This is a genomic window from Phenylobacterium montanum (assembly GCF_018135625.1).
GTDB lineage: Bacteria > Pseudomonadota > Alphaproteobacteria > Caulobacterales > Caulobacteraceae > Poindextera > Poindextera montana.
Map to the genome: position 1 here is coordinate 2,685,559 of NZ_CP073078.1, position 458,413 is coordinate 3,143,971.

Below are 458,413 nucleotides of genomic sequence, written 5' to 3' on the forward strand. Positions count from 1 at the left end.
GCATCGCGCTGACCCTGATCCTTTCCATCGCGGTGGCGGCGATCGGGGCCTGGGGCGGCGCCGAATACGCGCTCCACCGAATGCGCCCGCAAACCCCGCTGCACGAGCTGGTGCACCAGAAACTGCGCCTGACGGCGGACCAGCAGCGCCGGATCGAGGGTCTAGAACGCCAGCATGAACAGCGCCGACAGGCCCTGCAGGCCGAGATGCGCGCCGCCAATGCGGATCTCGCCCACGCCATCCAGGCGCAGCACGCCTATATGCCAGAGGTGCAGGCGGCCGTCGACCGGTTCCACCACGCCATGGGGGACCTGCAGAAGGAGACCATCCTGCACGTCCTGGCGATGCGCCAGGTGCTGACGCCCGAGCAGGCTGAGCAGTTCGACGCCACCGTCGCCAGGTCGCTGACCGAAGAACCCAGGTGAGCCTTGACCCTACGGCGGCCGACCAGGCGCTGGCGCGACGGGCCGCCGAAGGCGACGACCGCGCGTTCGCCGAGCTCGTCCGTCGGCATAAGGACGGCCTCTATCGCCTGCTGCGCCGCTACACAGGTAACCCCGATGACGCCTACGAGGCGGCGCACGAGGCCTTCATCGCCGCCTGGGGCGCGCTTCGGCGCTACGACCCGGCCCGCCCTTTCGGGGCGTGGCTACGCACCATCGCCATCAACAAAGCCCGCGACCGCAGCCGCCGGTCCAAGGTCCGCAGGCTGCTGTTCGGGGACAGACCGATCGAGGAGAGCGGGGCGATGCAAGCCGCCGATCCCGCATGCGGAGCCGAAGAAACCCTATTCCAGATCCAGCGCGCCAGGATGCTCGATCGGGCGATCGCGGCGCTCCCGCCTCAGCTCAAGGAGCCGCTGCTGCTGACCGGGTTCGAGGGCCTTTCACAGCAAGAGGCCGGCGCCGTCCTCGGCGTGTCGGCCAAGACCATCGAAACGAGGGCCTATCGCGCCCGCAAAATCTTGGCCGCTCGCCTCGGCGGCTCAATGACCTGAGGGTCGCGTTGAGGCCTACCGCCGCCGTGGTCTCCGCTCATAGGCGAATGGAGCGTAGCCGCAGCGCATTGCTGATGACACTGACCGAGGACAGCGCCATGGCCGTGGCTGCGATCTGCGGCGAGAGCAGCAATTTGAAGGCGGGATAGAGAACGCCCGCTGCAATCGGAACCCCCGCGGCATTGTAGATAAAGGCGAACACCAGGTTCTGGCGGATGTTGCGCATCACCGCCCGCGACAGGCGCCGGGCGCGCACCAGGCCCTCCAGATCCCCTTTCAGCAGGGTGACGCCGGCGCTTTCGATGGCCACGTCGGCGCCGGCGCCCATGGCCACCCCGACTTCCGCCGCCGCCAGCGCCGGCGCATCGTTCACCCCATCGCCGGCCATGGCCACCGAGCGGCCCTCGGCGCGGAACTTCTGCACGACCTTGGCCTTGTCCTCGGGCAGCACCTCGGCCTCGACCTCGTCGATCCCGAGCCGCTTGGCGACGGCCAGCGCCGTGGCGCGATTGTCGCCGGTCATCATGATGACCCGCACGCCTTCGGCCCGCAGCGCCCGAACGGCCTCGGGCGTCGAAGCCTTGATCGGGTCGGCGATGCCCAGGAGCCCCGAGAGCTCGCCGTCGATCGTGGCGAAGACGGTGGTGGTTCCATCGCTGCGCAGAGCATCGGCTTGCGCAGCGAGAGGCGTGAGGTCGGTTCCTTGCTCCGTCATGATCCTGGCGCCGCCGAGCACGATGCGCTTCCCGTCGACGATCCCCAGGACCCCCTTGCCCACCGGAGAGTCGAAGTCCTTGGCTTCGGACAGGCTCAGGCCGCGCGCCTTCGCCGCGCGCAGAACGGCGTCGGCCAGCGGATGCTCGCTGCCCCGCTCCAGGCTGGCGGCCAGGCGCAGCAGTTCGTCTTCGGCCATACCGGCGATCGGCTCAATCGCGATGACGGCCGGCCGCCCCTCGGTCAGCGTGCCGGTCTTGTCGACCACCAGGGTGTCGATCTTCTCGAAGCGCTCGAGCGCTTCGGCGTTCTTGATCAGGACGCCGACCTGGGCGCCGCGTCCGACGCCCACCATGATCGACATTGGCGTAGCGAGCCCCAGCGCGCACGGACAGGCGATGATCAGCACCGAGACGGCCGCCACCAACGCGAAAGCGAAGCGTGGTTCAGGCCCGACGATGCTCCAGGCCACGAAGGCCGCCGCGGCCACGGCGATCACCGCCGGCACGAACCAGCCCGACACCAGGTCGGCCATCCGCTGGATCGGCGCCCGGCTGCGTTGGGCCTCGGCGACCATCTGCACGATGCGGGACAAGAGGGTGTCGGTCCCGACGCGTTCGGCCCTCATGACGAAGGAGCCGGTCTTGTTGATCGAGCCGCCGACGACCTTGGCGCCCGGCTCCTTGGTCACGGGCATGGATTCGCCGGTGACCAGGGACTCGTCGATCGAGACCCGGCCTTCGGCCACCTCGCCGTCCACCGGAACCTTCTCCCCTGGCCGCACGCGCAGCCGGTCGCCGACCTGGATCAGATCAAGCGTGACCTCCTCGTCGCTCCCGTCCGGCCGAACCCGGCGCGCGGTCTTCGGCGCCAGGTTCAGCAGCGCCTTGATCGCGCCGGAGGTGCGCTCGCGAGCCCGAAGTTCGAGCACCTGGCCGAGCAGGACCAGTACGGTGATGACGGCGGCGGCCTCGAAATAGACCGGGACAGCGCCCTCCGTGTCGCGGAACGCCGGCGGGAAGAGGCCGGGCGCAAGGGCGGCGACCATGCTGTAGGCCCAGGCCACGCCCACGCCCATGGCGATCAGGGTGAACATGTTGAGCTTGCGGGTCCTGAGAGACACCCAGCCGCGCACGAAAAAGGGCCAACCCGCCCAGAGCACCACGGGGGCGCTGAGCGCCATCTGGAACCAGGTGGAGTTCTGGCGGCTGATCAGCATCATCAACCCGGTCAGGTGGCCGCCCATCTCAAGCGCCAGCACCGGCAGGGCCAGGACGAGGCCGATCCAGAAACGCCGGCTCATGTCCATCAATTCGGCGCCAGGTCCCTCGTCGGCGGTGACCGTGGCCGGTTCCAGCGCCATGCCGCAGATCGGGCAAGCGCCAGGGCCTACCTGTCGGATCTCGGGGTGCATCGGGCAGGTGTAGATCGTCCCCTCGGGCGCTGGAGGTGCTGGCGGCCGCGACTCGGGCTCAAGATAGCGCTGCGGATCCGTCTCGAACTTGGTCTTGCAGCCCGCCGAGCAGAAGAAGAACCGCCGCCCTTCCCATGCGAGCCGATGCGGCGTCGTCTCCGGGTCGACCGTCATGCCGCAGACCGGATCGAGTATGCGGCCATCGGCGGGCGCCGCCATCGCGCGACCGGCATGATCATGCCGATGGTGATGGTGGCTGTCGCTCATCGCTTCGTCTCCGGCAGGTCCGGTCCATGACGGGCCTGCCCTCACGAACTATATACCCCATATGGGTATTTCAAGGTATACCCTGGCAGGGTATGTTCGTCGATAGGGAGGCCGTGACATTGATCGAGGACAACAAGCCCAAAATTCTGAGCCGGCTGCGGCGCATAGAGGGTCAGGTGCGCGGCGTCGCACGGATGGTCGAGCAAGACCGCTACTGCATTGACATCCTCACCCAGACCCAGGCCCTGCGCGCCGCCCTGGCCCGGATCGAGGCCATGCTGCTGCGCGACCACATCGACCATTGCGTACGCAGCGCTTTCTCATCCGGGGATGTCGAGGACCAGGGCCGGAAGATCGACGAGTTGGTCGAAGTGCTGCAGCGCACGGCGCGCTAAGCCGTTTGCAATCAATCGGGGACGATTGCGCCCCGGTCCGGAGGGGGTCACCAGCGCCGCTTATATCGCCTACAGCAGTAATCCTGCACTACCGCGTCCGGCTGCGCCTTCGGCTTAGCGAAACTCCAGTTGCTCCCGCTCAAACGCGTTTTCGGCATGGGTACTGTGGCCGAGTCAGCCGGAGGATGCGGGGTCGTTGCGGTGTCGAATGAGCGCCCTTTGGCGCCGAGAGAATGCCGGTTTCACGCAGCCCAAGGCTAACGCGCTGAAAGTGCGCAACTACCTTGGATGCCAATAGTATGGATAAATTCCACGCCTTATGCGTGGCGGTGGAGGCAGTCGGGCCGCGAACGGTCTCCGCCGAGATGCGGCTATTTTGTAAAATATATTGATTTTATTTATACTTTTATAATTTCGTCACCAAAAGGGATTGCCGCCGTGTTCCCTCATGATTTCCGTCATGATCCTGGAACGCGCCCTATGTTCTGGGTTCCACGGATCGAACCGGGCCTCTGCGGCGATCATCAAGAGGCCGCCGTCCGGCGTGCGTTCGGCCAAAACCGTATCGGGCACACTGAGCTTGGCCGCGCGCTCGGCGCAGAGATAGGACATCCATGCCATGGTGTAGCTGGACTTCGGGAATGACGGTTCTCCTGGCGATGCTGGCGATTCCTCGCTCCAGACGATTGCCCGGGCGTTGGCCCAAGGGGCCGGCCAGATCGAGATCATGGTCAGAAGCGCCGATTTGAATCCCGGATAGGTCACGATCGACGGATCGGGCGCTTTTCCATATCGACCGGCTTCGAAACAGTTGCGATTGCTCTGCTCTGATCCGGCCGTCAGATAGAAGCTGACGGATTTCGGATCCAACGGGGCGAAGGGACGATATCCACTGGCGGCCCATACGGAATAGCCCAGCTGCGGCCACGCCTTGCCCCAGTCATCTCGTTCAACATTGGCCTCGACCCAACTTGTAAAGTCGGTTCGCAACGGCGCGATAGGCTGACCTCGCGGCGTCTCGTCCACGTCGCTGGTTCCCCAGTTGGCGAAAGCCGGGTCGGCCTCGGTCAATGCATCCAGGGTCGCGAGAAACTTACGACCGATCTCAGCGGGGTCCTCTTTGCGGCCAGGCCATGCAGACCGGATTTCATAGGTGCAGTCGGTCATCGGCGAGGGCCCTTGTATGGAAGCACGAAGATCTCGATCCTTTCGGACATCCCTTCGAATTTTTTGAACAAGCTTCGCACATGTTCCGCAGCTTCGGCGTCCGCGAAATACCACTGGATCTCCCTGGAGCCGGCGGCAGCGATCTGGTTGAGCGCTTGTTTGAGCGTCTTTTGATCAACGCTATCCAAGAATTTCGACTTCGCCGCTCGCCGGAGCAAGTCCGTGAAGGTCGGTCCCTTCGCCTCGATCATTGCGCCCGTGCTGTGCCGGCAATCGTCGAATGTGACGGGCATGGCGATATTGCCAGGGTTGGGGAGCGCCACAGCCCAACCGCTCGGCGTCGGCGCCTCGGGATTGACGAAGTGCTTGACTTGATCCTCGTAGGCGCGAGCAACGCTGTCCGGACCTCCACCATATTTGTCCTTGACCGGCGCAGGACAGTAGCGAGGTTCCTTCTCGTCGACGTGATCCGGCGCGACCGCCGCCAAGTCGATAGCCACATGCCCATTGGGCAGGACCCTACCGACGATCTGGCCCTTCGGGTCGTGCAGCGTGCCGTCGGGCTGCTGCAGGATAGCCTGCTCGTCACCCTGGTCGTCATTGTAGATGATCCGCCAACCGGTTTCGCCGACCAGCCGCCCGACGCGCAGCCCCGGATGACCTGGCACGGGGTATTCCTCTTCGGGCGAGGTCTTGTTGGTCGGGATGAACAGCACCCCGAGGAAGACGGTAGGTGCGCTGAAGCGAGCTGCGATCAACGCCAACCGCAGCAATGCCTCTCGCGATAGATTCTGAAGCAAATAGCGCGCAACGCTCGCCCATTGGCCGCTGACACGGCCATTGCCAGCCGGAACGCGCGGTTGGCCAGGATTGTAAAACTTGTTGGCTCGGCCCCGGGTTGATGCCGCTATCCCAAGCGCCGAAAGGATCATGTCCGAACGGGCGCCGGCTTCCATAAGGGCGTCCGCCAGAAACGGCCGTTCGGAATCGTCGCGTGGCCGTCTAAGCGGGCCTAAACCCGACAAAGCCAAGTGCAAGTCGGCGTGAGCGTGATCGCCCTTGCTCCAATGCGCGACGGCTTGGCGAGTATGCCCAAGAGTTCCGGCTCCGATAGCTTCTCCATAGGCCGTGGCCAGCAGGGCTTCGAGGCGATCCTTACCGGCGCTGTTGACGCCTTCGCCCTCTGAGACATGGGCCAGCACCGTGCCCGCGCCAAGGATCAGGCCTTGCGCCTTGAAACACGGCCTCGGCTCGATTGGAGCAGCCGCGATGTACGCGCGACATGCCTTTCGCAAATCGTTTGCGATCAAGCGGGACTCCCAGATTGGATTTGAAACGCATCGCCCCGGAGGCGGACACAGTCAGTTCTGCACCGCTCATCTACACATCGATTCAACAGATCGTCAAGAACAAATCAAGAACATATGCAGCGTATGGCGGGCCTCGCCTCCCGTACCCAAACCGAACTGATACGCGCGTTCCGCGCGGAGACGCGCGCCTCGGGCGGCCCCAAAGAGCCGAGGAGACGGCCTCGAATAAATGCCCCCGTTACGGATTGCGCGCCAAAACTGTCGACAAATCAGCCGCTTACAGGGCGGCCCTGCAAGCGGAGACGAGTGATAGGGGTGGTTGGCGGCGCTGGCAGTCAGAGTGCAAAAAGTCTCTGCTTTCGGGCAGAAGAACGGAAGAGCGCCTTCCCGTCGGGCGATTAGCTCGTGCCCCCCTGGCAAGCCCCTCATCGACACCGGCTAAAGACCGCCCGGTCCCATTTGCCGACATTCCAAGTGCCAGCGAACGCGAGCTTTAGATCCTTCAAAGCCGACATTGGATTTGAAGCGAATGGGCCACTAGCGCGCCTGGCTTGAAGCGGTAGATTCCTACGGAATATTCGCTCCTCCGGTTTTTCGCTCTGGGCGCTCAGATGTCGCCTCCAACGGATCCGGCCTGCAGGGCTGCTTCATCACCGTTCCGCACGCAGGTCGCTCGCCAGGATGGGGGGCGCTCGAAAACCGGCCCAGCACGAGGCGCGAGGGATGCTCCGGCCCGGTCAGGATGGTGTTCGCGCCCGCCATTGAAATGGCGTTGAAGCTATATCCGCCCCAGTCGCTTGGCGCGTCGATCCAAAGGCGTATGCGCGAACCGGCGCGAAACACGTGGGCGAACTTGTTCAACTCCACCCGCAGCAGAACCGGCTCACCGGGCGTCAGCGGGGCAAGGGCCTCTGGCGTGTCGATCAGCGGCGCGCGAACCGGCGTGGCCCTGGCCTGGTCGACCGCGCGGTCCGATGCCCTGAGCCAGCTTCTCTGTACGAACTCTTCCTGCCCGTCCGGGCGCAGCTCGGTGAGGGTGACCTGGACGTCGGTATCGGTCCGCTGCGAAACCAGCCAGAGGTCGGTGCTGGCTGAACCGTAGGCTGTCAGGTCAGCGGTCAGGGGCTGGCTGGTGAAGGCGAGCGAGCCTTGCCGGTAGTCCGGCGAAATCGTCCCCCATTGGTCCTTGGAGAAATCGGCGTCGACGCTCGGCGCGGGGACCGGATAGCGATAGTCGGACTTGGCCTCCGTCGCTGGCGCGGTCCGCTCGAGGCGACCGCTAGCGGCGAGGTTGAACACCGTCGGCGTCACCGGCGCCGGCAGCGCGGGCCAGCTCAGCACATAGCGGGGCTTGGCCTGTTCGAAATAGCCGTGCTCGCCGGTTCCGGCGCTGGCGGTCTCCATCCACACCTGCAGGTGCGGGCGCGTGTCGAAGCCATTTGGCTCGCCCTTCACGAAACGGTCGAAGAAGGCGATCAGGGTCGGGCGGAAGGCCAGGGATTCATAGAGGTCGTGCGGCCCATTGCTCTGGATCATCCACACCTGCGAGGGCGGCAGGGTCTCCTGATAGTAGCCCTCGCGCGAAGTCACGGCCTCGTCCTGGAAGGCCTCCATCGAAAGCACCGGGACCTGGATGCGGCTCGTCCGGGCGGCCAGATGGCGCTGTTCGATGAAGGCGTCGCGCAGGGGGTGCTGCAGGATGATGGCCGAGGGCGAATGAGGCTCGGAGGTGACCAGGTTCTGCTTGATCTGGGCCAGGCAACGCGTGTCGCCCTCGGCCTCGGCGCTCTTGCGGGCCGACTCCCAGCGGCTGTGCAGGAAGTCCCACCAGTCGGCGACGAAGCCGGGCGCCTCGACCCCGCCCGGCGCCCAGCTGTCCAGGCGCGCATCACCTAGCACCATGCCCGGCGCGATCGCCTTCAGGTGCGGCGGCCGCTCGGAGGCGGTGGCGATCTGCGACATGCCGGCCCAGGACCAGTTGGCCATGCCCACTGCCCCGTTCGACCAGTCCTGGCCGGCGGCGAACTCGACGATGTCGGCGCCGTCCTGGCCGTAGGAGGCGCCCAGGAAGTCGAACACCCCTTCGGAACAGGCGGTCCCGCGGGCGTTGACCCCCATCACCGCATAGCCGTGCTGGACCAGGTCGCGGTCCAGCCCGGCGCTCATGGCGGTGTCGCCGTCCAGGTAGGCCGCCCCACCGATCGCACCCGGATCATAGCCGCTGTAGTTGATGATCACCGGGAACCGGCCCTTGGCCTTGGGCAGCAGCACGCTGTAGCGCAGCTGCACGCCGTCGCGGGTGGTCAGGTAGCCGGTGACGCGGTGGGCGAAGAAGGCCGCGGCGTGCTGGCCAGCCAGCTGGCTGGAGCGCTGCTGCGCCGCGGCCGGCGCGCCGCCGAACGCCATGCCGGCGAGCACGGCCACGCTGGCGAAGGCCAGGCGGCGGACGAAAGCCATTCGCACGGATGAGGCCATGGTGATCACGCTCGTCTAGTAGCGGTAGGCGACCGACACTCCGATGGTCCGGGGACGGAGGGTCACGTTGGTGAACAGGGTCGAACCCGGCAGGTCGTGATAGCGATAGAGCGCCGGATGGGCGTCCAGAACGTTGTTGGCGAACAGGGACAGGTCGACGCCGCGGTAGGTCCCGCCGGCGCGCACCCGCAATTCGTTGGTCGCCGGATTGGCCGGGATCGCCGTGTCGTAGAGCAGGTTCTGGGGATTGTAGCTGCTGTAAGGCCCCGGATTGCGGCTGTGATAGATGTCCTCGACCCGCACATAGCCGTCGCGGCGACCGGTGAAGTCGAACCGGTATTCGACCGAGCCGTTGATGTCCCAGGGCGAGTTCACCGTCGGCAGGACCCCGACCGTGTCGCCCTTTTCCACGATGACCGCCCCGTCGAACGTCGCGGTGCGGGTGATGTGGGCGTCGGTATAGGCGGCCGAGAAGGCGAAGTTCCAGTGATCGTCGGGCGCATACCGCAGCGACAGGTCGAAGCCCTGGCTGACCGCTGAGCCGGTGTTGGCGATGAAGTCGAAGGCGCAGCTGGAAATGGCGACGATCTGCTGGATGTTCTGCCAGTCGATATAGAAGGCGCTGGCGTCGAACTGCAGCTTGCGATCGAGGGCCCGCCCCTTGGCGCCGACCTCGTAGCTCCAGACTGAGTCGGAATTGAACGGCCCCGGTTCTGACGGCAAAGCGCAGCCGGCGGGATTGCTTGTGCTGGCCAGCGGGATCGGCTGGTTGGCGCCGCCGATCCGATAACCGCGGCTGACGGAGCCGTAGAGCAGGTCATCGGGCGTGGCCTGATAGGCCAGGGCGATCTTGCCCGACAGCGGCGTCTGCTTTTGAGAGCCAGCCGAGACCGGGAACAGGCTGTCCGCCAGGGGGCCGGACTGCAGTTGCTGGTACGAGGCCTCGACCCGGGCGACGCGCAGGCCGGTGGTCAGGGTCAGCTTGGGCAGCAGCTTGAAATCGACCTGGCCAAAGGCGGCGTACTGCTGGTCGGTCGACTTGATGGTCGACAGGAACAGGGGCGCGTCTGGCGCGTCGCCAAAGATGGTCTGGGAGATCTTGGGCGCGGTGACGTCCTGGTAGTCCTTCTGCACCGCGCGCGAATAGAACAGGCCCGCGGTCCACAAAAGGTTCGGGTCGACGCTGGAGGACAGGCGCAGCTCCTGGCTGAAGGAATGCACGCCGGTGCGGATATATTCCGGACCGGCGTCGGCGTAGCTGCTGGGATAGGCGACGCCCAAGGGGTTGCCGAAGCCGCCGAAGACGAAACCATTGTAGCTGGTGGTGTCGTCGGTGAGCTTGCCGTTACGCGACAGGCCTGAGGTGATCGAGGCCAGGGTGACCTTGCCGAAGTCGTATTCCAGCTTGAGCGACGGCAAGAGGAACTGGTCGCGGCTGGGCTGGGCCAGCAGGCGGCCGTTGCGGAACTCGCCCTTGCCGGGGTCGGACAGGTATTCGAAATAGGCCCCGGAGTCGTGGTTGTTCACGGATTGGGCGAACAGCGACGGCTCGACGGTGAAGTTCTCGCTGACCTTCAGCTTGAAGACTAGGCGCGCCGAATAGGAGTCGGTCGAGTTCGCGTTCTTGTCGACGACCTGCCCGTTGAACGGATCGACGTGGTCGACATAGCCGCCGTCGCGCCGACCCCAGAGGCTGGCGCGGAAGCCCAGCCGGTCGGCCACGATCGGCCCGCCTATGGCCAGGCCCGCCTCGTAGCTGGGATCGCCGCCCTCGGTGTCGGAAAGCTCGGCCGAGGCCAGGCCGGAATATTTGGTCAGGCTCGGCTCGGGCGATATGAACCGCACCGCGCCGCCCTCAGAGCCGGCGCCGAACAGGGTCCCCTGGGGGCCGCGGTCGACCTCGATGTGGTCCACATCGAAGATCGCCGGATAGGGATTGCCGAAATAAGAGAGGGCGGCGATCCGGGTCTGAATCGGGGTGTCGTCGATATAGACCCCGGTGGTCGAGGCGCCGACGCTGGAATTGATCCCGCGGATGGCGATGTTGGTCTCGGTCCCCGGCCCAAAGCCGGCGGAGGTGTCGAACTCGACCCCCGGCGCGATGGCGGCCAGGTCGGTGATCGATTTCACCCCGTCCTTGGCCAGCGCCTTCTGGTCCAGGGCGACGAGGCTGATCGGCACGCGCTCGGACGCCTCGCGCCGCTTGTTGACCGTGACGATGATCTGGGGGAGCGCTGCGGCCGTGTCTGACGCGGGCGACGCGGGCGGCGCGGTCTGCGCCTGGGCGTGATGGGTCGGCGCGGCGATGAGCAGGGCGCACGAGCCCAGCAGGGCCAGCTTGAGGCGCTGGCCTTCCGATCTAGGCATTGCCTATCCTTGTTTTACGGGGGTCGGTTGGACGGGGTTCAGTTCGGCCGCCAGGCTGCGGCCGCCTGCATGAAGGCCGCGGCCTCTGCGTAGGCGGTCTGGTCGCCGGGCTTGAAGTAGCTCAGCTTGACGATCACGGTCCGCGAAGCCGGATCGACGAAGATGTACTGGCCCTGCAGGCCGAGGGCGTAGAAGCTCTTGCCGCCCGGCGCGACCCACCATTGATAGCCGTAACCTCCCTCGGGCGAGTCCTTCACGTAGGACCGGGTGGCTTCCTCGATCCAGGCCTTGGGCACGATCTGCTCGCCGTGAGCTGAGCCCCCGTCCAGCACCATCTGGCCCAGGCGCGCATAGTCCCGGAGCGTGGCGTTGAAGCCCGCGCCGGTGAATTCGCGCCCGACGCCGGGCGGGCCGTCCATGATGAAGAAGGCGTCGGACTGGGCGCCCAGGCGCTCCCAGATCCGGCTTGTCATGTAGCTGGCGGCGTTCATGCCGGCAACCCGCTCGACCAGCCAGCCCAGCACCGCCGTATCCAGGGTCTTGTACTGGAACAGGGTCCCGGGCGGGGCCTTGGAGGGGATGGTCCTGGCCGCATCGGCGAAGCGGGTCACGTTCTCCACCAGGCTGCTCTCGTGGTTGCGCGCCGCGGTCCCCGGGTGCTCGAAGTCGTAGCGCTCCTCGTAGTCGACCCCGGACTTCATCTCCAGCACGTCACGGATGGTCGCGGCCTTGTAGCCGCCGTCCTTCAGCTCCGGCAGGTAGCGAACTATGGGGTCGTCGATCGAATGGATGCGCCCCTCGCTGACCGCCAGCCCGACCATCAGCGAGGTGATCGACTTGGCCATCGACCAGGACATGAAGCGGGTATTGGGGCCGGTGTTGTTGCGGTAGATCTCAGTGACGATCTTGCCGCCCTTGAGGATCAGGAGCGCGTTGGTGCGGTTGCGCTCCAAGAATTCATCGGCCGCGTAGGTCTTGCCGTCATAGACATAGGTAAAGTCGAGCGGCCGGGTCACCGAGGGCAGCTCCCAGACCGGCCCGCTGCGCCCGACCACGCGGGTGTAGAAGATCTGGTCCATCGCGTGGAAGGTCAGGCTGTTGACGTCGGCGTCCAGCATGTGGCGGCGCACCTGCTGGATGGCGGGCGGGACGGTGGAGGCGGCGAGGCCCGGCGCCGCTGCGGCTTCCGGCGGCGCGCCGCCCCCGCCATAGGAAGCCGGCTGGGCCAGGGTCGCGGCCGGCGCCAGGGCCAGCAACAGGGCGGCGCCGGCTGCGGAAGCTCCGGCCCGCGATGTTTCGACGATCCGGTTCACGGCGTTCGGCTTCTGCATCGCATTTCTCAATCTCGACATGACCATCACAGGACCCGGTGGACCTGGATCAGGCGATCGTTCTCGTTCGGTCCCTTGGCCAGCCGCATCTCCGGCGGGGGCGGGTAGATCAGGGTGGCGAGGAACAGGGACTTATTCAGCCAGTCGTACTTGCCTGCCCCGACCGTGAACCTGGGCATCAGCCGGTACGCGGTCTCGCTGTAGGCGAAGCCCTCGTTGTGGATGATGATCTGGACCGCGTCGTCGGTCTTCAGTCGGTAGAGGGCGTCGACGATCACCACGCCGTCCGGCCGGGTGAAGGGGAAATCGCCGCCGCCGGGGATCACCTGCCCACGGATATTGGCGCCCCAGAAGCGGCCCCCGACGATCGGCCAGATCTCGTCGCGCAGGCCGTCCGGCGCGTGGGGATCAGGCCCGGGCCGCTCGGGCGCCGAGCAGGTCACCACCAGGTTCATCACCAGCTCGGTGCGGATCGGGTCCAGCACCTTCAGTCCCGCGCCCTCGGCTTGCGCCGCGGCGCTGGCGCCGCTGCCCAGCATGGGAAGGCCGCCCAGTAGCGCCGCTGCGGCTCTTCGTGTCAGGCTCATGCAAACAGTCTCCACCGCAAGGGACGCTTCATCCGTATCAATACGGATCGGGGCCGCGCCGGTCTCGGCGTTGCCTGCCATCGGGGTTGGCGCTGAACGCCAATGTGTTGGGAGGGCTCAGACCAGGCTACGGCGAAGGGCCTGGGGCGTGAGGTCATAGTGATCGCGGAACGCCCGGTTGAAGGTTGAGATGTCGTTGAATCCCCAACTGAAGGCCACCGACGCGACGGTTCGGCGGCGTTGGCCCGGATCGGCCAGCTCGCGCCGGCATCGCTCCAGCCGCTCTGCGCGCAGCCAGCCGCCAAAGGTGATCCCCGACAGATTGAATAGGCGATGCAGCGTGCGGACGGACACGCCGGCTGTCCGCGCCACGCTCTGGGGATCGAGTTCCGGCTCGCTCAGCGCCCCGAGCGCTATAGACTTGAGGCGGGCGAGCGTCTCCGCCTGCTGAGCGGACATCTCCGGCTCGTCCAGCCGTGGTTTGGCTGAGGCCAGGAACAGCACCGCGTCCAGTAGCGCTGCCTGCAGCACCGCGCCTTCCGCGGCGGCCAAGTCGTCGCCTCGCCCAGCGGCGGTGGAAAGCATCGCTGCGAGGCAGGCCGACAGGCCGGTGCCGCCTGGCATGGGCCTGTTGACGGCCACGTCCCGACCGAAGGGATGGGACGCCGCCATCGCCGCTGGCATCGACAGGGCGATCATCTCGACCCCGGCGGAGGCGGCCTCGAGTGCGGCCTCCGAACGCAACAGCGCCATCTCCCCCGCGCCCAGGCCAATCTCGCCCTCGTCGGTCGCCAACTGCAGGCCGCCCTTGGTGACGAGGTAGAAGTCGAGCCCAGAGATGCCCCCGACGGGCGGCGCGGCGGCCATCCGATGCGGAACGTTGATGCGGTGAACCGCCCCATGCAATTCGCCGATTCTGAACAGACTGATGCTGGCGTCGATCAGCCGCGGCCGCACCGGCGCGACCTCGACGTGCGCCGCAAACCCCGCAACAGCCAGGTAGTCGCGCAGGGCCGTTTGATACCCCGCGGCCCGCACCTCAGGCTGCAAGCTCTCCGCGGAGAAATAAATATTCCCCATCCGCATCCCTTGAATCACCGGATCGGCGTGTCACATCGACGACACACGCAGAATGTTATGCGACATAACGACGAGATTGACCAGATGTCGACGGCTCTTGCCTCGAGCTCCCATTCAGTTCCGGCTATGGGAGGGGGTTTAAAAGGCCAAGCCGTCTCACGACGAATTTTGGAAGCACGCGCAACCCGCGTATAACGAGGTCCCCGTCACAAGGCCCCATAAACGGCATCGCCTCGCGGGCCTGTGCTCGAGGAACAGCCCGGCTTCCAGAACGCACTTCAGTTCCACCATCCACCCCAATGCCGCTTTGCGGACGCCCAAGAGATGGCTCATTCGAGAGTAGCGACTTATTCTGGCGACGCCCAGACCGGGCGCCACATTGGGCCAAAATGCGACACCTAGAGCCATCCCTGCCAGCGATGTATCGGATTTTCGAATAGGAATCGGACCGATTCGGTCGTGCCGGGATAGCGACGACCGCCCCGTTTCCAATCACGCCGTGCGTGGTCAGGCGGTCGGCTTGAAGCCGATTACCATCGAATCCGGCCCGACCAGCGGTTCGACGCGCGTCCGCTCAAATCCGACCTGACGCATCCAGGCCTGACAGTCGGCGCCCGTGTAGTCGAAGCCGCCGGAGGTCTCGATAAGCATATTCAGGCTCATCAGCAGGCCAAAGACGTTCTCACGCCGCTCATCGTCGATGATCGCTTCATAGACCACGACCGCTCCCCCCTCGGGGAGGGCCTCGAACACCTTTGCAAGCAAAGCCAGCTTCTGCTTGAGGTCCCAGTCATGGAGGATATGGCCCAGAACGATCACGTCGGCCTGGGGCAGCGGATCGTCAAAGAAGTTCCCGGGATGAAACGTGACCCGCTGCGACAGGCCATGGTCTTCGACGAACGCCTCGAACACGGGCCGTACCGGCGGCAGATCGAAGCCCACGACGGCGAGATGGGGGTGCGCGCGGGCCAGCGTGACCGGGACCATGCCCTGCGCGGCGCCGACGTCCATGACGCTGGCGTAGCGTGACCAATCGAACTTGGCCGCCAGAGCCTGGGCGGCGCCGGCGCTGATCCCGCTCATGCCGCTCAGGAACCCGCGCAAATGCTCCGGTTCGGCGTAGAGCGTCGCGAAGAAATCGCCGCCGGTCTTGATCTCGCTCTGAGGCTGGCCCGTCCGCAGCCCCTCGGTCAGGTCACCCCAGAAGCGGTAGAGCCGGGCATTGGCCATTTCTAGCATGCCGCCGACATAGCTCGGCTTTGCGGGATCCAAGAACAGATCCGCGTCGGGCGCGTTGCGATACTGCCCGTCCTCGCGCTCCAGGACCTGTAGCGCCACTAGCGCGTCGAGGAAGTCGCGAGCCGACCGCTGATGCAGGCCGAGCTTCCCGCTCAATGTTTCGAGACTCGCTGGCCCGGCTGCCAACGCTCCGAAGACGCCCAATTCGACGGCGCTGAGCAGAGCTTTCGGCCCCCAAAAGCCAAGACCCAGATTCAAGACACGATCCGGCGTCAGCGTTACCATTGGCGCCCCCATCGGCGAACGGCGTTCCGCATAGCGCGGACGTCGCCCTCACGTTGCGGCCAAGCCGCTTTGATGTCCAGCAAGGCCTGGACCGGCATGGTTTCGCGGCTAACGGCCAAGGGCCGTTCGCCTCCCTCCCCGCGGCGCGGAAGTCAGCTATCTCGAAACTGGCCCTGCCCTAGCTCCGCCGGACCGAACGGCAGCAATTGGGGAGTCAGCGTACCGCGAAGGCCTCGAAGGCCGCGACAAAGACCTCTTCTGGATACTCGTCGGGATCGGCGAAGTAGGCTGCCATGAGCCCCTCGCCCAAGGCAGCCAGCGCCTTAATTAGCGGTACGGCTGGCATCGGCAATTCCTCCTGAGGATAGAGCCTCAGCAGCTCTCTGGCGGTGTTCTCGATGAGCTCGCGCCCCTGGACCGCGAGCCGCCGCCGCAGCGCCTCGTGCCGGCGAACCTGGAGCTGGAACGAGGCCGAATGGATGGCTACCGGCGCCCGCTGACGTGCCGCCAAAGCATAAGCGCGGCCGAGCCGGGCCATATGCTCTCGAAAGCTGGTCCCCGGCACATGCTCCGGCATCACCGGAGCCCAGCGATCGAGCGCCACCTCGGCGAATAGATCGTCGCGATTGGCGAAGTTGCCATAGATCGCCCCTCGGGTCATTCCGGCCTTTGCGGCGATAGCCTCCAATGTTGCCGCCTCATAGCCCTGGTCGCGGATCAAATCCCCAGCGGCGGCGATGAGCGCTGCACGCGTCCGTTCGCGCTTGGCGCCACTTCGGCGGCGTACGGCCTTGTCGGAAACAATTTCGTCCATTGCCCAAAAATACACATCATGCATTTTATGCACAGTGCATATTTTTCGAGAGCAAAGGCGGAGCCTCTGGGATGACCTCGACCGAACACCTGACCCGCAGCGACGTGCAAGGCGCACTGATCCGGCCGAAGTTCCCGAACGGGCTGGGCGTGATGGTTCTGACAGGCTCGAGCGGACGGGTGGACGAGGAGCGGGCCAAACTTTTCGCCGACCTTGGCGCGACGTCGCTCGCCCTGCGCTGGTGGGGCGGCGAAGGTCAGCCGCCGGGCATCAACCTGGTGCCCCTGGAAACCTTCATCCGCGGAGTCGACCACCTGCAGGCCGAAGGGTGCGATCGCATCGCCATCCTCGGCGCATCGTTCGGAGCAAAGGCCGCCCTGCTCGCGGCTACAAGGGATTCCCGTGTGGACCATGTGATCGCGATCAGTCCCTCCGCCGTGGTCTGGCAGAACAACGGGCCGGGACTCGACGGGTCCGCCTGGCCGCCGCGCTCATCCTTCACTTGGGAGGGCTCGCCGCTTCCGTTCCTGGTCTGGGATCCTCGCGCCTGGCCGCCCTTTGGTACGCGCAACCCGGTCTATCGGCCGACCTACGAACTCAGCCTAAAGACCTTTGAGGAAGACGTGCCGGCCGCCTCGATCCCTGTCGAGCAGATCCGCGGCGAGATCATCTTGGTCGCGGGCAAGTCAGACGCCCTTTGGCCCTCCGACACTCAGGCGCGCAGGATCTTGGAGCGGCTCGAACAGCACGGCAGGTCCGCCATGCTCATCGAGCATCCCGACGCAGGCCATAGCCCGGTATTCCCCGGCGAAACTCAACGCTCGGCGCCCATTGAACGCGCCTGGGGCGGCGCCCCCGCCGCGGACCGCGAGCTAGGCGCAGCAGTCTGGGAACTGATCATCCGCCGCCTGCAGTTGGACAACGGATCTTGATGTCCATCGCACTGCTCGTGCGGCCTGAGCTGTGCGCCGCCCTCACCGGCCGACCGCAGTGTCGGCTCTGGAGGAACTGGCGCTGCGTAGGCTGTCCAGCCGGGATGTCTCCTGCTGGCGACGCCCTGCCCGACCATCTCAACGGGCGAGATGCGCCATGAGCGGCCATCGGGATGGCTCCAGAAACTCTCCGTTCAGGCACGCCGGGCGCCGGCGCCGCGAACGGCGAGTTGTCGGCGCTGACCCAATGGTCGGAGTCGACCCTCAGCGGCCTTTGTCGACCGCCATGAAATACGCAGCTTTAGGATGGCCGAGACGATCGGAAAGGCGAGCGGGAAAGCGCACGCAAGAAGCACTCCTGCAGAAGGCACGCAATAGTAATCTCCGTATTCATCTCTGACGCATCCCGGATGTAACGAATTGTATAGCGCTAAGCTCAATGTGAATATGAACAAGGTAAGTGTCAAAATTAGAACTAACCAAGCCGTGGCGAGGCCGGCTCGCCTCCCGAATTTTCCAATTAGCCAGGGCGCGACGATGCTTGAAATCCAGATTATCGCAAACGTCTGCACTTAGCGCTCCGTCGTCTTTGCGGAAATTCAATTGATCTCAACCCTAAGCTCGGCGCCGAATCACCATCGGTAGCAAAGACTTGCCCGTCAACGCCCGCGATACGGCAGCTCACCACCCTCCTGAGCCCTTGGCAGGGTCTGCTTGTCGGAAATCCGCGGTACCTACAGGTGGTCTCGCCGGAAACGGACGTTGGGAAGGGCTCAGGAGGGTGGCGAGCGGACCTAACCGCTCGCGGTTATTCGGGCTAGGTGGTTCTTCAAGATTGTCGACCAATACGTGCCAGATCGCCGATCAAGAGCAGCCGTCGCCATCGTCAGTGGACATATCTGGGTCCGTTGACCGGACAGGCCGATCAGTTGTGGCAAGCCATGGAAGACATTTTTGGCATCACCAAAATCGATGAACCATTCCCCCCCAAGCGATCGCCGAAAGGTCTGACCAATATAACGCGAGAACCCATCAAGCCTTGCCGCCTCACCAGCTCGCTTTGCGGCATCAATGTCGGGATAAAGCTTTAGGGCGTATTGTTCGAGCTGGTCGAGCGACCCTAGCGAATAGTCGAGATTTTCCGCTAGTTCATTAGGAACGCTGGCGGTGAACCGGCGAAGGGCATCCCCCATATCCATAAGCCAGACTTCGAACTGATCTTCTCGATCCGCCACGAGGCTGCTCCGCCGAACGATTGGGCTTCATGGTGCAGCGTGAGAGATGCGGCCGCAACGGGTCCCGGGCTGTCGCGCGAGCCCGGCCAGCAAAACGACGTTGGCAGCGCGGCGGGCTCCAGCGCGGAAAGCCGCCGCTCCAGACGGCAGGAGGGGGTGGCGAGCGGACATTGCAAACGCGCTATAGGGAGGCGACAACTCCAAAATGACGAAGCGCGTCACCCTCAAGATATCTGGTCACCCAAATACGCTGGCGGTCCTCACTGACCATGCAGAGACGGCGTCCATTCACAAAGGCGGGCTTCCATACGAGATTTTGAAGGGCCACGATCGGGCAACATTCGTGTTTGGAACCGAAGAAGCAGCAGCGCACTTCATCGGTCTGGCGCGAACTTTTGAGCATCTCTGGCCATTGCCGGAGATCGTCAGAGAACTAAGCGAGCTCGAAACCGCGCATAATCTCCATCCGCGCCGCCGCATGGTAGTTATACGGCGCGAGGATGGCAACTTTACGTTCGCAGAACAGTACCACTACGTCACGCAGAATGATGGGGTGGTGATTGCCGAGGGGTGGGCATCATTGCGGCCGGAGGGTATCTACTCCACGGCCAATGAGGCGGAAGCCGAAGCAATCGTGACCTTTTCTCGGCGGTATTCACAATCTGCTGGCACCTCCGACTGAGGTTGACTATCCCAACGTCTGTCAAGGGGCGATTACGCCGGCCGGCTCCAGGTCGGCTTCCAGTCGTTGACGACAGCGATGCCCCAGCGCCGCAAACTGCCACTCATGCCGGGCGAAAGGGGTGGACTGCGGACATTGGCTTTCGCGTCGATGGCGGACCTGCGGAACGTACGTAAAAGAAGACACTCGACAACGTTGAGGGACCGCCCCCAAATCCAGGCCGGCAGTACCTAAAAGTCGGAGCCCCCGTGACAGCCGAGCCAGCACTTATTCCAAGGACTGGACTCCTGGGATACTGGGACCGGCTCGTCGGCCCAGGAATGACGACCGGCGAGACCCTACTTGTCCTTGCGGGATCGGTATTGGGTTCCCTGCTTGCCGGCGTGCTCATGTCGTCCAGTGGCGCATCCGTCATTTCGGTCGGCATCGCCGCTCTGATTGGTTTCGATGTTCTGGGGGGCGCGGTCTGCAACGGGACACAAACAACACGAGCCTGGTACCACCGCCCCGGCCAGAATTGGGTCCATCACGTTGCTTTCGTCGCCCCGCACTTGGCGTACGTCATACTGGTTGCAACCTTGATGCGAGGCAGCTCGTTCGACGGCCGGTATGCTCTTATTTTCAGCGTCGGCCTTGTCGGCGCTTCGGCGGTCATCCTTTGCGTGTCGGATCGCCTGAAGACTCCCGTTGCATTCTCAGCTTACCTCGTCGTCCTGTCTTCTATTACGATTGGCGTGGGCTCGACACGTGCGATGGGATGGTTTGAGCCGGCTCTATTGCTCAAACTCCTTCTTGGCCACCTTTTGCCGAACGGCATTCCACCTACAAAGGCCGTCTAGGCCCGCCCCGCCGGCCCACGCCATTCACCGCACAGCAAACTCAGCCGGATGCCAACTAACGGACGTTCCGAACGGCAGTGGAGGGTCGCGGGCGCTGATTGGCCTTGGGCCAGGAAGTCACCGTTGGCGCCGCCGGCGGCGTCGAGGCCGTAAGCTGCCCTCGGGACCGGGCGAAACGGGTGGAAATCGGTCGTTCATCTCGCGCAACTAAAAGGGGAGCATGCAAACGCACCACGCGCACAGCAATGAGGAAATCTCGCGGAGCTGGATCGCTCACTACGTTCGAATGGGTCGACCAAGTTCGGCGGCAGAAATCAAGGCGCATGACGACGACCCTGACTGGTGGGCGGTCAGAACGCTCATGGAACTGGATCGTCAGGACCCGGCACGTGCCCTCGACATCACGTTTCTTATCGCCAAGGGTTCAGATGATGCCTGGGTTGTCGAGAACCTTGGTGCCGGACCACTTGAGGACCTCATCGATGGCGACCCAACGCTCCTTGATGCGATCGCCTTAGAAACTGCGTCGAATCCACGCCTCAAGGAGGCGCTCCAATCGGTCTGGCAGGGCGAAATGAGCGACGACACCTGGGCTAGACTTCGGAGAATTGCTGGTTCCTAGAGTGCTCCACCTTGGGGTCGCGCGCATCGGGCGTCGGACATGAACGCGACATTGAAAGCCAAGTCAGCGTCCGCGCCGATTCTAGCCATGCTCAACGGCGGCGGAGGATGGTGAGCGGACCCTAACGACTTGTGGCATTGAACCTTGCGCGGACATCTTTAGGGCTGAGGTCGTATCCTGTAGCTCTTTCACCGGACCAGTTTAGGCCGACCGCCAACCCGTCGTTCTCCAGTCCGGGGAGCCATCGGTCCAGGAACGCCGAAAGCTCAACCGGAACTGGCTGGAAATTTCGGTAAGCATCGATTGTTTCAACTACGCGCTTTGCCCGGCCTTCGCTCGACCAAAATGGCATCGCGATTTCACCCGATGCGTTTGTCGACGTGGGAAAGCCTCCGCTATCTCGGATGGCCCAAACCCGGCCGGATGTTTTGACTTCGCGGACAAATGCATCTGCGTTGATTGCCGATGTGCTCATTTTGCGACGAGAGCAGAGCGGCGCGAGTTCTGCAACGGGTCGTTCTTACGCCTTGGCGCAGTTCCAGAAACTCGCCCTTCGCCTGGCACACGGCTTCGGCGCCGTAAGCAGCCGTTCCCAACGGCGGGGATGAGTCACGAACCGTCGTCAGCAGAATCTGGGCCTTTGTTGTTTCAGGCGGCCCACATCGCTCCAATGGCTCGTTACTGCAATTCGCTCCGGCGACCCGACCAAACCGTCAGACACCAAGCCATCCGACTCCAGCGCCGCCGAATCCGCGACAAAGTGTCCATGCGCGCGCCGAACATTTGCTTCCCACGTGCTTCCCGGCCGGTAAAAGCGGTGCCGGGAAGCAGTTATCCACAGGCTAACCCATTGATTTTATGGCGTCCCCGGCGTGACTCGAACACGCGACCCCAGGTTTAGGAAACCTGTGCTCTATCCGGCTGAGCTACGGAGACGTCGGAGCCTTGCTTAGCCCAGGCGGGGCCGGGTTTCCAGAGCCAAGCGGCGCGCCTCAGCCGCGCTTGTAGATCGACCGCTTAGGGGCGGCCACCACCCGTCGCAGCATGGGCTCGAAGGCTTCCAGCGGCATGGACTCATACGCCGGATCGAAGGCCGACTGGTCGTACAGATGGCAGAATTGGGCGGTGTATTCGAAGTCGGGATGGCCGCGGAACTGCTCGCGCATGTCGCGGTCCAGGCCCAGGTGGTGGAAGAAGTAGTAGCCCTGGAAGATCCCGTGATGCTCGAGCATCCAGTGGTTTCGCTCGGAGACATAGGGCTTCAGGATCACCGCCCCGATCTCGGCATGGTTGGCCGGCCCTAGTATGTCGCCGATGTCGTGCAGCAGGGCGCAGACCACATATTCCTCGTCGCGGCCGTCCCTGTGGGCGCGGGTGGCGGTCTGCAGGCTGTGCTCCAGCCGGTCGACGGAAAAGCCGCCGCAGTCGCCCTTCAAGAGGTTCAGGTGGGCGATCAGCCGGTCCGGCAGGGCCTTGCCGAATTCCGCCGAGGCCTTGGCGATAGCCTGCCAGTCCTCGGCCGTCCCCTCTGTCATGGCGTGGAAGCTGGCCCGCGCTTCGAGCTTCATTTCGCCGTCAGCCATGTGCTTGGCGTCCCCATCTGGTCAAGTCATCATTGATAACCCATGCTGCGCGCGCCGCCCCGCCGCGTCAATCGCAGCGGCAAGGCGCAGCGGGAGACGAGCGCCATGGCCTTGGATGCCGACCTGATCGCCGAGAGCCTGGAGGCCGCGGCTGAGCGCTGCGCTGATCCGGCGCCCCTGGTCTATCGCCGCCTGTTCGCCCGCCGACCGGAGATGGAGGCCCTGTTCGTACGCGACACCGACGGCTCTGTGCGCGGCGAGATGCTGAGCCAGGTGTTCGAGGCGATCCTCGATTTCATCGGCCCCCGCCGCTATGCGGCCAACCTGATCCAATGCGAGGTGATCACCCACGAGGGCTACGGCGTGCCGCGCGAAATTTTCGGCCTGTTCTTCGCCGCCGTGGCCGAGGCCCTGGCCGAGATCCTGGGCCCAGACTGGACGCCGGCGATCGAGGCGGCCTGGGCGGCGCTCCTGGCCGAACTCGGCGCCTACGTCGCCCATCCCGACCAGAGGGCGCATCAGGCCGCTTGATGCCCCCGCCCAAGTCGCGCTAAGGATCGCCCCCTCGCCCGCGGCTTTCGCGGGCCGGACGCGGCCGTAGTTCAGAGGTAGAACGTCAGCTTCCCAAGCACGGAAAAGCTGAGTGAATTCAGACCCTTCCGAGCAAACTGCGCGAAAATCCGTGCAAATAAAATCAAATAGATAGCGGGACCGCGTAAACCGAAATTGCAGGGCCATGGGCCGGCGCGAGCCTTGTGGTTCGGCCCTCACCTACCGCGATTGGAAGCACCCGACGGCGTCGCCCCGGATGTTGGCCAAGGCGTCCTGGTCAGCGTGACACCATACCAGCACGAAGTCGCCATCGGGGCTCGGATCATAAGCGAGTAAGGTCCCGTCGTGGTCATCGGCGACAATCCAGACGGTTCGCGTGATCTGCTTTTCCGGGTCGCTCCAATGGTCCGTAACGTTGAGCTGGTAGGGCGAAACCACAGCCTTACGCATCGCTGCCAACTGTTCCAAGAACCACTCAGGCGGAAGCGGGACGCCGAGTTGCTGCGGGTGAGGGGCCGGAACCCGATAGGCCTCGATCTCCCTCTGGACGATCTGCGCGACTTTAATTGCGTCGATGATCATGACGTCAGACCGGCACCGGCTAGGCCTTCGCCTTCTCGATCAATCGCACGCAAGCGTGGATGGTCGCCAGATAGAAATAGAACATCCAGCTTAGCCAAATCGCAGGATCGTAGTCGGACTTCTGCTTGTCGTTGTGATGGCGGACCGAGAAGTTGTTCGCGATGTTGAAAAGGTCGTTTTCGTCGGCCTTTGTCAGCACCTCTTTGATCCGTGGGCGGAGGTATTCCAGCACGTCAGCAAGGTCCCGCACTGCGTCGCGTCGATCAGCCGTCGTGGAGCGGCGTTGGCGAAACTTCGTAACCGCGGAGTCCACCCTGCCTTTGATGTTGTCCTCGCTGACCGGGAGTTCCGTCGTCAGCAGATTGGCCGTGCCCGTCGGACCAAGCTCCGCCACTTCGCCGTGATGGGATAGCTCATACCCCTTCTCGTAGCGGGCCAGCAGCGTGTTCACACTCGCCCGATACTCAGCCTGCCCGGCTGGACCGTCAAACTCCTCCCAGTGCATCCCGCACTGGTTCCACTGGTGCATTGTGCCCTTGATCGGCTTGGATATGTGGTCGAAGACGAACTCGATCACGCTGAACAGGTCGTCTTCGGTGTAGTCCGCGATCTTATCGTGGATGGGCCAAAGGCCTTCTTTGCCGAGAGCGAACATCATCTTCGCGTCGATGTTGCTGCCGAGCGTGCCGTTCACGTAGCCGATATCCACGCACCAAAAGCCGAAGTGCTCTTGGAAGTAGCCGTCTTCGTCCCAGCGATCATACTCGGTCTTGTAGAGGGCCTTGAGCGTTGCCAGGTTCAAGCGGCCGCCCAAGACCCCCTTGCCAGTCCGCTCGGCGTAGTAGGCGCGCTTGGGTGTGTGAAAGCCTGGCGTTGGTGCGGTGCTCTTGGGCTCGATGCTGGCTAAGAGGTCGATCAGGCCTTGATCACCTTCCTCCTGGGCGACCTTCCTTGCCGCTTCCAACACTAAGTCATTGGTCAGTTCGAACATCCGCTTTGAGACGTATTTGAACTTGCCACCCATGGCCTCATCACGTTCGCCGGATGCAAGTCCGTAGCGACGGCAAATGGCAGGCACATCGTTGGCGCTATAGCCCGAGATCACCTCAGCGACCCGGTTCCTGACGTCCTTGATAAAGCCCGGTGGGTAGGCCTGCATACTAGTGATGGGCTCCGTGATGACTCTCACGAGTTTGGACGTTTGCCGGCCTCCCTGTCGAGGTCCGCCGGGGTGCGCTATGGTTGGTTAACCTGGCCGCTGCGGCATTCAAAATAAGAACACTCATGACATGGGATGCCGAGGTTGATTGGGTTCCCGCGTGGACAATACTCAACAGGTTGGACCGGCAGCCGAGGCGTATCGACACACGGCAACGGGATACTGCGAAGTTCAATTGCAGAACCAAGACCGTCTGTCGCTGTCAACGGAGGCTTGGTCTCAACCAGCTTCAACCACACGAACCTCGCACAGATGCCAGCGCTCAAAAGCGCTATTGGGCCGGCGATGGTAAGGAAGCCAATACTATACGGCCGATCGTCGTGGACCGAGGAGGTCACCAGGAACAAAATAAGGCCCGGATAGACAAGGCCGAACTGGATCAGTGTAACAATCGCCCCGACGGAAAGTCCTCTCCAGACAGGCGGCCCCGGGCCATATCGCCTCATACTCTATGGCTCCGCGCGCGGGATCGAATTGCACACCAAACAATCACAGGTGCTCACACGGGGAAAGCCGCCCAGCGAATGTCAGTCCCAGCCGTATCAAGACCAAACTGACTCCCTAACATTTGTCGCAACCGACGTTGAGAGCAACGCCAACACGCTAACCCTGGCCGGCGAGCCGGGAAGCCATGGTCTGGCCTGGCCTCGCGTCCAACCGACCTCGTAGGAACCGGATCAGGAAGTCCCGTTCGTCGCGCGCGAGCCAGCGACCGAACATGACCAGCACGACGCCGAAAGCGATCATGCCGATCGGGAAAGCCGCAAACACAGCGGCTGTCGTGCCGGAGTTCCGCCGGTCCAGCAGGGAGGCCAGGAAACCGCTCATCCCGATCAGACCGACGAAGCCGAACCACACCGCCATGAAGATCGTCGTCGTCGGCTCCATCCCGGAGCGGCATTCGACGCGGGTCCCGTTCAGGTCTTGGATCAGTTTCACACCCACCGAGGTCTGAAACGAGTTGCCATACCAGATGCGTTGGCGAATTCGGAAACGGCGACCGATCCGCCAGCTTACGACCATCCGGGACCCGAAGATCATCCATGGCGGATCGACCGCCGCCTGGACACGCGAAATGCATTGGTCGATCGAGAGCGGTGAAACGAACTCGTCCACCGCTGCTCGCCAAGGAAGTAAGTCGATCAATCGTTCCCCCATGCCCACGACGCCGTTCAACTCGCCGGCCAACCGGACAATGCCTTTTCCAGGAGCCCGATCATGACGACCCCGAGGTCGTCGGGCGTCTCCACCGTCGCTGCGGTCTGGTAGTAGCGGTCGACGTCGAAGCCGATCCCCACTGCGGCGACGTGCAGGCCGGGGTCATTCGCCAGGTCGGCGATGACCGACTTGAGGTGGCGAACCAGGTAGTCGGGGGTGTTGGACAGCAGGGTTGAGTCGTCTACTGGGGCTCCGTCCGAGACCACGAGCAAAACCTTGCGGGTCTGGGGGCGAGCGCGCAGCCGGCCGACGGCCCACTGGATGGCCTCGCCGTCGACGTTCTCCTTCGGGAGATCGGGCCTGAGCATCGGCCTCAAGCTCCAGCCGCCGGTCCCACCCGTCACGTTCCTGGGCTCGTCGTAGACGATGTGGAGGAGGTCGCAGAGTCGGCCGGGGTTTGCCGGTCGGCCCTTCCTCAACCACTTTTGGCGAGCCCGCCCGCCCTTCCATGCGACCGTCGTGAAGCCGAGGATTTCGACCCCGGCTCCCAGATGGACCAGGAAGTCCCGCGCGACGTCCGCCGCGGCAGCCGCGAGTAGCATGCTCTGGCCGCGCATGGAGCCTGACTGATCGACCAGGATGGCGACCGCCGTGTCCTTGAGCGCGTCTTCCGGTTCGAGCGTCCTGACCCTTGCCGCCGCCTCCAGCGCGACCAAGTGCACCTTGGTCCGCCACCCCAGCAGGGCTCCGGAGAACGCCGACCAGGCCTCGTCCAGAGCCGCAGTGGCGATAGGCGACAGCGGACCGAGCACGTCGTCGAGCCGCTTGCCGTCGATCTCGACGTCGAACTCGCGGGTGTAGACGCGATACCCGTCGCCCACGGCCTCCGGCTCGGCCGCCACATCGTGTCGCTGAAACCAGGAGCGAATTTGCTCAATGACACCCGCCATGCGGGCACCCTATCTCGCCCTGTCGGCGACGGCTACTGCTCAGCCTGTCCGACCACGTTCTGCCAAGGCATCGGCCACCGCGACCGTTGCGTCGCTACGGGCTTCATGACTAGCGTCGCCATATGCTGCGCATCTGGGAACTCACCACCGATCCGAACCACTACCTCTTCGTTCAGACAGTAGACCTCCGTTATTTTAGCGACCGGTTCGATGGGACGCCGATCGCGGATCAATGGGAGGTTCCCGCCCACGAGGTATTGAACCGATCGAAGAAGGTGGCGGACTTCACGTCCTGGCAGATCGGCTCAAAGGCGTTCCTCGTGTCTGATTTGGCGCGCGAGTGCATCGCCCAACTGGATGAGGGTGCGGTTGAGTTCCTGCCGTTCGGCAAGATCAAGGGACGGGAGCTGTTTGCCGCCAACGTCCTTCGCACCGAGGACTTTCTCGACATCCATAAGACGGAATTTTCGGAAGGCTCTGGCCTTCCCGTTAGGGTCGCGTGGCGACCTGGCTTGCCCAATGTCCTGCCACCGATCTTCAAGGTGAAGGGTAGTTCAGACACCTACGTGTCGGCGGACTTCGGCCGGATGGCCGTCGAGCACGGTCTAACCGGGTTGATGTTGGCTGATCCGGCCAAGAACCGCCTTCAGCAGATCGTCCGCGGCGGGCCGATCAACGAATTTCCCGGGTTGTGACGAGGCAGCAGCCCCCCGACCTTCGCGCACTAGGGACCTGTCGGCTTCTCAATCAATGCGACGGCCTCGGCGATCAGTGCCCGGAGACCCTCGACGTTAGGGTTCGGAGGCCCGAAAGGGATAGCGCGAAGGCGAATTGCGTCGAGCTTTGGATCGGTGATCGGCACGCTTTCGAACTCATCCCAATCCCACACGCCGCCTGACCCATCGAGCAGGTCGCTCATGAAGCCCGCGACGTCCTCCGGCGTCCTGTCGACAGTCTTCTTTCCAGGCAGGACCATCGCGATCAGGCCAAGCGGGATCAAGATGGGGGCCAGGGCAACGGCCAGCCAGCCGGTGATGGCATGGGGCGATCCGCGCTGCATCAGTGACGAGGGGGCGTCATGGTCCACGTCGCCGTGAAGTCTGGATCGACGATAACCTCTTCAGTTTGCCGCAATCGATATGAGCCCGGGCGAGCCGGCAAGAACGCTCGCAGGTCGGGCGGGAGCGTGAAGACCTCGCCGGCACGCTTGCCGTCTAGTCGAAGAGTCACTCCCTGCTCGGGGTCCGCGTTCATCACAGTGCCAAAGAATTGCTCAAGCCGATCACCGGCGGGTTCCTTGTAAGTCACGCCGACGAGCACCGTCGAACCTAGCAGCTTCTCGGCTGACGCAGTGTCCCACACCGGTCGGTCGTTGGGCTTTTGAAAGGGCCATCTCATGCAGCAAGCGTAGCAGCGAAGCGTCCAAGTTCCAGCCCGGCATAGCCAAGAACGCCGGCCCAAAGTAACGCCACTGTCCTATCAGCCCTTCCGCTCGATCCTCTGGATGGCAGCGCGCGACACGCCGAACTCCTTGGCCAGGACACCGAGCGAGGCTCCTTCGGCCCGCCGTGAGCGGACCTTCTGCTGCTGCTGTTCGTCCAGGACGGGGCGGCGGCCGAGCTTCTTGCCCTGGGCCTTCGCGCGTCTGAGGCCGGACTGGGTCCGCTCGATCAGCAAGTCGCGCTCGAACTCGGCGACGGCGTTGATCACGCCCATGGTCATCTTGCCGGTGGGGCTAGTCAGGTCCATCGAGCCGAGCTGAAGGCAGTGGACGCGGACGCCGTGGGTTGCCAGGAGGTCGACCGTGCCACGCACGTCCATGGCGTTGCGGCCGAGGCGGTCTAGCTTGGTGACGATCAGCACGTCGTCAGCTTCCAGCCGGTCCATCAGTTTGGCGAAGCCCTTCCGCTGGAGCGCGGGCGTTGACCCGGAAACGGTCTCGGCAACGACTCGCTTGGGCTCGACCATGAAACCAGCGGCCTCGATCTCGCGGACCTGGTTGTCGGTGGTCTGCTCGGCGGTGGAGACCCGGCAGTAAGCGAACGTGCGCAAAGTGGAGCCCTTTGTATCGAAAACGTCGATCGAAATAGATACTGGCTCGGAAATCGGGTCAAGCTAGTTTTCGATACAATCCCGCGGACTGGATCGAAAACGGTCGATTTCGATACATGATGGCCTGATTGGTAGCGGCCGACTTCGAGCCCGAGCGGTGACCAACCGACGAGCAGGCGTTTGCCCCTCCAGGCTTCACCGTGCTACGATTAGGTGTCCGCGTTTCAGGCGGACCCGGTCCTCCGGGACCCACACATCGGGCCGCTGTTTTTGGCCCGATCAGGCTGGTGTCGTCTGTCAGGCCCGCCAGCCTTTCAACCCAGAGATGGACGCCGGCATGCCGGCCCATCTCCCAACGAGGCGACAGACCGAGCACGAACCGATCGCGCGTGGAGCCCCTGGCTGATGAAGTCCGGAGGCGACCGTAATGTGATGGCTCGCCGCCCGGCTGTTGTTGGCCCACCATGAACAACCACCATCAACGACGCCGCCGGCGTTTACACGATGCCGCCGCCAAGAGCCTGTCCACCAGCGACCTCGATCGTGAGCTGGCGAAACAACGCGAACTCGGTCGGCGGACCGCTGAAAACGCCATCCGCCTGCGGGCTCGGCTGTCAAATATGTCGTTCGCACCCCCACGTCGCGACCTGCTTGCCGATCGTGACATTCTCCAGCGAATTCATACCTTTCTGGACAATCACGCCGTCGTGCGTGTCACCGGGAAGGAGGGACCTCCAGTTAGGCGACTTTCCACGCCCTCTCTCAACCAAACCGACCTCATGAAACGCTTCAAGAAAATTGAACGAACAGGATGGTCAGCGAGGAAGCTGGAACGTCCCTTCTATGAACACGACAAGGAGCAACTGGAGAGATGCCTTAAAAGGATCAGGAGGAGATTGCCGAAATCAGAGAGACATCAACAGTTCATATGGCTTCCGGATTGGACTCACACGGGGGCCATGCTGAAGGTCTGGGCATGCTCCATGGTTGTCCAGAAGGAAGGAGGATGGGCAACCTCTATCAATCTCTCTGACGACGTCGTCAACGCCGCCAAGTCCTGCCCTCGTGGTTTCACATGGTATATCCAGGATTTGATCCAGAGGGAGCTCAAGTCGGCATTCGCAGCTTCCGGCTTTGATGCTCCGGACTTCTTTTTCGTCATTGAGGCCAGTGAGTTCCACCAGGCTCACCTTCACGGAGGGGTTTCCCCGTCTCTTCATCCAGAGGCGAAGACGCTTGTTCGCGACGCCCTTTTCCGGATCGGTCGTCATGCTGAACGAACCGGACGTGAGGTCCACACCATTTCCATGAGGACCGCGACCAACTGGGCGGCCTACATCACCAAGTGGTTCTTCAGCACGCAGCACCTTTTGAAGGGGCCGGCTTTCACCGCCACCAAGAAGATGAGGAGTCGCGCTAGGGCCTGGTATCAGGCTGCCCGGCGATCGGAGCGAGCCTTCCTGGCCTATGAGCTTGATGGCGATCTACTGGAGCTGTTCGAACTCAATCGTTCAGCTCGAAGTCTGCAAGCCACATAACCGCGCTGGTTCGCCTCCAGCCCCGTCCCTTCCGGAAATAATGCCGCCAGAGCCCATTAGAGACTTGCTGGGGCCGTTCTGAAGGTTCTCCAGGCAGACCTACCCCGAAAGCAAAACGGCCGCCGGCGACCACCACAATAGCTTTAAATTCGTATAAGGAAATAAACCCCATCGTCAGCGGTGTGTTCGCCAGACGACACGCTTATTCCGCTGTTTATATTCACACCTGCAAACGTGCTTTGCACCTCTGTCAACAACTTGTTCCGGACGGAGCGATCTGTCCGGAACCCTTTTCAGGCGTGACTCAATACGATGTTCGAAACAGATCAGCTTCCAACGTACCGGTTCAACCTCAAAACCTCTCGCCCCTATTATTCCCTGTCGGAGTCGGAGGAGCCGCAGGGTTTTGAGGAACAGCTCGAACTCAGGATGAGCATGACGGCCAGCGTGGACATTCCGGGCCTCCCATCCGAGGGCTACCTTTTCATCCGCGGCGTTCCGGACCTCGCCCACTGGAACCAGCGTCTCGGCGGGGATGACCCCAGCTATCCCGGCATCGGCCTCGTTCAGGTGAAGTCCGACGCGGTGGTCGTCGACACCTATTTGGAATTCGACACGATCTGGCGGCTCGCCGGGGCCATCAAGTCCGGGCATCTCGGCGTGGCGGTTGTCGAATGCGAGCCCCTCGCCAAGCCCGGCGACAAGGTCTTCCTTCGCGAGTTGTCGTTTCAGCCTGCATAGGGCTGCGGCCCCACGTCGCCTTCGACGCCACCACCCCTGCCCGGCATCCCTATGGCGACGAACCCGTCGATCCCGTAGGGTGGCCGCGACAGGCTGGTGGTGTTCGATGGCGACGAAATCCTTCCGGACCGCCCTTTCTCCGCAAACCCAGTTCTGGCTCGCTGACCAGAAGGTGCCCCTGGGGTTCGTGCTCGCGGTTCTGCTCGCCGGGGTCCTGGCGGCGGCCGTGTTCCTGCCGATCGGGCAAACAACGCGCGTTATCGGGTCGGTCGAGCGGTTTGGCCTTACCGAGAGCCAGACCGGCAGCGGCGTCGTCGCGATCGTTCGGCTTCCTGATCGGGAGGTCTCAGTGTTGTTGCCCAACGCCACCCGTTGTGCTGTTGGCGATCACATCAGGATCAATATGCAGCCGCGGTTGTGGGGGCCGGCCTACACGACGGACTGGCGGGGCTGCTCTGTCGGCCCTTGACCGCCGCGTGCGACGCTGCCCGTTGCCGTCCATAGAGAACGATGCGACGACAACCTGGCCGGCAGCGGTTCACGTAGAGGCCCATGAAGCACCCCGATTGGTATCCCGACTGGCGGCATGACGCCGTCCACCAGCTCCAGGACAAGATCGACCGGCTGAAGTCCGAGTTCAGGCTCAATGATTGGCCGCGCTACGACTACGACATCGACGCCGGGACGCTCACCTTCTCGGAAAACGGCGTACCCAAGCTCATCGCTGAAATTCAGGTCGCCGGAACGACCAGCGTCAAGGCGGGCGACTGGCTGTGGGCCTGGGCGAATTCCCACTGGCCGGAAGATCGTGTCACCGACTCCGAGATCGTCCGGGCCTTCGGCCAGGAGCATGGCATCTGCGAGCTGACCCACGAGAACGTCGAGGACGACGACCTTAACGCCTTGGGCTGGGCTCTGACCGCCGTCATGGTCCGGCTCACCGACGCCCTCGGAGCGTATCGGCCCCGCGATGACGATGGCGGCCTGTTCCTCGTCTACAAGAGCATGGCGTGGGCGGGATGATCGAGGTTTTGCTCGCGCACGAGGTTTGGGAAGACCCGGACGGGGCCAGCTTCGAGTTTGGCCTTCCACACCCATCTCTGGATGCCTTTCGCCAGCAGCACGAACCGAACGCCCGCCGCCTGCACGTCATCTTCGCACCGTCCTACAACGCGGCTATGCAAGCCTACTACGAGCGGCAGGGTTGGGGTGAATACCAGCCCATCGAGGGCGTCAAAGACGACGTCTACACGGACGCACAACGTTCCGAACAGCAGCTCTTGAGACCAGAGCACTACCGCTAGGCCGACGCGTCGTCGCCCTCACAGTTGGATGCCCGCCAGGACTCACAGGAGAGTCGCCGGGCGGCCTTTCGTGGCGATCTGGTGGGTGGTAGCTCAACGGCAGGGCGGCCGCTGGCGAGCACCCCTGAAGTCCTAGGGATTTGCCGCTGTCGTGGCCCTGGTCCTTTCATTAGGCCGACATCGCCGAATATGCCGCCCTTACCCCCCTGCTCGGGTTACGGCTGCTCCAGCCCGGCCACGGGCGGGGTCTGGTCTACCGCAAGCCAGAAATGTTCCGGTTGATACCGGAGCGGACTCAATGGGCGAGTTCCGTTGGTGAAGCATCCGGAGATCAACTCCTCGATCCGTGGGTCCTCATCCCCGGCAGTGACGCCGAACGCGAATGCACAGGTCAGCTCCGGCAGGGCCACCTGATAGCCGTCGGGGAACACCTCATCCAGGAGATGCGGCACCAGAAGGCGGGAAGGCCCAAGGCCGTCCTCGTGCATCATGACGACCATCACGACCCGGCCGTCGTCGCCGCGGAACTCATGGCTGTGCGGGTGCGCGTGAGCCACGCGGACCAGGTTCGCCATAGCTTTGGATCGCCAGTCGACCTCGTTGTCCCGCCAGTAGGCGTCCAGACGCCAGTCGACGTAACGCACCAGGTCCGGCTCGCCATGGACTACCCAGGTCAGGTCGACACCGTCGACCGGCAACTGGACGACGGGTCCAGGCCAGTCACCGCTCGCTGAGAACTCACGCGGGATGATCGCTGGGCATAGGGCGTCAAGATCGACCTTCTCCGGAGGTATGTCGAGGAGACCACCCAAGGCCTCGGCGGTCCGCACTTCGCCGCCCTCGCTTGGCTTCCGGTTGAACAGCCGCTTCAGCGGGCCGGGGATCATTGCGTCTCACCCTGCCGCACCTGGACGACCTTCCCTCTATCCCGACGGACGCGGCCCAGCCTATCAAGCCGCAACGGCCGGTGACCATCGAAGCCTTCATAGTTGTCGACGGCGAGGCGGCCGGCGCGATCCTCAACAGTGACGACGAAGCGCTGGCTCGGGATCGCCCCGGAGTAGCGGGCCTTGACCTGCTTGAAGGCGGACAGGTCGACGCGGTGCTGCTCGCAAAGCTTCGACAGTGCGTCGCGGTAGTGGACGATCGCCTCCGCCAGAGACGGTGACGGCCCAGCTCCGGTCGAGGTCCCAGTCAGAAAGTCGACCTCGATGTAACCCTCATGGCTGCCGTCCGCCTCGCCGAAGATGTCGGTCTGGTAGACGCCGATCGGAAAACCGAGGCCGCTCGCCAGGGAGTCGGCGATGTTGTGGCCGATGGAGCGCAGGACGTCGAATTTCATGTTCGCCAGCTTAGCCGAAGCGGGAGAACGATCTACCTCGGATAGAAGCGTTGAAGCGTAACCGCGCTTCACGGTTCGGCACGATCGCCGACCTCGACGACGGCTTCGAGGTCCAGGGCGTCCTGCCCCTCGACACCGCCTGGAATATCGCCAACGCCATCAAGAACGACCTGATCGACACCGCCGTCATCACCTGCGACTCGAACCCGGATCGCGGCCAGACATCAGTTCTGCGGTCGATCGCGTTCCGGAGCGGCATGGCCGGCGCGAAGTGAGATGCCGCCGGCATGCTGAACGTCCGGATGCGGAGCGGAAGCCAATTTCAGCTCGCGACCCCCTGCTGCCGGTCGCGACGGCAGCTTTCGGCGCGGGAGCCATCGCCGTCGTCAACGGCGAGAAACCGCCCCGGAGCCAACCAGCGAAAACGACCCTAGCCGCAATTTTGAACGTCCGCTTCAGGGGCGGCGCAGTCGACGTTCGCTTACCGGTTTGAAGCCAACCCGTGAAATGCCTTCCGCCGTAAAAATGGACTTGCCGCCGGGCGACCAAATCGATTGGGAGCGCGAACCTAGTAACGAACAAGCGTTGCATTGCTGTCCGAAATCGCCAATCTTGGCACCCGCGAGTCAGGGGGGCGATGATGCGACAAGGATTAACCTGGACGGTGGCAGTCGTTTCGCTCTGCGCTCTACTTGCTTGTGGACCGTCACCAGCGAACCCAGCGAGCCGGCCCCAGTGGCGACCACTCCTTATAGATAAAACAGGTACAGTGTTCATTGACGTTGCTAACAAATCCAAGTCAAATGATCAAATTACTAAGCGGATTCTCGCCTCCCCGTCTCAATCTAGTCCAAATTTTTATCTAATTTCTACAGAGAAGTTTAATTGCGATCAGCACGAACACAGCAGTCAACTGTTTGACGTTCACGGAATCGATGGGCGCGTCCTTCAATCACATAGGACGCCCACGAAATGGGAGAAACCAGCTCCGAGAACGCTCATGGATGCGATAATAATTCAGGTGTGTGCAGGAAAATTTGCTGATACTTCCACCCTAAACTCTGACGAAGAGGCGGTACGTAGCGGGCAACAATGGTCTCAGTTTATCAGTGATCATCCTGCACTCATGGACAATGCCACGCAGATGATGAAACGGTTTCCTCCCCCGCCAGAACTGATGGAATTGTCACTGCCGAATGGAAAGCTCGCCGCGTTGGGGGTATTGCGAGGAGAGGTCGATTTTCTCGATCTGGATTCAGTTTCCCGAGCAAACAACAAGGCGACGGCCCATTTATTCAAGGTCTTCGAGCCAGGAATTGCATCTGGAGACGGGCCTGGCACTCAAGTGGTTTCCAACGTGGAATTTGATTGCGGCAACCATACTTTTCGCGAGTTGGGCAGCCTAGTCTTCAATGCAGACGATACGCTGATTTTGTGGCTCCCCGCGAAACCGGATGCTCGCGCCATTGTCCCCAAGAGTGGCTACGCAACGACGTTTGAACCCGTGGCGTGCAACGGCCTCGCATCCACCAAGGACCTAGTGGTCGGTCACGGGACAGCCTATGCAAGAGCACATGAGATCATCCACTCGGGTGCCAGCGAAGCACAGAATACTCAATAGCGCGATCGGGCGCGCACACGAACTGCCCAGCTGAATTCCTTATTTGGGCACTGGATCATTTGGCGGATCGTCGCTACTTCCGCTCCCCACCCCTACCGGCAATCGGCAACGGCAGCTTCGAGGTTCGTCAGCGCGCCGTCCTTGTCCACGAGAATGTCCATGCCGTCGCCGGCGACGCGGAGTGTCCCACTGTCTATCGGATCGACCGCCGCCCAGGCGGGACTGACGACCGTGAGTTCCAGTTCGACATCCGGGCCAAACCAGGCCCTTCAGGAAACCGCGTTGCCGTAAACTTCCCGGCCGGGGGCCGAGGCGTCGCCGGCGAAACGGTCGCCGAAGGGCGAAAGCCACTCGCCGGCCATGGTCCAGCGTTCGGTAGGATCGGCGAGGACAATCACATCCAGGTCCGAGTCCGGTCGCGCTGCGGCCCGAGCCCATGAGCCTACGATTGCGAGCGCTCTGACCGATGGCTGTTCCGTCGCCCAGATCGTCAGGGCATTCGTGAGCTGAGCTGCTTGATCGGCGGTCATGGCCCAAGCATGGGGGATGGCTCAAAGGCCCGCAATCCACCCGCCTCGGGCGTTGGCCGAGTCCGCTTTGGAGGGCTTTAGTCGGGACTGACCTGCTCCAGTCCCACAACTTGGCTCATGGCGTCGGATCGCCTTCCTTGTAGCCAACGACGATATAGAGCAGCGGGGTATTGTCGAGCCGATCGAGTTCGCCCACGCCGGCCTGGACGCCAGCTCGGTTGAAGGCCGCAGCGACCCTGGAAGCGTAGTCCTCGTCCTCACCTTTGCGATGCGCGATCACCACGCCACGGGCGGACATGATGGTGATGTTGGCTCCAACGGTGGTGCGAAAGCCAGCGCGTTCTAGGGCTCGACCGATCTGCTCGGCGTAGTTCTCTGCCTCCGCTCCTCCCGCCCAAACAACGACCGCGGGACGGCCGTCGTTCAACGCCTTCATCTCACTAATCAGCAGCCTGTTCTCTTCCTGGCCCAGCGTTCTGGGCCGCAGTCGATCCAGCAGCTTAAGGTTTTCCTGTCGCAGCCGTTCAGCGGTCGCGTTGGCCGTGGCCGCCAACGCCTCGTTGGCCTTCATGCGCTCGTCGGCGAAATGTTCCCTGATCGAGCCCATCTTGATCGAACCATAAGTTCCGATCGCCACAAGGAACGCACCAATGACGAGCGCGATATTCGCGATGTTGAACCAGTGGTCCGCCGAGGCGGGCGTGACATCGAACAGCAAAAACCTGATTGCATCCGACTTTTGCGACATTACGAGCCTCTGAAGCCTATGCGTGAAGATTGTCTGCCAGCGGGGCCATCGTGGCAACTGTACTCTACGGTCGTTATGCCCGATCGGGTTCTCCCTACCGCCATCCGCAGGTCCCGTTGCCCGGAATGGACAACACACCGGCAGCCTCGCCGCCCAGAGCACATCGCCAGCCCGATTAGGTAGTCGCTGGACGGGTTCTCGCGGATGTCCGGTAGGGTGGTAGCTCGGAGCCTGAACGGTCTCTGGCGAGAGTCCTTGGCGGGATAAGTCGAAGCCCTAGAAAATCGGCAGACCCGCGAGGGGGTAGCAGTCATTAAGCCGACTTCGGCAAATCATTCACCCTTACACCCTAAGGCTACATAGTATAGAAAATCACCACTACGGCGGGAAAGGCAGCACTAACCCCCCACTAACCCCACAGTAAAAAGTGAAATCACCGAAACCGTACTCCCAACGACCTTAGAGACGACAAGCTGTTGGGAGGCAGAACCTGATACAGCATTTCAAACATCTGACGACCGAAACGCCCATTTCAGCCCGAGACGGGAGTTTCCTCCGGTCAGAACTCCAGGTCACCCGGTAGCTTCGCGGCGATCCTGGCCATCAAGTCCTCGGGTGTCAGACCCAACGCCCGCGCTATGGTGACGAACTCCACCAGATCGAGCCGGCGCTCTCCCAGATCGATCTTTGCGATGAAGGAAGGCGGCTTTCCGAGGATATCGGCGACAGCCTTCTGGCTCAGGCCACATTCATACCGGGCCGCGACCAGCGTCTCCAGCGTCGCTCGATAGGACGGTGATGAAACCCATCGCCGCATCCGTCGGTAGCCCTTTTCCCCGCAAGGGCTTCTTGTTAGTTGCAGTGCTGGGCGCTCCCGGATTGGTGGTGGCGCATTAGAAAAGCACCGCTGACTGTGGCGGAAAGTCGAGGGGCGAGACGATGCGTTTTGTATGGGCCTACGGAATGCTGACGGCGTGGCTACTAGTGCCGTTCGGCTTCCTGATGGCGAACGAGCCGAGCGGAACAGGCCTTATCGGCCTGCTCATAGGTGGGACTGGCCTGCTCGCTGTCTATTACGCCCTCGCGGTTCTCATCTACCGGGTCCTGAAGACGGGCGATCTCGCCGAAAGGGCCGAAGAGATCGAGGAACAAGAGGAGCTGCGGCGCGCTCGCGAGGCCGAAGCCGCCGCCAAAGCAGGGGCATAAGGTTCGACATGTGGGTCATGGTTTTCGCGACCATGACCCCTTCGCGCGTCTTTCTGCGATCACCCAGATTTTCACGAACTTACCCGTCCCCGGTCAGCCAGAACCTTCGCCGGAGCCCGAGGGACGCTCGCCAGAGTCCGTTCGGGGTCGTCTTGGTGGTGACCTACCTGCCGACCGCCGCGACCGCTGGCGACGATGCCTCGCGATCAAACCGGGTTGACTCCGGGATCGCGATTAGAACAAAAAAAGAACATGCCTATCCGCATCCACAAGCTCGTCCGCCAACGCGCGCTCCCCAACGCCGGCGGACACACCCTGTTCTTTCAGACCGAGGGCGGCGGTCGTCGACGTCCGCCCGCCTTCTTTCGCCCGGGCGAGGTGCCAGAGTTCGAAGGTGAGAGTGCCTGGTTTGAGATCGAGAAGCTTCGCGGTGGTCGACGACGGGTAGTCCGCCGCGTCCACCCCGACGGCCGCCCATTTGAGGACTAGGCCATGCCTGAACCGACCCGTCGGCCACCCTGGCAGATCGACGATAAGCTCGGCGGCTGGCCGATCTGGAGCCTGGTCGAACAGCGCGCGACGATCCAGATAGAATGCGACTCTTGCCCGCATTTCGCCCAGTGGACACCGGCAGACCTCGACCGAAAATTCCGCAAGGCTCGCGGCGACACCTTTGCCCGGATCGCACCGAAGCTGCGGTGCACGCGCTGCCGGTCGAATTGGGTCAGGGTTTCGTTGGCCAAGGGATCGTTCCTTGCGTCATGATCGCGATGTCCAGCGAGCTGATGGTCCCCCGATGGCGTCGTTCGATATCCGCGATGGCCTTGCCGACTGGCCGCTGGGCCGGCTGGTCGATGAAAACGCGACCCTGATCATCGAGTGCCAAAATTGCCCCTATCAGACAGTGTGGACGCCGCAGGAGATCATCGACCGATTTCCCAACGCCCCGGAACGCCGGCTGAGCGAGGTTGTGGAGCGGATGACATGCTCGCGCTGTCGCTCGCCGAAGGTCAGGGTTTGGCGGGCTGCACCCGGCTTCGTTCCGCAGGACTCGACGTGAGCGAAAACCGGAGCGATCCTCGACGGGCCATGTGCAACGAATACCAACTCCGCCTGAACTTCGGGGCCGACTGGTGGGAAACCGCCGGCAAGGTCAAGGTCCCGTTCCACTGGCGAGCGGCGTCGTCGAACCGGCCGCTGAACCGCCCCTTCAAACCGACGAACCGGGCACCGATGCTGCGGGCGATCGACCCTGCCAACCCGTCGGCCGGCCTCGAAGGTCTGGAGACTCGGTGGTGGCTGGTTCCCTTCTTCCACAAGGGGCCGGTCTCCGGGTGGAAGAGCATGTGCACCAACGCGAAGATCGAGACGGTGGACACCACCCCTGCATTCCGCGACGCCTACAAGCGTCGGCGTGCGCTGATCCCGATCACATCCTTCATCGAGTATGACGAACCGCCCGGCTGGCGAAAGGGCGATCCGAAGCGTCGGTGGGAGGTGACCTGGGAGCCGCAGGACGAATTTGACCGGGTCCGCTATTTCGCCGGCCTCTGGGACCGCTCGAACCCCAGCGACATGACTGAACCGCTAGAGAGCTTCGCCTTCGTCACCGGCCCGCCGGGACCCGAGGTCGGCGCGGTCCACGACCGCCAGCCGGCAGTCCTGACGCTTGAGCAGGGCCTGGAATGGCTGCGGCTGGACGGTCCCGGCAAGGACATGCTGGTCACGGAGACGCCTGCGGGCATCTACCAGCTCACCGAGCGAGCCCGAGAGATGGATTTCGAAGCCAAAGCGTGAGCTGAGCGGCCAACGATCGGCACTATTGCCGGCCAGGGCTCAGCTTGAGGTGTCGGCGGGCGTCCCTGATCAAGACGCCTCGCCAAAGGTGACGCTTAGGTGCTGGCAACAGCCCGTGCTGGAGCAAACCTCAGGCCGCTTCAGGGAGCAACGGCGTAGAAATGCAATCGTGCAACAGCAACCCAGTCGGGATGTCATATGCGACAAGACGTTCGCTCGGGATGGTCCCGAAATAAAGCCACCATGTCACAGCCTTGCCGCGTCCACCCCCTAATGACTCTAGCCGCCGACGCCATGAGCGAGGCACATTGTTTGCTGTAGCCCATCGATCCCATTTGCGGAGGGCAGGATCATTCAGATCAATATCTACCTCGATCCGGATGGCACGCTTGTCCGGAAACCGAGCCGGTTCCTCTGGGGGAATTCCTGACAGGAGCTTTTCCACATAAGTTAGCTCTCGGGCCTCCGAAAGTCCGTGCCCAGAAGCATCGATGTCAGTCGTCAGCCAGACTGCATTTTTGCTTTTCTTTGGCGTCTTGGGTACGTCACCTCTGGATAAGCCACTTGCCAAAATCCTGGGCAAATACTCTTTCGCGGTGAAATGATAGAATTTCATTCTAGGCCTCGTTGCTTGATTTGATCGCACCAAGCCCAGACCGAAGCGGCCGCAACTCGATGCGGCCTATTCATTTATACGAAAAATCGCCGCTGTAACCTGGCGAATCTTGGCCCGACACGCCTTGTTTTTATTGAGAAATTTTCCGAGCCTCGCAGGCTGGTGCCGGATCGCGGGCCGTCGCTAAACCAACACCATTCCGCGGCTGGCCCCGCTAGTCACGGCCGTCGCGGTGGTCACCTACCCGCCGGACGCCTCGCACGCAGGTGACGCCCCCAAAATATCTGGCGAGAAAATGTCCTACATGGTTCCTATGGATCACCGTCCACGGCTCCGCTAGTATATAGAGATCGTGGTCCTGGAGACCCGATCGGCAATCCACCACTGGGTTAGCCTAGACCGTTTCCGAGCACATCCGGATCGGTCCACACAGCAAGCCTTCGGGCTTGTCTGCCCGCCGCAGCTTCGGCTCGGGATTTAATACGGAGCCGCGCGGCCGGCTCCTATGACGAACCCCGGTCGTCGGGGAGCAGAGCGTCAGCTCTGTCACTGGATCAACCCTTGAATACGGAAATCACCACCCATCGCCGCGTCGACGGCGAAGTCACCACTATTGCGTCCGCCAGACGCTCTTCCAGGTCTCGCTCAACCGGGATCGACCCGCGTCTGATGAACGCCCAGGAAACCGCACGATACCTCGGCCACCAGAGCCGCGCGGTCCTGAGCGAGATACCGGTTTCACCCATAAGACTGTCCGCCAACGGCGTCGGTCGCGGGCAACTCTGGGACCGCCATGCGATCGACCAATGGCTCGACGAGCTGTCCGGAATTCGCCACCCGACAGCCGACTCGGCACCCGCTAAGGACGATTTGGAAGACGAACTCAACGCGTGGAGGCGAACTCGTGGCCAGTGCAATTAGACTGCCTGGCACACATAGGGTGACCAAGCGGCTCGCGAAGGGCCGCTTCGCCATCTACTGGTATGTGACCCGTGGCGGGCCGCTCATCACCAAGTTCGAGGGCGAAAACCGTGGGGCGGCGCTCAAGGCCGAGGCTGAGAAGGCCGGCGAGTTGGCCGCACTCTACGCGGAAGCTCGAAAGCCCAAGCCGCCCTCGGGGCAGACGCTCCGGGGCCTGATCTACAAATACAAGATCGCCGCCGACGGCTTCGGCCGCTTGGCCGAGTCCACCAAGAAACATTGGCGGCGGTCGCTCGACGTGATCGACGGGGAGTTCGGAGACCTCCCGATCAAACTTCTGGAGGCCAAGAGCATCAGGGTCGATATCGTCGAGTGGCGCAATCGCCGAAAGAACACGCCCCGCCAAGCCGACTACGATCTCACGGTGCTGCAACGCCTGCTCTCTTGGGCGAAGAAGACCGGCCTGATCGAGGTCAATCCGGCGGAAGGCATCGACCACATCCACCGATCGAACCGAGCCGACCAGATCGTCGAAAGCCACGAACTCGACGCCATCCTGGCCACCACCACCCCGCGCGCAGCTCTTGCGATCCGCCTCGCAGCGGCGACCGGGCTGAGACGCGAAGACCTCGTCAACATGAAATGGGAGCACGTCAAGGACAGCTACATCACGTTCCCGACCGGGAAGAGCCGTGGGCGAAAGGTCGTGACGGTCCCGATCTACGGCGATGGTCGCGCAGTCATCGACACGCTGAAGGCTGAGCGCGAGGCTCTCATCAAGGCGGGCAAGGTCCCTTCCGCGTATGTCCTGACCACCGAGCTCGGCAAACCGTGGCGACCCGACTCGGTGACACAGGCGTTCGTGCGAGAGGCGAAGAAGCTCAAGATCGCCAAACGCCTCAACGACCTTCGCGGAACCGCGATCACCCGCTTCGTCATCGCTGGGCTTACCGACGAGCAAGTGGCCGACATCGTCGGGTGGGAGCTCAACCGGGTCCGCAACATCCGGAAGCACTATGTCGACGCCAACAAGATCGCGCTGGGCATCATCACCAAGCTTGAGAACGCGGAGAGGACGGGCTAAAGGGAACGCCCCTGGAACGCCAGTGTAAACCGCTCTGTAAACCGCCGCCCGACCATCGCCGAGCGATCCGCTTAACAGACTGATTTCACTGGCATATGCGGCCGTAGTTCAGAGGTAGAACGTCAGCTTCCCAAGCTGAATGTCGGGGGTTCGATTCCCCCCGGCCGCTCCAATAAAATCAATCACTGTCGGATTTCAGTGAAATCGATTCAAATTTCACAAAAGTGATTCTGCGTCAGTCCCGCCGCTGAATTCCGCCAATAGGTTCCTGATCGCGCTGGTGCTCCGATTGCCACACCAATCGGCTGGCTAATGGCAAAAGCCTCAAAGTCCCATAAGGCGTCATCCGGAAGCGGCGCACAAGGCCGCCCTCGCGGTGCGACAAGCAGACATACTGCTTGGTTTGTGGGTTGCCCAATATCAGCCTAGACCAGCTTCTTCAGAAATTTGACCTTAGCGTGCACTAATGGATCGGTGCCCTCCTGGATTACCTTGCGAACGCGGTTGAGGAATATCCGTCCTGACCGACTACGAGAGGCAATCCACGCCATGTCTTCGAATGCCGGCTCTGACTGCGTCAGCCAGCCAAAGACTGCGGGGTCAAGCGAATTGTCCACGAAGCTCGCCGTTACAGCCTCCCTGATCCGGGCACAACGATCCCACGCACCCCACGGCATTGGCCACGGCAGCATTGGCTCGATCACCTGCCAACCCGACAGCGGCATGGTTCCGTCGGCCAGACCGACGTGGACGCGATCGAAGGTCATCTGAAAAAGATCAGCCCTTGAGCGGGACCGCCGGCCGAGAGCCCGCGCCATGAGGAACGCCGAAAAGAACAGTTCGTCGGTCGGGGGCACAGACCCTTTCGCTCGGGCAGCGATTGCCCACGGATCATCGCCGTAGTCATTGGGCACGTCATCCGGACGAAGACACGCGGCGAGGCCAACGACGATTGGGCGGCTCAATGTTCCCGAGCCCAACGAGCCTTCGAGCTTGGTCGGATCTGAGGCAACGCATCTGAGCCAAGGCCAGATGTCGACGGGCTGTCCGGCTGAATACGCCTCGTCGACGATTGAGATAATGTCAGGCGCGCCGAACCGGCGGAGGACACTCCAGGCTGCATCGGCACGACCAGCGGTTACGATCGCCGCAGGGACACCCGGATCCTGAACGTCGAAGTACTCGAGGATAGCGCCGACATCGACTGACCGATTGCGCCAAAACTCGGGCTTCTTCAGGACATCGGGACGCGCAAGGCTGACCGGCTCAGCAAGCGCCGGATGACCCTCAACGCCTACGGCGAGGATGGCGGCCGGGAGGTTCCTGATTGCCGAAGCGGCTAGGTCGCCGAGCCGTGTGGGCTCGCCCAGCGCGCGGGCGAATTCCAAAGGCGAGCGGCGCCACAAGGCTTCGCCCACCGTGGTCGCTGTCGTGGACTCCATCTCACTGTCTGCCTCGATGGCCGCATTGAGAATGAACTCGAATGTTCGATCGTCGATCGTATTGATGTTGGCGACAGCATGGTCGGCGACGATTTTCCGGGCGGCGCGCGCTTGCTTTGCGCCCAAGGCCTCGAACGCGTCTAAGGCTACGCCATAGGAGACCTCGCCACGGTCGGCCCGGTCGAGCGCCTCGTAGAGCTGGCAGAGCGATGACATTGCTGCCCGCCCCCGTGGCACGTCGCCGCCGGCGAGCCGCAAAAAGGCTCGGAGTCCATTGGGCTGATGGAGATCCTCCGCAGCGCTCATGAGACGGGGATCGAGTGGCTCATCGCTGACCACCCGTGCGCCGGGGATCGTCGGCCGCTTCCCGGGCGACAACGGCATCGCAATTTGAAGGTCGAAGGGCTCGGTTGGCGATGAGCGATCCGCCACGACCATCGAACAGAATCGAAAGCTTCGCCTGAGCCGGGGCCACTGCTGCATCCAGATGGCAAGGATCAGGGCCTCGTCAGCCTCGTCCTGCGACGCAGGCAATTCGATCTTGCTCGTGGGATCAAGATAAAGGGCGTTGAGCAACGCTGGCGCGCGCGAACTGTGCAGTGCGTCTGGCGCATCGGTTAGGCCAACGGGTGATAGCGGAACGTCGTAGCCGGCCGCCTGTGCAGTCGGGCGCCGGAATAGGGCGAGAAGACTTGCCGCGTTCGTGATGGTTGCGAGATCCGCAAAACCGATTAGCAGCGAGTGCGTCCAAACACAGCCCGGTCTTGGCAGCTCAGGTGCGGGCCAGGTCCTGGCGAGGACGTATTTGGAGCCATGATGCAAAGGATACCCGGTGAGCACGCCCCGCGACCCATCGCTGAACCGCGTCGTGGACGCATCGCTGAGCACCAGCATCATCCTTGCGTCGGCGTCATGCAATGTGACCGAGCTGGCCACCAATCGATGACCACCGACATAGCCGTGCAGCGCCTGATCGATGTAGATGTTCGACTCGCTCACCGAATGAGCCACTCAAGGGGTTCGGTCAGATCGTGGGAGATCGCCGCTCCCGACACGAGCTGAATTCGCTCTGATGGGATGTCCTGTTCGCGCAGCCGTTCCGCTTCGGGCCTTGGTTCCACTCCTTCCTCATTTGAATCGTACTCGCCTCCCTGGGCGCTGAGGCCGTAGACGCGCCAATCCCAGCCATCGCGGCCACTTGTGAGGTATTGGTGCATCAACGGGAGCTTTTCGCGCAAAAAGGGCTCGGGCTCCCGCCGCTCGCCCGCAGCCTTGTCCCAGACCGAGATCATGATGGACAATCGGCGCGCCCCAAAATCTAGGGGTGCCCTTCGAAGGCTTTGAAGCAATTCGACCAGTTGAACCTGCGTCGGGGCGAGGCAGGGGTGCCACGGAACCGTTTCACCAACCTTCCGTTCGATCCCGATTTTCCTGCAAAGCTCGACTTCATCATAGATCCAGTTGGGAGCATCAATACGATTGCCGTTAACAAGGAGAAGGACGTGCCCGCTGGAGAGGATATCCGCCAGCTCGATGCCCACTTCACGGCCCTCCCACATCCGCTGAAAATCTTCTCCAGGAACGTCAGGGAAGTTCAGCCGGACGGTGCCGCCATCGGAGGTCTTCAGGTCCATGGCGACCTTCCGCAACCCTGCGATCTGCGTGCGATCCTGTTCGATCGCGCTGCGCCACCGGTTAGCGATTTCGGTCAGGTGGTCGAAATTACCCTCCCGAAGCCCTCCGAAAGTCAGGCGCGTTTGAAGTTCGCGGGATTGCACGAGATGCCAGAGCGCGGCCAGAAAGGTTGTTTTTCCGGACCCGGGAAAGCCGACAATCGAGATTGGACGGATGATAGGCCCGATCAAGATTCCAGCTCCTTCAGGCGTTCGAAGTCGCGCGTCCCGACGGGCGCGACCAGTGGAACCTCAGGAACGATCGGTGCCTTGAGCCAGAAAAGCAGTAACTCCGGAAGACCTTCGCCACGATGTCCGCCGGGCTCTTTCGGGGACGCCGTCGTGATGAACGTCTCGATCTCCGCAAAAAACGGCGCAAAGTTGGCTCGGATGCTCGCGACCAATCGATCGAAATCGCCTATGGCGCTGGCTTGGCGTGTCGATGCGAGGACGGCATCGTGCTTGGTGAGCGCAATAGCCAGGCGCTGAACACCGCTCAATGCGCCGGCTTCAGAGAGCCCTTGTACAATCGATTCGATTTCGGCGCGCACGTTGTGACGCTGGGTCGGGTCGATCAGCCGGGCGCCGTCGACCAAAAGGGTCAGGGTGTCGGCCCGCCAAACCTCGAATAATGGGTTCGCGTTCGAAATTTGCCTGCCGACTTGCAGGTACTCCTCCCCTGCGCGATCGGCTATGAGCAAAGTGAGGATCTCGTCGCGATCTTCATGACAAAGGTCCAAGTGATAGAACCGTGCGTCTCCCCGGGGGGTGCGAAAAATGGACGCCTCCGGCCGGCGCGAGGCCGAGCGCGAATCGTGACAAGCGACCTCGAACGAATGCAGCGTCGACGACCCGGCAAATCCAATGCCGCCGACCGGGCCTCGTTGAAAGACGTCGTACATCGCGGCGATGAGGCTCGTTTTACCAGCGTCGAACGTGGCGATGACCCCAACGCGGCGCCCGGCGCGCTCTCGTAGAAGGCGGGTCGCGGAGTCAGCTTCAAGGACCGCGGAAGGTTCTAGGGGCTGAGAGTCCGGCTCGATCGTGGTCGACAGTGTCTCGCCGTCATCGTCATCGGCAGTCGGCGTGCGCCCGAAATTAGGGCAGGTCTCCCGCGCCAGGCCCTCAATGCATTTTCCGTCAATCGCAATGTTGCAGTCGGCATTGGCGCAGAGGACTGAGGCTTCGCTCATCGCTTACGCCGGCGTTTTGAGAAGTAGCCGCTCACGATAGAACAGCTCCGCGAGGCGCAAGGATGACAGGGCATGGTCTTCGGGGATTTCGCAGACGGCTGCCCAACCACTGATCCAGTTCGGGCCTTGCCCCGTTTCGTCGCGCCGCCGCAAAGCCTCATGGATTGGGTGCGTAACTGCGGAGATGTTCGTGCCGCTGAGTATGGCTTTACACCAAGCATCGCTCATCGCGTTGACCGCGTCGGTAATGTTGATCTTCGTCTTGCGGTTTAAGCCCGAACGCGACAGCAATGCAGGGATAGACATGGGACCGGGCCGACGAGCGGTTCGCCGGGCCAACTCCTCAGCAACCACGAGCGAGCGTTCGTTGAGTTTAAGGTCGGCCTGGGGGCTGCCGTCGGTCAGTTCGCCCGACATTAACCACCAAAGCATCTGGAGTTCTTCATCAACTAGTTCCTGACGGCGCGCCAGCTGCGAGACGATACCGCTTGCCCGTTCAATGGTGCCGTGGAGCGCCTTATCGGCGGCCGCTTTCAACGCCTTCAGCGCCACCAAGGGGTCAGGGTCCGTCCCATCGTCCTCGGCAGCTGGCCACTCGATGGCGTCGACGGTGATCGCCTTGACGTCGACGCGGGCGCGGGTGGTTTTGGATTTCTCGCGGACTGCATTCTCAGCCATCGCGATCAAGTCCATCGGTAGCTGAGGTTTGCGCGCGCCATCCAGACCAGCGGTCGTCAAGGCCAAGGCGGCGGTGTCGGATGGAAGGAGGCGCACTGTGAGCGCTGCGGCCGCCAGGATTTGTAACTCCCGTTCCGCCGCTACTGTTCCGAACGTCGGATCACCGCGATTGATATTTTCGACGATCCTGGCTTTGACGCTTTCGTCCGGCCCTTGGCGCGATTTCAGCGCCAACCGGATCAACGCTTCGATCTCTTGGGCCTGAAGGTTATGGATGACATCCGCCACGCCTGCCCATCGAGTGACGGCGGCGCTTCCCTGACCGGCCTCTAGGCTCGCGTACCAGATCGGGAAGTCCTGGGGCATCTTCACCATGATGACTAATTCCCCCCCGCCGTTGCGACCAATTCAGCCAACTGATCGAGTTGTCCGCGCTCGCCGGCCCTCAAGAATGCCATCCCGTAGCGCTCCGGTTCGGGCAGACTCAATTCATCTTCGGTGATGAGCGCCAAGCTGAACATCACTTCGCGCTTCCGGTCGCCATCGAGCTGCCAGAAACGGTGAATCAGGTCTCTGCGCAGTTCGTCACCCATCGACGCCTCTACATCGATCACCTGTGCCGGCGCGAGGTCGGCCAAAAGAGTTGAACTGTCTGCAATGGCCCCTCCCGCAGCAAGCGTCGGCGCAGGGCTGCCAGCGGGGTGCAATCGACCTGGAAATGGCATCGTAGCACGATGGGCGTCTTGCCTGGAGGGCGTCTGGACAGGAACGAACATCTCAGGGCTCCGCTGATAGCGGAACTGATGCGTCTCGACCCGCAGCTGACGCGCCGCGCCGACCCCTTCGACATCGATTCTAAGCAGATTGTAACCGGGTTCCCAGCCGGGCTCTTTGCGCGACGGGTTCACCGAACCAGCCAGCACGCGAATGTAGTGAGGCGTTGGAACAATACGCTGCCGATGTTTGTGTCCAAATAATTGGAACATGGCGCGGCTGTTTAAATCATCGTCGACCTGATCGCCGTCTGAAAGCCACTCGACGGGATGGTGGCACAACGTCAGATGAACTCTATCCTCAACAGGATCCAGTGCTGTTTGCATGGCACTAAGAAATAGGTCTCCTTCGCGATCATCCGCGCCATCTTTGCCCGAGAGCAGGGTGGAGGTCAGGCCGTTGATCCGCAACATGACGCCACCCCCAAGGGGTAAATCTTGATGCCAAAAGATCTTCGTCGGATATATTTGGCAGTTCATCGGTGCGGCGAAATCGTTGTATGCCGCGTGAGCGGCGAAAAGATCCCGGGCGACTTGGTCACTGCGGAGTTGTGCACGAAGCGCCTGCTCCTTGTTGTCCAGCCTGGCATTGGCGATCCGGTGTTGCGCATTTTGCAGACCGAGGTTCTTACCCGTGATCGACCGATCTACATCGTGATTTCCAGGAACCACGAAGACGCGGTTGGTCGACGAGCACCCGCAGATATTGGCGAGCTCCGCGAGCCATTGCGTTGCGACGGCATACTCGTCAGGGTGAGCCTTGTAGGCGATGTCCCCACCGACCAAGATCGCATCAACAGGCCCGAATTCGTCGACCTTTGTTTTTAGATGGTTGCTGATTCGGGTTCGGATTGGATGGTCGGGATCGGTATCCGCATCCAAGCAGTCAGGCTCCCGGAAATGGATGTCGGAAATGTGCAGAAGGAGCATTGGCGCTTCGAATTTGACTACCTGATGTCTCTAGTGCGGAGTGCGAGGGCAGGCCGAGAGCCTCCAGCTTTGCCGCAACCGACGATAGCAAACCAATTGAACGTGGGACAGACCCTGCTTGGTCGTTCTTGCGGGTTGCCCCTCGACGTCGAGCCACCCACAAGCGCCGTCGCAGATCACATCGTCCAAAGCAGACTCCCGCTGCGCTCCCGGAAATAGACATTCGCTGCCGCGACCTGAAGGCTGACTCCCATCCGTAGCTATCGCTGGCGAGCGAACGTAGGATGGGAGCATGCCTAGCCTGACTTCCGAACCCGAACACCGCGCCAACCACACGCCGCCGCCGCAAGACCAGATTATCCGCCGAACCGACGCCACCCTCCGTGGCCGTTATCCGCACCTGACGACTGAGATCTTCGAGGTTGCGCCGTTCGAGTTTCGCATCGTCTTCGACGCGGCCCTCCAGGACGCGGGCGCGATCGGACCGGTCTTCGACAAAGAGATTCGTCCCGTCACCGCCCAGGTGAGGCTCAGCAATCAACGGCCGGACAAACCGATCCGCGAGTTGCGTCCCATGACCGACGCCGAGGCCTCAAGTGAGATGGCCGGCTTACCTTTGCGCACGATCGACCTGCTGAACTTTCTAATGTCGCGCTACCCGGATTGCGGCGTGACGGACCTGACCACCGACTCCCGCCATCGCCAGGTCAGACTCAAGGCACCCGCACCGGTAACAAGCCGCGTACTGGAAGATATTGCCGCTTTCTTTCGGACGTTGGGCCTCGACTGGCCAATCGACCTCGATGTCGTGAAAGCTGGGCGCCCCCAGCACATGCAGGCCGAGACTAATCCTATGTTCATCTGGGCAGCGGCTCTGCGAAGGGCGGCACCCCGTCACGTTCGGGAGGACGAGGCCTTCTGGTTTGACAATATCGACGAGATCGCCAACGGCAATCTCGTCGTCGACCGTTTCCCGGGCATGAAGCCGGGGACCTTCCGGTGCTACCTGGACCTCACTCTTGGAGGCGACCACGTCAATCTGCGCCAGGTGCTGATGCTCTATGACGAAGTCTGGTGCAGCCTGCCCCTCGCCCATGACTTGGAGCCTTTCCTCGAACGCCAGCATCTGACCCGGGATGACCTTCTGAACATGGTCTCCTCCGGCCGCCTCAGGATTGTCTCAACGCAGCCGGAGGAGCGGCTGGATATCCGGTTCCTGGAGGCCATTGCCGAGCGCGACCCGACAGCGATCTTCGGTCGAAGGACAACCGCTGCCCTGTTGATGGCAGATGTCGCCCAAACCGCGGGGATCTCACATGTAAACAATCCCGCCCTTCAGGGTCTCGCCGGCCCTATAGCCAAGGCGGTCGCCGAAGCGATGGGTGGCTCCGCCGAAGGCATTGTTCAGGGCCTCTTGTGGCCGCTGCAGGCGCGGCGCAGCGCCTTGCAGTCCACCTTGGACCTCGGATCCAAGGCCGGTCCGGCGCTCGGCCTCGGTCGAGCGCTTGCGGCCCAGATCAGGGCGTTGCGGGGCGTTGACCTCGAACTCGAGCTTTTGGCCTTCTCTGAAACCGTCCACATTGGGCACGCTCTCAATGCAACCGTATATCCCGGCCTCCACCAGTCCGAAGGCGAGGTGAACCTGATGTCCTTGCTCGGCGGAGATTTGAACTTCCATCGCGGCTTCAACACGGCAATCGCGGCCTCTTGGGCCGCGAACGAACGCCGACGCGCCGACGGCGTCACAGTTATGCCTTCCCTGCCCTTATTCGAATTCGAACATATCCCAATCGACGAGTTCCTTGAGGACACCCGGCTAGGATCGACCCGCCGTTCGGGCCGTGCGCTGATGTCGCGGCTATCAGACCTTCTGGACGAAGCGCGCGAGGATGAGGTCCGAAAGCTAATCGACGAGCTTCGCCGCCTAGAGCGCAGCCAAGGCGCGCAACTCCTCAGTTTCGACACACTTGACACCGGGATTTCCATGGCCAGCGTTTTGGCAAGCTTCACCTATCCGCCGATTGCTGGACTACTTGGCTTGAGTAAATCTGTCGTCGAGCACTTGAGGCAATTCCCAGCGGTCGACCGTTTTGTTGACGATTTCATTATAGACGCCCAGCATTTCACTGGGAAGAATCGCGACTTGGATTTCCTCTACCGGATCAAGCGGGTCGCGCAGTTCAAGCGACCTAGGATCTGAGATCCCTGGCCCCATACGGTGAATTCAGAACCCACTGGCGGCGCAGTGGACCAGTCCGCTGTGCTGGGGTGAGCCATAAAGTGAAGAGTCCAGGACCCGGGCCTCCAGGGCCGTGGTGCCCAAAGTTCAAGGCCAAGCGTTCATTTCGGCGTTCCAATCCAAGTCGGAACATAGATTCCAATGTCAGCTGAGCAGAAACAAGCGCAGCATTTCGCCAGCACCTGCAATGACAGCAGTTGGCGAGATGCGCTACGCCGCGCTGGCGGCTCGGCTCTCCCGGACGCATTCGTGGGCGGTCGGCTGACGAGCTCACCTGCCCCACGGCGGGCAACTATCGCCGACGAGGCTTGATCGGCCATCTAAAGCCTCAGCGCTCCTCAGATTCATTTGGCGGCAGATGTCGCGTCAGTTCCATCGCGTCATGCAGGACCCGCAAGACCAGAACCCGGTCGTCGTCGAACTCATAGACAAGGAGGTGACGCGGGTGGCCAACCAGGCAGGCCCTACTTTTCCCTCGCCCTCGGCAATAGCGGAGGTGATAGGTGCGGACCTTCGGTCCGAGCTCTGGCCGCTCCAGACTTCCCAAACAGGTGGGATCGGCAAGGAGGTCGCCCAACGCGATCTCGATGATGGTTTCGTAGCGGCGACGGGCTTGGGCGCCGAACGACGCGGCGCTGATGTCCAAGATCGCAGCCAGATCCGCCTGCGCCGATATCGTCAATTCCAGACGGCGCAAGCTGCCACGTCCGGTCAGCTGCGAGCGGTGCGGCCGAGGCCGCCCAGAAAGGCGCCGATCCGATCAGCGCCGATGACGACTGTCCGCCCATGTTCGGCGTCGTCGCGCCCAAGTCCGATCGCCTGCCTCAGGGCCTCGAGCTTGAGCTCGTCCTCTCGTTGCTGCCGTTCGAGCAGCCGCAAAGCCTCACGCACAACCTCGCTGGCGTTCTGAAATCGACCCGACGCGACATTCACATCGACAAAGTCGGCGAAATGCTCTGTCAGATTGACATTGCGCGCAGGCATTGGGGATCCTCCTGAGCGTCGAACCCTATCGTGAATGTCAAAGATTGACAATGCGTAAGCGGAGTGCAGCCACCCTTTGAAGGGTGATTGACGGATGTCAGTTTTGCAGGAGGGCTTTCCAACCCCAGGGGGTGAGCTCTGTGAGGCGGCTCTGCAGATGTCCGTTCACCAGGCGGGTGAGGACATCGGTTAGATAGGCGGTCGGATTGACGCCGTGGAGTTTGCAGTTTTCCACCAGGGTGGCCAGGACTGCCCAGTGGTGTGCGCCCTCGTCGGAGCCGGCGAAGAGCGCATTTTTCCGATTTAATGCGATGGGGCGCATCGTCCGCTCGACCGGGTTGGTGTCCAGCTCGACGCGTCCGTCAGCGAGGAAGACAGTCAGGCCGTCCCAGTGGGTCATCGCGTACCGGATAATCCCGGCCGCGGGCGAGCGGCCCGGAAGTTTGGCGAGCTGAGTTTCCAGCCAGGCTTTGAGATCTTCGATGAGCGGGCTGCTGCGGTCCTGGCGTGCGGCGGCGCGCGCCTCGGCGCCTTGGCCGCGGATATCAGCCTCGATGGCGTATAGTTCTGCGATGCGCCGAAGGGCTTCGGTGGCGATGTGCGCCGCGCCGCCCTTGGCCAGGTCGAAGAACTTGCGGCGCAGATGCGACCAGCAGTGGGCGAGCGTCACCTGACGATTGCGGCCGGCCAGAGTCTTGTAGGCGCTATAGCCATCGGTCTGCAGCACGCCGCTGAACTCTTCCAGCATGGCGATGGCATGCTCGGCGCCGCGACCAGGGGCGTAGGTGTAAACCACGCACGGCGGATCCGGCCCCGCCCAGGCCCGGTCGTCCCGGGCGATGGCCCAGAAGTAGCCGGTCTTGGTGCGCCCTCGGCCAGGATCGAGCACCGGCGCTATGGTCTCGTCGACGAAGAGCTTGTTGGACCTGAGCAGTTCTTGTCGCATCAGGGTCCAGATTGGCTTCAGCTCGGCGGCCGCGTAGCCAGTCCAGAAGGCCAGGGTCGAGCGGTCGATCTCGATCCCCTGGCGGGCCAGGCCTTGGGCTTGGCGATAGAGCGGGGTGTGATCGGCGTACTTGGCGACGAGGACCTGAGCCACCATCCGCTCGGTCGGAAGCCCGCCCTCGATCAACCGGGCCGGCGCCGGAGCCTGGACCACCTGGCCCTCACAAGCCCGGCAGGCGTATTTTGGCCGGCGGGTGACCAGGACCTGATATTGCGCCGGCACGACATCCAGGCGGCGGGAGACATCCTCGCCGATCACATGCATGGCGCCGGCGCAGCAGGGGCAGATCGTCGAGGCCGGTTCGACCACCACCTCCACCTCGGGCAGGTGCGGCGGCAGAGAGGGACGCTGCTCGCGGCGCTGACGCGTGCGGTGCGTCTTCAGCTGCGGATCGTCCTTTTCCTCCTCGCCCTCGATCTCGGCCAGCCCCTGCTGGAGATCCTCCAGGGCCAGTTGCAATTGGTCCTTGTCCATCCGCTCGGAGCGCTTGCCGAACTGCAGCCGGCGAAGCTGGGCGATGATGTGTTCGTAGCGCTCGTTCTGCGCTGTCAGCCGTTCGACTTCGGCTTCCAGGCGGATGCGCTCGGCCTCGAGGGCCTTATTCTCTTCGATCTGGGCCACCAGTTCGGCCTGCCTGGCGCGCTCGGCCAGGAGCATCGCCTGCAGCGTCCCTACATCGTCCGGAAGGGTGTCGTGCGCGACGTCCATGCCTTCGATTAGAGCATAAAATCAGCCGCTTGAGGCGCCCCCGCGTGAGACCCGAGTCATCTTGCCGCACCCTATCGGACGGCCTTTGGGCTCACCCGCCGGGGCGGATGAACCCGCGTCCAATCCAGCCCGTCGAGCAAAGCCGCCAGCTGCGCCGACGACAGCCGCATCACCCCGTCGCTGACCGGCGGCCACTTGAAAGAGCCCTCGTCCAGGGCCTTCCAGACCATCACCAACCCCGTGCCGTCCCAGACCACCAGCTTTATCCGGTCCGCACGCCGCGCGCGGAACACCAGCACCGTGCCCGAGAAAGGATCCTGGCCCAGCGCTTCCTTGGCCAAGGCAGCGAGACTGTCCGCTCCTTTGCGAAAATCAACAGGCTTGGTCGCCACCAGAACCCGGACACCCGAACCGAGCCCAATCACCGCGCCGCTCGCAGCGCCATCAGGATCGCCGTCACCATCGCCGGATCGGCCCCCGGCTCAATGCTGACCGATGCGCCGCGCAGCCGAACCTCGATCAAACCGCGCTGCATGACCGCGGCCGCGCCGGCGTCGTCCACCTCCACCCGCGCGAACCCAGCAGCTTCGGCCGCTCGCTGCGCATCCCGCCGCCAAGTGAAAATCTGCGTCTTGGAAAGGCTGTGCCGGGCCGCCGCGTCACCCACCGAGGTCGCATAGCTCTCGGCCACGATCTGGGCCTTGAGCTCCGAGTTCCACTTGCGCCGACGGCCAGATCCCGTGAACACCTCGATCCGACGCGCCGAAGGCATCATCAGCACATCGTCACCAAGCATCATCAGCACCCCAAGCCCGCACAGTCGTTCAACCGGCAGACTCGGCGATCACGTCAGCCCGGGAAAGGTGGGGGAAAAGCCGCGCTTACGACAATGCCGGGATGAGAACGCCTCCTTCCGGGTGCCCCTACCCTGCCGATCCCAATGTCAGGTTCCGGGAAGCTGCCCCTGCCGTGGCCGGCTCGCACGGCATGGCGGCTATTGGCGAACAGGCGACCAATCCGCGGTATGTCCGCAAGCGTCGCACTGGATGCGGAGGCGGGGGTAGCCCTAATGGATGGCCGGCGCGCCATCGTCGCTGAGCGCGTAAGCCAGCCGGCGGGCGAGTTCGCTCTCGCCGAATGGCTTGCGTATGACCTGATGCTCGTCGATGTGATCTATGGCGGTCAGATCGGCATAGCCGGTCACAAACAGGACGCGTAAGTCAGGGCGTTTGGCCTGAGCCGCGCGGGCTACGTCAGCCCCATTCATGCCGGGCATGGCGAAATCCAGCAACAGCAGGTCGATCGAGGGCCCTGAATCCAATACTTCTAGGGCGGCCCCGCCGCTGCCGGTCTCTATCACCTTGAGCCCAAGACGTCGGAGCATGTCGGCGGTGGTGGCGCGCACCTGGTCGTCGTCGTCGACCAAAAGGACCGTTCCGCCAACCGCGCCGCCCGTGAGGCCTTCCCGCACGAGGGAGGGGCTTGAAGCAACTGCAGCCGCCCGGGCGCGCGGGAAAAAGACCTGGACCGTCGTACCTTCCCCCAGCACGGTTTCGATGCGAACGCCGCCGCCGGATTGCTTGGCGAAGCCAAGGACCTGGCTCAGACCAAGGCCAGAGCCTTTGCCAACGCCCTTGGTGGTGAAGAAGGGTTCGAAGACCCGCGCCAGGGTTTCCGGGCCCATGCCGCTGCCGGTGTCTTGGACGCTCAGAACCACATACTCGCCGGGTACGGGCTCTTCGGGACGCCCGGCCGAGCGACGGATCGTGGCGTTGGCCGTCTCGACGCTGATGACACCGCCTCGGCCGTTCATCGCGTCCCGCGCATTGATCGCCAGGTTGAGAATGATCATTTCGATTTGGGTCGGGTCGACCATCGCCATCCAGACGCCCGGCTCCAGTCGCGCCTCCAGACGGATCGTCGCGCCCAAGGTGCTTTGCAGGAGATCCCGCAGGCTGGTCACCGCCTCATTCAGATTGGTCGGCTTTGGCTCAAGCTTCTGACGCCTGGAAAAGGCCAACAGCTGAGCCGTCAGCTTGGCGCCGCGTTCGGCCGCCAAACGCATCATATTGACCCGCTGAACTTCACCCTCCCCGACCGTCCGCTCCAGCCGGCCCAGGTTGCCGATAATCACCGTCAAGAGATTGTTGAAATCATGCGCGACGCCCGCCGTCAGCTGACCGACCGCTTCAAGCCGTTGCATTCGCATCACTGTCGCTTCGACGCGTTCGCGTTCGGCCATCTCGGTCAATAGGCGTCGGTTCGCGGCGGCCAGTTCGGCGGTGCGCTCCTCGACGCGCCGCTCTAACTGGTCGGCCAATGCCCTCACCTCTTCCTCGCGAACGCGCAAGGTCTCTGCGGCTCGCTCGCGCTCGTGCAATAGAGCTTCGGCCTCACGCTGGCGGCGGCGCATGCGCACGGCCGAGCGCGCGGTGCTGATCAAGGTGGTGGGATGGAGAGGTCTCTCAAGTATGGCGGCGTTGCCCAATTGGTCGATTGCAGCCTGGGTCGTCGCCGTGAGGGGCGCGCCGCGCGTGCGCAGAAAGATGATCGGATAGTCCGACCACGCCGGCTGATTGATCAGCCACGCCCTGAGCGCTTCGAACGCCCCGGGGTCCAGGGCTTCCTGGGCTATGATCAGGCCCGCACCATGCGCAAGCCGCCCGGCCGAGGCGGCCAACTCCGTCAGCACCTCGGCGGCAAGGCCCGCAGCCTGAAGCAAGTCCTTGATCACTAAGGCGTCCCGGCCGCGCGGGGCCAGCACATAGAGGGTAAGCGCTGAAGGCTCAGCCGCCATTGTCTTGCGCCTGCAGCAGCGATGAAGAGGCGCCTACAAAGGAAGGCACGCCGGTGAGCACACCCTGGAACTTGTCCAGCACCGGTCCGACCTGGAGCCTGTCGCTGCGGATAAGAAGCTCACGCAGCGTGGCCTCGTGTTCGCCGGTGCGTTTCTTCAGCACCGACAGTGTGCGGCGAATCTCGCCCTGAGCTTCGAAAAAGCGCAGCAGGAGAACATTGTCGCTGACATAGGTGAGATCGACGCTTGAGTGCATCGGACCAACCAGGCCGTGCTGCGCCAATACCACGAGAGTTACGACACCCTGCTGGCCCAGATAGGTCAGCAGCTCATGCATCTGCAGGGCCAAAAAGGATTCTTCCGGAAGAGCGTTCTGGTACCCTGAGAGAGAGTCAATGACGACGATGCGGGCGCCTTGCTCGACACTGTCCCTGATCATGCCGGCGAGCTCTCCAGGCGAGAACTCCGCTGGGTCCACATGCTTCAGGGTTAGTTGTCCGGAGGCTTCGTAGGTTTCCAGGTTCACTCCGACCCCGATCGCGCGCTTGAGCAGCACCCGCCGGCTTTCGTCAAAGGAGACGACGAGACCGGCCTCTCCGCGTTCGAGGGCCGCCTTCAAAAATTGCAGGCAGACCATGGACTTACCCGTGCCAGCCGGACCGATAATCATAGTTCCGGTGCCGCGATCCAGCCCCCCGCCAAGGAGCTTGTCCAGTTCGGCTATACCGCTTGTGACCGGCGCGGCGTCAGAATAGGCGCTGTGATGCTCAGCAGCGATCAGGCGCGGATGGACGCTAAATCCACCGGTTCGGATAACGTAGTCATGGAAGCCGCCGCGGAATTCGCGCCCGCGCATTTTAAAAACCCGTAGCCGCCGACGATCGCCGCCGAACTGCATTGGTGTCTGTTGCAGCCGGATCACCGCATGGGCCAAGCTGTGCAGGCTGGTTTCCTCGATCTCCTGGGTCAGGTCATCAAGAAACAAGGCTGTGCAGCCCTGCTTGGCCAGAAAGTGTTTTAAAGCCAGCACCTGGCGGCGGTGGCGCAATGGCGTTTGGGACAGCAGGCGTATCTCGGCCACGCTGTCGAAGACGACCCGGTGCGGCTTGATCCGATCGACTTCCTTCATGACCATGCCGACCGTTTCGCCCAGCTCAAGGTCCGAGGCGTAGAGCACCGACTGGTCGCGATTGGGGTCAAGCGTCAGCTCCGGCGGAATCAACTCAAAGATTTCGATCCCCTCCAGGGACCAGCCGTGCGTCGCCGCGTTGTGCATGAGTTCTTCGCGGGTTTCGGACAGGGAGACGTACAGGCCCCGCTCGCCGCGCTCGCGACCGTCCATCAGAAACTGAAGCGCCAACGTGGTCTTGCCCGTGCCCGGCGCCCCTTCGATGAGATGAAGACTTGAGCGCGCGTAACCGCCCGCCGTGATGTAGTCGAGACCTGGCACGCCCGTCGGCACAGCGTCGCCGAAGGTTGTTCCATTCAACCGCTTTGAGGTTTCCACAGCTTCGGCCAGGGACAAGTCCTGCTCCATGAATGCATTCGAACGTCCAGCCGGCGTGCAGATCAAGGCCCGGCCCTTCGGGAGAGCAGCCCGCCCAAAGCCGGCCGGCGCTCGGCATTCGAACGCATCAGCGCCACGCTGGTTTCGGCTTCGACGCCTCCAGCTTACTGCGAGAGCATTGCGTGTGCTCGAATGTTTCGCCGGGATATCCCGGACAGGCAGAAGGGAAGGCGGACGGCATACCGTCGCCCTTCCAGATCGCTTCGGGCGTGACCGGGCGCGGGTTCGCCGCGGCCTTAGCCAAGACGGAACATTTGTGAAGAAACTTCGTTCTGGCCAAGAATTCATGGCGCCGCTGGCAGCTCGCGCCATCAACAACCCAGAACTTTGCGACGGGCGCCTCTGTATGCAGGACTACGTCCTCTTGATCAACGACAGCCGATATTCCGTACCCACCCTGCGCCTGATAACCGCCCGCAACGTCGATGAGGCGCGGTCGATCGCGGACCTTGTGCTGGCCGAGTCTCCCTACCACCGATCCGTGGAAGCGAGTGATCGGCACGGCTCGCTGTTCGTGGTTCCCGATCCGCCCCCGCAGAATCGCGACCCAGACCTGCCTGAAGATGCTTCGCGCCCGGATTGAAGGCGCCCGCCGCCTTGATCCGCTTGATGGATCCTCAGCGCGCCGGTCTGGGTGAACGGCCTAACAGGCGCTCGATTAGTCTTCTGCCACCTCTAGAACACGCGCCTCGTGCGATTGGAAAATTCTCGCGCAAGCTGGGCCTTCTGTGTCTCAGGTTCGCCCCAGGCTTTAGTCCACCTCCCGAAGCGCCCGCGTCGGCGCCGGGAAGCGGCGGTCGCCTTAGCCGAGCATCCTGAAATAGCGAGGGGAGCCTGCGAGCAGGCTCCCCAAAGTTTGGGATAAGGCCGGGATCAGTAGTCCATCGCCGGCGCCGGCGCGGCGGCCTTTTCAGGCTTGGGCGCCTCAGCGATGAGGGCCTCGGTCGTGATCAACAACGAGGCCACAGAGGCCGCGTCCTGAAGGGCGGTTCGAACCACCTTGGCCGGATCGATCACGCCTGACTTGACCAGATCCTGATACTCACCGGTCGCCGCGTTAAAGCCCCAATTGTAATCCTGCTTCTCCAGCAGCTTTCCGATGATGTAGGGGCCGTCCTCGCCGGCGTTCTCGACAATCTGCCGCGCCGGCGCACGCAATGCGCGGCGCACGATATCGACGCCCGCCTGCTGATCGTCGGTCGCCGGCTTGACCTTTTCCAGCGCCTTCAGCGACCGCAACAAAGCTATCCCGCCGCCGGGCAGGATCCCCTCTTCGACCGCCGCCCGCGTCGCGTGGAGCGCATCGTCGACGCGATCCTTCTTTTCCTTGACTTCGACCTCCGTCGCCCCGCCGACGCGAATGACCGCCACGCCGCCAGCGAGCTTGGCCAGTCGCTCCTGCAGCTTCTCGCGATCGTAGTCGCTGGTGGTCGTTTCGATCTGCTGCTTGATCTGGGCAACGCGGCCATCAATGTCGGACTTGGAGCCGACGCCGTCGATAATCGTGGTGTTGTCCTTGTCGATCGTCACCTTCTTGGCTCGGCCGAGCATCGAGATCGTGACATTCTCGAGCTTGGTCCCGAGTTCCTCGCTCACGACGCTGCCGCCGGTCAGGACGGCGATGTCTTCCAGCATGGCCTTCCGTCGATCGCCGAAGCCAGGCGCTTTCACCGCCGCAACGCGCAAACCGCCGCGCAGCTTGTTGACCACAAGCGTCGCCAGGGCTTCGCCCTCGACGTCTTCGGCGATGATCAGCAGCGGATGGCTGGACTGGACGACTTTTTCCAGCAGCGGCACCAACGCCTGCAGATTGGAGAGCTTCTTTTCGTGGATCAGGATGTAGGGATCATCCAATTCCACCTTCAGCTTCTCAGCGTTGGTGATGAAGTAGGGCGAGAGATAGCCGCGGTCGAATTGCATGCCTTCGACCGTCTCCAGTTCGGTCTGCAGACTCTTGGCCTCCTCGACGGTGATGACACCCTCGTTGCCGACCTTTTCCATGGCCTCGGCCAGGATCCGGCCGACCTCGGCGTCGCCGTTGGCCGAGATCGTCGCCACCTGGGCGATCTCGCTGTTGGCGCTGACCTTCTTTGCGTGAGCCTTGAGGTCCTCGACAACGGCGTTCACCGCCAAGTCGATGCCGCGCTTGACGTCCATTGGATTCATGCCGGCGGTGACCGCCTTCGAGCCCTCGCGGACGATCGCCTGAGCCAGCACCGTGGCGGTGGTGGTGCCGTCCCCCGCCTTGTCGTTCTGCTTGCTGGCCACTTCGCGCAGCATCTGGGCGCCCATGTTCTCGAACTTGTCTGAGAGTTCGATCTCCTTGGCGACCGTGACGCCGTCCTTGGTCAGGCGCGGGGCGCCGAAGCTTTTCTCGATGACCACGTTTCGGCCCTTCGGGCCCAGCGTGACCTTGACCGCGTTTGCAAGCGTATCCACGCCGCGCAGCATGCGATCACGCGCGTCCGACGCAAACTTCACTTCCTTGGCAGCCATCTGCCTACTCCTTTCGAATTTCCTTCCGTTTGAATTGAGGGGTGAAACGCGGTCAGGCAGCCTTCTTGAGCTCAGTCGCGGCCTCGACCACGCCGAGAATGTCGCTCTCCTTCATGATGAGCAGGTCCTCGCCGTCGATCTTGACCTCGGCGCCCGACCATTTGCCGAACAGGACGCGGTCGCCCGCCTTCAGCGCGAGGGCATGGACCTGACCGCGTTCGTCGCGTGCGCCAGGGCCGACGGCGAGGACCTCGCCCTCCTGCGGCTTTTCCTTGGCGGTGTCGGGGATGATGATGCCGCCCGAGGTCTTTTCCTCGGCTTCGATGCGGCGGACGACCACACGGTCGTGCAAGGGGCGGAAATGCATGCATAACCTCCGGATGCAGAACATGCTGTGATGAGCTCGGCGTTGGCTGACAACGACGAGCGCCGCTCGAGCTAGGGCGATCGTTCCTGAATTCAAGAGGCCGCAATCAAATTTTTTGCGCTCGACCCAAGGGAGCGCTGATTGGCCTCGACGCACGACCTCGGTGGCCTCTTGACGCGCCCCGTGGCGGTCACAAGATGCAAGGCGTCAGCGCGTATCGGAAGAGGAACGACGTAGAACGCCGGGACTAGCCATGAACCAGCCATTCTACAAAATTCACGAGAACCGCCGGGCTCGCCCTGCCCTCTGCGCACATTGGCTCGTGCAATCGGCCGTCTGCAGGCCCGCCTTTTGGATCGATCTGGAGATGTCGCATGGCTGATCGCGGCTTCATCGCACAACTCCAAGGCTACGGCCTTACGACTGCGGAGATCCACTATTACCGGCCTGACGCGCCTTCATTGCTGCAGATTTTCGTTTGGCAGGAATATGACTTGGCCCCGGACTTTCCCGTCCTGTTCGACTTTATGGATTACTGGCGGCGTGAAATCGAAGCCGCCGTCCATTCGGTCCGTATTGCGCATGAAACGCTTATCCGGCCGGCAGAGTGGCGGGCGGTCAACGGGGTCATTTCCGTCCAGTGAGCGCCGATGAGGCTGGCGCGTGTCGCTCGCGGGGCAGCCGCCCAGCACAGGCCGGGGGCCTTATCTGTGGCTGAGGCCATAGCCCGTCGGCGCCCGCAAGAAATCGCCGCCCGGCGTCAATTGAGAAGGCCAGCCCGTGATCTGGCTGCGCGGCCGTCACGCGAATGGGGCCCTCCAAACTAAGCGGTCGCCGCCTCTTTGGCCGCGCGATTTTGGAATCTGACGTCCTTTTCCCCGCATGGTTGGCAGATGACATGAACCATGGTGACGGATCCCACCGGTTCGATACCCAGGCTCATATCATTGGCTGTCGGCTCAACGGCGACCAGTTGCCACATGACGCTCGTGACGACGCCTTCCTCGAAGCGACCACCGATCGAGATACTGATGCATTCGCCAAGGCGGGGAGCCTCCGCCAGTTCAAAATCGTGGGACGGCCCGTCGGCTCCCGAAATCCAGACTCTCACCCTCATGTCGCGCCCCTTTTCCAAAGGCTGTGGTGCCGTGGATAGCTTGGGTGCGGCTCGGAGGCCTCTCCGAGCCAGAGCGCAGACATAGGTCGTCGGGCAGAGCTTTCCAGGCCATCGGCATGGCTCAACTGCCGGCCAGTTGCTGCGCTGGATCGACGCGCAATGGGCGAGGCCCATTGTCTCGCGCGGCCTTAGCCCTTCGGCGCCGTTGCACCTGTGCGGCAATCGTTGAAACGCCCCACGCGGAGCGTCCAAGCCGAACTGCGGCCCAGGACCCGCCGGGAAGATTTTGGAAACTCGAAGGGCTCGCCGAAAAATTTTCAAGCAGAACTCTTGACGAGGTTTAGGCGGCTCCTACCTCCCCGTCGCCGAGTGCGATCAGGCTCGGCAGTCGGAGGCGCCTGTAGCTTCCGGGCGCTTCTCTTAGGTCCAACTTGCTCGTTCGAGGAGATGGAAATGAGAACGGCATACGACTTCTCCCCTCTCTACCGGTCGGTGATCGGCGTCGATCGAATGGCGGATCTCATCGAAACCGCGATGAGAACGGGGGGCGAAAGCCACTATCCGCCCTACGACATCGAAAAGACTGGTGAGGGCACCTACCGGATCACCCTGGCCGCCGCCGGGTTCGGCGCGGATGAGCTGGAGCTGACCGCCCAGCCTAACCTTCTGGTCGTCACCGGCCGTAAAGCCAAGGGCGACGAGGGCCGCAACTATCTCCACCGCGGAATCGCCGGCCGGGATTTCGAACGTAGGTTCGAGCTGGCCGACTACGTGGTCGTCAAGTCGGCGGACTACGCCAACGGCGTCCTGTCGATCGACCTGGCGCGTGAAGTGCCGGAAGCGCTCAAGCCCCGCCGGATCGAAATCGCCCAAGCCGGCGGCGCAAAGGTCCAGCAGCTGCGCCAGGACGCCTCCGAGCGCCAGGCCGCTTAAGGCGACATTCGACAACCCGAACTGGAACCGCGGCCGACACCTCGGTCCGGTTTTTCGATGCACGTCCGGAAAGGAGGCTTGTCATGAGCGTGCGAGATCTTGCGCCTTGGAACCGCAGCGGCGATCGGGAGCGAAACCTGCCAGGAGTCCAAGGCGCGGCCAGCCCTTTCTTCACGCTTCATCGCGAGATGAACCGGCTGTTCGACGATGTTTTTCGAGGCTTCGAAACATCTGCGCTCTGGAGCGGCCGCGCCTGGCCGCAAATCGAGGTGGAGGACGCCGCGGACGAATATCGGGTCACCGCTGAGCTGCCGGGCCTGGAAGAGAAGGATGTCGAGGTTCTCGTTCAGGACGATGTCCTGATCCTTCGTGGCGAAAAGCTCAGCAAGACCGAGGATCGCAACCGCGCCTTCAGTGAACGGGTCTATGGTCGGTTCGAGCGCCGGATCGCCCTGGACGGCGCCAGCCAGGCGAACGTGCGGGCTGAGTTCCGCAACGGGGTGCTCACGGTCACCGTCCCTAAAGCGGCTCTAAGCCAGCAGCGGGTAAAACGGATCCCAATCAACGCCGCCGCGACCACCCACTAACCCTTGCGCCGCCGACGGCCGGCCTTGGGGCCAGGTCCTCGGCGGCGAGCCTTTCCACAATGGAGGTGCATGATGCTGATGAACTCAGAAATCGCCGCCCCCGTGAAGGGGTTGCGCGAAGCCCGCGAGCGACTGCTTCGGCCGGCCGTAGGGTTTCGACATCCGGTTGAGGTCATGAAGGACCAGGACCTCGACGTGGCCGACAAGCGGGCGATCCTTTCCTCATGGGCTTCGGACGCCTGCGCGGTTGAAGGCCGGCCTGAACTGCGCTGGCTGATCGGAACCGATGCCCCGGTGCTGGTCGGAGACGTGCTGCAGGCGCTCAGGCGCCTCGACGAAGTCACGCCCGCCCTCAACTGGGAGCCGCGCCACCACCATTCGAGATCGAACGGAGCCGACCACCCACAGCTATCATGACGGACCGGAAAGTCGTCGTGGGAAGGCCTCCTCCACATGCGCTGCTGAACTATTCGAACTGAGCAGGCGACAATGAACAGAAAAGGAATTCTCACCGGCGCCGCCATGGGCGGCGCGCTCTTGGCCGCCGTGGCCGTCGGCGGCTGGACGCTGGGGAGGGCGGACGTTTCGCACGCGGTGACGCCGCCGGCGCCGGCCGCCTCGGCGCCGAGCTCTTTCGCGGACATCATCTCGCGCGTCGAGCCCGCGGTTGTGTCCATTGACGTCGAACGGAAGGCGGAGCTCGACCCGACGGCGCTGTGGGGGTCCTCGCCATTCTTGTTCGACAGCCCGCAGGACGGCGATGACGACACCCCCTTCGGCTTCAGTTTCCGCCCGCCTTTCGGCGGCCAGCGGCCCGGTGACCGGGCGACGCCGAAGGTGGAAGCCTCCGGCTCTGGCTTTTTCATCTCCGCAAAAGGATACATCGTGACCAACAACCATGTGGTGGAGAAGGCCGAGAAGATCACGGTGCGGACCAACGACGACAAGTCCCTCACCGCCCGCCTTGTCGGACGAGATCCGTCGACGGACCTGGCCGTGATCAAGGTCGAGGGAGCAGGCTATCCCTTCGTCGATTTCGAGAACCAGTCCAAGCCAAGGGTCGGCGACTGGGTGATCGCAGTCGGCAATCCGTTCAATCTGGGCGGCTCAGCGACTGCGGGCATCGTGTCCGCCCTTTCCCGGCCGAAGGTCAGCGGCAACGGCTATGTCGACTACATGCAGATCGACGCGCCGATCAATCGCGGCAACTCCGGCGGCCCGACCTTCGACGTGTACGGCCGCGTGGTGGGAGTCAACACGGCGATCTTTTCGCCGAGTGGCGGCTCGGTGGGAATCGGATTCGACATTCCTGCCGACGTCGCCCAATCGATCTCTCGGCAGCTGATCGCCCATGGCAAGGTGACGCGCGGCTATATCGGCGCATCGATTCAGGATGTGACGCGCGAAATCGCTGAAAGCCTGGGCGTTGCGCCCGACGCAGGCGCGCTTGTGGCCGACGTGACGCCAAGCGGCCCATCGGCCCAGGCCGGGCTGGGGTCGGGCGACGTGATTGTCAGCGTCAACGGACACAGGGTGACATCGGCGTCTGACCTGACCCGGCAAGTCGCGTTGGCCCATCCCGGCGAGACCCTCCGCTTGAAGGTGCGCCGCGACGGCGCCGAGCGGGAGATCATGGTGCGCTCGGGCGCAAGGCCTTCCGAGGCTGCGCTCGCGCGCCTTGACGATCAGAGAACCGCCGATGCTGCCCCGCCGTCAGAGCCTTTGGGCCTGCGCCTTGCGGCGAATCCGAACGGCGGGGTGACAATCAAGGGCGTCGCTACCGGGTCAGACGCCAGCGGCAAGGGCCTCAGGCCAGGAGATGTGATCTTGCGGGCCGGTTTGCAGCGCACCGACTCTCCGGCTGACTTCGAGGCGGCTGTCGAAAACGCGCGCCACTCTGGCCGACAATTCCTGTCGGTGCTGGTCGACCACGGCGGGCGAAGGCGCTTCATGGCGCTGGATCTTGCCGACAAGATGGGCTGACAAGCGAGCGAGGCGCCGGCCGGCGGCTGCCTATCGGACGGCGCCTTGAAATCTGGAAAATCCACCGCCAATTGGCTTGCCGATTTCTCTAAGGACAGTCGAATATTCAGATGACGACCGTGACCGAAGCTGCGCCCCAAACCTGCTCGTTTGAAGCCGATGTCTCCAAACTGCTGCACCTGATGGTGCATTCGGTTTACTCGGACAAGGAGGTCTTCCTGCGGGAGCTGATCTCGAATGCCGCCGATGCCTGCGAAAAACTGCGATATGAAGGCGTAAGTGACCCGAGGCTCCTGGGCGATGACGCCCAGCCGCGCATCACCATCATGCTCGATCCAGAGGCTCGGCGGCTCGCGATCGAAGACAATGGGATCGGCATGAGCCAGCCCGAAATGGCCGAGGCCCTGGGTACGATCGCCCGGTCCGGCACCAGGGCTTTCATGGAGCGGATCGCCGAAGCGAAGGACGCGGAGGGCGCCCAGCTCATCGGCCAATTCGGAGTCGGCTTCTATTCGGCCTTCATGGTCGCCGATCAGGTCGAAGTGGCCTCGCGCAGGGCCGGCGCGGATGAGGCCGCTTTGTGGTCATCAGACGGGCTGGGCACCTACACGATCGGGCCGATTGATCCCGCCCAGGCGCCGGCCCGGGGCACGCGCGTTGTCCTGCACTTAAAGGAGGAGGCCGCCGGCTATACCGAAGGTTTCAGGATTGAGCAGGTCGTCAAAGCCCAATCCGGACACGTGCCAGTTCCAATCTTTCTGCGTGAGCAGCCCGACGCCGAGACAAGGCAGATCGCCGATGGCGCGGCGCTCTGGACCAGGCCAAAGGCGGACATCACGGCGGAGGAATACAAGGACTGCTACCGCAGCCTCGCCGGCCAATTCGACGCACCGGCCCTGACGCTGCACTATCGCGCCGAGGGCCTGCACGAATACTCGGTTCTCGCCTTCGTCCCCGAGACCAAGCCGTTCGACCTGTTCGATCCCGATCGCGCCGGTCGAATGAAGCTCTATTTCCGGCGCGTGTTCATCACCGACGAGGCGCAGATTCTTCCGCGCTACCTGCGCTTCGTGCGCGGTCTCGTGGACTCGGCGGACCTGCCCCTCAATGTTTCACGCGAAATGATCCAGCAAAGTCCTGTGCTGACCGCAATTCAGAAGGGCGTGACGAACCGCGTTCTCTCGGAACTGGAAAAGCTCGCGGCCAATGATCCAGGGGCTTACGACCAGATCTGGGCTAATTTCGGCGCGGTTTTGAAGGAAGGCCTCTACGAGGATTTTGCGCGCCGCGAGTCCCTGCTGGGTCTGGCCCGCTTCAAGACGTCAGCGTCGGGCGACGAGCAGCGTTCGCTCAAAGAGTATGTTGGCGCACTGAAAGAGAACCAGACCGCCATCTACTACGCGACGGGCGCCGATCTCGACCGCCTGGCGTCGTCGCCGCAGCTCGAAGGCTTCCGCGCGCGAGGAATCGAGGTTCTGCTGCTGACCGATCAGATCGATAGCTTCTGGGTCACGGCGGGGTTGGACTTCGAAGGCAAGCCCTTCAAGTCCGTCACCCAGGGCGCGGCCGACCTCAGCCTCATCCCCTTGCCGGACGGCCAATCCCGGACGGGTGACGCCCCTGAGGACGTCACGCGGTTCATCGAATTCGTGAAGACCACCCTGAGAGACGCTGTTTCTGACGTGCGCGCGTCCGATCGGCTGATCGAGAGTCCCGTCTGTTTGGTCGCCGCGGACCAGGGTATCGACCGGCAGCTGGAGAAATTGCTGGCAGGAGCCGGCCGACAGCCCCACCGATCCAGACCGGTCTTGGAGATCAACCCTCAGCACGAGTTGGTCACCACACTAAGTCGATTGGGGGATACGGATCGAGCGCTCCGGGAGGACGCCGCCCATCTTCTCCTCGACGAAGCCACCATCGCGGACGGCGAGGTTCCCGCCGATCCGAAAGCCTTTTCAGCCAGACTGGGACGCCTTCTTGGCCGCGCGCTGCGAGCTTCGACATCAGACGTCGGAATTTGAGGGAGAGCCCAAGTCACCGCCGAACACCGCTCGCAATATTCGCCCCATGAGCCGGACCTTTCCAACACCAGAGGTGCGCGAACTGCCTAGCCTCTTGAGAGCCGCACATCGTGGTCAGGCTCAGGCTCCTGGGGCTTCCGTAGAGACATCGGCAATGCGCGACGGCTATCGGTGGACGCGCCGCCACTACAGATTGGAGGGGCCGCCGTCATGGCGCCCCCTCCGGCACATCGGCTACGACGTGGTAGCGGGCGCGGGAATCGTCGGCCTGATTAAGTTCCTCAGCGCTCGCGCGCGCCGCTTCGTAGTCGCGATAGGGGCCGAAGACCCGCGGCCGCGGCAGATGCCTGGCGTTGTCGACCCAGCGGCCGCCGAGCACCCAATATCTGTCGGCCGTGACGGGAAGCCGCGCGCTCATCACAGCACCTCCCAGTCAAGGTCGCCTGCGTATCGGTGGGTGGTCCTGCCGACGTCATCGAGCGCGAAAAGGAACACCCAGCCGTTGTCGAGCAGCGCCTGCACCTGGGGCTGCCGGCTCAGCACCTTCGAGATCGCGTGCGGCGCCGCCGCGATGAATACGCTGAGACGCAGCGGCTCGTGGAGGAAGCGCCGTCCGTCGTGGATCGACTGGATCGGGAGGCCGATCCGCAGATCGCCGCCGTTGCCCTCCAGGACGCCGACCCGCCCGCAGACGTTGTGCAGCGTCTTGTCGCCAGAGCCGAAGGCCGCATTGTCAACCGTCGAACCGTAGTACTGGAGGCTGATCCAACTCGCGACGACCATGGGCGCGGTCAAGATCAGCTCCAGGACCTTGAGCTCCGGGTCGGCGGCCCGGTCATAGCTGTGTAAGAACGCCCGACCCTCCAGATTGCGCCCCTGCGTCAGCAACCGCGGTGCGGCTATGAAGGCCGCAGCCCGCGCGAGGCCCCACTCCGGCCTGACCTGCGACCAGTCCCGGGCGCGCGCAAAGACCTGATCGGCCTGGGCGGGGGAAAGGCCGAGAAGAGGCGCCCGCTCGGCGCGAACCAGCCGTGAAGCGGACTCCAGCTTTTTCGCCGCGCCGGCCAATTCGGCAGCGTGGCTTGGCGGAACGGCTTCCCCATCCAGGAGCCAAAGCGCGTCCGTCGTGGTGTCATGCAGCGCCGCGACGAACCAGGTGTCCAACGGGATCGCGATACCCCTCGCCGCCAGGCCCTCGCGGACCGCAGCGTCGTTCAGGAGCGCTGCTGCGTATCGCGCATTGGGCGCTCCGCTGCGCCCACCGCAGGCGCCGCAGTCGAGACCGGCCGCGTGAGGGTTGTTCGTCGTTGTCGATGCATGACCGACAAGCAGCACCAAGCGCGCGAAGCCGCCCGTCAGCGACATTCCCCGCAGCGCGCCTTCCGCAAGGTCGATGCGGTGCGCAAGCGCGAGCCCGTCGCTCCCCAGGGTTGGAGTCGGCGGCGGCTCTACAGACCCCGTCCCGGCCGCCTCAGCCGCGAGCTTGGCGCCGTAGCCCAGCCCGAACGCTTCCACGAACCCGAAGCACGAGACGGCGGACTGCTTCAGCTCCGTCCAGACGGAGCCCGCCCACGAAGACCAGCCGACGAGCGGATGCGACGGCTTCGTTTGCGCATGGACGCTGAAGCCTGGGCGCAGCAGCACCGGGCAATGGGCGTGGACGCGCTCCCCGTCCGCACCATAGGCGAGCGGCATCCCGAAAAAGCCCGCAAAGCCGAGCGTCTCGGACTGCGGCCAGACCGTCTCAAGGGCGCGCCGGTAAGCCTCGGAGCGCACGTCTATACAGAAGACCGTCTGCACGTCTGGCCGCTGGGCGCATTTGGCCTTGGGCCCGACAGCTAGATCCTCGATAAGGCGCTTCTGGAACGCGTGTTCGTAGGCACGTTGTAGGACAAGATCGACCGAGAGGTCGTCCGGACTCGTCGCAGGCGCGCCGGTCGACGCCCGGGAAGCCGCCAGCGCAGCCCGCCAGGCGGACACGAACGTCTCATCCGTGCGTTGCCGGAACAGGGCGTAGCCCCAGATGAGCCGGATGGCGAGCAACTCGACGAGCTGACCGCCGGGCTCTCCCGCCAGTTCCGCGTCCCAGTCGAGCCGGCGCACGTAGGCCGCCCAACCCCGCACGTCGAAGAGCGCCCGGTAAAGATAGTCGGTCCATTGGTCCGCCGGAATTCCGAGGTTGGAGAGAACCTTGGCGATCGCCACCACCGGTTCAGCGGACAACGCGGCCACTGTATCGGCCAGGCCGTTCACGCCCATGGCGCGCGGATTGCCGTCGAACTTCACCGACCAACGCCATGCCTCGTAGAGGCCCATTCCGCGCCAGGGGGCCGGCCAGGCCGCCTGGCCGGCGTCAAAATAGGCGGCGCACCACTTGGAGATCTGGTCGATCATGAAGGCTGTTCGCGAGACCTCCCGGTCGCCCGCGGAGAGCGCATCAAGCACATCCGAGACGGTGGCGACCCGGCTAGGCCGCGGCTGCTCGGCCGGGTCGGCCATCACCGCGTGCAGGAGGCGTTCGCGGGTCAAACCTGCGCCCCGCCCCTCCGCCAGAGCTACGATCAAATCCTCCGGCGCAATTCTGCCCTCCCGCAGCGCTTGCCGATAGAAGCTTCTCGGCATCAGGATCCGAGCGCCCGTGAGGCGGTGCAGCTCACTGGCGGCGCGCTCGAACGGCGTCCTGGCGAAACCCAGGAACGGGTTGACCGCCACGAAGCTGGAGAGCGGCCAGACCGGCGCGATGCGCGCACAGGCCTCTTGGATCGCGGTCCCCAGACCCGTGTCCGCGGGTGCGGGCGAGCGAGGTGCTGTGTCGGTCGTCGCGCGATCGAGGACAGGGTCAGCTAAGGCGAGGCTCATGTGGCCGCTCCCGGTTGCGTGGAGTTGGACGGCGAGGCGGGCCAAAGCCGCAGCACCCACCGATTGGCGATGGTGTTCAGGTAGAAGCCGTTGGAGACGAGCGCGTAGGCGCGCGACCAGGCCGGCGAGGCGGACTGACCTGGCAGCCGCAGTTGCATGCAAACCAAGCCGGTCATCAGCGCGACTACGCCAAGCGCTGCGGTGACTGAGATCCAGCTCGGCGCGCCAATGGGCGCTCCCAGATCGCCGATCAGCCGCGCGAAAATCGCCTGGCCTGCCAGGTAGGCGGGGACGACCACCAAGCTCGAGGCCACAGCGGCCACGATCGCTTGGCGCCCGCGCCGCTGCATCCAAACCCGCGCCAAGCCGAGCAACAGCACCGCCGAGAGCACGAAGGCCCCGGGGCGTTGTGTCGGGCCGACGCCTAGGCCGGTCATGACGAGCGCAGCGAGCGCGACCACAGCGGGTACCGCCAGGATGGCCGCCGCCGGGGCGGGCCGCGCCGCCAGCGCGGACTTCTTGTCCGCAAGGGCCGCACCGCCGGCCGAGAGGAAGGCGTGCGCCTTATAGAAGGCGTGAGCCAGGATGTGCAGCAGCGCAGCCGAGAAGGCGCCGAGCCCGCACTCCAGCAGCATGAACCCCATCTGGGCGATCGTGGAATAGGCCAGAGCGACCTTGACCGAGGTCTGGGTCAGCATGACGAGCGAGCCGAAGACCGCGCTGACGGCCCCAACCGCGGTAAGCATGAGCATGACCCCAGGATGGGCGGCCATCACCACCCCGAACCTGAGCACGAGGAAGCCGCCCGCATTGACGACGCCGGCGTGCAGCAGCGCCGAGACGGGCGTGGGTGTCTCCATCACTTCGAGGATCCAGCCGTGGAAGGGCAATTGCGCCGAGCTGAAGATCGCCGCCAGCGCGAGGAGGGCTCCGGCGAAGCCCCAATCTGGAACATCCCCCTGCTTTGCGGCCGCGAGAATTGGCCCCAGGTCGCCGCTTCCCGCTGCATGCCAAAGGAGCGCCGCAGCCCCGATCAACGAGACATCGGCAAGGCGGCTCACCAGGAACCGTTTGCGGGCGGCGAGCACGGCGGTACGCCGTTCCGCCCGAAAGAGAAGGAGCCGGTTGACGCAAAGGCTGGCGGCGATCCAGCAGACGACGAGCTGCATCAGGTTGCCCGACAGAACCAGTCCCTGGAGCAGGCCCAGCGTCAGGCAGAGCTGCCGGATGAAGCGTTCCTGCCCGCCGTCCCCGGCAAGGTAGTTGCCGCTGTAGGCCACCACGATCAGCCCGATGAAACCGATCAGGCTGGCGAGGAGGGCGCTGAGCGCGTCAACGCGCACCGCGGCCCCAAGGCCCGCAGCGCCGAAGGTCGGTGTGGAAGCCGCGCCAAAGGCCAGAGCTCCGGCAAGTCCTGCGCCGGCCAAGACCAGCGAAAGCCACCCGGCGGCCAGCGAGGCCTTCCGGATCGGAAAGGCGCCCTCGGGGGCGAGCGAAATCAAGAGGTAGGTGAGCGGCGCGAGCGCCGCGAGCCAGGGGATCCAAGTCACGTGTCGTCTCCACAGCGAAGCCGACCTTTCTCTTATGCATGACCGGACATTCGTAGAAATTCATTGTTTGAAGGAGATCGTTCGCTTTTGTAGAAATAGAGATCATGGCTCAGCTCAACTACAACCACCTCCGCTACTTCTGGGTGATCGCGCACGAAGGCGGTCTCGCGCGTGCGGCGGAGCGCCTGAACGTGGCGCCGTCCGCCCTCTCCGTTCAGCTACAGAAGCTGGAGCAACAGATCGGTCATCCCCTATTCGATCGGATCGGCAAGCGACTGCGCCTCACCGAAGCCGGACGCGTGGCGCTCGACTATGCGGACACCGTGTTCAAGACAGGCGAGGAGTTACTGAACACGCTTCGCGGCCGCCCCGACCTCGGCCGCAAGGTGCTTCGCGTGGGCGCGATCCCGACCATGTCGCGCAACTTCCAGCTAGAATTCCTTCGCCCGCTGGTCGGCCGCGAGGACGTCGAACTTGTGGTTCGCTCAGGGTCGCTCCGCGACTTGCTCCAGGAGCTCGAGGCGCACGTAATCGACGTCGTCCTGGCCAACAGCCCTGCGCCCCAGGACGCCCGCTCCCCTCTGCGCAGTCGGCTGCTCAACGAGGAGCCCGTCGCCATCGTTGGAAGGCCAGGGACGGGAAAGTTCCGATTCCCTGAAGATCTGGACGGCGCGCCCATCCTGCTGCCCAGCGTCGGCAGCGAACTGAGGTCCGCTTTTGACCGCCTCACCGACCTGGCCGACGTCCGCCCGGCGATTATGGCGGAGGTCGACGACATGGCCATGCTCCGACTTCTGGCGCGCGAACGGCAAGCCTATGCGTTGGTGCCGCCCATCGTCGTTCGCGACGAGCTCGAGAGCGGCATACTGGCCGAGCATCACAGGATCGAAGGCCTGGCGCAGCGGTTCTATGCGATCCTGCAGGACCGACGGTTCCCCAATCCGCTACTGGAAGCCCTGCTTCCGTCCGCAACTCCGAGGGAAGACTGACACGATCCTTCCCCGGCAAAGCAGAGGGGTTGGGCCCCTCTACGCTCCATCTCGGCGGGCTGATGTAGCCCAAAGCTGAGTGCGGGCAACCGGGATTGTTGAAGTCCTCAATCAACAGGAACAGGTCGCGCCACGCCGGGTGACGGGTGGCTTGGACCCGGTGACAGGCGCGCTCCGGCCGCCGGGCTTAGTTCGCTATCTGGTGCACGTCGAGGGCGATCTGGATGTGCGGGGGTGTATGCGCCAGCCTTAGGCCTTGCGGGTGAAGAGGCTGGGCATCGTGGCCCGGGTAAGCCAGCCTTCGACGGCTTGAAAGCCCGGCATTCGCCAGATGCACGGCTTCGGCACCGAACGCGGCCGTTGCGGACGGCAGGAAGAAGTCATGACCTGCCTCGGGCAGTGCCTGCCGCGCTCGTTTCCACCGATCGACTTCAACGCGGGAAAATCTAATGACCGGAATGGAGCCAAAGGCGCTACGCTAGCAGCTTCCAGCGAATGACCGGAGCTGGCGAGCAGCCGCGCCTCTCAGCAGATGGCCCGTTCCTCGCCCGCCCGTGACCGCTTTCTTTAGCAAGGCGATTGCCTTGGGCGCCCGACCGAACTCCCATTTCGCCGTCATTGATAGGTGGAGCTCGTTCGCGCCGCGCCTATCTTAGGCGACGATCAATCGACAACCCGCTGCTTGCACCATCTTCGCTTCGGCGGCGCCGATGCCCTCATCGGTGACGATCACATCGATCTCGGCGAGGGCGCAGACCAGGTGCCCTGACGCGCCGGAAAACTTGGAGCTATCCACGAGCACAATGATCTCCTCGGCCCGGCCGAGTAGCCGTCGTTCGGCCTGGACCAGGAGGGTGTCGGCCTGCATCAGGCCTGCGCGGCCGATGGCGGCGGCGCCCATGAACAGTTTTGAAGCGTGATAGCGGTCCATGCCATCATCCTCAAACGGCGACAGAACGATGTTCTGCTCCCGGAAGATCGTGCCGGCGGGGACCGAGATTCGAGTCCCCGGCTGCTGCATCAATGCGCTGACGATGTGCAGCGAATTGGTCAGAACCTGGAGCCCTAGCGGCTCTAGATGCGGGCACATCTGCAGGGTGGTCGATCCGCCGTCGATGATGACCGACTCGCCCGGCGCGCATAGGGCAGCAGCCGCGCGCCCGATCGCGGCCTTTTGTTGCGCATGCAGGGCGACATTTTCATGGAACGGCGCACCGAGGAGGCTTCCCGGTCCAGCCTGCCCCGCAGCCTGCGCAGGCGCGAGCGCGGCGCCGCCGCGAACGCGGATGATCTTCCCCTCCTCCGCCAGGCGGTCGAGATCACGACGGATGGTGGCTGGAGAGACTTCAAGGCGCCGGTCGAGTTCCTGAAAGCCGACAATGCCGCGGTCCTCCAGCAGATCGAGAATCAGGCGTTCCCGTTCGGCGACGTGCATGCGGTCCTCTAGCTTCAGCCTAGGCTGTCATTCTGGCAGGAAGCCCGCGCGCCGCAACCGAAAGCCATCATTTTCGCTCAGACAATGCCGGCTCCGAGACCGACAGCCTTTCGCTCCTGGGTTTTCCTCTCGCGCCAGCCGGCGTCCCGATAGAGATCGAGGACATCGATGGCGCCGCCCGCCTCGGCCCGCGCCATAGCGAGGATTGGAGTCACGTCCGTGCGGTATGCGCGGCGCAGAGCCTGGAAGGCCATCATCACATCATTGGCCGCCTGGGCTTCATGCAGCGCCTCGCGGTCGACCAGCAGGGCTTTGACGTAGGCGGCGGCGATGGCTTCGGCGGAAGACAGCATACTCTCGATCGGGTCGGTCACATTGTGCGACTGATCGATCATGTAGGCGGGGTTGAAGCCGTCCCTGGGATTGCGTTCGGCCTCGACCAGTTCATTGAACACCAAGAACAGCTGGTGCGGATTGATCGAGCCAGTATCGAGATCGTCGTCGCCGTACTTCGAATCGTTGAAGTGAAAGCCGCCCAACTTTCCGAACCGATGCAGGCGAGCGACGATTTGCTCGATATTGACGTTCGGCGCGTGGTGGCCGAGGTCCACCAGGCATTGGGCCTTGGGGCCGAGTTCGTTGGCCGCAAGGATCGACGAGCCCCAGTCCGAGATCACGGTCGAGTAGAAGGCCGGCTCGAACATCTTGTGTTCAAGCAGCATCCGCCAGCTGTCGGGCAAGGCCGCGTAGATCTGTGCGGCGCTGTCAAGGTACCGGTCCAGCGAAGCCGATAGGTCCTGCTGACCTGGAAAATTGGTCCCGTCGCCGATCCAGACCGTCAGCGCGCGTGAGCCGAGCTGACGGCCGATCTCGATGCATTCGATATTATGCGCGACCGCCTGGTCGCGCACAGCCTTGTCGGTCGCGGTCAGGCTGCCGCTCCTGTAGGATTGCGCTTGGCCGGGCTGGTCCTGGAAGGTGTTGGAATTGACCGCGTCAAAACCCAGGCCCAGCGCCCCCGCCTCCTCCTTCAGGGCCTGGTAATCCTCGACCCTGTCCCAGGGAAAGTGCGGCGAGACCCGGGGCGTGATCCGACAGAGCTGCTGGACCACCGCGCAGTCTTCCAACTTTTCGTGGATATTGGTCGGCTCGCCGGGAATCGGAAACTTGGCGAACCGGGTGCCGCCGCGTCCCGCGCCCCAGCTCGGCACGGCCACCGAAAAGGCGGCGACCTTCGACTTGATGGTCTCGATGTCCTGACCGCGGCGCGACAGCTGGCGGCCCAGGCTGTCGTAGTCGTCCTGCAGCGCTTCACGCCGCGCGGCGTTGTGACTCTCGATCTGGTCGATCGACAGGGGCAGACCCGTCATGGCCGCGTTCTCCCGACTGTTGTGCTTGGCTCAGCGCGTGAACGCCTGGGCGTTGCCGGCGTCGACATTGATCACGTTGCCCGTCGACTTCGAAGAGGCTTCCGAGCTGAGGAAATAGACCGCTTCGGCAATGTCTTCCGGCAGAACCGAGCGCTTCAACAGGGAGCGGTTGCGATAGTGCGTTTCCAGAGCCTCGCCGGGATCGATTCCGTAGGCGCCGGCCCGCTCCTTGCGCCAGTCGCCGTCCCAGATCTTGGAGCCGCGGATCACCGCGTCGGGATTGACCACATTGACCCGGATGCCGTGTTCGGCGCCCTCAAGCGCGAGACAGCGCGCCAAGTGCAGCGAAGCGGCCTTGGCCGAGGCGTAGGCCGACGCATTCGGCGTCGCCGCAAGGGCGTTCTTGGAGCCGATGAAGATGATCGACCCGTTCTTCTGCAGCTTCATCAGAGGGAAGGCCGCCCGACTGGTCAGGAAATAGCCCTCGGCCAGGACATCGTAGTTCTTGCGCCAGAGAGCGACGGTTGTCTCTTCCAGCGGCGCGGAGGAGGCGATGCCGGCATTGGCCACCAGGATGTCGAGCCCGCCAAATTCCCGCGCGGCGAAGGCGAAGGCGGCGGCGACCGAGGTCTCGTTGGTGACATCGCAGCGAATGGCGCGGACCAGGTCCGCGCCGAATTGGTCGGCGAATTCGCTCTCGCAGCTCGCCAGGGCCTCGGCGTCGATATCGGCCAGCACCACGCAGGCGCCTTCCGACAGGAACTTTTCCGCTGTCGCCGCGCCGATCCCGCCGGCGCCGCCGGTGACCAGCGCCACCTTGCCCACCAGCGGCCTGGGCTTGGGCATCCGTTGCAGCTTGGCCTCCTCCAGCGCCCAATATTCGATGGCGAAGGCCTCCGATTCCGGCAGTCCGTTATAGGCGCCGATCGCTTCTGCCCCGCGCATGACGTTGATGGCGTTGGCGTAGAACTCGGCCGCCAGTCGCGCCGTGGTCTTGTCGGCGGCGAAGGTGAACTGCCCGACGCCCGGCAGCAGGACCACGACTGGATTGGCGTCGCGCATCTTCGGATCGTTCGGCGTGGCGTTGCGGCCGTAGTAGGCGGCGTAGGCCTTGCGATAGTCGGCCAGCGCCTTGGCCAGATAGTCGTCATCGCCCACCTGCTCCGGATCGAGGGTGAGCGGCGCGATCTTGGTGCGCAGGAAATGGTCAGGGCATGAGGTGCCCACGGCTGCTAGAGCCCGAAACTCGGCCGAGCAGACGAATTCCAAGGTCTCGCGGGCGTGGGTGAAGTGGCCGACCTTGGCTCGATCGCCGCTCATCAAGCCCCTGAGCCGCGGCATCAAGCCGGCAGCCACGGATTGCCGCTGCTCCGGCGGCAAGGGCGCGACAGCCTCGCCGCCGAACGCCGGCTTTCCGGCCATGGCCTGGTTCAGATAGGCCGCCGCCTTGGCGATCAGATCGATGGTGTTGTCATAGCAGGCCTCGGCGCTGTCGCCCCAGCAGATGACGCCATGGCCGGCCAGCATCACACCGCGCAGGCCTGGATTTTTGGCCACGTAGTCGCGAAGCGTCAGGCCAAGGTCGAAGCCCGGCCGCTTCCACGGCATCCATCCCACCTCGCCGCCCCAGATTTCGCGCGTCGCCGCCTCGCCCCCCGAAGACGCAGCAAGCGCGATCACCGCATCGGGGTGAACGTGGTCTACATGCGCGAACGGCAGGTAGGCGTGCAGCGGCGTGTCGATCGACGCGGCCCGCGGGTTCAGGTTGAAGGTGCAGTGCGGCAGATAGCCGACCATCTCGTCCTCGAACGCGACCCCGCGATAGAGCTGTTCGAGCCCCAGGAGTTTGTCGAGATAAAGCGTCGAAAATCCGCCCAGCTTCATCGAGCCGATGTCACCGCCCGAGCCCTTCACCCAAAGCACTTTCACTGTTTCGCCAGTCAGGGGATCGGTCTGATCGAGCTTGGCCGATGTGTTGCCGCCGCCGAAGTTGGTCACAGTCAGGTCCGAGCCCAAAAGATTGGAGCGGTAGAGCAGCAGCTCGGCCGGTGAAAGGCCGGCGGCGACTTCTGCCGACCAGCGATTGGCGGGAATGATGAAGGGCGTTGCGGCCTGGGACACGGGGCTTCCTGAAATGGGCTCTTGTTTGATGATCGAAATCTATCGCGACCCCTAGCGTATTTCAATCATTTTCGGTAATAAGTCGTCATAATAGATCGGAAACGCCATGAAAGACGGCTGCAGCCTCGTCCTCGACGTGGGCAAGACCAACGCCAAGATGACGCTTTGGACCGCGGACGGCGACTGTCTCGCCCGGCGCGTGCGGGCGAACGAGCCGCAGCGTGGCGGCCCCTTTCCGACCCTGGACCGCCAAGGCCTGGAGGCGTGGGTGAAAGCCACCCTGAAGGATCTGGCGACGCTCGGGCGGATCGAGACGATTGTCCCGGTGACCCACGGCGCGGCCGCGGTCCTGGTCGATCAGGGCCGCCTGGTCTCCGAGCCGATGGACTATGAGGCCGACATCCCCGCGGAGGTTCTCGACCGCTATCGTCTGGAACGCGATTCCTTCGCCGCCACCGGCTCGCCCGCCTTGCCGAACGGCCTCAATCTCGGCGCCCAACTCGCCTGGCTCGATACCCTGACCGGCCCCTGGCTGGACGAGGCCCAGATCCTGCTCTGGCCGCAATACTGGGCCTGGCGCTTCAGCGGCGTGATGGCCAGCGAGATCACCAGCCTCGGTTGCCATACCGACCTCTGGCGGGCCATCGAGGGCCGGCCCAGCGATCTTGCGCGCGCCCGCGGCTGGGCCCAGCGGCTTCCGCCGCTCAGGAAAGCCGGCGACATGCTTGGGCCTGTGACCGGCGAATGGGTGCGCGAGGCTGGCCTTCACCCGGACTGCCAGGTCCTTTGCGGCCTGCATGACAGCAATGCGGCCCTGCTGGCCGCGCGCGGGCACCCTGAAATCGCGCAGGGTGACGCCAGCATCGTCTCGACGGGAACCTGGTTTGTCACCATGCGCTCGCTGGCGCCGGACACCGCGCTCGCGAGCCTGCCGACTCTTTCGGAGGCGCGGGACTGCCTGATCAATATCGACGTTGCTCAGCGCCCGGCGCCGTCATGCCGTTTCATGGGCGGTCGCGAGGCTGAACTGATCGCCGGCCTCGACAGCTTCCATATCAAGGACAACTACGACGCTGCAGCGGTGCTGGCGGCGACGCCGGAGCTTATCGAGCGTGGCGTGATGGTCCTGCCGACTTTCGCGCCGGGCTTCGGGCCGTTCGCACACCACATGGGGCGCTGGATCGATCCGCCGGACGAACCCAACGCCCGTCGCGCGGCGCTCGGCCTCTACCTCGCCCTGATGGCCGACGCCTGTCTCGACCTCGTCGGCGCGCGCGACCTGATCCTGGTTGAAGGCCGCTTCGCCGAAGCGGAAGTCTTCATCCGCGCCCTCGCCGCGCTTCGCCCGACGGCGAGCCTGTTCGTCTCCAACGCCCAGGACGACGTGCCGTTCGGCGCCTTGCGCCTGGTGCGGCCGGAGTTGAAGCCGAAGTCGGCGCTGACCCGGGTGCGACCCCTCGCCGGCTCGCTCGACGCCTACAAACAAAGATGGCGGGCGCTGATTGAAGCCGACTGCAAGCGCGCTCGGCCATGAAGGCGGCCTCGATCGAAGACTATCGCGAACTGGCCCGGCGGCGACTGCCGCGGTTCCTGTTCGACTATATCGACGGGGGCTCCTACGCCGAGGTCACCCTGCGGCGGAACCGCGCCGACCTGGAGGCGATAGCCTTGCGCCAGCGCGTGCTGCGCAACGTATCGCAAGTCGATCTCTCAGCGCGCCTGTTCGGGCAGGATCTGGCCATGCCGGTCGCCCTGGCGCCGGTTGGGCTGGCGGGCATGAACGCCCGACGCGGGGAGGTGCAGGCGGCGCGCGCCGCCGAGGCCGCCGGCCTACCCTTCTGCCTGTCGACGGTCTCGGCCTGTCCGATCAGCGAGGTGAAGGCTGGGACGGCGCGTCCGTTCTGGTTTCAGCTCTACATGATCCGCGACCGCGGCTTCATGCGAGCCCTGCTGGACCAGGCCGAGGCCGCCGGCTGCTCCGCGCTCGTCTTCACCGTCGACATGCCCGTCCCCGGCGCTCGCTACCGCGATTATCGCTCTGGGCTTGCGGGCGCGCCTGGGGCCTCCGGCGCGCTCCGCCGCTTCGCGCAGGCCGCGCGTCGGCCCGCATGGGCGTTCGATGTCGGGATCCTGGGCCGCCCTCACAGCCTGGGCAATGTGGCGCCGGTGCTCGGCCGCAAGACCGGCCTTGAGGATTTCTTCGCCTGGATGGGCGGCAACTTCGACCCCACCGTCACCTGGCAAGACCTCGCCTGGGTGCGCGATCGTTGGAAGGGACCTCTGATCCTGAAGGGCGTACTCGACACCGAGGACGCCCTTGAGGCCGAACGGCTAGGCGTCGATGGCCTGATCGTCTCCAACCACGGCGGCCGCCAGCTGGATGGCGTCCGGTCCACCGCCGCCGCCCTGCCCAAAATCGCCGAAGCGGTCGGGGAGCGGTTGACGGTCCTGGCCGACGGCGGCGTGCGCTCAGGGCTCGACGTGGTGCGCATGCTGGCCCTGGGCGCCAAGGGCGTGCTCCTCGGCCGCGCCTGGGCCTACGCCCTGGCCGGGGCCGGTCAAAAAGGCGTGGCTCACGTGCTCGCCTTGCTTCGGGCCGAGATGACGGTCGCCATGGCCCTGACCGGCGCTACCCGCATCGCTGACCTCGGTCCGGAAAACCTGGATCTTTGAATGCCGAAAAACCCCTTGCTCGAGGAACTCCGCCGTCCATGGTGATCGAAACCGACGCCGCCGCGCCGCTCGCCGCCCGCCCGGAACCGAAGGCCCTCAGAGGCCCGTTGGCCTTCGCCATAGCCTGCTTCGTGGTCTGGGGTCTGGCCTATGGGCTTCTGGACGTGCTGAACAAGCACTTCCAGGAAACCCTGCACGTGGGCAAGGCCCAGTCGACCTGGCTGCAGATGGCCTATTTCGGGGCTTATCTGGTCATGAGCGCCCCCGCCGGCCTGCTGCTGCAGGCGAGAGGCTACAAGTTCGGCATCGTCAGCGGGCTCGCGGTGACGGCCTTCGGCGCGCTGTTGTTCATCCCGGCGGCGCGCGCGGCGAGCTTCCCCTTTTTTGTGGGCTCGATGTTCGTCCTGGCCTCCGGCCTCTGCTGCCTGGAGACCGCCGCCGACACCTATGTGAACGTGCTCGGCCCGCCGGAGCATGCGCCGCAGCGGCTGAACCTCGCCCAGTCGTTCAATGCGCTCGGTGTCTTTTTCGGCCCGCTGATCGGCGGCGCTCTGTTCTTCCGGCAAGGCCCGACCGGCGGCGGTCAGGGCGAGGTCCAGGCGACCTACCTCGTCATCGCCGTGCTGGTGCTGATCTTCGCCGCCGTCGTTTCGCGCGCCCGCCTGCCCGAGATCCATGACGCCCACCACGGACCAGACACCGTGCATGGCGCCGCCGGCCGCGGTTCAACCCCGCTCTTTAGGCGCCCGCACCTCGTGTTCGGGGTCGCGACCCAGGCCCTCTACGTCGGCGCCCAGGTCGGTATCGGGGCCTTTTTCATCAATCTGGTCACGGAAACCTGGCAGGGACTGACCTCGCGCGACGGGGCGTTTCTGCTGTCGCTGGCCGCCCTCGCCTATCTGATCGGTCGCTTCGCCACGACCGGCCTGTTGCTGAGGTTTCAGCCGCGCACAGTGCTGACCTTCTATGGCTTGGCCAACCTCGCCCTCTGTCTGCTGGTCGCCGCCGGCCTGGCCAGGATCTCGGCCATGGCGCTGGTCGCTGTGTTCTTTTTCATGTCGACCATGTTCGCCACCATCTTCACCCTGGGCGTGGCGGACCTGGGCGGCTCGACCAAGCGCGGCGCCTCCCTGATGGTGATGGCCATCGGCGGGGGGGTGCTGCTGCCCTATCCGATGGGGCGCATAGCCGAGGCGTTCGGCACGCCCGCCGCCTTCCTGCTGCCCGCCGCCTGCTTCGGCGTGGTCGCCCTCTACGGTTGGCGCGGGAGCCGGATCGGCGAGCCAGCGCACGATCTCGCCTGAGACACAGCAAAAACAAAAGGCCATCGCCACGCGTGGGGCCAAGAGGGAGGATGACGACATGGCCGCAAAAGGGACCACTCCGAGCCGCGCGGTGATGATGGGGGCTCTGCTGCTGGGAGTTGCGCTGACCGGCGCGCCCGACCATGCCGCCCTGGCCGGATCCGCCGAGACAGACAGCCTGGCCGCCGGCTTTGAAAACCCGCCGATGAGCGCGCGGCCGCGGGTCTGGTGGCACTGGATGAACGGCAACGTCACCAAGGACGGCATCGCCAAGGACCTCGACTGGATGTCGCGCGTCGGCATTGGTGGCCTTCAGACCTTCGACGTCGACCTGATGACGCCGCAGATCGTTCCGCACCGCCTGGTCTACATGTCGCCGGAATGGAAGGACGCCTTTCGCTTCGCGGCCGGCTTGGCCGACGAGAAGGGCCTGGAACTGGCCATCGCTTCCTCGCCGGGCTGGAGCGAGACCGGCGGCCCTTGGGTCAAGCCCGAGGATGCGATGAAGAAACTGGTCTGGAGCGAAACCATCCTCGCCGGCGGCCAGCCGTTCCAGGGCGTCCTGGCGCAGCCGCCGAAGGCCACGGGGCCTATGGGCGACCTGGCTGAAGAACCCAGCTTTCTCGGACCGCCCGATCCGAACAAGCCACAGATCTACGCCGACGCCGCCGTGGTCGCCTATCGAATCCCGGATGCGCCTGCGCCCGCCCCCGTCATCGCCCTCGCCGGGGGGGCGTCGCTGGAGGCAGGCGCGATCCAGGACGGCAAGCTGTCGACCGGCCTTGAGATCGCCCGCGGCGACGACAAGGCGCCGACCACCCTCGTCTTCAGCTACCCGGCGCCGGTGACGATCCGGACCCTGGTCATAGCCCTCAGCCCCAACAACGACGTATTCGGGTTCGGCGGCGCGCAGGTCGCTCCACGGCTGGAGGCGGAGGACGGTTCAGGCGGCTGGAAGCAGGTGGCGCAGGTCGATCTGCGCGGCGCGGCGCAAACCACCATCAGCTTCGCCGCGGTGACCGCCCAGCATTTCCGCATCGTCTTTGAGCCGGCGCCGCGGTCGAACGAAAACCCCTTTTCCGGGGTTCCGGGCGCCCAGGTCTTCGATTTCGGGGCCGCCCCACCCCTCAAGACCATCACCATCAAGGAGCTCAGGCTGGAGAGCGAGCCCCGGGTCAATCGCTTCGAGCTGAAGGCGGGCTTTGGCGTCGCGCCGAGCTACTTCGCTCTGGACCTTGGGCTACAGGACGAGCCGGGCGTTGCGATCCAGGATGTGATCGATCTGACCAGCCACATGGCGCCAGATGGCCGGCTCGACTGGACCCCGCCGCCTGGCCGCTGGAGGGTGCTGCGCCTCGGCTACTCCCTTACGGGCACCACCAACCACCCGACCACCAAGGAGGCCTCCGGCCTGGAGGTCGATAAGCTCGACGGCCCCGCCGTTCGCCGCTATCTGGAGACCTATCTCTCGCTCTACTCCGACGCGGCCGGAGGCGACCGGATCGGCCAACACGGCGTTCGGGCGCTGCTCACGGACAGCATCGAGGTCGGCGCAGCCAACTGGACCCCGAAGATGCTGGACGACTTCCAGCGCCTACGCGGCTACGATCCTCGTCCCTGGCTGCCGGTGCTGACCGGGGCGGTGATCGGCTCGCGCGCTCAAAGCGACGCCTTCCTCTATGACTACCGCCGCACCTTGGCCGATCTTCTGGCGAGCCAGCACTACGGGACGGTGGCCGACGTCGCCCACGAACATGGGCTGAAACTCTATGGCGAGGCGCTCGAGGATCGCCGCCCGATGCTCGGCGACGACCTGACCATGCGCAGCCACACCGACGTTCCGATGTCGGCGCTATGGACCTACGACCCCGCCAAGGGTCCCAAGCCCTCCTACCTCGGCGACATGCGTGGCGCGGCCTCGGTCGCCCACATCTATGGCCAGAACGTGGTCGCGGCTGAATCTCTGACGGCGGCCTTCTCGCCGTGGGCCTTCGCTCCACACGACCTGAAGAAGTTCATCGACCTCGAGTTCGCCTCCGGCGTCAACAGGCCGGTGATCCATACCTCGGTCCACCAGCCGCTCGACGACAAGCAGCCGGGCCTGTCGCTGTTCATCTTCGGCCAGTACTTCAACCGTCACGAGACCTGGGCGGAGATGGCCCGACCTTGGATCGACTACATCTCCCGCAGCGCCTACCTCCTGCAACAGGGCCGCAACGTGGCCGACGTCGCCTATTTCATCGGCGAGGAGCGGCCGATCACTCAGCTTTACGAGGATCATGCGCTCGGCGACCTGCCACGCACCTATGCCTTCGACTTCGTCGACGCCGATATCGTGCTCGGCAAGCTCTCGGTGGACGGCCAGGAACTGGTTTCGCCGGCCGGCGCCCGTTATCGCGCGCTCTATCTCGGCGGCGACAGCCGCCGCATGACCCTGCCGGTGCTGAAGAAGCTGGCCGCCCTGGCCGAGGCCGGCGGCGTCATCGTGGGGGCCGCACCGACCGCAACGCCCAGCCTCGCCGATGACCAGAAGGCGTTCGACGACCTGGTCCATCAGCTCTGGAGCGGCGCGCCCATCACGGCCGTGGGCCGTGGAAAGGTCATCGCGAGCACCGATATCGAGGCCTCGCTCGGCCAGATGGGACAGAGGCCTGACTTTCGCTATGACGACCCCGCCGGCGACCGGAAGGTGCTGTTCGTTCACCGCCGGACGCCGGACGCCGACATCTATTTCGTCGACAACCGCAAGGATCGGCCGGAGGCCTTCGACGCCCATTTCCGCATTGCGGGCAGAACGCCTGAGATCTGGCGCGCCGAAACGGGGGCCGCCGAGCCGGTCAGCTACCGGATCGAAGAGGCCGAGACGCGCGTCCCGCTCGAGATGCGCCCCTACGACGCCTTCTTTGTGGTGTTCCGCAGGCCTGCGCACACCGCCGTCCGGACCATCGCGAAGGCGGCCTGGCGTCCCGCCCTCACCCTGGATCGCGGATGGGACGTTACGTTCCAGCCCGAGCGCGGGGCGCGGGCCGAGGCCCATTTCGACAAGCTGGCCTCACTCAGCGACAATGCAGATCCCGGCGTGCGCTACTTCTCAGGCGTTGCGACCTACCGCACCTCCTTCCACGCCGATGCGCTGCGGCCAGGCCAAAGGGCGCAGCTGGACCTTGGGCGCATCGGCGATGTCGGACAGGTGCTCGTCAATGGCGTGGCGGTCGGCACAGCCTGGAATGCGCCCTACCGCATGGATGTGACCAAGGCGCTACGTCCGGGCGAAAACCGGCTGGAGGTCCGTATCGCCGACCTTTGGGTCAATCGCCTGATCGGCGACCAGCAGCCCGGCGCCAAGAAAATCACATTCACCGTCGCGCCGACCTACAAGCCCGACGCGCCGCTGAGACCGTCGGGACTGATGGGACCGGTGAGGCTGCTGACCACGCGATAGAGCGGCTTCCGCTTCGGTCCAAGCCGCCTGAAGGCAATAGAAATGTGGCCCCTATTTAGACCCGCCGGGAAGAGGCATGGCTGGATTGGCCGTCACCGGACGTTATGGCGGCGTGACCGAACCCGCCGGGCGCCGCGGCAAGCCATCGGGCTTCAAGGAGACTGCCCAGCGGATACCCCCGCTGGGCCTGGCTACGGCGCATCCCGCCGTCTTTAGAGGAGACGCCATGCGGGGCTTGTTGTGCAACGGTCTGAGCGCGATAGCCGCGCTCGCCGCCCTGGCTTCGCCGACCGCTGGGCAGACCCATGAGAGCGGCGCCCCATCGCCCGCCATCGAGGCGCGCGTCGCGAGCTTGCTGGGCCAGATGACCCTCGAGGAAAAGCTCACCCTGGTGAACGGCCGCTTTCCCAGGATGATGAAATCGCTGCCCGCCGGTGTCATCCCCTCCGCCGGCTACGTAGCCGGCGTCGCGAGGCTCGGTGTTCCGGAGATGAAGGAGAGCGACGCCAGCCTCGGGGTCGCCAATGCTGGACGCACCGGCGATGACGCGGTCGCCCTGCCCTCCGCCCTGGCCCTCGCCGCCAGCTGGGACGCCGACATGGCTTACGCCGGCGGCGCCATGATCGGCGGCGAAGCCCGACACAAGGGCTTCAATGTCCTGCTCGCCGGCGGGGTCAATCTGGTCCGCGACCCCTTCAACGGACGCAACTTCGAATATCTCGGCGAGGATCCCTTGCTCGCCGGCCGCATGGCGGCGGCCTCGGTTCGCGGCGTGCAGTCCCAACACGTGATCTCGACCGTCAAGCATTTCGTGCTGAATGCGCAGGAAACGGGCCGCCACGTACTCGACGCAAGGATTGGCGAAGCCGCGCTTCGCGAATCCGACCTCTTGGCCTTCGAAATCGCCATCGAGTCGGGCGCCCCCGGCGCGGTCATGTGCGCCTACAACAAGGTCGGCGGCGCCTACGCCTGTGAAAACCCGCACATCTTGACGGACGTCCTGAAGACCGACTGGGGCTGGAAAGGCTTCGTCATGTCCGATTGGGGGGCGGTCCATACGGTCGAGGCCGCCAGGGCCGGGCTGGACCAGGAGTCCGGCCAGGAGCTGGACCAAGAAGCCTATTTCGACGCCCCGCTGCGCGCGGCGCTCGCCGACGGAAGGGTCAGTCTTACGAGACTGAACGACATGGTGGGGCGGATCTTGCGCAGCCAGCTGGCCACGGGCCTGATGGATCCGCTTCCCGCGGCCGGCCCCTACGACAAGGCCGCAGACGCCGCGATTGCCCAGGCCGAGGCGGAGGCCGGCCTTTTGCTGCTCAAGAACGAAGGCGACATCCTGCCGCTTGCCGCCGGCGCCCGGCGTATCGCCGTGATCGGCGGCCATGCCGATGTCGGGGTTCTTTCCGGCGGCGGCTCATCCCAGGTGATCCCCGCCGGGTCGCTCGTACGCGCGCGGCCGGCCGCCTCGCCGGCATGGAGCGAGGGGATCGTCTACCATCCCTCCTCGCCGCTGGCGGCGATCCGCAGCCGTGCGGGAAGCGGCGTCGTACAATTCGATCCGGGCGAGGACATCGCCTCCGCCGCCAGGCTCGCGCGAGACAGCGACGTCGCTGTCGTCTTCGCCGAGCAATGGACCACCGAGGGTGCGGACGCCCCGCTCAGCCTCTCCGATCACCAGGAGGCTCTGATTGGCGCCGTGGCGACCGCCAATCCCAGGACCATCGTCGTACTGGAGAACGGGGGCCCGGTGCTCATGCCCTGGATCGACGCCGCCAAGGCCGTGGTCGAGGCCTGGTATCCCGGCCAGCGCGGCGGGGAAGCGATCGCCCGATTGCTGTTCGGCGAGGTGTCGCCAAAGGGCCGCCTGCCCGTGACGTTCGCCGCAGGTCCCGACCAGCTGGTGCGCCCATCGCCCCCCGGACTTGCCATGGCGACGGCGGAAGGACTGAAACCGGAGGCGCAGGCGCCCTTCGCCGTGAACTATGTCGAAGGGTCTTCTGTGGGCTACCGATGGTTCGCCGAGAAGGATCGAAAGCCGCTGTTTCCGTTCGGCTATGGCCTGTCCTACACCCGCTTTCACTACGGCCGCCTGAAAGCGACGGGCGGATCCGGGGTCACGGTTCAGGTCGAGGTGGCCAATATCGGCCAACGGCCCGGCGTGGCGGTCGCCCAACTCTATCTCGCCAAAAGTCCGGGCCGCACGCAACAGCGGCTCCTGGGCTGGCGACGGGTCGCGCTCAAACCGGGCGAACGGCGCAGGGTCGAGATCACCGCCGAGCCGCGGCTGCTCGCGGACTGGGACGAGGCCGCGCATGACTGGCGGATAAGGCCCGGCGCATACGCCCTTTTCGTCGGCGACAACGCCGATGATCGCGCCGCCACCGCGCAGGCCGTCCTGCGCGGGGCCGAACTCAAGCCGTGACGCATTCGCGAGCAGCAGACTTAGCGTTTCCCATCACCAAATCTGGGCCGACCATGTCCTTTGTGAATCCTGACCGGCGCACCCTCTTCCTCGGCTTGGGGGGCGCCCTGGCGGCGCCTGCATTGGCCCGCGCCCAGGCTGACAGCCCCGTCGCGACCACCGCACGCGGACGCCTTCGTGGACTGCGCGAGCGCGGCGTCTGCGTCTTTCGAGGCATTCCCTATGCCGGCCCAGTGTCAGGTCGAGATCGCCGCTTCAAGGCGCCGCCGCCCGCCCCGTCCTGGACCGGCGTGCGCGACGCAACGCACCTGGGCGCCCCCGCCATTCAGCCTGTGGGCGGGCCCGGCGCCGAACCTCCGCCGTCGGAAGACTGTCTGTTCCTCAATATCTGGACGCCGGCGGCTGACGGGGCCCAGCGCCCGGTCATGTTCTACAGCCACGGGGGCGGTTTCACAGTCGGCTCAGGCGGCCGCGCCTACCAGGACGGCGCGAACCTCGCGCGCGAGCAGGACGTGGTCGTCGTGGCCAGCAACCACCGCCTCGGCCTCTTCGGGTACCTCTATCTCGGTCACCTGCTGGGCCCCGAGTACGAAGGCAATCAGGGCCTCCAGGATCTGGTCGCAGCCTTGGCCTGGGTGAAGGAAAACATCTCCGCGTTCGGGGGCGACCCCGACAATGTGATGATTTTTGGCGAGAGCGGCGGCGGCGGCAAGACCGCCTGCCTCTACGCCATGCCCGGGGCGGCGCCCTACTTCAACAAGGCCTCCATCGAAAGTCCGATCGGCCCGGAAGACCGGACACCCGAGGAAGCGACCGACAGCGCCCGCCGGTTGATGAAGGCCCTGGGCCTGACCGATCCGCGCCAGCTGCTGGATGCGCCGGCCGCCGCCCTTCTTGGCTATCAGACGGGCGGCGACGCCCAGCTCACCCCGGGCGCGCAGAACCGATCGCGGCCGCAGGCCGACGACAGCCGCGCCTTCTGGCCCTTCATCGACGGACGCATCCTGCCCGAGGTCCCGTTCAAGACCGGCGCGCCCCTCGTCTCGGCGGACAAGCCGCTCATCATCGGCGGCTGCCGGGACGAGGCGGTTTTCTTCTTCCTGTTCGGCGACAAGAGCGTCTTCCGCCTGGATGACGCAGGCCTACACGAGCGGCTGAAGAGGGTCCTCGGTCCAGGATCGGACGATTGGACCGCCGCTTTTCGGCGCACGCGACCGACCGCCACGCCATCCCAACTGTTCATGGCCATTTTGACCGCCACGCCCTGGCGTGCGCACGCCGTGCGCATCGCCGAGACCAAGGCGGCCCAGGCTCGGGCCTCAGTCTATTCCTACATTTTGAACTACGCCTCCCCGGCGCGCGTGCCCGGAACGGACTTTGCGATGGGCTCGCCGCACGCCTCGGACATCGCCATGAAATTCGACAATGTCGACGCCGCAGCGCCAGGCGGCGGCTTCGGCGCGGACTCGTCCGAGGCGCGGCGCCGCTGCGCGCGGAACATGAGCACCCTTTGGGGGAGCTTCGCGCACACAGGGCGTCCGGCGGCGCCGGGTCAGCCTGCATGGCCCGCCTACACCTTGCCGGGCCGCGAGACCTTGCTGATCGATGCGGAGTGCCGGGTCGAAAGCGACCCGGAAGGCGAGGAACGCCGCTTCTGGCAAGCAAGGCCGGATGCCGAGCAGATCCGCTACTGAAGGATCCCAAAGATGGACCGCCGCCCCCCCTGCCGCCGCCTTCCGAGCCCGGCCATCGCGCTGTCAATCGCCGCCCTGGCCCCCGCGCTTTGCGTCGGCCGGGCGGAGGCGGCGCAATGGATCGGCTTTCCCGGCCTGACCGGCGCGGCGCCGGAACAAGGCCTCGCGCTGCAGTTCCGCCGAGAGATCGAGCTGAAAGCCCCACCGCAAACCTTGAGGGTCAGGGTCAGCGCCGATAGCCGCTATGTTCTCTATGTCAACGGGCTGCGCGCAGCGGCCGGCCCTGCCCGCGGCGACCTTGGCCATTGGCGGTACGAGACGATCGACATCGCGCCCGACCTGAAGCCCGGCGCCAACGTCATCGCCGCCGAAGTGTGGAGCGACGGCGCCGCTGCACCGCTGGCCCAGGTCACGACCGGCCATACCGCCTTTTGGCTCCAGACCGAACATGGCCTCCTCGGCGAGGCCTTCGACAGCGGGCCGGGCTGGCGCGTGCGGGTCGACCCGTCGCGCTCGGTCTCGCCAGCGCGCGCCCAGCTGCGCCAGGAGCACGTGCCTGGATTCTATGCCGCCGGAGCGCCGGAGACGCTGGACGCAAAGCTCGAAGCGACGGACTGGAACGCCTCGGCCAGCGGCGCGCCGGGATGGACGCAGGCTGCGCCAGCCAACGATGGCCAGCCGCCATCCGTCACCTTGCAAGCCGATGCCTTACCGTCGCAATTGTTGGAACCCATCGCCGGCGGTCGTCTCGTGCGCGCCGTGGGCGTGGAGGGCGGCGCCTTTCCCCAAGGGCCGGTGCTCGTTCCCGCGCATGCGGAAGCCAAACTGCTGATCGACGCCGGCCGGGTCCAGTCCGCTTATCCCTTATTGCTGACCTCAGGCGGCGCGGGCGCCACCGTTTCCCTGACCTATGCCGAAGCGCTCTACGATCCGGCCAATCCGCTCTTCGCCGAGGCGATGGCCAAGGAACCGGGAGAGGGCCCCGAACTTCTTCCCCGCTTCTTCGATCGCGCCACTGTCGACCACGGCGTCGCCTTAGGCCTGACCGACACCGTCAAGCCCGACGGCGATGATCATCACCGTTTCTCGCCCTTCTGGTGGCGCACCTGGCGGTTCGTCGAGATCAGCGTCAAGACCGGCGACCAGCCCCTGACGCTGGACTCGTTCCAGGCGCTGGAGACCCGCTACCCGTTCGCCCAAACAGGCCGGTTCGTCAGCAGTGACGACGAGCTCAACCGCGTCTGGCGCATCGGATGGGACACCGCCCGTCTCGACGCGCACGAAACCTATATGGACACCGCCTACTGGGAGCAGCTGCAATACATCGGCGACACGCGCCTGCAGATGCTGATCTCCTACGCGGTGTCGGGCGATCCCCGGCTCGCGGTTCAGGCCCTTGATGCGTTCGACGCTTCCAGTGTGGTGGAGGGCATTCCCCAGTCCGCCTATCCCTCCACCAGCAAGAACCTCATTCCGCCATTCGCCCTGCTCTGGATCGACAGCCTGCACGACTACTGGATGCGGCAGCCGGACCGCGCGGTGCTCAAGCGGACCCTGCCCGGCGCGCGCGCGGTGCTCGACTGGTATGCGCCCTATCTGCGCGAGGCGGGCGTGCTGCGCATGACGCCGGGCTGGCTGTTCGTCGATTGGCGACCCACGCTGTCGGAAATGAACCCGCGCCACGAGGCGCGCCCGGACAGCTGCGTCATCACCCTGATGTACTATGGCGCTCTGCGGGACGCCGCCGACCTCGAGACGGCCGTCGGCAGCCGTCGCAAGGCGCGGGAGGACCAGAACCAGGCCGCCAAGGTGCGGACCGGCCTGCTCTCCCAATGCTGGTCGGACGAGCGCGGCCTGTTCGCCGACGCGCCGGCCAAGACCCGCTTCAGCCAGCACGCCAACGCCCTGGCCGTGCTCTATGACCTGGTCCCCAGGGCGCGCCAGCGGGAGGTTCTGGACCGCATCACAACGCGCGCCGGCGCACTGCAAGCGCCCGACGGGATCATTCCGGTCACCTACTATTTCGCCTTCTACCTGGCCGAGGCCTTCGATCACGCCGGTCTCGCCGACCGCTATCTCGGCATGCTCCAGCCCTGGCGCGAGATGGTTCGGCGCGGCTTCACCACCTATCCCGAGAACCCTGATCCATCGCGCTCCGACAGCCATGCCTGGAGCGCTCACCCGACCGCCGGCCTTTTGACCTACGTCGCCGGCATCCATCCCGCCGCGCCGGGATTTGCGCGGGTGAGGATCGAGCCTCATCTCGGCCCCCTGACCCGCCTCGACGCGGCTGCGGCCCATCCGCTCGGCCTGATCGAGACCTTGTACGTCTTAGGCGAGCACGGCGGCTCGGCCACGATCACCTTGCCTGCAGGCCTCGGTGGGGATTTCGTCTGGAAAGGGCGTCGGCGGCCCCTGCACGGCGGGCGCAACCGCTTCGGCCTCGATTGAAGCGCCGATGAACAAGGCTCGTGCGCCGCATCCGACGCTGCTCCTCGTGGTTTGCTGCTGGGCGGCGTTGGCCGAAGGGTTCAACCTTCAGGCGGCTGGGGTGACGTTGCCGATCCTGGCGCCGCTGTTCAAACTGAGCTCCGGCGATGGGCGCGGCGTCCTGGGCGGCTTTCTATCCACCAAGAGCCTCTTCTTAAGCTCGAGCACCTTTGGCCTGCTTTTCGGAGCACTGGTCGGCGGCCGCGCGGCGGATCTCATTGGACGCGGGCGCGTGGCCTCGGCTTCGGTGACGCTGCTCGCGGTGTTTTCCGCGGCCACCGCCTTGTGCGGCGATGCGAGCAGCCTGCTCTGGTGCCGGTTCCTGGCCGGTCTCGGCCTCGGCGGAGCCTTGCCCAATCTGATCGCGATGGTCTCCGAAGCCGCCGGCGCGGGCCGGCGCAATACGGCCATGGGCTTCCTCTACGCCAGCCTGCCCATGGGCGGCGTCAGCGTCAGCCTGCTCAGCTATCTCTTTGGCGACCAGGCCCACTGGCGGCTCATCTACCTGGTCGGCGGCGCCGTCCCCCTGATCGCCGCGCCGGCGCTTCTGCGCCTTGGCCCGCCACGGCCGGAAGGCGCGAGCGCCGGGCGCGCCATGGCGGTTGGCCAGGTCCTGTTTGGTCCGCGCGCCAGGCGAACCCTGGTCCTCTGGCTTGCCTTCTTCTGCGCGCTGATCGCGCAGTATGTTCTGCTCGGCTGGATGCCGTCACTGCTGGTGGCGAAGGGCTTCAGCCATCCGCAGGCGGCGCTGGCCCAGCTCGCCTTCAACCTCTTGGGTGCGATCGGCAGCGCAGCGACCGGGGCCTTGTCCGACCGCGCCGGACGAAAGCGCATCGTCGCGATCACTTTCATCGCCGCAATCGTCGCCCTGGTCCTGGTGTCGCTGGCTCCGCCAGCCTTCGCGCTCTCGATCGGCCTGAGCGCCCTGCTCGGCTGGGCGGTCTCTGGCAGTCAGACCCTCGTCTACGCCGTTGCGCCGACCGTCTATCCGGCGGAGGCGCGCGGGGCCGGCGTCGGCTTCGCCGTGGCGGTGGGCCGGGTCGGCGCAGCGCTGGGTCCGCTGGTCGCCGGCGCGATGCTTGCGACGGGCGGCGGGCCGACATCCGTATTGGGTCTTCTCGCGGCGCTGATGGCCTTGGCAGGCGCTGCAGCCCTGTGGCTTTGCAGCGCGGAACGCTGAGAGGCCGAGCCGGCAGGCGAGCGCTCGATCGGGATCGCCTCCTGAAGGAGCCGAGCCATGCATGGCGGCTCACCACCTACAGCTGCGCCAATGACGCATGATCTGTCGGCTCACCGGCTTGGCTGCGCAATACATCCGCTGGCGCCCCCGCTCAATGCAATAAGCGCAAAAAGCCCCCGCCACCGAGGTGGCGAGGGCAAAGTCCTAAAGAGGAAGGTGCGGTCAGTACTTTGCTGAGAGCGTCAGGAAATAGGACCGGGCCTGGGACGGCACGATCGGATAGAGCGCTCGCGGGTTATAGGCGGCGGGCGTCAGCCCCTGGCGGTTGAGGCTGGCCAGGAAGCCGGTGCTCGACCAGGACATCACCCCGACCTCGTCGAACACGTTGTTCACGTTGAACTGAAGCTTGATGTTCTTGGTCACGTTCCAGGCGGCGCCCAGGTCGACGGTGGTGAAGGCGGGCAGATAGAAGGCGTCCGCGGCGTTCGCGGCGCGCTTGCCCAGATAAGTCACCTCGCCGAACAGCTTGACGTCAGGCAGCGCGTTCCAGTCGAAGCCGGCGCGGGTGATGATCTTGGGGTTGTTGTCGGCGTCTCCGGACTTGATCAACGTCTTGACGTCATCGCTGCCGTCGCCCTTCGGCCCCTGCGTCCAATTGTAGAACTTGCTCGCCTTCGGCTCCTGCAGGGTCAGGTTGCCGTGAACGTTGAAGGAAGAGGTGATCCGAGCGGCGCCGGCGACTTCGACACCATAGGTCGTGATCTGGCCCTGGAAGGCAGGTTCGACATATTGCTGGCCGATCAATGGGCCCGATGTGTAGTTGAACACGGCGGGCACGTTCACGTTTTCAAGCAGGCTGTAGAAGGGGAACAGCTGAAGGCTGATCCCACTGCGGCTGTATTTGATCCCGATTTCGGCCTGGCGAATCTTTTGCGGCGCGTCGAATTCGGTCGCAATCCGACCGGGCGTGTTGATGGCCTCGATGCCGCCGAAGTCCGGCGCCTTGCTGCCCTCGGTATAGCGGACATAGGTCGCAAGATCGCTGGTCAGGTCATAGTCGACCGCCAACGAATAGTTGAAGTAGTCGTAGTCCCGCTTGGTTCGATAGATCGGGCCCGGGGTCGACACGCCGTTGTCGTAGAGCGTCAATGGATTGCCATCGGCGCCACCGCTGGAATTGAGCTGCGGAACTGCGCCAAACGGGGACGAAGTCCAGGACTGATTGAAAATATCGTACTTGATCGACTCCCAGCGGCCTCCAGCCTCCAGCGTCAGCTTGTCGTTCACCTTCCAGCTGTCGCCGAAGAAGACCGAATACAGCTCCTGATTGCCATGATAGCCGTCAACGGCCGGCTGGCCATAGGCGCCAAAGCCGGTCGGGTCAGTCACCTGATAAACCGTGCTGCCGCCGGCCGGCGTGTAGGTCTCCGTCATCATCTGGGGCTTTGGCGTCAGGGTCATCAGGCCGATGCCGGGGCTGCCGCTGGCGTTCGTGGAAAGCCTGGCGAGCGCGACATAGGCGCCGAGCGCGAGGTGGTGCTGGCCCAAATCCTTGGTGACGGTGAACTGGTCGACAAACTGGTCCGAATAGGAGTTCTGCACGTCGCCGAAGCCGACGTAGGCGCCGATATTGCCCGGCAGGTTGCTGCCGGTCAGGATTCCCTGGTTTGGAAGATTGTTGCTGTTGACCGTGTAGTTGCCGGGGGCGAACGCGTTGCCCTGAGATGTTATCGACGCCAGCAACTTACCGCCCTGGTAGTAGTTGAAGGCGCCCGGCGCAAAAGCGGTTCCCATGATGATGTTGACGATGGGATCTTCCAGCGACACCACAGAAAGCACCGCCCCGGAGTTCCACTGAGACCGGTTGTGCGAGTAGCGCATCTTGTTCTCGATGTGGAAGCCGTCGGAGAACTCGTGCTTCCACGTCGCGCCGAAAGCGAGCGACTTCGAATGGACCAGATCGGATGGGTTCCAGCATCCACGACCGCCGCCGACGCGCGGGAAGCAGTGGCTGGCGTTGGCAGGTTGCAGGTCTGAGGTCGTGTTACTGAACCCCGGCGCGATCGTCTTGCCGCCGAACGCCGGCGTGAACTCGTTCCAATCGTTGGAATCGTCGAGGTATTTGGCGGTCAGCAGCACCGAGCCTTGCGAATAGTTCCAAAGCAGGTTGGCCTTGACCTGACCGCCCTTGTTCAGCGCGTAGCCGGCGTCATGGGTGCCGTCGTCGGTGCGATAAAAGCCGCCGATCGAATAATAGAGGTTGTCCATCGCCTTGCCGCCGACATAGGCGTCGACGCGGTAATAGGGCAGGCTTCCATCGCCTTGCAGACCGTACTTGGCGGCCAGTTCGACGCCGGGGTCGCTGCGGCCGTTCTTGGAGATATAGTTGAAGATGCCGCCGGGGGCGTTGGGGCCGGTGATCGCCGCCGTGCCGCCGCGCAGGCCTTCCAGGCGGCTCAAGGTGATGTCCGGCCGCAGGTAGTAGTCAGGACCGTAGTTCGACGCCGTGATCAGGTCGACCGGAAGCCCGTCTTCCTGCAGCGACACGTAGTAGTAGCCGCCGGCGCCGTCGAGCGAGTTAGCGGAAATGCCCCGCGAAAACACGACGTTGCGGATCTCGCCGAGCGAGGAATTGACAAACACGCCCGGCACGTTCTTCAGCAGATCCGCGGCCGATACCGCGTTCTGCTCGGAGAGTTGGGACGTCGTCACCACATTGATCGAAATCGGAGCGGCTTCGATCCTCTTGGCGCTGAAGACGCCGGTGACCACCACCTCCCCAATCGCCTGAGAACTCGGGCCAGCTTGATCGGCCGACGGCGGCGGTTGCTGCGCAGACGGCGCCGTCTGCCCAAACGCCTGGCCGGCCATCAGACCGGCCGCCAGAATCGTGGATTGCAAAAGAAGGCGTCGCTTCATGTTTCCCCTCCCACCTATGTGGTCCCCGCCGTCAGTTGGCGCGGTTGTGTCTGATGATTGTTGAATCAAAGTGATCTAAAGTCAACATTTTTTGATTGCTTTAGGCCATTCGTGAGAGGTTTCAGTCACGTCAAGGCGCAGATCGGCGAGCGCCGTCGCAGCGCCTGATGAAGGTAGATCGAAAACCCTGCCGATTCGCTCAAATCCCATCACGGGCCGGGCGTCACGGTGGTCTGGCGAATGCGCGTCCCGAGCCATGGCCGCTTCGTCGCCGCCAGGCGTCCTCGCGCTCCTGCTCGATCGAAGACGCAACTGGGCTCATGATGGACGCTCCTGGGGAGCAGCCTGCCGGCGAGCCTTGAACTTGAACGCCACCTGGACACCGGCGGCCAGTTGGTCCGTCGACGCCCAATCACCCGAGCCGACGGCGAATGTCGTGCGGTCGAGTGTCGTGACGCCGGACACGGAGGCCTCCTCGCCCCTGATATTCAGCGTGAAGTCGAGAACAACCGGACGGGAAACGCCGTGAAGAGAGAGCGCGCCGGCGGCGGAGTACCGGTCACCGCCAACCCGCTTGATGCTTCTTGAGCGAAATATGGCTTCGGCGCTATCGGCGACAGCCAGAAAATTCGGGCCCACCAGCATTGCATCGCGCTCAGCATCGTCCGTGGATCCGGACGCCAGATCGACACGAACCGCAATGCGGCTGGCCGGGAGATTTTCAGGACTGAAGCGTATATCGCCGGCCCACTTTGCGAACCGGCCTTCCACCGGTGCGCCGTTAAGCCTTGCGGTAAAGCCGAGCTGGCCACCCTCTTCGACTGTCCAGGCGGCGACTGGCGCCGGGCTCGGATCGTCTGCGGCCAATTGCGCACCGGCGCGGGAGGAATTCGTCTGGCTTCGACCGAACGACGGCGCATCGGCTGTCCGAGGCGCTGGCGCGGCTGGGGCGGGACCGGCCGCCAACGCCGCGCGCTGTATTGCAGGGGCAGAGGGGCGACTGAAGACCAACCATGGCCCCGCGAACACCGCCGATAGGGTCAGGGTTGCTAGAGCGGCCACCGTCAATGCGGCCCTGTCCTCGCCCGCCGCAGTGGAAATCCCGGGCGCCATTCGGCCGATCACACCGCCGGACGCTGTTGCGAGATGGTGACGCACGGCGCCGGCCAGGTGCAGAACGATCAAGCCGGCTCCCACGAAGGCGAGCATAGTATGAGCCGCCTCCGCGGGGCCGCGCCAAGCCTGGTCCAAAGGCAGATGCGGCCAAGGTAAAAGTCCGAACAGACGCGTCGGAACCTTGACCCGCGCGGTGGACACCAGCGCCCACCCCGTGAGCGGCCCGGCGATCATGAACCCGTAGAGCGCGGCGTGCACGCCGCGGGCCGCCAGCCTGGTCGCAACGGAACCCGCCGGCGGATCCGGCTTTTTCAGCTTCAGCCGAGCCGCAAGCCGCAGGAGCGAGAGCATCAGGATCGAAATCCCGAGGCTCTTGTGCAGCTGAAAGGCGGCGAACATGACGCTCCCGGCCGTCAAGCCGACCATGCGCCAGCCAAGGCCGAGCTGAAGCGCCAAGAGCAGCGCTATGATCCAATGCAGCGCGATGGCGATCGGCGAATAGCGCTCGGGAGTCATAAAATGCCGCCGGCCTACTTCTTCGCGAATTCGGCGTCGATCGCGACATCGACGGTGTCACCCACGGCGGGAAGGAAGGTCTTCATGCCGAAGTCGGAGCGCTTGAATTGCAGGTGCGCCGAAAAGCCCGCCCGGCGATCATTCATCATCCCCAGGCCCGAGCCGACCAGGGCGACATCCATCGAGACCGGCCGGGTGACGCCCAAAAGGGTCAGTTGGCCGTCAACACGCGCATGGCTCGCATCGAGCGGCGTCAGGGCGTTTGCGGTGTACTGGGCCGTCGGAAAGGCTGCGACATTGAAGAAGGCGGGGGACTTCAAATCTCTGTCCCGCTCCGGCCAATCCGTCGTCAGCGAAGCGGTCTCGACCGTGACGTCGAGTTGGGACGCCTGCGGATGCAGAGGATCATAGACGAACCTGGCCGAAACCTTTGGAAAGCGGACCGTGGTGGTGGAAAAGCCGAGATGGTTGACCCGCGCCGCGACCGAGGCATGGCTCGGGTCGAGTTCATAGGCTCCCGCCGGTATTTTGGCGGCGTCGGTCGTCTCGACGCCGGCCGCCGCGCTCTGCGCGATCAGGGCGGCGGCAGCGCCAATGACGCTTAGGTACAGGGGTCTAGGCACGCTCATTTCTCCTGCCCTGCAAGGCAAGGCGCTGATGCAAAAAATCTGGGATCCGGCGCCGGCGATGGTCAGGGCCACTTCATCTCGCCCTTGGCGACCTTGGCGCTCATCTCCAGGACCGGTTCGCCGGGAAGGCTCGGGTAGCGGGACTTCATGGCCGCGATCAGCAATGCTGCGTCCGAGGCGCGGGCGGCTTCTTCGTCGAAGGCCTGGACATAGTCCCGCGTGAACTTGACCGATTGAACCGACAAGGCGTTTGCGTCGTCGGCGCCGGGGATGAAGTGTCCGGGCACGACCCGGCGGGGCTTCAGGGCGATGATCCGGTCCAGTTCAGCGATCCAGGCCTTGCGGGCGCTGGGCGTCTGGGTGTCGGCCATCCAGACGTGGCTGCCCGCGAATACGACCACGCCGCCGACAATGGTCCGTTCAGATGGAATCCAGAGGGCGGTCCGGTCAGGCGAAGGTCCGTCGAGCCCCACGATCTTCACCACCTCGCCATCGATGCGCAGGCTTTCGCCCGCGATCGCCTGCGGCACGATCAGCGCCCTGGGCGCCTGATCCTTCAGCATCGGACCCCAATAGGCCAGCTTGGCGTCCTTGTTGGCGCGAATGGCGGAGACGGTCTGGGGCGTGGCGAGCACCTTCACGCCGGGAAAGGCCGCCGTGACCGTGTCGAGCCCGAAGTAGAAGTCTGGATCGCTTTGACTGATATAGATGGCGGTCAGGATCTTGCCGGTAGCCTTGAGACGGTCGACCAGGGCCTCGGCGTCGCTGCGCCGGAACTGGGCGTCGACCAGCAGGACTTCCGACTTTCCCGAAATGATCTCGGATGAGACGGGAAAGGCGCCCTTTTCACCGGGATTGTAGATTTCCACCTTCAGCGGGGCGGCCTTGACCTGGGCCGCTCCGGCAAGCGCGGTCAGACAGAGCGCGATCGACGCGCCGACCCGAGAGAAGAAGAGTGTCAGTCCCACCTGAACCGCCCAGCGCTTGGCCCAAGGACGCAGCTGCGCGCCCTTGCGGCCGACCCTATGCCGCTGATGGCGGCCCGAGCTCGGCGGTTAGAGGCAACTGGAACCGGAAAAAAGGAGGCACAATTGGCAGACTAGGCGGCCCGCTCGTCCCTTCGCTGTAGAAGGTCGAGGCCGGCGTTCTGTCCATGGGCCGCCGCCTGGCCGTCGCCTTGGGCGAGAGCCAGCAGCAGCTGATGGCAGATCTCCAGCAATGCCTCGCCATTCTGCCGTGAGAGGTCGCGGCCCGGAGCGTGGGCCCGGACGTTGTAGCCGGCGAAGCAACAGCCGAAGGCATGCAAGACTGGATTGCCGGCGGCTTCATAGATTTCGCGTTGCAGCCGCAACCAAGTGAAATGGCCGTTTTCGACTGGAACAACCCGAACAAGCTGCGCCTCGCGCGACCAGCGCTCCCGGTCATTCGCAGAGGCCGCAGCCTCCAGAGCCGCGAGCCCATTGAGCCGGCGCGACGCCGCGCTGACATCTCGCCCGCTGGCGCCCGATCCGGCGATATGGGCATGCAGGAGGGGGACGACCGCCGCCGTGCCTGGCGTGCGCAAGGTAATGCCCCCGGCGCGCCCGCGCCGACTTTCCACCACCTGGGCGTCCTCCAGCATCCGGATCGCCTCCACCATAACCCCGTGGCTGGCATGGTAGCGATCGCAGAGCTGCTGGATGGCCCCCAGCCATTCTCGATTACGGCAGCGAGCGAATGTGATGTCGACAGCGATCCGGCGGGCAAGCTGACTCGCCAGATTGGAAGAACGGACCGCGCCGACGCGCCGGATCCCGGACTGCGGCCAGGGCAGGTCCGTCGCTCGAGCCTGGCGCTGGGCGACACACTCCGCCGCGATCTGCGCCGCCGAGCGCGCGCTCCCCTCGGCGATCGCCCGCCAAAGCGCCTCGCGCGCCGAGCTTGAGCTTTCGTCCGTCCCGCCAGGAAACTGATCCAGGCACTCAAGCAGCAAGGAGAGGCACGGGTCTCCGCTCGCGTCAGACAAGGAACGGGCGAGGCGTCCTTGATCGGCGGCCGCGGCGGCGGCCATCGGCTCGAACCAGGCTCGCATTTTCCAGACGTCGGCCGCCGTGGCTCCGGTCCAGCGAAGATTGTCAGCTAACAGTTCCGCCGCCTGCCGTCGGCTCGGCGGAAGCACCACCAACCCGCCCCCTGGCCCGCGCCTCATCTGGCACACGCCCCGGCCTTCCAGGATTCGCAACGCCTGCCGCAATCGCGGAACGGCCGCATCGAAATTGCTCGCCAGCACCCGCTCAGGACCAAACACCTGGCCCGACGGCCACCCCTGATCCACCAACGCGTCTTCGAGCGCGCTGGCGATCGACGGACCGGCGCGCTCGTCCTCGCGCCCGAGATCGGCCACAGCCGCATATTCCTGAACCGCTCGCCGATGTCGCATCCGACCACTGGGCGTCAAATTGCGTGCGGCGGACATAGCCCTGGCGTCTATGTCGTTTCTCCCGTTGGCAGCAGCGCTGCTTGCATCGTCTTAAACCGATCGCCGGAAAAGGCTCTGGCTGCGACGCCCTTCGCCCTGCGTTCTGCGATATCTACTGACAGGGATGACCGCAGTGAAGCAACAGGCTGGCGTCTCTGTCAACGATGGAGCTCGGCACCGGGCAGGCCCGCCCTAAACGACGACGGGCGGCTGGATGTCATCCTACGCCACGTGCACAATGTTACCGCCATGCGGCGTCAGCGATCCCCAGCTCGATTCGAGTGCGCCAAAGTCGCCGAATGGCTGTGGGCCACTCACCCTCTTCGGCGCTCAATACTCCATCCTCAGTCGACACGCCGACGTCGGCGCTTGCCTGCCGCCCCGCCCGAACCCAATGTCGGCAATGGAGAAGCTGGCCCTGCTGTAGGCCCGCCCGCCCTAACGACAGCAACTGGCGAGCCCCGGCCAGCCTGGCGAACGGCGAGTTGCCGCTCTGATGGAGCCGACGAGCCTTCCCTGACAGTTCCCGCTTACCCGACGCTCAGCATCTCTACCCTGGCGGTTCAGAACGCCGCCGTCGCCTGCTGATGGTCGAGCTTGGCGCTGCGTTCAAGAGGGCTCCGGCGTCGTAGCAGGAACACGATCGAGACCAGGGGAACGCCGAATCCGATCCGCCAGGGGTCGAGAAGGCCACCCTTGAGCGCGAAGGCGCCCAGGAGTTGAATATTTATCAGTTGGAAGCCGACGCCGCCGCTGGACCAGTCGACCCAGATCTGGCCGTAGCCGAACAGGCAGCCGACCACCCACAACCATTTGCGGCGAATGCCGGGGGTTCGGAACAGGACGACTTCGGATGCCACGATCGTGGCGAACGAAGCCGCGGCCAGGAGCAGGAAGGCATACTGGGTCAGACTCCGCCCGGCCAAGGTGAACGCGTTCAGCCGCTCGGCGGCCACGTAGAGCGGATTGATATAGAGGGTATTGACGATCGCAGATCCGCCTTGGCGGATGATTTCGAAGCGGATCAGGGCGCGGCGCTGACCCTGATCGACCTCGTAGGCCAGATAACTGTCGCGCCAACGCTGACCGCTGCTGTTGGCGACCGCCCTGAAACTGGCATCCACTATGCGGCTGGAGGCTCCAGGTCCCGACGGCGTCATGGCATGCAGCTTCGGCAGCATCGGTGTGAACTGGGCGCGAAGCTGAGGATTCAGCCGATTCAGAATGTCGGCATCGCCTGTGGCGCCCGCCTGCAGATCGCCGATCAGGGTGGCGCAGACTGCGCGGTCCTCGGCCGAAGTGAAGGTCTCCGGCAGCTTCTTGCTCGCGCACGCGGCAAGGGTTAGGCCCGCGCATATCAGCGTCGCCAGCGCGAGCGCGCCCCTAACGAAGGATTTCACGCAATACCCCCGAAACCAAACTCCAAGCCGAACTTGTAAGACAGCCGGCGCAGCGTCAACTCGAAGGCGATTAGCAAGGCTCATGCCCCACTCCACATTCGACCTGCCACAGCATCGCGCTGCCTCCCCTACCGATCGCAATGTCAGCTATTGGAGGCTGGCACCGGCGTGTGCCGGCGACTTGGGAAGACAGCAATTGGCGATGAGCCGTTCCACGTCCGCCTCGCCATCGAATCGTGGACACTGAAAGTTGGTCTCAAAACGTCTTGAGGGGCTGATCTGCCGTCCTTGCGTTCACCCTGTCCGTGAGATGCATCTCTCGCCATTTGAGAGGAAGGTGACAACCGCATGAGGGTGTTTCATTGGGCTTCAAAAAAGCCAGCAGGCCATGAAGCGCACGAGCCAATTGACCGTCCACGCGATTGAACTTTGTGGCGCAGCCCAGCCGGCGGCGTCTGACGGCAAACTCCTACAAGGCGTCGCTCATCTCGCGCGCGCGGGCCCAGCTTCGACCGCTGCCGGCGTCGAGGGGTTCGCGGTCCGCTCCGTTCGGCGCTCGATCAAGATCCTTCGGGCTTCTGCAGCGCCACGGTCGACGCCCAGGAAGATCGGGCGACGATCCCAGAAGCCGGCGCCGATAAGGTTGGCATAGGCCGCTTCGATAGTCGGCTTGTCCTCCTGGTCGAAGGCCTGCCGCATCAGTTGCTCGAGGAAGTGGTCGGCTTCCTGGCTGACGAAATCACCGGCGCGCGTGGTGGCCCAGAAATAGTGAGCCGTGTCCGCCGTCTCGGGCGTCAGGATATGGGCCTGATGCACAATAACCCCCGCCTCGCGCGGCTGGCCCACGGGTGCGGCGCCGATCTGCAGATACATGCTGGCCGGGACGTTCCAGCGCATGTCGAGCCAATGATCGGTGCGCATGTCCGGCGGGTAGCGACCCGTCGTGTGCGAAGGCGCAGGCACGTCCGGCATCCACCAGTTTGAATGCAGCGTTTCACCGTCCTGCCGGATGCAGTGATTGCCGGCGAAGATCACCCCCGCGCCGGCGAAGCTACCCTTGTGGACGAACTCGATGTGGCTGAGGTCCATCAGGTTGTCGACGCCAAACTCAAAGTTCGCCGCCATGGGCGTGTAGCCGGTGATGGGCGCTGTACCGTCCACCATCAACATGCCGAAGTTCGGAATGGTCGCTGGGTCGGCCGCTTCGGCGCCCCCTATCCACAGCCATACGATCCCGTCACGCTCGTGGGTCGGCCAGGTACGCACCCGCGCGCCCTTGGGAATGTGCTCCGAAAATGGATTACGGATGCAGGCGCCGGTCCGGTCGAAAGTGAGTCCGTGATAGCCGCATTGCACGGTGTCGCCGATGCGCTCCCCCCGGCTCAACGGGGCGAAACGATGGGGGCACCGATCTTCGAGCGCAGCAACGGATCCGTCCTCCAGCCGGTAGAGTAGGATCGGCTCACCACACAGGCGCCGTCGCAGGAGAGCGGCGCCGACTTCAGCGCTCCAGGCGGCCATGAACCAGCAGTCGGTGGGAAGATCATTCACGCCCATGCATGTCTCCTCGATCACCGGCCCTGTGCTGCGGCGCTTCACCCCGTCCGGCCACCCAGCGCGTCTGCGAACCAGTCGGCGATGAAGTCGCGGCCGAAGGCCATGTTGTCGGCGCCGACGTGTTCGACGCCGCCTTCACGATCGGTGAAGATCTTGAGCTCGCGGTGCGGGCTGTTCGTCAGTTGTTCGAAGCTTCGGTGGGCATATTCCAGGCCGATCTGGCGATCCCTGGCCCCATGGGTAATCAGGAACGGGACCCTGATCCGCTCCATGACGCCGTCCAGCGTCATGCCCGACGCCTTCTGCAGGAAATCGTCCATGTCCTTTGCGCCGAACACCCAATGGACGTGGGCCCAATAGTGTGGAACCGGATTCTCGCCCTCGCGGCGCAGACGTTTGCGCTGCACCTCGGCCCAGTCGTGGTTGGCGCCCCAGACAGCGCCGGCGGCGAAGCGGGGCTCGAAGGCGACGGCCCGCGGCGCGTAGTAGCCGCCGAGCGAAATGCCGGTCATGCCGATCCGCTGTGGATCGACATCCGGCTGGGCCTGCAGCCAGTCCACCCATCTCGACGCCCAGCGTTCGCTCTCATGGGTCGCCGGCAAGCCTTCCGTGCGCAGGGCCTCACCGGTCCCGGGTTGGTCGACGCAAAGGGTGGAGATCCCTCGCCGGGCCAGAGCGTGGGGCAGGAAGGAGAAATAGAGCAGCTCCTTGGTGCTATCGAGCCCGTTGCAATAGACCACCGCAGGCTTGGCGCCCTCGCCAGGCGCCGGGGTCCAGAGGGCCGAAAGCGATTTTCCCTCATAGGGGATGGTCACACGCCGCACCGCCTGACCGCCCAAGCTCATTGCCGCCTCGAACGTCGACAGCGCGCGCGCGTACATGGCCTCGCGGCCGGGGTGGCCATGACCCTGCATGCGCTCGGCGACCTGGTAGTAAAGACTGGCGCGCTCGAGCTTGGCGCCCGCCGAAAACTTTCGGCCACGGGCTTCGTCCTCAGCGGCGAGATCAGCCAGCTTGTCCGCCATCCTGACCCACTCGGTCATGAATTCGGCGGTGCCGGCGTCCTCGCCCCGTTCTGCGGCGGCCCGGATCGGCGCGCACATGTCAACGATCTCGCCGATCTTGCCGCCGCTTTCCAGTGCGATGGCGAGCGAGAGGTTCCAGACATAGTTGGGGAAATAGTCGAACAGGGCCATGCGCCTCAAACCTCAGTCGGTTGGAACAGGCCCGCATCGGCCTGCGGATGCGGCATGGTCTGCGGCCCGCCGACGCCGATCCCCCACTGGTCCATCACCTGAAGGCTCGGCTTGTGCACCTTTGCCTCGTGGCGGTCGAAGTCCACCGCCTCGAGCTCTGCCGTATATTCGACGGCGAAACCATTCGGGGTCACGAAATAGCTGAACGTATTGTCGCCCGCGGTATGCCGGCCCGGTCCCCACCGGATGTCGACGCCCTGGCTCTTCAGACGCGCGACCCCCCGCATCATGTCGTCAATCGAATGCATGTCGTAGGCGACGTGGTTCAGGCAGGGCGGCCCGGGCAGGATGGCGATGCGGTGGTGCCATTGGTTGCAGCGCAGGAACGCCATGAAGTCACCCAGCCAATCCGAAAGCCGGAAGCCGAGGACATCGACGAAGAACTGAACCAGACCCTTGTGATCGGGAGAATGAAGTACGATGTGGCTGATCCGCTCGGGGATTCCCTCCCATCGCTGCAGCGAACGCGAAGGGCCTCGTGCGACCTCGGTCGAGATCTCGAACGGCAGGCCGTCCGGGGAGAAGAAGCGGAAACCGTAGCCGCCGCCGGGGCTTTGCAGGTCTTGGGGTCGGAAGACGATGCGACAGCCAGCCGCCGCCACCGCCTCGTGCAGGACGTCGACGTCCACGCGGGTCTCGGCGGCCAACGCGATCAAATCGATCCGGTCATGCGGCGCTTCACGAAGACGGACGACAAACGGCTCGTCGTGGCCCTCGGCGGCGAGATAGATCACGCCGGCCACTTCCGCGACCTCCTTCAACCCCCAGACGTCACGATAGAAATTCCGCTCGGCGGGCAAATCGTGCACGCCATAGCCGACGTGGCGAATTTCGGTCACACGGCTCATCTCTTGCTCCTGTCAGTGGGTCAGATCGGCTGGGCGACGACGCCGAACATCGCCTTGGTCGCGACGGCGTTGTCGACCAGCGGGCCCTCGCCCAGCTGGCCGCGGCAGATGGCCAGCGAGGCGTCGACAATGTAGCGGCAGCGCTCGTAGCGCCGGGCGCGGTAGGCTTCGAACGCAGCTTCCGGGGCCTCGGCGCGAGCCAACTCCTCGGCCAGGACTATGGCGTCCTCGATGGCCATGCCTGCGCCCTGGCCGAGGTGTGGCGTCGTTGCGTGGACGGCGTCTCCGAGGAGAACGATGCGCCCCTTGTGCCAAGGGCCAGCCAAAAACTGGGTTTCGAGGGGCTTGTAGACGACCCCCGCATCGTCCGTGATCTGCTCAGCCAGGACGGCGATCGCCGGCGGCGCCCAGTCGAGCTTGCTGCGCATCGCACGGGCGAGGCCCTCTTGTGGATACCGCGGATTTCCCGGCTCGGCGGTCGTCACGTACATGTACATCAGACTGGAGGCGAGCGGCACGAGGCCCACGCCGACCGGGCCGTCGTAGACATGAAGGCTGTCCAGATCGGCAGGACGTTCGAAATTATATCGCCACACCGACTGGCCCGTGAACCTGGGCGCCTCGGCGCCCGGAAAGATGACGGTCCGGGTCGTCGAATAGAGGCCGTCGGCCCCCACCACCAGGTCATATTCGCCGCTCGATCCGTCCGAGAAATGCGCGCGCACTCTGCGCCCGTCATCTTCGAGCCCGGTCGCCGTCAGGCCCAGCCTGACCTTGGCGCCTGCACCGATCGCGCGGTCGCCCAGCACCTTGTGCAAAGCGGGGCGGCCGATGCCGATATTGGCCGGGTAGCCCTCAACCAGCTTGGGCGCCGGCGCTCGGGCCACCCTCACGCCGTTCGGCGCGAAGATGTCGACAAAGTCGAAGCCGCAGCCAGCGTTCAGATAGTCGTCCAGGATGCCGAGCTGCGCCATGGCGCGGACCACGTTCGATTGCTGGATGATGCCGACGCCGTAAACCGACCAATCAGGATCGCGTTCGATCAGCTCGACGACGGCGCCTTGGCGTCTCAGCGCAATCGCCGCGGTCAGTCCGCCGATGCCGCCGCCGATGATCAGGACCTTGGGCGCGATCAAAGCCGCACCTGGAACGCGACGAGGCGAACACCGGACGCCATGGACATTGCTCCTCCCACCCGGGCGTCGTGGCGCCCTTCCTAGCGATAGGAGGCTAGAGCTCGATCACCCTTTGTAAAATCGATTGATCAGATGGAAACTCATCCATCACGTAAATGGTCTAGGCCGCTGCGCCTGTATGCGAAGCTCCTGCAGCAGCCAGCGCACGCCTTCGTCATTGGCGCGCGAGGGATGGTGATGGATCATCTGACGCAGAGGCGGAAACGGAAACGGCAGAGGCGCATAAGCGATCGGGAATTGCCGGGTCATGGTTTCCGCCAGCCGCCCATGCATGATCGCCAGTCGCTCGCTGCCGACCAGAAACAAGGGCGCCATGGCGAAAGAGGCGGCTCTGACCTCGACCCTGCGCGACCGACCGAGCAGTTCAGCCTGCCGATCGGCGAAGCTCAGGATGCGCTGAGGCCCGATCGCCACCGCCACGTGGCCGCAGCGGAAGATTTTCTCCTCGGTGACCTCGCCCTGGAACAGGGGGTTGTCGCGCCATCCGACGATGACGTGCTGCTCTTCGAAGAACAGCTCGGTGGGGTATTCGTCGACCATGAAGCCTTCCGGGCTGATCAGGAGGTCGACATCGCCTCTTTGAAATTCGGCCTGACTGGCCGGGTCGGGAAAGATGAGATCGAAGCCAATCCGGGGCGCAAGGCTCGCCAGGCGTGACAGGAGCGGCGCCAGAATCGAACTGGTCACCGAATCCGAGGCGATGATGCGGAAGGCGCGCTGCGAGGTCGCAGGATCGAAAACCGACGAGGAGCTCACGATGCCGTCGGCGACCTTCAGGCATTCGCGAACCTGCGGCCTCAGGCCCTCGGCGAAGGGGGTCGGATACATCGATTTGCCGAGCCCGACGAGGATCTCGTCGTCGAAGAACTCGCGCAGGCGAGCGAGCGCGGCGCTGGTCGCCGGTTGGCTCAAGTGCAGACGCCGGGCCGCCGCCGAGACGCTGCGCTCGTCGAGCAACACGTCCAAGCAGACGAGAAGGTTGAGGTCGAGGCCTTTGAACCGCACAGCTACCTATCCATAAAACGAGTTGATAATGATCTAAACAACAAATTTGGCAAATGCATATCGGTTGCATAGCCTCCTCCCAACAAAGCCGCCCGCGAAGGGCGGTCCTGGGGAGGACCTATGAAGCAAGCTCTTGTAGCGGGATGCGCATTGGCCGTGATCGCCGCTGCATCGAACGCCGCGGCCCAGACCGCTTCGCCCGCCGCGCAATCGCCGTCGGCCAACGGCCAGCTGACCACCTTGTCCGACATCGTCGTGACCGCTCAGCGCCGCTCGGAGTCCCTGCAGCGCGCGGCCCTGCCGGTCAGCGCCGTATCCGGCGCGGCGCTGGTCGCCGGGGGCGTGACGCGCCCGAGTGAGCTGACGACCATCGTGCCGGCCCTCCAAGTCGCCCCGGCCGCCGGCCCCTCCAGCCTGTTCTATTTGCGAGGCGTCGGTAATTTCAACGGCAACGCCCTGTCCGATCCCGCCATCGCCTTCAACTTCGACGGCGTCTATATCGGACGTCCCTCCAGCACCTCCGGCTTCTTTTACGACATCGATCGGGTCGAGGTCCTGAAAGGTCCGCAAGGCACGCTGTACGGCCGAAACGCCACCGGCGGGGCGATCAACGTCATCAGCCAGAAACCGGTGTTGGGCCAGTACAGCGGCGATGCGTCGGTGGCCTATGGCAACTACAGCGCCGTACGCGCGGACGGCGACGTCAACATCCCGATGGGCGATGACGCCGCCCTTCGCGCCGCCGCCAGCTATGTGCGCCACGACGGCTACATGAAGGATGGGACCGACGACCAGGACGACCTCGGCGGGCGGCTCTCGTTCCGCTGGGAGCCCTCCAAGGCGGTCTCGGTGAATTTGGTGGCCGACTATTTCCACCAGGGCGGCAAAGGCGTCGGCGGAACGCCGGTCCAACTCGGGATCGATGGGCGGCCTGGCTTCCTGTCGCCTGCGGGCCAAGCGTTCACGGCGGCCCAGCCCGATCTTCTGCTCGGCCAGGCCTTCACCCCGTTCTCGACCCGGCCGCATCTGAACGACAGCTACTGGGGGATTTCATCGACTATCGATTGGCGCACGCCGATCGGAACTGTGACCCTTGTTCCGGCTTGGCGCGACAGCAGCCTGAACTTCCTATCCGACACGCCGGGCTTTTATCTCTGGCAGCGCGAGCACGACCGGCAGGGCAGCCTGGAGGCCCGCCTGACCTCAGGCGACGAGCACCCGCTGCGCTATCTGCTGGGCGCCTTCTACTACAACGAGACCAACGAGGTTCCGCAGTTCTACGTCAACCAGCAAGCCAACGTGAACCTGGACACCTACAAACAGTCCGACGAGAACGAAGCCGTATTCGGTCGGCTCACCTATGCGGTGACCCACGATTTCCGCCTCAGCGTGGGCGCCCGATACACCTATGAGACCAAGGACCTGAGCGGCTCGCTCTCCGGCGACCTGCGCCCCTGCGTGTTGGCGACCGGCTGCCCGGGCGCGTCGCCCATCCCCCTCTCTCTGACCCTGCCGCCCCCCAACTTCAATCCTGTCGCCGGCGCAGGGACCCTGACCATCCCGAGCTTTGTCGGCGATCTGGGCGCCAATGCGCTTCACAGGACCTTCGATAAAGTCACCTACCGGGTCGGCGCCGATTGGGACGTCACCGCGCACAACCTCGTCTATGCGAGCTTCGAGACCGGCTTCAAATCCGGCGGGTTCTTCTTCACCTCCGACAATGGCGTCTATCGCCCCGAAACGATCGAGGCCTTCACACTGGGCTCGAAGAACCGGTTCCTGGACAACCGCCTGCAGCTGAACCTGGAAGCCTTCTACTGGCGCTACCGCGACCAGCAGATCAGCCATCTGGTCGACGATTCCGCGGGACAGTCAGTGTTCGCCACCCAGAACGTCGGCCAAGCCAGCTACAAGGGTGTCGAGATCGATACCCGCTACAAGCTGTCGGCGACGACCGAGCTGAATGCGGACGTCCAGTACCTGGACGCGACCTACGACTCATTTGTCTACCAGACGCCCAACCTGAACGGCGGCTTCGCCAACGGCACAGGCTGTCCCAACCTTGTCGCGCCGGGCGCCAGCTACACGATCAACTGCTCCGGCAAGACACCGCCCTACGCGCCGGCCTGGACCATCAACCTGGGCGGCGAGCAGACTGTCTATCTCGGCGAGGGGCGGCTCACGGGCGACCTGCGCGCCCACTGGCAGTCAAAGACCCTGACCGGACTGGAGTTCCTGGCGAGCGAATATCAGGCCGCCTATTGGAACGTCGACGCCCAGCTCGCCTACGCCTTCCCTGGGGGGCGCTACACCGTGACGCTCTACGGCGACAACCTGTTCGACAAGACCACCATCGGCAACACCTTCCCGACGCCCTTCAGCCTCTTCACGTCCGCCACGCTGCGGCCGCCGCGGACCTACGGCGTGCGCCTCAGCGGCAAGTTCTGATCGCCGATGGCCTCAGGCCTCACCATCCTGGTCACTGGAGCCGGGGGTTTCGTAGCCCGCGGCCTGGTTGAACGCATGGCGGCCGAGCCTGGCCTGAAAGGTGCGCGCCTGGTCCTGACGGACCATCGGATCGGGCACGTTGCAGCCTGGCCGGACGCAGAGATTGTAGAAGGCGATCTCAGGGATGCGCGCCTGCGGGCCGGACTTTGCGCCGATCCGGTCGACATCTGCTTTCACCTGGCCGGGGTCCTGGGCGGCGCGGCAGAGGCCGACTACGACCTGGCACGGGCCGTCAATCTCGACGCCAGCCTGTCGCTTCTGGAAAGCCTGCGCCGACCTTCCCGGCCGCCGCGCGTGGTCTTCGCCAGCTCCATCGCAGTGTTCGGCGCGCCCTTACCCCAGCGGGTGGATGATGGGACCGCCCCTCGGCCCTCCATGACCTATGGCGCCCAGAAGCTGATGATCGAGACGGCGCTGGGCGCCTTTTCCCGCAGAGGTGAACTGGATGGGCTGGCCCTGCGCCTGCCCGGGGTCGTCGCCCGTCCGGACGCTGACGCCCGCCTGAAATCAGCCTTCCTGAACCGCCTCTTCCATGAATTCGCCGCCGGAACCGACATGATCTTGCCGGTCTCGCCGCAAGGTCAGACCTGGCTTCTGTCCCGCACCGCCTGCGCCGACAATCTTCTCAAGGCCGCCATGATTGCGCCGGACCGTCTGGGCGAGCGGCGCGCCATCACCTTGCCGGCGGTGCAGTGTTCGATGGCCGACCTGATCGACGCCCTGCGCCGCCGATATCCGAACAGCCCGTCCCGGATCCGCTTCGAGCCCGACCCGTGGCTCGAGGCCCAGTTCGCCACCTATCCGCCGCTGGCCACGCCGTTGGCGGAGAGCCTGGGCTTTGCAGCGGACGAGAGCGTCGATCGGCTCATCGAACACGCCATTGCGGCCGGCGCAGCGCCGGCGATTGCGACTATGACCGAGGAGGCGCGAGGCTGATGCGATTGGCGACGATGCGCGCGGGCGGCCGAGACGGCCGCCTAGTTGTGGTGTCCAGCGACCTCAGCCGCTGCGCCGGCGCCGCTGGGATCGCCCCCACCCTGCAGGACGCCCTGGACAACTGGGCGACGGCCGCGCCCGAGCTGGAAGCGCTGCAACAGCGGCTCGACGACGGCCTGTGCGCCGATGCGGCTCCTTTTGACCCGGCCCACGCCATGGCTCCCCTGCCCCGAGCCTGGCAATGGCTGGACGCCTCCGCCTACCCCAGCCACGGCGAGCTGATGGCCAAGGTGCTCGGCATCGCTCCGGAACTCTACGGCGCGCCCCTGATGTACCAGGGTCTGTCGGACCACTTTATCGGCCCTACAGAAAACGTTCCCCTGCCAGACGAGGAGCATGGCGTCGATTTCGAGGGGGAGTTCGGCGTCATAACCGACGCCGTGCCCATGGGGGTGAGCCCGCAGCAGGCGCTGCGGCACATCTGCCTGGTCGTTCAGATCAACGACTGGTCGCTGCGCGCCCTGGCCGGCCGCGAGATGAAAACCGGCTTCGGCTGGATCCAAGCCAAACCCGCCTGCAGCATGGCGCCGGTCGCGGTGACGCCCAAAGCGCTGGGCCCATCCTGGCGCGAGGCGCGCCCCGATCTCGACCTGCTGGTCGACTGGAACGGCGTCCGCTTCGGCCGGGCCAACGGATCGCCGATGGAATTCGGCTTCCACGAGTTGATCGCCCACGCCGCCCGCACGCGCTCCCTGCCGGCAGGAACCGTGATCGGCTCTGGCACCGTCTCCAACGCAAACTTCCGCGAGGTCGGCTCGTCCTGCATCGCCGAACGGCGCGGCATCGAGATCGTCGACCAAGGCGAGGCGAAGACCGGCTTCATGCGCTTCGGTGACCGTGTGCGCATGGAAGCGCGCACGAAGGACGGCGCGCCCGTCTTCGGCGCGATCGATCAGGCTGTAATCCCTTTCAGGCCCCAATCATGACAGGAGTGAACATGTCCGCAGGCGTTCGTCGGATCGTCACCGGCCACGACGACGAGGGGAAGGCGATTGTCATAAGCGACGGCCCACCCGAGCGGGTCCAGTCGCTAGGGCCCAAGGGCCCGATCTTCTATGAGCTCTGGAACACCCGCCAGGCGCCAGTCCTCATCGACCGGCGGGGCGGCGAACCGGCTGAGACGGGATTGATCCTTGCGCCCCCCGAGCGCGGAACGCGGATCCGCATTCTCGACATCGCGCCCGAGGATGACGCCCTCGAGACGATCGACGCCGAGGAGTCGCGCAGGCATTTCGAACTCGTCGGCGCCGGCGAAGCTTCGACCAACCAGGGCGGCGATGCGCCCCACCCTTTCATGCACCGCACTGAGACCATCGACTACGGCATCGTGCTGGAAGGCGAGATCACCCTGATCCTGGACAGAGCGGAGACGCTCGTCCGGGCTGGCGACGTCGTCATCCAGAAGGGAACCAACCACGCCTGGGCGAACCGCAGCGGCCGCAACTGCCGGATCGCCTTCATCCTCATTGATGGTTGCTACGAGGCCGGACTCTAGCGATCGATGGGCGGGCGCCGTTCGATTGCGCGTTGGTTGATCCGCACCACCTGTCTTGCGGAGTGCACTGCCCCACTTGGTCCGTCAACCCATCTCCGCGGGGACATTTCTTATGACTGCAATGCAGAAACTAGCGCTGCCTTATCGCGGTGTTCGGGAAGGCTGCTTTTGGCGACAATCGCCTTCCTCACCGCGCACCGAAGACTCGATGGTTTAGCATTCGCTGCAAGAACCGGCTCGTCAGGCGGTCAAGCTTGCCGCAGGTGGGTCCAGCACTCGATTTTGTGCAACAGTTCGGCTGGATTGATCGGCTTCGAGATGTAGTCGCTGATGCCCGCTGCGCGGCAAGCCTCCATCACGGGCGCCAGCACGTTGGCGGTGACCGCCAGGATCGGCGTCGCAGCATTGAGGGGTGAGGCGGCGCGTATTTCGCGTGCGGCCGCGAAACCATCCATTACGGGCATCTGCAGATCCATCAGGATCACATCGAACGCGTTGCGGCCAGCGGCTTCGATGGCTTCGACGCCATTGGCCGCCTCGCAGAGCTGTAGATCCGGTCGCGACAGCAGCGCGGCCAGTACGTCGCGATTGCTTGGGACGTCATCGACCACAAGAACGCGGAGCGCACGAAGGGTAGGATCTTCCTCTCGCTCGGCTTTCGCCTCGGTCGGCTGAGCGCTGACCGGCGGCGCCGGGATTTGGAACCAGAAGGTTGAACCGGCTCCGGGGATGCTATCCACCCCGATCTCGCCGCCCATCTGCTCCACCAGCCCGCGGGCGATAGCCAAGCCGAGTCCGGCGCCGCCGAAACGGCGGGTGTCCGACTCGTCGACCTGAGTAAAGCGCTCGAACAATCGCTCGCGATCCTCGGGCCGGATGCCGATGCCAGTATCGCGCACCCTGACAACCAGCCGGCCGCCAGCCTCCGCCGAGTAGCCGGCCTCGACGGCGATCCGGCCAGCGAACGTGAACTTGATGGCGTTGGCCAGGAGGTTGTTCAGCACCCGGCGCACCCGCTCCGAATCCGCCAACACCTGGTCGGGTAGCTCGCTGTCGAGGACCAAGGCCAGGCTGAGATCCTTCTTCTCGGCCTGCGGGCGCAGCATCTCGACGGTGTCGTGCAGAAAGCCGGCAAGAGCCAGCGGCTGGGCGTCCAGCTCGATACGGCCGGCCTCGATCCGCGACAGGTCGAGGATGTCGTTGACCAGGGACAAAAGCGCACGGCCGCCGTCGACAATGCGCGTGACATGGCTTCTGGCCTTGTCCGGCAGGCCCTCCGTCTTGGCCAGAAGCCCCGCGAAGCCGATCACCACGGTCAGCGGCGTCCTGATCTCGTGGCTCATATTGGCCAGGAACTGGGCCTTGGCGGCGGCGGCGGACTCAGCGGTCCGTTGGGCGATCCGGCTGGCCAGCAGGGCTTCATCGGCCTTGAGTTTGGCCCGCGCGTTTTGCTGGAACACACCGAGCGCGCGCGCGAGATCGCCGACTTCGTCTGGGCGATCGACGTCGGGAATGCGTCGGTCCAAGTCCCCAGCCGCGACCAGGCCCATGGCGCGGGTGATGCGCGCCAGCGGGTGCAGAACATAGCGGCTGACGAACACGATCGCGGCCAAGCCGCCACTCAGCGTGATGATCATGACTCCGATGGCGGCGTAGAAGCGCTGCTCGGCAGCGTCGGCCTGCTGCGCTGCCTGGCCGGTCGCCAGGTTGGCTGCGGTGCTGGAGACGTTCGTCAGACTGGTCAGGCCTGGCGTATCGATGCTGACCTGTTCGGGGCGACCTGGCGCCGGCCGGCCAGCATTGACGTCGGCGAGCACCCGATTGCGCAGGGCGCGGTCGCGAACGAAATAGTCCAGATCAGCCTTCCGCACGGCGTCCGTCAGCGGCCGAGACCCGGTCTCGGCCGCCTCGTTCTTGACGATCTCCCAAAGCACATCGACCCGATCGGTCAGACTATCGAACTCGCGCTGTTGCGTCGGCGTCAGCGGCCGATCAAAGATAGCGGCGCGCCCCTTGAGAAGGCTATCCGTCCCGGCGGCGGCGCGGGTCGCCCAGGCCAACTGGCTGATGCCGATCAAGCGCGCGCTAGAAGGATTGAGCCGGATGACCTCAGCCGACAGGCGCGCTGTCGTCTGGGTCAGCGAGTCCGTGAGAGCCGTCGCGCTGGCCATCCACTCCGATTCCAGGTCGGGTGGCCTGTGTTCGCTGGGCAGGCGGATTCCGGCATCGACGGCAGCTCTGGCGGATTGTAGCCGCGCAAAGCGCGTACGGATATCGGCCTGCAGGAAAGCATCGCTGTCAGGCGACAGGGCGGCGATTTCCTTTAACACCGGCGACAGCGCAGCGTCCGATCGGGCGCGAAGGCGCTGGACGAACGCCACGCGTTGAGCGGGGGCCGGCCCACCTGGCTCGACCGCCATAGCCTCGGTCTCTCCACGTTCCAGGCGCAGGGCGTTCATGGCGACGAACAGATCGCGCTGAACTGTGGTGGCGGCCAGCACCCTTTGCGCCAAGCGATGCTGGCGGAAAGCATCGCGAGCGTAGCCGGCGCAGGCGAATACGAGAATCCCGACGAGCACAGCGACAATCGCCTGGACGCTCAGCCTGATCGAGTGACGCTCGTTCATCCGCACGCGCCTTCAAGCGGCCCGAAGGCGGGAATTCGCCCCGACAGCCTCCGACCTGACGCAATTCAGATTAACAGAGTTTCGCCGACCTCAAAGGCCGCGCTGATGGCGGGCAAAACAACTCAGGCGCGAACAGATCGCCGTCTTTTAAGGGGTCTTGTAGAGACAATATAATGGCGAATTACAGGCCACCTACGGTCGAATTTAGTGAGCCATCTTGCGTAAAATTATTTCCGGTCGATCGTTTAAGTTTAAGCGAAAATTGAACGAGATCAGGAAATATTCTTTGATAGCCCGTCAAATCCAACCCAAAGGACGTTTGAAGCGAGGGAAGTCATGCCGTCAGCTCGACGCTCGGCAAGAAGCGGCAATTGACGCGAGCCCCCTCCGGCCTCAGCTGGCGAATCGGAATGTCCGCGGCCCAGCAACTGGAGCCGCCCCATGACCGCCTCTCGCAAAAAGCCGGCAGCGGGTTAACGTCGGGCCGCTCATCTGGGCAGACAATGAGATCATGGCCCCGCGGCCTAGGTCATTACCCAGGGGCGCCTACGCGAGGCTCGATCGGCGGATCTCTGAGCCAATCGCGCTGGCGACGAACCGGCGACGGCGACCGCTCCCTGGCAGGACATGTAGCTGTTTCCAAGGCTGGGCCGCACCTCCGATCCAACGGTGTCAGGAATATTCCCTCATGGGACTCGGGTCTTCCCGGCTGTGACCGCTCCCACGAATTTGAGACACTCAGGCAAGGTCAGCGTGGAGTGCGAGCGATGTTCGCCAAGTCCCTGCCGCAGTGGCCCGGCGACGGTCACAGCCGCGCCAACAGCGATCGCCGATCAGCTGCTGGCGGCGGCCCGCTACCTCGGGCCTCGAACGACGACCACCTCGGCTGCGGCGAGGCCCGGTCGCCGCTTCGCGTGCTGCTGGTCGACGACAACATCCTCACCCAGGAGGTGGCTGCATCGGTGCTGGAACTGGAGGGCTACGCAGTCGATCAGGCGTCCAACGGGCTGCAGGCTGTCGAGGCTGCGACCCGCACAAGCTACGACCTGATCCTGATGGACCTGCAGATGCCGGTCATGGACGGCATCGCCGCCACCCGGCAGATCCGGCGCCTGCCACCGCCGCATGGCGAGCCCTGGATCATCGCCGTCAGCGGTTGGGACGACCCGAACTCGCGCCGGCTTTGCGTCGGGGTCGGAATGGACGATTTTATCGCCAAGCCCTACCACCCGGACCTGCTGAGCGAGAAACTGGAATGGATCGACGCCTTCAGGCCGACCCATCGCCAGCGGCCCGGGTCGCCGGGGGCCTGATCCTTCAGGTCTCGTCCAGCCAGCCGTGCCGGGCGCCGTAGCGGACGATCTCGGCCCGGCTGTGCAGACCCAGTTTCTCGACCCCGCGGGCCTTGTAGGTCTCCACGGTCTTGATGCTGAGGAGAAGCTTCGCCGCCGCCTCCTTGCTGGAAAAGCCCCGGGCGGTCAGCCGCAGCACCGCCTCTTCGCGGCTGGACAGCTCGCTGGTCGCTGCGCCGGGCGTCTTGGCCGCGCTGAGCAGCTTGCTGGCCATGGCAGGATCGACATAGAGCCCCCCGGCCATGACCGCGCGGACAGCATGAATCAGGTCCTCAGCCGCTGAGCGCTTGAGCAGGTAGCCGCGCACCCCGCACTGCAGCAGCTGGTCCAGATAGGCGCGGTCCTCATGCACCGTCAGCACCAGCACCCTGACCTCGGGGCACTGCTCGGCCACGGCCTTGGCTAGGCCAAAGCCGTTCAGCTTGGGCATCGACACGTCGATCACCGCCACGTCGGGCAGGGTCTGGCGGATCAATTCCAGCGCGGCCTGGCCATCGACCGCTTCGCCCACAAGGCTCATGTCCGGCGTGGACTCGACCAGCGCCTTAAGGCCCGCCAGAACGATCGGATGGTCGTCGGCCAGCGCGACGCGGATTTCGCTCATACGGCCTCGTTCCCAGCCGCATCATCCCTCGGCAGGGGGATGCGGACGCGCAATATGGCCCCGCTTTGCGCCCCGGAATCAATGACCAATGTCCCGCGCAAGGGCGCCAGCCGCTCGCGCATGCCCGCAAGCCCGAGCCGGGTCTGATCCCCCAAGCTCCCTGGGTCGATCCCCTTGCCGTCGTCGGCGATGACCAGGTGCAGTTCGCTGTCACGCTGCGAGAGGGCCAGACGGACGACGCTGGCCCCTGCGTGCTTCAGCACGTTGGTCATGGCCTCCTGGATCACACGGTAGACGGCGGTCTCGACCTCGGTGGTGAAGCGGCGGCCGTCCAACGCCTCGGCCTCAAGCACGACCTGCACCCCGGAACGCTCCGCCCAATCCCCGACATAGGTTTCCAGGGCCTTGACCAGGCCAATATCGTCCAGCGCCGTCGGCCGCAGTTCCCAGGCGGTGCGGTGCACGTCACGGCCGATCTGGCCGGTGAGTTGCTCCAGCCAGGCCAGGGTTTCCAAGCCCCTGGGATCCTGCACCTGGGCCTGCAGCTTCTTCAGGCCCAGCGACAGGCCGGTGAGGCTCTGGCCGATCTCATCGTGCAGTTCGCGGGCGATGCGCCTGCGCTCCTCCTCCTGCACATTGACCAGCCGCTCCAGAAGCTTGAGCCGCTCGGCCTCGGCCTTCACCTTCTGAGCCGCGCGCAGCTCGCGCTGGGTCTCCTCCCGGGCCAGCATTTCCTCGCGCAGGCGCAGGTTCTGTTGTTCGATCTCGCGTTGCATGCGTCGGATCGAAAGGTGCGTCCGAACCCGCGCCAGGACCTCGTCCATCTGGAACGGCTTGGTGACATAGTCGACCCCGCCGACATCGAAGCCGGTCACCTTGTCTTCAGCTGAGCCCGACGCAGTCATGAAAATCACCGGGATATCGCTTGTGGCCTCCGACGCCTTGAGCTGACGGCAGACCTCGAAGCCGTCCATCACCGGCATGCGCAGGTCCAGTAGGATCAGGTCGGGATGGATCAGGCGCGCACGTTTCAGCCCTTCTTCACCGTCCTGGGCGACGGCGACGGCATAGCCCTGGTCCTCCAGGCAATCGACCAGGACCCGAAGATTAGCCGGCACATCGTCCATGATCAGGACCGTGCTGCCCTTGAGCCCCGGCGCCGACTTCACGATCATGGCTGGCCCTTCTGCGCCTCGCCGCTGTGCTGTCAGCATGAGGGCATGTGTTACGCTTTGAAACCGATTGGGGCGATACAACCGATTATATTCCCGCAAGGGTTGAACGGGCGTCAGAACCGGGCCGTCGCGGCGAGGCTGAACTCGGTGTCGTTGACCCAGACGCTCTGCGGCCTGGCGCCGGAGCCGAAGGTCGATCGGCGCATGGTCCCAAGAAGGTTCACACCCTCGACCGAGAGGGTGATCCGGCGGGTCAGGCGATAGCGCGCAGAGGCGTCCAGCCATCCGGTCGGCTCGGTATAGACCGGCAAGGCCCCTACCCCGACGAAGCTGGCCGTGCTGCTGAGAAAGCGGCTGCGCCAGTTGTAGGCCAGCCGCGCCGAAATCCTGTTTCGCTCATAAAGGCCGATCAGATTGTAGCTGTCCTTGGACAGGTTCTGCAGCGTCACGCCGCGGCGCAAGGTTCGGCTGGGGGTCGAGCTGTCGACATAGGTATAGTTGGCCTGCAGGCCGAGGCCGCTCCAGGCCCCGGGCAGGAAATCGAAGAACTGCTGGTAGCCGACCTCGAAGCCGCGGATGTCGCCATGCGCTCCATTCTGGGGCCGGGTCACCTGATAGGTCTTGCCGTCATGGACCTCGGGAGCGCTGACGGTCGCCACAAAGCCGTCGACGTGCTTCAGGAAGCCCGTGGCGTAGATCGCGGTGGTCGGTCCGAGATAGTCCTCGACCGCGAAATCCAGATTGTCCGAGCGCACGGGCTTCAGGTTCGGATTGCCCGCAGAGCCGGTGTTCAGTGTCGGATTCACCGGATTGGGGGCCAGGCTGAGCGACGGCGAGAGCTGGGAGAAGTCCTGCCGGGTCAGGGTGCGCGAAGCGGCCAGCCGCAGATAGAGACCGTCTCGCAGGCGCCAACGCAAGTTCAGGCTGGGCAGGAGGTCCCAGTCGGTCCGCTCCAGGTGGATCGGGACGATGGCGCTGGTCGAGGGCTGCGACTGCCCGCCGGACACCGCCTCTCCCGTCGCGACCCAGCGCAGGCCGAAATCGCCGTCCAGCGGCAAGCGGCCGGCCCGTAGCCGAGCCAGCAGATAGCCCGCATCGGAATCCTCACCGATGCGCCACTGCCCGAGCCGATTCACCGACGGGACCGGGGTGGTGACACCAAAGGCGGCCCTGAGCGCGGCGGCGTTGCGGGCCAGGGCCAGGTCGCCCACCAGATAGCCGGTGACCGTCTGGCCGGTCTGGCCGGGGAAGAAATTGCGGTAGGGGTCGGGCATGACGAAGCCCGGCAGGCTGGCAACCGGAAGGCCGGTCAGCGCCGCATCGCCGAAGATCAGCCCCGAGCCGTCCGAGGCCCGCCGGTCGGCATGGCGCCAGCCAGCCGAGACCTTCCCGATCGGCCCGCTGTCCAGCTCATAGTCGGCGTCGACCTGGGCCGCCGCGAGTCGGCCCAGAAACGGCGAGGCGCGATAGGCGACGCCGGTGTAGCGGAAATTGGTGGGGTCCTGCAGGTCGGTCCCAGCGACCGATCCGCTGGGAACGACGGTGGAGAAGTCCTGGCTGAAGCTCGCCGCGGTCCCGGCAAGGAACGGACCGGAGAAGAACAGGTCGTTGACCGAGTCCGTATAGCTGACGTCCGCCCTCAGGCTCAGGCGGCCCTTGGACCACCGCGCCCCGACTGCGGCGAGCTTGGAGCGGTCGATGGTGTCGCGGGCGAAGCTGAGCATAGAGACGGAGGCGTTCGTCCAGGTGATCCGCTCCAGGTCGCGGGTCCCTGGAAACAGCGCTGCGCTACCGGCCTGGAAGGTCGGGGCGGCCGCGATGTTGATCTGGTAGCTGTCCTGCAGGGTGCGGAACTCGGCATAGTCGCCCTCGGCATAGAGTTCGAGGGCGGGCGTGGGCCGCCATTGCAGCATGGCCTCGGCCCCGGTCCGCCGCCTCTGGCCGATGCTGGTGGTCTGCGAGATCCCGTTGGGCGCGATCACCACCGTCCCCGGCACGATGTCGCTGCGGGCGACGGGATTGCCGGCGCTCTCCTGATCCTCCCGCCAGGCCCGCTGCTGATAGGAGAGGTCGATCAGCAGCGCGACCTCGCCCACACCTGTGGTCCAGCGGTTGCTGGCCAGGACCGAGCCCTCGCCCCCGTCCCGAGCGGCCAGATCGCCGTGGATCAGCCGGGCGGAGGCGAGCGCGACCGGGCCAGCGAAATCGAACGGCCGGTGGGTCTCGAGGTCAGCCAGGCCACCGATCCCGCCCTCGATCTGCGAGGCCGACGAGGTCTTGTAGACGTCGATGCGCGAGACCAGCTCAGACGGGATGTCGGAGAAGTTCAGGGTGCGGCCGCCGCCCGCGGTGAAGACTTCTCGTCCATTGAGCGTGGTCTCGATCTGCGAGAGGCCACGGATGGTGATGTTGGCCCCTTCGCCGCGATCCTGGGTGATCTGCGCGCCGGTGATGCGCTGCAAGGCGTCGGCGACGCTGTAGTCGGGCAGCTTGACGATGTCGTCGGCCACCACCGAGTCGACGATCTGAAGCTTTTCGCGCTTGACCGCCTCGGCCGCCTCCAGGCTCGCCCGCTTGCCGTAGACCACTACGGTCTGGGCGGCGGCCGGCCAGGCGAGCGCAAGGCATGTCAGAACCGACACGGACATCGCCGCCGAGCGTGCGGGATCAGGCGACATGGGCGCCCCCTAGCGCTCGGTTGTCATATCATGCCTGCGAGCTGTTGGGATGGGGTTCGGCGTCAAGGCTCAGCAGACGCTCGATCAGGGCCAATATGGCCTTGGACTGATAGTCGTCGGCCATGGCGACCAGCCGGGAAGCAAAGGGCTGATAGCGCGGATCCTGCCGGGCGAGATGGTTGGCCCGCTCGCGGATCGGCCCCATATAGCCTTCCAGCGCCAGAGCACGCAGGCGCTCCAGTTCCTCCGGCGGCGGGACGGGACCCTCAGGCGTTCGCTCCTCGGCGACTTCATAAACAAGGTCAAGTCTGAGCGCCTCGGCGATCAAGTCCAGTAGCCGGTCTGGCGCCAGCGGCTTGGCGGCGAAAGCGTCGGCGCCGGCGGCGAGGCTGCGCGCCTCATCCTCCGGCGACGCGCCCGCGGTGACGGCGATGATCTTGAGGCCGTCGAGGTGCGGCATGGTTCTGAGCCTGTGCGTGGCTTCCAGCCCGTCCATCACCGGCATCATGGTGTCCATCACCATCAGGTGGGGCCGATGACGCTCGGCCATGGCCAGGCCCTCCTTCCCGTCACCGGCTTCGAACACCTCGAAGCCATAGGCCGACAGGGCGTCGGCCATCATGGTCCGGCTGGAGACGGCGTCATCGACGATCAACACGCTCCGTCTCGGCCCCTGGTAACCGACGGCGGTGCGTTCGTCGCCGGGGCCCTTGCCGACCGGCCGGCGGGCGATCGGCAGTTCGAGTTCGAACCAGAACAGGCTGCCCTCGCCGACCTCGCTGGAGACCTCGATATTGCCGCCCATCAGCCTGACGAGCTGGCGGCTGATCGCCAGGCCCAGGCCAGCCCCGCCCTCGCGGCGCAGCGCTTCGCCCGCCTGCTCGAACGGCTGGAAGATACGCTCGATCTGGCTGGGGGTGATGCCGAGGCCGGTGTCCTCGATCTCGAACCGCAGCCAGGCTCCGCGCCCCTTGGCGGCGTTCGACGGCGGCAAGGCCAGCACCCGCAGCACGATCGCGCCGCTGTCGGTGAACTTGACCGCATTACCCAGGAGATTGAGCAGCACCTGCCGCAGCCGCCGGTCATCGACCCGCACCACCGCCGGCAAGTCGTCACCCAGCTCCTCGGTGAAGGCCAGGCCCTTCTCCTCGGCCTTGACCCGAATGATGTCGCCCACCACGCGCAGGAAAGCGGCGAGCTCGATCTCGACCGGCCTCAGCTCCAGCTTATCGGCCTCGATCCGCGAAAGGTCGAGGATGTCGTTGATCAGCATCAGAAGATGCTGGGCGCTGGCCTGAATGGTGGCCAGACCGCCGCTCTGGCGCTGGGTCAGGCGCTTGTCGCGCCTCAGGATCTGGGCGTAGCCGAGAATGGCGTTCAGCGGGGTGCGCAGCTCGTGGCTGATCTGGGCCATGAATTCGCTGCGCAGGCGGGCCAGACGGACAGCCTCGTCGAACGCCGCCTCGCGCGCGGTCTCGGCGGCCTTGCGACCACTGACATCGCGCGAGACGCCGACCGTACCCAGCACAGTCCCATCCTCATCGAGCACGGGCGCAAGATCGGTCTCGAGCCATATCTCACCATCCGGACCATCGATCCGGGCCTCAACGGTCCGTCGCGTGCGCGAGGCCATCACCTCGGCATCGATCGCGAGGATCGCCTCCGCCCTCGCCCTTGGCCTGACTTCCAGGTCGAATTTGCCGACCATTTGCTCAGCGCTCAATCCGACGAGGGCGGCGCAGCTCTCGTTGACCGCCAGATAGCGGCTCTCGGTGTCCTTCAGCCACACCAACATCGGCAGGGTGTCGAACAGGGCGCTCAGATACCGGGTGCGCAGGCGTAGCTCCTCGGTGCGTAGCTGCACGCGCTGCTCCAGCGACTGGTTCTGAGCACGGATTTCCTCGTCGGCCAGCTTGCGGGCTGAGATGTCCGAGAACACCACCACCGCCCCTTGCGCCTCGCCCGACCGATCGACCAGCGGCCGGCCGGTGGCGCTGATCCAGCGGCCCTCGGGGCAGCCCGGATTGCGCACGTAGACCTCGACATCGGCCGCTGTCTCCCCCGCAAGGGCGCGGGCCAGGGGCAGGCTTTCGGGCGGAAATGGCGTCATCCGATCTGGCAGGAATAGGCCGTAGTCGCGCGACCAGTCCTGAGGCTCGGAGACTGGCGGAAAGACCCCGAGAATGCGTTCGGCTTCAGGATTGATCAGAAGCCGACTGCCGGACCGGTCGACCACCACCACCCCCTCGCCCATGCTGTCGAGGATGGACTGCAGGATGCCGGTCTGCTGCTGCAACTCGGCTTCCGAGGCCTGCAGCCGGGTATTGACCGCCATGGTCTGGCGGTGGGCGCGGCGCAGTTGAGCCAGCATCAGCCCACCGCCGGCTAGACCGATGGCGCTCGCCGCGAGCACGGTCCAGAGCCAGCGCTGCTCGAGCACGCGTTGCCTGAGTTCGGCGTCCTGCTTCTGGTTGCGCTGGGTCAGGGCCTCAATCTGGCGCTGCTTGCTCTCGGCCTCGTAGCGCTGGGCCAGGTCGAGCACCTGGGCGCCGACGCGCTGCTGATCGGCCTTGGTGGTCAGGTCCACGGCCCTGGCCGACAGGGTGTAGGCGCGGTGGAAATCGCCCAGGGCGGCGTAGAGGGCGGCCAGGCGGCGGGCGCTTTCGCTCTGATAGATGGGAAACCCGATGCTGTCGGCGAGACCGGCCGCCCTTTTCGCATCCGTCAGGGCCGCGACCTTGTCGCCGAGCGCGGCCTCGCTCGAACTTTTCAGGTTCAGGGAATACCAAAGCCCGATGCGGTTTGGATGCTGTTCGTAGATGCCAACCACCTCGCCGAGCACCGGAAGCGCCTCGCGAGCGCGCCCCTCGGCGAGCTTGTTCTGGGCGTCGGCGAACAGGGCGAAGCTGACCCCGAACGGAGCGCCCACCTGTCGGAACAAGGCGATGGCCTGGTTATTCAGGGCGTCGGCGGTGCGAAAGTCGTGGGCGTCGGCGTAGGTAATCGCCAGGCCATTCAGAGCATAGGCCTCCAGCATCTTGGACGGCGCAGCCCGGGCAGAGTCCAGCATCTGCTGGAAGAAGCGACGCGCCTCGTCGCGATGGCCGCTCTGCTGAAAGGAGACCCCCATGCCATAGTAGGCATAGGTCAGGGTCAACGGGTCGCGAGTTCCGCGAGCGATCTCCATGGCCCGCAAGGTCGTCTTGACAGAGTCGTCGATCTGGCCGAGGCGGCGATAGGTCATCGCCGAGCGCAGCAGGGCCTCGCTTAGCAAGTCCGGGCGATCCCCGCCCTGCAGCGCCTTCACCGCGTCGGTGGAGGCCTCGACCAGCTTGTCGATTCGTCCCTCGTTGACGGCATTGAGGTCGATATTGAGGTCGGCCTCGGCCTGGCCGATCCGGTCCTGCTGCCGCTTGGCCATATCGAAGGCCTCGCGCGCGTGTTCGGCCGCCTCGGGCGTCATGGCCAGATAGACCTCGGTCCGCGCAAGCAGGTTCAGAGCCCTGACCCGGTCCGTCGTGTGCGCATCGGGCGGCAGCTCGGCGAGCAAGCGGCGCGCCTCTGCATAGGCTTTTGGCGCGTCGTTTTCGGCCAGCCGGCGCGTCTCGGCGGCGGCTGTCCGCCAGGCTTGCAGGCGCGCCGCGCTGTCGCCCTCGGCGCTCCGCACCTGGATCGCCGGAACGAGGACAAGAAGGGCCACCGCCAGGACTCGAGGCAGGCGATCCAAGAGCCTCATCACGGTGCGCGCCTCCACGCGGTCAGCGAACGAGGCGCTCGCGCCCTCCGAGACGGCCGGCTTTGCCGGCGGGACCCGCTTCGCGGACGCCTCGTTCGCCGATCCTAGAATCAGTAAACGTGGCCGACCGGGTAGTCGGGCCGATCGCCCGGCCTGTCAGGATTATCCTGACAGCTCGCTTCAGCCTTCCGACTCCTCCAGCGCCCTCATGATGGCGGCGTGCAGTTCGGGAATGCGGATCGGCTTGGCCACGCAGGCGTCCATGCCGGCGCTGCGATACTGTTCGAGCTGGTGAGTCATGACGTTGGCGGTCAGGGCCAGGATCGGAGTGCGGCTCCGCGCCTCCTGCGCCTCCTCGGTGCGGATCAAACTGGTCGCCGTCAGGCCGTCCATCACCGGCATTTGGATGTCCATCAGGATCAGGTCGAACTTGGCCGCGCGCCAGGCCGCGAGCACTTGTTCGCCGTCCTCGCACAGCCTGAGGTCGACGCCTGCAGGCTCCAGGATCTGCTGCAGAATGCGGCGGTTGGTCGGGTTGTCGTCGGCGGCCAGGATGCGGATCGGCCGATCCCGCGGCGCCTCGGAGACGACAGCCGCGGCCCGCCTGGGCGGCGTTCCCGAAAGCCGCGCCAAGGGAACCTCCAAGCGGAAGACCGAGCCTTGGCCCGGCTCGCTCTGAACCCAAATTCGCCCGCCCATCAGCTCGACGAGTTGCCGGCTGATGGCGAGGCCGAGCCCGGTGCCGCCGAAACGCCGCGCCGTCGAGGTCTCGGCTTGTCGGAACTTGTCGAAGATCAGGTCCAGCTTGTCGGGCGCTATGCCGACCCCGGTGTCGCGGACCTCGAACGACAGGCCTATTTCACCCTCGGCCCGGATCGCCACCGCCACCTCGCCCTCCAGGGTGAACTTGAGCGCATTGCCGATCAGGTTGCCGGCCACCTGGCGCAGCCGATCGGGATCGCCCCGCCAGATCCCCCGCGCCCCGGCCGCGACCTCGACCCGGTAGACGAGGCCCTTGTCTTCGGCGATCGGCCCATAGAGGCCCCTCAGCGCGCTGGCCAAGTCGGATAGGTCGAAGGGGCGCAGATCCAACTCCAACCTGCCAGCTTCGATCTTGGAGAGGTCCAGGATGTCGTTGACGATGGTCAGCAGACTCTCGCTGGACTGGCCGATCACTGCAAGGCGCTCGCGCTGGACCGCCGACAGGGACCCCTGCTGCATCAGCTGCGTCATGGCCAGAACCCCGTTCAGGGGCGTGCGGATTTCGTGGCTCATGGTGGCCAGGAACACCGACTTCTGCTCGTTAGCGGCATGGGCTTCGTCCCGCGCGCTGGCCAGTTCCAGCAGCGTGGCCCGCAGCCGCCGAGCTGTGCGCCGCATCGCCAGGTAGAGCGCAAGCGGTGCGCCGACCCCCAGCAGGATCGGCAAGAGAGCGACCGAGATGAGATAGCGCCCCGGCCGCCGAGGGCTCCAGGCGATCCGCCCCATTGTGCGGCCAGCCTGGTTCTTCAGGTCGATGAAGCCCCGCCCGGAATCTTGCATGCTTACCAGCCGCATGTCGTCGAGCAGCAGCCGCTTGCCGAGGTCGGCCATGAAGGCGGGATCGATCGGCTTGCCGGTGATTACGATCGAGGCGCGCGAGCCGGCCGGCAGGTGGACGCCGAATTCGGGCTGAATCAAGGTGGCGGTCAGAATGAACAGGCCGCTGTTCCAGGCCACGACGTCGTCGGCCTGGATCGGCTGCGAGATTACATTCCCCGACGCCGCGCTCAGAGTGAATGGCGCCCGACGGGCTTCCCGGGCGCGGACATCGGCGACCAGCGGGGCCGCCGCCCCCAGGAGGCCGGTGAAGCGCTCCGGCGAAATCGGCCGCCCCCGCTCCATGGCGAAGACCGCTCGGCCGGCCCCGTTCAGCAGGCAGACGAAACGGAAGCGGCGCGGTTGGGTGTAGTAGGCGCCGATATTCTCAGAGATCCAGGGCAGGTCGATGCGGTTGCTGGCGCGATCCACCGCGTCGTCCCAATCAGTGTTCGCAGTGGCTTGATCGGCCACTTCCTGCATCCGCCCGCGCAGGGCGTTCGACGCCAGGGCCTGTTCGCGCTGAAGCTCCAGCCCGTCGACCTTGGCGCCCAGCCCGAACAGGCAAGAGATGAAGACCAGGATGGCGAGGGTCACGGCCAGCGACATATGCAGGTCGATCAGTCCGCGCCTTGGCATGCGTGTCATGGGCAAGAACGAGGGCTCGTCTGAACGATCGGAGGCTTTGGACCTTGCGGCCGATCATCCAGCGAGGTGATAGGCAGGGCCAGTCAGGCCCTTAGGATGGCGCGTAAGGATATTCCTGGCCTGCGACCAAGGAGGAGCCTCGCATCTCGGCCAATCAGAACGACCGCGTTGCGGGAGCAAATGCCGCCGCAGACGGGCCGGCTCGATTGTCTCCCTATGGCGATCGAGAGCAAGGCGATGTCGCCAGGATGTCAGCCTAGTCCCGCGGCGAACAAGTCTGCCTTCCCGATCGGCACGCCGTTGTTGCGCAGGATTGCGTACGTCATCGATACGTGAAAGTTGATGTTCGTGGCGGCGAAGACGGTCAGCCACCGCGCCGCGGGAAATGTGGGGGCCATCCCCGGCATGATCTCGAATGTCAGAGGAATTTCGTCCCGGCCATCGAATTGCTCTGGCTTAAGCGCGCGCAGGTAATCCAGGGCGGCGTCGAGTCCGGCGTTCAATCCGGCGACGTCGAGATCGGCCGCGATCCCCTCTGGAGGCTCCAAGCCTGCAACGCGCGCCGTCCAGGTCCTGCTGAAATTGGCCACCACCATCACCTGGAAACCCAGGGGATGCATGTCCTCCGCTAGCCGCCAATTGAGCATTTCCCGCTCCGGGACGCCCAGGCCGGACACATGCGCCGCGCCCTTGGCGAGGAGGTGCTTGGTGGCGACCACGGAACGGGCGAACAGGTCGACAAAGCTGAAGAGATTAACGGCGGACATCGGCTCTCCTGGAGGTTCTGCCGTTCCATATGCGGCGGGAGGCGGGGCGTCGATGGCTGGGCGGCTTGAAAACGCGGGAGGTTCACGACCCCGCCGATCGACATGACCTTTAATTGGAGTCTGACGCAGCTTTAGGCCGATCCTTCGGAGGCCAGCAATTGGCGAGTCGGGTTAGGTCGGCTGACGGGGCACAAATCCCGGCACGCCGGTGTCCACCACGGCATTGAACCGGACACGGGTGGCGATCTCCTCGCGCATCTCGCGCAAGGCCTGGTCTGGCAGATCTGAAATATCGAAATTCTCCCGGATACGGCCAGGGTTGGTCGAGGTGGTGAGCACGGCGGTTCCGCGCTGGACTCCCCAGGCCAGGGCGACCTGAGCCGGCGTCTTGCGCGCGCGGCGCGCGATCGCCGCCACCACCGGATCCTCGGTCACGCGCGGCTGCATGCCGTGGCCCAGCGGCGCGAAGGCCTGCATCACGATTCCATGCGCCCGGCAGAAGTCGAGCAGCTCCCACTCGGGCAGGTAGGGGTGCGCCTCGACCTGCACCACCGCCGGCCTGATGCGGGCGATGGCGACGATCGCCTTCAGTCGGTCCAGGGTGATGTCGGACAGGCCGATGGCCCTGGTCCCGCCCTCGTCGACCAGGCGCTCCATGGCCCGCCAGGTCTCAGCCAGGGTCACGCCGGCGTCATAGATCACCTGGCCGTGCTCGTCCCGCGGCTGCAGGTCGTCGCCGGGCGGAAAGGCGAACGGGGTATGGACCAGGTAGCAATCGACGTAGTCGAGTCGCAGGCGCCTGAGGCTGGCCTCCAGCGCAGGTCCGACCCGTTCGGGCCGGTGGTCGTTGTTCCTGCAGCCGGGCGCTGGCGAGCCGCGCCTCGGCCTGTTCCACGGCGATCTCGTAGGATTCGGGATCGATCTGGAACGGCAGCTGGCCCTTGCGGACGATCTGGTTGTCCTTCACCGCGATCTCCACCACCTAGCCGGAGACCCGCGCATTGATCGAACCCTTGGTGGCCCGGACGAACGCGTCATTGGTCGAGACGTCGCGCGCCGGCGCCAGATAAGCGGCGGCGCCGGCCAGTAGCACCAGCGCCGGGACCGTGACCATCAGGGGGCGGCGAACCCGCTCCGCCAACGTCCGGCTCGCCCGCTCGGGCTGCGAGGCCTGGGCTGGATCGTCGATCGCCTGGTCGAGCCGTTTGTGCATCGTGCATCCGCCTTCTCATTGGGAACCGCGCCGAAGGCCGGGGCCCGGCTAGGTCGCTATTGCTTTTTATGCGACGCCGAACAAATATGGCCCCGCAAGCGGATGGTCAAGGATTTTATGCGAGATGGTACAAATTAAGCAGGACGCCCGGCCCAAGCCCAGGGGACGGCCGCGGGAATACGATCCCGAAACGGCGTTGCAGCGGGCGACCGAGGTGTTCTGGAAAACCGGCTATGCCGGCGCCTCGCTGGACGAAATCTCCGCCGCCACCGGCATGAACCGCCCGAGCCTTCGCGCGGCGTTCGGCGACAAGCATGCGCTCTATCTCAAGGCGCTGCGGCGCTATTGGGACCTCAAGTTCGCGACCATGCGCGAGGCGCTGGAAGACCAGCCGCTGGAGGCGGCGCTGATGTGCGTCTACGACGCCGCGCTGGCCATCTATTTTTCTGGAGAGAAGACCGCGCGCAGCTGCTTCGTGGTCGGCACCGCCATAACCGAGGCCGCCGAAGACCCCGAAATCCAGCGCATTGTCATGGACGGGTTCAAGCGGCTCGACGCGGCCTTCGAGACGCGGCTGCGCACGGCGCGTGAAGCGGGTGAACTCGGTAGGGACGCCGACCTGTCGACGCTGGCCATGTTGGCCACCGCGACGATGCACACCATCGCCGTCCGCGCCCGCGCCGGCGCCGCCCGCGACGATCTTCGTGCGTTCGCCCTTCGTGCGGTGCGCGTGATCTGCGGCAAGGCCGCGTAAGCTTCGAGAAAGCGGCGGCGGCGTCGCCCGAGGCTTAGGTTATTTCCTCAAGGGCCAAGGCGTCGATCACGCCGTGCAGGCCCGCAGCGTAAAGCCGCGACCGTCAATGCTCCCGAAAGATGCATGGCCGCGAGCCTACGCGGCTGTAATCCTCGCTCCATGGCCTTGGTACGAGGCTCGGCTAAACACGACCCGGCTTGGCGCGCTCCCACCAATCCCAATGTCCGCATCTGAGAATGCCATCGTTGCTTTATGCTTACAGGCGGAATGTCGGTTTCTGGCGAAGAGCCCTGCTTGACCGAGCGGGCCGGCGCTGCATTGGCTGCCGCCCCATGGCGCAGCAAAACCACTGTTCAGTGCTTCCCAAGGCTCCGCTCGGATGAGCAAGATCTAGGCATGCGTACCGACTTTCTCGTGCCGCTCGATCCGAACGATTCCCTGAGCCTGCAGGACCAAGTGCGGCGCGGCGTGGTGCGGGCCGTCGTTTCCGGCGACCTAGCCCGCGGTTCGCGGGCGCCGTCTTCGCGCAGCCTCGCCGCCCGGCTCGGCGTGTCGCGCAACACGGTGCTGCTCGCCTATCAGCAGCTGGTCGCCGAAGGCTTCCTGATCGGCCGAGAGCGAAGCGGCCTGTTCGTGGCGCCGGACATGTCGCCCAGGGGGCGTGGCGTCGGCGAGGTCGCCGGCGTTCGCGGGGAAGCCAAGGCGACGCCTTGGCGCGTGCGCTTCAAGACGGGCGATCCGCCGACAGCGACGCAGCGTACGCCGCCGGACTGGGCGCGATATCCCTATCCGTTCATCGACGGGCTGATCGATCCTTCGCTGTTTCCCACGGCCGAATGGCGCGAGGCCAGCCGCCTCGGCCTTTCGCCACGCGATGTCTCAGCCTGGGCCTCAGGCCAGGGCGATGCCGACGACCCGATGCTGATCGAAGAGATCCGCACCAAGATCCTGCCGCGCCGTGGCATCTTCGCAGGGCCCGACGAGGTGCTGATCACCCTCGGACGCCAACAGGCCATCTCGCTCGCCCTGGACCTGTTCGCCGACCGCCGTAGCCTGGTGGTGGTCGAGGAACCCGGCTATGCCGACGTCCGCGAGATGGCACGCAGACTGGACGCCCGTCTGCAGCACCAGCCGGTCGACGCCCACGGCATGATCATCGACGATCGGCTCGCCGGCGCGGAAGTGATCGTCGTCACCCCGAACCATCACTATCCCACAGGCGTCACCCTGGCCCCGGAACGGCGCGAAGCCTTGCTGCTGCGCGCCGCAGAACACGAGGCCATCATCGTCGAAGACGACTTCGAGTGCGAAACCGCCTATTTCGAGCCCAGCCTACCGGCCCTGCGCGCCATGACCGGCGGCGAGCGGGTGGTCTACGCCTCCAGCCTGTCCTCTGTGCTGGAGCCGGCCTTGCGTCTCGGCTTCATGGTGGCGGACGCCCGGGTGATCGCCGAGGCGCGCCGGCTGAGGCGGCTCTCGATCAAGCACCCGCCGCTGGCCAGCCAGCGCGCGGCGGCCTATTTCCTCAGCCAGGGCTCCTACGACAAGACCATGGCGCGGACCGGCCGCATGCTGAGGCAGCGTCGCCACGCCCTGGCCGAGGCGCTGAACCATTACCTGCAGCGCTGGGTCTCCATCGATCCTGCGGCCGGCGGGACCAGCTATTGGGTCCACGGCCCCGTCGGCGTCGACGCCCGGTCCCTTGCCCTCGAGGCCGAGCAGCGGGGCGTGCTGATCGAGCCGGCCGACGTCCATTTCCAGGGCCCCTCCCCGAACAACCTGTTTCGCTTAGGGGTGACCGGCGTGCCGCTGGAGCGGATTCGGGCGGGGATCGAGGTGCTGGCCGGGCTGATCCGCGAGAGGATCTCGCCGAGCTTCGACCCGACCGCTCTGGCCCCGACCTTGCGGAGCGACGAGGCGCTGCGCGCGGCCATGGCTGGCGCGACCCTGCTCTGCAAGACCGTCTATGGCGAGCCTTGCACTATCGAGTTGCGACCCGACGGCTCGATGATCGGCCGGGCGGGCTATGGCAATGAAGACCAGGACCAAGGTCACTGGTGGGTCGAGGGCGACACTTGGTTTCGCCAGTGGGACAGCTGGGCCTATGGCGAGACCTCCTGCTATCGGCCGCTGATCGAGCACGGGCGTGTGCAATGGCTGAATGCGCAGGGCGTCGCGGTGGATTCGGCGGTCTATGTCCCGCCCGGCGCCGATCCCAGCGAATTGGGCGATCTGGCGCCATAGGATTCTCCGATCTGGCTCTAGAGATGGCGTAGCAAAGCGGCGAGGCTGCAGTCACGGCTGGGGAGATGCGGGTTCGGGCATGACGGGGATCGGGGGCAGGACGCGCTTGAGGGTCGCGCTCGCTCTGGCGACAGTGATCGCGGGCCTGGCTGGACAGGCTTGGTCAGGGCCCCTGTCCAGCGCGATCCTGAACGGGACCAAGCTCGACGGACCTGTTCCGGCTAGCGATTTCATGCCGGGTCCTGAGGCCAAGGCCGCGAAGTTCCGGGTATCGGGCCGCCTGACCGTGATCCCGAAGGCGCAGCCGGACGGATTCCGGGTCATCACCGACACCGCTCCGCCGGCCAGGGACACGCGCCGGGTCTGGCCCCGGCTCGCAGTCGATCTGGTCACGGACGGCGAAAGGCTGATCCCGGTCCAGCACGGCCCGATCGCGGCCGGCAATCCCGATTGGGACTGGATCGTCGAGCCAGGCCTGGCCTGGTCGGAGCCTGCTGACGGCGATCGGGTGCGCGCCGTGCTGCCGGTGGCGCTGGAAGAGCGCAACGCCAATTGCATCCACAACGGACGACTGCTGGTCATCCTCGGGCCCGATGGGACGGCCTCGAAGGCCGCCATTCAGTTCGACACGGACACCTGCCTCTACTTCAGGTTCGACGCCTGGGGCCTCGCCGCCGCTAGCTACGCACCCGGCCAGGTGAAGGCTGCCCCCGCCCTCGTCAATCGCGACCGCGCCGAGCGCGCCGCCCGCCTGCCGGCGAAGCCCATCTCGGACCTCGCCGCCACCTTTCCTGGAATAGACCTCGCCGCCCTGGCCCGCGCGGCGGGGCCGGGCGCGGTCTGGGGGGTGGTGGCCAGCGGAACCCATTTCACCGCGCCCTGCCCGACCCGCTCGGGCGACGATCCTCTCTGCGCTGAACGCGACCTGCCTTCCTATTCGACCGCCAAGTCGCTGGTCGCCGCCCAGGCCCTGTTCCGGCTGGAGGCGCTCCGGCCCGGCGTGATCCATGAAACCATCGCCGCCCACGTTCCCGCCTGCGCCGCGGCGGGCGGCTGGGGCGACGTCCGCCTGATCGACATGCTGGACATGGCCAGCGGCCACTATGTTTCCGCCGCGCCGGAAGCCGACGAAGCCGCGCCCGCCACCGAGGCCTTCTTCGATGCGGAAACCGCGGCCCAAAAGATCGCCTTCACCTGCGCAACGCCGCGCAAGGCCGCACCGGGCGGGACCTTCGTCTATCACACGGCCGACACCTTTCTCCTGGGCGTGGCCATGACCGACGCCCTGCGCAAAGCCGGGCTCGGGCGGGACCTCTATGACGACCTGATCCGCCAAATCTGGGCGTCGATCGGCCAGTCGGCCGCGCTGGACACCACCCGGCGCACCTACGACTCTGCCGCCCAGCCCTTCACCGGTTGGGGCCTTGTCTATCACCGCGACGACATCGTCCGCGCGGCAGGTTTCCTTGGCGGCGGCGGCCGGATCGCCGGACAGCCTTATCTCGACCCCAAGCTTCTCGGCGAAGCGCTGCAAAGGACCGAGCCGGGCGGCGGCCTGTTCGGCCCAGCCCCTTACCTGCGCTATCGCCACGGGTTCTGGGCGCGCGATGTCGGGCCGCTCGCCGGATGCGATCACCCGGTCTGGGCGCCGTTCCTGTCGGGCTACGGCGGCATATCGGTGGTGCTGTTTCCCAATGGCGTGCAGTTCTACGCCTTCAATGACGTCAATCATTTCGACTGGGCGGCCTCGGTCCCTGAAGTCAGCAAGATCCGGAGCCTCTGCGGATGAGCCTGCCGTCTCGCTACCGCGCGGCTCCCGACGGCCTGGTCGCCGCCGTCCTGCTGTCGTTCCTGGCCACGGCGGGACTGTTCTACGTCAACATCATGCCGGCCCTGGTGGACGGGCTGAAAACCGGATTGGGCTTTTCGGCGCGGGAAGCCGGCTTCGTCGCTTCGGCCAATGTCTATGGCGCGGCGCTTGGAGCGTTCAGCGCCGTGTTCACGGTCAAGCGGCTGTCCTGGCGCAAGGTCGCGCTGGCGGCGCTGATCGGCCTCATCGCCATCGACCTGGTTTCGACCCAGCTCAAGACGGTCCAGGTGCTGATCGCCGTGCGCTTCCTGCACGGCGTCGTCGGCGGCTTCCTGGTCGGCACCTCCTACGGCGTCTTCGCCAGGACCAAGGCGCCGGATCGGGTGTTCGGCATGCTGCTGGTGGTCCAGTTTGGCCTGGGAGGCCTGGGCGTGCTGCTCCTGCCGAGGCTGGCGCCGATCTACGGAACGCCAGTACTGTTCATCGCCCTGGCGGCCTTCAGTATCGTCACCCTGATCATGCTGCCGTTTCTGGACGACTATCCCCGGCCGGCGGCCTCGCTGGAGTCAGCACACGGACGCGTCCTGTGGGTCCCGCTCGCCACCGCGCTCGCGGCCGTCTTCCTGTTCCAGTGCGCCAATATGGCGCTCGCCTCCTATGTGATCGGCCTCGGCCGGACGTTCCGGCTCGAGATAAGTTCAATCACGGGCGCCTTAGGGGTCGCCAACTGGCTGGGCGCGCTCGGATCCGTCGCGGTGGTGGTGATCGGCGTCAGGTTCGGGCGCGCCGGGTCGATCATGGCCGGCATGGCCCTGGCCTTGGCGGGAACCGTAGTGTTCCTGATGCAGAGCACGCCTTGGGCCTATGCCGCGGCCAATGTCCTGACCAGCGTGGCCTGGTCCTTCACCATCGCCTACTTGCTGGGCCTGTGCGCCGCCTTCGACACCACGGGGCGCAGCGCGGCGCTGGCCGGGTTCTGTTCGAAGATGGGCCTGGCCTCAGGACCGGCCTTCGGCGGCCTGCTCCTGGAGGAGACCCACTATCCGCGGCTGGTGGTCCTCTCCTGTGTCGGTCTCGCCCTGGCGGCGGCCGCGGCCGTCTGGCCTGCGGTCAAGCTCGATCGGACCGCCCTTGGCTGATCTCACCGGTCTCTGGGTCGATCCCCTCGGCCCGCAGGCCGGCGGCGAACGGTTCCAGTTCAGCCTGGTGATGGCGCCATAGCCCGACCGACCCGGTATGCACCGGCTCGCGCACCTGGGCGGCGCTGGCGGTGGCGACCGGGGCGTCGTGGCGATGGAACTCCAGGCAGGCCGGCTGCCAATCCAACTCCAGCCGCGCGTACAGGTCCCGAGCGGTGGCTTCAGGCCGCTGGACCAGCGCCTCGTAGTCGAGGTCGACCACATAGCCCGGCGCCGCCGCTCGCCAGTGTCGCATCAGCCTGGCGTAGGCGGCGTAGTAGCGGGCCAGGTCGTTCAGGTCGTAGGCATAGGGATAGCCCATGCGAAACAGCGTCTTGTAGATCGCATAGGCGCTGTCCATCGGGTGGCGACGCAGGTGGATCACCCTGGCGCGGGGCAGGCCTCGATAGAGCAGGCCGATATAGAGGAAGTTGTTCGGCAGTTTGTCCGTCGTCACCGGCCGCGCGGGCTCGTAGGTCGCCACGGCGCGCAGATAGTCCCGCCCCAGAGCCGCGAAATCGGCCTCGCCGGCCCGCCGGATCGTCTCGCCCTTGTCCCCGCCTGCCGCGGCCCGGGTCACGGCCAGCGGCAGCTCGGTCAGCTCGCCCAGCGCCGTCACCTGGCTGTGCATGCCCAGCATGCGCTCGAGCAGCGTGGTGCCGGTCCGCGGCAGTCCGACGATGAAGATCGGGCGCTCGGGGTTGTCGGCCGCCGGCGTGTTGGCCAGCTTCTCCACCGAGAATACGGCGGCGATGTCGGCCATCGCCTGCACGTCGCCCTCGACCCGGTAGGACAGCATCGCCCGGCGCGCGTCCGCGCCCTGCTTGAGCCAGACAAAGCTTTCGCCGTGCTCGCCCAGGTCCTCCAGCTCCTTGGCCAGGGCGTAGGCCAGGGGAACGATCCCGCGCCCGGATGGATGGGCCAGGCGCGCCCGCAGCGCCGCGATATGGTTGCGCGCGGCCGTCTGGCGGCGGAGCACTGCGCGGTTGTACCAGGAATCGCACTCGGCTGGATCAGCCGCGATGGCCGCATCCAGCAGGCGCTCGGCCTCGCCCAGCCGCCCGCAGGCGGTTTCCGCGGCGGCCAGGCCGCGAAGCACGTCCGGATGGCCTGGCAGCAGCCGCACCAGCCTGCGCTGGCAATCGGCCGCCGCCGGGTGAGCGTTCATCTGACCGAACAGGCTGGCGGCCCGCGCCAGCAGGTCCGGCGAGGCGCCCGCGGCCTCGACGATACCTTTTAAACTCGCCAACGCCTCGGCGCGCCGTCCCCGCAGCATCAACTGCTGCACCTGGACGAGCGGTCCGGCCGCGGTCACGGCGCCGCCCTCAGAAGCGGTAGCTCAGGGTCAGACCGGCAGTGGTCGGGGTGGCGATCTGGGTGCGCGCGTCGTTGCCGTAGAAGTTGGCCGCCACGTCCGAACCGCTGAAGGCCTGGGTGAATTCCCCCGTCGCCGCCTTGGCGTTGAACAGGTTCTTGACGAACAGGGTCGCCTCGTAGGATCGCCATTGCAGGGTGGAGGATAGGGTCCAAAGCGAGAAGGGATCCAACCCTACATTCTGCGACCCCGGCGTCACGCCGTTTCGCGTGCTTGACTGATAGTAGCCGACCACGCGGTTGGTCATCCTGATCCCCGCGCCCAGCATCTGGGTCTGGTTCAGCGACACATTCAAGGTGTGCTCGGGCACGCCCGGCAGCATCGTCCCCTTCAGCCCGGCCACATACGGCGTATCGTTGAATTGCGAGTGCGCGGTGATGATGTCGGAGGTCAGTGAGGCGTCGGTATAGGCATAACCGAGCGTCCAGGCGAGGCTCGGGGTGAACTTTCCGCTCAGTTCGGCCTCGACGCCCCTCGAGGCGGCGCTCTTGCCGTTGACCACGGCGTAGTAGCCGAAGGTGGGGGTCTGGATGTTCACCTGCACATCCGACCAGTCGATGTAGAAGGCGGCCAGGCTGTAGGTGATCCCGTGGGTGCGGCCCTTGACCCCGATCTCGTAGTTCACCGTGCTGTCCGAGGTGTAGTTCAGGTAGCTGGCATCTTCCTTCTGCGGTCCCGTGATCGGAATGGCGTTCGAGCCGCCGCGCCGATAGCCCTGGGCCACGGTGGCGTAGGCGAGGTTGTCGTCGTCCAGGCGATAGGACAGGTTGACCTTGCCCAACGGCTTGTCTTCGCTGACATGCGTGGCGTTGGTGGCGTAGATGTTGTTCCGGGTCAGCACGGCGCCGCCGATGGTGGCGTTCACGTCGGACTTGTCGCTGAAATAGCGCAGGCCGCCGGTGACATCGAACTTCTGGCTGACATGCCAGGTCAGTTCGCCAAATCCGGCGACATCCCTGAACCTGTCAGCCCGCTGATAGAAGAAGCTGCGATCGCCGGAAACGAAGGTCGGATCGGCCTCTGGCGTCTGCAGATAGGTCTCCTCGAAGCCCGGCAGATAGTTGCGCGATCCGGCGCCGCGATCCTGGTCCTCGTAGTAGAAGCCGATCACATAGTCGAACAGGGCGCCTGGCTTGCTGTTGCTGGCCAGCCGCGCCTCTTCGACCACCGCCCGTTCGGAATAGGTGTTGACGAAGGTGGTTAGCGGCAGGCGGTTCGGCGCGTAGTAAGTGAAATAGTACAGGAACCCGACCGGCAGGGTCGGCAAGAGGTGGCCATAGAAGCCGGTGTTGTCGGTGATGCTCTCGCCGCGATGATCATAGTACGAGGTGCTGCTGGTCAGGGTGGCGAAGCCCAGATCGTAGGTCGCCTCCAGGCTCTCGACATTCACTTCCCGCGCCGACGGCTCCTTGATCACCGCCCCGTTTTCATAGCGGCCATAAGGCGTCCCAAAGCCGTTGGTCCCCTCGGTGATCGCCTGTCGGCCGCCGACGTGATCGTCCTGATAGTTGTAGTTGAACACCAGCTTCAGGGCGTCGGTCGGTCGCCACAGAAGGGCGCCATGGCCATACCAGGTGCGCTGATCATTGACGCTGTTCTGGCGATAATAGTCGCTGGCTGTGGGCGCGGAGGCGCCGTTCAGCGTCTGCTGAAGGCCATCCGCGCCTGGCTTGTAGAGGTTGGGATAGTCGATGAAGCCGGGATCATAGACCCGGCTGACGGTCCCGCGAACGGCCAGGGTGCTCGACAGCGGCACGTTCAGGGTCAGGTCACCGCTCCAGCCGGCGCCGTCCGAATTGGCGGTATAGGACTGGGTGCTGGTCACCTTGCCGCTGAAGCGGTTCACATCCGGCTCGTTCTGGATGTAGCGCACCGTGCCGCCCAGCGAGCCGGACCCGTACAGGGTCGCCTGCGGCCCGCGCAGCACCTCGACCCGGTCCAGGTCCTTGAGCAGGAAATTCGCAAACACCGGCGTGTCGTTGATGTAGGTCGACAAGGGCGAAACTGACGAGACCGGATAGTCGCCCAGGGCGGCGGAATCGACGTTGATCCCCCGGATGCGCGCGCCGTCCAGCTGACCGGCGTTGCGCGGGCCGCGATCGACCACGCTGACACCCGGGACGGTTCGCAACAGCTCGTTCGGCGTGGTCAGGCTCTTGCTCTCGATCGCGCCGCCGCTCACCGCGGAGATGTTGTACGGCACCTTTAGCACCGTCTCAGCCCGACGCCGCGCCGTCACCACGATCTCCTCGGTGGAAGCCACAGCCCCCGCCGCCGGTGCGGCCGCTTTCGCCTGCGTCCCCAGAAGCGCGAGCGACGACGCGCCGCCCAGCAGCAAGGCCCGGCAGCCGCGCTGCAAAGCGACCGCCCAGACATCCGACCCGACTGACACCATCACGCCCTCCCCCATCCTGGTCTGTGCGGCCTGCGGTTCCCCAACGCGACAGGCTCGCCCGCTTCAATCACCACGCTACTGTTCCGCCTCCCGGGCCGGCGGCGTCCTCAGCGCGCCCAAGCCGGTCAGAGCGGGAACCGACCGCCCGCCCGGCTGATAGGGCGCAAAGGGCGCCGGCCCGTCGCGAAAGCTCTTGAGGGTCTGGCCCAGCCCGTTCCAGCCGCGCTCGCGCGTCCGGCGCACGTGGCCGAGATCGAGATCCAGGGCGATGACCTCCCGCCCCACGCCCGCCTCATGGACGATTTCGCCGCCCGGGCCATAGGCGCAGGACCCGCCGACGCCCAGCTCGCCGGCGACGTTGATATCCACGAACCACAGCTGGTTCTGTGCCGCGCTGGCCCGGGCGATGGCCTTCTCGGCCTCGCGGTCGATGGTGCTGGTCATGCTCGGATGCAGCACCACCTCGGCGCCGAGGCAGGCCAGGGAGCGGGTGGTCTCCGGGAACCACATGTCATAGCAGATCGAGACCCCGATCCGCCCGACACCGGGCATGTCGAAGACGGTCGGGACCTCGCCCGCCGCGACGCCCTGTTCGTAAGGCAGAAACGGATAGAGCTTGCGGCAGCGGGCGACCACCGTCCCGTCCGGGGCGATCACCGGCGCGGTGTTGAACAGCTGGTCGCCGACCCGTTCGTAAAGACTGCCCGGGATCAGCCAGACCTTGTTTTCCCGCGCGACCTCGACGAAACGCGCCTCTGCCGGCCCCGGCAGGCTCTGGGCGCTGGCCACCCCGGGACCGAAGGCGGAAAGCTCGCCCAGCATCACCAGGTCGACCCAGGGCAGTCGCCGTTTGGTCGCGGCCACCTCTGCGGCGATGCGGTCGAGATTGTCGCCGCGGCCCAGATCAAGCTGGAGCCCTGCTATTCCGAGATGCCCCATGCCGGTCCGGCCCCAAACAACGCTTGTGGGAGCCTAGGGGGTTGCTTTTCGGCCCCATAGAGCCAGATAGCGAGATTCTATGGCGCCAGAATTGGACACCTGCTCGCGCCTACTGGCGCCCGTCAGCAAGTAGGTTGAACATCGCGGCGCTCGCCAACTGATCACCGCTATCCGTGGCCGGGAATGACCAGTTTGGGAAACTACCGCTGCCTTAGGCTCGTCACTCCTGAAGTCTGGAAATGGCGTGGCGCCGCCAGCTAAACTCAAGGGCTGGCACAGCCATGTGACGAAGTTGATCCGCCAGAATCATACTTAGAGGCTCTACTCTAAATTCCATCCGCTCTAAGCGGCGGGCGCCGTCAGCCAGCCATGCTGCGGGGGCGAAGCCAGCGAGACGACTGAAGAGGTGTGACCACCGCCTGCGTGTCCCTGTGCAGCTATGTACTGGCTGAACAGCGCCGCACTGGGCGAGGCGGCCGACGGCGGATCGCCAAAGATCAGGCCTGTGTCGAAGCCGCCGCCGGCCGCCGAGCTCGTCACGCTCATCACCACGCGCAGTCCGAGGCTGTCCGCGCTCAGCTGGCCGCTGGCCAGGGATCCGAGATCGACCGCGCCGTCGGCGAACCAGGCCTGGGCCGCCGCGGCGGAGCAGAAGCTCTGGTGCAGCACGTCGATCCCGTCGGCATAGATGTCCAGGTTCAGGTTGGAAAAGCCGGCGCCGACGACGGTCGGGCTGTAGAAGCCGACCAGCAGGTCCTGCCGCACGGCCAGTTGGGTCAGATCGACGGTCAGGTCGATCTCGCTGGTCGCGGTCTCGGCCACCGAGCCGGTGGCGCCATGGCCGCCGCCCAGCTCACCCAGGGCGAAGAAGGACGGTGCGGCGCCAAAGGCCGCGGCGATCGCCGGATTGGCGGCGAGCACCGCCGAGGTCGCCGCCGCACTGGGCGCTCCGGTGACCTGGGCTATGGCCTGGTCGCCGTTGACCAAGCCCGGCGCGGCGCCGCCGATCGCGGCCTGGGCCTGGGCGATCGCCGTACCCGCCACCGTCGTGGACGCCTCGGCCGAAGCGGAGGTGACCAGATTTCCGGCGAGCGTGGAGGTCGAGGCGTCGGCCGTAGCCGAACCGCCGGTCCCCGTGGCGGTGGTCACCGCGGTCGCGGCGCCTGCTGTGGCCCCCTGGCCGCCGATCGCGTCGGCGGTGACGTTGACCGAGGTCGCGGCTGTCGCGGTCGCGCTCGCCTTCGCCGCGCCGCCGGCGCCGGTCAGGGCGTTTGTCGCGCCCGCTCCCCCTGCGCCGCCGGCCGCATCGACATTGGCGGTGACCGATCCGGCGCCGGTAAGCGCCAGGGTGGCCGAGCCGCTGGCCCCCGCCGCCCCCGCGGATCCGGCCGACCCGGCGCCGCCGGCCCCGCCGTCCGCGGTCAGCTGTACGGCCAGCGAGGCGCTCTTGGCCGCGCCGGCGGCGTCGTGGAGGGTCAGGTTCGAGGTGGCGACACCACCCGCCCCGGCCAGGCCGCCGGCGCTGGAGCCGCCGGCCCCGCCGACCGCCTGCTGCGTCAGGCTGAGCGCGCCGCCATTGGTCGTACCGGAGACGGCGTTGACGAGGTAGCCATAGGCCCCCGCCCCGCCATTGGCGCCCGAAAGGCCTGCGCCGCCGGCGCCGCCGGTGCGATAGGCGCTGGCCGCGCCGGCTCCGGAGCCGGAAGATGCCGAGTTGGCGGTGGCCGAGCCGCTGCCGCCCGCGCCGCCGGTCGCTCCGGCGCCGCTGGCCGAACCCCCGGCGCCGCCGAGCGCCGTCGCCGTCGCCGTGGCGCTGACGCCGGTGGCGCTCGCCGTCGCAGCCATCCCGCCGCCAGCGGCTCCAACGCCGCCGGCGCCGCCCGTCGCGGTCGCCGTGCTGGAGACGCTGGTCCCGCCCAGCACCGAGTCCTTGGCCGTCGCGGAGCCGCCCGCCGCGCCATTGCCGCCGGCGCCGCCCGTGGCGCCCACGGAGCTGGCGACGGTCCCCGCGCCGGTGACGACACTGGTCGCATAACCTGCGCCGCCGGCCGAGCCTGTCGCGCCCGAAGCGCCGGCGCCGCCGGCAGCGGTGTTGGTCACCGCGAGCTGGGCGCTGCGGGTCGCGTGGCTCAGGTCGTTGAAGGTCAGATTGGAGGTCGCCGCGCCCGCCGCCCCGGCCGCCGCCGTGTCGCTGGCCCCGCCGGCGCCGCCGGAGACCGACTGGCTGAGCGTCAGGGCGCCGCCCGCGGTCTGGCCATTGACGCCGTTGGTCAGGGAGGCGCTCGCCCCCGTCCCGCCCGCAGCGCCGCCGCTGCCCGCGCCGCCGGCCCCGCCGGCTTCGATCGCCGCAACCGAGCTTGCGCCCGACCCGCTGGCGGTCCCTTGGGCGGAGGCGGTCGCAAGTCCGCCGGCGCCCCCGGTCATGCCGCCGCCATTGCCCGCCCCGCCGGCCCCGCCGATCGCGGAGGCGGCCACGGTCAGGTTCGCGCCGGTGACGGCATCTGTTGCGCTGGCCGCGCCGCCTACGGCGCCGCTGGCGCCGGTCCCGGTCCCCGCCGGCCAATCAAATTGTCCGAAATGCGTCGCTTGGCTGGGAAAGCGGACACACCCGGCTTGGCCGCGCAACGATCCGAAGCCGGACAAGCCCGCAGCCCCGCGGTGACAGTCCCGGCCGGAAGCCATCGTTCGGAATGAAGGAAGAGCGGCCCTGCGACAGCCTGGCCCGGCCGCTGAAGGCCAGCGGTACGACCTGCATCGCCGCCCTCCTCGGGCGCACTACTGATGGATCGACCAATTTCTTCACCGGCTCACTGGACGGCCTGGGCAACACCATCACCGGCTGCCGACCAAGGTTTAGAAAGTTTCATTAATTTTCAGATGGTTACACGGGTATCTGAATCAGTCCCTCTGAAATCCGACGAACAATTGTCGGACTTCAGTGAAATCGATTCAGATTTCATCGAAACCGATTCACCCCCTGGCGATCGTCACTTGCAGGCCGGCCGAACCGCACGGGGCGCGCGAGGTTTAGAACTCCTCCCAATTGCCAGGAGCGACGGCGCGGATGCCGGCGGCGGCGATCCTGGCCTGAGCCTGAGCCACGGGATTGCGGGCGGAGCCATGCCGGGCGGGCTCGCGACCAGCCATCGGCCTTGCAGGCGCCGGGTGGCGTCCGGCGGGGGCTGAGCTTGAGCCGCGGGCGCCAACCTCGAAGCGGGAGATCATCTCGGCGAGTTCAGCGGTTTCCCCCTTCAGCGAATGGGCCGCCGCCGTGCTCTCCTCGACCATGGCCGCGTTCTGTTGCACCACCTGGTCCATCTGATTGATGGCTGTGTTGACCTGGCTGAGGCCGGAAGCCTGCTCCTGGGCGGAGGCGGCGATTTCCGCCACCAGGGCGTCAATCTCGTTGACCTTGGCCGCGATCGCCCGCAGGGCGCCGCCCGTCTCGCCGACCAGGCCGACGCCTGCGCCGACCTGTTCAGAGGAAGCCGAGATCAGGCTCTTGATCTCCTTGGCCGCTTCGGCCGAGCGCTGGGCCAGAGCCCGCACCTCCTGGGCCACGACCGCGAAGCCGCGGCCCGCCTCGCCCGCCCGCGCCGCCTCGACGCCGGCGTTCAGGGCCAAAAGGTTGGTCTGGAAGGCGATCTCGTCGATCACGCCGATGATCTGGCCGATCTGCTTGGACGAGGTCTCGATCAGGTCCATGGCCTGGACCGCTTTTTCCACCACCTCGCCGGAATGCTGGGCCTGGCCCTTGGCCGCTGTCACAGCCTCGCTCACCTGCTTGGCGCCGGCGGCGGTCTTTTGGACCGTAGCGGTGATCTGGTCGAGAGCGGCGGCGGTCTCCTCCAGGCTCGCCGCCTGTTGTTCGGTGCGCCGCGAAAGGTCGTCCGAAGCCACTGTGATCTCGTCGGTCCCGCTGGTGATCGCATCGGCGGTGGACTGCACCTGGGCCAGCGTCGCCGCCAACTGCTCGATCGCCGAATTGAAATCCTGGCGGAGCTGGCCATATTCGCCCGGCAACTCGTCGCCGATGCGGTGCGTGAGATCGCCCTGGGCCAGCTTGGCGAGCGCGACGCCTACCGCCGACATCACGGCCGCGTTGGTCGCCTGAGCCTTGGCCTCGCTGGCCTGCCGGGCCTTGTCCAGCGCGTCGAGATAGACTGAGATGGCGAAGTCCATATCGAGCATGGTCGCCTTGGTGACGGCGCCGATCTCGGAGACGAGTTGGCTGGGGCCCTCGCGCCTGGCGCCCAAGCCGCCCCTGGGCCAGCGCGCCTCGACCAGGTCGCCGAGCAGCCGCTCCAGCACCAGGGCATAGCCGCCGATATACCAGCGCGGCTCCAGGCCAATGCGCGCGTGGGTCTCGCCGACCTTGGTCACCGCCTGCACATAGCTCTGGCTGAATTCGCCGTCGGAAATGATTCGCCAATGGTCGAGCTGGCGGCTTTTGGCGCTGTTCATCAGCCCCGGGTTTCGGAAGAAGGCGCGGGTCTCGGGGAACGCCTCGACCTGCTGATAGAAGGCGTCGAGCGCCCCGGGCAGCGCCTTCATCAGGGCGGGCTGCACCGACTTGAGGGCGCGCTGAGCCTCGCCATCCAGCTTCATGAACCGCAGGCGGCCATCAATGCCCGTATCGTTGGTCATTATCGTCTCCAGAATGGCGGCCCGGCGACGAGAAGGCCGCCGGACATCGCGCTTCGATCCGCGCGGCTCCTGCACCCCGAGGCATCGGGCGCGGAACGCGAGCTCAACTGGAAGTGTGCCAACCCTGTTGGTAAACGAGCGCCTAACCGGCGTCTGGGTGAAGACCGCGACCGAGCGGTTCCCTTGAAATCCGTGAACTTTCGAGCCGCCTGAACATCTGAATGTGACGGTCTGACGCAGATCAAGGCGGCGACGCCCGAAGCCATGACACATGAACTCCGAAGTCACGTGTCAATATTCGCAAGCATGACGCCCTTTTAAGCAAACCTTTGGCGAGGTCTGGGCTGGCGAAGGCGGGGCGCAGCACCCGCCAGCAGCGCCACGGCGCAGCCAAGACCGACGCCGTGACGGACGAGGACTCGCGTTGGCGCTGATGCATCTTCGCAAGTACCTGCACCTGGCAAAATCCCAGGTCTCGCCCGCCGACCCGGCCGAGGCGGCGAAGCCACACGTCAGAGGTGTAGTGCTGATCGCCTTCTCCCAGGCCGCGATGTCGCTCGGCCTGGATTGGGAGGCCATCGCCGCACAGTCCGGGCTGCCGCCCGAAACCTATCTGGACACCGGCGTTAGCGTGCCCGGCGACGCCGCCCTGCGCGCCATAAATCTGGTTGCTGCCCTGTCGGGGCGCGAAGACATCGGCATTCGGGCGGCCCTGGCCTCAAAGGCGGTGATCGGCTCCTTCCTTGTGGCGCCGTTGCGCATCGCCCTGCGCGCGCAACCGACGCTTGGCGCAGGCATCAGATTTCTCGCCAAGCACATAGCGCTGCAGGACCCCGGTCAGGTTCACGAGGTTCACGAAGTCGGGCAGCTATTGGTCTGGAAGCGGCGCTTCACCAGGCCCGAGCTCAACAGGAACCCCCATCTGATGACCGTGCTGCAGGCCGCCAGCGTCCTGTTCCTGCGTGACATTCTGGGGGCCGACTGGCGACCTCACCTGACCTGCTTCTCCCGGACCGCGCCCGAGGACATCGGCCCGTTCCAGGCCTTTTTTGGCAAGGTCGAGTTCGGCTGCGAGGGCGACAGCCTCGTACTCGACCGCGCCGACGCAAACCTGTCGCTGCCGCACGCGAACCCTGAGGTCCTGAAAACCATCGAGGAGTTCGTCACTGCTCGCGGTCGCCCGGATCAATCCGACCCGCTTGAAGACCTGCAGGACGTGGTTCTTCGCCTCCTGATCGAAGGCGATTGTTCGCTCCAGCGGCTTGCAGCCGAACAAGGCGTGGATCCGCGCACGATTCACCGGCGGCTGAAGGCGCACGGCACGACCTTCAGCGATCTGCTCGATCGCGCGCGCCGAAGTCTCGTCGAAAGTCAGATGGGAAGGGCGGACCAGCCGTTGTCGGAACTGGCCGCGATCGTCGGATTTTCCAGCGTCAGCACCTTCTCCCGCTGGTTTCATGACGCCTATGGCATGACCGCCAGCGAGTACCGCAGGCTGGGCGCGAGCGCGACCGACCAGGAGCGGGCGAAGGCGCTCATGGACCGCGCCATCGACGTCGTACTGGGCGTGGACCGGGCGGGACGGGTTCGCTTCTGCAACCAGGCTGTGCAGCGGTTGGGCTTCGACGCCGGCCGGCTGATCGGCGCCAACCTGCGTGATCTCGTCCATCCGGATGCAGTGATTTCGATACAGTCGCTGTTGCGCATTGGGCAAGGCGCCGAGCCATCGAACGCCGCGGCGCACCTCGGCCTGCAGGTCCGCCGTGCGGACGGGACCTACCAGGCGTTCGGATGCCACACAGCGCCGATCTTCGATCGCGAAGGGCGCCTGCGAGAACTATTGATCGTGCTTCGGCAGCAGCCCGAGACCTGCCCCGCCCATGTCGACGGCTCACGACACTAGGCGGAACTTGGAAGGCGACGTTTCTCCGTGCTTGCGACACCCTGCAACAAGCTCGGCAGGGGTCGCGTTCGACGCCCCGGCGACGGACCAGAAGCTCCTGGGCGAGGTGAATTCGCTGGAGGCCGCCGGCAAGACAACGGCCCCCAGGTACATGGAGGTCCTGATCCCCATGCACTACGAGCAGCACATCCTGCGCAGGCCCTAGGCTGAATGGCCCGAGCCGGTCATTCGCAGCTTCGCCCAGATCAATTCGGACCTCTACACCCTGATGCAGGGCCCGAGCGAACGGGGGGCCAGCGGCCGCCTGGCCGACTGGGACCGTTTCGCCGACCTCCGGCGCTTCGCCGTCCCGACCCTGGTGATCGGCGCCCGCTACGACACCATGGACCCGGCCTACAGGGAGGCGACGTCGAGGCAGCTGCAGAGCGGGAAATATCTCTATCTGCCCGAGGGTAGCCACCTGGCGATGTACGACGACCAGCAGAGATACTTTGACGGCCTCGCCACCTTCCTCAAAGGCGTCGAGTAGCCGCCGCCCGGGCGCAATTCATACGCTTGTTTGATTTTTCCCGAAACCGGCGCTAAGCCTGCTGTCGATCTTCGCGGCGCAGCGCACACCGCCTGCGCCCGCGCCGAAATTTCGGCAGCACACGTCAATGAAGGAGCGACCAGGATGAACATCGCCACACCCAAGGCGTCCTCGGACTACGCCCTCAACCCTCAGGACGAACTCAACGACCTGCGGATGAGCGACAAGGCGGTGCCGCTCTATGAGCACGTGAAGCGCTTCATCAAGGAAACCGTCGAGCCGATGGCCGCCGAGTACGAACGCCTCGGCGAGGGCCACACCGACCGCTGGACCTTCGCGCCCGGCCAGCTGGAGGTGCTGGAGGTCGCGAAGAACAAGGCCAAGGCCGAGGGGCTCTGGAATTTCTTCCTGCCTGACGCCGAGACCGGCGAGGGCCTTTCCAACCTCGACTACGCCTATATCGCCGTGGAGCTGGGCAAGAGCCCGCTGGCGTCGGAAACCATGAACTGCGCCGCGCCCGACACCGGCAATATGGAAGTGTTAGAACGGGTCGGCACGCCCGAGCAGAAAGAAAAGTGGCTGAAGCCGCTCTTGAACGGCGAGATCCGCTCGGCCTACGCCATGACCGAGCCGAACGTGGCTTCGTCCGACGCCAAGAACATCTCCACCACCGCCACCCTGGTCGGCGACGAGTGGGTGATCAACGGCGAGAAATACTACATCTCAGGCGCCGGCGATCCGCGCTGCAAGATCATGATCACCATGGTCAAGACCAACCCGGACGCCGCCCCGCACCAGCAGCAGTCGCAGATCCTGGTCCCCACCGACGCCCCGGGGGTGAAGATCCTGGGGCCGATGCACGTGTTCGGCCACGACCACGCACCGCGCGGCCACATGCACATCCGCTTCGAGAACGTGCGGGTGCCCAGGGAGAACATCCTGCTGGGCGAGGGCCGCGGCTTTGAGATTTCCCAGGTCCGCCTCGGCCCGGGCCGCATCCACCACTGCATGCGCACCATCGGCAAGGCCGAACTGGCGCTGGACCTGATGGTCAGCCGCGGCCTGTCGCGCGAGGCGTTCGGCCGGCCCCTGATCATGCTCGGCGGCAACCTGGAAAAGGTCTCGCGCGCCCGGATCGAGATCGAGGCCATGCGCCTGATGGTCTTGAAGGCGGCCAAGGCCATGGACGTCCTGGGCAACAAGGAAGCCCGGGTGTGGGTCAGCATGGTCAAGGCCATGGTGCCGGAAAAGGCCTGTCAGATCATCGACGAGGCCATCCAGATCCATGGCGCCACCGGCATCTCGCAATGGACGCCGCTGGCCGACCTCTACACCGACGTGCGCCACCTGCGCTTCGCCGACGGCCCGGACGAGGTCCACCACATGGTCAACGGCCGCAACGAGCTCGGCCGCTACCGCTGATCGCACAGCGGCGGGCCGCCTCGGCGGCCCGTCGAACGCGGCGCCCAACTCGCAAAGACCACCCGAACCTCAGGGATTGATCATGCACGTCAAGGACAAGGTCGTCGTCGTCACCGGCGCGGCCGAAGGCATCGGGGCCGCCCTGGCCCGGCGCTTCGCCGCCGAGGGCGCCGCCAAGGTGGTGGTGGTCGACCGAAATGGCGAGGGCGCGGCGGCGACCGCCGCGGCGATCGGCGGAGAGGCCGTCACCCTGGACGTCACCGACGGGCCGGCCACGGCGGCCATGGTCGCCGATATCGAGGCCCGCCATGGGCGGATCGACCTCATCTGCTGCAACGCCGGGATCGGCGACGCCGATCCTGACAAGGACGACCCGACCTCATCGCCTGACGCGGTCTGGAACCGGGCCTGGAACGTCAACCTGATGGCCCATGTCCACGCCGCCCGCGCGGTCATTCCGGGCATGGTGGCGCGGGGCGGCGGCTATATCCTCAACACGGTCTCGGCCGCGGGGCTCCTGTCCCAGATCGGCGGAGCGGTCTATTCGACGACCAAGCACGCCGCCGTCGGCTTCGCCGAGTCCCTGGCCATCACCCTGGGCGACCAGGGGATCAAGGTTTCGATCCTCTGCCCGCAAGGGGTCGACACCGCCATGCTGCGCCAGGGCGACGCCGCCTCCCAACCGCAGAACCTGGACGGCGTGATGACCCCGGACGAGGTGGCCGAGGCGGTCATCGCCGGCCTCGCCGCCGAGACTTTCCTGATCCTGCCGCACGAGCAGGTCCTGACCTACATGCAGCGCAAGGCCGGCGACTACGACCGCTGGATCGGCGGCATGCGCCGGCTACGGGCGAAAATGGCGCAGGCCTGAAGCCTCGCCTCATGCGCGATCGCGACTAGCCTAGCCTTGCTGGCCGCGCCGCTACGCGAGCATCGGCGCCATGCCCGGCTCCGCCTTGGCCATCGCCCGCTGGTAGGCCGGCCGCTGGCCGATGCGCTGGAGATAGGCGCGCAGATTGGGATAACCCTCGATCGAGGCGCCGCGGAAGGCCCGGCTGGTGGTCAGGCAATAGACCATCATGATGTCGGCGGTGGTCAGGTTGGCACCGCCGAAGAACGGGGCCTGCCCCAGCCTCGCCTCGGCCATGGCCCAGGCGCGGCGGCTGCGGTCCTCCACGAAAACCGCAGCCGGATTGCCCGGGGCCCCGCTGGCCAGGACCAGCTGCATCATCAGCGTGGCCATGAAGGTGCCGTTGGACCAGTGGAACCAAAACAGGTGATCGGCGAAGTCGGGGTCGTCTGGCCCTGGCGCGAGCCGCCCGCCGCCGTAACGCCCGCAGATGTAGTCGCAGATGGCGCCGCTCTCGCCCAGCACGAGGTCGCCGTCGGTGATCACCGGCGCAATCCCCATCGGGTGCAGCGCCTTGTAGTCGTCCGGCGCCAGGCGGTTGTCCGCGCGCCGGTCGTAGCGCTTCAGGGCGTACTCGATCTCAAGCTCCTCGCACAGCCAGACGATGCGTTCGGATTGGGATATCCCGAGGTGGTGTACGGTGAGCATGTCCGCCTGCTGTGCTTGGATGTGGGAAGGCGAGGATAGGCCGCCGGGGGGCGCCCTAAAAGCCGTAGTATCGAACGGGACAGGGCCGGGGCGAATCACATAGCCGGTGCCTGGATGGCGCCACGCCCGCCGTCATCGCCTGGGGCGATCGAGCGCGGTCAGAGAACAAGGGCTACAGCATGCGCCGATCGACAGCATTCCTCGCGGCCCTGATCCCGATCTGCCTTTTGGCCTGGGGGCCGCAAGCGCGCGCCGGGGGCGGCAGGGTCGCCCTCACCTTCGACGACCTTCCGGCGCTGAGCCTGTTCAATGACCAGCCCTATGTGAACTACCTCAACGAGATGCTGCTGCGCGGGCTGAAGCGGCGGCGCCTGCCGGCGACCGGCTTCGTCAACGAGAGCAAGCTCGACCAGATCGACCGGGCTCAGCAGATCGCCAACCTGGAAAAGTGGCTGGACGCCGGCATGACCCTCGGCAACCACACCTTCAGCCATGAATCGCCCGATCAGCTGGGCGGCGCCGGCTATATCCAGGACATAGCGCGCGGCGAGCCGGTGACCCGCGGGCTGCTGGAAAAGCGCGGCCGATCGCTGGGCTGGTTTCGCCACCCCTATCTCGAGACCGGGGTTCCTGAGGCGGTCAAGAAGGAGATCGACGACTGGCTCGCAGCCCACGGCTACCGGATCGCGCCGGTCACCATCGACGCCGACGACTGGGAATTCGCCGAGCCCTATGACGACGCCATCGCCCGCCACGACGAGGCCCGGCGCCTGCGGATCAAGCGGCAATATCTCGAATACACCGAGCGCACCGTCGGCTGGTACCAGGCTGCGTCGACCGCCCTGTTCGGCCGGCAGATCGCCTTTGTCATGTTGCTGCACGCCACCCGGCTGAACGCCGATTGCATCGACGACCTGGCCGACATCCTCAAGCGCCGCAAGCTGAAGGGCGTGACCCTGGACGAGGCGATGAAGGATCCGGCCTATCGCACGCGCGACCCCTATGTGGGCCACGACGGCATCGACTGGATGGAGCGCTGGTCGAACGAACTGCACAAGGACCTGCCCTGGGACAGCTGGCAGGACCCACCCAGGCAGATCGTCGAAGAATACGACCGCACCAACAACGACCGGCACTGAAGGCTTGCGGAGCTCGGCGACCTAGCCCTAGCGACCGCTGCGGACCTCGCGGAAGGGAATGTCGCGGTCGACCTCGGGCTCGCGGGGCAGGCCGAGAACCCGTTCGCCGATGATGTTGCGCTGGATCTGGTCGGTGCCGCCGCCGATGGAGGTGAAATAGGCGTTCAGGGCCAGGAAGTTGGCGTCCTCCGAACGCGGATGATCGGGGCCTTCCAGCAGGCTCGCGGCGCCCAGGATGGCGGTGCGCACCCTCGCCTCCTCGTGCAGGATGCGGCTCATGGCCAGCTTGCCCAGGCTCATCACCGGGGAGGAGCTGCCCTGAGCCAGGTCGGCTTTGGCGCGGGCGGTGTTGAGGGCGTTGAGGCGCTTGTAGGCGATCGCCTGGGCGAGGTCCTGCCGCAGCAGCGGGTCGCCCAGGGCCCCCGCCTCCCGCGCCAGGGCGATCAGCGGCTCCTCGGTCTTGGACTCCGCCGCCCCTGAGCGCCCGCCGCGGGCGGATTCGCCCATCACCGAGCGCTCGTAGGCCAGGGCCGTCTGCAGCACGCTCCAGCCGTCGCCCAGGTCGCGCAGCAGGTTCTCGGCCGGAACGATGGCGTCGGTGATGAACACCTCGTTGAAGTGACTTTCGTCGGTGATCTGGCGCAGGGGCCTGACCTCGACCCCCGGCTGCTTCATCGGCAGGAAGAAAAAGCTGATGCCCTTGTGCTTGGGGACATCCCAGTCGGTGCGGGCGATCAGCATGCCATAGTCGGCGGTGGCCGCGCCCGAGGTCCAGACCTTCTGGCCGTTGACCACGAAATGGTCACCCACCCGCTCGGCCCGGGTGCGGATGCCGGCCAGGTCCGAGCCCGCGCCGGGCTCGGAATAGAGCAGGCACATGCCGACCTCCTGGCGCAGCAGCGGCAGGACCAGCTTCTGCTTCAGGGCCTCCGTGCCGCAGGCCAGAAGGGTGTTGGCCCAGAGATTGGTGCGGTCCTGGCCGGCGCCTGGCGCGCCGGCGGCGGCGAATTCGCGCTCGATGATCCGGGCCTGGGCGTCGGACAGGCCGCGGCCCAGCCAGGCCGCTGGCCAGCGGGGCACAGCCCAGCGCGCCTCGACCACCTTGGCCAGCCAGGCCTTCTGCTCGGGCGAGGCGGTCCAGCCGGCCCCGCCGCCGGAGCGCGGCAGGCCCTTCCAGTTGTCTGCCAGCCAGGCGCGGACTTCTTCGCGCAGGGCCTCGTCGGTCACGGGTGCGGCTTGCGTCATGATCAGGCTCCCAGCGCTTTCAGGAAGCGCTCGCGATGGGCCGGCGAGGCGCCGAACAACTGGGCGTCGGCGCGGGCCCGCCGCAGGTAGAGGTGGGCCGGATGCGCCCAGGTGAAGGCGATGCCGCCGTGCATCTGCACCGCGTCGGCGGTGGTCCGGGTGAAGGCGTCGGCGCAGGCGAAGGCGGCCAGGCTGACCGCAGCCTCCGCATCGGCGGCGCCCTCGGCCAGTCGGGCCGCGGCGTGGCGCGCCGCCGAGATGGCGCTCTCGGTCTCCAACAGGAGGTCGGCCGCCATGTGCTTGATGGCCTGGAAGGAGCCGATGGCGCGGCCGAACTGATAGCGGTTCTTGGCGTAGTCGACGGTGAAGTCCAGGCAACGCTGCGCGGCGCCCGCCTGCTCGCCGGCGAGGGCCACGAGGGCCAGATCGATGGCCGCCTGAACCGCCCGCCAGGCCGCGCCGCCGATCCGCCGGGCGGGCGCGCCCGAGAAGGTGATCCGCGCCAGCCGAAGCGTGTGGTCGAAGGTCGGCAGCCCAGCGAGACTGACGCCGTCGGCCTTGGGATCGACCTCGAAGACGGCCAGGCCATCGTCGGCCCGCGCCAGCACCAGCAGGACATCGGCGTTCTGGCCGTTGAGGACGTAGCTGGCGACGCCGTTAAGGGCGAAGGCCTCGTCCACGGCGTCGGCGGTGACCGATACTCCATCCTCGACCCAGGTTCCGGCGTCCCCAGTCAGGGCGGCGGTGACGATGGTCTTGCCGGCGGCCATGTCCGGCAGCAGCCGCGCCTTTGCGTCCTCGTCGCCCAGGGCGCGCAAGAGCTCGGCCGCCAGCACGCTGGAGGCCAGGAGCGGCGAGCACAGAAGCGCGGCGCCCGCTGCCTCCATCACCGCCTCGACCTCCATCGGCCCGGCGCCCGCGCCGCCATAGGCCTCCTCGATCACGAGGCCGGTGACGCCCATCTCGGCGAGCTGGCCCCAGAGGCCGGAGTCGTAGCCGGTCTCCGTCTCCATGGTCCGCCGCACGTCGGCCTCCGTGCTCTTGTCGGCCAGGAGCCGGCTGACCGCGTCGCGCAGCGCGGATCTTTCCTCTGCGGACAGACTGGCCATGCGGCGGCCTCCTTTATTTACGGACGATACCCGTCTAAAACTAGGCGCATGATGCGCGACGATGCAAGCTCGCAAACCAGAAAGGCCGACAATGCGCCGACGGGCCGGGGCCGTCCCCGCGACCCCCAGTTGGAAGACCGTGTGCTCGACGCGGCGATCGGCCTCTATGCCGAGGCCGGCTGGGCGGGTTTCAGCTATGAGGCCCTGGCCCGCCGCTCCGGCGTGGGCAAGGCCGGTCTCTACGCCCGCTGGAAGAGCCGCGAGGCGCTTTTGCGGCGGACCCTCGAGGCCCGATGGCTGGCCCCGGCGCGTATCGACACCGGTTCGCTACGCGGCGACCTCCTGGCCCTGGCCGGGCAGATCTTCGGGGTGCTGACCAGCGACCATGCAGGCGTCGCGCGGTGGATGCCGGCGGACGCCGTGCGCCATCCCGAGGTGGAGGCCGCCCTGACCCCCTACCGCGAGGCAACCGTCAGCCAGGGCCGGGCCATCGTGCGGCGGGCCATCGCCCGCGGCGAGATCGCGCCCAGCGTCAATCCGGGCCTGCTGATGGACCTGGTGGTCGGCGGGGTGACCAACCACGTCAGCACCACCCCGCGCCGCCTGCGCGCCGCCATGATCGCCAAGTCCGAGCGTTTCAGCGCCGATCTGGTGGACGCGGTGCTGCGCGGCGTTGGAGCCGGCGAGCCTATTTCGCCGGCGTCGAGCTGAACTCGGTCTCGATCGCCACGTCCACCTCGTCGCTGACGCCCATGCTCGAGCCTGGGGCCGGAACGCCGTAGGATATTCCGTAGGCGGAGCGCTTCAGCACGCCGTGGGCGGAAAAGCCGATCCTGGCGCCGCCGGGATCGAAATTGTTGGGCGGCCAGCCGCCGTTGTAGGTCACGTCCAGCACCACAGGCTTGGTCACCCCGTGCAGGGTGAGGTCGCCCGTGACCTTGGCCGCGTGCGGGCCGGTGAGTTCGACTGATGTCGAACGGAATGTGATCTGCGGGAACTGGGCGGCTTCGAACCAGCTCTTGCCCATCAGCTGATCGTGAAAGCCGGCCGGCGGGGTGTTCAGCTCCAGCGAGGTGGGGTCGATGGTCGCCTCGACTTTCATGGCCGTGGGGTGGTCAGGATCGAACGCCAGCGTACCGTCCACCCGAGAAAAACGGGCCGTGTAGTGGGAGAATCCAAGGTGGCTGACCCGAAACACCACCGAGGTGTGCGCCTTGTCCATGTAGTACTGGCCGGCCGGAGGCTGCGGCGCGGCGGCGGTCTGGGCGATCGCAGGGCTGGCGGCGAGGGCGAGTGAAAAGGCGGCCTTGGCCGCGAAGAGGGCTCGATAGGGTGGCATTGCAGGTCTCCTGGTTCGCCCTCAAGGACGCTCGAATTTCCGCCTTTCCTACACCTGGCTGGCGGACGCGCGAAAAATCTGCGCCAGGGCCGCGGTCAGAGGCAGGGAGACCGTGACCCGAGTCCCCTCGCCCAGCCGGCTGGCGACGGCCACCTGGCCAGCGTGCAGGTCCACCACCATCTTGACCAGATAGAGGCCGACGCCGGCGCCGACCACGCCGCCGACATTGCCGCCGCGGTGATAACGGTCGAAGACTTGAGGCAGGTCGGCGGGGGGAATTCCGATCCCGTGGTCCTGGACGATGATCTCCAGGACATGGTCGCGGACTTGGGCGTCGAGGTCGATCACGGCGGCGTCCGGGGAATACTTCACCGCGTTGGACACCAGGTTGCTGATCACCTGGTAGAGCAGCTTGGGATCGCCGACGAAGTCCGCCGGCAGTTCCCCATACCGCTCGACGATGCGGACTTCCGGAGCGATGTCGCGGTGAACCTGGCAGACCTCGCGCAGCAAGGCCGCAGGATCGAAGGCGACCGGATGGTAGTAGAGCTTGGCGTCGCCGTCGGACAGGCGTGTGGATTCCAGCAGCTGCTCGATCGCGTGGCGCAGCCGCAGCACCGCCTTCCTGATGCGCCCTGCCCGCTCTGCGACGTCGTCGGGCGACAGACGCCCCTTCAGCGAGGCCAACCTCTGGGCGTGGCCGTCGATGATGGTTAGGGGCGTCCTGAACTCATGCGAGGCCATGGAGACGAAATTGCGCTGCATCCCGGTCAACCTGCGCTCGGCCTCCAGCCGCTCCTCCAGAAGGCTCGCCTGTTGGATCAGGGCCTGCTGGCTGCGCGCCAGTTCGATGGCGTTGGCGCGGAACACCACCACGGCGCGGGCCATCTCGCCGACCTCGTCGCGCCGGCGAGTGTAGGGGATGTCGATGCGGGTCTCATTGGCGGCCAGCGAGCGCATTCGCGCAGTCAGGTCCAAGAGGGGCCGGGAGATGGCGCGGGTCGTGTAGTACACGCCGCCCGCCAGCCCCAGCGCGGCAAGGACGATGGCGGCGGCGATCAGGGCCCGCGCGGTCCGGTAGGCCACAGTGGCCTGTTTGCTGGCCTCTCGGGCGCGGACCACCGTGCGGTCGGTGAGGACGCCGAGGGCGTCGCTGGCGGCCGCGTAGGCCTTCAGCGAACCTGAGGCGTAGAGCGCATCGGCCTCGGCCTGGCGCCCCTCGCGCGCAGCGGACAGCACCTGCCCCGAGACGGCGTGGTAGGCGTTCCAGTTCCCGATGAAACGCGCGTAGAGCGCCCTTTCCTCGGCATCGTGCGCCACCTGCAGATAACTGCGCTCGGCCCGGGCGACCTGGCGATCGATCTCGACGATCTCGCGATCCATCTCCGCCTTCTGCGGGTCGCTGTGGGCCAACAGGCGGCTCGCCTCCGCAGCGCGGGCGTCGGAGGTGTAGTTGTTCAGGTCGCCGAGCGCGCGGGTGCTCTGCAGCCAGCGGTCGCGGATCTCGGCGGAGACCCGGTTCACGTCGCGGAGTTCGCTGACGCTGAACGCCCCGAGGATCGCCACCAGCACCAGGAACAGCAGGAACACCGCCGAAAGGCCGGTGCGGATCGAGCGCCAGGGGTTGACGGAGAGCTGCGGCACGGGGCCGAGCCTATTGAGCTTGCCGCCAAGGCTCAATGCTGGCGAACAGGCCAGGCTCTCGTATAACCACGCCGATGTCGCAAACGCCGAAAGCCCCCGGCGAAGCCGAGCCGCCGACCGTCCTCTGCATCGAGGACGACCGGGAGACCGCGGGCCTGCTGGCCGAGGACCTGACGGAGCGCGGCTATCGCGTACTGGTCCGCCACAACGGGCGCGAGGGCCTCTCTGCGATCATGGCCCAGCGGCCGGACCTCGTGCTGTGCGACCTGAACATGCCGATCATGTCCGGCTTCGAGGTGCTGGAGCGGCTGACCGCCAACGCCCCCTGGCTGTCCGACATGCCGTTCGTATTCCTCACCGCCCTGACCGACCGCGACAGCGAACTGCGCGGGCGCCGGCTGGGAGCCGACGACTATGTGACCAAGCCGATCGACTTCGACATCCTGGCCACTATCGTCAAGGCGAGGCTGTCGCGCGTCCCGCGCCGCGACCTCTGGCGACGCGACGTCGCCCTGAGCCCGCGCGAGATCGACGCCCTGACCTGGTCGGCCCGTGGCAAGACCTCGGACGAAATCGCCCAGATCCTCGACCTGACACGCCGCACGGTGGATTTTCACCTGGACAACGCCCGCACCAAGCTGGGCGTGGCAACGCGCACCCAGGCGGTCGCGGTGGCCATAGCCGCCGAACTGATCATGCTCTAGCCGCTCCGGCGCATCACGGCGCGCCTGTGACAAGTCACAGTTCACGCCCCAGCCCCCCCGGCCTAGGTTTTCCACAAACCGCATTGCGGGCTGGCGGGGGCCAGACGTCTGGAGCGAACGTGAACACGTCCTATATGCCAAGAGCGCTCGCCGGCCCGGTGACCGCCTACCTGGCCATGGTCGTCGGCATGGCCCTCTGCATGGCCGAATTCCCGGACCATCTGGCCGCCGTGGCCGGCGCCTTCGTCTTCGCCCATGCGGCGGCCTCAATGGCCGTGGCCGCGGTGCGGCAGGAGATGAACATGCTGCAGGACGTCGTGCGGCACAGCGAACTGACCAAGCGCATCGGCATCGACGAACTCGCCCGGCGCATGGCCCGCGGCGAGGCCTCGTCGCTGCACGTTGATGCGCCCCATATCTGGAAGGCGGCCAGCGAGGAGGCGCGCGAGGAGTTGGACGGCCTGGCCGCCGGCGCAGAGGCCGGGACGCAGGAGCCGGCGCTCTTGCCGGCGATAATCGCCCATTTCGCGCTTCTGGCGCTGTACTACGGCTTCGCCGTGGCCCTGGCGGCCACCATGGCCAAACTGCCCAAGCTCCTGTGAGCCCCCTCACGCGACGCACACAATGGACGATCCTGGTGGCGGCGGCGATCGTCGGCGGCGGTCTGTTCTTCGGCGCGCCGCGGCTCACCGCCCTGTTCGCGCCACCGCCGGCGCCTGCAGATTCGCCCCCGCCCAAGGGCGGTTTCCGCCCCACCGACGAGCAATGGTCCACCTTCCGCTTCGCCGCGGCCGAGCCTCGGACGTTCCGAATCGCCGCCGCGACCGACGGTAAGATCGCGACAGACGACGACCGCACCACTCAGGTGTTCTCGCCGTTCTCGGGCCGGGTGACGGCAGTGATGGCTGTGGCCGGCCAGGCGGTGCGCGCAGGCCAGCCCCTGTTCGCCGTCCAGGCCCTGGAGTTCGTGCAGGCCCGTAGCGACCTGGCGACCGCCGCCGCCCAGGTGCGCGTCGCCGAGGCGGCGGAAGCGCGGCAGCATGCGCTTTACGCCGCGAGCGGCGCGGCGCTGAAGGACTGGCAACAGAGCCAAGCGGACCTGGCGAGCGCCCGCGCGGCCCTCGCCTCGGCGCGTGATCGGCTGGCGCTGCAGGGGGTTAGCCAAGCTTCGATCGCCGCCCTGGAACAGTCCGGCGCAACCGACCGGGGCCGGGCGGTGGTCGCCGCGCCGATCGCCGGGATGGTCCTTCAGCGCAATGTCGGCGAGGGCCAGAACGTCGCCAGCATCGCCAGCGGCGGCGCCACCCCCGAATTCGTGGTCAGCGACCTCTCGCACGTCTGGCTGGTGGCCAATCTGCGCGAGACCGATGTCGCCCGCGTCCGGCTGGGCCAGGCCATGGAGGTGCGCGCCAACGCCCTGCCCGGCGAGGTTTTCCAAGGCCGGCTGGACTTCATCGCCCCGACGGTCGATCCCAACACGCACCGCGTCGCCGTCCGCGCGACGATCGAGAACCTCGGCCTGAAGCTGAAGCCCGAGATGTTCGCCGAGGCGCGCCTCCTGACCCCTCAGGCTGCGCCCGGCGTCAGCGTACCGGAGGCGGCGGTGATCTTCGAGGCCGATACCGCGCGGGTGTGGGTGGCCGGCCCTGGTCACACCCTGTCGCTGCGCCAGATCCGCGTCGGCCGGGTCGAGGACGGCGCGGTCGAGGTCGTCTCTGGCCTGAGGACCGGCGAGCAGGTGGTGACCAGCGGCTCGCTGTTCATCGACCGCGCGGCGCAGGACCAGTAGGCGTGAACGCCATCATCGCTTTTGCGCTGCACCGGCGCGTCATGATGCTCGTGCTGCTGGCCGTGGTCCTGGCGGCTGGCGCCTTCGCCTTCAGCCGGCTGAACATCGAGGCCTATCCTGATCCCGTCCCGCCCCTGGTGGAGGTGGTGACCCAGGCCAATGGTCAGTCGGCCGAGGAGATCGAGCGCTACATCACCATCCCGATCGAGATCCAGATGGCCGGCATCCCGCATGTCGCCAGCGTGCGCACGGTGTCGCTGTTCGGCCTGTCGGACGTGAAGATCCAGTTCAGCTACGACTTTTCTTACGATGAGGCGGAGCAGCGGGTGATCAACCGGCTGTCGCAGCTGCCGCCCCTGCCAAACGGCGCCCAGCCACAGATCTCGCCGGAAAGCCCGATCGGCGAGATCTACCGTTATCGCCTGACAGGTCCGCCCGGTTATTCGGTGACCGACCTGAAGACCCTGCAGGACTGGGTGCTGCAGCGCCGGTTCAAGGCCGTACCCGGCGTGATCGACGTCACCGGCTGGGGCGGCAAGACCAAGACCTATGAGGTGGTCATCGACAAGAACGCCCTGACCGCGCACGGCCTGACCCTGTCGCAGGTGCTGCAGGCGGTGGGCGACAGCAATGCCAATGTCGGCGGCCAGACCATCAATTTCGGCCCGCAGGCGGCGATCGTACGCGGGGTGGGCCTGGTCCATTCCATGGACGACCTACGCCGCACCATGCTGACCAGCGCCAATGGCTCGCCGGTGCTGCTGCAGGATGTCGCCAGCGTCGAGATCGGCCACCAGCCGCGCCTGGGCATAGCCGGCCAGGATCACGACGACGACATCGTCGAGGGCATCGTCCTGATGCACCGCGGCGAGAAGAGCATGCCGACCATCCGCGCCGTCGAGGCCGAGGTCGAGCACATCAACGGCTCGGGCCTTTTGCCGCCCGGCGTGCACATCGAGAAGATCTACGACCGCAGCGACCTGATCGCGGTGACCACCCACACCGTGCTGCACAACATGGTGTTCGGGATCGTGCTGATCTTCCTGGTCCAGTGGCTGTTCCTGGGCGATCTGAGGAGCGCGGTGATCGTCTCGGCCACCATCCCCTTCGCCCTGTTCTTCGCCATACTGATCATGACCCTGAGGGGGGAGTCGGCGAACCTGCTCTCTGTCGGCGCCATCGACTTCGGCCTGGTGGTCGACGCCACCGTGATCATGGTCGAGAGCATCTATCGCAACCTGGCCGAACTGACGCCCATCGATGGCGACAGCAGACGCGGCCTGCGGGCCAAACTGACCACCATCGCCGACGCGGCGATGCAGGTGAACAAGTCGATCTTCTTCTCCGCGGCGATTATCATCGCCAGCTTCGTGCCTCTGTTCACCTTGACCGGGGTCGAGGGCCACATCTTCGGCCCCATGGCCAAGACCTACGCCTATGCGATCGCCGGCGGTCTCCTGGCCACCTTCACCATCACCCCGGCGCTGAGCGGGCTCCTGCTGCCCAACAACGTGCGCGAGGTGGACACCCCGCTGGTGGCCCTCCTGAGACGGCTCTACGACCCCGTGCTGCGCTGGGCCCTGGCCAACCGGCTGCTCACCCTGGGCGGCGCCAGCCTGGCGGCGATCCTGGCGGTCGCGGCCGCCGCCTCCCTGGGGCTTGAGTTCATGCCGCATCTGGAGGAGGGCAATTTCTGGATCCGCGCCGACATGCCCGCCTCGGTCTCGCTCGAAGCCAGTGACGCCTATGTCAACCAGATGCGGGCGGTGATGATGCAGTTCCCCGAGGTGCAGACCGTGGTCTCGCAGCACGGCCGGCCCGACGACGGCACTGACGCCACCGGCTTCTTCAACGCCGAGTTCTTCGTGCCCCTGAAGCCCTTCGACAAGTGGCCGGCGGGCGTGGACAAGGTCAAGCTGACAGAACAGCTGAACCAAGCCCTGACCCGGCGTTTCCCTGGGGTCGACTTCAACTTCTCGCAGACCATCGAGGACAATGTCGAAGAGGCCGCCTCGGGGGTGAAAGGCGAGAACTCGGTCAAGCTGTTCGGCCCCGACCTGAGGACGCTCGAGCGCACCGCGGGCCAGATCAAGGCGGCGATGGCCCAGGTCCCGGGCGTCACCGACCTCGCCGTCTTCACCTCGCTCGGCCAGCCGACGGTGGAGATCGAGGTCGATCGCGGACGGGCCGCGCGCTACGGCCTGACGCCCGGCATGATCAATGGCGCCGTCCAGACCGCAATCGGCGGCCAGGCGGCCGGCAACCTCTATGAGAACGGCAGCGATCGGAACTTCCCGATCATGGTGCGCCTGGCGCCGCAGTACCGGACCAGCCTGCAGGCGCTGGCCAGCCTGAACGTCGGCGCACCGGGCGCCAACGGCGGCGTGACCCAGGTCCCGCTAGGCGACGTGGCCAACATCCGCTTCGTCAAGGGCGCCGCCTTCGTCTATCGCGAGAACCAGGAACGCTACATTCCGATCAAGTTCAGCGTCCGCGGCCGCGACCTCGGCGGCGCCGTCACCGAGGCGCAGAAGAAAATCGCCCAGATCGTCCATCTGCCTGGCGGCTATCACCTGGAATGGGTCGGGGAACTGGGCGAACTGAAGGAGGCGCTCCAGCGTTTCGAAGTGGTGGTGCCGGTCAGCCTGCTGCTGATCGGGGTCCTGCTCTTCATTCACTTCTCGTCGATGGTCGACACCCTCCTGGCAGCCAGTGTGATGCCGATGGCGTTGATCGGCGGGATATTCACCCTCTACGTCACCAAGACGCCGCTCAGCGTGTCGGCGGCTATCGGCTTCATCGCCCTGCTCGGCATTTCCACCATGAACGGAATCATCGTCCTCTCATCCTTCGACCAGCGGATCGGTGCGGGCATGCCGCGGAGCGAGGCGATCTTGAAGGCGTGCGAAACGCAGCTCAGGCCCGTGATCATGACCTGCATGGCCGCCTGTGTAGGCCTTTTGCCCGCCGCGATCTCGACCGGGATCGGCTCGCAGGTGCAAAGGCCGCTGGCCCTGGTGGTGGTGGGCGGTATCCTCTTGGCCCCCGTCCTCATCCTGATCGTGCTGCCGGTGCTGATCGACCTCTATTCCCAGCGCGGCCGATCCTTCGCTCAACCGGGCGCGCGGGCCGAGGCGAGGGGCGCGGAATGACCCGGACCCGTTCCCTCTTCGCCGCCCTTGCCACCCTGCCGATCGCGGCTTGCGTCGTCGGCCCCGACTACCACGCTCCCGTCACCCCCAAGGTCGAGGGCTATCAGAGCGCGCCCCTGCCGCCGGCCACCGCAACAGCGGACACCGAAGGCGGAGCCGCGATCCGGCTGACCCAGGGCGCCGATCCCGAGGCGCGCTGGTGGACGGTGTATGGCTCCGCTGACATCGACGCGCTGGTGGACCAGGCGTTGAAGGCCAATCCGGACCTGAAGTCTGCCCAGGCGGCGCTGAAGGCGGCGGAGGAGGCCTACTTTGCCCAGCGCGCCGCCATCTGGCCCACCGTCTCGGCCGGCTACAATCTGCAACGGCAGAAGACCGCTGCGGTGGAAGCCTCTCCGCTCGCGTCCAACGCCGAGACCTTCACCCTGCACACCACCCAACTCAGCATCGCCTATGCGCCCGACGTGTTCGGCGGCCTCAAGCGCCAGGCGGAGTCTGCCGAGGCCCAAGCCGAAGCCGCGCGCTTTCAGGCCCGGGCGGCCTATGTGACCCTGACCGCCAATGTTGTGCAGGCGGCGGTGCAGGAAGCCGCGCTGAAGGACCAACTGGAGGCGACCCGGGCGTTGATCGCCGACGGGCGCACGCAACTGGACCTGATGCGCCGCCAGAAGGAGCTGGGCGAAATCTCCGGCGCCGACGTCGCCGCCCAGGAAACCGCCATCGCCCAGCTGGAACAGAACCTGCCTCCCCTGGAGCGCCAGATCGGCCAGCAGCAGGACCTCCTGGCCGACCTGACCGGCCGCTATCCCAGCCAGGTCCCGGACAGCCCGCTGACCCTATCGAAGCTCAGCCTGCCGGCTGAGCTCCCCGTCAGTCTGCCCTCGGCCGTGGTCGCGCACCGACCAGACATCCAGGCGGCCGCGGCCAACCTGCACGTCGCCAGCGCCAATGTCGGCGTCGCCGTCGCCGCCCGTCTGCCGAGCTTCACCCTGAGCGCGGCGGCCGGTGGGGCAGGCACCGACCTCTCCAACCTGTTCACCCATGGCGACGAGTTCTGGAGCCTGGGACTCGACGCGGCCCAGACCGTATTCGACGGCGGGGCGCTGAAGCATAAGCAGAAGGCCGCCGAAGCTCTCCTGGATCAGGCCGAGGCCCAGTATCGCAGCACAGTGCTGTCGGCGTTCCAGAACGTCGCCGACTGCCTCGCCGCGCTGCAGGCGGATTCGCGGACCCTGGCCGCGGCCGCCGCGGCCGAGCGGTCTGCGCGAACCAGCGTGGACCTGGCGCAGAAGCAGCAGGAGGCGGGGCAGACCAGCAGCCTTGCGGTCCTGGCCGCGCGCCAGGCCTGGCGGCAGGCCCGGCTGGTGCGCCTCCAGGCCGAGGCCGCCCGCTATGCCGACACCGTCGCCCTCTACCAGGCCATGGGCGGCGACGGGTGGCGGCAGGCCGCGTGGAAGGCCGAGCAGTGACCGTCACGCGATCCGTGTATTGTCCGGCGGATTGCCTTTAAGGGGAGCGATTCGAGGCGATGACGCCGATCTTGCGTCGATGGGGAGCCGCCGCCCTCGCGCTTCTGGCCGCGGGGCCGGCGCTGGCCGATTCCGCGCCGACGGTAGCGCTCTCGCCCGATCAGCAGCGCCGCCTTGGCGTGGCGGCCAAGCCCCTGGCCGCAGCGCATCACGTCAAGAAGACCGACGCCTTCGCCAAGGTGCTGGACCCTGAGCCGCTGGTGCAGCTGGCCTCGGACCTCGCCACCGCCGAAGCCGCCGCAAGAGCCTCATCGGCCGAGGCCAAACGCGCCCGCGCGCTGCAGGTCGGCGGCGCAGCCATGGCGGCCAAGGACGCCGAGGCGGCGATAGCCCAGGCCGAGAGCGACGCCCTGCATGTGGACATGCTGCGCCGCCGGCTGGACCTGGAATGGGGTCCCGGCGTCGCGCGGATGAGCCCGGCCAAGCGGCGGCGGCTGATCGACGGTCTGACCGCGGGCAAGATCGCCCTGGTCCACGTTGACACCCATAACAATGAGGGCCAGGCCGGCGCGCGAAAAGTCGAGATCAGCGTCGGCCCGGACAATGTGCCCGGAACCGTGCTCGGTCCCACCCGCGCCGCCGAGCCGCGGCTGCAGTCATCCGGCCTGCTGGTCGAGGTCGACGGCCCGTCGGCCATCCTGCTCTCGGTGGGCCTGACCCAGAGCGCCGAGATCGACTCCCCCGATTCCGTAACGGGCGTCGACCTGCCGCGCGGGGCGATCGTGCGCATGGATGGCGGCGACTGGGCCTATGTGCGGACCTCGGACAGCGCCTTCGAGCGCCGGCGCGTCGACCAGCCAGAGGGCGACGATGACGGCCTGTTCGTCGCCTCGGGCTTCAAGCCGGGCGACCAGGTGGTGGTCCAGGGCGCCGCAGCTCTACTGGCCGCCGAAACGGGCCGCGGGCGGTCCCGGCCTTGAGCCCTCTCTCCAGCCTGGTCCGCTTCGCCCTCGCCCGCCCGAGGCTGATCCTGGCCGCTTTTCTCTGTCTCATCCCCCTGGGTTTTCTGGCCCTGAGGGACCAGCGGGTCGAGCTGACGCCGAACCTAGCCCCCGCCGAATTCCGCATCGACGCCGAGGCGACCGGCCTCGACGCCCAGCAGGTCGAACAGACCGTGACCCGGCCGATCGAGACCGCCGTCCTGGGCGCCGCCGGCGTGCAGCATGTTCGGTCCAAGTCGCTGCAGGGCCTGTCGCTGGTTATCGGCGAATTTGCGGAGGGCGCCGACCAGTCACGTGTGCGCCAGGCCCTGCAGGAACGTTTGGCCAGCCTGCGGGATTTGCCGGCCAGCGTGCCTGCGCCCGTGCTCGAGCCCCCTGCGGCGGCGGACGCCGATGTGCTCGAGGTCGGCTTCACCTCCGACAAACTCGATCCGATGGCCTTGCGCGACCTGGTGCAATGGACCATTCGCCCCAGGCTTCTGGCCGTTTCCGGCGTGGCGCAGATCCGGCTCTATGGCGGCCAGGTCCGGCGGCTGGAGGTGCGGGCGCGGCCCGGCGACCTGGCGGACAGCGACCTCGGCTTCCTCGACATCATCGCCGCCGTGCGGCGGGCCACCGGCGTGGCCGGCGCCGGCTTTATCGACACCCCAAGCCAGCGGGTGCCGATCGAGCCGCATGGCCAGGCCGAGACCGCCGACGAGGTCGGCGCCGGGCAGATCCAGACCTCCGGAAATGCGCCGGTGCGGATCGCGGATGTCGCCGACGTGACCGAGGCCCCGGCGCCGGTGGTCAGCGACGCGGCGGTCGATGGCAAACCCGCCGTCGTGCTGGTGGTCGAGCGGTTGCCCGAGGCCAATGCGATCGAGACCACCCGGACGGTCGAGCAGGCGCTGCAGCAGATGCAGCCGCTGCTGGCTGGTCAAGGCGTCACGGCGCGGACAGATCTCGATCGGCCTGCGGACTTCACGCTCAGCGTGATGAAGGGGTTGATGTGGGACCTCCTGATCGGCTTGGCCCTGGTGGCGGTGGCCCTGCTGCTGATCCTGCGCGAACCGCGCTCGGTGCTGCTGGCCCTGGTCACCATTCCCGCGACCTTTGCGGTCTCCCTGATCGCCCTGAAGCTCCTGGGCTGGTCGGTGAACGCCATGACCCTCGGCGGCCTCGTGGTGGCGCTGGGCCTGGTGATCGACGATGCGGTGATCGACATCGAGGACATTGCGGCCCGCCTGCGCGACGCCGAGGCGCATCATCGCGGCCGGGAAGAAGCCCTGCTGGCCGCCTCGCGCGAAGTGCGCGAGCCCCTGGTGTACGGCGCCCTGGCGATGGAGGCGGCGCTGGCGCCCCTGCTCTGGGCAGGCGGCCCGACCGGAACGCTCTTGGCGCCGCTGGCCGGCGCGATCATGACGGCCATCGCAGCCTCTCTGCTGGTCACCCTGACCCTGACCCCCGCCCTCGCTGCGGTGCTGATCAAGGGTGGAGGGGCCAAGCCGACGCCGCGGGCGGTTCACCGACTGCGCGACCGACTGCTGCGCCGCCTGCCCGGCTTCGCCGAGCGGCCCATCATCGCCCTGGTCGCCGGCGTGGCCTGCCTCGCCATCCTGGTCGGTTTGGCGCTTTCATTCCGCGCCGAGTTTCTGCCGGGCCTGCATGACGAACATCTGGTCGTCCGCCTACGGACGGCGGGAGGGATTTCGCCCGACGCCGCCGCAGATCTCGACCGACGGATCGCGGCGGACCTGAAAGCCGAGACCGGGATCCGCGCCGTGACCGAGACCCTGGGCCGCAGCCTGTTCGGCGGCGACGCGGCCGGGCTGGACGAGGCGCGCTTCGACCTGGACCTGACCCCGAAGCTGTCCGCCTCGGCGCAACGGGATCTTGCGCAGCGCCTTCGCCGCCGTCTCGAGTCCCTCCCCGGCGTTGAGCCCACGGTCGCCTCCCGGTTCGAGGCCAGCCAGCTGTTCCAGGGCGCCGATGCGCCGCTGCAGGTGGTGCTGTTCGGTCGCGATCCACAGGTGCTCGACCAAGCCGCGGGGCAGGTGGGCGACATGCTGAAGAGGCAGAGCGCGGTGGCCAGTATCTCCCCCTCCGCGTCGGTTGACCTGCCGACCGTGCGGGCCGACCTCGACTTCAATCGCCTGGCCATTTTCGGCCTCTCCGCCGCCGACGTGCTCGACACCGTGCAGGCCGCCTTCGCGGGCGAGACCCTGGCCCGGATTTACCAGGGGGACCGAGCCGAAGACCTGGCCATCACCGCCCAGGCCGACCTGCGGCGCGATCCGGAGGCGATCGGGCGGCTGTTGCTGCGCTCAACCTCGGGCTTCGCGGTGCCGCTGAAGAGCGTGGCCAAGGTCTATCTGACCGATGAGCCGGCGGAGATCGCCCATGAAGCCGGCCAGCGCGTGGCGGTCGTCGGCGCTGAGGCCAAGCCCGGCCTGCTGGATCGGCTCGCCGCCGAAACCCGGGCGGCGATGGCCCAAACCGCCCTGCCCGCCGGCGTCTATTCCGAGCTCAGGGTGAAGGATTCCGCCGAAACCCTCTGGCGGCCGCTGCGCCTGGCCTATGGGCTCGGCGCCGTCCTGCTGATCGGCTTTCTGACCATCGCCTTCGACGTCAGGACGGCGAGCCTGGCGATCGTCGCAGCCGCCTTCAGCTGGGTCGGATGCGCCCTGGCCATCGCCGCCCTGGGCGGTGTGGTGACGGTGGGGACCACGGCGGGCCTGGCAGCGGCCTATGGCTTCGGCCTGCGTGGCGCGATCCTTCTGCTCAGCCGCATGGAGGATCGGGTGCGACAGGGCGGCGCGACCTGGTCGACCGCCGCCGTCGACCATGCGACCCGCGAGCGCGCCGTGCCGCTGGTGGTCGCCACCCTGCTGCTGATCCTTGCCCTGGCCCCGCTGGCCTTGAGCCTCAATTCGCCCGGCCACGAGATACTGGCGCCCATGGCGGTGGTGATCATCGCCGGCGCCATTGCCGGAACCCTCGGCAATCTCGCACTGTTGCCCATCCTGGCCTGGCGGTTCTGGCGACCGCAGCCGGCCCCGCCCCAAGCCTCAAACGGAGACTAGGCTGCCATGAACCGTCCAGACCTCAGGCATGAACTGCGGGACGCCGAGGCGGCCCTGTTGCTGGAGCTGCGCCGCGTGCGCCGGGGCCTCCGGCAAACGGGTCAAGCCGGCGGCCAATCCCTCACGATCGGCCAGAAGGTGGCCGACACGGTGGCCGCCGGCATGGGATCCTGGGCCTTCATCATCATCCAGTCGACGATCCTGCTGCTCTGGATCATCGCCAACGTCACGGCCTGGATTCAGCACTGGGACCCCTATCCCTTCATCCTCTTGAACCTGGCCCTGTCGTTCCAGGCCGCCTATGCGGCGCCCTTCATCATGATGAGCCAGAACCGACAGCAGGACATCGACCGCAAAGCCGCCGAGCACGACTACCAGATCAACATAAAGGCGGAGCTGGAGATCGAACTACTGCACCAGAAGATCGACCAGCTGCGCGAGACCGAGATCATTCGGCTGACGGAAACGGTCCGCGACCTCAGCCAGCTGCTGGCGCGCTCGGGCCTGTGCCCCGCGCCGGAAGGCGAGAAGGACGCTTAGGCTAGAGGCTGGCGACCTGGAGCACGGTCTTGCCGAGGCCCTGGCCGGTCAGCGCGAACTCGAGCGCCGCGGCATAGGCCTCGAAGGGGAAGGTGCGGCCGACCGGCGGGGAAAGCTTACCCTCGCCGACCCAGCCCAGAAGTTGGTCCAGGTGTGCGCGGCCGTGCTCGGCCTCGAACAACAGGAACTGGCGCACATCGACGCCCACGAGGGCCGCGCCTTTCATCAGCGTCAGGTTGGCCGGCAGGGCCGGGATCGGCCCGCCGACGAAGCCCAAGACCAGATGGCGCCCGCGCCAGCTCAGCGAGCGGAAGGCCGGCTCAAACAGGGGGCCGCACACAGGGTCGAACACCACGTCCGGTCCCCGCCCGCCGCAGGCCGCCTTCAGCCGGTCGCGCCAGCCCTCGGGGGCGGTGTCGATGACCTCGTCGCATCCGAGCTCGCGGCAGAAGGCCCGCTTCTCCTCGCTCGAGGCGGCGGCCACGACCCGGGCGCCCATCAGCTTGGCCACCTGGACCCCAGCCGCGCCCAATCCACCGGCGGCGCCCAGCACCAGGACGGTCTCGCCCGGCTGCAGGTTCGCCCGGTCGGCGAGGCCGTGCAGGGCGGTGACGTAGTTGATGTGGAAGCCGGCGGCCTGGGCGAAGGCCATGGCGCCGGGGATCCGTCGCACGGCGGCCGCGGAGGCCAGTGCGTATTCGGCGAAGCCGCCGCGGACCGTCGCCATCACCCGATCGCCGGCCGCGATCCCGGGCACTTCCGGCCCGACGCTCGCGACCACGCCGCCCACCTCCTGGCCGGGGGTATGCGGCAGGGGCGGTTTGACCTGATAGCGGCCGAGGGAGACCAGGGCGTCCACATAGCCGACGCCGCAGGCGGCGACGCGGACCACCACCTCGCCTTGCCCTGGCTGAGGGATTTCGGCCTCGACAAGCCGATAGTCGTCGATCGACGTAAGGGCCTGGGCCTCGACCTTGCGCATTGAGCCACCTCCTGTTTCGCCTTCGGTAGGGCGTTCCCGCGGCGTCAGTCGAGGCCATTTGGGCGACTGGCGGCGCGCTGGAGCCGCTCAGCCCCGGACGACGCAGCGAAAGCCGATGTGGGTCGTGGCCGTGTCTTCCATCTGCGGCTGACGCGCGGCGGGGCGATAGCGGTCGCAATAGCTCTCATGGCAGAGGTGCGAGCCGCCCTTGACCACCCGCCGGGGGATTCGGACGCCCGGCAGGTCGGGATCGTAGCTCGCCTCCGCGGTCGGGCCGCAGCAGCCCGCGGGACCTGAGGCGTAGTAGTCGCGGGTCCATTCCCAGACATTGCCGATCATGTCGTAGAGGCCGAGCCCGTTGGCCGGAAAAGCCCCCACCGGCGAGGTGCGCTCAAAGCCGTGGGCGGCGTCGTTGCGGTGCGGAAAGGCGCCGGTCCAGCTGTTGGCCATCCAGCGGCCGCCGGGCCGGCGTTCCTCGCCCCAGGCATAGGTCGCGCGCTCCAGGCCGCCGCGGGCCGCATATTCCCACTCCGCCTCGCTCGGCAACGCCTTGCCGGCCCAGGCGGCGTAGGCCAGGGCGTCCTCGTAGGCGACACAGACCACGGGATGGTCGAGCCGCCCCCGATAGACCGACCCCTCGCCCTCGGGCTTCAGCCAGAAGGCGCCCGGGACATAGGCCCACCACGCCGACCAGTGCGCGGCGCCGGGGCCGCGCGGCGGGCGGAACACCATGGCGCCTGGCTTCAGCCGTTTGGAGTCGATCCCAGGATAGCGCGCCGGGTCCATCGGCCGCTCGGCCACGCTGACGTGACCGGTCTCCCGCACGAAATGGGCGAACTGGCGATTGGTGACTGGGTGGGGGTCGATGCGGAACGCTCCGACCTCGACCCGGCGCACGGGCGCTTCCTCCGGATAGTGGCGATCGTCGCCCATCCAAAAGGCTGCGGCGGGCAGGGCGATCATGTCGTCGTCGGGCGTCATCCCCTTCATCCTGCCACAGCCGAAGCCCGCCGTTTACGGTCCGACATCGTTGAAATCTGCTCGCACACGGCGAATGGTGCTGGGTAACGGTCGGCCCGCACACGGCGAGGTCAAAGGGAGAAACGACGGATGCGACGCCGTGAGGTCCTGAAGGCTTCGGCGGCCCTGGCCGCAGCGCTGCTGCCCGCCGCTAGCGAGGCCGCGCCGGCCCGGCCGCCGAACATCGTCCTGATCCTCTGCGACGACCTCGGCTACGGCGACGTCGGCGCCTTCGGCGGCAAGATGATCCGTACGCCGAACATTGACCGGCTGGCGGCCGAGGGCGTCGCCCTGACCGACTACTACGCGCCGGCCAATCTCTGTACGCCCTCGCGCGCGGGCCTTCTGACCGGACGCTATCCGATCCGCACCGGCCTCGGCTACGAGGTCATCATGCAGAACGACGACCGGGGCCTGCCCCTGTCCGAGGTCACCATCGCCAGGGCGCTGAAGCCGGACTACGCCACCGCCCTGTTCGGCAAATGGCACCTGGGCCACAGAGGCGAGGCCTGGCCGCCGACCCGCCACGGCTTCGACCGCTTCTTCGGCATCCCCTACAGCCACGACATGGCGCCCCTGTCGCTGTTTGAGGCCCAGGTCGGATCTGACGAGGTGAAGTCTTCCCCGGTCGACTACCCGACCCTGCAGCAGCAGTTCTACGAACACGCCGAACGTTTCATCGAGGACAATCGCGAGCGGCCGTTCTTCGTCGAACTGGCCCTCAGCGCCCCGCACCTGCCCGAGCATCCGCACGCGCCGTTCAAGGGGACCACGCCGGCCGGGACCTATGGCGACGTGGTGGCCGAGATCGACTCCCTCGTCGGGCGGCTGATGGCCAGGCTGAAGGACCTCGGCCTGGAACGGAACACCCTGGTGGTCTTCACCTCTGACAACGGCCCCTGGTTCGAGGGCTCGGCCGGCGGCTTTCGCGAGCGCAAGGGCGGCGGCGGGTTCGACGGCGGCTATCGCGTGCCGTTCATCGCCCGGATGCCGGGGACCATCCCCGGCGGGCGGCGGGTGGATTCGATCGCCTCGGGTATCGACCTTCTGCCCACCTTCTGCGCCATGGCGGGCCGCCCGATCCCGCCGGGCGTCGAGTTGGACGGCAAGGACATCACCCAGGTCCTGGTCGCCGGCGCCCCCTCGCCGCACGACCAGATCGTGCTGTTCGACAACGAGAACGTGGTGGGCGTCCGCACCCAGCGCTGGAAGTACATCGGCGCGGCCTATTACCGGGGCCTGATGATGCCCATGGCCCTTATGGGATATCAGGAACTCTATGACGCCAGGGCCGACCCGGCCGAAAGCTACAGCGTCGCCGAGACCTATCCGGACGCGGCGGCGGAGATGAAGGCCAGGCTGGACAAGGCCAAGGCCGAATTCGCGCCGCTCAAGCACAAGGACATCCCGCCGGTGTTCAAAGCCCTGCATCAGGCCCTCGAGCACATGGAGGACTGACCCGCGGCGCAGCGGTCACGGTTCCGCAAAATCGACGCCCCGCGACCTTCGGTCTCGGTTTCGGCGGGCCGGCTTGAGCCCAAGATCACGGCTTGCAGCCTATCAAGGCGCAGCATGGGGCTCAGTCCATCCGTTCGCGGGCAATGAAACCGGTCCAGTCGATCAGGCTCAGAGTTCAAGTGGTCGTCGGCCTGCTGGTCGCCGTGCTGGTGACCATGTGCGCCGTCGCCGCCCATCACGCCTATCAGAGGCGGCAGCAGGCAGAGCGCGTGCTGGCCGTCACCGAGGCCTCGCGCGATCTGTTCGCGGCGATGAACACCTTCCGCCTGGAGCGCGGCGCCACCAACAACCGGCTGGTGCAGACCCCGCCTCAGACACAGACCGACATCGCCTTCCGCCGCTGGCTGAGGGTGCGCGACGAGGGCCAACTCGGCGCCGGCCTGGCCAAGCTCGCGGTCCTGGACCCCAAGGGCGACACCTTCGGGCGAGCCGCCATCCTGGACCGTCTGCAAGCCGTTCGGGCGCTTCGCGTGACTACCGACGCCGACCTCGCGCGCCCGTTCGCCCAACGCTCGCCGGCCCTGCCGCCCCAGTGGATGGTGGCCGCGACCGCCCTGACCGACGCCCTGGCCGACACCGGCGATCGGCTGGTGGCGGCGGTCGGCCAGGAAGATCCCGTGGTCGTGCGCATGATGACCACGGGCCAGCTGGCCTGGGCCGCCCGCGACGCCGCCGGCACCGACATGCTGCTCCTGGGCCAGCAGGCCGCGATCGGCAAGCCGCTGGACGCCCGTCAGATCGACCAGCACAGCAACCTCACCGGCCGGGTCGACGCTCACTGGTCGATGCTGCAGACCAGCGCCCGGGCGCAGCATGCGCCGGCGGCCCTGACGGCGGCGATCACGGCCGCGGATTCCGCCTATTTCGTGCGCGAGCGGGCCATGCGCGCAGCGATCCTGGAAGCGCTGATCGCCGGCCGGCCGTCGCCCTATACGCTCGACCAGGAGCGGGTGATCGACACCGAGGGCCTGTCCAGCCTGATGAGCGTTGCGGCGACCGCCTTCAACCTGGCCGCAGAGCGCGCCCAGCGGCAGGCCGAGGCGGCGCAGCAGGAGTTCTACGCCACGCTCGGCGTGATGCTGGTCTCGATCGGCGCCGGGCTGGTCGCCATCCTGTTCGTCGGCGGCCAGGTGCTGCGGCCGATCGGGCGCATAACCGAGGCCATGCGGGCGGTGGCCGAAGGCGACCTGGCCCATCCCATTCCCGACGCGGAGCGGCCTGACGAGGTCGGCGACCTGGCCCGGGCCCTGCGCGTGTTTCGCGAGAACGCCGTGGCCAAGCAGCGGGCCGACGCCGAGCTGCTGTCCAGCCGCATCGCCCAGGAGGCCGCCGAGGCCTCGGCCCAGGCCAAGGCCGAATTCCTGGCCAATATGAGCCACGAGATCAGAACCCCGCTCACCAGCGTGGTCGGCTTCGCTGGCCTCTTGGCCAAGACCCCGGACCTACCCGAGCGGGCCCAGGCCTACGCCCAGAGGATCGTCACCGGCGGCCACGCGCTGCGCGCGCTGGTCAACGACATCCTCGACTTCTCGCGCATCGAGGCGGGCCAGGTCGAGCTGGAGCCGGCCCCGCTTTCGCCGCTGGCCCTCCTGACGGATACGGTCGAGCTGATCCGCCCAGAGGCCGAGGCCAAGGGGCTGAGCCTGACGTTGCAGGCCTCGGATCCGCTGCCGGCCCAGGTGCTGGCCGACGCCGAGCGCGTGCGCCAGGTGCTGCTGAACCTGATCGGGAACGCCATCAAGTTCACCCATGACGGCGCGGTGACCGTGGAAGCCGCCTATCGCGCCGGGGACGGCCGGTTGTTCATCCGGGTCAGGGACACCGGGGTCGGGGTCTCAGCCGAACATCGCGGCCGGCTGTTTCAGCGCTTTTCGCAGATCGACGCCTCCAACACCCGCCGCTATGGCGGCGCCGGGCTGGGCCTGGCCATCTCCAAGGGCCTGGTCGAGCTGATGGGCGGCGAGATCGGTGTCGAGAGTCTGCGCGGCGGGGGCTCGGTGTTCTGGTTCAGTATCGAGGCGCCAGCGATCGAGGCTCCGCCCGCGCCCTCCGGAGACGTCCCGGAGGTCGCCGTCGGCCCGCTGCGCATCCTGGTGGTGGACGACGTGGCGGTGAATCGCGAGCTGGTCAGCGCCCTGCTCTCGCCCTTCGACGCCACGCTCAGCGAAGCCGCCAACGGCGCCGAAGCGGTCGAGGCGGCCAGCCGAAGCGGCTTCGACTTGATCCTGATGGACCTGCAGATGCCGGTCATGGACGGGCTGGCGGCCACGCGCGCCATCCGCGCCTCGTCGAGCCTGAACGCAGACACCCCGATCCTGGCGGTCAGCGCCAATGTGATGGCGCCCCAGGTCGAGGCCTGCCGCGCCGCCGGTATGAACGACCACGTGGCCAAGCCGATCGATCCCACGGACCTGCTGAACAAGATCGGGCAATGGGTCTCGGCGGCGGCCCCGGCGGCCTGATCCCCTATCGCCCAGATTGAGCCTTTAGGGCCCAAACCAGGACCATTGGTCGCGGCGCGCCGACGACTTGGTAACGGCATCTACAGCCCCTGCGCTCAAAATGAGTCGAACACGACAGAGCGCCGTCGCAGGACAGGAAGGGCTTAAAAGGGTGAGTTCGGGCGTCGAGACCTCGCAGCCACGGAGTCGCGCTCGGGAGGGCCTGGACCTGTGGCTGGTCGGCGGAGCAAGCTTTCTTCTGTCTCTCGCCAGCCTGCGGTTCATGCGCGAGTTCAACCACGTCGCAGCGGTCTGGCCGGCCAACGCCGTGGTGCTGGCCGCCATGTTGCGCGCGAATGGCCGCCAGTGGCCAGCCCTGGCGGCGGCGGGCTTTGCGGGCATGGTCGCCAGCTCGGCCCTGCAGGCCTCGACCCTGTGGGGGCCGATCGCCCTGCCCCTGTGCAATATCCTCGCGGTCGTGATCTGCGCCTGGGGGCTGCGCAGGGCGACCAGCCGCGGCTTCGACCTGACTCGTGGCCGAGATCTGCTGTTGTTCACCGGCCTTGCCGGCGTGGCGGCGCCGGCGGTCTCGGCGCTGCCGGCGGCGGCCTTGCTGCATCTGCTGGACGGGCGAAGCTTCGCCGCCGACTATGGCGCCTGGTTCGCCTCGCGCGCGCTCGGGCTGCTGGTGGTGACCCCGGCGCTGCTGGCTTTCGAGGCGGCCGACCTGTCGGCGCTGAGGCGCAAAGGCCGGCTGTGGCCTTGCCTGGGCCTGTTCGGCCTGTTGCTGGCGGTTCTGGCCGGGGTGTTCGCCCAATCGCAGTTCCCCTTCCTGTTCCTGGTGATGCCGGCCCTGATGCTGATCACCTACCAGCTCGAACTGTCCGGCGGCGCGCTCGCCCTGATGATCACCGCCGTCGCGGCCACCGGCCTGACGATCCTGGGCTACGGCCCGGTGACCCTGGTGCGCAGCAGCCTCGGCGACCGTCTGATCGTGCTGCAGATCTTCCTGTTCGTGGAGACTGTCAGCGTGCTGGCCACCGCGGCCGTGCTGGGTCACCAGCGCCGCCTGGCCCGCTCGCTGCGCGAGGCCCTGGACGAGACCGAGCAGGCGCGGACCCGCGCGGTGGAGAGCCAGCGCTGGGCGCAAATGGCGGAAGAGATCGCCGGGGTCGGAAATTGGCGCATGGATGTCGAGACCGGAGAGGTGATCTGGTCCGAAGAGATCTTCCGCATCTACGGCCTGGATCCGTCCCGGGGCGTGCCGCCCATGGACCAGGTGGTGGGGCTCTACCACCCCGCCGACCGGACCCTGATGGTGAAGAACTTTCTGGCCGCCCAGCGCGAAGGCCGGCCCTTCAGTTCCGAAGGGCGCGTGCGCTGGCCCAGCGGCGAGGTCCGCAGCGTGGTCGCACGCGGCGCGGCTGAACTGGGCCCCGACGGCCGGGTTCGCGCGGTGTTCGGCGCCTTCATGGATGTCACCGAGGCCCGGCGCGCCGAAGAGGTGCTGCGCCAGAGCGAGGAGCGCTATCGGCTGCTGGCCGACAAATCGAGCGACATCATTCTGCACGCCGAATTGTCCGAGAGCGAGGGCTATCGCCTGAGCTATGTCAGCCCGGCGGTGGGTCCCGTGCTGGGCTGGACCGAAACCGAATTTCTGGAGGAGATGGTCGACCTCGCCCTGGTTCACCCGGAAGACCTGTCTGGTGTCCGGCAGGCTCACCAGGCGCAGATCGCGGAAGGGCCGGGCGCGGCGCCCCGCCCGAATCTGTTCCGCGCACGGCATAGGGATGGACGCTGGGTCTGGCTGGAGGGCAAGCCGACCTTCACCTTCGACCTAGAGACCGGGCGGGCGCGCGGGCTGGTCACCGTGGTGCGCGATGTCACCGCCCAGAAGGCGGCGGACGACGCCATCCATCGCAGCGAGCAGCGCTATCGACTGCTAGCCGAAAACGCCACCGACATCATCGCCCAGATGGACGCCACCGGAGCCATCACCTTCATCACCCCGGCCTGCGAGGCGGTGCTGGGTTATGCGCAGGACGAGATGATCGGCCAGCGGCCGATGGAGATCATGCACCCCGACGACAAGCCGCGGATCCAGGCGATCATGGAACGACTGATCGCCGCCGGCCCCGACACCGAACCGCTCACCCTGCAGTACCGGGTCCAACGCAAGGACGGGCGCTGGATCTGGATCGAGGGCCAGCCCACGGTGATGTTCAACGCCCGCGGCAAGCTCATCGGTTCGCAGGACGTGGTCCGGGACATCACCGACCGCAAGGAGACCGAGTTCGAACTGGCCCGCGCGCGTGAGGCGGCCGAGGCGGCGGCGGTCGCCAAGAGCGACTTCCTGGCCAATATGAGCCACGAGATTCGCACGCCCTTGACCGCGATCATAGGCTTTTCCGGCCTGCTGCAGGACGTGGACGGCCTGCCGGGCGACGCTCAGCTTTACGTCAAGCGCATCGTCAACGGCGGCCAATCGCTGCTGACCGTGGTCAACGACATTCTCGATTTCTCCAAGCTCGAAGCCGGCCAGGTGGAGCTGGATCCCCAGCCGTTCGACCCGGCGGGCTTCGCCGAAGGCGCCCTGGCTCTGGTGGAGGCCCAGGCCGCCAGCAAGGGGCTGAAGACCCGGCTGCGGCTCGATCCCGACCTGCCGGCGGGCCTTTTGGCCGACAGCTCGCGCCTGCGCCAGGTGCTGCTGAACCTTCTGACCAACGCCATCAAGTTCACCGACCGGGGCGAGGTCTCGATCGCCGCCGGCTACGAGGCCGACCGCTTCAGCCTGGCGGTGAGCGACACCGGGTCCGGCATCCCCGAGGACAAGCGCGACCGCCTGTTCGAGCGCTTCTCCCAGGCCGACAGCTCGGTCAGCCGCCGCCATGGCGGCACCGGCCTGGGCCTGGCGATCTGCCGCAACCTCGTGGAGCTGATGGGCGGGGAGATCGAGGTCGAGTCGCAGGAAGGCCGGGGCTCGACCTTCCGCTTCTGGATCCCGGCCGCGGTCGCGGCCCTGCCTTCGGCTGCGCCGCGCGCCGCGCCACAACCCGAGACGGACGCGCCGGCCGCCGCGCGCATCCTGGTGGTGGATGACCTGGCGGAGAACCGCGAATTGGCGCGCGCGCTGCTGGAGGCCCTGGGGCACGAGGTCGATGAGGCCGACGGCGGGCAGGCGGCTATCCAGTGCGCCATCGCCGGGCGCTACGACCTGATCCTGATGGATATGCAGATGCCGGGCATGGACGGCCTGGCCGCCACCCGCGCCATCCGCCAGAGCGCCGAGCCGAACCGCACGACGCCGATCCTGGCCCTCAGCGCCAATGTGATGGCCGACCAGGTGAGCCAGTGCCATGCGGCGGGGATGAACGACCACATCGCCAAGCCGATCCGGCTGGAGGAGCTGGTGGCCAAGGTGGCGTACTGGACGCGCGCCGCTGGCGGCGACGAGGTGATGTCCGACGTCGCCTGATCGCCAGCGGCGGCGCCGCCATCGTTGACGATCAGTGCGCCTGCAGGCTCGGCGGGCCGGTCTCGGCCTTGAACTTGGCGCGCTGGTCGGCGACCACCGCAACGGTTACCGGCTCTGCCTTGTTGCCCCAGGACGAGCGGACGTAGGTCAGAATCTGGGAGATCTGATCGTCGGTGAGGTCGTTGGCGAAGCTGGGCATGCCGCCGCGGCCCCGCAGGACCACGCCGGCCGCCTGGGCCGGCGGGCCCTGGACGAAGACATCGCCGGCCAGGGCCGGGAAGGCGCCCGGTATGCCTTGGCCCTGAGGCTGGTGGCAGGCCGAACAGTTGTCGGCGAACATCTGGGCGCCGGGCGGATCGGCCCGCCCCGGCGCCGCGGCGAGCAGGACCGCCGACAAGCCGCCGGCGACGGCGATCCAACTGACAGACTTCATGCGTCGCTCACTCCTTCGGCTCATCCAAGGCCAGCTCAATGCTTGGTCCGCGCGGCGACCACCTCGACCTCTACCAGGGAGCCGGGCCCTGCCAGGGCGCTGACCTGGACCGTGGTGCGCGTGGGACGATTGGGCTGGTCGGCCGTGCCGAACACCTTCTTGTAGGCGGCGTTCCAACCGGCGAAATCCATGACGCCGCCCTTGGCCGGGTCGCCCACCAGGTAGACGTGCATGCTGACCACGTCGCCCGGGCCGAGGCCCTGGCTCTTGAGGTTGTCGACGATCAGCTTCAGCACGGCGTCGCCCTGGGCCTCGGTGGCCCCGTTCGCAGGGGCGTCCTTGGGCGGAGGCACGGCCGCGCCGCTGAGGAACACCAGGTCCGAGCCGGCCGGCACGGTGATGTTTGAGGCGAACAGCGCGGTCGGGGCGGCGTAGTTGCGCTGCACGTCGGCGGCGTGGGCGGCCGGAACCAGAGCCAGCGCGGCGATGGCGGGCAGGGCTATAGAGACGAGTTTCAGCATTCGTTTCCTCGCTTCGGCGACAGGTCCGGCCAGGTTGGTCGAGGCCGGTTGTGCTGTCATGCGGACTGTCGGGACCACCCCGACGAAGGCCGCAGCGGGGCGACCATGCCACGCCTGAGATCGATTTGCAGCTCAGCATGCGCAAGGCGTCGCCAGAAGGCCTCGGCCCTGGCGCCGTCGAATAAGCATCGCCACATCTTGGTCATCGAACGGCGCCATCAGATGGCGCAACGAACCGCCTTGGAGCCGACTAGCCCATGACACCCGACGAACGCGCCCTTCTGACACGGTTTCTCAGCGACCTGACCCAGATCCGCGGCGCGGCCAAGGACCCGGAGGCCGAGAGCCTGATCAACCAGGCGATCGCAACCCAGCCGGACGCCGCCTATCTCCTGGTGCAGCACTCCCTGCTGGCCGACCAGGCCCTGCACACCGCCCAGCAGCGCATCGCCGAGCTCGAGGCCCGGCTGCAGGCGCCCGCCCCGCAGCCGCAGGCGAGCTTCCTCGGCGGCGCGGCCTCGCCCGGGCCGCAACCCTGGGCCCAGCCCCAGCCGGCCTATCAGACCGCCGTCCCGCCGACCCAGCCGGCCGGCTTCTTCGGCGGCGGCGCTCCAGCGGCGCCCGGCGGCTTCGGCTCGTTCCTGCGCAGCGCCGGCACGACGGCGGCGGGGGTGGCCGGCGGCGCCTTCCTGTTCGAGGGCCTGTCCAACCTGTTCGGCGGCGGTCATTCGGGCGGCTTCTTCGGCGGCGGCTATGGCGGCGGCTACGGCCAGCCCGTGGAGAACGTCACCATCAACAACTACGGTGACGATGGCGACTACGGCGGCGGCGACGACGGCGGCTGGTCGGACGACGATTCCAGCGACGACTACAGCTGAACCACCTTCCCGCGCTGTCCGGCCGCAGGGCTTTTCTCGCGGTTGCAGGTTAACACCCCAGCGACAATTCGCGCCTTAATTTGGGTAGTGCCAGTCCTTCGACTCGCTGTCATACCTAGCCTGCGGCCTGCGCCGCCCGGTGACGTTGAGGCGTTGTTGAGATTGGCGGGGCTATAGTCGGCGGGCGGCGTTGGGCTCTTTCGACCAGCCTCACGCCGCCAGTGCGAACCTTACCCTGCTTCGGGAGACTCTGGGTTGGTCGACTTACCCTATCGCGCGACGGACCGGATCAACCTGTCCAGCGCCGAGATCATGCTGATCGATCCCAGCAAGGATGGCATGTCCATCCTGACCCAGATGTTCGCGGGATTTGGCGTCCATACGCCGCATTGCTGTTCGAGCGCCGCCGAGGCAATGGAAGTCATCAGGAAGCGGGACATGACGATCATCATCGTCGACACCGTGCTGCCGGACATGACTGGCTATGAATTCGTCCGCTCGCTTCGCCGCAGCAAGATCAAGCCGAACTGCTTCGCCCCGGTGATCCTGATGTCGGGCCATACGCCGCGCTCGATGGTCCTGGAAGGGCGCGACTGCGGGGCCAATTTCGTCATGGCCAAGCCGATGAATCCCATGACCATGCTCAAGCGCATCATGTGGCTGGCGACCGAGACCAAGGACTTCATCACCTCGCCCGACTATGTCGGCCCCGACCGCCGCTTCCAGCGCCTGGGCCCGCCGCCGGGCAAGGCGGGGCGGCGCAAGACCGACCTGTCGGCGACCGTGGGCCTGGCCACCGGCCCCGATCTGTCGCAGACGGAGATCAACCAGCTGTTCAAGCCGACCAAGGTCAACCTGTGACCGACGCTCCTCCCCCTTCCCGCAGCGAAAGCGCTCCGCCGTTGAACCAAGGCCACAACATCAAGGTGAAGAACCGGCTGGGCGAGATGATGCGTCAGCCTGGCGGCCGCTCGGTGATCGAGGCCCTGAAGGGCGCGCAAAAGCGGCTGGAGAAGCTGTCGCCCGACCTTCTGAAGAGCCTGGACAAGGCTATCGCGCGGCTGGACGCCGGCGCCTCGGCTCTGCACGACCCGCCGGACGAAAAGGCCCTGAGCGAGGTCTACCAGGCCTCGAACGAGATCATCGCCCTGGCCGGGCTGGTGGGCTATGCGCCCATCGACGAGGTGGCGCACGGCCTTTGCGAGTTGATCGACGCCTTCCTGACCGAGGGCCAGTGGAACGACCAGGCGATCCGCGTGCACATCGACTCGGCCCAGCTCCTGCGCACCCTGCCCCCCACCGACAAGGATGCGCGCGAGCGGGTGCTGGACGGCCTGCGCAAGGTCTGGAACCGCTTTGGCGTGCGCCAGCCCGCGCCGCCGCCGCCTCAGGCCGAAGACGCAGCCAAGTAGGGCGCTCGCCCTTCGAAATCCCGCTTTTTTGAGCCCTTCCCTCGACGAGGGAAGGGCTTTTTACATTGCGATTTTCAAGATTTTTCGCGCATTCAGTCACAAAATTAAAAATATCAATTGCGAAATTGAATTTGTTTAACCATGTTGGCTCCAGCTTCAGGAGACCCAAGCATGGCCGACAGAGGCGCTTCGCCGCGCGACTGGCATGAGCTGACCGAACTGACCGGCGGCGCGCCGATCATCGTCGAGCGCGTGCGCCTGGCGGCGAAGGACATCGTCATCGAGGGCGCCTTCGAGCCGCCGCAGCTGGCCCAGCTGTCCGCCGACGACCAGGTGTTCATCGCCGCCTTCATCCGCAGCCACGGCTCGATCAAGGAGATGGAGCAGGTGTTCGGGGTCAGCTATCCGACCATCAAGGCGCGGCTGAACCGCCTGGCCGGGCAGCTCAGCTTCATCGAGGTCGATCCCCGCCCTGCCCGCACCGATGTGCTGGACCGCTTGTCCCGCGGCGAGATCGACGCCGACGAGGCGGTGCGCCTCCTGGAGGGCCGCCGATGATCCCCCTGCTCGCTGTGGTTCACGTCCGCAACGGCCACGGGCCGATGCTGCGCCTGTGGCTGCCCCTGATCCTGGTCTGGCTCTTGATCGCGCCGCTGGTGATCCTGGCCCTGCCGATCGCGATCTTCATCGCCCTGGTCCTGGCCATCAATCCGTTCCCTCTGCTGGGCGGCCTGTGGAGCCTGCTCAGCGCCGCCCGCGGGACCTGCGTCGACGTCAAGAGCCCCGACGCCTCCGTCCTTGTCCGCATCGTCTAGAAGGAAGCTCACCATGCACGAAGAGCGCCGCCGCATCCTGCAGATGCTGGCCGACCAGAAAATCACCGCCGACGAGGCCGAGCGCCTGATCGGGGCCCTCAGCGCCGAGCCCGCCGCACCGACCTCCGAACCGCCGGGGCGCAAGCCGAAATACCTGCGGGTGCTGGTCGACACCGACGAGACCGAGGAAGGCCCGACCAAGGTCAATATCCGCGTGCCCATGCAGCTTCTGCGCGCCGGTGTGCGGCTGGGCGCCCTGATCCCGGTCCACGCCCGCGAGCCGGTGAACCGGGCTTTGAGCCAGCAGGGCATCGACTTCGACGTCGGCCAGATCAAGCCCGAGAACCTGGAGGAACTGGTCGAACAGCTCAGCGACCTGACCGTCGATGTCGACCAGGAGCGCACCAAGGTGCGGGTGTTCTGCGAGTAGCGGCTACGGCGCCTTGAGAAACAACACCCGCGCCGCGCCATAGCGGCGATCGTCGAGACGCTCGAAGCCGGGCGCCTCAAGCTCGGCCTCATCGGCGCCGCGCTCGAACACCACCAGGGCGCCCGGCGCCAGCCAGCCGCCGGCTACGAGATGCTCCAGCGCCTTTTCCCCCAGGCCCTTGGCGTAGGGCGGATCGAGGAAGGCGAGGTCGAAGGCCGCGCCGTCGGAGCTCGGGCGAGGTCCTAGATCAGTCGCGTCACGCCGATGCACCCGGGTCCGCCCGAACAGCTCGCCCTTGGCGCCAAGGGCCTCGACATTGTCGCGGATCGCCCCGCGCGCGGCGGCGTCGGTCTCGACGAACAGGCAGAAGGCGGCCCCACGCGACAGGGCCTCCAGCCCCAGGGCGCCGGAACCGGCGAACAGGTCCATCACTCGCAGCCCCTGCAGCCCCGGCGACCAGGGCGCGTGCACCAGCACGTTGAACAACGCTTCGCGCGCCCGATCCGAAGTCGGCCGCGTGCCCTGCCCTTCGGGCGCCGTGATGGCGCGCCCGCGATAGGCGCCAGCGACTATGCGCATTTGGTCCGCCCGCGCCCGAAATCGGCCATTGCGGCGCGGCGGGCTGAGCCTGATAATTTCCCGGCGTCGGTGGGAAGGATCGACATGGTGCGCAGCGTCCTGGGCTTAGTCGTGGCCGCCGTCCTGGCCTCGGCCGGCAGGGCTGCGTCTCTACAGCCCGCCCCGCCGCCCGTCGAGGACTATGGCCGCCTGCCGGCCATCGAGTTCGTCACCCTGTCCCCTTCGGGCGACCGCTACGCCTTCATCTCGACCGAGCACGGCCGCCGCCGGCTGGTGGTCGCCACGCCCGCGGGCCAGGTGCTGCAGGCCAACAGCCTGGACGAGCTGAAGGTGCGCGGCCTCGCCTGGGCCGGCGAGGATCACCTGCTGCTGCAGGCCAGCGCCACCGCCGACCTGGGCGGCCTTCGCCGCAGCGCCAAGCGCGAGTTGGGCGCGGTCATCGTGCTGGACCTGCCTCGCCGCCACAGCTTTACGGTTTTCAGCGCAGGCCGCGGGCGCCGTGTCACCCGGGCGGTGGATCATGACTATGGCGCTGCGGAGGTCGGCGGCCACTGGTACGGCTTCTTCGGCGGCTATCCCCTGGACCAGGCCGGCGAGCCGGGTCGCCGGCCGATCTCCGACCTGTATCGCGTCGACCTGGACAGCGGGGAAACCCTGCGCGTGGCCGAGGGCGGCCCCGACATCAAGAGCTGGCTTGTCAACACCAAGGGCGATGTGGCCGCGCGCCTGCTTTACGACCAGGCCGGCGGCGCCTGGCGGCTCGCCTCGGGCCCTGCGGGCGGCGAGACCATAGCCGAAGGACGCGAGCCCACCGGCCAGGTCGCCATACTGGGCTTCGGCAAGACGCCCGGCGAGATTCTGATCCGCGCCGGCGCAGCCCAGCACGATACGCTCGAGACCCTGCCCCTGGCCGGCGGCCAGGCGGCGCAGAGCTTCGACACCGACCAGGCCGGCAAGCCGTTGTTCGACCCCGAGACGCGCCTGTGGATCGGCTCCACGGGCGACGGCGAGCACCAGTCGGCGCAGATGTTCGCCCCCGAGCAGCAGGCGCGTCTGGTCAGCGGCGTCACCGCCTTTCCGGGCGCCCTGACGCGGCTGGTCTCTTACAGCAGCGGGATGCGGCGGATGATCCTGTTCACCATGGGCCAGAAGGATTCCGGAGCCTACTGGTTCGTCGACCTGGACCGCAGCTCGGCCACGCCGATCGGCCAGGAATATCCCAGCGTGACCGCCGACCAGGTGGGGCCGATGAGCTGGGTGAGCTACCAGGCGGCCGACGGGCTCGCCATGCGCGGGGTCCTGACCCTGCCGCCGGGGCGTGCGGCTACGGACCTGCCCCTGGTGGTGATGCCGCACGGCGGGCCGGAGGACCACGACCGGCCGCGCTTCGACTACTGGGCCCAGGCCTTCGCCAGCCGCGGCTATGCGGTGTTCCAGCCCAATTTCCGCGGCTCGGACGGCTCAGGCAACGCCTTCCGCGACGCCGGCTTCGGCCAGTGGGGCCGCAAGATGCAGACCGACATCTCCGACGGCGTGGCCGAGCTGGCCCGTCGGGGAATCGTCGACCCCAAGCGCGCCTGCATCGTCGGCTGGAGCTATGGCGGCTATGCGGCCCTGGCCGGCGTGACGGTGCAGCAGGGGCTCTATCGCTGTGTGGTCTCGGTGGGCGGGGTGGCCGACCCGGCCGCGTTCCTGGATTTCCAGCGCGACGCCAATGGCGCGGTCGGCGCGGTGACCCGGTTCTGGAAGCAATATCTGGGCGTCGAGGACGGGCACGAGGACGCCCTGAAGGCCATCTCGCCCGAGGACCTGGCCGCGCGCGCCGACGCCCCGGTGCTGCTGATCCACGGCCGCGACGACACCATCGTGCCCTACGCCCAGAGCGAGGCCATGGCGGACGCCCTGCGCCGCGAGCGCAAGCCGGTGGAGGTTCTCCCCCTGCCCGGCGCCGACCACTGGCTGCTGGAAGAACCGGCCCGCGTGGCGATGGTCAGGGCCTCGGTGGCGTTCGTACTGAAGAACGACCCGCCGGACGGGCTGGTGCAAAGCGCGCAGGCCGATACGGCCAAGCTCCATTGACGACGGCGGCGACGCCGGCAAGATAGGCTGCAACCGATGGGGGAAGCATGGTTCGCAGTTTGCTTGCGTTTGGGTTCGCAATGCTGCTGGCGCGAGGAGCTCTCGCCAGCCCCCTGCCGCCGGTCGAGGACTACGGCAAGCTCCCCGCGATGAGCACGCTCAGCCTGTCGCCATCAGGACAGAGGTACGCGTTCGTCGCTGAGGTAGGCGGCGTTCGCAGGCTTTATGTCGCGACGACCGCGAACCAGCCGATTGAATCCGACACCCTTGGCTCACTCAAAGTCGATAATATCGAGTGGGCGGGTGAAGATCATTTGCTGATACACATCAGCAAAACCGTCGATTTGGGTATGGAATTTTTGGTTAGTAAACAGGAACTGGAAGAGGTTATCGTTGTAGATTTAAAACAACATAGGTCGTTTTCGGTGTTTGGCGACCGAAAGGAAATCGAAATATCAAGAACTGTGATTGGAACCTACGGAACTGCTGAGATAAATGGTCATTGGTATGGATATTTCGGCGGCCTTGAGTACGATCAACTGAATCTCTACAAAGTCGACCTCGACACTGGAGACACCCGGTTCACGCGGTCAGAGGAATCGGATCTCGCGGGATGGCTGCTCGACGCAAAAGGTGAACTCGCCGCACGGCTTCGCCTCCACTCGAAGACAGGTCAGTGGCGCGTGCTGGCCGGCAAGACCGTGGGCGGCGAGATAGCATCCGGTTCGATATCGGCCCAGTCGGTGACGGAAGACGTGAGCTTGGACGGCCTGGGCCGCACACCTGACTCCTACCTGCTCTACGTCGGCGACGCCGAGCACGGCCAACTTCGCGAAGCCTCGCTGAGCGGCGGCCCAGTAGTGGCCACCTTTGATGGATCGACCTTCGGCCATGTTATGCGCGACCGGACCACCAAGCTCTGGATCGGAACGACCTCACCCGAAGATGGCGGCAGACCCAAGCTGTTCTCGCCCGAGCGTCAGGCCAAGCTCGACGCAGCGTTCAAGGCATTCCCTAACGAAATCACTCACCTGATATCCTACGACGCCGACTTCAACCGAATGATCGTGAAGACTGAAGGCCCGGATGATTCCGGGACCTACTGGATCGTGGATATCGCTAAACGATCGGCCAACGTGCTTGGGGAGGAATATCCCACCATCAGGGCGGACCACATCGGCGCCTCCCAGCGCATCGATTACAAGGCTGGCGATGGCATGGTGCTCAACGGTATCCTGACCCTCCCGCCAGACCGGAAAGCCACGAACCTGCCCCTCGTCGTGATTCCCCACGGTGGACCGGAAGATCACGACATACTCGGCTTCGACTACTGGCCGCAGGCCTTCGCTTCGCGCGGCTATGCCGTGTTCCAGCCAAATTTTCGCGGTTCCGACGGCTTTGGGACTAGCTATCGCGACGCTGGCTTTGGTGAATGGGGCCGCAAGATGCAGACCGATGTATCTTACGGTGTCGCCGAACTGGTGCGTGAGGGCAAGGTCGACCCCAAGCGAATCTGCATCGCCGGCTGGAGCTACGGCGGCTATGCGGCGCTGGCGGGCGTCACCGTGCAACACGGAATCTATCGCTGTGCGGTCTCGATGGCGGGACCGTCGGATCTGCCCGGCATGCTCGCCTACGAACGCGACAGCACGGGCCAGACCAGTACGACAACCCGCTATTGGCGAAAGTTCATGGGCGTGACGACCGGCTGGTCCCAGACCCGGGACATCTCGCCGGCCGCCCTGGCCGACAAGGCGGACGCTCCCATACTGTTGGTGCATGGTCAGGACGACACGGTTGTTCCTCCTGAACAGAGCGAGACCATGGCAAAGGCGCTTCGTACGGCCGGCAAGTCGGTGGAGCTGATCACATTGCCCGGCGCTGATCACTGGCTGCTGGAAGAGCCATCCAGGGTCGCCATGCTCAAGGCCTCGGTCGAGTTTGTGATGAAGCACAATCCGCCGGATCCGGCGTCGACGGTCACAGCTGCGAAGTAGTCAGCTGCGCCAGCGCAGGACGGCCGGCTCGACGGGGTTGGCGAAGGGGCGCCCCTCGCGGCGGCTGGTGGTCCATTCGCGCTTGAGCGCCTGGTACCATTTGGCTTGGCGGTCGGCGTCGTCGATCCACATCAGGGTCGGGTCGTAGGCCAGGCCCTCGTTCTGCAGGTTCACCATGGCCGCGTCCTGGCGCAGGAAGCGGCGGGCGCCCGAGGCGATGAACGGGCGCAGCAGGGTGAAGGCCCAGTGGTCCGACCACATGATCTGGGTGATGCGGGTCTTGCCGTCATTGACCGGGGTCAGGCAGGTCAGGGACAGGACCTGGCGCGGACCGACCTCGATATGCTCGTAACGCAGGCCCGGCAGGCGGAACACGATCTCGGTCTTGGGCGCGCCGCCCAGGATCTTGTAGGCGTAGCTGTTCTTGGACGGCGCATGGCGGGCCATGGCGAAGCCGGCCTCACGCGGCTCGAAGGCCTTGGCCTTGTCGTGCTGCGAGGCGGGCGAGCGCCACCACCAGTTCTGGTGCACGTAAGGGCCGTGCGCCGGGTCCATCAGCCCGATCACCGCATGGTCGATGTGGCTGTCGAACACCATCCGGTCGACCAGCTTGGGCGCGCCGCCCACCACCCCGGGGAAGGTCGGCGGCGGCTGGTCGGGCTCGGCCTCGCCGCGGGCGTCCGAGGCCATCCAGACGAACGCCATGCCCTGGCTTTCCTGGGCCGGATAGCGGCGCACGCGGATGCGGCCGACATCGATCGCCTGGCCGTCGACCATGGAAGGAATGGCCGAGCAGACCCCGTCGGTCTTGAAGCGCCAGCCGTGATAGGGGCACTCGACCACTTCGGACCCGCCGGCTTCGCGCACCAGGCGGCCGGCCGAAAGCGGCGCGGCTCTGTGCGGGCAGATGTCGCGCAGGGCGTAGACCTGGCCGTCGCCGCGGCGGCCCAGAAGGATCGGCTCGCCCAGGATCTCGTAGCGCTGCAGCTTGCCGGGGCGCAGGTCGCCGCTGAGGGCGGCGAAATACCAGATGTCGCGCAGGAAGCCGCGGCCGAAGCGAGCGGTCTCTGCGGCGCGGGCGGTCGTGGCGTCACCTTCAGGCATCGCCGTTGTTTAGCTCAACCTGCGGGGAAAACGCGAGGTTTTAGCGCGGGGGCGCTGATGTGGGTTAGGACCGCGCCGCCTTGTCGACCGCCGACAGCACCAGGTCCTCGGTGAGGATCTGTGGCAGCACCTGCGGCTCGCCGCCCTTGGCCGGATAGACCAGGTAGAGCGGCACCCCGGCGCGCCCGTGGTCGGCCAGCACCTTGGCGATCACTGGGTCGCGGTTGGTCCAGTCGCCCTTCATGAACACCACCCCGTCCTTGGCGAAGGCGTCGGCGACCTTCTTGGAGGACAGGGCCAGCTTGTCGTTGACCTGGCAGGTTACGCACCAGGCGGCGGTGAAGTCGACGAACACCGGATGGCCGTCGGCGCGCAGGGCGTCGAGCTTGTCAGGCGAGAAAGGCTGGGAGGCGAGCCCATCGCCCTTGGCCGCTGTGGTTTGTGTGGTGGCGGCGTTGGCTGGGCTGTCGAAGGGCGGGGTCGCGGCGGCGACCGCGGCCAGCACCATCAGGACGAGGCCGGCGGCGAAGCCCAGCCCGCCCCCGCGGCCTTCATAGCGGGCGGCCTGGGCGCGACCGTAGAGCCAGGCGGCGAAGGCCACGAGCACGGCGGCGCCCAGCAGCCGCCCGAGGCTCAAGGGGCCCACCTGCTGGCTGAATACCCAGAGCAGCCAGGCGGCGGTGGCGAACATCGGAAACGCCATGACCTTCTTGAAGGTCTCCATCCAGGCGCCTGGCCGCGGCATCAGGCGCAGCAAGGCCGGGGCGAAGGCGATCAGGGTGAAGGGCGCGGCCATGCCGAGGCCCAGCGCCAGGAACACGCCGAGCGCCAGGGGCGGCGCCTGGGTCAGGGCGAAGCCGATGGCCGGGGCCATGAAGGGCGCGGTGCAGGGCGCGGCCACCGCCACGGCCAAGACGCCGGTGAAGAAGGCGCCGGCCAGGCCGCCGGCGCCGGCGGCCTCTGCATTGCCGGCGGCGCTCTGCAGCGACTGGCCGACCTCGAACAGGCCGGCGAGGTTCAGGGCCACCAGCAGCATGACCAGGCACAGGGCGGCGATCACCGCCGGCGACTGCAGCTGGAAGCCCCAGCCCACCGCCTGGCCGGCGGCGCGGGCGGCGATCAGGAGCGCGGCGAGGCCGACGAATGTCGCCACCACGCCGGCCAGGAAGGCCAGGCCCTGCCCTCGCGCCTGGGCCGCGCTGTGGGCGTGGCTGGCCAGGGATACCGCCTTCATCGACAGCACCGGGAAGACGCAGGGCATCAGGTTCAGGATCAACCCGCCCAGGAAGGCGAACACCAAGGCGCCGCCGAACTGGCCGACGCCGCCAGAGCCCGCCGTCTGGCTCGCGCTGGGCGGGCCGAGGCCGGCGGCGGCGGGCTGGGCCGGGCCAGGCTTGGCGTCGATCTCGTAGGCGCGGGCGCCCAGGTCGATCACCCCCTGCAGATGGGTCGGCGCCGGCCCCGACTTGAAGCCCGAACCGGGCGCGAGCGTCAGGGTCAGGCCCTCCGGCCCGCGGTCGATGACCTGGGGCTGGGGGTGGTCGATGGCGGCGGGGTCGTAGGGGTAGAAATAGGCGTTGGGGAAATCGCCGCCCTTGACCGCCTCGCCGGTGATGCTGAGCTTGATGGCGGTGGGGCTGGTGGTCATCACCGCGGTCAGGGCGCCGGGCTTGGGCGCCTTGGCCAGGGTGGTGGCGATGCGGCCGCCCCAGGCGGGATCAGGACCGCCGTCGGCGGCGACCACCGGCACGGTCAGGGTCAGGTTGGCGTCCTCAGGGACGCAGACGTCCTTGCAGACCAGGTATTGGGCCACAGCCTTCAGCGTCACGCTCTGGCCGGGCTTGGCGTCGGCAGGCGCGGTCAGGGCCTGGGGCAGGATCACCTCGCCCTCGTAGCCATAGTCCATCAAGGGGCCTGTGCGCAGCTGCTTGGGCTTGGGCCAGACGATGTCGCCGGTCTTCCAGCCCGCCGGCAGGGTCCAGGCGATGGTGGTGGACTGGCCGGAATCGCCGGGGTTGCGCCAATAGGTGTGCCAGCCGGACTGGATCTTCTGCACCAGGGCGACGTGGACCTGGCCGCCGGGGCGTACGCCATCGGCGTCGGCCACAAGTTGCGCCTGCACGTGCCGGCCGGCCAAGCCGTCGCCGCCGGCGGCCGGGTTGGCGTCGGCCAGAGCCTGGCCAGCGAAGAAAAGGGCCAGACCGGCCAGAAAGCCGCCGAAAATCGTCGAACGCGCGCGAACTGACATGCCGCTCCTGTCGCTCCAGCCCAGCCTTGCAAGCCATATAGGCCCGCCGGCTCTCGACTTCATCGCCCAAAGTGATTGATTACGAATCGGCCGCACGGCCGGATCAGGCGAAGGGGTGCAGCATGCCCGGCTATTTTGAAGATATCGAGGTCGGACAGGTGGTTCCTTTGGGCGCCATGGTGCTGGACGAGGAGGTGCTGAACGACTTCATCGCCGCCTTCGCCCCCGACTGGGACCCGGACGCGGGCGCGCCGGACGCGCTGGTGTTCGCCGTGTGGTCCCGGCTGGACGGACGGATTTCGGCCGACTGGCCGCAGACCAAACGCCTGGGCGTCGACGCCCTGAGATGGGCGCGCAACCCGCCGGCCGGCGAACTCCTGCGCGGGCGCATGACCATCATGGGCAAGGACCAGGTGGGCGAGACCAAGGGCATCGTCATCGCCCAGCACGACCTGTTGGACGAAGCCGGACGGCTGGTGTTCTCGTGCCTGACGCGGAGCGTGTTTGTGTGCAGGGGGTGAAATCCCTTCTCCCCTTGCGGGAGAAGGAGGGGCCCGCGACGAAGTCGTGGGAGGATGAGGGGTCGCGCCGGCCTAGCAGACTGAGCGGGAGGGCGGATTGGAGGGGCCGGTTAGACCCCTCATCCTCCCACCGGCTGCGCGGGCGGGCCCCTCCTTCCCCCGCAAGGGGGGAAGGGAATTAAGCGTTCCCCGCCACCGGGGCCGCCGCCACGTTTCCGCGCAGCATGGACTCGGCGATGATCCGGTCCCAGCCCAACAGCGACATCAGGTGGGCGTAGATCTGCTGCAGGGCGCCGTTGTCGCGCAGCTCGACGATCTTTTCGGCCGGCAGGGCGTTCAGCTTGGCCTCGGAGACCGCGTAGTACTCGGCGACCAGCACTGGCTGGCCGGCGGCGCCGGTGTTGGGGTCGCGCGGGGTGAAGGTGGTCTGCTTGGTCTCGAACAGGTCCAGCGACTTCAATAGCTCGACGAAGTTGTCGGTGCGGGCGCGGTCCTGGTCGAACTGGCCGCAGAAATCGATGCAGCTCTTGGTGAATTCGGTCGGCTGGCCGTTCTCGAACAACATCACGTCCGGGTTTTCCTCGGTCCACAGGTCGGCCGAGCGGTCGATGCAGATCACCGTGCGCTGCATCTGGTCGTCGCGGGCGCCGACGAAGGGATAGCGGCGGATGAAGGCCGGCACGTAGCAGCCGGCGCGGAAGCCGCCCTGGGCGTCGACATAGAGGTTCTCGCCCTCCTGCAAGCCCATCACCGCCAGGGGCGCATAGGCGTCGCCGGCAAAGATGATCGGATAGCTGACCCCGGCCGGCCCGAATTCGCCCACATGCAGCGGCACGAAGTGCTGCTTGGCGGCGAAGCTGAACGGCGCCGCCATCCGCTTCATACCCAGGCGGGCGTGCTTTTCGGCGTCAAGGGGCTCGGGCTGGTTGTACATCAGCACCGCGCCGCTCAAGGGGGTTTGGGTGGGGTCGGACATCAAGAGACCTGTCTAGGCGTTGGGCCGCGCACGCCGCGCGGAGTCGTCGGCTTCTAGCGGATCGCCCGGTTGGGGGCAATGCGACCCCTTGCGGTAGAGCTTGGGGCTCGCCGGCGCGCCGATTTGCGCTTGCCTCGCGCCACGTCACCCGCCTCAATATGTCGCTAAAAGCGATAGAGGAACGCGCGCCATGGCCATTTCGTACCCGCAGATTCTCGACCTGAAGAACGAGGGCCAGACCTTTTCCTGGAAGGCCAAGGACACCATCCTCTACGCCCTCGGCGTCGGCATGGGCTGGGACCCGCTGAACGACGACGAGCGGGCCTTCGTCTATGAGAAGGACCTCAAGCCCGTGCCCAGCCAGGCGGGCGTGGTGGCCTGGGGCGCCAACGCCGGCAACACCGGCATCAACTACCTGATGGTGGTCGATGGCGAGCGCAAGATCGTCTTCCACAAGCCGCTGCCGACCTCGGGCGAGGTGGTCGCCTCCAGCCGCATCGTCGGCGCCTGGGACAAGGGCCCGGGCAAGGGCGCGGTGGTGATGAGCGAGACCGAGCTGCGCGACAAGCCCACTGGCGAACTGATGCTGACCATCACCGGCTCGACCTTCGCGCGCGGCGACGGCGGCTTCGGCGGGCCGAGCGAAGGCCAGCCAGAGCCGCACAAGGTTCCCGACCGCGCGCCGGACATGTCGGTGGACATCCCCACCCGCGACGACCAGGCGGTGATCTACCGCCTGTCCGGCGACTACAACCCCCTGCACATCGACCCGGCGGTGGCCAAGATGGCCGGGTTCGAAAAGCCGATCCTGCACGGCATGTGCACCTATGGGATCACCTGTCGCGCGGTGCTGCAGACCTATGCCGAGTTCGACCCGGCCAGGTTCAAGAGCCACCAGGCGCGCTTCTCGGCCCCGGTCTATCCGGGCGAGACCATCACCGTGGACCTGTGGAAAGACGGCGACGTGGTCAGCTTCGAGGCGCGGATCAAGGCGCGCGGGGTGACGGTGATCAAGAACGGCAAGACGGTGCTGGGCTGAGTGAATTCCGGTTTGTCCGATATGTACTCCGCTCATCCCGGCGAATGCCGGGACCCAGATCGTATGGCGCGGTCGGAGCTAGGTTTTCGAAGATCAATCCCAGAGATCGAGTTTTAGGATCTGGGTCCCGGCATTCGCCGGGATGAGCGGACTTTTGAATTGAGCTCAACTCATCATGCACTTGGGATCGCGCTCATCCTCGCGGCGGGGCCGGCCCTGGCTGGCGGCTATCTGGCGCCCGGCGCGGCCCCGGACGCGGCGCGGATCCTGCCGCCCCCGCCCGCCCCCGGCTCCGGCCGCGCGGCGGAGGACCGGGCGGTGTTCGAGGCCACCCGAGCGCTTAAGGGCCAGCCGCGCTGGGACCTGGCCGTGAGCGACGCCGATCTCGCCGCCGACACGGCCCTGGAAAAGTTCGCCTGCGCGCTTGGCGTGCGCATCATGCCCTCGTCGGCGCCGGCCCTGTCCCGCATCCTGGCTCGCTCGGAAGACGACGCCGAAGCCGTCTATGGCCCGGCCAAGAAGGCCTTCGCCCGCCCGCGGCCGTTCACGGCGCCAGGCGAGGAAGCCGCCCCGCTCTGCGTCACCCGGACGCCCGAGCTGGCGCGCAGTTTCTCCTACCCGTCCGGCGATGCGACCCTCGGCTGGGCCTGGGGCCTGATCCTGGCCGAACTGGCGCCCAGCCGGTCGAGCGAAATCCTGATGCGCGCCCGCTCCATCGGCGAAAGCCGCGTGGTCTGCGGCGTACACAACCCCAGCGACGTCGAAGCCAGCCGCACCGCCGGCGCCGCCCTGGTCGCGGCCCTGCACGCCAATGCGGAGTTTCGTGCCGACATGGACAAGGCGCGCGCTGAGGTGACGGCGGTATTGGCCGCGCCGCATGGGGCGGAGCAGTGTTCGGTGCAGGATGCGGCAGCGGCGAAGTCGCCCTATTGAGCTTGCGCGAGTGAACTTTCCAAGTCGTCGCCCCAAACAGCGCCAAGGGCTGGGCGACGCCGCGCTAAGGTCAGCCGCGCATCCACCCGTCCAAGAGATCGGTTTCGACTAGGCAATTGGACACGTCTTCGACCCAAGCCAGTGTTGTGTCGGGTGAAACGGGTTCTCGATCTTCGTGGCGCAAACAAACGAACGCTTGCCCGTCCCACCCGAATGCAACTGCGCGGCAGGTTGCAGCCGAACGAACTTCTAGACCCCGACCTCCGTTTGGATCGACTGATTTCCTAATATGATCAAATAATTCCGCGTCCAAATCGAGCCGGATAAGGTGGGGCTCGGCAATGTCTTCGTGATAGGATGCAGAGTTAGGCGCTGCCCCTGGGTCTCGCCACTCGACCATGAACTGAAAGATGTCTCCCCCACTCCGCAGACAGTCGAAAGTCATCTTCGCGATCAGCGATATGGACGCCTGAGTCCGTTCGTCAGCAACGTCGGCTCCGTAGAGCTCGAAAGCAGGGCGGATTGCGTAGACCTTCATGGTGAAACCCATGCCCGTTGCGACGATGGTCCGCAACGGTTCGAACGCGGCCGAGCGCCGCTCAGCGCGGAGCCATCACACTATGGACCTGCACGCAGTTCCTACCGTCGCTTGCAGAACACCACATGCGGCCTCAATGGGTCGCCCTCCGCCAGCCGCGGGTGCTCGAAATCGCGAGTCTCGTCGCGTTCCATCCCTATCCGCCGCATCACAGCCTGGGACTTCATGTTCGTACTGGCGGTGAAGCTGACGATCTCGTCGACCGGCAGGTTGGCGAAGCCCCAGGCCAGGGCCGCCGTCGCGCCTTCGGTGGCGTAGCCTCCGCCCCAAGCGGCTGGGGAGAGGCGCCAGCCGATCTCGACGCCGGGGTAGAGCGGGAGATCGCCTGGTTCGAGCGGCAGGAGGCCGATCAGCCCGACCAACAGCCCGTCCGCTTTGCGCTCCGCGACCCAGAAACCGTAGCCGTGCTTGGCGATGCAGGCCTGGATGCGGTCCACCAGGGCGTCGCTCTCGGCGCGGCTGCGCACACCGCCCAGCGATTCGCCGACGCGCGGATCGGCGTTCAGCACGGCGATGGCGTCGCGGTCGGCGTCGACAGGCGCCCGCAGGATCAGGCGGGCGGTCTCGATCATGCCGGGCGGGGGCTCGACAGGGCGCCGTAGAGGTCCGGGCGGCGATCGCGGAAGAAGCCCCAGGCGGCTCTATGGGTCTTGAGGAAATCGAGGTCGAAGCTGGCCGCCGCGATCCCCTCCTCGTCGCGGCCCAGGTCGGCGACGAGGTCGCCGCGGTGGTCGGCTATGAAGCTGGAGCCGTAGAAGCGCTGGCCGCCGTTCGGGTAGCCGTCCCAGGGCTCGAAGCCGGTGCGGTTGGCCCCGACCACCGGGATCACGTTGGAGACCGCGTGCCCCTGCATGGCCCGGCGCCAGGGCAGGGCCGTGTCCAGGGTGGCGTCGTGCGGCTCGGAGCCGATGGCGGTGGGATAGAACAGGGCCTCGGCGCCCATCAGCGCCATCGCGCGGGCGCACTCCGGATACCACTGGTCCCAGCAGATGCCGACGCCCAGGCGGCCGAAGCGGGTGTCCCAGACGCGAAAGCCGGTGTCGCCGGGGCGGAAATAGTACTTCTCCATATAGCCCGGCCCGTCCGGGATATGGCTCTTGCGATAGATCCCCATGGCCGAGCCGTCGGCGTCGAGCATGACCAGGCTGTTGAAATAGTGCGGCCCTTCCCGCTCGAAGATCGAGACCGGGATGACGACGCCCAGCTCGGCGGCGACTGGGGCGAGCGCGGTGACGCAGGGGTGCTCGCGCCAGGGATGGGCGGTGGCGAACCAGCGCTCTTCCTGGGCGATGCAGAAATAGGGGCCCTGGAACAGCTCGGAGGGCAGGATCACCTGGGCCCCGCCGGCGGCGGCCTGGCGGATCATGGCGATGGTGCGGGCGATGTTGTCGGAAAGATCGTCGCCATAATGGGTCTGCAGGGCGGCGACCTTCAGGATCCGGCTCATGCGGGCTCCTGCTGGCTGATGCAGTGGAACGAGCCGCCGCCGGAGAGCAGGGCGCGCGAGGAGAGGCCGATCACCGTGCGTTCCGGGAACAGGCTGCGCAGCGTGTCGAGGGCGAAGGACTCGGCCAGGCCCTCGCCGTAGAGCGGGGCGATCACCGCCTCGTTGGCGATGATGAAGTTCATATGCGAGGCCGGTACCACCTCGCCCTCGTCGTTCTGGATCAGGCCAGGCGAGGCGATGCGCGAGATCTGCAAGGGCGCGCCGCGGCCGCCGGTCATGCTGGCCAGGGCCTCGGCGGCGGCGTCGTAGATGTCGGCGTTGGGATCGTCGCGGCCGAAGGCCACCGGGCAGGCCACCACGCCAGGCGCGACGAAGCGGGCCAGGTTGTCGACATGGCCGTCGGTGTGGTCGTTGACCAGGCCGTCGCCCAGCCACAAAACTTTGCGCACGCCGAGCGCGGAGGCCAGGGCCGCCTCGGCCGCGGCCTCGGTCCAGCCGGGATTACGGTTGGGGTTTAGCAGGCATTGCCGAGTGGTCAGCGCCGCGCCGAAGCCGTCGTGATCCAGGGCGCCGCCTTCCAGCACGAAGTCGTTGACGCGGAGCGGCACGCCCGAGGCGGCGGCGATCTGGTCGGCCACCATCTCGTCGCCCTCCAGCACATACTTGCCGCCCCAGCCGTTGAAGCGAAAGCCGGCGGCGCCGGAATGCTGATCGCTGGCGGTGAAGATCGGCCCGGTGTCGCGCAGCCAGATGTCGCCGAACTGGCCGCGCACGATCTCGACGCCGGAGACGCCGTCCAGCCGCTCACGCGCCGCCTTTTCCGCCGCATCGCCGCAGACCATCAGGCGCACCCGCTCGGCGCCGGGGCCGGCCAGGGCGCGGGCCAGCGCGGCCACCTCGTCCTGGGCGGGCTCGAGGTTGTCTTCCCAGAGGTCCGCATGGCTGGGGAAGCCAAGCCACATCGCCTGGTGCGGCGACCATTCGGCAGGCACGGTCAAGGACATGTCGGCCTTTCGAGCGGACGGGGGGAATCGGAGAGCGCAGCTAAGACCACCGCCGATGGGCGTCAAGTGACCGTTGAGAGACGCCCGATGAGACCCTGAAGACCCCGTTCTGATCGCGCGAAAGAAGCCCCGGAGAAGGAGACGGATTCACCTCACTTGAACGCTTCGGCGCCCCAAAGCTGCTTGACCCGGCCGTCCTTGCCGCAGCCGACCCGGTAGCGGAAGTAGTTCACCGGGTTCTTGTCCGCATAGTGCTGGTGATAGCCCTCCGCCGGCCAGAAGGTCGTGGCGGGGCGGATCTGGGTGACGATGTGCCCCGCGAAGCGCTTGTCCTTGTTCAGGGCGGCGAGCGAGGCCTCGGCGGCGTGACGCTGGTCCGAGGTGACGAAGATGGCGCTGTGATAGGACGGCCCGCGGTCGCAGAAGGCGCCGCCGTCGTCGGTGGGGTCGATCAGCCGCCAATAGTGCTCGACCAGGGCGGCGTAGCTCACCTTGGCCGGGTCGAAGGTCACCTTGACCGATTCCAGGTGGCCGGTGGTCTCGCTGGACACCTGCTCGTAGGTCGGGTGGTCCACATGACCGCCCTCATAGCCGACCTCGGTCGAGACCACGCCGCGGATCGGGGCCATGTCGTGCTGCATCGACCAGAAGCAACCGCCGGCGAACACCGCGGTCTCCAGCTTGGGCTGGGAAAGCGCCGGCGCGGCGGCGCCGGTCATGAGGGCGACGGTCAGCGCGAAGCGGGTAAGCGTGCGGCGCATGGAGGCGTTCCTGTGGTTCGATCCTGCACTGCATACGATCTGCAGGCCGCCCGGGTTACGCCTGGACCATAAAAAAGAGCCCGGCCGAAGCCGGGCTCTCCAAGATAGGGCTCAAACCTCGTCGAGGTCTCGGATCAGAAGTTGATCGAGATCGTCGAACGGCGGTTCAGCGGCTCCTTGACGCCATCGGGCGTCTGGACGGCCAGGTCGGTCTTGCCCTTCCAGTCGACCGCCAGCACCGAGGCGGGGACGTTCAGACCCACCAGGGCGTCGGCGACCGCCTTGGCGCGGCGTTCCGACAGACGCAGGTTGTACTTCACGCCGCCCGAGGTGTCGGTGTGGCCGACCACCACGATGCGGGTCGCATGGCCGTCATTGGCGTACTGGGCCGCCTGCTGCACCACGGTCTGGGCTTCCGGCGTCAGCGCATACTGATCGAACGGGAAGTAGACCACGAACTCCTTGGCCACGAACGCCGGAGGCGGCGGGGGCGGCGGAGGCGGCGGCGGGGGAGGCGGCGGAGGCGGAGGCGGCGGAGGCGGCGGCGGGGGAGGCGGCGGGGGCGGCGGCGGGGGCGGCGAGGCGAACGCGTAGCGGATGCCGACCGTCACCGAGCTGTCGGTGTAGTGCGCAGACATGATGCCCGGGTTCAGCGTGCCGCCGCCGGGGGTGGTGTTGTAGAAGTGGTACTGGAGCGCGTTCGACCCGATGAAGCGATAGGTCAGGTCGAGGTTGACGCGGTCATTGTACTTGTAGGCCAGGCCGGCCAAGGCCTGGTAGGCCAACTCGGCGTCGACCGAGCGCGTACGCATGGTCTGGGTCGAGCCGGCGAACTCGCCGCGGGCGTTGATCTGGGTGGCGTTGAAGCCGACGCCGGCGCCAACGAAGGGCACCCAGGTCGAATCAGACGGCAGGATGTCGTAGATGGCGTTGACCATGCCGGTGTAGGTCTTGCCATGCGCGTCGGGCGCGCCGCAGGCGGGCGCCACCGACTCGGTGCTGCAGAGGCCATCCGGCTCGCCGTTGGCGACGCGGCTCTCATTGGTGGCGTGGATGCGGCCGTATTCGTCGTTGCGATAGCCGCCTTCCACTTCCAACCGCCAGTGCGGGTTGAAGCGGTAGCCGAGCCGCACGAAGCCGGCCCAGTCGTCCTTGGGATTGAACTGCCAGTTATAGTACTGGCCGTCGGGCGCGACGCCCGTACCCTTGTAGTCGCGATTGATGGGGAAGTGATAGCCGAGGTCGAGCGCCCCGTACCAGCCGGGTTGAGCCATCTGGGCGGACGCGCCCGTGGCGGCGAAGAGAGCGGCGATCGCCGCACCCGCCATAAGTCCGATCTTCATTTTCAAGAGCCCTCTCTTGGTCACTTGTTGCGGCCGCGGGGCGGCCTGAGCTTCTTATATCAACCCGGTGCAAGCGACGTGGTGTCGCACATGCAACACTCATCCGCTATTCGCGGGCGTTGAATCACGGTCCACCTATACCGCAAAGCCCTTTCCGCACAACCTTGCCGTTTCAGCGCGCAAGATATTTTGCCGTCTGTGGCGAACGCGTCCCAGGCGCATCCGGATCCGGCCGCAGGATCGCCAGCGCGGGGCTGAGGCGCTCCGCAGGCAGACGATCCCCGAAAGCTCAGCCATAGCCTCTGGTTGCGTGCTCAACGCGCACGGTCAAGCTTGGTTCCCCGGCCTTCGCCCAGAAAACCGCAGCCGGGGATTTGCCCCCGCGCGTGTGCGGCCTATACCGCCTGACATGATCCAAGGTCTGATCCCCCTCGCCCGCGACGCCCGCTCCTGGCCCTTCGAACAGGCGCGCCTTCTTCTGAACCGCCTCGTCCGCCTGCGCCTGGAAACGGACGCCGAGCGCGACCTCGCCGCGACCCTGTTCGCCGAGGGCCGCTATGCCGAGGCCGTCGCCACCCTACCCGCCCTGGGCCGTCCCGTGGTGCTGCAGGCTGGCTACGGCGCATCGGGCCTGCCGCACCTGGGCACCTTCGGCGAGGTGGCGCGGCCCACCATGGTGCGCAACGCCTTTCGCGCCTTGACCGGCGACGCCATCCCCACCCGTCTTCTGGTGGTCTCGGACGACATGGACGGCTTTCGCAAGATCCCGGACAATGTCCCCAATCGCCAAATGCTGGAGGAAGACCGGGACAAGCCGGTGACCAGCGTGCGGGACCCGTTTGGCGAGCACCCGAGCTTCGGCGACCACAACAACGCGAGGCTGCGAGCCTTTCTCGACGGCTTCGGCTTCGACTACGAATTCGTCTCGGCCACCGAATGCTACAAGACCGGCCGCTATGACGAGGTGCTGCTGCGCACGCTCGAGCGGTTCGATCAGGTGCAGGCGATCATGCTGCCGACGCTGGGGGAAGAACGGCGCGCCACCTACTCGCCCTTCCTGCCGATCAGCCCCAAATCGGGGCGTGTGCTGCAGGCGCCGACCCTGGAGCGGCATGTGGACCGCGGAACCATCGTCTTCGCGGACGAAGACGGCGCGCTCACCGAGGTCCCCGTGACCCGCGGCCACGTCAAGCTGCAGTGGCGGCCCGACTGGGCGGCGCGCTGGGTGGCCCTGGGCGTCGACTACGAGATGTCGGGCAAGGACCTTGTCGACTCGGTGCGCGTGTCCAACAAGGTCTGCAAGGTGCTGGGCGGCGAGCCGCCGGAGAGCTTCCACTACGAGCTCTTCATGGACGAGCACAATCAGAAGATATCCAAGTCCAAGGGCAATGGGCTGACCATGGAGGAGTGGCTGCGCTATGGCGCGCCCGAGAGCCTGGCCTACTACCTGTTCATGTCGCCGAAGTCGGCCAAGCGCCTGTATTTCGACGTGATCCCGAAGGCGGCGGACGAATATCTGCAGCAGCTCGACGCCTACAACCGTCCGCCGGCTGAAGGCGGCAACAATGCGCCGAACAAGCTCGACAATCCGGTCTGGCACGTCCACGCAGGCCAGCCGCCATCCAAGGGCTCGCCGGTCAGCTTCAGCCTGATGCTGAACCTGGTCTCGGCCGCCAACGCCTCGGACGCCGAGATCCTGTGGGGTTTCCTCTCGCGCTACATCCCCGGCGCGACGCCGCAAAGCGAACCGCTCCTGGACAAGCTGACCGGCTTCGCCCTCCACTACTACGAAGACTTCGTGCGCCCGAACAAGCGCTTCCGCGCCCCCGACGCGCGCGAGCGGGGCGCGATGGAGGACCTCGTGGCGCGGCTCAAGGCCCTGCCCGCGGGCTGCCAGGACGGCGAGGCGATCCAGAACGAGGTGTACGAGGCCGGCAAGGCGGGCGGGTTCGAGCCCCTGCGCCTGTGGTTCTCGGCGCTCTACGAGGTGCTGCTGGGCCAGCCGCAGGGCCCGCGCTTCGGCTCCTTCGCCGCCATATTCGGCCTGGACCGCACCATCGACCTGATCGAGCGGGCGTTGAGGGGCGAGGACCTGGCCTGATCCCTTTCCCCAAACGTTAGCCTTCCCTCGCGAAAGCTTACGTTGACGCTCGCGTCATCATCGCGTTAGGCTCGCGCAAAACGAGGGAGCCGAGCCATGCCGTCCGACTTGCGCCGTCCGGAACGCACCTTCTCCATCCGCCAGCTGTGCGTGGAGTTCAAAGTCACCCCGCGCGCCCTGCGCTTCTATGAGGACAAGGGCCTGCTGTCGCCCGGCCGCGACGGCATGAACCGGGTCTACAGCCACCGGGATCGCGCCCGCCTGGTTCTGATCCTGCGCGGCAAGCGCGTCGGCCTCAGCCTGGCCGAGATCCGCGACATCCTGGAACTCTACAAGGTCGACGAGAGCGGCGCCGCCCAGGCGGCCAAGTCGCTGAAGAAGTTCAAGGAACGCATCCTGGCTCTGGAGGCCCAGCGCGAGGACATCGACCACGCTATCGCCGAACTGCGCGTCGGGGTCGAGCGGATGGAGGCACAGTTGGCCAAGACCCGGCCCGACCTGCTGCCCCAGGCGGAAGACTACGACAGCAAGATGCGCGCGCGTCTCGACGGCGTGCACTAGACCCCGTCTTTTTCGAGACCCTTTGGAGTAGCCCCATGGCCTATCAGGCGCCCGTGCGCGACCAGATGTTCATCCTGCGCGACGTGCTGGAGATCGAGACCTACGCCAACCTGCCGGGCTTCGCCGACGCGTCGCTGGACACGGTCGAGCAGGTGCTGACCGAGGGCGCCAAGTTCTGCGAGGAGGTGCTGGCCCCGATCAACCGCAATGGCGACCTGGAGGGCTGCGTCTGGTCGCCGGACAATACGGTCAGGACGCCCAAGGGCTTCAAGGAGGCCTATGCGGCCATGGTCGAGGCCGGCTGGCCGGCCCTGGGCTCGGAGCCGGAATACGGCGGCCAGGGGCTGCCGCGGGTGGTCAACCTGGCCTATTCCGAAATGTCCTCCTCGGCCAACATGGCCTTTTCCATGTATCCCGGCCTGACGCACGGGGCCTATTCGGCGATCCTGGCCGGCGGGTCCGACGCGCAGAAGGACCTCTACCTGCCGAAGCTGGCCACCGGCCAGTGGGGCGGGACCATGAACCTGACAGAGCCGCAGTGCGGCACCGACCTGGGCCTCTTGCGCACCAAGGCGGTTCCTGAGGCCGATGGGACCTATCGCATCAGCGGCCAGAAGATCTGGATCAGCGGCGGCGAGCACGACCTGGCCGAGAACATCGTCCACCTGGTGCTGGCGCGGATCGAGGGCGCTCCGGCGGGCGTGCGCGGCATCTCGCTGTTCATCGTGCCCAAATACCTGCCGACCGCGGACGGCGGGGTTGGGCCGCGCAACGAGGGCGTCAAGTGCGCTGGCCTGGAGCACAAGATGGGCATCCACGGCAACGCCACCTGCGTCATGGCCTATGACGAGGCCAAGGGCTGGCTGATCGGCGAGGCCAACGCCGGCCTGAAGCTGATGTTCGTGATGATGAACGAGGCGCGGCTGGGTGTCGGCCTGCAGGGCCTGGCCCAGGCCGAGGCCGCCTATCAGGCCGCCGCCGCCTTCGCCAAGGACCGGCTGCAGGGCCGCTCGCTGTCGGGGCCGAAGAACGCCGAAGGTCCGGCCGATCCGATCCTGGTGCACCCGGACGTGCGCCGGATGCTGATGGATTCGAAAGCGATCCTGGAGGGCGGCCGCGCCTTCCTGCTGTGGGCCGGGCTGCAGGGCGACCTGCTGCACGCGCACCCAGATCCGGCGGTGCGAGAGAAGGCTTCGGACTACATGGGCCTGATGACCCCGGTGCTGAAGGCCTATTTCACCGACAAGGGCTTCAAGATCTGCTCCGACGCGATGCAGGTGCACGGCGGCTCGGGCTTCACCGAGCACTTTCCGGCCAGCCAGTACCTGCGCGACGTGCGCATCAGCCTGATCTACGAGGGCACCAACGGCGTCCAGGCCCTCGACCTGGTAGGCCGCAAGCTTGCGGCCAACGGCGGGCGGGCGGTGATGACCTTCTTCGCCGACGTCGACGCCTTCGTCGCCGAGCATGAGGACGAAGCGGACCTTGCGCCGTTCATCGAGGGGCTGAAGGGCGCCAAGGCCCAGTTGCAGGAGGCCACCATGTGGCTGATGCAGAACGGCCTGCAGAACCCGGAGAACGCCGGCGCGGCCTCGACCGACTATCTGCACCTGTTCGGCCTGACGGGCCTGGCCTGGATGTGGGCCAAGCTGGCCATCGCCGCCGACAAGCGGATCAAGGCCGGCGACGCCGATCCCTACTATGCGAGGAAGCTGGTCACCGGCCGCTATTTCCTGGAGCGCATCCTGCCCGAGGCCGGCGCCCACCTGGCCAAGCTGAAGACCGGCTCGGCCCTGGTGATGGCTTTGGACGCGGACGCGTTCTGAGCCCCTACCGCCCCGGCTCGACCACGATCTTGACCTGGGTTTCCGGATCGCCGAGGGCCTTGAAGGCGCCGGCGACCCCTTCCAGGCCCACCGCGTCGGTGATGACCGGCGCCACGTCGATGCGGCCCTCGGCGATGTCGGAGAGGGTGGCGGCGAACTCTTCGGGCGTGTAGCCGAGCACGAAGCGGAAATCGATCTGCTTGGCGATCGCCATGAACGGCTCCACCTGGTCGGTCTCCATGCAGACCCCTGCAACGATGATCTGCGAGCCGGTGGGCGCCGCGTCGATCAGCTTCTGCAGCATGCCGGGCACGCCGACGCACTCGAAGATGATCGCCCGCTTGACCGCCTGGCCGCCCATGCGGGCCATGGTCTGCTCCAAGCCGGTCGGCAGCACGCCGACATCGCGCCACTTGTCGTGCGGCGACTCCTTGGACGGATCGACGATCACGTCGGCGCCCATCTTCTCGGCCATGCGCCGGCGCGCCGGCGAGAAGTCGGCGGCGATGACCGGGCCATAGCCCCTGGCCTTCAGCGAGGCGATCACCGCCAAGCCCACCGGGCCGCAGCCCACCACCAGGGCCGCGCTCGGCTCGTCGATCGCCGCCTTGGCCACCGCGTGGGCGCCGACGGCGAAGGGCTCGGTCATGGCTGCCTGGCGGTCCGAAAGACCATTGGGAACCGGCAGCAGCATGGCCTCGGTCAGCAGCATGCGCTCTGCATAGCCGCCCGGGAACTCGTTGGAGTAGCCGACCGTGGTCGGCCCCGCCGCGCTCATCATCACCGGCATCGAGACCACCCGGGTCCCAGCCTTCAGCGCCTTTTCCGAACCCGGCCCGTGGTCGAGGATCTCGGCGCTGAACTCGTGGCCGAACACCACGTCCTTGGCCGCGTCGAGCCCGCCGGAAAGGCCCGGATTAGCGCGCCGGCCCATGTCGACCATGCGGTCGAGATGATGCAGGGCGTGCAGGTCCGAGCCGCAGATGCCGCAGCACAGGGTCTTGACCAGCACTTGGCCGGGGCCGGGCTCCAGCTCGGGTATTTCCTCGCAGACCAGGTTTCCGCGTCTGGCGACCACCGCTCGCATGTCGTCCTCCCATCCTCGTTTTTCCCAGCATCGGGCGCGCAAAAGCGCGTGGCAATGGCGCCGTAAGGGAAGGCGATGCGTTGGGGACAAAGCTTCACCGCCCCTTGAGGCCAAGTCGAATCTGGTCCGAAGTGGCGCGCCGCTTCGCCGGAGCCGTCCGCCGCCCCATGTCGCCTGCCCCATGACCGCCGAAACCACTGCGCCCGCGACCTGGCGCGAGCTGCTCAGCGGCGATCGGCTGCTGCGTTACGCCCTGATCTGCGCCGGCACCTGGCTGAATGCGGCCGACACCCTGATGACCGCCACCATCATGCCGAGCGTGGCGCGGGACATAGGCGGCTATGCCTGGTTCGGCTGGACGGTGGCCGGGTTCCTGCTGGGATCGATCCTGGCCGGGGCGACCGCCGGGCGGCTGTCGATGCGGGCGGGCCTGAGGCGCGCCCTGGTGCTGGGCGGATCGACCTACGCCCTGGGCTGCCTGATCAGCGCCATCGCGCCCGGCATCGTGGTGTTCCTGGCCGGGCGGATGATGCAGGGCGTCGGCGGCGGCTGGATCGCGGGCCTGGGCTATGTGGCGGTGACCCGCCTGTTCCCCGAGCGGCTGTGGACCCGGGCCTTGGGCGGGCTTTCGGGGATCTGGGGCGTGGCCACCCTGATGAGCCCCCTGATCGGCGGCCTGTTCGCCCAGGCCGGCTTCTGGCGCGGGGCCTTCTGGCTGTTCGGCGGCCAGAGCCTGATCTATGTCGCCGCCGTCGCCTTGCTGATCGAGCGCGACCGGCCGCGCGGGACGGGCGAGACCACGCCGCCGCCCCTGCTGCAGGTTACGGTGCTGGGTGGCGGAATCGTCGCCGTCGCCAGCGCCGGCCTGACCGCCAGCACCGCGCTCGCGAGCCTGCTCGGTCTCGCCGGCCTGGGCCTCATGGCCCTGTTCCTGCGGATCGACCGCAACGCGCCTTCGGCCTTGCTGCCGCGTTCCGCGGGCGACCCGGGCAGTCCGCTGGGCTCCGGTCTCGCCGTCGTCTTCTGCCTGTCCGCCGCCAGCGTCAGTTACACCGTCTATGGCCCGGCCATGTTCCAGGCTCTCCATGGCGCCAGCCCGGTCGTCGCCGGCTACGTCCTGGGCTGCGAGGCCTTCGCCTGGACAGCGGCGGCCCTGCTCGTCGCCTCCAGCCACCGGGCGGGCGCGGCGATCCGCGTCGGCGCGGTGCTGGTCACCGCAAGCATCGCCCTGCTCGCCTTCGCCGTGCCCCGCTGGGGCCTGATCGCCAGTGCGGCCTGCGGCGCCGGCCAGGGGGCGGGCTTCGGCCTCTGTTGGTCGTTCATCGCCAGCCGGGTGACGGCGGTGGCCGGCGAAGGCGAGCAGGCCCTGGCTTCATCCTCCGTGCCGACGACCCAGATGATCGGCACGGCGGCAGGGGCGGCGGCGGCGGGCGCGGTCGCCAACCTGTTCGGCTTCGGCGCGGGCATCACACCCGAGCGGGCCCTGACCGGCGGCTTCTGGCTGTTTGCGGGCTTTGCCCCACTGGCCATCCTGGGCTGCCTCGCCGCATGGCGGTTCACGCGGGAGGCGGCCAAGGCCTGACCGGCCTCAGTGCCCGTGCATGGTCTGCGAGACGCGATAGACCGCCGGGAGGATCAGCACGCCCAGCAAGCACGGGAAGATGAACAGGATCAGGGGCACGATCAGCTTGGCCGGCAGCGCCATGGCCTTCTCCTCGGCCCGCAGCATGCGCTTGGCGCGCATGTCGTCGGAGAAGATGCGCAGGGTTTCGCCCAGGCTGGTGCCCATCTCCTCGGCCTGGCGCAGCATGGTGGCCATGACCCGGGCCTCGTCTATGCCCAGCCGGTCGGCGAAGCTGGCCCAGGCCTCCTTGCGCGAGCGGCCGGCGCGCAACTCGAGGGTGAGGAAGATCATGTTCTCGGCCAGGTTCGGATAGCGCCGCTCCAGCTCCTCGGTCACCCGGGTGACGCCGGCGTCGAGGCTGAGGCCGGCCTCCACAGCAGCGACCAGGAGGTCGAGCATGTCGGGGAAGCCGTCGCGGTATTCCTGCTGCCGCTTGCCCCTGCGCATGCCGAGATAGTGTTCGGGCCCCAAGAGGGCGATGAGGGTCAGCCCACCGCAGGTGACCGCGCTCATCACCGGCGGCGCCCCGTGCAGGAACCAGGGGGCCACGGTCAGGGACAACACCGCCGCAGCGATCAGGGCGGCGAAGCGGACGCCCAGATAGACCGCCACCGCCTCGCGGCTGGGAAAGCCGGCATGAATCAGCTTCTGGCGCGTGACCGAGACCTGAGAGGGGTCCTGGATGGCGATGCGGCCGCCGATGCGGGTCAGGCCGCCCATCACCCCGGCGGCGAGGCCGCTGGCGGGGGCCTTGCCGCGGGCGCCGGCGGCGGGCGCCTCGGAGAGGCGCGCTCGCACCTTGGCGCCGGCGCGCAACTCGACGGTCACGGCGACGGCCGCGGCCCCAAGGGCGGCCAGAACCATCAGGCCGGCGATCAGGACGACAGTGGGATTGGCGGCTGCGAGGTCCATGGGCGTCTCAGATCTTCATCGAGATCATGCGGTTCATCACCAGGTTGCCGAGGAACATCCAGCCCCCCAGCACCGACAGGCCGACCTGGATCGGCTTCTTGTGGATCACGTCGCCATAGAAGTGCGGGGCCATGACCAGAAGGATGGCGAAGACGAAGAACGGCGCCGAGGTCAGGATCATGGCCGAGGTGCGCCCCTCGGACGAGGCGGCCTTGATCTTCATCCGCATCTTCTGCCGCTCGCGCACGGTGTGGGCGTTCATCTTCAGCAGCCCCACGAGGTTGCCGCCGGCCCGCTCCTGCAGGCGAATGGTGGCGGCGAAGAGGTCGAAGTCCGGGTGGCGGCAGCGATCGGCCATGCGCGCCACCGCCTGCTCCAGCGTGGCGCCGAAGGAGATCTCGTCGGCGGCCATGCCGAACTCCGAGCCGATCGGATCGCCCAGCTCGCGGCCCACCAGCGAGATGGCGGTGGGCACCGGGTGGCCGGCCTCCAGGCTGCGGCAGATGATCTCCAGCGCATTGGGCAGCTGCTGGCCCAGGGCCTTGGCCCGCATGCCGGCGCGGACGTTGAGATAGGCGAAGGGCGCGCCGAGCCCGCCCGCCAGGGCGCCGAGGAGCGCCGCGACCGGGCTGTGGCCCAGCATCAAGCCCAGGAAGGCGCCGCCGATCGCCAGGCCGGCCCCGATCACGGCCCAGCGGCGCGGGTCATAGGCCACGCCGGAGCGCACGATCAGGTCCGCCAGCCAGGCGAGGGGCAAGCCTTGCCGGCCCTCGGCGTTCAGGCCACGCTGCTTCCTGAGCTCGACCACGCGGTCGGCCACGTTCTGGATCTTCTCCGCCACGACCAGACGCTTGTTGACCACCCGCTTGGCCTGGGCCTGGGTCAGGACGCCCCAGATCGCCTGGCCGGCCGAGAATACGGCCCCGAACAGGAGGATGAAGAAGACCAGCTGGGCGGGATCGGCGGGGATCACGTCAACGCCTTGCCGGGGTCGAAGTTGGCGGTGTCGTACTTGATCCCTCTGCGCAGCATCTCGTCGAGGCAGCGGGGCCGAAGGCCAGAGGCGCGGAACTCGCCATGCACATTGCCGTCGGCGTCGGTGTGGGTGCGATGGAAGGCGAAGATCTCCTGCATCTGCACCACATTGCCTTCCATGCCGGTGATCTCGGTGATCGAGGTCACCTTCCGCTTGCCGTCGGACAGGCGCATGGCCTGGACGATCAGGCCCACGGCGGAGGCGATCTGGCCGCGAATGGATTCGGCCGGCAGCTTCATGCCCGACATGGCCACCATCTGCTCCAGGCGGGTGATGGCGTCGCGGGGGGTGTTGGCGTGGATGGTGGCCATCGAGCCTTCGTGGCCGGTGTTCATGGCCTGGAGCATGTCGAAGGCCTCCTCGCCGCGCACCTCTCCCAGGATCACCCGGTCGGGACGCATGCGCAGGGCGTTCTTGACCAGCTCGCGCTGGCGGATCTCGCCCTTGCCCTCGATGTTCGGCGGACGGGTCTCCATGCGCACCACGTGTGGCTGCTGCATCTGCAGCTCGGCCGCATCCTCGATGGTGATCACCCGTTCCTTCTCGCCGATGGCCTTGGAGAGGGCGTTCAAGAGCGTGGTCTTGCCCGAGCCGGTGCCGCCGGAGATGACGGTCGAGGTGCGCGCCTTCACGGCGCCGTGCAGGAATTCGGCGGCGCAGGCCGGCATGGCCCCGAACTGGACCAGGCGGTCGAGGTCGAACGGCTTCTTGGAGAACTTGCGGATCGAGACCACCGCCCCGTCGAGGGTGATGGGGGCGATGGCGGCGTTGACCCGGCTGCCGTCCGCCAGGCGCGCATCGACCATGGGCGAGGATTCGTCGATCCGCCTGCCGACACCGGAGACGATGCGATTGACGATCCGCAACAGGTGGTCGTTGTCGCGGAAGCGGACGCCGGACAGTTCCAGTTCACCTCGCCGCTCGACATAGACCTGGAACGGGCCGTTGATCAGGATGTCGGCGATGCTGTCGTCGCCCAGCAGGGGCTCGATCGGGCCAAGGCCGACCATCTCGTCGAACACCGAGGCGCCCAGGGCGTCGAGTTCGTTGGTGTTCAGGGCCAGGCGCTCGGTCTTGGCGAAGTCGGCCACGAGGTTTCGGACCTCGCGCCGCATCTGCCCGTCCTCGAGCTTGTCCAGCTTGGAGAGGTCCAGTTCGTCGATCAGTTTCGAGTGCAGCTTGAGGCGCACGTCCAGCATGCTGTCGCTGGGCGGCGGAGTCTGGGCGTTGCGCACCACCGGCGGGGTCGGCGGCGGCTGGGGCGCCGGCGTAGCGAGCGGCTGGGACGTCAGCGTGCTGGCCGGATGCTCCGGCGCTGCGGGCTGGGCGGGGGCGGCCGGGGTGTGGCGGAAGCTGAACCGGCTCATCGGGAGGCCTTGCTGCGCTGTTCGGGCTCGACTTCGACGGGTGCGAGGAAGTCCACGAGGGCGATCACGTCCTTGACGATCTTGGAGCGTGGCCGGTGCTGGCTGATGGCGCCGCCCAGATTGACCGAGCAGGCGGCGGCCTCCCAATCCGAGGTGATGGCGCCGTCGACCTTGCGGCCAAGGGCCTTCTCCGCCTCGGCGCGCGAGGGCGCAGGACCGAACACCCGGGCGGCCATGCGGTTCAGCACAATACGCGGGCGTCGGCCCGAGGGCAGCTCGGCTTCGACCTCGGAAGTCAGGGCGCGGGCGGAAAGCAGCGCCGGCACGGTCAGCTCGGAGACCAGGATCACCTCGTCCGAACCGGCCAGGACGTCGGCGGTCCAGGGCTGGCGATGCCGCGGCAGGTCGATCAGGATGAAGTCATAGACCTCGCAGGCTACTTCCAGCAGGCGGCAGACCGCGGCGGGGGTGACCTTGGAAAAGCCGTGCGGATCGCGCGGGGCGGCGAACAGGTCGAAGCCTGCGCCCGAGGGCAGGCCAAAGGCCTCCAGCACCGCCGCGTCGATGCGCTCGGGCGTGGCCGCGGCCTCGGCCAGGCGCATGTTGCCCGGCACGCCCAGATAGGCGCTGGCCGCCCCGTCGGCGAGGTTGAGATCGAACAGCGCCACCCGGCCGGCGTTGCGGGCCGCCAGGCCGCAGGCCAGCTCGATGGCCAGGGTGGTGCCGCCGGAGCCGCCCACCGCCCCCATCACGCTCCAGCAGCGCGATTGGTGCGTCGGCGTAGGCGCGGCCACCGAAACATTGAGCAGCGGCGCGGCGGCCCGGGCCAGCTCGATCGCCGACAGCGGCCACGAGAGCACGTCGCTGCGCTCCAGCCGGAACAGAGCCCGGGCCAGGGCGGCGGGCAGATGCTCGCCCAGGAAGATCGCTGCGGGCGGGCGGCGCCAGGCGGCCATCCCCTCGACCAGCCGGGCCAGGGCGCCCGGATCGGCGGCCTGGGTCTCGATCAGCACCAGGTCCAGGGTCTCGGGCGCGATGGACGGCGCAACCAGGGCGGCGGCGTCCAGGCTTTCGACGGCGGCGCCGGGAAAGGCCTGTGCGGCCAGGGAACCGAGGGCCTGGCCCACGGTCAGGATACGAGACTTGGACAAGAGGGGGGCGCTCATGAGCTGTGCACTCAGGGAATCTGGGGCAGGGTCTTGTGGGACTTGCTGGGCTTTTCGGTGATGCCGGCCAGGATCAGGTCGATGGCGCTCGGCTCATCCGCCGACTTCAGAGGATCGGGCAGGTCGTCGAGGTGATCCACCGGCGCGATCAGGTGCGGGGTGACGATGATGACGAGCTCGGTCTGCTGGTGCTGCCAGTTGCTGGAGCGGAACAGGGTCCCCAGCACTGGCAGGTCGGCCAGGCCCGGAACCTGGCTCACTGCGTCGGAATAACCCTGCTGGAACAGGCCGGCGATGGCGAAGCTCTGGCCGTCTCGCAACTCGACCACGGTGGCCGCGCGGCTGACGGTCAGGCCCGGCAGGGTGAAGTTGTCGATGCGGATCGAGTGGGACTGGTCGAGCTGGCTGACTTCGGGGGCGACCTTCAGTTTGATCTGGCCGTTGTCCTGCAGATAGGGCGTGACGTTCAGCTTCACCCCGAATTGGCGGAACTCGATGGTCACCTGGTTCAGCGCCTGGGGCACCGGATAGGGGAACTCGCCACCAGCCAGGAAGCTGGCCTCCTCGCCGGACATGGCGACCAGGTTCGGCTTGGCCAGGGTGCGCACCACCCCCTTCTGCTCCAGGGCCTGCAGCGTCAGGTCGACCTGGGTGGAGCCGACATTGGTGCCGATGCTCAAGGCTCCGGCCGGGTTGAGGCCGCTTACCAGGCCCGTGCCGGTGCTGAAATTGATGCCGTGGGCGGGGCTCTGAGCCGAGATGTTGAAACCCATGTCCTTGAGCGAGGTGCGGCTGGCCTCGATGACCCGGACATCGACGCGGATCTGCTTGGCCGCCAGCACCTGGACCTCGTTGGTCACGGCCTTGGGGGCGTAGCGCTCGGCGATGGCGCCGGCGCGTTCGGCGACCTGCATGGTCGAGGCGACGCCCCTGAGCAGCACGCCGTCGGCGAAGCTGGCCACCTCGATATGCTCGCCCGGCAGGGCCTGGTTCAGATCGGCTTGCAGGGCGGCGACGTCATGGCCGATACGCACGTCGATCACCTGGGCCAGGTGGTGCTGGCGGTCGTAGATCAGAAGATTGGTGGCCCCGATCGCCTTGCCCCGGATGTAGAAGCTGCGGTCCGTGGTGGCCACCAGCTGCAGCATGTCCGGCTGGGCGACCACGATCTGGCTGACCGGATAGTCCAGGCGGAAGCCGGCGGACTTGTCCTTGGCCACGAACACGCTGCGCGGGCTCTCCTGGCTGTCGATCGCGCCTTCGGTGGCGGCGCGGGCGGCGGGAGCCGCGAGCGCCAGGAGGGCGCAGCCGGCGGCGATGGCCGCAGAGCGGCCGAAAAGGTGGATCATTGGGCGCATCAAAATCCCGCTCCGGCCTTGTCGAAGGCCACGGACTGCTTGGTGGCGACCTCGCCCTGAACGACGGTCACGGTGGCCTGGACGGGTTCGGTCGGCTTGGAGGCGGCGCGCTTGCCGGCCGGCTTGCCCGAGCCTGAGATGGTCGGAGCCTCGCCGCCGATCAGGGCCTTGACCGGTGCCATGGCCTGCTCGCCGGTGCGGCGCAGGGCCAGGGACAATGAGCCGGTCTGCGCCGCCAGGGCCAAGCGCACGGCATCCTGGGCGCTGACCTCCAGCGTCGAGGTGCGGGCCACCACCGCCTGGGTCGTAGTCGGGTTGGCGTTCTGATCGACGCCCAGCACCCGCACGTCCTGCAGCACCACCTCGGAGGCGATGCGGCGGGTGGCGGGCGACGAATTGGTCCCGGCGGGGGTGACGTCGCGGGTCAGCACCACATCCACCCGGTCGCCCGGCATGACGTGGCCGCCGCCGCCGGAGACGTCGGTCACGCCGATGGTGTAGGCGCGCATGTTGGGATCAATCAGGGCGGCCAGGGTCTGGCGCTCGCCGGGACCGGTGATCTTGCCCGGCAGGATCGGATCCTGGGGCGCGAAGTCGGCCAGGGCCAGGGGCACGCCGCCCGGCTGGCCCATCAGATCATTGACCGAGGCGAAGGCTCCAGGAGGCGCGGTGGCGGCCGGCAACTTGATCACCTTCAGATAACGGGCGTCGAGCTTGGAGCCATAGGAGATCGGGACAGAAGCCACGACCACGGAGACGCCGTCGCTGACGGCAGGCTTGATCGCTGCGGGGCTCTGGGCGTGAGCCGGATGGGGCGGCATCCAGATGCGAGCGACGAAGACCGCGCCGACCGCAAACACCGCCGAGGCTCCCAGACTGATGATGGTGGCGGACCGCATGGCGCTCCAAAGGGCAAAGCCGATGTTGAGGCTAAAGGCTGTCGCACCCCCATTGAGGCGCCTTTAAGAACTAACCTAAACGACGATGAACCACGTCGCTCAACCGACAGGCATTGTTGAGGAATCCAATTTTTCGGGAAATCGGCTGGGGCTTTGACCAGGGCCGCTCTTGAGGCTACAGCCGCGGCGTGTAGCCGCGGCAAAGCTCGTTATTCCTTAAACGGCGATTAACCGCACCCACCGCCTCTGGAGTCCGACACAGGTAAGGGTCTAGATGACCTCGTCGAGCCGGGAGCCCCCTTTGACCACCAGCCTGGACCCCGATGACTGGGACGCTGTGCGGGCCGAGGGCCATCGCATGCTGGACGACATGCTGGACCACCTGCAGGGCCTGCGCGGCCAGCCGGTATGGAGGCCGATTCCGCAAGCCGTGCGGGACAGCTTCCACGAGCCGCCTCCCGCAGGGCCGACGCCGCTGGGCGACATCCACCGGGACTTCCTGACCCGGATTCTGCCCTATGGCAGCGGCAATCTGCACCCCGGTTTCATGGGCTGGGTACAGGGTGCGGGCACCCCCTATGGCATGCTGGCCGAGATGCTGGCGGCGGGGCTGAACGCCAATCTCGGCGGGCGCGACCATGTGCCGATCGCGGTCGAGCGCGAAGTGGCCGGGTGGATGCGCGACCTGATGGGCTTTCCGGGAACCGCGGGCGGACAATTCGTCACAGGCGCCTCGATGGCCAATTTCATCGGCGTGATCCTCGCTCGCACCCGCGCCCTGGGCGCGGCGTCACGCCGCAGCGGCCTGCAGGCCAGACCCGAGCGTCTGACGGCCTATGCCTCGCCAGGCGCCCATGCCTGCGTCGCGCGGGCGATGGAGATGGCCGGGCTGGGCACCGACCATCTGCGCCTCGTCGACGTGGACGAGGATCACCGGGTCGATCCCCGCGCCATGGCCGAGGCGATCTCACGCGACCGGGCGCGGGGCCTGACCCCGTTCCTGATCGTCGGCAACGCCGGGACGGTGGACGTGGGCGCAGTCGACCCCCTGGACGCCCTGGCCGAGCTCGCCGCAGCCGAGGGCTGTTGGTTCCACGTAGACGGGGCCTATGGCGCCCTGGGGGTCGTAGCCCCGACTGTCGCGCCCATGCTGAGGGGGATCGAGCGGGCCGACTCGGTCGCCTTCGACTTCCACAAGTGGGGCCAGGTCCCCTATGACGCCGGCTTCATCCTCGTGCGCGACGAGGCTGAGAGCTACGCCGCCTTCAGCCAGGTCCCCGCCTACCTGTCGCGGGAGAGCCGCGGTCTGGCCGCCGGCGCCTGGTGGCCCTGCGACACCGGGCCGGACCTGTCGCGCGGCTTTCGCGCGCTGAAGACCTGGTTCACGCTGCGGGCGGTGGGCGCCAACGCCCTGGGCGAGATGATCGACCGCAGTTGCGCCCTGGCGCGCGAACTTGGGGACATGGTCGCCGCCGAGCCCGAGCTGGAACTGCTGGCCCCAGTGCAACTGAACATCGTCTGCTTCCGCTATCGCTGCGCCGAGCCCGACCGGGTCAACCCGCACATCGTCGCCGACCTGCAGGAGGCGGGCCTGGTGGCGCCGTCCCTGACCCGGGTCAACGGCCACGCCGCGATCCGCGCCGCCCTGTTCAACCACCGCACGGAGCGAAGCGACATCGAAACCCTGGTCGCCCAGGTGCTGGAGTTCGGCCGCCAGGCCGTGCAGGCGGAGGCCGCCGAGTGAGCGCCCATCCTCTCGACCCCGCCGCCCCCGACGCCTCGATCGGACTGACCGCCCTGGCGCGCATGGCCTTCGAGGGCGTGGACCAGCAGCCCCTGTTCGCCCGCCTGATCGAGCGCGCCGAGGGCGGCGACGCCGTCGCGCTGATGGACCTGGCGACCATGCTGCTCTTGAACAGCCAGACCGAGAACGGGCTGAATGTGCAGGCCCAGGCCCTGGCCGCCCAGCGCATCTATCGACGGCCCTCGCCTGTGGCCGGAGGCTCGCCCCTTCGCGTGCTGGCGATCATGACCGCCGGGGACATGATGGCCAACACGCCGCTGGACTTCCTGCTGGCCGGAGCCGACGCCGAGCTGATCAGCCTCTATGTCGACGCTTCTGGCGCCCTGCCCGATCCCCTGCCCGGGCACGATATCGCCTTCCTGGCCATCGGCGAATCCGAGGCTAACCAGCCGGTGCTGCGGGCGCTCGCCCCGCGCCTCGCCGCCTGGCCGAAACCGCTCCTGAACGCCGACGCCCTGAAGATCGCCAGCTTGACCCGCGACGGCGCCTGCGCCCTGCTGGAGGGCGCCGAGGGCCTAGTCGCCCCTGCCGCGGCGCGGCTGGACCGGTCGCAGATGCAGGCTCTCGCCGACGGCGCCCTGGCGCCCGCGGACGTGCTGCCCGGAGCCGCCTGGCCGCTGATCGCCCGGCCGATCGGCTCGCACGCCGGGACCGGCCTGCTCAAGCTGGACGCGGCCACCGCCGTGGCCGCCTATCTGGCCGAGCAACCGGCCGAACGGTTCTACCTTTCGCCGTTCATCGACTATTCGGGGCCGGACAGCCTGTTCCGCAAACATCGGATCGTGGTGATCGAGGGCCGGCCGTTCGTCTGCCACATGGCGGTCTCGCCGCGATGGATGGTGCATTACCTGAACGCCGACATGCTGGAGAACGCCAGGAACCGTGAGGAAGAGGCGCGCTTCTTCGCCGAGTTCGACGCCTTCGCCGCCCGCCATGCGGCGGCGTTCCAGGCCCTGCACCAGCGCCTGGGCCTCGACTATTTCGGCATAGACAGCGGCGAGACCGCGGACGGGCGGCTCTTGGTGTTCGAGGTCGATGTGGCCATGATCGTGCACGACATGGATCCGCCGGATCTGTTCCCCTACAAGAAGCCGCAGATGCGGAAGGTGTTCGACGCCTTCCAGGCGATGCTGAAGCGGCGGGCGGCGGTTTAGACTTCGCCCCTTCCGTCGACCCGGCGGCGTCCCCAAATGCACAGGAAACCGGCCGAAAGCAGGATCCCCCATGTCCAAGACCATCGTCGTCATCGGGTTCGGGCCTGGGGTTTCCAACAGCGTCGCCGAAAAGTTCGGCGCCGAGGGCTTTTCCGTGGCCTTGGTCGCGCGCAACGCAGAGCGCCTGGCCGCGGGCGTCGCGGCGCTGAAGGCCCGGGGCGTCGCTGCGGCCGCCTTCCCCGCCGACGCCGGCGATCCCCTTGCCCTGCGCGCGACGATCCGGGCCGCGCAGGCCGAACTCGGGCCCATCAGCGCCTTGCATTGGAACGCCTATGGCGGGGAGCCGATCGATCTCGCGACCACCGATCCGGCGAAGATCGCCCGGGTGTTCGACATCCCCATCATCGGCCTGTTGTCCGCCGTGCAGGAGGCGCTGGAGGACCTGAAGGCGGCCGGCGACGGCGCCGTCCTGATCACCAATGGCGCGTTCGGCGACATCACCCCGATGATGGACCGCTTCGCCACCAGCCTGAACGCGGTCGGTCTCGCCCTGGGCAACGCGGCAAAGGACAAGCTGGCCGGCCTTTTGGCCGAGCGGCTAAAGGGCGAGGGCGTGCATGTGGCCGAGGTGATCATCGGCGGCGGGGTCAAGGGCACGGCCACGGCCGGCGACCAGGGAATCGACCCGGCCGACATCGCCGAGGCCTTCTGGCGGCTCTACCAGGGCCGGAGCGAAATTCGCGCCCGGGTGCCGTAGGGGCGCGGCTGGCCGCGCTCAGTTCTCCTTCTGTAGCTCCACCACCATCACCTCGATCGGCTTGTCGCCGACATTGACGTCCTGGTGCAGGGTCCCCGGCGGGTTGGAGGGCAGCCAGTAGGCGTGGCCGGTCTGCCATTCGTGCGTCTCGCGCGCGCCGCTCTGCTCGAGGATCTGCATGGTCCCGCCGGTGAGGGCGATGATCACCCGCGGGTGCTCGTGCCGGTGAAAGGGCAAGGGATCGTGGGGTAGAACCAAGGATTTCCAGACCTTGACCTCGGCATTGTCGAACTGCGGCTCGCGCCCGGTCTTGCCGGCGGTCTGGGCGGCCGCGAACCCGGCGGCGAAGGCGGCTGCGAGCAGGCCCGCAGTGATGATGAACCGTTTCAAGGCTTCCCTCCCTGGCGCGCAGGCATTGTCCGGCGGCGCCGGGCACGGTCAACGAACAGTTTTGACCGCTCGCAAAGGGGGGGCGATTGCGCCCGGCCTCGCTTCCGCGTCACGCCGGCTCGCGCTATTCCGTGAAGCCTGGGATGGAGATTTGCGGCATGGCCAAGCTCTTCGTCGGGATGAACCAGTCCCTGGACGGCTATGTCGACCATCAGGAATTCACGCCGGACACCCCGCTGTTTCGCCACTTCTGCGATCTGGTGCGCGGCTTGGCCGGCAGCGTCTACGGCCGGCGCCTGTACGAGGTGATGCGGTATTGGGACGAGGACCGCCCCGAGTGGGGGGCGGACGAACGCGACTTCGCGGCGGCATGGCGGGGGCATCCGAAGTGGGTCGTGTCGCGTACGTTGAAGTCTGTCGGCCCCAACGCCACACTGGTCGCGGCTGACGTCGAGGCGGTGATCCGTAGGCTGAAGGCTGAGCTCGTCGGGGAGATTGAAGTCGGCGGGCCCGACCTGGCGCATAGCCTGGGCGAGCTTGGTCTCATCGACGAGTACCGCCTCTACCTCCGCCCAGTCGTGCTGGGTCGCGGCAAGCCCTTCTTCGCCGGCGCCCGGCCGCCGTTACGCCTTGTAGCCAACGATCTGGTCGGCGAGGACGCAATCAGACTGACCTACGTTCCCGTCTGATCGCGCACCGCGCCGATGACTTGTTCATGTCCGCAGTAGGAATGCGCCCATGCCTGGTTGGTACTCGAGGCCCGTCCTGGCCGTTCGGCACACACCCCTTGCGCTAGAGTTCTACAAAGAGAAGCTCGGCTTCCAAGAGGACTGGCGCCATGAGGAAGAGGGGCGCCTCCGGATCGTCCAGGTCTCGCGTGCCGGATGCGAGTTGATCCTTTCCGACCAGTGGCCTGAGGACGCAGGCTGGGGGCGGATATTTATTTCTCTCGACGCCGAAGATTTTGATTTTCTCGTTGCAGACTTGCTCGCGCGAGGCGTCCGGTTGCAGGCTGGCTATTGGGGCTACGATCTGACGGTCGTGAAGGACCCCGACGGGAACAGTCTCTGGTTCCCGCACCCCTCCAGCCCGATCAAAGGGTAGGTCTGCAAATGAGGGCAAACGGCCCTACCCCGCCGCCGCCGCCACCACCGAAATATCGACCATGATCTCGGCCGAGATTTCCTCCAGGGCGGCCTGGACCCGGGCTGCGTCCAACTCGGGCGGAAGGCGCAGGCGGGCGTCCATGTGGAACAGGGCGGCGCCCGAGTGGGGCTCGGGGGCGATCCAGGTCTTGAAGGCCTCGATATTGGCGCCGAGGTCGCTGAGGGCCGCAGTCACCTGGTTGACGATCCCCGGCCGGTCCTGACCCACCAGGCCGAACTGCAGGGTCTCGCCCGCCGAACCGTCCGCCTCGGCGGCGGGGGCGATGCGAACCTCGAGCCCTTCGGCGTCCACCGCGCCCGCGGCGGCGCGCAGGGCCTCGACGCGGTCGGCCGCCAGCTCGACCAGCACCGAGCCGACATAGAGCCCGCCCAGCCGGCTGAGATGGCTCTCCAGCCAGTTGCCGCCCGCCGAGAGCACGGCGGCCGCGAGCGCCTTGGTAAGTCCGGGCCGGTCGCTGCCGACCACGCTCAAGACCATCAACGCCATGGGCGCCTCTCCCAGTGTGGCTAGACGCCCCACTGTTAGTACAGGACGGCTCAGGCCGCCATGCCGCCCTGGGTGAGCGCCCGTACGCGGTCGACCAGATCGGGGTACTGGGCCAGGGCCTCGCGGGCCTCAGGCAGGCGGATCAGCCGCCCCGCTTCGCCACGGGCGCGATCGGCGGCGGGACCGAAGGGAGCGGCCTCGCCCGAGCCCAGGCGCAGCAGCACGTTCAGCCGGCCGGCGAGCGGCAGGTTGGCGCGGGCGATAGTGGCGGTGACCTTGCAGTCCGCTTCGATGGCGCCGCCGACCTCGCCGATCTTGGCGGCGATCGGGCCGCTATCCTCGCGCACCATGCCGGCGCCCATGACCCGGCGCTGCAGGTCCGCCAGGGCGGCCAGGCGCGTGGTCGGGGCCTCGGCGGACTGGCGCAGCTCGGTCTCGAAGCGCAAGGAGGCGACGTTGCCGGCGATCCAGCGGTTGGCCTGGCGCTTGTTGGCCGCGCCGGCGACATTCTCGGCGAGCCACAGCAGGCCCTGGATTTCCTCGATCGCCGAGCGCTTGGTCTCGCCCAGGAACGCCTCGACAAAGTCGCTGCGCACCAGCAACTGCGAACGGGCGACGAAGGCCTCCTGCACTTCTTCCGGGGTCAGGAGTTTGCCCGCCGCCGCAGTCAGGGTCATGGCCAGGGCGCGCAGAAGCTCTATCTCCGAGGTGGCGTCGGTGGGGCGCAGGCGCCGCGGGCCGGTCAGTTCGGCCATCACCCGGCGGAGAATGGCCTTGCGCACGCCTTCGAAATGCGAGCCCTCGAGCCAGTTGGCGAGGCGGGCGGCCGGGCCTTCCAGCGGCGGCATCACCCGGGCCACGGTGGGCTCGATGCGGGTCAGGGCCTCGACCGCGTCGGCGGCCACCAAGCGGGTCATCGCCGCGATCATGCCGCCAAGGTCGAGGTCGCTCCCCAGCAGCTCGGCCATGCCGGCGCGGGTTCCAAGGATCTCGGCCAGGGGCTGTTCCAGCACCTGGAAGGCCAGCAGCCGCGCGGTCGGAGAGGATGGCGCCGCGTCGGCAAGGTCGAGCAGGCGGTTGACCTTGTCGCTCCAACTGGTCGCGGGACCGATGTTCACGGCCACGGCGCCGCCCAGCAGGTAGTGGCGATCCGGATCGCCGGTCAGGCGCTCCGCGGTGCGATCGAAGCCTTCCTTGGCGATGTCGGGGAAGACGCCCTTGCGCCCGTCCTTCAGCACCCGGTCGATGGTGGCCTGGGCCAGCTTCTGGAAGGCGCGGATCAGCTCGTGCACCGAGACGCCGCGCTCGGCGGCCTCGGGGATGGCCACCTTCTGGATGGCGTGCTGCAGGTCCATGCCTGCCGCATCCAGCTTTTCGGCCAGGTCGGCGCGATGCAGCAGTTCGAACGGCGTGGCCTTGTTGCGCGACAGGAAGCCTTCCAGCAGGCGGCCGATGCGGTCGCGGGCGTGCAGGCTGTAGAGGTCCTGGGGCGAGACGCAGAGGGGCTCGAGGTTCTCGCGCGGGGCCTTTTTCTTCTTCTGCTCGACCTCGCCTTGGCTGAAGATCGAGATCGACTTGAACTCGCGGGTCTCGGCGTCCAGCGTCTCCTTGCTGACGCGCGCTCCCACCGCCTTGCCGGTCTTGAGCAGCTCCTCGGCCAGCTTCAGGGCCGCGGCGCGATCCTCGGTAGCCAACTCCAGCTTCCATGGATCGCCTGACTTGCGGCGGATGAAGACTTCGAAATGTATCTGGTCGAGTTCCATCGCCCCAATCCTTCTTGGTGAACGAGGCTAATCCTCGAGGACTTAAGACGGGGTTGAAGCGTTTTCGCCACAGTTTCGCCAGCCTGCGTTGCTCCAAGGCGGACGCGTGACTAGCTTGGGGCCTGCGGCCCTTCCCTTACGAGATCGAGCGATGGCTAAGATTACTCTGGTCGATGACGACGAGAACATCGTCGCCTCCATTTCCCTGGCGCTGGAGAGCCATGGCCATAAGGTCAAGGCCTATCACGACGGCGCCTCGGGCCTGGCGGGACTGGAAAGCGACCCGCCTGACCTGGCCATCCTGGACGTGAAGATGCCGCGCATGGACGGGATGGAGGTGCTGCGCCGGCTGCGCCAGACCTCGGAAGTACCGGTGATCATTCTGACCTCGAAGGACGACGAGATCGACGAGATCCTGGGCTTCAACCTGGGCGCCGACGACTACATCCACAAGCCGTTCAGTCAGAGGCTGCTGATCGAGCGGGTCAAGGCGGTGCTGCGCCGGGCCGAACCTTCCGACTCCGAACCGACGGCTGCGAACGCGGCCGCGGCCGGCGCCAAGGCGATCAAGCGCGGTCGCCTGACCCTGGACCCGGCGCGCCACGACTGTCTGTGGGACGAGAAGCCGGTCAAGCTGACCGTGACCGAGTTCCTGCTGCTGCAGTCTTTGGCCCAGCGCCCGGGCTTCGTCAAAAGCCGCGACAACCTGATGGACGCGGCCTATGACGATCAGGTCTATGTCGACGACCGCACCATCGACAGCCACATCAAGCGCATGCGGCGCAAGTTCCGCCAGGTCGACCCCGAATTCGACGCGATCGAAACCCTGTATGGCGTCGGCTACCGATACCGCGAGGCCTGAGGCGGCGGGCGTAGAGGCGCGGGCCAGGCCCTGGCGGGTCGCCGGCTCGCGGCTCGGCCGGCTGATCCTGGTGCTGAACCTTCTGGGCCTAGCGATCCTGATCGCTGGGGCCTTGGTGCTGAACGAGACCCGCCAGGGCCTGATCAACGCCAAGATCGACAGCCTGTCGACCCAGGGCGAGTTCATCGCCAACGTGATCGAGAAGGCGGCCACCCAGGGCGACCCCGAGCCTGCCCTGGACCCCGACCTGGCGCGCAAGACCATCGACCTCTTGTTCATCCCCAAGGCGCAGCGGGCGCGAGTGTTCGACGCGCACGGGGCTCTGGTGGCCGATAGCTATGTGCTGGGCGACCGGGTCGAGCTGAAGCCGCTGCCGCCGGTGCGCCGACCGGGCGAGGTGCGGCTGCAGGACCTGTTGCAGGACAAGGACGCCCAGCCCCAGGCGATCGAGAAGGCTCGCCACGACCTGCAGGCCGAGGTCACGACCGCCCTGCACGGCCAGCAGGTGCGGCGCCTGCGCCGGGCGCAGAACGGCGACCGGGTGGTCTCGGTCTCGATCCCGATCCAGTACGTGCATGCGGTGTTGGGGGTGCTGACCCTGGAGTCGGGGGATGTGGACCAGATCGTCGCCGCCCAGCGCCGGGCCCTGTTCCCCTTCATCGCCATCGCCATCGCCGTGACCCTGGCCTCGTCGCTGCTCCTCAGCCGGCTGGTGGCCGAGCCGGTTCTGCGCCTGGCCCGTGCCGCCGACCGGGTCACGGCGGCGCGAGCGCGGGCGATCTCCCTGCCCCGCGTCGCCCGGCGTGACGACGAGCTGGGCGACCTGGCCCGCTCGCTGGAGACCATGACCTCGACCCTGTCCGAGCGGATGGACGCCATCGAGCGCTTCGCCGCCGACGTGGCGCACGAGATCCGAAATCCCCTCACCTCGATTCGTTCGGCGGTGGAGACTCTGGACCTGATCAGCGACCCTGCCGCGCGCGAGCGGCTGACCGGCATACTGAAGCAGGACGTGCAGCGGCTGGACCGGCTGATCACCGACATCTCCAACGCCTCGCGCCTGGACGCGGAGCTGTCGCGCGACGCCCCGCGGGTGCTGGACCTGGAGCGTCTGCTGTCAGACATCGCCGGCCTTTACCAGCAGTCCGCCAGACCGGGCGAGCCGGCGGTGCGGTTCATCGGCCTGAGCGGGCTCGGCGCGGCCCAGGTGCTGGGCCGCGAAGGTCCCTTGAGCCAGGTGTTCCGCAACCTGATCGACAACGCCCGCTCCTTCTCGGTGCTGGACCCGGAGCACCCGGGCGAGGTGCGCGTACGGCTGGAGAAGAACGGCCGCGACATCAGCGCCACCGTGGAGGATGATGGACCCGGCATACCGCCGGAGAACCTGGAGACGGTGTTCGAGCGCTTCTATACCGCCCGGCCCAAGGGCGCGGCCTTTGGCGGCCACTCGGGCCTGGGCCTGTCCATCGCCCGCCAGATCATCAGCGCCCACGAAGGGACCATCCGCGCGGAGAACCGCACCGATGCTGACGGCAAGATCCTGGGCGCGCGTTTCGTGGTCGTGCTGCCGGAGCGTCGGCCATGATGGCGCGCCATGCCGGGCTGATAGCGCGCTGGGACGCCGGGATCTGGCGCGGCGTGCTGCTGGAGGGCGAATCCGGGTCCGGCAAGAGCGACCTGATGCTGCGCGCCCTGGAGCGCGGCTGGGCCCTGGTGGCGGACGACCGGGTGATGCTGTGGGAGAGCGGCGGGCGCGTCTATGGCCGCGCGCCGGACACCCTGGCGGGGCTGATGGAGATTCGCGGGCTGGATGTGGCGCCGACGCCATACCGCAGTTTCGCCCGGATCGACCTTGTGGCGCGCTGCGTCGCCGCAGCCCTGGTCGAAAGGATGCCCGAACAGGCCCAGGTTTCGCTGCTGAATCAAGCCATTCCAGCCCTGCCCCTGGTCGCGGTGGAGCCATCCGCTCCGGCCAAGCTCGCCCGGGCCTTGAGTCATCTTGGCCTGAAGCCTTAACCGGCGTATCAAGCCGCGGCGCCGGCGAAGTCCGTCCGGTTGCGGGAGGGGTCCCGTGAGTCTTGCTGCATGATTGGCCTGGTGATCGTCACGCATGGGCGGCTGGCCGAGGAATTCGTGTTCGCCATGGAGCATGTGGTCGGCCCGCAGTCCGGCGTCGTCGCCATCTGCATCGGGCCTGACGACGACATGGAGCAGCGCCGCCGCGACATCCTGCGCGCGGTGGGCGAGGTCGACACCGGCGACGGGGTGATCCTGCTGACCGATATGTTCGGCGGCACGCCCTCGAACCTGGCCATCTCGGTGATGGACCAGACCCGGGCCGAGGTCATCGCCGGACTGAACCTGCCGATGCTGATCAAGCTGGCCAGCGTGCGCGCCCGCGAGGACCTGCCGACCAGCGTCGCCCACGCCCAGGAGGCCGGGCGCAAATATATCTCGGTCGCCTCCTACCTGCTCGCCGGCGAAAAGTGATCTCCTGCACGCCATGAAGGTCACGCGCACGGTCGAAATCTGCAACGAACGCGGGCTGCACGCCCGGGCCTCGGCCAAGTTCGTCAAGCTGGCCGGCGATTTCGACGCCGAGGTCAGCGTCAGCCGCGAGGGCCAGACGGTGGACGCGCGCTCGATCATGGGCCTGATGATGCTGGCCGCCGGCATCGGCTCGACCATCGAAATCAGCGCCGAGGGCCCGGAGGCCAAGGCCGCGATCCAGGCTCTGGGCGACCTGGTGGCCGCGCGGTTCGACGAAGAGCGCTAGATCACGTCGAATTCGGATCGACTCGATCCGAATTCGAAAAACGTGATCGATACTAAAAGTGAGAGCGGGTTGCGGGCGGAAAACCGCTTCGCACTTTTCCTCAACCCGCTCTAGATCTTCGGCCCCTTCAGCATTTTCGTGTCCCCTTCGAAGCCCACAAGCCGCCACGTTCCCTGCTCGTTGCGGAACACCAGGATGCAGGGGCTGTCCTTCTTCTTGGCGGCGCAGACGGTTGCGTCGTCGATGCGGCGCAAGCCAGAGGCGATGACGAAGGAATTGGGGATCGGGGTGTCGGCTGAGTAGCCGAAATACTCGGCCACGGCCCGGAACACGTCGGGCTGGATCAGGGCGTCGGAGACGGAATCCAGCAGCGGCCGGGCCAGGACTACGCCCAGCGCCGCGATCTCGCCGTCCCGGTCGCCGCGCTTGGCGGCCGAAGCCATCAGGCGGGCGCGAATCTGCTCTTTCAGCGCCGGGCGGTCGACGTGGGCGTTGAAGCCCTGCTTATCCCCGTCTCGGATCGCGATCAGGAAGGCGTGGATGTCGCCCGCCGCGTCGATCTTGGTGGTCTCGGCGCAACTGGCCAGGCCGAGGCCCAGCAGCGCAAGCAGGGAAAGACGCCAGGAACGCATACCAAATCTCCGCAACAACGACGCTACGCCCCCACCCTTTGCTTGAAGAACGCGATCACCCGCTCTTCGGCCATGCGGGTCGCCGAGCCGGGCTCGTCGGCCAGGTGGATGGTCAGCACGGAATGGGGGGCCATGCCCGTGCCCGGGCGGGCGTCTTCGGGTTCCAGCTCGATGGCCTCGAAGCGATCGCCGAAGGTTTGCTTCAAGGTCTCGAACCGCTCTTCGGGCACGAAGGCGTCGCCCTTGAAGCGCAGGCCCATCAGGGTCAGATCCTCAGCCTCCAGGCGTTGCTTGGCGCAGGCGATCTCGGCCGGGCTGGCGTCGACCATGGCCCGCCCTTTCTTGCCGAACGGCAGCGAGGGCTGGGACAGCACAGGCGCGACCACCGAGGGCTCGGTCATCATGGCCAAGGCGAATCCGCCGGTGAAGCACATGCCCAGCGCCCCCACCCCCTTGCCGCCGCACTCGGCATGGGCGTGGCGCGCCAGGGCTCGCAGCCAATCGACGATCGGGCTCGACCTGCCGTTGGCCCAGACGTTGAATTCGCGGCGAATGCAGATCCCCTGCAGGATCTGGCCCATGGCGTAGGCCTTGGTGGGCGTGCGGCCATCCTCGCCGAACAGGCTGGGCAGATAGACCGTCATGCCGGCCGCCGCGACCCGGTCGGCGAAGCGGACCACCAGGGGGTGCAGGTTGGGCATTTCGTGGATGATGATCACCGCCGGACCCTGGCCCTTGCGATAGACCGGGCGGATCCAGCGAGTGTCCTCGAACTCGTGGCGCTCGTAGCCCGCCAGGGCCTCTGGAATGTTCATGTCCCCTCCGCCACCTTGCCGGCGCCGCGCGAGCTTAGCCGATGATCGAGGATTGTCGCGCCCGATCAGTGCGGCGTACCCGTGATCACCGGTCCGCCGGCCAGGGTGTTGTTCGGCGCGTCATTATAGGGGTCGCTGCGGTCGGGCTGGGCCATGGGCGCCACCGGCAGGGCCCACTGGCCGTGGAAGGCGTAGTCCAGGGTCACGCACAGACGGCCCTTGCCGGTCTCGGGATCGAAGGCCACGGCGTGAACGCGCAGGTTCTCGCCATTGCGGATCGGGCCGAACGCCAGGAAGGCGCGCTCGGTGTGGCACAGGGCGCGCTTGAGCGCCTTGCCGTCGTTCTGGTCGGTGATCTCGTAGAGGTCGCGCTCGGGCGCCGGCCCCAGCACGGCCGCAAGCCCGCCGCGGCCCAGCACGGCGTCGGACACCGGCTTCACCTCGGCCGAGCCGATATCGTGGGTTTCGACCAGCTTGGTCACCCGGGTGGAGAACAGCGACTTTTCGAACACGAAGGTCAGGCCGCCTTCGGTCATCTTCTGGGTGATCGGGGTGACCGAGTCGTAGGAATAGATCCGCGTGGCGGCCTGGGCGGCGACCGGGGCCAGGAGAAGGGCGGCGGCGAGCAAAGCTTTGCGGGTCATGCGGCGCATTTCCGCCCCGATATCGGCCTTTTGATGGCCTTCCTCAACCGCGGGCCGGCTCCTCAGAACGCAGCATGGCGGCGAGGAGCGCCAGGGCGGCGAGGCCCACGACGCCAAAGCTGACGGTGAAAGCCCAGATGCCCTGGACCACGCTCAGACGTGCGACGAGGGCGTAGAGGGCGAAGGCGGCGGTGGACACCATGGCTACGATCATCAGCCGGCGGATGGCGCGCGGGTGGCCGCTGTGGCCGACCAGGTGCGAGCCCACGGCGAAGGCCGCGCCCGACAGGATGGCCAAGGCCGCGGGCATGCCGGCGCCCGGCGGCACGACATTGTTGTGACCGAGCAGGAGGTTGAAGGTCCGCTCCTGCTGGAACGCCACCGCCGCGGCCACCACGGCCGAGGCGCCGCCGCCGGCCAGCAGGGCCGCCGCCGCCGGCAGGCGGGCCTTGTGCGGCTGGTGGCTGAAGATGGCGTGGGAAACCCTGGGCAGGGCGATCTCGGACAGGTTGCGGGTGACCAGCACCGTCATGCGCAGCAGCTTGAGCACCGAGTCCAGGGCCACCAGGCCCGGGCCGATGCCGAAGCGGGCGGCGAATACGGCGTAGGGGCCGTTCATGGTCAGCCACTCGGCGAAGGTCGCCTGCAGCGACACCCACAGGCGCTGGACGTGCTGCCAGGCCTTGACCCGCGTCAGGCCGCGCGGCCAGTGGAACAGGTCGCTCTCGCGCCCCACCAGCAGCAGCAGCCAGGCGTGGAAGACGACCGTCACTGCGGCCATCACCAGGTTGAAGCCCAGATAGTCGTGGGCGAAGAACAGCCAGGCCAGGACGGCGTAGGTGATCACCCGGCGGGCGAAGGTCACCGCCTCGAACTGCATGGCCCGGCCCGTGGCCATCATGGTCATCTGCAGTTCCGAGTACCAGACGTTGTTGAAGGTGGCGGTGAACAGCAGCGCGGCCATGGTGGCGTAGGCGCGCAGGTCCAGGGCTCCCACCAGCGGCGGTATGGCCAGGGAGGCCAGGAGCAGGACGCCCTGGCTCGCCTGCAGCGCCGCGGCGGCTTCCGGCGAGCTGTCGGCCCGCGATGTCTTCACCAGCCGCTCGCGCAGCAGCACGAAATTGGCCCGGGAGACCGCCTGGTTGATCGGCAGCAGGTACATGCTGGCCGCCTGGATCGCCACGGTCATCTGGTAGGTCGGATGGTCCACCACCCGGGCGATCACCAGGATCTGCGCCAGGGAATAGAGAATGGTCAGGGCGGCGTTGGCGGCGTGCACGCCGGCGAAACCCGTGGCGAAGGCCCAGGCGCGGCGCGCCAGGCCCGGGTTGGCGTCGTCCTTCACGGCCGCTGCGCGCGCAACTGCTGGATGAAGGCGTGCAGGGTCCGGCCGCGGTCGGCCCAGTCATAGGCCTTGTCGCAGTGCTCGTAGGCCGCAGCCTGCACTGCGTTCAGGGTGTCGAAGTCGTCGATCAGGGCGGGAATGGCCTTGGCCATGTCGTCGACCGTCTCGACGCCCACGAAGTGCACGCCGGCGGTGAAGCCCATGCCGGCCAGGGCCTTGTGCACCGCCAGCATCGGCGTGCGGTGGAAGGCGTGGGTCAGGGCGCGGTGCTTGAAGCCGCCGCCGATCTCGTCCGGGATCAGGGCGATGCGCACGGTCTGCAGATAGGCGCCGGCGTCCTCGACATAGCCGACGAAATTGAAGTCAGGATACTTGCGGCTCAGCGCCTCCTTGTCGCCGGGGCCGACGATATCGACCTGGCAGACCGACTGGACCTTGTGGCGCGCCAGCGCCTCCAGCACCCGCTCGAGCACCATGCGCTTGTGGTGCGCCTGGTGGCCGCCCATGACGCAGACCCGGCGGGGCACGCTGTCATCCACCACCCGCGGCGGCGAGCGCTGGCCCTTGTAGCCGGGCATGACAACCACGCCGGGGGTGTCGACGATGGCGGCGAAGCTCAGCCGGTCCGCCTCGGTGTTGGCCACCAGGCCATCGGCCGCCTGGTTGGCCCTGCGCTCGAGGCGGCCGGCCTTCCAGGTGTCGAGCGCCAAGGCAGCCTTCATCAGCGGCGACCGCTCGGCCTGAACCATCTGGCGGCGGACATTGTGCTCGTTGTTGTGGTCGATCACCAGGATCGGCGGGTGACCCGGCCCCAGCCGCCGGATCAAAGGCTCGACGATCCAGAACATGCCGATGAAGTCGACCAGGATCGCTTCGACTCCGGCCGAGGCCTTCACCGCTGCGTCGAGATAGGGCGCGCAGTCGTGGCGGAAGGCCACGTTCGGCAGGGTCGAGAACAGGCTGAGCAGCCTCGGCGGCGCGTTGCGGCTGACGAACGACCAGCTGATTTCGGGCCGCTGCGGCGGAACCAGGTCTGGGCTGGCGAAGGCCAGGGCGCGCACGGGTTCGCAGTCGGCGAGGCTGTGCAGCAGTTCGCGCGTGTAGTCGATGTCGCCGCCCAGCATCGGCGGGTAGGGAGCCCAGCGGGTCAGCCAGAGATAGGTCATGGCGCTCCGCAGGCGCGATCGAGCAGGGGCGCGAGCGCGTCGAGCAGGTCGCCGCCCTGATAGAGGCGAGAGCCGATTCCGGCGGCCTCGGCGGCCTGAATATCAGTAGGGTTGTCGCCGATCAGCTGGCTGCGGCCGAGATCGACCGGCCAACGGGCGGCGAGGTCCAGGATCATGCCGGCCCCGGGCTTTCGCCAGTCGCAGGCCTTTGCATAGGCCTCGACCGCGCCCTCGGGGTGGTGCGGACAGTGGCGGATGTCGTCCAGATGGGCGCCGTGGGCGCGCAGGGTCTGTTGCACATGGGCGTGCAGGGCGCGCACCGCGGCCTCGTCGTAATAGCCGCGCGCCACCCCGGCCTGGTTGGTCACCAGAAAGGCGAACAGGCCGCGGTCGTTGGCGGCCTTGACCGCAGCGATAGCGCCGGGCGTCCACTCGAAGTCCTCGGGCTTGTGCACATAGCCGTGGTCGATGTTCAACACCCCGTCCCGGTCGAAGAAGATCGCCGGGCGCCCGAGGCTGCCGGGGACCAGGGCCTGGGCTGCGTCGAGGGCGTCAGGGATGCCAATATCGAGAAAGAAGCCCTGCTGCGGCCGGCCGGCGACCTTGCCCCGGGCGGCCAGGGCCGGCAGCACCTCGGCCTCGAAGGAGCCCTTTTCCGGCGCGCCTTCGGCGACGCTGCGGTCCAGCAGATAAACTCCGCCGTTGATCAGGCCGCCGCCGGCGTCGCCGCGCTCGCGAAAACCGCGGATGACCTCGCCGTCCAGGTCGACCACGCCGAAGCGGGAGGCGTCGTCCACCCGCCGCAGGCTCAGCACCGCCGCAGCGTCCGGATTGCGGGCGGCGACCGACACAAGATCCAGCCAATTGAAATCGAACACCGAGTCGCCGTTCAGCAGCACGAACCGCTCATCCAGCCGGTCGGCGGCGAAACGCAGGGCCCCGCCGGTGCCCATGGGCTGCGGCTCGACCACCAGCTCGACCTGGAAGTCGGGATCCTCGGGCAGGCTTTCGATGAAATTGACGATGGCTTCCGAGCGGTGGCCGGCCAGGAGCAGCACGCGGCTGAAGCCGAACCGGCGGGCGTGCCACAACAGGTAGTCCAGGAAGGGCTTGCCCCCGACCGGAACCAGCGGCTTGGGCAGGCCGGCCAGACGGTCGCCCAGGCGGGTGCCCAGGCCGCCGACCAGGATCACGCATTGGCTCGGCGCTGGCCCTTTCGGGGTCATCTGAGGGGTCCGGTCGATCGCCAGCTCGAAAGCTCCCTTGGTACGCCCCTGCTGTATGACTTCGATTTCGAAAACGTCACACCGCACACGATTCTCGCCGCGCCCCGGGCCGTTTCTAACGACCCGGGGAACGGAGTGTCCAGCCTGGCCGGACGGTCAGGCCGAGCTGTAAGCCACTGTTATGACCAGATCCTTCACCGCCCGACGGAGGTGTACCGGAAGCCGCGGCCCTGCAACTCGGCCGGGCGATAGATGTTGCGCAGGTCGATCAGGGCCGAGCCGTTCATCAGTTCCTTGACCCGGCCGAGGTCGAGGGCGCGGAACTGGTCCCACTCGGTGAGGATCACCAGGCCGTCCGCGCCGGCGCAGGCCTCGTAGGGACCTTCCGTCAGCTCGATCTGGGGCAGCAGATGGCGCGCCTCGTGCCCCTCGGGATCGAAGGCCCGGACCTTGGCTCCCTGTGCGATCAGGGCGGGAATGATCTCGAGGCTGGGCGCGTCGCGCATGTCGTCGGTGTTCGGCTTGAAGGTCAGGCCCAGCACGCCGATGGTCTTGCCCTCGACAGAGCCGCCCATCGCCCGGACGATCTTGTCGGCCATGGCCTTCTTGCGTGCGTCGTTGACCTGGACGGTGGTCTCGATCAGGCGCACCGGGCTGCCGGCGTCGGCCGCCGTGCGCACCAGGGCCAGGGTGTCCTTCGGAAAGCAGGAACCGCCATAGCCAGGCCCGGCGTGCAGGAACTTGGAGCCGATGCGGCCGTCGAGGCCGATGCCACGAGCCACCTGCTGCACGTCGGCGCCGACAGCTTCGCAGAGGTCGGCCATTTCGTTGATGAAGGTGATCTTCATCGCCAGAAAGGCGTTAGCGGCGTACTTGATCAGCTCCGATGTGCGCCGGCCGGTGAACAGGATCGGGGTCTCGTTCAGGTTCAGCGGACGGTAGAGTTCGCTCATCACCGCCCGGGCGCGCTCGTCCTCGATACCCACCACCACCCGGTCCGGGCGCTTGAAATCGTTGATCGCAGCACCCTCACGCAGGAATTCGGGGTTGGAGACGACCGCGACATCGGCGGCGGGACGGATCTTCTTGATGATCGCCTCGATCTCGTCGCCAGTGCCGACCGGGACGGTCGACTTGGTGACCACCACGGTGAAGCCATCGACCAGGGTCGCGATCTCCTCGGCCACGGCATAGACGTAGGACAGGTCCGCATGGCCGTCGCCGCGGCGGCTGGGCGTGCCCACGGCGATGAACACGGCGTCGGCGGCGGCGACCGCCGCGGCCGCGTCGGTGGCGAACTTCAGCCGGCCTGCCTTGACGTTATTGGCGACCAAAAGGTCCAGGCCCGGCTCGTAGATCGGCATGATCCCGTCTTCGAGGCGGCCGATCTTGCCGGCGTCCTTGTCGATGCAGACCACCTCATGGCCGAAGTCGGCGAAGCACGCCCCCGACACCAGACCCACATAGCCCGTACCAATCATCGCAACGCGCATACGCCATATTCCCTGTTAAGCGCCCCGCAGGCCGAAGGGCGCGCCAGGCTGGCACGATCCCGCGACATCGATGCGACGCTGATGGCCCCGTCCGAAAGTTCCCGGAAAAACACGGTCCGCCGCCAAGCGTTCCCGCTCCAGCAAAGCTCGCGCCAGATTTAGCTCAATATGAGCCCCGACGCAGCAGCACGGCGGGTATCGTCGCCAGCAGGATCTTCAGGTCCAGCAGGAAGGATTTGGACCGAGCATAGGTGACGTCCAGCGCCACCCGGCGGCGATAGCTGACATCGTTGCGCCCGCTGACCTGCCACAGGCCGGTGATGCCGGGGTTCACGGAGCAGTAGTGGCGCATATAGTGGCCATAGCGCTTGGCCTCGGCGGCCACGATCGGGCGCGGCCCCACTAGGCTCATCTCCCCACGGAGCACATTGATCAACTGGGGGATCTCATCGACGCTGGAGCGGCGCAGGAAGGTTCCGAGACCGGTGATGCGCGGATCGTCACGCAGCTTGTGGTCGCGATCCCATTCGGCCCGGGCCGCCGGGTCCTGGGTCAGGAGCAGCTGCAGGCGCTGGTCGGCGTCCACCAGCATCGAGCGGAACTTCAGGCACTTGAACGCCACCCCGCCCCGGCCGATGCGGGTCTGGGCGTAGATGATCGGTCCGCCGTCCTGCAGCCAGATGGCCAGGGCCACCAGGGCCATCATCGGGGCCAGGAACACCAGGGCGAAGCAAGACACGGAGATGTCGACGAGCCGCCCGAGGCTTTCGCCGCGCTGGACTTCGCCGCCGGTGATACCGGACGGGCGACCTAGTCCGGACGATATGTTCGTCTCGACGCTCATCTCAGCCCCAGCCGCGTGGTCTTTCGACGGTTAAGGAATATCAAAGCTTGATCCGTCGATCCATACACGGCCGATTGATTGGGGAAAGTCTGCATCTGTAGCGCGCTAAAGATGCACTTCGGGGCGATAAAGCGCCCGATTCTCCGGCGATACTGCGGCACGACGGCGACTTCGCTCAGGAAACGGCGACGCCGGCCGCCTCGGCTTCCCCGACGCGGACCGGCGAATAGCCGCGCGCGGCGATCGCTTCCGACACGCGCAGGTTGATCAGGTTGAACAGTTGCGAGGCGGCGATGGCGCCCGCGGTTCCCATCAGCCCCCACTGGCGGCTGCCCCACCAGATGAAGGCCACCGAGACGACCGCGGTCAGCATGCGGCCGATGAACATCAGCCGCCCGGCCCGGAGCACGATCAGATAGGTCTCGGAGGGCAGGTTGAGGCACATCATGAAGAAGCCCAGGGCCAGAACCCGCACCTCCTGGGCGTGGCCGGCATAGGCCTCACCGAAGGCGACCTTCAGGACCGGCCCGGCGAAAAGGACGATCAGGCCGAGATAGGCGCCGGTGAGCGTGGCCAGGAGCAGCCGCGTGCGGTTGACCGAGCCCCTGAGCCCCGGCAGGCCGCCGCTGACCAAGGCGCGGGCGGCCCTGGGCTTGTCCAGGGAATCCACCGCCGTCACCGTGCTGATCGCCGGATTGCACAGGGTGCGGGTGGCGGTGAAGCTCGCGGCGGCGGTCGGTCCCGCCAGGGCCCCGACCAGAACCACCAGGGAGGAATTGTAGACGGCGAAGGGGATGTGGGCCATGCCCTGCCAGAAGGCGAAATGGGCGTGGGTCCGCCAGCGGCGATAGCTTTCGCGCCAGTCGGGCATGCCGGGCCACAGGGCGATGGCGCCCGGCAGCATGCCCAGCACCCCGCCCAGGGTCCAGGCCGAGGCGCTGATCGCCCCATTGTGCATCCCGCGGGTGGCTATGATCACCGCCAGGCCCGACAGGGAATAGAGCACCGAAGTCAGGGCCGCGGTCGCCGGCAGCTTGGCCTGGTAGAGCCAGCGCCGCGCGAACTCGGCCAGCATCATCGCCGGGGCGGCGAAGGTGGCGTAGGCCAGCGCGCGCACCGCCCAGTCGATGCTGGGGTTCCACAGCGTGGCGACCAGGGCGAGCGCGCCAGTGATCAGGGCCAGAGCGACCAGGCTGAGGCCGGCGAAGGCGGTCGACGCCCACCACCAGGCCCCCGAGGTGCGGCCGTGCTTCTCGTCCTCGGCGGCGGCGACGATGAACGGCAGGATGACATTGGCCCGGTGCAGGCCGAAGGCGAAGTAGTTGACCCCCAGCATCACCCCGATGGAGGCGAACTGCTCGTGGCTGAGGCTGCGGGCCAGCAGCGCGCTCATCAGGATGTTGGCGACGCCCTGCAGCCCCTGGTCGGCGAAAGAGGCCAGCCGGTCTTTGGCGGCCAGAAGGCGCGCCGAGCCCGGCAGGCGGGAAAGGGTGTCGACGACGAGGGCTTCGAAGCGGGCCATGGAGGCGATGATCTACCGGCTGTTCCCGACCATTCGGTGAAGATTGCGACGCCGCCGTCTAGGAACAGGCGGCGGCCAGGGCGTCCAGGTGGTGGGGGCTGCTGGTGCCGGCGATGACGCAGGTCACGTCGGGGCGCGCCGCCGCCGCGGCCACCGCCTCCACCGGCTTCAGCGAGGGCTGCAGGCGGATCACCTCTCGGGCGAAGACGCCGATGCCGCGGTCGGCGATGGCCTTGGCCATGCCGTTGGCCTGGGCGCGCTCGATCACGTCCATGGGCAGTTGCAGGAGGCTGAGACCCGGCACGGCCAGGGCCGCCTCCAGACAGGCGTCGTCGTCGCAGCTTATGCCGAAATAGCCGGTCTTGCCGGCGGTCTTCAGGGCCATCAGCGCCTCGGCCACGCCCGGCTGGCGCACGGTCGCCGCCGACGGGCTGTGCATCAGGACCGCGTCCACGTGGTCCAGGCCCAGCCGGCGCAGCGAGGCGTCGAGCGCAGCGGCGTAGCGGGTCGGCGTGAAGTCCTCGGCCATGGATCCGTCCCGCTGGGCGGCGACCTGGGCGCCCGCCTTCATCGCCTGCACCAGCGGCTTCAGCACCGGCTTGAAGGGCGCCATCAGCCGCATCTTGGCCGAGAACAGCTTGCCGAACTTGGTGACCACGAAGGCCTGGTCGCGCCGGCCGCGGATGGCTCGGCCGATTTCGCGCTCGCTGTCGCCCTGGCCATAGATGTCGGCGGTGTCGAACACGGTCACCCCGAGATCGAGGGCATGGGCCAGGACCTGGCGGATCTGCGACATGGGGGCGGGGTTGTTGAACGAGCCGACCTTGCTGCAGCCCAGGCCCAGCTTGGAGAGCCCGACCTCGGCCCCGGTGTCGGGATCCCTGAACACACCCGTTCGCATCAATGGCTCCGATCGTCTCGCAAAGGCCCTCGCCCCGGCCCCCGGGGCTCTTAGCGGATCAGGCTTTGGACTAGAAGCTGCAACTGAGCAGGAGGTTCCAGCGATCGAATCATGCCGACGCGCCCATCCCGGCCGCGCGCGCCGCCGCGAAATCGATCACGATCGCGCCACACGGGCGACGGCCACTTCCGTGATGGGAGAAATTGCAGGTCAATGCAGATTGACTCTGTATATGGAACCGCTGGTCGAGGACAGGTATTGACGTCAGGCGGGAAAGCGGGCGGCAATCTCGAAAGGATTGGATGGTCCATCTGGGCGCTGAACAGGGGATGGGCGCGATTGTCGACACGAAGGCCGCGCGGGCCGACGGGGTTGAGCAGGCCCGTGCGCCCACCTCCCTGGGCGCGGCGGCCGGTGCGCGCATGAGCGAAGCCGGCAGGAAGGCCTCCGGCCCCAAGCTGGCCCTGGTCTGGACCCGCAACCTGGACGGCGAACCCATGGCCGGGCGCCTGCGCGTGGCCCACGCCATCCGCGCGGCCCTGAAGCCCTGCGCCGAACTGATGAGCTTCCGTCTGCCTTCGGTGGTCACCGACCGCAACCTGCGCCGCATCATCGGCGCCGGCCTGGCCCTGGCGGGCAGCTGGCTGCGCGGCCAGCCCCTGCCGATCCAGTGCGCCATCTTCGCCGCCGGCCGGGACCTGAGGGCCATGAGCAAGGCCATCCCCGAGGACGTTGAGACGGTCTATCTGGACGGCATCCGCTGCTATGGCCTGCTGCGTCTCCTGCGCCGCCAGCGGCCGAACCAGCGCATCGTGGTCGATTTCGACGACCTGATGTCGCGGCGCATGGAGCTCCTGCTCGCAGCCGGCGAGCCCCTGTCGCCGGGCTACATGACCCAGCGCCTGCCGCCCTTCCTGCGCCGCCTGGCGACCAGCAGCGCCATCGGCCGCACCATCGTGCTCTACGAGTACCTGACGCTGAAGGCGCTGGAGCGCAAGGTGCTGACCCTGGCCGACACCATCGTCCTGCTGTCGTCCGAAGACGCCGCCGCCCTGGACGCCATCCGCGCCCTGACCCCAGGCGCGCGGGCCGAGATCGCCACCGTGCCGCCCTCGGTCGACCTGGCCGAGGCCAAGCGGATGACCGAACCCCTGCGGTTCATCTTCGTCGGCACCGACGCCCTGACTCAGAACCGCCTCACCATCGACTACCTCCTGGACCTGTGGCGGCGGCGAAACATCGCCGCGCCCCTGGCCATTTTCGGCCATCAGGTGCGCGGCGTGTCCCTGCCGCCCAACGTGACCACCCCGGGCTATGTCAATAGCCTGGACGAGATCTATGACGGGCGCAGCGTGATGCTGACGCCCTCCTTCCTGCGCGGCGGCATCAAGACCAAGGTCCTGGAAGCGTTCAGCTTCGGCGCGCCGGTGATCGGCAACAACCAGACCTTCGAGTCCATGCCGGTGGGCGCCTACCCGCTGCGCATCAACGACGAGCCCGAACTGGTCGCCATCCTGCGCGACCCCGACGGCCACCTGGCCATGCTGCAGGCCGCGGCCGACCAGGGCCGGGCCTATGTGCAGAGCCACCACGCCCCGGCCGTGTTCGCCGGCCGCTGGCGCCAATTGATGGGCGTGCCGACTCCGGCGGAATAACCGCCTCAGAGCGGACTTTGCGGCTCGCGCCACATGGCCCAGTTCTTCGGCGCATCGGGCCGGGGATGGAACTCCGCCGTCACCTCGAACCCATGGCGCGAATAGAGCCGCACATTGGCCTCGGTCGCCGTCTCCAGATAGGCAGGCCGGCGCGACGCATCAAGCCGCGCCGTGCGGGCCCGCAGCAGGCGCGAGCCGATCCCGTGCCCCTGCGCCTCTGGCGTGACCCCCAGGAAGAACAGGTAGTCGTGCGCCCGGTCGGTGGGGTGCAGCCGGTCCATCGCCGCGCGCATGGCCGCCAGCCGGCCGAAGCGGTCCCAGCCGGTCAGGGCCAAGAGCGTCGGCAGGGCCATCAGCTCGCGAACCAGCGGCGTCGGCCCCAGCCGCTCCGAGGCCATCCACACGGCCGCGGCCCCGCCCATCGGCGGGCGCTCGATCTCGCCGACGCCATAGACCAGCTCGCGCAGGATAAAGCGGAAGAAGCGCCCGCGGGCCTCGTCCCGCCGCGCGTCGGGCCGGCTGAACCAGTCGAACATGGGGTCGGCGGCGAAGGCCGCGGCCAGGTCGGCCGCCACCCCGTTCAGCGCCTGCTTGCCCGCGACCTCGGGCGCCTCGGCCCCCCGCCGCATCGCTTCGAAATCCAAACCGCCCCTCCCCCCGAACGGGCCAGCCTTGTCGCGCGGCCGGCCTCTATAGTTTCTCGCTGATCTTGATCGCGGCCCGGCAACCGGCGCGGATCACCGCGGCCAGCACCGGATAGGCCGCCGCCTCGCGCGCGCCCTCCTCCCGGGCGATGTCGCGGTGGGCCAGCTCCTCCTCGCGGAAGCGGGCCAGGTCGGCGGCCAGCGCCGGCTCGTGCGCCTCCAGCTCGGCGATCTGGCCGGCATAGTGCTCCTCGATGACCGTCTCCACCGCCTCGGTGCAGGCATGGGCGGCCTTTTCGCCCATCAGGGCCGTGCCGGCGCCCAGGGCGAAGCCGGCCAGCCGCCACAGGGGCGCCATCAGGGTCGGGCGCACCCGCCGCTCGGTCAACAGCCGGTCGAAGGCGGCCAGGTGCTCGGCCTCGTGCCCCTCCATCTCCTGCAGCTGGAAGGCGATGCGGTCCTTGCCCGGGGCGCGGTTCAACACCGCCCGCTGGCCGCGATAGATGTGCACCGCGCCCAGTTCGCCCGCATGATCGACGCGCAGGATCTCGCCCAGCCGCGTGCGCTCGCCGCCCGGACCGGGGCGCGGCGGAATCGGGGTCTTGGCGGCGGCCTCAGTCACGGGCCAGCGCCTTGACGGCGGCCAGGCCGGAGAAGCCGGCGAAGATCAGCGAGGCCAGCACGTTCCAGCCGGCCATGGACAGGCCCAGCATGCGCCAGGCCGCCTCGTCGCAGCGCGGCGCCGCCACCTTGGCCCCGTGCATCAGGGCCTGCAGCGAGGCGAGGCTGGCCTTGCCCCCGCCGCCCGAACAGGCCTGGGGCCCGGGCCACCATTTCCACTCCGCGCCGGCGTGATAGGCGGCGATCCCGGCGCCCCAGAGAAAGATCAGGGCCAGGGCGGCCAGCACCAGGGGCTTCAACCGCGCGCCCGGCGGGGCCAGGCTGACCGCAAGGCCGGCGCCGGAAACCCCCAGCGCCCACCAGTAGACCTCGCGCTGGCGCAGGCAGAGGGTGCAGGGCGCCAGGCCGCCAAAGGTCTGGAAGGCGTGGGCGATCGCCAGCATGGCCGCCGAGGCCAGGAAGGCCAGCACCAGCCAGTGGCGGACGACAGGACGGGTCAAAGCGGTCATGGCCCAGATATGGCGCGAAATTGCGTCACGCCCAAGGCCCAAGGCTGCGCTTTGCGCCTCACTTCCCCGCGTGGGTCTCGACCAGCTTGAGCAGCACCAGGGCCACCACGATCAGGATGACGCCGGCGATGGCCAGGACGGTCAGGTTGCGGTCGACGAAGTCCTTGGCCTTGGGGTGCTGCATCAGGGCCGCGCCCAGGAAGAAGCGCCCGCCGCGGGTGACCAGCGAGGCGCCGATGAACACCGGCAGGCTGAAATGGGCGATGCCCGAGGCCCAGGTCACCACCATGAACGGCACCGGCGTCAGCCCCTTGATCAGGATCACCGCCAGCCCGACCTTGGCGTAGAGGGCGTTGAAGGCGTCCAGCGCCTGGGCCCGGCCGATGCTGGCCAGGAAATGCCGCGCCCATTCCGAGGCCGTGGCGCCCAGCGCATAGGCCACGCAGCCGCCGGCCACCGAGCCCAGGGTGCACAGGGCGGCGTAGAACCAGGCCCGCTCGCGCCGGGCCAGAACCATGGCCGCCAGCATCACGTCGGGCGGCACGAACGGCGCCACCGCCTCGATGGCGGCGTTGACGGGCAGGGCCAAGGGGGCGTAGCGGCTGGCGGCGAGGCGCATGGCCCACGCATAGAGGGAACGCAGCATTGCGGCTCCGGAAGGGGAAGGGTGGCGGGCTGCTAGCAGACTTCATGCCATACGTCTCGAAAAGCGCGCCGATACGGACCCGATTTGATGACCAGCTTCCCGATCGACCCGGAACTCGAGGCCGCCGCCCAAGAGGAGCTGAAGGCCGCGGCGCGACTGTCGTGGAAGGAACTGTCCGGCCTGATCCCCTGGGGCGACACGTTCGAAGCCTTCGGCCCCGGCGGCGGCGAGCTGATGCTGGAGCGCAGCTATATCTGGCGCGAAGCCCCCGGCGGCGACATCCTGTGCGAAGTGACCGCCTATCGCGGCCCCTCGCGCTACGACCGCGGCGTCAAGGCGAGTTGCGTCATCCGCCGCCCTTGAAAGCGTCGCCCATCCCTTCTCCTCCCCTGTTTCGCGAAGCGACCCGGGGGAGGGGGGCCGCCGCACTATCAGCGCGGTGGTGGAGGGGGCGAACCGGCCGCCCAATGCTCGCGCCTTCCGTTGACGAACCCCGCGCCATGGCTAGAGTGCGCGCCTTCCGCTTCGGGGACCGGCCCAGCCGCCTCCCGCTCGGAGCCCCAGTGGCGAAATGGTAGACGCGGCAGACTCAAAAAGGGTTGTGTCGACCATGCGACATATTGTCGCGAAAGCTGGAAAAAAGTGTTTGATTTTATAGGGTTGCAAAAGTAGGAAATTGACCGTCGAACCGGCCTGAAAACGCTCCAGGTGCATTCCAGGTGCAGTCCGGGAGAGAAGGATCGGCGGCGATAGCGCGGGCGTGGCGGAATTGGCAGACGCGCCGGACTCAAAATCCGGTTCCGAGAGGAGTGTCGGTTCGACCCCGACCGCCCGCACCAACCCCTTTTCGGGGGCAGTCACTTCGAAAAAATCTAATAGCTCGCTCGCGGCCGAGAATCTCCTTTTCGGCGGCGAAGCCAGCACCTCGCGCGGCGAATAAAGCGCCTGATCGCCGCATAATTTGCGGCGAATACGCGGGCGCGCCGCGCGACGAACGTCCAGCTAGCGCCTCGGTCGCCTCTTCGGGGCAGGCGCTTCAGCCGGTGGCGCGGCGTCTCTTGGCCGGGATGCGAGCAACTCGTCGATCTCGGACCTTAGGAATAGCGCGCGCTTTCCGATCTTCACGGTTCGCAACTGGCCATCCTTGGCCATCTTCCAAAGCGTGCTTCGGCTGAGGCCGATCAGGCTTGCGGCTTCGGCGATGCTCATGGCCAGTTTCTCGGGTCGCTTGATCCGCTCCTGAACGCGCAGAATGAGGCGCTCAAGGGCCTCTTCGTCCAGGCCGCCGGACTGCGGCTGCGCGAGCGGCGGCGCCTGAACCTTGAGCGGCAGGCCGGAGACCAGCCGGTCCAGGTCGCGTCGACGCCAACGATGAAGGTCGAGCCCCAGATCGACCGGATGAATGCCAGCCGCCGCGGTTACGACGCCCAGGCTATTTTCATCGAGTGACAGGTAGCGCGCCGCCATTTCCGCCGACATCAGCGCGGGCCAGTCCGGCAGAAGCGTTCCGTTCCATTTTTCAACGGCCATGCGCGGAGCCTTCCATTTTGCTGAGTTGATAAATCGAACGTTCCCAGGCCCCTCGCGGGGCCTGGGCTATGGTCACCGCATCAGGCGGCTTCCCAAACCTTGTTGAGGACCTGGGCGGCCAGGGCGGCCTTGTCCTGCGGCAGGAAGCGGCCGTAGTGGTTGGCCACGGTTTCAGGTGTGTCCTGGATCGCGTAGCTGGCCTGCTCATAGGAGCCGGTCTGCTTGAGGATGTGGGTGGCCAGCACGTCGCGCACATTGTGCGGGCCATGCGGTAGGAGGCCCTTGATCACGCCCCGGCCCGTGAAGGGATTGAAGATCCCGTAGCGTTGGATGATCAGCCGCCAGGCCTCGTAGAAGGTGTGCTGGTCGAAGGCCGCGTTGCGACTGGTCGTCTTCGCCGTCTTGATGAAGAACGTGCCAGGGTCGGCGGCGCCATTGAGGAGCCTACCCCGGTGGACCTTCAGATAGGCCTCTATCTCGGCATAGAGGCCGGCGAGGTCTGGAAGCACGACCCTGAACGGCCTGCCGCTGAAATAGGATGACCCCGCATTTTTGAAGGCGGAGGCGGGGATGAGAACCTCCCAGCCAAGGTCACGCTCGCTCCAGCGCAGCTCACCGCGGCGCAGCGTCTCCAAGGTTCGCTCCGGCGTCGGCGCGCGACCGCGCGGGCAGACCAGGAGCTGGCGAAGGTTTTTCTGGCGAAGGCCGAGATGGAGGCCAAGACGGATGATCAGGAACGACCGTGTAGCCTCGGCGGCGTCGCGTGGGTAGCGCCGGGCGTCGGGCCGGCGCCGCAGGACCTCGTCGGCGATCTTGCGGTACTCCCCGACGGGGCTGTCGGCCTCGAGGATCGGCAGGATCGGCTCGAACGGATCGCGGTGAACGCGCGCCACCCGTTCGATTTCCTTGGCCCGTGTCAGGACGTGACGGTGCAACCGCTCGCACGTGGCGTCCCAATCGGATTGGGCGTCGTGGATCTCTCTGGCGCTCAGGAGTCCCGGGACCGCCTGAAGGCGGCGGGCCAGATCCGGCCGTTGCCGCAGCCAGCCGGTCTCTTTCCGGGTCATGGCCGCCCCAATGAGCAGCTGGTCGACTTCCCAGGACGTATAGAATCCACGCCTCTGTTCCCGCCACTGCACGTACCAGTCCCAGACCTGCGGAAAGACCAGGAGAGCGAAACAGAGCCGAGGAGTGGGCACCCCCCTCCCCTTCACGGCCGAATTCGGCGATGCGGTCAGAGCGCCAAATAGAAGGCCCAGGTGTTCGACCTTCTGGGCGGCCGTCTCGCTCCCCCAGACGCCCTGCCGCTGAAAGCCGATGTCGGTCAGGGTGCTGGTCTTGAAGCGGAGGAGTTCACTCATCTCCTGGTCAAGGCGCGCTGGCGCGGGGACCGCGCCATAGCGCCAATCCAGGTCAACATCTGAGAGTTCCGAAGGGTCGCTGTCCTCTCCGTCCAGGCCAGCTGTCGACTGGCGGGCCGTGGCGGCCGTCCCTGAGAATCTGAGGCCGAAGCGCTGCTTGACGGCGCTGGCGTGATAGCGGCGATACTCAGTCGTCCCCGAGATGATGTTCGTTCGCACCCAATCCAGGATTTTATCGCGTTCGGCTCGCGGGCGCTTGTTGAAATCATCCGGCAGATGCCAGGCTAGACGCCTGCTCTCCGCAGCTTCGACGCCTGGAAGATTGTATCCTACCGCGGCCCGCGCCGGGTGGGGCTGCTTCGCCTGAAAGTAGCCCGGCGGCAGTCGGTATCGTCGCTCGATCGCCTTGAGGATGGACAAGCTTTCAAGGGATCGCGGCGCCTTCGTGCCGGAACGCCAGGTCTTCAGCGACGAAAGCTCCAGGGCGAAGCCCTGGCTGACCAGCGTCTTGTGCAATCGATATGTCGTGTCGGCATGCCGGCGCATGTGCAGGTCCAGCGCGTCGGCGAGACCCTTTGGATCTTCCCAAACCTCCCAGAGCGCTTCCGGAAATTCGACAATCGGGTCCGGCTTGCGTCCCCGGTGGTTCATGCGCCCCTTCTGGCTGGCGCGCTTTTGGGAATGGCGATCTGAACCGGTTGCGGCCGGCTTGGACTTCGAAGGCATGAGGCTTGGAACTCGTCAATGAAACCGCCGCGACTGTGCGGCAGCCTCTTTGACGGCCAATGCAAGGCCTACCTCAATGCGAACTGCTGACCATCAGATGTTGGGTCACCTCGCGGGCTCACGCAACGCGAAGCTCGCCAAGCAAATTCAACGTTGGCGGGTGCTGTCGCCCGGGAAATCGAGCGATAGCCGTCAGCTGATCCACACCCCCTCCGGCCGGCCAACCGCTTTCGAACCCAGTCCCGCTAGCGGCGCTCAGTGTTGGCGGCATGACGAAAGAGATGATTTGCGTCTGGAGTTAGGGGCACGGCTCCGGCGCTAGCGAGATCTACGTGCGCCTGTGAAAGGCCGACCATTGCGTCTGCTTCGCTTCTGCGAAGTCTGCAGTGAACGCCAAAGGCGCCTGAGTCGGCAATGGGGTTTCCCGGCACGCGAATGTGGCCGGTATCGCCGCGGCGAGCACAGGCCCAGCGAAATCGAAGGTGTTGGCGATCGCCCAGAGATCGAAGAAGTCCTTCATTCGGGAATTGACCATTCCGAGCGCGGCCTCGGCCTGGAACTTCTCAGCCACAACCGTCTCGGGCGGATAGGCGCGGAGCCTCGGCGGTGGCAAGTCGAGCAGAGACGGATATGCCGAGTCGGACCTGTTAGTCTTTGCCGTCCTTGGCCCCCGGTCACTCTTAGTTGAAGTTCGCCATATTGACCTTATGAATGGTTAACCTCATTCTCCGACCGGCAATGGGGGGCGTACATGCGCGCGAACGCCGCCGGTTCGGCATGGAAAATCACTTTATTGGCAGGGTATTCTTGGTGCGCGGCACAGAGCTCCGCCTGCGCAGGGACGGCATCATCGCAAGCGGACTCGTCCGGTGTAGCGACGGCAACATGCCAGTCGCAAACCCAGACCTACTTTGGCACTTCGCTGTGCCTGATAAAGATGGCCGACGTGCCCGCATCCGACCCGGTACAATTTCCTGCCGAGGCGGCATTTCAGGATTACTACGGTTATATCGATCTTCAAAATTACGGATCAATTCAAATTAACGACGCGACAGTGATTGACCACGTTAAGGGCTTAATCGGCGTAAAAGACAATTCCTCAATTTTAATATCGATCGAGATCGATCGCCTATCAAAAGGAAAATCAACAGCCATTGCTACCGTACCAATCTATGGATATTCTGTTCAAAACGGTAATCTCCAATCTGGAGCTGCCCTTTCGCTACACAGCGGAATCATAACCCCCCTCTTCCCCCTTCAAAGCACCGACAACATTGAGCTACATTATAAGGCGTCCATCTACCACAATATCAATTTAGACACTTTGAAAGCGAATATCGCAGCCATTCCAGCTGGAAGCTACGGTTGGCTCTTGTCGCCGATTTCTGACGCGCTACCTTCGGTGGCAAACGCAATCAATGCATCGATCGGACAATCCTATGACATCCCCATAGATGTGAGCCTGGGATACAATTCAACACAATACGCCAAAGCGCGTATCTATACACAAAACAACACCGGGGGTGGGGCGACTGCGACAATAGACGTGATTCTAGAGCATACAAAGACCCTTTTTAAACCATATAAGGCGGAGAGCTATCCTAGATTTGACTCCACCGCACAAATGCAAAATTTGATTACACTCTCTTCATCCGGTTCGACTTTAAGTCAGGTATTCAAGGACGTCGGAGTGCCTGTTGTTGGTGTGCAAATAAGCTCTACGAAGACGACTTTAGGCCTGGGCACCGCTGCAACCGACCCGGCATCGGTTGTCAACAATGCCTGCCAGGTCATCAGAGACGCGTTATCAAATCCGGAATATGTCGTCCTGACCACCTATGATAGGGAGAGAGTGGTTTACGACTACATGTCAAACGCGAACCTAACGGATGGAGAAAGGCAGGCCCGCTGCATTCAATCCAACAGTTGGTCGAGTTATGGTTTTGACATGAAACCATTTCTGCTCGCCGGCACTCAGATCGTTACCCAATCTTCGGCCCAACGAACTGCCAAACCTATGTTCATTGAGTTACAATCTGGCGCGGCCGAAGGCCTAAAATTCAACGATTATACTAATGGAATTTTGTCTGTAAACCAAACGGCGAGTCATGATTTTAAAGTGAGCGTGCAGAGAAAAGTATTGGCGGGTAGCGGTGCAGACAATGCTTGGCTTAACGCCACGTGCCCGGGCGACGACGGCACAGTTTGTGGACTTACCAACACGGTAGCATTCACGGCGCTATCGAAGCTAAAAGCATGTGCCGCGAGTGTCATTTTTAAGAATTTCGATGCCAATGATCCAGCTTATAGCGACTATACCGTGACCCAGCAAAACGGCACCATTGAACAATCTTCCGCTAGCGCGCTCATCATACTCAAGGGCGTAGCGCAGCCCATGTTCGTTCGGATGGAGTTTGACCCATCATCTGGAAATATCAATAGCGTAACCTTTAAGCAAAGAACAAAAGATGAAGAACAAGTAAGAATTGAGACTAAGGACGCAGCGAATGGCACTACAGTGCTGCAATGGGGAAAATTTTCCGGCTCGCCCGACGGGCAGACGTTCTTTGCGTTAGATTCGGTGAAGAACCTAAGCGCTACACCCGTCATCCCGTGTAGTTAGGATGGCTCTATAAGGGCTGAATAGGTCAATGTAACTCCAGTCTGTCGAATTATCAAAGGTGCGGACGACTATCGCCCTGCACCAACTCGCGGTCACTGCCCCGCGTGAATTTCGCCTCGGCACCGACTGCGCCTCGGGTTTGACGGGGATTGCCCCCAACGTTGAGCGCTGCGAACAGCAAGAGGTTCGAGGTCTTTAGGCACTTCCGAGCCGCCGAGGCGGCGGCTGGAGGAGCGGCCGAAAGCGGAACGCAAAGCCGGTGGCGTTCAACCGGCTAATGATTTCGATCGCCTCGTCCGCAGGCCTCCCGTAGTGGCCGGTCAGGACCTCGAAAATCGCCGCGTGCTCATTGCGTAAGCTGGTCGCGAAGATGCCGGTATCATCGCTGCCGACACAAACCGCTGGTCGGTTCGACAGGTCGCTGGTTGCAATTCCGAGCCACCGAAACAAATGATGGTCCGCCAAGCCTCGGTATGCGGCGATACGCACGTTACTAGTAGGCAGTGTCTCAATGACCACACCGGCGCCGTTAGTGTCGCCGAGCACGAGGTCTTGCATGGCGGTCAGGTCCCGCTCGTCCAACTCTGTAGTCTTCACCTCAACGAGTTGGTCCGCTACCACTTGCTCGCGATGGCGCTGGCGAAAAAGGCGAAAAGCGAGCGGGTGCTCGCGGCCGGCTCGAGCTAACCGGCGAAGCTCGTCCTGCCGGCTGGGACTCGCGATGGCCTCGGCTCGGAAATTCGCCGCGGCCGCCGTCGCCATCGCATCCCCAGGCTCGAGGTCGCAGATGCGCTCGAGTTCCAGGAGTTCGAGGATGTCCAGACCGCGTAGGCGCCACGCCTCGTGGAGGAGATGGGGGCCGTGCTCTTCGCCAAGGATTTCGGCCGAGCGACGGGCGATGACGTCGCGCAGATTACTGAGCGCTCGCTCATGTCCGCGGCGCTGAGAGAGGAGCGCATGTGCGAACGTAGCGTTGTCGAGATGCTCACCGCGCGAGATGACCAACCGCTCGCCGGTGCGGCCAAGCCAGAGCGCTGGCGCGATACCCAAGGCTGTCGCGTGTCCCAATCGGTCGCCTGACCCCAGGCCGAGATAGGCGAGCGCCTCAGCCGAAGCACGAATCCCGGAGACCAAATGGATGAAATCCTCGCCTACATGGTATGTCGCGTGCAGGTCGCGGTCGCGTCGCAGACGCCGGAAGATGGGCCCAAAGACTTCAGGGGACGCGTGCAGCTCATTGGCAGCTGCGTCGATGCCGCGCAGGATTTGCGCAGCAAAGGGATGGCGCTGGCGCAGCGCGTGGACGACGTCCGCCTGGCGCGCAAGGTCTGCCCTGAGGGGCCCGTCGCGGCACTCAGGAATCCGGCCCGATGGCGGAGCCAGCTTGCGCTTGATGAAGTGCACCACCAGCGATAGCTCTGAATTATCGCGGCCGGTGGATGGCCCTCCAGCGCAGCCCTCGCCACAAAATTGACCGGTCATGCAGCGCGGTGCCGCACCTCGTAGGCCCCGCGCTTCGCTAAGCCTTGGACACCCGCGAAACCGGAGCCAGCCCTGCGAGATCGAGTCTACCAGTTTGGCCAATTCCTCTACCGAGTTCTTGGGCGCAAGCCGGCCTTCAAGGTGCGTCAAGACTCGGTGTGGCGGGCCTATGTTGAGCTGGCTGAAGCGCTTCTCGTAGGCGCGCTCGAGCCGCTCCCGCACCCCGATAACAGTGTATTTCTGAAACTGGTCGAAGCCGACCTCGTCGACCTGCTGCATTGAAATGCGGCCCACAAGCGTTTGCACTAGCAGATTGAAGTAAAGTCCGAGACCCATGACCTCCTGCAGCGGCCCTGGCTGGGAGGCCGCCGAGAGGCAGGCGAGGAGAAAGGCGCCTTCATCAATCAAGGCGGTGCTTGTGCCCGCCCAAATGGCGGTGACAGGTGGGTCTGACGCCGGGGCTATCGGTTCAAAATCAGCTTCTCGATCGTCGAGCTCGACGTTCATCAGCGTCAATAAGCGCGACATATTGAGGGGCGCTTGACCGCGGTCCTGCGGCTGCCGGAACGCCTCGGCCATCGCGTGCCGCACGCGCCGAGCAGCGCGCAGGCGCCGGAATATTTCGTACGGGGTGAGACCCAGTTCGATCTGATCGTAGAGCTGGCTCGTCAGGCCGTGCGCCCTAATCTGCGCCGCCATCAGCTCATCATGGTACTCCCTTGGATAGCGCACCGCGTCCGCCCAGAGGATGTCAGCCTCGGTCGCCCCATTGAGATGCATGTGCATTTCATTGAGCCCATCCCGCTCGATCAGCGTGGCCAGAAGGGGATTGCTCGGCGAGAGCAGCGCAGTGTCTCCAAGATCATCCGTAAGGCGAGTTCGGGGGTCGTCGTCGCCCGCTATCCGGCCTTCCGCCACGAGAAAGGCCACGATGACGGCAATGGGGGAAATCATTGGTAGCGCTTCCCGCCAATCCTCGAACGTCCCAGCCCGGATGCATAGCTTACCATTCCGGCGCTCGATGAACCGCTCCGCAAGCGCGCTTAAGACGCGCCAGGGCAACGCTGCGACGCTGCTCAGCCGACCCAGTCTGACTTCAAGATAGTTCTTGTAGAAGTGATCCGGCCGATCCACAGCTGACCGCCGCTCGGTGATGAAAATGCGGCGTTTTACACTCTCTAGGTCAGGGACCTCGCCGCCCGCGAATGTCCGGAGCCCGAACGTGTCGGTGAACGCTCGGCGATAGATCAGGGCGCTCATGATGATCTGCCCGCCACGGAATCAGGGCGATCCGTCTTCACTGTCAGCCTCGTCCGCTGCGGGACCGGGCCGCCGGCGAATTTTTGGTTTCTGCTGGTCCATGAAAGATTTCAGTCGCCCTCCGGCCCGACCATTGATATCCCCACCTCCCTGCAGCTGCACGGTGTTGAGTGGGAAGAATAGACCTTCAAATTTCGCAGTCGACTCCGATGGCTTTGGTGATCCCATTAGCACTTTCGCGAATTCGATATCAGATTCCAAATACTGCCCGACTCGCATGGAGTAGTGTTGGAATATACTGTCATTCGGTTCACCTCGGCGCGGCTTATCCACTTCCTCCTCTTCATTACGAGCGAGGAAGTAGGCCCAGATAGGGCAGGAAAAGATCGCGTCAAAAAAGTCAAATTCCGGCGTCGCCTGGAAGGTTCGGTCGTCCGAATCGTAGATTTCCGAGAGGAGCCGGACGAACACCTCGCCGGACCGGACTGGATTGTTTGCCAGGCTCCGCCCCGGCGCAAAGTTGGCTGCCCTCAGCGCCTCGAAACCAACTGCATGCAGAAAGGCGATAATGGTGCGGTGAAAAAACACGCCGAGGTAGCGGCTCTGGCCATGCACGAGCTCATCGCGCATATTGCCGAACGCGTACGTGAATCGGGTCCACATCCGCGAGAGCGTTATCGGCGCGAGCGCCACATTCTTCAATGAATGCGCGTCCAGCCACGCAACGATTAGATCCTCAAGCTCATCTCCCACCGAAGGGGCGAATTGGCCTGGTCCGGAATCGCTTTCGAGCTCCTCGTCCGGCTCATAGTCCGCAGCGGCCTGCCGCCGCTCGGCCTCGACTGCGCTGGGAGTGGGATAGCTGCGCGCCTGGCTAAGGGCCGTAATGGTCTGAGCCACCCGCTGACGGCGCTCTGCGGCGTCCGTGACGGATGTTGCGTCCAACAGCTCGGCGATGACTCCGAGCAGCCTTAGGAACGAGTAATTGCCGTAATCCGCTTGCTGACTGCTGACGATCCGACTGGACGGCAGCAGGGCCACCAGTCGCGCGTTGCGGTCGAGCCTCTCGGCCAGATCCTCAATCCCGTTAGCGAAATAGACCTGGAAGCCGGCCTCGGCACCGCGCCGAGAGTCGTAGGACCAACCTGCGCGGATCAGTGCAGAGTGATAGCCTCGGAGCGGGGGCGGCAGCGCCTGAAAGAGGCGTTTTTGATATGCTTCTTGCTTGTCCGCGACGTTGCGGAAGGCTTCGCGGTCCAGGGCTGCCCCTCGTCCCGGCGCATACTCGAGGCCGTAGAGCTCAATCGTGGCTGCTCGTGTCTCGCGGATTCTTGCGATCGGCACCGTGGCTCCGCTTAGTCGGGTGCTAGGCACGATGCGGCGTATACGATCGCGGCCACCTTCGGTCACCTCCCAGGCCGCCAACCGGCTCACGAATTGCGCTGCGTTTTCAACCGTGTTGGCATTGAGATGATCCATCAGGCGGGGGAGGCTTCCACCCCGCGCGCCATCATCGCCTACCTCGCCCCGGTCAATCTTCTCCCGCAGCGTCGCGATTTTCAGCCAGAACTCGAGCATCCGGCCCGGCGAGCGGCGGAAGACTTCGGTCAGCACCGCGGCTAGATAGATGGCAACAAGATTCCGGTCCGGATCTGTCGTGTCTGGATGAAACCGCGCAAGATCCAGCCAGCGGTTAGATTGCGTTAGCCAGCGGGCGAGCAGCCCGAGAATAAGATCGGGCGAGGGGTCGCGCGTAGCGTCGATGTCTATCCCAAGCCCCATCAGTGAGGTCCAGGCGACGTGGCGGAAGGTGTCTACCGCCCGCCTCACGACGGAAGAGTCGGCGCTTGCGCCGCAGAGTTCGACCGCACCGGCCAAGGCCTGCAGGCTGCTCCTTGTGGGCAAGCTTAGGAGCTGCTGGCGAAAGAGAGCCACATCCGGTTTTGCGTTCAGACCCAGGAGGCGACCCGCCATTCGCTCGATAAACTCGCCCTCCGGCATCGGCGCCGAAAGGCGATTGCTCTCGAGCTCGAGGCTCGCCTGGCGCACGTGATACTCAAGCGGACGTAGATCGATCCGGTTCTCCGGGGGGGCCACCTTAACAAGATATTGATCTTGCAGGGCGTCCACCATGTGGCCAATCTTAGAGACCTGCGACATCCCGGCATCGACATTGCCCCGCGACTCCTCAGCCGTGATGAAATCCTTACCCATCTGTGCCCATTGCTGGCGACGGATCAGCAGAGAGTAGAGATTCAAGTCTCCGGATAGTATAATGCGCAACTGCGGCGTTGCCAGATATTTGCGAAGCGCTTCTAGGACTGGCCATCCCTTCTCAAACCACGTATCGACGTCGTCAATGGCAAGAACGAACGCATCACACCCAACGTAATGGGCTGCCTTCGCGACGTAGTGCCGGAAGCTTCGCTCAAAATCATGAGCAGCCGAGGCATTCAACAGACCTTGATCCAGTATGAAATCGGGATCCAGCCATTCACGGCCCCCGTACAGAGAGTCGCCAATCCCATCGAGGAGGGAAAGGCCCTGCGCAAGTTTGCGCAAAGATTTCTTTACGGCCGCATACTCGTCGGCCAGGTTGCTATAGTGCTTCCGCCGATGCTCCGTCGCAATCCGGATTCGGTCGATCACGACAATGACGATATTTTGTTTAGTCTCAATCAGAGTCGGATCGATGACGCCCAAACTGTAGAGGTTTTTGGCGGGGTTCGCCGCAGCGGGCGCGCTCTGGTCGAGTAGAATGCGATAGGTCCCATCCTGGATCGATTCCAGAACATTCGTCAGGAAGGTAGTCTTGCCTTCGCCGCGGCGTGCCGACACCAAGATCGCATCATGTCGGCGATCTTTGATAATATCGAGTTCCCGTGGACGGGCAGCATCGTCCTGACTCTCGGTCACCGGAGTGTCGAAGTTGACGAGAGCAGAAAAGACCCGCTGGCGGGCCTCATGCTGGATGAACCCCTCGCCGCGCGGCGCAATAGCCGGGTTGCCGATCTGGTCGAGGTTTATCCGGATTGATCTCGTTGAATTCACGCGCCCCCCTGGCTGCAGATTCTGCGGTTGTCCTGAAGAGTTGCGCACTCGATGGTGGATTTGGCAACTGCCTCCCACTCCGGATGGGACGGTCGGGTCAGCGATAGGGCAGTACTGGCACGGCTTAGCCGCTTTTGAGGGTCGCCAACGTGGCCCGCACGCGGACGTGTCCGAGCCCGGGCTGAGAGCCAATGAAAGTCGCTTGCTCTGACCGCCCTTCGGCCTGCTTAACTTTCGCTCAGGGATCTGGAGCGAGAGGGCCAGATCGAACTCTTCTCGCCGCACTGGCTCCAGTCCCGAGGCCATAAAGATGCGGCTCCGGTTCACTTGGCGCGGTTCCGCTCTGCCTGTTGAACGCCGCCTTGAAGTTCCCGACGGCCCTCCCCACTTCCCACTGGCTACGCATGGCGGCTTGACCGTCAGCCCCGGCGACGGGGTCCCGCGCTTCTCCACTGGGTGAAGTTAGCCGGCGTGCCCCGTGAAGGGGTGCGTCGGAATTGGCCGCCGCTCCACGGGCTCAGAAGCACAACGGAGCATCCATCATGACTTACGACATCAACGAATATTACGGCGTGACGATTAGCCAGGCGCGGGTAGGTAAGCCCTACATCGCGGTCGGCGAGATCTTCTCGCGGAAAACCATGCAAAACGTCGGGATCACGGTCCAGGGAGAAGGCCGGACGTGGTCGGCGGCTGTAGGTCGCGCCATGGCCGAGGCACATTCAAACTGTCCGACTGATCTGCCTGACGACATCTGACCAGAGACGGTGGGCTCGCGGTTCTGGCCGGGCTCAAAGGCTCGGCCAGACTTCCACCGCCGGGGCAACGAGCTGAGCGCAGTCGGCAGTCCATCGAACCGCCAATCACCAATCCTCTCGGCCTATGTCTCAACGGCCATATGGTTCGGGTGCTCGGCGTAGTCGAGGAAGCCAAGACCGAAGACGAAGAACACACCTTGCATGTGCGCGCAGATGCCTATTGGGGCGTCTATCATTCGGATGGTGCCAACCCTATTTGCACTCAGCAACCATCGTCGCCGCCAATTCGGCTACCCGTAATCGGCGATGGCACTATGCGCCCGCCATCAGCGCAGCCAATTTGTCGGTGCAGACCACGTTGACTACGTCCTTCAGGGTCGACACCCGCTCCCCAAGCCAAGCCAACTCCTCAGGCGTGATCTTGTATTGCGGCGAGTAGCGGGCATCGACGTAGGCGCGTCGCAGTAGCTCGAAGCATCTCTGGTCGGAGCGGGTCGCGCGAGGCCACACTGTTGCCAATCGTGAATCCAGCTGCTCGGCTTGAGAGCGGAGGAAATTCAGCCTGTGCGACTTTGGGCTCCAGAGTGTCAGGGTCAGCAGGAGGCAATGGTAGAGGCGTTCAGCGGCTTGATGCAGGTCGAAGGCGGCTTTGTTCAGGTCGCCGTCGTTGAGGGCGTACTGATATCCGCGGTAGAAGCCGCCGACGCTCTGGAACCATTTGTCGAAATACCCCTGCGCCTCCTTCAGCGCCTCGGCCGGCTCCAGCGTCTTGGGCTGGTCAAACGGGAAACCCTCGGCCTCATAGAGCGCAACCCCATCGCGAACGATGTCGGTGAAAAAGTAGCGCCCCATTCGCAGACGCTGATTCACGTCATTGAGGTCATGGACGATGAAGTTCACCGGCGCCGTCAGCCGATGGCTGATCGCATATTCCCGAAGCAGATGATCGTCGGCCTTGGCCCAGGTCTCGATCGGGTCGGTGAGCTTGTCGCTGTTGACCACCACCAGGAGGTCGTAGTCGCTGACGTAGCCGCCTTTCGGGTCCTCGACCCAATCCCCACGGGCGTATGAGCCGAACAGGATGATCTTGAGGATACGGCCCTTGCGCTTGAACGGCTGGGTGCCGCCGGCGATGGCCTCCTCGAATTCGGCGAACAGGATCTCCACCACCCGCGACAGCTCGCGGCGTTTGGCTTCCGGCAGATGATCCAGCGAGGTCTTCATCACGTCCCTTGTGTCCCCTGATCCAGCCAGGGTTGCAAGCCGGCGCGCACGCCGTGCGCGCGAGGCCCGGCCTCGCGCCCATGCCGGCTTCATCGCCAGGCGGGGCTTGAGGCGGTCCAGGGTGGGCGCCAGCGGCGCCCATGGCCGAAGGCCACGGCGCAGCCGCACAGCGGCGGAGTCGCCCTTGACGGCCTCAAGGCCCGTCTGGCCTCCTCAGAGGCTGAGGCCCAGGTCGCGCTTGCGTCCCAGCATCCAGTCGATCCCACCGCCCGGCAGGGCTATGCCGGAAACCTCGCGGCCCACGTGCGGCTCGAGGACGTGCCGCCAGGGAACGAGGCTGAAGCCGAGGCCGTCGTCGATCATGGCGAAGCGTCCGCTGGCGAGCTGAACCGAGCCGGTGAGCTTGCCGGTGACGGATTGGCCGGGAATGGAAGGGGACCAGCTGCGGCCCCGCTCTGCGGCGAGCGCCTTGCCGGCCTTGTCGATCTCGATCGCCTCCAGGCGCTGGATCAGATCCTTCGGCGCGCTCATCCGGCCGCCGCCGAGATCGCGGACGTGGCCGGCGTCGAGCAGGGTCCGTCGCCGCTGCTCCAGGGCGACCTGCACGTCGTGGCCGAAGCCCCGGTCGCTGAGCGGCGTCGGCCGGCCGGCGACAAGCTCCCGGTCCAGCCAAGTCGCGCCCTCATGGCGGACCTGCCGATCCAGCCCGAAGGGCGAGAGGATGCGCACGCGAAGGTCGGACGGGTCTCTGGCCTGGTCGTAGGCCTGGCCACGGGCCACGAGGTCGCGTGGAACCTCCCAGACCCCATCGTCCATGCGCAGCACGATGCCGGCCCGCCTCAGGGCCTCCAGCCTTCGGACATGGGACTGAACGAAGGCTTCGGGATCGACGCCCCGGCTGACAAGATCTTCGCGCGCGAAGAGGAGGTGGTCATCGGTGCGATAGATGCCCTGGAGGCCGGCGATCTCAGCGATGTTGCGGTCTGACGGTCTCGGCCCCTCGGGGCCTGAGCCGGCGGCGATGACCATGCCCTTGGCGATCTCTTCGGCGCGGGCGGCGTCCAGCTCCAAGTGATGGATCTTGCCGTCCACCCCGTCGATCACAAGCCGCACCCGCTCGCCCAGCTCGTCGCTGGCCAGGCCCTTGTCCAGCACCCGCCCGGTGATCCGCTCCTCGGTCCTTTCCCGGTGAAGGACGTAGGACCCTGGCGCGCGCTCCTCGGCCAGGCCCGCCCGCTCCAGGGCCTTGTGCATGGTCTTGATGATGTCGCGCTGCTGGCCGAGGTCACGAAGCGTATCCTCGGCTTCGGGGAACACGATCCAGCGGCCGGGCTCAGCCTCGGCGGCGAGGCCCATCTGCTCAAGCACCCTGGCCCGCTGAATCAGGAGGGCGCGGTTCTGGCGCAAGGTCTCCAGCATGTCCTTGTCGGGCCGAAGGTCGGCCCACTCGTCACTGGCCTGCTGCTCGGCGATCAGCATCCGGTCGAGCCGGGTGAAGCGCTCGGCCTCGACCTCTGGCTCCAGGCTCTTCGTCACCTCCTTCTCGGTCTGTCTTCCCAGCTCCAGGGTGACGATCTCGCTGGCCCGCTCCCTGATCCCGTGGGCGATGTAGTCGCCGGCGATGTTGAGGATCTTGCCGTCGTCGGTGATCCCTCTTACCAGCACGTGAGTATGGGGATGGCCGGTGTTGAAGTGATCGACCGCCACCCAATCGAGCTTGGTCCCGAGGTCGGCCTCCATCTGCCGCATCAAGGCCCTGGTGGTCTCCATCGGGTCGGCCAGATCGGCGCCGTCCTCGGGCGAGACGATGAAGCGGAATTGATGCCGATCTTCCCGGCCGCGATCGAGGAACGCCTGGCCGTCCTCGACGTCTCGCCCGGCGGAATAGAGCCGCCCCTTCTCTCCGTTTCGGTCGACCCCATCGCGCTCCAGATAGCGCAGGTGCGCAACGACCGCCTTAGCGCTGACGAAGCCTCGTCCCCTCGCCGCCCCGCGCTGCGGGTTCAGCTTCACCACCCGGGCCTTGACCGCCACCCGCCGCGCGCGCGTGCGAACGCCGCTCGCCTCGCGGCGCCACGGGCTCCGGTCCTTCATCGCGGCGCTGATCGCAGCGCCCCGGCCACGGGCATTGAACCGGCCCTTGGCCTTCGCTCCCGGCGGACGGTTCGGATCGCCGCCGGCCCGGCGAATGGCCGCGTGAACTTGGCCGATGAAGGTCTGCGACCCGCGCTTCGACCGGCCGGCGCCGCGGCCTCTTCCCAGCCCGCCGCCGCAGTCCCTTACCTGGCCCAGGCGGATGCGGAAATCGTCGTCATCCTTGCTCATAGGGCCGACGTCGGGGCGGAAAATCGCGCCCGCAAGGCCGCATCGGTCGCCGGCGAGCCCTGGCGCACGATCGCCTGTCAGGGCGTTGAGACGGCGAAATCGTCGGGCCAAGCACTGGCGCTTAGCGTCGGCCAGCGTATTGAAAACATAGAAGAAAGCCGCCCGGGCGGCGCGCCTTGCCTTCAAAGTAAAGCTTGCCCGAACTAGCCCAACCCATTGTGCAGACAAACAAAACCGGCCCGACAGGGACCGAGCGGGGAAACCCGCTTTATCTTGCCGTCTGAGATATAGGCTGGATTCTTTGGTCGACTTCTCGCTTCAGGTATTGCTCGCGGTGGATCGCGAGGTACGCCCGGGTCTTGACGTTCAGATTTTTGATTGGTGGTAGGTCGTCCAAACCAAGTCTGCGCATGAGCTCCGAGGAGAGCATGGGCGATCGAAGGATGGCCCCATCGTCATCGAAGGAGATCAGGCCACGATCGAACAGGCCATCGACATGAACCGCGAGAAGAAGTCCGTTATCCGGGTCGAGGCGCTCCTGGGGCGAGCTGTGTCTCCACGGCTTGATGTGGGATGCGCGCAATAGCTCGGGGAGCGCCAAGCCAGTCACAGCGCACTGGCGGTCCCATAGGTCCATCAGGTCCTGACGGAATTTGGATTGCCCAAGCCGGGCCGCCCGGACGGCTTCGGTCTCGGTGACAGGATCCGCCTCGTCGGCAGTTGGCTCTATGTTGACGCGCTCGACGTGGTCGGTCGACGGGACGCCGAACGCCCAGACCACGCCCACGGGCGAGGTGTCCATGATGGTGAGCGGCGTGGCGAGGCCGCGATAGGTCCACGAAAGCCGCTCGTCCTCGCGGGTGAAAAGATGGATGGGGTACGCACCGCTTAAGAGTTCCTGGATCTGCCGGTCCCGCAGCTTGGTGTTGTTGCGAGCCTGCCAAACCAGCGTCTCGCCTTTCCAATGGTTGTCGTAGTTGTGACCGGTTCTCCCCGGGATGCCCACGCCAGCGAAGATGAAGAACTCCCCACGCCAACGTCGGTAGCCGGTGTCCCACGCGCCACCCTTTTGATTGGGATCTCCCACCAGGGCGCGGATCTCAGGGCGGGTGTAGCCTTCGCCCAGAGCAAACACGGTAGCCATCGCCATCCCCACTAGAACGATAGTCTCGAGATCGCGTGGAACGGTCTTCGCGCCAACTCAAAGCTGTCGATCAACCTCACCGGTCCGCGATGCTCGTTGTGCATCTGGGCGACAAGCGGCGAGATTGTCCCCTCGATCCGCCAGAGCGGGTGATGGATCGCGATCACCGCGTCGCCTCCTGTTCGCTTTAGACGAAGGGCCGGCAGGGGAGCGCCATTGATAACCTCAAGATCACCCGAACCCCGCGCGACCCGCGCCAAGGCGTCCTCGGCCATCAACCGCCAGTCCACCAGTTCGGGCGCGCTGAAATCGCCATTCGCGCCAGCGCTGTGCGTGGGATCAATCAGCGCCCGAGCGAACGAGAGACCGAGGCGCCAGTCCAGCAGGCCGTGGTAGCTTCGGTTTCCGTAGCGCTGCAGGCACTCGTAGCAGGCCTGGTCGCACGAGGCCCGGTGCGACGGCGTGGCGAACTCGCGGAGCGGCCAAGCAGCCCCATCTTCCACAATGCTCTTGAGCAAGTCGATCGCCCAGGGACGGTCGGGCGTCTGTGCCAAGCGACGTGATAGCCCGGATCCATTCACCAGCGTGTCAGCGATCTGCAGCATCGGACGCTTGACGCCATCCGGCTGATAGAGCCGCGGCGGCAGGATGTCGAACTCACCTGGATCAACATCCAGTTCCAGCGCCGCGCGGTCCACGAGGAGGAAACACGACGTCAATGCAGCAGCGCGAACCGACACACGCGCGTCGGAACCGGCGACCCGCGAGATGTCGAGGAGCGGGTTCATCGCACACGGCGCGAGGAACAAGCTGTCCGTGGTCTTGCGCGACGCCAGCCACCCCGAAAGCGGTCCGAGATCAGCAGTCCAGTCCGGGCTTCGCAAGGTGGATTGGTAATCGGATTCCAAGGCTTGGTTAGCGAAGGTCATCCACACGCCGCGTCGTGGCGCCGCGCGCTGTCGGCCTTGCTCGAAGCTGAACCCAGCCGATTGCATGGGATCCGCGTCGTAGCCTGGATTGAGCCTGACGATGCGCGCGGTGCGCTCGAGGCTTATGGCGACATTGGTCCCTTGTGCCCGGGATGGCCGCACGTCGGTCGCTTCGGCACAAACAATACGGGACCGGATGATCCGAAGTTCTCCCTCGCCAGTTCGTTTCGGATCGAAGTCCGTTCGGTAGGCCGCTGGGGATAGGCAATGCTTAAAATCTCCGCCGGGTATCGCGGAACCGCACGCGGCGCATGAAACGTCTCCGGGTTGATCAACACGCGTCCAGCCGCCGCAGCCCCGACAAAGGGCCATCCACCACTCGTCGTCCAACGGGGCTCGTTGATCCTGGCCGTGCATGATCCAGGCGCCGTGCTTCCGGGGCTTGGGCAGCGAGGGGGTCAGCCCAACGGCCGTGTGCACGCGCTTGTCGCGAACGAGGGAAGCACCGGGCGAGAATTCGTAGATCGCCAAGTCCGAGTCGCGATCGGTTGTATCCCAGTCAACGTCGTCAGGCCCGTTCGAGTGCAGGCCCAGATAGAGGGGGCGCACCCGGGTCGGCATCCCGTACATCGGAAGCAATCCGCCCTCGGCCAGGGCGTGCGCCACCCCGATATCCCAGCGCCCTTCACGCGCGATGACGTCGGAGATCGCCGCCATCAGGATATCCACCTCCAACGCCGACCTGAGCTTGCTGGCGAGATCGGGCGCCAGGTCCGCCGCTAGCAAGGCGACCGCCGCCTCACGGGCCTTTAGCGTCGCCTCGAGGGCTTCCCTAAGCTCATCCCGCCAGGGAGAGTCTTCGTCCTTGTAGTCAGCGACGTAGACGAATTCACCGTGGATGTCGGGCGGAAGTACGTCATACCCGCGATAGGCGCCCTGGTGCTTCAGCCGGAGATACTTGAACGCCGCTTGCAGCCAAGCCTTCCGGACGACCCGCAAGGGAATGTCCTCGTAGCCCGCCGCAAGGAACGGTGGCGGCGGAGCATCGCCGGTGATCCGCTCGGGATGGCGGAAATAATGCAAGTCGTGGCTGCGGCTACGGCAAACCGTCACGACGACCGAAAACGCCTGGCCGCGCCGTCCCGCGCGCCCGACACGTTGCTGATAGTTGAACCGCTGGGGCGGCATATTCGCCTGATAGACGGCTTGAAGCGGCCCAATATCGATGCCGACCTCCATCGTTGTCGTCACGCTGAGGAGGTCGATTTCCTTGCCAAGCCTCGGAAGACGGGCGTCCTCACCTGCCCCGTCCTCCACCAGGATGCCACGGAACCGCCGAAGCCGTTCGGCGCCGTCACGGGTTTGGCCCGTGAGCTCCTCGCTTCGCAACCGGAACGGCTGCTCCGCCCCCGTCTCTGCACGATCGACCCGGTGGGCGAGGAAATTGTGCCGCCAAAGATCCTTCGCCACACCCGCGGTAGCGGCCGGGAGTGGATCGCCGCATCGGGTGCACACGTTCGCGCCCCTATGGAGGTGCGCGCGGTCGCAGCGAGCGCACCTCCAGAATGGTGTGTCGGCCTTGGCCAGCCTTACCCCAAGCGAGAATAGCCGGACGATGCCGCCAGTATGCCCAAGGTCGGCCTGGCGCAATCGATCCAACGCGTCGTTCAGATACTGATCGCCGTTGCCTGGGGACGCGGCCTCGCAGAAACGACGAACCCGGTTGTCGAGGGGCACGTCGGCCGCCGTCGTCCATTGCTTGATTTGCGTGAGGTCGACGTAACGCGAGCCGTCCACGCGGTAGGCGTCCGCCAGCACCCGAAGCAGGGCGTCGAGTTCATCGCGGTCCGCCGTGTAGTCCCCGCGCGTGAAGAAGGTGGGATAACCAAGTCCTGCTTCTTCGAACGAGAAATAGGTCTTATTGAAGAGCGTGTCGTGCAATGCTTCGCGCTGTTCCTCCGCGATCTCGCGTCGCTTGGCTTGGATCGCGTTGCCATCCAGCGTCGCGGATGGTCCGGTCCATTTGACAGCCTCGCCCTCGAGCTTGAACAGCCGCCACCAGATATCGTCGGGCGCGACGCTGGAGTCACTTGGGTGGATGCCTAGGCTGACCAGTCTCGAGATGAGCAGCGCCATCGGCGGATCAGCGGTGGGCGTTGTCGCGAGGTATGCGGTGTCGTCCGGGTCCTGCGCGAGGGCGACGAGAGGTTCGGTCTCCACCGCCAGCGATTGCATGTCGGCTAGGCGAACCTTCAGCCGGGCCGCCTCCGCGTAGTCCATGTTGGCGGCCGCGGCTTTCATCGCCGCCTCGACCGCCGCTCGGTCCTCCTCCCGGAACTCCGTGTCGATCCGCTCTCGCGTCAAGCGGACGATGACGTCACGGATCAGGGCTCTGAAGTGATCGGCCTCAAGCTCGACCGCCGCCCGGGCGGCGTCTTGCCGGCTGTCCGAGAACACGATCGCCTTCGGCGCCGTAGAGGGCTTGGGCGCGTGCAGCACTTCGAACAGCTCAGTCGCCAGAAGCTGCGAGGTCTTGGCGAAGCCGGTTCTAAAGTTACGAAGGGGGGAGGAACGGCCCTGGGACCGCAAGACGTAGGATGTCCCGCACGCCGGGCAGGCCGCCGGCGTCGCGGAGCCCCGATCTCCACTCACACGCCCCCGGGCGTCCTTGTGCGACGGATTGGTCGAGCGCTTGAAGACGAAACCGTGAATTGCGTCTTCGTTCATTGGACCACGCCAGACCCTGGCCCCGAACGGATCAAGGAAGGCCTCCTCCCAACGAGGTTGGCTGCCGTCGCGACCGCTGACCGTCTCTGGAGGCTCCGCGCCCGCGCGGTTGGTGGGCCAGAATACCGCGTAATCGTCGTAGGTCAGATCCTCGAACTCGGTGCCGGACGCTCCGAACGGGAGCGCTTCCAGTTTCGCCGACGACGGCAGCAGATCGATCGCGGCGCCTGGGCCGTTCGATGAGCGCATTCCGCCGACGAACAGTTCGCCGCAGGATTCGCAGTAGAGGGTCTCGATGAGGCGTCGCGCCGGCCCCTCGCCACCGACCCGCGCCAGGCCGGATCCGCGTTCGATCGAAAGCGATGAATAGGCCACCTCGCCGTCTGGAGCCTTCTCGAGCACGGCGAACAGACCTTCCAACGCCCGGAAGAAGAAGTGCACCCGGAAGGACGGCGTGGTCTGAGCTACGCGGGTCTTGTGGCCCGGTTCGGCGGCGAGAACGTCGCCCAAGGCGCGCGCGAGCAGCAGGCCGCGCAAGGGTTCAAGATCCGCGGCGCCAAAAATGCTCCGCGCCAAATCGCTGGCGGCTCGCGCGCGGATTCCGTCCTCGCGTCGGCAAGCGGACAGCAGCACGGCCGCGGCGGCTTCCGCTAGATCACGCGCTTTCTCGTCTAGGCTGACGGCACCCCCCCCCATTGCGGCCAGTGCCCGGCTGATCTCATCTTCGATCTCGGCGAGGCACGGAGGAGCCAGGACCGCGTTGGCGTCGGCCCTCGCGGCGCCGAGCAAGGCGACGAACGGCTCTGGGGCCAAGGCACCAGTCCGCTCGGCATCGATTTCCGGTTCGCCGGCCACCACGCAATCGTTCCAGAAGCTGGCGTCCTTCGCGCCGGCCCCACCGGGGGAGAACGTCCCGTTCGCGCCAAAGAAGTCCCATAGGTATTTCAGCGAAGCGGCGGCTCCCGCCCCGTCCAGCGGCAAGGACGCACTGGAGGCCAGGATCCGCAGCTTGTGGCGATGCGCGGGGTCATCGAGCCCAAGGCGATTGATGAGCATGCGCAGGAGGCCGGCGACCTCCGAGCCGGACGAACCGCGAACGAGGTGCAGCTCATCAATCACCAGGTAGAAGTAGGCCTCGTCGTCGCTGTGCAGCCATGCCTTGGTCTGCTCGAGGATCGGGTCCTCCACCTCCCGCGCCATCATCGCGTTGAGCATGGAGGAGTTCGTGACCAGGACGTCCGGTGGCGTTGCCTGGATGTCCCACCGTGTGTTGAGCTCGGCGCCGTCGATTGCGGGGAATAGGAAGCGCGTCTCCTCCTCGTGGTCCCGGCCTTGTTTGGCCGCCTGCTCGCGATCGTAGGCCTCAGCCATCGCTTGCCCCTTCGCGACGGCTCGAAGATGCTCCCGATTGGTCTCCAGCCTACGTCTGCGGACGCGCTTCTCCCCGGCGTCCCCCGCGCGATAGGGGTGGCGGTTGAAGCCCGTGCTCGGCGTCTGACTATTGTATCGACCGAAAAAGATCAGATTGCCGTTGAAGCGACGCCGGCAAGTATCCCTCGCCTCTTTCGAGTCCAAAGCCTTCCGCAGTCTTGTTAGCTGATCCTCCACGAGCGCGTTCATCGGGTAGAGGATGAGCGCGCGGACCGCTTTGGGCCGGCCAGGGTCTTCCGCGCTCCGCGCCGACTTGAAGTCGGTGTTGTCGGAACGCCACCAGTCTTCCTCGCCGAGCGGTCGCGAGGGCGCGGGCCAATTCACCGCCTCCTGCGATATTCGAGCCAGAATTGGCAACAGGAAGCTCTCGGTCTTCCCCGAGCCGGTGCCGGACGTGACGATGCCGGGCGTTCCGTACCCAAGGCCGCGCTCCAGCATGCGCGCCTGATGCTCGTAGGGCGCGAAGGCCGGCCGCCTACACCATGGCTTTCCAGAGACCTTCTGACCTTCAAAAAGTCCCGAGCCGGCCAGCTCCGTGAAGGCGATTTGGGCCTCGCGACCAAGACTCTCGAGGGGGCCGGAGCGGTCGATCATGTCCTCGATCCGGTGCGGCCAGGATCGATATCGTAGAACCGGCTCGATCATCGCCTCGGCGCACATCTGGCCGGCGGTGGAGAGCAGATCGCGCCGCGCGTTGGTGACGGCGGGCGACCGGATCTTGAAGGCGGTGTCCAGGTAGGCGACGAAAAAGTCCCGCATGCGCTCGAAGGCGCCGATTGGATCGTACATCAAATTTCCCCAGCGGTTCCGTTGCGCAGACTATTGGCCGACTTCGCGAGAAGGGCGGCGAGCGATCCATCGGCCTTCGGCGACGCGCCGGTGCCCTTACAGTGCTGTAGGAAGTCCGAGAAACCATCGGCCAGGGACTTGGCGTCATCCGGCTTGAATGTGATCGCGAGCGCGGCTTCGAAGGCTGCCAGCCGGGCGGGCCAGCTCGTGGACGATGCTGGTTCCGCGACAAGTCCCGGAGCGAGATCGAACGGCACGGCGGGTCGCTCCGGCGTGGCTCCTGTCGGATGACAGTCATCGAACAGGAGTGGGAAAAGCTCGCCGGCACGGAGGCGCGTGAGGTTCATCTGCGAGGGATCGGCTTCGATCACCGCCATGAACAGGAGATTGGACGGAAATCCGTAGCGTTGCGGGTTGCGCTGGCAGCGCGCGAGCTCCGGGAGCCAGAAGCCCGCCGCCGCAGGATCCAGGTCGTCCAGGATTACCACGACCGGCTCCGAGCGGGACCGCGCGCGAACGAACGCGTCATGCAGTGGAGCCTTCTCCCCTCTCTGCCCGGTCGGGGTTAGGTCGTTGACTGAGAGCAGAGTGGGATCGGTCATGATGGTCACGGGAGTCGCGCCACCGACGACCGACAACCATGCCTCGGCGAACTCCCGGGCGAATGGGCCGATGAGCACTGGCAGTTCGCGGGCCCGGAGGGCGGCGTCGAGGACAAGGAGGCGCGGTTGGCCGGGGTTCGTCGCGGGCCCGGCCGCGAAGAGCAGCGCGCCGAGGTCGCCGGCCTCGACGGGACGCGCCGGCGCCGCGGAACCGGCGACTGGCGCTAGGCTATCCGGCTCTGTCGTGATCGGTGGCTCGGTATCTCCCCCGCCCACGCCACCAACGACGAGACCAGACACGCCCAGCCATTCGGCGAGAAGTCGCGCGGGCTCGCTCGCGGCGCGTTGGAGAACGGCGTCAACCTCCGCGTCGAGAGCCTCGACGTGGTCCGCCTTCGCCGAACGCAGCGTCTCGGCCTCACTTTCGAGGGAAGCGATTTCCGACTTCAGCGTGACCAGGCGGCCGGCCGCGATATCAATCTCCGCGCGCAACGATGCTTGCTCGGCCCGAAGGCGGTCCCGCGCCGCGCCTTCTTTCTGTTCGACGGCGGCGAGGGCCTCGGCTTCAAGCTCCGCGTTAATCTTGACGCGACGCCGCTCAATTTCGGCCTTGAAGGGTTCCTGCTCGCCGATCAGTTCGAGGATCGTGCTTGCCGCGCCCGTGATCGTCTCGGCGGCCTCGGTCAGATAGGCGGCGCGGGCGATAGCGACCTTGGCATCGTCAGCCCGGAGGGCCGATAGGCCGAGCATCTGAGGCGCCAATTCACGGAGGGCTTGTGCGGCGGCCTGGGCCTTCGGCCTTTGCGGACCATGTGGCACCCAGCGTCTCAGATCCGCGGCCAAGGTCTCCAGGAATTGTGTTGGTGGAAGCCAATTGCGGCTCTCGCCGCTCGCGGGGTGAAGAGGCGGCAGAACGTAGTGGCCGCTCTGGGTTGCCATCCCGCACAGCTCTTCCGGCGTTCCTATCAGGACCTTGAGGTGCTTGAGGTTCACCGAGGTGGCGGGGCGGCAGCGGCCATCATCGTCGCGGGCCAGCTCGTTGATCACGACCCAGCGATCGTTGAGCTCGGGGACGGCCGCGCCGGCCTTCCCTAAGGGGCACGGGGATAGGCCCGTCTCGGTCACGAGCTGGCGCAAGGGCTCGATGTCCAATGGCTCCATTCCGATGATCAACTCGACCGCGGGCTTAGCCTGGATGGCGCTGAAGACATCCTTGTCTATCGCGTCGCCTCGTGCGTTCGGGGCGAGCCTGAAGATCCAATGCGAACCATTCTGCGAGTAACGGAGTTCAGCCTGGACGGCGAACACCAGACCTTCGTTAGGAAACCAGGACCGATCGGCCACGCCGTCCCATCGGCGTCCCGTCTCCGAGTAAAGGAGTGGCTTCAGACGCGCAAAGTTGTGCTGCGCGTAGTCCACGCAGCCCAAGAACTGCAATTTGGTGATGTCGTTCGGCTTACTCAATGGGGGCCTCCGCGCTGGTCACGGGCCCAGCGCCAAACAGGTGTGATTTCAACGGCTGTTCCACGCGACCGCGCGATAGCGACGGCGCTTCCCCGTCGGCGGAGCGCGCCGCCCGCCGCTAGCTTTCTCGAGGTCGCCGTCAACGGCAGCCCAAGCGCCGCGCGAATCACCGGCTCAAGCGTTGAGCCGACGGGGTAGGAGTGCTGAGCGACGGTCTTCCCCGGGCTGACGCCTGTCGCGAGCCTTAGCCAACGCGCTACTTGCAGTGGCAGGAACACTCCTGGCAGCTCAGAAATCAGCCGGCCGCGCGTCAGGCTGAAGGGAGCGATCGCTGCTTGCCGGCACGCGTCGAGCAGCGCCAAATGCCTGTGTGACCAATAACGAGGCTCGGCTCCGGCGGTGTGCACGAGCCAGACCGGCGGCGCGTCCTCGGCCTCCCGGCGGCAAAGATGAACCTCGACACCACGGCCCCCCAGGGCATCAAGGTCCGGCAATCGGATCCGCGACCCGTGGTTCGATCCATCGGCGTTTGGCGTGCCCTCCACGGGCACGCCAAGGCCGTCGAGAGCTGGAGTCAAGAACTCAAGCTCGAGACCGGTATCCGCAGCCATCGATACCAGAGTCTCTCGGTTTCCGTGCAGGCACAGAACGGGCGGCGACCAGGGGCCAACCCCGACGGTGCAGGTGGCGCTCAGCCCAAGGTCAAAGGCCATGGCCTGAAGTCTTTGCGCCAGCACTTCGTTGACCAGCCCATCGATGACCAGACAAAACCCATCGCTGGCGCGTGAAAGTACCGCCCGCGGTGCCCGGGCGGTCACGGCGCAGCCTCGCCATCCCCGGACACGCAGCGGGTCGATGAGTCCGGCCTCCATGAGGCCGCGATACAGGGTCCATCGCCCGACTTCCTCAATTCCGGGCAGCGTGTCGAGCAGGTCGAGGAAACCACCAAGCGGCATGACGCCGGGACGGGCGGCCAGATACTCGACCAGGTCGATAATTCCTTGCTTGGTTTGGATCGACGCCTCTGAATGAGCGGCGAGGAAAGATCCGCCGATCGCGCTCCCGGCGGCTCCCGTCGGGGCCCAATCCGCAGAGCCGATCTCGTCCACGACAAACCGACGCGGAAGCTCGCGCTGCCAGTCGGGCGCGATCGCCGACGCGCGCAGGGATAGGGTTCGTCGGGTGACGCCCCCAGTTGCCTCGATGGCGACTTGCAGGTCGCCACTTAGCGGTTCGACGAGCGTGAGAAGCCAGTCCTGAGATCCCGCGCGGCGCAGGGTGACGAGATCCGCGCCCTCGCCTTTTAGCTTGACCTGTTCGACCGGCCCAGTGGTCGAAAGGCGGATGGGAAACGAGGGGCGCGCCAACCTGCCGCCGTCGAACCTCGGCACGCCCGTGAAACGAGCATCAACTAGATCGTCATCGCCAATTGCCAGGCGCCCGCTCGTGCCCGGCAGCAGGTCGATGGCCGCGGTCAAGACCCACCCGGCGGCGTCTTGAACTGCCGCGCGGTCCATCTGCGCGAGAATGGTCGCGCTATGCGATTTCTCGCGGATTAACGCGGCTCGAGCGTCACGGATGGCTGAGCGGCCCTGGCCAGTCCACGTCCACTGTCCCCAATCGACTTCGCGCAGGAGAATGGGCGAGCCATTCGCCAACAGTGATCGAAGCGCGGGCGGTGCCTTGGTCTCGATCGCTCGTAGGGTTGTTGGCTCTCCCTCAGCCGTCACGAGTTGGTACCTCCCCCATTCGTCGCTGACGATATGGAAGACGTCCTGCGTCAGAGTCGGACGCCATGACTCGACGACCATCCGCCAACCGCTCCAGAAGCGATGGTCGGTCAACGCGCGGGCGCCAGACCGCCATGCGGATTGGAAGTCGCTAAAGGTCTCTTGAAAGGTCGGCGAGTAGCGCGTGCCGCGAGCCACGAGCCACCGCATAACGGCGACCGGAGAGTTGGGGTCGACCAATCCACCGTCGTCGAGGTCGTGTCTTAAGCGGCGAGCGTCCTGCCGTGACGGGAAAGTTAACTCAATGGCGTGACCAATCTGAGTGCGGAACCTTGGGTCCGGCAGGATCAATCGCCGTAGCCGCCGATCGGGTGGCGCAGCGGCGAGCGAGCGTTCGAGCCGCTTCCACAATGTGGGAAGGGCACCACAATCCATGATGATCGCGTCCCACCCCATCATCTGGCGCAGTCGCTCACGATAGTCGTTGGCCTCGGACCCGGTAGCTTCGCTCGCCGCCACACAGCAAAGGATCAAAAAGGCCGGAACCGCGTCTCCAGGACTATCAACGCCGCTGAACCAGCGCAGCATCTGCCCACGCGCGGGAAAGGCTTGGACGAAGCTGTCGAGGGCGGCTTGCTCGGTGGCATCTATTCCGGAACGGGCCAGCGCCCGGACGAGCAACGCGCCGCCGGCCTCGATCGTCGAGACAGGCCTTCCCTCGCCCTCCCGGTCCCCAAAAATCTCCTCGATGAGCAGCCGGCTCCATCGGGAGAGCGCAATGCCCTCATGCATTTCTTGTCTAGACCAGCCCCGACTGGCGGTTTCACAACCCGCCCAGAGCACAGCTTACGAGTGTTAGTCGGCGTCTTTCAATTCGCTTTTCGCCGCTCGACTGGGCGAGCGCGGTGCCTTGGCGCGGACCCGATCGATCAACCTGCTGAGACGTTCGGGCCCGAGGTCACATTCCCAGACGATTTCCACCGCCCAGCCTGCCTTGAGCAGTGCCTCAATGTTCCGGCTGTCCCGTTCGGCATTGGCCGCCAGTTTTGGACCCCAGAACTCCTGACGAGACTTCGGCATTCGGGCCAATTTGCAGCCTGGATCGTCATGCCGATGCCAAAAGCACCCGTGCACGAAGATCGCGATCCGCCTTGAGCGGAAGACAATGTCTGGTCTTCCCGGGAGGTCCCTAGCTTGCAGCCGGAATCGGAGGCCAGCGGCGTGAAGGGTCCGTCGCACCATCAGCTCGGGCTTGGTATCCTTGCCCCGCACGCGCGCCATTTGCGCGCTTCGAGCCGGGTCGACGTCCTTAGTCGTCGTTCGGGCCACCCGCCTCGTCCTCGGTCGGCCCAGGCACATCTCGCAGCGGCGACGCTTCGGCTAGATCCGAATCACCGCCAGCGTCCTGTCGAAACGCGACCAGCATCTCCTCAAGCAACGCCGCGTGATCGGTGCGCGGCGGATATTCATCCAGGATCGCGTTGATGCGCGCCGCGACTTCGTCGGCCGTAGCGTTGTTTTCCAACTGCTCGTCGAGAGCCCATATTCGGCCGGGATGCACCACGTCCCACGGCGATCGCTTATTGCGCCGTGTGCTCGCCGCGTCGCCATGCTTGCTCATCCCCCAGCACGCCTTGGTGTCGGAATTCCAGACCGGCCAAAACATCCGGATCAAGTGGCGCTCGGCCACAAGCTGCGCGTTGGTGGCGCAAACCAGCCGACGGCACCTGAAATCTGCCAGGCGGAGGGCGCTCAAGCCTGGCGGAAGGGTGTGCTCGATCGCGTACTTTTCCGCCGTCGCGATTGTGCCAGCATGTTCGATCAACCGGGCTGTCAGGCGGGGGCCTTGCTCGCGGGCGGTGCTCGCGTCGCCGTTGCTGGGATCGGCCTTGCCTACGTAGATTGGCGTTTCGGTCCCGGATATCCGCTCATAAAGCGGATGATCCCCCGTATAGTAGATAGCGTAGACGCCAGACCCGTAGGCGGGCTTCACAGCAGCGAGCGGCACCATGGGTTGAGCCAATAGCGCCAGCGACACCATACGGCCAACTGTCTTCGGATCCGAAGGGTCAAAGCTGGTCAGCGGCGTACTGACGGGGTCCGCCTCGCTACGGGCTTTCTCGACCGCCTCGAAATGCTTGGTGAGACCGTCGCGCACCCTACGCACTGTAGCGGACGAAGGATCGGCTTTCACCGCTGCGACCACCTGGCTCAAAGCGGTGTCCAGCGCGGCCAACGCGAGCTTGTCAGGAGATTTGGCCGCCATCAGGAAGCAATCTCGGCGCCGCCACGGCGGCGACGGCCAACCGATTTCAGAAAATCAAATCTCGCAGCCATTTCCCGGCGGCTTCCCCCAGTTGCGCGGGAACCGCGTTCCCCAACTGGCGCATACTCTCCGACCAGCTTCTCGGGAACAAGTAGTCGTCCGGGAGTCCCACCAGACGGGCGGCTTCTCGGATGGTGAAATAGCGCACCGAACCATCGTCGCGAACCATCATATTCTCGCCGCCTGGCACCCCATGGTCGCCGGCCTTCAACGCTTTTGCTGGCCGGTCGAGCGGGCTGCCGGTGTGTCCAGGGTAGACGCGAGCGCCCGGTTGAAACACGTGGTTCCGGACACCATTTGGCTCGCCTAAGCCCTGGATCGCATCGCGCACGGTAACCCAGGGGGCCTCAGCCGGCGGCTCGCCGCGTAACTTCAGCTCCCGAACGCGGGCAGCATCCTTGCTGTTGAAGGGCTCCCGCTTGTTTCTCAGACCATGTCGCTTCCAGTAATCGCCGGTGACGAATTGATCCCAAAGCAGCCGATCGTGCGAGTGGGTCGCAGGCATGAGCGGCGGCGTGATATCCAAACCGTCCCGCACGCCGAAGATTAGCACGCGAAATCGGATCTGAGGCGCTCCGTAATCGGCCGCGTTCACGACCTGCCAAGACACACGATATTCTTCGCCGCCGCGCATCGACTTGAGCCGGGCTAGGTGCTCTTCGTGAGACTCGCCCGCGCGTCGAACAAGCTTTGGTCGCGCTAGGTGACGCACGACCCATTCGAGGTAGCCTCGGAATTTGGGCCCTGCGATATTGCGCACGTTCTCGAACAGAAAACCCTCAGGCGCCGCCTCCCGGATCGCCCGAATCGCCTCGGGCCACATGTCGCGGCTATCGTCCGGCCCCAGCTTCTTGCCGCCGATTCCGAACGGCTGACATGGCGGGCCACCAGACACAACGGCGAGCTGGCCCCGCAGGGGCTCCCAATTGATATCGCGCACATCCGTTTTCTCGACGGGCCAGTGAGCGACGTGTTCGATGGCGCGCGCTTTGTTGTGCTTGGCTGTCTCGACCGCATCGAAATCGAACTCGGCCATTAATGCATGGGTGAAACCGGCGCGCGACATTCCAAGAGCAAGTCCGCCGCAGCCCGCAAATAATTCAGCGCTGCGCATGGCGACCACTCTTGAACTCGAACGGCAGCTGTGGCCCGCCGTTTGCCTCATCCAGGAATCGCTCCACCGCCCTGCGAACGAGCCAAGCGACCTTTACACCTTCCCTTTCGGCGAGGCGGTCCAATTGGAGTTTTTGGTCGCGGGATAGCGTGGTGGTTACACGCTCGGCGTCCTTGCCGTCCTTGCCCAAGCGCCCGCTCCCGCTGCAATCCGCGGCGTTCCGCGGCAGGATGTCGACCGTGCCTCGCATTTGAACCCTAAGCAATGATTAAACGGGTGGTTATGAACAGGAACATTTAGCGAACAGTCGAGACTCACTTATGGCCTTTTCCGGCAAATGCAAGCCTGCCTTCGCGGGCTGGAGCGCCCTACCAGCAAGACTGCGCGAAATTTCGTTAGCAGGGGGCGAAAGGTGGATTCGCCCAAACATCAATACAAGCGCGCGCCGCTGCGTGGGGTCGTGATATGTCGCTTGTCGGCTATCCAAGCATCAAGATCGCTGACCGCGTAGCGAACATGTTTGCCGAACTTGTAGAACGCGGGTCCCCCTCCGACCGACCGATAGCATTCCAGGCTGTGCGGGCTGAGGGCGAGGTAACGCGCGGCGGCTGTGGTATCGACAAAAGGGATTTTGCCGACATCATCGACATGAACAGCCCGCTTGAGGATTTCCAACGGCGGCCAGGACGCCTCGGCGTTTCGGTTGTCAGCCACTGCTCTTGTCCTCCTGATCTTTGGCGACGCTCGCGACGCCGGGCGGTGAGGCGCGATTGGGGCCGCCCCTTGCTCGATAAGCCTGATTAGCGCCGAGGTTGGTGGTCCGGATCTTCGTTTTCCGCTTTGAAGGAGGCGGCTTCCGGTCGACCGGCACCGCTCCGGCCCGCGTGTTTCCGGCGAAAGCGGATTTAGGCGCGGCGGATGTCGTCGCCGGTTGCCCGAGGATCTGCTGCCGGAGCGCCGCGACGGTCTCCGCAGCTTCCTGGACCGGCTCGTCCTCGATGTGAACGTAGCGCATGAACATCGTGACGGTCTTGTGCGCCGTGAGCGCCATGCCGACCTTCAGCGGAACGCCGGAATTGGCGATGTCGGTCGCCGCGCGATGCCGGACGGCATGGGTGCCGCAGTGTGGGATGCTGGCGCGTTGAACAATGCGTTTCCAGCCACCGACATACGTGAATGGCGGCATGGGCTTTTCGGGATTGAGGATCGAAGGAACGACGTAGGGCGATCCTTCGATGCGGATGGCGTTCCGGAGCAGGTTCGCGGCGTGTGTGCTGAGCGGCTTGGAAATCGAGCCCGTCTTGCTATCGGGCCAGGTAACCCGGCGCTTCACGAAGTCGATCCAAGACCATTCGAGGGCCAGGATTTCGGAATACCGGGCGGCGAACTCGAACTGCAGTCGGATGCCAAGCGTGAGAAAGGGATGCTCCAGCCCCTCGGCGTCGGCCCGATCAAGATAGGCGAAGAGCTTTCGCATTTCTGGATCGGTGATCAGCCGCGTGCTGCCCCGTTGCGGATATTTCGGGATGTGCCGGCAGGGATTGGAGCCATCGGGGCGATAGCCCCAGACCTCTGCCATATTGAACATCTTGCGCAGGCAACACAGCACATGGTTGGCCGTGCAAGGGATCGCCGCCAGCCGCCCTACGAGGCTGCTGACATCGGCACGCGTGACGTCGGACACCTTGATCCGACCGAGCGCCGGGAGAATGTGAACGCTGATCGTGCCCCGCTTCTGCCGCACCGTGGAAGGTTTGTTGCGCGGTATGCTGTACTCGTCGATGAACCGTTGGCAGAGCTCCTGCATCATCGGAGCCCGGCGGGCGGCGGACCGCTCGGCGCTGGGGTCGTTTCCCCGCCGCACCTCCGCAAGCCAGTCCTGGGCGATTCGCCTGGCTTGCTCGACGGTGAGTTCCCCGAACTGTCCGATCGCGGGCTTGCGGCGCTGTCCGTTCGCGGCGGTGTAGGCCAGCATGAAGGTTTTCCGGCCCGAAGGCGTGACTTTGAGCAGAAAACCGGGGACGCTCGTGTCCCTAAGGTCGTAGTCATTGGCCTTGGGCACCGCGCCCTCAACGGCCGTCTTGGTGAGTTTCAATTTCGGCATTCAGGCCTCCGAGGGGGCCGAATTCCAGGTGCGAAATGGGCGCACCCAGCAGTCAAGCCCTGGCGTATGGACGGCGGCCCGATCTTGTGGAGAAATCGAGAAACATCTATAGAAATCTCGACTTTATCGTAATTTCGGCGGCCGCCGGATACGTAAGGGATATACTATCTGGGACCGCTCAAAATCTGTTGTCGAGAGACGTGTTGGTTCGAGTCCGACCTGGGGCACCATTTCCTGAATACGCCGGCCTTGGGCTCAGGGTCCGCCGGCCTTGGGCTTGGGCTCGAAGGGCGACGCCCGCGGCGAGCCCCCTCCACCAGCCTTCGGCTGGTCCCCCTCCCCCACCGGGGGAGGAATGATCTCCGAGCCGCGACGCCTCAATTCCTCCCCTGTTGGGGGAGGGGGGTGAGAAGCGGGCTCGCGCGCTTCGCGCGAGCCATCCGATCGCCAATGATTTGGCGATCGGCGCGCCGAACGGCCGACGCTTGCGTCGGCCTCGCCCGCAGGGCGGTGGAGGGGGCCTGCCCCATCCCCAAACTCCGCCGCACGCCCCCCGGACACCAGCCACTCCGGCCATTCCTCTTCGTCCACCTCGGTCTCGGTCAGGCGTTCGCGCGCCTCGCGCTCGCGGCCGCCCGGGGCCTCGGCGCCGACCGCCGCCTCGCCCTCGATTTCTTCGTCGTCCTCGCCGTCGCCATCCTCCGGCGCCGGGGCATTCTTGATGAACTTGGCCAGCTTCTCCTTCAGCCGCTGGGCCGCGCCGTTCAGCTCGCTATAGGGCATCCAGAACCCGTCTTCGCGCTCCTTGCCGGCCTCGGCCCTGGGCAGCAGGCTTTCGCTCAGCCGCGCCTCCAGCGCCATGGTCAGCCGCACCGAGCGCGTCAGCCGCGAAAAGCTGCGCTCGGCCTCCAGCGCCTTGGCCTCACCGGCCTTGGCCGCGTCGATGCCCTGCCACGCCAGCTCCCGCGCCAGCTCCATGCCCAGATCGGTCAACTCCGCCAACGCCTCCATATGCCGCTCCACCCGCGCGCGATGGGCGGCGCGTGCGGGGTCGGAGGCTGGGTGTTTGGGTGGGTCGATCATGAACAAAACAAGAACATGAAAAGCGGGGTGGAGTCAAGGCTGACGGTCGCTCGGTGACGGGACGCCCGAGCGACCGCAGTTGGACTCAGGTCATTGAAATCCGCTGTGAGCCATCAGCGAAATTCCCCACCCCCGCCGATTCAGACTCCCCCAAAATTAACGAAACCATCCCCGCCCTCAGCCATTTCCCCATCGGCGCTGGGTGTTTGCGTCCGTCCGGCCTTGGGCCAGGCGGCGGTTGTCTCGATTCCCAAGGGGACCCCAGAGCATGGCGTCTTTCAGCGAGCTTTTCCGACTGGCGGGGGGCGTGGTGGCCCTGGGCCTGATCGTGGCGGTGGTGGCGGTGACCCTGGTGTTCCAGGCGCCGGATCACTGGCGCGAGGGGGCAAGGTCGCCCAAGTCGCCGCAGGACCGGCCGCGGGAGCCTGTCTGACCCCCCGCCCTACTTCACCGGCCGCAGTTCGATGGTCGTGACCATGCGCACCGAGCGCGCGGGCTTGAGGTCGCCGCCGACGATCAGCCGCCAGGGCCCCTGCTTGGCGTCGAGCGGCTTGCCGTCCTCCTCGTCGGCGAGGATCACGGGGGCGTCGCGCATGGCCTTGGAGGTCTCGGCGATGGCCAGCACGCCCATGAAATGGTCCGAGCCGGTGACCAGCACGACCTGGTCCAGGGCCGGGCCGTGCAGGCGCGCGTCGGACGGGGCGCCGACCAGGGCCAGAAGGTCGCCGAGGGGCGCGCCGGCATAGGTGTGATGCTCGCCCCAGGGCACGGTGACGCTGACCCGATGCTGGTCGCGCAGCTGGGCGTCCGTGAGCGTGACGCTGTGGCCGTCGGCGCCCTGGACGGTGAGGGTTTGCGCCAGGACGGCGCCGGGCAGGGCGAGGGCGGCGGCCAGGGCCAAGGCGAGGGTGCGGGTCATCGGGTTCTCCTTGGCGGGGACCATGCCATGCATCGCGGCGTTTGCACGCATGTTCCGGACTTGTTCTTGACTCCGGCGGCAGGTCCGGAACAAAGTAAGAACCTGAAAGAACGCCCATGCCCGTCGATCCCCTGCCCCGCCCCCTGCCCGTCGCCGCCACCCCCTATCCCGAGGCCTGCGAGCCTTTGGAAGAGGTCGCCGCGGCGCGGCCGGCGGATGCGGCGACGGCGCTGGGCTTTGGCCTGGCGCGGCTGGCGGCGGGGCTGAAGGCCGACCGCCGGCCCCTGGTGCTGGCCACCACGGGCGAGTGGCTGCGCGAGCGCGGGCGGCCGTTCGCGCGCGGGCTCGCCGCCTGGGGCGTGGCCCCCGACCGGCTGGTCTGGATCCGCGCCGAGCGCGAGGCCGAGGCCCTGTGGGCGCTGGAGGAATGCCTGAAATCCGGAGCCGTGGCCGCGGCCCTGGGCTGTGTCGCCGCGCCCAGCTTTGTCGCCACCCGCCGGCTGGACTTCGCCGCCCGGGCCGGGGCGGCGGTGGGGCTGATCCTGAGGGCCGGGGGCGCCGACGACCTCAGCGCGGCGCGGCGGCGCTGGCGGATCGCGGCCCAGGCCTCGGGCGAGGCGGCGTTCGACCCCCTGGCCCCCGGCGCCGCGCGCCTGAGGGCCGAACTGGTGCGCCGCCGCGACGGACCGCCGGCGGCCTGGGACCTGGAGCTTTGCGATGAAACGGGTGGTCTGCGTCTGGTTGCCGGACTGGCCGGTCACGGTGTGGCGACGCGCGCAACCGGCCGGGTCGTCGCCGTCGCCGGAGAGCGGGCGGCCTAAACCCCTTCCCCCCTTGCGGGGGAAGGAGGGGCCCGCGAGCGCAGCGAGTGGGAGGATGAGGGGTCGCGCGGACCTATCCGATCCTTTAACGACAACCTCACCCGGCAAGGCCGGCGCGACCCCTCATCCTCCCACGGCTTCGCCGCGGGCCCCTCCTTCTCCCGCAGGGGGAGAAGGGTGTCCCTTCGCCCTGGTCGAACACGGGGCCAAGGGCCTGCGGCTGCTGGCGCTGAACCCGGCCGCGCGGGCGGCGGGGTTGTTCGCCGGCCAGGCCCATGCCGACGCCGCCGCCATGGTCCCGCACCTGGTCAGCGAGCCGGCGGCGCCCGAGCGCGACCGGACGGCCCTGAAGCGCCTGGCCCTGTGGGCCGAGCGCTATTCGCCCCTGGTCGCCGTGCAGACGGACCCGCCGGGAGACGAGGCCCTGTTGATCGACACCACCGGCGGCGACCACCTGTTCGGCGGCGAGGCGGCGCTGCTGTCGGAGATCCGCGCCCGCCTCGCCCGGGCGGGGATACCGGCGCGCGTGGCCCTGGCCGACACCCCCGCCGCCGCCTGGGCCCTGGCCCGCCATGGCCGCGAGCCCGAAACCGTCGCCCCGGCGGGCGAAACCCGCGCGGCCCTGGCCGGCCTGCCGGTCGAGGCGCTGCGGCTGGAGCCGGAGACCCTGAACCTGCTCCGCCGCTTCGGGCTGAAGCGGATCGGCGACCTCTATGGCCTGCCGCGCGCGGGCCTGGCCCGGCGGTTCCGCGGCGAGGCGGCCTTTCGCGTGGTCGAGCGGCTGGACCGCGCCCTGGGCGTCCTGGCCGAGCCCCTGTCGCCCGTGCGCCCGGCGCCGCTCTATCGCGCCTGGCAGGTGTTCGCCGAGCCGCTGATCGACGCCGACGGGGTCGCCTTCCAGCTACCGGCCTTGGCCGAGACCCTGGCCGCCCAGCTGGACCAGGCCGGACTGGGCGCGCGGCGGCTGAGCCTGATCGGCTTTCGCGTCGACGGCCGGACCACGGTGATCGAAGCCGGGCTCAGCGCCCCGGTCGCGGTGCCCGCCCACCTGATCCGCCTCCTGAAAGAAAAGGGCCTGGAGCGGCTGGACCTGGGTTTCGGCGTCGACGCCCTGATGCTGTGCGCCGACCAGGCCGAACCGATCACACAGCGCCAGGGCGAGATGGAGGACGCCGCCGGCGGCGCTGAGGCCGAGGCCCTGGCCGGGCTGCTCGACCGGCTGCAGGCGCGGCTAGGCGATGGAGCGGTGCGCCGGCCGAGCTTGCGCGAAAGCTGGCTTCCCGAGCGCAGCGAAGCCTGGCGCCGCGCGGGCCTGGAGCCGCCGCCCCCGCCGGAACGCGAGGCCGAGATGCGCCCGCGGCCGGCCCTGATGTTCGACCCGCCCGAGCCGGTGCAGGCCATCGCCGAGGCCCCCGACGGCGCCCCGGCCCGCTTCGTCTGGCGCCGCGCCCCGCACCGGGTGGTCAAGGCCCAGGGCCCCGAGCGCCTGGGCGCCGAATGGTGGCGGCAGACCCCGGAAAAGCCCGCCCGCACCCGCGACTATTACCGGGTCGAGGACGAGGACGGCCGCCGCTACTGGCTGTTCCGCGAGGGCCTGTTCGGCCGCGAGGACGCCGACACGTCACCGACCTGGTGGCTGCAGGGCGTGTTCCCATGACCGCTTACGCCGAGCTGGACGCCCAGACCAATTTCAGCTTCCTGGAAGGCGGCTCGCACCCGTGGGAGATGGTGTTCGAGGCGAAACGGCTGGGCCTGGCCGCCCTGGGGATCGCCGACCGCAACACCCTGGCCGGGGTGGTGCGGGCGCACAAGGCGGCCAAGCGGGAAGGCTTCCGCATACTGATCGGCTGCCGCCTGACCTTCCTCGATGGCGCCGAACTGATCGTCTATCCCCGCGACCGCGCCGCCTATGGCCGGCTCTCGCGCCTGCTGTCGATCGGCAAGAGCGGGATAAACCCTTCTCCCCTTGCGGGAGAAGGAGGGGCCCGACCGCAAAGCGGGCGGGAGGATGAGGGGTCGCGCAAACCTCTCCATCAAGTCACCGACACCGTACTCGCGCCAGATGACGGCCAGGCGGCAAGGCCGGCGCGCCCCCTCATCCTCCCATCGCTCCGCGACGGGCCCCTCCTTCTCCCGCAAGGGGAGAAGGGGGATGTCGCCGATCCCCCCCTCGATGAAGACCGCATCCCCAAGGGCGAGTGCCGCCTCACCTTCGAACAGGCCGCCGCCCTGGGCGAGGGCCTCATCGCCCTGGCGCGGGCGCCGCAGTCGCCGGACGCGGCCTTCGAAGCGCGGCTCCTCGCCTGGCGCGCGGCCTGGCCGGATGTGCTGTACCTGGCCACAGCCCCCCTGCACCGCGGCGACGACCGCGCGCGGCTGGCGCAGCTGGCAGGGGTCGCCGAGCGCTGCGGGACGCCGATGGTGGCGACCAACGCCGCCCTCTATCACCACCCCGAGCGGCGCCCGCTGCAGGACGTTTTGGCCTGCATCCGCGAAAAGACCACCATCGATCAGGCCGGCTTTCGCCTGCAGGCCCATGCCGAACGCCACCTGAAACCGCCCGCCGAGATGGCCCGCCTGTTCCGCGGCCACGAGGACGCCCTGGCCCGCACGGCCAAAATCATGGACGCCTGCCGCTTCAGCCTGGACGAGCTGTCCTATGAATATCCCCACGAACCGGTCCCGCCGGGCAAGACCCCGCAACAGCACCTGGAAGACCTGACGCGAGAAGGCGCCAAACGCCGCTTCCCGAACGGCGTGCCGCCCGCGATCCAGGCGATCATCGACAAGGAGCTGCGGCTCATCGCCAAGGTCAGATACGCCGCCTATTTCCTGACCGTGCACGACATCGTCGACTGGGCCCGCCGGCCGCCGCGCAACATCCTCTGCCAGGGACGCGGCTCGGCGGCCAATTCGGTGGTCTGTTTCTGCTTAGGCATCACCTCGGTCGACCCGACCAAGATGGACGTGCTGTTCGAGCGCTTCATCTCCGAGGAGCGCAGCGAGCCGCCCGATATCGACGTCGATTTCGAGCACGAGCGGCGCGAGGAGGTGATGCAGTATGTCTTCGACCGCTATGGCCGCCACCGCGCCGCGATCTGCGCCACCGTGATCCACTACCGCCCACGCTCGGCGATACGCGACGTGGGCAAGGCCCTGGGCCTGACCGAGGACGTCACCTCGCGCCTGGCCAATACCGTCTGGGGCTCCTACGGCGCCCAGGTCGAGGACCAGCACGTGGACGGGACCGGCCTGACGCGCCAGGACGCGCGGCTGCAGCTGGCCCTGGCCCTGACCGCCGAGCTGGTCAAGTTCCCCCGCCACCTGTCGCAGCACGTGGGCGGCTTCATCCTGACCGAGGGGCCGCTGGTCGAGACCGTGCCGATCGGCAATGCGGCCATGGAGGACCGCACCTTCATCGAGTGGGACAAGGACGACATCGACGAACTGAAGATCATGAAGGTCGACGTGCTGGCGCTGGGCATGCTGACCGCCATCCGCCGCGGCTTCGCCATGCTGGAGCAGCACTATGGCCTGAGGTGCGACCTGGTCTCGGTCGCCCAGGAGGACCCGGCGGTCTACGACATGCTGTGCGAGGGCGACTCGCTCGGCGTGTTCCAGGTGGAGAGCCGGGCGCAGATGGCCATGCTGCCGCGCCTGCGCCCGCGCGAATTCTACGACCTGGTGGTGGAGGTGGCGATCGTCCGCCCCGGTCCGATCCAGGGCAAGATGGTGCATCCCTACCTGAAGCAGCGCCAGGCCAAGCGCGAGGCCGAGGCGGCGGGCCGGCCGTTCGAGATCGAATTCCCCCGCCCCGCCCCCGAGCACGGCGACGCCGACGAGCTGCGGCGCGTGCTGGGCAAGACCCTGGGCGTGCCGCTGTTCCAGGAACAGGCCATGCGCATCGCCATGGAGGCGGCCCGCTTCACCGGCGACGAGGCCAATGGCCTGAGGCGCGCCATGGCCACCTTCCGCCACATGGGCACCATCCACGAATACGAGGAGAAGCTGGTCGGCCGCATGGTCGCGCGCGGCTATCCGGCCGAGTTCGCGGTCAATTGCTTCAGCCAGATCAAGGGCTTCGGCGAATACGGCTTTCCCGAGAGCCACGCCGCCGCCTTCGCCCAGCTGGTCTACATCTCCTCGTGGATGAAGCGCTTCTATCCCGAGGTGTTCGCCGCGGCCCTGCTGAACAGCCAGCCCATGGGCTTCTACGCCCCGGCCCAGATCATCCGCGACGCCCGCCAGCATGGGGTCGAGGTCCGCCACCCGGATGTGAACGCCAGCTGCTGGGACAGCACCCTGGAGGGCGCCGCGCTCGCCCCGCCGGCGCGCGTGGCGGCCGACGATGCTCCCCCGCCGCCGGTCGCCCTGGGCCGGCGGGTCGGGACCGCCCTGCCCCTGCGCCTTGGCCTGCGCCAGATCGACGGCTTCCGCGAGGACTGGGCGCTCGCCCTCGCCAAGGCCCGGGCCGAGAGCGGGCCGTTCGCCTCGCTGGACGACCTGCGCCGGCGGGCCGGCCTGCCGGCGGCGGCGCTGGACATGCTGGCCGCGGCTGATGCGCTGTCGTCGCTGGAGCTCGGCCGCCGGCCGGGCCTGTGGGCCGCGCGGGGCCTGCCCCGGGCCGCGCCGGCGCCGCTGTTCGTCGCCGCCGGCATCGAGGAGGCCGACGGCCCGCCGCCCGCCGCCCTGCCGCTCGCGCCCCTGTCGGAAGAGGTGGTGCACGACTACGAGACCATCCGCCTGTCCCTGAAGGCGCACCCGGTCAGCTTCCTGCGCCCGCGCCTGACCGCAGCCGGCTGCGTCCCGGCCAAGGCCATCGAAACCCTGCCCGAGGGCCGGAAGATCGCCGTGGCCGGGGTGGTGCTGGTGCGCCAGCAGCCCGGCTCGGCCAAGGGCGTGGTGTTCCTGACCATGGAGGACGAGACCGGCGTGGCCAATGTCGTGGTCTGGCCCAAGGTGTTCCAGCACTACCGCCCGGTGGTGATGGGCGCGCGCCTGGCCCTGGTGCGCGGGCGCCTGCAGCGGGCCGAGGATTCCGACGGCAAGGTGATCCACTTGGTGGCCGACAGCATCGAGGATCTGACCGCCGACCTTGGCCTGTTGCAGACCGGCGACCTCGAACCCGCCGCAGAGAGCGCCCGCCCGGCCCCGCCTACGCGCCACCGCCATCCGCGCAATGTGCGCGTCCTGCCCCGCTCGCGCGATTTCCACTAGAACCGGCGCGCTTCCCCGGGCCAAATGGCGCTAAGAGAACAGCGATAAGGGAGCCCGGCATGACCTTTCCCACCTATGCGGACCACGACGGCCTGGGGCTCGCCGATCTGGTGGCCAAGGGCGAGGTGACGCCGGCCGAGCTGGCCGAGGCGGCGATCGAGCGCATCGAGCAGCACAATCCGGCCCTGAACGCGGTGGTGTTCAAGGGCTATGACGACGCCCGCAAGGCCGCCGCCGGCGCCCTGCCCGACGGCCCGTTCAAGGGCGTGCCGTTCCTGATCAAGGACCTGGGCGTCACCGTCGCCGGCTGGCCGCGCACCTCGGGCAGCAAGTTCGCCGCCCACATCGTCGACCACGAAGACAGCGGCCTGGTCCGCCGCTATCGCCAGGCGGGCCTGGTGTTCCTGGGCAAGACCAACACCCCGGAATACGGCATCACCGGCACCACCGAGTCCGCGCTCCTCGGCCCCTGCCGCAACCCGTGGAACCCGGAGCACATCGCCGGCGGCTCGTCGGGCGGCTCGGCCGCGGCGGTGGCGGCAGGCATGGTCCCGGTGGCCCACGCCAGCGACGGCCTGGGCTCGATCCGCATCCCCGCCGCCTGCTGCGGCCTGGTGGGCTTGAAAGTCACCCGCGACCGCAATCCGAACCTGCCGGACGGCTTCGATTACGCCCAGGGCCTGGTGGTCGACCACATCGTCAGCCGCACGGTGCGCGACAGCGCCGCCATGCTGGACCACACCGGCCTTCCCGAGCCCGCCTCGCCCTACCCCGCCCCGCCCAAGGCCGACCTCTACATGAACGAGATCGGCCGCTCGCCGGGGCGGCTCAAGATCGCCTGGTCGTCGGAGACGCCCCGGGGCAAGCCGATCGATCCCGAGGTGCAGGCGGCGCTGGAGGCCACGGCGGCCCTCCTGAAAGACCTGGGCCACGAGGTGGTCCCGCAGGGGCTGGGGGTCGACTACCGCGCCCTCTACGCAGCCCGCGCACCGCTGTCGGGCGCCAATTTCGCCGCCGGCATTCAGCGGCTGATCGACGAGGTCGGCCGCGAACCGGAGCCGCATGAGTTGGAGCCCCTGACCTGGGCCTCGCTGAAGGGCGGGCGCAAGGTCACCGGCGCCGAGGCCCTGTGGGGCCTGCAGCAGCTGCGGATGCTGAACCGCGGCGTCCTGGCCCTGTTCGAGACCTTCGAGGTCTATCTGACCCCGGTGATGGGAACCGCCCCGCCGAAGATCGGCCATATCGACCCGGTCGGGCTGGAGCCGCGCGAGGTCAACCGCCGCCAGGCCGAGGTGTTCCCCTTCACCCCGCCGTTCAACTTCACCGGCCAGCCGTCCATCTCCCTGCCCCTGGCCTGGTCCAAGGACGGCCTGCCGATCGGCATGATGCTCACCGCCCGCTACGCCGACGAAGCCACCCTGTTCCGCCTGGCCGCCCAGCTGGAGAAGGAATGTCCGTGGAAGGATCGTCGGCCGGCCGTGTGGGGGTGACAGCCTAGCCCCTCCCCCTTGCGGGGAGGGGGGCTTACTTCCCCTCCGTCTCCGCCAGGAACCTCGCCAGCTGATCCTTCCAGGCCACGGCCCAGGTGTGGGTGCCATGGCCGTGGGTGTTTTCGCCGATCGGCAGGAGGATGAAGCGGCCGCGCTTCAGCCGGGGCGCCATGGCCTCGGCTATGCCGAGCTCGGGCGGGTTGATGAAGTCGTCGGCGGAGTTGATCCACAGGACCGGCGCGGTGATGCTCTCAAGCCCCTTGGAGGGGTCGTAGTCGCGCGAGGCGTCGACCTGGTAGATCAGGTCGTTGGCGTCCAGGTGCGCCAGGTCCGCGGCGGTGCGGTCGGCCAGGCTCTTGTCCACCGCCTCAGGCGTCGGCAGGGCCTTCTGCATCACCAGGGGCGCGCTGCCGGCGATGGTCAAAAGGTCCGAGGCCGTGCGCAGGCCGGCCTGCGGCTCGGCCGCATAGTCGCCGCCGTTCCAGGCCGGGTCCGCCTCGATCCCCTCGATCAGCATCCGCCGCCACAGGCGGTTGCGGCCGACGAGGGCTGTCGGCAGGCAGGCGAAGGGCGCCAGCGCAACCGCATCGTCCGGATAGGCCTCGCCCCAGGCGAAGGCCGTCATGCAACCCATCGAGGTCCCCAGCACCAGTCGGATCCGGCCGGCGCCCAGACCGTCCGTAGCCAGACGATGGTCGGCCTCGACCATGTCGGCATAGTCGTAGCGCGGAAACTTCATGCGCAGGCCGTTGCTGGGCTTGGACGAGCCGCCATGGCCGATGGCGTCGGGCAGCACGATGAAATAGCGGCTGGCGTCCAGCGGCTGGCCCGGCCCGAACAATTCGCCGGCGAAGATGGGCCGCAGAAAGGTGGTCCCGTCGCCGCCGGTGCCGTGCAGGATCATCACCATGTTGACGATCCGCCCATTGGCGTCCCGGCGCGGCGTCCCCAGGGTGCGATAGTGCAGCTTGAGCACCGGCAGGGCCTCGCCGGAATGGTAGTGAAAGTTCCACAGGGTGAAGTCGGCCTCGTGGACGGGGGGCAGGGCGGACTCGGCGAACGCCGGCGCCGCGACCCAGGCGCAGGCCGCCAGAACCAATCCCAACAGCGCTTTGCGCAATTCGCCGCTCCTCATTTCGTCCGGCCGGCATTTTTTAAAATGCCGCCGCGCCCTGAAGCCCTTGGTGAGATTGGAGCTCTGGCTTGCGTCCGGGTCAAGGACGGGCCCTATGGGCCCGCCGCGTTGCGGCCGCCTCAAGGCGGTCCTTGAGCCGGGCGCAAGCCAGAGCATACTCGCCTCCAAGGACTTAAGGGCGAATCCGCCGCCGTTGGGGAAAACCATGAAGTTGTCGTCTGTGGCCGGACTGGCCGCCTTGTTCCTTTCGGTCGCGCCCTTAGCCATCGCTCAGACGGCCCAGACCGACCCCGCCCTCGCCGCCCGGGTCCACCGCATCCTGGACAAGACCCCGCTGATCGACGGGCACAACGACCTGCCCTGGGAGATCCGCGACCGCTTTGGCGGCAAGCTGGACCGCATCGACCTGAAGGCCGACACCGCCCACCTGCCGCTGAGCGGCGACCAGATCCCGCTGATGACCGACATTCCGCGCCTGCGCGCCGGCCAGGTGGGCGGCCAGTTCTGGTCGGTGTGGATCCCGACCACGATCACCGGCCCGGCCGCGGTGCAGACCACCATCGAGCAGATCGACCTGGTCAAGGCCATGGCCCAGCGCTGGCCGGCCGACCTGGAGATGGCCTACAGCGCCGACGACATCGAGCGCATCCACAGGGCCGGCCGCGTCGCCTCGCTGATCGGCATCGAGGGCGGCCACCAGATCAACGACAGCCTGCCCGCCCTGCGCCAGATGTACGCCCTGGGCGCGCGCTACATGACCCTGACCCACACCAGCAACACCGCCTGGGCCGATTCCGCCACCGACAACCCGGCGCACCATGGCCTGACTCCGTTCGGCAAGGCGGTGGTGCATGAGATGAACCGGCTGGGCATGGTGGTGGACTTGAGCCACGTCTCGCCCGAGACCATGAAGGCGGCCCTGGCCACCAGCGCCGCACCGGTGATGTTCTCCCACTCCGGCGCCCGGGCCCTGGTCGACCACCCGCGCGACGTGCCCGACGACGTCTTGGCGCTGGTGGCCCAGAACCACGGGGTGGTGATGGCCAACTTCTTCCCCGGCTATGTCTCCGAGGCCCGCGCCCGCTGGCTGGCCGACCGCGCCGCCGAACAGGCCCGCTACAACGCCCCGCCCTATGACGGCCTCTATATCGGCCAGCCCGAGCGGGCCAAGGCGGCCCTGGCCGCGTGGGACAAGACCCACCCCATGCCGCAGGTCACCCTGGCCATGGTCGCCGACCACATCGACCATATCCGCAAGGTCTGCGGCGTCGACTGCGTCGGCCTGGGCTCGGATTTCGACGGAGTGGGTTCGGTCCCCACGGGCCTGGACGCCGTCGACAAGTTCCCGGCCCTGATCGCCGAGATGGCGCGGCGCGGCTGGAGCGACGAGGAGCTGGCCAAGCTGGCCGGCGGCAACATGTTGCGCGTGCTGCGCGGGGTCGAGGCCACGGCCAAGGCGCTACAGGCCAAGGAGGGGCCGAGCCAGGTGACGATCGTGGCGTTGGACGGGGCGGCGAAATGAGCCCCTCCCCCTTGCGGGGAGGGGGTTCAGCGGATCAGCTCACCGTCTCAGCGCTATACCGCGCAATCAGCCCCGTCCTCAGCGCATACCGATGCACGCGGGCGAAGGTCCAGCAGGCGGCCAGGACGTAGAACACCGAAAGCCCGCAGCCGATCGCGAGCTGCCCCCAGGGCGCGCCATGCCCGCCGACGATCGACCGCATGCCCTCGAACACGTAGGAGGGCGCCAGGCCGTGGGCTATCGCCTGCATCCAGCCGGGCAAGGTCGCCAGCGGATAGAACACCCCGACGAAGGGCGACAGCATCGAAGGGATCGGCCAGATCAGCCACTCTGACGCCGGCCCGAAACGCAGCACTATGGCCGCGCCCAGCACCCCCAGCGCGATCCCCGACAGGAACAGCACGAACACGAACGGGACCATGGCCAGGCCGTAGAGCAGGAAGGACAGGCCGAACGCGCCCGTCGCCAGGGCCAGCATGGCCACAAGACCCAGGAGGCTTGTGCCGACGCCGACGATCACCAGCCCCAGCAGGTATTCCGAAACGCGCAGGGGCGTGGCGAAGACGTTGAGGAAATTGCGCGACCAGACGTCTTCGAAAAAGCCGCTGATCACCCCCATCATCACCCGGCCGAGGAAGTCCCACAAAAGCACCGCGCCCAAGACCGCCGGCACGAAGTTGAAGCCCGGCCGGGCGACGCTGTTGAGATAGCGGGTGATGAAGCCCCACAGCACGATGTCGATCGCCACCCAGGCGATCATCGGCAGCACGCGAACCGGGCTGCCGCGCAACAGATAGACCTGGCGCAGGGTGATGGCGAAGACGCGGGACGCGCGCATCAGGCGGCGCCCTCCGCATCCAGCCGCTCATGCGCCACGGCGACGAACAGGTCCTCCAGCGTCGCCTCGCCGTGCTCGCGGATCAGGGCTTCCGGCTCGCCCTGCAACAGGATGCGCCCGCGCGAGAGGAACAGCACCCGATGGCAGACCTCGGCCACCTCGTACATGTTGTGGCTGGTCCATAGGACCCCGCCGCGCTCGGCCTCGGCGAAGCCCTTGATGCAGGCGCGGATGTCGCGGGCGGTCGAGGGATCGATCGAAGCCGTGGGCTCGTCGAGCAGCAGAAGGCGCGGCCGGTTCAGCATCGCCTTGGCCAGGGCGACGCGGGTCTGCTCGCCCGAGGACAGGACCCCGCACCGGGTCTTGCGAAAGCGGACCAGGTCGAACTCGGCCACTACCTCATCGATACGCGCCGCCAGGCGCGGGGTCCCGTAGATCATGCCGAAGATGCGCAGGTTCTGCTCGACCGTCAGATTGCCTGGCAGGGGCGCGTAGACGGCGGCGAAATTCGTCTGGGCCAGGGCCTCGCTGCGGCGGCGGGCGACGTCGAGGCCGGCGATGCGTATCTGGCCGGCGCTGGGCTGGAGCACGCCCAGGATCATGTTGATCGTGGTCGACTTGCCGGCGCCGTTGGGGCCGACCAGGCCCACGATCTCGCCGGGCGCCACCTCGAAGGCCACGTCCTGCACCGCCGCCACCGGGCCGAACGCCTTGCAGAGGCCGCTGACGGCGAGGACGGGCTGGGCGGATTCGGCAGGGCTCACCAGACCCTAATAGCGAGCCACAGCCGATCCGCCCAGCTTGACGCGCGCCCCGTGAGCGGCTGGAGTCGCCCGATGGCCAAACCCACCCTAATCCGTCTGATCAACCTGCCCGGCGTCCGCGACCTGGAAGCCAAGGCGCTGATGAACTCGCGCATGGCCGACGCCGACGCGCGCGAGCACTTCCCCGAGTTGGACGAGGTCTCGCGGGCCCTGTTCGGCCTCACAGCCGACGAGGCCGACGAGGCGCCGCGCCCCGAGGGCTGGGACCGCATCGAGCGCAAGCCGCTGAAGGACCAGATCGCCGCCTTCGAGGCCGAGGGCTGGGACGTGACCGACGACAAGCTCAGACCCCTGCGCCTGTTCGAACATTTCAACGTCCAGCTCTGGCTGGCCATCCGCGGCGTCGCCGGCCAGCTGCCGCATATCGCCGAGGTCGAGGACGACTTTGGGCATGCCGCGCTGGCGGCGGACGCGGCGCGGTTCAGGCGGGACCGACGGTAGGGCCTACTTGGCCGCGACAGTGGCCGGGGCCACGATGCCGTAACCCTTTGCCTTCTTGGGCAGGTCCGCCTGCAAAGCCACCGCGGCGTCGATGTCCTTCTGTCCCTCCGCCTGTTGGCCGAGGTGCTGCTTGGCCAAGCCCCGGCCATAGAGCGACCAGGCCATCTTGGGACTGATCGCCAGCGCCGCGTCATAGTCGGCGACGGCCTTGTCGAACTCACCCAGGCGCAGATGGACGAGGCCGCGACTGTCCAGGAAGCCGGCGGTCTTCGGCCGCAGGCGCAGGGCGCGGTCGCAGTCCTTCAGCGCCTGGTCCAGGTCCCTGCCCAGCAAGGTGCGCGCCCAGCAGCGGTCATTCAGGCCCTCGGACAGCAGGGCTTCGTCGGAATGGGACGGTATCCACAGGTCGTACTGGCCGATCGCGGCGGCCAGCCGATCGGCGGCGTCATAGAGCTGGGCCAGCCTGAGCCGGACATCCGCCTGGTTCGGAACTGCGGCTGCAGCGGCGTCCAGATCCTGGGCCGCGCTGTCCTTGTCATTGCCCTGAAGCTTGAGCTCGGCCCGCGCCACCAGGGTGTCGATATCGCCGGGCTTGAGCTTGAGGGCCGCATCGAAGTCCGACATGGCCAGGAAGGGCTGCTTGTTCTGCCAATGGGCCATGCCGCGCTGGTAGAAATAGCTGGGCTCCTTGGGGTCCATGGCGCAGGCGCGGTCGAAATCGGCGATGGCCTTGACGTATTCGCGGCGCGAGGCCAGGGCCGCCCCGCGGCGGCCGAACCCTGCGGCGTCGGTCGGGTCCGGCCCATCCGGCGCGGCGACCTCCGACTCCTTGATCGTTCCGCTCCGCGCGTCCTGCTCCAGGGTGTGGGCGTCCAGATTGAACACCGGCCCGCCGTTGTAGGTGAAATAGAGCTTGTGCTGGCTGTTGGCGACATAGACGCGGTGCGACTGGAAGAAGTCGGCGCCCAGCAGCATGTCGGATTCCATCAGATCGAAATCGCCGACCCGGATCTTCGTGTTGCGGATCTCCTCGTCGCCGATCTTGATGCTGGCGACGGGGACGATCCAGGTGCGGATCATGCGCCGGCCGATACCCCAAGAAGCGCCGCCAGGCTTCACCGCCGGGTCGTCGAGATTGATGCCGGCGCGTTTTGCTGCGGCACGGGTCATCATCGAGGTTCCAGCGCCGGTGTCGAACTGGACGTGAATTCTGGCCCCGTTCACATAGGCTGAGCCGATGGTGTGGGTGTTGTAGCCTACATTGGTGCCTTCGATCTCCACGGTCGAATAGGCTTTGCCGGGCTCCCAGTAGACCAGGGCGTAACGGCCGCAATCGTGCGCCTCCATCAACCGGACTGCGCCGTGAGCGAAGTCGTATTCGACGTCGGCGATGCCGAGGACGTTGGCGCCCAGCAGGCCAACCGAATCCGCGCCGCCCGAACCGGCCATGACGATGAACTCGCGGTTCTTCAGGTCGACATTGGCCAGGGTGAAGACCTTGACGTGAGTGAGATAGGGCGCGGTCTCTCCGCCCACGCCGGTCACGGTCATGCCGTAGGGCATGGGGAACTTCGGCAGGTTCTGTTCAGACGCGATCGACGGCGAAAGGCTGCTGAAGAAGGCGCCGCTGTCGACCACCATCTGGACGGGGACGCCGTTGATCTTGACCGGGACCATGGGCTGCATGTCCCGCATGGTCACCGGCAGTTCGGCGATGCGGCCGACCTTGCAATCCGCCTGGGCGACGCCGCCCAAAGCCAGGGCCGCAACGAAGCCGCAGACGGCCGCGGCGCCGATCCGAACGCTCATACGCAATCACTCCCCCCGGAGAACAGGCACACCCTGCATGATTAGCCGATGCGCGGCGCCCGTCAAAGTGGCGCTTGTCACAGTGAAGCTTGTTGGGGGACGCGCGACCCCGCGGGCCTGACCGAATTCTTCAGTCTTTTCGCCTAGGTTGCGCCGGCCGAGCATCGTGCAGATCGCCTGAAGATGCCGGCTCAGCCGGAGCCCTGCAAAGCCGATGCGCGCCGTCGTCCTCACCAGCGCCCTCGCAACGATTGCGAGCATGGCCGGCGGCGCCGCCTGCGCGGCCTCGCCCTGGTACGTTTCCGCCGACCTTGGCGCCCAATTCCGCGAAGACGCAGAACTTATCCACGAACCGATCCAGAGGCTGCTGGTCCCGGTCCCGCGCCAGACCGCCAATTCGCCGACACCGGTGGTCGTCTATGTGCCCGAGCTGGTCATGACCAAGAGCGGCGGCGAGCGCGCTTTCGATCCCGGATTGGGCGGCGATCTGGCGGTCGGCTACCGGCTGGGCGCGCGCGTTCGCCTTGAGGCCGAGATCGGCTCGGTCGCCTACCCGATCAAGCGGGAGAGTCTCAGCCTCGGCGGCGCGAACGGCCAGACGGCCTTCAGCCGCCTCTCGGGCGCCCAGGTCAGCGGCGCGTCGATCGGCCTGAACGCCTACTACGATTTCCGCGGGCTGACGCAGAGGTTCACGCCCTATGTCGGCCTGGGCGGCGGCGTCTCGTCGGACCGCACGGGCTCCGGAATCCTCGCCGATGCGAGGGGCCGGCGCTTGCAGGTGGCCGGCGGGGCGGCGACCGACGGCTTCGCCCTGGCCGAGATCGGCCTGAACATGCCGCTGTCGCCGCATTGGTCGATCGCGCCGGCCTATCGCTATGTGCGCGGCCTGGGTAGCGGCGATCGGGCCGGGGCCCTGCATGTCGCCAAGATCGGCGCGCGTTTCACTTTCTAGGATCTAGCTCGCGCTTACGCCATACCGCACCGCCAGCCCGCTCACCGTCGCCTCGAACTCGCGCACCGTATCGCCGATGATCTTCGCCACCGGCTCGACCGAGCCGATCCGCCCGCAGACCTGCCCGGACAACGCGATCGAAGCTTCCATGTCGCCGCCGAAGTAGAGGTCCTTGGCGTTGCGGAATTCGCCCATCACCTCGGGGCCATGGACCTTTTCATAGGCGGTGGTCTTTTCCGTGCGCAGGGCGCGCAGGGCCGGCTTGGAAAACTGGTTCAGGAACACGGTGTCGGTCTCGGCCGCGTTGACGATCGCCTGCTTCCAGTTGTCATGCACGGGCGATTCCGCCGAGGCGACCATGCGGGTGCCCATCTGCACCCCCTCGGCGCCCAGGGCGAAGGCTGCGGCCATGGTGGCTCCGTCGCAGATCCCGCCAGCGGCGATGATCGGCACGTCGACGTGGCTGCGCACCAGGGGCAGCAGCACCATGGACATCACCGGCTGGGGGTTCTTGAAGCCCCCGCCCTCGCCGCCCTCGACGATCAGGCCGTCGACCCCCGCCTCGACCGCCTTCAGCGCGGCCTTCAGGGTCGGAACCACGTGGAACACGGTCAGGCCCGCGGCCTTCAGCTGGCTGCAGTACTTGTTGGGGTCGCCGGCCGAGGTGGTGACGAACTTGACCCCCTGGTCGATGACGAACTGGATGATCGTCTCGTCACGGACGAAGGCGTGGGCGATGTTGACCCCGAACGGCTTGTCGGTCAGCCGCCGCATCTTGGCGATCTCTTCCCTGACCGCGTCGAGTTCGCCGGAGGAGGTCTCGATGATGCCCAGGCCGCCGGCGTTGGACACGGCCGAGGCCAGCTGGGCGCGGGCGATCCAGCCCATCGGCGCCTGGACGATGGGATATTCGACGCCCAGCAGGTCGGTGATGCGGTTCTTGAACTTCACTTTGTCTGGCCTCCGTCGACATTGATCACCGCCCCGGTGAGGAAGGACGCGACGGGGCTCAGCAGGAAGGCGGCGGGGATGCCGATCTCCTCCGGCCGGCCAAAGCGCTTCATCGGCACCTCGCGGTCGATCCAGCGCTTCCAGGCCGCCGCCCTCGGGCCGCTGGACCGCTCCTCCCAGTCGCCGCCGGGAAAGATGATGTTGCCGGGGGCGATGGCGTTGACCCGCACGCCGGTCGGGCCGGCGATCTTGGCCAGCTCCTTGGCCATGTGGTTCATGGCCGCCTTGGCGACACCATAGGTCAGGGGCGTGCCCAGGGCGCCGAGGCCGGCGATGGAGCTGATCAGCAGCAGGGAGCCTTCGCCCCGGCTGGTCATCCGCCGCAGCGCCGAGCGAGACAGGCGAAAGGCGGAATCGAGGTTCTGGTTCAGGCCCGCGTCCCAGATCGCATCGTCGATGTCGAAGCCCGGCGGGCAGGGATGCAGGCCGACATTGGCCACCGCGCCCCAGATCGGCCCGAACTCGGCCTCGGTGCGGGACACCGCGGTCTCGATGACCTCCGGATCGCGCATGTCGCCGGCCATGGTCCAAAGTCGGTCGGCCCCATAGGTCCCGGCCAGGCGCGCGCGCTCGGCCTCCAGCGCCTCGGCGCCGCGGGCGGTCATGGCCAGTTTCGCCCCTTCCGCCAGGCAGGCCTCGACGATGCCCAGCCCGATCCCCCGGCTGGCGCCGGCGATGAAGATCACCCGGTCCTTGAGCTGCAGATCCATGATCCCTCCTCCGCGGCGTGCTTCAAGTGACCGCCGTTCACGACCCCATAGGAGCGGCCTGCAGGGCTTCGCGCCAGAGGGAAAATGGGGTCAGTAGCGAAAAAGGATGGATAGCCCTACATCCCCGCCCTCATCCTGGCCCAGGCCTCGGAGAGGCCCGCCTGGTGCGAGGGGTCGGCGACGGCCATCAGGGCCTCGGCGCGTTCGTCCAGGGCCAGGCCCTTCAACCTCGCCGCGCCATGCTCGGTGATCACGGTGTCGATGTCGGCCCGACTGATCGCCACAGTAGGCGAGGTCAGGCGCGGGACGATGCGGGATATCTTCCCCCCCGCCGCGGTCGAGGCCAGGGCGATGATCGAGATCCCGCCCGGCGAGCGGCCCGCCGCGCGCACGAAGTCAGGCGCCCCGCCGACCCCGCTGACCAGGCGCTCGCCGCGCCACTCGCTGTTGACCTGGCCGAACAGGTCGACCTCCAGCGCGCCGTTGATCGAGGTGAAGCGCTCGACGCCCGCCAGGGAGGCGGCGCCGTGGGTCGTGTGGGTGTCGGCCAACTCCACCAGGTCCAGCTCGGCGAGGTCGCGATAGAGGGCGGCCGAGCCGTAGGCCGCGCCGGTGATGTGCCGTCCGTCTGGGTCCAGCGCCCCGGCGCGGGCCAGGGCGGCATAGCTATCGGTGATCATGCCCGAGCGGATGACGAGGTTGCGGTGACTGGTCAGCCGGGCCAGGGCCGCGGCCGGGGCGCCGCCGATGCCGGTCTGGATCGCGGCGCCGTCGCTGACCAGGCCCGCGATGCGGTCGGCGATGCGCGCGGTCTCCTCGCTGACCGGGCCTTCGCGGCCCTCCACCACCGGGTGATCGATCTCGATCACCACGTCGAAGTCCGCCAGCGGCAGGCGCGGCCCGCGCGGCGGGCGCGGCATGGCGCGGTTGACCAGGGCGACGCGCCGGCGACAGCGGCGGAACGCCAAGGCCGGGAAGTCGGCGCATATGCCGACGCTGGCCAAGCCATCGGCCTCGGGCGCGCAGAGCTGGAACACCCCCACATCGAAGCTGGCCCGCTCGCCGAGGTGGGTGGCGACCTCGGAATAGGCCAGGGGCAACAGCCGCACCCGTCCGGCCTCGAACGAGCCATGCAGGGCCGGCGGCAGCATGAACGCAGTCATGCGCGCCGTGGGGTGCAGGCCGGCGAGGTCGAACTCGTTCATCCCCGGCACCACGCAACTGGTGAAGCGGACGCCGGCGATCCGCTCAGGGTCCGCAGCCAGGGCCTCGCGCAGGATCAGGGCCTCGCCGGTGGCGCCCGGGACATAGACCTCGGCGCCGGGCCGGAATTCGTCGAGCAGGGGTTCGAGGGTCTTGAGGGCGTCGGACATGCGGAATAGTGATGGCTATCTTTATCGTCGCCGCGCCCGCCGCGGCCATCCATGCCGTGCTCCATCGGCGGCGCATTCGCAAGCGGGCCCGTAACGGCAAGCCCGTCGACAAAGTGAGGGGACCATGCCGGCCTGCTACACCGACCGCCTGTCCCTGCGCCCCGGCGAGCGCTTCGCCCTGCACGCCAGCTCGACCTCGTCCACCTGCCGCCTGGAGATGGCCCGGGTCGGCGCCGGGCGCGAGGTGGTGCTGACCCGCGCGGTGGAGGTCGGCGATCATCCGACCCCGGACCATGCCGATCGGAACGGGTGCGGATGGCCGGCCGCCTGCGAGGTCGAGATCGGCGCGGACTGGCGCGCCGGCTATTACGATGTCGCCCTGACAGACGCGGCCGGCGAGACCGCGCACCATTTCGTCTGCGTCAAGCCGGCGGCGGGCGGGCCGCGGGCCAAGGCCGTGCTGGTGCTGGCGACCAACACCCTGCATTCCTACAACTACTGGGGCGGGGCCAGCGCCTATTGCGACGTCGAGGCGCTGATGAGCCGGCGCAAGACCTTGCCCGAGGCCATGGCCGACGCCATCGGCGTGCTCTCGACCCAACGTCCCTTCCCGCCCCTGCTCCTGGCGCCGCCGGAAGACATGCCGCGGCTGGTCAACATGCGAAAGCGTGGCTTCGAGGAGAAGAGCTGGGCCGGCGGCGATCCGGCCTGGTCGCGGGCCCACCGCCAGAGCCCCTATGACGGCTCGGCCGGCTTCCTGAACAAGTGGGAGCACCACTTCGTCCGCTGGGCCGAGGGCGAGGGGATCGATCTCGACTATCTGACCGACTACGACCTGGAGATCGAGCCCGGCGCGCTGGACCCTTACGCCTGCGTGGTCCTGGTCGGGCACAGCGAATACTGGTCCGGCGGGCAGAGGGCGGCGATCGACGCCTTCCTGGACCGCGGCGGCAAGCTGGCGGTCTTTTCCGGCAACACCTGCTTCTGGAAGGTGCGCTGGGAGGACGAGGGCCGCCGCTACGTCTGTCACAAGTGGAAGGGCTTCGAGGCCGACCCCGTCGCCGCGGCCGATCCGGCCCAGGGCACGCATCTCTGGTCCCACCCCGCCTTCGAGCACCCCGAGGCCGCGACCATCGGCCTGTCCTTCGTGTTCGGCGGCTATCACCGGCTGGGCCTCTGCGCCGCGCGGGGCCAGGGCGGCTACACCCTCTATCGCGAGGGCCACTGGGCGCTGGAGGGCTGCGACCTCTACTATGGCGACGTGATCGGCGATGAGCTGCCGCTGATCGGCTACGAGAACGACGGCTGCCCCATCACCTTCGGCGAGGACGGCCTGCCGGCGCCCGTCGCACGGCTGGGCGTGCCGCAGAACCTCGAGATCGTCGCCCTGGCCCCCGCCTCCTTCGCCGAGGCGCCCAGCCCCTATCGCCCGCTGATCCCGCCCGAGCAACTGGACGTGATCGCCGAGATCGCCCACGGCTCGGCCAGCCCGCAGGCCCAGGCCCGCACCCTGCGCGGCCATGCGGTGATGGCCAGCTTTGCGCGCGGCGCCGGCGAGGTGTTCAACGCCGGGACCACCGAATGGGCCTATGGGCTGAAGGCCAACGACCCGTTCGTGACCCGGATCACCCTGAACGTATTGCGACGGTTCGGGGCGGTGTGACCCCTAACCCGCCTTGTCGTGCGCCACCGGGCAGCGCGGCTCGTTCAGCCGCCGCTTGTGGCGGTGGTCGTCGCCGGCGACGTATTCCCCGCCGGCGGTGACGCCGTTCAGGTAGTTGCGCTGCCACTTCTGGCGCACCGCCTCGGGCTCGCCGCGGGCCAGGGCCTGGTTGAACTGGTCGCGCTGGATGTGCCAGCGGGCGAACTCGCGATAGAGCGCCGGATCGTCCTGCAGGCGGCTGACCGTCGGCTGCACCGCCTCGATCGCCACGCTGGGCGCGAGCGTGATGAAGCAGAACGGCTCGTCCTTCTCGAAGCGGACCTCGCCCGGCCGCGTGAAGCGCCAGTTCATGGTGAAGGAGAAGGGCAGCCAGTGGGTCTCGACGATGCCCTCCAGCGGGTGGATGCCGTCCTTGAACCGGTTGGGCACGCCTCGGCACCAGGTGACCCAGCCCGGATCGGTGCGGAACACATAGCCCGGATGGAAGGTCAGCACGCCATGGCCGAACACCGAGGAGGCGCGGTCGAAACCCTTGGCGGGGTCGTCCGGGACGATCGTCACGTCGCCGGGGTCGTCGCCGCCATTCCAGGACGCGGTGAAGCCGGCGGGGTTCAGGATCTCCCAGCCGGTCGCGTTGGCGATGGTCAGGGGCGTGCAGCGATGGGCGAACCGGTCGGAGGTCTCGCTCATCCAGTCGCGCTCGCTGGTCCCGGCCCTCAACCGGGGCGGGTCAGCGATCAGGGCGACGCAATCGAGCCTAGGCCCGGTCATGCCTACCCCTACGGAATGAAAACTTGGACGGTGGCGCTCGCCGAAGTCCAATCAAACCCTTACGCGGCAACGCCTACGCTCCCCATTGCGATTTCAGGCCTAGTTAGGGAGGGAAAGGCCCGATTTCGCCCCCGCCGCTACATTAAATTGACGTAAGGCTCAATTTCGTTTCGCGCCTGGCGCGAGGCTGGGCGCCGGAGCCGCCCAGCCGTGGCCGCCGCGCCACAGTTCTGGGCGTTTCCGCATAGCGGCGTTCACCCCTTCCGCCGCGGGCCGGCGGCGGCGTAACCTTGGGCATGACCGAATCCCTGATCCGCTGCGGCTGGCGCGGCATGGCCGGCGATGCGCTGTACGAGGCCTATCACGACACCGAATGGGGCGTGCCCGAGTGGGACAGCCGCGCCCTGTGGGAAAAGCTGGTGCTGGACGGGTTCCAGGCCGGCCTCGCCTGGATCACGATCCTGCGCAAGCGCGAGGCCTTCCGCGCCGCCTTCGCCGGCTTCGATCCGGAGATCGTGGCCCGCTTTGGCGAGGCGGACCGCGCCCGGCTGATGGCCGATCCCGGCATCGTGCGTTCCAACGCCAAGATCGACGCGGCGATTTCAGGCGCGCGCATCTATCTCGACATGCGCGAGGCGGGCGAGGATTTCTCCGAATTCCTCTGGGGCATGGTCGGCGCGGCCCCGATCCAGAACCGCTTCACCGGCGTCGGCGAGGTGCCGGCCCAGACGCCGCTGGCGCAGGAGATGGCCAAGGCGCTGAAGGCCAAGGGCTTCAAGTTCTGCGGCCCGGTGATCGTCTATGCCTTCATGCAGGCGGTGGGCATGGTCAACGACCACCTGACGGACTGCTTCCGCCATGAGCCCTGTGCGCACCTGGGCCATGAGGGGCGCCGCTGATGGGGCCGGACCTGGCGCTGGAACTGGCCCTGGAGGGCCTGGTCTGCGGGATCGACGAGGCCGGCCGCGGCCCCTGGGCGGGACCGGTGAGCGCGGCGGCGGTGATCTTCGATCCGGCACGGGTGCCCAAGGGTCTGAACGATTCCAAACTCTTGAGCGCCAAGGCGCGCGCGGCCCTGGCGATCGAGATCCGCGAAATGGCGATCGCCTGGTGCGTCGGCCTGGCCAGCGTCGAGGAGATCTTCGCGCTCAACATCCTGCGCGCCACGGGCCTGGCCATGCGGCGGGCGATCGACGGCCTGACCCATGCGCCAGCCTACGCCCTGGTCGACGGCAACTACGCCTTCGAACTGCCGTGCGAGGTCCGCACGGTGGTCGGCGGCGATGGCCTCTCCTGTTCCATCGCCGCAGCTTCGATCCTGGCCAAGACCACGCGGGACGAGATCATGGTGGAGATGGACGGGCTCTATCCCGGCTACGGCTTTGCGGCGCACAAGGGCTATCACGCCCCGGCGCATGTAGAAGCGCTCAAGCGGCTCGGCCCCTCGCCCATCCACCGCATGGGCTGGGCGCCGCTCCGGGCGCTGATGGCCGAGGCCGGCGGGTGACGGCCCCGGCCGCGGACTTGGCGCGGCTGGCGCGCCTGGCGCCCATAGCCCGGCGCGACCTGGCGAGCCGCCTGCGCAGCCTGATCCGCGGCAGCGAAGTCTGGCTGGTGGTGATGGCGGCTCTGGTGGGCATAGCCGCCGGCCTGGCGGTGGCCCTGATCGGCACCCTCTCTGATCACGCCCACCAGATCCTGTTCGGCCTCAAGCACGGCGACCGGGTCAGCGGGGTGCTGCATCTGCACCATGGCCTGTGGGTTCCCGCTGCAGGCGGGCTGGCCCTGGGGCTGCTGACCTGGCTGCGCAACCAGCGCAAGTCGACGCCGACGGTGGACGCGGTCGAGGCCAACGCCCTGCACGGTGGGCGCATGTCGCTGGGGGACAGCCTCTGGGTGACTTTCCAGACCCTATTGTCCAACGGCTGCGGCGCCTCGGTGGGGCTGGAGGCCGGCTACGCCCAGATCGGCGCGGGCCTGGCCTCGCGCCTGGGAATAGCCGCCCGGCTGCGGCGCAACGACCTGCGCACCCTGGTCGGCTGCGGCGCCGCGGGCGCCATCGGGGCGGCGTTCGGCGCGCCCCTGACCGGCGCCTTCTACGCCTTCGAGCTGATCGTCGGGGCCTATTCGATCGGCAATGTCGCCCCCATCCTGGCCGCCAGCCTGTGCGGGGTGCTGACCGCCCGCGCCGTGCGGGCGGTGACCTACCACCTGTCGCTGTCGCCCGCCGCGCCGACCCAGCTGTCCGACTATGTGGTGATGATCGGCTTAGGGATGCTCTGCGCCGGCCTCGGCGTGGTCATCATGCGCGCGGTCTATCTGATGGAGCGGGCCCTGGACGGGCTGAAGCTGCCGACGGTGATCCGGCCGGCCATCGGCGGCGCGGCCATGGGCGGCCTCGCCCTGATCACCCCACAGGTGCTGTCGGCCGGACACGGGGCCCTGCGCATCGATATCCCCGCCCAATTGTCGATCGAGGTGCTGGCCAGCCTGATCGGCCTGAAGATCCTGGCCTCGGTGATCTCGCTGGGCTCGGGCTTTCGCGGGGGGCTGTTCTTCGCCTCGCTGTTCCTGGGCGCCCTGTCCGGCAAGCTGTTCGCCGCAATCTGCGCGGTCGCCGTGCCGAGCCTGCCGGTGGACCCCTCGATCTGCATGCTGGTCGGCATGGCGAGCCTGGCGGTGTCGGTGGTCGGCGGCCCCCTGACCATGTCGTTCCTGGTGCTGGAGACCACGGGAGATTTCCGGGTCACCACGGTGGTCATCGCCGCCTGCATGGTGGCCAGCCTCGTGGTGCGCGAGACCTTCGGCTATTCCTTCTCCACCTGGCGGCTGCACCTGCGCGGCGAAACCATCCGCAGCGCCGTCGACGTCGGCTGGGTCCGCGCCCTGACCGTCGGCAAGATGATGCGGCGCGGGCCGCCGACCGTGGAGGGCCACGTCAAGCTGGAGGAATTCCGCCGCCGCCACCCCCTGGGCTCGAACTCACGGGTGGTGGTGACCGACTCCGACGGGCGCTACCTCGGCATAGCCCTGACCGCCGACGCCTTCGCCTCGGCCGACCACCCGAACGACGACGCGCGCAAGACCGCCGCCGACATCGCCCGCTGGCCGGACCTGCCCCTGTCGCCCGAGATGAACGTCAAGCAGGCCATGACCCAGTTCGAACAGGCCGAGGCCGACGCCCTGGCCGTGGTCGACGACACCCCGGACCGTAAGGTGATCGGCCTCTTGACCGAGAGCTACGCCCTCAGGCGCTATTCCGAGGAGCTGGACAAGGCGCGCCAGGGACTTTCTGGCGGCGCTTAAGCCGGCCTTAACCACGAAGCGTCAAGGGTCCGGGATTCAAGTCCTGGATTCAAAGAGTTGGCGGGCGCGCATGAAGTTCGGACCCGAGACGATCATCGAGGGTGACTGCCTGGAGGCCCTGGCCGGGTTGCCCGACAAGAGCGTCGACCTCGTCTTCGCCGACCCGCCCTATAACCTGCAGCTCGGCGGCGACCTCCTCAGGCCCGACAATTCCAAGGTCGACGCGGTCGACGACCATTGGGACCAGTTCGCCAGCTTCGAGGCCTATGACAGCTTCACCAGAGCCTGGCTGAAGGAATGCCGGCGTGTGCTGAAGGACGACGGCACCATCTGGGTGATCGGCAGCTATCACAACATCTTCCGCGTCGGCGTGGCGGTGCAGGACCTGGGCTTCTGGATCCTGAACGACGTGATCTGGCGCAAGTCCAACCCGATGCCGAACTTCAAGGGCACGCGCTTCACCAATGCGCACGAGACCCTGATCTGGGCGGCCAAGTCGCGCGGCGGCAAGCGCTACACCTTCAATTACGACGCGATGAAGATGGCCAATGACGAGCTGCAGATGCGCTCGGACTGGACCCTGCCGCTGTGCACCGGCGAGGAGCGCATCAAGACCGCCGAGGGCCTGAAGGCGCACCCGACCCAGAAGCCCGAGGCCCTGCTGCACCGGGTGATCCTGGCCGCCTCCAAGCCGGGCGACGTGGTGCTGGACCCCTTCTTCGGCGTCGGCACCACCGGGGCCGCAGCCAAGCGCCTGGGCCGGCATTTCATCGGCATCGAGCGCGAGGCCGACTATGCAGCCCTGGCCCGCCAGCGCATCGCCGCGGTGATCCCGGCCGCGCCCGGCGAGCTGGACGTGATGGGCTCCAAGCGCGCCGAGCCGCGCATCCCCTTCGGCCAGATCGTCGAGGCGGGCCTGCTCCGCCCCGGCGACAAACTCTATTGCCCCAAGGGCGAGCGGGTCGCGCGGGTGCGCGCCGACGGCAGCCTGGTGCTGGGCGAGCTGTCCGGCTCGATCCACAAGGTCGGGGCCATGGCCCAGGCCGCGCCGGCATGCAACGGCTGGACCTACTGGCACTTCCGCACCGACCGGGGCCTGGCCCCCATCGACGAGCTGCGCGCGAAGGTCCGCGCCGGGCTGGGCTGATCCGAAGGCCCTGCGCCAGGATCGGATGCGGCGGATCGCCGCGACCGCCTGAAGGCGGCTAAGCTGCGGCGGCCCGTCGCAGACCCGCGAATTCACCGGCTACCGTGCAACCGCCGCGCCCCGCGGGAGATTTTCCCGTTGATGACCAAGCCCCGCCCAAGTGCGGCGCCGGGGCCGGCGCGTGCGAAAACCATTGAATTCGCAGAACCGGAGCGCGGCGCCGATTGTCGCAATCGGATCGCATTAACCATCCAAGCTTGCAATGCTGCGCCTTTGCTATTCCCGACCGCCCCATTTCCGCGCAAGGATAGGCGCGCTCCGGCGTTGGAGGCGAGGATGGGGCAAGGATCGGGTCGGGACGGTCCATCTGGTCGCGCAACAGTTGCGGGCCGGACGGCGAATCCGCACCAGGACGCCATGTCGCCGCTGACCCTGGCCCGGCGCGCGGTCGCGATCATCGCCACCGCCCTGGCGGCTGCGGTCGGTGGTTTGCCGGCCGCCGCCCAGGGCGACACGCTCGAATATGCGGTCAAGGCCGCCTACCTCTACAAATTCACGCCTTTCGTCGACTGGCCGGCCGCCGCCTTCGCCGGGCCCTCCAGCCCATTCTATGTCTGCGTGCTGGGAGACGATCCCTTCGGCCCCACCCTGGATCAGGCCGTGGCGGGTCATCAGGTCGGCGATCATCCGGTGCGCGTCCGCCGCCTGCAGACGGCGCAGGACGTCACCGAGTGCCACATCCTCTATATCGGCCCGACCCGCGGCCAGGCGGGTGAAGCGGCCCTGAACCGGCTGCGCGGCGCGCCGGTGCTGACCGTGACCGAGGCCAGCAGCGGCCTCAGCGGCCAGATCGTGCAGTTCGTGGTCCATGGCGGCCACGTGCGCTTCACCATCGATGCGGCGGCGGCGAGCGCGGCCCACGTGGCCATCAGCGCCAAGCTGCTCAGCCTGGCGGCGGCCACCTCCAGCGAGGGGGCGCGCCAATGATCCTGCCCCCCGGCCTGCGCAGGGGCGGCCTGAGGCCGCTGGCGGCGATCGGCGCCGCGGCGGCGCTGGTGCTGATCGGCCTGGCCATGGCCGTCTATAACGAGAACCAGAGCCGGGCCCAGAAGCTGCGCGAGGCCGCGGTCCAGGCGCACATCCTGGCCGCCAGCGTCAGCGCGGCCCTGGCTTTCGACGACGCCCGGCTGGCGCAGGAATATGTCGACGCCCTGGCCGCCGACCGGGATATCCAGGCCGCCGGGGTCTATGGCCTGAACGGAAAGCTGGTGGCCGGCTACAGCCACGGGGCCAAGCCGCCGCCCGCCAACCAGCTCGGCGCGCCGGCCCTGGGCCCTGATCGCATCGTCGTCTCGGCTCCGGTGACTCAGGGGAGCGCCGCCCTCGGCTCGATCTGGCTGGAGACCGTGCAGGAGCCCCTCACCCGCCGCGCGGCGCGCTATGGCGGCATCGCCATGCTGGTGGTGATGGCCGCGCTCTTGGTGGCGGTGCTGGGCCGGGCCAACGCCAGGCTGATGCAGGCGCACAGCGAACTCGAGACCGAGATGGAGGAGCGGGCGCGCGCCGAAAATGCCCTGCGCCTGGCCCGCGAGCAGGAAGCGGCCGCCCAGCTGGAGCTGGCCGACCAGAGGAGCCGCGCGGCCCTGCGCCAGACGGAGCAGCAGCTGGAGTTCGCCCTGGACGCCGGCCGCATGGGCAGCTGGGCGATCGACCTGGAGACCGGCGCCCTGACCGCCTCCGAGTTCTTCCGCGCCAATTTCGGCCTGGGCCCCGGCGCGCCACTGGCGCGGGAGGAGGACCTGGACCGCTACATCCATCCTGACGACCGGGCCCAAAAGCTGCAGGCGCGGGACAGGGCGGTACGCGACGGGAGCGACCTGGAGAGCGAATACCGCACCATCGCCCCCGACGGGGTCACGCGCTGGATCCTGGTGCGCGGTCAGGCCAGCTATGACGAGCGCGGGACAGCCACGCGCCTGGCCGGGGTCTCGCTGGACATAACCCAGCGCAAGCAGGCCGAGGAGCGCCAGCGCCTGCTGGTCGACGAGTTGAACCACCGGGTGAAGAACACCCTGGCCACGGTGCAGTCGATCGCCGTGCAGACCCGCCGGGTCACCGCCACGGCCGAGACCTTCGAGGCGGCGTTCCTGTCGCGGCTGGGCGCCCTGGCGCGGGTGCACGACCTTCTGAGCCGGATATCCTGGGAGGGCGCCTCTCTGGCCGACGTGGTGCGCCAGACCCTGTCGCCCTATGTCAGCGCCTCGGATCAGGCGCGGGTGCTGAACCTGGAGGGGCCGGACGTGCGGCTGGGGCCGAACGCGGCGGTGACGCTGGCCATGGCGTTCCACGAACTGGCCACCAACGCCGCCAAGTACGGCGCCCTGTCGGCCGCCAAAGGGCGGGTGACGGTGCGCTGGAGCGCCGACGATCCGCGCCAGCCGTCCCTGATCGAGATCACCTGGCGCGAAGCTGGCGGCCCGCCGGTGGTCCGTCCGCAGCGGCGCGGGTTCGGCTCGCGCTTCATCGAACGAGGACTTGCGCGGGAATTCGACGGGAAGGTCGATCTTGATTTCACACCGGAAGGAGTATGCTGCCGGATGAGAATGCCCTTGTCTCCCAAGCTGCGGATGGCGGCATGACCGATCCGTCGCCAACCCTCTTCGGCCTGCGCCTCCTGGTGGTGGAGGACGAGGCCATGATAGCCCTGATGATCGAGGACATGCTGGACAGCTTCGGCTGCGTGGTGGTCGACGTGGCCGGCACCCTGGCCAAGGGCCTGGCCCTGGCCGACAACGAGCGGCTGATGATCGACGGGGCGATCCTGGACATCAACCTGGGCGGCGAGCAGGTCTATCCGGTGGCCGAGCGGCTGAGGTTGCGGGGGGTGCCGTTCATCTTCTGCACCGGCTACGGCCGCGCCGGCCTTTCGCCGGACTTCGCCCAGGCCCCGACCCTGGCCAAGCCCTACCAGCCGGAAGAACTGGAAGCGATGCTGGTCCGCGTGATGGGCGACGCCAAGCGCCACTGAGGCCGGCTAGGTTCAGGCCGCCGCTTGCGCCGCCTGGGCGTCCCGCCGGATGCGCTCGACCATCGAGAACAGGCCGTTCGACCGCTGCTGCGAGAGGGCGCCGGCCAGGCCCAGGCGCTGGAAGGCCGCCTTGGCGTCGAAGCCGAGGATCTCGGCCGGGGCGCGCCCTGAATAGAGCCGCAGCAGGATGGCGATCAGGCCGCTGACGATGTGGGCGTCGGAATCGCCGCGGAACGACAGCCGCCCGTCCGGCTCGCGCGCCGTGACCAGCCAGACCTGGCTCGCGCAGCCGCGAACCTTGTTGGCGTCGGTGCGTTCCGCCTCGGCCAGGGGGTCCAGCGTGCGCCCGAGCTCGATCACATAGCGGTACCGCTCTTCCCAGTCCCGCGGGTCGTCGGCCGAGCCCAGCATGTCGAACTCGCCGGCCAGATCGTCGAGTTCCTGTGAAATGGTGTCCATCGGCGCGGATTTAGGGGCCATTGCGGCCGGGAGCAATGCGCCTGCGGGCTTTTGGGGTGCGACAACGGGGAGCCTTGGTATTAATACACTGTTAATTCACAAATTTCGGCCAATATCCCCATGCGGCGCCCGCCTGATCGTCGCTCGCGGCGCGAGCGGGCTCGCAAGACCGAAGGCCAGGGGCTACCTTGGCCATGAGGTGATCATGTCCAGGCCGCTGCCATGACTGGCGAGACCATGACGGGCGAGACCAGGCCCCGAATCCCAGGACAGCTGGGCGCGGCGGAGCTGCGCGACATCCTGTGGTGGCACGCCGGCTGGACCGGCGCGGCCGCGGCGGAGTCGATCGTGCTGCTGGTCGCCGCGCGGGCGCCGGGGAACCTGGTCCTGGCCCTTGTCGCCGGCAGCCTGCCAGCCCTGGGCGCGCTGATGCTGATGCGCCTGACCGAGCGGCCGGCGCGCTTTCCCCTGCTGATCCTGTGGGCGATGGGAGCCTGTTCCGCCGCCGGCCTTTCGGGCGGCCTGACCGGGCCGCTGGGGGTCTGGGGCCTGATGCCCCTCGCCGCGGCCATCGCCCTCGGCGGCCCGCGCCGCGTCGCCCAGGGCGCAGCGCTCAGCGTCCTGACCCTGGCCTTGAACGCCCTGGTGCAGGTCATGGGCCTGGCCGCGCCGACGCCGCCCCTGTCGATCGGCTTCAGCCTGGGCCTGTTCGGCCTGGCCAGCGTACTGTTCGGCCTGGGCGGCGGCATCATGCTGGATCGGCGCCGCAGCGCCCGCGGCCTGGAGTCCGAGATCATCGGCCGCCACGCCCTGGAAGCGATCCTCTCCAGCCAGCCGCAGCTGGTGCTGTGGCTGAACACCGCCGGCAAGGTCAGCGCCGCCTATGGCGAGGCGCCCGCCGCCATCTCGCTCGGCCAGCTGCGCCGCGAGGGCCTGGCCTCCCTGGTCGATCCGGCCCATTGGCCGGACGTGCTGTTCGTGCTGTCCGAGGCCGCGGATCGCCGCGGCGGCGAGATCACCTTCCCGATGGCCGGCGCCGAGCGCGTGTGGCTGAGCCTGGAGGCGCGCGAGCTGGCCGGCTCGGGCGTTGTGGCGGTGCTGCGCGATGTCACCGCCCAGCGCGAGCACCTGGCCGGCCTGGAACGGGCCCGGCAGGACGCAGAGTCGCTGAACATCGGCAAATCGCGCTTCCTGGCCAATATGAGCCACGAACTGAGAACGCCGCTCAACGCGATCATGGGCTTTTCCGACATCATGCGCGCGCGCCTGTTCGGCGCCCTGCCCGGCAAGTACGTGGAATACGCCGATCTGATCCACGACGCCGGCTCGCACCTTTTGGACCTGATCAACGACGTCCTGGACATGTCCAAGATCGAGGCCGCCCGCTACGAGCTGCACATCGAGCGGCTGGACGCGCGCGAGCCGGTGGCCGCGGCCCTGAGGCTGATGCGGGTGCAGGCCGACGATGTCGGGGTCAAGCTGCGCGGCGTGCTGCCGTCCGACGCCATCGAGGTCGACGCCGACCGGCGGGCGATCAAGCAGATCGGCCTGAACCTGATCTCCAACGCCCTGAAGTTCACCCCGCGCGGCGGCCTGGTCACCGTGACCCTGAGCCGGCTGGCGGGCGCCCTGGAGCTGACTGTGACCGACACCGGCGTCGGCATCGCCCGCGCCGACCTGGAGCGGCTGGGCCGGCCCTTCGAGCAGGCGGGCGACGCCGGCCAGCAGGCCAAGGGCACGGGCCTGGGCCTATCGCTGGTGCGCGCCTTCGCCGAGCTGCACGGCGGCGAGATGTCGATCGAGAGCCAGCTGGGCGAAGGCACCGCGGTGACCGTGCGCATGCCGGTGCTGACCCGGGCTGGCGTGGATCCGGCGGCCGCCGCGGCGGAGCTGGCGGGCGCCGGGGCGCCGATCTTCGGGGCCGAGGACAGCGACCCGGGCGGCGCCCAGGTGATCCCCTTCAAGCCTCAGCGCTGAGCGGCGGCCAGGAAGGCGCGGCCGGCCGCGAAATCCCCGACCTCCACATAGGCGGTGCGCACCATATCGCCCACCCGGCCCTGGAACACGAACTCCACCGCCACCGCCTCGCGCGGGTCGAGCCCTGCCAGGGCGTCGGCCGCGGCGTGCGGGAAACGGAACACGAGGCCCGTGCGCGCGCCATACGGCAACAGGCTCGAAGGCGCCGCATCGCGCGCCTCGGCCAGATAGGCGGTGCGGGCGCCCGCAAGCGGCATGCGGGCGACAAGCCCCTGCCCCGCCTGGCCCAGGCACGGCTGGCTGGCGCGGGTCACGTCGCGCAGCACCAGGCGCGCGGCGTAGGGCTGGGCCCCGTCGGCGAAACTGACGGCGGCGACGAGGGCGCTGGCGCCCCCCTGCCCGGCCAGGCCAAAGCTCATCGAATCGGCGCCGAAGCGGCTGGTCTGGGCAAGGCGCCAGACCATGGTCCGCTGGGCCTGGCTGCGCTGGGCGGTCCAGTCCGACAGGTCGCCCGGAAAATTCATCTTCTGCAGATGGGCATAGCCGTCGAACGCGGCCCGCACCCGGGCGGCGGCGGCGTTCATGTCCTTGGAGCCACAGGCGACGCCGGCTGCGCGGGCGACAGCGCGCTGACGCAGGACGGCCAGGCTCTGTTCGCTGGCTCCGGCGCGCAGGGCCGCGCCCCGCGCCTGGGCCGCAGCCGAATCCAGGGCCGCCGCCAGCTCGGGCGAGAACAGGCCGCAGCGCTGGCCGGCGGCGCTCATCACATTGCGCTCGAAATAGAGGTCTGTGGGCGAGGCGCAGGCCGCGCCCGCGGCCATGACGGCGACGGCGGCCGCTGCAGCGGCGATCAGGCGGCGGCGCATCGGCCGCCACGGCGCTGCGGCGCGGCGGCAAGACATGGCGAGGGCGATCTCTTCTAGACCTTCAGCGCAGCGAGACTAGGCTGTCGCCCCTTTCAACCCCGTTAGCGAGAGGCCGATTTCGTGCTGCTTTCGACCGACATCTGGGTCGGCGCCCTGATCCGCCGCGCCGAGCAGGGCGGCGCCTTCGCCGTGGTGGCGAAGAAGGGCGACAATCGCGCCGGCGCCGTGCTGGTCAAGGCCGTCAACCTGCGCGACGGCTCGGCCCGGCTCTATGCCGAGGCCACCCGCGGCGACGGCGAGCGGGTCTGGATGCAGCCGCTGCCCGAGCGCGAAGAGGACGAACTGGACGGCTACATCGAGCGCGCGCGCCGCATAGACCCCGACCTGTGGGTGGTCGAGATCGAGGACACCCTCGGGCGGCACTTCCTGGTGGAGGCGGTCGAGTAGAAAAGGCCGGGAGGCCCCGAAGACCTGCTTCGATCAGCACAGCGGCCAGTTGCAATCAGTTGCGCTTTTCGCCGACCAGGACCAGATTGATTCTCCGCGGAAATCCGAATTAGGGTTGGATATTGTAAAGAAATGGAAGATTCCGACTTTATTGACTATTATGAAATATTGGAGATCAGCCCGAACGCGAATTCGGAAACTGTCGAGCGGATGTTCCGCTATCTGGCTCGCCGCTATCACCCCGACAACCAGGCCACCGCGGACCGCGACCGCTTCGACCTGATCCTGGAGGCGCACAAGACGCTCAGGGACCCGGAGCGCCGCGTCCAATACGATCTGGAATACAGGAACCACTCGAATTTTCGCTTCGAGCTCGCCGAAGAGGCCAGCAGCGGAGACGGCGTCGTCCGCGACATCGACATTCAGGCCCAGCTCTTGTCGCTGTTCTACGCCAAGCGCCGCAAGGACAGCAAAGATCCGGGCATGGGCGACGGCGAACTGGGCCAGATCCTGGGTTGCCCCATCGAGCATCTGGAGTTCAATCTCTGGTACATGAAGGAAAAGGGCTGGATCTCCAGGACCGAGAACGGCACCTTCGCCATCACCGCCGCCGGCGTCGACCGCGCCGCTAGCGAAAGCCAGACCAAGGCGGAGAAGAAGCTGCTGACGGACCAGAGCTGAAGGCGCGGCGCCCTCCACCGGACCTCAGCAACGGGAAAAAGCCGAACAGTATCTGGGCCGTCAGCCCCAAGGCCCCCGCCGGCGCCGCATAGGCGCTTAAGTGCTCGGCCGGCGAGCGGCCGAAGACAAGGACGGACAGGACCAGTTCGGCCGCCATCAGCAGGACGAAAGCAACCGCTCCCATGGCGAGGCCGGCCCGGCGACCCTCGACATCCCAGGCCCGCAGCGTCCAGCCGCACGCCCGCCAGGACAGTATCAGCATGATCGGCGCCTCGACGAGCACGGCGGCCAATTCGCCGAAGACCGGCGCGACCAAGAGCGTGCGGATCGTTCCCAGCAGGAACCCGGCGGCGAACACCACTGCGAAATAGGCGCAGGCCCCGCCAAGGATGCGGCGGGTCAAGCCGCCGCTGCCGGCGGCTCGCAGGCGACGAGATCCGTGTGCGCGAAGCCCAGGGCGTAGTCGAGCATGGAGACCACCGTCGGGGTCACCCGGAAGATCGCCACGTCGGCCGGTGACGGCAGGGCGAAGGTCACCCCCTCCTGCGCCGGATAGCGCGCAAACAGCAGGGCGATGGCCTTGGCCCCTTCGGCCTCGTCCGTCACCCGGCGGGCATGCGCCGCCATCGACACGCCCTTGATCCGCATCACCTGGGCGGGATCGTCGTCTATGGCCAGGGACACCCGGTCGTCGTGCGCCAGGTTGGCCGCCTTCTGGCTGTCCTTGGCGCAGAGGAAATAGAGGGTGAGGCCATCGTTGGCGTAGCCCACGCTGGTGGTCTGCGGCCAGCCGTCCGGCCTCAGCGTGGCGATCCTCATGGTCCGGTGCTCGTCGAGCAGCGAAACGATCTTCTGGGTCATAGCCTGATCCATCGGGCGCCTCCCGTGCGATGGCGTCGACCATGGGCGGCGTCGCGTTCCGGCGCCTTGATCCCGCTCAAGCGGTCTCAACAATCAAACCCGCGCCCGAGATCGCGGCCCTCCAGAAACGCCCAGGTGACAGACGCGGCCGCAACCGCTATCGCGGCGCCCCATGAGCATCCACACCCCCGCCGCCGAGGCTGCGCGCCGGCGCACCTTCGCCATCATCTCGCACCCGGACGCGGGCAAGACCACCTTGACCGAAAACCTGCTCCTGACCGGCGGGGCGATCCGGGCCGCCGGCGCCGTGCGGGCGCGCGGCGAGCAGCGGCGCACGCGGTCGGACTGGATGAAGATCGAGCGCGAGCGCGGCATCTCGGTCTCGGCCAGCGTCATGACCTTCGACCACGCCGGGCTGATGTTCAATCTCCTGGACACGCCGGGCCACGAGGACTTTTCCGAAGACACCTACCGCACCCTGACCGCGGCCGACGCGGCGGTGATGGTGCTGGACGCGGCCAAGGGCATCGAGCCCCAGACCCTGAAGCTGTTCGAGGTCTGCCGCCTGCGCGACATCCCGATCATCACCTTCATCAACAAGATGGACCGCGAGGCCCTGGACCCGTTCGAGCTGATCGACGAGATCGCCTCCAAGCTGGCCTTGGACCCCGCGCCGCTCTACTGGCCGGCCGGCTCGGGCGGACGGTTCAAGGGGGTCCTGGACCTGCGCCGCCAGCAGTTCCTGCCCTATGCGCGCAAGTCCTCCACCGACGAAGAGGGCCATCCCGATCCGGTGGCGCTGAAGTCCAACGCCATTTCCACCCACCTCGACCCCGACGAGCTGGGCGAGCTGGAGGAGGGCGCCATGCTGGTGCAGGAGGCGGCCAAGCCTTTCGACCCGCAGTCCTTCCTGGAAGGGCACATGACGCCGATCTTCTTCGGCTCGGCCCTGCGCCATTTCGGGGTCAATCAACTGCTGGAGGGCCTGGGCGCCTACGCCCCGCCGCCCAAGGCGGTCAAGGCGACGCGGGCGGGCGACGAGACCCATGTCGCGCCGGGCGATGCGGAGGTCACCGGCTTCGTGTTCAAGGTCCAGGCCAACATGGACCCCAACCACCGCGACCGGATCGCCTTCCTTCGCCTGTGCTCGGGCGAGTTCAAACGCGGCATGAAGCTCAAGGTGCAGAACACCGGCCGCCAGCTGTCGGTCAATTCGCCGATCATGTTCTTCGCCTCGGACCGCGAGCTGGCCGAGGAGGCCTATGCTGGCGACGTGATCGGCATTCCCAACCACGGGGTCTTGCGCGTCGGCGACAGCCTGTCGGAGACCGGCGCCCTGCGCTTCGCCGGCCTGCCGAACTTCGCCCCCGAAATCCTGCGCCGGGTGCGGGTCAAGGACCCCTTGAAGGCCAAGCACCTGAAGAAGGCCCTGGAGGGCCTGGCCGAGGAGGGCGTGACCCAGCTGTTCCGCCCGATCATCGGCTCGGACTTTATCGTCGGGGCGGTGGGCCAACTGCAGTTCGAGGTCATGGCCGACCGGCTGTCGGGCGAATACGATCTGGACGTGATCTTCGAGGCCGCGCCCTACGCGGAGGCCCGCTGGCTGTCGGGGTCCGACGCCGATATCGAGGACTTCGGCTCCAAGCACCGCACCGCCATGGCCGAGGACATCGACGGCCAGGCCGTGTTCCTGGCCAAGTCGGCCTGGGAAATCGGCTATGTCTCGGAGCGGTTCCCCAAGCTGAGTTTCGAGCGCACCAAGGAGCGGGGGTGAAGGTGGAGGCCGTCTATGGCGACCCGCCGCTCGAACTGGCCGACTACGGCGCCGACGCCGTGCGGCTCTCGCCGCTGCACCCCGGCCGAGGCCCCATCGAAGACCTGGCCACCGCCAGCCTTACCCGGGCCGTCGTCCTCGCGCCGCCCGGCGTGCTGGAGCGGCGCTACGTCCTGGCCCACGCCTTGCGCGCGTTGCAGGACGGCGGCGAATTGGTCGCCCTGGCCCCCAAGGACCGCGGCGGCTCGCGCCTGAAGAAGGAGCTGGAAGGCTTCGGCTGTGCGGTGATCGAAACGGCCAAGCGGCATCACCGCATCTGCCAGGTCCGGCGCCCGCCCACGCCGACCGGCCTCGACGCCGCCATCGCCGAGGGCGGGCGGCAGATCGCCAAGCAGCTCGGCCTGTGGTCGCAGCCCGGGGTGTTCAGCTGGGACCGGGTCGATCCGGGCACGGCCCTGCTGTTGAGCCATGCCGGGAGCCTGTCAGGCCGCGGGGCCGACTTCGGCTGCGGCGTGGGGGTGCTGGCGCTGAAGGTCTTGGCCTCGCCGGCGGTGACCGGCCTGGCCCTGATCGATATCGACGCCCGCGCGATCGCCGCGGCCCGGCGCAACGTCGATGATCCGCGCGTGACCTTTCTGCAGCACGACCTCAGGACCCCGCCGCCGGGCCTGGCCGACCTCGACTTCGTGGTCATGAACCCGCCCTTCCACATGGCCGGGGCGGAGGACCGCAGCCTCGGCCAGACCTTCATCCGCCGCGCCGCCGCAGCCCTCAGGCGCGGCGGGGTCTGCCGCCTGGTGGCCAATATCGGCATGCCCTACGAGGCGGTGCTGGCCGAGTGCTTCAGCGCGGTCACGCCCCTCGGCCAGGGCGCGGGCTACAAGCTGTTCGAGGCCAGAAAGTGAGCAAGGCGCCCACCATGCGCCTCGACCGGTTGCTGGCCAATCTCGGCTATGGCTCGCGGCGCGAGGTGCAGAGCCGCATCGACGCCGGTGAGGTGGTGCTGGACGGCGCCGCGCTGGGCGACGGGGGCCAGAGGCTGGCGATCACGCCGGACCTGCCGGAGCGGATGACCGTGGCCGGCCGGCCGCTCGACCCGCCGCCGCCCTTCACCCTGGTCATGCACAAGCCCCTCGGCGTGGTCTGCTCGCACAAGGAGGCCGGGCGCAACGTCTATGAATTGCTGCCGGAGCGCTGGCGTCGGCGCAACCCGGCGATCTCGACCATCGGCCGGCTGGATGCGGACACCTCGGGCCTTCTGCTGCTGACCGACGACGGCGGCTTCCTGCACCGGGTGATCTCGCCCAAGGCGCACATCGAGAAGCGCTACCGGGTCCAGCTGGACCGTCCCTTGCGGGGACATGAGGCCGACGTGTTCGCCGGCGGGACGATGATGCTGGAGGGTGAGACCACGCCCTTGCGGCCCGCTGTGCTGGAGATTCTGGGACCGAGGGAGGCCTGGCTCACCATCACCGAGGGCCGCTACCATCAGGTTCGGCGCATGTTCGCCGCGTTGGACAATCATGTCGTCGCCCTGCACCGCGACAGAATCGGCGCGCTCGGCCTGCCGCAAAGTCTTGCGCCTGGCCAGTTCCGGCCGCTGAACGAAACCGAGCGCGCCGCGTTGTTCGCCTGACCGCGGCCTATCCCCGCGCGATTCACAGCAAATCGGCGCCGGGCGCGTCATTTTGGGCGTTAACCACTTGTTAAGTACGGCGGCTCCGGGTTTGCTCATGGATGACCGAACCCGGGTGATCTGTTCCGGGGTGGCACGTTTTCCCTCGAGGGGCGTCATCCATGTTTGAGTTCGGCCGCGAGTTGAAGCGCCTCTTCCGGTCCGACGGCCCCGTCGATGGCATGACCGGCGGCGACGGATCTCTGCTGGAGCTTCTGGACCTGACCATGCTGCGGGCCGAGGCCCGTTCGGCGGTGGTCGCCGCGGGCCGCATCAGCGCCAAGGACCCGGCCCTGCGCACCCTCGAAGCCGCCGGGGTCTGGCGCGAGCTGGCGCGCCGCACTGGTGATCCCGCCGCCCTGCGCAAGGCCGCCTCCCTGGCAGAGAAGGCCGCCGAAAGCTTCGGCCAGATGGAGCGGCCGCGCCATTGGGCCCTGGCGCGCTGCGAACAGGGCCGCTGCGCTCTGATCGGCGCCGAGCTGTTCGGCGACGACGGACTGAACGCCGCCGCCGACTTCGCCTTCACCGAGGCCCGCATCGCCGCAGGCGGCGGCATGGGCGCGGCCCTGGCCGACCTGGGCCGGCTGGTGATCGAGGCCCGCGGCTTGATGGGGGCCGGCGACGCCGAGGCCGTGCTGGGCCTGGCCTATCGCTTCGAGGGTCCGCTCAGCGCCCTGCGCGCCCATGGCCGCCGCCATGCCGAGACCCGCCTGGCCCTGGCCGAGGCCCGCCGCTGCCGCGCCGACCTCCTGGCCGCCGCCGGCCTGCGGCTGAAGGAGCCAAGCCTGTTGCGCCAAGCCCTGGCCGGGCTGAACTACGACCTCGACACCCTGGACCCGGCTTACGAGCCGCTGAGCTGGGCGCGCGCGGCCATGCTGCGCGGCGGCGCCCGCGCGGGCCTGGCCGAGATGGAGGGCGACATCACCGAGATCGCCGCCGCCATCGCCGACCTGGCCGAGGCGCTGGACCACATCTCCTCGGACCACAGCCCGCTGGACTGGGCGCACGGCCAGCAGACCCTGGCCACGGCTCTGGAGATCCTGGGCGAGGCGGCCGACAGCGACCGCGCCTTCGATCAGGCCGTCGGCTGCTACGACCGCGCCCTGATGGTGCTGGGCGATCAGTCTTCCCTGCTGGAGCGGGCCAACGCCGTCTATCATCGGGCGGTTTGCCTGGCGCGGCGGGCCGAGATCGCCTGCGACGTCCAGGGCCTGGACGAGGCCGAGGCGGCGCTGCGCCATGAGCTGGCCTCATCGAACGCCGTGCGCGATCCGGTGGGCTGGGCGGTGCGGCAACTGAACTTCGCCCGGCTCTACCAGGCCCGGGTCGGGGTCACCGGCCGCGACCGTGGCGAACGCGCCGCCAGCGCCCTGGCCCTGACTGCGGCCCTGGACGTGTTCGGCGAGCATGGCCTGAGAAGCCTGGCCGACACCACCCAACGCCGGCTGGAGCAGCTGCAGACGCAGCACTGATCGGTTTCAGGCCGCCAGGTCGCCGCTGTTGCGGCGCATGCGCCAGAACCGCAAGGTCCGGTTGGCGGCCTCGCGCGGCAGGTCGGTATAGAGCTGGCCGTATTCGCGCGCCCGGCCCATGGCGTCGGCCTCGGGGCCGAGCACCAGGACGGCGAAGGTCAGGAACAGAGGGCGGTCGAAATTGGCCGCCTTGCAGACGATGGCCAGGGCGTCCAGCTCCCGCCGGTCCAGGATGCGCCGGGCGGTGTGGAAGTCGATATCCGCCTGCTCGGCCAGGGCCACCAGGAACTTGGTGGTCTCGCCGTTGCGCAGGAAGGCCGCCAGGGTCTGGGGCGCGATGCCGCCGCCGGCGATCATGGCCTTGACCGACTTCTCGGCCGCAGCGAAGTCCGGCGGCAGGGCGCCGTCGCGGGTGGCGACGTTCTTGCGGCCGGCCTCCAGGGCGGCGTTCAGCTCGGCCGGGTCCATCTCGGCGTTGCGGCGCATGATCTCGTCGCGCAGCTTGGCCTCGACCACGAAATACATCTCGTTGAGCAGGTCCGCCGGCAGGGCCTGGCGCTGAACCACCGCCTCGTGCAGCCCGGGATTGGCGCTGGCCCGGTCGACCGCGGTCTCGTGGGCCGAGCGTGACAGCACCGCGCCCTCGTTGCGCAGCAGGGCGTCCAGGGTGCGGTCGTCGCCGCGCTCGACGATCACGTCGGATACCGCCTCGGGCACGTGGCTGCGGCGCGACAGGGCGGTCAGGTGCCCCTGGCCCTGGGTCTTGGCCACCAGGATCAGGTCGGAATCGGTCAGCACTGACGAGCGGGCCAGCACCGGCTCGGCCACGGCGATCTCGTCCTGCGCCAGGGTGCGCATCAGGCCGCGGGGGGCGTGCTCGTGGTCGGCCATGCGGCCGGCCAGTTCGGCGCGGACCTCGGCCTCCATCTCGCCGGTGAGCTGGGTCATCACCTGGTCGAACAGGGCCATCTGGCTGGGCTGGGCCGGGTCGGCGCCGACGAAGAACATGTCGGTGACCTCGCGCAGCAGCTCGCGGCGCCGTTCGCTGGACGGCTCCTGCGCCAGTTCGATCAGATCGTGCAGTTTCGAGCGCGCGTTCATGGTCAATTGCTCGGCGGCGCGTCGCCCTCGGCCATATCGGCGGCCATCTGGGCGCGTTGGACATTGGCGGCGGAAGAGGCGCTTTGCCCCGGGATCAGGTGGGGCGGCGGCGGAGGCGGCGGCCCAGCCAGGTCGTTGCTCGAGCCGTCGGCGAAGAACTGGTTGGGCAGCGGGATCGGGTCCGGCTTGAGGCCGAACTCGCGCTGCACGGAGTAGAAATGCGCCGGCATCGCACTGTTTGCGGCGACCGCCGCCGGCGTGGGCTGCACAGGCGCCGCCGGCTGGGCGGGGGGCGGCGCAGGCTTGGCGACGGGCGCAGGCCTCGGATGGAGCGCCGCCGAGGCGGTCCGCACCGGCGCCGGCTTTTGCGGCGCGTAAGCCGACGGGCTTTCAGCGGGGCGCAGGCCGAGCGCGGGCGGCGGCGCGTAGATGCTGGACGGCAGGGGGCGAGGCTCGGCCGCGGGGCGCGCCGCGACGGGCGCCTTGCCAGGCCAGGTCAGATAAGTGGTCGGCGCCGGCGCCTGGTCGGCGCCAGATTCGGGGCGCATCGAGGGGCCGTAGCGGTCCTGGCCGGCCAGCGCTCCGCCAGCCGCGCTCAGCGCCAGAACGGGCGCGACGAGCAGGGCGATGACGGGGCGAACGGGCATGCGGGGTCCAGGGATACCGGGTTCCTAACCCTCTACCGGTCGCGGCTTAACCTTGGCCTAACGTCCGCGCCATTGGCGCAAGATCACGCGCTCCGCGGACTGCAGGGCGGCGTAGAGCACGACCCCCATCAGAGCCAGCACGAGCAGGGCGCCGAACATCTTGGCCGTCTCCAGCCGGTGTTCGGCCTCCAGAATCCGCCAGGCCAGGCCCTGAGCGCCCCCGGTGCCGGCCACGAACTCGGCCACCACTGCGCCGACCAGGGCTAGGCCGGCTGCGACCTTGTGTCCCTCCAGGAGGAAGGGCACGGCCGAGGGCAGGCGCAGGCGCACGAGCTTCTGCAAGCGGCTCGCGCCATAGAGGTCGAACAACCGTTCCAGGTCGGGATCGACGGCCTTCAGCCCGGTGACGGCGCCGGAGAAGATCGGGAAGAAGGCGACGATCAAGGCCAGGGTGACTACCGCCCGCTCGGGGTGTTCGAGGCCGGCCCAGATCACCACCAGGGGCGCGATGGCCACGATCGGCGTCACCTGCAGGGTGGTGGCCAGGGGCTGCACCGCCCGCTCGATCAGCGGATTGAGCGCGACCACGAGGGCGAGGCCGCAGGCGATCAGGCTGGCGAAGGCCAGGGCCGTCAGGGCCATGGCCAGGGTGTTCCAGGCGGCCGACAGCAGCAGCGGCAGGTTCTGGGCCGTGGCCGAACCGATCTCGGACGGCGGCGGCAGCCGATAGCTGGGAACGCCGAGGCTGCGGCAGGCGATCTCCCAGACGCCAAGCAGCACCGCGATCAGCGCCAGAGGCGCCAGGATGTCGAGCGCGCGCCTCATGATCGGGCCATCGCCTGATGCAGCAAGCCCGAAACCTCCTCCGCCGCCTCGCGGAAGGCGGGCGCGGTGCGGAAGTGATCGGGCCTGGGCAGCGACGCCTCGATCCGCCGCTCGCCGGCCGAGCGGCCGGGGCCGGAGGTCATGACGATGATGCGCGAGGCCATGAACACCGCCTCCTCGACATTGTGGGTGACGAAGACGATCGCCGGCCGGGTCGCGTCCCACAGCCGGTGCACATCCTCGGCCAGGGCGCGGCGGGTGATCTCGTCCAGGGCCGCGAAGGGCTCGTCGAGCAGCAGGAGCCGCGGGCTGGTCACCAGCGCCCGGGCGAGCGAGACCCGCATGGCCATGCCGCCGGAGAGCTGCGCCGGCTTGGCTGCTTCCGCGCCCTTCAGCCCCACCCGCGCCAGGGCCTCGGCGGCGCGGGACCGGGCCTCGGCCTTGCCCTCGCCGGCCAGGGTCAGGGGCAGGGCGACGTTGGAAAGGGCGCTGGCCCAGGGCATCAGGGTCGGGGCCTGGAACACCACCGCCGTCTCGCCGCGGCCCGAGGCGCGCACCGCCTCCCCGCGGGTCGGGGCTTCCAGCCCGGCCAGAAGCCGCAGGGCGGTGGACTTGCCGCAGCCTGACGGGCCGACCAGGGCCACGATCTCGCCCGGCGCCAGCTCCAGGTCGAACGGCCCCAGCGCCGGGCCGCGGGCATAGTCGACCTCGACGGCGCGAAGCGCGGCTATGGGAGCTTCGGGCACCCCTATTTCGCGCCTGTGGGCAGGAACTGGAGCGTGTAGGCGCTCTTGTAGTCCATGGACTTGGGATAGACGCCCTGGCTGGCGGCCACGTCGAAGAAGGCCTTCCAGCGGGCGTCGGTCATGGCGCCCACGCCTTGCGCCGCCGCGTCGCCCGACAGCACGATCCCCTTCTCGCGCATCTTGGCCCGGGCCTGGTCCAGCACGTCCTGGGTCATTTCCGGATTGTCCTTCAGGATCAGGGCGTCGGCCGGCTTGGGATCGCCATAGAGATAGGCCTTCCAGCCCGCCGCGGTGGCGTCGACAAAGGCCTTCACCACCTGGGGCTTGGCCGTGATCAGGCTGTCATTGACCAGGACCATGGCCGCATAGCCGGGATAGCCCTCGTCGGCCAGCAGGAACACGGCGGGCTTTTCATGGCCGGCCTTCTCGATCGTATAGGGCTCGCTGGTCAGATAGCCCTCCTGGATCGCCTTCCTGTCGGCCAGGAATGGGGCGTCGGAGAAGGTGTACTTGCGCACCTGGTCGTCGGTGAAATGGTACTTGGCCTTCAGCCAGATCCAGAAGGCGGTGATCGAAGCGTCCGCCAGCATGATCGGCCGGCCCTTCATGTCGGCGATGCTGTGGATGCCCTGACCGGAATGGGCGATCAGCACCTGGGGATCGCTCTGCATCGCCGCCATCACCGCCTTCACCGGCACGTGCTGGTTGGCCATGTTCATGACGATGAAGCTGTTGGAGCCGACGCCCATGTCGATGGCGCCCGTAGCCAAGAGCTGAGGCACGTTCACCGCCGGCCCGCCCTGGATGATGGTCACGTCCAGGCCGCGCTTCTTGTACTCGCCGGTGGCCAGGGCCTCGTAAAAGCCGCCATGCTCGGCCTCGGCGCGCCAGTCGGTGGCGAACTTGATGGGGGTCAGGCCGCCCGACGCCGCCTGGTCGGGCGCCTTGGCCGGCGAACAGGCCGACAGCACCAACGCAGCGACCGCGGCCGCCGCCAATTGCAAGCTTTTCAAGTAACACCCCTTCCCGCCGGTCCGGAGCTCAACCTAAGCGGCGAAGCGGATTTCGCAAGCGGCCCAGCCCTTCTGTCCCTGAGAAGAATCTCAGCCGGCGGCCAGCGCCTCCTTCTTCTCCTCCAGTTCCAGCCACTCCTCCTCGGCGGCGGCGAGCGTCGCGCGGACGGCGTCGAGGGCCGCCATCAACCGTTCGAACCCCTTGGGATCGCGGGCATAAAGGGTCGCGTCGTGCAGCCGCTCCTCCATGGCGGCGATCTCGCCGGTCAGGCGCGGCATCAACCCGTCCAGCTCCTCCAGCCGCCGCTGGTCCTTGTAGGACAGCTTGGACTTGCGCTTTTCCGGCGCCAGGGCCCGGGCCGCCGGCTTGGGCGGCGCCGTCACGTGCGGCTTGTCGAAGAAGTCGGGGTTCTGGGCGACGAAGTCCTTCCAGCCGCCCGGCGTCTCGGCGACCTGGCCGTGGCCGTTCAGGGCGATGGTCGAGGTGGCCAGGCGGTCGATGAAGTCGCGGTCGTGGCTGACCAGGATCAGGGTGCCGTCGAAATCGGCCAGCACCTCTTCCAGCAGGTCGAGCGTGTCCATGTCCAGGTCGTTGGTCGGCTCGTCCAGGATCATCAGGTTGGCCGGCTGGGCCAGGGCCTTGGCCAGCAAGAGCCGGTTGCGCTCGCCGCCCGAGAGGCTGGCGACCGGCTGGCGCAGCTGGCGCTCGTCGAACAGGAACTCCTTGGCGTAGGCGGCCACATGCTTGGGCCGGCCCTGGACCATGATCTGGTCGCCGCCGTCGGGGGCCAGGGCGTCCCAAAGGCTGGCGCCCTCCTTCAGCTGGGCGCGGGACTGGTCGACATAGGCGATCTGCAGGTTGGTCCCCAGCTTGACCTCGCCGGCGTCGGGCTGGATCTCGCCCAGCAGGAGCTTGACCAGCGTGGTCTTGCCGGCGCCGTTGGGGCCGACGATCGCCACCCGGTCGCCGCGCTGGATGCGGGTGGAGAAGCCCTTGAGCAGGGTTTTGTCGCCAAACGCCTTGGCGATGCCCTTGGCCTCGGCGACCCGCTGGCCGGAGGTCTGGCCGGAATCGATCGACAGGGCCAGCGTCCCGGCCTGGCCCTTCAGGATCTCGGCCTTCCGCGCGCGCAGGTTGGCGAGATCGCGATAGCGGCCCTCGTTGCGGCTGCGGCGGGCGGTGATCGAGCGCTGGGCCCACCAGGTCTCGCGCTCGATGGTCTTGGACAGGCGCCGCAGCTCCTCGGCCTGGTCGGCGGCGATCTTCTCGGACCAGTCGTCGAAGGCGGCGAAGCCCTTGTCCAGCCGCCAGAGCTTGCGGTCCTCAAGCCAGAAGCAGCGCTGGGTCACGCTCTCCAGAAAAGCCCGGTCGTGGCTGACGATCAGAGCGGCGCAGCGGCTGGCGCGCAGCTCGGCCTCCAGGGTCTGGATGGCGAAGATGTCGAGGTGGTTGGTCGGCTCGTCCAGCAGGAGCACGTCCGGCTGCTCGGCGAAGGCCCGGGCCAAGGCCGCCCGCCGCGCCTCGCCGCCCGAAAGCCCCTGGGTTCCGCGCTGGGGATCGAGGTCGAAGTCGCCCAACGCCGCCTCCGCCTGGTGCGGCTCGGCCCCGCCGGCGGTGGCCCAGTCCAAGAGGGTCTCGCCGGTGATCTTCGGCTCCTGGGCCAGGAACACCACCCGGGCCGAAGGGGTCAGGAACCGGTCGCCGGCGTCCGGCTCGGCCAGGCCCACCAGGATGCGCATGAGGGTCGATTTGCCCGCTCCGTTGCGGCCCACCAGGCAGGCGCGCACCCCGGGCTCCAGCGCCAGGTCGACGCCATCGAACAGCTGCCGCGGGCCGTCGGCCAGGCGCACGCCCTTCAGCGCGATCATCGGCGCGCGGGCATTCATGGGTGCTGCTCCTCGCGCGGGGCCGTGCGGTCCAGGGGTGGGGCCTGGTCCTGAGGCGCATCGCGCCGACGCCCCTCGCCGCCCCCCGCGGCCTGGTCGAAGTCGTTGGACAGATCGCCGTAGAAACTCTTTCGCTGGTCCCCCGCCTCGGCGCGCGAGGCCTCGTCCGCCGGCTCGGCGTCGGAGGGCGGCTCGTCCGAGACCGTCTGCGCGCCGGCCTCGCCCGCGTCCGGCGGCGGCATCCAGTCGAAGTCGCGCACCGGCAGGTCGCGATGGGCCGCCAGCATCATCTGCCGCCAGATGTCCGCGGGCAGCTGGCCGCCGGTGACGTGGTTCATGGGCGAATTGTCGTCGTTCCCCACCCACACGCCGCAGACCCAGTCGGGGGTGAAGCCGACGAACCAGGCGTCGCGATAGTCGCTGGTGGTGCCGGTCTTGCCCGCCGCGGGGCGCCCGAAACCGGCGCGCACGCCGGTGCCGTGATCGATCACCCCCTCCAGCATCCGCACCATGCCGGCGGCGTTGGCGACGTCGTAGACGGCGAGGCCCGCCGAGGGGGCGCGGGCGTAGAGCACCTGGCCGCCGGTATTGGAAATCTGCTGCACCAGGAAAGGCTCCGTCCGCTGGCCGCCCTGCTGGAACACCTGGTAGCCGCTTGTCAATTCCAGCAGGTTCACCTCGTAGGTCCCGAGCGCCAGGGACAGGTTGGGATCGGCCGGTATGTCCTTCAAGCCGAAACGGTGAGCCAGGTCGGCGACCTTGGCGGCGCCGATCTCGCTGGTGACCCGCGCCGCCACGGTGTTGATCGAATGGGCCAGGGCCTCGGCCAGGGTCACCGGGCCGCGATAGCCGCCTTCATAGTTCGACGGCGCCCAGGTCCCGAACCGGACCGGCGCGTCCTGGCGCACGTCGGTGGGCTTCAGCCCCTGCTCCAGAGCCGTGGCGTAGACGAAGGGCTTGAACGAGGAGCCCGGCTGGCGCTGGGCCTGGGTGACGCGGTTGAAGGCCGAGGCGTGGTGATCGGTCCCGCCCACCAGGGCGCGGACGGCGCCGTCGGGGCCGATCAGCACCAGGGCGCCCTGGCTGGCCCCGGCGTGCGGCCCCTGTTCGGCCAGGGTCTTCTTGACGATCGCCTGGGCCTGGCCCTGCAGCGCCGGATCGATGGTCAGGCGCACGATCAGGTCTGGCGACTGGGCGCCGGTGATCTGCACCGCCTGGGCCGCAGCCATGTCCAGCACATAGCCGTAGTCGCCCTCGCCCGGCTGCTCCGGCGCCAGCCTCGGCGGCCGGTTCAGCGCGACCTGCTCCTGGGCGACCGTGATCCAGCCCTCGTCGCGCATGTGGTCCAGCACGATGTGCGAGCGGGCCAGGGCGGCCGGCATGTCGTTGGTCAGGGCCAGCCGTGTCGGCGCCTTGGGCAGGGCGGCCAACAGCGCCGCCTCCTGCAGGCTGAGCGCGCTGGCCGGCTTGCCGAAATAGGTCTGGGCGGCGGCGTCGAGGCCATAGGAATTGTCGCCGAAGAAGATGCGGTTCAGGTACAGCTCCAGCACCTGGTCCTTGGTCATCAGCTGTTCCAGGCGATTGGCGATCACCGCCTCCTGCAGCTTGCGCTTCAAGGTCTGGTCCGGCGTCAGGAACAGGGTCTTGGCCAACTGCTGGGTCAGGGTCGAGCCGCCCTGGACCGTGCGGTGCGCCCGCCAGTTGATCCAGGCGGCGCGGATCACCCCGCGCAGGTCGACCGGGCCGTGGCTGTAGAAGCGCTTGTCCTCCACCGCCAGGAAGGCCCTGGGCACATAGGGCGGCAGTTCGGCCAGGGTCACAGCGTGGCCGTGGCGGGCGCCGCGGCGGGCGATCACCGCGCCGTTGGCGTCCTCGAAGGTCATGCCAGGGGTCTGATTGACCGCCATCAGGGCCGAGCGGTCGGGGATCTCGGGAATGCCGGGCAGAAGCTCGCGCACCACCCACGTCTCGGCTGCGGCGAAGGCGCCGAGGATCAGGAGCACCGCCACGGCCACCACGCCGAGGAGGCCCCAGGCGATCTTGCGCTTCGGCTTGGGCGGCCCGCCGCGACCGCCGAAGCTGCGAGGCTGCGGCGCCGCGGGCCGCGGGCCGGGCGGCGGCGGATCGTCATCGACGGGTTGGGGCGTCCAGTCGGTCAAGGCGGGATGTAATCTAAAGCTGGCGGCCGCATGGCCGAGGAGGGGTCGGGCCGGTTAGAATGGTTCTATGAGCGTAACCGCCAAACCTAAAAAGCCCTTTTGGCAGACCAAGCGTCTGGAGCAGATGACCGCCGCCGAATGGGAGAGCCTGTGCGACGGCTGCGGCCTGTGCTGCCTGATCCGCTTCGAGGACGAAGACACCGGCGAGATCATCCCGACCCGGGTCTCCTGCCGGCTGTTTGACGCCCAATTGTGTCGTTGTTCGGACTACGAGCACCGCAAAAAGACCGTGCCGGACTGCATCAAGCTGACGCCCGGCAATATCGAGGACCTGCTCTGGATGCCGAAGAGCTGCGCCTATCGGCGGCTGCACGAGGGTCGGGGCCTCGCCGACTGGCATCCCCTGGTCAGCGGCGATCCGGAGAGCGTGCACACCGCCGGGGTCAGCATCCGCGGCCAGGTTGTGAGCGAGGCCTCGCTGGACGATCCGGAGGACGCCATCGACTTCGAAGCCCCCGATCTCCTGGCCGAACGGGGCTTGGACTAACCGGCGTTGCGGACATGTGGCAAATTTGCAACATTTGCTCTTGCGCCGGCTTTGGAACAGCCTAATTGAGGGCGATGAAACACGACCATTGGGGCGATCAGCACTTGGCGCAAGACCCGTACAAGGAACTCGGCGTTTCGCGCACGGCCAGCGCCGACGAGATTCGCAAGGCGTTCCGCAAGCTGGCCAAGCAGCTGCACCCTGACCAGAACCCCGGCGACAAGGCGGCCGAGGAGCGCTTCAAGCGCGTGTCCGGCGCCTTCGACATCATTGGCGATGTGGAGAAGCGCAAGAAGTTCGACCGCGGCGAGATCGACGCCGACGGGCGCGAGACCATGCGTGGCTTCGGCGGCGGCGATCCGTTCGGCGGGCGGGCGCAGGGCGGCTTTTCGGGCGGCGGCCCCTTCGGCGGCGGCTTCGGCGGCCAGTTCGAAGGCGCGGACCTGAACGACATCCTGGGCGAGATGTTCGGCCGGGCCGCGGGCGGGCGCGCCGGCGGCTTCAGCCCCCCGCCGGCCAAGGGCGGCGACGTGCGCGCCAAGCTGGACATCGACCTGGAGGAGGCGATCCAGGGGGGCAAGAAGCGCATCGCCTTCTCCGACGGGCGCACCCTGGACGTGACCATCCCCAAGGGCGCCACCGAAGGCCAGGTCATGCGCCTGAAGGGCCAGGGCTCGCCGGGACGCGGCGGGCCGGGCGACGCCCTGATCGAGCTCAACATCCGGCCGCATCCGATCTATCGCCGCGAGGGCGAGGCCCTGGTGATGGACCTGCCGATCTCTGTCCCCGACGCGGTGCTGGGGGCCAAGGTCGAGGCTCCGACCCCCGACGGCCCGGTCAGCCTGACTGTGCCCAAGGGCTCCAATTCCGGCCAGATGCTGCGCCTGAAGGGCCGCGGCCTCCCCGCGAGCCAAGGCGGACCCCGCGGCGACCTCCTGGCCCGGCTGGTGGTGGTGCTGCCCGAGGCGCCGGACGAGGCTCTGGAGAAGTTCGCCGAGAAATGGCGCAAGGAGCGGCCCTATGCCCCGCGGCGGAAATAGTTGACCCCACTTCTGCAAAGGGAGAGGGGAAAGACGTTCAGCCCCGGTTCAACCTGGCGGGCCTATGCCTGACCCCATGATGAAGCGACGCGTCCTGATCCTGGCTCTGGCGGCGACCAGCCTGATTGCGCCCGGCCTGGCCCTGGCGCAGCAGGGCTCGGATTCCCTGGGCGCCGACTATGGCCTGCAGCAGAACGATGTCCGTCAATGCGTCAAGCAGGGCGGCTGCGTGCCGCTCAGCAAGGTCATAGCCGAGATCAACCGCCGCTCGCCCGGGCGCGAGCTGGACGCGGGCCTGGAGCAATCCGGCGACCGCATCGTCTATCGCGTGCGCTGGGCCGGCAAGGACGGGCGGCGGATCGACTACATCGTCGACGCCCACACCGGCGCCGTCATCAGCGCCAAGTAAGGACCGAAAGAGACCAGATGCGCATCCTGCTCGCCGAAGACGATCCCGACCTGTCCCGCCAGCTGAAACAGGCGCTGAGCGACGCCGACTATGCGGTCGACCACGCCCCGGATGGCGAAGAGGCTCACTTCCTCGGCGACACCGAGCCCTACGACGCGGTGATCCTGGATCTTGGCCTGCCCAAGATCGACGGGGTCTCGGTGCTGGAGCGCTGGCGGCGCGACGGCAAGACCACCCCGGTCCTGATCCTGACCGCCCGCGGCGCCTGGAGCGAAAAGGTGGCCGGCTTCGACGCCGGCGCCGACGACTACCTGACCAAGCCGTTCCACACCGAGGAGCTGCTGGCGCGCCTTCGGGCCCTGTTGCGCCGCTCGGCCGGCCACGCGGCGGCGACCCTGACCTGCGGCTCGATCCGCCTGGATCCCCGCGCCGCCCGCGCCTCGGTCAACGGCGAGCCCCTGCGCCTGACCTCGCTGGAATACCGCCTGCTGCACTATCTGATGATGCACCAGGGCCGGGTGATCGGCCGCACCGAACTGGTCGAGCACCTCTATGACCAGGACTTCGACCGCGACTCCAACACCATCGAGGTGTTCATCGGCCGCCTGCGCAAGAAGATCGGCTCGGACCGCATCGAGACTGTGCGCGGCCTGGGCTATCGCCTGATCGCCCTGGAAGGCGAGGCCGCCGGCTCGTGACCGCCGGCGTGGCCGGACAGCGGCGGACGCTGAGGCTCCCGCGTCTCCGCTTCGGCCCGCCGCCGCACGCCTCCCTGTCCCAGCGGCTGGTCATGCTGGCCGCCGTCTGGAGCGTGGTGGTGCTGATCGTCAGCGGCCTGGCGCTCACCGCCCTGTTCCGCCAGGAAGCGATCAGCCGCTTCGACCAGGACCTGTTCGACGTGGCCGACGGGCTCTATGCCGGCTCGACGGTCGACGACCAGGGCGAGGTCGACGCCCCGCCCCTGACCGACAGCCGCGCCACCCGGGCCTATTCCGGCAAGTACTGGCAGATCTCCGAGCCGGGACCGGACGGCAAACTGCACGCGGCCCAGCGCTCGCGCTCGCTGTGGGACTCCGAGCTGAAGGGGCCGGAGGGCGGCCTCGCGCAACTGCAGGCCCATCCCGGCCAGCCGGTCTATTACGACACCGTCGGCCCGGCCAAGGAGCCCCTGCGCGCCGCCGCCATGTTGGCCCGCCTGCAGGGCCGCCAGGCGCCGGTGGTGTTCATGGCTGCGGAGGACCGCACGCCCTACGAGACCGATTCCCGAAGGTTCTCCCTGGAGACCGCCGCGGGCCTGGTCATCCTGGGCGTGGGCCTGGTGCTGGTGGTTCTGGTCCAGGTGCGGATCGGCCTGCAGCCTCTGTTCGAGCTGCGCAGCGAGGTGGCCGACGTGCGCACCGGCAAGGCCGAGCGGGTCAGCGGCGCCTATCCCTCCGAACTGCAGCCCCTGGCCGAGGAGCTGAACGCCCTGGTGGCCCACGACCAGGAGGTGGTCGAGCGCCAGCGCACCCACGTCGGCAATCTGGCCCACGCGCTCAAGACGCCGCTTTCGGTCATGCTGGCCGAGTCCGAGCGCCAGGGCGGCCCCCTGGCGGAGCTGGTCGGTCACCAGGCCCAGCTGATGCGCCAGCAGGTCGACCATCACCTGCGCCGGGCCCGCGCCGCCGCCCGCACCCAGGGCTCCCGCGAGCGCACGCCGCTGGAGCCGGTGATGGACGAGCTGGCTGTGACCCTGGAGCGGATCTTTTCCGACAAGGCCGTCGAGATCGACTGGCGCTGCCCCGAGGACCTGGTCTTCCCCGGCGAGCGCCAGGACCTTCTGGAAATCGTCGGCAACCTGATCGAAAACGCCTGCAAGTATGGCCGAGGCCGGGTGCGTGCGATCGCCGCACCCGCTGGGCCGGAGCGGATGACGGTGACGGTCGAGGACAACGGTGCGGGCCTGTCGGAAACCGAGCGCGCCCAGGTGCTGAAGAGAGGCGCCCGGCTCGACGAAACCGCGCCAGGCTCGGGTCTTGGCCTGTCGATTGTCGATGAATTGGCCCGGGCCTATGATGGCGCAGTCAGTCTGTCATCGTCGCCTCTGGGCGGGCTGAAGGTCTCGGTCGAGCTGCCCCGCGCCTGAGCTCAAGTTTAACCTTCGGGAAGCCTTAACTTCGGTTGATCATTATCCAGGCAACAAGCCCGGGATCTGTCCGACTCGATGTCAAACCTCTCGACCAACCAGGCGTCGATCCTACGCTCGATCTTCAGCGCGGCGCCCGACTCCGCCGTGGTCAATCTGGAACAGGCCCTGGCGCACGAGGTCACCCGCGGCGGCCCCATGGCGGAGGTGCACAGCCTGGTGGCCCAGGAGGCCAGTAATCGCCGCGCCCGCAGCCTGGCCTTCATGCCGCTCCTGCCGCTGTGCCGGCCGGCGGCGATCGGCCCCTATCCCAAGTTCCCCTTCGAGACCCTGGCGCTGCTGTGGACCGCCTGCAAGGAAAAGGAGCCCAATGCAGCCCGCGCAGTCGAGGCCCTGGGCCCAATCCGCGACGAGGACGAGCGCGCCTACGCCCACAGCGCCTGTGACGCCGTCTGCCGCATCGCCGCCGAGGGCCTGCGCGGGGGGCTGGCCGAATTCGCCGGCGTCCGCACGCTCCTGGACAAGGTTCCCGGCCGGGCGGAACTGTTCATCAAGCTGCTGGACCTAGCCCCCCTGGCCCGCGCAGCCTTGATGCGGCTGCCCGACTGGATGGGGCGGCTGAACGAGGAGCGGGCGGTGGCGATCCGCATCGCCTACAACGACGGGGTGGACCTGTCCGACGACGGCGGGCCGCGCCTCCTGGACATTCTCTGCGCCCATATGCCCGAGCCGTGGAAGGTGCTGCACCTGATCTCGGCGGTGATGGATCGCCCCACCGATCGCTTCGCCGCCTCCTCGGAGATCGCTCGGTTCGGCGAATTCTACATGGACGACATCGACCGGCGCCTCGGCGAGGGCCGCAATTTCGATCCCAACGGCGGCAGGGCGGCCGGTGTGGCGGCGGCGGAGAGCGTGCATGTGATCGCGCTGGAGATCGCCGAGTTCGAGACCTCGCTGGACATAAGCCGCGACGGCGTGTGGGGCGCACGCATCGCCAAGCAGAAACTGGCCCTGGCCCAGCTGGCCGAAACCCGCCTGGCCCAGATCGACAAGGCTTTGGACCAGGCCCTGCCCCTGACCCAGGTCAAGTTCGGCAAGGGCGTCCGCGGCTTCCCCAAGCTGAACGAAGACCCCTCGCCGCCCCAGCTGAACAAGGCCCAGAGCTATCTCGCCTTCTTCGAGCAGTGCCGCGCGAGCGCCAACCAGGCCGGCTACGGCTCGACCCGCGCCAAGGCCGGCGAGCGGATGGACGCGCGGCTGACCCAGTATGTCGAGGACCTCCTGGAACTGCTGCGCGGCGAAGAGGTGCAGAACCCCGAACGCATCCGCCGCTATCTCGAGGCCGCCGCCGACCTGGTGGCCGTGGCCAAGGGCGAACAGGCCGCCGCCATCATCCGCCGCCGGGCTGCGGCCTGAGCCTTTCGGCGCAGCTCGCCTGATCCAGGTCAAACCCTGCCCTCCCGCCGCGACGCCGCCACCCTGGAGCGAACGACGGATTTGCGATAAGCGGCGCACATGATCTTGTTCTGGGTCGCCGCTTCGCTGCTCGCCTCCGCCTCGGCGGGGCTGATCATCTATCGCGCGTCGCGGGCCGCGGCCCGGGCGGCCGGTCCCGGCGAGGATCCGACCCTGGTGGTCTATCGTCGGCAACTGGCCGAGGTCGAGGACCTGGCCGGGCTCGGCCTGATCTCGCCGGAGGAATCGCGCTCCACCCGAACCGAGGCCGCGCGCCGGCTGCTGTCGGCGGCGGACGCGGCGGAAAAGCCGGCCGACGGCGGCGCGAACGGTCGCCTGGCCGTGCTGATCATCGCCATCGTTGCGCCGCTGATCGCGCTGGGCATCTATATCGTCGTGGGCTCGCCCGGAACGCCGGACCAGCCGTTCGGCCGTCGCCTCGCCGTCTGGCGCAAGCAGGACCCCGGCCAGCTGGACGCCCAGCGCATGGTCGCGGTCTTGCAGGCGATCACCGACGAAAAGCCGGGCGATCCGACGCCCCTGACCTACCTGGCGGAGGCCGAGGCCGCGTCAGGCGACACCTTCTCGGCCGAACGCAATCTGCAAAAGGCGCTCAAGCTGGCGCCGAAGAAGGCCGAACTCTGGATGCTTTATGGCCAGATGGTCGCCAGCGACCAGCCGGGCGACGTGCTGCCTGACGAGGCGCGCAAGGCTTTCCAGACCGCCGTCACCCTGGCGCCCCAGGCCATGGAGCCGCGCTACTTCCTGGCCCGCGACCAGATCGCCACCGGTCATGTCGATCAGGGCCTGGCCGGCTGGAAAGCCCTGCGCGCCGACCTGACCTCCAGCGATCCCCGCGCCCAGGGGCTGGAGCAGGAGATCCTGCTGGTCGAGCGCGACCACGCCCTGCCGCCCGGCGAGCGCACCACCGGCCCGGGCGGCCAGGGGGGCGAGGCTGCGCAGCAGGCCGGCGACCAGAAGGCCTTCATCCGCGCCATGGTGTCCCGTCTTGCCGCCCGGCTCGAAGCGAACCCGAACGATCCGGCCGGCTGGGCGCGCCTGGTGCGCTCCTATTCGGTGCTGGGCGACAACTCGGCGCGCGACGCCGCCCTGGCCCGCGCGCGCAGCCTGTTCAAGGACCGCCCCGGCGACCTTTCCCCCATCGAGGCGGCGGCGCGATGAACCTCAGCGCGCGAACCCGGAATATGGACTAGAGAAGTGGCCATGACCCTGCTGCCCAAATCCCGCAAGGCGCGCCGCCGGCTGGCGGCGGTGGCCGTGGCCGCCCCGATCCTGGCCGGCGCCGCGGGCCTGGCCCTCTACGCCATGGGCGATTCGGTCTCGCTGTTCTATTCGCCTTCCCAGGCTCAGCACGCCCACGTCCCCGCCGGTCGGGCCATCGACCTCGGCGGGCTGGTGGCCAAGGGCAGCGTGGTCAAGAAGACTGACGGCACGGTCGAATTCGCCATCGCCGACCACGCCGCCGTCAGCCGGGTAGTCTATCGCGGCGACCTGCCGGACCTGTTCCGCGAAGGCCAGGGTGTGGTGACCAAGGGCGCGTACCGCTCCGACGGTGTGTTCGCCGCCACCGAGGTCCTGGCCAAGCACGACGAGAAATACATGCCCAAGGAGGTCACCCGGGCCCTGAAGGCCTCGGGCGAGTGGCGCGGCGACGGCGGGCCGCAGACTCAGGCGGCCATGCAAGCCGCGGGCGGCCAATGAACGCGGAGTTCGGCTCTTTCGCCCTGGTCCTGGCCCTGGCCCTGTCCCTGGCCCAGGTGGCGCTGTCGGTCGCCGGGCGGATGCGCGGCTCGGCCGCCCTGACCGGCGCCGGCGAGGGTGCGGCGGGCGGCGCCTTCGCGGCCACGGCCTTCGCCTTCGGCTGCCTGATGATCGCCTTCGTCACCTCCGACTTCTCGGTGGCCAACGTGGCGGCCAATTCGCATACGGCCAAGCCGCTCTTGTACAAGATCAGCGGCGTGTGGGGCAGCCACGAGGGCTCGATGCTGCTGTGGGACCTGGCCCTGACCGGCTTCGGCGCCTGCATCGCCCTCGGCGGCGACAGCCTGCCGCCGCGGCTGAAGGCGACCACGGTGGCGGTCCAGGGGAGCCTGGGCCTGCTGTTCATCGGCTACACGGTGTTCGCCTCCAACCCGCTGTTGCGCGTGGCCTTCCCGCCGGTGGAGGGCAATTCGCTGAACCCCATCCTGCAGGACCCGTTCCTGGCCATCCACCCGCCCTTCCTCTATTCCGGCTATGTGGGCCTGTCGGTGGTGTTCTCCCTGGCTGTGGCCGGGCTGATCGAAGGCCATATCGGCGCGGCCTGGGCGCGCTGGGTGCGGCCCTGGACCCTGGGCGCCTGGAGCCTTCTGACCATCGGCATCATGCTGGGCTCGTTCTGGGCCTATTACGAGCTGGGCTGGGGCGGCTGGTGGTTCTGGGACCCGGTGGAGAACGCCAGCTTCATGCCCTGGCTGGCGGCCACGGCCCTGCTGCACTCGGCCGTGGTCACCGAGAAGCGCGGTTCGCTGGCCGCCTGGACCATCTTCCTGGCGCTCCTGGCCTTCACCTTCTCCATGCTGGGCGCCTTCCTGGTGCGCTCGGGCATCCTGACCTCGGTGCACGCCTTCGCCGTCGACCCCAAGCGCGGCACGCTGCTCCTGATCATCCTCGGCCTCGCCGCAGGCTCCGGCTTCGCCCTGTTCGCCTGGCGCGCCCCGGCGCTCGCCCCCGGCGGCCTGTTCGCCCCGATCAGCCGCGAAGGCGCCCTGGTGCTGAACAACCTGTTCATCGCGATCTCGGCGTTCGCGGTGCTCTATGGCACGCTCTATCCGCTGATCGTTCAGGCCCTGAACGGAAGTGCGATCTCGGTTGGGCCGCCCTGGTTCAACATCGTATTCGGTGGAATCATGTCGGGGGCGATCCTCATCCTCCCGATCGGTCCGCTCCTGGCTTGGAAGCGCGGCGACCTCGCCGGAGCGCTGCAGCGCTTGTGGATCGCCGCGGCGCTGGCGGTTGGCGCCGGCGTGCTGGTTACTGTGCTCAGCGCTCGCCTGTCGTGGCTGCCTATCGTCGGCGTGACCGTGGGCGCCTGGCTGATCTTCGGCGCCCTGGCCGAGCTGGCCGAGCGCATGCGCCTGGGCCGCGCCGGCCCGGCCGAGGCCTTCCGCCGGCTGTGCAACCTGCCCCGCGGCGCCTTCGGCATGACCCTGGCCCATATCGGCGTCGGGGTGTTCATCCTGGGCGCCGCCTACGAGACCACCTACCGCGTCGAGGCCGCCGCCGTGCTCGCGCCGGGCGACCACCTGAAGGTCGGCGCCTACGACCTGGCCCTGAATTCCGTCGGCGACGCCGAGGGCAAGAACTACCTGGCCCAGCGCGGCTCGCTCACGGTCACCCGCGCCGGCCAGCCGATCTGTCAGGCCGCCCCCGAGCGACGGCTCTACGCCCCCGGCCGCCAGTCGACCTCCAAGGTGGCCCTGTGCGAGCACAAGCTGGGCGACGTCTATATCGTGCTCGGCGAGCAGCGACCCGGCCCGCACGGCGGACTCGGCTGGCTCGTGCGCGCATACTGGAACCCCTGGGCGCGGCTGATCTTCGGCGGGCCGCTGCTCATGGCTATCGGCGGGGCGGTGTCCCTGTCCGACCGCCGCCTCAGGATCGCCGCTCCCCGCCGCGCCGCCCAGGTCGCGGAGGCGCGCGCGTGAGGCCAATAAAATTCCGCTCATCCCGGCGAATGCCGGGACCCAGATCGTAAGGCGCTGGTGGAACTTGTTAGAGCGCATCCATAACGAGGTCATAGGCCAGAGCCATAGGATCTGGGTCCCGGCATTCGCCGGGATGAGCGGTTTTGTGAGCCGTATCAAGAGATTGAAATCCGGAAGCGTGGTGGCCCTCGCCGCCCTGGCCATGGTCGCCGCGGCCGCCGACCCGGCCGAGCGGCTGCAGAACCCCTCCCAGGAGGCCCATGCCCGCGCCCTGTTCCAGCAGGTGCGCTGCGTGGTCTGCCAGAACGAGTCGATCGACGATTCCGAGGCCGATGTGGCCCGCGACCTCAGGCGCGCGATCCGCGAGCAGGTGGCCAGCGGCGCCTCCGACGACCAGATCCGCGCCTACCTCGTGGCCCGTTACGGCGAGTTCGTACTCCTGAAGCCGCGCCTCAGCCTCGGCAACAGCCTGCTCTGGCTGGCGCCCTTCGCCCTGGTTCTGGCCGGGCTCGGCGTCTTCGCCTGGCGCGCGCGAAATGCGCCCGCCGCGCCGGCGGACGAGCTGACGCCGGAAGAAGAAGCGCGGCTGCGCAGGCTTCAGGGCCGGTAAGGGGCGACGCCACGCTTGCGCCATGTTTCTATCTCGGAAATAGACGCGGGTGGCGGCGCATTTCGCCCCACGCCCATTGGCGGACGCCCCCGCCGCCCCTAGTTTGAGGACGACCGCGCCCGGCGCTTCCGGCGGGCGTTGACAAGGACCAAGGATCACATGGCTTCGAAGAAGACCGGCATCATCATCGGCGTCGCCGCTGCGGGGGTCGCCGCTGCAGCCCTGGCGGGGGCCGGCGTACGCTGGTCGCCGCATTTCGGCGCCGGCGACAGCCACTTTCTGCCGCTAACGCGCATCTCCACCGGCACCATCTTCTCGCCGCCGCCGGGCGCGCCCCTGTCGTTCGCCGACATCTTCGAGAAGGTCTCGCCAGCGGTGGTGCAGATCAACGTCACCTCGCATATCGACCCGCGGGCCGCCGGTCGGCTGGGTCCGGGCCTGCCGTTCAATTTCGGCCCGCCCGACAACGGCGGCGGAGATGACGACAACAACAATGGCGACGACAACAACGGCAATGGCGGCCAGGGCGGAAACGGCCAGGGCGGCAAGGGCGCCACGCCCAAGGGGCTGAAGGCCCAGTCGGCCGGCTCGGGCTTCTTCATCTCGGCCGACGGCTACATCACCACCAACAACCACGTGGTCGAGAACGCCGAGGACATCGAGGTCACCCTGAAGGACGGCCGCAAGCTGCCGGCCAAGATCATCGGCCGCGACGAGGCCACCGACCTGGCGGTGATCAAGGTCGAGGGCCAAGGCTTCCCGTTCGTCGACTTCGAGAACTCGGCCAAGCCGCGGGTCGGCGACTGGGTGCTGGCGGTCGGCAATCCGTTCGGCCTGGGCGGCACGGCCACGGCCGGCATCGTCTCGGCCTATGGCCGCGACCTGGGCGACAGCTTCGTCGACTTCATCCAGATCGACGCCCCGATCAACCGGGGCAATTCGGGCGGCCCGACCTTCGACATCTACGGCCGCGTGATCGGGGTCAATTCGGCGATCTTCTCGCCGTCGGGCGGCTCGGTCGGCATCGGTTTCGCCATCCCGGCGGACGTGGCCGACCAGATCACCACTCAGCTGATCAAGGGCGGCAAGATCAGCCGCGGCTACCTGGGCGCGACGATCCAGAACGTCACCCCCGAGATCGCCGACAGCATGGGCATGCCCGGCCAGAAGGGCGCCCTGGTCGCCGAGCTCGCCAATGGCGGCCCGGCGCAGAAGGCCGGCATCCAGCAGGGCGACGTGATCGTCGAGCTGAACGGCCACGCGGTCGGCGGCAACACCGAGCTGACCCGCCTGGTGGGCCAGACGAAGACGGGCGACACTATGCACCTTAAGGTGCTGCGCGGCGGCAAGGCCTTGAACTTCGACGTCAAGTCGGGCCTGCGCCCGTCCGAAGCCCAGCTGGCCCAGTCGCAGAATGGCGGCTCGGACAACAATGGCGGGCCGGAGACGCCGGAGAGCAAGACGCCCACGGTGCTGGGCCTGACCCTCTCGCCGCTGGACGAGCAGACCCGCAGCCGTCTCGGCCTGCCCGCCGAGGTGCGCGGGGCTCTGGTCACCGCGGTGAAGAACAATTCCGACGCCGCGGAAAAGGGCCTGCATTCGGGCGACCTGATCGTCCACGCCGGCGACCGGGCGATCAGCGGCCCGGCCGACGTGGTCGCCGCCGCCGCCCAGGCCAAGAAGGAGGGCCGCCCCTCGATCCTGGTCGGCGTGCGCCGCGAGGGCCGCACCCTGTTCCTGCCGCTCAAGATCGGCGAGAAATAGGGCGGCGAATCGCGGGAGCGGGATGGGGAAAGGTGCGAAGCGGTTTTCCGCCTACATTCCGCTCTAAACTGTTCAGAGAGGGAGGCGTCGGCCTTGCGGATCCTGATCGTTGAGGATGACGCCGAAGCCGGCGCCGCCATGGCCCGTGGCCTGCGCGAGGCCGGCTCGGACGTGGTGCACGCGCCGGACGGCGTCGAGGGGCTGAAGGTCGCCGAGGCCGGCGGCTTCGACGTGCTGGTGGTCGACCGCATGATGCCGAACATGGACGGCCTGACCATGGTCGAGACCCTGCGCCGGCACGGCGACCAGACCCCGGTGCTTTTCCTCTCCGCCCTGGGTGAGATTGAGGACCGGGTGACGGGCCTGAGGGCAGGGGGCGACGACTATCTGGTCAAGCCCTACGCCTTCGCCGAGTTGATCGCCCGGGTCGAGGCCCTGTCGCGTCGGCGCGAGACCGGCGCCGTGGCCACCACCTTGCGCGTCGGCGACCTGGAGATGGACCTGATCGGCCGCGTGGTGCGCCGCGACGGCAAGGAGATCGACCTGCAGCCGCGCGAATTCCAGCTGCTGGAATTCCTCATGCGCCACGCCGGCCAGTCGGTGACCCGGACCATGCTGCTGGAAAAGGTCTGGGAATACCACTTCGACCCACAGACCAACGTCATCGACGTGCACATCTCGCGCCTGCGCTCCAAGATCGACAAGGGCTTCGACCGGGCCATGCTGCAGACCGTGCGCGGCGCGGGCTACAGATTGGAAGCTTGAGGCGCGGGCCATGGGCCTGCCGGCCACATTCCGCACCAACACCTTCCGGCTCACCCTGCTGATCCTGGCCCTGTTCGCCACCGCGGGCGCGGCCTTCCTGGGCTATGTCTACTTCATGACCGCCGGCGAGATCAGCCGGCTGGCGGACATGTCCATCACCAAGGAAGTCGCCACACTCGACGCCATCTACCAGAAGGGCGGCGCCGAGGCGGTGCGGGGGGCGATGATCGAGCGCACCTCGATCGACCAACCCTTCCTCTACCTGCTGCTGGACCCGTCCGGGCGGCGCATCTGGGGCACCATCCCCGACGTGCCGGTCGGGCAGTCGGACGAGCGCAACATCGTCTGGACGCACTTCAAGGTCGCCGAGGCCCGGCCCGACGGCAGCCACGAGACGCGCCCCGCCCGCGGCGAGCGCCAGAGGCTTGCGGGCGGCGAGATCATGTTCGTCGGCGCCGACATCGGCGACACCGCGGCCTATGTGAACAAGATCGTCCGCGCCATCTGGGGCGGCGGAGTCCTGGTCGTGCTGCTGGGCCTGGGCGGCGGCATACTGATCAGCCGCAATGTCAGCCGCTCGATCGGCGGGCTGAACGCGGTGATCGGGGCGGTCAAGGGCGGCGACATGCGCGCCCGCGTGGCCCTCACCGGCGCCGGCGACGAGTTCGAAGAGCTGGGCTCGGGCCTCAACGACATGCTGGACCGGTTGGAGCACTCCATCGGCAGCCTGCGCCACGCCGGCGACGCCATCGCCCACGACCTGCGCTCGCCCCTGACCCGGCTTCGCACCCGGCTGGAAGTGGCCATGCTGGAGGTCGAGGCCGGAAAGAGCGATCCCCAGGCCGCCCTGGTCCAGGCGCTGGAGGACGCCGACGGGGTGCTGCGCACCTTCACCGCGGTGCTCTCCATCTCGCGCCTGCAGGCGGCGGGCTCTGCGCCCGACCAGGTCGCCTTCGATCCCGGCCAGCTGGCCGCCGACGTGGCCGAGCTCTACGAGCCGGTCTGCGAGGACCAGGGGCTGGAGTTCAGCTCCGAGATCGCCGGCGGCCTGGGGGTCAAGGCCAATCGCGAGTTCCTCTCCCAGGCCCTGGCCAACCTCCTGGACAACGCCATCAAGTACACCCCCGCGGGCGGCGCAGTCATGCTGCGCGTACGCAAGCGCTCCTCCGGAGAGGTCGAGTTCTCGGTCACCGACACCGGCCCCGGCGTGCCGGAAGATCAGCGCGAGCGGGTGGTGCAGCGCTTCGTGCGGCTGGAGAACAGCCGCAACCGACCAGGGGCAGGCCTCGGCCTGCCCCTGGTCGCCGCTGTCGCCGAGGCCCATGGCGGCCGGCTGGAGCTGGACGAAGGCCCCGGCAAGGTCGGCGCGATGGGGCCTGGCCTTCGGGTGGCGCTGGTGCTGCCGAGGGTGGGTTAGGGGCGATGCAGCCCCTCGCCGACCAGCTCCAACCCTGCGGACCCGTGCTCGACCCCGCAGCGGCCGAGCGGGCGCTGGAGGTCCTGAGCGCCGCCGCCGAACGCGACGGCTGGAGCGGCCGCCTCGCCCAGGCCGTCCCGGCCCTGGCGCCGGTGTTCGCCGCCTCGCCCTATCTCGCCGGCCTGGCGCGCGGCCGCCCGGCCATGCTGGCCCAGATCCTGGCCGATCCGCCCGACCAGCGCCTGGAAGCGATCCTGGCCGAGCCCCAGCGCCTGGAAACCGCGCCCACGGAGAGCGACGACGTTTCCCGCCGTCTGCGCGAACTCAAGGCCGAGACCCACCTCTTGACCGCCCTGGCCGACCTGTCCGGCGTCTGGGACCTGGACGCCGTCACCGCCGCCCTGACCCGCTTCGCCGACGCCGCCCTGCGGTGCGCCCTGGCCGAGGCGGCGCGGGCCGAGATCGCGCGCGGCCGCCTCTTGCCGCCGTCCGACCCAGCCCGCGGGCCGATCCCCGGCCTCTTCTGCATCGCCATGGGCAAGTACGGGGCCTTCGAGCTCAACTATTCCAGCGACATCGACTTTTCGGTGTTCTTCGACCCGGCCGCCCTGCCCCTGGGCCAGGGCGTCGAGCCGCAGGCCGAAGCCAATCGCCTGACCCAGGCGGTGGCCGAACTGCTGCAGGCCCGCACCCACCACGGCTACGTCTTTCGCGTCGACCTGCGCCTGCGGCCCGATCCCTCCTCGACCCCGATCGCCGCCCCAGTCGCCGCCGCCTTGGACTATTACGAGAGCGTCGGCCAGAACTGGGAGCGCTGCGCCTACATCAAGGCCCGCGTCGCCGCCGGCGACCTCAGGGCTGGCGAGGCGTTCCTGAGGGACCTCCTGCCCTTCGTCTGGCGGCGCAACCTCGACTTCGCCGCCATCGCCGACATCCACTCGATCAAGCGCCAGATCCACGTGCACAAGGTCGACGAACGCATGACCGCCAAAGGCGCGGACCTCAAGCTCGGCCATGGCGGTATCCGCGAGATAGAGTTCTACGCCCAGACCCAGCAGCTGATCCTGGGCGGCCGCGACCCGCGCCTGCGCTCGCCCCGCACCCAGGAAGCCCTGGCCGCCCTGGCCGAGGCCGGCCATGTCGAGCCCCGGACCGCCGCAGAGCTGTCCGAGGCCTATGACCGCCTGCGCGCCCTAGAGCACCGCGCCCAGATGGTCGGCGATCACCAGACCCACAAGCTGCCCGAGAGCGACGCCGAACGGCGGCGCATCGCCGCCCTGGCCGGCGAAGGGGACCTGCGCCGCTTCGACGCCGGGGTCGGTCGCCTGCTGCGCGCGGTCAACGCCCGCTATGGCGAACTGTTCGCCGACGACGAGGACCTGTCCTCCCGCTTCGGCAGCCTGGTCTTCACCGGGGTCGAGGACGACCCGGAAACGCTGAAGACCCTGCACCGCATGGGCTTCTCCGAGCCCGCGAAGGTCGCCGCCACGATCCGCGCCTGGCACCACGGCCGCATCAGCGCCACCCGCACCGAACGCGGCCGCGAACTGTTCACCCGCCTGGCCCCGCGCCTGCTGGAAGCCGCCCAGGCCACCGGCGCGGCCGACGCCGCCTTCGCCCGCTTCGCCGAGTTCTTCGCCGGCCTGTCCAGCGGCGTGCAGGTCCAGTCCCTGTTCCTGGCCCAGCCCAAGCTGTTCGAGCTGGTGGTCGAGGTGATGGCCATCGCCCCGCGCCTGGCGACGATCCTCGCCCGCCGGCCGGTGGCGCTGGACGCCCTGATGGATCCCAACTTCTTCCAACCCATCGACCCTGGCGAGCACCGGGCGGCGCTGGCGGCGGCCATGGCCCGGCTGGGTCCTGGCTTCGAGGCGGCGATGGACGCCGCCCGCCAGGTGCATCGCGAACAGGCCTTCCGCATCGGCGTGCAGGTGATGAGCGGCGCGGCCCACGCCACCGAGGCCGGGGCCGCCTTCGCCGATCTCGCCGACGCCTGCATCCAGGCCCTCGCCCCCGCGGCCCTGGCCGAGACCCACCGGATGGGCGGCGACTTCCCCGGCGAGGTGGCGGTGGTGGCCCTGGGCCGCTGCGGCTCGCGCGAGATGAACGCCGGCTCCGACCTCGACCTGATGACCGTCTATCGCGCCGAAGACCCTGCGGCGATGTCGACCCTGAAGAGCTGGGGCGCCGAGACCGTCTATGCCCGCTTCACCCAGCGGCTGATCGCAGCCCTGTCATCGCCCACGGCCGAGGGGACCCTCTATCAGGTCGACATGCGCCTGCGCCCCTCGGGAACCGCGGGGCCGGTGGCGGTGAGCCTGAGGGCCTTGATCGACTACTATGCCGGTGAGGCCGAGACCTGGGAATTTCTGGCCCTGACCCGGGCGCGGGTCGCCTGGGCCTCCAGCCCGGCCTTCGCCGAAACCGTCGCCGCCGCCCTGGACCAGGCCCTGCGCCGCCCGCGCGAGCCGGCCAGGACCGCGGCCGAAGTCCTCGACATGCGCGCCCTGATGGCCCGCGAACGGCCGGACAAGGGTTTCTGGGACCTGAAGCTGTCGCCGGGCGGCCTGGTGGACATCGAATTCGCCGCCCAATACCTGCAGATCGTCCATGCCGGCGAAAGCGGCCCCCTGCGGCCCCACACCGGCGAGGCCCTGACCGCCCTGGCGGCGGCCGGGATCGGCGAGGCCGAGGCGCTGGCGGCCCTCGGCGAGGCATGGAGCCTGCAGCAGGACCTGTCCCAGGTCCTGAAGGTTGCCCTGGAAGACCAGATCGACCCCAGCCACGAACCGAAGGCCCTGCGCCGCCTCCTGGCCCGCGCCGGCGGCGTGCGCGACTTCCCGGCCCTGGTCCGGCGGCTGAAGGCGGCGAAGCTGAAGGCGCGGACGGCGTTCGAGGCCGTGGTGAGGTGACTATCGCCGGCGCCAGCCCCCTCCACCGCTTCGCGGTCCCCCTCCCCCGATGGGGGAGGAATGTTGGCGGCACGGTGGGCGATCAATTCCTCCCCCACTGGGGGAGGGGGACCATGCGAAGCATGGTGGAGGGGGTCCGCAACCGCCGCCATCGGCAGCAGAGTGCCCCCTAAGCCACCTGCGCCGCCGGCGCCAGCACGCCGGTCTGATGCACCGGCAGCACCACGGTGACAGTGGTGCCCTCGCCCGGCTTGCTCCGGATCTCCAGGTCGCCGCCGTGCAGCTCGATCAGCGACTTGGTCAGGGCCAGGCCCAGGCCGGTGCCCTGCTGGGTCTTGGAGAGCTGGCTCTCGATCTGCTCGAACGGCTTGGCCAGGCGCGCCAGGTCCTCTTCGGAAATGCCGATGCCGGTGTCGGTGATGCTGATGCGCAGCCGGTCGCCGGTGATGTCGCGGCGGCGCTCGCCGCTCACCGTGACCCGGCCGCCATGAGGCGTGAACTTCAGGGCGTTGGACAGGAGGTTCAGCAGCACCTGCTTGATCGCCCGGTAGTCGGCTTCGAACTCGGGCAGCTCGGGCAGGTCGACGATCAGGTTCAGGCCCGTGGATTCGGCGCGGTTCCTCACCAGCCGCACGCAGTCCTCGACCACGTCCTCAAGGTTCAAAGGCTCGAAGCTCAGGTTCATCTTGCCGGCCTCGATCTTCGACATGTCGAGGATGTCGTTGATCAGGGCCAAAAGGTGCTGGCCGGAATTGAGAATGTCGCCGCAATACTCCTTGTACCGACGATCGCCCAGGGGCCCGAACATCTCGCCGACCATGATCTCGGAAAAGCCGTTGATGGCGTTCAGCGGGGTCCTCAGCTCGTGGCTCATATTGGCCAGGAACTCGCTCTTGGCCCGGTTGGCGCCCTCGGCCCGGATCTTTTCCGCCTCGTACTTGCGGGCCAGCTCGGCCAGCTGGATCTGGCTGTGCTCCAGGTTCTCGACCGCCTCTTCCAACTGCTCCTGGTTCAGCCGGCGGGCCTCTTCCTGCAGCTTGATGGCGGTGATGTCGGCGGCGGTCATCACCATGCCGCCTTCGGCCGTGCGCCGTTCGGAGATCTGCAGCCAGCGCCCGTCGTCCATCTGCGCCTCGCGCACCCCGGCGCCGGCGTCGAGGGCGGCGTGCTCCTGCTTCACCGCCAGGCGCATGAACTTGCGCACCGCGTCATAGGTGGCGCCGGGCTTGGTCAGCTTGGCTTCCAGCGAGAAGAAGGCGCGGAAATTCTTGTTGCACATCAGAAGCCGCCCGTGCCGGTCCCACAGCACGAAGGCCTCGGAGACGCTGTTGATGGCGTCGCGCAGGCGAACCTCGGCGGCCTGGGCGCGGGCCTGGGTGACCCGCTCTTCGGTCACGTCCAGCATCACCCCTAGGATGCGGCGATAGCCGCCCTTGCCGGCCTCGCCCGAGGTCTGGCCGCGGGCGTCGATCCAGACGGCGTTGCGCCCGGCCAGCAGCACGCGGAAGGAAACGTCGAAGGCGCCATAGGCCCTGGCCGATTCCAGGCTCTGGCGCACCCGGTCGCGGTGGTCGGGGGCGACCCGCTCCAGGATCTCGGCGCCCGCCACCATGCCCGCCCCGCCCCAGCCCAGCATGGTGGCGGTGATGTCGGACATGAACACCTTGTCTTCGTCCAGGTCCCACTCCCAGATGCCGCAACGGGCCGCCTCCACCGCCACGCGGAAGCGCTTTTCGGCCTCGGCATGGGCCTTCTGCGCGCTCTCGCCCTTGCGTATCTGCAGGAACACCAGAAGCGCCAGACCGCAGCCAATGCCCAACGGCGCCAGCAGCGAGAACAACTGGATCAGCCGGTCGGGGGCCAGGGCGCCTGCAGCGGCCTTGCCGGGCGTCGCGGCCACGGCCACCAGAGCGCCGTCGGCCACCGGCTGGCCGGCGACCATCACCTGGCCGCCATCCGGCAGCACCCCGGCGGCCGGGGTCGCCGAGACCTGGTCCGTATGCAGGGCGTCCTTCAGGCTCAGGCTGTCGGCGACCCCGCCGCGCCCTTCGGCCGTCAGGACCGCGCCCTCGGGCGTGGCGATCAGGAGCGCCGAGGCCGGGTCGCTCTGCGGCAGGGCGCCGGTCAGGTCCAGCACGGCGACCAGGAACACGCGCCCGTCAGCCAGGGTCACGCTGCGGGCGGCGTAGGTGTGGCCGCCGGCGCCGCGGCCGATCTGGCCGACCCACAGGCTGCGGCCCGAGGCGGCGGCCGCGCGCGCGGCCCTCGTCCAGTCGCCCTGCACGTCGCCGCTGACCGCGCGCACGCCATCGTCGCCGACCACGGCCACGGCGCGGACGGCCGGCTTAGCGGCGCCGAGAGCGGCCTCGGCCGCGTCCATCGGCGCGGTCGGCAGCCGCGCCAGCAGCGTTCCGGCGGCCGAAAGCGCCGCGTCGGTGCGCGCCACCACCGCCTCGGTGCGGGCGGCCAGGCCGGCCGACAGCACGGCCGGTCCCGCAGCCCTGGCCTCGGCGCTGTCGGCGCCCGACCGCTCCAGCCGCGCGACTCCCACCACGGTATAGATGGCCAGCAGGAACAGGGCCGACAGCACGAAGATGCGGAAATGGGTGGCGGTCAGGGCCTTGGGCGCAGCCGCGCGCGAGGCCGCAGCCGCGTCCGTCCGGACGCGCGTGCGTTCCCGCCGGCCCTGATGGGCGCCGATCGCGGCCTGTCGCCCCGCCAATACGCTCTACTTCCCTTCGCGAGTCAGTTAACGGCGAGCTTAGACGCGACCGGTGAATCGTGTCACCAGACCGAATCGTCTCAGATAGCCGATTTCCCTGTGCGGAGAAGGGTTAGCGCCGGCGAGCCGAAGCCGCTGTCCTCGGGCCGTCAGCCGGAGCAGACTGGCCCGCACGGATCGAAGGGCGAGCAGCGGCGATGACGGCCTATCTGGTGCTGGACTTCTCCATCAACGACCTCCGGGGCTTCCTGCCCTATGTCGAGGCCATTCCGGCGTTCATCGAAAAGCACGGCGGCCGATACATCGTCCGCGGCGCCGAGCCGACCGTCATGGAGGGCGACTGGGCCCCCGAACGGCTGGTCATCCTCGAATTTCCCGCCCGCGAAAACGCCGAGGCCTTCCTGAACGATCCCGACGCGCAGAGCCTGTTCAGCCTGCGCCATCGGACGACCAACAGTCGGTTGGTGCTGGTCGAGGGGTGTGATTGAGCCCAGAGTTGCCGCTTATGCTTCGGTCATACTGGAAGTCCCTAGAACTTTTCCAACTCGTGGAGCCAAGCTTCGATCGTCCCAGTGAAGAGATTGTAGTCAAGTTCGAAGATTGCGAGTGATGCGGCTAGTGCATTCAGCGCATGCGTCCGCGGCGCGAGCGTTTTGTCCTCGAAGCGGCCAAAGTAGGTGATGAACTTCTCTGTATCAGTGCGCGAGAAGAGATGCGTGACACCACCCCAATTGGGGTGGGCGAACTCGCTAAGATGCTCGTAAGCTTTGGTGACGGGGCCGAACCTCTTGTCCAGGTGCTTTAGCAGGGTGAGCACATTGAACGCCTGGGGAAAATCCGGCTGGTCAGACTTCCAGCCTAGTAGCATCTTCGAGAGGAACTCATTGAGTTGGTGCTCCGACATAGCCGCCCGCTCGAACACGACTTGAGCCAAGCGAGCCATTAGGGCGGTGCACTCGACCACGCCACGGGTTAGCAAAATTGCTGCCGCTAGGTCGCCGCGCTGGAACATTTCATAGGCTCCGCGGCCGAGTTCCTCTGTCGGCCAGGTCAAAGCCTCGCGGACCGCCAGCGCTTTGTAAGGTGCTTTCGAGCGAACGCCGAGCGCAACGACATCAACACTGTGTGGGAGACTTGCAGCCAAGTTTGCGAGGCTCTGGCCTACCTCAACTTCCAGGTCGATGTCCTCGGGATTCACGGGCCTTTCCCCCTGGCGCAGTTGATCGCATCAGCAATATCGCCAGCCTCGACCCGCCCCCTACCCTTCCAGCGCCCGGCTCGCCAGTTCGAAGACGTTCTTCGACAGCCCCTCGGTGGCCACGATCCGCTCCAGCTGGGCGCGCATCAGCGCCCCGAGTTCCGGCCTGTAGCGGCGCCAGCCGCCCAGGGGCTCGACCAGGCGCGCGGCGGTCATCGGATTGAAGCCGTCCACGGCCAGGATCTGGTCGGCCAGGAACCTGTAGCCGTCGCCGGAGGGGTCATGGAACCGGGCCGGATTGCCGGCGGCGAAAGTTCCCACCAGGGCGCGGAACCGGTTGGGGTTCTTGGCGTCGAAGTCGGGATGGGTCGTCAGCCCGAGGACCCGGCCCAGCGCGTCTTCCGAGGGGCTGCGCGCCTGGACCGCGAACCACTTGTCGATCACCAACGGCTCGGCCTTCCAGCGTTCGTAGAAGGCGGTCAAGGCCTGCTCGAACGGCTCGCCGCCCATCAGCATCAGGGCTGCGAGCCCGCCCATGGCGTCGGTCATGTTGCCGGCGGCCTGGAAGTGGCCCACGGCCCGATCGACATTGATCGCCCGCGGATCGGCGGCCAGAAGCTCCAGCGCTGCGTTGCGCAAGGCTCGCCGGCCGGCCGCCTCAGCGCTGGCCGAGAACTCGCCGGCCTCCTGCAGCCCGCCGTGCAGCCGGCGCAGCTGGTCGCCCAGGTGGATGGCCAGGCGGGCGCGCAAGCTCTCGCGCGCCTCGCGGATCGCCGCCGGGTCGGCGGGGGCGGAGATCACCGCCAGGTCGCTCTCGCTGGGCAGGCTGAGCAACAGGGCCTTGAACGCCGGCTCGGCGGCCTGGTCGTTCAGCGCCCGGCCCATGGCTTCGGCGAAGCGCTCCTCGCCCACCTCGTCCGGCTCGCCGGCGGCCCGGGCCAGGATCAGGTCGCGGGCCAGGTCCTGGCCGGCCTCCCATCGGTTGAACAGGTCCGGGTCGGCGGCCAGCTGCACATAGCGGTGCTTGGCCGGGGCGGCGCTGACCACGCGCACGGGGGCGGAAAAGCCGCGCAGGACCGAGACCGCCGGCTCGCTGGCCACGCCCTCGAATCTCAGGGTCTGCCTGGCCTGGTCCAGCACCACCACCGCTTCCGTCGCCGGCGCCAGGGTCCCTTCCTGGCGGAACGACAGCACCTCGCCGTCCAGGTCCAGGAGCCCCAGGGCCACCGGCAGCGGCAGGGGTTGCTTGTCCGGCTGGCCGGGGGTGGGCGCCGTGGCCTGGCTCAGGGTCAGCTCCAGCGCCTTGGCCTCGGCGTCATAGGCCGCGTCCACCTCCAGCTTGGGCGTGCCGGCCTGCTCGTACCAGGCGAAAAAGGCGCTCAGGTCCTTCCCCGACACATCCGCAAAACACTGGATGAAGGCCTCGACCGTGGTCGCATGGCCGTCCCAGCGCTCGAAATAGAGGTCCATCCCCTTGCGGAACATCTCCGCGCCCAGGATGGTTTTCAGCATACGGATCACCTCCGCGCCCTTCTCGTAGATGGTCGCGGTGTAGAAGTTGTCGATCTTCAGATAGCTCGACGGCCGCACCTGGTGCGCCAGCGGCCCCGCGTCCTCGGGGAACTGGCGCGCGCGCAGGGCCTTGACGTCCTTGATCCGCTGCACCACCGCCCCGCGCATGTCGCCGGAGAAGCTCTGGTCACGGAACACCGTCAGGCCTTCCTTCAGGCACAGCTGGAACCAGTCGCGGCAGGTGATGCGGTTGCCGGTCCAGTTGTGGAAATATTCGTGCGCCACCACCCCTTCGATGCGCTCGTAGTCGAAGTCGGTGGCGGTCTCCGGATCGGCCAGCAAGAGCGAGGAGTTGAACACGTTCAACCCCTTGTTCTCCATCGCCCCGAAATTGAAGTCGCGCACGGCGACGATCATGAACAGGTCCAGGTCGTATTCCCGGCCGAAGGTCTCCTCGTCCCACTTCATCGACCGCTTCAGCGAGTCCATGGCGTAGAGGGCGCGCTGGGCCATGCCGGGGTCGACATAGATACGCAGCTCGACCTGGCGCCCGCTCATGGTGACGAAGCTGTCGGCCAGCTCGTCCAGTTCCCCGGCCACCAGGGCGAACAGGTAGCAGGGCTTGGGGAACGGGTCGGTCCAGATGGCGAAATGGCGCCCGCCGGCCAGCGCCCCGCTCTGGGTCAGGTTGCCGTTGGACAAGAGGCGCGGGAACGCCGCCTGGTCGGCCTCGATGCGCACGGTGTAGCGGGCCAGAACGTCCGGCCGGTCGGGGAACCAGGTGATCTTGCGAAAACCCTCGGCCTCGCACTGGGAACAGAAGCGCCCGCCGGACATGTAGAGCCCTTCCAGGGCCTTGTTGCCCTCGGGGTCGATCTCGACCTCGGTCTCGAGCACGAAGGCGTCGGGGACGCTGGCGATGGTCAGGTCCTCGGGCGTGATGGCGTAGGCGTCCTCAGCCAACGGTCGCCCGTCGATCGCCACCGAGACCGGCTTCAGCCGCACCCCGTCCAGGCGCAGGGGCTCGGCGTGCTCGCCGTTGCGCCTGAGGGTCAGCCGCGAGCGGACGCGGGTGGCGTTCGGCTCCAGCTGGAAGTCGAGATGAACCTCATCGACCAGGAAGGCCGGCGGGCGATAGTCGGACAGCCGGATCGGCTGGGGGGTCTCGGTGCGCATGGACGGCATTTAGCCACGGGAATGCGGCGGCGCCAGCAGGCAGGTTAAGGGGGAGCGCTGGATCGTTCTTGCCGTTTGCGGTCGCGATCGGCCCGCGCCGGATCTAGCTTCCGCGTCGCGCCCGCCGCGAATCGGTCCAGCGTCGATTGGCCCACACCGGATTTCGGGAGACCATCATGCCGCCCCTCGAGCCGCTCAACCTGTTCGGCGCCTGCTTCAACATCAAGGACCCGAAGAAATTCGAGCTGGCCATCGCCCTGCTCCGGGAAAGCGTGTTCGACGACGGCGCGACGATGTTTGTCGCCGACAACCTGATCACCTGGAACAAGACGCTGAGCTTCCTGCGGGACGATTTCATTGTCGCGACGCTGAACGATCCCGCCACCAACCCGGTCGAGCGCAGCATCGCCTGGCGAACCTATGTCATGCTGTATTTCGCCCAGTTCGCCAGCAAGGCTCCGGGCGATTTCGTCGAGTGCGGCTGCCATACGGGCTATACGGCGTCCGTCCTGACCCGGAAGATCGACTTCGCCGCGCTCGGCAAGAAGTACTATCTCTATGACCTGTTCGCCTGGAATCCAGGCGACGAGCACACCCACCTGACCGCCCACGACGACCCGGCCATGTACGACAAGGTGGTCGAGCGATTCAGGCACCTGAGCTTCGTGCAGGTGATCCGCGGGTCGGTCCCGCAATCCTTCTCGCAAGGCTTTCCTGACCAGATCGCCTTCGCCCACATCGACATGAACCATCCGGACCCCGAAGCCGGCGCCCTGGAGATGGTCTTGCCGCGCCTGTCCCACGGGGGCGCGGTGATCTTCGACGACTATGGCTGGTGGGGCTATTCCGCACAGAAGGTCGCGCTGGATCCCATCATCGCCCGGCACGGCCTGGAGGTGCTGGAGCTCCCCACCGGCCAGGCCCTGGTCCTGAAGCCCTAGGCTTTCTTGCGGGCCTCGAAGGTCAGCACCCGGTCGCTCGCGCGAGGCGGACGGCCGCGGGCGTAGCCGCCGGTGACCGCCTCGAGCGAAAAGCCCGTGGCCTCCAGCGCCAGACTGAACTCGCCCAGCCCCCAATAGCGCTGGGCCATCGGCTCCAGCTGGGTCTCCACCAGCCGGTTGTCGCGCCAGCGCTCGTAGCGCAGCAGGGATTCCCCCCGCTGGGCCAGCCAATCGGCGGCGGTCCGCTTGCCTTCGAGGGTCAGGAGGTCGCCGTTCTCCGCGGTCCAGCGCCGCCGGTCCTCGCCGCTGGCGGCCAGGAACGCCAGGGGCTGGATGTCGAGCAGCAACAATCCGCCGACCACCAGGTGCGCGTGAAAGCGGCGCAGCACAGCCAGGGCGGTGTCGAAATCGTCGATCAGGGTGAACGAGCCGACCGGGACCAGGATGGCGGCGAATGGGCTCGGATAGTTGAAATCCTCGAACCGCTGGCGGCTCAGCGGCGGGGAAAAGCCGCGCTCGGCGCAGCGGGCGCGGCAACGGTCCAGCATCTCCTCGCTGGGGTCGAAGCCGGTCAGGTCATGACCCGCCTGCAGCAGGGGAACCAGGGTTCGGCCAGAGCCGCAGGCCGGCTCCAGGATCGGCCCCTCCACCCCAGCCAGGGCCTCCAGGTGAAAGGCTGTGTCCGGCAGGGCGCCGAACGGCTTGTCGAGGTCGTAGATCTCCGCGGCGATGGAGCCATAGCGGTTGATCGTGGTGTTGGCGGAAAGCAGCATGAAGGGCTCGCAAGATCGAGGCGCGGCCGGCGGAGCCGGGTTGGCGCACAAGGATGGGAGATGGCGCGGCGAGGACGCTCGCGCGTGAGGCGGGCCGGCGATGAACGCGGCGCTTATGGCGTGCCTAGGCCTTCATGATGTGGAGAGCTTAGCGCGGCCGCGCGCTCAGGTCGACTGGCGGCGCGCTTTCTGGGGCCGCCGCACCACCCGCAGCTTGCCGCTGGAGCCGCCGCCGCAGAAGAAACGGTCGGCGCCGTCGGATTCCAGGCCCGAGACCATGGCGCCGGGCGGCAGGTCGAGCCGCTCCAGCACCTCGCCGGTCTCGGGATCCACGCGGCGCAGGTCGGATTCCTCGCCCTCCCAGACCCCGTGCCACAGATCCCCGTCGACCCAGGTGACGCCGGTGACGAAGCGGTTGGACTCGATGGTGCGCAGGACCTCGCCCGTCTCGGGGTCGACCTGGTGGATCTTGCGCGCGCGGTACTGCCCGACCCACAGCGAGCCCTCGGCCCAGGCCAGGCCCGAGTCGCCGCCGCCGCCCGGAGCCGGAATAGTGTCCAGGACCTCGCCCGTCGCCGGCTCGATCTTCTGGATGCGGTCCTCGGCGATCTGGAACAGGCGCCGGCCGTCGAAAGCCGTGCCGGCGTGGGCGGCGACATCGATCGAGCGCCCGGTCTCGCCGCTCGCCGGGTCCAGGGCCGTGATCCGGTCGCCGGCGGCGAGCCAGACGGTCTCACCGTCGAAGGTCACGCCATGGACGTGCTTCACGCCCTCGAAGGGCCCGTATTCGCAGAGGATTTCGGCGGCGGCGCGTTTCATGCCGTGATCCTAGTCCCCCGGCAGCGCGGCGGGGAGTAACAAGCTCGTCGCGAATCCGGGCATGGGCGGGGTCATCCAGCGCCTGGCCCGCCCCTGGCCGACCGCCTGCGCCTTGCCCGCCGCCGCCAGGGCGTCCAGCGCCCGTTGCGTGTTGCGCTGGCTGGCCCCGAGCGCGAGCGCCAGGGCCGAGCTGGACCAGGCCTCGCCGTCGGCCAGCAGGGCGAGCACGGCGGCCCTGGGTTCTTCGACGGGGCGCGCCAGCACCACCACCTCGCCTTCGTCCCGCGGCGCCAGGGCGAAGCCGCCGGGGGTGGCGCCGATCTCGGCCAGCGGCTGCAGCAGGGCGCGCAGGCGGCCGATCTCGACCCTGAGCCGCGCGCGGTGCGACTCGTCGGCGTGCCGGGCGCCGAAGGCCTGGCGCAACAGCAGGTCTCGCGAGGCGTCCCCCGGCCAGGCCTCGCCGAGCGCGCGGGCCAGGGCGAACAGCACCGGGCGCCGGGCGAGCGGAACCACGACCCCGGGCCGCCGCACCGCATGGCGGCAGGCGTCGACCACCAGGGCGCCGGACGCCAGCACCGCCTCGACCTCGTCCAATCGCAGCGCCCGCGCCTGCCCCCTTGCGACCAGCCGCGCGGCGGGCGCTTCGAGCAGCTGGGCCGCGGCCTCGACCTCGGCCAGCAGCGCCGGAATGCCGGCCTGGCGCGCCGCGCCCTCGGCCTCCGCCAAGGCGGCGCGCGCCGCCCGGCCCTGGATGCGGCGCATGGCGACCCCGGCGACCACCAGGGCATGGGCGGCCTTCAGCGCCGGCGGCAGGGGCGTCGGGTCGAGCCCCGCCAGCGCCTGTTCAGCCTCGCTTAGGCGCCCGATCAGCAGCAGGCGGCGGACCTCCAGATAGCCCGCATGGGCGGCGTTGACCCGGTCGCCATGCGCCGCCAGCGCCGCCCGCGCGGCGGCGAGGGCCTTCACCGGCCAGGCGAGATCGCGGGACGCCAGGGCCACCTCGGCCTCGGCCACCACACAGCGCGCGCGGGCCACAGCTTCCCTGGGGCCGAACGCCCGGGCCGCCCGGCGCAGCAGCGCCCTCGCCCGGGGGAAATCGCCGAGCTGGGCCATGGCCACCCCGCGGATCGCCAGCGACGGGGCGTCCTCGCGCAGGGCGACCCGGTTCAGCGCGCCCAGAGGATCGCCGGCCGCCAGGGCCCGCCCGGCGGCGGTGATCAGCGAGTCCATGGCAATCGCGCCAAACCTGTCACTCCCATCATTGCGGCTCCCGGCGCCAAGTGTGCCCCACGGCCGGTCGGCCTCTCGAGAGATGGACAACCCCAGCACGAAGACAAGAGCGATGATCGCGCGCCCAGGAGCCGCGACGGGACCGGCGTCCAGCGCCGCCCGATTGCGCCGGCGCCGCTTCGCTCCCAAATTCCTTGGTCTCAGCTCCGAGGCCCGCCATGCAGATCCGCCCCGCCCGCGCCGCAGAAGCCGCCGACATCTGCGCCGTCGTGCGCGCCTCGATCATAGAGCTCTGCGTCGAGGACCATCACGGCGACCCCGAGATCCTGGCCGCCTGGCTGGCCAACAAGACGCCGGAGAATGTGGCGCGCTGGCTGGCCAATCCCGCCAACATCAACCTTGTGGCCGTGGAGGGCGAAGCGATCCTGGCCGCCGGCTGCGTCACCACCGGCGGCGAGGTGATTCTGAACTATGTCAGCCCGGCGGCGCGGCTGCGGGGCGTGAGCACGGCGCTCCTGGCCGCGCTGGAGGACGAGGCGCGGCGCCAGGGCTGCACGGCCTGCGACCTGGACAGCACCACCACCGCCCACCGCTTTTACGCCGCCCGCGGCTATGCCGATCGCACAGAGCCGGTGACCAAGTTCGGCTTGACCGCCTGGCCGATGCGCAAGACCCTTTGAGCCGCCGTCAGAGCAGGTCCGGTTCCAGCACCCGGCGGCGCGAGCGGGCGCGCATCACCCCCGGATAACCCTTCAGCGGCGAAAGGGGCTCGCCGGCGTAGGCCCAGTCGACCTGGTCGTCGCAGCCCAGGTGATAGCGGGGCTCGCGCCCGGTGCGGCCCTCGAACAGGCCGCGGGGGATGTTGATCATCTTGGGCGCCCGTCGCCGGGCGTAGAACAGGGGTGAGCCGCAACGGCGGCAGAAGCTGCGCTCGGCCCCCGTGACGGGCTCGTCATAGCGGGCGATTAACTCCTCACCCTGCAGCACCCGCACACGGCTTTTCCAGCAGCCGATATAGGTGGCGTAGGCGCAGCCCTGAGCCCGGCGGCTGGCGGCGGAATGGTCGTGCCAGGCCCAGAAGGCCGGCACGTCGATCTCCAGCACCACCCCCTCGCAGAGGCAGCGCCCCTGCGCCTGTTCGAGGATTGGCCTGGCCGTGCGGGACTCTGGTTGGGGCATGGGAGCTTCCTCGCGGGCGAACGCCCAGAATACCCTCCGCACTTGTGGCGAAAGCTAGGCCCCCGCCGCCTGAGCCATCACCTTGACCGCCGCCGCCGCCGGGTTCATGGCGTCGACCATGGCCGTGGGCATCAGGATGGTCGCGCCGCGCTCCTTGGTGGTCTCGTAGATGATGTTCATGGCCCGCAGCTGCAGGGCGGTGGGGCACTCTGCATAGATCTCGGCCGCCTCGACGAACTTGCGCGCCACCGCCTGCTCGGCCTGGCCCAGATGGATGCGGGCGGCGGCCTCGCGCTGGGCCTGGGCCTCGCGGCTCATGGCGTCCTGCAGGGCGGCCGGCACGCCGATGTCGCGGATCTCCACCGAGATCGCGGTCACACCCCATTCGGCGGTCTTGCGGCCGATCTCCTCGCGCAGCTGGGCATCACCCAGCTTGCGGTCGGAGAGCAGGGTCGAGAGCAGGGACGAGCCCACCATCTCCCGCAGCGAGGTCTGGGCCACCCGGGCGATGGCGCTGCGATAGTCGGCGATCTCCAGCGCCGCCCGCTCGGGGTCGTGCACCTGCCAGAAGATCACCGCATCCACGTCCACCGGCACGGTGTCCTTGGACAGGGCCTGCTCGGCGTTGAACTCGGTGGTCTGGATGCGCTGGTCGATCCACACCGTCACCTCGTCGATGAACGGAACCAGCATGAACAGGCCCGGCCCCGCCACCGCCTTCAGCTTGCCGAGCCGAAGGACCACCGCCTTTTCCCACTGGTTGGCCATCTTCAGCGACATCGGGGTCATCGCGGCCAAGGCGATCAAGAGGCCGCCGATCGCGAACAGGGCGCTGGACTCGGTTTGCGAGGCCTGCTTCAGGGCGATCCCGCCCAGGACCGCCAGCACCACGGCGATCACCCCCGCCGGCGCATTGGCGCCGCGCCGGCTGCGCAGCGGCGGCCCCAGGACCGCCTGGGGCGAATAGGTGTTGCTCATCGGGTCTCCTCCTTCATGGCCGCCAGGGCCAGGATTCGCTCGGCCAGGCGGCCGGGATCGACGCCGCTCAGCGCGGCGGCGGCCAGGGTCTGGCGCGCCAGGTCGAGGGTGCGATCCTCGGCGTCGTCCGCTGATTGAGACGGGGCCTCGGCGACGAAGCTGCCGCGCCCGCGCGCCAGCACCACCACCCCCATACGCTCCAGCTCGTCATAGGCGTGGCGGACGGTGTTGAGATCGATCTTCAGGGCCACGGCCACCTGACGCATGGTCGGCATCTGCTGACCCGGCTGCAGGAGCCCGGCCCCGATCGCCGCGCGCAGCTGTTCGCGCAGCTGCACATAGATCGGCACCCCGGTTTCCTCGAGGCGCAGGGCCGACAGCAATTGCTGCTGTGTATGCATACTTTCATACAATACGCCCTTTCCGGCGCAGGTCAAGCGTTGGACAGGAAGCGTTCAGCCTGCCGCGCCCCTTTCAACAGATCAAAACAAGCGTGGCTGAAGTCGAGCCTTCGATTGTCACCAAATCATGCTAGAAAATTGATCGCGGCGTTGCTCTAACAACGCCCAACGGGGTGATGGGAAAATAGGCTTTTCTGTGATTTCGGCGTGCGGAAGGTCACACCCGCGCCCAGCAGTCGGCTTTTGTGCTTCATTCGCCTGGCGCCCAAGCGACGGCCTCCTTGCCGGGGCTGATGCGCGCAACAGGCCATAGGTCAAGGACACGGGCCGGACCGGCGCCGGCCTGTCGAGCATAGGCGTGTCGGCCGCTCCCGGCCAACGGAACACACTCGAGCCTGGGGGCGGCATGTCCTACTACAACTACTACGGCGCGCTGATGGCCCGGAGCGCCAACCCGGCCCATTATTTCTACACCAGCGCCGCGGACCAGACGCTCACCGGCGACGCCAGCGCCGACTACCTGGCCGATTCCTATGGCGGCGGCGCTCTGGTCGGCGGGACCGCCGACGACACCTTCAGCGTGGTGGACTCCAACGAGGTCGTGCGCGTGACGACCGCCGCCGCCGTCGACACCATCGTCTCGTGGACCAATTTCATCGCCCCCACGAACATCGACGTGCTGGAGCTGAAGAAGGGCGGCAAGACCGGCGTCGCCAACGCCGCCGGCGACCTACTGATCAGCGGCGGGACCGACGACACCCTGGTCGGCGGCGCGGGCGCCGACGTGATGGTCGATGCGGGCTTTGGCTCCGACTATTTCCAGATCCGCGGCAACGGCGGCTACGACGTCATCTACGGCTTCGCCGCCTCGGGCGCAGGCCACGACTTCATCCAGTTGGCCGCCGGGACCTATACGAGCTTCGCCCAGGTCCAGGCGCATCTGACCCAGCAGGGCTCGGACGTGCTCCTGACCCTGTCCTCGACCTCGGCGGTGCTGATCCGCGGGGCCACGGTCGCGGCCCTGACCGCCGCCGACTTCGCCTTCAACCTCGACCTGCACGGCGCCCTTCCGGTGTTCGACGCCGAGTTCGACAGCCTCAGCCTCTACAACCCGTCCACCGGCGTCGGCGTCTGGAAGACCAATTTCCAGTCGGGAATCCAGAGCGGCCCCAACGCCTATACCAGCCGCACCCTGACGTCCGGGGCCGAGCAGGAGATCTATGTCGACCCGTCCTTCGCCGGGACCGGGAGCGCGCCCCTGGGGCTGAACCCGTTCTCGGTCGGCAACGGGGTCCTCACCATCACCGGCGCCAAGGCCCCGACGGCCGACGTACCGGCGCTGTCCGGCTACAAATATGCCTCTGGCCTTTTGACCACCCAGAAGTCGTTCGCCCAGCTCTACGGCTATTTCGAAATGCGCGCCGAACTGCCGGCCGGCCAGGGGGTCTGGCCCGGCTTCTGGCTGCTCCCCACCAACGGCGCCTGGCCGCCCGAGGCCGACGTGGTCGAGCAGATCGGCGGGCCGGTGATCTTCAACACCGTCCACTACCCGAATTCCTCCGGAACCGCCGTGCAGAGCGTGTTCCAGACCTACCTGCCGACCAATACGACGGGGTTCCACACCTATGGCATGCTGTGGACCGCCTCGACGCTGAGCTGGTACGTCGACGGGGTCGAGGTGGCCAGCATGGCCACGCCGGCCGACATGAACACGCCCATGTATATGCTGGTGAACCTGGCCCTGGGCGGCAATTTCCCTGGCCAGGTGCCGTCCAGCTTCACCTCGGCGCAGATGCAGGTCGATTATATCCGCGCCTACACCCTGCAGGACCTGGGCCTGGCCAGCGGAACCGACGCGGCGATCCACATCGCCGGCGGGGCGGGGAACGACACCTACTATGTGCACAATTCCGGCGACACGATCAGCGTCGCGGCGGGTACGTCCAACGAGAGCGTGGTCGCGGTGGTCAGCTACGCCCTGCCGGCCAACATCCAGCACCTGACCGTCCAGGGCTCCGGCCTGACCGGGACCGGCAACGGGCTGAACGACACCCTGACCAGCCTCGGCGGCCCCAACACCCTGGTCGGCGGCTCCGGGACCGACACCTTCTATGTCAACAATGTCGGCGACAAGGTGGTCGAGCCGGCCGGCCATGCCGGCGACATCATCATCTCCAGCGTCAGCTACGGCCTCGGCGGCGACCAGCATGTGCTCAGGCTGTCCGGCGCCGGCCTGACCGCTACGGCGAACGCCGCCGGCGGCAGTTATCTGTCGGCCATGGCCAGCGACGACAAGCTGATCGGCTCGGCGGCGGGGGGCGACACCTTCACGGTCTGCTTCTCCAACGACTTGGTGCAGGTCGCCGCCGGAACCCCGGGCGATGTGATCCTGGCCTATGCCAGCTACACCCTGCCGGCCAACGTCGACGCCCTGACCGCAGCCGGCGGCGGGAATTACGTCCTGACCGGCAATGGCGCCAGCGACATACTGACCGCCGGCAAGGGCGCCGACACCCTGACCGGCGGCGGCGGGAACGTGACCTTCGTCGTCGCCCCGGGCGACCACCTGGAGACCATCACCGACTTCGGCGCCCATGGGGTCCACGACCAGATCGACGTCTCCGCCTACCAGGCCGCCGGGATCACCTGGCATCTGGTCCAGCACGGGACCGCGACCTGGATCGACTTCGCCAACGGCGACATCACCGAACTGGCCGGCGTCGCGCCCTCAAGCCTGACGCTGAGCGGTCACGACCTGATCTGAAGCATCGCGCGGAAAAGTGGATGCCGGTTTTCCGCAAAAGCGATGCGACCTGAAACAACTAAAGCGGGCGACGGCGGGTCAGGGGTTATAGGCCCGCTCGCCGTGATAGCTCAGGTCCAGGCCGTCCTCGATCTCCTCGTCGCTGGCCCTGAGGCCGACGGCGAGCCGGGTCAGCCAGATCAGCGCGACGCTGGCCGCCGCCGACCAGGCCACCACGCTGGCCACGCCGACCACCTGGACCGCGAGTTGGCCGCCAAGATCATGCGCCTTGCCATAGCCGACGCCGCCCAGCGCCGGATGGGCCAGGATCGCGACCAGGATCGACCCGAGGATGCCGCCGACCCCATGGACGGCGAACACGTCGAGGGAATCGTCGATCTTCAGGTGATTGCGCACCAGCTCCACGGCGAAGAAGCACACCACCGCCCCCGCGACGCCCAGGCCCGCGGCGGCCGCGGGACCGACAAAGCCCGAGGCCGGGGTGATGGTCGCCAGGCCGGCGACGGCGCCGGTGACCATCCCGACCATGCTGGCCCGCTCGAACCGCCATTTCTCGAGCGCGGCCCAGGTGAGCCCGGCCGCCGAGGCGGAAAGATGCGTCGCCAGGATCGCGGCCGCGGCGGACCCGTTGGCGGCGAGCGCGCTGCCGCCGTTGAAACCGTACCAGCCGACCCACAGCATGCCGGCGCCGATCAGGGTCATGCCGGGGCTGTGCGGCGGGTGCATTTCCTTGGGAAAGCCGCGGCGGCGGCCGAGCATCACGGCCATGACCAGGGCGGAGGCCCCGGCGGTGGCGTGGACCACCAGCCCGCCGGCGAAATCCATCACGCCGCGCTGGGCCAGCCAGCCGCCGCCCCAAACCCAGTGGGTCACCGGCGCGTAGACCAGGAGCAGCCAGAGGCCGCTGAACATCAGCACAGCCGCGAAACGGATGCGCTCCACATAGGCGCCGACGATCAGGCACGGGGTGATGACGGCGAAGGTCATCTGGAACAGGGCATAGGCGCCCTCGGGCAGGCCCTGGACCACGCCGTCGCGCCTGACGCCGGCGAGGAACAGCCGCGAAGCGCCGCCGATCAGGCCGCCGTCGCCGTCGAAGGCCAGGCTGTAGCCGGCGGCGAACCATAGCAGCGAAGCGAGGCAGGCGATGGCCACGCAGTGGATCATCACCGACAGGGCGTTCTTGCCGCGCACTAGGCCGGCATAGAACAGGGCCAGCCCCGGCAGGGTCATGAACAGGACCAGCGCGCTCGCGGCAAGCACCCAGGCGGCGTCGCCATGATCGGCGCCGGCCGATGCGGCCCATGCGCCCGACGGAACTGCAAGGCCAAGGGCCGCCGCGACGCCTGCGGCGGCGGGAACAGATCGAATGCGCACGCTGGACTCCCCCGAAATACGTGCGACTTTTTCCAGCAGATTGCCGTCAGATCAAGGCGTCGGGCGCCTAAAATCTGTGCGGCGAAGCAGGTCTTGGGTAGGCCGCCTTACTCCGCCGCCATCGACGGCTGCGCTGCGGGGACTTCGGCCAGGAAGCGCTCGATGGCCTGGGCTTCCCGCGCCAGGCGCTGCATCGGCGCGGGCGCGTCCTCGGGGCTGTCGGCCACCAGGGCCATCAGCTCGCGGGCCATGGCGCGCAGCCGCGGGGCGGCCGTGATCAGCCGGGCCTGCAGCTCGATCTTGCGCGGGTCGCGGTCGTATTCGGCGCCGGGCACGCGCCAGCCGCCCCAGTCCGTGGAGTCCGTCACCACGACCGGAAAGCTGCCCGGGAAGGGATGATGGCCGCAGTCCTCGGGCGCCTGCCACTTGTTGCGCGCGCGCAGGAGCCGCCAGGCCGGCCCGCCGTCCGGCGCGCTCTCCAGTTCGCCCTTGTCCTCGGCCTGAAGCTCGTTGGCCTGGAAGTCTCGCCCCAGGCCCACGTCGTAGAGAATCCGCACCGGCTCCTCGAAGCCCTTGGCCCAGATGGGCACCAGTTTTTCGATGACGGCCCAGGTGCCGACGGTCTCGACCCAGACCTTCTGGTTTCGGTGGAAATGGGCTTTGGCCATGGTCGCTCGCGTTCGGCTTGCGGAATCCTTTGAGACTGAACGAAAAACCTTGACGCGAGGTCAATCTTTCAAGCCCGCGAAAGCCGAGTATCTTCGCACCCCGACGGACCGCACAGGCGGCCACGGCGGGAGGCGCCCGAGATGAATTTCGATTACACCGACGACCAGAAGTTCCTGAAGTCCGAGGCGCGCAAGTTCCTCGAGGCGCGCTGCCCGCCGACCGCCGTGCGGGCCGTGCTGGACGATCCGTCCAAGGGCTACGACGCCGCCCTTTGGGCCGGCGTGGCCGAGCAGGGCTGGATGGGCGCGGCCATCCCCGAGGAGTACGGCGGCCTGGGCCTCGGCCGGATCGAGCTCTGCGCCATCGCCGAGGAGTTGGGCCGGGTCTGCGCTCCGATCCCCTTCGCCTCCACCGTCTATTTCTTCGCCGAGGCCCTGATGCTGGCCGGCAGCGACGCCCAGAAGTCGGGCTTCCTGCCCAAGATCGCCGAGGGCCACGAGATCGGCTGCTTCGCCACCTCGGAGGGGCCCGGCGCCCTCTCCCCGTCTACCCTGCAGGCGCGGGTCGAAGGCGGCAAGCTCTACGGGACCAAGCTGCCGGTCACCGACGGCGACATCGCCGACAACGCCATCGTGCTGGCCAAGGAGAATGGCCAGGCGAGCCTGTTCGTCGTCAACCTGAAGGGCGCGGGTGTCGCTCGCGAGACCCTGAAGACCCTGGACCCCACCCGCGGGGCGGCCAAGCTGACCTTCGACGGCGCCCTGGCCGACCGGCTGGGCGCGCCTGGCGAGGGCTTTGCGCTTGCTGAGGCCGTGCTCGACCGCGCCGCCGTGCTGCTGGCCTTCGAACAGCTGGGCGGGGCCGACAGGTGCCTGGAAATGGCCAAGGCCTACGCCCTGGAGCGTTACGCCTTCGGCCGGGTGATCGCCTCCTACCAGGCGATCAAGCACAAGCTGGCCGACATCTACGTCAAGAACGAGCTGGCCCGCTCCAACGCCTATTTCGGCGCCTGGGCGCTGAACGCGGGCGCCGCCGAGCTGCCGATCGCCGCCGCCGCCGCCCGGGTGGCCGGCTCCGAGGCCTTCTGGTTCGCGTCCAAGGAGAACATCCAGACCCACGGCGGCATGGGCTTCACCTGGGACGTGGACTGTCACCTTTACTACCGGCGCTCGCGCCAGCTGTCCCTGGTCGCGGGCGCCCCCCGCGTCTGGAAGGAGCGGCTGGTCAGCCAGCTCGAACGCAAGAACGCAGCCTGAGCCCGCAAGGAACACAGTCATGGACTTCAACGATTCCCCCGAAGAAGCCGCCTTCCGCGCCCAGGCCCGCGCCTGGCTGGAGGCCAACGCCCCGCCCGCCAAGCCGCCCCGCGGCGCGCCCCAGCGCCACGCCGACCTGATGGCCGAGGCCAAGGCCTGGCAGGCCAAGAAGGCCGCCGCCGGCTACGCCCAGATCACCTGGCCCAAGGAATGGGGCGGCGGCGGCGGCACGCCCATGCAGCAGGTGATCTTCGGCCAGGAAGAGGCCAAGTTCGGCATCTCCTACGGCTTCTTCCAGATCGGCCTTGGCATGTGCGTGCCGACGGTGATGGCGTTTTCCGACGACGCGACCAAGCAGCGCTTCGTCGGCCCCGCCGTGCGCGGCGAGGAGATCTGGTGCCAGCTGTTCAGCGAGCCCGCCGGCGGCTCCGACGTGGCGGGCCTTCGCACGCGCGCCGTGCGGGATGGCGATGAATGGGTGATCAACGGCCAGAAGGTCTGGACCTCGGGCGCGCACTATTCCGATTTCGGCATCGTCCTTGTACGAACCAACCCGGATGCGCCCAAGCACAAGGGCCTGACCATGTTCTGGCTGGACATGAAGTCGCCGGGCGTCGAGGTCCGCCCGATCCACCAGATGTCGGGCGCCTCGGATTTCAACGAGGTCTATTTCACCGATGTGCGGATCAAGGACAGCCAGCGCCTGGGCGCGGTCGACGACGGCTGGAAGGTGGCCCTGGTCACCCTGATGAACGAGCGGCTGGCCGTCGGCGGCTCGACCGGGCCCAACTATGGCGAAATCCTGGGCCTCGCCCGCTCGCTGCAGACCGAGGCCGGCCCGGCCCTGGCCGACCAGGCCTTCCGCGAGAAGCTGGCCGACTGGTACGTGCAGTCCGAGGGACTGAAATATACCCGCTTCCGCACCATGACCGCCCTCTCCCGCGGCCAGACCCCGGGGCCGGAAAGCTCGATCGGCAAGATCATCTCCGCCAACCAGCTGCAGGACCTGTCCAACGCGGCGGTCGAGCTGCAGGACCAGTATGGGATCATCAGCGATCCGGAGCTGTCCCCGATGGAAGCGGCGTTCCAGGGCTCGCTGATGTGGGCGCCGGGCCTTCGCATCGCTGGCGGCACCGACGAGATCCTCAAGAACATCATCGCCGAACGGGTCCTGGGCCTGCCCGGCGACATCCGCGTCGACAAGGACGTGGCCTTCAAGGACGCGCCGGTGGGCCGATGAGCGACGCCCTCGCCCCGACGCTTCAGTCTACCCTCGGCCAGGTCCGCGTCATCGACTGGGCGGACGGCCGGGCGCGCATCGAGTACGAGGTCGGCCTGCAGATGTGCCATTCCGGCGGCGTCGCCCAGGGCGGCTTCGTCTGCGGCTGGATCGACGCGGCCATGGCCCACGCCTCGCTGTCGATCTTTCCCGAGATGACGCCCATGTCGCTGGAGCTCAAGGTCAGCTACTTCGCCCCCGCCCGACCCGGCCGGGTGGTCGCCGAGGGCTGGATCGAGCGCCGCGGCCGCACCACCTGCTTCGCCGAAGGGCGGCTCTTGGATACGGCCGGCCACGTCCTGGCCAAGGCCAGCTCGACCATCCGCCTGATCCCGCGCGAGGTGGTCGAGGCGGCGGCGGCCAAGGCTCAGGCTTAGACCATCGCGCGGAAAAGTGGACGCCGATTTCCGCAAAAGCGATGCGACATCAAACAAATAGAGCGACGCACGCGATTCCCAAATCGCGCACGCCGCTCCTGGCCCCAGGCGCCGTCGGGCCGCAGCCCGCCGGCGCCACCGATCAGTTGGAGGCCAGCACTTCGGGCTTTGCCACGCGCGACGACAGCTGCTGGCGCTGGGCGTTGGCGTTGTCGGTCGCAGCGCTGACGCACTCGGCGAAATCGATCGCATCGGTGCTGGCCGCCTTGCAGACCTTCTGGGCGGCGGCGCGGATTTCGCGATCGACCTCGGCCGGCGACTTGCCGGCGACGCTGACCCTGACCAGGTCCGCGCCGGAAGTGGCGGCGTCCACCCGACCCACCGGCGCCTGGCGGGCGTGGATATAGGCGTAGAACTGGTTCTTGGCGTCGAGCAGGGTCTCGTAATAGCAGTCGCCGCCCGCCGAGCCGCCGCACACCTTGGAGGCGGCCGCAGCGATCTCGTCGTTGATCTGTACGTCGGACTTGCCGTCGAGCGCGATGCGCACCACGGGGGAGATGTCGCGGGCGACGCTGACGGTCTGGGCGGCGGCGGTCTGGGCGCCGGCAGGCGCGGCGATCATCGCGGAGACTGCCACCAGCGCGGCGATGGCCATCGGGTTACGCAAAGTCGAACTCCTCGGATTGGCTGAATTAGCTCTCTTCGGATCAAGGATCCCTGGAGCGATACATCCTCGATCATCTTTAAACTATGGTGGTATTTCGTGCTGAATCGGCGTCAACCAATGGAATAACCGAGGTATTGGAATCCAATTCCCAATATAACGGTGATATTTGCACAAGACTCGATTTGAAATTGAAAGCCATTCTCAAACAACTCGTTGATTTACATCAATTATCCTGAGATCCTTTTACGCTTTCGGTAAGGTATCGGCTCCATGGTCCCCTAAACATATGGAGACCCGCCAATGCCCATCATGACCTGGGACGCCTCGCTGGACATCGGCGTCACGGCAATGAACCGCGAGCACCAGGAAATCCTGGACGCGATGAACCGTATCTACGACGCCAAGGCCCAGGGCGTTTCCGGGTCGGCGGTGAACGACATGGTGGCGCGGCTGGGCTCGGTCTGCGTTCGCCATTTCGCCGACGAAGAAGCCTACATGAAGCAGGTCGGCTATCCGGAACTGCAGCGGCACATACAGTTGCACGCCCGCCTGCTCGACCAGTTCAGCGGTCACGCGGCCGCGATCAAGGCGGCGGGCGGCGCGCCCAACGACGAGTTCTTCCACTTCCTCAAGTTCTGGCTGACCTCCCACATCAAGGGGATCGACATCAAGTACAGCGAGCACGCCAGGGCCCAGGGCGTCGCCTGAAGCCAGGGCGAGTCGCTCCCCCTTCACGCGAATTTTGACAAGGCCTGACCCTCGCGTGCTAACTGCGCGCGACAGGGGGAGGCGCATCATGCGGGGTTTCAAACGGGCGGCCTCGACAGCCGCCGCCATCTTGGCGCTCGCGACCGCGGCCGATGCGGCGCCCAAGATCGGCCAGCCGGCGCCGGACTTCACCGTCACCACCTTCGGCGGGCGCACGGTCAAGCTGTCCGACCTCAAGGGCGACGTGATCATCCTGAACTTCTGGGCCACCTGGTGCGGCCCCTGCCGGCGCGAGCTGCCGCTGCTGGAATCCGCCTTCGAGGCCTACAACAAGTATGGCTTCCAGGTCCTGGCCGTGGCGACCGAAGACTCGGTGCCGCCGGACAAGCTCAAACCCCTGGCGGCCCAGCTGAAGATCCCCTTGGTCAAGCGGCTGAAAGGCCACTACGACGTGCTGGAGGGCGTGCCGACCAACTACGTGATCGACCGCTCCGGCAAGCTGGTCTACGCCAAGGCCGACGCCTTCGACGCCGAAAGCCTGAACGCCCTCATCGTCCCGCTGCTGAAGGAGCCGGTGCCCGAGGAGCCGACGCCGCCGGCCAGCGGCTCGCCGCCTGCGTCGCCCACGCCGGCCCCGGCGAAGGCGGCCGCAGCGGGCGGTGGGTGAGGCCTCAGCCCCGCCCCTCGACCATCGCCACGATCGCCCCAAGAAGCTCCGCCAGGGCCACAGGCTTGGCGACCCAGCCGTCGATCCCCGCCTCGCCATAGGCCTCCAGCTGGTGACTCATCACATTGGCGGTCACGGCCAGGACCGGGACGCGCGGCCGCCCCTCCGCCTGTTCCAGCGCCCGTATCCGCCGCGCCGCCCCCAGCCCGTCCAGGCCGGGCATCTGGATATCCAGAAGGACGAGGTCGAAGCCGCCGGTCGCGAACGCCGCCAGGGCCGCCTCGCCATCCTCGACCAGCGTGACGCCCGCCCCGATCTGTTCCAGCAGCGCGCCCAGGGTCTCGCGGTTGATCGGATCGTCCTCGGCCGCCAGCACCCGGATCGGCCGGTCCAGCGCCGCCGCCGGCGCTTCGACAGAGGCCTCGTCCGCCTGGTGCTCGACCAGCGGCAGGGGCAAGGTGACCGTGAACCGGCTGCCCTGGCCCAGCACGCTCTCGGCGGCGATGCGCCCGCCCATGGCCTCGGCGAGCTCGCGGCAGATGGCCAGGCCCAGGCCCGAGCCGCCGTGACGGCGGTCGGCGCCGGCCTCGGCCTGGACGAAGCGCTCGAACAGGCGCGCCAGGCTCTCCGGCTCGATGCCGACCCCGGTGTCGGCCACGCTCAGCACCAGCCCCTCCGGCCCGCCCCTCAGTGTCACCGAGATCTGGCCCCGGTCGGTGAACTTGACCGCGTTCGAAATCAGGTTGTGCAGGATCTGGCGGATGCGGCCGAGGTCGCCCACGAAGTCGCCGGCATAGTCCTGCGCGGCTTCGACCTCGAACCTGAGCGCTTTTCCTGTCGCCAAGGCCTCGTAGGTGGCGCGCGCGGCCTCGGCCAGCTCGCCGAGCGCAAAGGGCGCCGGCGCCAGCTCCAGATGCCCCGCCTCGATCTTCGACAGGTCGAGAAGGTCGTTCAGGATCGCCAGCAGCGCCTGGCCCGATCGCATGACCAGGTCCACCCGGGCCTTCTGCCGCCCGCTGAGCCCGTCGCGCGACAACAGCTGGGCCGCGCCCATCAGGGCGTTCAGCGGGTTGCGGATCTCGTGGCTCATGGCGGCGAGGAAGTCGGTCTTGGCCCGGCTCGCGTCGGCGGCTTCGTGGGCCAGGGCGTCGGAGCGCAGGCGGGCGCGGCGCTCGGCCAGGATGGTCCGGCGCGTGACCATGGCCAGGCCCAGGGCCACCGCACAGCCCGCCAGGCCCAAGAAGCCATACTGATCGACGAAGCCCGGCCCGATCCGGGGCGCGAAAGCCGCCAGCCCGAGCATGGCTGCGACCACGCCGACCAGGGCGGTCCGGGGCGTCGGCGCGCTGCCCGCCGCCACCAGGGCCAGGAAGATGAAATACACCAGCTTGGGCGGCTGCAGGTGAAAGCTGAGATAGGTGCTGATATTGGCGGCGATCAGCAGATACATCGCCGTCGCCCACAGCTCGACCAGGCCCAGCCTAGGTTCGCCCCGTCCCAGCCAGGCCCAGAAGCCGATCCCCGCCAGGCAGGTCGCCGCCGACAGCGAGGCCAGGACGGCCAGGGCGACCCCATGCTCGTAGAGGGGATGCGAGGCGGTGATGAAGGCGTAGTAGCCGGAGGCGACGAGCAGCACCGTGCGGGTGATCGGCGCAAAGGCGCGCACGACCTCCGCATCGCTCAGTTCCGGTTGCCGCTCCCCGCCGGATCGCAAGCTTTCCCGCCACTACAGAGGATTGAAATTTCAGCTTCGGAGGCGGCGAAGAGATGTCAAGAGCGACCAGGCCCGAAACACGCCGAATGCGGAAAATATTCGGAAAAAATCAAGCTACACAATACGACCAATCCCCAAATATGACGTGGAATTGGTTTATTTCCCTTAGCCATAATACAGCAAATGAAAGCATAGATTCTGCCTGAGGCCGTGACCAAGCATCGTAAGACGTCACACTTGTCGATAGCTCATAGGCTTCAGACACCCCCGGGGGCTGAATGACAGGATCGGACGCGGATGCGATCACCGATTATCGTCGATCAAGGCGAAGCGGCCCAAAGGCTTGGCTGCAAGCCGCGTCATTTGCCATAAGAGCCCGCACCCCCTGGCGGAGCGGCGATGGACCGGCTGGCGCTGACACCTTTGCGCAACCTCGCGATCGCGATCGGCTTCGTCGTGATCGTCAGCGCCTTCAGCACCGCCGCCTATGTGCATGCCGGCTGGAGCTTCGGCGACGCCGTCTACATGGTCCTGCTCACCATCTATACGGTGGGCTATGGCGAGGTTCACCCGATCGACACCCCCTATTTGCACGGGGTGACCATCGCCACCATGATCTTCGGCTGCACCGGGATGATCCTGGTGACCGGGGCCCTGGTGCAGAGCCTGACCGTCTATCAGATCCGAGAAATCCTGGGCACGAACCGCGTGAAGACCGAGATCGCCAAGCTGAAGCGCCACGTCGTCGTCTGCGGTTTCGGCCGCATCGGGGTCATGCTGGCCCGCGAACTGGCCGCCGCAAAGACCCCGTTCCTGGTCGTCGAGCGCGACGAGAAACGGTTCGAGGAGGCGCGCGCTCTGGGCTATCTCGCCCTGATGGGCGAGGCGACCCACGAAGAGGTGCTGCTCGCCGCCGGCGTGGAGCGGGCCAGCGTGCTGGCCACCGTCCTGCCCGACGACGCCGCCAACGTGTTCATCACCTTGAGCGGGCGCAGCCTGAACAAGGCCCTGCGCATCATCGCCCGCGGCGAGTCGCCCTCGACCGAGACCAAGCTGATCCAGGCCGGCGCCGACAAGGTGGTCATGCCCACCCACATCGGCGCCGAGCGCATCGCCGAGATGATCCTGTTCCCGGAGACCGCGCGGGTGATCCGCGGCTCTGAGCGGATGCGCGAGTTCGAAAAGGTGCTGGTGGACCTGGGGCTGGAGATGGAGGTCGTGGTCGCGACCGCGGAAGGCCAGGCCGTTGGGATTACCATAGCCGAGCTGGAGCAGCGCGCCGCCGGCGCCTTCTTCGTCGTCCAGGTCAATCCCCGCGCCGGCGAGCCGGTCGCCAGGCCCGATCCCGGGCGGGTGGTCCAGGCCGGCGACGGCCTGGTGGTGGTCGGCCGCGACGGCTGCGAGTTCAACGCCGTCTTCACAGAACCCGCCGCCCGCCCCCGCGCCGGCCGCACCACCTACTGAGGCGAGGATTGTGAAATCCCGGCGCCCGTGTCGCGCCAGCGCATGATCGGCTCGTCGGCGTCGGTCAGCCCAGCCTTGACCAGGGCGTCATGCACATTCACCGGCCCGTTGTCGCCGGTCGAGAAGCTGAGGCGCGCGGCCTTGGCCGAACGCCCGCCGACGCTGGCGAAATCGGCCGGCGCATTGATGTCGATGGCGTAGCGGGCGTGTCCGGCCACCGTGCACAGAAGGACAAAGGTGCGCTGATCGGCGAGGAGCCGCGGCCGCTCCAGGCAATTCGGAAACGCCCCGCCCTCCGCCGGGCTGAACGACCAGCCCTCGGGCGTCATCGGCTGGTCGAATACGATCTTGATCACCAGCACCCCGCCGGGCGCCTCGCCGCCATCGGCCGGATAGCTGGCCACCACCTTGGGCTTGGGCCCGCCGACCACCATCACCTCGCCGATCTTCGGATGCGGATTGGGCGGTGGGGCTGGGCTCGCGCCGGCCGCCAGGGCGAAGGCGAGGATGGGGTGGACCAGCAAAGGCTGCATTGGCGAACCAGGCGGAAAATCTGTGGCCTTGATATGGCGCGTCCGACGAAAGGAGCCCTAAACAAGGATCATGATGCAAGCGGCGCCCAGGAGGGGATCATGGCGCGTACTCGGGTCAAGATCTGCTGCATGGCGTCGGTCGCCGAGGCGCAGATGGCCATGGCGGCCGGGGCCGACGCCGTCGGCCTGGTCTCGGCCATGCCCTCCGGCCCTGGGGTGGCGGATGACGCTGTCATCCGCGAGATCTCCGCCTGGGCGCCGCCGCCGCTGGATCCCTGGCTGCTGAGCGCGCGCGAGGATGCGGACAGCCTGGCCGAGCAGATGCGGGAGGCCGGGGTGCGCACCGTGCAGCTGGTCCGCCATCTGGACCGCGGCGTCCACGCGGACCTGCGCCGGCGCCTGCCCGGCGCGCGCATCGTCCAGGTGGTGCATGTGGAGGACGACGGCGCCATCGACCTCGCCCGCGCCTATGCCGAGACGGCCGACGCCCTTCTGCTCGATTCCGGCAAGCCCTCGGCCGCCGTCCCGCTGCTGGGCGGGCTGGGCCAGGCGCACGACTGGTCCATCAGCCGGCGGATCGTCGAAGCCGTCGACCGGCCGGTGTTCCTGGCCGGCGGCCTTAACCCGGACAATGTCGCCCAGGCGATCGCGACCGTGCGCCCGTTCGGCCTCGACCTCTGCAGCGGGCTGAGGCGGAACGGCGCGCTGGACCGGGGCCTGCTCGCTGCCTTCATGCAGGCGGTGGCGGCCGCATGAGCCCGTTCAGGGCCGCGTACTGCAGCAGCATGATGGTCTTGGCGTCGCAGATCTCGCCCGACGCGATCATGGCCAGGGCCCGATCGAGGCCGACCTCCAGGGTCTCGATGTCCTCGCCCTCGGACTCTTCGCCGCCCCCTTCGCCGATGCGATCCGCCGGGCTGTAGCGGCCGACGAAGAAGTGCAGTTTCTCGGTCACCGAACCCGGGCTCATGAAGGCTTCGAACACCGGCCGCACATCGCGCACCCGGTAGCCGGTCTCCTCCTCCGTCTCGGCGCGGATGCGCTCTTCCGGGCTGGCGTCGTCCAATAGGCCCGCCGGCGCCTCGATCAGCAGGTCGTCATAGCCGTTGGCGAAGGCGGGATAGCGGAACTGGCGGGTCAGGAGCACCGTGCGGCGGTCCGGATCGTAGAGCAGGATCACCGCGCCGTTGCCGCGGTCATAGCTCTCGCGGCTCTGCTCCTGCCAGGTCCCGTCCCGGCGCAGCCAGCTGAAGGTCGCTTTCCTCAGCACATACCAGTTGTCGGACAGCAGCTTGACCTCGTGCACCTTCACCCGATCGGCCACGCGCATGGTTCACCTCGTCGCTATGCGAGCGCATCCATTCGTGCAATATCGTGCAGAGTCAAGAATTATCATGCAACCCAGATCATGCTGACCCACGAACGCAAGGCCCATCTGCTGGCGACGCTCAAGCGCGACGGCCGCATCGTCGCCAAGGCCGAGAGCCAGGCTCTGGGCCTGTCGGAAGACACCATCCGCCGCGACCTGCGCGAACTGGCGGCCGAAGGCCTGCTGCAACGGGTTCACGGCGGCGCCCTGCCCGCATCACCCGCCCTGGCCGACTTCGCCGACCGTCAACAGGTCGCCGGTGCTGGCAAGGCCGCTATCGGCCGGGCCGCGGCCGCCATGATCCGCCCCGGACAGGTGGTGTTCGTCGACGGCGGCACCACGGCCGTGCAACTGGCGCGTAGCCTGCCCCTCGACCTGAAGGCCACGATCATCACGCACAGCCCGAGCGTGGCCGTGGAGCTGGTCAATAAGCCCGCTGTCGAGGTCGAGTTGATCGGCGGGCGCCTGTTCAAGCATTCGGTAGTGGCGGTGGGCGCCAGCGCCATCGAGGCCATCGGCCGCATCCAGGCGGACCTCTATTTCATGGGGGTCACCGGGGTTCATCCCGAGATCGGCCTGACCACGGGTGATGCGGAAGAGGCGGCTGTGAAACGCGCCCTCAGCCGGCAAGCGGCCGAGACCGTAGTCATGGCCTCGGCCGAGAAGCTCGGCGCGGCCTCACCGTTCGTGGTGACCACCCTGGCGGAGATCGACATGGTGATCGTCGAACCCGGCCTGCCGCCAGAGGTGACGGCGCCGTTCGAACGGCTGGGCGTCACCCTGGCGCCAGCCTGAAGCGGCCAGGCGTCAGTGGCTATCGCGCGCCTTGTCCATGGCTTCGCCGACCTTGCGCTGGACCTTGCCGACGGCCTTTTCGGTCGCGCCCTCGGCCTGGCGCATCTTGTTCCCGGTGAGCTTGCCGGCGGCCTGCTTGACCGAGCCCTTGATTTCCTTGCCGGCGCCTTCGATGCGATTGCGATCCATGGTTCTGTTCCCTTCGGCTTGGCCGCCCCAGTGGAAAGACAACGAGCCGGGACCTGATGCGTTGCGAAGCGCCGCCCGTGGACTGTCCGCTCCGCCTTCGCTAGAACCGCCGCAAACTCCCCTCCCGATCGACGTTTGAAAGTCCGAGCCGACGCATGGCCCAACAATTCATTTTCCAGATGCAGGGCCTGACCAAGGCCTATCCCGGCGGCAAGAAGGTGTTCGAAAACATCTGGCTGTCCTTCTATTCCGACGCCAAGATCGGTGTCGTCGGCGTCAACGGCTCGGGCAAGTCGACCCTGCTGAAGATCATGGCCGGCATCGACAAGGAGTTCTCCGGCGAGGCGCGCGCCGCCGACGGCACCAAGATGGGCTACCTGGAGCAGGAGCCGCACCTGGACGAGTCGCTCAACGTCTGGGGCAACGTGATCTCGTGGTGCGAAGAGAAGAAGATCTTCGATCGCTACAACGAAGTCGCCACCCTGATGGGCGAGGACTATTCCGACGAGTTGATGGAGGAGATGAACGCCCTCCAGGAGAAGATCGACGCGGGCGACCTGTGGGACATCGATTCCAAGATCGAAATGGCCATGGACGCCCTGCGCTGCCCGCCCAACGACTGGGCGGTGGACAACCTGTCCGGGGGTGAAAAGCGCCGCGTGGCCTTGGCCCGGCTGCTGCTCTCCAAGCCCGACATGCTGCTGCTGGACGAACCCACCAACCACCTGGACGCCGAGTCGGTGGCCTGGCTGCAGCATCACCTGGAGGCCTTCCCAGGCTGCGTGATCCTGGTCACCCACGACCGCTATTTCCTCGACCAGGTGACCAAGTGGACGCTGGAGCTCGATCGCGGCCGCGGCGTGCCCTACGAGGGCAACTATTCCGGCTGGCTGGAGCAGAAACAGAAGCGCGTGGTGCAGGAGCAGAGCGAGAGCGAGGCTCGCCAGCGCGCCCTGACGAAAGAGCTGGAATGGGTCCGCTCCAACGCCAAGGCCCGCCAGGCCAAGTCCAAGGCCCGCCTGGCGTCCTATGAGGAGATGGTGCGCGAGCAGGAGAATTCCCGCGCCGCCCAGACCTTCGCCACCATCCAGATCCCGCCCGGCCCGCGCCTGGGCAATGTGGTGATGGAGGTTGACGGCCTGGAGAAGGAATACGGCGACAAGCTGCTATTCAAGGACCTGTCCTTCCGCCTGCCCCCGAACGGCATCGTCGGGGTGATCGGCCCCAACGGCGCCGGCAAGTCGACCCTGTTCAAGATCATCACCGGCCAGGAAAAGCCGGACGCGGGCTCTATCAAGCTCGGCGAGACCGTCAAGCTGGCCTATGTCGACCAGAGCCGCGACGCGCTAGATCCCAACAAAACTGTCTGGCAGGAGATTTCGGGCGGCACCGACGTGATGAAGGTCGGCAATCGCGAAATCAATTCCAGATCCTATGTCGGCGGCTTCAACTTCAAGGGCGGCGACCAGCAGAAGAAGGTCGGCCTGCTGTCCGGCGGTGAGCGCAACCGCGTGCACCTCGCCCGCACCCTGGCGGCCGGCGGCAACCTGATCCTGCTCGACGAACCGACCAACGACCTCGACATCGAGACCCTGCAGGCCCTGGAAGAGGCCTTGGAGGAGTTCGCCGGCTGCGCCGTGGTCATCAGCCACGACCGCTGGTTCCTCGACCGCCTGGCCACCCACATCCTCGCCTTTGAAGGCGACAGCCATGTCGAATGGTTCGAAGGCAACTTCGAGGCCTATGAAGAGGACAAGAAGCGTCGACTGGGCGCAGACAGCCTGATCCCCCACCGGATCAAGTTCCAGAAGTTCGGGCGATAGAAGAAAGGCCCCGCCCCCTCGCAGGAGGCGGGGGCCCGGCCTCAGTGCGGCGGGATGGCGCTGGAGTCCGAGTCCGGCGTCGCCGTCGTGCTGTCGGTGGTGGTGGGCGGCGAAGCGGGATGCTTCTTGGCCTTCTTCTTGGTCATGCCGGTGGTCATGTCGGTCGAGCCCGCAGGGGCCATGCCGGCTGAGGGATCGGCCCGGTTCCCGTTGGCGTCGGGCGTGGCGCTCGGCGACCCGGCCGCGCTGGCATCGGGCTGCGTCGCGGTGGTCGATGGCGACTGATCGGTGCTGGGCTGCGACTGCGGCGCCGTCGAAGACGGCGGGGTCATGGTCGTCCCCGGCCGGGTCTGGGCGGTCGCGAGTGAGGCGCCGGCCAGGCTGAGGGCGACGGCGCTGGCGCAGACGAACAAGGTTTTGGGCGTCATGGCTTGGGCCTTCCTTTGAGGTTGCCCCCCGCTCAGCACCGGAACGGCTGAAAAGAGCGAATGTTTCGGACCGGACGCATATTCCGGCTTGGATTTCCGGCAGTTCGCCGCGAGGCTCCACCTTAGCCATTCGCGTCCGCCGAGCCCTCGATGACCAAGCCCGTCCTCCTGATCGCCCAGCCCATCCTGGCGCCCCTGACCGGGGTCCTGGCCGAGGACTACGAGCTGGTGCGCCTTTGGGAGCATCCGGACCTGGCGGCCTTCCTGGCTGGCGAGGGCCAGAGGATCGAGGCCATCGTCGCCGCCGGCGAGGGGCCTCTGGGGCCGGATTTGCTCGGCGGCTTGCCCCGCCTGCGGCTGATCGCCTGCGTGAGCGCCGGCTATGACGGCGTCGACGTCGGCTGGTGCGCCGGGCGCGGCATAGCCGTCACCCACTCGCCCGGCGTCAACGCCGAGGATGTCGCCGACCATGCCGTGGGCGCGGCGATCTGCGCCTGGCGCGGCATAGCCGAGGGCCACAAGCGCGTGCGCGAGGGCCGGTGGACCGAAAGCGACCGCGGGCCGATGCGCCCGTCCTTGCGCGGGCGCAAGGTGGGTATCGTCGGCCTCGGCGGCATCGGCGCCGCGATCGCCACCCGCATGGCCGCCTTCGGCTGCCCGATCGCCTGGTGGGGCCCCAATCCCAAGCCCGACGCAGCCTGGCCGATGGCCGAGAGCCTTATGGCCCTGGCCAAGGCCAGCGACCTCCTGTTCGTCGCCCTCCGGGCCGGCCCGGAGAGCCGGCGGCTGGTCAATCGCGGGGTGATCGAGGCGGTGGGGTCCAGGGGCCTGATCTGCAACGTCTCGCGCGGCTTCGTCATCGACCAGGACGCCCTGATCTCGGCCCTGAAGGATGGGCGCCTGGGCTATGCCGCCCTCGACGTGTTCGATCCCGAACCGACCACCGCAGAAACCTGGGCGGGCGTCCCGAACCTGGTCCTGACCCCGCACACCGCCGGCGCGACGCTGGAAAGCGTCCCGGCCATGGTCGCCATGATGCGGGAGAACCTCCGCCGCCATTTCGCCGGCGAGCCCTTGGCCACGCCGGTGAGAGTTTGAGCTTCCACGGAAATTCCTCATCCTGAGGCGCCCGCGTAGCGGGCCTCGAAGGACGCACGGAACCGCCGCTGCGTGCTTCGAGGCTCGCCGCTTCGCGCCGAGCTCCTCAGCATGAGGATATTGGGTGCAGTCGGGCCCGATCAGCTCCGCCGGCCGGCCTGGGCTTCCTGGTTGTGCTTCTGCAGCTGGGCGATCAGGACGCCGACATTGCCGCCGGCGTTGTCGATGGTGGAGACGAAGTCCTGCTGCTCGGTGATGGCCAGCCAGACGCCGTTGACCTCGACATCCACCACCCGCCAGCCGGCGCCGGACTGCAGCACCCGCCAGCGCACCGGCACCGGCTTCTTCTGCTGCCCGCCGAGCACATTGCTGGTGACGATCACGTCGCCCGGCTTGCGCACCACCGAGCCGGTCACCTTCAGGCTTTCGCCATGATAGTCGTCCAGCCGGCTCTCATAGACGTTGGAGGCGTATTCGCGGAACACCACCGCGAACTGCTTGTACTGGTCGGGGCTGATCGAGCGGGCGTACTTGCCGAGCACGAAGGTCGTGATCTTGGGCACGTCGGCCACGCGATCGACGAAGGTGCGGAACTGCTTGATCTTCTCCGCGTCGCTGCCGAGCTGCAGGATGTTCAGCGCCTTGCTGGCCTCGGTCTGCACGAACTGCTCGGCGGCGGCGTCGCGCTGCGAGGACTGGGCGGCGGCGGCGGTCAGGCCGAGCACGGGCGAGGCGGCCGCCAGGGGAGCCAGGGCGGCGGCGAGAGTCAGGCTGGCGACGCCGAAACGGCGGAATGAAAGGCCAGGGGTCATGTCAAAAACTCCAACAGACGGCCCGGTCAGTGGGGCGTAGCGCCCGATGACGGCGGGGTTGAACCTTGCGCCGGACCGGCGGCCCCCGCAGGAGGCGCATCGAAATCCGGCAAGTCTTGGACCGATTTATGGCCACCGGATACCTTGTCGGCCCGCGACTGGACGTAGAACGCGCGAACCGTGGCGTAGGGATCGGTGGCGACCCTGTTCAGCTCCTTCAGCGGCTCGTCATACTCGGCCCGGGTGTCGAGCCCGTCCACCGCCGCCAGGCCGAGCCGCGCAGCCGTGGTCGCGTGCAGGTCGTGGATGTTGAGGATGCCGGTGAAGGAATCGACGACCCGTCCCAGGCCGTCGCGCACGTCGCTGGGCCCGAACACCGGCACGTAGACATAGGGACCCGGCCCAACGCCGTAGCGGCCCAGGGTCTGGCCGAAGTCGGAATAGTGGATCGGCAGGTTCATCTTCGCCCCCGCCACGTCGAACAGCCCGGCCACGCCGATGGTGCTGTTGACCACGAACCGGGCCGCCGTGACTCCGCCGTCCTTGAAACGCCCCTGCAGCACATCGTTCATCAGGGTGTTGGGCTCGTCCAGATTGTCCAGCCCGTTGCGCACGCCGGTGCGGACGGTCTTGGGCAGGCCGCGACGATAGGTCATGGCCAGGGGCCGCATCACCGCCCGGTCGAGGCCCTTGTTGAAGCTATAGAGGCCGCGGTTCACCTTTTCGAACGGATCTTCGATCGTCGGCCCCGTCGCCTTGCTGTTGATCGCCTCATGGCTCGGAAAGGCGCTTGTGGCGCCAGGGCCGCCCGATGCCGCAAGCGCGGGCGAAGCGGCGGCGAGGCCGAGGGCGACGATCAGTGCGGAATCCAGTGCGCGCATGCTTTCCCTTCTGGCCAAGTGCGCGCACCCTGAATGCGCGACTATCCGCCACCCGCACAGCTAGGGGCGTTCGCCGCAAATGCAATCCCGGTAACGCTTCGTGAGTGAAAAGGGCTTTACATAAAGACATAAAGATATCTTTATATGAGCCATGAAGCTGACAGCCAAAACCGCGGTGGAAGCCTTGAGGGCGGCGGGTGAACCGACCCGTCTGCGCATCCTGGCGCTGCTGCACCGCGAGGAGCTGGCGGTGATGGAGCTCAGCCAGATTCTCGACCAGAGCCAGCCGAGGGTCTCGCGCCATCTGAAGCTCTTGACCGAAGCCGGACTGGTCGAGCGCTTCCCCGACGGCGCCTGGATGTTCTATCGCCTGGTGTCGCACGGCCCGCGCCGCGCCCTTCTGGACGAAACCCTGCGCCTGATCCAGCCCGACGATCCCGAGCTGGCCCTGGACCTCGGCCGGCTGGAGACAGTCCGCGCCGGCCGGCTCAATCTGGCCGCCGATTATTTCGCCCAGAACGCCTCGCGCTGGGACGAGCTCAGATCGCTCTATACCGCCGAGAACGAGGTCGAGGCGGCGATCCTGGCCGCCGCCGGCCCGGGGCCGTTCAAGCGCCTGGTGGACCTGGGCTCGGGGACCGGCCGCATGCTGACCCTGCTCGGCCAGCGCGCCGAGCTGTCCATCGGCCTGGACCTTTCGCAGCAGATGCTAAACATCGCCCGCCAGCAGACCCGCGAGGCCGGCCTCGGCCACTGCGAACTCAGGCACGGCGACATTTTCGCCACCCGCCTGCCGGACAGCTTCGCCGACCTCGTCGTCGTGCACCAGGTGCTCCACTACCTGTCCGACCCCGCCGCCGCCGTGGCCGAGGCCGGGCGGCTGGTCCAGCCGGGCGGGCGCCTCCTGATCGTCGACTTCGCCCCGCATAGGCTGGAGTTCCTGCGCGAGGCCCACCGCCATCGTCGCCTGGGCTTTTCCGACACCGAGATCGCCCGCTGGCTCGCCGCCGCCGGGCTTGCGCCCGCCGACCCCGTCACCCTGCCGGCCAAGGACGACCACGGTCTGACCGTCAAGATCTGGACCGCCGCCCGCGCCAGCGCCAGTTCCAGGAGCGCCGCATGACCGCCGCCGCCCTCGCCATCGAACCCGACAGCGCCCCCTCAGGCAGCGCCATGGGTCCCGTCGCCCGCGCCGGCGAGCGCCAGGCGGCCGGCGCGGGCCGCCCGCTGGGCGTCTCCTTCGAATTCTCCCCGCCCCGCTCGCCCGAGAGCGAGGAGGCCCTGTGGAAGGCGATCCGCAAGCTGGAGCCGCTGGCTCCCAGCTTCGTCTCGGTCACCTACGGCGCCGGCGGCTCGACCCGGGAGCGCACCCATCGCACCGTCAAGCGCATCAACGAGGAGACGGCCCTGAAGGCCGCCGCCCACCTGACCTGCGTCGCCGCCAGCCGCGACGAGGTCGACGCCGTGATCCGCGACTACTGGGAAGCCGGCGTGCGCCACATCGTGGCCCTGCGCGGCGATCCACCCGGCTCGCTGGGCGGCGCCTACGAGCCGCGCGCCGACGGCTACGCCAACGCCACCGAACTGGCCGCCGCGATCAGCCGCATCGCCCCGTTCGAGATCAGCGTCGGCGCCTATCCGCAGATCCACCCCGAGAGCAGCTCGACCGCGCACGACATCGACGTCCTGAAAGCCAAGGTCGACGCCGGCGCGACCCGCGCCATCACCCAGTTCTTCTTCGACATCGACGGCTTCCTGCGCTTCCACGACGCCGTCCGCGCCGCCGGGATCACCATCCCGATCGTGCCGGGCATCATGCCGGTCTCGAACTTCAAGGGCCTGACCAAGATGGCCGGTCCCTGCGGCATCCAGGTGCCCGCCTGGCTGGCCAAGCTGTTCGACGGCCTGGACAACGACCCCGACACCCGCCGCCTGGTCGCCTGCTCGGTCGCCGCCGAGATGTGCGCCAAGCTGGAGGAGCAGGGCTTCTCCGACTTCCATTTCTACACCCTGAACCGCGCCGATCTGGTCTACGCCCTCTGCCGCATGCTGGGGGTCAAGGCCGCGGCGCAGGAGACCGCCGCATGACCCGGCAAGACCGCATCGCCGCCCTCAAGGCCGCCGCCAAGGCGCGGATCCTGATCCTCGACGGCTCGTGGGGGGTGATGATCCAGCGCCGGGGCCTCGACGAGGCCGACTATCGCGGCGACCGCTTCACCCATCACGATGGCCAGCTGAAGGGCAACAACGACCTGCTTTGCATCACCCGGCCGGACATCATCGCCGACCTGCACGACCAGTATTTCGCCGCCGGCGCCGACATCTCCGAGACCAACACCTTCTCGGCCACCGCCATCGCCCAGGCGGACTACGAGATGCAGGCCGCGGTGCGCGACATCAACCTGCGCGGGGCCCAGATCGCCCGCGAGGCCGCCGACCGCTGGACCGCCAAGGAACCGCACAAACCGCGTTTCGTCGCCGGCTCGATCGGGCCGCTGAACCGCATGCTGTCGATGTCCTCCGACGTCAACGACCCCGGCGCGCGCACGGTCACCTACGACCAGGTCTACGCCGCCTATCGCGAGCAGGTTCAGGCCCTGCACGAGGGCGGGGTCGACCTGTTCCTGATCGAGACCATCACCGACACCCTGAACTGCAAGGCGGCGGTCAAGGCGATCATGGACCTGGAGGACGAGGGCTATGAGCCCCTGCCGATCTGGATCAGCGGCACCATCACCGACCGCTCCGGCCGCACCCTGTCGGGCCAGACGGTCGAGGCGTTCTGGAATTCGGTGCGCCACGCCAAGCCCTTCGCCATCGGCCTGAACTGCGCCCTGGGCGCCGACCTGATGCGGCCCTACATCGCCGAACTGGCGCGTGTGGCCGACACGCTGGTGGCCGCCTATCCCAACGCCGGCCTGCCCAACGCCTTCGGCCAGTACGACGAGGAGCCGCACCAGACCGCCTGCATGCTGGAAGAGTGGGCCCAGAGCGGCATCGTCAACATCCTGGGCGGCTGCTGCGGCACGACGCCCGACCACATCAAGCATATCGCCGAGGACGTGAAGGGCCTGAAGCCGCGCGCCATCCCCGAACGCCCGACGGCGCTGCGGCTAGCGGGGCTGGAGCCGTTCGAATTGGCGGATTGAAGTCATCCAGCCGCCTGTGCGGCGGCTGGCCCCCTCCACCATGCTTCGCATGGTCCCCCTCCCCCAATAAGGGAGGAAATAGTATGAACCGCGCCGCCGCCATTCCTCCCCCTCTGGGGGAGGGGGACCACCCGAAGGGTGGTGGAGGGGGCCTCCCCGGACCGATCGAGTGACCCCATGAGACCCAGCTTCATCAACATCGGCGAGCGGACCAACATCACCGGGTCCGCCAAGTTCAAGAAGCTGATCGTCGAGGGCGACTACAACGCCGCGCTCGCCGTCGCGCGCCAGCAGGTCGAGGCCGGAGCCTCGGTGATCGACATCAACATGGACGAGGGCCTGCTGGATTCGAAGCAGGCGATGATCACCTTCCTCAACCTGATCGCCGCCGAGCCGGACATCGCCCGGGTGCCGGTGATGATCGACTCCTCAAAATGGGAGGTGATCGAGGCGGGGCTGAAGTGCGCCCAGGGCAAGTGCATCGTCAATTCCATCAGCATGAAGGAAGGCGAGGCCAAGTTCCTGGAGCAGGCCGTCGCCTGCCTGCGCTATGGCGCCGCCGTGGTGGTGATGGCCTTCGACGAAAAGGGCCAGGCCGACACCGCCGAGCGCAAGATCGAGATCTGCAAGCGGGCCTATGCGCTGCTGACCCAGAAGATCGGCTTCCCGCCCGAGGACATTATCTTCGACCCCAACATCTTCGCCGTGGCGACGGGGATCGAGGAGCACGACAACTACGCCGTCGACTTCATCGAAGCGACGCGGGTCATCAAACAGGTCCTGCCGCACGCGCGCGTCTCCGGCGGGGTGTCGAACGTCTCTTTCAGCTTCCGCGGCAACGAGCCGGTGCGCCGGGCGATCCACTCGGTGTTCCTCTACCATGCGGTCGCGGCCGGCATGGACATGGGCATCGTCAACGCCGGCGACCTGCCGGTCTATGACGACATCGAGCCGGAGCTGCGCGACGCGGTCGAGGACGTGATCCTCAACCGGCGCCGCAATGACGGGGTCACCCCCACCGAGCGGCTGGTGGACCTGGCGCCCAAGTACAAGGGCCAGAAGGGCGCCGACAGGGTGGTCGACATGAGCTGGCGCGAGGCCCCTGTGGCCGCGCGGCTGAGCCACGCCCTGGTGCACGGCATCACCGAGTTCATCGATCAGGACACGGAAGAAGCGCGCCTGGCCGCAGAGCGCCCGCTGCACGTGATCGAAGGCCCGCTGATGGACGGCATGAACGTCGTCGGCGACCTGTTCGGCTCGGGCAAGATGTTCCTGCCCCAGGTGGTCAAGTCCGCCCGGGTGATGAAGCAGGCCGTGGCCTGGCTGATGCCGTTCATGGAAGCCGAGAAGGAGGGCAAGCCCCGCGAGGCCGCCGGCAAGATCCTGATGGCCACCGTCAAGGGCGACGTGCACGACATCGGCAAGAACATCGTCGGCGTCGTTTTGCAGTGCAACAACTACGAGGTCATCGACCTCGGGGTGATGGTGCCCGCCAACAAAATCCTGGACGAGGCCGAGGCGCACAAGGTCGACATGATCGGCCTGTCGGGCCTGATCACCCCCTCGCTGGACGAGATGGTGTTCGTGGCCGGCGAGATGGAGCGGCGCGGATTCTCCATCCCGCTGCTCATCGGCGGCGCCACGACGAGCCGCACCCACACCGCGGTCAAGATCGAGCCGGCCTATCGCCGCGGCTCGACCACCTATGTGGTCGACGCCAGCCGGGCGGTGAACGTGGTCTCGGGCCTGTTGGGCGACCGCGAGCGGGTCGAGGCCGAAACCCGGGCGGAATATGTCCGCATCCGCGAGCAGTTCGCCCGCGGCCAGGAGGTCAAGAACCGCACCCCTATCGCCGCGGCCCGCGCCAACAAGGTGGCCATCGACTGGCAGACCTATGTGCCGCCCAAGCCGTCCTTCCTGGGCCTGAAGACCTTCGCCCCGTTCGACCTGGCCGAACTGGCCAGGTTCATCGACTGGACCCCGTTCTTCGCCAGCTGGGAGCTGGTCGGCCGCTTCCCGCAGATCCTGGAGGACGATGTGGTCGGCGAGGCCGCCCGCGACCTCTACAAGGACGCGCAGGCGATGCTGAAGAAGATCATCGACGAGAAGTGGTTCGAGGCCCGCGGCGTGGTCGGCTTCTGGCCCGCCAACGCCGACGGCGACGACATCGTTCTCTATACGGACGAGGCCCGCACCACCGAGCTGACCCGCCTGCACAGCCTGCGCCAACAGATGGGCAAGGCCGAGGGCAAGGCCAACGCCGCCCTGGCCGACTTCATCGCCCCGGTCGGCGCGGACTATATCGGCGCCTTCGCCGTCACCGCCGGCCATGGCGAGATCGAGATCGCAAGCAAATTCAAGGCCGCGGGCGACGACTATTCGGCGATCCTGTCCAGCGCCCTGGCCGACCGCCTGGCCGAGGCCTTCGCCGAGGCCCTGCACTACCGCGTACGCACCGAGCTCTGGGGGTTCGCGCCGGACGAGCCGTTCGAGATCGACACGCTGATCGGCGAGAAGTACCGCGGCATCCGCCCGGCCCCCGGCTATCCGGCCCAGCCCGATCACACGGAAAAGGACACCCTGTTCCGCATCCTGGAGGCCCCCGTGCGCACCGGCATGCAGATCACGGAAAGCTTCGCCATGACCCCGCCGGCCTCGGTCTCGGGCCTCTATTTCAGCCACCCGGACGCCTACTATTTCGGCGTCGGCAAGATCGACCGCGACCAGGTCGCCGACTACGCGCGCCGCAAGGGCTGGGACGTCGCTACCGCCGAGCGCTGGCTGGCCCCGATCCTGGGCTACGACCCCAACGCCGCCCCGCGGGAGGACGCGGCCTAGGCTCTGGCGCGTCGCCGGCAAATCGCGTTTAGCTGAGCCGCCACAACCTCAGCGAGCCAGACCGTGTCCGAACCACCCGTCCATGTCAGCGCCGAGGGGGTGCACCCGCATCCGCACCACACCGGCCATCGCGGCTTCGACCTCGCCATCGCCCTGTCGGCGATCGCCATCTCGGTGATTTCGCTGTTCGTGGCCATCGAGCACGGCCATGTGGAGCGCCAGCTGGTGGCGGCCAATTCCTGGCCGTTCCTGCAGGGCAACTATTCCAACGGCGCCCTCCAGGGCCAGCAGAGCATCAGCCTGTTCGTCAGCAACGCCGGCGTCGGCCCGGCCAAGCTGGAGACCATGGAGATGTTCTTCCGCGGCCAGCCGGTGAAGACCTCCGAGGACCTGTTCGCCAAGTGCTGCGGCGTGGCGCCCGGCCAGACCCTGCACTGGATCACCGGCCCGCAGTCCGGGGTTTTGAGACCCGGCGACACCTTCAACCTGATCGTCCTGCCCAGGACGCCGGAGAGCGAGCCGACCTGGAACAGGCTCAACGCCTCGCTGGACCAGGTCACCTACCGCGCCTGCTGGTGCTCGGTGTTCGACGAGTGCTGGATCAGCGACCTGCAGACCCTGAAGCCTACCGCGGTCAAGGAATGCCCGGTCCCGCCGGTCCCCTACCGGCCGCGCTGAGCCCATTCAAAGACGCATGGCGGCGCCCCGGTTCTGACCATAGGCGCAGAACTGGCTTTGCGGCAGACTGGGCGAAGCATCGCCAAGCCACAGGACGTCTCGCCCATGTTCGTCGGACACTACGCCGCCGCCCTGGCCGCCAAGAGCGCCGAGCCGCGCCCCCGGCTCTGGACCTATGTCGCCGCCTGCCAGCTGATGGACATCGGCTGGAGCAGCCTGATCATGGCCGGGGTCGAGAAGATGCGGATCGATCCGCACCTGCCAGGCTCGGCGCTGGACCTCTATTTCATGCCCTATACCCACAGCCTTCCGGGATCGCTCCTGTGGTCGCTGGGCGCGGCGGTACTGGCGCGCCTCGCCCTGCGCCTGCCCTGGCGCGCCGCGGCCTTCGTGGGGGCGACGGTGTTCTCGCACTGGGTGCTGGACCTTGTGGTGCACCGGCCGGACCTGGCGCTCTGGTTCGGCGGGCCCAAGGTGGGCTTGGGCTTCTGGAACTACCCGCTGGCCGAGATGGCGCTGGAGCTGGGCCTGGTTGGGATGGCCGGCGGGGCCTTGATCGCCCTGCGCAAGCAGGGCGGCGACAAGGCCTGGCCGATCATCGCCTTCATGGGCTTCTTGACCGTGCTGCAGATGGTCTCGTCGTTGTCGCCGATGTCGGGCGATCCGGTCTCCAGCGGCGGCATGGCCCTGGCGGCCTATCTGGTGACGACCGGCGTGGCCTGGCTCGCGGAGCGGCCCAAAGCGGGATGAGCGCTGAAAGGCTCTAGCCGTGGGGGCCGTGCGGCGGGGCGCTGCTCAGCGGCCCTGGATTGACCGGCGGCGCCGTCGTCACTGGCGCGGCGGGCTGCGCAACCTCTTCGCCGGAACTCATCACCTCGGCGGCCTGGCTGTCCTCGGAATCGGCTTCGTCGCCGGAATCGGCAGGCTGATCCGCCTTCTTGGCCTTGGGCGCGGGCGGCGGCAGCACCACCGGGCCGCTGAGCGTCGACCAGTCCGGATTCTTGGGCAGGGCCGCGGCCGGCTGGGCGCCGACGATGGCGCCGGTGGTCGGGGCCTGGGTCGCCGAGCCGGTCTCCTCCCGCACGCTTTCGACGCCGCGATAGAGGCCGACCAGGCCCGCGCAGACGATCCCCACCAGGGCGATCGCCACCGGGGCGCGGGTCGCCGGCGGCTGGACCTCGAAGCGGGCTTCGTTGTCGATCGGCGAGGTCAGGTGCAGTGGCTTCGAAGGCATGGCCCCGGCGGCGTTAAGCAAATCAGCGCAGACTCGCACTATAAGGCGGCGTTCGATTTGCGCGAGCGCGACTTGGCCCCGCCGGCATGGTAGGCAGCCGGTCGAATTTGCGGCGCGGGGCGCGCAGGAGAGCTTTCCTTGGTGGAACTGACCGAAACCCGGGCCAAGACCCCAGCGTCGGCCCGAGCCGCCTCAGCCTCCGCCGAACTGACCGTGGTCGCGCCGACTTTCAACGAATGCGCCAATGTCGAAAAGCTGGTCGCCAAGCTGGACGCGGCGCTGGCCGGGATCGCCTGGGAGGCGGTGTTCGTCGACGACAATTCGCCCGACGGCACGGCCGAGGCCGTCAAGGCCGTCGCGGCCCGCGACCCGCGCATCCGCTGCATCCGGCGCGTGCGCCGCCGCGGCCTGGCCGGCGCGGTGGTCGAAGGCGCCCTCTCCAGCGCCGCGCCCTACGTGGCGGTGATCGACGCCGACCTGCAGCACGACGAGACCCTGCTGCCCCGGATGCTGGAGCAGCTCAAGTCCGGCGCGGCCGAGCTGGTGGTCGCCAGCCGCTATGTCGGCGGCCCCAAGACCATCGAGGGCCTGGACGGGCCCATGCGCCGGATGGGCAGCGACCTCGCCAACAAACTCGGCCGCATGGTGCTGCGCCAGGACGTGTCGGATCCGGTCAGCGGTTTCTTCATGATCCGCCGCGAACTGGTCGACCGGGTGGCGCCCAGCCTAGCCACCGAGGGCTTCAAGATCCTGTTCGACATCATCGCCAGCCAGCCCGAGCCCCTGAAGATCGTCGAGCTGCCCTATGTCTTCCGCGAGCGCGAGGCGGGCGGCTCCAAGCTCGATAAGCGGATCGTCATCGACTATCTGGGACTTCTGCTGTCCAAGCTCTCCGGCGGGGTGATCCCCTCGCGGGCGCTGATGTTCGGCATGGTCGGCGCCAGCGGCCTCGTCGTGCACCTGACGGTGCTGCAGCTGCTGCTCTCGACCGACCTCAACTTCTCGCTGATCCAGTTTCTGGCGGCCATGACCGCCATGACCACCAACTACATCTTCAACAACATCACCACCTATCGCGACCGGCGCAAACGCGGCCTCGCCTTCGTGGTCGGCTATGTGAAGTTCTGCGCCCTCTGCTCGATCAGCGTCTTCACCAGCGTGGCGGTGGCGACCATGGTCAGGAGCTGGGGCGTCTATCCCCAGATCGCCGGCGCCTCGGGCGCGGTGCTGGGCGCGCTGTGGAATTATGTGACGACGGCGCTGGCGGTTTGGTAGGGCGCTACGGCGTTCATCGTGTTGGGAACGGCCTTGCTCCGGGCAAAGCGCCTTGCACGTAGACATGCTCAAGCGAACTGAAGTCTTCGTTGGTCAGTGATGGTCCAAGCCTCTTGACGTAGTCTGGCAAGGCCCCCAACAGAAACCAGCCCGGCTTTCCCGTGAAATCGACGATCGCCTCACCTCGCCCCTGCACCGCAAGAAGGCTTTCGAGCATTATTTCGAATACGTGGATGTCGTTGGCATCAAAATCATCTGGCCAATCGTCACCACACTCTTCGTGGATGGCCCGGTTGCGCGCGATCTCCTGCTCGGCCAACGCAATCAAGTGAGGCATGGCGCGTTGGGAAACCACCAGCATCTGGATTTCCTCGTCCATTGGTCATTCCTCGGGAATGGAAACCCTCCCTGAAAGCCTTGCCGAGAGTGGAGCCGCGGCCGGCGGCTTGGTCAAGGCCGGCCGCGGCAATACTGGCCTGCAAGGCTTAAGGGTGGGTCCGGGAAGTTCGCCGCACCAACAGCTTAACCCGTCGCCTCCACCCGCTGCTCCTCCATCCCCATCGAGATCAAAAGCGGCGCCGTGGCCTGTCGCGCCTGGAAATCGGCTTTCGAGCCCAGGCCGCGCCAGCCGCTGAGGATGAGCGACTGGGCGATGGCGCCGCCGAGGGTGGCGCCGGGGCCGGTGACGATGAAGATGTCGGGCGCGAACTCGCGGGCGGCGTTCTCGATCGCCTTGGTGAAGTCGTAGGTCTCGGTGATCTGATGGCCCAGGGTGTAGTCCCAGAGCGCCGCAGGATCGGTCGCGCCCGGCTGCCAGACCGCGCCGCGGCCGTCGACCAGCGGCACGGCCGGCTGGCCGAACAGCGAGGCCGGCAGGGCGGCGCGGCCTTTTTCGGCCACCGGCGCCTGCAGGTGCGAGTGGAAGCCGGCGTGGTTGGACAGGCGCATGGGAAAGCGCCCCTGCACCGGCGGCACCGCCGCCTCGAAAGCCGACAGACCCGCCTCGTCCCCGGCCAGGACCAGCATGCCGCCGAGGTCGATGGAGAGCGTCAGCACATGCCCCGGCCGCGCGCCGATCTCGGCTGTGAGGGCCAGGAGCTCGGCCTTGCGCGCCATGTCGGGAACCCAGTCCTCGCCGACGAAGGGATAGATCAGCTGGCCGCCGATCAGGCTCTCCTGCATCAGGGCGCCCATGGTGTTGGCCACCTTGAACCCGGCCTCGGGGCTCAAGGCGCCGGCGCAGGCCAGGGCCGAATACCAGCCCATGGAATTGCCGGTGACGGCGACGATCTGGATCTCACCGCGGTCGATGGCCATGAAGTCCGCCAGGGTGGCGGAGAAGATCAGGGCCGAGGCGTTGTCGCCGCGGGTGTGACGGGCCACCGAATAGGTCTTGGCCCCGTCGAGATCGGCCAGGGTCTCCTGGCCAAGGCGCCGGCGCTCCTCGTCGAACCCGGCGAACAGGGCCGCGCGGCCGGCGTGGTGGCGGGCCAGATAACCCAGCTCAGTCTTGTTGTAGACGCCCCGGCCGGGGCAGACGACGACGGCGGTCTTCACGCGCGCCCTCCCACCAGGGCCCGGGCCGCCTCGACGATGTCGTCGACCGAGGGCATGGTCGCCGCATAAGCCGGGCCGGTGGCGATGAAGCTGTCCTCGGCGGCGATGCGGGCGACGGGCAGGTCGGTCTTTTCCGCCAGGAGCGTCGCCAAGGCTTCGGACGGGCCGCCGGCCGAGCGGCGGCATTCGTCGACCAGCAGCACGCGCTTGCAGCCGTCCAGCGCCTTCAGGAGGCTCTCGGCCGGCAGCGGATTGAGCCACCTGAGGTCGATGATCCGGCTTTCGATCCCCGCCGCCTTCAGCCGCGGCTCGGCCTGGCGCGACAGGTAATAGCCGTTGGCGAAGCTGACGATGGCAAGGTCCTTGCCGTCGCCGTGTGCGCCGACCTCGCCGAGCGCGATGCTCTGGTCCGGCGGCGGATAGAGGCTCATCCAGCCCCCGTCCTTGTCCTCGAAAAGGTCGCGCATCGGATAGAGGGCGATGGGTTCCAGGAACACCACCACCCGCTGCTCCTCCCGCGCCAGCCGTACGCACTCGCGCAACATCTTGGCGGCGTCGGCGCCGTTGGACGGGCAGGCCAGGATCAGGCCGGGAATGTCGCGCAGCACGGCGACGGAGTTGTCGTTGTGGAAGTGGCCGCCGAAGCCCTTCTGGTAGCCGAGGCCCGCGATGCGCAGCACCATCGGGTTGGTGTACTGGCCATTGGAGAAGAACGACAGGGTCGCCGCCTCGCCGCGGATCTGGTCCTCGGCGTTATGCAGATAGGCCAGGAACTGGATCTCGGGCATGGGCAGAAAGCCGTTGTGCGCGAGGCCGATGCCGAGGCCGAGGATCGCCTGCTCGTCCAGCAGGGTGTCGATCATCCGGTCGGGGCCGAACCGAGCCTGCAGCTTCTGGGTGACGCCATAGACCCCGCCCTTGCGGCCGACGTCCTCGCCCATCATCACGATCTCGCCGTGGGCCAGCATCAGGTCGGTCAGGGCGAAGTTGATCACCCGGCTCATCGGCTGGGGCGCGTCCATGGCCTTGAGGTCGGCGCCGAAGGCTGTGGCGCGGGCCTCGTCGCTGGGGCCGTTGGTCGGGCGGCATTCGCGCCTGGGCGGGATCAGCGAGGCCATGACCTCCGCGGCGGTCTTCAGCTTGGGCCGGGTGACCGCGTCGGCCGCAACCCGCTTCGTGCGCGCGCAGGTCTCCTCATAGATGGCCAGGGCCTCGTCGGGGCTGAGCGCGCCGGCCTGGTCCAGCAGGCGCACGCTGTGCAGCAGCGGATCGTTGGCCTCCTCGGCCTCGACCTCGTCGCGCGAGAGATAGGTCGTGGGCACGTCGGCGCCGGCATGGCCGTAGAGGCGGATGGCGCGCAGGTGCAGGAAGGCGGGCCGCTGGCGCTCGCGCACATAGGCGGCGGCCTCCAGCGCGGTGCGGTAGGTCTCGTAGAGGTCGAGCCCGTCGCAGGCGAAATATTTCAGTCGCGGCCGGTCCTGGAAATTGGCGGCGATCCAGCCCTTGGGCGTCTTGGTCGAGATACCGATGCCGTTGTCCTCGCAGACGAACAGCAGCGGCAGGGGCACGCCCTGATAGGCGGTCCAGCTGGCGGCGTTGAAGGCGCCCTGGGCGGTGGAGTGGTTGGCCGAGGCGTCGCCGAACGAGCACATGACGATGGCGTCCTCGGCCAGCGAGCGATGCTCGGGCGGGCGGCGGCGCGCCAGCGGGATGGAATAGGCCGCGCCCACCGCCTTGGGCAGATGGCTGGCGATGGTCGAGGTCTGCGGCGGGATGTTCAGCGCCTTTGAGCCCAGCACCTTGTGCCGGCCGCCGGAGATCGGGTCCTCGGACGAGGCGGCGAAGGACAGCAGCATGTCCCAGGTGATCGAAACACCGGGAACCTGGCCGGCGCGGGCGATCTGGAAGGCGGCGTCGCGGTAGTGCAGGAAGGCCGGGTCGGTGGGTTTCAGCGCCTGGGCCACCGCCGCCATGCCCTCGTGGCCCGAGGAGCCGATGGTGTAGAAGCCCTGCCCGGCCTGCTGCATGGCCCGGCTGGTGCGGTCCAGCGCCCGCGACAGGCAGCCGGCGCGATAGATGGCGACGGCGTCGGTCCGGTTCAGCGGTCCGGACGGCGGGGCGCCTTGCGGGAAATCGCGCGCCTTGACCCGGCGCAGGAAATTTTCGTGGACGATATCGGCCCGATCCAAAGGCGGATCCTCTCCCAAATCACGACACGGCGCCGCTTTTTTGGGCGGCGCCCGGCGTCCTTCATACTGGGGGCCTCGCCTTCCGGCTAGGCGCTGGTCGCGATCCCGGGCGGCCGCAAATCCGATCGTCCGATCCAATGCGGGCTTGCAGCGACCGCCCATGCCCTTTTCACTGGGCGGTCAGTGACCGGTTAAACAGGAAACAAGCCCATGAACGGCGCCGATGCGATCCTCGCCACCCTGGCCGACAATGGAGTCGAGGCCTGTTTCGCCAATCCGGGCACCAGCGAGATGCACTTCGTCTCGGCCCTGGACCGCGAGCCGAGGATTCGCCCCGTACTATGCCTGTTCGAAGGCGTGGTGACCGGGGCCGCGGACGGCTACGGCCGCATGGCCGGCAAGCCCGCCGTGACCCTGCTGCACCTGGGCCCCGGCTACGCCAACGGCGTCGCCAACCTGCACAACGCCCGGCGCGCCTATACCCCGATCGTCAATGTGATCGGCGACCACGCCACCTATCACCGCAAATATGACGCGCCCCTGACCAGCGACATCGAGGCCCTGGCCCGGCCCAATTCGCGCTGGATCGGCGTGGCCGAGGACGCCGACCACGCCGCCTATCTGGCGGCCGAGGCGGTGCGCCACAGCTTCGGCCCGCCGGGCGGCTCGGCCACCCTGGTCCTGCCCGCCGACTGCGCCTGGTCGCCGGCGACGCGCAAGGGCGGGGTGGCGGAGCGGCCCATGCCGGCGGCGCCGGACGGCGCGCAGGTCGATGCGGCCGCCCGCGCGCTGAAGGCGGCGGCCAAGCCGGTGGTGCTGATCGGCGGCCAGGCCTGCGAGGCGCGCGGCCTGGCGGCGGCGGGTCGGCTGGCCGCCCACGGAATCCGCGTCCTGACCGACACCTTCGTCGCCCGCCAACCCCGCGGCGGCGCGCGCTACAGCCCTGACCGCATGCCCTATTTCGCCGAGATGGCCCTGTCGGACCTGGCCGGCGCGGATCTGATGGTGCTGGCGGGCACGACCCAGCCGGTCGCCTTCTTCGCCTATCCGGCGATGCCCAGCGTGCTGGTGCCCGAGGGCTGCCAGGAACTCAGCCTGGCCGGGCGCGCGGAGGACGCTGGCGCAGCTCTGGAAGCCCTGGCCGACGCCCTGGGCGCCCCGGCCGAGGCCGCGCCCAACGGATACGCCGTGCCGGAGCGGCCGACCGGCGAGATCAACGCCTACACCATCGGCGCCTCGATCGCCCGGCACATGCCGGAGGAGACGGTGATCTCGGACGACGCGGTGACCTCGGGCCTGCCGATCTTCATGCAGACCCGGGGCGCACGGCCGCACGACTGGCTGGCCCTGACCGGCGGGGCGATCGGCCAGGGCATTCCCGTGGCCATCGGCGCGGCGGTGGCCTGCCCCGACAAGAAGGTCCTGTGCCTGACCGGCGACGGGGCGGGCATGTACACGGTGCAGGGCCTGTGGACCATCGCCCGCGAGTCACTCGACGTGACCGTGGTGGTGTTCGCCAACCACAGCTACCGCATCCTGGGCATCGAGCTGTCGCGCACCGGCGCCGGCAAGCCCGGCGTCTCGGCGGCCAGCCTGCTGGACCTGGGCGACCCCCGGATCGACTGGACGGCCCTCGCCCGTGGCATGGGCCTGCCGGCGGTGCGCTGCGAGACCGCCGAAGCCTTCGACGCCGCCCTGGCCGGCGCCATGGGCCAGAAGGGGCCGATCGTGATCGAAGCGGCGATGAGCTAGCTGGCCCGATATGGACCGCCCGGCGGGCCCCAGTTCCAGCGCGGCATGGGCTGGACAGGATCGGGCGCACTGACGCCGGCGCGCGAATTGAGGACCGCCAGGCGCGAACCCCACTCCAGGTAACCGACGAAGGCCGAGCGGAATTCGGGGTCATCCGGCAGGCCGGCCTCGTCGGCGGTCTCCAGCAGCAACGACACCCATCGCCGGCGCTGGGCTTCCGTAAGCTGGCGGCCGAGGTGTTTGGAGATCATCAGGGCGTGGGAGCCGCCCTGACCCGAATACAAGGGACCGCCCTCCAGCACCTCGGCGATGAAGCGCGCCACGCGGTCGGCATGGCCGGCTGGCATGCCCGCGAACACCGGCCCCAGCAGCGGATCGGCCGGTACCTTGGCGTAGAAGGCGCGGGCAAGGCGGCGCAAGGCTTCGGGCCCGCCGGCCCAGTCGCACAGGCTCGGGATCGCATTCTCTTCGCTCATCGCGTCCACACCACCTCGGTCGGGCGATAGTGGCGCATCTCGGCGATCTCCGGGATGAAAGGACGGATGGCGGCCAGAAACGGCGGGAAATGCGGTCCGCGGCGGAAGCCCTCCAGGTGGCTCTCGGTCGAGGTCCAATGGATGCGCAAAATGAAGCTCGACGGCTCCTCTTCGCACTGGGTCAGTTGGTAGCCCTGGCACTCGGGCGCGGCGGCGAGATGCCGGCCGGCCTCGGCATAGGCGGCGATCAAAGTCTCCGGATCGTGCGCCTGAAGCGCGTAGCGGATGTATTCCACCGTTCCCATCTATCGCCTCCGCAATCATGTTTGGGCGCCGAATGGGCCGTGCGGGCGAGGGGCGGTCAACGCACCAGTTGGTGCGCGTGCAAGGAGAGGTGATGAAGCGGTTGAAGGCGCGGTACGGCTGTCCGGTCGAGTTGGCGCTGGAGTTCGTCGGCGGCAAATGGAAGGCGGTGATTCTGGCCTGGCTTAAGGAGTCGCCGCACCGCTATGCCGAGTTGCGCGCCCGCCTGCCCGGCGTTTCCGACAAGGTGCTGACCGAAAAACTCAAGGACCTCGAGCTTTTGGGCCTGGTCGAGAAAGCCGCCATCAACGGGTCCGGCTCGGCTGTGGTCTATCGCCTGACCGAGCGGGGCGAAGGCCTGCGTCCGGTGCTGGATGCGCTCTACGCCTGGGGCGGAGCGCTCGGCCCGGAGCTGTCGGTGATCATCGGACCTGGCGATTCGCCCACGAAAAAGCCCGCCGGCGAGCCGGCGGGCTGATCCGTTCAGGCCTGTCGGCCCGGCCCTACTTCTTCTTATTGGTCGGCAGCTGGCAACCGCCGCCCATGGTGGTGATCGAGCACGGAGTGAGGTGCGGCGGAGCCGGCGCGTTGTTGGCGTATTCCATCACCCAGCCCGAACCGCCGTCGGCGCAGGCCACTTCGATCAGGTCGGAATTGTCGGTCTTGCCCAGGGCGCGAGCGCCGGAGACGACGCAGGAGCCCTTGCCGGCGGCCTTCAGGTCGGCCGAATACTTGCCGAAGACCGCGCTTTCGGGCGTGAACGAGCACTTGTAGCCCTCGGCCTCGGCGCGCACGCAGTCATAGACGACCGGCTTCACGCCCGAGCCGAGCGGGAAGACGCCGACGCCGCCGTCAGGACGGTTGGAGCACAACATCTCGACCACTTCGCGGTCCTTGGCGTCGATCGGGAAGGCCGCATACTTGGACACGTTGCAGTCGAAGCCGGCCTTCTTGGAAAGGCTCGTGTAGAGGGCGCTCTGGGCGGTTTCGGCCGCGCGGGCGTCGGTCAAGGTGCAGCCGCCGGCGACGTTGGATGCCTGGGCGCAGTCAACCGCGATCTTGAACTTGTCGCCTGCGGTCTCGACCATCCAGCCCTTGCCGTCCTGACAGGCCACCTCGAAGATGCCGGTGCCGTCGGTGGTCATGCCGACATAGCGGCGGTCCTTGATCGCGCAGGTCTTGCCGCTGGCCGCCATCAGCTTGTCGGCCGTGGCCGCCAGCGCCTTGTCGCCGTCGGTCAAGGTGCACTTCAGATTGTCCTTGGCGTTCGGGTCATAGCAGGTGAACGCCATAGACGCGCCTTCGTTGGTATGGCGCGCCATGCCGAAGATGTAGCCGTCGCCCGCCTGGCAAGCCAGTTCGAAGAAGGTGTTCTTCGAGGACGAGCCGATCAGGCGCACGTTGGAGACGTCGCAGGCATGGCCGGTGGCGGTGAAGGCCGTCTGGATGCCCAGGGTCGGCTTGGCGTTCTCCGGCAGGGTGCAGGTCAGGTTGCCCTTTTTACCGTCCGGACCGGGCTGGCCCATGGTGTAGCAGTCGAACGCCTCGGGCGCCGGCGCCTTTTCCTTGGCCACGATGATGAAGCCCAGGCCTTCCTTGCAGGCAGCTTCATAGTACTTGGCCTTGACCTTGTCCGAGCCCACGCCCTCGGCGATGAAGCGGCTGTTCACCAGGGTGCACGGGATATTGCCGGCGGTCAGCATCGGCGGAAGATCGGTCGCGGAGGTGTCCTTGTCCTTCGCAAAGCTGGCCGAGGCGGTCATGACGACGCTCGTCGCCAAGGCCAGCGCAAGACCGATTCCAAAACGCCTCATCATCTGTTCTCCTGGGGTGGTCCCTCGGCGCGGAGCTTAAACGCGCGCTTGCCCCGTGGGTCAAGGTCAGCGCCCAATGCGGCGCTAGAATGGCCGGGCGCGGCGGCGTTGCTACGCCTCTCGGTGGCCGCTGAACGCGGTTTCCGGCCGATGGTTGCATGAAGGGGAAGATCGATGGCGGACGGCATTGAGCGGGGAGCCCGCGAACGGGACGGCGGCGAGGAGGACCGCAGGCCCGCCCTGGTCTATCCGCTGGAGAACACGCCCGACTATGGGCAGGCCGTCGATATCGCCCCGGGCGTCAAGTGGATGCGCATGCCCCTGGGCGGCTCGCTGGCCTTCATCAACGTCTGGGCGATCGAGGACGACGGCGGCTGGGCCATCGTCGACACAGGCATGCAGACCAAGGACACCTCCCAGGCCTGGCGCAAGGTCTTTTCCGAGGCCCTGGGCGGCGCGCCGATCACCCGCGTGTTCGTCACCCACCTGCACCCCGACCATGTCGGCCTGGCGGGCTGGATCACGCGCAAGTTCAGCTCCCGGGTTTGGATGACGCGGCTGGAATATCTGCAGTGCCGCATGCTTGTGGCCGACACCGGTCGCGAGGCGCCGCAGGACGCCATCGAATTCTATCGCGGCTGCGGCTGGGACGAGGAGGCGCTGGAGACCTATCGCGCCCGCTTCGGCGGCTTCGGCAAGGGCGTCTATCAGCTGCCCGACAGCTATCACCGCATCAAGCACGGCGACGAGATCCGCATCGGCGCCCAGACCTGGCGCGTGGTCACCGGGTCAGGCCATTCGCCGGAGCACGCCTGCCTCTATTGCCCCGAGCTGAAGCTGTTCATCTCCGGCGACCAGGTGCTGCCCAAGATCAGCTCCAACGTCTCGGTCTTCCCCACCGAGCCGGATGGCGACCCTTTGAGCGACTGGCTGTCCTCGCTGGCCCGGATCAAGACCCTGGTTCCCGACGACGTCCTGGTGCTGCCGGCGCACAACGATCCGTTCATCGGCCTGCACGCCCGGCTGGACCACCTGATCCGCGGGCATGAGCGCGGCCTCGACCGGCTGGAGAAGACCCTGGCCGAGCCACGGCGGGCGATCGACGTGTTCGGAGCCCTGTTCGCGCGCAAGATCAATGGCGACCTTCTCGGCATGGCCACCGGCGAAAGCATGGCCCACCTGAACTGCCTCCGGACCCGCGGCCGCGCCACGGCGACCCGGGACGACCAGGGCGTGGTCTGGTGGCAGGCGGCGGGGTGAGGTCCCTCAGATCGCCGGCAACGGGCCGAAGATCAGGGCCGCGACGCCGATCACCACCACCAGCACCCCGGCCGACAGGGCGATCACCGCGTTGCGCCGGGCCCGGCGGTCGTGCCAGCTCAGCCAGTCCTGGACGAAGCCCAAGGGGATGTCGGGGTCGGGGAAATGCGGCGCCTGGCCGGCGCTGGGATGCGACATCCGCATGCGCGCGTTGTCGACCCCGAGGCTCTCGAGCGCGCGATACCATCGCCAGGCTTTTCGCCCGCTGGTCCAGCGGTTCTCGAACGGCGGCTGGCGGCTGGCGGCATGTGGCATGGCGCATCGTCTCCCGATGACGCGGGCGCGGCGCCTTCCATCGCGTGGAAGGTGGGTCCACGTCTTGCCGCGCTTATAGCGCCGCGGACGGCGCCTCGCGAGCTTGACCATGGTCGAGAAGGGCGGCGAACACGCAACGGTGATGCTACACTGTTCCCATGCTGACGCCGACTTTCTGGGAAATCCATTCGGGTCTGGAGCGCGAGGGGCCTGGCGACGAGGCTTCGCTGATGCGGGCCCTGGCCATGACCGAGGGCCTGCCTGCTGAGCCACGGATTCTCGATCTCGGCTGCGGGCCGGGCGCCCAGACTCTGAGCCTCCTGAAGCACACCGCCGGGACCGTGACCGCGGTCGATACCCACCAGCCGTTCCTGGACGACCTGATGAGCCGCGCCCGAGACGCCGGCGTGGCTGACCGCGTGACGACGTCCGACGCCTCCATGGCCGACCTGCCGTTCGAGGACGAGAGCTTCGACCTGATCTGGAGCGAGGGGGCGATCTATTTCATCGGCCTGCCTGAAGGCCTCGCCGCCTGGCGGCGGCTGCTGCGGCCGGGGGGCTGGATTGCTGTAACCGAACCCTGCTGGCTGAAACCGCGCGAGGCCCTGCCCCAGGGCGCCCTGGACAACTGGGCGGAATATCCGGCCATGGCCACGGTCCAGGAGCTGGAGGCGGTCCCGGCCCGAGCCGGCTATCGCTTGGCGGGTTCGTTCGTGCTGCCGCCCGCGGCCTGGGAAGCCTATTACGGACCGATGCAGGCGCGCGTCGACGTCGTGCGGGCTCGCCACGCCGGCGACGCCGCGGCCCTGGCCGAAGTGGCGCGGCACCAGGCCGAGATCGACGCCTATCGTGCGTTCGGCGATTGCTTCAGCTACCTGTTCCTGGTGATGCAGCGCCCTGCCTAGCCGACCGAGACCCCATGTCCCTGACCATTCGCCCCGCCCGCCGCGAAGACGCCGCCCTGATCCTGGGCTTCATCCGCGACCTGGCGGACTATGAAAAGCTGCTGCACGAGGCCAAGGCGACCCAGGCCGACGTGGAGGCGATCCTGTTCTCGGCCAATCCCCGCGCCTTCTGCGACATCGCCGAGCTGGACGGGGCGCCGGTGGGCTTCGCCCTGTGGTTCTACAACGTCTCGACCTTCACCGGCCGCCACGGGATCTATCTGGAGGACCTGTTCGTGCGGCCGCAGGCGCGCGGCGCCGGCGCCGGCAAGGCGCTCCTGGCCGGCCTCGCCCGCCGCTGCCGCGACGAGGGCCTGACCCGGCTGGACTGGGCGGTGCTCAACTGGAACGCCCCCTCGATCGCCTTCTACGACAGCCTGGGCGCGGGCCGGCAGGACGAATGGACGGTGCGCCGGCTCGAGGGCGAGGCCCTGGAACGGCTGGCGGGCGCCGCGATCTAGAACAACCGGTCCAGCGTCCGGTCCCGGGCGGCGGCGGTCTTGTCCAGGGCCGGCGCGTCGGCCACGTCGGCGCCTGCGGCCTCGGTCACCGCTTCCGGCGCAGGCGCGGCTTCAGCCTGAGGTTGGGGCGCCGGGGCCGGCTTTTCTTCGTCAAAATCGGGCAGGGGCTGGTCGGTCGGGGGCTTGCCCTCGTCGATCTTGCTCTGCTGGTTTTGCAGATAGACCGAGCGCAGGGTGGCGTAGGGGTCGGTGGCGTCGCTGATCAGGGCTTCGAAGGCGGCGTCGTTGACAGCGCGGGTGTCGACCCCGCCCACCAGCGTGCGGCTGACGCCCAGCGCCGTGCGCCCGGGGTAGTTCACCCAGTGCAGGGGGTCGATCACGCTGTCGACGCAGATCCCGAACAGGTCGCGCACCGAGGACGGCCCCAGGATCGGCAGGAAGACGTACGGCCCCGACTTGACGCGATAGCGGCCCAGCGTGAGGTCGAAGCCGTTGTCGTGGTGCGGCAGGCCGGTCTTGGCGCCGACGTCGATCATGCCGCCCACGCCGACTGTGCTGTCGGCCACGAAGCGGACCGTGGTCTTGGCCGCCTGCTTGAACCGCCCCTGGAAGACATCGTTCATCCCCACGACCGGCTCGCCGAGATTGACCAGCATGTTGTGGACGCCAGTGCGCACGACCTTGGGCAGGACGCGCTCATAGACCTTGGCCGCCGGGCGCATCACCACCCGGTCCACGGCCATGAAAATGCTGAAACCGAAGCGGTTGGCCGGCTCCCAGGGGTCGGCGTTCGCGGGGGCAGAGGCCTGGGCCAGGGCGTTGGTCGCCGCGCCCAGCATCAGACTGGCGGCGAGGGCTGCGGCGGATCGCTTCAAACCCGAAACTCCTCTTGGGTCGGACTTCGCGGTCCGCAGGCCGGCATATGGAGCGAACGCAGCGGGATGCAACCGTCCTTTATTGCGGATCGCTTGGAAAGCGCCAGTCTGGACGCGGCGGAGCCGAAATGTTGTATCGGCGCACCCGTCCGCCGCTCGTGTCAGAGGTCACCTTGCTGAAGGCGCCAAAACCGATGGATCGCCCCTCGCCGGTCGCGCGCCTGGTGGCCGCCTGCTGTGCGCGCCCTCGGCTGACCGCGATTGTCGGCCTGTTGATCGGCGCCATCGCGGCGGGATTCGCCGCGACGCACTTCGCCATCACCACCAGCACGGACGCCCTGCTCTCGCCCAAGCTGGACTGGCGCCAGCGCGAGGCGGCCTATGACCGGCTGTTCCCGCAGCACGACGACGAGATCGTGGTGGTGGTCGACGGCAAGACGCCTGAGCTGGCCGAGGAGGCCGCAGCCAGCCTGGCGGCGAAGCTCTCAGCTCAGCCGGCCCTGTTCACCCGTATCCAGCGACCGGACGGCGGCGACTTCTTCGCCCGCGAAGGCCTGCTCTACCTGCCGCTGAAGGACGTACAGGACTCCACCGCCCAGATGATCAAGGCCCAGCCGTTCCTGGGGCCGATGGCGGCGGACCCGTCCCTGCGCGGCCTGATGGGTGGATTGTCCACGGCCCTGACCGGAATCAAGGCCGGCCAGGCGAACCTCGCCGACCTCGACGCGCCGATCGCGGGCCTGGGCGAGGCCCTGGGCAAGGTCGAGGCGGGTCAGCCGTCCTTCTTCTCCTGGCGCGCCCTGGTCAGCGGCAAGGCGCCCGAGGCGCGCGAACTGCGCCACATCCTGCTGGTCAAGCCCAAGCTGGACTACGCCGCCCTGCAGCCGGGCGACGCGGCCGAGAGCGCCATCCGAGCCCAGGCCAAGGCGCTGAACCTGGATGCCGCCCACGGGGTCAGCGTGCGGCTGACGGGCGACGTGCCGCTGCAGGACGAGGAGTTCGGCAGCCTGGCCGACCGCGCGGCCCTGATCGGCGCCCTGGCGGTGGCGGCGATCCTGCTGATGCTGTGGATGGCGGTGCGCTCGCCGCGGATCATCGGCTGCATCCTTGTCACCACCTTCGTCGGCCTGGTGGTCGCCGCGGCCTGGGGCCTCTTGGTGTTCCACCGCTACAATGTGATCTCGGTGGCCTTCATCCCGCTGTTCGTGGGCCTGGGCATCGATTTCGGCATCCAGTTCAGCGTGCGCTTCCGCAGCGACTATGCCGACGAGCGCACCTTGCCCGAGGCCCTGGTCGAGGCCGGCCAGGGTATGGGCTATCCCCTGACCCTTGCGGCCGTCGCCATTGCGGTCGGTTTCCTGGCGTTTGTTCCAACCAACTATGCGGGCGTCTCACAGCTCGGCGTGATCGCCGGGGTCGGCATGCTGATCGCCCTGGCGCTGAACCTGACCCTTTTGCCCGCCCTGCTCCTGCTGACCCGGCCCAAGCGCGGCGGCGGCGACATCGGCCATGCGCCGCTGGAGAAGCTGGACGGCTGGGTGCTGGGCAACCGGCGGCTGGTGCTGGGGACCGCGGCGCTGGCTGCGCTCGGCTCGGCGGCGCTGCTGCCGCTGCTGCATTTCGACTTCAACCCCATGCACCTGCGCAGCGCCGCGACCGAGTCGGTCTCGACCCTGAACGACCTGACCAAGGACCCCGACCAGACCCCCAACACCTTGAGCGTCCTGGCGCCCAACCTGGCCGCGGCCCAGCCCCTGGCGGCGCGGCTGGCCAAACTTCCCGCGGTCGCCGACGTCATCACCCTGCAGAGCCTGATCCCCGACGGCCAGGCCGAGAAGCTGGCGGCGATCACCGACGCCGACACCCTGCTGGACCTGACCCTGAACCCGATCTCCACCAGCCCGCCGCCCAGCGACGCCGAGGTGGCCGCCAGCCTAGCCCAGACCGCCGCCGACCTGCGCACCGCGGCCGGCTCGGCCCTCGGCGCGCCGCAGGACCACGCCCGGCGGCTGGCGAGCCTGCTCGACACCCTGGCCAAGGGGCCGAGCGACAAACGCAAGGCGGCCGAGGCGGCGCTGATCCCCGGTCTGAACACCCTGCTGGATCAGATGCGCGCCTCGCTGCAGGCCCAGCCGGTGACGCTGGACAGCCTGCCCGAGGACCTGAAGCGCGACTGGATCGCCGCCGACGGCCAGGCGCGAATCTCGGTGGTCCCTAAGGGCGATTCCAACGACAACGCGACCCTCGAGCGCTTCACCGCCGCGGTGACGAAGATCGCGCCCGACGCCAACGGCCCGCCGATCAGCATCCAGAACGGGGGCAATACCGTGGTCGGGGCCTTTATCGAGGCGGGGGTGCTGTCCTTCATCGCCATCACCGCCCTGCTGTTCCTGGTGCTGCGCCGGACGCGGGACGTGGCCATCACCATGGCCCCGATCGTCCTGACCGGACTCTTGACCCTGGGCAGCTGCGTCCTGATCGGCCAGCCCTTGAACTTCGCCAACATCATCGCCCTGCCGCTCTTGTTCGGCATCGGCGTGGCCTTCCACATCTATTTCGTGATGGCCTGGCGGGCGGGCTCGGCGCACCTGCTGCAATCCAGCCTAAGCCGGGCGATCTTCTTCTCGGCCCTGACCACGGCCACGGGCTTCGGCAGCCTGTGGGCCTCGAGCCATCCCGGCACGGCCAGCATGGGCAAGCTTCTGATGATCTCGCTGATCTGGACTCTGGTCTCGGCGCTCTTGTTCCAGCCGGCCCTTATGGGACCGCCCGACCGGCGGACCAGCGACGCGCGCGACCCGCTGCACGCGGGCTGAAGCGGCCTATTTCAAAAGCTTGTCGGCCTGGGCGTTCAGGCTGGCGGCCACGGCCTTGGCGTCGCCGGAAGCCGAGACGCTGGCCAGGTCCGAGCGGCGGGTGGTCAGCTGGCTGACATTGCCCTGGTAGAAGACGTCGATGATCTTCCAAGTCCCGGTGCTGGCGCGCATGCGGTAGTTCAGCGGGGTCGGCGCGCCGGATTTGGGCACAAGCTTGGTCTTGACCACCTTGTCGACGCCACGGGTGTCGACCTGCGGGTCGACCGTGAAGGTTTCGCCGTCATAGCTGTCGAAATTGTGCGCGTAACTGGCCACCGACAGGCGCTTGAAGGCGTCGACCACCAGGGCCTGGCCGGCGTCGTCGAACTTGGTCCAGGCGGGGCCGACTGCGAAGCGGGCCATGGCGCGCAGGTCGAAGGCCTTGTCGACCGCCGGCTCGAGCTTCTTGTAGCGGCCTTTCACCCCCAAGGAGGCCCCCTGCTTCATGGTCGCAAGAAGGGCGTCGTCGAAGGCCTGCACGGTCTGAGCGGCGGGGTCGGCCTCGGCCGCACGGACGGCGGCGGCGGGCGCCAGGGCCAGGGTGAAGGCCGCGGCGGCGAGGGCGAGGGACGGGGTGGTGCGCATGCGGGGCCTTTCGGGTCGGGGACGCGTAGATAGTGCGTTTTTGCCAGGGCTGAAACGCCCTGACCCTGCGCAAGGTTGAGCAAGGCGGCTGAACCGCGGGTGAACCGAGCGCTTTAGGCGGCCCTGCGCAGGGCGAAGATGCTGTAGAGCGCGGCTGCCGCCGCCATCAGGCCGGCGGCGATCCAGAAGGCGCCGGTGACGTCCGCGCCGGCCACGCCGAGGGCGCTGAGCGAGGGACCGAGGCTGAGGCCCACCAGGGTGACGGCGGTCAGGAGCGTGGCCGCGGTGCGGGTCTCGTCCAGCCCGATCAGGAGCCGCACCTGGAACGGGTTCAGCGCCAGCCAGAAGAGGCCGAAACCCAGGGCCGGGGCGAGATAGGCCGCGGGCGTGCCTGCCACGGCCAGAAGAGCGATGACCCCAGCCTGGCAGAGGCTGCCCACGACCAGGGAAAGCGCATAGGGCAGGCGGTGCCCCCAGGCGGCGACGGCGAGCGCGCCCCCGACCTGGAACACCAGGCCCCCGGAGACGGCGATCCCCGCCGCCTGGGCCGGGAAATGATGCTGGTCGGCCAGGAGCTGCATATAGCCCCAGGCCCCGCCGATGGCGGCGTTCTGCAGACCCACGGCCAGAAGGGCCGCGAAGATCGGAACCGTCCAGGCGACCTTGCCCCCCCCCTCGGCCGCGACCTCGGGGGCCTGATCGGCAAGGAACAGGCAGGAGGCGGCGCTGAGGGCTGAAAGGCCGGCCAGGATCACGAAGCCGCCCTCGGGCCCGAAATGCGGCGTGACCCAGACCGGCAACAGATAGGCCATCAGCGCCTGGGGTGCGGTCGAGAGGGCCAGGAAGATGGCGTTCATCCGGTCCGGCCGGCGGTCCTGGATCAGGACGATGATGGTCGCCCCCATCATCAGCCCTTCGATCAGCCCGGCCACGCCGCGCAGCAGGTCCAGGGCCAGCACCCCGTGCACCGCATAGATGGCGAGGTTGGCGACGCCCAGGAGCAGCGACAGGGCGCCGGCTTTCAGCCGCATGCCCCCGCCCCGCATCAAGGCCGGCCCGACCGCCGAGCCGAAGGCCAGGGCCAACACCTCGGCGGTGGCCAGATTGCCGAGTTGCGCCTCGCTGACCCGCCCGGCCTGGGCCAGGGCGCCCAGCACCACCGGCTGCACGCCGAGGATCATCAGCGCCACCGTACCGACCGTCATGGCGGCCGAAACCACGCCCAACGGCTGGTCGGCGCCATGGGCGGCGGTGAGCTCGCCGATCTCGACGCCCTCAGCCCCGGGCGGCACGGGCATGCGGGGCAGGCGGTCGGCGTCGTCGGTCAAGAAAACCATCCTGGGGCGTGTACGCGGACAACAGTCGCACAATCCTGAGCCGGCGTAAGCCGGCTCACAGACATTCGGGGATCGCGACCTTAGAAGTGGTAGTTGGCTTCGACGCCGACGGTGCGGGGCGTGCCACGAACGCCCTGGATCAGACCGACAAAGCTGAGGTCGAACGCGTCCACATAGTAGTGCTGGTCTCCCAGATTGTGGGCGAAGGCGGCGACCTCCCAGTGCTTGTCGTTGAACTGATAGGCCACCCGGACATTCTCCAGCCAATAGGCCGCCTGGGTCGTGTAGGGGTCATTGGTCGTGTCGAAATACTGGTGGCTCTTGTAGCTGGCGTTGAACTGCAGATCGACCGCGTTGTCGCCGAACGGAATCTTGTAGTCGAAGCCGAGGGCGGCTGTGGTGCGGGGGGCGAGCGGCAGCTGATTGCTGACATATTGGCCGTTGACCGCGCCGTCGAGACGGGTGTTGAGCAGGCCGATCTGGGCGTTCAAGGTTAGGTTGTCGATCGGCCGGGCCAGGGCCTGGATGTCGAAGCCCTCGGTATGGGCGGCCTTGGCGTTGGTCAGGATATTGACGCCGATGCCGCCCTCGTCGACCAGCAGAAACACCTGCATGTTCTTGTAGTCATTATAGAAACCCGCGACGTTCAAGGTCAGCCGGCGATCGAAGAAGCTGGATTTTATCCCGACCTCATAGGCGGTGACGGTCTCCGGATTGATCGGCTTCAGCTGTGCGGGGATCAGGGTCGGGTCTTGGCCCAGGAAGCTGCCGTTGAACCCGCCGCTCTTGTAGCCGGTGGAGGCGCTGACATAGGTCAGGATATCGCGGGTGAAGCTGTAGTTGAGGGCCGCCCGCCAGGAGAAAGCCGAACTGTCCAGGTGGTGGCTGGAGTCGTTGACGACCTGGATGGGATCGAAGCCCCCAGTCGCCTCGCTGTCTTGGGTCTTGAACGAGCCGAAATAGTCGAAGGACTTGTGCTCGTAGGTCCCCCGCCCGCCCAGGGTCAATTTCAGCTTGTCGGTGATCGCATAGTCGCCCTGGCCATAGATGGCGTAGGCGTCCGTGATCTGGTGGCTGCTATCGTAGGCGACATAGCCGCCGCCGCTGCCCAGCGCCACGTAGAGCGGCTGGTTCTGGCGCAGATCTTCCTTGAGGTAATAGGCGCCCAACACCCAGTTGTAGCGGTCCTTGGTCTGGTGAACCTGAAACTCCTGGGTGACGGTGTTCGAGCGGACCCCGAAATCGATCTCGAGCAGCTGGTTGGGCGAGGCGTCGCTGTCTTCGGGGTGGATCTTGTCCACGTGCTCGACCGCAGTGATCGAGGTGTAGGTGAGCGAGTCCGCCGAATAGTCCGCCCGCAGGTACGAGCCGAGGCTGTTCACCTTCAGGTGCTGCTGGCGGTTATAGGAGCCGCCATAGAACTTGCTGGGCGTGCCGTAGCCGAAGGCGTCGACGCAGCCGCCGGCGTAGGTCGCGGCCACCGAGCACTGGCTCCCGTCGACGGGGCTCAGATCCCCGATGTGGCGATATTCGGCCGGTCGATTGTCCACATATCCGCCGTGGACATTGAACAGCAAGGTGAGCTTGTCCGAGGGCTTGTACTGCAGCATCGCTCGGAAGGCGGCGTTGTCGGCCCCGTTCTCCTTGTTCCCAGTCAGGGCGTTGGTCGTATAGCCCTCGGAATTGTTCTTTACGAAGGCGAAACGGCCGTCCAACCCCGGGGCGATCGGCCCGCCGACGCCACCCTCGAAGTTGAAGGTGTTGAAGGAGCTGTATTCGGCGTGGACGTCGGCCGTGAGATAGTCGGTCGGCTTGTTGCTGATGAAGTTGATCGCTCCGCCGCTCGAGTTGCGGCCATAGAGCGTGCCTTGCGGTCCCTTGAGCACCTCGACGCGCTGCAGGTCGAAGGTCTGGAAGGTCTGGGAGGCGGGCGAAGACAGATAGACCTCGTCGACATAGACCCCATTGGGTCCCGCATTGTTGGTGTCGTAGTCGTTCAGGCCGATGCCGCGGATGGCGATGATCGGCTGGTTGCCGGCGCCCGCAGGCAGGGCGATGTCGACATTGGGGCTCATCTGGCCAAGGTCCGACGAGGACTTGATCCCCAAGGCGCGGATGTCCTTGGCGGTGAAGGCCTGGATCGAGATCGGAACCTTCTGGATGTTCTCGCTGCGCTTCTGCGCAGTGACCACGATCTCGCCGATCGCGTCCGGCTTGGCCGCTGATTGCGCTGCGGCCGCGCCCGCGGCGCCCAGAACGATCGCCATGGCCGTCGTTGCGGCCCAGGTCCGTTGCATGACCCTATCCCCCTCAGCTGTTTGGCTGAGCGAAACGATAGTCTTCGCTATACGATATGCAACGCTATTTTTAGCGCCCGCCCTCAGGGCAGCAGCGAGTGCCTCAGGATCAGCGCTGCGTCGCGCAAAAGATCGTCACGCGGGATCAGGGTCTCTTCGTTCAGCATCTCGTCGGCGGCGAAGCCGAAGTCGATCGAGATGCGCACCCGCCGCCAGAGCACGTCGCGCGGCATGTCGGGCAACAGCGGCGCATAGGCCTCGGTCATGCGGTCGGTGACCAGGCGGTGGGATTCGATCCGCACGTGGGTCAATTGCGGCACGGCGCGCAGGGCCCTCAGCGTCCACACCGCCCCCGGCTCGCTGGCGGTGACGTCAGCGGTGGCGCGCATCAGTTCCTCGATCGCCTGGCTCAGCGCGTCCAGGCCCTGCGGCGCATAGCGGTCCAGCCAGTCGAACAGCACCTGGTTCTGCCGGTCCATCAGCCGCCGCCCCAGGGCCTCCAGCACCGCATACTTGTCCTTGAAGTAGCGGTAGAGGGCCGGCGGGGTCATGCCGGCGCGGGCGCAGATCAGGTTGGTGGAGATGCGCTCTATGCCGACCTCGCCCAGAAGCTCGCCGGCGACGTCCAGCAGCCGCTCATAGGTCTGCACCGCCCGCTCCTGGCGGGGCGGGGCTCTGCGCCCGGCGGCGGGCTTGGCGGCGGATTTCGGCAGCGCGGTCATCAGTCCATGGTCATCAGGCGAGGGGCGTCCGGCTTGGACCCGATCTGGAGCCTAAGCGCAAGGCCTGGGCCGTTTCGCCCCTCTTCGCCTCTTGCGCGCATGGCATAGCGCAGTCATTGTGCTAGTGAAAGCTATCTTTTTGCCGAGGAGGACGCCATGGCAGGTCTGGGCAGCAATGACAAGGCGCTGAGGGCGCGCGCCGAGGCGGTGATCCCGGGGGGCATGTACGGCCACCAGTCGGTGGCGCTGCTGCCGGACGACTATCCGCAATACTTCGCCCGAGCCGAGGGCGCGCGCATGTGGGACGTGGACGGGCGCGGCTATCTGGACTTCATGTGCGCCTATGGCCCGAACCTGTTCGGCTATGGCCATCCCGAGATCAACGCCGCCTTCGTCCGCCAGATGGAGACCGCCGACGCCCTGACCGGCCCCACCGCCCGCATGGTCGAGCTGGCCGAAGCCTTCGTCGGCATGGTCAGCCACGCCGACTGGGCCATGTTCTGCAAGAACGGCACCGACGCCACCTCGATGGCCATGGTGGTCGCCCGCGCCCACACCCGGCGCAAGACCATCGTCTTGGCCAAGGGCGCCTATCACGGCTCGGCCCCCTGGTGCACGCCGCGCCCGGCGGGCGTCACGGCGGAGGACAGGGCCCACCAGATCTTCTGCAGCTACAACGACATAGCCAGCCTCGAAGAGGCCGTGGCCAAGGCCGGCGACGACCTGGCCGCCATCTTCGCCGCCCCGTTCAAGCACGACGCCTTCATCGACCAGTCCCTGCCCGACGCCGCCTATGCCCGCCGCGCGCGCGAGCTGTGCGACCAGACGGGCGCGCTCCTGGTGGTCGACGACGTGCGCGCAGGCCTGCGCGTCGCGCGCGACTGCAGCTGGTCGACCGTGGGCGTGAAGCCGGACCTCTCCACCTGGGGCAAGTGCATCGCCAACGGCCACCCGATCTCGGCCCTCTTGGGCTCGGAGATCGCCCGGGGCGCCGCCAGCCACGTCTTCGTCACCGGCAGCTACTGGTTCCAGGCCGCGCCCATGGCGGCGGCCCTGACCACGCTCAGGCTGGTGCGCGAGACCGACTACCTGGAGCGGATCGAGCGTCTCGGCGCGCGTCTGCGCACGGGCCTGCATGAACGCGCTTCGGCGGCCGGGTTCTCGCTCCGCCAAACGGGTCCGGTGACCATGCCCCTGTTCCTGTTCGACGACGACCCGGACATGCGCAAGGGCTTCGCCTGGTCGAGCGCCATGCTGCAGCGGGGGATCTACGTCCATCCCTGGCACAACATGTTCCTCTGCGCCGCCATGACCGACGGCGACATCGACGAGACCCTCAACGCCGCCGAAGGGGCCTTCAAGCACCTGAAGGGCGTCGCTGGCGGCCTCGGCCCGGTGGAGAAGCTGGCCTTCCTGACCGCCTAGGCGGTCGCCGCGCAAGGATTGTTGATCAGCGCCGGATCGCCTGCGGCGGATAAGCACTTGCCTTGATCCTGTGACCAGCGTATCGCGCCGCCGGTTATGGCTCGGGGCGAACCCGTGCGCTCGGAGCGGGATGCGAAAAAGTGGCCGCCGGATTTTCGCACGGATCCCGCTCCGCACTATTGGATTCGATCAAAACGACTTCGGATCATTTCGATCCGAAGTCGTTTTGATCTAGGAGCGACCCTGCACATGCCTGGCGAACTTCCTGTCGCCGCTCAAGCCGCAGAACCCACCGCCCAGGCCCATAGCTCGCACGCGCCCGACGCCCACGGCGGACGGTTCTGGTCGCTGGCCCTGGGCGCCATCGGGGTGGTGTTCGGCGACATCGGCACGAGCCCCCTGTACGCCTTCCGCCAGGCCCTCAAGCAGGCCACCGGCGATGGTCATGTGCAACCTGAAGCGGTCTATGGTGTGGTCTCGCTCGCCCTCTGGGCCCTGATCATGGTGGTGACGGTCAAGTACGTCATCTTCCTGATGCGGGCGGACAACAAGGGCGAGGGCGGCGTCCTGTCGCTGACCGCCCTGGCCCAGCACGTCAACGGCCGCCGCACCCTCCTGGTGTTCGCCTTCGGGGTGATCGGGGCGGCGCTGTTCTACGGCGACTCCATCATCACCCCGGCGATTTCGGTCCTGTCGGCGATCGAGGGACTGCAGACCGTGCCGGCCCTGCAAAACGTGGTCACGCCCGGCGGCGGCGTTGTCATCGTGCTCAGCCTTCTGATCCTGACCGGCCTCTTTGCGGTGCAGTTCCGCGGCACGGCCAATGTGGCGATCTTCTTCGGGCCGGTGCTGGTCTGCTGGTTCGCCCTGATCGCGGCCTTCGGGGTGATGCACATCGTCCATGAGCCGGGCGTGCTGCTGGCCGCCAGCCCCAGCTACGCCGTCATGTTCCTGGCGCGCCACGGCATGGTGAGCCTGATGGTGCTGGGCTCGGTGTTCCTGACCGTGACCGGCGCGGAGGCGCTCTACGCCGACATGGGCCACTTCGGCCGCTGGCCGATCCAGGCCGCCTGGCTGTTCCTGGCCCTGCCCTGCCTGATGCTGAACTATCTGGGCCAGGGCGCCTTCGCCCTGCAGATGGTCCAGGCCACCCATGGCCAGGTGCAGGACATGGACTGGTTCTTCCAGATGACGCCGGTGATCCTGCGCGTGCCCATGGTGGTGCTGGCCACCGCCGCCACCGTGATCGCCAGCCAGGCGGTGATCACCGGCGCCTTCTCCCTGACCAACCAGGCCATGCAGCTGGGCCTGCTGCCCAGGATGGTGGTCAAGCGCACCTCGGCCACCCAGGCCGGCCAGATCTACCTGCCCCAGATCAACGGCATGCTGGCCGTGGGCGTGGTGCTCTTGATCGCGGTGTTCAAGAGCTCGGACGCACTCGGCCAAGCCTATGGCCTGGCCGTCACCGGGACCATGGCGGTGACCACCTCGCTGTCCTTCATCGTGGTGCGCAAGATGTGGCGCTGGCCGCTGATCGGCGCCCTGGCCCTGATCGGGCCGCTCCTGACCATGGACCTGTTCTTCCTGGGGGCCAATTCGCTGAAGATCTTCTCCGGCGCCGCCCTGCCGCTGGTGATGGGTGCGGCCCTGTTCCTGGTCATGGCCACCTGGGTGCGCGGCAACGACATCCTGGCCAAGAAGCTGCAGAAGGACACCCCGCCGCTGGACAGCTTCCTGGGCATCCTGCGCGCGCGCCCGCCGCACCGGGTGACCGGCACCGCCGTCTACCTGACCTCGGACCCGGCCCACGCCCCGGCCGCCCTGCTGCACAACCTCAAGCACAACCGCGTGCTGCACCAGCAGAACATTATCCTGTCGGTCGAGACCCTGGAGACGCCCCGGGCGCCCGAGGAGCAGCGGGTCAGCTGCCACAAGATCGACGACGACTTCACCCAGGTCACCGTGCGCTACGGCTTCATGGAGACGCCGAACATCCCCAAGGCCCTGGCCGCCTGCCGCAGCCAGGGGCTCCTGATCGACATGATGTCGACCTCGTTCTTCCTGGGCCGCAAGACGGTGGTGGCCACCAGCCGCAAGGGCCTGGGCCAGCTGCAGGACCGTCTCTACATCCTCCTGGCCAAGAACGCCGCCAACCCCACCGACTTCTTCCAGATCCCGCCCGGCCGGGTGCTGGAGATGGGCGCGCAGCTCAGCATCTGAGGCTCAGTCGAAGACCCCTGACAGCTCCACGTCTGTCAGGCCGTCACGGATGCGCCTCAGTTCGCGATAGATGAGGGCCGACGCGGCGGTGCTCGGGATGGAAGCCAGGGCGATCCACACATAGCCGAGATGCGAAGCGAAGCTGCGGGCCAAGGCCGCTCCGGCTATGAGGAGCACAATGTAGCCGACGACGAACGCCCCCTGATAAACCAGGATCACCGGCGCCAGGCGCCAGCGATTGCCGCTCGAAAGGGTGGCAGCGCGCAGGAGGGCGCGGGCCGGGTTCTTGCGCTCCTCCAGCGCTACCGGCATGGCCGACCCCACCACCAAATTCAGACCGAAAAGGATCAGGCTGTTGGTCAGGATCAGGCCGATATAGCTGGCCCAGTCGGTCGGTGGCCCAGTGAACATTGCGGCCAAGGTCGGGGCGTTGCCCAGCACTTGCAATACTACGCCAACCAGCATTGCAGGCAGGGCGAAGAAAAGCGGGCGGGCCGGCCGTTCACCCCCATCCAATCGCCGAAACAGCGCTTCCAGCGACAAGCAAATCCCGAGGTTATAACTGGTGATCAGACTCAGATAGCCGGCGATGTGGGCCAGTTTGACAGGCCCAGTCTGCAGGCCGCCCTGGCTCTGCACCAAGTAACCGTAGGCGAAAGCGTAGAGCTCGTAAGGCGCCCAGAGGAACAGCACCGCCAGGATCGCCAGCCGGCGCCACTCCAGCCGAACGAGGTGGAAGCTGCGCGGGATGATCGCGCCGAGCTCGATACGTCCGACCGTGGCGAAATCAGCGGCGACCATGGCCAGCACCATAGCCCCAAGTCCGGCGAGCCTGTCCAGCTTGGCCTTTTCCGGCGGCAAGGCGATGGTCCGTTCCGTGGAAGCCGCCCGCCGCGTGCAAAAAATGCCCGGAAAACGCCAGGCCTGCCCGAGACTGTTGCGCTTCAGACCCCAAATACGCACGAGCCTTCCCCGCCAATGCGCGCTTGACGCCGGGGCGCGGGCGCGTAGTCTCCCCCCACTCTCCGGGGTGTCCCGCTCAAGGGGCTGAGATATCGCTGGGCGCGAGCCGGCGCGATGACCCGCCGAACCTGATCCGGATCATGCCGGCGAAGGGATGAGATTGGGGTCCTGGGATCCCGTTTCTACCGACGTCCGTGAGGCCGGGCCGAAGCCGCAAGGAGCCTCGCGCCCATGAATATCCAGACCCCCATCGACAAGTCGATTCCCACCGGCGAGCGCCCCGGCTCGCACAAGGTCTATCAGGCCGGGACCCTGTTCCCTGACCTGCGCGTGCCGTTCCGCGAGGTGGCCGTGCATCCCAGCGCCGGCGAGCCGCCGGTGACCATCTACGATCCCTCCGGCCCCTATACCGACCCGAACGCATCGATCGACATCCATAAGGGCCTGGCCCGGCCGCGCGACGCCTGGGTCCTGGCCCGCGGCGACGTCGAGCGCGTCGAGCCCCGCCAGGTCAAGCCGGAGGACAACGGCGGCGCGGCCGGCAAGCACCTGGCGCCCCAGTTCCAGTCCGACCGCAAGCCTTTCCGCGCCAAGGGCGGGGCGGCGGTGACCCAGCTGGAATACGCCCGCCGAGGGATCATCACCCCGGAGATGGAGTTCGTGGCCATCCGCGAAAACATGCGCCGCCAAGCGGCTGCAGGGACGCGCGACGGCGAGGACTTCGGCGCCGAGATCCCGGACTTCTTCACCCCCGAGTTCGTGCGCGACGAGGTGGCCCGCGGGCGGGCGATCATCCCGGCCAACATCAACCACGGCGAACTGGAGCCGATGGCGATCGGCCGCAACTTCCTGGTCAAGATCAACGCCAATATCGGCAATTCGGCGGTCTTGTCCTCGGTCGAGGACGAGGTCGACAAGATGGTCTGGGCGATCCGCTGGGGCGCCGACACCATCATGGACCTCTCCACTGGCCGCAACATCCACAACATCCGCGAATGGATCGTGCGCAACTGCCCGACGCCCGTGGGCACGGTGCCGATCTACCAGGCGCTGGAGAAGGTGAACGGCGTCGCCGAGGACCTGAACTGGGAGGTGTTCCGCGACACCCTGATCGAACAGGCCGAGCAGGGGGTGGACTATTTCACCATCCACGCCGGCGTGCGCCTGCCCTACATCCCGCTGACCGCCAAGCGCGTCACCGGCATCGTCAGCCGCGGCGGCTCGATCCTGGCCAAGTGGTGCCTGGCGCACCACAAGGAGAACTTCCTCTACGAGCACTTCGAAGACATCTGCGAGATCATGCGGGCCTATGACGTCAGCTTCAGCCTGGGCGACGGCCTGCGCCCCGGCTCGCTGGCCGACGCCAACGACGCGGCCCAGTTCGCCGAGCTGGAGACCCTGGGCGAACTGACCAAGGTCGCCTGGAAGCACGGCGTGCAGGTGATGATCGAAGGCCCCGGCCACGTTCCGATGCACAAGATCAAGGCCAACATGGACAAGCAGCTGAAGCTTTGCCACGAGGCGCCGTTCTACACCCTCGGCCCGCTCACGACGGACGTGGCGCCCGGCTACGACCACATCACCTCCGCCATCGGCGCGGCCATGATCGGCTGGTTCGGCACGGCCATGCTCTGCTACGTCACGCCCAAGGAGCATCTGGGCCTGCCGGACCGCGAGGACGTCAAGCAGGGGGTGATCGCCTACAAGATCGCCGCCCATGCCGCCGACATCGCCAAGGGCCATCCGGGCGCCCGGGACTGGGACGACGCCCTGTCCCGCGCCCGCTTCGAGTTCCGCTGGGAGGACCAGTTCAACCTGGGCCTGGATCCCGAGACCGCCCGCGAATACCACGACGAGACCCTGCCCAAGGAGGCGCACAAGGTGGCGCACTTCTGCTCCATGTGCGGCCCCAAGTTCTGCTCGATGAAGATCAGCCACGAGATCCGCGACGCGGCCGCGGGGCAGAACGACGTCGAGACCGGCATGGCCGAGATGGCGGACAAGTTCCGCGCCGGCGGCGGGGAGATCTATGTCGAGGCCGGCGCGGAAAAAGCCTGATCTCGTCAACGAGCCATGCCGCACCGGATCCACATCACCGGCGCTTCCGGCTGCGGCGTGACCACCCTGGGCGCGGCCCTGGCCGGGCGGCTGGGGCTGGCGCACCTGGACACCGACAGCTTCTATTGGCTGCCGACCGATCCGCCGTTCACCGACAAGCGGCCCGTCCCGGAGCGGCTGGCCCTGCTGGATCAAACCTTCGCCGATGCGCCGCGGGGCTGGGCGCTGTCGGGGTCGCTGGACGGCTGGGGCGATCCCTTGATTCCGCGGTTCGACCTGGTGGTGTTCCTGCAGGTCCCGACCGAGATCCGCATGGCCCGCGTCATCGCCCGCGAGCGCCAGCGCTTTGGCGCGGCGATCGATCCAGGCGGCGCGATGCACCAGGCGTCGCAGGACTTCCGGGCCTGGTGCGCGGGCTATGATGCGGGCGGCATGGCGGGGCGGAACCTCCAGCGTCATCTGGCCTGGCTCGAGGCGCTGCCCTGCCCCGTCCTGCGGCTGGACGGAACCGAACCTACGTCGGCGCTGGCTGAGGTCGTGACGCAGGCGATCGGCCGATGAGCACCCGGCTCCCCGCAGCCGGCGATCAGGTACGCGGCGAGCCCCTGGTCGGCCTCAACTGGGCCGGCGCGGACCTGAGCGATTGCCGCTTCGAGGACTGCGTGATCGAGGACCCAGCATTTTCCGAGACTGTGCTGGTCGGCGCGCGCTTCATCCGCTGTCGGCTGCTGCGCTGCCGTTTCGCCAACGCAGACCTGCGCGAGGCGGTTTTCGAGGACTGCGCCCTGGCCGACCCCGTCGCGCGCCAGGGGCCGGTGTTCGCCTTCAGCCGGCTGGACGAGGCGGCGTTCCGGCGCTGCGACCTCAGCCTCGCCCGGTTCGACCGCTCCAGCCTGCACGCCATCGTGCTGGAGGACTGCAATCTGCGGGGGGCGCGGTTCGAAAAGGTCGACTTCTCCCGCACGTTCGGTCGCAAGGTGATGACCACCCAGGCCAGCTTCCGCCGCTGTAGGCTGGACCTGGCCGACCTGTCGGGCGCGCGCCTGCCCGGCTGCGAGCTTTGCGAATGCGACCTGCGCGAGGCGGACCTGTCGGGCGCGGACCTGACCGATGCGGATCTGCGCCGCTCGAACCTGTTCGGCGCGATCCTGGACAATGCGCGGCTCGGGGGCTCCGACCTGCGCGGGGCCGAGGTCAGCGGCCTGGACCTGACCCGCCTCGCCGCCCGCGAAGGCCTCAAAATCACGCCGGACCAGCAATATCCCCTGCTCGACGCCCTTGGGATCGACGTGCAGCCGGATTGAGGGCCGAACCTTCCGGCGTCCCAGCCCCACCGTCCCGCTAGAATACCCCCAAGGCCAGCCCCGCGGCCAAGGCGGCGCCCAGTTCCTCGCCGCGCAGCAGCTCTGCGGCGCCCACGGTCTTGGGCGCCAGTATGGCCTCGGGTGTCTGGGCGTGGGTGCAGACGACGATCGGCTCGGCCACGGCCTTCAGCCGCCAGCCGGCGGCGATCCGCTCGATCTGGCGCAGGGCGTTCTGGCCGTCGCTTCCGGCGCAGATCACGGCCGCATAGGGCCGCCCCTGGATACGGTCGAGCACGGGATAGTAGCTGCGGTCGAAGAAAAATTTCATCCGCCCCGCCAGGGCGGCCAGCATCTCGGGCGTGGCGAAGACATAGCCGTCCGCCGCCAGCACATCCTCCGGCCCGGCCTCGCCGGCGTACAGCAGCCGGACCGCGACCTCGTCTTCACCGCCGGCTCCCCGCGCCACCGCCTCGGCCATCTGGCGCGTGGCGCCGGTGACTGTGTCGTAGACGATCAGCAGGGTCTTCACGCCGTCAGGCCGGTTCGCGGGCGGCGCCGATTTCGTCCCGGATCGCGGCCAAAAGCTCGTCCGAACCCATGCTGTATTCGCCGCTACCCGCGTGCAGGGCGTGCTCCGGCGGCACCACCTCAGGCCCGGCGCCGGCCGGCAGCGGCGGGGTATAGTAGCCCAGCGCATAGGAGCCCATGGCGTAGCCGATCAGCGCCTGCAGCTCCGGATCCAGGGTCGCGGCGATCTCCGGCGGGCACGACAGGTACTGGTTCTCCTCCTGCCGCAGCCATCCCAGCGCATAGGTGATGTTCAGGCCCCAGCGGTCGGCCTGACTGTCGTTGGCGCCGCCGCCGTGGAACACCCCGCCGGTATAGACCAGCACCGAGCCCCGCCGCATCTCGGCGCAGGTGACCGCGGCCGGATCGGGGACCCGCTCGTCGGGCCAGGTGACCGATCCGGGCGCGACCTGGGTCGCCCCGTTTTCGCGGGTGAAGTCGGTCAGGGCCCAGATGGTGTTCAGCTGCGGCTCGACATCCTTCAGGTGCTTGCCCCAGGCCCAGCGGTCGCGGTGCAGCGGCTGGGCGACCTGGCCGGGCATGATGCGGATCAGCTGGGTCAGGTGCAGCTGGTAGCGCTGGCAGAACGGCAGCAGCAGGCGGTCGCACAGGGCGCGGATGCGGGTGTCGAGCACCCGCTCCCGCGTCAGCGGCGACCTGGCCACCAGCGCGCCGGTGCGCGTGGTGTTGAAGCCGCTGAACACGTCCCGCCCCGGCTGGGTCGCCTCCACATAGGGCCCGATCTCCGCGACCAGGGCGTCGACCGCCGCCTGATCCAGCACATCGTCCAGCACCAGCGCCCCGTCGCGCGCGAGCGCGGCGAAGAGGTCGTCGGGCGACGTATCGGCGGGGAAGTGGGCGAGGTCTGGCATGGCGAGCTCCCTGTACCCGGAACTGTCGCCCAGCCAACGCCGCTCGGCAACTGGCCGCATGGAGCGGATGCTTGGCTGCCGCTCAACTTCGCTGCAAACGGGTCAGGGCAACGGATCGTCGTCGCCGACATCGGCCAGATAGCCGCCGCGGATGCTACGCAGGCGCCGCCGCTTGAAGGCTCGGCTTTCAAATAGGCGGCTGAGGTCTAGCCGTTCGAATGGCGAGACAAAGAACAGGAAAAGGATCCGCAGCAGAATTCTCATATCGTCCGCGCCACCTGATCCCCCAAGGCGTAGCCGAGGCTGAGACGATGATCCAGGGTGCTTCACGTCTCTCATAGGTGGAAGGCCATCGAGGCGATGAGCACCACGGCGAGCGCGCCGGCGGCGGCCAACCCAAAGCCCATGGTCAGTCCGCGCACGCGATTGGAAAGCAGGCGGCGGAACCGCTCGGGGTCTTCGTCGCGGCGGACCTTGATCGCGCTATAGCCCCGGCGGACAATGACGCCCTGCTTCTTGGCCGCCAGATAGGGCAGCAGGTCACGAAATCCGAAGTATAGGCCGGCGAAAAACGACCCAACCCCAAGCGCGAAAATCCGAAATGCCCACACCGATGGCGTCATCCCTGGCTTCTGTGCGCGCTGCTCAAGATCGCGTGGCTCGCCATTTTCGAGCGGCTTGAACCGCAATGAACAACAGAAGCAGCCCGCAGAACGCCATCCAGAGCCGGTTCCAGCCCGTCAGCAGATCGTGTCCGCGCGTCAAGCGAAACAGCAACGCCGGAACGACTAACGCGGACAAGCCTAACTGCTTCCAGGTCAGTCGCTCGAGCGCCACGCGGCGCGCTTCGGTCGCCGAGCGGCCCGGCGTCGCGGGTAGTCGGCCGCCCAAGGCTCTCACCGGTGCATACCAGAGCCAGTAGAACGGGCCCATAAAGCCGCCAATGCAAAGGGCGACTATGGGGGCGATTATCCATTCGGCCACAGACCTATTCTCGCCGGTCGAATAGAACGCTGCGGCCAGTACTAAGGCCACCGTCACACCAGCCGATACCCAGGTGAGGATCGTGACTCGCCGACCAAATTCATGGACGAACCGATCGCGTTCCCCGGACGTCACCCTCACGCCTGGCGCCTTCAGATTGGCGCGGAACAGATAGCCGTCGCCATCCGGCTCGAAACGATTTGCGAAAAGGTCCTTGGTGCGGGTCTGGCTTCCAAACATCGGGCAAGCTTAGCTTTGTGAGCCCAATGTGCAACATCGCTACGGAGCGCGCCCCTCAAACCCTGACCGCCCCCGACACCACCTTGGCGTAGACCGCCTTGGTCAGCTTCACATAGCCCTTGGCCGGGTCGCGCACATAGAGCGGGTGCTTGATCACCGCCGGGTCGAAGCCGTCGGCCACCAGGTCGACCTTGCGGTACTTGAAGGTGCCGGTGACCTCGATCTGCGGCTGCAGGCGCAGGAACACGGGGCGCGCATAGGCCGGAAGCTGCTCGTCGGCCAGGGCGGCCAGGGCGGTGATGTCGAAGCTCTTGTCCACCACCAGCGAGGCCATGCCGGCGCGCCCGTCCTGCTCGCCGACCTTGACCCCATAGACCGTGGCCTCCAGCACCCCCGGAACGCCGGAGAGGATGCCGGCCACCTCGCTCGTGGAGACGTTCTCGCCCTTCCAGCGGAAGGTGTCGCCCACCCGGTCGACGAAATAGAAATAGCCCTCCTCGTCCTGGCGCATCAGGTCGCCCGTGCGGAACCAGGCGTCGCCGGGCTCGAACACGTCGCGCAGGATCTTCTTCTCGCTGGCCACCTTGTCGGCATAGCCGGCGAACTCGCCGCGCACGTCGCCGCCGATGTGGCCGACGCATTCGCCCACCTCGCCCGGCGCCGTCTCCTGGCAGCGGCCGTCCAGTCCGCGCAAGGGGGCTTCGGTTTCGACATCGAACTTCACCAGCCGAGCGTTGAAGCGCTTCTTCACATAGGCCGGGATGCGGCCGATCGAGCCCGGCTTGCCGTCGAAATTGAAAAAGGAGACGTTGCCCTCGGTCGAGCCGTAGAACTCCAGGATCTCGGGGATGCGGAAGCGGTCCTTGACCGTACCCCAGACGTCGGGCCTGAGCCCGTTGCCGAAGGCGAGCCGCAGGCGGTGGCCATGCTCGGCCTCGCTCTCCGGCTGGTTCACCAGATAGCGGCACAGCTCGCCGATATAGACGAACAGGGTGCATTTCTCGGCCGCGACGTCGCTCCAGAAATGGCTGGCCGAGAACCGGCTCTTCAGCACCACCGAACCGCCGTTGAGCAGCGCCGCGCCCATGCCGCAGAGCCCGCCGGTGGCGTGGTACAGCGGCAGCACCTGGTAGAGGCGGTCCTCCTTGTGCGCCCCGGTCGCGCCGGCGAAGCCGCGCATGTAGAGCTGGGCGCGCATGTGGGTGATCTTGGCCGCCTTGGGCAGGCCGGTGGTGCCGCTGGTGTAGATGTAGAGCGCCACGTCGCGGGCGGTCATGCCGGCCCGGGTCGAGCGGTCGGGGCGCAGCTGGCTGCAGCTCTTCAGGGCCTTGCCGAGGTCGCGCTGGTCGCCGACGGCGGGGCCCAGGGTCCACAACACCATGTGGCGCGAAAGGCTCTCGCGCACCGAGGCGAACACCGGGGCGGTCTCCGCGTCGGCGATCACCTGGGTGGCGCCCGAGATTTCCAGGCAGTGGCTGAGCTGCGAGCCGGTCAGGTTGTTGTTGATCAGGGCGGTGGCGACCCCGATCTTGCTGAGGCCGTACCAGATCGACAGGTAGTCGATGCGGTTGGGCAGAAACAGGGCCACGGTCTGGCCGCGCCTCAGGCCATGCTCTTGCGCCCAATGGGCGTAGCGGTTGGCGACGCCGTCCAGCTCGGCATAGGTGATGGTGCGCTCGCCGAAGGTGATGGCCGGCCGCTCGCGCCATTGGTCGACCGCCGCCTCGAGGTCGTCGCAGATCAGGTTGGGCGAATCGGCGGCGATCGAGCGGACCCGCCGCAGGGTCCGGAGCAACCCGCGCAGGAACCGGACTTCACGCTGGACCCGCGCCTCGAACTTCATGCAAGCACCCTCCGCGGGGCAGGATGGCGGGACGGCGCCCGCGCGGTCAAGGCGACCGTTTGCGCCTTTGAGCTCAGAAGTGGAATCAGGCTTCGGGGGGGGCCCAGGCGCCGCTGTCCTCGCCCTGGCCGGGCACGACGCCCTCGTTCTTGTGGATCGCCCAGTGCAGGCCGACCACCGCCCCCTTGACCCTGGGCAAGAGGATCAGGGCCAGCGCCCCGACGGTCGGCAGGGCCACGGCCAGCACCAGAACCGGGTTCAGGGTCCAGATCACCGGCAGGACCACTAGGGGCGCGATCACCACGTGACCCAGGATCAGGATGGTGAAATAGGGCGGGGCGTCGTCGGCCGGGTACTGGCCATTGTCGTGGCCGCAGGCGGCGCAGGGACTCTCGACCTTCAGATAGGCGCGGAACAGCCGGCCCTGGCCGCAATGGGGGCACTTGCCGGCGAAGCCGCGGGCCATGCCGCGCCATAGATTGGGCTTGCTCATCCAGGGCTCCTGAAGGCCGCCTTGCCGGGGCGAGGCTGCGCTGGCTAGATACGTCCAGGACCTTGCCAAAGCCAGAACCGATCGCATGACATCGCGCCGCAGTCTCCTGATCCTGGCCGCCGCACTGGCCGCCGCGCCGCCGCTGGCGCGCGCCGAGGAGCAGAAGAAGAAGGGCGGCGGCCTCACCTACCTGCAGCTTCAGACCCTCTCGGCCACCGTGCTGCGCGGCGACGGCCGGCGGGGGGTGATGACGGTCGAGGTCGGGGTCGACATCCCCAACAACGGGCTCAGGGCCCGGGCCCAGATCTCCCAGCCCCGCCTGCGCGCCGCCTATGTCCAGGCCCTGCAGACCTACGCCTCGGGCCTCGGGCCGGGGGCGCCGCCTGACGCCGACTACATATCGCGCATGCTGCAGACCGAGACCGACCACGTCCTGGGCGGCCCGGGCGGCAAGCTCCTGCTGGGCACGATCCTGATCAACTGAGGCGGCGGCTCAGGCCCCCGCCGCCACCCGCCCCCCGATCCAGGCGCCCGCCTCGGCGATGGCGCGGCGGCCGGCTGCGAGCATGGCGTGGAAGAACGGCCAGACGTGGATCATCTCGGGCCAAGCCTCCAGCCGCACCTCGACCCCGGCCAGGGCGGCGCGCTCGGCCAGGGCCGTGGCGTCGGTCAAGAGCACTTCCTCCGAGCCCACATGGATCAGCATGGGCGCCAGGCCCGAGAGGTCGGCGAACAGGGGCGAGACCAGAGGTTCGTTCGCTGCGGCTCCGGCGCGATAAAGACCGGACATCTCCTCCAGGCCGGCCGGGTTGCAGATCGGATCGCTCGCCAGTTTGGCCGTATGAGCGGCGCCCGACTGGGTGAGGTCGGTCCAGGGGCTGATCGGATAGAGGCCGGCCGGCTGCGGCAGGCCCTTGGCTTTCAGCGCCACCGCCGTGGCCAGGGTCAGGCCCCCGCCTGCGGAATCCCCGGCGATGACGATCCGCGACGCCGGCCAGCCCTGCTCCAGCATCCAGCCATAGGCGGCCACGGCGTCGTCCACCGCCGCCGGATAAGGATGCTCGGGCGCCAGGCGATAGTCCAGGTTGATGGCCACCGTCCCCGCCGCTTCGGCAAGGCGCGCCACCATATGGGCGTGGGTGGCGGCGCTGCCGATCACATAGCCGCCGCCGTGCAGGTAGAGGATCGCCGCGCCCCGGTCGGCGCCGCGCGGGGTCATGCGCTGGGCGGGAACCCCTCCGGCCGAGATCGGCTCGACCTCGCAGCCGTCCGGCAGGGGAATCGAACGGCCGAAGGCCTCGTAGTCCGCCCGCTGCTTCTCCACCGAGGGCCGCGGCGCGTCCGCCGGCGCCACCAGCCCGGCGAGAACCTGGCGAATCTGGCCGATCTCGGGATCACGATAGCTCACCGCGCTTCCTCCGTTTTCTTGACGCACTATCTAGGCACGGACCGGGGCGCGGCGGTAGAGCGCTCTTCCCGCAGCGGGCCGGGCTGATAGGTTACCGCTGATAAGAATCATCGCCCGCCGGTTCGACGGATGGACGAAGCTGGGGCGAGGATGGACCAGGCGATCGAGATCAGCGAGGCGGAAGGCCCGACGCCGGCGACCGAGCCGACGGCGGAGGCCGCCTACGACGCCTTCGTCTGGGCCAACCTGCCGCGCAACTACGCCGGCAACTACATCCACGGCATGCTCGGCATGACCGGGTTCCGGCTGCTGAACGCCCCGACCTTCATCCCGATCTTCCTGCACGAGCTGTCCGGCTCCGACGCCATCGTCGGCCTGGGCGCGGGCCTTCAGCAGCTGGGCGCCCTGGTTTCGCCGATCATCTCGGCCTCGCAGATCGAGCACCGCAAGAAGGTGATGCCCGCGGCCATGCTGATCGGGAGCCTGATGCGCCTCGCGGTCCTGGGCATGGCGCTGGCCAGCTGGTTCATGCGCGGCATGCCGCTACTGGCCTCAATGCTGGTGCTGCTGTTCCTGTTCGGCATCTTTTCCGGCGCCCAGCGGGTGGCCTTCCAGCTCCTCCTGGCCAAGGTGATCCCGATCGTGCGGCGGGGGCGGTTGCAAGCCTGGCGCAACCTGACCGGCGGGGCGATCGCCGCGGTGCTGACCTGGGCCGCCGGGCGCTGGCTGATCGGGCGCAACATCTTCGGCCACGGCTATTCGGTGACCTTCGCCGTCGCCTTCGTCCTGACCAGCCTGGGCCTGACCTTCCTGCAGGTGCTGCTGCGCGAGCCCGAGCCGCCGACCCTTCGATCCCGCGTGCGCATGCTCGACCGCCTGCGCGATTTCCCGGCCCTGCTCAGCGACAAGGACTTCTCCTTCTTCATGCTGACCCAGACCCTGGCGGTGGCCGGGCGGTTGGCCGCGCCCTTCTACGTGCTCTACGCCAAGGGTTCGGTGGCGCTGGACGGCCCGACCCTGGGCCTGCTGGGCTTCGCCTTCCTGGGCGCCGACACCGCCTCGAACCTGGTCTGGGGCTATATGGGCGACAAGTCCGGCTTCCGTCTGGCCTGCCTCGCCTCCCTGGCCCTCTGGGTCGGCTCGACCGTGCTGCTGATCTACGCCCACAACCTGCCCATGATCGCCCTGGCCCTGGCCGGCCTGGGCGCCGCCTCGTCGGGCTACAACATGAGCTCGCAGACCCTGGTGCTGGAGTTCGGCCTGCGCGAGGACATCGCCATGCGCCTGGCCTTCTCCTCCACCGCCGAGGGCCTGGCGGCCGCCTTGGGCCCGCTGCTCGGCGGCCTGATCGCCAAGGCCTTCGGCTATTCGCCGCTGCTGTGGATTTCGGCCGGCTGCGTGCTGAGCGCGCTGATCGTGCTGACCCTGATGGTGCGGGAGCCGCGGGGGCGCACGGCTACAGCTTAGCACCCTCGTTCCGTTGTGTATGAACGGCCTATGTTGTGCGGTTCCGGTTGTGATGGAGCCAAGCTTGGCGAATCATCGTCCCGACCACAATCGCCAGCACCGCCGGCTCCAGCCAGGACAGGATAACGGCTTGGTTCGAGCCGAGCGCCATGCCTATGCGGGTCATCCGATGGACACCAAACAACCAACAGATCATCGCAAAGGGCAGAACAAAGCCGCCCAGAAATCCTGACAATACAATCCGCCGCCGTCCCTGCAGGGCTGCTATCGCGAGACCTGCCGCCGCAATGGCGATCGCGATGTGCTGATAGGTGTAGAATTGAGCTACGTGAGCAAGTTCGGCGCTGACAGCGTGCACACGCGGATCGGATATCTGGCTTGCATTCAGATTGTACCAGTCCGCTGGAAGCTCTCTATCGGGCCAATGCATCCTCTGATCCGCTCTTGGCGACGGTCTTCAAGCCGGACGATAGGCGGGAACAACGACTTTGGCCATATCTCACGGCCCCTATGGCCCCACCTCCCGACATCGGCCATTGTCCTACGCTCCAAAACCCATTCTAGTAGCGGTTGCAGGGGATGTTGGTCGGGGGACGAGCTTGGGGAGCGTGATCGGCGCCGGCCTTTCGCCGTCGAAGCTGGACCCCGTAGCGCGGGCGCATGCACAGCTGCTGCGCCAGACCGACCTGCAGTTTGCCTTCACCGGCCCGCCCAAGCTCGCGCCGCCGCCCGGCTGGCTCCTGGCCTTCCTGCGCTGGTTGAAGCACATGGGGCCTGAGCTGAAATGGGTGTTCTGGGCGGGCCTCGCCTTCCTGGCCTGCCTGATCCTCTACCTGGTGCTGCGCGAGGTGATCGGCCTGCGCTGGCCCGGGCGGCGGCGCAAGGCCAAGCCGGCCGCAGCCGCGCCCGACGACTGGCGGCCCAGCGCGGCGCGCGCCCGCACCCTTCTGGAAGACGCCGACCGCCTGGCGGCCGAGGGCCGCTTCGCCGAGGCCGTGCACCTGATCCTGTTCCGCAGCATCGAGGACATCGACCGCCGCTGGCCGCGCCTGGTCCAGCCGGCCCTGACCAGCCGCGACATCGCCCAGCACCCGACCCTGCCGGAGGCGGCGCGGACGACCTTCGCCGGCATCGCCCGGGTGGTCGAACGCAGTTTCTTCGGCGGCCAGGCCATCGGCGCGCCAGAGTTCGAAGCCTGCCGCCGCGACTACCAGGCCTTCGCCCTGCCGGCGGGCGCATGACCAAGGCCCACGCCCGTTCCCGCATCGCGCCGGTGTTCTCGCCAGTAGTCGCCGCCTGGCTTTTGGTCGCGGGCGTGTTCGGTTTCTGCGCCTTTCTGGTGTTGTCGGCCTTCGCCCCGGACCTGAAGAGCGGCTTCGACGGCGGCGCCCACGCCCTGTCGCGCTCGGCGGTGGGTTTCGCCGGGATCGTCCGCCTGCTGAAGGCCGAGGGCGAGGTGGCGACCGTCAGCCGCCGCGTTCCCGGCCAGGACGAAGAGCCGCCCGGCCTGACCATCATCACCCCGGACGTGACCTCCGACGGCGCCGCCCTGGCCAAGCGGGCCGCCAATGGCCGGGTGCTGGTGGTGCTGCCGAAGTGGGCGACCATGCCCGACCCGCGCCAGCTGGGCTGGGTCGAGCCGGTCTCGCTGGTCGACGCGGATTCCGTTCGCCGCCTGGTCAAGCCGACCCTGGGCGCCCTGACCGTGGGCCGCCGCCACGACACCGCCGCACGGCGGCTGATGAGCCCCGGTTCGCCGGCCGACAATGTCGCCACCGCTCCGGTGGTCAGCCTTCAGGTGATCCGCACCGCCGACAATCTGAAGCCCGTGGTGACCGACGACGCCGGCGACGTGCTGCTGGCCGGCAGCGCCGACGGGCGCCTGTTCGTGCTGTCCGACCCCGACCTGATGAACACCCGCGGCCTGCGCGAACTGGCCGGCGCCCGCGCCGCCACCGCCCTGATCCAGACCCTGAAGCCGCGTGGCGAAGGCGTCGTGTTCGACGTCACCCTGAACGGCTTCAACACCCCGCCGAACCTGCTGAAGCTGGCGGTCGAGCCGCCGTTCCTGGGCGCCACCCTGTGCCTGCTGGCCGCAGCCCTGCTGATGGGACTCCACGCCGTCAGCCGCTTCGGCGCGCCAGCGGCCGAGGGACGGGCCATAGCCCTGGGCAAGCAGGCCCTGGCCGACAATTCCGCCGCCCTGATCCGCCTGGCGGGGCGCGAGCCGCACATGGCCGCGCGCTACCTGGAGCTGGCCCGCGCCTCCGTAGTCCGCGAGCTGGCCATCACCAGAGTGCCGGCGGGCGAAATCGACGACTTCCTCGACCGGCTGGCCGAGCGCATCGGCGCCCGCCACCGCCTCGCCGACCTTTCCCGCGCCGTGGCCAACGCCCGGGGGCGAGACGACGCCCTGGCCGCCGCGCTGGCCCTGCATGAATGGAGACTGGAGATGACCCGTGAACCTCAGTGAGGTGAAGGACCTGGCGCAGAAGATCCGCGCCGAGATCGGCAAGGGGGTGGTCGGCCAGGCCGACACCATCGAGCTGATGCTGACGGCGCTGTTCTCCGGCGGCCACGTGCTCCTGGAAGGCCCGCCGGGCACGGCCAAGACCTTCATCGCCCAGTGCTTCGCCCGGGCGGTGAACCTGCAGTTCGGCCGCATCCAGTTCACCCCGGACCTGATGCCGGGGGACATCGTCGGCTCGAACCTGTTCAACTTCCAGGCCTCGACCTTCGCCCTGGTCAAGGGGCCGATCTTCTGCGAGCTCCTGCTGGCCGACGAGATCAACCGCACCCCGCCCAAGACCCAGGCGGCGCTGCTGGAAGCCATGCAGGAGCGCACCGTCACCCTGGACGGCGTCAGCCACGCGCTCAGCGCCCGCTTCACCGTGGTCGCGACCCAGAACCCCCTGGAGCACCAGGGCGCCTATCCCCTGCCCGAGGCCCAGCTGGACCGCTTCCTGTTCAAGCACGACCTCGGCTATCCGAGCCTGGAGGAGGAGCGGGCGATCGTCTCCAGCCACGGGTCCGGGGCGGAGAAGAAGCGCGACCCGGCCAGCTTCGGCGTGGGTCCCGTGGCCGATGCGGCGACCATCGCCGCCGCGGTCGAGGCGGTGGCCCAGGTGCGGCTGAACGAGGCGATCACCGGCTATGTGGTGGCCCTGGTCCGCGCCACGCGGGAGAGCCCGGACTTCTCTGCGGGCGCCTCGCCGCGCTGCTCGGCCATGCTGGCGGTGGCGGCGCGAGCGCGGGCGACCCTGGACGGGCGCGACTATGTGATCCCCGACGACATCAAGGCCCTGGCCCTGCCGGCCCTGCGCCACCGGGTGATCCTGTCCCCCGCCGCCGAGATCGACGGGCGCAAGGTCGACGACGCCGTGCGGCGCATCATCGACCAGGTCGAGGCGCCGCGTTGAGCGAAACGGGCGCCCCGCCCGCGGCGGCCGACGTCGCCTTCTACCCCACCGCCCGCGCGGTGGCGGCCGCCGCCTGTGGCGCGCCGGTGGCCGCCGCCGTGGCCGCCATCGCCCCGCGCTTCTGGCTGGTGGGTCCGGCCTGGCTGGTGCTGGTGGTGGCTCTGGCCCTGCTGGACGCCGCCCTGGCCGCACGACCGCGGGCGACCCGGCTCAGCCTCACGGCGCCCGACGCCGTGCCCGTCACTGTGCAAGGCCGCGCCCTGGCCCAGGCGGCGTTCGAGCATAGAGCCCCGACCGCGGTCGAATTCGCCCTCGAACCAGACCCGCACCTGGTGGTCTCGCCGCGGCGACGAACCGCCAGGACCGAAGAGCGTACGGCGGTCGCCGGCTTCGACCTGGACCCCGTGCGCCGCGGCCAGGCCCGGCTCGGCCGGCTCTGGGCGCGCTGGCGCGGGCCCATGGGCCTGGTCTGGGTCCAGCGGGCCGAGGACATGGCCCACGGCCTCGCCGTCACCCTCAACATCCAGGCGGTCAAGGACGAGGCTCAGCGCCTGTTCTCCCGCGAGGAGTTCACCGGCCCGCGCGAGCAGCTGGACCTGGGCGTCGGCGCCGAGTTCCACGCCCTGCGGCCCTTCCTGCCCGGCATGGACCGGCGGGCCATCGACTGGAAGCAGTCCGCCCGCCACGCGACCCTGCTGGCCAAGGAGTTCCGCGCCGAGCGCAACCACCATGTGATCCTGGCCATCGATTCCGGCCGGCTGATGTGCGAGCCGGTGGCCGGCGCCCCGCGAGTCGACCATGCCCTGAACGCGGCCCTGCTTTTGGCCTATGTCAGCCTGAAGGGCGGCGACCGCGTCGGCCTGTTCGGCTTCGACGCCCGCCCGAACGTGACCAGCGGGGTCCTCTCCGGAGCCAGCGCCTTCACCCACGTCCAGCACCTGGCCGCCCAGATCGACTATGGCGACGCCGAAACCAACTACACCCTGGGCCTGACCGCCCTCTCGGCCCGGCTGAAGCGGCGCTCGCTGGTGGTGGTGTTCACCGATTTCGCCGACTCCACCAGCGCCGAACTGATGCTGGAGAACGTCGGCCGCCTCCTGGCCCAGCACCTGGTGCTGTTCATCGTGCTGCGCGACGACGAACTGGAGAGCCTGGCCCGGCGCAAGCCGGAGACCCCCGAGGACGTCTCCCGCGCCGCCGTGGCCGCCGCCCTGCTGCGCGAGCGCGAACTGGTCAGCGAGCGGCTGCGCCGGCTCGGCGTCCAGATCATCGAAGCCCGCGCCGACCGCATAGGCCCGGCCCTCCTGGCGCGCTATTTCGAGCTGAAGCGGAAGGACGTGCTGTGAGGTCGCGCCATGGCTGAGCTGCGCCTGAAGAGCTCCCGCTTCCGCGCCGAGCGCGAGGCGGACTGGAAGCGGCTGGAGAACCTGCTCAACCGGGCCGAGGGCGGCGCGGCGCGGGTGCTGTCCGACGAGGACCTGATCGCTATCCCCGTACTCTATCGCTCGGCCCTGTCCTCGCTGTCGGTGGCGCGGGCGACCTCGCTGGACCAGAGCGTGGTCGACTATCTGGAGAGCCTGTGCGCGCGGGCCTATTTCTTCGTCTATGGATCCCGCGCAAGGCTGATCGAGCGCATCGGCCGCTTCTTCGCCCACGACTGGCCGGCGGCGGCCAAGGCCTGCTGGCGCGAGACCCTGGCCAGTGCGGCCCTGACCGCCGGGGGAGTGGCGGTCGGCATGTCCTTGTGCTTCGCCGACAGCGACTGGTTCCGCGCCTTCGTCCCGGATGATTTGGCCGCGGGCCGAGGCCCGGCCGCCAGCGCCCAGGCCCTGCGCGCCACCCTGTTCTTGAACCCGCACGATCAGCACCAGATCCAGCCGTGGCTGAGCACGCTTGCCACCTTTCTTTTCACCCATAATGCCCATGTCGCGTTAATGGCCTTCGCCTTCGGCTTCGCTCTCTGCCTGCCGTCGGCGCTGCTCATGGCCTATCAGGGCTGCATGCTCGGCGCATTTCTCGCAGTCTTCATCACTCATGGCCTTGGCGTCGAGGCCGGCGGCTGGCTGGTGATCCACGGGGTGACAGAGATTTCCGCCATCATCCTTGCCGGCGCCGCGGGCATGAGAATCGGCTCGACCCTGGCCTTCCCGGGCGAGCGGGGACGGCTGGAGGCCGTGGCCGCCGCCGGCCGCACAGCCGCCACCCTGATGGGCGGGGTGCTGGTGATGCTGTTCTGCGCCGGCCTATTGGAAGGGATCGGCCGGCAGCTGATCCAGACCACCTGGATCCGCTACACCATCGCCGCCGCCACCGGTGTGATGTGGCTGACCTATCTCTATGGGCCGCGGCCGCGCCGCAACGGAGCCGCCCATGGCTGAGGCCGCCGCCCGCCAGCGCGCCCTGGTGACCCCCGAGGGCATGGACCTTCGCCTGCGCCTGGCCGAGGCCAGCGAGCGCGCCGCCGCCTTCCTGATCGACGTCGCCATCATCATCGGGGCCCTGGTGGTGATGACCATCCTCTGCCTCTGGGGCTTGGCGGCGCTGGGCAAGGACAGCGGGCCGGCCATGGCCGCCATCTGGCTGCTGGGCTTCTTCGTCCTGCGCAACCTCTACTTCATCCTGTTCGAGATGACCCCGCGGGCGGCCACCCCGGGCAAGCGCGTCCTCGGCCTGCGCGTCGCCTCGCGCAGCGGCGGCCCCCTGACGGCCGACGCCATCCTGGGGCGCAACGCCATGCGCGAACTGGAGGTGTTCCTGCCGCTGACCTTCCTGCTGTCGCACATGGAGACCGCCGACGCCTGGATCTCGCTGACCGGCCTGCTGTGGACCGGCGTCTTCGCCCTGATGCCCCTGTTCAACCGCGACCGCCTGCGCGCCGGCGACATCGCCGCCGGCACCTGGGTGGTCAAGGCGCCCAAGCAGAAGCTGCTCAAGGACCTGGCCGAGCGCGACAATGGCGCCCACGCGGCCTTCGCCTTCACCCAGGCCCAGCTCGACGCCTACGGGGTCAAGGAGTTGCACGTCCTCGAAGACGTCCTGCGCCGCTTCGACGCCAAGACTGTCAAGGCGGTGGCCGAGCGCATCCGCAGGAAGATCGACTGGCCCGACAACCCGCACGAATCCGACGGCGACTTCCTCGACGCCTACTACCGCGCCCTGCGTGGCCGGCTGGAAACGCGGCTGCTGTTCGGCAAGCGGCGGGTGGACAAGTTCGATCGGGACTAATTTCCCTTCCCCCCTTGTGGGGGAAGGAGGGGCCCGCCTGCGTCAGCGGGTGGGAGGATGAGGGGTCGCGCTGACCTCTCACAACCCCTCTCCCGCAGCGCCTACCCATCGGAAAGGCTGGTGCGACCCCTCATCCTCCCGCGGCTTCGCCGCGGGCCCCTTCTTCTCCCACAAGGGGAGAAGGGGTAGAGCAACTGGCCTGAAGCAGGAGCCCACCCATGTCCCGCCCCACCAAGATCGGCGCCGCCGCCGCCCTGGCCGAGCTTTCCGGCTGGGCCGCCGCGCCGGATCGCGACGCCATCGTCAAGACCTTCAAGTTCAGGGACTTCAACGCCGCCTTCGGCTTCATGACCCGCACCGCCCTGGCTGCCGAGAAGCTGGATCATCACCCCGAGTGGTTCAACGTCTACAACCGCGTCGAGGTGCTGCTCTCCACCCACGACGCCGACGGGGTCACAGCCCTCGACGTCGCCCTCGCCAAGATCATGGACGAGGCGGCGGGTTCCGGTTCAAACTAGCGTTTGAACGCAAAACCTATCGAGGAGACTCCGATGGCGCAGAACGAAGGCCGCGTGGCCGGCAAAAAAGCCTTCATCTCCGGCGGCGCCCAGGGGCTCGGCGCGGCGGCGGCCCGTCGACTGGCCGAGGAGGGGGCCAAGGTCAGCCTGGCCGACATCAATCTCGAGGGCGCGACCAAAACCGCAGCCGAGATCAACGCCGCCTTCGGCGAGGGGACCGCCTTCGCCTTCCCCCTGGACGTGACCAAGGAGGAGCAGTGGATCTACGCCCTTGAGGAGGCCGACGAGGCCATGGGCGGCATCTCGGTCCTGGTCAACAACGCCGGCATCTCCATCGGCGGCGACATCGAGCACCTGTCCTTCGACGACTGGAAGAAGGTGATGAGCGTCAATGTCGATTCCGTGTTCCTGGGGACCAAGCACGCCCTGAAATACCTGCGCCAGAACCAGCCCGGCTCGATCGTCAACATCTCCTCGATCGCCGGCCTGATCGCGGCGCACAATTCGCCGTCCTACAACGCCTCCAAGGCGGCGGTCTGGCTGCTCTCCAAGGGCATCGGCCTGCACTGCGCCAAGCAGAAGCTGGACATCCGCTCCAACTCGATCCACCCGACCTTCATCGACACCCCGATCCTGGATCCCCTGCGCCAGATGTTCGGCAAGGAGGAGGCCGAGTCCAAGCTGGCCCGCCAGGTGCCGCTGGGCCGCATCGGCGAGCCCTTGGACATCGCCAACGCCGTGCTCTACCTGGCCTCGGACGAGAGCCGCTTCATGACCGGCGCCGAGCTCAAGCTGGACGGCGGCATATCGGCCATGTGAGCGGGCGCCTGCCCATCCTGGGCAGTCAGCGGCCCGAGCGCATGGTGCGGGATTTCGCCCCTTAACCCGATGTTTACCTCGTGCGTCCCAATCGAAGAACGTTGATCGGGCAAAAAGCCCTTTCAGTTCAAGAGATTGTAGCGCGATGAGCGATCGCACCGGCCTGGGCGGCTTCCACATCCTGGTGATCGACGACAATGCGCAGATGCGCACGATCATCGGCACAGTCCTGGCCGCCGCAGGGGTGCGCAACCTGCACTATGCCCAGGACGGGCGCGAGGGTCTGGTCATGCTGGCCCAGCGCCCGATCGACGTGGTGTTCGTCGACCTGGAAATGCCGGTGATGAACGGGCTCGCCTTCATCAGGGCGGCTCGGGCGCTGGAAGGCGACAAGCGGCGCACGCCGATCATCATGCTGACAGGCCACAGCGACACCCCCTCGGTGCTGCGCGCCCGCGATCTCGGCGTCGATGAGTTCCTCGGCAAGCCGGTGACCGCCAAGTCGATCCTGCAAAGGCTGGAGATGGTTATCTTCCGGCAGCGCGCCTTCGTCATCGCCCAGCGCTACGTCGGCCCCGACCGCCGCCGGCGGACGATGCTGAACTATGCCGGCCCCCGCCGCCGCGCCAGCGAACTGGTGGACGTGCTGGAGCTGTAGAGGGCTTGCAGCGGCGCGCCGACGGCTCCAGCCTCCTCCTGGATCAATGGAGGAGGTCGCCATGTCCCTGTCCGGCAAGCGCGCGATCGTCACCGGCGGCGCCTCGGGCTTCGGCGAAGGCATAGTCCGCCGCTTCGCCGCCGAAGGCGCGCGGGTGGTGATCGCCGACCTGGACCGCGCGCGAGGCGAGGCCCTGGCGCATGAACTCGGCCCCTCTATCCGCGCCGTGCGCGCCGACGTCGCCGACGCCGCCAGCGTGGCGGCCCTGTTCGAAGAGGTTCTACCCGGCTGGGGCGGCCTCGACATCCTCATCAACAACGCCGGCCTGGGCGCCGAGCCGCGGCCGCTGGAAGACATGGACGAGGCGGGGTTCGACCGGCTGATGGCGGTCAACGCCCGCTCGGTCTACCTGACCGCCCGCCACACCGTGCCGCTGATGAAGCAGGCGGGCGCCGGCGCCATCCTCAACATCGCCTCCACCGGCGCCGTCAGCCCGCGGCCGAACCTCTGCTGGTACAACGCCTCCAAGGGCTGGATGGTCGCCGCCACGCGGGCAATGGCCGTCGAGCTCGCCCCCTTCGGCGTGCGGGTCAACGCCCTCAACCCCGTGGCCGGCGAGACCCCGATGCTGCAGACCTTCATGGGCGGGGACACGCCCGAGGCCCGCGCCCGCTTCCTGGCCTCGATCCCTCTGGGCCGGTTCTCCACCCCGACCGACATAGCCGCCGCGGCGGCCTTCCTCTGCAGCGACGAAGCGGCCATGATCACCGGCGTCGCCCTGGAGGTCGACGGCGGCCGTTGTCTTTAGGGGTCGCCCGAACGGAGTTCCCGCATGACCGAGCTTGCCGAACATCCGCCCGTGCTGGACCAGGTCCTGCGCCGGATCGAGGACCGCCGCGACGACCTCGTCGCCCTGACCCAGGACCTGATCCGCTTTCCCACCGTCAACCCGCCGGGCGAAGCCTATCGTCCCTGCGCCGAATATCTGGGCGAGCGGCTGCGCCGGCGCGGCTTCGAGGTGACCTATGTCCGCGCCGAGGGCTCGCCAGGCGACTGCGACGCCTATCCGCGGATCAACATGATCGCCCGGCGCGAGGGATCGCGGCCGGGGCCTTGCGTGCACTTCAACGGCCATATCGACGTGGTCGAGCCGGGTCAGGGCTGGACCCTGGATCCCTTCGCCGGGACGCTGAAGGACGGGCGCGTCTGGGGCCGCGGGGCCTGCGACATGAAGGGGGGCCTGGCCTCGGCGGTGATCGCGGTCGAGGCCCTGCTCGACTCAGGGATCGACCTGCCCGGCGCGATTGAGATCTCCGGCACGGTGGACGAGGAGTCCGGCGGCTATGGCGGCGTCGCCTACTTGGCCGAGCGGGGCTGGTTCTCCAGGCCTCGCGTCGACCACGTGATCATTCCAGAGCCCCTGAATGTCGACCGGGTCTGCATCGGCCACCGGGGCGTCTGGTGGGCCGAGATCGAAACCAAGGGGCGCATCGCCCACGGCTCCATGCCGTTCCTGGGCGACAGCGCCATCCGCCACATGAGCGCGCTGCTGGGGCGGATCGAAAGCGAACTCTATCCTGCTCTCGCGCGCCGCCATTCCGACATGCCGGTGGTGCCGGAGGGTGCACGCCAGTCAACCCTGAACATCAATTCCGTGCACGGCGGACAGGCCGAGGGCTTCGAGGGCCTGCCCTCGCCCCTGGTGGCCGACAGCTGCCGCATGATCATCGACCGCCGCTTCCTGATCGAGGAGAGCCTGGAGGACGTCCGCGCCGAGGTCGGCGAAATCCTGACCAGCCTGAAGACCGAACGCCCCGGCTTCGACTATGTGCTGCGCGAACTGTTCTCGGTGGCGCCGTCCATGGCCGACCGCGACGGCCCGGTGGCCACCGCCGCGGCCCGCGCGGTGCGCCGGGTGCTGGGACGCGAGCCGCAGTTCGTCTGCTCGCCCGGCACCTACGACCAGAAGCACGTCGACCGCATCGGCAAGCTGCGCGACTGCATCGCGTACGGGCCGGGCGTGCTGGATCTGGCGCACCAGCCCGACGAGTGGGTCGGCGTGGACGACATGGTCGCCGCCGCCAAGGTCATGGCCCTGGCCGCCCACAGCCTGCTGACCGGCCGGGTTTGAGAAGGGCGCCAAAAGAACCCCCTCCCCCTTGCGGGGAGGGGGCAGGGGGCGGGGGTATCGGCGCGGAGCTCGGCCGTTGCGGTCGCGAGCGGAGTTCAACTACGAACTTCCGCGCACGCACCCCCACCCCAACCCCTCCCCGCAAGGGGGAGGGGCTTTTCGCGGTCCTCCTGACCCTCCTTCTCCTCCTCGCCGCCCCCGCCTTGGCCGCCGGCCGTCTGACCCTCGGCGTCCAGCTCGAGCCGCCGAACCTCGACCCAACCTCGAGCGCCGCGGCGGCGATCAAGGAGGTGACCTTTCCCAACGTCTATGAGGGCCTGGTCGAGCTGGGGCCGGGCGGGGCGGTGCAGCCGCTCTTGGCGACCGGCTGGACCATCTCGCCGGACGGGCTGACCTACCGCTTTCGCCTGCGCCAGGGGGTGCGCTTCCACGACGGGACCCTGTTCGATGCGAGTAGCGTCAGGTTCTCCCTGGACCGCGCCAGGGCCAAGGCTTCGACCAATTCGCAGAAGCCCCGCTTCGCGGTGATCGACCGCGTCGACATCATCGATCCGTATACGGTTGATATTCGCCTGAAGCGTCGCTACGGGAGCTTCCTGCAGGTGCTCGGCTGGGGCGATGCGGTGATGCTGTCGCCGGCCTCGGCCGCGAGCGACGCCGTGCGCCCGGTCGGCACCGGCCCGTTCCGCTTCGCCGACTGGCGGCGCGGCGACTCCATCACCCTGACCCGCAACCCTGACTACTGGGGGCGCCCGGCGAGCCTCTCGGCGGTCACTTTCCGCGTCATCCCCGACCCCTCGGCGGCCCTGTCGGCGCTGAAGGCCGGCGACGTGGACGCCTTCGCCGGCTTTCCCGCCCCCGAGGCCCTGGGCGAGCTGAGGAAGGACCCGCGCTTCGTCGACCGCATCGGTCCCTCGGAGGCCGAGACGCTGGTGGCGTTGAACAATCGCATCCCGCCCCTGAACAACCTCCTGGTCCGCCGGGCCCTGTCCTACGCCATCGACCGCAAGGCGATCATCGCCGGAGCCATGTTCGGCTATGGCCAGCCGATCGGCAGCCACTATCCGCCGCAGGACCCCGGCTATGTCGACCTGACGGGCCTCTATCCGCACGATCCGGCCAAGGCGCGGGCGCTGTTGGCAAAGGCCGGCTATCCAAGCGGCTTTTCCCTGACCCTCAAGCTGCCGCCGCCGGCCTATGCCCGCCGCGCCGGCGAGATCGTGGCGGCCGAGCTGGCCGAGGTCGGGATCAAGGTCCGTATCCAGAACATCGAATGGGCGCAGTGGCTGGCCCAGGTGTTCGGCCGGCGCGACTTCGACATGACCATCGTCGCCCATGTCGAGCCGATGGACTACGACATCTACGCTCGCGACGACTACTATTTCGGCTACCAAAATCCCCGCTACAAACAGCTGCTGACCGAACTGGACGACAGCCTGGACCCGGCCCGCCGCGCGGCCCTCCTGGGCCAGATGCAGCGAACCCTGGCTGGCGACGCGGTCAACCTGTTCCTGTTCGAATATCCGACGCTCGGCGTCTGGAACGCCAAGGTCAAAGGGCTATGGGCGCCAACCCCTGTCAGGACCTTCGACCTCGCCGCCGCCTCCATCGAAGGCGCGCCCGCCGCTGCAGCGGGCCAGCGCGAAGCCCGGCCCGCACCGACCTGGCTGTGGCTGGTCCTGGCTTCGCCCTTCGCCCTGGCCTTCGCCTGGGGCGTCTTGCGGACCGAGCCGGCCTATCTCGCCCGGCGCCTGGCTACCCTGGCGGCGACCCTCGTCGTCACCAGCCTGGTGGTCTTCGCCCTGCTGCAGATCGCGCCGGGCGATCCGGCCCGCTACATGATGGGCCTTTCGGCCGATCCCGAAGCCCTGGCGGCCCTGCGCCAGCAGCTCGGCCTCGACGCCCCCGCGGCGCAGCGCTACCTCGCCTGGATCGCCGGCCTGGCGCATGGGGATTTCGGGATCAGCTACACCTATCGCGTCCCGGTCGGCGGGCTGATCGCCGAGCGGCTGGCCGTGTCCCTGCCCCTGACCCTCTACGCCCTCCTGCTCTCGACCCTCGGCGCCTTCACAGCCGCACTCGCTGCTGCGGCCAAGCCTGGCGGGATCGCCGACCGCCTGTTCGGCGCTCTGACGCCGCTCGGCGTAGCTGTGCCCAATTTCTGGATCGGCATGCTGCTGGTGGTGGTGTTCGCCTCGGGCCTGAAGTGGTTCGACGCCGGCGGCTTCCCCGGCTGGGACAGCGGCGTGCTGCCGGCGCTGAAGGCCCTGACCCTGCCGGCCGTCGCCCTGGCCCTGCCCCAGGGCGCGATCCTGGCCCGGGTGCTGCGCGCCGAGCTGAAGGGCCAACTGGTCCAGGACTATGTGCGCACCGCCCGCGCCAAGGGCCTCACTGCGCGCCAGGTCCTGCTGCGCCACGCCCTGCCCAACGCCCTGATCCCGGCCCTGACCATCCTCGGCCTGCAGGTCTCGTTCCTGCTGGCCGGCGCGGTGATCATCGAGAATGTGTTCTTCCTGCCCGGCCTCGGCCGGCTAGTGTTCCAGGCCATAGCCCAGCGCGACCTGATGGTGGTGCAGAGCGTGGTGCTGCTCTTGGTCTTCGCCGTGGTCAGCATCAACTTCCTGGTCGACCTCGCCTACGCAGCCGCCGACCCGCGGCTGAGGCGGCGCGGATGAAGGCGCCCAGCAACACAGCCCTTTTCACAGGCGCCGCCATCACCCTGCTGGTGATCGTCACGGCTCTCTTGTCCCTGGCCTGGACGCCCTACGCCCCGCAGGACATGGCCGCCGCCGCGCGCCTCGCTCCGCCCAGCCTGGCCCATCCGTTCGGAAGCGACGCCTATGGCCGGGACGTGCTCTCGATGGTGCTGGCGGGGTCGCGCACCGCCCTGGCCGTAGCCCTGTCGGCCGCAGGGCTGGGGCTGGGCGCCGGCTCGGCCCTCGGCCTGCTGGCGGCGGCGCGGGGCGGCTGGATCGACGAGGCGGTGATGCGCGCCAGCGACCTGGTGTTCGCCTTCCCGGCCCTGCTGGTCGCGGTGCTGCTGTCGGCCACCCTGGGCCCCGGCGCGATCGATGCGGTGATCGCCATCGGCCTCTTCAACATCCCCGTCTTCGCCCGGGTGGCGCGCGGCTCGGCGCTGAGCCTCTGGGCGCGCGACTACGTGCTGGCGGCGCGCCTCGCCGGCAAGGGCGCCTGGCGCATCAGCCTGGAGCACATCGCCCCGAACCTGATGGGCGGGCTGATCGTGCAGGCGGCGATCCAGCTGTCGCTGGCCGTGGTCGCCGAGGCGGGCCTTTCCTATGTCGGCCTGGGCGTGCAGCCGCCCGACCCCAGCTGGGGCCGCATGCTGGCCGACGCCCAGACCCTGTTCGCCCAGGCGCCCTGGCTGGCCCTGTTCCCCGGGGCGGCGGTGGCGCTGACGGCCCTGGGTTTCTCCCTGCTGGGCGAAGGGCTGCGTGCGCGCCTCGACCCACGATCGGTGGGGCGCTGATATGCCCCTCCTGGAGCTCGACCGCCTGTCCCTGCGCCTCGACGGGCCGCCGCTGTTGGACGAGGTCAGCCTCACCCTAGAGCGGGGAGAGATCCTGGGCCTGGCCGGCGAGTCCGGCTCCGGCAAGTCGCTGACCGCCCTGTCGATCCTGGGCCTGCCGCCGGCGGGGGCGCAGGTTTCCGGCGCCGTGAAACTCGACGGGACCGACCTCCTGGACCTCGGCGAAGCCGCCATGACCAAGATCCGCGGGCGCGACATCGGCATGGTGTTCCAGGAGCCCATGACCGCCCTGAACCCGGTGCTGACCATCGGCGAGCAGGTGGCCGAGACCTTCCGCGTGCATCAGAACGCCGGCCGACGGGAGGCGCTCCGGGCCGCTGCATCTGTCCTCACCCGCGTCGGCCTGCCGCCGGATCGCTTCCCACTGGGCCGCTATCCGCACCAGCTCTCCGGCGGCCAGCGCCAGCGGGTGGCCATCGCCATGGCCGTGGCCCTGTCGCCCAAACTGATCCTGGCCGACGAGCCGACCACCGCCCTCGACGTCACCACCCAGGCCCAGGTGATCCGGCTCTTGGTGCAGTTGGCGCGCGAGGACGGCGCGGGCCTAGTCCTGATCAGCCACGACCTCGCCCTGATCGCCGAGTCCTGCGACCGGGTGGCGGTGATGCAGGCCGGCCGCATCGTCGAACAGGGCGAGACCGGCGCCTTCTTCCGCGCGCTGACCCATCCCTATTCCCGCGCCCTGGCCGCGGCGGCCGAACCCTCCATTCCAGCGCCGCGACAGCCGCACAGCGGGGCTCCGGTTCTGGAAGCGCGTGAGGTGGCGCGCGACTACCCCGGGCCGCGCACCGGCCTGTTCCGCCGGGCGCCGGCGCACCGGGCGGTGGATCGGGTCTCCTTCGCCATCGCCCCCGGCGAGCGGCTGGGCCTGGTCGGCGAATCCGGCAGCGGCAAGACCAGCCTGGCGCGGGCCGTGCTCGGCCTGGACCCCGAGGCGCAGGGCGAGGTGTGCATCGGCGGCGAACCTTTCGGCCGCGCCGACCAGCGGCGCCTGCGCCGCCAGGTGCAGGCGGTGTTCCAGGACCCCTGGTCCAGCTTCGATCCCCGCTGGCGCGCGGGCCGTATCATCGCCGAGCCCCTGGCCCTGTTCGACCCGCCCCCGACGCCGGAACAGCGCCGGCGCCGGGTCGCGGCGCTCCTAGAGCAGGTGGGCCTCAGCCCAGCAGACGCCGAGCGCTACCCGCACCAGTTCTCCGGCGGCCAGCGCCAGCGGATCGCCATCGCCCGGGCGCTGATCGCCGAGCCCAAGATCGTGGTGCTGGACGAGGCGACCTCGGCCCTGGACGTCACCGTCCGCGCCCAGGTCCTGGCCCTGCTGGACGCGCTTTCGCGAGCGCACAACCTCGCCCTTCTGTTCATCACCCACGACCTCGGCGTGGTGCGGGCCGCAACTGACCGGGTGATGGTCATGCAGGCCGGCCGCATCGTCGAGACAGGCCCGACCGCCGAGGTGTTCGCCCGACCGACCCATCCCTACACGCAGAGTCTCCTGGCCGCTTCGCCCAGCCTGGCGCGCGCCCTCGCTCGCCATGAACAGAGATCGATCCAGGAGGACCCGAAAGCGCTATAGTCCCATGCGTCACGCGAAAGCACGGCCATGAACCACGCCTTGCACAGCCCGGCGCCCAACCAGCGCATCGTCTCCGGCCGCCCGGTCGAGCTGCGGCCGGGGCGCAGCGTGAACCTCGTGGTGCACGAGGGCGACGAGCGGGCTGACGTGACGGTGTTCCTCTGTCACGGCGCCGGGGGCAACAAGAACCAGTGGCGCAACCAGTGGCGGCTCCTGACCGGCCTGGGCTATCGGGTGGTGGCCTGGGACTTCGCCGGCCATGGCGAGACCAGGTCGCCGCGCCACGCGCCGCACTATGCCGGGGCCGAACTGGTCGAGGACTATCTGGCCATCATCGAGCGCTATGGGGCGCGACGGAACATTCTGATCGGCCATTCCTACGGCTCGCGCCTGACCCTGTGCGTACTTTTGGCCCTCAGCGCCGCCGGGCGGTTGCACAAGATCGACCGGGTGATGCTCCTGGGCGCGCCGCCGCCGATCCGCAGCATGGCCGCCGGGCCGATCGCCACCTGGCCCTTGCCGCTGTTGGCCCTGATCCGGCCGCTGCTCAGCCGCAGCTTCAAACGCCTGGCCTGGCATCCTAGCGCCGACCCGGCCCTGGTGGCCTATGAGGAGCGCCAGGCGCGGAGCAATTCGCTTTTCATGATGAAGGCGCTGATGAACCAGACGGCGCCGCTTGAGGCTTCGCGCCTGGCAGAACTGGACCTGCCGATCCTGCTCCTGACAGGCGCCGCCGACGCCCTGACCCCGCCCGCCGGGGCCGAGGCGCTGGCCCGCTTCCTGCCCCAGGCGCGGCTTCACGTGCTGGAGGAGTGCGGCCACCAGGTGATGCTGGAAAAGCCCGGCGAGACCAACGCCCTGATCCGCGGGTTTATAGGGGGTTAGGAAGGCCGATCAGGCCGCCGCGTTGACCCGGCGGCTGGTCCAGTGGGCCACGCGGTTGACCAGCTTCACCGGGTCGAACGGCTTGACGATGAAGTCGTTGCCGCCCACCGCGATGCCGGTGCGTACGTCCTCGACCTCCTTGCGGGCGGTCAGGAAGGCCACGGGGATCGAGCGATATTCGGGAATCCGGCGCAGGCGCCGGCAGGTCTCGTAGCCATCCATCAGCGGCATCTGCACGTCGAGCAGGATCAGCCGCGGATTGACCCGCTGGACCAGGCTCAGGCATTCCATGCCGCTGGAGGCGCCGAAGAAGGTGAAGCCCTGCGACTCCAGGATCGACTCCAGCATCATGATGTTCTCGGGCTGGTCATCCACGCCCAGAACGACCTTACCCCGCCCGGCGGCGGCATCTGCGAACGACATTTGCGACCTCCTTGCTGGACGGCGCCGACCCGCGCTGGCGGCTCGCCGCGCAGGGCCTGCATCGTCAGTTTTCATGAGGCGTCATCGCCGGACCGGTATTCGGTTCGGGATGGGCGCCCTTGGGGAATACTCTAGGGGGCGGGTGGTTAAGTTAGGGTGAGCCGCCTGCGGTATCCGGGGCCTGATCGGGCGGTGCGAAAGCGTCCTTACCCAGATTGAGCGCCTGACCAGCGGGGCGCCTCCATCTGGGATTTGCGCCAGGCTGCGCGCAGGGCTTCGCGCCGCGCGGGGTAGCGTTCGTCGACGAAATCGGCCGCCACCACCCGGTCGGTGCGGAAGTGGCGGAAGTCCTGGCGCAGCTCGCACCAGGCGGCGATCACCCGAGAGGTCTCGTAGTAGCCGATGGCGATCGGCCAGACGGTGCGCTCGGAGGTCGCGCCGCCCTCGTCGCGATAGGTCAGGGTCAGCTTCTTCTGCGCCCGGATCCAGGCGCGCAGGCGGCTAAGGTCGAGGGCGTCGGCCACCAGCCGGGGCCGCCCGGCCGCGGTGCCGGTGGCTTCCAGAAGGAACGGGCGCAGGTGACCCGGGATCACCGCGCCGATCTTGGCCACCAGGTCGCGGGCCGCCCTGGCCAGCTCCGGGTCCGCCCGGCCGGCGACCCATTGGGCGCCCAGCACCGCCGCCTCGATCTCGTCCGGCGTCAGCATCAGGGGCGGCAGGTCGAAGCCCTTGTCCATCAGATAGCCGATGCCCGCCTCGCCTCGCACCGGCACCCGTTGGGCCAGCAACTCGGCGATGTCGCGATAGATGGTGCGGACCGAAGTCTCCAGCTCCTCGGCTATCGCCTGCGCAGTCACCGGCGCGTGTGCCCGGCGCAGGATCTGGATGATCTGGAACAGCCGCTCGGCGCGTCTCAATGCCGGAATCCTTCCTGACCAATCGATGTCGGCAGCATGTCAGCACGCTCCTGACACCATGCTGTCAGGAGCGACGGACTAGGGTCGAAGTCAAGACAACGGAGACGCGCCATGATCACGCTCTACACCTTCGGCACGAATTTCGGCCTGCCCGATCCGAGCCCCTTCGTCCTGAAGACCGAGGTGCAGCTGAAGATGGCCGGCCTGGACTATCGCAGCCAACTGGGCGGCCTGCCGACCGCGCCCAAGGGCAAGCTGCCCTATATCGACGACGACGGGGTGGTGGTGGCCGATTCCGTGTTCATCCGCGCCTATCTGGAAAAGACCTACGGGATCGACTTTGACGCCGGCGTCAGCCCTGGCCGCCGCGCCCTGGCCTGGACGGTGGAGCGGATGGTCGAGGACCATCTCTATTTCGTCATGCTGCACGCCCGCTGGACCGACGACGAGAATTTCGCCAAGGGGCCGGCGCATTTCTTCGACGCCGTGCCTGAGCCTATGCGCGAAGAGGTGCGCCGTCAGGCCCGCGAGCGGGTGGCGCAGAACCTGCACGGCCAGGGCTTGGGACGGCACTCGCCGGAGGAGATCGGCGACGTGGCGGCGCGCTCGATCGCGGCCCTGTCCGAACTGCTGGGCGGTCTGCCTTATCTGGGCGGGGAGAAGCCCTGCGGCGCCGACGCCAGCCTGTTCGGCCTTTTGGCCGGAGTGATGACGCCCCTGTTCGACACCAGCATCCGCCGGGCGGCGTTGTCGCACGACAACCTCGTGGCCTACGAGCGGCGGATGATGGCGCAGTACTATCCGGAGTTTGCCTGACAGGACACGGGGCGTGGGCGGCCTGAGCCGCCACGCCGCGCGCCCTTGCCACATCTCCTGGCTGTGCTTTGTTGCGGGCGATCCGAAGGCGCCGCCAGGAGGCCGCATGCTCGACCGCCGCGAATTTCTGCTTTCCTCCGCAGCGTCGGCGCTGCTGCCGGCCGCCGCACGGGCGGCCGGCGACGCGGACGGGCGGCTGAACAGCCTGTTCGACGCCCTCTTCCAGGCCGAGTTGCGGCGCAATCCCGAGATGGCCACCCAGCTGGGCCTCGACAAAGGCGCCAACTACGACCTCAAGAGCAGGCTCCGGGACGAGTCCCTAGGCGCGGTGGCGACGCACAAGGCCGAGACCCTGGCCGACCTGAAGCAGCTGAAGGCGATCGACCGCGGCGCCCTCGGCCCCGCCGCCAGGGTCAATTACGACACCGTCCTCTATCAGCTCGAGGCCCGCGCCGCAGTGCAGCGCTTCGACTTCGGCGGCTCCAGCTATGGCCCTTCACCCTATGTGATCAGCCAGCAGTCGGGCGCCTATCAGAGCGTGCCGGAGTTCCTGGACACCAAACACGCGATCGTCCAGCAGAGCGACGCCGAGGCCTATCTGAACCGCATCTCGGGCCTGGCGCTGGAGCTGGACAAGGAGACCGACCGCCTGCGCCACGACAGCGGCGAGGGGATCGTCCCGCCAGACTTCATCCTCGACCTGACCCTGGCGCAGATGCAGGCCCTGGATATTCCCGGCGAGCAGTCGGTAATCGCGACCTCGATCGCCCGCCGGGCCAAGGCCGCCGGCCTCGGCGACGCCTATGGCCACAACGCCGCCCGCCTCTTTGACCAGCGGGTCCGCCCGGCGTTGCAGCGGCAGATGACGGCGGTCAAGACGCTAAGGACCAAGGCCAGGCACGACGCGGGCATCGGCCATCTGAAACAGGGGCCGGAATTCTACGCCGCGGCCCTGAAGTCGACGACCACCACCTCGCTGTCTCCGGACGATATCCACAAGCTGGGCCTGGACCAGGCGACCGAGATCGGGGCCCGGATCGACGAACTGCTCAAGGCCCAGGGCCTGACCCAGGGAACCTTGGCCCAGCGGATCAAAGGCCTCTACGCTGACCCGGCCTCGTTCTTTCCGAATACGGACGAAGGCAAGGCCCTGGCGATCGCCTATTGCAATGGCCGCCTCGACGCCATCCGCCCCAAGCTGCCGACCCTGTTCAAGCGTCTGCCGCCCTACAAGTTCGAAGTCCGGCGCGTGCCGCCGCAAACCGAGGCGGGCGCCGCCTCGGCCTTCAGCCAGGGGCCGGCCCTGGACGGTTCGCGGCCGGGCCTGGTCTATATCAACCTGCGCGACACGGCCGAGTGGCCCAAGTGGTCCCTGCCCAGCGTCACCTTCCACGAGGGCCTGCCGGGGCACCAGCTGGAGGGCGGCCTGGCGCTCTCAAACACAGACCTGCCGATGATTCGAAAGGCCAGCGGCTTTTCCGGCTATGCCGAGGGCTGGGCGCTCTATGCCGAGCAGTTGGCCGACGAGATCGGCATGTATGCGGACGATCCCCTGGGACGGATCGGTTATCTGCGCTTCCAACTGTTCCGCGCCGGGCGCTGCGTGGTCGACACCGGCCTGCATCACCTGGGCTGGAGCCGCGAGCAGGCCATCCAGTATTTCGTCGACCTGGAGGCCGACGCCCCCGGCTTCGCGGCCCGCGAGGTCGAACGCTACTGCGTCAACCCCGGCCAGGCCTGCAGCTACAAGCTGGGGCACACGGTCTGGACCCAGCAACGGGCCAAGGCCCAGGCCGCGCTGGGCCCGCGTTACGACATCAAGAACTTCCATGAAGCCGGCCTCGGCTGCGGCCGCGTGCCTCTGGAGGTGTTGGAAGGCGTGATCGGCGACTGGATTGGCCGGACGAAGGCGGCCTAGAACCGCGACGCCGTCAGCTTAACGTCGGCGAATTTCCAGCTCTGCTCGAAAGCTTTGCGCGCCTCGGCCGCGTCGGCGGTCCTGCCCTGAGCCTCCAGCGCCTGGGTGAGGCCGTAGAGCGCCCAGCCGTCGCCGCGATAGGTCTTCAGGCTCTCACGATAGACCGCCTCCGCCTCGGCCGGGCGATGCGCTTCCATCAGGGCCGCGCCCAGCAGGTGGCTGGTCGGCTGATGCCAGTAGGGCGGCTCGGAATAGGGCAGCTTGGCCTCGATGTCGGCGGCCAGCCGGAACCAGCGGATGGCGCCGGGCAGGTCGCCCGAGCGGCGGGCGATCTCGCCGTCCAGCGCCGCCAGGGCCAGGTCGGCCATGTCATGCGCCGGCACACCGGCCTGGGTCCAGCGGGAGAAGTCGGCGCCGGCCAGGGCGGTCAGGGCCTGCTGATCCTTCTGAGCCGCGGCAAGGTCGCCGGTGTTGGCGTGGGCGAAGCCGCGCGCCTCCAGCCAGACGGCGTTGGCCAGCTTGAGGTCGGCCGGCGGCGCCGGCTCGGCCAGGATCTCCTGCCAGCGGCCGAAGCGCAGCAGGCTGGCGGCGGGTGTGAACACATAGAGGTCGGCCTGGGGCATGTCCTTGGCCAGGCTGACCGGATCCACCGCCGTGATCAGCCGCCGCGCCGCGTCCAGCGAGGCCTGGCTGCGGCCCTCCATCTCGGACGAGGTCCACAGGAAGTGGATGTTGTGGCCGTAATAACCGGCCGGATAGTAGCCCTGCGCCTTGCACGAGGCGATGTAGGCCTCGTCCACCTTGGCCGCCAGTTCGTTGACCCTGACCGCGTCGGCATAGCGGCCGACCCGGTAGTAGATGTGCCCCGGCATGTGCACGATGTGCCCGGCGCCCGGCATCAGGGTGAACAGCCTGTCGGCCGCCGCCTCGCCGCGCTCGGGCGTGGTCGAAGCCTCGACCGCGTGGATGTAGAGGTGCAGGGCGCCCGGGTGGTCCGGCGCCTGCTTGATGATGCTCTCCAGGGTAGAGACGATCTCGGCCCCATGGCCCTTGGGCGTCGTCCCATCCGCCTGCCAGTAGTCCCAGGGCTGGGTGTCCATCATGGCCTCGGCATAGAAGGTCCCGGCGTCGAGATCGTCGGGATGCGCCTTCCACAGCCGGCCCATGGCCTGGGCGAAGGCCTCGTCCATGGCCTTGCGATCGGCCTTGGGATCGGCGGAATAGCGCGCCGCCAGGGCCTCGATCCACTCGCGCTCTTCCGGCGAGGCGTTGGGCTCCAGCGCCTTGGCCTTCATGAGCGCCTGCCAGGCGGGCGCCACCGCATCGTCCGGCATGGGCAGGTTGATGTTGGGGCCGAGGGCCATGGCCACGCCCCACCAGCACATGGCGCACGCGGGATCCAGCCGCGCCCCCTCGCGGAACGAGCGGATCGCCTCGGCGTGGTTGAAGCCGAACATCAGCTTGATCCCCTGGTCGAAGAACAGCTGCGTCCGGGCATTCCTGGTCGAAATGGCGTGATGGTGGGCGCCGAGGTTGTCGAACACCGGCGCGCCGGGCTTGTCCGCCTGGCCGGCATAGACGGCGGGCATGGGGGCCAGGCCCATGTTCATCGGCCCGGACATGCTCATGCCCGGCATGTCCATGCCCGCGGGCTTGGCCGCAGGATCGGCGGCGAGGGCGGCGGCCGGCGCGGCCAGCAGAGCCAGGGCGACGGCGCGCCCCACGGTTTTGGCGATCATGGTCGGTCCCCCCGGATGATGACCAGCGCAGGATAACGCCGATATGCGCTTGAAGTCATACGCCGATCCCTCTTTTCCCGATCAGCTCCGCCTGAAACAGTGCGACTCACTGTTGTCGGGAGTTGTCCATGTTTCATCGCGCCGCCGCGGGCCTTTTGCTGGCCGGGCTGATGTCGTCCACCGCCCTCGCCCGGGATGTCGTCGTCCATGCGGGCGCGCTTCTCGACGGGGTTTCGCCGACCCCACTCAAACAGGTCTCAATCCTGATCCACGACGATCGCGTCACCGGCGTCCAGCCCGGTTTCGTCAGCCCAGCGGGCGCCGAGGTGGTGGATCTGTCGAGCGAGACGGTGATGCCGGGCTTCATCGACTGCCACGTGCACATCTCGGCCCGTCTGCCGTCCAAGGCCAACGCCACCGAATACGCCCTGACCCACAACGACATCGACCGCGCCTTCGACGCCGCCGTCTTCACCCGCGCCATGCTGCAGCAGGGCTTCACCAGCGCCCGCGACGTGGGCGGCGGGGACGAGACGGTGTCGGTGCGCGACGCCATCGCTGACGGCAAGATCCCGGGCCCGCGCCTCTGGGTCTCGCTGGAGCCTCTAGGCCCCACCGCCGGCCACGGCGACGCCAAGAGCGGCCTCGACCAGGGGCTGGAGCATCCCGGCTGGGCCAACGGCATCGTCGACACGCCGGAACAGGCGCGCATCCGCGTGCGTGAGCACAAGCGGCGCGGCGCCAACCTGATCAAGATGATGCCTTCGGGCGGCATCGCCTCCACCGGCGACGATCCGCGCCAGCAGCTGATGACCGACGAGGAGATGAAGACGGTGGTCGACACCGCCCACTCGCTCGGCATGAAGGTCGCCGCCCACATCTATCCCGCCGGCGCGATCGAGGCGGCGGTGCGGGCGGGCGTGGATTCGGTGGAACACGGCTCCTTCGCCACCGCCGACACCTTCGCCCTGATGAAGGCGCACGGGACCTACCTGGTGCCGACCCTGACGGTGTTCGAGACCTTCTACGTCGCAGCCCGCGACCAGCCCGAACTGCTCACGCCCGGCACCGCGCCCAAGGAACTGGCCAACGACCAGCTGCCCAAGCGCAACCTGCCGCTGGCGATCAAGTCCGGGGTCAAGATCGCCCTCGGCAGCGACATCGGCGAGGGCGACCACGCCCAGGAGTTCACCTTGATGATCGCCAATGGCATGGCGCCGGCCGACGCCCTCTTCGCCGGCACCCGCAACGCGGCCGACCTGATCGGCGCCTCCGACCGCATCGGCTCGGTCCAGCCGGGCCGCTTCGCCGACCTGGTGGCGGTCAAGGGCGATCCTCTGTCCGACCCCAGCCAGTTCGAGAAGGTCGACTTCGTGATGAAGGGCGGGACGGTCTATCGCCGGAACGGCGCCCCGACGGCGGCGGGGGCTGGGGAATAGAGCCATGGCAGGCGCCGCCCCGCTGCTGATCGCCGGCGCCACGGGGTACGGGGCCTGGCCGGCCAACAGCCTCGAGGGGGCGCAGGCTTGTCTGCTGGCGCCAGTCGACGGGATCGAGATCGACGTTCAGCTCACCGCCGACGGTCATGTGGTGGCCCATCATGACTATCGGCTCAGCCCAAAGGCGGTCCGGCTGAATGGAGAATGGCTGGCGCAGCCCAGCCCGCCGCTCAAGGCCATGAGCCTCGCCGACCTGCGCCGCTTTGATATCGGCCGGCTGCATCCGGAGTCTGACGAGGCGCGGCGCCACCCGCACCTGGTCGGCATGGACGGGGTACGCATCCCGACGCTTGGCGAATTGCTGCAATTGCTGAAGGCCGCCGAGGGGCCGCGCCGCCTGATCTATGTGGAGATCAAGACCGATCCCCAGGACCCTAGCCATGCGCCGGACCCCAGGGCCATCACCGAGGCGGTGCTCGATGAGCTGGAGGCTCACGACTACGTCGCCCACGCCAAGATTATCGCCTTTGACTGGCAGGTGCTGCGCCTGGCCCGGGCGCGTCGCCCGGATATAGCCACTGCGCACCTTACCATCCCCGCCATGCTCAAGAGCCAGGTGAGACTGGACGCCGGCGGCCGCTCGCCCTGGACCGACGGGTGCGATCCCCTGGATCACGGCGGCTCGGACCTGGCGGCGATCAAGGCCCATGGCGGCCTGGAATGGTCGCCCTATTTCACCGAGGTCACCGCCGAGACCATGGCCGAGGCGCACGCCCTGGGCCTGCGGGTCGGCCCGTGGGGCTTGTCGAAAGGTCCGGACATCCGGCGCATGCGGGCTCTCGGCGTGTTCAGCTCGACGGTCTCGGGACCCGATTGGGGTTAGAGCCTTCTCACGCCTTCCCAACCCGCCCCAGATGGGTGTCGCCGAAGGCGGTGGCGTACTTCAGGCCATAGCCCAGCAGACGGTCGAAGGCGATGTGGGCGGTCCAGATCAGCATCAACGGCAAGGCCGCCGGGACGTGCGCCGCAATCCCGATCCCGCCCAGGAGCAGCGGCGTCGCGTAGCTGTGGGCCAGGTTGTAGCAGACGGCGCCGATCCGGCGGCCGGCGAAATAGCCGAGCATAGAGAGGTCGGGGGCCAGGAACAGGACCGCGAACCAGAGCCAGCCGAACTCGGTGCGGCCATAGGCGACCAGAGAGGCGGTCAGGATCGCGGCGGCCTCGATCTTCAGCGTGGTGCGCACGCCGCCGACAGCGCCGCGGGTAAAGGGCTCGGCGGTCTGGGATTGGGCGGCGGCGGCGATGGCGGTGTGGGCGAGGCTGGTCATGGCGGATCTCCCTGTTGGCGAGGATGATCCTGCGCGCGAGGTCTCCAGAACGGAATTCGATGGTTTCCTGCACTGGCTATTCAAATTTGAATATCTTGCCGCGCCGGCGCCGACCGAGGCCTATTTCTGCAAGTGCCCTGTCGGCGCCCACCGCGCCGGATCGTCCTAGGGCCAAGGGATCAGGAGCCCGCCCCATGCTCTACGCCATACTCTGCTACAATAACGAAGACGCCGTATTCACCTGGTCCAAAGAGGAGGATGAGGCGGTAATGGCGCGGCTGGACGCCGTGCATCAGAAATTGACGGCGCAGGGACGCATGGGTCCCTCCTTGCGGCTCCTGCCCACCACCGCCGCCACATCCCTGCGCAAGGGCGACGAGCCTCTGATCCTTGACGGCCCGTTCGTCGAGACCAAGGAGCAACTGCTGGGGTTCTACGTCATCGATTGCGCCAACCTCGAAGAGGCGCTGGAGACCGCGCGCGAGCTGGCCAGGGCCAATCCCGGCGAGGGTGGCTATGAGATCCGGCCGATCCGCCTGTTCCTGCCCGGCGGCGACGTCAGCGGCGCTGTGACTGGATGAGCGACCTGGCCTGGATCGACGCGGCCCTGACCGCGGCCCGGCCCCAGGCCATGGGCGCCCTTCTCCGCTATTTCCGCGACCTGGACGTGGCTGAAGAGGCGTTCCAGAACGCCTGCCTGCGGGCGCTCAGCCACTGGCCGCGCAACGGCCCGCCGCGCGATCCGGCCGCCTGGCTGATCCTGGTGGGGCGCAACGCCGGGGTGGACGGGGTGCGGCGCGAGAGCCGCCTGACCGCCCTGCCGCCCGAGGACCAGCTGTCGGACCTCAGCGACGCCGAGGCGGCCGAGGCCGAGCGGCTGGATGGCGAGCACTATCGCGACGACATCCTGCGCCTGCTGTTCATCTGCTGTCATCCGGACTTGCCGGCGACACAGCAGGTGGCGCTGGCCCTGCGCATCGTCTCGGGCCTGTCGGTGAAGCAGATCGCCCGCGCCTTCCTGGTCGGCGAGAGCGCCATGGAGCAGCGGATCACCCGGGCAAAGGCCAGGATCGGCGCCGGCGACGCCCCCTTCGAGGCGCCGGGGCCGGCCGAGCGGGCCGAGCGGCTCGCTGCAGTGATGGTGATGGTCTACCTGGTGTTCAACGAGGGCTATTCAGCCGGCGCGACCCAGGCCAGGGCGCGAGAGCCCCTGTGCGACGAAGCCATCCGCCTGGCGCGGCTGCTGCTGCGCCTGTTTCCGGCCGAGCCGGAGGTGATGGGCCTGTTGGCCCTGTTCCTGCTGCAGCACGCCCGCGCGGCGGCCCGGTTCGACGCCGACGGCGGCTTGATCCTGTTGGAAGACCAGGATCGCGGCCTCTGGCGGCGGCCGATGATCCTCGAGGGCCTGGCCCTGGTGGACAAGGCCCTCCGTCACCGCCGCCCCGGCCCCTATCAGGTGCAGGCGGCGATCGCGGCCCTGCATGGGCGCGCCGCCCGGCCGGAGGACACCGATTGGGCCGAGATCGACCAGCTCTATCAGGTGCTGGAGCGTATGCAGCCCTCGCCGGTGATCACCCTGAACCGGGCGGTGGCGGTGGCCAAGCTGTCAGGACCCGAGGCGGCGCTGGCCCTGATCGAGCCCCTGGCGCCGCGCCTCTCGGCCTATTTCCATTTCCACGGCGCGCGCGGGCTGTTCCTGATGCAGCTCGGTCGCGGCCTGGAGGCCCGCGGCGCCTTCGACCGCGCCATAGCCCTGGCCAACACCCCGGCCGAGGCGGCCCATATCCGCATGCATCTGGACCGGCTGGAGGCGGAGGGGCGAGAAACGGGCTGACCGCCCCTTACATGCAGCGCTGCAGCCCGCCGATCAGCTCGGCCGGAGACACGGGCTTGCGCACCACCCCGTCGAACAGGAAGCCGTCCTCATCGTCCGTCAGTTCGGAATCGGCGGAGAAGGCCAGGATCGGCGCGTCGCGGCTCGGCCCCTCCTCGGCGCGGATGCGGGCCGCCGCGGCGGGGCCATCCAGCCTCGGCATGCGAATGTCCATCAATATGGCGTCGAAGATGTCGGACTGGGCGGCGGCGACCGCGTCCAGCCCGTCGGCGGCCTCGGTGATCTCGACCCCGAACGGGGTCAGAATCGCCCGCGCCAGCTCGCGATTGGCGGCATTGTCGTCGACCAGCAGCAGCCTCATCCCCTCGATCGAAGCCGGCGATGCATCCTCGACTGCAATGTCGTCGCCGATCGCCGTCGCCTTGATCTGTACACGGAATTCTGTGCCGAACCCCGGCTGGCTGACCACCGATATCCCCCCGCCCATGGCCTCGGCCAGGCCCTTGCAGATGGCCAGGCCCAGCCCCGTGCCGCCCGTCTTCCCGGCCGTCGAGGCGTCGACCTGGGAGAAACGCTGGAACAGCTTTCGCTGCTGGGCCCGGTTCATCCCCCGGCCGGTATCCTTGACCCGGATGTCCAGGGTCTCGGTCTCAGTCTCGTAGGCGGCCAGCAGGGTGACCGAACCCGCGTCGGTGAACTTTACCGCATTGCTGATCAGGTTGAGCAGGATCTGCCGCGTGCGGTCGGGGTCGAAACGCAGCCGCTCGGGCAGGCCCGGTTGGGGCTCGAAGGCGAGGCCAAGGCTTTTGGCGTCGGCCTGAGGCGTGAACATCAGAAGCGCTTCGCGCATCAGTTCGGCGGGGCTTGCGGCGCGCGGGCGGATCTCGAACTGGCCGGCCTCGAGCTTGGAGAAGTCCAGCACGTCATTGACGATGGTCAGCAGCGTCCGGCCGGCGACATCTATGCGCCCGACATAGCTCCGTTCCTTCTCGGCCAGGTCCGGCCGCTCCGCCAGGAGCTTGGTGAAGCCCAGGATCGCGGTGAGCGGCGTCCTGATCTCGTGGCTCATATTGGCGACGAAGGCGGCCTTCACCGCCGCCGCCTTTTCGGCCGCGTCCCGGGCGGCCATCAGCTCGGCCTCCAGCCTGACGCTTCGGGTGATGTCGCGGGTGACGTCGATATATTCGCGCGATTTGCCGGCGGCGTCGCGCAGCAGGGTCGGATTGCACTCCAGCCAGATCCAGCGGCCATCCTTGTGCCGCGCGCGATAGCGCAGCGGCCGGCCCAGGCGCCCGCCGCTCTCGTTCAGGCGCCGATAGTAGTCGCCCACGCCCTCGACGTCGTCGGGGTGCATATAGGGGATGAAGGTGTCGCCCAGGAGTTCCTCGGCCGCATAGCCGGTCACGTCGGCGATCGAGGGCGAGAGGTAGAGGAAGCGTCCCTGGCTGTCGGTCCGGCTGACCACGTCGGTGGTGTTCTCGGCGACGACGCGGTGGCGCAGTTCGCTCTCGGCCAGCGCCGCCATGGCCGCCACCCGCTCGGAGACGTCGCGCAGCTGCGAGACCACCGCGACCGGCGTCCCGGCTTCGTCTCGAATAATGCTGGGGTTACCCTCCACCCAGACAAAGTCGCCGTTGGCGATGCGCAGGCGATGGGTCCGGTCTCGGGCGGGATCGACGACCCCGCTCTCGAATAGTTCCTGAATGATGCCCTGCAGCTTGGGCAGGTCCTCCGGGTGGACAAGGCTGAAACCGGAGACCCCGATCAACGTCTCCGGATCGTAGCCGTAGCGGCGGACCGAGGGCGAAATGTATTCGACGCGATCCTCTCGATCGACCTTGACCACGATGTCGGTCGAAGAGTCGGCCAGGAGGCGATAGCGCGCCTCGCTGACCGCCAGGGCCTCGATGGCGGCGTGGCGTTCGGAAACGTCGCGCAGTTGGGAGACCACCGAGACGAAACCGCCCTCTTCGTCGCGGATCACGCTGGCGGCGCCCTCGACCCAGACATAGTCGCCGTCGCCGGTCCTGAAGCGATAGGTGCGGTCCCACATGGGATCGAAGTCTTCGCCGTTCATCTGGGCGATGACGCTGAGCAACACCCTCTTGTAGTCGTCGGGATGGATGACGTCGCTGGCGCGCTGGCCGACCAGGGCGTCCGGGTCATGGCCATAGCGGCGCACCGACGGCGAGGCGTAGCGGATCACCCCGCCCTCGTCATTGGTCAGCACGATGTCGGTGGAGGCGTCGGCCAGAAGGCGGTAGCGCGCCTCGCTCTCCGCCAGGGCCTCGGCTGCGGCATGGCGCTCGGAGATGTCGCGCACCTGGGAGGTGAAGGCGGTCAGGCCCCCCGACTCGTCGCGAACCGGGGAAAAGGCGCTCTCGACCCAAACATAGTCGCCATCGGCCTTGCGGAATCGGTAGGCGCATTCCTTCGCCAGACCGCCCGGCTCGTCGATCTGGGCCAGTATGCCGGCGCGGACATGGTCCAGGTCGTCGGGATGGACGAGGTCGCCCCCGTTGAGCCCGATCAGCGCCTCCGGCCCATAGCCGAACCGGCGGATCGAGGGGGAGATGTAGCGAATCGTCCCGTCGGGCGCGCTGCTGACCACAACGTCGCTGGAGGTATCGGCCAGGAGGCGATAGCGGGCCTCGCTCTCGGCCAGGGCCTCGGTCGCCGCCACCCGCTCGGAAACGTCCCTGATCTGGGAGATCACCGAACGCGGCGTGCCGTCCGCCTCATAGACGGGCGTCGGCACGCCCTCGATCCAGACGTAGTCGCCGTCGGCCTTGCGCAGGCGATAGGTGCGGTCGTGCAGGGCGCCGATCTTGCCAGTGGTGAACAGCTCCTTGGATATGGCGTTGAGCTTCTTCACATCGTCAGGGTGCAACAGCGTCGCCAGCTTGACGCCAACCAGGGCGGCAGGGTCGTAGCCGAACTGGCGGATCGACGGCGAGATATAGCGAATGGCGCCGTCCAGCCCGGCCTTGACCACCACGTCCGCCGAAGAGTCGGCCAGGAGGCGATAGCGGGCCTCGCTCTCCTCCAAGCGCTGACGGGATGTCTCCTCCTCGGTGATGTCGCGGGTGACGCCGAATATGGCGCGGGCCACCCCGGCCTCGTCCCGCTCCACGCCGCAGCGGTAGGCGACGGTGCGCACCGCAGCGTCGTTGGCCCGGCTCAGCTGGACCTTGAGATCGAAGGGCTGGCCGGTCTCGATCGCCGTAGCGACCGCCTCGCGGATCAGCCGCTGGTCTTCGGGACGGTAGAGCGCGATCTCCTCGCCGATGTGGCCGGCGTGAGCGGCCTTGGAGAGGCCGTGGATCGAAAACATCTCGTCCGACCAGACGATCTCGCCCGTGACGAGGTCTCGCCGCCAGTGGCCGACGCCTGCCAACTCCTCCGCGAGCAAGGAATAGGCGTAGGCCTTGGCCGTCTCGGCCCGGGCGGCTTCGACCTGTAGCAGGCCGGCCTGCTGTTCCTCTTCCAGACGGCGGCGACGAGCGATGGCCGAGGCTACAGGGAGGATGGACACCGTCAGGGTCAGGAGGAAGCACTGCAGCAGCAGGACGCGCAGGTCGAGATCGCCGCGAACCAGCAGAGTCGGGCCGAACCCCGCAGCCGAGGCGGCGACCGAGACGCCGGCGGTGATCATCAGCGCCAGGGCTGTTCCGGACAGCTCCAGTTCGAAGGCGACCAGCACCAGCGTAGCCGGGACCACGAACAGCAACGGCATCCCGTTCTGCAGATTGACGCTGGCCAGGGAGAGCGCCCAGACGAACGCGGCCATGCTTCCGCGCGGGGTCGCCAGCCTCTCCCGCAGCGCGCGGAGCCCATCGCGGTTCAAGGTCAGAAGACAGGGCGTGACGATCATCAGGCCCAGGGTGTGGGGCGCCCACCAGCGGGTGGCGTCGACAGGAACGCCGTGCGGCAGCAGCGCCGGCGCGTAAGACGACAGCAGGCTGGACAGGGCCGGGACCAGCGCGGCCGTCCCCAGGAAGAGCGCGAGATGCTTCTGTCGCGCCAGGTCCAGCGGGCCGCCGGCCCATCGCCAGAGCACCGCGGCGGCGGTCAGCGTCTCGACGAGATTGCAGCCGGCGCGCGACGCCGCCAGCGCGACCGGATCGCCGATGACGAGACGGGCCAGGAGCTCGCCCAGCCCCGCGAACGCCAGGGGCCGCCACCAGGTCTCAGGGCGGGTGCGCAGCAGGATCGCCAGCACGATGGCGTTGGTCGCCCAGGCGGCGGCCGACTTGCCGCCTTCGCGCAGGAAAGCCAGGCTGAGCGCGGCCAGGACGAAGACCAGCAAGCCGACGCCCATGGCGCCGGCGAACCTCGCCACGGCCGGCCGATCGGCCGCTGGCCCGAGAAAATTGCCGCCCGACATGACACCTGATCTATGACGGCGAGTCGCCAATTTGGTTAAATCAAGGCTGCGGCGAGTTCACGCAGCCGCGAGTTGCAATAGGCCAAGGTGGACAGTAGAGCGTCGGATTTTCAAGCACTTGTGCTCGAGGCGCATGCCGCCGCATCGGCCAGATGTCCCGTGAAGCAAACTGTCAGGACCGGGGCTCTTTCGGCCGCGGTCATGATGCGCCGATAACTTTTTCGCCTCTTTGTCGGCCTCCGCCAGCGACACTCGCCCTCAGCGGGAACCGGCGGCAGAAACCAGGGACAGCACAACGCCCGCAACCCAAAACGAGGCGCTGCAGATCGCAGAAACTGGATAGCGCGGCCTATCCGAGCCGGCGCAGGATCGCCCCGGCCGCCCAGGCGCCGGTAGCGAACGAGGCCTGCAGTAGGTAGCCGCCGGTCGGCGCCTCCCAGTCCAGCATCTCGCCGGCGGCGAACACGCCCGGCAGGGCCTTGAGCCCCAGGTCGTCGTCCAGCGCCGCCCAGGCGATCCCGCCGGCGCTGGAGATGGCGCGTGCGATCGGCGCCGGGGCGGTCAAGGTGACGCGAACCTGCTTGATCGCCGCGGCCAGGGCGGCGGGGTCACGCGGCAGGGCGGCGGCGGGTGCCTCCCGCAGCAGGCCGACAGCGATGGGCGCCAGGTTCAGGGTGCGGCGCAGCCGGTTCGACAGGCTGTCGCCGGGCCGGCCGCGGGCCAGCCGAGCGGCGAGGCGCTCCAGAGGTTCATCCGGCCGAAGATCGATCGTCAGTATCGTCGATCCGTGTTCGGCGATCGCATCGCGCAACGGCGCCGAGAGGGCGTAGATCGCGCCGCCCTCCAGGCCTCGCGCCGTGACCAGGGCCTCGCCGCGGACCGCATGGCCGGCGGCCGCCAGCGCCACGCCCTTCAGCGCCTGGCCCTGGAAGCGCTGGGCGAAGTGCGGGCTGAAATCGGCGAGAAAGCCGCAATTGGCCGGCAGCAGCGGCGCGACTTCGACGCCGCGGCGCGCAAGCAACTCCGCCCAAGCCGAATTGCCCCCGAGCCGCGGCCAGCTCGCGCCGCCCAAGGCCAGCAGGGTCGCATCGGATCGGGTCGCGATCGCGGCGCCGCCGGGTCCCTCGAAGCTGAGCGCGCCTGCATCATCCCAGCCGATCCAGCGATGGCGCAGGCGCAGCCTCACGCCCTGCCCGGCCAGCCGCGCCAGCCAGGCGCGCAACAGGGGTGAGGCCTTCAGCGCCTTGGGGAACACCCGCCCGCTGGTGCCGACAAAGGTCGGCTGGCCCAGGCCCTCGGCCCAGGCGATCAGGTCCGCCGGCGCAAAGGCCCGCAGCATGGGCTCCAACCGCCCGGCCGCGGCGCCGTAGCGGCCGAGGAAGCGGTCGAAAGGTTCGGAATGGGTCAGGTTCAGCCCGCCGCGCCCAGCCATCAGCAGGCGCCGGCCAAGGCTTGGCATCTGCTCGTAGATCGTGACTTGGGCTCCAGCCGCACTCAGCCGTTCGGCGGCGATCAGGCCGGCAGGCCCGCCGCCGACGACGGCGATCTGGGGAGATTTATTTCGCGACCGTGCAGCCATAGCCGTCGGCATAGGTCGCCCGGCCCTGGAACATCAAGAGCCGCGCAGTCACCGCCGCCGACGCCGGCATGCGCGAGCGGTCGACCGCGACCTTGAACTTGCCGATGTCGGGCTGGAATTCGGCGCGGCAGGAGGCTTCGGAGCGGCCGGTGACGAACAGGCAGGAGCAGTACTGCTTGGCGACATAGGTCCCGCCGATACCGGCATAGGCTGCGAGCTGCCGTCCGCCCCAGACCGCGAGCGCCAGCATCGCCAGCAGCACGACCCCGCCGATCGCCTTCGTCCGTGTGGTCATGCCAGCCCTCGACGCATCGACCCGCTGTCCCTGGCCGCCGTTTATGGTCTAGCCTCGATGCGGTTCGTCGGAGGGAAGCTTGGCATGAAGCGGCGCGATTTCGCCATAGGCCTTGGCGGCCTGAGCGTGCTGGGCGGCGTTCGGACGGGCGCGGCGACGCCGGTCGACTGGCCGACCGGATCTCTGGCCGGGGACAAGGCGGCGATCGACAAGGCCTGGGCGGCCGGCTCGACCGGCGCCGCCTCGCCGATCGGCCGTTCCGACGCCCTGGTCGTCGCCCAGAACGGCCGGCTGGTCTACGAGCGCTACGGCCCCGACCATGGTCCGGCGACCCGGCACGTCTCGTGGTCGATGGCCAAGTCCTTCACCCAGGCCCTGGCCGGGATCGCGGTGCTGGACGGCAAGATCGACATCGACGCGCCGCTGAAATCGGTCGCCCATCCCGACCCCGGCCTGACCCTGCGCCGCCTCTTGACCCTGACCGACGGGCTGAAGTGGGACGAGAACGACTATAGCCCCGTCAGTTCGGACGCGACGCGGATGCTGTACGGCGCGGGCCGGCTGAACGGTGCGGCCTATACGGCGAAAAAGCCGCAGGCCTACCGGCCGGGCGAGCACTGGAACTATTCCACCGGCGCCTACCAGCTGGCGGCGGCGGAACTGCAGCTGAACCTGTTCCCCACCGCCCGCGCGCCGGACCAGCGCCGCGCGGCCATGGCCGGCTGGATCCGGCAGCGCCTGTTCCAGCCCTTGGGGATGACCACGGGCCTGGCCGAATTCGACCCCGCCGGCGGCTTCTACGGCGGCTCGCTGATCTACGCCTCGGCGCGCGACTACGCCCGCTTCGGCGAGCTCTACCGCCTGAACGGGGTTTGGGGCGGACAGCGCATCCTGCCAGAAGGCTGGGTCCGCTTCGCCCGCACCCCGACCCTGAACCCGACCTACGGCGCCGGGTTCTGGCTGGAGACCAAGGCCGGGGTCACGCCCGCCGGCATGATGGCCGGCCAGGGGCCGCTGGACGCCTTCTGCGCCCAGGGCCATGCCGGCCAGGTGATCATGGTGATCCCGTCCAAGGCGGCGGTGATCGTTCGCCTGGGCCTGATGCCGGACGACGACGCCGCCTGGCGGCGGCTCGGCCAATGGTTCGCGCCGGTGGCCAACGCCCTGGCGGACGCCTGAGGGCCTCTATTTGTCGGGCTGGGGCGTGGTCCCGACCCAGGTCCAGCCGGCGATCTTCCAGCCGGATTTCATCCGCGTCAGGGCGTAGGTCATCTGGGCCGGCTCCTTCATGGCCGAGCCCTTTTCCTTGTAGGAGAAGGTCGCCGGGATCACGACGTAGCCATGAGAGCCGTTGATGTCGGCGCGGGTCGGCTCGCCCAGGGTGACCTTCTCGTCGGTCTGACCGGCGGCCTTGGACGCGGCCATCAGCGATTTGGCCCAGGCCTGGACCGATCCAGGCCCGGCCCAATGGTGCGGCGGGACCTCGTCGATGATCGAGGCGCCGCTCAAATGCGCAGCGGCGGCGCCCTTGACGTCGCCCTTGTTGAAGTCGTCGATGAATTGGTGGATCGGAACCATCAGTTGAGCGTCGGCCGCGAGTGTTGCGGAAGCAGACAAGAACGCCAGCACAAGCACGGCGCCGAAAAGCTTGGACTTCATGAACGCCTCCCTTTGTTGTGGCGAAACCAGACGCCCGATCGGCGATTTCCACAAGGGTGAAGTTCTGAACTTTTCTCAACTCGAGGAGCCGCGCTCCCCGGCCCTTCACCTCGCCGATGCGGCTTGACCCGCCTGTCTTCGGCGCGTCATCGTATGGGTGAACGCTGGCAATCCAGCCGTCCGCGCCTATCTGGAAAAGATCGGAACATGTGAGGCGGCGAAGGTGGGCGCAAAGCCGCGCCACCACAGGCCTGCGCGAGGAGGACGCGTGTTGCAACTGGACTATGTCGCGCCGACCACCGCCGACGAAGCGGTCAGGGCGCTGGGCGGCGGTCAGGCCAAGGTCCTGGCCGGCGGCACCGACCTTCTGGTGCAGATGCGCTCGGGCCGGGTGCGGCCTCAGCGGATCGTCGACCTGAAGCGCATCCCCGGCCTGATCGGCGTGCGCGAGGAGGCCGGCGGCTTCGTCATCGGCGCAGCGACGCCGGGCGCGGTGCTCGGCGAGCACAAGGCCCTGGTCAAGGCCTGGCCGGGGGTGGTGGAGGCGGCCAATCTTATCGGCTCGACCCAGGTGCAGGGCCGCGCCAGCATCGCCGGCAACCTCTGCAACGCCTCGCCAGCCGCCGACAGCGTGCCGGCGATCATCGCCGCGCGGGCCGTGGCCGTGGTGATCGGCGCCAAGGGCCGGCGCGAGGTTCCGGTCGAGGCGATCGCGGTCGCGCCTGGCAAGACCAGCCTGGCGCCCGACGAGTTCGTGCTGGAGATCCGCCTGCCGGCGCGGCCGGCCCGCGCCGGCGACGCCTATCTGCGCTCGATCCCGCGCACCGAGATGGACATCGCCGTGGTCGGGGCGGGCGTGAACCTGATCCTGAACCCCGACGGCGGCGTCGCCGAGGCGCATGTGGCCCTGGGCGCGGTGGCGCCCACCGCCCTGCTGGTCCCGGAGGCCGGGGCGGCGATCATTGGATCGAAACTGGACGAGGCGGCGCTGGAGCGGCTGGACGCGGCCGCCCGGGCCGCCTGCCGGCCGATCAGCGACAAGCGCGGCACGGCGGACTATCGGATCAAGATCGCCGGCGTGCTGGCCAGGCGCGCGGCGAAGATCGCCTATCAGCGGGCGAGCGAGGCTTGAGAGGCGAATGAGCAAGCGAACCCACATTTCAACGACAGTGAACGGCGACCCTGTCGAGTTCCTGTCCGATCCCGGCGTGACCCTCCTGGACGCCCTGCGCGACGAGCTGCAACTGACTGGGGCCAAGGAAGGCTGCGGCTCCGGCGACTGCGGCGCCTGTTCGGTGATGCTGGACGGGCGGCTGGTCTGCTCGTGCCTGGTGCTGGCGGTGGAGGCCGAGGACCGGCGAATCGAGACCATCGAGGGCATGGCCCAGGGCGGCGAGTTGCACCCGCTGCAGCAGAAGTTCCTGGAGCACGCGGCCCTGCAGTGCGGCTTCTGCACCCCGGGCCTGCTGGTCGCGTCCAAGGCCCTCTTGGACCAGAACCCGGACCCGACCGAGACCGAGGTCCGCTACTGGTTGGCCGGCAACCTCTGCCGCTGCACCGGCTACGACAAGATCATCCGCGCCGTGATGGATGCGGCGGCGGAACTCAGGCAAGCGCGGAGGGTCGCATGACCGACGTGATGGACAAACCGGCCCTGAAGGTGGTCGGCACCCGGCCGATCCGCCCCGACGGCGTCGACAAGGTCACCGGCCGCGCGGCCTATGGCGCCGACTTCGCCATGCCGGGCATGATCTGGGGCAAGATCAAGCGCAGCCCGCACGCCCACGCGCGGATCGTCTCGATCGATACGAAGAAGGCCCGCGCCCTGCCGGGGGTGAAGGCGGTGGTGACCGCCGCCGACTTCCCCGACCTGGCCTCGCAGGAGTTCGAGGCGGGGGAGAGCGCGTCGAACCTGCGCGACATGTCGCTGAACGTGATGGCCCGGGGTAAGGCGCTCTACAAGGGCCACGCCGTAGCCGCCGTCGCAGCCGCCTCGCCTCAGATCGCCCAGGCGGCTCTGGAGCTGATCGAGGTGACCTACGAGGTCCTGCCGCATGTGATCGACGTCGAAGCGGCCATGGCCCCGGGGGCGCCGCTGCTGCACGATCATCTTTATACGGAAGGCCTGGACGAACATCCTGCCGCGCCCTCCAACATCGCCAAGCGCAACCGGCTGGAGCGCGGCGACCTCGCCGCCGGCTTCGCCGCCGCGGAGGTGATCGTCGAGGGGCGCTACGTCACCCAGGCCGTTCACCAGGGCTATATCGAGCCGCACGCCTGCGTCTGCGCCATGAGCCAGGACGGCCAGGCCCAGGTCTGGTCCTCCAGCCAGGGCCAGTTCATGGTCCGCACCTACAGCGCCAAGATCTTAGGGATCGACGCGGCCAATATCCGCGTCACCCCGGCCGAGATCGGCGGCGGCTTCGGCGGCAAGACCGTGGTCTATCTGGAGCCGGTGGCCCTGGCCCTGTCGCGCCAGTCCGGCCTGCCGGTGAAGATGGTGATGACCCGCGAAGAGGTATTCGAGGCCACCGGCCCGACCTCGGGCGCCGTGGTCGAAGTCAAGCTGGGCGCGAAAAAGGACGGCCGCATTGTCGCCGCCGAGGTCGAGCTGAAATACCAGGCCGGCGCCTTCCCCGGCTCGCCGGTCGGGGCCGGTTCGATGACGGCGCTGGCGGTCTACGACATCGAGAACTTCCGCATCACCGGCTGGGACGTGGTCACCAACACGCCCAAGGTCGCCGCCTATCGTGCGCCAGGCGCGCCGATCTCGGCCTTCGGGGTCGAAAGTGCGGTGGACGATCTGGCGCTGAAGCTCGGCATGGACCCGATCGCCATCCGTGAGTTGAACGGGGTCCGCAACGGGGTCAAGGCCTCCTACGGCCCGACCTTCCGCGACATCGGCTTCCAGGAGACCCTGGCCGCCGCCAAGGCCCATCCGCACTGGTCGGCGCCGCTGGGCCCGAACCAGGGCCGGGGCGTCGCGGCCGGCTTCTGGTTCAATATCGGCGGGGAATCCACCGCCGCGGTCCACATCAATGAGGACGGCGGGGCGGTGGTTGCCACCGGCAATCCCGACATCGGCGGCAGCCGCGCATCCATGGCCATGATGGCGGCCGAGGTCCTCGGCCTGCCGGTCGAAAAGGTCCGCCCCATCGTCGCCGACACCGCCTCGATCGGCTTTTCCATGCTGACCGGCGGCAGCCGCACCACCTTCGCCACCGGCATGGCGGTGACCCAGGCAGCGGAAAAGATCGTCGCCGACCTGAAGCGCCGCGCCGGCCTGCTCTGGGACGTGCCCGTCGACCAGATTGCCTGGGAAGGCGGCGCGGCCCACTGCCTGGACCCGCGCAAGGATGTGAAACCCCTGACCCTGGCCGCCCTCGCCGCCCAGTCGGGCAAGACCGGCGGGCCGATCTCGGCCGAGGTGGCGATCAACGCCCAGGGCGCCGGCCCCGGCTTTGGCGTGCACATCTGCGATGTCGAGATCGACCGCGAGACCGGCCACGTATCGGTGGTGCGCTATACGGCGGTGCAGGATGTCGGCAAGGCGATCCATCCGGCTTACGTCGAGGGCCAGATCCAGGGCGGCGCAGTCCAGGGCATCGGCTGGGCGCTGAACGAGGAATATGTGTTCGACCGCGAAGGCCGGATGGAGAACCCCGGCTTCCTCGACTACCGCGTGCCCGTCGCCTCGGACCTGCCGATGATCGATGCGGTGATGGTCGAAGTGCCCAATCCGCGCCATCCCTTTGGCGCCAAGGGCGTGGGCGAGGTTCCTATCGTGCCGCCCCTGGCCGCAGTGGCCAACGCCGTGCGCGGGGCCCTGGGCGTGCGCATGAGCGAGTTGCCGATGTCGCCGCCCAAGGTGCGGGCGGTGCTGGATAGTCTGTAGACGGAGCATCAGGCTTTGGCGCGGGTCAGCATCAGCTCGGACGGTCGCGGCTTCACCGGCGGCATGGGCGAACTGGAGCTGGCCGCGACGGACGTGCGTGGCCTGATCCATGCGCTGGACGCCCGCTTCCCCGGCCTGGGCGACTATGTCCAGCGGCGCATGGCCATCGCCATCGACGGCGAGATCCACCAGGACGCCTGGGCCGAGCCCCTGCGCCCCGACGCCGAGGTGTTCCTGATCCCCAGGATCGGGGGCGGATAAGGAAAAGCTCCATGCTGACGCTCTACGACCATCCGTTCTCGCCCTATGGCCAGAAGGTCAAAATAGCTCTGCGCGAGAAGGGGGTCGCCTTCGAGGCGCGAGTTCCGACGGATCTCGGTCCCGGCGGGGCCGCTGGAGATTTCGTGCGCGGCAATCCCCGCGCCGAAGTGCCGATGCTGGTGGATGACGAGGTGCGGATCTTCGATTCGACCGTGATCGTCGAATACGTCGAGGACAAGTGGCCAGAGCCGCCGTTGCTACCCAAGACCCCGGCCGAACGAGCCCGGGCGCGGCTCCTGGAAGAGGTGATGGACACCCATTACGAGGCGATCAACTGGGGTCTGGGCGAGTTGAACTGGTTCCGGCGGGCCGAGGGCGACCTGGCTGAAACCCTGCGCGCCGCCGCGGCCCGGCACACGGCCAGCTTCCAGGCCTGGCTGGAGGGTGAGCTTGGCGACCGCGACTGGTTCAACGGCGAGGCCTTCGGCTGGGGCGACATGGCCGTTGTCCCGCACCTCGCCAGTTCCGCCACCTTGGGCCTGGCGCCCGCGGCGGGCACGCGGCTCGCCGCTTGGCTCGGCCGCGCCCTCGATCGGCCCTCGGTCGCAGGGACCCTGGCCGAGGCCAGGGCCTTCGCCGCCACGGCGGGAATGAGCGATGTGGCCGAACTGGTGCGTACCGGCGGCTTCAAGCGAGAATATCGCGACCACCGGCTGGAATGGATGATCAAGGCCGGCGGCCTGGAGGTGGTGGCAAAGGGTATCGCCGCCGACAATATCCGCTTCACGCCGGGTTTCGCCTAAGGCGGCGCCGGAGATTGCCGGCCTAGGCCATCCCGGCCTAAACTCGGCCCTTCGGTTCTGGCGCAGAGGATGCACCGCCATGCGCACCATTGCGGTGATCGGGCTCAAGGGCGGCTCGGGCAAGACCACCATCGCCACCCACATGGCCCTGGGCGGGCACATCCGCGGTCTGACCACCCTGCTGGCGGACGTCGACCCGCAGGGTTCGGCGCGCGAGGTGCTACGGGCTAGAGGCGGCGAGGGGCCGGAGGTGGTCGACGCCACGGGCTCGCACCTGCTGTCGGCCCAGATGACTGCGGTCAATGCGGGAGTCCAGCTGATGGTGATCGACACCGCAGCGGGCGCCGTCGAGGAGGTTGGCCAGGCCATCGTGCTGGCTGACCTGTCGCTCCTGGTCGTGCGCCCGACCCTGCTCGACCTCGCAGCCATGGTGCGCACGGTCGAGGTGGTGCGGCGGCTGAAGAAGGCGGCCCTGGTGGTGGTCAACCAGGCCGCGCCGGCCCGCGACGGGGTCGAGCCGCCCATGGTCAAGCGGGCTCTGAGGGCGCTGGAGTTCATGCGCCTGCCGGTGGCCCCGGTGATCATCCGCTCGCGCGCCGTCTATCAGACCGCCCTGGAGACCGGCCGTTCGGCCGAAGAGGCCTGGGACGACACCGCCGCCGAGGAGATGGGCGAACTGTGGACCTTCATCGAGCGCTTCGCCCTCGGCCCTCGCGAGATCCCCGCGGCGATGGCCGCGGAGCGCTAGCTTTCCTCACGCCGCCGCGGTCGAGCTCGGCGCCTGCAGGGCGAAGCCGGCCAGGAAGCCGGCCACGTCCTGCGCCGGCATGGGCCTGGCGAAATAGTAGCCCTGGGCCTGGTCGCAACCCAGGAATTCCAGACGCTGCAGCTGGTCGTTGGTCTCCACGCCTTCGGCCACCACCTTCATGCCCAGGCTGGACCCTAAGGACAGCACCGCCTTGACGATCGGCTCGTCGTCGCGGCTCTGCACGAAGGAGCGGTCGATCTTCAGCCGGTCGATCGGGAACTGCTTCAGGTTGGCCAGCGAGGCGTAGCCGGTGCCGAAGTCGTCCAGGGCGATCATCACCCCCAGCTGGTGCAGGGCCCGCACCGTGTCGCTGACCGACTCCGAGCCCCAGCCCATATAGACGTTCTCGGTCACCTCCACCGTCAGGCGGTTGGCCGGCACGCGCCAGTGTTCCAGCTTTTTCATGATCAGCTCGGCGATCCCGCCGGTCCGGAACTGCGACGCCGAGAGGTTCACCGCCACCCGGCCGAAGGGCACATCCTGGTCGATCCATTCGCGCATCTGCTTCATGGCGCTGTCCAGCGCCACCTCGCCCAGCGCCAGGGAGCATTCCGGATCCTCGAAGGCGGCCAGGAAGGCGCCGGGCAGGAGCAGGCCCCGCGTCGGGTGACGCCAGCGCATCAGCCCCTCCAGCCCGGTCACTCGCCGCGGCTCGGCGATGTCCACCAGGGGCTGGTAGTAGAGGGTGAACTCGTCGCCCTGGATGCCGGCCCGCACCTCGCGCAGCAGGCGGATGCGCTTTTCCACCTCGCTGCGCATTTCGGGACGGAAGGAGACGATCTTGTTCCGGCCGGTGTCCTTGGCCTTGTACATGGCGATGTCGGCGTTCTTGAGCAGCTGGCCGGCGTCCTCGTCATCCTGGGGATAGAGGGCGGCGCCGACGCTGACGCTGATGGTCAGGCTGGCGCCCCCGTGCTGCATGGGGTTGCGCAACAGTTCCATCAAAAGCCGGGTCGGCCGCTCCATGTCCTCCGGCCCGCGCACGCCGGGCAGGATCACCGCGAACTCGTCGCCGCCCAGGCGGGCCACGGTGTCGGTGCGGCGGAAGGTCGAGACCAGCCGGTCGGCCACCGATAGCAACAGGGCGTCGCCGGCGTCGTGGCCCAGGGTGTCGTTGACGTCCTTGAAGTGGTCCAGGTCCAGCATGATCAGCCCGACCTTCTCCCCCAGCCGCCGGGCGCGGTCGACCGCGGCGGCGAAGCGCTCCTGGAACAGGGCGCGATTGGGTAAGCCGGTCAGGGGATCGCGGAACGCGAGGTCCTCCATCTGGGCGGTGTGGCGGCGCTGATTGGTCACGTCCTGCAGGGTGCCGGTGATGCGGGCGATCCGATCGCCCTCGATCGCCGCCTCGGCCTGGCAACGGATCCAGCGCGGTCCGGTCTCGCTGGGAAACTCGAACTCGCGGTCCAGCGGCGTCCCCTCCTGCACCAGCCGCTCGATCCCCCGCAGCACGTCTTCGCGCGCCTCTGGGCCGAACAGGCCGCGCATCAGCTCGCGCGCCGGCGCAGCCTCCGGATCGACGCCGAAGATGCGATAGGTCTCAGGCGACCAGCGCATGGCTTGGCTGACAAGGTCCAACTCCCAGGCGCCAAGGCCGGCGATGCGCAGGGCGGTGGCGAACAGCTCCGGCTGAGTCGGGGCGGCGTATCTCTTCTGGGGCATGGCGCCTCGCGGGGATTGATCCGCGGAAAAGGCTGTCAGGCTTGGGTTAAGCGGCGTTGAGAGAAGAAGATTGAGCCGCGATTAACGCTGCCGTGGCCCTCGCCATTGCCCCGGGGCGCGGCCGAGCCCCTTCCCTCGCGCGGAGAGAAGGGGCGGCGACGCGATCTAGTGAGGCTTGCCGGCCGGCTTGGCGGCAGGCTTGGCTGCAGGCTTCGCAGCCGGTTTGGCGGAAGAGGCCGGAGCCGGCTTGGCCGCCGCCTTGCCATGGTGATGGTGGTGATGGCCGTGATGGTGGGCCGAACCCTTGGCCGCCGCGGCGTGATGTCTGTGATGACCGCCGGAGGCCTTCTTGTGGTGAT

Annotated in this window: 400 protein-coding genes, 3 tRNA genes and 1 riboswitch (2 of these 404 running past the window's edge); of the genes, 198 read left to right on the plus strand and 205 right to left on the minus strand. The window is 67.5% G+C overall.

Annotated features, from left to right (window positions below; genetic code table 11):
• Positions 1-425: the 3' portion of a Spy/CpxP family protein refolding chaperone gene (locus KCG34_RS12055; protein WP_211940589.1), read on the plus strand. Its footprint begins 16 nt before the window's first position; only the last 425 of its 441 coding nucleotides appear in the window; its start codon lies beyond the left edge, outside the window; the stop codon is at positions 423-425.
• Positions 422-997 (plus strand): RNA polymerase sigma factor, encoded by a 576-nt coding sequence (locus KCG34_RS12060; RefSeq protein WP_211940590.1) that lies wholly within the window; start codon positions 422-424, stop codon positions 995-997. Before KCG34_RS12055 ends, KCG34_RS12060 begins: the two co-directional genes overlap by 4 nt.
• 37 nt (positions 998-1,034) lie before the next feature.
• On the opposite strand, the gene KCG34_RS12065 is transcribed toward KCG34_RS12060, so the two are convergent.
• A complete protein-coding gene (locus tag KCG34_RS12065; protein WP_211940591.1) occupies positions 1,035-3,392 on the minus strand; it encodes a heavy metal translocating P-type ATPase in 2,358 nt (785 codons plus the stop codon).
• A 113-nt stretch (positions 3,393-3,505) separates the two neighbouring features.
• Between KCG34_RS12065 and KCG34_RS12070 the strand changes: the two genes are divergently transcribed.
• Positions 3,506-3,787, plus strand: a complete 282-nt coding sequence (locus KCG34_RS12070) for a metal-sensitive transcriptional regulator (protein WP_367576031.1) — start codon at positions 3,506-3,508, stop codon at positions 3,785-3,787.
• A 417-nt stretch (positions 3,788-4,204) separates the two neighbouring features.
• Here KCG34_RS12070 and KCG34_RS12075 read toward each other — a convergent pair whose 3' ends face one another.
• From KCG34_RS12075 to KCG34_RS12115, 9 genes are all read right to left on the minus strand, one after another.
• Complete coding sequence (locus tag KCG34_RS12075) at positions 4,205-4,954, minus strand: Imm52 family immunity protein (protein ID WP_211940593.1); 750 nt, start codon at positions 4,952-4,954, stop codon at positions 4,205-4,207.
• Positions 4,951-6,264: a hypothetical protein gene (locus KCG34_RS12080; RefSeq protein WP_211940594.1), complete on the minus strand. Its 1,314-nt coding sequence runs from the start codon at positions 6,262-6,264 to the stop codon at positions 4,951-4,953. Before KCG34_RS12080 ends, KCG34_RS12075 begins: the two co-directional genes overlap by 4 nt.
• Before the next feature lie 567 nt (positions 6,265-6,831).
• On the minus strand, positions 6,832-8,739 hold the full coding sequence (locus tag KCG34_RS12085) for a CocE/NonD family hydrolase (RefSeq protein ID WP_211940595.1): 1,908 nt from the start codon (positions 8,737-8,739) through the stop codon (positions 6,832-6,834).
• A 15-nt stretch (positions 8,740-8,754) separates the two neighbouring features.
• A complete protein-coding gene (locus tag KCG34_RS12090; protein WP_211940596.1) occupies positions 8,755-11,106 on the minus strand; it encodes a TonB-dependent receptor in 2,352 nt (783 codons plus the stop codon).
• Between the two features lie 38 nt (positions 11,107-11,144).
• Positions 11,145-12,437: a serine hydrolase domain-containing protein gene (locus tag KCG34_RS12095; RefSeq protein ID WP_211940597.1), complete on the minus strand. Its 1,293-nt coding sequence runs from the start codon at positions 12,435-12,437 to the stop codon at positions 11,145-11,147.
• Between the two features lie 26 nt (positions 12,438-12,463).
• Positions 12,464-13,024: a DUF3237 family protein gene (locus tag KCG34_RS12100; protein WP_211940598.1), complete on the minus strand. Its 561-nt coding sequence runs from the start codon at positions 13,022-13,024 to the stop codon at positions 12,464-12,466.
• Positions 13,025-13,141: 117 nt separating this feature from the next.
• Entirely contained in the window at positions 13,142-14,074 is a 933-nt protein-coding gene (locus tag KCG34_RS12105) for an AraC family transcriptional regulator (protein WP_211940599.1), read from the minus strand.
• Between the two features lie 537 nt (positions 14,075-14,611).
• Positions 14,612-15,628, minus strand: coding sequence for a methyltransferase (locus KCG34_RS12110; RefSeq protein WP_249138317.1), 1,017 nt, complete (start codon positions 15,626-15,628; stop codon positions 14,612-14,614).
• 214 nt (positions 15,629-15,842) lie between these two features.
• Positions 15,843-16,466, minus strand: a complete 624-nt coding sequence (locus KCG34_RS12115; protein ID WP_211940601.1) for a TetR/AcrR family transcriptional regulator — start codon at positions 16,464-16,466, stop codon at positions 15,843-15,845.
• Positions 16,467-16,513: 47 nt separating this feature from the next.
• Here KCG34_RS12115 and KCG34_RS12120 point away from each other — a divergent pair, with 47 nt between their 5' ends.
• The gene (locus KCG34_RS12120; protein WP_211940602.1) at positions 16,514-17,374 is read left to right on the plus strand and encodes an acyl-CoA thioester hydrolase/BAAT C-terminal domain-containing protein; all 861 of its coding nucleotides are present in this window, start codon (positions 16,514-16,516) and stop codon (positions 17,372-17,374) included.
• A gap of 794 nt (positions 17,375-18,168) precedes the next feature.
• Here KCG34_RS12120 and KCG34_RS12125 read toward each other — a convergent pair.
• On the minus strand, positions 18,169-18,609 hold the full coding sequence (locus KCG34_RS12125) for a hypothetical protein (protein WP_211940603.1): 441 nt from the start codon (positions 18,607-18,609) through the stop codon (positions 18,169-18,171).
• A 205-nt stretch (positions 18,610-18,814) separates the two neighbouring features.
• Between KCG34_RS12125 and KCG34_RS12130 the strand changes: the two genes are divergently transcribed.
• The 3 genes from KCG34_RS12130 to KCG34_RS12140 all read left to right on the plus strand — a co-directional run bounded on the left by KCG34_RS12130 (position 18,815) and on the right by KCG34_RS12140 (position 20,752).
• Entirely contained in the window at positions 18,815-19,291 is a 477-nt protein-coding gene (locus KCG34_RS12130; RefSeq protein ID WP_211940604.1) for a hypothetical protein, read from the plus strand.
• A gap of 320 nt (positions 19,292-19,611) precedes the next feature.
• Positions 19,612-20,130, plus strand: coding sequence for a hypothetical protein (locus KCG34_RS12135; RefSeq protein WP_211940605.1), 519 nt, complete (start codon positions 19,612-19,614; stop codon positions 20,128-20,130).
• Positions 20,131-20,350: 220 nt separating this feature from the next.
• Positions 20,351-20,752 (plus strand): DUF6869 domain-containing protein, encoded by a 402-nt coding sequence (locus KCG34_RS12140; RefSeq protein WP_211940606.1) that lies wholly within the window; start codon positions 20,351-20,353, stop codon positions 20,750-20,752.
• Between the two features lie 121 nt (positions 20,753-20,873).
• On the opposite strand, the gene KCG34_RS26180 is transcribed toward KCG34_RS12140, so the two are convergent.
• The 3 genes from KCG34_RS26180 to KCG34_RS12155 form a co-directional block, all read right to left on the minus strand.
• A complete protein-coding gene (locus KCG34_RS26180; protein WP_211940607.1) occupies positions 20,874-21,227 on the minus strand; it encodes a DUF2750 domain-containing protein in 354 nt (117 codons plus the stop codon).
• A 384-nt stretch (positions 21,228-21,611) separates the two neighbouring features.
• A tRNA-Arg gene (locus KCG34_RS12150) sits at positions 21,612-21,688 on the minus strand.
• 56 nt (positions 21,689-21,744) lie between these two features.
• Positions 21,745-22,335, minus strand: a complete 591-nt coding sequence (locus KCG34_RS12155; RefSeq protein WP_211940608.1) for an HD domain-containing protein — start codon at positions 22,333-22,335, stop codon at positions 21,745-21,747.
• Positions 22,336-22,440: 105 nt separating this feature from the next.
• On the opposite strand from KCG34_RS12155, the gene KCG34_RS12160 reads away from it, so the two are divergent.
• The gene (locus KCG34_RS12160; protein ID WP_211940609.1) at positions 22,441-22,866 is read left to right on the plus strand and encodes a globin; all 426 of its coding nucleotides are present in this window, start codon (positions 22,441-22,443) and stop codon (positions 22,864-22,866) included.
• A 240-nt stretch (positions 22,867-23,106) separates the two neighbouring features.
• Here the strand turns inward: KCG34_RS12160 and KCG34_RS12165 are convergent, their stop codons facing one another.
• The 4 genes from KCG34_RS12165 to KCG34_RS12180 form a co-directional block, all read right to left on the minus strand.
• The gene (locus tag KCG34_RS12165; RefSeq protein ID WP_211940610.1) at positions 23,107-23,469 is read right to left on the minus strand and encodes an SMI1/KNR4 family protein; all 363 of its coding nucleotides are present in this window, start codon (positions 23,467-23,469) and stop codon (positions 23,107-23,109) included.
• Positions 23,470-23,488: 19 nt separating this feature from the next.
• Positions 23,489-24,628, minus strand: coding sequence for a hypothetical protein (locus KCG34_RS12170; RefSeq protein ID WP_211940611.1), 1,140 nt, complete (start codon positions 24,626-24,628; stop codon positions 23,489-23,491).
• Positions 24,629-25,291: 663 nt separating this feature from the next.
• The gene (locus KCG34_RS12175) at positions 25,292-25,804 is read right to left on the minus strand and encodes a hypothetical protein (RefSeq protein WP_211940612.1); all 513 of its coding nucleotides are present in this window, start codon (positions 25,802-25,804) and stop codon (positions 25,292-25,294) included.
• Between the two features lie 56 nt (positions 25,805-25,860).
• Entirely contained in the window at positions 25,861-26,796 is a 936-nt protein-coding gene (locus KCG34_RS12180) for a cobaltochelatase CobT-related protein (RefSeq protein WP_211940613.1), read from the minus strand.
• Between the two features lie 122 nt (positions 26,797-26,918).
• Between KCG34_RS12180 and KCG34_RS12185 the strand changes: the two genes are divergently transcribed.
• Positions 26,919-27,491: a hypothetical protein gene (locus KCG34_RS12185; protein ID WP_211940614.1), complete on the plus strand. Its 573-nt coding sequence runs from the start codon at positions 26,919-26,921 to the stop codon at positions 27,489-27,491.
• 29 nt (positions 27,492-27,520) lie between these two features.
• On the opposite strand, the gene KCG34_RS12190 is transcribed toward KCG34_RS12185, so the two are convergent.
• Positions 27,521-27,883 (minus strand): hypothetical protein, encoded by a 363-nt coding sequence (locus KCG34_RS12190; RefSeq protein ID WP_211940615.1) that lies wholly within the window; start codon positions 27,881-27,883, stop codon positions 27,521-27,523.
• Between the two features lie 392 nt (positions 27,884-28,275).
• Entirely contained in the window at positions 28,276-28,848 is a 573-nt protein-coding gene (locus KCG34_RS12195; protein WP_211940616.1) for a recombinase family protein, read from the minus strand.
• A 464-nt stretch (positions 28,849-29,312) separates the two neighbouring features.
• Here KCG34_RS12195 and KCG34_RS12200 point away from each other — a divergent pair, with 464 nt between their 5' ends.
• The 5 genes from KCG34_RS12200 (at position 29,313) to KCG34_RS12220 (ending at position 32,431) form a co-directional block, all read left to right on the plus strand.
• Positions 29,313-30,386, plus strand: coding sequence for a hypothetical protein (locus tag KCG34_RS12200; RefSeq protein ID WP_211940617.1), 1,074 nt, complete (start codon positions 29,313-29,315; stop codon positions 30,384-30,386).
• A gap of 312 nt (positions 30,387-30,698) precedes the next feature.
• Positions 30,699-31,127, plus strand: a complete 429-nt coding sequence (locus KCG34_RS12205; RefSeq protein ID WP_211940618.1) for a hypothetical protein — start codon at positions 30,699-30,701, stop codon at positions 31,125-31,127.
• Positions 31,128-31,233: 106 nt separating this feature from the next.
• Positions 31,234-31,596 carry a hypothetical protein gene (locus KCG34_RS12210; RefSeq protein ID WP_211940619.1) on the plus strand — a complete coding sequence of 121 codons (363 nt, stop codon included), beginning with the start codon at positions 31,234-31,236 and terminating at the stop codon, positions 31,594-31,596.
• A gap of 83 nt (positions 31,597-31,679) precedes the next feature.
• Complete coding sequence (locus KCG34_RS12215; RefSeq protein WP_211940620.1) at positions 31,680-32,150, plus strand: DUF6882 domain-containing protein; 471 nt, start codon at positions 31,680-31,682, stop codon at positions 32,148-32,150.
• On the plus strand, positions 32,138-32,431 hold the full coding sequence (locus tag KCG34_RS12220; protein WP_211940621.1) for a hypothetical protein: 294 nt from the start codon (positions 32,138-32,140) through the stop codon (positions 32,429-32,431). Before KCG34_RS12215 ends, KCG34_RS12220 begins: the two co-directional genes overlap by 13 nt.
• 215 nt (positions 32,432-32,646) lie before the next feature.
• Here KCG34_RS12220 and KCG34_RS12225 read toward each other — a convergent pair whose 3' ends face one another.
• Both KCG34_RS12225 and KCG34_RS12230 read right to left on the minus strand, forming a co-directional pair.
• On the minus strand, positions 32,647-33,318 hold the full coding sequence (locus KCG34_RS12225) for a hypothetical protein (protein ID WP_211940622.1): 672 nt from the start codon (positions 33,316-33,318) through the stop codon (positions 32,647-32,649).
• Complete coding sequence (locus KCG34_RS12230) at positions 33,315-33,773, minus strand: hypothetical protein (protein WP_211940623.1); 459 nt, start codon at positions 33,771-33,773, stop codon at positions 33,315-33,317. Before KCG34_RS12230 ends, KCG34_RS12225 begins: the two co-directional genes overlap by 4 nt.
• Before the next feature lie 50 nt (positions 33,774-33,823).
• Between KCG34_RS12230 and KCG34_RS12235 the strand changes: the two genes are divergently transcribed.
• Together KCG34_RS12235 and KCG34_RS12240 are read left to right on the plus strand one after the other, a co-directional pair.
• The gene (locus KCG34_RS12235; RefSeq protein ID WP_211940624.1) at positions 33,824-34,048 is read left to right on the plus strand and encodes a hypothetical protein; all 225 of its coding nucleotides are present in this window, start codon (positions 33,824-33,826) and stop codon (positions 34,046-34,048) included.
• Positions 34,049-34,773: 725 nt separating this feature from the next.
• Complete coding sequence (locus tag KCG34_RS12240; RefSeq protein WP_211940625.1) at positions 34,774-35,394, plus strand: hypothetical protein; 621 nt, start codon at positions 34,774-34,776, stop codon at positions 35,392-35,394.
• Positions 35,395-35,663: 269 nt separating this feature from the next.
• Here the strand turns inward: KCG34_RS12240 and KCG34_RS12245 are convergent, their stop codons facing one another.
• From KCG34_RS12245 to KCG34_RS12255, 3 genes are all read right to left on the minus strand, one after another.
• Positions 35,664-35,924 carry a nucleotidyltransferase family protein gene (locus KCG34_RS12245; protein ID WP_211940626.1) on the minus strand — a complete coding sequence of 87 codons (261 nt, stop codon included), beginning with the start codon at positions 35,922-35,924 and terminating at the stop codon, positions 35,664-35,666.
• Positions 35,925-36,039: 115 nt separating this feature from the next.
• Entirely contained in the window at positions 36,040-36,672 is a 633-nt protein-coding gene (locus KCG34_RS12250) for a hypothetical protein (protein WP_211940627.1), read from the minus strand.
• Positions 36,673-37,231: 559 nt separating this feature from the next.
• A complete protein-coding gene (locus KCG34_RS12255; RefSeq protein ID WP_211940628.1) occupies positions 37,232-37,489 on the minus strand; it encodes a helix-turn-helix domain-containing protein in 258 nt (85 codons plus the stop codon).
• A 122-nt stretch (positions 37,490-37,611) separates the two neighbouring features.
• Between KCG34_RS12255 and KCG34_RS12260 the strand changes: the two genes are divergently transcribed.
• Positions 37,612-37,878, plus strand: coding sequence for a hypothetical protein (locus tag KCG34_RS12260; protein ID WP_211940629.1), 267 nt, complete (start codon positions 37,612-37,614; stop codon positions 37,876-37,878).
• 234 nt (positions 37,879-38,112) lie between these two features.
• Here the strand turns inward: KCG34_RS12260 and KCG34_RS12265 are convergent, their stop codons facing one another.
• A complete protein-coding gene (locus tag KCG34_RS12265; protein ID WP_211940630.1) occupies positions 38,113-38,340 on the minus strand; it encodes a hypothetical protein in 228 nt (75 codons plus the stop codon).
• A 30-nt stretch (positions 38,341-38,370) separates the two neighbouring features.
• Here KCG34_RS12265 and KCG34_RS12270 point away from each other — a divergent pair, with 30 nt between their 5' ends.
• Genes KCG34_RS12270 through KCG34_RS12280 form a run of 3 tightly spaced genes read left to right on the plus strand, consistent with a single transcriptional unit; the run spans position 38,371 to position 39,675 of the window.
• Positions 38,371-38,643 (plus strand): hypothetical protein, encoded by a 273-nt coding sequence (locus KCG34_RS12270; RefSeq protein WP_211940631.1) that lies wholly within the window; start codon positions 38,371-38,373, stop codon positions 38,641-38,643.
• Positions 38,644-38,674: 31 nt separating this feature from the next.
• On the plus strand, positions 38,675-38,938 hold the full coding sequence (locus KCG34_RS12275) for a hypothetical protein (protein ID WP_211940632.1): 264 nt from the start codon (positions 38,675-38,677) through the stop codon (positions 38,936-38,938).
• Positions 38,863-39,675 (plus strand): SOS response-associated peptidase family protein, encoded by an 813-nt coding sequence (locus KCG34_RS12280; RefSeq protein ID WP_211940633.1) that lies wholly within the window; start codon positions 38,863-38,865, stop codon positions 39,673-39,675. The genes KCG34_RS12275 and KCG34_RS12280 overlap by 76 nt, the downstream gene beginning before the upstream one ends.
• A gap of 130 nt (positions 39,676-39,805) precedes the next feature.
• Here KCG34_RS12280 and KCG34_RS12285 read toward each other — a convergent pair whose 3' ends face one another.
• Entirely contained in the window at positions 39,806-40,291 is a 486-nt protein-coding gene (locus KCG34_RS12285) for a hypothetical protein (RefSeq protein ID WP_211940634.1), read from the minus strand.
• 561 nt (positions 40,292-40,852) lie between these two features.
• On the opposite strand from KCG34_RS12285, the gene KCG34_RS12290 reads away from it, so the two are divergent.
• The 3 genes from KCG34_RS12290 to KCG34_RS12300 all read left to right on the plus strand — a co-directional run bounded on the left by KCG34_RS12290 (position 40,853) and on the right by KCG34_RS12300 (position 42,468).
• Positions 40,853-41,212, plus strand: a complete 360-nt coding sequence (locus tag KCG34_RS12290) for a hypothetical protein (RefSeq protein ID WP_211940635.1) — start codon at positions 40,853-40,855, stop codon at positions 41,210-41,212.
• A gap of 19 nt (positions 41,213-41,231) precedes the next feature.
• Entirely contained in the window at positions 41,232-42,296 is a 1,065-nt protein-coding gene (locus tag KCG34_RS12295) for a tyrosine-type recombinase/integrase (protein ID WP_211940636.1), read from the plus strand.
• A gap of 97 nt (positions 42,297-42,393) precedes the next feature.
• A tRNA-Gly gene (locus KCG34_RS12300) sits at positions 42,394-42,468 on the plus strand.
• Between the two features lie 253 nt (positions 42,469-42,721).
• Here KCG34_RS12300 and KCG34_RS12305 read toward each other — a convergent pair.
• The 5 genes from KCG34_RS12305 to KCG34_RS12325 are packed head-to-tail and all read right to left on the minus strand — an operon-like array spanning position 42,722 to position 48,985.
• Entirely contained in the window at positions 42,722-44,737 is a 2,016-nt protein-coding gene (locus KCG34_RS12305) for a GAP1-N1 domain-containing protein (protein WP_211940637.1), read from the minus strand.
• Positions 44,734-45,603, minus strand: coding sequence for a TRAFAC clade GTPase domain-containing protein (locus KCG34_RS12310; RefSeq protein WP_211940638.1), 870 nt, complete (start codon positions 45,601-45,603; stop codon positions 44,734-44,736). Before KCG34_RS12310 ends, KCG34_RS12305 begins: the two co-directional genes overlap by 4 nt.
• Positions 45,600-46,604, minus strand: coding sequence for a TRAFAC clade GTPase domain-containing protein (locus KCG34_RS12315; protein WP_211940639.1), 1,005 nt, complete (start codon positions 46,602-46,604; stop codon positions 45,600-45,602). Before KCG34_RS12315 ends, KCG34_RS12310 begins: the two co-directional genes overlap by 4 nt.
• A 3-nt stretch (positions 46,605-46,607) precedes the next feature.
• Positions 46,608-47,657 (minus strand): GTPase-associated system all-helical protein GASH, encoded by a 1,050-nt coding sequence (locus KCG34_RS12320; protein WP_211940640.1) that lies wholly within the window; start codon positions 47,655-47,657, stop codon positions 46,608-46,610.
• A gap of 5 nt (positions 47,658-47,662) precedes the next feature.
• Positions 47,663-48,985: a metallophosphoesterase gene (locus KCG34_RS12325; RefSeq protein WP_211940641.1), complete on the minus strand. Its 1,323-nt coding sequence runs from the start codon at positions 48,983-48,985 to the stop codon at positions 47,663-47,665.
• A gap of 292 nt (positions 48,986-49,277) precedes the next feature.
• On the opposite strand from KCG34_RS12325, the gene KCG34_RS12330 reads away from it, so the two are divergent.
• Positions 49,278-51,185 (plus strand): hypothetical protein, encoded by a 1,908-nt coding sequence (locus tag KCG34_RS12330; protein WP_211940642.1) that lies wholly within the window; start codon positions 49,278-49,280, stop codon positions 51,183-51,185.
• 367 nt (positions 51,186-51,552) lie between these two features.
• Here the strand turns inward: KCG34_RS12330 and KCG34_RS12335 are convergent, their stop codons facing one another.
• From KCG34_RS12335 to KCG34_RS12365, 7 genes are all read right to left on the minus strand, one after another.
• Complete coding sequence (locus KCG34_RS12335; protein WP_211940643.1) at positions 51,553-51,921, minus strand: type II toxin-antitoxin system RelE/ParE family toxin; 369 nt, start codon at positions 51,919-51,921, stop codon at positions 51,553-51,555.
• A 14-nt stretch (positions 51,922-51,935) separates the two neighbouring features.
• On the minus strand, positions 51,936-52,208 hold the full coding sequence (locus KCG34_RS12340; protein ID WP_211940644.1) for a type II toxin-antitoxin system ParD family antitoxin: 273 nt from the start codon (positions 52,206-52,208) through the stop codon (positions 51,936-51,938).
• Positions 52,209-52,305: 97 nt separating this feature from the next.
• Complete coding sequence (tnpC, locus tag KCG34_RS12345; RefSeq protein ID WP_211939134.1) at positions 52,306-53,922, minus strand: IS66 family transposase; 1,617 nt, start codon at positions 53,920-53,922, stop codon at positions 52,306-52,308.
• Positions 53,923-53,993: 71 nt separating this feature from the next.
• Complete coding sequence (gene tnpB / locus KCG34_RS12350; protein ID WP_249138211.1) at positions 53,994-54,263, minus strand: IS66 family insertion sequence element accessory protein TnpB; 270 nt, start codon at positions 54,261-54,263, stop codon at positions 53,994-53,996.
• Between the two features lie 80 nt (positions 54,264-54,343).
• Positions 54,344-54,721, minus strand: coding sequence for a transposase (locus KCG34_RS12355; protein WP_249138341.1), 378 nt, complete (start codon positions 54,719-54,721; stop codon positions 54,344-54,346).
• Positions 54,722-54,988: 267 nt separating this feature from the next.
• Positions 54,989-56,719, minus strand: coding sequence for an ATP-binding protein (locus KCG34_RS12360; RefSeq protein ID WP_211940645.1), 1,731 nt, complete (start codon positions 56,717-56,719; stop codon positions 54,989-54,991).
• A complete protein-coding gene (locus KCG34_RS12365; protein WP_249138318.1) occupies positions 56,709-58,244 on the minus strand; it encodes an ATPase domain-containing protein in 1,536 nt (511 codons plus the stop codon). The genes KCG34_RS12360 and KCG34_RS12365 overlap by 11 nt, the downstream gene beginning before the upstream one ends.
• Positions 58,245-58,542: 298 nt before the next feature.
• Here KCG34_RS12365 and KCG34_RS12370 point away from each other — a divergent pair, with 298 nt between their 5' ends.
• Complete coding sequence (locus tag KCG34_RS12370) at positions 58,543-58,869, plus strand: hypothetical protein (protein WP_211940647.1); 327 nt, start codon at positions 58,543-58,545, stop codon at positions 58,867-58,869.
• Positions 58,870-59,159: 290 nt separating this feature from the next.
• On the opposite strand, the gene groL is transcribed toward KCG34_RS12370, so the two are convergent.
• Together groL and groES are read right to left on the minus strand one after the other, a co-directional pair.
• The gene (gene groL / locus KCG34_RS12375; RefSeq protein ID WP_211940648.1) at positions 59,160-60,782 is read right to left on the minus strand and encodes a chaperonin GroEL; all 1,623 of its coding nucleotides are present in this window, start codon (positions 60,780-60,782) and stop codon (positions 59,160-59,162) included.
• Between the two features lie 52 nt (positions 60,783-60,834).
• Positions 60,835-61,149 carry a co-chaperone GroES gene (gene groES, locus KCG34_RS12380; RefSeq protein ID WP_211940649.1) on the minus strand — a complete coding sequence of 105 codons (315 nt, stop codon included), beginning with the start codon at positions 61,147-61,149 and terminating at the stop codon, positions 60,835-60,837.
• Positions 61,150-61,523: 374 nt separating this feature from the next.
• On the opposite strand from groES, the gene KCG34_RS12385 reads away from it, so the two are divergent.
• Positions 61,524-61,793 carry an usg protein gene (locus KCG34_RS12385; RefSeq protein ID WP_211940650.1) on the plus strand — a complete coding sequence of 90 codons (270 nt, stop codon included), beginning with the start codon at positions 61,524-61,526 and terminating at the stop codon, positions 61,791-61,793.
• A 179-nt stretch (positions 61,794-61,972) separates the two neighbouring features.
• Here KCG34_RS12385 and KCG34_RS12390 read toward each other — a convergent pair whose 3' ends face one another.
• Positions 61,973-62,266 carry a hypothetical protein gene (locus KCG34_RS12390; protein ID WP_211940651.1) on the minus strand — a complete coding sequence of 98 codons (294 nt, stop codon included), beginning with the start codon at positions 62,264-62,266 and terminating at the stop codon, positions 61,973-61,975.
• 453 nt (positions 62,267-62,719) lie between these two features.
• Between KCG34_RS12390 and KCG34_RS12395 the strand changes: the two genes are divergently transcribed.
• The 5 genes from KCG34_RS12395 to htpG all read left to right on the plus strand — a co-directional run bounded on the left by KCG34_RS12395 (position 62,720) and on the right by htpG (position 67,790).
• Positions 62,720-63,199 carry an Hsp20 family protein gene (locus tag KCG34_RS12395; RefSeq protein WP_211940652.1) on the plus strand — a complete coding sequence of 160 codons (480 nt, stop codon included), beginning with the start codon at positions 62,720-62,722 and terminating at the stop codon, positions 63,197-63,199.
• Between the two features lie 188 nt (positions 63,200-63,387).
• Positions 63,388-63,786: an Hsp20/alpha crystallin family protein gene (locus KCG34_RS12400; RefSeq protein ID WP_249138319.1), complete on the plus strand. Its 399-nt coding sequence runs from the start codon at positions 63,388-63,390 to the stop codon at positions 63,784-63,786.
• 69 nt (positions 63,787-63,855) lie between these two features.
• Positions 63,856-64,203, plus strand: a complete 348-nt coding sequence (locus KCG34_RS12405) for a hypothetical protein (protein ID WP_211940654.1) — start codon at positions 63,856-63,858, stop codon at positions 64,201-64,203.
• A 105-nt stretch (positions 64,204-64,308) separates the two neighbouring features.
• Positions 64,309-65,769, plus strand: coding sequence for a Do family serine endopeptidase (locus KCG34_RS12410; RefSeq protein WP_249138320.1), 1,461 nt, complete (start codon positions 64,309-64,311; stop codon positions 65,767-65,769).
• A 110-nt stretch (positions 65,770-65,879) separates the two neighbouring features.
• Entirely contained in the window at positions 65,880-67,790 is a 1,911-nt protein-coding gene (gene htpG / locus KCG34_RS12415) for a molecular chaperone HtpG (RefSeq protein WP_211940656.1), read from the plus strand.
• Positions 67,791-67,998: 208 nt separating this feature from the next.
• On the opposite strand, the gene KCG34_RS12420 is transcribed toward htpG, so the two are convergent.
• The 3 genes from KCG34_RS12420 to KCG34_RS12430 are packed head-to-tail and all read right to left on the minus strand — an operon-like array spanning position 67,999 to position 72,199.
• On the minus strand, positions 67,999-68,208 hold the full coding sequence (locus tag KCG34_RS12420) for a hypothetical protein (RefSeq protein WP_211940657.1): 210 nt from the start codon (positions 68,206-68,208) through the stop codon (positions 67,999-68,001).
• Positions 68,208-70,649 (minus strand): YbcC family protein, encoded by a 2,442-nt coding sequence (locus KCG34_RS12425; protein WP_211940658.1) that lies wholly within the window; start codon positions 70,647-70,649, stop codon positions 68,208-68,210. The genes KCG34_RS12420 and KCG34_RS12425 overlap by 1 nt, the downstream gene beginning before the upstream one ends.
• Positions 70,646-72,199: a proton-conducting transporter transmembrane domain-containing protein gene (locus tag KCG34_RS12430; protein ID WP_211940659.1), complete on the minus strand. Its 1,554-nt coding sequence runs from the start codon at positions 72,197-72,199 to the stop codon at positions 70,646-70,648. Before KCG34_RS12430 ends, KCG34_RS12425 begins: the two co-directional genes overlap by 4 nt.
• A gap of 104 nt (positions 72,200-72,303) precedes the next feature.
• Between KCG34_RS12430 and KCG34_RS12435 the strand changes: the two genes are divergently transcribed.
• Complete coding sequence (locus tag KCG34_RS12435; protein WP_211940660.1) at positions 72,304-73,188, plus strand: LysR family transcriptional regulator; 885 nt, start codon at positions 72,304-72,306, stop codon at positions 73,186-73,188.
• Between the two features lie 652 nt (positions 73,189-73,840).
• On the opposite strand, the gene KCG34_RS12440 is transcribed toward KCG34_RS12435, so the two are convergent.
• The 3 genes from KCG34_RS12440 to KCG34_RS12450 form a co-directional block, all read right to left on the minus strand.
• A complete protein-coding gene (locus KCG34_RS12440) occupies positions 73,841-74,623 on the minus strand; it encodes a DeoR/GlpR family DNA-binding transcription regulator (protein ID WP_211940661.1) in 783 nt (260 codons plus the stop codon).
• 77 nt (positions 74,624-74,700) lie between these two features.
• A complete protein-coding gene (gene rhaI / locus KCG34_RS12445) occupies positions 74,701-75,993 on the minus strand; it encodes an L-rhamnose catabolism isomerase (RefSeq protein ID WP_211940662.1) in 1,293 nt (430 codons plus the stop codon).
• A 30-nt stretch (positions 75,994-76,023) separates the two neighbouring features.
• Complete coding sequence (locus KCG34_RS12450) at positions 76,024-78,114, minus strand: bifunctional rhamnulose-1-phosphate aldolase/short-chain dehydrogenase (protein WP_249138321.1); 2,091 nt, start codon at positions 78,112-78,114, stop codon at positions 76,024-76,026.
• Positions 78,115-78,220: 106 nt separating this feature from the next.
• Here KCG34_RS12450 and KCG34_RS12455 point away from each other — a divergent pair, with 106 nt between their 5' ends.
• From KCG34_RS12455 to KCG34_RS12490, 8 genes are all read left to right on the plus strand, one after another.
• Complete coding sequence (locus KCG34_RS12455) at positions 78,221-79,648, plus strand: FGGY-family carbohydrate kinase (RefSeq protein WP_211940663.1); 1,428 nt, start codon at positions 78,221-78,223, stop codon at positions 79,646-79,648.
• Positions 79,645-80,787, plus strand: a complete 1,143-nt coding sequence (gene lldD / locus KCG34_RS12460) for an FMN-dependent L-lactate dehydrogenase LldD (protein WP_211940664.1) — start codon at positions 79,645-79,647, stop codon at positions 80,785-80,787. The genes KCG34_RS12455 and lldD overlap by 4 nt, the downstream gene beginning before the upstream one ends.
• A gap of 38 nt (positions 80,788-80,825) precedes the next feature.
• Positions 80,826-82,091 (plus strand): sugar MFS transporter, encoded by a 1,266-nt coding sequence (locus KCG34_RS12465; protein WP_211940665.1) that lies wholly within the window; start codon positions 80,826-80,828, stop codon positions 82,089-82,091.
• Positions 82,092-82,149: 58 nt separating this feature from the next.
• Positions 82,150-85,533 (plus strand): glycosyl hydrolase, encoded by a 3,384-nt coding sequence (locus KCG34_RS12470; RefSeq protein ID WP_249138322.1) that lies wholly within the window; start codon positions 82,150-82,152, stop codon positions 85,531-85,533.
• A 76-nt stretch (positions 85,534-85,609) separates the two neighbouring features.
• Entirely contained in the window at positions 85,610-87,955 is a 2,346-nt protein-coding gene (locus KCG34_RS12475) for a beta-glucosidase family protein (RefSeq protein ID WP_249138323.1), read from the plus strand.
• Between the two features lie 53 nt (positions 87,956-88,008).
• A complete protein-coding gene (locus tag KCG34_RS12480) occupies positions 88,009-89,649 on the plus strand; it encodes a carboxylesterase/lipase family protein (RefSeq protein WP_211940666.1) in 1,641 nt (546 codons plus the stop codon).
• Positions 89,650-89,661: 12 nt separating this feature from the next.
• On the plus strand, positions 89,662-92,100 hold the full coding sequence (locus KCG34_RS12485; protein ID WP_211940667.1) for an alpha-L-rhamnosidase-related protein: 2,439 nt from the start codon (positions 89,662-89,664) through the stop codon (positions 92,098-92,100).
• Positions 92,101-92,107: 7 nt separating this feature from the next.
• Complete coding sequence (locus tag KCG34_RS12490) at positions 92,108-93,319, plus strand: MFS transporter (RefSeq protein ID WP_211935978.1); 1,212 nt, start codon at positions 92,108-92,110, stop codon at positions 93,317-93,319.
• Between the two features lie 222 nt (positions 93,320-93,541).
• Here the strand turns inward: KCG34_RS12490 and KCG34_RS12495 are convergent, their stop codons facing one another.
• From KCG34_RS12495 to KCG34_RS12545, 11 genes are all read right to left on the minus strand, one after another.
• Entirely contained in the window at positions 93,542-96,238 is a 2,697-nt protein-coding gene (locus KCG34_RS12495) for a TonB-dependent receptor (protein ID WP_211935979.1), read from the minus strand.
• Between the two features lie 318 nt (positions 96,239-96,556).
• Positions 96,557-97,870: a YceI family protein gene (locus KCG34_RS12500; protein ID WP_211935980.1), complete on the minus strand. Its 1,314-nt coding sequence runs from the start codon at positions 97,868-97,870 to the stop codon at positions 96,557-96,559.
• Positions 97,871-97,884: 14 nt separating this feature from the next.
• Positions 97,885-98,571 (minus strand): YceI family protein, encoded by a 687-nt coding sequence (locus KCG34_RS12505; protein ID WP_211935981.1) that lies wholly within the window; start codon positions 98,569-98,571, stop codon positions 97,885-97,887.
• Positions 98,562-99,467, minus strand: coding sequence for an MBL fold metallo-hydrolase (locus KCG34_RS12510; RefSeq protein WP_249138010.1), 906 nt, complete (start codon positions 99,465-99,467; stop codon positions 98,562-98,564). Before KCG34_RS12510 ends, KCG34_RS12505 begins: the two co-directional genes overlap by 10 nt.
• 131 nt (positions 99,468-99,598) lie before the next feature.
• The gene (locus KCG34_RS12515; protein ID WP_211935982.1) at positions 99,599-100,882 is read right to left on the minus strand and encodes an Rrf2 family transcriptional regulator; all 1,284 of its coding nucleotides are present in this window, start codon (positions 100,880-100,882) and stop codon (positions 99,599-99,601) included.
• Positions 100,883-101,520: 638 nt separating this feature from the next.
• Positions 101,521-102,357 (minus strand): hypothetical protein, encoded by an 837-nt coding sequence (locus KCG34_RS12520; protein ID WP_211935983.1) that lies wholly within the window; start codon positions 102,355-102,357, stop codon positions 101,521-101,523.
• Positions 102,358-102,840: 483 nt separating this feature from the next.
• Positions 102,841-103,914, minus strand: coding sequence for a Rieske 2Fe-2S domain-containing protein (locus KCG34_RS12525; protein WP_211935984.1), 1,074 nt, complete (start codon positions 103,912-103,914; stop codon positions 102,841-102,843).
• Positions 103,915-103,952: 38 nt separating this feature from the next.
• Positions 103,953-105,110: an alpha/beta hydrolase family protein gene (locus KCG34_RS12530; RefSeq protein WP_211935985.1), complete on the minus strand. Its 1,158-nt coding sequence runs from the start codon at positions 105,108-105,110 to the stop codon at positions 103,953-103,955.
• Positions 105,111-105,115: 5 nt separating this feature from the next.
• Entirely contained in the window at positions 105,116-106,018 is a 903-nt protein-coding gene (locus KCG34_RS12535) for a VOC family protein (protein WP_211935986.1), read from the minus strand.
• Positions 106,019-106,038: 20 nt separating this feature from the next.
• Positions 106,039-107,154, minus strand: a complete 1,116-nt coding sequence (locus KCG34_RS12540; RefSeq protein WP_211935987.1) for an FAD-dependent oxidoreductase — start codon at positions 107,152-107,154, stop codon at positions 106,039-106,041.
• 147 nt (positions 107,155-107,301) lie between these two features.
• Positions 107,302-108,219: a LysR family transcriptional regulator gene (locus tag KCG34_RS12545; RefSeq protein ID WP_211935988.1), complete on the minus strand. Its 918-nt coding sequence runs from the start codon at positions 108,217-108,219 to the stop codon at positions 107,302-107,304.
• A gap of 120 nt (positions 108,220-108,339) precedes the next feature.
• Here KCG34_RS12545 and KCG34_RS12550 point away from each other — a divergent pair, with 120 nt between their 5' ends.
• Genes KCG34_RS12550 through KCG34_RS12565 form a run of 4 tightly spaced genes read left to right on the plus strand, consistent with a single transcriptional unit; the run spans position 108,340 to position 113,218 of the window.
• The gene (locus KCG34_RS12550; protein WP_211935989.1) at positions 108,340-110,667 is read left to right on the plus strand and encodes a TonB-dependent receptor; all 2,328 of its coding nucleotides are present in this window, start codon (positions 108,340-108,342) and stop codon (positions 110,665-110,667) included.
• A 6-nt stretch (positions 110,668-110,673) separates the two neighbouring features.
• Positions 110,674-111,663 (plus strand): NAD-dependent epimerase/dehydratase family protein, encoded by a 990-nt coding sequence (locus KCG34_RS12555; RefSeq protein ID WP_211935990.1) that lies wholly within the window; start codon positions 110,674-110,676, stop codon positions 111,661-111,663.
• Positions 111,663-112,649, plus strand: coding sequence for a fumarylacetoacetate hydrolase family protein (locus KCG34_RS12560; RefSeq protein ID WP_211935991.1), 987 nt, complete (start codon positions 111,663-111,665; stop codon positions 112,647-112,649). The genes KCG34_RS12555 and KCG34_RS12560 overlap by 1 nt, the downstream gene beginning before the upstream one ends.
• Positions 112,650-112,660: 11 nt before the next feature.
• Positions 112,661-113,218: a cupin domain-containing protein gene (locus KCG34_RS12565; protein WP_211935992.1), complete on the plus strand. Its 558-nt coding sequence runs from the start codon at positions 112,661-112,663 to the stop codon at positions 113,216-113,218.
• Between the two features lie 248 nt (positions 113,219-113,466).
• Here the strand turns inward: KCG34_RS12565 and KCG34_RS12570 are convergent, their stop codons facing one another.
• Entirely contained in the window at positions 113,467-115,845 is a 2,379-nt protein-coding gene (locus KCG34_RS12570) for an ATP-binding protein (RefSeq protein WP_211935993.1), read from the minus strand.
• Between the two features lie 767 nt (positions 115,846-116,612).
• Here KCG34_RS12570 and KCG34_RS12575 point away from each other — a divergent pair.
• Positions 116,613-117,158: a response regulator gene (locus tag KCG34_RS12575; protein WP_211935994.1), complete on the plus strand. Its 546-nt coding sequence runs from the start codon at positions 116,613-116,615 to the stop codon at positions 117,156-117,158.
• A gap of 4 nt (positions 117,159-117,162) precedes the next feature.
• On the opposite strand, the gene KCG34_RS12580 is transcribed toward KCG34_RS12575, so the two are convergent.
• The 8 genes from KCG34_RS12580 to KCG34_RS12620 all read right to left on the minus strand — a co-directional run bounded on the left by KCG34_RS12580 (position 117,163) and on the right by KCG34_RS12620 (position 129,596).
• Positions 117,163-117,801, minus strand: coding sequence for a response regulator transcription factor (locus KCG34_RS12580; RefSeq protein WP_211935995.1), 639 nt, complete (start codon positions 117,799-117,801; stop codon positions 117,163-117,165).
• Positions 117,798-118,976: an ATP-binding response regulator gene (locus KCG34_RS12585; protein WP_211935996.1), complete on the minus strand. Its 1,179-nt coding sequence runs from the start codon at positions 118,974-118,976 to the stop codon at positions 117,798-117,800. The genes KCG34_RS12580 and KCG34_RS12585 overlap by 4 nt, the downstream gene beginning before the upstream one ends.
• Before the next feature lie 113 nt (positions 118,977-119,089).
• A complete protein-coding gene (locus KCG34_RS12590) occupies positions 119,090-121,618 on the minus strand; it encodes a TonB-dependent receptor (RefSeq protein WP_211935997.1) in 2,529 nt (842 codons plus the stop codon).
• A 64-nt stretch (positions 121,619-121,682) separates the two neighbouring features.
• Positions 121,683-125,390: an ATP-binding protein gene (locus tag KCG34_RS12595; protein WP_211935998.1), complete on the minus strand. Its 3,708-nt coding sequence runs from the start codon at positions 125,388-125,390 to the stop codon at positions 121,683-121,685.
• 180 nt (positions 125,391-125,570) lie between these two features.
• A complete protein-coding gene (locus tag KCG34_RS12600) occupies positions 125,571-127,616 on the minus strand; it encodes a hybrid sensor histidine kinase/response regulator (RefSeq protein WP_211935999.1) in 2,046 nt (681 codons plus the stop codon).
• 251 nt (positions 127,617-127,867) lie between these two features.
• On the minus strand, positions 127,868-128,383 hold the full coding sequence (locus KCG34_RS12605) for a DUF1993 domain-containing protein (protein ID WP_211936000.1): 516 nt from the start codon (positions 128,381-128,383) through the stop codon (positions 127,868-127,870).
• Positions 128,384-128,554: 171 nt separating this feature from the next.
• Positions 128,555-129,301: an aldo/keto reductase gene (locus KCG34_RS12610; RefSeq protein WP_367576039.1), complete on the minus strand. Its 747-nt coding sequence runs from the start codon at positions 129,299-129,301 to the stop codon at positions 128,555-128,557.
• 64 nt (positions 129,302-129,365) lie between these two features.
• The gene (locus KCG34_RS12620; protein ID WP_211936003.1) at positions 129,366-129,596 is read right to left on the minus strand and encodes a hypothetical protein; all 231 of its coding nucleotides are present in this window, start codon (positions 129,594-129,596) and stop codon (positions 129,366-129,368) included.
• A gap of 124 nt (positions 129,597-129,720) precedes the next feature.
• On the opposite strand from KCG34_RS12620, the gene KCG34_RS12625 reads away from it, so the two are divergent.
• The 4 genes from KCG34_RS12625 (at position 129,721) to KCG34_RS12640 (ending at position 135,543) form a co-directional block, all read left to right on the plus strand.
• Entirely contained in the window at positions 129,721-130,350 is a 630-nt protein-coding gene (locus tag KCG34_RS12625) for a TetR/AcrR family transcriptional regulator (protein WP_211936004.1), read from the plus strand.
• 396 nt (positions 130,351-130,746) lie between these two features.
• Positions 130,747-132,594: an aminotransferase-like domain-containing protein gene (locus KCG34_RS12630; RefSeq protein WP_211936005.1), complete on the plus strand. Its 1,848-nt coding sequence runs from the start codon at positions 130,747-130,749 to the stop codon at positions 132,592-132,594.
• Between the two features lie 106 nt (positions 132,595-132,700).
• Entirely contained in the window at positions 132,701-134,383 is a 1,683-nt protein-coding gene (locus tag KCG34_RS12635) for a serine hydrolase domain-containing protein (RefSeq protein ID WP_211936006.1), read from the plus strand.
• Positions 134,380-135,543, plus strand: coding sequence for an MFS transporter (locus tag KCG34_RS12640; RefSeq protein WP_211936007.1), 1,164 nt, complete (start codon positions 134,380-134,382; stop codon positions 135,541-135,543). The genes KCG34_RS12635 and KCG34_RS12640 overlap by 4 nt, the downstream gene beginning before the upstream one ends.
• On the opposite strand, the gene KCG34_RS12645 is transcribed toward KCG34_RS12640, so the two are convergent.
• The 4 genes from KCG34_RS12645 to KCG34_RS12660 form a co-directional block, all read right to left on the minus strand.
• Positions 135,515-136,897 carry a tetratricopeptide repeat-containing sulfotransferase family protein gene (locus KCG34_RS12645; protein ID WP_211936008.1) on the minus strand — a complete coding sequence of 461 codons (1,383 nt, stop codon included), beginning with the start codon at positions 136,895-136,897 and terminating at the stop codon, positions 135,515-135,517. The genes KCG34_RS12640 and KCG34_RS12645 overlap by 29 nt on opposite strands.
• 10 nt (positions 136,898-136,907) lie before the next feature.
• On the minus strand, positions 136,908-139,352 hold the full coding sequence (locus KCG34_RS12650) for a TonB-dependent receptor (RefSeq protein WP_211936009.1): 2,445 nt from the start codon (positions 139,350-139,352) through the stop codon (positions 136,908-136,910).
• Between the two features lie 75 nt (positions 139,353-139,427).
• A complete protein-coding gene (locus tag KCG34_RS12655) occupies positions 139,428-140,291 on the minus strand; it encodes a carbon-nitrogen hydrolase family protein (RefSeq protein WP_211936010.1) in 864 nt (287 codons plus the stop codon).
• A gap of 342 nt (positions 140,292-140,633) precedes the next feature.
• Entirely contained in the window at positions 140,634-142,766 is a 2,133-nt protein-coding gene (locus tag KCG34_RS12660) for a hypothetical protein (protein ID WP_211936011.1), read from the minus strand.
• A 215-nt stretch (positions 142,767-142,981) separates the two neighbouring features.
• Between KCG34_RS12660 and KCG34_RS12665 the strand changes: the two genes are divergently transcribed.
• Positions 142,982-143,161: a hypothetical protein gene (locus tag KCG34_RS12665; RefSeq protein WP_211936012.1), complete on the plus strand. Its 180-nt coding sequence runs from the start codon at positions 142,982-142,984 to the stop codon at positions 143,159-143,161.
• A 157-nt stretch (positions 143,162-143,318) separates the two neighbouring features.
• On the opposite strand, the gene KCG34_RS12670 is transcribed toward KCG34_RS12665, so the two are convergent.
• Positions 143,319-144,938 (minus strand): globin-coupled sensor protein, encoded by a 1,620-nt coding sequence (locus KCG34_RS12670; protein ID WP_211936013.1) that lies wholly within the window; start codon positions 144,936-144,938, stop codon positions 143,319-143,321.
• A 433-nt stretch (positions 144,939-145,371) separates the two neighbouring features.
• Here KCG34_RS12670 and KCG34_RS12675 point away from each other — a divergent pair, with 433 nt between their 5' ends.
• The 5 genes from KCG34_RS12675 (at position 145,372) to KCG34_RS12695 (ending at position 149,663) form a co-directional block, all read left to right on the plus strand.
• Positions 145,372-146,841: an AraC family transcriptional regulator ligand-binding domain-containing protein gene (locus KCG34_RS12675; RefSeq protein ID WP_249138343.1), complete on the plus strand. Its 1,470-nt coding sequence runs from the start codon at positions 145,372-145,374 to the stop codon at positions 146,839-146,841.
• Positions 146,842-146,872: 31 nt separating this feature from the next.
• Entirely contained in the window at positions 146,873-147,046 is a 174-nt protein-coding gene (locus KCG34_RS12680; protein ID WP_211936015.1) for a hypothetical protein, read from the plus strand.
• 63 nt (positions 147,047-147,109) lie between these two features.
• Positions 147,110-147,370, plus strand: coding sequence for an alpha/beta hydrolase family protein (locus KCG34_RS12685; protein WP_211936016.1), 261 nt, complete (start codon positions 147,110-147,112; stop codon positions 147,368-147,370).
• A 144-nt stretch (positions 147,371-147,514) separates the two neighbouring features.
• Entirely contained in the window at positions 147,515-148,792 is a 1,278-nt protein-coding gene (locus KCG34_RS12690) for an acyl-CoA dehydrogenase family protein (protein ID WP_211936017.1), read from the plus strand.
• A gap of 82 nt (positions 148,793-148,874) precedes the next feature.
• Positions 148,875-149,663 carry an SDR family oxidoreductase gene (locus tag KCG34_RS12695; protein ID WP_211936018.1) on the plus strand — a complete coding sequence of 263 codons (789 nt, stop codon included), beginning with the start codon at positions 148,875-148,877 and terminating at the stop codon, positions 149,661-149,663.
• Between the two features lie 51 nt (positions 149,664-149,714).
• Here the strand turns inward: KCG34_RS12695 and KCG34_RS12700 are convergent, their stop codons facing one another.
• Complete coding sequence (locus KCG34_RS12700; protein ID WP_211936019.1) at positions 149,715-150,350, minus strand: glutathione S-transferase family protein; 636 nt, start codon at positions 150,348-150,350, stop codon at positions 149,715-149,717.
• Positions 150,351-150,529: 179 nt separating this feature from the next.
• Here KCG34_RS12700 and KCG34_RS12705 point away from each other — a divergent pair, with 179 nt between their 5' ends.
• Positions 150,530-151,489: a polysaccharide deacetylase family protein gene (locus KCG34_RS12705; protein WP_211936020.1), complete on the plus strand. Its 960-nt coding sequence runs from the start codon at positions 150,530-150,532 to the stop codon at positions 151,487-151,489.
• Between the two features lie 27 nt (positions 151,490-151,516).
• Here KCG34_RS12705 and KCG34_RS12710 read toward each other — a convergent pair whose 3' ends face one another.
• Both KCG34_RS12710 and KCG34_RS12715 read right to left on the minus strand, forming a co-directional pair.
• On the minus strand, positions 151,517-152,734 hold the full coding sequence (locus KCG34_RS12710) for an acyl-CoA dehydrogenase family protein (protein WP_211936021.1): 1,218 nt from the start codon (positions 152,732-152,734) through the stop codon (positions 151,517-151,519).
• Positions 152,735-152,736: 2 nt separating this feature from the next.
• Positions 152,737-153,843 (minus strand): acyl-CoA dehydrogenase family protein, encoded by a 1,107-nt coding sequence (locus KCG34_RS12715; RefSeq protein WP_211936022.1) that lies wholly within the window; start codon positions 153,841-153,843, stop codon positions 152,737-152,739.
• Between the two features lie 141 nt (positions 153,844-153,984).
• Here KCG34_RS12715 and KCG34_RS12720 point away from each other — a divergent pair, with 141 nt between their 5' ends.
• Positions 153,985-154,554, plus strand: coding sequence for a TetR/AcrR family transcriptional regulator (locus KCG34_RS12720; RefSeq protein ID WP_211936023.1), 570 nt, complete (start codon positions 153,985-153,987; stop codon positions 154,552-154,554).
• Here the strand turns inward: KCG34_RS12720 and KCG34_RS12725 are convergent.
• Both KCG34_RS12725 and KCG34_RS12730 read right to left on the minus strand, forming a co-directional pair.
• A complete protein-coding gene (locus tag KCG34_RS12725) occupies positions 154,532-155,182 on the minus strand; it encodes a YceI family protein (RefSeq protein ID WP_211936024.1) in 651 nt (216 codons plus the stop codon). The two genes, KCG34_RS12720 and KCG34_RS12725, sit on opposite strands and share 23 nt — an antisense overlap.
• Before the next feature lie 48 nt (positions 155,183-155,230).
• Positions 155,231-156,826: a sensor histidine kinase gene (locus KCG34_RS12730; protein WP_211936025.1), complete on the minus strand. Its 1,596-nt coding sequence runs from the start codon at positions 156,824-156,826 to the stop codon at positions 155,231-155,233.
• Positions 156,827-156,900: 74 nt separating this feature from the next.
• On the opposite strand from KCG34_RS12730, the gene KCG34_RS12735 reads away from it, so the two are divergent.
• From KCG34_RS12735 to KCG34_RS12770, 8 genes are all read left to right on the plus strand, one after another.
• Positions 156,901-157,530: a response regulator transcription factor gene (locus KCG34_RS12735; protein ID WP_211936026.1), complete on the plus strand. Its 630-nt coding sequence runs from the start codon at positions 156,901-156,903 to the stop codon at positions 157,528-157,530.
• A gap of 119 nt (positions 157,531-157,649) precedes the next feature.
• On the plus strand, positions 157,650-158,132 hold the full coding sequence (locus tag KCG34_RS12740; protein ID WP_211936027.1) for a hypothetical protein: 483 nt from the start codon (positions 157,650-157,652) through the stop codon (positions 158,130-158,132).
• Positions 158,129-159,319, plus strand: coding sequence for an efflux RND transporter periplasmic adaptor subunit (locus tag KCG34_RS12745; protein ID WP_211936028.1), 1,191 nt, complete (start codon positions 158,129-158,131; stop codon positions 159,317-159,319). Before KCG34_RS12740 ends, KCG34_RS12745 begins: the two co-directional genes overlap by 4 nt.
• Positions 159,320-159,321: 2 nt before the next feature.
• Positions 159,322-162,471, plus strand: a complete 3,150-nt coding sequence (locus KCG34_RS12750; RefSeq protein WP_211936029.1) for an efflux RND transporter permease subunit — start codon at positions 159,322-159,324, stop codon at positions 162,469-162,471.
• The gene (locus tag KCG34_RS12755; protein WP_211936030.1) at positions 162,468-163,940 is read left to right on the plus strand and encodes an efflux transporter outer membrane subunit; all 1,473 of its coding nucleotides are present in this window, start codon (positions 162,468-162,470) and stop codon (positions 163,938-163,940) included. Before KCG34_RS12750 ends, KCG34_RS12755 begins: the two co-directional genes overlap by 4 nt.
• Positions 163,941-163,999: 59 nt before the next feature.
• Positions 164,000-164,920 (plus strand): efflux RND transporter periplasmic adaptor subunit, encoded by a 921-nt coding sequence (locus KCG34_RS12760; protein ID WP_211936031.1) that lies wholly within the window; start codon positions 164,000-164,002, stop codon positions 164,918-164,920.
• On the plus strand, positions 164,917-168,006 hold the full coding sequence (locus KCG34_RS12765; RefSeq protein WP_211936032.1) for an efflux RND transporter permease subunit: 3,090 nt from the start codon (positions 164,917-164,919) through the stop codon (positions 168,004-168,006). The genes KCG34_RS12760 and KCG34_RS12765 overlap by 4 nt, the downstream gene beginning before the upstream one ends.
• A 6-nt stretch (positions 168,007-168,012) precedes the next feature.
• A complete protein-coding gene (locus tag KCG34_RS12770) occupies positions 168,013-168,546 on the plus strand; it encodes a DUF1003 domain-containing protein (protein WP_211936033.1) in 534 nt (177 codons plus the stop codon).
• 1 nt (position 168,547) lies between these two features.
• On the opposite strand, the gene KCG34_RS12775 is transcribed toward KCG34_RS12770, so the two are convergent.
• Both KCG34_RS12775 and KCG34_RS12780 read right to left on the minus strand, forming a co-directional pair.
• On the minus strand, positions 168,548-169,528 hold the full coding sequence (locus tag KCG34_RS12775; protein WP_211936034.1) for an NADPH:quinone oxidoreductase family protein: 981 nt from the start codon (positions 169,526-169,528) through the stop codon (positions 168,548-168,550).
• 87 nt (positions 169,529-169,615) lie between these two features.
• Entirely contained in the window at positions 169,616-170,509 is an 894-nt protein-coding gene (locus KCG34_RS12780; RefSeq protein WP_249138012.1) for a formylglycine-generating enzyme family protein, read from the minus strand.
• A 129-nt stretch (positions 170,510-170,638) separates the two neighbouring features.
• Here KCG34_RS12780 and KCG34_RS12785 point away from each other — a divergent pair, with 129 nt between their 5' ends.
• From KCG34_RS12785 to KCG34_RS12795, 3 genes are all read left to right on the plus strand, one after another.
• On the plus strand, positions 170,639-172,006 hold the full coding sequence (locus tag KCG34_RS12785) for a sulfatase family protein (RefSeq protein ID WP_211936036.1): 1,368 nt from the start codon (positions 170,639-170,641) through the stop codon (positions 172,004-172,006).
• A gap of 179 nt (positions 172,007-172,185) precedes the next feature.
• Positions 172,186-174,528 carry an ATP-binding protein gene (locus tag KCG34_RS12790; protein WP_211936037.1) on the plus strand — a complete coding sequence of 781 codons (2,343 nt, stop codon included), beginning with the start codon at positions 172,186-172,188 and terminating at the stop codon, positions 174,526-174,528.
• Between the two features lie 151 nt (positions 174,529-174,679).
• Positions 174,680-177,982: a PAS domain S-box protein gene (locus KCG34_RS12795; protein ID WP_211936038.1), complete on the plus strand. Its 3,303-nt coding sequence runs from the start codon at positions 174,680-174,682 to the stop codon at positions 177,980-177,982.
• A 31-nt stretch (positions 177,983-178,013) separates the two neighbouring features.
• Here KCG34_RS12795 and KCG34_RS12800 read toward each other — a convergent pair whose 3' ends face one another.
• Both KCG34_RS12800 and KCG34_RS12805 read right to left on the minus strand, forming a co-directional pair.
• The gene (locus KCG34_RS12800; RefSeq protein WP_211936039.1) at positions 178,014-178,415 is read right to left on the minus strand and encodes a c-type cytochrome; all 402 of its coding nucleotides are present in this window, start codon (positions 178,413-178,415) and stop codon (positions 178,014-178,016) included.
• Between the two features lie 35 nt (positions 178,416-178,450).
• Complete coding sequence (locus KCG34_RS12805) at positions 178,451-178,996, minus strand: Rid family hydrolase (protein WP_249138013.1); 546 nt, start codon at positions 178,994-178,996, stop codon at positions 178,451-178,453.
• A 197-nt stretch (positions 178,997-179,193) separates the two neighbouring features.
• On the opposite strand from KCG34_RS12805, the gene KCG34_RS12810 reads away from it, so the two are divergent.
• The 6 genes from KCG34_RS12810 to KCG34_RS12835 all read left to right on the plus strand — a co-directional run bounded on the left by KCG34_RS12810 (position 179,194) and on the right by KCG34_RS12835 (position 182,471).
• Positions 179,194-179,814 carry a DUF2076 domain-containing protein gene (locus KCG34_RS12810; protein WP_211936040.1) on the plus strand — a complete coding sequence of 207 codons (621 nt, stop codon included), beginning with the start codon at positions 179,194-179,196 and terminating at the stop codon, positions 179,812-179,814.
• Between the two features lie 255 nt (positions 179,815-180,069).
• Complete coding sequence (locus tag KCG34_RS12815) at positions 180,070-180,675, plus strand: response regulator (RefSeq protein WP_211936041.1); 606 nt, start codon at positions 180,070-180,072, stop codon at positions 180,673-180,675.
• Between the two features lie 41 nt (positions 180,676-180,716).
• Complete coding sequence (locus KCG34_RS12820; protein ID WP_211936042.1) at positions 180,717-181,226, plus strand: hypothetical protein; 510 nt, start codon at positions 180,717-180,719, stop codon at positions 181,224-181,226.
• A gap of 171 nt (positions 181,227-181,397) precedes the next feature.
• Positions 181,398-181,784, plus strand: coding sequence for a DUF2089 domain-containing protein (locus tag KCG34_RS12825; protein ID WP_211936043.1), 387 nt, complete (start codon positions 181,398-181,400; stop codon positions 181,782-181,784).
• Positions 181,781-182,041, plus strand: coding sequence for a hypothetical protein (locus KCG34_RS12830; RefSeq protein ID WP_211936044.1), 261 nt, complete (start codon positions 181,781-181,783; stop codon positions 182,039-182,041). Before KCG34_RS12825 ends, KCG34_RS12830 begins: the two co-directional genes overlap by 4 nt.
• A 13-nt stretch (positions 182,042-182,054) precedes the next feature.
• Positions 182,055-182,471 (plus strand): SHOCT-like domain-containing protein, encoded by a 417-nt coding sequence (locus KCG34_RS12835; protein ID WP_211936045.1) that lies wholly within the window; start codon positions 182,055-182,057, stop codon positions 182,469-182,471.
• Positions 182,472-182,474: 3 nt separating this feature from the next.
• Here the strand turns inward: KCG34_RS12835 and rsmD are convergent, their stop codons facing one another.
• A complete protein-coding gene (gene rsmD, locus KCG34_RS12840) occupies positions 182,475-183,050 on the minus strand; it encodes a 16S rRNA (guanine(966)-N(2))-methyltransferase RsmD (protein WP_211936046.1) in 576 nt (191 codons plus the stop codon).
• Positions 183,051-183,134: 84 nt separating this feature from the next.
• On the opposite strand from rsmD, the gene KCG34_RS12845 reads away from it, so the two are divergent.
• The gene (locus KCG34_RS12845) at positions 183,135-185,129 is read left to right on the plus strand and encodes an alpha/beta hydrolase family protein (protein WP_211936047.1); all 1,995 of its coding nucleotides are present in this window, start codon (positions 183,135-183,137) and stop codon (positions 185,127-185,129) included.
• A gap of 47 nt (positions 185,130-185,176) precedes the next feature.
• The gene (locus tag KCG34_RS12850; protein WP_211936048.1) at positions 185,177-187,126 is read left to right on the plus strand and encodes an alpha/beta hydrolase family protein; all 1,950 of its coding nucleotides are present in this window, start codon (positions 185,177-185,179) and stop codon (positions 187,124-187,126) included.
• On the opposite strand, the gene KCG34_RS12855 is transcribed toward KCG34_RS12850, so the two are convergent.
• Positions 187,127-188,230 (minus strand): Rieske 2Fe-2S domain-containing protein, encoded by a 1,104-nt coding sequence (locus KCG34_RS12855; protein WP_211936049.1) that lies wholly within the window; start codon positions 188,228-188,230, stop codon positions 187,127-187,129. It lies immediately after the preceding gene.
• A gap of 64 nt (positions 188,231-188,294) precedes the next feature.
• Positions 188,295-190,478, minus strand: coding sequence for a protein-disulfide reductase DsbD family protein (locus KCG34_RS12860; protein WP_211936050.1), 2,184 nt, complete (start codon positions 190,476-190,478; stop codon positions 188,295-188,297).
• A gap of 122 nt (positions 190,479-190,600) precedes the next feature.
• Here KCG34_RS12860 and KCG34_RS12865 point away from each other — a divergent pair, with 122 nt between their 5' ends.
• A complete protein-coding gene (locus KCG34_RS12865; RefSeq protein WP_211936051.1) occupies positions 190,601-190,999 on the plus strand; it encodes a hotdog family protein in 399 nt (132 codons plus the stop codon).
• Positions 191,000-191,177: 178 nt separating this feature from the next.
• On the opposite strand, the gene KCG34_RS12870 is transcribed toward KCG34_RS12865, so the two are convergent.
• Positions 191,178-191,975 (minus strand): SapC family protein, encoded by a 798-nt coding sequence (locus KCG34_RS12870; RefSeq protein WP_211936052.1) that lies wholly within the window; start codon positions 191,973-191,975, stop codon positions 191,178-191,180.
• Positions 191,976-192,165: 190 nt separating this feature from the next.
• On the opposite strand from KCG34_RS12870, the gene KCG34_RS12875 reads away from it, so the two are divergent.
• Both KCG34_RS12875 and KCG34_RS12880 read left to right on the plus strand, forming a co-directional pair.
• On the plus strand, positions 192,166-193,014 hold the full coding sequence (locus tag KCG34_RS12875; RefSeq protein WP_211936053.1) for a MaoC family dehydratase: 849 nt from the start codon (positions 192,166-192,168) through the stop codon (positions 193,012-193,014).
• A gap of 159 nt (positions 193,015-193,173) precedes the next feature.
• Positions 193,174-193,947, plus strand: coding sequence for an acid phosphatase (locus KCG34_RS12880; RefSeq protein ID WP_211936054.1), 774 nt, complete (start codon positions 193,174-193,176; stop codon positions 193,945-193,947).
• Positions 193,948-194,586: 639 nt separating this feature from the next.
• Here the strand turns inward: KCG34_RS12880 and KCG34_RS12885 are convergent.
• The 5 genes from KCG34_RS12885 to KCG34_RS26055 all read right to left on the minus strand — a co-directional run bounded on the left by KCG34_RS12885 (position 194,587) and on the right by KCG34_RS26055 (position 199,100).
• On the minus strand, positions 194,587-195,117 hold the full coding sequence (locus tag KCG34_RS12885; protein ID WP_211936055.1) for a GNAT family N-acetyltransferase: 531 nt from the start codon (positions 195,115-195,117) through the stop codon (positions 194,587-194,589).
• On the minus strand, positions 195,114-195,992 hold the full coding sequence (gene aguB, locus KCG34_RS12890) for an N-carbamoylputrescine amidase (protein ID WP_211936056.1): 879 nt from the start codon (positions 195,990-195,992) through the stop codon (positions 195,114-195,116). Before aguB ends, KCG34_RS12885 begins: the two co-directional genes overlap by 4 nt.
• Entirely contained in the window at positions 195,989-196,996 is a 1,008-nt protein-coding gene (locus KCG34_RS12895; protein WP_211936057.1) for an agmatine deiminase family protein, read from the minus strand. The genes aguB and KCG34_RS12895 overlap by 4 nt, the downstream gene beginning before the upstream one ends.
• A 152-nt stretch (positions 196,997-197,148) precedes the next feature.
• A complete protein-coding gene (gene msrA, locus KCG34_RS12900) occupies positions 197,149-197,757 on the minus strand; it encodes a peptide-methionine (S)-S-oxide reductase MsrA (RefSeq protein WP_211936058.1) in 609 nt (202 codons plus the stop codon).
• Positions 197,758-197,891: 134 nt separating this feature from the next.
• Positions 197,892-199,100 (minus strand): OmpA family protein, encoded by a 1,209-nt coding sequence (locus KCG34_RS26055; RefSeq protein ID WP_211936059.1) that lies wholly within the window; start codon positions 199,098-199,100, stop codon positions 197,892-197,894.
• A gap of 409 nt (positions 199,101-199,509) precedes the next feature.
• On the opposite strand from KCG34_RS26055, the gene KCG34_RS12910 reads away from it, so the two are divergent.
• The 3 genes from KCG34_RS12910 (at position 199,510) to KCG34_RS12920 (ending at position 203,588) form a co-directional block, all read left to right on the plus strand.
• Entirely contained in the window at positions 199,510-201,201 is a 1,692-nt protein-coding gene (locus KCG34_RS12910; protein WP_211936060.1) for a lysine--tRNA ligase, read from the plus strand.
• 96 nt (positions 201,202-201,297) lie between these two features.
• A complete protein-coding gene (locus tag KCG34_RS12915; protein ID WP_211936061.1) occupies positions 201,298-201,762 on the plus strand; it encodes a MerR family transcriptional regulator in 465 nt (154 codons plus the stop codon).
• Between the two features lie 35 nt (positions 201,763-201,797).
• On the plus strand, positions 201,798-203,588 hold the full coding sequence (locus tag KCG34_RS12920) for an acyl-CoA dehydrogenase C-terminal domain-containing protein (RefSeq protein WP_211936062.1): 1,791 nt from the start codon (positions 201,798-201,800) through the stop codon (positions 203,586-203,588).
• 4 nt (positions 203,589-203,592) lie between these two features.
• Here KCG34_RS12920 and KCG34_RS12925 read toward each other — a convergent pair whose 3' ends face one another.
• On the minus strand, positions 203,593-204,675 hold the full coding sequence (locus KCG34_RS12925) for a zinc-binding dehydrogenase (protein WP_211936063.1): 1,083 nt from the start codon (positions 204,673-204,675) through the stop codon (positions 203,593-203,595).
• A 181-nt stretch (positions 204,676-204,856) separates the two neighbouring features.
• Here KCG34_RS12925 and KCG34_RS12930 point away from each other — a divergent pair, with 181 nt between their 5' ends.
• On the plus strand, positions 204,857-206,257 hold the full coding sequence (locus tag KCG34_RS12930) for an MFS transporter (RefSeq protein WP_211936064.1): 1,401 nt from the start codon (positions 204,857-204,859) through the stop codon (positions 206,255-206,257).
• A 6-nt stretch (positions 206,258-206,263) separates the two neighbouring features.
• Here the strand turns inward: KCG34_RS12930 and KCG34_RS12935 are convergent, their stop codons facing one another.
• The 6 genes from KCG34_RS12935 to cpaB are packed head-to-tail and all read right to left on the minus strand — an operon-like array spanning position 206,264 to position 213,037.
• Positions 206,264-207,211, minus strand: a complete 948-nt coding sequence (locus KCG34_RS12935; RefSeq protein ID WP_211936065.1) for a type II secretion system F family protein — start codon at positions 207,209-207,211, stop codon at positions 206,264-206,266.
• 7 nt (positions 207,212-207,218) lie between these two features.
• Positions 207,219-208,184, minus strand: a complete 966-nt coding sequence (locus KCG34_RS12940) for a type II secretion system F family protein (protein ID WP_249138014.1) — start codon at positions 208,182-208,184, stop codon at positions 207,219-207,221.
• A complete protein-coding gene (locus tag KCG34_RS12945; RefSeq protein WP_211936066.1) occupies positions 208,181-209,614 on the minus strand; it encodes a TadA family conjugal transfer-associated ATPase in 1,434 nt (477 codons plus the stop codon). Before KCG34_RS12945 ends, KCG34_RS12940 begins: the two co-directional genes overlap by 4 nt.
• Positions 209,611-210,765 carry a CpaE/TadZ family protein gene (locus KCG34_RS12950; RefSeq protein ID WP_211936067.1) on the minus strand — a complete coding sequence of 385 codons (1,155 nt, stop codon included), beginning with the start codon at positions 210,763-210,765 and terminating at the stop codon, positions 209,611-209,613. Before KCG34_RS12950 ends, KCG34_RS12945 begins: the two co-directional genes overlap by 4 nt.
• Before the next feature lie 26 nt (positions 210,766-210,791).
• Complete coding sequence (locus KCG34_RS12955; protein WP_211936068.1) at positions 210,792-212,129, minus strand: type II and III secretion system protein family protein; 1,338 nt, start codon at positions 212,127-212,129, stop codon at positions 210,792-210,794.
• 8 nt (positions 212,130-212,137) lie between these two features.
• On the minus strand, positions 212,138-213,037 hold the full coding sequence (cpaB, locus tag KCG34_RS12960; protein ID WP_211936069.1) for a Flp pilus assembly protein CpaB: 900 nt from the start codon (positions 213,035-213,037) through the stop codon (positions 212,138-212,140).
• A gap of 301 nt (positions 213,038-213,338) precedes the next feature.
• On the opposite strand from cpaB, the gene KCG34_RS12965 reads away from it, so the two are divergent.
• From KCG34_RS12965 to KCG34_RS12975, 3 genes are all read left to right on the plus strand, one after another.
• On the plus strand, positions 213,339-214,781 hold the full coding sequence (locus tag KCG34_RS12965; protein WP_211936070.1) for a pyridoxal phosphate-dependent decarboxylase family protein: 1,443 nt from the start codon (positions 213,339-213,341) through the stop codon (positions 214,779-214,781).
• Positions 214,778-215,995 carry an ATP-grasp domain-containing protein gene (locus tag KCG34_RS12970; RefSeq protein WP_211936071.1) on the plus strand — a complete coding sequence of 406 codons (1,218 nt, stop codon included), beginning with the start codon at positions 214,778-214,780 and terminating at the stop codon, positions 215,993-215,995. Before KCG34_RS12965 ends, KCG34_RS12970 begins: the two co-directional genes overlap by 4 nt.
• 70 nt (positions 215,996-216,065) lie before the next feature.
• Complete coding sequence (locus tag KCG34_RS12975) at positions 216,066-216,752, plus strand: SDR family NAD(P)-dependent oxidoreductase (protein ID WP_211936072.1); 687 nt, start codon at positions 216,066-216,068, stop codon at positions 216,750-216,752.
• A gap of 18 nt (positions 216,753-216,770) precedes the next feature.
• On the opposite strand, the gene KCG34_RS12980 is transcribed toward KCG34_RS12975, so the two are convergent.
• Positions 216,771-217,142: a cupin domain-containing protein gene (locus tag KCG34_RS12980; RefSeq protein ID WP_211936073.1), complete on the minus strand. Its 372-nt coding sequence runs from the start codon at positions 217,140-217,142 to the stop codon at positions 216,771-216,773.
• A gap of 158 nt (positions 217,143-217,300) precedes the next feature.
• On the opposite strand from KCG34_RS12980, the gene KCG34_RS12985 reads away from it, so the two are divergent.
• Together KCG34_RS12985 and KCG34_RS12990 are read left to right on the plus strand one after the other, a co-directional pair.
• Positions 217,301-217,831 carry a dihydrofolate reductase family protein gene (locus KCG34_RS12985; protein ID WP_211936074.1) on the plus strand — a complete coding sequence of 177 codons (531 nt, stop codon included), beginning with the start codon at positions 217,301-217,303 and terminating at the stop codon, positions 217,829-217,831.
• A gap of 49 nt (positions 217,832-217,880) precedes the next feature.
• Positions 217,881-218,246, plus strand: a complete 366-nt coding sequence (locus KCG34_RS12990) for a VOC family protein (RefSeq protein ID WP_211936075.1) — start codon at positions 217,881-217,883, stop codon at positions 218,244-218,246.
• 24 nt (positions 218,247-218,270) lie between these two features.
• On the opposite strand, the gene KCG34_RS12995 is transcribed toward KCG34_RS12990, so the two are convergent.
• A complete protein-coding gene (locus tag KCG34_RS12995; protein ID WP_211936076.1) occupies positions 218,271-218,795 on the minus strand; it encodes a glycine cleavage system transcriptional repressor in 525 nt (174 codons plus the stop codon).
• A gap of 50 nt (positions 218,796-218,845) precedes the next feature.
• Positions 218,846-220,558 (minus strand): hypothetical protein, encoded by a 1,713-nt coding sequence (locus tag KCG34_RS13000; RefSeq protein WP_211936077.1) that lies wholly within the window; start codon positions 220,556-220,558, stop codon positions 218,846-218,848.
• A 151-nt stretch (positions 220,559-220,709) separates the two neighbouring features.
• Between KCG34_RS13000 and chvI the strand changes: the two genes are divergently transcribed.
• The 5 genes from chvI to KCG34_RS13025 all read left to right on the plus strand — a co-directional run bounded on the left by chvI (position 220,710) and on the right by KCG34_RS13025 (position 224,196).
• Positions 220,710-221,420, plus strand: a complete 711-nt coding sequence (gene chvI / locus KCG34_RS13005) for a two-component response regulator ChvI (protein ID WP_211936078.1) — start codon at positions 220,710-220,712, stop codon at positions 221,418-221,420.
• On the plus strand, positions 221,389-223,005 hold the full coding sequence (gene chvG / locus KCG34_RS13010) for a two-component sensor histidine kinase ChvG (RefSeq protein WP_211936079.1): 1,617 nt from the start codon (positions 221,389-221,391) through the stop codon (positions 223,003-223,005). Before chvI ends, chvG begins: the two co-directional genes overlap by 32 nt.
• Complete coding sequence (locus tag KCG34_RS13015; RefSeq protein ID WP_367575996.1) at positions 223,002-223,436, plus strand: HPr kinase/phosphorylase; 435 nt, start codon at positions 223,002-223,004, stop codon at positions 223,434-223,436. Before chvG ends, KCG34_RS13015 begins: the two co-directional genes overlap by 4 nt.
• Positions 223,437-223,505: 69 nt before the next feature.
• Positions 223,506-223,910, plus strand: a complete 405-nt coding sequence (locus KCG34_RS13020) for a PTS sugar transporter subunit IIA (RefSeq protein ID WP_211936080.1) — start codon at positions 223,506-223,508, stop codon at positions 223,908-223,910.
• A 13-nt stretch (positions 223,911-223,923) separates the two neighbouring features.
• Positions 223,924-224,196: an HPr family phosphocarrier protein gene (locus KCG34_RS13025; RefSeq protein WP_211936081.1), complete on the plus strand. Its 273-nt coding sequence runs from the start codon at positions 223,924-223,926 to the stop codon at positions 224,194-224,196.
• 110 nt (positions 224,197-224,306) lie between these two features.
• Here the strand turns inward: KCG34_RS13025 and KCG34_RS13030 are convergent, their stop codons facing one another.
• The 10 genes from KCG34_RS13030 to KCG34_RS13075 form a co-directional block, all read right to left on the minus strand.
• Entirely contained in the window at positions 224,307-224,828 is a 522-nt protein-coding gene (locus tag KCG34_RS13030; RefSeq protein ID WP_211936082.1) for a DUF2939 domain-containing protein, read from the minus strand.
• 23 nt (positions 224,829-224,851) lie between these two features.
• Positions 224,852-225,643: a dienelactone hydrolase family protein gene (locus tag KCG34_RS13035; protein WP_211936083.1), complete on the minus strand. Its 792-nt coding sequence runs from the start codon at positions 225,641-225,643 to the stop codon at positions 224,852-224,854.
• A 65-nt stretch (positions 225,644-225,708) separates the two neighbouring features.
• The gene (locus KCG34_RS13040) at positions 225,709-226,287 is read right to left on the minus strand and encodes a hypothetical protein (RefSeq protein ID WP_211936084.1); all 579 of its coding nucleotides are present in this window, start codon (positions 226,285-226,287) and stop codon (positions 225,709-225,711) included.
• Between the two features lie 43 nt (positions 226,288-226,330).
• Positions 226,331-227,632: a hypothetical protein gene (locus KCG34_RS13045; protein ID WP_211936085.1), complete on the minus strand. Its 1,302-nt coding sequence runs from the start codon at positions 227,630-227,632 to the stop codon at positions 226,331-226,333.
• Positions 227,629-228,798, minus strand: coding sequence for a glycosyltransferase family protein (locus tag KCG34_RS13050; RefSeq protein ID WP_211936086.1), 1,170 nt, complete (start codon positions 228,796-228,798; stop codon positions 227,629-227,631). Before KCG34_RS13050 ends, KCG34_RS13045 begins: the two co-directional genes overlap by 4 nt.
• Positions 228,795-230,024 carry an HAD-IIIA family hydrolase gene (locus KCG34_RS13055; protein ID WP_211936087.1) on the minus strand — a complete coding sequence of 410 codons (1,230 nt, stop codon included), beginning with the start codon at positions 230,022-230,024 and terminating at the stop codon, positions 228,795-228,797. The genes KCG34_RS13050 and KCG34_RS13055 overlap by 4 nt, the downstream gene beginning before the upstream one ends.
• A gap of 194 nt (positions 230,025-230,218) precedes the next feature.
• A complete protein-coding gene (locus tag KCG34_RS13060) occupies positions 230,219-231,517 on the minus strand; it encodes a UDP-glucose dehydrogenase family protein (RefSeq protein ID WP_211936088.1) in 1,299 nt (432 codons plus the stop codon).
• Positions 231,518-231,680: 163 nt separating this feature from the next.
• Positions 231,681-232,361 carry a sugar transferase gene (locus KCG34_RS13065; protein WP_211936089.1) on the minus strand — a complete coding sequence of 227 codons (681 nt, stop codon included), beginning with the start codon at positions 232,359-232,361 and terminating at the stop codon, positions 231,681-231,683.
• A gap of 175 nt (positions 232,362-232,536) precedes the next feature.
• A complete protein-coding gene (locus tag KCG34_RS13070) occupies positions 232,537-233,883 on the minus strand; it encodes a lipopolysaccharide biosynthesis protein (protein ID WP_211936090.1) in 1,347 nt (448 codons plus the stop codon).
• 58 nt (positions 233,884-233,941) lie between these two features.
• Positions 233,942-234,784, minus strand: coding sequence for an aldo/keto reductase (locus tag KCG34_RS13075; protein WP_211936091.1), 843 nt, complete (start codon positions 234,782-234,784; stop codon positions 233,942-233,944).
• A 302-nt stretch (positions 234,785-235,086) separates the two neighbouring features.
• Here KCG34_RS13075 and KCG34_RS13080 point away from each other — a divergent pair, with 302 nt between their 5' ends.
• Entirely contained in the window at positions 235,087-236,439 is a 1,353-nt protein-coding gene (locus KCG34_RS13080) for a glycosyltransferase family 4 protein (RefSeq protein ID WP_211936092.1), read from the plus strand.
• 5 nt (positions 236,440-236,444) lie between these two features.
• Here KCG34_RS13080 and KCG34_RS13085 read toward each other — a convergent pair whose 3' ends face one another.
• From KCG34_RS13085 to KCG34_RS13100, 4 genes are read right to left on the minus strand one after another with little or no spacing between them, the layout of a single operon-like run.
• The gene (locus KCG34_RS13085) at positions 236,445-237,083 is read right to left on the minus strand and encodes a GNAT family N-acetyltransferase (RefSeq protein ID WP_211936093.1); all 639 of its coding nucleotides are present in this window, start codon (positions 237,081-237,083) and stop codon (positions 236,445-236,447) included.
• 46 nt (positions 237,084-237,129) lie between these two features.
• Positions 237,130-237,705 carry a demethoxyubiquinone hydroxylase family protein gene (locus tag KCG34_RS13090; RefSeq protein ID WP_211936094.1) on the minus strand — a complete coding sequence of 192 codons (576 nt, stop codon included), beginning with the start codon at positions 237,703-237,705 and terminating at the stop codon, positions 237,130-237,132.
• Complete coding sequence (locus KCG34_RS13095) at positions 237,698-238,213, minus strand: disulfide bond formation protein B (RefSeq protein ID WP_211936095.1); 516 nt, start codon at positions 238,211-238,213, stop codon at positions 237,698-237,700. The genes KCG34_RS13090 and KCG34_RS13095 overlap by 8 nt, the downstream gene beginning before the upstream one ends.
• A 58-nt stretch (positions 238,214-238,271) precedes the next feature.
• Positions 238,272-238,859: a YqaA family protein gene (locus KCG34_RS13100; protein WP_211936096.1), complete on the minus strand. Its 588-nt coding sequence runs from the start codon at positions 238,857-238,859 to the stop codon at positions 238,272-238,274.
• An 87-nt stretch (positions 238,860-238,946) separates the two neighbouring features.
• Here KCG34_RS13100 and KCG34_RS13105 point away from each other — a divergent pair, with 87 nt between their 5' ends.
• Complete coding sequence (locus tag KCG34_RS13105; protein ID WP_211936097.1) at positions 238,947-239,222, plus strand: hypothetical protein; 276 nt, start codon at positions 238,947-238,949, stop codon at positions 239,220-239,222.
• A 391-nt stretch (positions 239,223-239,613) separates the two neighbouring features.
• A tRNA-Leu gene (locus tag KCG34_RS13110) sits at positions 239,614-239,698 on the plus strand.
• Positions 239,699-239,861: 163 nt separating this feature from the next.
• Here KCG34_RS13110 and KCG34_RS13115 read toward each other — a convergent pair.
• The 3 genes from KCG34_RS13115 to KCG34_RS13125 form a co-directional block, all read right to left on the minus strand.
• Positions 239,862-240,389 (minus strand): helix-turn-helix transcriptional regulator, encoded by a 528-nt coding sequence (locus KCG34_RS13115; protein ID WP_211936098.1) that lies wholly within the window; start codon positions 240,387-240,389, stop codon positions 239,862-239,864.
• 80 nt (positions 240,390-240,469) lie between these two features.
• Positions 240,470-242,401, minus strand: a complete 1,932-nt coding sequence (locus KCG34_RS25895) for a hypothetical protein (protein ID WP_249138015.1) — start codon at positions 242,399-242,401, stop codon at positions 240,470-240,472.
• A gap of 403 nt (positions 242,402-242,804) precedes the next feature.
• Entirely contained in the window at positions 242,805-243,089 is a 285-nt protein-coding gene (locus KCG34_RS13125) for a nucleotidyl transferase AbiEii/AbiGii toxin family protein (RefSeq protein WP_211936099.1), read from the minus strand.
• A 138-nt stretch (positions 243,090-243,227) separates the two neighbouring features.
• Here KCG34_RS13125 and KCG34_RS13130 point away from each other — a divergent pair, with 138 nt between their 5' ends.
• Positions 243,228-245,099 (plus strand): hypothetical protein, encoded by a 1,872-nt coding sequence (locus KCG34_RS13130; protein ID WP_211936100.1) that lies wholly within the window; start codon positions 243,228-243,230, stop codon positions 245,097-245,099.
• Between the two features lie 195 nt (positions 245,100-245,294).
• On the opposite strand, the gene KCG34_RS13135 is transcribed toward KCG34_RS13130, so the two are convergent.
• Complete coding sequence (locus KCG34_RS13135; RefSeq protein WP_211936101.1) at positions 245,295-247,841, minus strand: hypothetical protein; 2,547 nt, start codon at positions 247,839-247,841, stop codon at positions 245,295-245,297.
• Positions 247,842-247,862: 21 nt separating this feature from the next.
• Positions 247,863-250,892 (minus strand): hypothetical protein, encoded by a 3,030-nt coding sequence (locus KCG34_RS13140; RefSeq protein WP_211936102.1) that lies wholly within the window; start codon positions 250,890-250,892, stop codon positions 247,863-247,865.
• A 542-nt stretch (positions 250,893-251,434) separates the two neighbouring features.
• Here KCG34_RS13140 and KCG34_RS13145 point away from each other — a divergent pair.
• Positions 251,435-251,650 carry a hypothetical protein gene (locus KCG34_RS13145; RefSeq protein ID WP_211936103.1) on the plus strand — a complete coding sequence of 72 codons (216 nt, stop codon included), beginning with the start codon at positions 251,435-251,437 and terminating at the stop codon, positions 251,648-251,650.
• A gap of 312 nt (positions 251,651-251,962) precedes the next feature.
• Here KCG34_RS13145 and KCG34_RS13150 read toward each other — a convergent pair whose 3' ends face one another.
• From KCG34_RS13150 to KCG34_RS13210, 13 genes are all read right to left on the minus strand, one after another.
• Entirely contained in the window at positions 251,963-252,874 is a 912-nt protein-coding gene (locus KCG34_RS13150; protein WP_367575997.1) for a HEPN domain-containing protein, read from the minus strand.
• Positions 252,875-253,087: 213 nt separating this feature from the next.
• Entirely contained in the window at positions 253,088-255,199 is a 2,112-nt protein-coding gene (locus KCG34_RS13155) for a DUF3363 domain-containing protein (protein ID WP_211936105.1), read from the minus strand.
• A 268-nt stretch (positions 255,200-255,467) separates the two neighbouring features.
• Complete coding sequence (locus KCG34_RS13160) at positions 255,468-256,343, minus strand: HNH endonuclease (RefSeq protein WP_211936106.1); 876 nt, start codon at positions 256,341-256,343, stop codon at positions 255,468-255,470.
• Between the two features lie 11 nt (positions 256,344-256,354).
• Positions 256,355-262,219, minus strand: coding sequence for a DEAD/DEAH box helicase (locus KCG34_RS13165; protein ID WP_211936107.1), 5,865 nt, complete (start codon positions 262,217-262,219; stop codon positions 256,355-256,357).
• Positions 262,219-264,285, minus strand: a complete 2,067-nt coding sequence (locus KCG34_RS13170; RefSeq protein ID WP_211936108.1) for a hypothetical protein — start codon at positions 264,283-264,285, stop codon at positions 262,219-262,221. Before KCG34_RS13170 ends, KCG34_RS13165 begins: the two co-directional genes overlap by 1 nt.
• A complete protein-coding gene (locus KCG34_RS13175; RefSeq protein ID WP_211936109.1) occupies positions 264,282-266,807 on the minus strand; it encodes a hypothetical protein in 2,526 nt (841 codons plus the stop codon). The genes KCG34_RS13170 and KCG34_RS13175 overlap by 4 nt, the downstream gene beginning before the upstream one ends.
• 63 nt (positions 266,808-266,870) lie before the next feature.
• Positions 266,871-267,296 carry a very short patch repair endonuclease gene (locus KCG34_RS13180; protein ID WP_249138017.1) on the minus strand — a complete coding sequence of 142 codons (426 nt, stop codon included), beginning with the start codon at positions 267,294-267,296 and terminating at the stop codon, positions 266,871-266,873.
• 28 nt (positions 267,297-267,324) lie between these two features.
• A complete protein-coding gene (locus KCG34_RS13185; protein WP_211936111.1) occupies positions 267,325-268,281 on the minus strand; it encodes an Eco29kI family restriction endonuclease in 957 nt (318 codons plus the stop codon).
• A gap of 46 nt (positions 268,282-268,327) precedes the next feature.
• Positions 268,328-269,455 (minus strand): DNA cytosine methyltransferase, encoded by a 1,128-nt coding sequence (locus KCG34_RS13190; protein WP_211936112.1) that lies wholly within the window; start codon positions 269,453-269,455, stop codon positions 268,328-268,330.
• Positions 269,442-269,645 carry a ribbon-helix-helix domain-containing protein gene (locus tag KCG34_RS13195; RefSeq protein ID WP_211936113.1) on the minus strand — a complete coding sequence of 68 codons (204 nt, stop codon included), beginning with the start codon at positions 269,643-269,645 and terminating at the stop codon, positions 269,442-269,444. The genes KCG34_RS13190 and KCG34_RS13195 overlap by 14 nt, the downstream gene beginning before the upstream one ends.
• 239 nt (positions 269,646-269,884) lie before the next feature.
• A complete protein-coding gene (locus KCG34_RS25900) occupies positions 269,885-270,169 on the minus strand; it encodes a helix-turn-helix domain-containing protein (RefSeq protein WP_211936114.1) in 285 nt (94 codons plus the stop codon).
• Positions 270,162-271,559, minus strand: a complete 1,398-nt coding sequence (locus tag KCG34_RS13205) for a tyrosine-type recombinase/integrase (RefSeq protein ID WP_211936115.1) — start codon at positions 271,557-271,559, stop codon at positions 270,162-270,164. The genes KCG34_RS25900 and KCG34_RS13205 overlap by 8 nt, the downstream gene beginning before the upstream one ends.
• Positions 271,560-271,814: 255 nt before the next feature.
• Positions 271,815-272,570 (minus strand): hypothetical protein, encoded by a 756-nt coding sequence (locus KCG34_RS13210; RefSeq protein WP_211936116.1) that lies wholly within the window; start codon positions 272,568-272,570, stop codon positions 271,815-271,817.
• Positions 272,571-272,910: 340 nt separating this feature from the next.
• On the opposite strand from KCG34_RS13210, the gene KCG34_RS13215 reads away from it, so the two are divergent.
• A complete protein-coding gene (locus KCG34_RS13215; protein WP_211936117.1) occupies positions 272,911-273,075 on the plus strand; it encodes a hypothetical protein in 165 nt (54 codons plus the stop codon).
• Between the two features lie 9 nt (positions 273,076-273,084).
• On the opposite strand, the gene KCG34_RS13220 is transcribed toward KCG34_RS13215, so the two are convergent.
• Positions 273,085-273,561 (minus strand): molybdopterin-dependent oxidoreductase, encoded by a 477-nt coding sequence (locus KCG34_RS13220; protein ID WP_211936118.1) that lies wholly within the window; start codon positions 273,559-273,561, stop codon positions 273,085-273,087.
• 116 nt (positions 273,562-273,677) lie between these two features.
• On the opposite strand from KCG34_RS13220, the gene KCG34_RS13225 reads away from it, so the two are divergent.
• The 4 genes from KCG34_RS13225 to KCG34_RS13240 are packed head-to-tail and all read left to right on the plus strand — an operon-like array spanning position 273,678 to position 281,089.
• Entirely contained in the window at positions 273,678-274,382 is a 705-nt protein-coding gene (locus tag KCG34_RS13225) for an ImuA family protein (RefSeq protein ID WP_211936119.1), read from the plus strand.
• A 55-nt stretch (positions 274,383-274,437) separates the two neighbouring features.
• Entirely contained in the window at positions 274,438-276,039 is a 1,602-nt protein-coding gene (locus KCG34_RS13230) for a DUF6504 family protein (RefSeq protein WP_211936120.1), read from the plus strand.
• A complete protein-coding gene (locus KCG34_RS13235) occupies positions 276,036-279,599 on the plus strand; it encodes an error-prone DNA polymerase (RefSeq protein ID WP_249138018.1) in 3,564 nt (1,187 codons plus the stop codon). The genes KCG34_RS13230 and KCG34_RS13235 overlap by 4 nt, the downstream gene beginning before the upstream one ends.
• A gap of 59 nt (positions 279,600-279,658) precedes the next feature.
• Complete coding sequence (locus KCG34_RS13240; protein ID WP_211936121.1) at positions 279,659-281,089, plus strand: amidase; 1,431 nt, start codon at positions 279,659-279,661, stop codon at positions 281,087-281,089.
• Positions 281,090-281,123: 34 nt separating this feature from the next.
• Here KCG34_RS13240 and KCG34_RS13245 read toward each other — a convergent pair whose 3' ends face one another.
• Positions 281,124-282,209 carry an alpha/beta fold hydrolase gene (locus tag KCG34_RS13245; RefSeq protein WP_249138019.1) on the minus strand — a complete coding sequence of 362 codons (1,086 nt, stop codon included), beginning with the start codon at positions 282,207-282,209 and terminating at the stop codon, positions 281,124-281,126.
• Positions 282,210-282,429: 220 nt separating this feature from the next.
• Between KCG34_RS13245 and KCG34_RS13250 the strand changes: the two genes are divergently transcribed.
• Complete coding sequence (locus KCG34_RS13250) at positions 282,430-283,746, plus strand: dipeptidase (RefSeq protein WP_211936123.1); 1,317 nt, start codon at positions 282,430-282,432, stop codon at positions 283,744-283,746.
• Positions 283,747-283,780: 34 nt separating this feature from the next.
• On the opposite strand, the gene KCG34_RS13255 is transcribed toward KCG34_RS13250, so the two are convergent.
• Positions 283,781-284,584, minus strand: coding sequence for an ABC transporter permease (locus KCG34_RS13255; RefSeq protein ID WP_211936124.1), 804 nt, complete (start codon positions 284,582-284,584; stop codon positions 283,781-283,783).
• Complete coding sequence (locus tag KCG34_RS13260; RefSeq protein WP_211936125.1) at positions 284,584-285,348, minus strand: ABC transporter ATP-binding protein; 765 nt, start codon at positions 285,346-285,348, stop codon at positions 284,584-284,586. Before KCG34_RS13260 ends, KCG34_RS13255 begins: the two co-directional genes overlap by 1 nt.
• Positions 285,349-285,420: 72 nt before the next feature.
• On the opposite strand from KCG34_RS13260, the gene KCG34_RS13265 reads away from it, so the two are divergent.
• Positions 285,421-285,849 (plus strand): hypothetical protein, encoded by a 429-nt coding sequence (locus KCG34_RS13265; protein WP_211936126.1) that lies wholly within the window; start codon positions 285,421-285,423, stop codon positions 285,847-285,849.
• Positions 285,850-285,852: 3 nt separating this feature from the next.
• Here the strand turns inward: KCG34_RS13265 and KCG34_RS13270 are convergent, their stop codons facing one another.
• A complete protein-coding gene (locus tag KCG34_RS13270) occupies positions 285,853-287,658 on the minus strand; it encodes a retroviral-like aspartic protease family protein (protein WP_211936127.1) in 1,806 nt (601 codons plus the stop codon).
• 214 nt (positions 287,659-287,872) lie between these two features.
• Here KCG34_RS13270 and KCG34_RS13275 point away from each other — a divergent pair, with 214 nt between their 5' ends.
• A complete protein-coding gene (locus KCG34_RS13275) occupies positions 287,873-288,610 on the plus strand; it encodes an outer membrane protein (RefSeq protein WP_211936128.1) in 738 nt (245 codons plus the stop codon).
• Between the two features lie 3 nt (positions 288,611-288,613).
• Here KCG34_RS13275 and KCG34_RS13280 read toward each other — a convergent pair whose 3' ends face one another.
• From KCG34_RS13280 to KCG34_RS13290, 3 genes are all read right to left on the minus strand, one after another.
• Entirely contained in the window at positions 288,614-289,561 is a 948-nt protein-coding gene (locus KCG34_RS13280; RefSeq protein WP_211936129.1) for an NAD(P)H-dependent flavin oxidoreductase, read from the minus strand.
• Entirely contained in the window at positions 289,558-290,331 is a 774-nt protein-coding gene (locus tag KCG34_RS13285; protein WP_211936130.1) for an SDR family NAD(P)-dependent oxidoreductase, read from the minus strand. Before KCG34_RS13285 ends, KCG34_RS13280 begins: the two co-directional genes overlap by 4 nt.
• 116 nt (positions 290,332-290,447) lie before the next feature.
• On the minus strand, positions 290,448-291,704 hold the full coding sequence (locus KCG34_RS13290) for an acetyl-CoA hydrolase/transferase family protein (RefSeq protein WP_211936131.1): 1,257 nt from the start codon (positions 291,702-291,704) through the stop codon (positions 290,448-290,450).
• A gap of 124 nt (positions 291,705-291,828) precedes the next feature.
• Here KCG34_RS13290 and KCG34_RS13295 point away from each other — a divergent pair, with 124 nt between their 5' ends.
• Positions 291,829-293,367 (plus strand): N,N-dimethylformamidase beta subunit family domain-containing protein, encoded by a 1,539-nt coding sequence (locus KCG34_RS13295; RefSeq protein WP_211936132.1) that lies wholly within the window; start codon positions 291,829-291,831, stop codon positions 293,365-293,367.
• 3 nt (positions 293,368-293,370) lie between these two features.
• On the opposite strand, the gene KCG34_RS13300 is transcribed toward KCG34_RS13295, so the two are convergent.
• Complete coding sequence (locus tag KCG34_RS13300; RefSeq protein WP_249138020.1) at positions 293,371-294,138, minus strand: DUF6065 family protein; 768 nt, start codon at positions 294,136-294,138, stop codon at positions 293,371-293,373.
• Positions 294,139-294,434: 296 nt separating this feature from the next.
• Between KCG34_RS13300 and KCG34_RS13305 the strand changes: the two genes are divergently transcribed.
• The 7 genes from KCG34_RS13305 (at position 294,435) to KCG34_RS13335 (ending at position 301,619) form a co-directional block, all read left to right on the plus strand.
• Positions 294,435-295,037, plus strand: a complete 603-nt coding sequence (locus tag KCG34_RS13305; RefSeq protein ID WP_211936133.1) for a DNA-3-methyladenine glycosylase I — start codon at positions 294,435-294,437, stop codon at positions 295,035-295,037.
• Positions 295,037-295,645, plus strand: a complete 609-nt coding sequence (gene rnhB / locus KCG34_RS13310; RefSeq protein ID WP_211936134.1) for a ribonuclease HII — start codon at positions 295,037-295,039, stop codon at positions 295,643-295,645. The genes KCG34_RS13305 and rnhB overlap by 1 nt, the downstream gene beginning before the upstream one ends.
• Positions 295,642-297,444: a chloride channel protein gene (locus KCG34_RS13315; RefSeq protein WP_249138021.1), complete on the plus strand. Its 1,803-nt coding sequence runs from the start codon at positions 295,642-295,644 to the stop codon at positions 297,442-297,444. The genes rnhB and KCG34_RS13315 overlap by 4 nt, the downstream gene beginning before the upstream one ends.
• 70 nt (positions 297,445-297,514) lie before the next feature.
• Positions 297,515-298,591, plus strand: coding sequence for a site-specific DNA-methyltransferase (locus KCG34_RS13320; RefSeq protein WP_211936135.1), 1,077 nt, complete (start codon positions 297,515-297,517; stop codon positions 298,589-298,591).
• 417 nt (positions 298,592-299,008) lie between these two features.
• Entirely contained in the window at positions 299,009-299,578 is a 570-nt protein-coding gene (locus tag KCG34_RS13325; RefSeq protein WP_211936136.1) for a TOL_0243 family YfiR-like periplasmic protein, read from the plus strand.
• Positions 299,575-301,230: an HWE histidine kinase domain-containing protein gene (locus KCG34_RS13330; RefSeq protein WP_211936137.1), complete on the plus strand. Its 1,656-nt coding sequence runs from the start codon at positions 299,575-299,577 to the stop codon at positions 301,228-301,230. The genes KCG34_RS13325 and KCG34_RS13330 overlap by 4 nt, the downstream gene beginning before the upstream one ends.
• Positions 301,227-301,619 carry a response regulator gene (locus KCG34_RS13335; protein WP_211936138.1) on the plus strand — a complete coding sequence of 131 codons (393 nt, stop codon included), beginning with the start codon at positions 301,227-301,229 and terminating at the stop codon, positions 301,617-301,619. The genes KCG34_RS13330 and KCG34_RS13335 overlap by 4 nt, the downstream gene beginning before the upstream one ends.
• Before the next feature lie 12 nt (positions 301,620-301,631).
• Here KCG34_RS13335 and KCG34_RS13340 read toward each other — a convergent pair whose 3' ends face one another.
• Entirely contained in the window at positions 301,632-302,099 is a 468-nt protein-coding gene (locus KCG34_RS13340) for a SufE family protein (protein ID WP_211936139.1), read from the minus strand.
• A gap of 201 nt (positions 302,100-302,300) precedes the next feature.
• Between KCG34_RS13340 and KCG34_RS13345 the strand changes: the two genes are divergently transcribed.
• A complete protein-coding gene (locus tag KCG34_RS13345; protein ID WP_211936140.1) occupies positions 302,301-304,055 on the plus strand; it encodes a sensor histidine kinase in 1,755 nt (584 codons plus the stop codon).
• Here KCG34_RS13345 and KCG34_RS13350 read toward each other — a convergent pair.
• Positions 304,046-304,957, minus strand: coding sequence for a hypothetical protein (locus KCG34_RS13350; RefSeq protein ID WP_249138022.1), 912 nt, complete (start codon positions 304,955-304,957; stop codon positions 304,046-304,048). The genes KCG34_RS13345 and KCG34_RS13350 overlap by 10 nt on opposite strands.
• An 84-nt stretch (positions 304,958-305,041) precedes the next feature.
• On the opposite strand from KCG34_RS13350, the gene KCG34_RS13355 reads away from it, so the two are divergent.
• Together KCG34_RS13355 and KCG34_RS13360 are read left to right on the plus strand one after the other, a co-directional pair.
• Positions 305,042-305,368, plus strand: a complete 327-nt coding sequence (locus tag KCG34_RS13355) for a DUF1491 family protein (protein ID WP_211936141.1) — start codon at positions 305,042-305,044, stop codon at positions 305,366-305,368.
• Between the two features lie 210 nt (positions 305,369-305,578).
• Positions 305,579-306,049, plus strand: coding sequence for a DnaJ domain-containing protein (locus KCG34_RS13360; protein ID WP_249138023.1), 471 nt, complete (start codon positions 305,579-305,581; stop codon positions 306,047-306,049).
• Here the strand turns inward: KCG34_RS13360 and KCG34_RS13365 are convergent.
• Positions 305,997-306,452 (minus strand): hypothetical protein, encoded by a 456-nt coding sequence (locus KCG34_RS13365; protein WP_211936143.1) that lies wholly within the window; start codon positions 306,450-306,452, stop codon positions 305,997-305,999. The genes KCG34_RS13360 and KCG34_RS13365 overlap by 53 nt on opposite strands.
• Entirely contained in the window at positions 306,449-306,910 is a 462-nt protein-coding gene (locus tag KCG34_RS13370; protein WP_211936144.1) for a pyridoxamine 5'-phosphate oxidase family protein, read from the minus strand. The genes KCG34_RS13365 and KCG34_RS13370 overlap by 4 nt, the downstream gene beginning before the upstream one ends.
• A 172-nt stretch (positions 306,911-307,082) precedes the next feature.
• Between KCG34_RS13370 and KCG34_RS13375 the strand changes: the two genes are divergently transcribed.
• The 4 genes from KCG34_RS13375 to KCG34_RS13390 all read left to right on the plus strand — a co-directional run bounded on the left by KCG34_RS13375 (position 307,083) and on the right by KCG34_RS13390 (position 311,831).
• On the plus strand, positions 307,083-308,684 hold the full coding sequence (locus tag KCG34_RS13375) for a peptide chain release factor 3 (RefSeq protein ID WP_211936145.1): 1,602 nt from the start codon (positions 307,083-307,085) through the stop codon (positions 308,682-308,684).
• Positions 308,681-309,589: a class I SAM-dependent methyltransferase gene (locus KCG34_RS13380; RefSeq protein WP_211936146.1), complete on the plus strand. Its 909-nt coding sequence runs from the start codon at positions 308,681-308,683 to the stop codon at positions 309,587-309,589. The genes KCG34_RS13375 and KCG34_RS13380 overlap by 4 nt, the downstream gene beginning before the upstream one ends.
• Positions 309,586-310,320: a pseudouridine synthase gene (locus KCG34_RS13385; protein ID WP_211936147.1), complete on the plus strand. Its 735-nt coding sequence runs from the start codon at positions 309,586-309,588 to the stop codon at positions 310,318-310,320. Before KCG34_RS13380 ends, KCG34_RS13385 begins: the two co-directional genes overlap by 4 nt.
• 161 nt (positions 310,321-310,481) lie before the next feature.
• On the plus strand, positions 310,482-311,831 hold the full coding sequence (locus KCG34_RS13390) for a hypothetical protein (RefSeq protein WP_211936148.1): 1,350 nt from the start codon (positions 310,482-310,484) through the stop codon (positions 311,829-311,831).
• Positions 311,832-311,837: 6 nt separating this feature from the next.
• Here KCG34_RS13390 and KCG34_RS13395 read toward each other — a convergent pair whose 3' ends face one another.
• From KCG34_RS13395 to pbpC, 7 genes are all read right to left on the minus strand, one after another.
• Positions 311,838-312,932: a DUF2336 domain-containing protein gene (locus tag KCG34_RS13395; protein ID WP_211936149.1), complete on the minus strand. Its 1,095-nt coding sequence runs from the start codon at positions 312,930-312,932 to the stop codon at positions 311,838-311,840.
• A 2-nt stretch (positions 312,933-312,934) separates the two neighbouring features.
• On the minus strand, positions 312,935-313,579 hold the full coding sequence (locus KCG34_RS13400) for a hypothetical protein (RefSeq protein WP_211936150.1): 645 nt from the start codon (positions 313,577-313,579) through the stop codon (positions 312,935-312,937).
• Positions 313,580-313,636: 57 nt separating this feature from the next.
• Positions 313,637-314,404, minus strand: coding sequence for an ABC transporter permease (locus KCG34_RS13405; RefSeq protein WP_211936151.1), 768 nt, complete (start codon positions 314,402-314,404; stop codon positions 313,637-313,639).
• On the minus strand, positions 314,401-315,150 hold the full coding sequence (locus tag KCG34_RS13410) for an ABC transporter ATP-binding protein (protein WP_211936152.1): 750 nt from the start codon (positions 315,148-315,150) through the stop codon (positions 314,401-314,403). Before KCG34_RS13410 ends, KCG34_RS13405 begins: the two co-directional genes overlap by 4 nt.
• A 2-nt stretch (positions 315,151-315,152) precedes the next feature.
• A complete protein-coding gene (locus KCG34_RS13415; RefSeq protein WP_211936153.1) occupies positions 315,153-316,163 on the minus strand; it encodes an ABC transporter substrate-binding protein in 1,011 nt (336 codons plus the stop codon).
• Between the two features lie 90 nt (positions 316,164-316,253).
• Positions 316,254-318,050 (minus strand): ABC-F family ATP-binding cassette domain-containing protein, encoded by a 1,797-nt coding sequence (locus KCG34_RS13420; RefSeq protein ID WP_211936154.1) that lies wholly within the window; start codon positions 318,048-318,050, stop codon positions 316,254-316,256.
• Positions 318,047-320,209: a multimodular transpeptidase-transglycosylase PbpC gene (gene pbpC / locus KCG34_RS13425; RefSeq protein ID WP_211936155.1), complete on the minus strand. Its 2,163-nt coding sequence runs from the start codon at positions 320,207-320,209 to the stop codon at positions 318,047-318,049. The genes KCG34_RS13420 and pbpC overlap by 4 nt, the downstream gene beginning before the upstream one ends.
• 67 nt (positions 320,210-320,276) lie before the next feature.
• Between pbpC and KCG34_RS13430 the strand changes: the two genes are divergently transcribed.
• The 14 genes from KCG34_RS13430 to KCG34_RS13495 all read left to right on the plus strand — a co-directional run bounded on the left by KCG34_RS13430 (position 320,277) and on the right by KCG34_RS13495 (position 336,957).
• Positions 320,277-320,756, plus strand: a complete 480-nt coding sequence (locus KCG34_RS13430; protein ID WP_211936156.1) for a YcgN family cysteine cluster protein — start codon at positions 320,277-320,279, stop codon at positions 320,754-320,756.
• Between the two features lie 104 nt (positions 320,757-320,860).
• Positions 320,861-321,796: a DnaJ C-terminal domain-containing protein gene (locus KCG34_RS13435; protein ID WP_211936157.1), complete on the plus strand. Its 936-nt coding sequence runs from the start codon at positions 320,861-320,863 to the stop codon at positions 321,794-321,796.
• Between the two features lie 79 nt (positions 321,797-321,875).
• Positions 321,876-322,205: a PepSY domain-containing protein gene (locus tag KCG34_RS13440; protein ID WP_249138024.1), complete on the plus strand. Its 330-nt coding sequence runs from the start codon at positions 321,876-321,878 to the stop codon at positions 322,203-322,205.
• A gap of 17 nt (positions 322,206-322,222) precedes the next feature.
• Entirely contained in the window at positions 322,223-322,903 is a 681-nt protein-coding gene (locus tag KCG34_RS13445) for a response regulator transcription factor (RefSeq protein WP_211936158.1), read from the plus strand.
• A gap of 92 nt (positions 322,904-322,995) precedes the next feature.
• On the plus strand, positions 322,996-324,330 hold the full coding sequence (locus KCG34_RS13450; RefSeq protein ID WP_211940821.1) for a sensor histidine kinase: 1,335 nt from the start codon (positions 322,996-322,998) through the stop codon (positions 324,328-324,330).
• Between the two features lie 78 nt (positions 324,331-324,408).
• Complete coding sequence (locus KCG34_RS13455; RefSeq protein ID WP_211936159.1) at positions 324,409-325,746, plus strand: hypothetical protein; 1,338 nt, start codon at positions 324,409-324,411, stop codon at positions 325,744-325,746.
• A 99-nt stretch (positions 325,747-325,845) separates the two neighbouring features.
• Entirely contained in the window at positions 325,846-326,967 is a 1,122-nt protein-coding gene (ccmI, locus tag KCG34_RS13460; protein ID WP_211936160.1) for a c-type cytochrome biogenesis protein CcmI, read from the plus strand.
• Between the two features lie 42 nt (positions 326,968-327,009).
• Positions 327,010-327,507, plus strand: coding sequence for a cytochrome c maturation protein CcmE (ccmE, locus tag KCG34_RS13465; RefSeq protein ID WP_211936161.1), 498 nt, complete (start codon positions 327,010-327,012; stop codon positions 327,505-327,507).
• On the plus strand, positions 327,504-329,492 hold the full coding sequence (locus KCG34_RS13470; protein WP_211936162.1) for a heme lyase CcmF/NrfE family subunit: 1,989 nt from the start codon (positions 327,504-327,506) through the stop codon (positions 329,490-329,492). Before ccmE ends, KCG34_RS13470 begins: the two co-directional genes overlap by 4 nt.
• A 145-nt stretch (positions 329,493-329,637) precedes the next feature.
• On the plus strand, positions 329,638-330,102 hold the full coding sequence (locus KCG34_RS13475; protein ID WP_367575998.1) for a cytochrome c-type biogenesis protein: 465 nt from the start codon (positions 329,638-329,640) through the stop codon (positions 330,100-330,102).
• 159 nt (positions 330,103-330,261) lie between these two features.
• Positions 330,262-331,866 (plus strand): Do family serine endopeptidase, encoded by a 1,605-nt coding sequence (locus KCG34_RS13480; protein WP_211936164.1) that lies wholly within the window; start codon positions 330,262-330,264, stop codon positions 331,864-331,866.
• Between the two features lie 93 nt (positions 331,867-331,959).
• On the plus strand, positions 331,960-332,631 hold the full coding sequence (locus KCG34_RS13485) for a response regulator transcription factor (protein WP_211936165.1): 672 nt from the start codon (positions 331,960-331,962) through the stop codon (positions 332,629-332,631).
• 10 nt (positions 332,632-332,641) lie between these two features.
• Positions 332,642-334,048, plus strand: a complete 1,407-nt coding sequence (locus tag KCG34_RS13490; RefSeq protein WP_211936166.1) for a sensor histidine kinase — start codon at positions 332,642-332,644, stop codon at positions 334,046-334,048.
• A 5-nt stretch (positions 334,049-334,053) separates the two neighbouring features.
• Positions 334,054-336,957: a bifunctional [glutamine synthetase] adenylyltransferase/[glutamine synthetase]-adenylyl-L-tyrosine phosphorylase gene (locus KCG34_RS13495; protein ID WP_211936167.1), complete on the plus strand. Its 2,904-nt coding sequence runs from the start codon at positions 334,054-334,056 to the stop codon at positions 336,955-336,957.
• A 169-nt stretch (positions 336,958-337,126) separates the two neighbouring features.
• On the opposite strand, the gene KCG34_RS13500 is transcribed toward KCG34_RS13495, so the two are convergent.
• Complete coding sequence (locus KCG34_RS13500; RefSeq protein WP_249138025.1) at positions 337,127-339,679, minus strand: sensor histidine kinase; 2,553 nt, start codon at positions 339,677-339,679, stop codon at positions 337,127-337,129.
• Positions 339,680-339,876: 197 nt separating this feature from the next.
• On the opposite strand from KCG34_RS13500, the gene KCG34_RS13505 reads away from it, so the two are divergent.
• On the plus strand, positions 339,877-340,167 hold the full coding sequence (locus tag KCG34_RS13505; protein ID WP_211936168.1) for a DUF1330 domain-containing protein: 291 nt from the start codon (positions 339,877-339,879) through the stop codon (positions 340,165-340,167).
• Positions 340,168-340,208: 41 nt separating this feature from the next.
• Here KCG34_RS13505 and KCG34_RS13510 read toward each other — a convergent pair whose 3' ends face one another.
• Both KCG34_RS13510 and pepN read right to left on the minus strand, forming a co-directional pair.
• Positions 340,209-340,877 (minus strand): hypothetical protein, encoded by a 669-nt coding sequence (locus KCG34_RS13510; protein ID WP_211936169.1) that lies wholly within the window; start codon positions 340,875-340,877, stop codon positions 340,209-340,211.
• Between the two features lie 60 nt (positions 340,878-340,937).
• Positions 340,938-343,565, minus strand: coding sequence for an aminopeptidase N (gene pepN, locus KCG34_RS13515; RefSeq protein WP_211936170.1), 2,628 nt, complete (start codon positions 343,563-343,565; stop codon positions 340,938-340,940).
• Between the two features lie 176 nt (positions 343,566-343,741).
• Between pepN and KCG34_RS13520 the strand changes: the two genes are divergently transcribed.
• On the plus strand, positions 343,742-344,506 hold the full coding sequence (locus KCG34_RS13520; RefSeq protein WP_211936171.1) for a class I SAM-dependent methyltransferase: 765 nt from the start codon (positions 343,742-343,744) through the stop codon (positions 344,504-344,506).
• On the opposite strand, the gene KCG34_RS13525 is transcribed toward KCG34_RS13520, so the two are convergent.
• The 3 genes from KCG34_RS13525 to KCG34_RS13535 form a co-directional block, all read right to left on the minus strand.
• The gene (locus KCG34_RS13525; protein WP_211936172.1) at positions 344,503-345,279 is read right to left on the minus strand and encodes a class I SAM-dependent methyltransferase; all 777 of its coding nucleotides are present in this window, start codon (positions 345,277-345,279) and stop codon (positions 344,503-344,505) included. The two genes, KCG34_RS13520 and KCG34_RS13525, sit on opposite strands and share 4 nt — an antisense overlap.
• Before the next feature lie 165 nt (positions 345,280-345,444).
• A complete protein-coding gene (locus tag KCG34_RS13530; RefSeq protein ID WP_211936173.1) occupies positions 345,445-346,098 on the minus strand; it encodes a Vgb family protein in 654 nt (217 codons plus the stop codon).
• Positions 346,099-346,107: 9 nt separating this feature from the next.
• Complete coding sequence (locus KCG34_RS13535; RefSeq protein ID WP_211936174.1) at positions 346,108-347,328, minus strand: helix-turn-helix domain-containing protein; 1,221 nt, start codon at positions 347,326-347,328, stop codon at positions 346,108-346,110.
• A gap of 218 nt (positions 347,329-347,546) precedes the next feature.
• On the opposite strand from KCG34_RS13535, the gene KCG34_RS13540 reads away from it, so the two are divergent.
• Positions 347,547-348,008, plus strand: a complete 462-nt coding sequence (locus tag KCG34_RS13540) for a GNAT family N-acetyltransferase (RefSeq protein WP_211936175.1) — start codon at positions 347,547-347,549, stop codon at positions 348,006-348,008.
• Positions 348,009-348,015: 7 nt separating this feature from the next.
• On the opposite strand, the gene KCG34_RS13545 is transcribed toward KCG34_RS13540, so the two are convergent.
• The 3 genes from KCG34_RS13545 to KCG34_RS13555 are packed head-to-tail and all read right to left on the minus strand — an operon-like array spanning position 348,016 to position 349,886.
• Entirely contained in the window at positions 348,016-348,507 is a 492-nt protein-coding gene (locus KCG34_RS13545; protein ID WP_211936176.1) for a GFA family protein, read from the minus strand.
• Positions 348,508-348,561: 54 nt separating this feature from the next.
• Positions 348,562-349,485, minus strand: a complete 924-nt coding sequence (locus tag KCG34_RS13550) for an SPFH domain-containing protein (RefSeq protein ID WP_211936177.1) — start codon at positions 349,483-349,485, stop codon at positions 348,562-348,564.
• A complete protein-coding gene (locus KCG34_RS13555; protein WP_211936178.1) occupies positions 349,482-349,886 on the minus strand; it encodes a GntR family transcriptional regulator in 405 nt (134 codons plus the stop codon). Before KCG34_RS13555 ends, KCG34_RS13550 begins: the two co-directional genes overlap by 4 nt.
• A gap of 406 nt (positions 349,887-350,292) precedes the next feature.
• Between KCG34_RS13555 and KCG34_RS13560 the strand changes: the two genes are divergently transcribed.
• Complete coding sequence (locus KCG34_RS13560) at positions 350,293-352,650, plus strand: family 16 glycosylhydrolase (protein ID WP_211936179.1); 2,358 nt, start codon at positions 350,293-350,295, stop codon at positions 352,648-352,650.
• A 78-nt stretch (positions 352,651-352,728) separates the two neighbouring features.
• Here the strand turns inward: KCG34_RS13560 and KCG34_RS13565 are convergent, their stop codons facing one another.
• Both KCG34_RS13565 and KCG34_RS13570 read right to left on the minus strand, forming a co-directional pair.
• Positions 352,729-354,027 carry an ammonium transporter gene (locus KCG34_RS13565; RefSeq protein WP_211936180.1) on the minus strand — a complete coding sequence of 433 codons (1,299 nt, stop codon included), beginning with the start codon at positions 354,025-354,027 and terminating at the stop codon, positions 352,729-352,731.
• Between the two features lie 107 nt (positions 354,028-354,134).
• Complete coding sequence (locus KCG34_RS13570) at positions 354,135-354,695, minus strand: hypothetical protein (protein ID WP_211936181.1); 561 nt, start codon at positions 354,693-354,695, stop codon at positions 354,135-354,137.
• A gap of 141 nt (positions 354,696-354,836) precedes the next feature.
• Between KCG34_RS13570 and KCG34_RS13575 the strand changes: the two genes are divergently transcribed.
• Genes KCG34_RS13575 through KCG34_RS13585 form a run of 3 tightly spaced genes read left to right on the plus strand, consistent with a single transcriptional unit; the run spans position 354,837 to position 357,608 of the window.
• Positions 354,837-355,952 carry an acyl-CoA dehydrogenase family protein gene (locus tag KCG34_RS13575; protein WP_211936182.1) on the plus strand — a complete coding sequence of 372 codons (1,116 nt, stop codon included), beginning with the start codon at positions 354,837-354,839 and terminating at the stop codon, positions 355,950-355,952.
• Positions 355,953-355,971: 19 nt separating this feature from the next.
• On the plus strand, positions 355,972-357,192 hold the full coding sequence (locus tag KCG34_RS13580) for an acyl-CoA dehydrogenase family protein (RefSeq protein ID WP_211936183.1): 1,221 nt from the start codon (positions 355,972-355,974) through the stop codon (positions 357,190-357,192).
• Positions 357,189-357,608 (plus strand): PaaI family thioesterase, encoded by a 420-nt coding sequence (locus KCG34_RS13585; RefSeq protein ID WP_211936184.1) that lies wholly within the window; start codon positions 357,189-357,191, stop codon positions 357,606-357,608. Before KCG34_RS13580 ends, KCG34_RS13585 begins: the two co-directional genes overlap by 4 nt.
• Positions 357,609-357,750: 142 nt before the next feature.
• On the opposite strand, the gene KCG34_RS13590 is transcribed toward KCG34_RS13585, so the two are convergent.
• Positions 357,751-358,275 carry a hypothetical protein gene (locus tag KCG34_RS13590; RefSeq protein ID WP_211936185.1) on the minus strand — a complete coding sequence of 175 codons (525 nt, stop codon included), beginning with the start codon at positions 358,273-358,275 and terminating at the stop codon, positions 357,751-357,753.
• 300 nt (positions 358,276-358,575) lie between these two features.
• Between KCG34_RS13590 and KCG34_RS13595 the strand changes: the two genes are divergently transcribed.
• Together KCG34_RS13595 and KCG34_RS13600 are read left to right on the plus strand one after the other, a co-directional pair.
• Complete coding sequence (locus tag KCG34_RS13595) at positions 358,576-358,983, plus strand: bacteriohemerythrin (protein ID WP_211936186.1); 408 nt, start codon at positions 358,576-358,578, stop codon at positions 358,981-358,983.
• Positions 358,984-359,071: 88 nt separating this feature from the next.
• The gene (locus KCG34_RS13600; protein ID WP_211936187.1) at positions 359,072-359,650 is read left to right on the plus strand and encodes a TlpA family protein disulfide reductase; all 579 of its coding nucleotides are present in this window, start codon (positions 359,072-359,074) and stop codon (positions 359,648-359,650) included.
• 4 nt (positions 359,651-359,654) lie between these two features.
• Here the strand turns inward: KCG34_RS13600 and KCG34_RS13605 are convergent, their stop codons facing one another.
• Positions 359,655-361,316 (minus strand): hybrid sensor histidine kinase/response regulator, encoded by a 1,662-nt coding sequence (locus KCG34_RS13605; protein ID WP_211936188.1) that lies wholly within the window; start codon positions 361,314-361,316, stop codon positions 359,655-359,657.
• 447 nt (positions 361,317-361,763) lie between these two features.
• Between KCG34_RS13605 and KCG34_RS13610 the strand changes: the two genes are divergently transcribed.
• Positions 361,764-362,828 carry a potassium channel family protein gene (locus tag KCG34_RS13610; RefSeq protein WP_211936189.1) on the plus strand — a complete coding sequence of 355 codons (1,065 nt, stop codon included), beginning with the start codon at positions 361,764-361,766 and terminating at the stop codon, positions 362,826-362,828.
• Here the strand turns inward: KCG34_RS13610 and KCG34_RS13615 are convergent.
• The gene (locus tag KCG34_RS13615) at positions 362,822-363,361 is read right to left on the minus strand and encodes a hypothetical protein (RefSeq protein WP_211936190.1); all 540 of its coding nucleotides are present in this window, start codon (positions 363,359-363,361) and stop codon (positions 362,822-362,824) included. The two genes, KCG34_RS13610 and KCG34_RS13615, sit on opposite strands and share 7 nt — an antisense overlap.
• 99 nt (positions 363,362-363,460) lie before the next feature.
• Between KCG34_RS13615 and KCG34_RS13620 the strand changes: the two genes are divergently transcribed.
• Positions 363,461-364,117 (plus strand): phosphoribosylanthranilate isomerase, encoded by a 657-nt coding sequence (locus KCG34_RS13620; protein WP_211936191.1) that lies wholly within the window; start codon positions 363,461-363,463, stop codon positions 364,115-364,117.
• Here the strand turns inward: KCG34_RS13620 and KCG34_RS13625 are convergent.
• Complete coding sequence (locus KCG34_RS13625; protein WP_211936192.1) at positions 364,092-364,691, minus strand: NUDIX domain-containing protein; 600 nt, start codon at positions 364,689-364,691, stop codon at positions 364,092-364,094. The two genes, KCG34_RS13620 and KCG34_RS13625, sit on opposite strands and share 26 nt — an antisense overlap.
• A gap of 78 nt (positions 364,692-364,769) precedes the next feature.
• Between KCG34_RS13625 and KCG34_RS13630 the strand changes: the two genes are divergently transcribed.
• On the plus strand, positions 364,770-365,525 hold the full coding sequence (locus KCG34_RS13630) for a DeoR/GlpR family DNA-binding transcription regulator (RefSeq protein WP_211936193.1): 756 nt from the start codon (positions 364,770-364,772) through the stop codon (positions 365,523-365,525).
• A gap of 12 nt (positions 365,526-365,537) precedes the next feature.
• Here KCG34_RS13630 and KCG34_RS13635 read toward each other — a convergent pair whose 3' ends face one another.
• Positions 365,538-365,714: a CsbD family protein gene (locus KCG34_RS13635; protein WP_211936194.1), complete on the minus strand. Its 177-nt coding sequence runs from the start codon at positions 365,712-365,714 to the stop codon at positions 365,538-365,540.
• Positions 365,715-365,869: 155 nt separating this feature from the next.
• Here KCG34_RS13635 and ettA point away from each other — a divergent pair, with 155 nt between their 5' ends.
• Positions 365,870-367,537 (plus strand): energy-dependent translational throttle protein EttA, encoded by a 1,668-nt coding sequence (gene ettA / locus KCG34_RS13640; protein ID WP_211936195.1) that lies wholly within the window; start codon positions 365,870-365,872, stop codon positions 367,535-367,537.
• 41 nt (positions 367,538-367,578) lie between these two features.
• Here ettA and KCG34_RS13645 read toward each other — a convergent pair whose 3' ends face one another.
• A complete protein-coding gene (locus KCG34_RS13645) occupies positions 367,579-367,965 on the minus strand; it encodes a hypothetical protein (protein ID WP_211936196.1) in 387 nt (128 codons plus the stop codon).
• Between the two features lie 150 nt (positions 367,966-368,115).
• Here KCG34_RS13645 and KCG34_RS13650 point away from each other — a divergent pair, with 150 nt between their 5' ends.
• Positions 368,116-369,063 (plus strand): NAD(P)-dependent oxidoreductase, encoded by a 948-nt coding sequence (locus tag KCG34_RS13650; RefSeq protein WP_211936197.1) that lies wholly within the window; start codon positions 368,116-368,118, stop codon positions 369,061-369,063.
• Between the two features lie 140 nt (positions 369,064-369,203).
• Here KCG34_RS13650 and KCG34_RS13655 read toward each other — a convergent pair whose 3' ends face one another.
• On the minus strand, positions 369,204-369,875 hold the full coding sequence (locus KCG34_RS13655; RefSeq protein WP_211936198.1) for an MlaC/ttg2D family ABC transporter substrate-binding protein: 672 nt from the start codon (positions 369,873-369,875) through the stop codon (positions 369,204-369,206).
• A 26-nt stretch (positions 369,876-369,901) separates the two neighbouring features.
• Positions 369,902-370,756 (minus strand): MlaA family lipoprotein, encoded by an 855-nt coding sequence (locus KCG34_RS13660; protein WP_211936199.1) that lies wholly within the window; start codon positions 370,754-370,756, stop codon positions 369,902-369,904.
• Positions 370,757-370,907: 151 nt separating this feature from the next.
• Here KCG34_RS13660 and KCG34_RS13665 point away from each other — a divergent pair, with 151 nt between their 5' ends.
• The 6 genes from KCG34_RS13665 to KCG34_RS13690 all read left to right on the plus strand — a co-directional run bounded on the left by KCG34_RS13665 (position 370,908) and on the right by KCG34_RS13690 (position 378,171).
• Complete coding sequence (locus KCG34_RS13665) at positions 370,908-371,879, plus strand: ArsR/SmtB family transcription factor (RefSeq protein WP_211936200.1); 972 nt, start codon at positions 370,908-370,910, stop codon at positions 371,877-371,879.
• The gene (gene metF, locus KCG34_RS13670; protein ID WP_376788197.1) at positions 371,876-372,844 is read left to right on the plus strand and encodes a methylenetetrahydrofolate reductase [NAD(P)H]; all 969 of its coding nucleotides are present in this window, start codon (positions 371,876-371,878) and stop codon (positions 372,842-372,844) included. Before KCG34_RS13665 ends, metF begins: the two co-directional genes overlap by 4 nt.
• On the plus strand, positions 372,841-373,905 hold the full coding sequence (locus KCG34_RS13675; RefSeq protein WP_211936201.1) for a homocysteine S-methyltransferase family protein: 1,065 nt from the start codon (positions 372,841-372,843) through the stop codon (positions 373,903-373,905). The genes metF and KCG34_RS13675 overlap by 4 nt, the downstream gene beginning before the upstream one ends.
• 177 nt (positions 373,906-374,082) lie before the next feature.
• Positions 374,083-376,743 carry a methionine synthase gene (gene metH, locus KCG34_RS13680; protein WP_211936202.1) on the plus strand — a complete coding sequence of 887 codons (2,661 nt, stop codon included), beginning with the start codon at positions 374,083-374,085 and terminating at the stop codon, positions 376,741-376,743.
• Between the two features lie 63 nt (positions 376,744-376,806).
• A complete protein-coding gene (locus KCG34_RS13685; protein WP_211936203.1) occupies positions 376,807-377,421 on the plus strand; it encodes a hypothetical protein in 615 nt (204 codons plus the stop codon).
• Positions 377,422-377,526: 105 nt separating this feature from the next.
• A complete protein-coding gene (locus KCG34_RS13690) occupies positions 377,527-378,171 on the plus strand; it encodes a hypothetical protein (protein WP_211936204.1) in 645 nt (214 codons plus the stop codon).
• A 13-nt stretch (positions 378,172-378,184) separates the two neighbouring features.
• Here KCG34_RS13690 and KCG34_RS13695 read toward each other — a convergent pair whose 3' ends face one another.
• A complete protein-coding gene (locus KCG34_RS13695) occupies positions 378,185-378,655 on the minus strand; it encodes a hypothetical protein (RefSeq protein ID WP_211936205.1) in 471 nt (156 codons plus the stop codon).
• Between the two features lie 141 nt (positions 378,656-378,796).
• On the opposite strand from KCG34_RS13695, the gene KCG34_RS13700 reads away from it, so the two are divergent.
• Complete coding sequence (locus KCG34_RS13700; RefSeq protein WP_211936206.1) at positions 378,797-379,930, plus strand: glycosyltransferase; 1,134 nt, start codon at positions 378,797-378,799, stop codon at positions 379,928-379,930.
• A gap of 13 nt (positions 379,931-379,943) precedes the next feature.
• Here the strand turns inward: KCG34_RS13700 and KCG34_RS13705 are convergent, their stop codons facing one another.
• The 3 genes from KCG34_RS13705 to KCG34_RS13715 all read right to left on the minus strand — a co-directional run bounded on the left by KCG34_RS13705 (position 379,944) and on the right by KCG34_RS13715 (position 383,676).
• A complete protein-coding gene (locus KCG34_RS13705; protein WP_211936207.1) occupies positions 379,944-380,309 on the minus strand; it encodes a hypothetical protein in 366 nt (121 codons plus the stop codon).
• 143 nt (positions 380,310-380,452) lie between these two features.
• On the minus strand, positions 380,453-381,487 hold the full coding sequence (locus KCG34_RS13710) for a hypothetical protein (protein WP_211936208.1): 1,035 nt from the start codon (positions 381,485-381,487) through the stop codon (positions 380,453-380,455).
• The gene (locus KCG34_RS13715) at positions 381,484-383,676 is read right to left on the minus strand and encodes a dehydrogenase E1 component subunit alpha/beta (RefSeq protein ID WP_211936209.1); all 2,193 of its coding nucleotides are present in this window, start codon (positions 383,674-383,676) and stop codon (positions 381,484-381,486) included. The genes KCG34_RS13710 and KCG34_RS13715 overlap by 4 nt, the downstream gene beginning before the upstream one ends.
• Positions 383,677-383,886: 210 nt before the next feature.
• Here KCG34_RS13715 and KCG34_RS13720 point away from each other — a divergent pair, with 210 nt between their 5' ends.
• Positions 383,887-385,428 carry an acetolactate synthase large subunit gene (locus tag KCG34_RS13720; protein WP_211936210.1) on the plus strand — a complete coding sequence of 514 codons (1,542 nt, stop codon included), beginning with the start codon at positions 383,887-383,889 and terminating at the stop codon, positions 385,426-385,428.
• Here the strand turns inward: KCG34_RS13720 and KCG34_RS13725 are convergent.
• Both KCG34_RS13725 and KCG34_RS13730 read right to left on the minus strand, forming a co-directional pair.
• The gene (locus KCG34_RS13725) at positions 385,425-385,904 is read right to left on the minus strand and encodes a group II truncated hemoglobin (RefSeq protein ID WP_211936211.1); all 480 of its coding nucleotides are present in this window, start codon (positions 385,902-385,904) and stop codon (positions 385,425-385,427) included. The genes KCG34_RS13720 and KCG34_RS13725 overlap by 4 nt on opposite strands.
• The gene (locus KCG34_RS13730; protein ID WP_211936212.1) at positions 385,901-386,209 is read right to left on the minus strand and encodes a putative quinol monooxygenase; all 309 of its coding nucleotides are present in this window, start codon (positions 386,207-386,209) and stop codon (positions 385,901-385,903) included. Before KCG34_RS13730 ends, KCG34_RS13725 begins: the two co-directional genes overlap by 4 nt.
• Positions 386,210-386,301: 92 nt before the next feature.
• On the opposite strand from KCG34_RS13730, the gene KCG34_RS13735 reads away from it, so the two are divergent.
• Complete coding sequence (locus KCG34_RS13735; RefSeq protein WP_211936213.1) at positions 386,302-386,685, plus strand: winged helix-turn-helix transcriptional regulator; 384 nt, start codon at positions 386,302-386,304, stop codon at positions 386,683-386,685.
• A 25-nt stretch (positions 386,686-386,710) separates the two neighbouring features.
• Here the strand turns inward: KCG34_RS13735 and KCG34_RS13740 are convergent, their stop codons facing one another.
• Positions 386,711-388,021 carry a hypothetical protein gene (locus tag KCG34_RS13740; RefSeq protein WP_211936214.1) on the minus strand — a complete coding sequence of 437 codons (1,311 nt, stop codon included), beginning with the start codon at positions 388,019-388,021 and terminating at the stop codon, positions 386,711-386,713.
• A 174-nt stretch (positions 388,022-388,195) separates the two neighbouring features.
• On the opposite strand from KCG34_RS13740, the gene KCG34_RS13745 reads away from it, so the two are divergent.
• Positions 388,196-389,281, plus strand: a complete 1,086-nt coding sequence (locus tag KCG34_RS13745) for an MBL fold metallo-hydrolase (protein ID WP_211936215.1) — start codon at positions 388,196-388,198, stop codon at positions 389,279-389,281.
• 6 nt (positions 389,282-389,287) lie between these two features.
• Here KCG34_RS13745 and KCG34_RS13750 read toward each other — a convergent pair whose 3' ends face one another.
• Positions 389,288-389,596, minus strand: coding sequence for a hypothetical protein (locus KCG34_RS13750; RefSeq protein ID WP_211936216.1), 309 nt, complete (start codon positions 389,594-389,596; stop codon positions 389,288-389,290).
• A gap of 158 nt (positions 389,597-389,754) precedes the next feature.
• On the opposite strand from KCG34_RS13750, the gene KCG34_RS13755 reads away from it, so the two are divergent.
• Positions 389,755-390,501 (plus strand): SAM-dependent methyltransferase, encoded by a 747-nt coding sequence (locus KCG34_RS13755; protein ID WP_211936217.1) that lies wholly within the window; start codon positions 389,755-389,757, stop codon positions 390,499-390,501.
• Between the two features lie 14 nt (positions 390,502-390,515).
• Positions 390,516-391,001 (plus strand): GNAT family N-acetyltransferase, encoded by a 486-nt coding sequence (locus tag KCG34_RS13760; protein ID WP_211936218.1) that lies wholly within the window; start codon positions 390,516-390,518, stop codon positions 390,999-391,001.
• On the opposite strand, the gene KCG34_RS13765 is transcribed toward KCG34_RS13760, so the two are convergent.
• Positions 390,998-391,876 (minus strand): MlaA family lipoprotein, encoded by an 879-nt coding sequence (locus tag KCG34_RS13765; RefSeq protein ID WP_211936219.1) that lies wholly within the window; start codon positions 391,874-391,876, stop codon positions 390,998-391,000. The two genes, KCG34_RS13760 and KCG34_RS13765, sit on opposite strands and share 4 nt — an antisense overlap.
• 194 nt (positions 391,877-392,070) lie before the next feature.
• On the opposite strand from KCG34_RS13765, the gene hpnN reads away from it, so the two are divergent.
• Positions 392,071-394,692: a hopanoid transporter HpnN gene (gene hpnN, locus KCG34_RS13770; protein ID WP_211936220.1), complete on the plus strand. Its 2,622-nt coding sequence runs from the start codon at positions 392,071-392,073 to the stop codon at positions 394,690-394,692.
• 6 nt (positions 394,693-394,698) lie between these two features.
• Here the strand turns inward: hpnN and KCG34_RS13775 are convergent, their stop codons facing one another.
• The 4 genes from KCG34_RS13775 to KCG34_RS13790 form a co-directional block, all read right to left on the minus strand.
• A complete protein-coding gene (locus KCG34_RS13775) occupies positions 394,699-395,316 on the minus strand; it encodes a hopanoid biosynthesis-associated membrane protein HpnM (protein ID WP_211936221.1) in 618 nt (205 codons plus the stop codon).
• Positions 395,317-395,429: 113 nt separating this feature from the next.
• Entirely contained in the window at positions 395,430-396,644 is a 1,215-nt protein-coding gene (locus tag KCG34_RS13780; RefSeq protein WP_211936222.1) for an MFS transporter, read from the minus strand.
• An 89-nt stretch (positions 396,645-396,733) separates the two neighbouring features.
• The gene (locus KCG34_RS13785) at positions 396,734-398,950 is read right to left on the minus strand and encodes a TonB-dependent receptor (protein ID WP_211936223.1); all 2,217 of its coding nucleotides are present in this window, start codon (positions 398,948-398,950) and stop codon (positions 396,734-396,736) included.
• A gap of 83 nt (positions 398,951-399,033) precedes the next feature.
• Positions 399,034-399,672, minus strand: a complete 639-nt coding sequence (locus tag KCG34_RS13790) for a TetR/AcrR family transcriptional regulator (RefSeq protein ID WP_211936224.1) — start codon at positions 399,670-399,672, stop codon at positions 399,034-399,036.
• A 156-nt stretch (positions 399,673-399,828) separates the two neighbouring features.
• On the opposite strand from KCG34_RS13790, the gene KCG34_RS13795 reads away from it, so the two are divergent.
• Positions 399,829-401,097, plus strand: a complete 1,269-nt coding sequence (locus KCG34_RS13795) for an aminotransferase class III-fold pyridoxal phosphate-dependent enzyme (protein WP_211936225.1) — start codon at positions 399,829-399,831, stop codon at positions 401,095-401,097.
• A gap of 249 nt (positions 401,098-401,346) precedes the next feature.
• The gene (locus KCG34_RS13800; RefSeq protein ID WP_211936226.1) at positions 401,347-403,317 is read left to right on the plus strand and encodes a potassium transporter Kup; all 1,971 of its coding nucleotides are present in this window, start codon (positions 401,347-401,349) and stop codon (positions 403,315-403,317) included.
• A gap of 3 nt (positions 403,318-403,320) precedes the next feature.
• Here KCG34_RS13800 and KCG34_RS13805 read toward each other — a convergent pair whose 3' ends face one another.
• Positions 403,321-404,130 (minus strand): hypothetical protein, encoded by an 810-nt coding sequence (locus KCG34_RS13805; protein ID WP_211936227.1) that lies wholly within the window; start codon positions 404,128-404,130, stop codon positions 403,321-403,323.
• A 203-nt stretch (positions 404,131-404,333) separates the two neighbouring features.
• Positions 404,334-404,453: riboswitch (TPP riboswitch) on the plus strand.
• Between the two features lie 58 nt (positions 404,454-404,511).
• On the opposite strand from KCG34_RS13805, the gene thiC reads away from it, so the two are divergent.
• Genes thiC through KCG34_RS13820 form a run of 3 tightly spaced genes read left to right on the plus strand, consistent with a single transcriptional unit; the run spans position 404,512 to position 407,642 of the window.
• The gene (gene thiC, locus KCG34_RS13810) at positions 404,512-406,338 is read left to right on the plus strand and encodes a phosphomethylpyrimidine synthase ThiC (RefSeq protein WP_211936228.1); all 1,827 of its coding nucleotides are present in this window, start codon (positions 404,512-404,514) and stop codon (positions 406,336-406,338) included.
• A gap of 15 nt (positions 406,339-406,353) precedes the next feature.
• On the plus strand, positions 406,354-406,899 hold the full coding sequence (locus tag KCG34_RS13815) for an ATP-binding protein (protein ID WP_211936229.1): 546 nt from the start codon (positions 406,354-406,356) through the stop codon (positions 406,897-406,899).
• Positions 406,896-407,642, plus strand: coding sequence for a pentapeptide repeat-containing protein (locus KCG34_RS13820; protein WP_211936230.1), 747 nt, complete (start codon positions 406,896-406,898; stop codon positions 407,640-407,642). Before KCG34_RS13815 ends, KCG34_RS13820 begins: the two co-directional genes overlap by 4 nt.
• Before the next feature lie 37 nt (positions 407,643-407,679).
• Here the strand turns inward: KCG34_RS13820 and KCG34_RS13825 are convergent, their stop codons facing one another.
• The 7 genes from KCG34_RS13825 to KCG34_RS13855 form a co-directional block, all read right to left on the minus strand.
• Positions 407,680-408,171 (minus strand): flavodoxin family protein, encoded by a 492-nt coding sequence (locus tag KCG34_RS13825; protein ID WP_211936231.1) that lies wholly within the window; start codon positions 408,169-408,171, stop codon positions 407,680-407,682.
• Positions 408,172-408,175: 4 nt separating this feature from the next.
• Positions 408,176-409,081 (minus strand): phytanoyl-CoA dioxygenase family protein, encoded by a 906-nt coding sequence (locus tag KCG34_RS13830; protein WP_211936232.1) that lies wholly within the window; start codon positions 409,079-409,081, stop codon positions 408,176-408,178.
• Positions 409,082-409,183: 102 nt separating this feature from the next.
• On the minus strand, positions 409,184-409,345 hold the full coding sequence (locus KCG34_RS13835; RefSeq protein ID WP_211936233.1) for a hypothetical protein: 162 nt from the start codon (positions 409,343-409,345) through the stop codon (positions 409,184-409,186).
• A 71-nt stretch (positions 409,346-409,416) separates the two neighbouring features.
• Positions 409,417-409,704: a hypothetical protein gene (locus KCG34_RS13840; protein ID WP_211936234.1), complete on the minus strand. Its 288-nt coding sequence runs from the start codon at positions 409,702-409,704 to the stop codon at positions 409,417-409,419.
• Positions 409,705-409,726: 22 nt separating this feature from the next.
• Complete coding sequence (locus KCG34_RS13845) at positions 409,727-410,305, minus strand: hypothetical protein (RefSeq protein ID WP_211936235.1); 579 nt, start codon at positions 410,303-410,305, stop codon at positions 409,727-409,729.
• Positions 410,306-410,360: 55 nt separating this feature from the next.
• Complete coding sequence (locus KCG34_RS13850; protein WP_211936236.1) at positions 410,361-412,148, minus strand: long-chain-acyl-CoA synthetase; 1,788 nt, start codon at positions 412,146-412,148, stop codon at positions 410,361-410,363.
• Positions 412,149-412,233: 85 nt separating this feature from the next.
• The gene (locus KCG34_RS13855; RefSeq protein WP_211936237.1) at positions 412,234-412,641 is read right to left on the minus strand and encodes a DUF983 domain-containing protein; all 408 of its coding nucleotides are present in this window, start codon (positions 412,639-412,641) and stop codon (positions 412,234-412,236) included.
• Positions 412,642-412,726: 85 nt separating this feature from the next.
• Between KCG34_RS13855 and KCG34_RS13860 the strand changes: the two genes are divergently transcribed.
• Positions 412,727-413,125 (plus strand): hypothetical protein, encoded by a 399-nt coding sequence (locus KCG34_RS13860; protein WP_211936238.1) that lies wholly within the window; start codon positions 412,727-412,729, stop codon positions 413,123-413,125.
• A 9-nt stretch (positions 413,126-413,134) separates the two neighbouring features.
• Here KCG34_RS13860 and KCG34_RS13865 read toward each other — a convergent pair whose 3' ends face one another.
• On the minus strand, positions 413,135-414,049 hold the full coding sequence (locus KCG34_RS13865; RefSeq protein ID WP_211936239.1) for an alpha/beta hydrolase: 915 nt from the start codon (positions 414,047-414,049) through the stop codon (positions 413,135-413,137).
• A 150-nt stretch (positions 414,050-414,199) separates the two neighbouring features.
• On the opposite strand from KCG34_RS13865, the gene KCG34_RS13870 reads away from it, so the two are divergent.
• A complete protein-coding gene (locus tag KCG34_RS13870) occupies positions 414,200-415,516 on the plus strand; it encodes an MFS transporter (RefSeq protein WP_211936240.1) in 1,317 nt (438 codons plus the stop codon).
• Positions 415,517-415,544: 28 nt separating this feature from the next.
• Here the strand turns inward: KCG34_RS13870 and KCG34_RS13875 are convergent, their stop codons facing one another.
• The gene (locus KCG34_RS13875; RefSeq protein ID WP_211936241.1) at positions 415,545-415,946 is read right to left on the minus strand and encodes a hypothetical protein; all 402 of its coding nucleotides are present in this window, start codon (positions 415,944-415,946) and stop codon (positions 415,545-415,547) included.
• A gap of 178 nt (positions 415,947-416,124) precedes the next feature.
• Between KCG34_RS13875 and KCG34_RS13880 the strand changes: the two genes are divergently transcribed.
• The 15 genes from KCG34_RS13880 (at position 416,125) to KCG34_RS13950 (ending at position 432,291) form a co-directional block, all read left to right on the plus strand.
• Positions 416,125-416,757, plus strand: a complete 633-nt coding sequence (locus KCG34_RS13880; RefSeq protein ID WP_249138346.1) for a hypothetical protein — start codon at positions 416,125-416,127, stop codon at positions 416,755-416,757.
• A complete protein-coding gene (locus tag KCG34_RS13885; protein WP_211936242.1) occupies positions 416,754-417,989 on the plus strand; it encodes a DUF4350 domain-containing protein in 1,236 nt (411 codons plus the stop codon). Before KCG34_RS13880 ends, KCG34_RS13885 begins: the two co-directional genes overlap by 4 nt.
• Positions 417,976-418,935, plus strand: coding sequence for an AAA family ATPase (locus tag KCG34_RS13890; RefSeq protein ID WP_211936243.1), 960 nt, complete (start codon positions 417,976-417,978; stop codon positions 418,933-418,935). Before KCG34_RS13885 ends, KCG34_RS13890 begins: the two co-directional genes overlap by 14 nt.
• On the plus strand, positions 418,932-420,281 hold the full coding sequence (locus tag KCG34_RS13895; protein WP_211936244.1) for a DUF58 domain-containing protein: 1,350 nt from the start codon (positions 418,932-418,934) through the stop codon (positions 420,279-420,281). Before KCG34_RS13890 ends, KCG34_RS13895 begins: the two co-directional genes overlap by 4 nt.
• 9 nt (positions 420,282-420,290) lie before the next feature.
• The gene (locus tag KCG34_RS13900; protein WP_211936245.1) at positions 420,291-421,313 is read left to right on the plus strand and encodes a stage II sporulation protein M; all 1,023 of its coding nucleotides are present in this window, start codon (positions 420,291-420,293) and stop codon (positions 421,311-421,313) included.
• Positions 421,306-422,160, plus strand: coding sequence for an RDD family protein (locus tag KCG34_RS13905; protein ID WP_211936246.1), 855 nt, complete (start codon positions 421,306-421,308; stop codon positions 422,158-422,160). Before KCG34_RS13900 ends, KCG34_RS13905 begins: the two co-directional genes overlap by 8 nt.
• Before the next feature lie 218 nt (positions 422,161-422,378).
• Positions 422,379-422,678, plus strand: a complete 300-nt coding sequence (locus KCG34_RS13910; RefSeq protein WP_211936247.1) for a 4a-hydroxytetrahydrobiopterin dehydratase — start codon at positions 422,379-422,381, stop codon at positions 422,676-422,678.
• Between the two features lie 33 nt (positions 422,679-422,711).
• Positions 422,712-423,497, plus strand: a complete 786-nt coding sequence (locus tag KCG34_RS13915; protein WP_211936248.1) for an SDR family oxidoreductase — start codon at positions 422,712-422,714, stop codon at positions 423,495-423,497.
• A gap of 145 nt (positions 423,498-423,642) precedes the next feature.
• Complete coding sequence (locus tag KCG34_RS13920; RefSeq protein ID WP_211936249.1) at positions 423,643-424,155, plus strand: response regulator; 513 nt, start codon at positions 423,643-423,645, stop codon at positions 424,153-424,155.
• A gap of 61 nt (positions 424,156-424,216) precedes the next feature.
• On the plus strand, positions 424,217-424,963 hold the full coding sequence (locus tag KCG34_RS13925) for a glucose 1-dehydrogenase (protein ID WP_249138026.1): 747 nt from the start codon (positions 424,217-424,219) through the stop codon (positions 424,961-424,963).
• A 24-nt stretch (positions 424,964-424,987) separates the two neighbouring features.
• Positions 424,988-426,286 (plus strand): acetylornithine deacetylase/succinyl-diaminopimelate desuccinylase family protein, encoded by a 1,299-nt coding sequence (locus KCG34_RS13930; protein WP_211936251.1) that lies wholly within the window; start codon positions 424,988-424,990, stop codon positions 426,284-426,286.
• A gap of 203 nt (positions 426,287-426,489) precedes the next feature.
• Positions 426,490-428,961 carry an ABC transporter substrate-binding protein gene (locus tag KCG34_RS13935; protein WP_249138027.1) on the plus strand — a complete coding sequence of 824 codons (2,472 nt, stop codon included), beginning with the start codon at positions 426,490-426,492 and terminating at the stop codon, positions 428,959-428,961.
• Complete coding sequence (locus KCG34_RS13940) at positions 428,958-429,776, plus strand: ABC transporter permease (RefSeq protein WP_211936252.1); 819 nt, start codon at positions 428,958-428,960, stop codon at positions 429,774-429,776. Before KCG34_RS13935 ends, KCG34_RS13940 begins: the two co-directional genes overlap by 4 nt.
• A 1-nt stretch (position 429,777) precedes the next feature.
• Positions 429,778-431,406 carry an ABC transporter ATP-binding protein gene (locus tag KCG34_RS13945; RefSeq protein ID WP_211936253.1) on the plus strand — a complete coding sequence of 543 codons (1,629 nt, stop codon included), beginning with the start codon at positions 429,778-429,780 and terminating at the stop codon, positions 431,404-431,406.
• 27 nt (positions 431,407-431,433) lie between these two features.
• Positions 431,434-432,291: an alpha/beta fold hydrolase gene (locus tag KCG34_RS13950; RefSeq protein ID WP_211936254.1), complete on the plus strand. Its 858-nt coding sequence runs from the start codon at positions 431,434-431,436 to the stop codon at positions 432,289-432,291.
• Positions 432,292-432,300: 9 nt separating this feature from the next.
• On the opposite strand, the gene KCG34_RS13955 is transcribed toward KCG34_RS13950, so the two are convergent.
• Both KCG34_RS13955 and KCG34_RS13960 read right to left on the minus strand, forming a co-directional pair.
• Positions 432,301-432,714 (minus strand): response regulator, encoded by a 414-nt coding sequence (locus KCG34_RS13955; protein ID WP_211936255.1) that lies wholly within the window; start codon positions 432,712-432,714, stop codon positions 432,301-432,303.
• A 206-nt stretch (positions 432,715-432,920) separates the two neighbouring features.
• Complete coding sequence (locus KCG34_RS13960) at positions 432,921-433,631, minus strand: helix-turn-helix transcriptional regulator (protein WP_211936256.1); 711 nt, start codon at positions 433,629-433,631, stop codon at positions 432,921-432,923.
• Positions 433,632-433,742: 111 nt separating this feature from the next.
• On the opposite strand from KCG34_RS13960, the gene KCG34_RS13965 reads away from it, so the two are divergent.
• Both KCG34_RS13965 and KCG34_RS13970 read left to right on the plus strand, forming a co-directional pair.
• The gene (locus KCG34_RS13965) at positions 433,743-434,447 is read left to right on the plus strand and encodes a glutathione S-transferase C-terminal domain-containing protein (protein WP_211936257.1); all 705 of its coding nucleotides are present in this window, start codon (positions 433,743-433,745) and stop codon (positions 434,445-434,447) included.
• A 106-nt stretch (positions 434,448-434,553) separates the two neighbouring features.
• Entirely contained in the window at positions 434,554-436,365 is a 1,812-nt protein-coding gene (locus KCG34_RS13970) for a DUF885 domain-containing protein (RefSeq protein WP_211936258.1), read from the plus strand.
• On the opposite strand, the gene KCG34_RS13975 is transcribed toward KCG34_RS13970, so the two are convergent.
• Complete coding sequence (locus tag KCG34_RS13975; RefSeq protein ID WP_211936259.1) at positions 436,362-438,104, minus strand: tetratricopeptide repeat protein; 1,743 nt, start codon at positions 438,102-438,104, stop codon at positions 436,362-436,364. The genes KCG34_RS13970 and KCG34_RS13975 overlap by 4 nt on opposite strands.
• Before the next feature lie 128 nt (positions 438,105-438,232).
• Between KCG34_RS13975 and KCG34_RS13980 the strand changes: the two genes are divergently transcribed.
• Both KCG34_RS13980 and KCG34_RS13985 read left to right on the plus strand, forming a co-directional pair.
• Positions 438,233-439,543: an amidohydrolase family protein gene (locus KCG34_RS13980; protein WP_211936260.1), complete on the plus strand. Its 1,311-nt coding sequence runs from the start codon at positions 438,233-438,235 to the stop codon at positions 439,541-439,543.
• A 4-nt stretch (positions 439,544-439,547) separates the two neighbouring features.
• Positions 439,548-440,426, plus strand: a complete 879-nt coding sequence (locus KCG34_RS13985) for a glycerophosphodiester phosphodiesterase family protein (RefSeq protein ID WP_211936261.1) — start codon at positions 439,548-439,550, stop codon at positions 440,424-440,426.
• Positions 440,427-440,433: 7 nt separating this feature from the next.
• Here the strand turns inward: KCG34_RS13985 and KCG34_RS13990 are convergent, their stop codons facing one another.
• The gene (locus KCG34_RS13990; protein ID WP_211936262.1) at positions 440,434-440,871 is read right to left on the minus strand and encodes a DUF4260 domain-containing protein; all 438 of its coding nucleotides are present in this window, start codon (positions 440,869-440,871) and stop codon (positions 440,434-440,436) included.
• Here KCG34_RS13990 and KCG34_RS13995 point away from each other — a divergent pair.
• Genes KCG34_RS13995 through KCG34_RS14005 form a run of 3 tightly spaced genes read left to right on the plus strand, consistent with a single transcriptional unit; the run spans position 440,870 to position 442,705 of the window.
• Positions 440,870-441,040, plus strand: coding sequence for a hypothetical protein (locus tag KCG34_RS13995; RefSeq protein WP_211936263.1), 171 nt, complete (start codon positions 440,870-440,872; stop codon positions 441,038-441,040). The two genes, KCG34_RS13990 and KCG34_RS13995, sit on opposite strands and share 2 nt — an antisense overlap.
• A gap of 25 nt (positions 441,041-441,065) precedes the next feature.
• Entirely contained in the window at positions 441,066-441,452 is a 387-nt protein-coding gene (locus KCG34_RS14000) for a YciI family protein (RefSeq protein WP_211936264.1), read from the plus strand.
• Positions 441,449-442,705 carry an RNA polymerase sigma factor gene (locus KCG34_RS14005; RefSeq protein ID WP_211936265.1) on the plus strand — a complete coding sequence of 419 codons (1,257 nt, stop codon included), beginning with the start codon at positions 441,449-441,451 and terminating at the stop codon, positions 442,703-442,705. The genes KCG34_RS14000 and KCG34_RS14005 overlap by 4 nt, the downstream gene beginning before the upstream one ends.
• A 7-nt stretch (positions 442,706-442,712) precedes the next feature.
• On the opposite strand, the gene KCG34_RS14010 is transcribed toward KCG34_RS14005, so the two are convergent.
• The 3 genes from KCG34_RS14010 to KCG34_RS14020 all read right to left on the minus strand — a co-directional run bounded on the left by KCG34_RS14010 (position 442,713) and on the right by KCG34_RS14020 (position 448,966).
• On the minus strand, positions 442,713-447,092 hold the full coding sequence (locus KCG34_RS14010) for a PAS domain S-box protein (RefSeq protein ID WP_211936266.1): 4,380 nt from the start codon (positions 447,090-447,092) through the stop codon (positions 442,713-442,715).
• A 349-nt stretch (positions 447,093-447,441) separates the two neighbouring features.
• Positions 447,442-448,671, minus strand: a complete 1,230-nt coding sequence (locus tag KCG34_RS14015; protein WP_211936267.1) for a BaiN/RdsA family NAD(P)/FAD-dependent oxidoreductase — start codon at positions 448,669-448,671, stop codon at positions 447,442-447,444.
• Entirely contained in the window at positions 448,649-448,966 is a 318-nt protein-coding gene (locus tag KCG34_RS14020) for a hypothetical protein (protein ID WP_211936268.1), read from the minus strand. Before KCG34_RS14020 ends, KCG34_RS14015 begins: the two co-directional genes overlap by 23 nt.
• A gap of 84 nt (positions 448,967-449,050) precedes the next feature.
• Here KCG34_RS14020 and KCG34_RS14025 point away from each other — a divergent pair, with 84 nt between their 5' ends.
• Positions 449,051-450,145: a serine hydrolase domain-containing protein gene (locus tag KCG34_RS14025; RefSeq protein WP_211936269.1), complete on the plus strand. Its 1,095-nt coding sequence runs from the start codon at positions 449,051-449,053 to the stop codon at positions 450,143-450,145.
• A 6-nt stretch (positions 450,146-450,151) separates the two neighbouring features.
• Here the strand turns inward: KCG34_RS14025 and KCG34_RS14030 are convergent, their stop codons facing one another.
• On the minus strand, positions 450,152-450,625 hold the full coding sequence (locus KCG34_RS14030; protein WP_211936270.1) for a nuclear transport factor 2 family protein: 474 nt from the start codon (positions 450,623-450,625) through the stop codon (positions 450,152-450,154).
• 268 nt (positions 450,626-450,893) lie between these two features.
• On the opposite strand from KCG34_RS14030, the gene KCG34_RS14035 reads away from it, so the two are divergent.
• The 6 genes from KCG34_RS14035 (at position 450,894) to KCG34_RS14060 (ending at position 456,332) form a co-directional block, all read left to right on the plus strand.
• Positions 450,894-451,757 (plus strand): FAD binding domain-containing protein, encoded by an 864-nt coding sequence (locus tag KCG34_RS14035; RefSeq protein ID WP_211936271.1) that lies wholly within the window; start codon positions 450,894-450,896, stop codon positions 451,755-451,757.
• A 7-nt stretch (positions 451,758-451,764) separates the two neighbouring features.
• On the plus strand, positions 451,765-452,256 hold the full coding sequence (locus KCG34_RS14040) for a (2Fe-2S)-binding protein (protein WP_211936272.1): 492 nt from the start codon (positions 451,765-451,767) through the stop codon (positions 452,254-452,256).
• On the plus strand, positions 452,253-454,520 hold the full coding sequence (locus KCG34_RS14045; RefSeq protein WP_211936273.1) for a xanthine dehydrogenase family protein molybdopterin-binding subunit: 2,268 nt from the start codon (positions 452,253-452,255) through the stop codon (positions 454,518-454,520). Before KCG34_RS14040 ends, KCG34_RS14045 begins: the two co-directional genes overlap by 4 nt.
• Before the next feature lie 15 nt (positions 454,521-454,535).
• Positions 454,536-454,781: a MoaD/ThiS family protein gene (locus tag KCG34_RS14050; RefSeq protein WP_211936274.1), complete on the plus strand. Its 246-nt coding sequence runs from the start codon at positions 454,536-454,538 to the stop codon at positions 454,779-454,781.
• An 11-nt stretch (positions 454,782-454,792) separates the two neighbouring features.
• Entirely contained in the window at positions 454,793-455,584 is a 792-nt protein-coding gene (locus KCG34_RS14055) for a glutathione S-transferase family protein (RefSeq protein ID WP_211936275.1), read from the plus strand.
• Between the two features lie 79 nt (positions 455,585-455,663).
• Positions 455,664-456,332: a nucleotide-binding protein gene (locus KCG34_RS14060; RefSeq protein WP_211936276.1), complete on the plus strand. Its 669-nt coding sequence runs from the start codon at positions 455,664-455,666 to the stop codon at positions 456,330-456,332.
• A 6-nt stretch (positions 456,333-456,338) separates the two neighbouring features.
• Here KCG34_RS14060 and KCG34_RS14065 read toward each other — a convergent pair whose 3' ends face one another.
• Both KCG34_RS14065 and KCG34_RS14070 read right to left on the minus strand, forming a co-directional pair.
• Positions 456,339-458,054: a putative bifunctional diguanylate cyclase/phosphodiesterase gene (locus KCG34_RS14065; protein WP_211936277.1), complete on the minus strand. Its 1,716-nt coding sequence runs from the start codon at positions 458,052-458,054 to the stop codon at positions 456,339-456,341.
• A gap of 165 nt (positions 458,055-458,219) precedes the next feature.
• A protein-coding gene (locus KCG34_RS14070) for a hypothetical protein (RefSeq protein WP_211936278.1) crosses the window boundary here: on the minus strand, positions 458,220-458,413 show its 3' portion. It continues 160 nt past the right edge of the window; 194 of the gene's 354 nt are visible here — the last part of the coding sequence; its start codon lies beyond the right edge, outside the window; its stop codon occupies positions 458,220-458,222.

Bases quoted from the DNA above. Each gene is read 5' to 3' on its own strand.
- KCG34_RS12355 (WP_249138341.1), bottom strand. From the start codon at position 54,721: ATGATGCTTGGTGACGATGTGCTGATGATGCCTTCGGCGCGTCGGATC.
- ettA (WP_211936195.1), top strand. From the start codon at position 365,870: ATGGCCCAACAATTCATTTTCCAGATGCAGGGCCTGACCAAGGCCTAT.
- KCG34_RS13625 (WP_211936192.1), bottom strand. From the start codon at position 364,691: ATGCGCGTGGCCGATCGGGTGAAGGTGCACGAGGTCAAGCTGCTGTCC.
- KCG34_RS12410 (WP_249138320.1), top strand. From the start codon at position 64,309: ATGGGCGGCGCGCTCTTGGCCGCCGTGGCCGTCGGCGGCTGGACGCTG.
- KCG34_RS12650 (WP_211936009.1), bottom strand. From the start codon at position 139,352: ATGGTGTCAGTCGGGTCGGATGTCTGGGCGGTCGCTTTGCAGCGCGGC.
- KCG34_RS13015 (WP_367575996.1), top strand. From the start codon at position 223,002: ATGATGGCGCGCCATGCCGGGCTGATAGCGCGCTGGGACGCCGGGATC.
- KCG34_RS13490 (WP_211936166.1), top strand. From the start codon at position 332,642: ATGGGCCTGCCGGCCACATTCCGCACCAACACCTTCCGGCTCACCCTG.
- KCG34_RS12835 (WP_211936045.1), top strand. From the start codon at position 182,055: ATGCACGAAGAGCGCCGCCGCATCCTGCAGATGCTGGCCGACCAGAAA.
- KCG34_RS13985 (WP_211936261.1), top strand. From the start codon at position 439,548: ATGGCAGGCGCCGCCCCGCTGCTGATCGCCGGCGCCACGGGGTACGGG.
- KCG34_RS12485 (WP_211940667.1), top strand. From the start codon at position 89,662: ATGGACCGCCGCCCCCCCTGCCGCCGCCTTCCGAGCCCGGCCATCGCG.
- KCG34_RS13235 (WP_249138018.1), top strand. From the start codon at position 276,036: ATGACCGCTTACGCCGAGCTGGACGCCCAGACCAATTTCAGCTTCCTG.
- KCG34_RS12915 (WP_211936061.1), top strand. From the start codon at position 201,298: ATGCCGTCCGACTTGCGCCGTCCGGAACGCACCTTCTCCATCCGCCAG.
- KCG34_RS12935 (WP_211936065.1), bottom strand. From the start codon at position 207,211: ATGGACCTCGCAGCCGCCAATCCCACTGTCGTCCTGATCGCCGGCCTG.
- KCG34_RS13805 (WP_211936227.1), bottom strand. From the start codon at position 404,130: ATGGTGCTGGCCATGGTCGCCGCTGATTTCGCCACGGTCGGACGTATC.
- KCG34_RS13900 (WP_211936245.1), top strand. From the start codon at position 420,291: ATGGCTGAGCTGCGCCTGAAGAGCTCCCGCTTCCGCGCCGAGCGCGAG.
- KCG34_RS13115 (WP_211936098.1), bottom strand. From the start codon at position 240,389: ATGGCCGTTGAAAAATGGAACGGAACGCTTCTGCCGGACTGGCCCGCG.
- KCG34_RS14040 (WP_211936272.1), top strand. From the start codon at position 451,765: ATGAGCAAGCGAACCCACATTTCAACGACAGTGAACGGCGACCCTGTC.
- KCG34_RS13155 (WP_211936105.1), bottom strand. From the start codon at position 255,199: ATGAGCAAGGATGACGACGATTTCCGCATCCGCCTGGGCCAGGTAAGG.
- KCG34_RS25895 (WP_249138015.1), bottom strand. From the start codon at position 242,401: ATGAACCACCGGGGACGCAAGCCGGACCCGATTGTCGAATTTCCGGAA.
- KCG34_RS13330 (WP_211936137.1), top strand. From the start codon at position 299,575: ATGATCCTGCCCCCCGGCCTGCGCAGGGGCGGCCTGAGGCCGCTGGCG.
- KCG34_RS13950 (WP_211936254.1), top strand. From the start codon at position 431,434: ATGAACCACGCCTTGCACAGCCCGGCGCCCAACCAGCGCATCGTCTCC.
- KCG34_RS13430 (WP_211936156.1), top strand. From the start codon at position 320,277: ATGAGCGTAACCGCCAAACCTAAAAAGCCCTTTTGGCAGACCAAGCGT.
- KCG34_RS12405 (WP_211940654.1), top strand. From the start codon at position 63,856: ATGATGCTGATGAACTCAGAAATCGCCGCCCCCGTGAAGGGGTTGCGC.
- lldD (WP_211940664.1), top strand. From the start codon at position 79,645: ATGAAGGCGGCCTCGATCGAAGACTATCGCGAACTGGCCCGGCGGCGA.
- KCG34_RS12655 (WP_211936010.1), bottom strand. From the start codon at position 140,291: ATGGGGCATCTCGGAATAGCAGGGCTCCAGCTTGATCTGGGCCGCGGC.
- KCG34_RS12100 (WP_211940598.1), bottom strand. From the start codon at position 13,024: ATGAGCCTGACACGAAGAGCCGCAGCGGCGCTACTGGGCGGCCTTCCC.
- KCG34_RS13875 (WP_211936241.1), bottom strand. From the start codon at position 415,946: ATGCATTGGCCCGATAGAGAGCTTCCAGCGGACTGGTACAATCTGAAT.
- KCG34_RS13370 (WP_211936144.1), bottom strand. From the start codon at position 306,910: ATGACCCAGAAGATCGTTTCGCTGCTCGACGAGCACCGGACCATGAGG.
- thiC (WP_211936228.1), top strand. From the start codon at position 404,512: ATGAATATCCAGACCCCCATCGACAAGTCGATTCCCACCGGCGAGCGC.
- KCG34_RS13205 (WP_211936115.1), bottom strand. From the start codon at position 271,559: ATGCCGAAATTGAAACTCACCAAGACGGCCGTTGAGGGCGCGGTGCCC.
- KCG34_RS12385 (WP_211940650.1), top strand. From the start codon at position 61,524: ATGGCTGATCGCGGCTTCATCGCACAACTCCAAGGCTACGGCCTTACG.
- KCG34_RS12625 (WP_211936004.1), top strand. From the start codon at position 129,721: ATGGTACAAATTAAGCAGGACGCCCGGCCCAAGCCCAGGGGACGGCCG.
- KCG34_RS12170 (WP_211940611.1), bottom strand. From the start codon at position 24,628: ATGCAGGCCTACCCACCGGGCTTTATCAAGGACGTCAGGAACCGGGTC.
- KCG34_RS13975 (WP_211936259.1), bottom strand. From the start codon at position 438,104: ATGATCGCCAAAACCGTGGGGCGCGCCGTCGCCCTGGCTCTGCTGGCC.
- KCG34_RS13795 (WP_211936225.1), top strand. From the start codon at position 399,829: ATGGCAGGTCTGGGCAGCAATGACAAGGCGCTGAGGGCGCGCGCCGAG.
- KCG34_RS13690 (WP_211936204.1), top strand. From the start codon at position 377,527: ATGTTCGTCGGACACTACGCCGCCGCCCTGGCCGCCAAGAGCGCCGAG.
- KCG34_RS13745 (WP_211936215.1), top strand. From the start codon at position 388,196: ATGGCGGACGGCATTGAGCGGGGAGCCCGCGAACGGGACGGCGGCGAG.
- KCG34_RS12570 (WP_211935993.1), bottom strand. From the start codon at position 115,845: ATGAACGAGCGTCACTCGATCAGGCTGAGCGTCCAGGCGATTGTCGCT.
- KCG34_RS13910 (WP_211936247.1), top strand. From the start codon at position 422,379: ATGTCCCGCCCCACCAAGATCGGCGCCGCCGCCGCCCTGGCCGAGCTT.
- KCG34_RS12575 (WP_211935994.1), top strand. From the start codon at position 116,613: ATGTTCGCCAAGTCCCTGCCGCAGTGGCCCGGCGACGGTCACAGCCGC.
- KCG34_RS12710 (WP_211936021.1), bottom strand. From the start codon at position 152,734: ATGACGCAAGCCGCACCCGTGACCGACGAGGCCCTGCGCGAAGAAGTC.
- KCG34_RS12155 (WP_211940608.1), bottom strand. From the start codon at position 22,335: ATGGCTGACGGCGAAATGAAGCTCGAAGCGCGGGCCAGCTTCCACGCC.
- KCG34_RS12760 (WP_211936031.1), top strand. From the start codon at position 164,000: ATGACGCCGATCTTGCGTCGATGGGGAGCCGCCGCCCTCGCGCTTCTG.
- KCG34_RS13075 (WP_211936091.1), bottom strand. From the start codon at position 234,784: ATGCGAACGGGTGTGTTCAGGGATCCCGACACCGGGGCCGAGGTCGGG.
- KCG34_RS12315 (WP_211940639.1), bottom strand. From the start codon at position 46,604: ATGAGCGAAGCCTCAGTCCTCTGCGCCAATGCCGACTGCAACATTGCG.
- KCG34_RS13925 (WP_249138026.1), top strand. From the start codon at position 424,217: ATGTCCCTGTCCGGCAAGCGCGCGATCGTCACCGGCGGCGCCTCGGGC.
- KCG34_RS13185 (WP_211936111.1), bottom strand. From the start codon at position 268,281: ATGGCGGCCAAATCTCCTGACAAGCTCGCGTTGGCCGCGCTGGACACC.
- KCG34_RS13545 (WP_211936176.1), bottom strand. From the start codon at position 348,507: ATGCCCCAACCAGAGTCCCGCACGGCCAGGCCAATCCTCGAACAGGCG.
- KCG34_RS13050 (WP_211936086.1), bottom strand. From the start codon at position 228,798: ATGACCTATCTCTGGCTGACCCGCTGGGCTCCCTACCCGCCGATGCTG.
- KCG34_RS13755 (WP_211936217.1), top strand. From the start codon at position 389,755: ATGCTGACGCCGACTTTCTGGGAAATCCATTCGGGTCTGGAGCGCGAG.
- KCG34_RS13400 (WP_211936150.1), bottom strand. From the start codon at position 313,579: ATGCCCGTTCGCCCCGTCATCGCCCTGCTCGTCGCGCCCGTTCTGGCG.
- KCG34_RS13860 (WP_211936238.1), top strand. From the start codon at position 412,727: ATGACATCGCGCCGCAGTCTCCTGATCCTGGCCGCCGCACTGGCCGCC.
- KCG34_RS13610 (WP_211936189.1), top strand. From the start codon at position 361,764: ATGGACCGGCTGGCGCTGACACCTTTGCGCAACCTCGCGATCGCGATC.
- KCG34_RS13800 (WP_211936226.1), top strand. From the start codon at position 401,347: ATGCCTGGCGAACTTCCTGTCGCCGCTCAAGCCGCAGAACCCACCGCC.
- KCG34_RS12685 (WP_211936016.1), top strand. From the start codon at position 147,110: ATGCAGGGCCCGAGCGAACGGGGGGCCAGCGGCCGCCTGGCCGACTGG.
- KCG34_RS14010 (WP_211936266.1), bottom strand. From the start codon at position 447,092: ATGTCGGGCGGCAATTTTCTCGGGCCAGCGGCCGATCGGCCGGCCGTG.
- KCG34_RS13740 (WP_211936214.1), bottom strand. From the start codon at position 388,021: ATGAGGCGTTTTGGAATCGGTCTTGCGCTGGCCTTGGCGACGAGCGTC.
- KCG34_RS12530 (WP_211935985.1), bottom strand. From the start codon at position 105,110: ATGGCCCTGTTCGACTATTTCCCCAACTATGTCTGGAACCTCTCGCTC.
- KCG34_RS13585 (WP_211936184.1), top strand. From the start codon at position 357,189: ATGAGCGACGCCCTCGCCCCGACGCTTCAGTCTACCCTCGGCCAGGTC.
- KCG34_RS13470 (WP_211936162.1), top strand. From the start codon at position 327,504: ATGAACGCGGAGTTCGGCTCTTTCGCCCTGGTCCTGGCCCTGGCCCTG.
- KCG34_RS13840 (WP_211936234.1), bottom strand. From the start codon at position 409,704: ATGACGCCATCGGTGTGGGCATTTCGGATTTTCGCGCTTGGGGTTGGG.
- KCG34_RS13505 (WP_211936168.1), top strand. From the start codon at position 339,877: ATGACGGCCTATCTGGTGCTGGACTTCTCCATCAACGACCTCCGGGGC.
- KCG34_RS12110 (WP_249138317.1), bottom strand. From the start codon at position 15,628: ATGGTAACGCTGACGCCGGATCGTGTCTTGAATCTGGGTCTTGGCTTT.
- KCG34_RS13180 (WP_249138017.1), bottom strand. From the start codon at position 267,296: ATGGCGCGCGTGCGGGGCAAGGATACCAAGCCCGAGCTGATGGTGCGA.
- KCG34_RS12975 (WP_211936072.1), top strand. From the start codon at position 216,066: ATGTCCAAGACCATCGTCGTCATCGGGTTCGGGCCTGGGGTTTCCAAC.
- KCG34_RS12555 (WP_211935990.1), top strand. From the start codon at position 110,674: ATGGCCTCAGGCCTCACCATCCTGGTCACTGGAGCCGGGGGTTTCGTA.
- KCG34_RS12435 (WP_211940660.1), top strand. From the start codon at position 72,304: ATGGCTCAGCTCAACTACAACCACCTCCGCTACTTCTGGGTGATCGCG.
- KCG34_RS13850 (WP_211936236.1), bottom strand. From the start codon at position 412,148: ATGAAGTTCGAGGCGCGGGTCCAGCGTGAAGTCCGGTTCCTGCGCGGG.
- KCG34_RS14055 (WP_211936275.1), top strand. From the start codon at position 454,793: ATGCTGACGCTCTACGACCATCCGTTCTCGCCCTATGGCCAGAAGGTC.
- KCG34_RS13635 (WP_211936194.1), bottom strand. From the start codon at position 365,714: ATGGATCGCAATCGCATCGAAGGCGCCGGCAAGGAAATCAAGGGCTCG.
- KCG34_RS12600 (WP_211935999.1), bottom strand. From the start codon at position 127,616: ATGACACGCATGCCAAGGCGCGGACTGATCGACCTGCATATGTCGCTG.
- KCG34_RS12205 (WP_211940618.1), top strand. From the start codon at position 30,699: ATGTTCGAAACAGATCAGCTTCCAACGTACCGGTTCAACCTCAAAACC.
- KCG34_RS12065 (WP_211940591.1), bottom strand. From the start codon at position 3,392: ATGAGCGACAGCCACCATCACCATCGGCATGATCATGCCGGTCGCGCG.
- KCG34_RS12270 (WP_211940631.1), top strand. From the start codon at position 38,371: ATGCCTGAACCGACCCGTCGGCCACCCTGGCAGATCGACGATAAGCTC.
- KCG34_RS14065 (WP_211936277.1), bottom strand. From the start codon at position 458,054: ATGCCCCAGAAGAGATACGCCGCCCCGACTCAGCCGGAGCTGTTCGCC.
- KCG34_RS12160 (WP_211940609.1), top strand. From the start codon at position 22,441: ATGGCCTTGGATGCCGACCTGATCGCCGAGAGCCTGGAGGCCGCGGCT.
- KCG34_RS12465 (WP_211940665.1), top strand. From the start codon at position 80,826: ATGGTGATCGAAACCGACGCCGCCGCGCCGCTCGCCGCCCGCCCGGAA.
- KCG34_RS13055 (WP_211936087.1), bottom strand. From the start codon at position 230,024: ATGACCCCGAAAGGGCCAGCGCCGAGCCAATGCGTGATCCTGGTCGGC.
- KCG34_RS12090 (WP_211940596.1), bottom strand. From the start codon at position 11,106: ATGCCTAGATCGGAAGGCCAGCGCCTCAAGCTGGCCCTGCTGGGCTCG.
- KCG34_RS12120 (WP_211940602.1), top strand. From the start codon at position 16,514: ATGACCTCGACCGAACACCTGACCCGCAGCGACGTGCAAGGCGCACTG.
- KCG34_RS13775 (WP_211936221.1), bottom strand. From the start codon at position 395,316: ATGCGCACCACCCCGTCCCTCGCCCTCGCCGCCGCGGCCTTCACCCTG.
- KCG34_RS14020 (WP_211936268.1), bottom strand. From the start codon at position 448,966: ATGACCACACGGACGAAGGCGATCGGCGGGGTCGTGCTGCTGGCGATG.
- KCG34_RS12480 (WP_211940666.1), top strand. From the start codon at position 88,009: ATGTCCTTTGTGAATCCTGACCGGCGCACCCTCTTCCTCGGCTTGGGG.
- KCG34_RS12845 (WP_211936047.1), top strand. From the start codon at position 183,135: ATGGTGCGCAGCGTCCTGGGCTTAGTCGTGGCCGCCGTCCTGGCCTCG.
- KCG34_RS12895 (WP_211936057.1), bottom strand. From the start codon at position 196,996: ATGTCCTTGACCGTGCCTGCCGAATGGTCGCCGCACCAGGCGATGTGG.
- KCG34_RS13300 (WP_249138020.1), bottom strand. From the start codon at position 294,138: ATGACCGGGCCTAGGCTCGATTGCGTCGCCCTGATCGCTGACCCGCCC.
- KCG34_RS12475 (WP_249138323.1), top strand. From the start codon at position 85,610: ATGGCTGGATTGGCCGTCACCGGACGTTATGGCGGCGTGACCGAACCC.
- KCG34_RS12885 (WP_211936055.1), bottom strand. From the start codon at position 195,117: ATGATCGAGACCGCCCGCCTGATCCTGCGGGCGCCTGTCGACGCCGAC.
- KCG34_RS13665 (WP_211936200.1), top strand. From the start codon at position 370,908: ATGAAGCTGACAGCCAAAACCGCGGTGGAAGCCTTGAGGGCGGCGGGT.
- KCG34_RS12185 (WP_211940614.1), top strand. From the start codon at position 26,919: ATGCTGCGCATCTGGGAACTCACCACCGATCCGAACCACTACCTCTTC.
- KCG34_RS12340 (WP_211940644.1), bottom strand. From the start codon at position 52,208: ATGCCTGCGCGCAATGTCAATCTGACAGAGCATTTCGCCGACTTTGTC.
- KCG34_RS14015 (WP_211936267.1), bottom strand. From the start codon at position 448,671: ATGGCTGCACGGTCGCGAAATAAATCTCCCCAGATCGCCGTCGTCGGC.
- chvG (WP_211936079.1), top strand. From the start codon at position 221,389: ATGGCGTCGGCTACCGATACCGCGAGGCCTGAGGCGGCGGGCGTAGAG.
- KCG34_RS13305 (WP_211936133.1), top strand. From the start codon at position 294,435: ATGACCGAATCCCTGATCCGCTGCGGCTGGCGCGGCATGGCCGGCGAT.
- KCG34_RS12390 (WP_211940651.1), bottom strand. From the start codon at position 62,266: ATGAGGGTGAGAGTCTGGATTTCGGGAGCCGACGGGCCGTCCCACGAT.
- KCG34_RS12735 (WP_211936026.1), top strand. From the start codon at position 156,901: ATGTCGCAAACGCCGAAAGCCCCCGGCGAAGCCGAGCCGCCGACCGTC.
- KCG34_RS13725 (WP_211936211.1), bottom strand. From the start codon at position 385,904: ATGAGCGAAGAGAATGCGATCCCGAGCCTGTGCGACTGGGCCGGCGGG.
- KCG34_RS13530 (WP_211936173.1), bottom strand. From the start codon at position 346,098: ATGAAACGCGCCGCCGCCGAAATCCTCTGCGAATACGGGCCCTTCGAG.
- KCG34_RS12780 (WP_249138012.1), bottom strand. From the start codon at position 170,509: ATGACGCCCGACGACGACATGATCGCCCTGCCCGCCGCAGCCTTTTGG.
- KCG34_RS12755 (WP_211936030.1), top strand. From the start codon at position 162,468: ATGACCCGGACCCGTTCCCTCTTCGCCGCCCTTGCCACCCTGCCGATC.
- KCG34_RS12955 (WP_211936068.1), bottom strand. From the start codon at position 212,129: ATGATCCACCTTTTCGGCCGCTCTGCGGCCATCGCCGCCGGCTGCGCC.
- KCG34_RS13275 (WP_211936128.1), top strand. From the start codon at position 287,873: ATGCGCGCCGTCGTCCTCACCAGCGCCCTCGCAACGATTGCGAGCATG.
- KCG34_RS13135 (WP_211936101.1), bottom strand. From the start codon at position 247,841: ATGAGCGCCCTGATCTATCGCCGAGCGTTCACCGACACGTTCGGGCTC.
- KCG34_RS13100 (WP_211936096.1), bottom strand. From the start codon at position 238,859: ATGCTGCGTTCCCTCTATGCGTGGGCCATGCGCCTCGCCGCCAGCCGC.
- KCG34_RS12675 (WP_249138343.1), top strand. From the start codon at position 145,372: ATGCATCTTCGCAAGTACCTGCACCTGGCAAAATCCCAGGTCTCGCCC.
- KCG34_RS12165 (WP_211940610.1), bottom strand. From the start codon at position 23,469: ATGATCATCGACGCAATTAAAGTCGCGCAGATCGTCCAGAGGGAGATC.
- KCG34_RS13655 (WP_211936198.1), bottom strand. From the start codon at position 369,875: ATGACCCCTGGCCTTTCATTCCGCCGTTTCGGCGTCGCCAGCCTGACT.
- KCG34_RS13150 (WP_367575997.1), bottom strand. From the start codon at position 252,874: ATGAAGACCTCGCTGGATCATCTGCCGGAAGCCAAACGCCGCGAGCTG.
- KCG34_RS13525 (WP_211936172.1), bottom strand. From the start codon at position 345,279: ATGCTGCTTTCCGCCAACACCACGATCAACCGCTATGGCTCCATCGCC.
- KCG34_RS12595 (WP_211935998.1), bottom strand. From the start codon at position 125,390: ATGAGGCTCTTGGATCGCCTGCCTCGAGTCCTGGCGGTGGCCCTTCTT.
- KCG34_RS13445 (WP_211936158.1), top strand. From the start codon at position 322,223: ATGCGCATCCTGCTCGCCGAAGACGATCCCGACCTGTCCCGCCAGCTG.
- KCG34_RS12850 (WP_211936048.1), top strand. From the start codon at position 185,177: ATGGTTCGCAGTTTGCTTGCGTTTGGGTTCGCAATGCTGCTGGCGCGA.
- KCG34_RS13450 (WP_211940821.1), top strand. From the start codon at position 322,996: ATGCTGGCCGCCGTCTGGAGCGTGGTGGTGCTGATCGTCAGCGGCCTG.
- KCG34_RS13615 (WP_211936190.1), bottom strand. From the start codon at position 363,361: ATGCAGCCTTTGCTGGTCCACCCCATCCTCGCCTTCGCCCTGGCGGCC.
- KCG34_RS12700 (WP_211936019.1), bottom strand. From the start codon at position 150,350: ATGCTCACCGTACACCACCTCGGGATATCCCAATCCGAACGCATCGTC.
- KCG34_RS12690 (WP_211936017.1), top strand. From the start codon at position 147,515: ATGAACATCGCCACACCCAAGGCGTCCTCGGACTACGCCCTCAACCCT.
- KCG34_RS13395 (WP_211936149.1), bottom strand. From the start codon at position 312,932: ATGAACGCGCGCTCGAAACTGCACGATCTGATCGAACTGGCGCAGGAG.
- KCG34_RS12535 (WP_211935986.1), bottom strand. From the start codon at position 106,018: ATGAGCCGTGTGACCGAAATTCGCCACGTCGGCTATGGCGTGCACGAT.
- KCG34_RS12210 (WP_211940619.1), top strand. From the start codon at position 31,234: ATGGCGACGAAATCCTTCCGGACCGCCCTTTCTCCGCAAACCCAGTTC.
- KCG34_RS13660 (WP_211936199.1), bottom strand. From the start codon at position 370,756: ATGCGCGCACTGGATTCCGCACTGATCGTCGCCCTCGGCCTCGCCGCC.
- cpaB (WP_211936069.1), bottom strand. From the start codon at position 213,037: ATGCGGTCCGCCACCATCATCAGTCTGGGAGCCTCGGCGGTGTTTGCG.
- KCG34_RS13325 (WP_211936136.1), top strand. From the start codon at position 299,009: ATGTCGCCGCTGACCCTGGCCCGGCGCGCGGTCGCGATCATCGCCACC.
- KCG34_RS12670 (WP_211936013.1), bottom strand. From the start codon at position 144,938: ATGACCAACGATACGGGCATTGATGGCCGCCTGCGGTTCATGAAGCTG.
- KCG34_RS13440 (WP_249138024.1), top strand. From the start codon at position 321,876: ATGAAGCGACGCGTCCTGATCCTGGCTCTGGCGGCGACCAGCCTGATT.
- KCG34_RS12230 (WP_211940623.1), bottom strand. From the start codon at position 33,773: ATGAAATTCGACGTCCTGCGCTCCATCGGCCACAACATCGCCGACTCC.
- KCG34_RS12580 (WP_211935995.1), bottom strand. From the start codon at position 117,801: ATGAGCGAAATCCGCGTCGCGCTGGCCGACGACCATCCGATCGTTCTG.
- KCG34_RS12990 (WP_211936075.1), top strand. From the start codon at position 217,881: ATGCCTGGTTGGTACTCGAGGCCCGTCCTGGCCGTTCGGCACACACCC.
- KCG34_RS13340 (WP_211936139.1), bottom strand. From the start codon at position 302,099: ATGGCCCCTAAATCCGCGCCGATGGACACCATTTCACAGGAACTCGAC.
- KCG34_RS13940 (WP_211936252.1), top strand. From the start codon at position 428,958: ATGAAGGCGCCCAGCAACACAGCCCTTTTCACAGGCGCCGCCATCACC.
- KCG34_RS13285 (WP_211936130.1), bottom strand. From the start codon at position 290,331: ATGGATCTGCAGCTCAAGGACCGGGTGATCTTCATCGCCGGCGCCAGC.
- KCG34_RS12770 (WP_211936033.1), top strand. From the start codon at position 168,013: ATGAACCGTCCAGACCTCAGGCATGAACTGCGGGACGCCGAGGCGGCC.
- KCG34_RS13020 (WP_211936080.1), top strand. From the start codon at position 223,506: ATGATTGGCCTGGTGATCGTCACGCATGGGCGGCTGGCCGAGGAATTC.
- KCG34_RS13165 (WP_211936107.1), bottom strand. From the start codon at position 262,219: ATGTACGATCCAATCGGCGCCTTCGAGCGCATGCGGGACTTTTTCGTC.
- KCG34_RS13560 (WP_211936179.1), top strand. From the start codon at position 350,293: ATGTCCTACTACAACTACTACGGCGCGCTGATGGCCCGGAGCGCCAAC.
- KCG34_RS13360 (WP_249138023.1), top strand. From the start codon at position 305,579: ATGTTCCGCTATCTGGCTCGCCGCTATCACCCCGACAACCAGGCCACC.
- KCG34_RS13595 (WP_211936186.1), top strand. From the start codon at position 358,576: ATGCCCATCATGACCTGGGACGCCTCGCTGGACATCGGCGTCACGGCA.
- KCG34_RS12945 (WP_211936066.1), bottom strand. From the start codon at position 209,614: ATGAGCCGGTTCAGCTTCCGCCACACCCCGGCCGCCCCCGCCCAGCCC.
- KCG34_RS13160 (WP_211936106.1), bottom strand. From the start codon at position 256,343: ATGGCTACCGTGTTTGCTCTGGGCGAAGGCTACACCCGCCCTGAGATC.
- KCG34_RS26180 (WP_211940607.1), bottom strand. From the start codon at position 21,227: ATGAGCACATCGGCAATCAACGCAGATGCATTTGTCCGCGAAGTCAAA.
- metF (WP_376788197.1), top strand. From the start codon at position 371,876: ATGACCGCCGCCGCCCTCGCCATCGAACCCGACAGCGCCCCCTCAGGC.
- KCG34_RS12130 (WP_211940604.1), top strand. From the start codon at position 18,815: ATGACGAAGCGCGTCACCCTCAAGATATCTGGTCACCCAAATACGCTG.
- KCG34_RS13345 (WP_211936140.1), top strand. From the start codon at position 302,301: ATGACTGGCGAGACCATGACGGGCGAGACCAGGCCCCGAATCCCAGGA.
- KCG34_RS13295 (WP_211936132.1), top strand. From the start codon at position 291,829: ATGCCGGCCTGCTACACCGACCGCCTGTCCCTGCGCCCCGGCGAGCGC.
- KCG34_RS12140 (WP_211940606.1), top strand. From the start codon at position 20,351: ATGCAAACGCACCACGCGCACAGCAATGAGGAAATCTCGCGGAGCTGG.
- KCG34_RS12215 (WP_211940620.1), top strand. From the start codon at position 31,680: ATGAAGCACCCCGATTGGTATCCCGACTGGCGGCATGACGCCGTCCAC.
- KCG34_RS13915 (WP_211936248.1), top strand. From the start codon at position 422,712: ATGGCGCAGAACGAAGGCCGCGTGGCCGGCAAAAAAGCCTTCATCTCC.
- KCG34_RS12455 (WP_211940663.1), top strand. From the start codon at position 78,221: ATGAAAGACGGCTGCAGCCTCGTCCTCGACGTGGGCAAGACCAACGCC.
- KCG34_RS12930 (WP_211936064.1), top strand. From the start codon at position 204,857: ATGACCGCCGAAACCACTGCGCCCGCGACCTGGCGCGAGCTGCTCAGC.
- pepN (WP_211936170.1), bottom strand. From the start codon at position 343,565: ATGCGCACCGAGACCCCCCAGCCGATCCGGCTGTCCGACTATCGCCCG.
- KCG34_RS13955 (WP_211936255.1), bottom strand. From the start codon at position 432,714: ATGTCGTTCGCAGATGCCGCCGCCGGGCGGGGTAAGGTCGTTCTGGGC.
- KCG34_RS12425 (WP_211940658.1), bottom strand. From the start codon at position 70,649: ATGAGCCTCGCCTTAGCTGACCCTGTCCTCGATCGCGCGACGACCGAC.
- hpnN (WP_211936220.1), top strand. From the start codon at position 392,071: ATGGATCGCCCCTCGCCGGTCGCGCGCCTGGTGGCCGCCTGCTGTGCG.
- KCG34_RS12330 (WP_211940642.1), top strand. From the start codon at position 49,278: ATGCCTAGCCTGACTTCCGAACCCGAACACCGCGCCAACCACACGCCG.
- KCG34_RS12830 (WP_211936044.1), top strand. From the start codon at position 181,781: ATGATCCCCCTGCTCGCTGTGGTTCACGTCCGCAACGGCCACGGGCCG.
- KCG34_RS12585 (WP_211935996.1), bottom strand. From the start codon at position 118,976: ATGATCGTGAAGTCGGCGCCGGGGCTCAAGGGCAGCACGGTCCTGATC.
- KCG34_RS12500 (WP_211935980.1), bottom strand. From the start codon at position 97,870: ATGACTCCCGAGCGCTATTCGCCGATCGCCATCGCGCTGCATTGGATC.
- KCG34_RS12860 (WP_211936050.1), bottom strand. From the start codon at position 190,478: ATGTCAGTTCGCGCGCGTTCGACGATTTTCGGCGGCTTTCTGGCCGGT.
- KCG34_RS13080 (WP_211936092.1), top strand. From the start codon at position 235,087: ATGGTCCATCTGGGCGCTGAACAGGGGATGGGCGCGATTGTCGACACG.
- KCG34_RS13190 (WP_211936112.1), bottom strand. From the start codon at position 269,455: ATGCGCAGCGCTGAATTATTTGCGGGCTGCGGCGGACTTGCTCTTGGA.
- KCG34_RS13650 (WP_211936197.1), top strand. From the start codon at position 368,116: ATGACCAAGCCCGTCCTCCTGATCGCCCAGCCCATCCTGGCGCCCCTG.
- KCG34_RS13815 (WP_211936229.1), top strand. From the start codon at position 406,354: ATGCCGCACCGGATCCACATCACCGGCGCTTCCGGCTGCGGCGTGACC.
- KCG34_RS13905 (WP_211936246.1), top strand. From the start codon at position 421,306: ATGGCTGAGGCCGCCGCCCGCCAGCGCGCCCTGGTGACCCCCGAGGGC.
- KCG34_RS13290 (WP_211936131.1), bottom strand. From the start codon at position 291,704: ATGTCCGACGCCCTCAAGACCCTCGAACCCCTGCTCGACGAATTCCGG.
- KCG34_RS13980 (WP_211936260.1), top strand. From the start codon at position 438,233: ATGTTTCATCGCGCCGCCGCGGGCCTTTTGCTGGCCGGGCTGATGTCG.
- KCG34_RS13555 (WP_211936178.1), bottom strand. From the start codon at position 349,886: ATGCATACACAGCAGCAATTGCTGTCGGCCCTGCGCCTCGAGGAAACC.
- KCG34_RS12115 (WP_211940601.1), bottom strand. From the start codon at position 16,466: ATGCATGATGTGTATTTTTGGGCAATGGACGAAATTGTTTCCGACAAG.
- KCG34_RS12490 (WP_211935978.1), top strand. From the start codon at position 92,108: ATGAACAAGGCTCGTGCGCCGCATCCGACGCTGCTCCTCGTGGTTTGC.
- KCG34_RS13930 (WP_211936251.1), top strand. From the start codon at position 424,988: ATGACCGAGCTTGCCGAACATCCGCCCGTGCTGGACCAGGTCCTGCGC.
- KCG34_RS13040 (WP_211936084.1), bottom strand. From the start codon at position 226,287: ATGACCCGCAAAGCTTTGCTCGCCGCCGCCCTTCTCCTGGCCCCGGTC.
- KCG34_RS12995 (WP_211936076.1), bottom strand. From the start codon at position 218,795: ATGGCGTTGATGGTCTTGAGCGTGGTCGGCAGCGACCGGCCCGGACTT.
- KCG34_RS13735 (WP_211936213.1), top strand. From the start codon at position 386,302: ATGAAGCGGTTGAAGGCGCGGTACGGCTGTCCGGTCGAGTTGGCGCTG.
- KCG34_RS12400 (WP_249138319.1), top strand. From the start codon at position 63,388: ATGAACCGGCTGTTCGACGATGTTTTTCGAGGCTTCGAAACATCTGCG.
- groL (WP_211940648.1), bottom strand. From the start codon at position 60,782: ATGGCTGCCAAGGAAGTGAAGTTTGCGTCGGACGCGCGTGATCGCATG.
- KCG34_RS12180 (WP_211940613.1), bottom strand. From the start codon at position 26,796: ATGGCGGGTGTCATTGAGCAAATTCGCTCCTGGTTTCAGCGACACGAT.
- KCG34_RS12285 (WP_211940634.1), bottom strand. From the start codon at position 40,291: ATGAAATTCTATCATTTCACCGCGAAAGAGTATTTGCCCAGGATTTTG.
- KCG34_RS12260 (WP_211940629.1), top strand. From the start codon at position 37,612: ATGCGTTTTGTATGGGCCTACGGAATGCTGACGGCGTGGCTACTAGTG.
- KCG34_RS12420 (WP_211940657.1), bottom strand. From the start codon at position 68,208: ATGAGCGCGCGGCTTCCCGTCACGGCCGACAGATATTGGGTGCTCGGC.
- KCG34_RS13455 (WP_211936159.1), top strand. From the start codon at position 324,409: ATGTCAAACCTCTCGACCAACCAGGCGTCGATCCTACGCTCGATCTTC.
- KCG34_RS13035 (WP_211936083.1), bottom strand. From the start codon at position 225,643: ATGAACATTCCAGAGGCCCTGGCGGGCTACGAGCGCCACGAGTTCGAG.
- KCG34_RS12525 (WP_211935984.1), bottom strand. From the start codon at position 103,914: ATGGGCGTGAATGATCTTCCCACCGACTGCTGGTTCATGGCCGCCTGG.
- KCG34_RS12200 (WP_211940617.1), top strand. From the start codon at position 29,313: ATGAACAACCACCATCAACGACGCCGCCGGCGTTTACACGATGCCGCC.
- KCG34_RS13620 (WP_211936191.1), top strand. From the start codon at position 363,461: ATGGCGCGTACTCGGGTCAAGATCTGCTGCATGGCGTCGGTCGCCGAG.
- KCG34_RS13240 (WP_211936121.1), top strand. From the start codon at position 279,659: ATGACCTTTCCCACCTATGCGGACCACGACGGCCTGGGGCTCGCCGAT.
- KCG34_RS13760 (WP_211936218.1), top strand. From the start codon at position 390,516: ATGTCCCTGACCATTCGCCCCGCCCGCCGCGAAGACGCCGCCCTGATC.
- KCG34_RS12715 (WP_211936022.1), bottom strand. From the start codon at position 153,843: ATGGCCAGTCTGTCCGCAGAGGAAAGATCCGCGCTGCGCGACGCGGTC.
- KCG34_RS12225 (WP_211940622.1), bottom strand. From the start codon at position 33,318: ATGATCCCCGGCCCGCTGAAGCGGCTGTTCAACCGGAAGCCAAGCGAG.
- KCG34_RS12095 (WP_211940597.1), bottom strand. From the start codon at position 12,437: ATGCAGAAGCCGAACGCCGTGAACCGGATCGTCGAAACATCGCGGGCC.
- KCG34_RS13405 (WP_211936151.1), bottom strand. From the start codon at position 314,404: ATGAGGCGCGCGCTCGACATCCTGGCGCCTCTGGCGCTGATCGCGGTG.
- KCG34_RS13210 (WP_211936116.1), bottom strand. From the start codon at position 272,570: ATGGAGGCGTTGGCGGAGTTGACCGATCTGGGCATGGAGCTGGCGCGG.
- KCG34_RS13695 (WP_211936205.1), bottom strand. From the start codon at position 378,655: ATGCCTTCGAAGCCACTGCACCTGACCTCGCCGATCGACAACGAAGCC.
- KCG34_RS13095 (WP_211936095.1), bottom strand. From the start codon at position 238,213: ATGACCGCTTTGACCCGTCCTGTCGTCCGCCACTGGCTGGTGCTGGCC.
- KCG34_RS12855 (WP_211936049.1), bottom strand. From the start codon at position 188,230: ATGCCTGAAGGTGACGCCACGACCGCCCGCGCCGCAGAGACCGCTCGC.
- aguB (WP_211936056.1), bottom strand. From the start codon at position 195,992: ATGAGCCGGATCCTGAAGGTCGCCGCCCTGCAGACCCATTATGGCGAC.
- KCG34_RS13065 (WP_211936089.1), bottom strand. From the start codon at position 232,361: ATGAGCGTCGAGACGAACATATCGTCCGGACTAGGTCGCCCGTCCGGT.
- KCG34_RS12805 (WP_249138013.1), bottom strand. From the start codon at position 178,996: ATGACAGCACAACCGGCCTCGACCAACCTGGCCGGACCTGTCGCCGAA.
- KCG34_RS12075 (WP_211940593.1), bottom strand. From the start codon at position 4,954: ATGACCGACTGCACCTATGAAATCCGGTCTGCATGGCCTGGCCGCAAA.
- KCG34_RS12825 (WP_211936043.1), top strand. From the start codon at position 181,398: ATGGCCGACAGAGGCGCTTCGCCGCGCGACTGGCATGAGCTGACCGAA.
- KCG34_RS14000 (WP_211936264.1), top strand. From the start codon at position 441,066: ATGCTCTACGCCATACTCTGCTACAATAACGAAGACGCCGTATTCACC.
- KCG34_RS12785 (WP_211936036.1), top strand. From the start codon at position 170,639: ATGCGACGCCGTGAGGTCCTGAAGGCTTCGGCGGCCCTGGCCGCAGCG.
- groES (WP_211940649.1), bottom strand. From the start codon at position 61,149: ATGCATTTCCGCCCCTTGCACGACCGTGTGGTCGTCCGCCGCATCGAA.
- ccmI (WP_211936160.1), top strand. From the start codon at position 325,846: ATGATCTTGTTCTGGGTCGCCGCTTCGCTGCTCGCCTCCGCCTCGGCG.
- KCG34_RS12775 (WP_211936034.1), bottom strand. From the start codon at position 169,528: ATGCGCAAGGTCGAGGCCCAGGCCCTTACGTCGATCGACGACTATCGG.
- KCG34_RS12250 (WP_211940627.1), bottom strand. From the start codon at position 36,672: ATGTCGCAAAAGTCGGATGCAATCAGGTTTTTGCTGTTCGATGTCACG.
- KCG34_RS13520 (WP_211936171.1), top strand. From the start codon at position 343,742: ATGCCGCCCCTCGAGCCGCTCAACCTGTTCGGCGCCTGCTTCAACATC.
- KCG34_RS13845 (WP_211936235.1), bottom strand. From the start codon at position 410,305: ATGTTTGGAAGCCAGACCCGCACCAAGGACCTTTTCGCAAATCGTTTC.
- KCG34_RS13705 (WP_211936207.1), bottom strand. From the start codon at position 380,309: ATGGACGAGGAAATCCAGATGCTGGTGGTTTCCCAACGCGCCATGCCT.
- KCG34_RS13970 (WP_211936258.1), top strand. From the start codon at position 434,554: ATGCTCGACCGCCGCGAATTTCTGCTTTCCTCCGCAGCGTCGGCGCTG.
- KCG34_RS13060 (WP_211936088.1), bottom strand. From the start codon at position 231,517: ATGCGCGTTGCGATGATTGGTACGGGCTATGTGGGTCTGGTGTCGGGG.
- KCG34_RS12240 (WP_211940625.1), top strand. From the start codon at position 34,774: ATGGATGCGATAATAATTCAGGTGTGTGCAGGAAAATTTGCTGATACT.
- KCG34_RS12910 (WP_211936060.1), top strand. From the start codon at position 199,510: ATGATCCAAGGTCTGATCCCCCTCGCCCGCGACGCCCGCTCCTGGCCC.
- ccmE (WP_211936161.1), top strand. From the start codon at position 327,010: ATGACCCTGCTGCCCAAATCCCGCAAGGCGCGCCGCCGGCTGGCGGCG.
- KCG34_RS13995 (WP_211936263.1), top strand. From the start codon at position 440,870: ATGGCGGATCTCCCTGTTGGCGAGGATGATCCTGCGCGCGAGGTCTCC.
- KCG34_RS13540 (WP_211936175.1), top strand. From the start codon at position 347,547: ATGCAGATCCGCCCCGCCCGCGCCGCAGAAGCCGCCGACATCTGCGCC.
- KCG34_RS14045 (WP_211936273.1), top strand. From the start codon at position 452,253: ATGACCGACGTGATGGACAAACCGGCCCTGAAGGTGGTCGGCACCCGG.
- KCG34_RS12245 (WP_211940626.1), bottom strand. From the start codon at position 35,924: ATGACCGCCGATCAAGCAGCTCAGCTCACGAATGCCCTGACGATCTGG.
- KCG34_RS12280 (WP_211940633.1), top strand. From the start codon at position 38,863: ATGCTCGCGCTGTCGCTCGCCGAAGGTCAGGGTTTGGCGGGCTGCACC.
- KCG34_RS13215 (WP_211936117.1), top strand. From the start codon at position 272,911: ATGGCGTCTTTCAGCGAGCTTTTCCGACTGGCGGGGGGCGTGGTGGCC.
- KCG34_RS13220 (WP_211936118.1), bottom strand. From the start codon at position 273,561: ATGACCCGCACCCTCGCCTTGGCCCTGGCCGCCGCCCTCGCCCTGCCC.
- KCG34_RS12255 (WP_211940628.1), bottom strand. From the start codon at position 37,489: ATGCGGCGATGGGTTTCATCACCGTCCTATCGAGCGACGCTGGAGACG.
- KCG34_RS13945 (WP_211936253.1), top strand. From the start codon at position 429,778: ATGCCCCTCCTGGAGCTCGACCGCCTGTCCCTGCGCCTCGACGGGCCG.
- KCG34_RS12810 (WP_211936040.1), top strand. From the start codon at position 179,194: ATGACACCCGACGAACGCGCCCTTCTGACACGGTTTCTCAGCGACCTG.
- KCG34_RS13920 (WP_211936249.1), top strand. From the start codon at position 423,643: ATGAGCGATCGCACCGGCCTGGGCGGCTTCCACATCCTGGTGATCGAC.
- KCG34_RS13790 (WP_211936224.1), bottom strand. From the start codon at position 399,672: ATGACCGCGCTGCCGAAATCCGCCGCCAAGCCCGCCGCCGGGCGCAGA.
- KCG34_RS12565 (WP_211935992.1), top strand. From the start codon at position 112,661: ATGTCCGCAGGCGTTCGTCGGATCGTCACCGGCCACGACGACGAGGGG.
- KCG34_RS13420 (WP_211936154.1), bottom strand. From the start codon at position 318,050: ATGAATGCCCGCGCGCCGATGATCGCGCTGAAGGGCGTGCGCCTGGCC.
- KCG34_RS12320 (WP_211940640.1), bottom strand. From the start codon at position 47,657: ATGGTGAAGATGCCCCAGGACTTCCCGATCTGGTACGCGAGCCTAGAG.
- KCG34_RS13965 (WP_211936257.1), top strand. From the start codon at position 433,743: ATGATCACGCTCTACACCTTCGGCACGAATTTCGGCCTGCCCGATCCG.
- rsmD (WP_211936046.1), bottom strand. From the start codon at position 183,050: ATGCGCATAGTCGCTGGCGCCTATCGCGGGCGCGCCATCACGGCGCCC.
- KCG34_RS26055 (WP_211936059.1), bottom strand. From the start codon at position 199,100: ATGAAGATCGGACTTATGGCGGGTGCGGCGATCGCCGCTCTCTTCGCC.
- rnhB (WP_211936134.1), top strand. From the start codon at position 295,037: ATGGGGCCGGACCTGGCGCTGGAACTGGCCCTGGAGGGCCTGGTCTGC.
- KCG34_RS12985 (WP_211936074.1), top strand. From the start codon at position 217,301: ATGGCCAAGCTCTTCGTCGGGATGAACCAGTCCCTGGACGGCTATGTC.
- KCG34_RS13375 (WP_211936145.1), top strand. From the start codon at position 307,083: ATGAGCATCCACACCCCCGCCGCCGAGGCTGCGCGCCGGCGCACCTTC.
- KCG34_RS13675 (WP_211936201.1), top strand. From the start codon at position 372,841: ATGACCCGGCAAGACCGCATCGCCGCCCTCAAGGCCGCCGCCAAGGCG.
- KCG34_RS13580 (WP_211936183.1), top strand. From the start codon at position 355,972: ATGGACTTCAACGATTCCCCCGAAGAAGCCGCCTTCCGCGCCCAGGCC.
- KCG34_RS12550 (WP_211935989.1), top strand. From the start codon at position 108,340: ATGAAGCAAGCTCTTGTAGCGGGATGCGCATTGGCCGTGATCGCCGCT.
- KCG34_RS12360 (WP_211940645.1), bottom strand. From the start codon at position 56,719: ATGGCGGCTGAGCCTTCAGCGCTTACCCTCTATGTGCTGGCCCCGCGC.
- KCG34_RS13885 (WP_211936242.1), top strand. From the start codon at position 416,754: ATGACCAAGGCCCACGCCCGTTCCCGCATCGCGCCGGTGTTCTCGCCA.
- KCG34_RS13785 (WP_211936223.1), bottom strand. From the start codon at position 398,950: ATGCAACGGACCTGGGCCGCAACGACGGCCATGGCGATCGTTCTGGGC.
- KCG34_RS13130 (WP_211936100.1), top strand. From the start codon at position 243,228: ATGCGCGCGAACGCCGCCGGTTCGGCATGGAAAATCACTTTATTGGCA.
- chvI (WP_211936078.1), top strand. From the start codon at position 220,710: ATGGCTAAGATTACTCTGGTCGATGACGACGAGAACATCGTCGCCTCC.
- KCG34_RS12135 (WP_211940605.1), top strand. From the start codon at position 19,612: ATGACGACCGGCGAGACCCTACTTGTCCTTGCGGGATCGGTATTGGGT.
- KCG34_RS13320 (WP_211936135.1), top strand. From the start codon at position 297,515: ATGAAGTTCGGACCCGAGACGATCATCGAGGGTGACTGCCTGGAGGCC.
- msrA (WP_211936058.1), bottom strand. From the start codon at position 197,757: ATGCGCCGCACGCTTACCCGCTTCGCGCTGACCGTCGCCCTCATGACC.
- KCG34_RS13550 (WP_211936177.1), bottom strand. From the start codon at position 349,485: ATGAGCAACACCTATTCGCCCCAGGCGGTCCTGGGGCCGCCGCTGCGC.
- KCG34_RS13820 (WP_211936230.1), top strand. From the start codon at position 406,896: ATGAGCACCCGGCTCCCCGCAGCCGGCGATCAGGTACGCGGCGAGCCC.
- KCG34_RS12705 (WP_211936020.1), top strand. From the start codon at position 150,530: ATGCGCCGATCGACAGCATTCCTCGCGGCCCTGATCCCGATCTGCCTT.
- KCG34_RS12085 (WP_211940595.1), bottom strand. From the start codon at position 8,739: ATGGCCTCATCCGTGCGAATGGCTTTCGTCCGCCGCCTGGCCTTCGCC.
- KCG34_RS13645 (WP_211936196.1), bottom strand. From the start codon at position 367,965: ATGACGCCCAAAACCTTGTTCGTCTGCGCCAGCGCCGTCGCCCTCAGC.
- KCG34_RS12275 (WP_211940632.1), top strand. From the start codon at position 38,675: ATGGCGTCGTTCGATATCCGCGATGGCCTTGCCGACTGGCCGCTGGGC.
- KCG34_RS12630 (WP_211936005.1), top strand. From the start codon at position 130,747: ATGCGTACCGACTTTCTCGTGCCGCTCGATCCGAACGATTCCCTGAGC.
- KCG34_RS13750 (WP_211936216.1), bottom strand. From the start codon at position 389,596: ATGCCACATGCCGCCAGCCGCCAGCCGCCGTTCGAGAACCGCTGGACC.
- KCG34_RS13265 (WP_211936126.1), top strand. From the start codon at position 285,421: ATGGCCAAACCCACCCTAATCCGTCTGATCAACCTGCCCGGCGTCCGC.
- KCG34_RS13830 (WP_211936232.1), bottom strand. From the start codon at position 409,081: ATGCCAGACCTCGCCCACTTCCCCGCCGATACGTCGCCCGACGACCTC.
- KCG34_RS13480 (WP_211936164.1), top strand. From the start codon at position 330,262: ATGGCTTCGAAGAAGACCGGCATCATCATCGGCGTCGCCGCTGCGGGG.
- tnpC (WP_211939134.1), bottom strand. From the start codon at position 53,922: ATGGACGTCGCGCACGACACCCTTCCGGACGATGTAGGGACGCTGCAG.
- KCG34_RS12560 (WP_211935991.1), top strand. From the start codon at position 111,663: ATGCGATTGGCGACGATGCGCGCGGGCGGCCGAGACGGCCGCCTAGTT.
- KCG34_RS12875 (WP_211936053.1), top strand. From the start codon at position 192,166: ATGGCCATTTCGTACCCGCAGATTCTCGACCTGAAGAACGAGGGCCAG.
- metH (WP_211936202.1), top strand. From the start codon at position 374,083: ATGAGACCCAGCTTCATCAACATCGGCGAGCGGACCAACATCACCGGG.
- htpG (WP_211940656.1), top strand. From the start codon at position 65,880: ATGACGACCGTGACCGAAGCTGCGCCCCAAACCTGCTCGTTTGAAGCC.
- KCG34_RS13025 (WP_211936081.1), top strand. From the start codon at position 223,924: ATGAAGGTCACGCGCACGGTCGAAATCTGCAACGAACGCGGGCTGCAC.
- KCG34_RS13000 (WP_211936077.1), bottom strand. From the start codon at position 220,558: ATGGAACTCGACCAGATACATTTCGAAGTCTTCATCCGCCGCAAGTCA.
- KCG34_RS13630 (WP_211936193.1), top strand. From the start codon at position 364,770: ATGCTGACCCACGAACGCAAGGCCCATCTGCTGGCGACGCTCAAGCGC.
- KCG34_RS13230 (WP_211936120.1), top strand. From the start codon at position 274,438: ATGAGGGGTCGCGCGGACCTATCCGATCCTTTAACGACAACCTCACCC.
- KCG34_RS13070 (WP_211936090.1), bottom strand. From the start codon at position 233,883: ATGGCCCGCTTCGAAGCCCTCGTCGTCGACACCCTTTCCCGCCTGCCG.
- KCG34_RS12725 (WP_211936024.1), bottom strand. From the start codon at position 155,182: ATGCCACCCTATCGAGCCCTCTTCGCGGCCAAGGCCGCCTTTTCACTC.
- KCG34_RS13270 (WP_211936127.1), bottom strand. From the start codon at position 287,658: ATGAGCGTTCGGATCGGCGCCGCGGCCGTCTGCGGCTTCGTTGCGGCC.
- KCG34_RS14025 (WP_211936269.1), top strand. From the start codon at position 449,051: ATGAAGCGGCGCGATTTCGCCATAGGCCTTGGCGGCCTGAGCGTGCTG.
- KCG34_RS13720 (WP_211936210.1), top strand. From the start codon at position 383,887: ATGAACGGCGCCGATGCGATCCTCGCCACCCTGGCCGACAATGGAGTC.
- KCG34_RS13390 (WP_211936148.1), top strand. From the start codon at position 310,482: ATGTTTGAGTTCGGCCGCGAGTTGAAGCGCCTCTTCCGGTCCGACGGC.
- KCG34_RS12920 (WP_211936062.1), top strand. From the start codon at position 201,798: ATGGCCTATCAGGCGCCCGTGCGCGACCAGATGTTCATCCTGCGCGAC.
- KCG34_RS13175 (WP_211936109.1), bottom strand. From the start codon at position 266,807: ATGCATGAGGGCATTGCGCTCTCCCGATGGAGCCGGCTGCTCATCGAG.
- KCG34_RS13535 (WP_211936174.1), bottom strand. From the start codon at position 347,328: ATGGACTCGCTGATCACCGCCGCCGGGCGGGCCCTGGCGGCCGGCGAT.
- KCG34_RS13335 (WP_211936138.1), top strand. From the start codon at position 301,227: ATGACCGATCCGTCGCCAACCCTCTTCGGCCTGCGCCTCCTGGTGGTG.
- KCG34_RS13105 (WP_211936097.1), top strand. From the start codon at position 238,947: ATGACCAGCTTCCCGATCGACCCGGAACTCGAGGCCGCCGCCCAAGAG.
- KCG34_RS12695 (WP_211936018.1), top strand. From the start codon at position 148,875: ATGCACGTCAAGGACAAGGTCGTCGTCGTCACCGGCGCGGCCGAAGGC.
- KCG34_RS14005 (WP_211936265.1), top strand. From the start codon at position 441,449: ATGAGCGACCTGGCCTGGATCGACGCGGCCCTGACCGCGGCCCGGCCC.
- KCG34_RS13990 (WP_211936262.1), bottom strand. From the start codon at position 440,871: ATGACCAGCCTCGCCCACACCGCCATCGCCGCCGCCGCCCAATCCCAG.
- KCG34_RS12665 (WP_211936012.1), top strand. From the start codon at position 142,982: ATGAAGGAAGAGCGGCCCTGCGACAGCCTGGCCCGGCCGCTGAAGGCC.
- KCG34_RS13145 (WP_211936103.1), top strand. From the start codon at position 251,435: ATGACTTACGACATCAACGAATATTACGGCGTGACGATTAGCCAGGCG.
- KCG34_RS12865 (WP_211936051.1), top strand. From the start codon at position 190,601: ATGCCCGGCTATTTTGAAGATATCGAGGTCGGACAGGTGGTTCCTTTG.
- KCG34_RS13495 (WP_211936167.1), top strand. From the start codon at position 334,054: ATGCAGCCCCTCGCCGACCAGCTCCAACCCTGCGGACCCGTGCTCGAC.
- KCG34_RS13255 (WP_211936124.1), bottom strand. From the start codon at position 284,584: ATGCGCGCGTCCCGCGTCTTCGCCATCACCCTGCGCCAGGTCTATCTG.
- KCG34_RS12325 (WP_211940641.1), bottom strand. From the start codon at position 48,985: ATGCTCCTTCTGCACATTTCCGACATCCATTTCCGGGAGCCTGACTGC.
- rhaI (WP_211940662.1), bottom strand. From the start codon at position 75,993: ATGACGGGTCTGCCCCTGTCGATCGACCAGATCGAGAGTCACAACGCC.
- KCG34_RS12925 (WP_211936063.1), bottom strand. From the start codon at position 204,675: ATGCGAGCGGTGGTCGCCAGACGCGGAAACCTGGTCTGCGAGGAAATA.
- KCG34_RS12620 (WP_211936003.1), bottom strand. From the start codon at position 129,596: ATGCACAAACGGCTCGACCAGGCGATCGACGATCCAGCCCAGGCCTCG.
- KCG34_RS13730 (WP_211936212.1), bottom strand. From the start codon at position 386,209: ATGGGAACGGTGGAATACATCCGCTACGCGCTTCAGGCGCACGATCCG.
- KCG34_RS13600 (WP_211936187.1), top strand. From the start codon at position 359,072: ATGCGGGGTTTCAAACGGGCGGCCTCGACAGCCGCCGCCATCTTGGCG.
- KCG34_RS13835 (WP_211936233.1), bottom strand. From the start codon at position 409,345: ATGAGAATTCTGCTGCGGATCCTTTTCCTGTTCTTTGTCTCGCCATTC.
- KCG34_RS12395 (WP_211940652.1), top strand. From the start codon at position 62,720: ATGAGAACGGCATACGACTTCTCCCCTCTCTACCGGTCGGTGATCGGC.
- KCG34_RS12470 (WP_249138322.1), top strand. From the start codon at position 82,150: ATGGCCGCAAAAGGGACCACTCCGAGCCGCGCGGTGATGATGGGGGCT.
- KCG34_RS14060 (WP_211936276.1), top strand. From the start codon at position 455,664: ATGCGCACCATTGCGGTGATCGGGCTCAAGGGCGGCTCGGGCAAGACC.
- KCG34_RS14030 (WP_211936270.1), bottom strand. From the start codon at position 450,625: ATGAAGTCCAAGCTTTTCGGCGCCGTGCTTGTGCTGGCGTTCTTGTCT.
- KCG34_RS12605 (WP_211936000.1), bottom strand. From the start codon at position 128,383: ATGTCCGCCGTTAATCTCTTCAGCTTTGTCGACCTGTTCGCCCGTTCC.
- KCG34_RS13225 (WP_211936119.1), top strand. From the start codon at position 273,678: ATGCCCGTCGATCCCCTGCCCCGCCCCCTGCCCGTCGCCGCCACCCCC.
- KCG34_RS12640 (WP_211936007.1), top strand. From the start codon at position 134,380: ATGAGCCTGCCGTCTCGCTACCGCGCGGCTCCCGACGGCCTGGTCGCC.
- KCG34_RS12800 (WP_211936039.1), bottom strand. From the start codon at position 178,415: ATGAAGTCTGTCAGTTGGATCGCCGTCGCCGGCGGCTTGTCGGCGGTC.
- KCG34_RS13855 (WP_211936237.1), bottom strand. From the start codon at position 412,641: ATGAGCAAGCCCAATCTATGGCGCGGCATGGCCCGCGGCTTCGCCGGC.
- KCG34_RS13350 (WP_249138022.1), bottom strand. From the start codon at position 304,957: ATGTCTTGCCGCCGCGCCGCAGCGCCGTGGCGGCCGATGCGCCGCCGC.
- KCG34_RS13250 (WP_211936123.1), top strand. From the start codon at position 282,430: ATGAAGTTGTCGTCTGTGGCCGGACTGGCCGCCTTGTTCCTTTCGGTC.
- KCG34_RS13030 (WP_211936082.1), bottom strand. From the start codon at position 224,828: ATGCGTTCCTGGCGTCTTTCCCTGCTTGCGCTGCTGGGCCTCGGCCTG.
- KCG34_RS12440 (WP_211940661.1), bottom strand. From the start codon at position 74,623: ATGCACGTCGCCGAACGGGAACGCCTGATTCTCGATCTGCTGGAGGAC.
- KCG34_RS13870 (WP_211936240.1), top strand. From the start codon at position 414,200: ATGGACCAGGCGATCGAGATCAGCGAGGCGGAAGGCCCGACGCCGGCG.
- KCG34_RS12870 (WP_211936052.1), bottom strand. From the start codon at position 191,975: ATGTCCGACCCCACCCAAACCCCCTTGAGCGGCGCGGTGCTGATGTAC.
- KCG34_RS13575 (WP_211936182.1), top strand. From the start codon at position 354,837: ATGAATTTCGATTACACCGACGACCAGAAGTTCCTGAAGTCCGAGGCG.
- KCG34_RS13570 (WP_211936181.1), bottom strand. From the start codon at position 354,695: ATGGCCAAAGCCCATTTCCACCGAAACCAGAAGGTCTGGGTCGAGACC.
- KCG34_RS12495 (WP_211935979.1), bottom strand. From the start codon at position 96,238: ATGAAGCGACGCCTTCTTTTGCAATCCACGATTCTGGCGGCCGGTCTG.